Source organism: Halobellus limi (assembly GCF_004799685.1).
Taxonomy (GTDB): domain Archaea; phylum Halobacteriota; class Halobacteria; order Halobacteriales; family Haloferacaceae; genus Haloquadratum; species Haloquadratum limi.
Genome location: NZ_CP031311.1, coordinates 1 through 446,050 on the forward strand (window position 1 = coordinate 1; position 446,050 = coordinate 446,050).

Below are 446,050 nucleotides of genomic sequence, written 5' to 3' on the forward strand. Positions count from 1 at the left end.
ATGGTCGAAATCAACCTCGTGGGGCTGGGTCTCGGGGTGACTCTGACGCTCCTCGCGGTGTCGCTGCACTACGCGCGTGGCACCGGGTGGTCCCCCACCGGAGACATCTCCCAGGAGGTGCTCGAGAAGCGGGCGAGCGCCGTCCGGAGACCGACTTCCCCGAACCGATGAACCGCTCCATCGGCGGGCCGTGCCGCTCGCGGGGGCGGTCGCCGGCGGCGAGGAGGGCGCCGAACTCGAAGAGGGCGGAGAGGCCGACGAGTCGGGACCCGCCGACATCCCCGAGGACGAGATCGAGTACTTCGAGGTCGAGTTCGCAAAGCAGGGCGAGACGATCGAACTCGCGAACAACGAGACCATCCTCGAACAGGGCGAAGAGGAGGGCTGGGACCTCCCGTACGCCTGCCGACAGGGGCAGTGCGTCTCCTGTGCCGGACAGATCACGTCCGGCGGCAACTCCGAAGATTACGTCGTCCACGACAACCAGCAGATGCTCGACGACGCCGAACTCGACGAGGGGTACACGCTCACCTGCGTCGCCTACCCCCGCGCGGACTTCACGATCGAGACGGGCGAAGCGCCCTGAAGCGGCCGGTTCTTTCGAGATTCGTTCCCGTTCACAACGGTTATACGACCGGCAGGTCTACCTCGGTCTGAGGGCCCGTAGCTCAGTGGACAGAGTACCTGGTTCCGGACCAGGATGTCGCGGGTTCAAATCCCGTCGGGTCCGTTCGCTCCGCTCACTCCCCCGACGACCTCCCACTCGCTACCGCTCGTGGGAGTCCCGTCAGGTCCGTTTTTTGTTTTGTCATTTTGGTCCAGCTTTTGCGAGCGACCGGAGGGAGCGAGTAAAAGGTGGGTTCCAAATCCCGTCGGGTCCGTTCGCTCCGCTCACTCCCCGACGACCTCCCACTCGCTGCCGCTCGTGGGAGTCCCGTCGGCCCCGTTTGCCCGTTTCACGTATTTATCACCTCTCGGACCGATGGGTCGGTATGTCCCTCCGAGAGCGGACCGAGACGACCCTCTGGAGTCGCCACTCGAATCCGAAAAGCGGCTGGACGCGCGTCCCCACCGGTCCGGTCGTCGTCTACGCGCTTTATCACCGTAAGTGGCGACTGCTGACCGCCGCACTCGTCTGGACAGTCCTCAATCCGGTCCTGTTCGATCCGCCGGAGACCGACGACGCGTGGATGACCCGCGCGGTCCTGGCGGAGCAGTGGTGGATCCGGGAGGAGGGGCGCGCGACCGTCGGTCTGGGGTACCCGAACGTCTGCAACGCCGTCGGCGCGCTCGGCTTCTGCTACGCGCTGTACGCCGCGTATCGACAGCGACCCGTCGGGGCGACCGTTGGGACCGTCGCCTCGCTCGGGTTGAAGCTCTGGTGGCTCCGTGTGCTGGTCAGGCGGTACGACGCGGCGACGGCAAGGGGCGAGAGCGACGGTCGGGACTGATCACCGCTCGAATCCGACGCCCCGGATCTCGAATCGGGCCCCGCCCTCCGAACCCTCGGTGAGGCTGATCTCCCACCCGTGTTCCTCGACGACCCGCTCGACGATGTTCAGGCCGAACCCCGTCCCCCCATCGGCGGTCGAGTAGCCCATCTCGAACGCCTCCGAGCGCCGCTCGGGCGGGATCCCCGGGCCGTCGTCTTCGACGTAGAAGCCGTCGTCGAGTTCGCCGACGGTGACCGTCACGTCCTCGCCGGCGTGTTCGACGGCGTTCCGGAACAGGTTCTCGAAGAGCTGCTGGAGCCGGCTGCGGTCCCCGCTGATGGGCCGGTCGATTCGAGAGCGGAGCGTCGCGTCCGCGGTCGCGACGTTCCGCCAGCAGGTGTCGAGGAACCGGCCCAACTCGACGGTTTCGGGCTCGATCACGCTGGTCCCGCTGCGCGCGAGCGTGAGCAGGTCGTTGATCAGGGAGTTCATTCGTTCGTGCATCCGTTCGACCGCCTCGAGGTGTTCGCTGTCGCACTCCTCGCGGGCGAGCTGGATCCGACCCTCCGCGACGTTGAGCGGGTTGCGGAGGTCGTGGCTGACGACGGACGCGAACTCGGCCAGTTGCTGCTCGCGCTGCTTGCGGTCGGAGATGTCGCGGGCGATGCTCAGCACCGCCGGCTCGCCCTGATAGGTGATCAGACTGGAGTTGATCTCGACGGGGATCCGCTCGCCGTCGGCCGTCTCGTGGGCGGTCTCGAAGACCTGCATCTCGTCCTCGGGCATCGCCTCGATGAGCGCCGTGATCTCGCCGTCTTCGAGGCCGACGTCGATGTCGTGGGGGCGCATCGAGAGCAGCTCCGAGCGCGAGTAGCCGAGCGTCTCCACCGCGGCGTCGTTGACCGCGCGGAACCGCTCGTCGAGGCCGATCACCCAGGCGGAGTCGTTCATCCCGTTGAACAGCTCCGACGCGTCCCGTTGCGCCCGCTGGAGTTGTCGTTCGCGTTCCCGCTGCTCGGTGACGTCCTGGACGGCGCCGCGGAGCGTCACGACGTCGCCGTTTTCGACCGTCGGCACGCCCTGGACGCGGAGCCAGCGGGCCTCGTCGGTCGGCCCGCGGCATCGGGCCTCGACGTCGAAGGGGTCGCCGCTCTCGAGCGCCGTCTCGACGGCGTCGGCGACGATCCGACGGTCCGCCTCGTGATAGGCGTCGAGGGCGGTTTCCAGTGAGACCTCCGTGTCGCGGTCGACGCCGAACAGCTCGTAGAGCTGCGCCGTCCAGAACACCTCCATCGTGTCGGGATCGAGTTCCCAGCCGCCGACGTCGGCGATCCGTTCGGTCCGTTCGAGCAGCTCGCGCGTCCGCTCGAACTCGCGCTCGCGAGTGCGCTGGTCGGTGATGTCGCGAGTCACGCCGACGACGCCCTCGACGGAGCCCTCCGAGACGAGGGGCGTGAGCCGGTATTCGAGCACCGCGCGGCCGTACTCGCCGATCGGCTGTTCGATCTCGCCGCGGAGCTCCTCGCGGTCGCCGTCGAGGAGTTCGCGGTAGGGATCGCCGTCCGCGTCGTCCCTGATCGCCGCGATCAACGTGCTCTCGCGGCCTTCGAGCGCGTCGGGGGTCGTGCCGTAGAGTTCGGCCATCCGCTCGTTCACGAGGTCGAAGCGGCCCTCCTCGTCGTAGATGCAGGCGGCCTCTCGCATCGTGTTGACCATCTGCTCGTAGCGCCGGAGCGTCCGTTCGCGCGCCTTCCGTTCGCTGACGTCCCGGGAGATGACGATGAACCGTTCCTCCTCGTCGTCGGTCGGGAGCCGGGTGAGGTGGACCTTCACCGGGAAGCGCTCGCCGTCGGCGCGTTCGAACGTCGTTTCGACCTCGTGGCGCTCGCCGACGTCCATCCCGTCCCAGACGTCGCGGAGTTCCTCGGGGTCGCTCTCCAGGTCGAGATCCCAGACCTTCGTGCCGAGCAGTTCCTCCCGCGGCTGGTCGAACACCTCGCAGAACCGCTTGTTCACGTCGAGTATCGTCCCCTCGTCGGTGTGGACGTCGATCATGTCCGGGGAGTTCTCGAAGAGCGCTTCCAGCCTGGCCGTGGTGCGTTCGAGTCGCTCTTCGCGCTCCTTTCGCTCGGTGACGTCGGTGATGAACCCCTCGAGTGCGACCAGCGAATCGCCCTCGTAGACGCCGCGTCCGCGTTCCCACACCCACCTGATCGTCCCGTCGTCGGTGACGATCCGGTAGGTGGTCTCGAACGTGCCGTCGTCCGCGAGGGCGTCCTGCACGGTTTCCCACACCGGGTCGCGGTCGTCGGGGTGGACGACGTCCTCCCCCCACTGTACCTCGTTGCGTTCCAGGTCGTCGGCCGCGTGGCCGGTGAGCGATTCGACCTCCCCTCGACGGTCTCCATCGGCCACGCCGGCGCGTTCCGACAGCGGTAGACCATCCCCGGGAGGTTGTCGATGAGCGTCTCCAGCCGACGGGTCCGTTCGGTCAGGAGCCGGTGTGACTCGTGCGCCTCGACGGCGTTGCGGATCCGGTTCGCGAGCAGTTCGTACTGTTCGGACCCCGTCCCCTTCTGGAGGTAGTCGGTCACGCCGGCGGAGATGGCGTCGCTGGCGACCTCCTCGGACCCCTTCCCGGTGTAGAGAATAAACGGGAGTTCCGGGTGGTCCTCGCGGACGGCTTCGAGGAATTCGATACCGTCGGTCGCCGGCATATCGTAGTCCGAGACGATACAGTCGACGTCGTAGTCGGCGAGGGCGTCCAGCCCCGCCGCCGCGCCGCTCGCGGCTCGGACCTCGATTCGATCGTCGACGCGTTCGAGGAACGTCGCCGTCAGTTCCGTGAAATCCGGGTCGTCGTCGACGTGGAGGACGTCGATCGTATCGGGCGTGTCGGTCATACGTGACTGCTCGTTGGGGCAGCCTCACACGGCGGGGACTTAAGCGGCCGTCATCGTGGAGAGACAAACCGATCAGGTTTCACTTCCGAGCGGAGCCTCAGAGGCCGCGTCGTCGGACCAGCGCCAGCGCGACGCTCCCGAAAAAGGCCGCGCCGGCGAGCACCCGCAACTGGAACCGCACCGGACCCGTCGCGACCTGAGAAACGAGGACCGCCAGGACCGCGACTCCGAGAAAGAACCAGACGAGCGCGTAGCTGCGGCCCTCGACGTCCCGGTCCTCGTATCTGGACACGTACGGGAGAAGCGTCGGGAACGCGGTGATGAACCCAAGGACGAGCGGGAGGTTCGCGGACTCGAAGACCGCCCACACGGAGGTCGACTCGCTGCCGGTCGCGACGGTGAGCGTTCGGGCCAGAAACCAGACCGAGGCCGTCTCGACGTACAGCCCGACGGCGATCCAGACGTTCTCGTACCCGAGCGGCTGCGGCTCCCGCGAGCGGTTGGCGACCCACCAGCCGAGGCCGAGGACCAGCGGCCAAAAGAGCGCGAACGCGTACTCGACCGGCGGCGTCCCCGGCGCGGAGAGGGCGAAGACGTAGGCGGCCGACGCGAGGACCGCGAGAAGCGGCAGCGCCACGAACCCGGTGGGACGGTCGATCGGCGCGCCGTCGGTCGTCTCTCGGCCCTCCCAGGCGTCGAGGAAGTGCGGCAGTCGCTGGAGTTCGCGGACCCACAGCCAGAGGAAGAACGCCCCGGCGAACCCCAGCATCGCGACCAGTCCCGAGAGCCCCCAGATCCTCATCCATACGTCGAGGCCGACTTCCGGGAGCGGCCCGCCGAGGAGCGCGAGGGACGGCCCCGCCAGCTGCGACCCCAGCGTCACGGCGAGGAAGAGGAACCCCGCCGCGATGAACGCGCCGAGCACGACGAACGTCGTCAGAAAGAGCCCTTGAACGCTCCGAGAGACGTTCTCCAGCGAGTCCAGCAGATACCGTTCGAGGTCGAACTCGACGTCCAACACCTGTCCGCGACTCGGGCCGATCGTCAGCCGGGGCGAGACGGCCGCCACCACGGCCCAGCCGAGAAAGAGCAGGTCCGGGAGGGGGTACGCGTAGACGAACAGCTGCGAGATGACGCCCGCGAGAAACACCGGGAAGGTCAGCAGGATGCCGACGGCGGCGAGGTACGCCACGCGGCCGGCGACGCCGACGAGTCCCTCGCGGGCGAAGTCCGCCCGGAGTTCCTCGGAGACGTCCCGGTGCGGCGAGATGAGTTGGAGGACCTCGACGCCCCTCCCCTCGGGATCGAACAGCGACCACCCGCGGATCCGGCTCAGGTACCACAGCATCGCGGCCGCGCTCGCGACCATCAGCACCGCGATGCCGGTCGTGAGCCGGACGCCGTCGACGTACTCGAAGAGGAGTCCGGCGCTCACCGCCGACGCGGTGAAGACGGCTCGGAACCCGCGCGCCTCCGACGGCAGCCCGTCGAGGTACGTGTACACGAGCGGCGTGAACGTGTAGAACACCGTCGCGAACAGCAGCCAGGTCGTCGCCGCGGCGACGGACGCCGGACCGACGGTCCCCCCGACGAGCGAGACGAGCGGGACGAGGACGTCTTCGGGGAGTCGGGCCAACAGGTCAGAGACCGCGGCGCCGCCGATCCAGACTTTCGGCGAACGCAGGGGCGACGAACCGAACCCGGGAGCCATCACCCTGGCGTTGACCGGTCGGGGCCATCAATCTTGACTCGCCGACGGGGGACGACGTCGGACCGCTATTCGAGGTAACCGAGCTCTTCGAGCCGGGCTTCGAGGTCCTCGTCGAGGTCGACCGCCGACAGCGTGTCGCTGAGCTGTTCGTTGCGAACGCGGACGACGTCGAGAAGCTGCATCGCCGTCCGGAGTTTGTAGTGGACCTCCTCGTCGTCCGTCCGTTCGATGGCGCCCTCGAGAAGCGATCTGATCGTCTCCGACGTGTCGGAAGCCATTGGTGTCGGTTCGGTACCGGTCGGTAAAAGTGACGCTAATCGACACAAAAATTCGTCCGAACCGCACGCCTCGAACGGCGCTCGGCGGCGGGGAGCGAGCACACGGACTCACCGAAACTCGTAGAACACGACGCCGCAGGTCTCACACGCCAGGACGTCCGACGGTCCCTCGGTGGTTCCCGAGAGCGTGTGCCCGCAGCAGTCCGCCGGCGTGGTCTCGACGACGTCGCCTTCACACACCGGACAGGTTTCGAGAAACGCACAGAGGGCGTGCGCGGCGGGAGCCCGGAGGTCGGGAGAGAGGGCGGTCTCGTCCAGTGCTCGGACCGCGGCGACCTCCGCGATCGCGACGGGTCGGCGAAGCCACGCCGTCGACCCGTCGGCGCCGGTGACGACCAGGAACGTCTCCGAGCCGGTCCGCTCGATCCGCGCCGAGTCGACGTGCTCCAGCGTCTCGCGGAGGGCGTCGACGAGTCGCCCGTCGGCATCGGCGGGTCTGTCGTCCGAGTCCGCCGCGAGCGCGTCCATCTCGCTCCGCCACGCCGAGGCGAACGCCGGGGTCGGTTCGAGGTGTTCGCCCTCGGCGTCGACGACGCCGGCCGCGAGGAGTTCGCGAAGGAGGTCGTCCCCGTCGACGCCGTCGGCGTCACCGCCGCCGAGGTCGCCGAGCGTCTCCGTGGAGGCGGCGTGTTCGAGGTAGTCGCCCGGGAGCAGCGCTGCGAGCCGCGGGGCGAACCGGGGGGTGTACGGGACGAAGTAGCCGCGAAGCCAGATCGCGGCGGCGCCGCCGAGCGCGACGAGGGCGGCGACGGCGGGGGCGACCAGCGCGACGACGCCGGCGAGGGCGGCCAGGAGGACCACGTTGACGACCGTGCAGGGCCAACAGCGGCCGTCGCCGGTGTGTTCGGGTCGGCGGAGTCGGGAGAGTACAGTCATCCGCCGACGGACGGGGTCGCGCTCATTCCGCCGCCACCTCGTCGAGCGCTTCCAGCACGCCGTCGGCGAAGGCGCCCTCGGTCCGGACGTCCGCCCGTGCAGCGGCGGTCTCGTCGGCGTTGGCGACGGCGTAGGCGCGGCCGACGGCGTCGAACAGCTCCGCGTCGTTCGCGGAGTCGCCGATCGCGACGAACGCGTCCGGGTCCCGGTCGAGCAGGTCACAGGCGCGGCGCAGGCCCGTCGCCTTGCTCACCGACGGCGACTTGACGTGGTAGGCGTAGCCGGAGTCGACGATGGTCTGTCCGTGCTCGCTCGCGAGGTCTTCGAGGAAGTCTCTGGGAACCGACCGCGTCACCGAGAGCTCCGTCTCCCGCCAGCGGTTGTGCATGTCCGGTTCGGGCCACCCCGGCGGGTACCCCGCCTCGCGAAGGCGTTCGGCGACCCGTCGCGCCGCCGTCGCGTCGCCCGCGACGGTGAGGTCGCCGTCGACGAGGACGACGCCGCCGTTCTCGGCGATCACCCGTTCGGGGACCCCGAGGAACGTACAGAGCGCGACGGGGTAGGCGAAGGACTTCCCGGTCGCCAACACGACCGGTTCCTCCCACTCCCGGAGCGGCCCGAACAGGCGCTCGTCGATCCCGCCGTCCGGCCTCGTCATCGTGCCGTCGATGTCGAGCGCGAGCGGTCGACTCATCGGTCCACGAGAGTGCCTCGGCTGTTCGCCGATCGGTCGGTCCTCGGGCGCGTCTCAGGAGCGAATTCGCGTGCGTTCATTGGGTCGTTCGCGATGTACGTCACCCAGTGCCGATAAAGACGGCGGCGTTCGAGCCGAACACGGGGGCCGAAACGGACCGTGTCCGGCAGCAGCGGAGGAGAATCCGTCGCGTCCCCGCTACTGTCCCGCGCTCTCACACCGGCGAATGGACGGGGAGCGAGCGAAGCCGGACGGACAAATGGTTTTTAGTGACATATTTATTTCCACCTACAGGACGAGTAGTAACCAAAGAGTTAAGTTTTGTCACTATCGATTCACCCAGTATGCGTCGAGTCGACAGACGGAAATTCGTCAGTGGAATGGGCGCCGCCACGCTCGCGGGCGTGGCCGGCTGTATGGGCGGCGGTGGCGGCGGCGACGGTGACGGCGACTCCGGGGGCGACTCCGGGGGCGACTCCGGCGGCGATTCGGGCGGCGACGGCGGCGGCGAAGAGACGACCTCCGGCGACGGCGGCGACGACGCCCCGGCGCACACGGACCCGTCGACGTATCCGGAGTTCGACGTGACGGACCCGGAGTTCCCCCAGCTCACGAGCACGCTCCTCGAAGCCGGCTTCGAGACCGGGGCGATGGCGGACCTCGAACGGATGCAGGAGAACCCGCGCGACGAACCGCGCTACGGCGATCCGGTGCCGGAGACCCCCGAGGACGAGAGCGAGTGGCTCGACCCCGACACGCTGCAGTTCTCGCTGGTCCCGACCGAGGACCCGACCGTGTACGAGAACACGCTGGAACCGCTCCTGAACAACATCGAAGAGGAGACGGGCAAGAGCGTCGAGTACGCCACGCTCGACTCCTACGCGGCGCAGGTCGAGTCGATGCGCTCCGAGCGGCTCCACCTCGCTGGCTTCTCGACGGGGACGGTCCCGTTCGCGGTCAACATCGCCGGCGCGGTTCCGTTCTCCGTCCAGATCGACGGGAGCGGCGACGGTTCCTTCGGGTACCGCCTCTGGCTCATCACGCAACTGGACAACGCGGAGATCGGCGAACTCGAAGACCTCGAAGGAAAGAACGTCGCCCACGCCGACCCGTCCTCGAACTCCGGGAACCTCGCGCCGCGGGCGCTGTTCGCCAACCAGGGCGTCGTGCCCGGCGAGGACTACGAGGTCTCCTACTCCGGCGGTCACCAGCAGAGCTCCCTCGGCGTCGCCAACGACGACTACGACGCCGCGCCGGTCTGCTCGACGTGTTACGCCCGGGTCGCCCGGGACGACCAGCTCGACCCCAGCCAGATCAAGTGCATCTGGGCGTCCGAGCCGTTCCCAACGACCGCGTTCTCGTACGTCCACACCCTGCACCCCGACATCCAGGAGGGCGTCCGCCGAGCGTTCCTCGATTACGACTACAGCGACACCTCGATCGCCGAGGAGTTCGAGGGTCGCGGCACGTGGGTCGAGATCGACTACGCGACGGTGTGGGACATCATCCTCCAGATTCAGGAGTCCCTGGAGGTCGAGTACGAGACCGGTAACATCGGAGAGTAATCTCCGGTTCTCCTTCAGTCGTTTTTTGAGAAACCGTAGCTAGGATACACCATATATGCTCTCAGTAACCGACTTACAGAAGACGTACCCCTCCGGCGACGAGGCGCTCAAAGGCGTCGATCTCGACGTGACCGGCAACGAGACCGTCGCCGTGATCGGGCCGAGCGGGGCGGGGAAGAGTACGTTCATCCGCTGTATCAACCGACTCACCGAACCGACCGGTGGGAGCGTGGAACTCGACGGGCTGGAGATAACGGGGCTGTCCGGGAAGGAACTCCGGAACGCCCGGCGGGACATGGGGATGATATTCCAGGAGTACAACCTCATCGAGCGGCTCACCGTGATGGAGAACGTCCTCTCGGGTCGTCTGGGGTACGTCAGCACCTGGGACGCCTTCCGACGGAAGTTCTCCGGCGAGGACATCGAGCGGGCCTACGAGGTCTTAGATCGCGTCGGTCTCGAAGGTCACGAGAACAACCGGGCGGACGAACTCTCCGGCGGACAGCGACAGCGCGTCGGGATCGCTCGGGCCATCCTCCAACGGCCGAAGATCCTGCTGGTCGACGAACCGACCAGCAGCCTCGACCCCGAGACGTCCCGTGCGGTGATGGACCTACTCACCGAGATCGCCGCCGAGGACGACATCCCGGTGTTGATCAACATCCACGAGGTCGACCTCGCCGAGGAGTACGCCGACCGCATCGTCGGCCTGCGCGACGGTGAGAAGGTCTTCGAGGGCACGCCGGCGGACCTCGATGAGACCGCCCGGGGCCAGATCTACCGGGGCGAGGAGATTCCGGACGACACCGCGGTGAAGAGGCCGTCGGACGACGACGACCCGACCGAATCGACCACCCAAGAAGGCGCAATGCGCCGAGGATAACGATGGCGACAGAGCAACCAGATCGCCGGACGTGGCAGCGACCGACGGCGTTCTACAACCACTACGTGAAGTGGGCGGTGTACGCGATCATCACGGTGTTCCTCCTCTGGAGCGTCTGGGACATGCGGATCTCGCCCGCGCGGGTCGTCCAGGGGTGGGGCTCCGCCGTCGGCCTGATCACGGGGATGTTCCCGCCGGAGTTCACGGCGTTCAAGATGGACCTCCTGATCGAGGGGATGATCGAGAGCGTCGCGATGTCGGTCGTCGCGACGATCATCGGCGTCATCATCTCGATCCCGGTCGCGTTCATGGCCGCCGAGAACATCGCTCCGGAACCGGTGTACTGGGTGGGGAGAGGAATCATCACCGTCTCGCGTGCGTTCCACGAGCTCATCATCGCGATCATCGCCGTCAAGGCGGTCGGGATCGGCGCGCTGGCCGGCGTGATCGCCCTGTCGTACAAGACGATCGGCTTCTTCGCGAAACTGCTCGCCGAGGAGATCGAGGACATCGACAGCGGGCAGATGGAGGCCACCGAGGCCACGGGCGCGAACCGGATCCAGACGATGCTGTTCGGCGTCGTCCCGCAGGTGATGCCGCGGATCGTCGGCCTGACGATCTACCGCTGGGACATCAACATCCGTCACAGCACCATCGTCGGCATCGTCGGCGCCGGCGGGATCGGCGCGACGCTTCTGAACTCGTTCGACCAGTACGACTACGACTTCTTCCTGACGATCATCATCGCGATCATCGCCATCGTCATGATCGGTGAACTCATCAGCACCTACGTGCGGGGGCGGATACAATGACCGACTACCGGACCTGGGAGCGGCGGACGCCGCGGCAGCGACTCGGCCGGTACGTGCTCATACTGCTGACGCTCGTCGCTGCCGCGATCTCCTGGCAACTGCTGCAGATCAACTACAACTACGTCGGGACCGCGCCGGAGGAGTTCATGGACCTGATGTACCGGATGTACCCGCCCAACGTCGGGTACACCGGGGAGATCCTCTCGCCGATGATCGAGACGGTCCACATCGCGATCCTCGGGACGGCCCTGGCGATCCTGATGGCGATTCCGGTCTCGCTGATCGGCGCGGAGAACACGACGCCGAACCGGTTCACCTTCCTGCTCGGGAAGTTCATCATCTCCGCCTCGCGGTCGGTGAACGTCATCATCTGGGCGCTGATCTTCGTCATCATCTTCGGATCGGGCGCGCTGGCGGGGACGCTCGCCATCGCGGTCCGCTCGATCGGCTTCTGTTCGAAGCTCATCGCGGAGGCCATCGAGGAGATCGATCCGGGACAGGTGGAGGCGATCAAAGCGACCGGCGCGAACTCGGTCGAGGCGGCGATCTACGGCATCGTCCCGCAGATCAAGCCGGCGTTCATCGGCGTCTCCACCTACCGGTGGGACATCAACGTGCGCGCCTCGACGATCATCGGCTTCGTCGGCGCGGGCGGGATCGGCGTCGAGTTGAACACCTCGATCAACTTCTTCGCGTGGCAGCAGGTGCTGACCATCCTGCTGGCGATCCTGGGAATCGTGATCTTCAGCGAGGTCACGTCGGCGTACCTGCGGCGCAAGGTGCGCTGAGCGCTCTTCTCCGTTCGATTCGACGGGACGCGTATCGAAGAATCGTTTCGGTACCGTTTCTTCGTACTCCGGCGACTATCGCATACCGAGGGTGTACGGTCCCGAGGCTACGGAACGCCTCGCTGACGGCCGCGAGAATCAGTCGGGAGACGTCCCGACGTCGTGTGACCGTTCGCGTACGCGGATCCAACGGCGACGCGATCGGCTCTCGAATCGTTCCATATCTATTCAGATCGATGTCAGTATGTGGATCGGAGATCTCGGGCGGAGAGGCGGGACGGTCAGTGAGCCGCCTCGACCCCTCCAGTCGTGTACGTTGACTCACGATATCGAGCACTGGACGACTATATAGAACAATATCCGGCCATCGTCGACCCGTATCCGCGTATTGTTCGGTATATCGAAAATCAGGCGCGACCGCTGTCGGGTAGCTCGTCAGGGTAAATCGAACATTTCTATTTAAACTATTTAAAAGACTCTTACAGGGTATTCGGCTACGAAAGCAGAATCGAAGGAGACGGGTTGAGTTTCGTGTGTCGAAATCTGTTCGATTTTCGAGTACTATTGTTTACTACTGTGAAATATATTTTCATAGTCGATTATGTCCGAGAAAGTTCCAAAGACTCCTAAAGGCGTCTGACGGTACGGTTTCCAGTCCGAATGCGAGCCGCAGATCGCGAATTCGAGAGTCGTTCGGTCGGGTATACACTGATATATATAGAAAATGCCAAGAATTATAAGGGTAAACCGTGACATAAGTCGAGTAGCAATGATGTCAGACAGAACCAGACGGACGTTCATCAAAGGTGCTGGCGCAGCGACCGTCGCGGGGCTCGCTGGGTGTTCGAGTCAGGACGGTAGCGGCGACTCCGGTGGCGATTCTGGCGGCGACTCCGGCGGCGATTCAGGGGACTCGAGCGGGACGACGATGGGATCGGGCCAGGGAGAGTCGGTCACGATTCAGTTCTGGCACGCGATGGGAGGCGACCTCGCGCAGCGCATCGACGACATCGTGGACAGTTTCGAAGAGCAGAGCGACGGCATCACCGTCGAGACGACGTCCCGGAACAGCTACCGGGACAACCTCAACGCGACGACCCAGGCGGTGAGTTCCGGTAACCCGCCGGCGCTCTCGCAGATCTTCGAGATCGGGACGCAGTTGGCGCTCGACAGCCAGGCGTTCGTTCCCGTCGAGGACATCATCCCGAGCGACCGCATCGACTTCGACAACTTCCTCGATCCGGTGCTTGACTTCTACCGCATCGACGGGAAGTTGAACTCGATGCCGTTCAACTCGAGCAACTCGATCATGATGTACAACCGTGACGCCTTCGAGGAGGCTGGGCTCGACCCCGACGACCCGCCGACGACGTACCAGGGCATCACGGACGCGGCGAACACGCTCACGAGCGAGGGCGTCGTCGAGAAGGGGATCACGTTCCCGAATCACTCGTGGTTCGTCGAGGGCTGGTTCGCCCACCAGAACACCACGCTCGTGAACAACGACAACGGACGGGACGGGCGCGCGACGGAGTCGAACCTCGAGAGCGAGGCCGCACAGAACATCTTCGAGTGGTGGGTCGACCTCTACGAGCAGGACCAGTACCTGAACCCCGGGATCGAGGCGTGGGGCGAGGCGCAGCAGGCGTTCCTGACCCAGCAGACGGGGATGATCATCTACTCGACGTCGAGCATCGCGCCGATGAAGCAGGGCGCCGCCGACAACGGGTTCGAACTCGACACCGCGTACCTGCCCGCCCCCGGCGGCGAACGGACCGGACTCCCCATCGGCGGGGCGTCGCTGTGGGTCCCCCAGGGCCTCTCGGACGCACAGCAGCAGGCCGCCGCGGAGCTGCTGCTCTTCATGATTCAGCCGGAACAGCAGGCGCAGTGGCACACGGGGACCGGCTACTTCCCGGTGCGCGAGGAGTCGATCACGCAACTGGAAGAAGAGGGGTTCTACGAGGAGAACCCGTCGTTCCGGACGGCGATCGACCAGCTCAACGAGACCGAGGGCACGCCGGCGACGAGCGGGGCCCTGATGGGGCCGTTCCCGGAGGTCAGAACCATCATCGAGGAGGGCTACGTGAGCATGATCCAAGAGGGCGGGCCGAGCGTCTCCGACGGCCTCTCGCAGATCAAGGGCGACGTCGACGAGGCGCTGCAGAGCTACAACGACCGGGTCTCGTAATCGGCCACTCACTTCGAGAGCATGCCGGAATTCACCAAACCGTACGAGTCGCGGTGGCAGGCGTTTCTGCTGCTGCTTCCGACGTTCGCCGTGTTGATCGCCTTCCTCTACTACCCGGGGGTCGAGACCTTCCGGTTGAGCCTCCAGCAGACGATTCTCCTGGGGACTCGAAAGACGTTCGTGGGGCTGGAGAACTACGTGACGCTCGCGACCTCCTCGACGTACCACTGGAGTTTCGCGATATCGATCGCCTTCGCGGCGGTCGTCGTCGTCGGAACGCTCGTCGCGTCGCTGTTCGTCGCGTACCTCCTCTTCCAGGTCGACGTCGGATCGTCGACGTACCTGATCGCGGCGATCTGGCCGTACGCGCTGCCGACGGCCGTCGCCGCGTCGGTGCTCCTGTTCCTGCTGCATCCGTCCCTGGGGATCATCACCTTCGTGCTGGAGAGCCTCACCGGGACCTCGCTGGAGTGGTTCACGAACGGCCCGCAGGCGTTCGCGGTGGTCGCCGTCGTCGCCATCTGGAAGCAGTTGGGCTACAACATCATCTTCATGGTCGCCGCGCTGAACAACATCCCCGAGACGCTGACCGAGTCGGCCAAACTGGACGGCGTCGGTCATCTGAAGATGCTGTATCGGGTGTACGTCCCGCTGATGTCGCCGACGCTGGTCTTCCTCGTGGTTATGAACACCATCTACTCGTTCTTCCAGACGTTCCCGCTCGTGGACCTGATGACGAGCGGCGGACCGAACGAGGCCACGAACCTGCTGATCTTCAAACTGTACCGCGACGCGTTCGAGTTCAGCAACCTCGGACTCGCGTCCGCGGAGTCGGTCGTCCTGTTCGCCATCGTGGCGATACTGATGTACGTCCAGTTGCGGCTCTCGGAGAGTTACACCACCTATGCGTGATACGATGTGCGAAACCCAACGGTCGATCCGACGACGCGAGCGCCCGCCGACGCGGAGAACCGACTCGTCACCGAGCGTCGCTCCCGTGGGGTGTGACTGATGACGACGCGATCGACCTCCGATTCGGCGCTCGCGGGGCTTTTCCCCGGCGACGTCGACGCCGAGCAGGCGCTCATCCACGGCGGGCTCGTGGTGTCGATCTTCCTGATGGGACTCCCGCTGTTACTGGCGCTGATCATGAGCACCCAGAGCACCACCGAGGTGTATCAGATCACCAACGTCGGGATCGGGAGCCAGGGGCTCTCGAACTACGGGACGGTGCTCGGCGAGTACAACTTCACGCAGTATATGATCAACTCGGTCGTGATGTCGGTGATCATCGTCGTCGGGAAGGTGACGCTGTCGCTCTTCGCGGCGCTGGCGCTCGTCTACTACCGGTTCCCCTACGAGCGCGCCGTGTTCATGTTCATCCTGCTCACGCTCCTGTTGCCCGTCCCGGTCCGGATCGTGCCGCTTTTCGATCTGATGGCGCGACTCGGTTGGGGGAACACGCTGATGGCGATCACCGGGCCGTACATCGCGAGCGCGACGGCGGTGTTCCTGTTCCGACAGCACTTCATGTCGATTCCCGCCTCGCTGGTCGAGAACGCCCACCTCGACGGCGTCGGGCCGTTGACGTTCCTCTGGAAGGTGCTGATCCCGATGTCGAAGGGGATGATCGCCGGCGTGTCGGTGATCACCTTCATCTACGCGTGGAACCAGTACCTCTGGCCGCTCATCATTATGACCGATCAGAGCAAGCAGGTGGTGCAGGTCGGACTCCGGTTCCTTCAGGCGGCCTCGCAGTCGGGGCTCACCCGGTGGGGGATCATCATGGCCGGCGCGGTGATCGCGCTCTTGCCGCCGCTTGCCGTGCTCATCGTGATGCACCGACCGCTTCTCGAAACGCTCGCGATCCAACAGAAGTGACACGCTATGTCTGACATTCACATCGACGGTCTCACGAAAGAGTTCGACGACGTAACGGCGGTCGACGACATCTCCTTCGACGTCGAGAGCGGGGAGTTCCTCGTGCTCGTCGGTCCGTCCGGGTGCGGCAAGTCGACCACGCTCCGGATGATCGCCGGACTCGAAAGCATCACCAACGGTGAACTCCGCATCGGCGAGCGCCGCGTGAACGAACTGGCACCGAAAGAGCGCAACATCGCGATGGTGTTCCAGAACTACGCGCTCTATCCGCACATGACGAGCGCGGAGAACATGAAGTTCGGGATGAAGTCCGTCAGCGACTACACGAGCGAGGAGATCGACGAACGCGTCAGGAAAGCCGCCGACATCCTCGACATCCCGGAGCTACTCGACCGCAAGCCCAGCGAGCTGTCCGGCGGCGAGCGACAGCGGGTCGCGATCGGGCGGGCGATCGTCCGCGAACCCGACGTGTTCCTCCTGGACGAGCCGCTGAGCAACCTCGACGCGAAGCTGCGGGTACAGATGCGCGCGGAGCTCTTGCAACTCCACCGAGAGCTCGACGCCACGACGCTGTACGTGACCCACGATCAGACCGAAGCGATGACGCTCGGCGATCGAGTGGCAGTCCTGAACGACGGGCAGATCGAGCAGGTGGATCCGCCGCAGATGCTCTATGACTTCCCCGATACGCGGTTCGTCGCGGAGTTCATCGGCAGTCCCGCGATGAACATCGTGCCGGTCGACCTCACGTTCGGAGACGACGCCGCCGCACACCACGAGCACTTCGAGCTACCGCTGCCGAATCCGGAGCTCTTCACCAAGCGGCCGGACTCGGCGTACTTCGGCGTCCGTCCCGAAGACATCTCGCTCGCGGAAAACGTCGCGGGCGGCGCCGAGACGTTCGAGGCCGAGGTGAGCGTCACCGAACCGCTCGGCGAGTCGCTTTTGATCCACTGTTACATCGGCGACGACGAACTCCACGTGAAAGCGGAAGCGCGGACCGAACTCGCCGCCGGCGACACCGTCGAACTCTGCGTCGACGACGAGCGACTGCACGTGTTCGACGACGCCGGCGACGCGATCTATCACTCCTCGCCGCGTGGAGAGACGACGGTGTCAGACGCCGCCGAGACGCAGGTCGGTAAATGAGCGGTGCGACGGAAGTCGCGGGCGTCGACGACGCGTCCGGCGGTGACGGCCCGCCCGCGGACGCGCCGGTGCGGAATTCGCCGCGGGGGGCCTGAAGTGCGACCGATCGCCCACCGCGGCTGTCTCGCGCAGTACCCGGAGAACACTCTCGAAGCGTTCCGGCGCTCCGCGGCGGCCGTGGAGATGATCGAGACCGACGTCCAGCGCTGTGGCTCGGGCGAACTGGTCGTCTTCCACGACGAGACGCTCGACCGCGTGACCGACGTCACCGGCGAGGTGGCGTCGACGCCGCTTTCGACGCTCAAGGAGGCCTCCGTCCTCGGCACCGACGAGTCGATCCCGCTCCTGACGGAGGCCTTCGAGGCCGTGCCGTCGAGCGTCGGGCTGAACCTCGAACTGAAGGGAGCGGACGTCGCGGCCGACGCCGTCGAGATCGCCGGTCGGTACGACCACGAGGTGATCGTCTCCTCGTTCCGGCCGGACCAGGTCGCCGACGCGCGCGAGGCCGGGGCGGCGGCGGTCGCGTACCTGCTGTACGCCGACGCCGACGCGACCGACGAGTTCGACACGAGCGGGGCCCTCGACGTCGCCGACGACCTGGACTGCTCGTACGTCCACCCGCACGTACACCTCTGTCTGGACACCGACATCGTCGAGCGGGCTCACGCCAGGGGGTTCGGCGTCAACGCCTGGACCGCCGAGGGGAGAGAGACGATCGCGGAGCTACGCGATCTGGAGGTCGACGGCGCCGTGATCGACGACTGCGGACTCGCGGACGAGTGCCGGGACGGGTAGCGCGATCGACGGCCCTCCTCTCCGGTCGCCTCACAGGATCTGGACGGCGGCGACGCCGACGAGACCGAGCAGCGCGAGGTACGCCGAGCGGGCGGTGACGGGGACGAGCAGGTTCCGGTTGATGCCGACCGCGAGCCAGACTTTGACGAAGATGCTCGCGAGCGTGCCGGCCAGGACGCCCTGGGCGGCGACCGCCGGCGTGACTTGGCCGGTGCTCGCGAGCGAGACCGCCGTCGTCGTGGTCGTGCCGCTGGAGAGGAGTCCGCTGAGGAAGCTGGTGAGAAGGAAGCCGGCGGTACCGAACATCTGCTGGGCCCCCGCCGTGACCACGAGCACGAGGAGGAACAGCCCGCCGAACGTCAGCGCGTTCGTGCTGCTGAACGGGGAGTCGAGATCGAGCTCCATATCGCCGGTCCAGTTGCGCTCGTAGCCGGTCAGCGCGACGCCGCCGACGGCGATCAGCCCGAGCGGGAGGCCGACGCTGAACGCGGACTGCGGGACGAAGGCGACGACGATGATGAGGTTCCGAACGGCCATCGCGGCGTCGGCGACGAGGATGGTCGCCACCGCGAGATCGAGGATGCCGACGTTGGTCTTCGCCCGGTTCGCGATCTCGCCGATGACGGCCGTCGAGTTGACGAGACCGCCGAAGAAGCCCGTGATGAGCATCCCGCGGCTCCCGTACCGCTGCATGATCGCGTAGTTCACGAACCCGATGGCGCTGACTGCGATCACCAGGAGCCAGATGAGCTGCGGGTCGATGGCGTCCCAGGGGCCGTAAGTGCCGGTGGGCAAGAGCGGGTAGACGACGAAGGCGATGATCGCGAACTCGGCGGCCCCGCGCACCTCCTGGTGTGAGAGCTGGTTCGCGAACTGGTGGAGCTCCCGGCGCAGCACCAACAGGAACGACGACGTGATCGCGATGACGACGCCGACCAGGAGGTAGTCCATCCCGACGAGCACGCCGACGACGTAGGCGACGAGCAACGAGGTCGACGTCGTCAGCGCGAGCCCGCCGCCGTCCACGTCGAGGTCGCGAGCGTCGATGAGGAGCCCGCGAGCGCCGAGCAGGATGCCCTGGACGAGCACTAACAGTCCACCGAGGGCCAGCAGGACCGTCTGTCCGAGCGTCGCGGCCGCGACGCCGACCAGACTGGTGAGCGTGAACGTCCGAATCCCCGCGGACTTGTTCGACCACTCCCGCTCGAGTCCGAGCAGCATCCCCAGCGCTCCCGCGACGAAGAGGTTGAGGACGTCCGCGTTGATCGGGACGGTCTCCGGGCCGAACTGCAGCATCGTCAGCTCCCCTCCGGGACCGTTCGCTGAGGCGAAGAGAACATATGAGTATATACCAGTATTTTCTCTATTTATCCTATATAGTCGCGGCGCTTAGTTCTTTCGCAGCGGGACGTGAAACCCGAGGGAGATCCCGGGTGAGCGGTCAGACGAGCCATCGAGACGCGGCCCCGAACCCCCGCGAACCGCGCTGTTAAGTGTGTTCCGGCGCGTACACCCGACCGATGGGCGAGAAACGTGCGACCGTGGCCTGCCCCGAGTGCGGACAGCAGGAGACGTTCGACAGGCTCGCGCGGGCGCGGACGTTCATCGAGACGCACCGCTCGGAGACGGGCCACGAGGCGACGTGGGAGTTACACCGGCTCTCGCCGGGCGTCGAACGCGCCGGGGACGACGCCGGCGTCTGCGGTCGCCCGGCGTGTACGACCGAGAGTTCGCCGCTGTATCTCGGCGACGGGACGGATCTCGGCGACGATACGGACACCGACGACTGACGGTGTGAGAAGGCGTGTCGTCCCGACGAACCGGGGCAGATGCTCCCCCGGAGGACGAGGGCTACTCCTACTCCGACTCCTCGGCGAGCGCCGCGTCGAGAACGTCGCGCCGCCGCCGACACTCGCGGACGGTCCGGGCGAGTCCGTCGAGCGCGGGGTAGGTCGTCTCGCGGTCGCCGAAGAGGTACTCGACGACCGCGTCGTGACCGATGCCCGCCTTCACGTCCGAGGCCGTCACGGTGTCGAGAGTCGACTGTCGCTCCTGGATCGCCTCGTCCAGATCGGCCTCCAGCGCGGTCGTCCGACGGCGACGCGCCCACAGTTCCGCGTCCGCACACAGCAGGCGGTCGGACTTGTCGACCGACGGGAGCGAGGCCGCGACCCGTTTTACCACCTCGATCGCGTCGTCGAGCGACGACAGCTCTCGTTCCAGCACGCGGAGCATCACCCGGCTCTCGGCGAGACGCTGGTCGACGCAGTCGAGGACCGCCCGCCGGAGGGGGTCGGTGAATCGGTTGCCCCCGCCCTCGGCGGCGAGCGCGACGGCGACCTCCCCGCTCAACTCCGCGGCGATGGCGGCGTGCACGCCGCCGGAAGCGTCGTCGACGTGCGGCAACACCGACTCCTCGAAGGCCGCGCGAACCCGGCGGCACCCGTCGGTGGCCGTCGACGCGCTCGCCGTCCACCCGACGGAGGAGGGCCCGGTCGTCGAGGAGGCCCCGGTCGCCACGCCGACACCACCGATATCGACCGTCTCCGTCTCGGCCACCGTGCGACGGAATCTCTCGAAGCCGCGCCGTTGGCGCTCGGTTCGCCGGCGCTCGTCGCGAGCGATTCGACGAGCCGAGGTCAGTTCCGAAACGGCCGCGTCGACGTCCGGCACGATCGTTCACCCCCGCATCGATTCGAATACGGGCCGACGATCTCACCCGATCGGTCCGACCGACGGCGGGATGGAGAGTCGTTTCTGGGCACACGTTTTTGGTTGGCCTAAAACACAATAACGGTTGCGCTCGGAGCGGCGGCGGGCGACCGCCGACCGAGCGGATCCGCGGACTTTTCCTCGCGCCGGACCCAGGGCCGGTATGCGCGCAGCAGTCTATCACGGCCCTCGAGACGTTCGCGTCGAAGACGTCCCCGAACCCGAACTCGACGCCTCCACGGACGCCGTCGTCCGCGTGACCCACACCGCGGTCTGCGGGTCAGACCTGTGGTTCTACCGCGGCGACAGCGACCGCGAACCGGGCTCGACGGTCGGTCACGAGCCGATGGGCATCGTCGAGGCCGTCGGCGACGACGTCCGCTCCGTGGAACCGGGCGACCGCGTGCTCGCGCCGTTCAAGATCAGCTGCGGCTCCTGTGAGTTCTGTCGGAAGGGCCTGCACACCTCCTGCGTCGACGGCGACGGGTGGGGCGGCGACAACGGGGGCGCACAGGGCGAGAAGGTCCGCTGTCCGCACGCCGACGGGACGCTCGTCCGCGTCCCCGATCGGTACGCCGACGACGAGGACGCCCTCCGTTCGCTTCTGCCCCTCACCGACGTGATGGGGACGGGCCACCACGCGGCGGTGAGCGCCGGCGTCGAGGAAGGGGCCGACTGCGTCGTCGTCGGCGACGGGGCGGTCGGGCTCTGTGGCGTGCTCGCCGCGCGCCGCCTCGGCGCGGAACGCATCGTCGCCGTCGGCCACCACGAGGACCGACTCGAACTGGCCGCGGAGTTCGGCGCGACCGACGTCGTCGCCGCCCGCGGCGAGGAGGCTGTCGAGCGGGTCCGTCAGGTGACGAACGGGGGCGCGAATCACGTCTTAGAGTGCGTCGGCGCGTCGTCGTCGATGGAGACCGCCGTCGAGGTGTGCCGGCCCGGCGGCACCGTCGGCTACGTCGGCGTTCCCCACGGCCTCGACGGCGGTCTGGACCTCTTCTCCTTCTTCGGCGACAACGTGACGCTCCGCGGCGGGGTCGCACCCGTGCGCGCCTACGCGGAGGAGTTGATGGCGGACGTCCTGCAGGGGACGCTCGACCCCGCGCCGGTCTTCACGAAGACCGTGGATCTAGAGAACGTCGCCGAGGGCTACCGCGCGATGGACGAGCGCGAGGCGATCAAGGTGCTCGTCGAGGTCTGATACTGATTACTCTCGTCTCTTCCCGCCGAGCGCCGTCGACGGGGGTTGCGCTCGGTAAAAAGTGAGAGTAATCATTATGATTGCCCGCTACTCCACGCCGCCGACGCCCGAGGCCGCGTCGGGGAGGTCGTAGGGGTCGGCGTCGAGGCCGAGCGCTTCGAGCGCGGCCGCGAGGTGTTCGTCTTTCGCGTACTCCGCGCCGTCCTCGACGCGCAGTTCCTGGGCCTTCGCGAGCACCTCGCCGCGGCGGTCGTCGGGGATGTCGTACTTATCGGTCGACAGTTCGATCACGAGGCCGTTGTTGTCCTGCGTGTAGAGCGAAAAGAAGATGCCGCGGTCGAAGACGTTGTAGTTGCGGCCGTCGTCGTCGAGCGCCGCGGCGACGTCCTCGAAGTCCTCGGGGGCGATGCTGAAACAGAGGTGGTGGACGGACCCGGTACCGCCGCGCTGTGGACCGCGGTTCGAGGCCCGATCGCCGACGAACACCGTCAGGATGCGGCCGTCGCCGGTGTCGAAGAACAGGTGCGTCTGGGAGGGGTCGTCGAGGTTCGGTTGCCTGAGCACCAGGGGCATTCCGAGCAGATCGCGGTAGAACGCGAGAGTGTCCTCCTCGTTACTCCCCCAGATGGTGATGTGGTCGGTTCCGGTCGTCTGAAACGGACTGTCCGGTCGCTCCGCGGTGACTGGTGTGTCGTCGCTCATACCCGCCGTAGCACGGCCACCGGCATAAGTGCCGGAGTGACACCGATGTCACTTGCGGTGACTCGCGGTGGCATCGAACCGTTCGACTCCCGGCAGCGACACCTCTCGGACTACTGGCCGACGAAGGTGTCCCGCCGGTACCGACACTGCTCACAGAAGAACTGCGCGTAGCCGGCCGGCTGGACGCCGGTGAACGACATCTGTTCCCCGCAGTCGGGACACCACTTCTCGTCGACGCTCGACGGCCGCTGGATCGACATACTCCCACGGAGCGTGTGATCGTATATCAACCTGCCGGATCTGTAATGATCGATGAATGTTGAATGGATGAGAAGACTGCGCCGCTGTCGTTTCCGAGCGGTGTTGTCGGCTCACACCGACGAGCGTCGATGCAGCGTCGCGGTCCGGCACGCGATCACGCGGCGCTCGTGCGTTTTGTCCGCTCCGGATCGCGTTGGAGAACGAGCGCCGAGTTGCGAACGCGACGATACCGCGGACCGTCTCAGTACCGCGAGGGGAGGTACGCGAAGCCGATCATAAACACCGCCGTGAGGAACGAGACGATGCTGATTCCCCACAGGCCGTTGGTGTGCGTCTGGAAGCGGTCGATTTCGTCTACCTGGCGGTTGTAGCTCTCGAAGTTCTGCGTCAGCTGCATCGTCGAGTCGTCGGGGAAGTGCGCGAGGTACGTCTGGTCACCCAGCGTGACGTTGGCCTCGTCGCCGACGCTGATCGCGTTCGTCCGCGGCGCGGTCCAGGACGACTGGACGGCGTCTGTCGTCACCGAATCGACGGTGGTCGCGTTGCCCTCGTACTGGAACGTGTCTCCCTCGGCGTACGACCGCGTCTCGGGGTCGGGGAAGTACTCCGCGGCCGGAACGAGTTCCGAGTTGTTGAGCACGACGTACCGGGTGCCGTTCTGCTCGACCGTTTCCTCGCTCGCGTCCGGGTCGTCCTGCAGGATCGCCGTCTCGTTGATCTCTTCGCGGAGCGTGAACTCGGTGGGGTCGTCGCCGTCGCCGACGAGCACTCGCCACTCCTCGCCGTCGACCGTCTGTGTGGAGTCGTTCTCCCAGGTGACGGTGTACTCTGCGGACTCCTCCGTGTACTGCAGTTCACCGCTGCCCTCGGAGACGCTCGAAACCGTGTAGGTCTGATCTCCGACCTGGAACTGGTCGCCCTGTGCGAGTTCGTACTCGGGGTTGTCGAACTCGACGGTCGGCGTCTGCGCGGTCGCGATGAGCGAGTACGAAGCCGCACCGATAACGATGAAGAGTGCGACGTAGATCGCCGCGGCGCGTCGTTGCATATCTCCGGATTTGATCACGTGGCGTATAACGGTTACCGTTTTCTCGAACGCACGGCCGGCGTGCCCTCCCAAGATCCACGTCGGTCGGCGAAGCCGCGTCGACCCACCCGGAGTCGTCTCCGGTCTGCACCTCGGATCGCCACCCGTACCGGCGTTCGTTCCCCCAACGGTTTATTTTCCGAGCCCCTAGTGGGTACGATGCGGCTATGAACTCGCATTCGCTCCCGGCGGGCTCCGAGGAGTTCTACCGGACGCTCGTCGAGAGCGCCGCGGAGGGAATGCTCACGATCGACGCCGAGAGCACGATCGTCTACGCGAACCCCGCAGTCGAGGACATCCTCGGATACGCGCCCGAAGAGCTGGTCGGCAGCTCGAAGATGAAGATCATCCCCGAGCGCCTCCGGCCGGTCCACGCCGCAGCGCTCGACACCTACGTCCGGACCGGCGAGCGGAGCATCGATTGGGAGGGCATCGAACTGCCCGCGCTGCACAAGGACGGTCACGAGGTCCCGACGCTCATCAGCCTCCGCGAACACACGCACGACGGCGACCGGTACTTCACGGGGATCATCAGAGACGTCACGGAGCGTCGGCGGCGCGAGGACGAACTCCGTGACCAGAAGGAACGGCTCGACGAGTTCGCCGACATCCTCGCTCACGACATCCGAAACCCCCTTTCGGTGGCGCGGGGGTACACTGAACTCGCCAGAGAACGCGAACAGAGCCCGGAGCTGGCCCAGGTCGAGGAGGCGCTCGATCGGATCGATCGCCTCGTCGACGACGTGCTGGCGCTCTCCAGGGAGGGACGGTTCATCGGCGAGACCGGGCCGGTCGACCTCGAAACGAGCCTCAGAGCGGCGTGGGGGAACGTCGAAACCGGTCGGGCGACCCTCGAAGTCGAACCGGGGCTCGGCGTGGTCGTCGCCGACGGGAGCCGACTCGCAGAACTGTTCGAGAACCTCTTTCGGAACGCCGTCGAACACGGAACCGCCGATCCGGAAGGAGTCGGGTCCCACTCACTCACTGTGAACGCCGGCCGACTGCCGGAGGGCGAGGGGTTCTACGTCGCAGACGACGGCGACGGGATCCCCGAAGCCGAACGGGAAGCGATCTTCGAACGCGGGTACTCGACTCGGGAGTCCGGAACCGGCTACGGGCTCTCGATCGTCAGGCAACTCGCCGAAGCCCACGGCTGGACGATCGGAGCGGCCGAAAGCGACGGCAGCGGCGCCAGATTCGAGATCCGAGACGTCGCTTTCGAGGGGTGAAATTGGCTGTTGCGGTCCAACGCGTCGTTTGAATCGGTCACCGGCAGGCTTTTCTGGATGTTTCCTAATAGGAATCGTATGCCTAATAGGAAAGAATCGATCTCGATAGCGTTGCAGTATCCGTTTCCGGAGGACCGGGTATTCCGATACCAGGCGATGCAGGACGTCCTCGACGTTCTCATCGACCAACCGTACGCGACGTATTCGATGAGCGAGCTCGCAACCCTCACGGGAGCGAACAAAGGAACGATCTCGAAGGCGGTCAGACTACTTTCCGAACTTGATGCCGTCGAGACTGCACAGGAGGGACGGGCCCGGCAGGTCCGGATCAACCGCGAACGGCTCACGAAACCGGACCCGGTTCTCTCGATCCCACAGGTCGAGTTTCACCAACCAGTCCAGGCGTTTCTTCAACGACTTCAAGACGAGTTGGATGAGTTAGTCGGGGTCGTCCTGTTCGGAAGCGTCGCTCGGGGGGAGGCGGATCGGACCAGTGACATCGACCTATTGGTGATCGTCGACGGAAACAAAACGGCAGCTCGTCGGACTGTCCAGTCAGTCGTCAGTGATCTCGAAGACCAACGGTTCGAAGGGGACCGATACACGTTCCAGCCGATCGTCGAATCGACGGATAGCGTCCAACGAATTGGTGACCGGCTCCGCCCCCAGTTCGACGATGGGATCACGTTGGTCGGCTCCGACCGGCTCTCCGGGCTCCGGACCGAGGTGTACACCGATGAATGACGATATCCGGGACCGATTGGTGAAGGCCGAGCGGACCTTCGAGGGCAGCCCCGGAACGATCGAGGAAGGATTGGACGTCGACGATGCAGAGTTGGTCCAGCTTCGCCGTGCGTGCCGGCTATTGGAGGTCGGATCGAACCTCCTCGAACAGGGGTACTACACAGTTGTGATCGAATCGGCCTTCGTCGCCATCGAGCGCACTATCCAGTTCCGGTTGATCCACGACGGAGCGATGTCCTCCGAGGAGGTCATCAGCAGCCACCGGCGGTTGTACCAACGTGGTGCCGAGGTCGGCCTCTACGACGACGCGTTCGGGGACGACCTCGCCGAGTTGTGGACCCGGAATCGAACGAAGACCGATTACAGGCTTGGTATCGCAACGAAGGAACAGGCCGAGGCAATGTACCGGCTGGCCGACGACATCCACCGGCACCTCGTCGATGTGACTCGGGTGTCACACGAGTGTCTCTGTCGAGATTGATCGGTAGATACTCGAATGGATAGCGATCGGTCAGAGGCCGAGAGAGTTGATTGGAAAAAGAGGTTGGCGGTGAGGAAGGTTTCTCGGCAGGAGTAAATCCAGTCTGTCCGTAGAACTGAAAGCACCCTCGGCCAGGATATCGGAATTTGAATTTGGGAATGCGAATATAACGGTTGAGAACTCAGAGCGGACCTTGCCGGGCCATCGGGACGAGTTGATCAGCCGGTAGCCGGGAACTGGCGGGCTCCAATGAGCGACATATGAACGGGCCGGTGAATAACCCCGCTCTATCGGTAGACCTCCTTCGCCGTGACGAAATGGCTGTATTCTAGTTTCGAGGGAATTGGACTCATCTCCTATTGGCCGGTCGAAAATGGTCGGGATCGGCCCCTGATGATCGGCCGAGATTCCTCGAATTCGGGCAGAGATCGTCTTCTGTGGTCATCCTCCTCGTATCGGAGAAGGGATTCGATCAACCGTTGAACTGTGAGAAAACCGGTAAGCCAAGGGCCGGATTTGAACCGGCGATGGGCGGCTCTGCAGGCCGCTGCGTTAGGCCGAACTCTGCCACCTTGGCGCATCTCACACTATTGCGTTTCAGCGTTTAAGCCTAGCGGTACGGTGTGAAAGACGAAGCGGGCTATCGATCCCCGTTCGAAATGCAGAGCGCCCACGAGACGCGCTGTCTCGTGGGCGCTCGAGTATCTGAATATGAGTGGGAGGCGGCGAGCCAGTGTTCCCAGAGGATCGCTCACTCCAGTACTTGCTGACACGCTGGCAGGCTTAACTTCCGTGTTCGGGATGGGTACGGGTGTCGCCCTGCCGCTCTGGCCGCCTTAACGCCGACTCGTGGACTCGAACCACGTGCTCTCTTCGGTCTTCCGTGAACCGAAGACAGTGACCGTCGTCGGTCATCAGCCATCGCGTAGCGTACGGTAACCATTGTATCGCGCGCAATCCAGCTTCCGCCTGAACCCGTCCACGGAGTGGACTTCAGTGTGATAGTCTCGGACCACCACCCACGTCCAACAGTTTCGTAACCGTGTGTTCTATGCAGAACACTACTACGACACTGTATTCTCGTGGTATGAGTGTGGCTTTGGACTGTTAGTGCTCGCGGGCTTAACACCTCGTTGCCTCGGTGCGTACACCCCGAGTCTATCTAACTCGTCTTCTACGAGTGTCCTCGGTGGTACTTCTTTTTGAGGTGGGTTTCGAGCTTAGATGCGTTCAGCTCTTACCCCGTGGTGCGTGGCTGCTCGGCATCTGCCCTCTCGGACAACCGATACACCAGCGGCACCCAGTCGTAGTTCCTCTCGTACTATACGACCGTTCCTCTCAAGTACCAAAACACCCCCAATAGATAGCAGCCGACCTGTCTCACGACGGTCTAAACCCAGCTCACGACCTCCTTTAATAGGCGAACAACCTCACCCTTGCCTGCTTCTGCACAGGCAGGATGGAGGGAACCGACATCGAGGTAGCAAGCCACTCGGTCGATATGTGCTCTTGCGAGTGACGACTCTGTTATCCCTAAGGTAGCTTTTCTGTCATCAACGGGCCCCATCCAGGAGCCTCGTTGGTTCGCTAGACCACGCTTTCGCGTCAGCGATCCTCGTTGGGAAGATCACTGTCAGACTTCCGTGTGCTCTTGCGCTCTTCTCCGGGTTTCCGACCCGGGTGAGGAAATCTTTGGGCGCGCTCGATATCTTTTCGAGCGCGTACCGCCCCAGTCAAACTGCCCGGCTACCGGTGTCCTCCGCCAGGAGTGAGAGTCGCAGTCACTAACGGGTAGTATTTCACTTGTGTCTGGGTGGCCCGCTAGCGCGGGTACCTCTGTAACGACTCCTACCTATGCTGCACATCAGCGACCACGTCTCAGCGACAGCCTGCAGTAAAGCTCTATAGGGTCTTCGCTTCCCCTTGGGGGTCTCCAGACTCCGCACTGGAACGTACAGTTCACCGGGCCCAGCGTTGGGACAGTGACGCTCTCGTTGATCCATTCATGCAAGCCGCTACTGAAGCGGCAAGGTACTACGCTACCTTAAGAGGGTCATAGTTACCCCCGCCGTTGACGGGTCCTTCGTCCTCTTGTACGAGGTGTTCAGATACCCGCACTGGGCAGGATTCAGTGACCGTACGAGTCCTTGCGGATTTGCGGTCACCTATGTTGTTACTAGACAGTCGGAGCGTCCGAGTCACTGCGACCTGCTCGGTCAAAAGCAGGTATCCCTTCTTCCGAAGGTACGGGACTAACTTGCCGAATTCCCTAACGCCGGTTGCTCCCGACGGGCCGTGGCTTTCGCTGCCTGAGCACCTGTGTCGGATCTCGGTACGGTCGCCGTGCGTCTTTTCACGGGCTCTCGGTACCAGCGACTTGCGCTGTCTCGTGATTCGATCGCTTCGTACCGTTACGGTTTCCACGATGTTCCACGATTCGACGGGGCGAAGGCCCCGCTCGCTGTTTCCCAAAGCGTCGACAATATGCACGGTGGTACTGGAATATTAACCAGTTTCCCTGGTTGTCCCGGTCGAATTACGGCGGGACTTAGGACCGACTAACCCTCGGCTGATTAGCAGTGCCGAGGAACCCTTGCTCGTTTGGCCGTCGGGGGTCTCACCCGACTCTCGCTGCTACTGTGACCAGGATTTTCGTTACTATACGGTCCACGCGAGCTCTCGCCCGTGCTTCCGCCCGTACAGTACGCCAAGCCTACTAGGTCGTCCGGTGAAGGACGCTGCCAGGTCTCGGTGGTAGATTTGAGCCCCGATCATTTTGGGCGCCTCGAACCTCGGCCGGTAAGCTGTTACGCTTTTCTTAGAGGGTAGCTGCTTCTAAGCTCACCTCCCGGCTGTTTAGGGCTCGAGACCACCTTCGATCGCACTTAATCTACACTTGGGGACCTTAACCCGGCTCTGGGTTGTCTCCCTCACGGTACACAGGCTTACCCCGCATACCGGATTCCCGACGTCTGTGGCGTCTGCAAGTTCGGAGTTTGACAGGAAGGCCGACTCCTCTCGGAGGCGGGACTTCCAATCGGTCGCTCTACCTCGCAGACTACCTCGGTCGAGGTCATGCTTCGACATGTTTCGGCTGGAACCAGCTGTTGCCGAGTTCGATGGGCCTTTCACCCCTACGCACGAGTCAGAGGAGGGTATTGTAGGACACCATCCCTTCAGGCCTCCACGCAGCTTTCGCCACGCTTCACCTTGCTCGCGCGTAGATCACTCGGTTTCGGGTCGCATCATCGGGACTCCCCGCGCTTGAACACGGCGGCCCTGGTCCGGAAGGACTGCGGCCATATCGGTTTCCCTGTGCCTGCCCGGATGATCCGGTTAGGCTTGCCTCGATAATGCACTCCCTGGGTCGTTTTTCAAAACGCACGACGCGACACCGGCTTCCTCGAAGTCCTACTGGTGGGTCGCCCCACGGTCGTTTATTCGAGGACCTTGTATGCCTCGTCGTTCTATCACTGACTGAGTTCAGGCCCTATTGCACCGCCCTGTTCGGGGTGCTTTTCAGCGTTCGCTCACGCTACTTGTTCGCTATCGGTCTCGAGGAGTGATTTAGTCTTCGCAGTTGATGCCTGCGGTAGTCACGAGGAATATCCAATCCCCGCTACTCTGGAGTTGGTCCGGAAACACGCGTTCACGATACGGGACTGTCACCCTGTGTCGTACTCCGTTCCAGGAGATTTCTCGTGAAGTTGTGTTTCGTTGTGACCAGTCCGAACACCACATTTCCCGTGAGGGATTCGGTTTGGACTGTGTCGCGTTCACTCGCGGTTAGTAACGACATCGCGTTTGCTTTCTGTTCCTGCTCCTACTGAGATGTTTCAATTCGGAGCGTTCCCCATTGCGCGAAGCAATTGCGGTGGGGATTCCCATTCGGAGATCCCGAGTTCTTAGTCTCCGTGCGACTCCCTCGGGCTTTTCGCAGCTTGGCACGTCCGTCGTCGGCTCTCGAGCCGAGCCATTCACCAGCCAGTACAGTAGCCAGTTTGAGTGTCGTGTGGTTACGACTCGCCTGTAGGTGTCACGCGTAGTGCGGGACAACTACAGACGACTGTTTGCTGTTGGTTGCAAGTTGAATTGCAGTTGAGTTGGTGATCTGAGACGTCCACAATGTGTCCGTCCTCGGTGGACGGGTTCAGTGGGCGTCTGGATTGCGCGCGTACAATGGTCGTCATTGAACGTCCGGTGGCTGCCGGAGCGTCCGTCGAACCCTTCCTATCCGCGTTTTCACGGGATAGTGCATCAGTTCGTGTCCACTCCAGTCGAGTAGACTGTCCCACTTAAGGGACTCGTTCTGTGTTCGAGTGGAGTGGGTGATGGACCCGCTGGGATTTGAACCCAGGGCGTCCTCCTTGCAAAGGAGGTGCTCTACCGCTGAGCTACGGGCCCGTGTTAGCCTTGGTGGTTCTTAGGTGCCTGTCTGGCGTCTGTTGAATCGTGAACGGGATCACGCGATGAGTGAAAGTGGGCTAGGCGCGGCGGCCTAGTCCCGGTCTGTAGGAGGTGATCCAGCCGCAGATTCCCCTACGGCTACCTTGTTACGACTTAAGCCCCCTTGCGAAGCCCAGATTCGACCATTGTGAAATGGCCTCATCCGGACCTCACTCGGGTGCTTTGACGGGCGGTGTGTGCAAGGAGCAGGGACGTATTCACCGCACTCTTGTGAAGTGCGATTACTACCGAATCCAGCTTCATGCGGGCGAGTTTCAGCCCGCAATCCGAACTACGATCAAGTTTCGGAGATTAGCGCCCTCTTTCGAGGTTGCAACCCATTGTCTTGACCATTGTAGCCCGCGTGTAGCCCAGCTCATTCGGGGCATACTGACCTACCGTTGCCCGTTCCTTCCTCCAGTTTGGCACTGGCAGTCCTCTTAATGTACCCAGCCAGTCGAAACTGCTGCTGGCAATTAGGAGTGCGGGTCTCGCTCGTTGCCTGACTTAACAGGACGCCTCACGGTACGAGCTGACGGCGGCCATGCACCTCCTCTCTACAGCTCGTGATGAGGTCATCAACCTGACCGTCATTACTGTAGTCGGAGCTGGTGAGATGTCCGGCGTTGAGTCCAATTAAACCGCAGGCTCCTCCGGTTGTAGTGCTCCCCCGCCAATTCCTTTAAGTTTCATCCTTGCAGACGTACTTCCCAGGCGGTTCGCTTCTCGGCTTCCCTACGGCACAGCACAGGCGCGTAGCCTGTGCCACACCTAGCGAACATCGTTTACGGCTAGGACTACCCGGGTATCTAATCCGGTTCGAGACCCTAGCTTTCGTCCCTCACTGTCGGATCCGTCTTCTCGAGATGCTTTCGCCATCGGTGGTCCGTTCGGGATTACGGGATTTCACTCCTACCCCGGACGTACCTCTCGAGCCTTCCGGTCCCAAGCCCTGAAGTTTCCGCCGGACGCCCACACGTTGAGCGTGTGGATTTCCCGACGGACTTTCAGGGCCAGCTACGGACGCTTTAGGCCCAATAAGATTGGCCATCACTTGAGCTGCCGGTATTACCGCGGCGGCTGGCACCGGTCTTGCCCAGCTCTTGTTCGTGTACCGCCCTACGGTACACAAAAGCGAGGACGATATGCCCTCGCACTCGGAGTCCCCTTATCGCACTGGCGTGCAGTGTAAAGGTTTCGCGCCTGCTGCGCCCCGTAGGGCCCGGAATCTTGTCTCAGATTCCGTCTCCGGGCTCTTGCTCTCACAACCCGTACCGATTATGGGCACGGTGGGCCGTTACCCCACCGTCTACCTAATCGGCCGCAGCCTCATCCTACAGCACCGTAGTGTTTGTGACTCCCGGCGTTCCAGCGTGGGAGTTCTATGACGAGTTAGCCTCAGTTTCCCGAGGTTATTCGTCTCTGTAGGGTAGGTTGGCCACGTGTTACTGAGCTATCTGCCACGAGTGTGAACTCGTGCGACTAGCATGGCTAAATCGGACTCCGATAGCAATGGCCTCCGGCAGGATCAACCGGAATGGGTCTCCCCCGTAAGGGGGAGGGGTGTGGCGGGATTTTCCCCTCGGAGAGGGGAGAATCACCAATCGTCATTGCGTGGTCCGTTCAGTGGTTCGGTTGACACCAGACAGGTGTCACCGAACCACCAAGGCTAACATCAGATCCCATCTGTACGGCGGACCGCAGGGGTGGAATCCTCATCTCTTGCGGACGTAAGCGTACGTCGGATGGAGCCATAAAGGCACCGATCCGGTTCGCTTGTCGACCGAAGTCGACTCGTCCGAGCGGGCGCGGGATCGAACCGCACCCAGTCGCGGTGTGTCTTTCGCATTCATCCGAACTGGACTTGAACACTTAAGCCCATCGTATCGTTCCCGGCTCGCGTTCGAGCCGAGACGGCGAGGGCGTGCTCGGAGTCCAGGTCGTCGAAGGTCCCGTCCGGGCCGTCCCGGCCGGGCTTCCGCGTATCTCTACGAATGCCGGGGTGACATAAAAGGTCGTCGAACCGTCCCCGCCTCGTTATGCGATTTCACACCGCGAGAGTGTGAGAAGCGTAGCCCCGGAGAGGCGAGTCGAGAGCGCCAGTTGGAGCCGCGTGCTCGCGGGGACGGACGCCAGCGACCCACCTCGGGAGGACGAGCGCAATAATAGTCAATTGTCAGATAACTACGGGTCGACCGTGCTGCTCTCGATCGGGGCGACGATCCGATCGAACGCGACAGGGGGACAGTCGGCGGTCGACCGAGAGGCCGGCAGCTACCGGCGGTTTCCCGGCGAGTAACACGAGTCACTTCGGCGAAAGCGTATCGCGCGGTCGGAGGCCGACACGTCATCCCACGCGTTCGGCGTGCGGTCGAGTCGGGTGGTAACCGCGCACCGAACAGTCGAGACGGGATCGGGAAAGCGGTGTCGAATGTGGGCGACGCTGACGGCCGAGAGCGTTCGGCTGCCGACGGACGCGAGAGAACAGGGAGAGCGAAGCCAGGCCCTAACGGGAAGCGCAGGCCGGCGTCGCGTGGGCGCGCCGAGAGTTACTTTTCGATGTGCTCGATCCCCTGCTTCGAGACGTTTCCTCTCGTGACCGTCGAGACCTCGTTCTGCTGCATCCACCCCGGCTTGTCGTTGGGCGCCGTATCCCGCCACGCCCACGCGTCGTAGACGTGTACCCGGTCCGTCCCGCGTTCGAGCAGGCGGATCTCGGTCGCGTCCGCCTTCGCCTCGTCCTCGGACTCGTAGGAGTCGTAGCCTTCGAGGCGGCGGGCCGCTTTGAGCGCGGCCTGTCGCGGCATCCGGCCGGTGAACTGCTTGGTCTTCTCCCCGTTCTCGAGCATCACGAAGTTCCGTTTACCGTCCTCTCGTACCATCGGTGTGAACCTCTATGTCAAGGATGCACATAGTTCGGCATAAATATATCGGCAAAATCGACTGCGGCGTCGGGGTCGGCGCCGGCGAACCCGGCGACATACGGGTGACACGGAGCGCGTTTCGGCGCCGGAGCGATCGGGCGGGGAGAGACACCGAGCCGTTCGACCCGATCGGCGCTCCGACCGGAACCGTCGAACGCGGCGAAACGGGCGAGCTGGAGCGGGACGGGTGGAGTCGGGTGGTTCGGTCCGGGATCGACCGAGAAGGCACGTAAACAACACTTATGTATGTGCTGTGGCGAATCTTGGCCTAGACAGCTCCGATGGTCCGGAAAAAGAAGCTCAGCCCGAGTGGCGCGAAAGACGACGACGGCGAGTACCACAACGTCCACGTGAACCTCCACGAGGACGAACTCGCCGTGGCCGGAATGGAGATCGGCGACGAGGTGTTCGTTCGGGTCCGGGATGGAAAGATCATCATCCAGAAGGCGGATCCCGATTCCGTCGAGCACGACCTCTGAAGGCCCGATGAACCCAGGTATCGACCGTCCGGGACGGACGCCTCCGACGGACCGAACGCGACGGGCGGGAAAACAGTGATCCGCGCTGCGTACCGCGCCCTCAGGCCCGCGCTCTTTTCGCTGCCCGCGGAGACTGCGCACGGAGCGGTACACGACGGCCTCCGAGCGATCCAGCACACGCCCGTAGAGGACGTCCTTCGGGACCGCCTCGCCGTCGACGACGAGCGACTCGCGGTCGACGCGTTCGGTACCTCGTTCGCGAATCCGGTCGGCGTCGCCGCCGGGTTCGACAAGAACGCCGAACTGCCCGCCGTCCTCGGCGCGCTCGGCTTCGGCCACGTCGAGGTCGGGGGCGTCACCGCGCACGCGCAACCCGGCAACCCCCGCCCGCGGATGTTCCGACTCGTCGAGGACCGCGCCATCGTCAACCGGATGGGGCTCAACAACGAGGGCGCCGACGCCGTCGGCGAGCGGCTCCGGACGAGCCCCGACCCCGGGATCCCCGTCGGCGTCAACGTCGCGCTCTCGGAGGCGACCGACGCCGCCGACGCGCCCGCGGACTACCGCTACACCTACGAGCGGGTCGCCGACGTCGCCGACTACCTCGCGGTCAACGTCTCCTGTCCCAACAGCGAGGGGATGCGCGAACTGCAGAACCGCGACTCCCTGGAGGCGATCCTCGGCGAACTCGTCGACGCCGGCGCGGAACCGCTGCTCGTGAAGCTCTCGCCGGACCTCCCCGAACCGGCGATCGAGGACGCGCTGGCCGTCGTCGACGACTTCGGTCTGGACGGCGTCATCGCCACCAACACGACCACCGACCGGCCGTCGGCGCTGAAGAGCCCCAAGCGAGCCGAGAAGGGCGGCCTCTCCGGCAAGCCGATCGAGAGCGAGGCGACCGAGATGGTCCGCTTCGTCGCCGAGCGGACCGACGTTCCCGTGATCGGCGTCGGCGGCGTCTCCGACGCCGCGGGCGCGTACGCGAAGATCCGCGCGGGGGCGAGCCTCGTCCAACTGTACACCGGACTGATCTACGAGGGGCCGACGCTCGCGCGCGACATCAACGAGGGACTCCTCGAACTGCTCGACCGGGACGGCTTCGAGAGCGTCGAGGACGCGGTCGGCGCGGATCTGTAGTCCGGTCGCGGACGACGCGGAAGATCAGGTCCGGTGCGAACGAGACCTCATCCGCGCCGTGGACGAGACTCAGTCCTCGCGGTGGACGATGACGATCGCGTCGCCGGCCTCGACCATCTCGCCGTCGCCGAGGTACTGTCTCTCCTCTTCGATCTCGAACATCTCCGGGTCCAGTTCGACGCCGGCGACCTGAAGTGCGCCATCCGCGGTCTCGTAGTCGCCGTCCGCGAGCGCGGCTTCGATCTCCGAGACCTGACTGCCGAACTCGGGGCCGACCAGCGAGTAATCGAGGTCGACGCCGGTGACGACCGACTCGACCGCGGGGCGCTCCTCGAGCGTTTCCAACTCGTCGACGTGCATCACGCCGGAGATGTCCGTCTCGAATCCGGAGACGTCGCCCCAGACCTCGACGCGGTCGAGTTCGGCGTTCATCGAGAGCTGCTGGTCGCTCTTGTACTTCCGGAGCGCGCCGACGACGGCCATCGCCGTCTCGCCGGCCTCGAAGTCGGCGTCGACGCCGAGCGGTTCGGGCCAGCCGCTGTTGTGGACGCTCTCCGGAGCGTCGTACATATCGTGCCACAGCTCCTCGGTCGCGTGCGCGAGGATCGGCGAGAACAGTTTGAGGAAGCGCCGGTGGGCGACGTCGAGCGTGTACGCCGCGGAGGCACTCTCCTCGCCCTCGCGGACGCGCTGTTTCGCGATCTCGAGGTAGTCGTCACAGAACGTGTGCCAGAAGAAGCCGCGGAGGCCGTCGCGGGCCTTCGAGAACTCCCGGCTCTCGAAGCGCTCTGTGACCCGCTCGATCTCCCGGTCTAAGGAGGCGAGCAGCCAGCGGTCGAGTTCGGTGAGGTCGTCGTGGTCGAACTCGGCGGGGGCCTCGTCGGTCAGGCTCTCGACGAGTTTCGAGGCGTTCCAGAGCTTCCGCAGGAGCTTCTCGCCCGCGCGGAGGCCCTTCTCCGAGTAGGGCAGGTCGTCGCCGACGGCCGACCCCGCGGCCCAGTAGCGCGCGGCGTCGACGGGGTACTTCGAGACGACCTCGTCGGGCGCGACGATGTTCCCCTTCGACTTCGACATCTTCTCTCTGTTCTCGTCGAGCACCATCCCGTTGATCATCACGCTGTCGAACGGCACCTCGCCGGTGTGCTCGTAGCACTTCACGACCGTGTGGAACAGCCAGAAGGAGATGATGTCGTGGCCCTGCGGGCGGAGGTCGAACTGGTAGAGTTCGGGTTTCTCGAAGGTGTACTCCCCTTCCTCTTCGTCCCAGTCCCACCCGGCGTTGATCAGCGGCGTCAGCGACGAGGTCGCCCAGGTGTCGAGGACGTCGTCCTCGGGCTCGAACTCGTCGTGGCCGCACTCGGGGCAGGTCTCGACCGGCGGGTCGTCGCTCAGCGGATCGACCGGGAGGGACTCCTTCTCCGCGAGGACGACGTGCTCGCAGTCGGCGCAGTACCACACCGGGAACGGGATCCCCGAGGAGCGCTGCCGGGAGATGGCCCAGTCCCACTGGAGCCCCTCGATCCAGTTTTTGTACCTGGTGAACATCTTCTCGGGGTACCAGTCCATCTCTCTTCCCGCTTCGAGGTACTCGTCGGTCTTATCGAGCAGTTCGACGTACCACTGGTCCTTCACGAGGAACTCGACGCTCGTCCCGCAGCGCTCGTGGACGTTCACCGTGTGGGTGATCGAACGGCGATCTAAGAGCGCGCCGTCGTCGTCGAGGTCGGAGACGATGGCCTCGCGGGCCTCGTCGGAGGAGAGCCCCTCGTAGTCGCCGGCGACGTCGGTCAGCGTCCCCGACTCGTCGATGGCGATCCGGAGGTCGAGGTCGTGCGCCTGGTACCACTCGATGTCGGTCTGGTCGCCGAACGTACAGCACATCACGACGCCCGAGCCGGTCTCCATATCGACCCGCTCGTCCTCGATGATCGGGACCTCCTGATCGAAGAGGGGAACCCGCGCCTCCCGGCCGACGAGGTACTGGTTCTCGTCGTCGTCCGGGTGGACGAACACCGCGACGCAGGCGGGCAGGAGCTCCGGCCGGGTCGTCGAGATGGTGAACGTCTCGTTCTCGTCGCCCGCGTCGCTCTCGGCGTCCCCGTCGCCGCTCCCGACAACCTCGAAGGCGATGTCGTGGAAGTGACTCGGCTGCACGTCGTCCTCGGTCTCGACCTGCGAGATCGCGGTCTCACACTCGGGACACCAGATCGCCGGCGCGCGCTGGCGGTACTCGCGGCCCTGCTCGTGCAGGTCGATGAACGAGAGCTGCGAGATCCGGCGGACCTCGGGCGAGATCGTCTGGTACGTCTGGTTCCAGTCGATCGAGATGCCGAGGCTCTGCATCTTCTCGGTGAACTCCGCCTCGTACTCCGCACAGACCTCCTGGGTCATCCGCTGGAACTCCCGGCGCTCGTAGTCCTGGTGGCGGACGTCGAGTTCCTCCTCGGCGAGGCGCTCGGAGGCGATGCCGTTGTCGTCGTAGCCGAACGGGAAGTAGACGTCCTCGCCTCTCATCCGGTTGAACCGAGCGACGAAGTCCTGCAGCGTGAAGCCGTAGACGTGGCCCCAGTGCAGGCTCCCGGATACCGTCGGCGGCGGCGAGTCGATCGAGAAGGCGGTGTCGGGGTTCTCCGCACCGCCCTCGTACGCGTAGGTCTCGTCGTCGACCCACCTGTCTTGCCACTTCTGCTCGACGGTTTCGGGGTCGTATTCTCCGCTCGGCATTCTCGGGAGGAAATACCGGCGGGCGGCGTGTTAAGTCACTCGATTGGTCGTCTGAAGGGTACGTCGCGGCCGCCTCAGCGACGACAGCAAACGGTCTCTGTGGATCGGCGTTGGTGTAAGAGGGGTTTTTAATAGTAAGGAGAGTTGAATAGCAGTAAGGGAATGGCCGTGTCAGAAGACGCGACAGTCACGAGCAAAGGGCAGGTGACGATTCCGAAACGGATCCGCGAGAAGCTCGGACTCGACGCGGGGACGGAGGTCGAGTTCGTCCTCGAAGAGGACGGGACGATACGCGTCCGGCAGAAGGAGCCCGCGATGGACCGGCTCCGCGCGGTCAAAGAGCGGTTGGCGGAGCGCGACGTCGACGTCGAGAGGATGCGCCGCGAGTCGAAGGCCGAGTGGGAGTCGCACTACGACGGGGACGCGGTGTGATCTTTCTCGACTCGTGGGTGTGGCTGGAATACCTCTTCAGCGGCGAGAAGGACGACGAGGCCGGGGCGCTCATCCAGCGAGCGAATACCCCGGAGGAGGGGGGACTCATCACGCCGACGGTGCTCGCGGAGATCTCTTACCGACTCCGCGTCGTCGAAGACGCTGAGGCGGCCCAAGAGGCGGTCCGTGCCGTTCACGACTACGAATACATCGACAGCGTCCCCCTGATCGACGAGATCGCGGAATACGCCGCCGAACTCCGATACGAGTACTACGAACCGGGAGAGCGCGAGCTGTCCTACGCCGACGCGGTCCACCTCGCCACGGCGGTCGTTCACGACGACTGTGACGCGCTCTACTCGGGCGATCCCGGCTTCGCCGATCTCGACGAGATCGAGACGGTCGTACTGTAGCGACCGCTACTCCCCGCCGAGCGCTTCGAGGTCGAACTCGAAGGCCGCGACCGGGAGTTCGAGGTCGTGCTCGACCAGGACTTCCGGATGCAGTTCGCCGACGATCCCGACGGTCTCACCGTCGATCACGACGGAGGCGACGCGCCCGTCGATGAACGAGGGGTGCGTCGTCGGCGGCGTCTCCAACGCCACGTCGAAGTCGCGGCAGACCGCCTGCAGACGCGCTTTCGCGTCCTCGTAGGTAGCGTCGTTGCGCGCGAGCACGCCCGCGACGTGCCGGCGCTCCCGCACGCGGGTGTTGACGTCGTCGTCGCGCTCGGCCACGAGGCCGACCTCCGCGAGGTCCTGCGGGTACGCGCGGTGGGTGTTGTTCTCCAAGACCATCACGAGCGAGGGCAGCGCCCACGGTCGCAGGATCGTGTAGTCCTCGCTGTAGGGTTCGGTGATCCGGACCGGGTCGCCGCCGCCGAGGTGGTCGCCGCCGGCGTCGACGTTCATCCGGTCGTAGGCCTCTTCCTCGCTCGTCATGTGGAAGTTCAGCAGGTCCTCGAAGCCGAGGCCGGTCAGGACGTTTCGGGTCGCGGCCTCCAGTCTGGAGCGCTCGTGGCGGCCGCCGACAGTCCCCACGTCGGGGTAGCGCGGTTCGAGTTCGTCGAAGCCGTACGCGCGCCCCACGTCGTCGACGAGGTCCAGGGGGTGAAGCACGTCGGTCCGGTACGGCGGGATCGACACCTCGTAGGCGGTTCCGCTGGCTTCCGTCTCCGCTCCGTCGTCCTCGACGGCCGCGCCGAGACCGGAGCGCTCGAAGAGGTCGACGACCTCTTCGACGTCGAGGTCGACGCCGAGCATCGTCTCGATGCGGTCGTGGGAGACCGACTTCGTCTCGACCTCGAAGTCGGGCCGCACGAGCGTCCGCTCGCCCTCCGGCGACGACTCGCCGTACTCGACTTCGACCTCCTCGATCGTCGCCCCGCGCGCGGAGAGCGCGTAGCAGATGATGTTGCACATCCGGTCGATCGTCCACTGGTCCGTCCCGGTGAGTTCGACGAGCAGTTCGCGGGACTCCGTCGACACCTCGGTCCGGCGGCCGTTGATGACCGGCGGGAACGAGAACAGGCCGAGTTCGTCGTAGATCGCCGGGTAGCGGTCGTACTCGGAGACGATGTCGGCGTACGTCTCGCCCGTCGGGTGTTCTTCGAGCACCTCGGCGGGCGTCATCTCGCGGTCGCTGTCCAGCGGGACGAACGTGTCGCCCTCGGGGTCGATCCCCGTGTAGGTGATCGAGTTGCCGTCCCCCTCCTCGGTGAGGGCATCGCCCTTGATCGCGACGAGGTCGTGGATTCCGATCGCGCCCTTCGCGCGCTTGCGGCCCATCGTCGCGTGGAGTTTCTCCTGCAACTGGATCAGCGAGTCCAGCGCGGACTCGTCGAGGTCGACGCCGCGGACGATCGCGCCCGTGACGTACGGCCGCTCGTCGGGCACGTCGCCGTCGACGACGTACGTGAAGTCGGGGTCGTTCGTGCTCGGCACGTCGACGCCGCGGTCGTCGCCGTAGTGATAGCGGAGGGAACGGGCGACGCCCTCGACGGAGAGCCGATCCAGGCGGTCGGGGCCGAACTCGAACTGCAGCAGTCCCTCCTCGGTCTCGCCCTCGAACTCCAGTCCGAGGCCGAACAGGTCCGATTTCAGTTCCTCGTCGCCCTTCTCCTCGTGGCCGGTCAGTTCCCGAAGCTCGTCGGGATCGATGTCGACGACAGGCATCAGTAGGTCGCCTCCGCGCCGCGGAGGAAGTCGAGATCGGCTAACGTGCCGTGCAGGTCGCGGATGTCCTCGGCGCCCGTGGTGAGCATCGCGAGCCGTTCCAGCGCCAGCCCCCACGCCATCACGTCGTGCTCGACGCCGAGCGGTTCCAGCACCTCGTCGCGGAACATTCCCGAATTTCCTATCTCGATCAGTTCGCCCGTCGTGGGGTGGCGGCCGAACAGCTCGAACGAGGGCTCGGTGTAGGGGTTGTAGTGCGGCTTGAACTGGACGTCCGTAATTCCGAACTGTTCGTAGAACTCGACGAACGTGCCCATCAGGTCCCTGACGGAGAGGTCCTCGGCCATCACCCACCCCTCGATCTGGAAGAACTCCAGGAGGTGGGTCGCGTCGAGGGTGTCGTTTCGGTACACCTTCTCGACGGAGAAGTACCGCTGCGGGGGTTCGAGGTCGCCGATCTGGGTACCGGAGAGGTAGCGCATCGACAGCGACGTGGTGTGACCGCGCAGCGCGATGGCGCGCGCGAAGTCCTCCGACCAGGGAGAATGATACCCGTCGCCGTCCTCGCCGACGCCCTCGCGGTGGGCGCGCTCGACGTTGTCGACGAGGTCCTCGGGGAGGTCCTCGATCGGCGGGACGTCGAGCGCGAAGCGGTCCCAGTGGGTCCGCGCCGGGTGGTCCTGCGGCATGAACAGGCAGTCGTTGATCCAGAAGTCCGCGTCGGCGTGGGGGCCGTCCATCTCCTGGAAGCCCATCCCGACGAGGACGTCCTTCACGCGCTCGGCGGTCTGACGGAGGACGTGCGTCTTGCCGCCGCGGACCTCGGGGGCGTCGGCCTCGACGTTGTACTCCGTGAACTCGACGTCTCGCCACTCGCCCGAGGTGAGCATCTCGGGAGTCAAACGGTCGACCGTCTCCGCGGCCTCGACGCCCTCCATCAGCGCCGTGACGCCCGCGTCGGTGAGCGTGACCGTCCGGACGGTCCGCTCGTGACGGTCGAGGAGGTTCCGGGAGACGAGTTGATCGAGGACATCGTCGTCGACGTCGGCGAGCGGGTCCTCGTCGGATCCGACGCCCGCACTGCCGGCGTCGCCTGCATCGGAGCCGTCGGTATCGGCTGCATCCGATCCGTCGGCGTCACCTGCACCCGCGCCGTCTGCGGCGTTCGCGAGAGCGACGAGCGCGACCGCCTCGGGGTCGGATCCGGCGTCGGCGTCGCCGTCGGCGGAGAGTTCGCCGCTGTCGATGTTCCCGTATCCCTTCCGCCCGAAGTTCGCCAGCGCGATGTCGACCTCCGGACCGTCGAGGTCGGCGGCGCCGATCACCTGACCCATCTGCACCGGCTCCTCGTCGGCCCCGGCGTCGACCGCGGCGCGGTAGAGTCGCACCTCGGGGAGGCCGGCGTCGACGTACGCGCGGCCCTCCTCAGTCAGTTCGTACTCGGTCGACGCGGTCTCCGCGACGTCGAGCAGCCCGTCGTCACGGAGTTCGAAGACGGCCTGCGTCGCCGTCTCCGGCTTCAGGCCCGCCGCCTGGGCGAGTCGATCGATCGGCTGTTCCTCCGTCGCGCTCGCGGCGTTCAGCACCGCGACCTGTGGTTCTGGAAGTTTCATTTATCTCGTGTCGTGGATCTCGCTGCAGCGTCGGTCGTTGTCGCGTCTACCGAACGGCCGCCAGTTAGCAGTTCCGAAGACGGTGGACGGTCGCGTGCCCGGAAACGGGGCCGACCGGGCGTCCGAAGGCCGGCGACGCGTCCGCGATCCGGCCGAACCGAGTCGAGCGGTTTCCCCGCCGACCGCGACGCGCCGTCGGAGAACGGCACGTCCGGTCGACGGCTCCGCCGCCCTCACTCGCTCCGGGAAAAGAACTCGGACCCGTCGCCGTCGGTCGGTCGCGGATCGACGCCGCGCGCGGTGGATTCGGGTCCAGAGCGCATATATGGGAGAGGCTTCCTGGCGAACAAAACAGTTGCGAATGCGTGCAGTGTGCTCCCACAGGACAGCCACGGCGGAGTCCGTGTCGGTCGGTCCGGCGCGCATTTATCAACCGAGCCGTCGTAGAGGGGCGTATGCCCGAAGAGGTCCTGTTCAAATCCGAGAGTCCTCAGAGCCGAGAAGAGATCGCGGCGTACCTGCGATCGGTCGCCGACAAACTCGAATCCGGGGAAGCCATCACCCTCAGCGCCGGCGGCGAGTCGGTGACGATGGAGCCCCCGGCGCGGCCGACGTTCGAGGTGAAAGCCGAGCGCGAGGGGCCGACGGGAGGATCGGGAGAGCTGAGCGTCGAGTTCGAACTGGAGTGGGACGAGGGCGGAGAAGGCGGCGACGCCGCCGACAGCGGCCTGTCGATCGAGTAGCGAACGGACGCGAAACGTGGCTCAGTCGTCGCCGGGCGCGACGCCCCGCCGCGGCGACTCGAGCGTGATGTCGAGGTCGTCGAGGAGGTCCTCGACCTCCGCGCGCTTCTCCTGGTGCTCTTCGAGGAACTCGCGCATCAGCTCGGCGGCCTGCTCCTTGCAGCCGCCGCAGAGGCGCTCGCCGCCGACGCACTCGTCGTAGACCTCCTTCGCGAACTCGTCGTCGTCGCCCGCGAGCAGGTAGGCGTACAGTTCGTAGACCGGACACTCGTCGGCTTCGCCGCCCAGTTCTCGCTGTTCCTCGGCGGTGTCGCGGCCGCCGGTGGTCGCCGCCTTCACCTTGTCGTAGCCCTCCTCGGGGTCGTCGAGCAGCGAGATGTGCGAGGCCGGGATCGACGAGGACATCTTCCCGCCCGTCAGGCCGGTCATAAAGCGGTGGTAGATCGACGACGGCGGGACGAACCCGTAGCCGCCGTGATCGAGTTCGACCTCCCGCGCGAGTTCCTCGGCCTCGCTCGCGTCGAGGTCGAAGGCGTCGACGTGCGCGTCGTAGCGCCGCTTCTCACCGTCGATCGTCTCGACGAGCGCCTCGAAAGCGTCGTCGGTGGCGTTGAGATCGAGGAAACGAACGCGGGGACGGAGCGGCTCCATCCCGGCGTTCTCGAGTTTCTCGATCGCGGAGTCTCGGACCGCGTCGTCGACGACGACGCCGAGTGCGTCGAGGGCGTCGTCGCCGCCGGCTTCGTCGTCGGGATCGGCCCGTTCGGCGAGCCACGCGCCCGCCTCCTCACACCGGGGGCGTTCGGGCTCCTCGGCGTACGCCTCGCGTTCCTCGTAGACGGCCGCGACGAGCGCCCGTTCGGCGTCGTCGAGTTCGAAGCTCGCGTACGCCTCGGTCACCCCGAAGAATCGCATCCGCGCCGCGAGGTCGCGGGCGAACCGGACGTGGGGGTCCTGGTCCGGGCCGACGGGGATGACCGTCGGCTTCGGCTCCTCCAACTGCGGATAGAGGATGTCGGCCATCTGCGTGACCACCGACTGCATGTGCGAGACGTTGGTCTCGCCGTCGAAGCCGTAGATGCCCTGGAACTCCGAGAAGTTCGCCTTCGAGCCGAGTTCGAAGGCGAGGTCCTGGAGTTCGCGGTTGTCGGACTGCCGGTAGAGTTCGCCCTCCTCGGGGTCGAAGCCGAGCGCGAGCAGGCTCAGGAGGTAATCGCGGGCGTGCTCGTCGATCTCTTCCCAGGTCATCCCGCGCGCGGAGTGCGCCTCAAGGTCGGCGATCAGGCCGTAGGCGTCGGCGCCCTGCTCCTGGTGCCAGATGATCTCGTCGAAGACGAGTTTGTGGCCGATGTGGGGGTCGCCGGTGGGCATGAAGCCCGAGAGGACCGCCGCCGGGTCGTCGTTCCGAAGGGCCTCGGCGACGGGAGAGTAGTCGCGGTGGCCGAAGATGACGCCGCGGCGCATCAGGTAGTGGGGGTTCGGGACCTCGGGGAGGACGTCGTCGAACTCGCCGATGCCGAACTCCTCGAAGAGCTTTCGGTAGTCGGAGACGGTCGAGGACCCCCACGGGTCGAGCGCGACGTCGTCCGCACCGGCGGCCGAATCGCTCTCGGCGCCGCCGTCCGTCCGCGCTCGGACGGTCTCCGGCGCTGTCGCTGCGTCGGCGCGCGCAGCGTCGGTTGCGTCGCCGTCCTCCGTCTCGCGGGCGTCGTGGTCTCGTGTCATGGGGTAACGCGGGCTACCGAGAGCCAGTCTATCTCGCCGTTCGCCGCGGTGAGCGCAAAAACCATTCGCTTCCGGACCCCGCCGGCGAGGCGGACGTCGAGCGAGAGGTCCCGCGGATAGAACGCGTGATTCGGCGCGCCCACGCGCACGAGGTCCGTCGAGTGACTCAGCGAGTCGACGTCGGTGAACTCCTCGTAGACGCGGAAGTCCGAACCGAACTTGAAGCCGCTCTTCGGAACGACGCCGCGGTCCCTGAGCGCCGCGTAGGTCCGGAGGCGTCTGTCGAACCGCTCGCCCTCGACGTCGCGGCCGAGCGCCACGACGGCGTCGGGATCGACGTCGACGACGCCGCGCTGGGCGAGGTACGCGCCCTCGACGAGCGAGAGCTGAAGCGGCCCCGACTCGGCGTTGCGACCGAACAGCCGCTGGCCGTAGAAGTGGTCCTCGTAGAGCTCCTCGGCGGCCTCATAGCAGACCACGCGGTCGTCGAGCAGGTCGGCCTCGACCGAACTCGGCAGATCGGCCTCGACCCTCGACGGGAGGGTTCCTGGTTCGCGTCCATCCTCGCCGCTTCCCTCCTCACCGATCGCCGGATCGCCGTCGGTCTCGAAGTAGGTCAGGTCACCGTCCTCGTCGACGATCGCGAGGACGACGTCACCGAGCGACGCCGCCGAGATCCGCTCGCGCTCGCCCGCGACGCGGATCCGGTAGGCGACCTCGTCGTCCCAAGGGCCCTTGCCGCGTGGGTAGACGACGAAGTCGATTCCGGTGTCTCCCGCGACCGCGTCGTCGACGCCGGGCCAGTCCTCGCGCGCTGGCGAGAGATAGAACCCGCGGTCGCGGAGGTCCTTGTAGACCGCGAACCGGAGAGTCGCCCCCGTTGTCACGAGGAACTCGCGGAAGCCCAGGCGGGGCGCGTCGCCGTCGGGAGCAGCCGACTCGTCGACGACGGCGTCGAGGTCGCCGCGCGAGAGGAGGTGGGCGGCCTCGACGGGGGCCAGTTCGATGCGGTTGCGGTCGAGCGGGCGGCCGTAGCCCCGGGCGTCGTAGAACCGCTGTCTGGCGTCGCCGCCGACGCGGACCACGCCGTCGGCCAGTGTCCCGTCCATACTTCCTCTGGCGGCCGGCGGCGACATAGGGGCTGCGATTATCGGGATACGGTGGGTGCTGTCGTGGCGTGCCTGGTATCGGAGAGCGGTCGATAGCGATGCCTCTGCAAGCCCCTTGCGATCCCACCCGACAGCACCGCTCCTCGCCCTCCCCAGCCGACTCCTCGCTCACGGCGTTCGCTCGTCGCCCCTCGCGCGGCGTGACCGCGCGACGGAGCGCGCGGCAGCACGCGCCAGAGAGTTGTGCGGGTGGTCGAATAGGCGGTTTCCGCAGCTACCCCTCGAACCGTTCACAGGTCGCGTCCAGACACCGCCGTCCGCGCGCGGTCTCGAAGACCGGCAGTCCGCAGGCGCAGTCGTCGACGACGACGCCGGCGGGGATCGCGAAGGCCGTCTCGCAGTCGGGGTAGGCGTCGCAACCGGCGAGCAGGCGGCCGCCGCGGCGGATGATTCGCAGCGGCGATCCACAGTCCGGACAGGTCCACTCGCCGTCGAACCGTTCGCGGACGGCGTCGTCGAGCGACTCACACGAGCGGTCGAGACAGATCTCGAAGGCGTCGCCCGCCTCCGCGCGGATCTTCGGGAGGCCGCAGGACTCGCAGGTTTCGTCGAGGACGGTCGCACCCGCGGGAAGCGAATACCGGACGTCGGAGTCGAGCCCGCGGACGTCGCCCCCCGCGCGGACGAGCGGTTCGCCCGTATCGGGGTGTGAGCCGACCGGGACGCCGGCCTCCGTGACGGGATACTCGACCCAGCCGGAGCTCTCGTGGGAAACCACCCTGAGGACCTGCTCGCCGGCCCTGGCGACGAGGCCGAAGCCCCCCTCGTCGGTCTCGACCGTGAGGGAGTCGGGACGGGTCAGCCACGCCACGGGCTGGTAGCCGTCGGCGTCGTGGACGAGGGTGGTCCGATCGGGTTTGACCACGACCGCGACGCGTCCGCGCTGGGTTCGGGCGCGGGCGCCCTCGAAGGTCGTCGTGCAGTCGCCGGCGAAGACGCGGATCGTCTCTGACATACGGGGGGCCTGGCCCCGTCTTCGGTGATAAACACTCTCACGAAGGCATTTGCGGGAGGGCGTTCGACCCCCTGTATGGACGTACCCGACGGCACGGTGTTGTTCGACATGGACGGCGTGTTGGTGGATTCGGAGACCTACTGGCACCGCTTCGAGGACGAGTGGGTGTTCGCGGCGGCGATCGAGAGCGGGTCGCCCGCACACGAGGAGGTCACCGGGATGCCGTACTACGAGATCTACGACTACCTCGACGCGGAGTACGGGACCGCCGTGAGCAGAGACGAGTTCACGTCGAAGTACGAGGAGCGCGCGGAGTCGCTGTACGGCGAGCAGGTCGCGTTGACCGACGGGGTTCCGGAACTGTTCGACGGGATCCGGGCCGACGAGCCGGCTCTCGGCATCGTCTCCTCGGCGCGCCGGTCCTGGATCGACATCGTCCGCGAACGCTTCGGCCTCGACCCGCTCGATCTGGTGTTGAGCGCCGAGGAGATTGACGAGCCCGGAAAGCCGGAACCGCACGTCTACGAGCACGCGGCGTCGGAACTCGGCTTCGACCCGGCCGAGTGCGTCGTCGTCGAGGACTCGATCAACGGCATCGAGTCCGCCGTGCGTGCGGGCGCGTTCACGATCGCCTTCCGATCGACGCACAACGCCGATCTGGACCTCTCCCGCGCCGACGTCGTCGCCGGCAGTTTCGACGAGTTGCGGGAGGTCCTGTTCGAGAGCTAAGTACCGAATCGACCGGCGACGTGTCTTGCACCTCGACCGCAGCGCCTTCTACCCCAGGACCGCGACACCTCCGCACCCCGACCGCGACACCTCCGCACCCCGACCGCGACACCTCCGCACCCCGACCGCGACACCTCCGCACCCCGACCGCGACACCTCCGCACCCCGACCGGCGACGGCCTACTCCACGTCGACCGTTCTGGTCGCGCGAACGGGATGCAACGGCTCGCCCGGGAACGTCACCTCGACGACGAACTCCAGTTCTTCGGCGTTCGCGCCGAAGACGCCCACCGGGACCGAGAGCGAATCGGAGAGGTACGCCTCCTTCGTCGTCATCTCGACGTCGTTGACGGTCACGCGGACTCCCACGGCGGCGCCACCGCCCGCGTTGCGAACGGTGACCTCGCACATCTCGTTCTCGCCGGGCGCGATGTCGTCGGGGAACGAACCCCACGACACCTCGATGGCGGGGAAGTTCTCGGCGTTCTTCGCGATCCGCTCGGCGACGCCCGTCGAGAGCCCGGCGCGTTCGAGTTCGTCGGCCCCGGCGTCGACGACGTCGGCGGGGCTGTGGAGTCCGCCCGTCGCGAGCGACCGCGCCCGGTTCGGGCCGATGCCGTCGACGGCGGTGAGGCCGACCGCCTCGCGCGGGACGCCGTGCTCGACGCGGGCCTCCACCCGGCGGGCGAGGTTCGCCGCCCGCGGTCCGGCGAACTCTCCGAGGAACTCACGGAGCGCCGAGAGGAGTCGCAGGGCGTTCTGCCGGATGATCCAGGCGTCCGAGCGCAGGTCCGCGGGCGTGCTGTTGGCCATCCCGGCGTGGAGGATCGCGAGCACCTTCCGCGGGCCGTCCTCCAGCGTCGTCGACACGTCCGAGAGGACCGCGTCGACGGCGTCGGTCTCGGACTGCCGCGCGGAGACCGAGTGAAACTCCTCGGCACCGGCGACGGCCTCTAAGATACCGTCTGCGGAGATCTGCTCTCGCTCACAGAGGTCGTGGAAGCGCTCTGCGGTCTCCAGTCGGAGGTAGTACTTCGAGGCGAGGCGACCGAGCGCGGTGCCCCGAACCGAGAGGTCCTCGCCCATCTCGACGAAGCCGCGCGCGACGAGCGATTCGAGCGTCTCCCGCACGCGCCCGCGGAGGTTCTCGAAGTCGTACGCCGCCGGCTTCGACTTCGCGCGCTGGTAGTAGAACGTCGTCTCCAGCCACGACATCACGTCGTCGAGGTCACGGATCGTGCCCATCGCGATCTCGGCGTTGAGGTGGGAGTCCAGATCCTCGGCCAGCCGCGACTCGATCTCCTTGCCCTCCCGCAGGAGCTTCCGGTACTTGTCGGCGTCCGCGCGGTCGCAGACGACCCACCCGTAGCCGACGTCGTCGTAGCCGGGCCGGCCCGCGCGTCCGAGCATCTGGAGGATGTCCAGCGGCGAGATGTCGACTTCCCCCTCCAGGGGGTCGTGGTACTTCGTGTCGCGGATGACGACGCAGCGCGCCGGGAGGTTCACGCCCCACGCGAGCGTCGACGTCGAGAAGAGCAGCTGGATCTTCCCCTGCTTGAACCACTCCTCGACGCGGTCGCGGTCGTCCTTCGAGAGGCCGGCGTGGTGGAACGCGACGCCGTCGGGCGCGGCCTTGGCGAGTTCGTCGTCGTCGAGTTCCTTCGCGTCGGTGTGGAAGTCGTAGTCGCCGCGGGCGCCCATCGGGACGTCGCGCTTGGCGATCTCGTCTCGCGACTTGCCGGCGGCCCGCACCGCGTCCTGCCGCGAGGAGACGAACACGAGCGCCTGGCCGTCCTCGCGGATGTGCTCCTCCGCGAGGTCGAGCGCGCTGTAGAGCCGGCGGTACTTGTCGGCGAAGGCGTTGTCGCCGTGCGTGTACGTCTCCACGCCCGCGTGGAGGTCGACCGGGCGGTACTCCTCGCCGAACTCGAAGGTCGTCTCCGGAACCGCGTCCAGCCACGCGGCGACGTCCTCGATGTTGGGCATCGTCGCCGAGAGCGCGACGACGCGCGGGTCGCAGATGCGGCGGAGCCGCGAGACGGTCACCTCGAGGACGCCGCCGCGGGTGTCCGAATCGAGGAGGTGGACCTCGTCGATGACGCAGCAGTCGACGTCGGCGACGAACGAGTAGCGCGCGGAGTCGTGCTTCCGCGTCGCCGAGTCGGTCTTCTCGGGCGTCATCACGAGGATGTCCGCGCGCTCGGCGCGTCGCGGGTTCAGGTCCCGCTCGCCGGTGACGACGTAGACCGAGTAGCCGAGGTCCTCGAAGCGCTCCCACTCCGATTCCTTCTCGTTGGTGAGCGCGCGCAGCGGGGCGATGAAGAGCGCCGTGCCGCCGCGGTCGAGCGTCCGGCAGATCGCGAGTTCCGCGAGCGCGGTCTTGCCCGACGCCGTCGGTGCGGCGGCGACGACGTTCTCGTCGCGTTCGAGGATCGCCGGCGCGGCCTCGCGCTGCATCCGGTTGAACTCCTCGAACCCGAAGGCGTCGGCGAACTCGGGGACGACCTCTGTGACTTTCACGCCTCGCACCCCCGATCGGGCGGCGAGAGAGCGACGCCCGTCGGAACGGGGCGGATCGGAGTCGGAGAGACCGGAGCGAAACGGGTCATACAGGAGGGGAGACCTCCGGCGGCAAAGTCGTTTCTCCATCGTCGCTCCCGTCGTGGTCCACCGCCTTCTTCGCCGGACGCTATTCCGAGGAACGCCGGCGCGGGAGGAGCTGCCCCCAGACGCGCTTGTCGAGCAACCGGACCGTCGTCGGCTCCTCGACCCTGACCTGACAGGAGAGCCGCGGGTAGCCGAACCGGCGCGCGGCCGCGTCGTGCCAGTGTGTCGGCTCCGGCGCGGGGTCGACCTCGACGGTGCAGGTCGCACACAGGCCGCGGCCGCCGCAGTTGGCGTGTCGCGAGACGGTCCCGTAGACGGGGAACCCCCGATCGACCAGCGCGTCGCGGAGGACCACGCCGCGTTCGACTTCGAGGACCGTCTCGTCGTCGCCGTCGAGGACCGTCAGCGGGACGAGATCGCCCATACGACCGCGTCGGTCGCCCGGGTTCTCAGTCTACTGGCCGCCGGGCGGTCGTCGACGCTTGGACTGCCGGAATTCGACTCACGGACGCGCGGCGAGAGTTTATTACAGAGGGCGGGACCAGCACCCCCGTGATCTGACAGCCACCCCGCGTCGGGCAGCGGTCGTTCGGCACGTCGGCGCGGGGTGACGGTGTGAGGGGTCATCGTCGTGCGGGTGCCGACTGTTCGCCAAAATCGCGAGTCCGACCGTCGGCGTTAGATGCGCATCGCCCGGCTCCCGCGAGCGACTGCTACCCGGATCCGGCGCGGGCGGGAGTCCCGCGAAACGAGCGGGGGCTTCCGAAGTCATCTCTGTCACGCTCATCCGTTCACCGACAGCATCGACTCGATGCTGCTAGTAACCCGCAGGCTTTTGCTCGCCCGCTCGAAGGGGAAAACATGAGCGGGAGGCAGAAGCCGGACTGGCTGAAGATGCGTCCGCCGTCGGGACGGCAGTTCACCGACATCAAGGAGACGCTCCGCGACCGCGACCTCCACACGGTCTGTGAGGAGGCGAACTGCCCGAACATGGGCGAGTGCTGGAGCGGCCGCAACGGCCCGGGAACGGCGACGTTTATGTTGATGGGCGATCGCTGCTCGCGAGGCTGTAACTTCTGCGACGTCGAGACCGGCGGGATGGAGGCGCTCGATCCCGAGGAACCGTCGAACGTCGCCGACGCCGTCGCGGAGATCGGGCTGGACTACGTCGTCTTGACCTCCGTCGACCGCGACGACCTCCCGGACCAGGGCGCGGGACACTTCGCGCGGACGATCCGCGAGATCAAAGAGCGCGATCCGGGGATCCTCGTGGAGGTGCTCATCCCCGACTTCCAGGGCGAGCCCGAGCTGGTTGGGAAGATCATCGACGCCGGACCGGACGTGATCGCGCACAACATCGAGACCGTCGAACGCCTGCAGTGGCCCGTGCGCGACCGCCGCGCCGACTACGAGCAGTCGCTGTCGGTGCTCGAACAGGTGTCCGAGGAGTCCGAGGTCTACACGAAGACCTCCATCATGCTCGGCCTCGGCGAGTACGACCACGAGATCTACCAGACGCTCTCGGACCTGCGGGAGGCCGACGTCGACGTCGTCACGCTGGGGCAGTACCTCCAGCCCTCGCGGTCGCACCTGGACGTCTTCGAGTACGTCCACCCCGACGCCTTCGAGACGTGGCGGCGGGTGGCCGAGGAGGAACTCGGCTTCCTCTACTGCGCGTCGGGACCGATGGTCCGCTCGTCGTACAAGGCCGGCGAGCTGTTCGTCGACGCCGTGCTCCGGGAGGGCAAGAGCGTCGCGGACGCGCGGCAGCGAGCGCGGACGGCGGGCGACTGACCGCGCAAAAGCTATCACGCCGCGGGAGCCTATCCCCCGGAAATGGGATTCATCGCGGAGTACACCATCGATTCGCCGGTGATGGAGGAGACCCACGACCGCGTCCCCGAGGCGGTCCTAGAGATGGAGGACCTCCAGATCCTCCAAGACGGGCAGGCGAAGTACGTCTTCTGGGTCAGTAACGTCGATCCGGAGACGTTCGAGGCGGCCTTGTCCGACGATCCCTCCGTCGCGGAGTTCGCGGTTCTCACGAGCATCGGAGATCGGTCGCTGTACCGCGTGAACTTCACGTCCGAGGCGAGACGGAAGATGACCTACCCGGAGGCCTCGAACTTCGATATCGTCTTTCTGGGCGCTCACTCGACCAACGAAGGCGTTCACTTCCGCTCACAGGTCCCGACGCGGGACGCGCTCTACTCGTTTCGCGAGCGCTGTCGAGAGCTGGGTATCCCGTTCAAACTCGACAGCATCTACCAGGAGGGCAACAGCGATGCGCTCGACCAGTACGGACTCACCGACGCACAGCGTGAGGCGTTGGTGTTGGCGCACGAACGCGGATACTTCGAACCAACTCGGAAGGCCTCTCTGGAGGAGATCGCCTCGGATCTCTCGATCTCTCGGCAGGCGCTCGCCGGACGGCTCCGCCGGGGACACGCCCAACTCATCGAGAGCACGCTGTTGTGAGCGGTCGGACCTCGGAGTTCGCGACGGGGTCGAAACGAGGTAATAAAACATTACATAGTAAAGAGGTAGTGTAAGGTGTGCGTCACTCCTTCGGATAGACAGCCAGAGTGTGTGATACGATCGCACTCGAACGCACCAAAATGAGCAACTCACCGCTGACACAGATTCGCGACGACAAGAGCGCTCGATCGCCGATTCCGAAGGCGATGATTCACAAACGGATCCTCAGCGTGGCCGAGAGAGACCCGAACGCGACTGTCGGGGAGTTGTCGAGGTCGGTGAGCGGCGCTCGACCCGATCTCGTAGAGCGGGTTCTCGAGGAGTACGGCGATCCGGGCGACCGAGGAACCGAGACGGAGCGCGGAGGCGTTGCCGTCGACGCGGCAGGGGAGACCGACGGGATCGAGACGCTGGACTCCCCGGTCGTGGACGCGGAGCGAGCCGACTCTCGAACGGACGCGGAGCGAGCCGACCCCGAGGCCGACGCGGCCGCGACGACCGCGACCGCGGAAGTGGAAGACGAACAGGAGCGGGAGCTGAGCGCCGAACAGTACGAGATCCTCGCGGCGATCCGAGAGCACCCGAACGCGACGCAGCGGGACCTCGCAGACCTCGTGGGCGTGAGCTGTGCGACGATCAACCGGCGGGTCAACTCCATCGAGGGATTCGAGTGGGACGAGCGAGCGGCGTTCGCGACGTCGGCACTCGACGGGGAGGAGCGACGACGCTCGGACGGGACGCAGGACGGAGCAGGGTCGCCGTTACCCGGGACGGGCGACCAGTCCGAGGCGGGGTCGGTCGAGAGACAGGAGAGAGACGGGTTCCAGACGGCGGGTACCGGGGAGATCGGGGAAAGCCTCTTCGGCGACGTCGAACTGACGCACAAAGTCGTTCACGCGTGTATGGCCTCGGACCGGATCACGGAGGCCGAAGAGATGAAGATTCTGCGTGCGGTCCTCGAGTGCCGATAGGCACGGGTGGGGAAACGCCGAAATAGACGTTGTCGGCCCCGGCTATATCGAAGGGAGTGGCCGCCGAGTGAGGTCGCGGTCGAATCTGAGGGAGTGAATCGATCGCACGGGCGTTTTTGTATCCCAAACCGGGACGTGCAGCCATGATCTCGACGGGCATCGCGCTGGCGCTCGGAGCGTTGCTACTGTTCGGCGGCTGGGCGGTGACCGCGGGGCTCGCGACGCGGTCCGTGTCGGCCGTCAACGCCGTCTTTCTCTCCTACGTGGCGAGCATCGGAATAGCCGGCGCGTACGTCCTCCTCGCGAGGCGGCCGATCACCGGGACGCGGACGGACGTGGGCTTCGCCCTCGCTTCGGGCGTGTTTCTCACGGCGGGGAGCATCAGCTTCTACGCGGCGCTCACGCGGGGCAATATGGCGATCGTCTCCGCCGTCGCCGCGCTGTACTTCGTCGTGCCGGCGTTCGTCGGCGTCGTCTATCTTGACGTCGCGCTCAGCGCCGCGAACGCGGTCGGACTGGCGCTCGCCGTCGTCGCCGTCGTGCTGATCGCGCTGTGATCGGCGGTCGGAAGCCGCCGCAGTCCCCACACGGCTTTGACCCCGGAGACCGGAGTCCGCCATATGCCCGGAATGGACGAGGAGACGGCCGAACTGATCCAGTCGGTGCGGCGCGACCCGCAGCGGAAGGCGCTCGTCTCTCACCTCGCGGACGGCCCGAAGGCCGTGAAGAGCGGTTCCGACACCGCCGCGAACGCGGACACCGAGGCCCTTCTCGCGGAGTTGGTCGATGAGGGGATCGTCGAGCGCGACGGGGAGGCGTACGCCCTCACCGACTTCGGCGAGCGGGTCCACGAGTACGCCACGCGCGAGTGGAACCCCTCGAACGAGGGGACGAAGCGCGCGGCGACGTTCGATACCCTCGCCGACTGCGAGTGGCACTGTTCGGCGTGTGAACTCCCCAGTTCCCAGCCCGCGAAGGACATCCAGATGCTCCGCAAGGAGGGCTTCGAGTTCGTCCAGAACACCGGGCAGGGCCAGGGCGATTACCGTCACTGCGAGAACTGCGAGGACACGACCTTTCACAGAAAGCTCAAGTACCCGTTCCCGACCCAGAAGTCGATCACGCGGCAGGAGATGCCCGCCTCGTTCAAGCGCCGCGTTCGCGACCTCTACGGCGGCCGCGACGCGTTCGACGGCTCCTCGCCGAGCACGACCCTGGAGGTCGACCACCGCGTGCCCGAGGTCCGGTGGGAGGAGTCTGAGAACTACGACTACGAGTCGATGAGCGACGAGGAGGTCCGCGAACACTTCCAGATCCTCACGCGGACGCACAACCTCCTGAAGAGCCGGAAGTGCGAGGCGTGCGTCGAGAGCGGGGAGCGACCGCCGTTTATGCAGATCGAATACTACTACGAGGGAGGCCAGAAGTACGAGGAGGAGGTCGGCTGCGTGGGGTGCGGCTGGTACAACCCCCACGAGTGGCGGGCGTCGTTGCAGGCGGAACTGGACGGGTAGCTATCGGAACCGACAGCTCAGAGCCGCTCCGCGTCGGGGTCGACGTCGTGGCCGTCGACGATCCCGTTCGCTTCGAGGAGGTAGTAGAGCGCGACGTGCGCGAGGAACGCGGCGACGAGTCCGTTCAGCGCCGCCCCGACGGGGCCCGGAATCACCTGCGGGGCCGCGAGGCCCGGAACGACCTGTCCGGCCGTGAGCACGGCGACGACCGCCCCGACGGCGTAGGCGAGAACGCCGGTCCAGCGGACGCTCGCGAAGCGGACGTCCTCCATCTTCGGGACGCGCATCCGCCAGCACAGCAGGAAGTCGGCGATGACGACCCCGCCGAGCGGTGGCACGTACTGACCGAGCGTCGACAGCCACGGGATGAGGAGGCTGTCGGCGCCGACCAGTGCGAGGACGATCCCGATCGCCCCGCCGGCCAGGATGAACGGGCGCTTGCGGTCGAACTCGAAGGCCTCGCTGCCGGCGACGCCGAAGGCGTAGGCGGCGTTGTCGTTCGTCGTCCAGATGTTGAGGATCAACGCGAGGAGGCCGACCGCCGCGAGCCCCTGCGCCGCGAGCACCTCGTAGAGGTCGCCGGCGGGCGTGACGTCGTAGACCGACCCGCCGACGGCACCGGAGAGGAAGAGGAAGCCGTTCCCGACGAGGAACGCGATGAGGCCGGCCCAGAACCCGACGCGGGTGCTGCTCGCGAAGCGCGCCCAGTTCGGGGCCTGCGTGCCGCCGCTGATGAACGTCCCCACGACGATGGTGACGGCGGCGGCGAAGCCCATCTCGCTGCCGCTCGCGCCGCCGAAGAGCCCCGAGAGGCCGCCGACGTCCCCCACGGCGATGAAGATCGAGAGGAGGCCAACGACGACCAGGATCGGCACGGCCACGAGCGAGAGCCGCTCCATCCCCTCGTAGCCGAAGTACGCGGTCGCGAGGTGCAGGATCCCCCAGATCAGGATGAGCGCCGCGGTGAACGTCGGGGTGTTCAGATCGAAAAACGTCGCTGTCGGGATCGCGACCATCGGAATCGTGACGCCGAACCAGCCGACCTGCGTGCCGCCGAGGATGAGGTCTGCGAACTTCGCGCCCCAACTGCCGAAACTGTACCGCGCGAGGAGGACGGTCGTCAGCCCGGCCTTCGCGGCGATGCCGCACAGCGTCGCGACGTAGACGCCGAGGATCGCGTAGCCGGCGGCCATCGCCGTCAGCATCGGACCGAAGCCCATCGCCGCGCCGACCTCGGCACCGGCCCAGAGCGTGCCGGCGAAGAACACGAACCCGAGGAGGACGGCAGAGATGCTCACCAGGCCCTTCCGCTCGTCGCCGGGAACGTGATCGAGCGGGTAGTCGGGATCGGGAAGTTCCTCGTCGCCGAACACGAACCGTCGCCACGCGGGCGTGTCGTCTTCTGTTGCCATCGATTTCGGCTCACCGTCCGATTGTATAGTAATTGTGGATCCTGCCCACATTTGTGACGAACGGGATCGATGCGTCCGTCTTTCCGGGCAGTTCGATTGACATCTACGGGGGATGAATAGATCCCATTCGAATCTTTGCACGTCCGGGATCGATCAGACCATCACCCGGTCCGAGCCGGCGTTCGGGGACCGAGAGCGAACGCGTGGTTCCGGTTACCCAAAGCTGAAGCGTCGTTGCGGCCTCTGCTCGCGATATGGCCGAATACATCGTCACGAACGGCCGGACCGTGGCCGGCGACTCCGTCGACGTCGAGGTCCGTGCGGGAGCGATCGACCGCCTGGTTCCCGCGGGCGACGGCGACCCGGACGCGTTCCCCGCCGACCGTCGGTACGACGCCGACGGCCGGCTGGTGACGCCACCGCTCGTCGAACCCCACGTCCACCTCGACGCGACCGGAACGGCCGGCGATCCCTCCTGGAACGACAGCGGCACGCTCGCGGAGGGCATCGAGGTCTGGGCGGAGTACAAAGGCGACATCACCGTCGAGGACATCCTCGAACGAGCGACGCGGACGGTGGAGTGGTACGCCTCTCACGGCGTGACGCGCATCCGGACGCACGCCGACACGACCGAGCCGTCGCTGACCACCGTCGAGGCGCTGGTGGAGCTGAAGTCGCGGGTTTCCGATCTCGTGGACCTCCAGGTCGTCGCGTTCCCGCAGGACGGGATCCTCACCGACGAGTCGCACGAGGACCTGCTCGAAGACGCCGTCGAGATGGGCGTGGACCTGGTGGGCGGGATCCCGCACAACGAGTACACCCGCGAAGACGGCGTGCAGAGCGTCGGGATCGCGTGCGACCTGGCGGAGCGACACGGCCTCCCGCTGGATCTCCACATCGACGAGACGGACGACCCGAACTCGCGGTTCACGGAGGTGCTCGCCAGCGAGGCGATAAAGCGCGGGATCGGCGACCGCGTCACGGCGAGTCACACGACGGCGACGCACTCGTACAACAACGCCTACGCCGACAAACTGATCTCGATGCTCGCCGAGAGCGGCGTCTCCGTGGTGACGAACCCGCCAGATAACTCCGTCCTGCAGGGCGCGTACGACGACTACCCACGGCGGCGCGGTCACACCCGCATCGACGAACTGCGCGAGGCCGGCGTCACGGTCGGGATCGGCCACGACTCCGTGCTCGACCCGTGGTACCACTACGGCGTCGCCGACCCGCTGGACGCGGCGTTCATCCTCGCGCACTACGCCCACATGGCCGGTCGCGCCGACGTCGAGGTGCTCTGGGAGATGCTGACCGACGCCAACGCCGAGGTCTTCGACGCGGACGGATACGGTCTCAGCGAGGGCGACGAAGGCTCGCTCGTCGTCTACGACGCACCCGACGGCTTCAACGCCCTGCGGACGCAGGCCCCGCGGACGCTGGTGCTTCGAGAGGGCGACCCGATCGCGCGGACGGAGCCGAGCACGACGACGGTGCACCGGTCGGACGGGGCGGTCGACGTCGACTACAAGCGGTAGCGCCGACCGTCAGTCGCGGCCCGCGAGGGCGCGACCCGTCGACCGCGGGATCCCCGCGGTGTTTAAATACGATCGCGAACGAGATGCGGGCAGATTCCGAATGCCGGGTTCCGACTTCGATGGCTCCTCGATCAGGGTGCTCGATCTGTTCTGCGGCGGCGGCGGCCTCTCGGAGGGCTTCCTGCAGGCCGGTTACGACGTCGTCGCCGGCGTCGACGTCGACGAGGACTTCCTCGCGACCTACGAGCACAACCACGAGGACGCGCTCGCGATCCAGGCGGACCTCTCCGAAATCGGCCCCGAGGAGTTCTTCGCGGAGCACCCGGTCGACGCGGGAGAAATCGACGTCGTGATCGGCGGCCCGCCCTGCAAGGGGTTCAGCATCGCGGGCCACCGCGACCCCGACGACGAGCGGAACTACCTCGTCGGGAACTTCATCGACTTCGTCGAGTTCGTCGAGCCCGCGGCGTTCGTGATGGAGAACGTCCCGGGGATCAAGTCGATGGAGGGCGGGGACACCCTCCGGGCGATCCTGGAGGGGTTCGAGCGCGCCGGCTACGAGAAGCCGGCGTACGAGACGCTGAACGCCGCCGACTACGGGGTGCCGCAGAACCGCCGCCGGGTGATCTTCCAGGGGCGGCGCGACGGGTCGATCCCGACGTACCCCGAGCGGACCCACGGCCCCTCGAAACAGGCGACGCTCACGGGGAAACAGCTAGAGCCGTACGTGACCGTCGAGGAGGCCCTCCTGGAGCGGGGCGCGGACGGGGACGAGCGGCCCCCCATCGAGGCGTTACCGAACCACGAGAAGACGGATCACTCCGCGGAGATGGTCGAGCGGATTTCGGAGGTCGAACCCGGCGAGAGCCTCTACGAGAGTTACGGCGACAGCTGGCGGCGACTCCCCCGCGACGAGCCGTCGATCACGATCAAGGAGAACCACAACGCGCCGTTCGTCCACCCCGTCGAGGACCGCGTCGGGACCGTCCGGGAGTGTGCGATCCTCCAGTCGTTCCCCGACGACTACGTGTTCCAGGGGGCCAAGAGCACGCAGTTGAAAGTCGTCGGCAACGCCGTCCCGCCGGGGCTCTCGAAGGCCATCGCGGAGGCGCTGGCCGGGGACCTAGCAGAGATGGAGCGGAGTCCCGCCGCCAGCGCGGAGTGACAATGGGTCGGATGAGTCGTCGCCGTCGCGGTCGTCGTCGGGCCGTGTGAGCCGACTCGGACTTCGCTACTCCTCTTCTCGCCGCAGCACGTTGTAGCCCTCCAGCACCTTTCCGAGTCGGTGCATCGAGGCGACGACGACGTCGCAGGACGGCCGCACGGCGTCCTTCGGGACGTAGCCCACGGACAGTCCGGCGACCTCCAGCATCGGCAGGTCGTTCGCGCCGTCGCCGACGGCGATGGTGCGAGAGATCGGCACGTCGAGGTCGGCGGCGAGTGACTCCAGGGCGTCGTCCTTCGTCCCGGTGATGAGCGGCCCCTCGACCTCGCCCGTGAGACGGCCGCCCGCCATCGGGAGGCGGTTGGCGACGATGGTGTCGACCGCGACGCCCTCGCGTTCGAGGGCGCGCTCGACCCCACGCTCGAACCCGCCGGTCAGGATCGCGACGTGGTGCCCGGCCTCGCGGAGGCGGTCGATGAGTTCCGCCGCGCCCGGACGGAGTCGGACCTCGCCGAAGGCCTCTTCGGCGTCTTCCTCGGAGAGGCCGTCGAGCAGCGACGCGCGCTCTCTCAGACTCTCCGCGTAGGAGAGTTCGTCGTTCATCGCTCGGTCGGTGATGTCCTGCATCCGCTCGGCGACGCCCTCGCGCTCGCCGAGCAGCACGGTCATCTCCGAGTCCGAGAGCGTTCCGTCGAAATCGAAAGCCACGAGTCGCATACGCGGGGAATCGGCGTCGGCGCTTTTCAAATCACCTATCGAGCGGCCGCCTCCGGCGGTCATCGAGCGGTGGCCTCCGACTGTCGAGACCCACGAGAAACGGTAACAGGCCACAGAGACCCTGTGAGACCGATGAAGAAACGTTTAACCGGGAACCAGAGATGGGTTAGTATATGAAGGTCCTTATTACGGACCCGATCGACGACGCCGGCCTGGAACGCCTCCGAGAGGCGGGCCACGACGTCGAGACGGCTTACGACGTAGACGGTGAGGCGCTTCTGGAAGCAGTCGCGGACGCCAACGCGCTCGTCGTCCGGTCCGGAACGGAGGTGACCGAGGCGGTCTTCGAGGCCGCCTCGGACCTCGTCATCGTCGGTCGCGCCGGGATCGGCGTCGACAACATCGACATCGACGCCGCGACCGAACACGGCGTCATCGTCGCGAACGCGCCGGAGGGGAACGTCCGCGCGGCCGCCGAGCACACCGTCGCGATGTCGTTCGCCGCCGCGCGCTCGATCCCGCAGGCCCACGCTCGTCTGAAGACGGGCGAGTGGGCGAAAAGCGACTACCTCGGCACGGAACTCAACGGCAAGACGCTCGGGATCGTCGGCCTCGGTCGGGTCGGCCAGGAGGTCGCAAAGCGACTCGACGGTCTCGGAATGAACCTCGTCGCCTACGACCCCTACATCAGCGAGGAGCGCGCCGACCGACTCGGCGCCGAACTCGTCGAGTTCGAGACGTGTCTGGAACGGGCGGACTTCCTCACCGTCCACACGCCGCTGACGCCCGAAACGGAGGGGATGATTTCGACTGGAGAACTGGAACTGATGGGCGGCGGCTACCTCGTCAACTGCGCCCGCGGCGGCGTCGTCGACGAGGACGCGCTCGCCGCGGCGGTCGACGACGGGGTCCTCGACGGCGCGGCGATCGACGTGTTCGCCGAGGAGCCCGTCTCGCCGGACAGCCCGCTGCTCGACGTCGACGACATCATCGTCACCCCGCACCTCGGGGCGTCGACCGAGGCCGCCCAGGAGAACGTCGCGACGTCGATCGCCGATCAGATCGACGCGGCGTTCGCGGGCGAACCGGTGATGAACGCGCTGAACGCCCCCTCGGTGGACGAGAGCGTCTTCCCGCGCATCCGCCCGTACATCGGCCTCGCCGAGACCGCCGGGAAGGTCGCCGCACAACTGCTCGACGGCCGGATCTCCTCGGTCGAGGTCGCCTACGAGGGCGACATCGCCGAGGAGGACATCGAACTCGTCACGGCGTCGGCGCTGAAGGGCGTCTTCGAACCGCTTGAGTGGCAGGTCAACGCGGTCAACGCGCCGCAGATCGCCGAGGAACGCGGCATCGACGTGAAGGAGTCGAAGCGGCTCCAGTCGGAGGACTTCCAGAGCCTCGTGACCGTCACCGTCGGCAACGAGGACGATTCCCTCAGCGTCTGCGGGACCCTCTTCGCCGGGGACGACCCGCGGATCGTCCGTATCGACGGCTACCGCGTCGACGCCATCCCGCACGGCAAGATGCTCGTCGCACGCAACGCCGACAAACCGGGCGTCATCGGTTTCATCGGCTCGGTGCTCGGCGAACACGACATCAACATCGCGGGGATGTTCAACGCCCGCCGCGACGAGGAAGGCGGCGAGGCGCTCACCGTCTACAACCTCGACGATCCCGTTCCGACGGACGTCGTCGAGACGATCCTCGCCGACGACCGGATGATCGACGTGAAGTACCTCACCCTCAACGGCGCGGACGACGACGAAGAGTAATTCGGCGGCGCAGACGGCGAAGGGGAGTTCGACGACGAAGAGTAGTTCGACGACGCGGACGGCGAAGGGGAGTTCGACGACGAAGAGTGATCGATCGGAGGGGGCGGGCGCGCAGAAACTATCGTCGGAGGAATTCCGGGCGTTCGTCAGGCGTGGCCCGGGAGACGAGCGCGTCGACGAGGCGGCCGGGTCGCGTCTCCGCTCCCGAACGTTCCCGCTCCGCTTCGAGTTCCTGATTGGCCTCTTTGAGACGGTGCTCGTACTGATCGAGCACGTACTGCTGCTCTCGACCACGGCGGTCGAGTTGCCGTGCCAACCGCGTGTTCTCGCGTTCGAGCCGTTTCGCCTTCTCGCGCATCCGTTCGTTCTCACGCTGGAGTTCGACGACCAGATCCAGCAGCGTCGACGCCTGGAGGGTGACGTCGACGCTATCGAGGGGCGCCCGGTGACTCGCGGTCGATCCGCAGTCGTCGCGGTCGGTCGGTCGTCGTCTGTGTATCGCACTCGCCCGCCGATCGTCCGTTATGTCCGCCCGTCGAACGTCCGTGGCTGCCTGTCGAACGTCCGTCGCGCCCGCCCCTCGGCGGGGCTCATCTCGATACGCGGAGGCGACGTCACCGCAGCGGATATCGAGGCCTGCTCTGGTACCGCTCATCGGTCCCTCGGAGAACTCTGCGGACATGCGTGTTAATTGTCACCGAGTGACTAAGAAGACCCGTCAGACACGGGACGAACGGACGTCAGCCAGGGTCGAGGAACGGGTCGGAGAGCCGCAGCCCGAACAGTCGTATCGGCCGAAAATACGACAGTTCGACCCGCGAGAGGAGAAAACGCGTCAGCGGTCAGTTCGCGCCGATGTGATCGAGGATCGCCCCGAGGTCGTTCGGAACGGGTTCGGGCTTCCCGCCCGCCTCGAACGCGGCGTCGGGGTCCTTCAGCAGGTGGCCGGTCGTGAGGCAGACGACGTCCTCGTCGGCGTCGACGACGCCCCGATCGCGGAGCTTCTTGAGCCCGGCCACCGAGGCCGCCGAGGCGGGTTCGACGCCGATTCCCTCGCGGGCCAGGTCGCGCTGGGCCTCGGTGATCGACTCGTCGGAGACGGCGACCGCGGTACCGCCGGTCTCGCGGATCCCCGGGAGCGCCTTCGGCGCGTTGACCGGGTTGCCGATGCGGATCGCCGTCGCGCGCGTCTCGACCTCCTCCCAACGCTGGGTGTCGTCCCAGCCGTTCTCGATCGCCTCGACCATCGGGGCGGCCCCCTCGGCCTGGACGCCGGTGAGTTTCGGTACCTCCGCGGGATCGAGCGCGCCCGACTGGACGAGTTCGCGGAACGCTTTGTACAACGCAGAGGTGTTGCCCGCGTTGCCGACGGGCAGGACGATGCGGTCCGGGAAGCGGCCGTAGTCGTCGCGGAACTCCTCTAAGATTTCGAGGCCGATCGTCTTCTGTCCCTCCAGCCGGAAGGGGTTCAGCGAGTTGAGCAGGTACACCTCGCCCCGCTGGGCGAGTTCCTGGACGATGTCGAGACAGGCGTCGAAGTTGCCGTCGACTTCGAGGATGCGCGCGTCGTGGAGCGCGGCCTGGGCGATCTTGCCGGCCGCGACCTTGCCGGAGGGGAGGAGCACGAGCGTCTCCATCCCGCCGCGAGCGCCGTAGGCGGCGAGGGCCGCGGAGGTGTTTCCGGTCGACGCGCACGCGAGTCGGCCGACGCCGAGTTCCTTCGCGACGCGGACGCCGACGGTCATCCCGCGGTCCTTGAACGAGCCGGTGGGGTTCATTCCCTCGTGCTTGATCCGGAGCGTCTCGACGCCGACGTCGTCACGGAGCCGCGGGGCCTCGTGCAGCGGCGTGTCGCCCTCGGGGAGCGTGACGCCCTCCTCGAACGGGAGCGCGGCGCGGTAGCGCCAGACGCCCCGTCCCTGCCCCTGGAAGTCTTCGAACGTCGGCGGCTCCGCGTAGCGCACTTCGAGCAGGTTGCCGTCCTCGCCGGTGTATCGGATCTCGTCGAACGGGGCGTACGTTTCGCCCGTCTCGATGTCCGCGAGCCAGACGCCGTCGTCGGCGACGTCGGGGGCGTCCGGCGCGGGAGCGGTGAGTTCGAGGCTCATTGTCGAATCCCTCGCGTTCGGGCGTGAAAAGGGGGGCGGTTCACTCCTCGTCGGCGCCGTATTCGTCGATGCTGCGGTGGACGCGCTCGACCCACTGATCGAGCGCGTCGTGGAGCATCTCCTTCGCCTGCGGAAGCTCCGTTCCGGTGTACTGGTAGATGTAGCCGCCGGAGTCGAGCAGCCGTCGCTCGCGCTCGGCGAGCCCCTTCTCCATCAGCGTCGTCAGCGAGCGGTTGACGTTGCTCCGGTCGCGGTCGAGGATGTCTGCGAGTTCGGCGACCGTGCTCCCCGGATTGTCGAGAAGCGTGAGATACGTCCGGCTCTCGTGGCGCTGGATCCCGAACACGCAGGCGAGGACCTGCTGGAAGCCCGGATCTTCGGTCTCCAGGAGGTCGCTCATCTCTGGCACGTCGCTCATACCATCTCCTTCACCGCCGCCGCGACTAAAGTCCCGCGTCGCCGGCAGTTCCCGGGAGTCGATGCGACCTCGCGGTTGCAGGAATCGATATCGACGGCGCGTGTCGGCTTCGACTGACCTCTTGGGTCGTACTGAAAGGTAATTATTGCACCGTCACATAGGAGACGCCAATGTGTGACTCCGAATCTCCGAGTAATCGGGTTTCGCCGCCGGACGGTGGCCATCAGGCCCTCGTCGACAACTTCCCGAACGGGGTGGTGGTGCTCGTCGATTCGGATCTCCGGTACCGGATCGTCGGCCCGGCAGTGCTCCCGTTTTCGGGCCGTGACGCCACCGAAATGGTCGGGAGAGACGTGTTCGAGCTGTTCCCGGAACCCACGGCCGAGCGCCTCGCGTCCGCGCTGGAGGCGACGCTCGACGGGACGGCACAGTCGTTCGACGTCGAGTTCGAGGGGAAGTTTCACCACATCGAGACCGAACCGGCGCGAATCGACGGCGATCCCTACAGCGTGCTCGTCACCCAGGACGTCACCGAGGCGCGGGAGACGGCGAAGGCGCTGGAAGAGCAGAACGAACGGCTGGATCAGTTCGCCAGTATGGTCTCTCACGACCTCCGCGGCCCGCTGAACGTGGCCGAGGGCCGACTGGCGCTCTTCCGCGAGACCGACGACGCGGAACACCTCGCGGCGGTCGACGACGCCCTCGAACGGATCGACGAACTGACCGCGGACCTCACGGGACTCGCTCGAAGCAACCGCAGCGACGAGGAGTACGAACGCGTCTCGCTCGACACGGTCGCGCGTTCCGCCTGGGAGATGATCGACACGCGAGAGGCGGCCCTCGTGACCGAGGAGTGCTCGGTGGTCGGCAGCGAGAGCCAGTTGCAGGCGCTCTTCGAGAACCTGTTTCGGAACGCCGTCGGCCACGGCGGATCGGACGTCACGGTCCGAGTCGGTCCGCTCGAAGACGGCTTCTACGTGGAAGATACGGGGGTGGGAATTCCGCCAGAGAGGGAAGAAGAGGTGTTCGAACACGGGTTCACGACGGGGTACAGCGGGACCGGAACCGGACTCACGATCGTCCGTCGGATCGCCGCTTCCCACGGGTTCGACGTCGCCCTGGGCGAGAGCCAAGAGGGCGGTGCCCGCTTCGAGTTCCGCGCGTCGGAGTCGGCCGACGAGGAGTGAGCGTTGAGGGCGTCGGGTCGGACCGCCAGCCGGGCGCCAACCCGCCCATCCGCCATCCGTTCGGATCCGCCTCACTCGACGCGGCCGTACCCCATCTTCTCGATGCAGGTGAGCATCCCCTCCTCGTCCTCGTGTTTGTGTAACGTGGTCGGCGTGTCGCAGTAGTACGTGTCGCCGTCGTGGCGGAGCGAGAGCTGGTGCGTCCCGCCGAGGAGTTCCGCCTCGACGACGACTCGGTGACCGTCCCGGAGCGCATCGAGGATCTCTTCGCCGGTCAACTCGCCGGATTCGACGCGGAGTGGTTCGGGCATACCCTAGCATTCGGGGCCGAGAATATGACTGTTGGTGGAAACGGGCCCGCAGGACGGTGCCCGAGCCGCCGGAGTCGTCCAAAGCACTGGCAACTTCCGAGGCGCCGGAGTCAGCCAAGGGACTGGCAACTTCCGGGCCGTCGGAGTCGTCCGAACCGAGTCAGGATCAGTTCGTCGTCGACCGGGACCGGTCGTCCGATTCCGGTGGTTCGACGCCCTCGACGGCCTCGACGGTTTCGGTCTCTTTTTCGGTGTCGACGTGCCAGCGCGTCACCTCGTCGTCGAACTCGCCGAGGCGCTCGCTCACTTTCTGTTTCAACTCGTCGTCGTTGACGTTGACCTCGAAGATGAACGAGACGTCGTCGCCGCGGGTGGATTTCTGGATGTTGGCGCTGACGAGTTCGTTGTCGAAGTAGTACGGCGCCAGCTGCGTCATCACCCGCTGGTAGACGGTGTTCTCGACGCGACGGAGCGCCCGTCGGCCCGCGGAGTCGGCCGCGCGAGCGACGTACCCGAGCGACTCCGACCACCGCTCGACGGCCTCGTCGTTGTCGCCGTTCTCGACGTGTTCGTAGGATTCCGAAAGCCGTTCGCCGGCGGTCTGGAGGTCCTCGTCGGGGTCCTTCCCGGCCTTCTCGCCCTCGCCCTCCGCGACGCTCGCCTGCGCTGCGGTCTTTTCGCTCACGTCCTCGCCGAGTCGCTCGTGGGACTTCGGCCGCCACTCGTCCCACTCCTCGAAGGCGTCGCTGTCGACGCCTGCGTCCCGGAGTGCGCGTGTGATGCGTTCGCCGTGTTCGACGACGTCGCCCCAGGTCCCCCGGACCTTGAATCCGGAGACACTCTCTTCCATCGTCTCGCGAAAGGTACGTTCGTCAAGGTATAAAACTCTACTCCGAGCGTTGCGAGCGCGTCGCACGCGATCTCGGGTCTCGAACGGGATCGGCGTGCTGGTGAGGGTTTCTCGAACGGAACGTGCGGAGTCGAGACGACCTGCTCGAACCAACGGGGCGCGGTGGCCTTCTCGAACGGAGCGAACGTCGCGACGGACCCGACACCCCCTCCGACGACCCGGGAGGCTTTTGTGCCGAACCGAGATGTATCGCGTATGGGATACACCGTAGTGAGCCAATCGGAGGTGAGTCCGGCGGAGGAGCGACCGTGTGAACTACGTCGACTCTCCGAGGCCGCGGAGATGTCGAACGTCGCGATCAACCGATTCCGCGCGGAACCGGGCGAACAGATCCCGCTCGCGTACCACTACCACGACCAACAGGAAGAGGCGTTCTACGTGCTCTCGGGGACGATGCACGTCGAGACGCCGGACGGGACCTATCAGGTCGAGACGGGATCGTTGTTCACTGCGACGCCGGGATCGCCACACAGAGCGTACAACCCGGCGGACGCCGAGGCGGCTATCGAGGTGCTGGCCGTCGGGGCGCCGGCGGTCGACGGCGACGCCAACGAGTACGATCCGTCGGAAGACGACTCCGCAGCCGACGGCGAATCCGAGACGGGAGGGAGCTGAGATGACGATCGAAGACCGCGACGACGCCTACCTGATCACCCACGCGCTCGCGAAGGACACGCTCTCTCGGCTTCGTGACGTCGAGACCGAGCAGGTCGCGTTCCGCAAGGGCCTCGTCAAACTCGGACGGATCTGTGGCTACGAGATCATCGACGGCGCGATGGAGACCGAATACGTCTCCGTCCAGACGCCGCTGACGGAGACGACCGGCGAGCGGGTGAGCGGCCTCGACGACGTCGTGATCGTCAACGTCCTGCGGGCGGCGACCCCGTTCGTCGAGGGGCTGCTGAAGGCGTTCCCCCGGGCCAAACAGGGCGTCATCAGCGCCGGCCGCGACGAGAGCGCCGGGATGGACGAGGAGGGTGGCTTCCCGATCACCATCGACTACGTGAAGCTCCCGGAGATCACCGAGGACGACACCGTCATCGTCGCCGATCCGATGCTCGCGACCGGATCGACGATGTGCGCCGTTCTCGATCACGTCCTCGAGTCGGCGGCGGTCGAACCGGCCGACCTGTTCGTCCTCTCGGCGGTCTCCGCGCCCGACGGACTCCTTCGCGTCGGTGAGGAGTTCCCCCAGGCCGACCTCCTGACCGTCGCTATCGACGACTACCTCGACGACGACGGGTACATCGTTCCGGGCCTCGGCGACGCCGGCGACCGCGCGTTCAGGACGACGTAGGTCGACAGGAGAGAGCTCACGAGAGGTCCCGCGACGTGAGCATAAGAGGCCCCGCGACGTGAGCATACGAGACCCCGCGACGTGAACAACTTTACCGACGCGCCGCACAGGCACACGTATGACCGGGAGCGAACCCTGCGATGCCTGCGGCGATCCGATCGAAGAGGCGCTGGCTCGGACGGTTCAGTTGAACGTCGACCGCTCGGAAGTCGACAACCAGCGGCTCTGTCCCGCTTGCTTCGCCGACTGGATCGAGCGCTACCGAACCGAGATGCAGCCGCGAGCGACGGAAAGCCCCGTCGACAGCGACGCCGACATCATCGTGGACTGAGCCGAAGTGGCCTCCATAGACTGAACCGAAGCGGAGTGTCGTGGACTGAACCGAAGCGGAGTGTCGTGGACTGAACCGAAGCGGAGTGTCGTGGACTGAACCGAAGCGGAGTGTCGTGGACTGAACCGAGGACGCTCGGGGTTCAGACCGCATAGCGGCGTGGATCGTCCGAGTCGCTCTCGAAGATCGCAACGTACGGTTCGCCCGTCTCGCCGTCCGGGCAGTCGGCGGTTCGCTCGACCGGGAACGTCTCGCCGGTCGTGTTCGCGGCGTCGAGATACAGCGTCACCGGGTACGTTTTCGAGCCGAAACTCATCACGTGTTCGTTGTAGCCGTCCTGGACGTTCAGGTGGGCGCGGACCGGCGGCCGCTCCTCGCGCTCGGGTTCGCTCGGATGTCTGTACTCGCTCCAGTCGCCGGCGGCGCACACGCCGTAGTTCGGCGTCTCGACGCGTTCCGGAAGCGGCGTGGGGTTGCGCGCGACGACCGAGGCGACCCGGACGTCGCCGCGGGGCGACTCGGTGATCTCGATCCGGTTCTCGACCTGGAGTTCGTACGCGAGACCGCCGGTGACGACGTCGACGACCAGCACGAGCGCGACGAGCGCGGCGACGGCTCCGAAGAGGTACGTCGCCTGCGACCCGCTCAGGAGTCGGTTCCCGCCGTCGAAGCGCGTCCGGAGCGCGAACAGCGCGGCCGCGAGGAGCAGGAGTCCCAGGACCGTCACCTCGTTTCCGAGATCGAACGTGTTCACGAAGTCGAAGAAGATCCCGACCACCGAAACCACGACGACGCCGTACCCGAGAAGCGTCAGTTGCCGGTCCGTCGTTCGCTGGGAGATGGCGAAGACGCCGGTGAGAAACGCCAGGGCGATCAGCGTCTTCGAGACCGGTGAGAGGCCGAGTTCGACGCTGAAGACGAAAAACAGGACGGCGATCGTCGTCAGCGCCGCCGCCGCGCCGTTGAACAGCGTCTCGGAGTCGATGTCGACCATACCGACCGCTTCGAGACGGGAGGTCAATACCGCACCGGTGGAACAAACGGTCGTTTCAGTCTCTCGCGCTCCGGGAGAACGTGACGTGATCGGAAACGGGATCGCTCGCCCGAACCCCCCTCTTTCGCCTCGAACCCCGTCGCAGTGTGTCGGAATCGTTTCGAAAGGAAGCGAAGGAAACGGACCCCCGTACGCTCCGGAGCAGAAGTGTGCGATACGTTCCCGCGGGTTGGTCGGGGCTGTTTGGTCCCGGGCGACGGACGGCGAGGACACACGTCGTCCGCGCCGAAGGGGCAGGTGGGGGGATCAACGCCCGGGAGGGATCAACGCTCGATGTCGGCGCGGCCGCTCGTCGCGCTCCGGATCCGATCGCGGAGCGACGCGGCCGCGTCGACCGGCGCGCGGACCGCGAACGTGACGTCGGCTTCGTACGTCGCCTCGAACTCCACGTCAGCGCTTTCGAGGAGTCCGCGGACCGTGCCCGAGTCGTCGTATTCGACGGTGACGACGAAGCGCTCGTGCGGGACCGTCTCGACGACACCCGCGTCGTCGACGGCGTCTTTGACCGCGCGTGAGTACGCCCGGGCCAGGCCGCCGACGCCCAAGTTCGTCCCGCCGTAGTACCGCGTGACGACGGCCGCGACGTTCCGTATCTCGCGCTGGACGAGGACGTTCAGCGCGGGCTTTCCCGACGATCCCGACGGCTCGCCGTCGTCGGACTGGTACTCTCTGAGCATCGTTCCGGCGGCCCGGGTCGCGCCCGTGGAGGATGCCGACTCGGCGTCTGCAGGAACCCGGTACGCGGGGACGTTGTGCGTCGCGTCCGGATGTCGCTCGCGGATCCGATCGACGAACGACTCGGCCTCCTGAACCGTGTTCGCGGGTGAAACGTAGCCGATGAACTCCGAGCCCTTCACCTCGAAGCGGGACTCGCCCGGACCGGCCACCGTGCGGAACGACGTCGGGCGAGCATCCGGATCATCGGGTTCGTCCGTCACGACCCGGAGTAGCGCCGGCATCGTTCAAAAGCGTTCGTGTCGGGCGTCGGTTGGGGGACGTCCGAGGTACGCGGGTCAATGTGGGAGGGTTCGGTCTACGTGGATCGGCGTGGGGGACTTGGTCCACGCGGATCGACGTGGGGAACTCGATCTACGCGGATCGACGTGGGGAACTCGGTCTACGCGATGCTGATCCGGTGGACGAAGTCGAGTTCGGACAGTTCGTTCAGCAGGTCGCCGGGGATCGGCTCGTCGGTGACGACGTAGAGTTTCGGGTCGTCGGTGAACTCCGGGTCCTCACTGATCGTCTGGCGGATCGAGATGTCGCGGTCGGCGAGTCGGGACGTGATCTCCGCGACGATGCCGGGACGTTCGGCGTCCGTCGGGTCGATCGTCAACACCGACAGGTCGAGGACCGGTGCGAGGTCCATCAGACTCGGGATCGACGAGATGTTCTGGAAGATCCGTCTGAGTTCCTCGTCGTCGAGGATGGCCGTCGTCGTGGAATCGACGACGCGGCGGTCGACGTCGATTTCGCGGGCGATACCGGTGTTGGGGATCTCGATGCCGCCGGAGACGACCCGCCCGTCGTCGTTCACCGAGAACCCGCGTTCGAGGAGCAGACGGATGACCGCCTGCTGGCTGGGACTCCCCTCGAACTTCTGCATAATCTCGTCGAACATCCGTCCGGAGAGTGCACGGCCAGCGCTATTATAGTAGCGTTTGGACGCGGTTCGGTCCGGTCGACCCGGAGAGAACGTCTCCGGAAGAGGGTATCGGTCAGTTGTCAAAACGCGCCTGGACGAACGGCTGGGCGTTCTCGATGTCGCCGAGCCGCGAGTCAGAGAGGAGCACCGCCTCCGTCTCGTCGATGGGGACCGACAGCGAGATCTCCTTCGTGCGGCCGTATCGTCCCTTCGAGACGACGACGGCGTTGACGATGCCGAGCATATCGAGTTCGGAGATGAGGTCCGTCACGCGCCGCTGGGTGAGGACGTCGGCGTCGATCTCCTCGCAGAGCCGTTTGTAGATGTTGAACACCTCGCCGGTATTCACATTTCGAACGCCGTTCTTTTCGAGGAGGATCGTCGCGAAGAGGACGATCTTCGACTGCGTCGGGAGCGTCCGCACGACCTCGACGACGCGGTCCAGTTCGATCTTGTCCTGGGCCTGTCGGACGTGCGCTTCCTCGACGGTGTCGGCCTGCCCGCGTTCGGCGAGTTCGCCGGCGGTGCGGAGGAGATCCAGCGCGCGGCGGGCGTCACCGTGCTCCTGTGCGGCGAAGGCCGCGCACAGCGGGATGACGTCGTCGGTGAGCGCGTCGTCCTTGAACGCGACGTTCGCGCGGTGTTGCAGGATGTCCCGGAGCTGGTTCGCGTCGTACGGCGGAAAGACGATCTCCTCCTCGCCGAGGCTGGACTTCACTCGCGGGTCGAGAAAGTCTGTGAACTTCAGGTCGTTCGAGATCCCCATAATGGAGATCCGCGAGTTGTCGAGTTCGGAGTTCATCCGCGAGAGGTTATACAGCGTGTCGTCGCCGGACTTCTCGACGAGTTTGTCGATCTCGTCGAGCATGATGACGACGACCCGTTCCCGGTAGTCGACCGCGTCGAAGAACGTCGAGTACACGCGGTCCGTGGGCCAGCCGGTCATCGGGACGGGCTCCATCTCGTCGCGGTCGGACTCGAGCTCCTCGATGCGGGACTCCACCTCGTCTGCCGTCTCGTACGCCGAGCCAGCGAGCGCCGTCGGGTCGTCGACGGCCTGTGGGTGGAGTTCGTTCAGTTCGTCGAGTTCCGTCTCGATCACGTCCTGGTTCTTCTCGATGAACTTGTTCGCGAGCTGGGCGAGGACGCGATACTGCGTGTCCGTCACCTCGCAGTTGATGTACTCGACCTCGCAGGGAACGTCGTACTTCTTCGAGGTCGATTCGAGTTCCTGGCTGACGAACTTCGCGCTCGCGGTCTTTCCCGTGCCCGTTTTTCCGTAGATCAGGATGTTGGAGGGCGTTTCTCCTCGAAGCGCAGAAACGAGGATCGTCGCCATCTGGTTGATCTGTTCGGTCCGATGTGGGAGCTCCCGCGGCGTGTACGAGGGCCGGAGGACTTCCTTGTTCTCGAAGATCGGCTCCCCCGAGAGCAAGTCGTCGAAGAGCCCCTGACTGTCGCCGTCGTCGTCGTCGAGGACGACTTCGTCGAGGCTCACCTCCGTCGTTCCGGCCGTCGAGTCACCGACTCGGATCGAGTCGGGGTCCTCGGGTCCGATGCTCTCTTCGATGTCGATGTCCTCGGCTGTCACGGGTTCTGCGCTCTCCGGTTGCGAAGAATCGCCGCGAGACGTTGCAGATTCTCCACCGCCGTCGGAGTCATCGCGGGAGGGATCCTCGATGCCCTTATTTCGGGAGGGATCGTCGACGTCCAGCGGTTGCTCACCGGCGTCGAACTGCGCGTCAGAACCGGATCCATCCGTCGGTTTCGGTGAATTCGCACTTTCGCTCCCGTCCGTCGTGTCGGCGGCGCTGGACTCGGATTCGACTACGTCGCCCTCATCGACGTCCTCGCCTGCGCGCCCGTTCTCATCGCCGGATTGTGTTTCTTCGTCCATCCGTGTACCCCCCAATTTCGACTGGAAATTACGCCGTTATAGCCGGTAGATCGTACAATCCGTCGGAGAGAACCGATGCAGTGGCAGCTTCTCCGCCGGAGACGTGTCCAGTTGATGCAGACGAAGCAGAGGAACACGTGCTACAAAAAGCTTGTCTCTTGTGGAGTTGTCGTGGGGGAACGCCCGCGCTACCAGTCCGCGATCGCCGGTGGCCGGTCAACTTCGATTGCCGGTGGCCGGTCAGTTCACGGGTCGATACCGGTCCGAGTCACTCCGCGGATACGGATAGGTCCCTGTGAAGTCGCCGGTGAACTTCTCGTGGTCGGTCGCGGTTTTCTCCCTGTGGTGCTCGGCTTCGGGTCTCCCCCGATCTCGTTCGTTCCTGTTATGCTCTGTCGTCGTCTCGTCCGTCTCTGTCACGTTCCGTTTGCCGTCGTTCGTTGTCGGAGCCGACTCCCCCCACCCCTTCGTTTCAACTGGAGACCGAAAGGGAAGTGTCCCCGACGTCTGAGATCACCACTAACACTACTAAATTCAAATATATTAATAGACAAAATTAATTCTAGTATTGCAGTACGGATACCGTTTGAATTATTAGAATATAAATCCACCGGCTTCGAAAGTAGCCGTCAGTACCCTCCCCCCGGCCATTTCGCGTCTCCACCTGAAATGAAGGGGTGGGGGGCCCGCCTCGAGACTCCCGGGACAGTCGTCGGTCCCCGGGTGATCATCGGTCCGTATCTGGTCCTCAGCTCCTCGATAGTTGTCGGCACACGGCAAGCCATCGATCCGAGATACGGATCCTCAGCCGGGGGTATCAGACGAGAGAGGAGATACCTCGACCGGATCTCGGGGGTCCGTCTGACGCAGTGTTTAAGTGAACACGGAAATGTGGTTCCTCCATACGCCCCTCCACGACACGCATCGGGAGGCGCGGGAGGCCAGGATGGGACTGTTCACAGACCTCAGAGACAGCATCTCACGGGCCGTCGACCGGATGTTCTCGGACTCCGAGCCGAAACGGATCGGCATCTACGGACCGCCGAACGCCGGAAAGACGACCCTCGCAAACCGAATCGCACGTGACTGGACGGGTGACGCCGTCGGCCCGGAGAGCCACATCCCGCACGAGACACGCCGCGCACGTAGAAAAGAGAACGTCGAGATCGAACGCAACGGGAAGACCGTCAACATCGACATCGTCGACACGCCCGGCGTCACGACGAAAGTCGACTACAAGGAGTTCCTCGAACACGATATGGAGAAGGACGACGCCGTCCGGCGCTCACGGGAGGCGACCGAGGGCGTCGCGGAGGCGATGCATTGGCTCCGCGAGGACGTCGACGGCGTCATCTACGTGCTCGACAGCACCGAAGATCCGTTCACGCAGGTCAACACGATGCTCATCGGGATCATCGAGAGCCAGGACCTGCCCGTACTCATCTTCGCGAACAAGACCGACCTCGACGACTCGAACGTCCAGCGCATCGCGAACGCGTTCCCGCAGCACGAGACGGTTCCGCTGTCGGCGCTCGAGGGTAACAATATGGACGAAGTCTACGGGAAGATCGCGGAGTACTTCGGGTGACCACGATGCCGGAAGTCACACCAGGCGAAACCGGAAACGGCGTCCAGATCGACCTCATCAGCGGCGCCCGAATGGAGGGGCTGACGAGTATGGAGAAGATCCGACTCATCCTCGACGGGGTCCGCGACGGCAACATCGTCGTCCTCGAGGAGGGGCTCTCGCCCGACGAGGAGTCGAAACTCATCGAGGTCACGATGACCGAGATCAGCCCCGACGAGTTCAACGGGATCGAGATCGAGACGTATCCCCAGTCCGGCGGCGGGAACAAGGGGTTCCTCGGCCGGTTGATGGGCAAGGAGTCGAACAAGAAACTCACCGTCATCGGTCCGGCGAACCAGATCGAGACGTTACACAAAGACGAGAACCTCATCAGTGCGCTCGTCTCCCGGAAGTGATGGCACCGCGCTCTCTCGTCCGCCGGAATCCGGAGTTCGTCGCCGCCGCGAGCGCGGCGATTGATCGATCTCGGTGCCTCCACACGAAACGAAACGCGGACTCGAAACGAAGGTTCCACTCGAACGATAGGGCCCATCCGAACCACAGGATCCACCCGAACCACAGGAATCATAGGACCCGCCCGAACTACCCGAACCAGACGCGAGGGACGAAGCGCCCGCGACGTACGAACCGGTCACTGCACACGAAACGGACGCCCTCCCGATAACCCAATACGATGCCTCACGAATGCACAAACTGCGGACGAGTGTTCGACGACGGGTCGAAGGAGATGCTGTCTGGGTGTCCGAACTGCGGCGGAAACAAATTCCAGTTCCGGCCGTCGTCGGCGACCGATTCGGCCGACTCGACCGGATCGCCGTCGAAACGGTCGGCGCCGACCCGTGAGACTGATCCCCAGTCGGACTCCTCGGAGGGGGCGGAACCGTCATCGAGTTCGACAGCGTGGAGCGAGGCCGCAGAGCGCGCCGTCGGGGACGAGCGAGAGGAGCCAAATACGGATTCGAGCCCGTCGCCTCGGCAAATCTCCGCGTCTTCGCGGGAGTGGCCGAACCAACGGGACGAGGACGGAACGTCTTCGCCCCCGGAAGACGTCCGGGAGCCGGCGGAAGACGACTCGAACCGGACGACGGATTCACGACAGCACGACCCGGAGCCGCGTCAGTCCGATCCGGAGGGACCGACCGACCCCGCCAGTGAAACGTCGCCGGATCCGGACGACGGCGTCGAGATCGACGACGACCCCGCGTCGACGGACGACTCTATCGAAGACACCGCGCAGGCGAGCGCCCGGAGCGAAGTCGTCTCCCCCGACGAGCTCGCCGCCGCGAGTCGGACCGAGGCGGTGGACGACGGGTCGGCCGCCCCGGACGCGCCGACGGCCGACGCCCCCGACGGTGAGGCTCCCGACCGCCCGAGCGACGCGGACGGTCGAGTCATCGAGCCGTCGAGCGACGACCGGCCCGACCTCGATGACCTCCGGGCCGAACTCAACGAACAGTTCGAGAGCATCCGCATCGTCGCGCCCGGCGAGTACGAACTGAACCTCATGGAACTGTACGACCGGACCGAGTACATCATCTCGCTGCAGGAAGACGGTCGGTACGTCATCGAAGTCCCGGACACGTGGGATACGACCCCCGGCGGACCCGAGGACGCCTAGCCGCACGTCGCATCGGGGTTCGTATCACCTCGCCTCCCGAGCGACTCTCCGCGTCGAATCGCTACGGCGTCGAATTGAAGCTTTTATGCGCACCGCTCGAGAGAGTTCCACTATGAGTCAAGCCACCAAGATCGTCCTCGGTACCGTGGGTGTGTCGGCCGTCCTCGCCATCGCGATCATCTTCGCGCTCGCCTTCGGCTGATACTGATTACTCTCACTGTTCATCGTCGAGCGCCACCCCGATACCGACGCTCGGCGGTACGAGACGAGAGTACTCAGTCTGAGTCAGACTCCGGGCTCTATCGATCGGGTCGCCGATCGCACCTCTGAAACCCCTACGCTCCCAACCGACGGTATGTTCGACCGACGCGACCTCTCCGACGACGTCGACGCCGTGCGCGAGGCTCACGCGCCCGGCGCGCTCGTGCTCGACGTCTCGGCCGACTTCGAGACGATTCCGCCCGCCGCCGCCGAGGACCTCGGGCTTCTCGTCGACGCGCTCGATCCCGCGACGTACCCCTCAGAGTGGCTTCCCGAGGACGCTCCGAGCGCGCTCGTCGCCTACGCGAGCTCTGATTTCACCGTCGGGATGCCGGGCGACGGAACCGTCGCGTGGACGCGTCAGACGTCCCCACCGACGGTCCTCGTGAAAAAGCGCGCCGAGGGGACGCCGTCGGAGTTCCTCGATTATCTCCTCGCGGAGGCGTTCGTCCAGATCGGCACCGACGCCCCCGAGCACTTTTTACCGTTCTTCGGCGAGCGGTACCGCGACCTCGACGACGCGGTCCCGCTCGGCCCCGCCGACGTCTACCAGATCGCGGCCGCGCTGTACGACGCCTGGCTCGGCCTCCAGACCAGAGACGTCTTCGCCGCCTGGGAAGAGACCCAGCCCCGGCTGTTCGACGCGTGGGAAGACGCCGGAAGCCGGCTCGAAGGGCGGCTCTCGAGGCTTCCCCGGGCGGTCGCACGGGGGGAGACCTCCTTCGCGGAGGCGACCGAGTACGCCTGTTCGGCAGTCAAGCACGATCTGGACCTCCCCGCGCCCTTCGCCGCGCTCGACACGCGGGCGTTCGTCGAGTACGGTCCGGAATACGGGGTCACGTGGGCGAAGAAAACGTTCGAGAAACTCGAGAACGACGTCGACGAAGACGCCTAACTCGGATCCGGATCGTCGCCGTCGGACGCCAGAATTAGTACCGGAATCGACGCTGTCGGACGCCAGAATTAGTACCGGAATCGACGCTGTCGGACGCCAGAATTAGTACCGGAATCGACGCCGGCCGAACGCCTGACTCAGAATTCGGTCGCGACCTCGCCGTCGACGTCGAGTTCGACGACCGCATCGAAGAGGTCGCGGAACCGTCCGATCGTCTCCGCTCCGTGCACCTCGTTCGAGAGGTGGAACAGGCCGACGGCGTCGTGTTCGTCCAGGAGTTCGAGAAGCCGCCCGGTCGCGTCGTACGCGCCGTCGACGTCGGCGTAGTACGCCATCTCGGTCACCGAATCGACGCTGATCCGGACCTTCCCGTCGTGGGACTCCAGGAACTCCCGCGTCTTTTCGACGATGCCGTCGAGGTCGTCCGGCGCCGAGACGTAGTGGACGTGATCCGTTCTGCGTCGGGAGTACCCGCGCTCGACAGAGAGGGTATCGAGGATCTCCGCCTTCGACTCGTCGACGTCGTAGTGTTCGAGTTTCTGCTCGACCTCCCGAGCCGTGGTCCGCGTCGAGATGACGAGGAAGTGGTCGGTGTCGGTCTTCAGAAAGTCCGTGTCGATCCGGTCTGTCTCCCCGATGCTCGGGTGCAGAAGCAGGATGCCCGTCCCGCCCGGGATCGAGTCCGGCGCGTTGTCGATGGCGAGGCTGTAATCCATACCCGTAGGTGCGCCCCCGACGACTTAATCGTGCGGGAGTTTCCGTCGCTGGCCGTCTCCAAGAACGCGTCCGGCAGCGTCCAGATCAGTACAGCGAATCGGCGGTCGCCGCGCCGATGACGCTGAACACCGCCCCGATGCTGATCGCCTTGAGGGTCGATCCGATCACCGCCCAGTCGAGCGTCACCCCGAGGACGTCCGTTCCCGTCGCCGTCGCGTCGAGGAACGTCCCCGGCGCGTCGAACGCGACCGCGAGGATGAACACCGAGAGGTACGAGACGGAGACGAGCGAAATGAATCGGAGCGGGATTCCGCCCACTTCACTCTCCCGTTCGGGATTTCGGTCGTCCGCCTTGTAGAGCGCGCCGTAGCCGATGGCGAGGACGATGATCACCGTAAAAAGCGCCTGGACCGGCGACATACTCTGTGCCAGTACCCAGACTTCCTCGGTGACGACGAACGGCCCGGCCAACAGGAACCCGCCGACGATCTGTTGGACGGTGTCCGAGAGAGCGAACCGGCGACGGCGTCCGACCATACCCTCCGTTCGATCCTCATTACATATATACGAACGCATCTCGCGGATCCCTTCGCCCGATCTGACCCCGAACTGCACTCGACCCGATTCCAACGGTTCTTGGTCTGTCCGGTCCACGCTCGCGTATGAGCGTCAGAAACGAGTTCGACGCCTGGGCGGCCGACGGGCGCGACAGGGGGATGGAAGAACGCCACTGGCACACCGCGAAGCGCGCGCTCGCGCGGATGCCCGTGGAGGCGGGAGACACGGTCTTGGACCTCGGGTGCGGGAGCGGGTACGCCGGCCGAGCGCTCCGGGACACCAAAGACGCCGGTCGCGTCTACGGTCTCGACGGGGCCCCCGCGATGGTTCGGAACGCGCGGTCCTACACGGACGATCCGAACGTCGGCTACCTCGTCGGCGACTTCGACGCGCTGCCGTTCGCCGACGACAGCGTCGATCACGTCTGGAGTATGGAGGCGTTCTACTACGCCCGGGACCCGATCCACACGCTCGAAGAGGTCGCACGGATCCTCCGCCCCGGCGGCACGTTCTACTGCGCGGTGAACTACTACGAGGAGAACGTCCACTCCCACGAGTGGCAAGACCGGATCGACGTCGAGATGACGCGGTGGTCCGCCGACGAGTATCGGGAGGCGTTCCGCGAGGCAGGACTGGCCGTAGCCGAACAGGACTCGATCCCGGACCGGGAGATCGACATCCCGCCGGCGGAGGCGTTCCCGACCGACGACTGGGACTCCCGAGAGGCGATGGTCGAGCGGTACCGAACGTACGGGACGCTCCTCACCGTCGGCGTCGGTCGCTGAACGCCCATATTCGGCGTCGGTCGCTACCCGTCGGCGTCAGTCGCTAACTGCCCACGTCGGCGTCAGTCGCTAACTGCCCACGTCGGCGTCAGTCGCTAACTGCCCACGTCGCTACCGGTCGGCGGGTCATCGCTACCGCGCTGTTATCGAACGTCGACCCGTTCGAGGACGTGCGCCGCAGTGGCCGCGAAGCCGACCCGGACCTCTCCGACGGGCGGATCCGTCGTCCGAACCGTTAGCTCCCGTCCGTTCCAACGGAGATACGCCCGGGTCGAGTCGCCGAGGAACTCCGCGCCCGACACCGTCGCGTCGAAGACGTTGGTCACGACTCCGGAGGCCGGCCGGTTTCGCGTCGCTCCGTCCGACTCATCATCGTCGAGCAGGTGCATCGCCTCGGGGCGAACGCAGAACACGATCCGGTCTCCACTGGAAAGAGGCGTCTCTGTCTCGATCGCGACCCGAGCACCGTCGATGTCGACTTCGATTTCTCTCGATGCCGAGTCAGTTTCGGGGGACGCTGACCCGGTCTCCGTGGACGTTTCTCGGGCCTGTGTCGTTCGATCGTCCCCTTCCCGATCGGCGTCGCCCCCGGACCGAACCCCCTTCGTTTCAACTGGAGATCGGCCGTCTCCGGGGGTCGAGGCGGGTCGGTTTTCGCCGTCCTGTCCGCGGATGGAGACGACTTCCCCTCGAAGACGTTGTTGTCGCCGACGAACTCCGCGACGAAGCGGGTCGCGGGGCGACGGTAGACCTCCTGCGGCGTCCCGACCTGTTCGACCGCACCGTCGTTCATCACGGCCACGCGGTCGGAGACGGCCAGCGCCTCCTCCTGATCGTGCGTGACGTACAGCGTCGTGATTCCGAGCGTCGACTGGATCTCCTTGATCTGCATCCGAAGTCGTTCCCGGAGGCGCGCGTCGAGCGCACTCATCGGTTCGTCGAGCAGCAACAGGTCCGGACCGGGCGCGATCGCCCGGGCGAGCGCGACGCGCTGCTGCTGTCCGCCGGAGAGTTCGGTCGGGTCCCGATCGCCCATCTCCGGGAGGTCGACGAGATCGAGCAGCGACGCGACCCGTTCGTCCCGACTGACGCCGCCCGGCGGCTCGGCGAACCGGAGCCCGTAGGCGACGTTCTCCGCGACCGAGAGGTGCGGGAAGAGCGCGTAGTTCTGGAAGACGACGCCGACGCCCCGGTCCTCGGGGGGGACCCCTCCCATCTCGCGGCCGTCGAACCGAACGGTCCCCGACGTGGGGGCGTCGAAGCCGGCGACGAGCCGGAGCGTCGTCGTCTTCCCACAGCCCGACGGCCCGACGAGGGTGAAGAACTCCCCGTCGCCGACGTCGAAACCGATCCCTCGGTCCTCGTCTTCCCGACCGAGCGCGACCGTCTCGCCGTACTCCTTCCGGACGTTTTCGAGCGTCAGTTTCACTTTCAGAACCCTCCTCGACCGCCGTATCGACCGCCGAACCGTTCGATGATCACGAAGCTCAGGCTCGTCACCGCGAGCAGGACACAGCCCATCGCGGTCGCCGGACCGAGCCGCCGCCCGAGGTAGCGCTCGACGGCGACGGGCATCGTGTAACTGGTCGATCCCTCCGCGAGGACCACCGTCGAGTCGAACTCGCCGATCGAGATGGCGAAGGCGAACGCCGCACCCGCGACGACGCCGGCGGCGACGAGCGGCAACTCGACGTCCACGAGCGCCCGCACGCGGGTCGCCCCGAGGCTCCGCGCGGACTCGACCAGCCGCGGATCGAGGTTCCCCAGGAGCGGCGCGACGTTCCGCGTGACGAACGGGTACGCGCCGACAGCGTGGGCGGCGACGACCGCGAGCGCGCCGGTCACCTGGATCCGGGTCCCGAACGCCTCGACGCCGAAGACGAGACCGCGGAGGAGCCCCAGACCGACGACGATCCCCGACACCGCGAGCGGCGCCATCGCCAGCGCGTCGACGGCCGCGCGGCCGCGGAACTCCCGCGTCGTCAACACCGCCAGCGCGACCCCCATCGGCACCGCGACCAACAGCGTCCCGATGCCGAACCGCAGCGAGTTCGCGATCGCCGGGAGCGGCCGGACCTGGTAGGACGCCCCCGTCTGCTGGCGTTCGAGGAGGAACAGGTAGTGTTCGAGCGTCACTCCGCCTTCCGGTCCGGTCAAGCTCGCGAGCACCATCGACGCGATCGGCCCGACGAACACCGCGAGCACGACGACGCCGTAGGCGGCGATACCCACGCGGGTTCCGATCTCTCTGGCGGTCCACGCCTCCGGCCACAGCGTCCGTCGGGGCTGCGGTCGCGCCCCCTGTCCGGACCCGCGGTTGCGCCCCTCATACCGGAGGTACCAGTACGTCAGTCCGATCGAGATCGCCGTCTCGACGACGGCGAGGGCGGCCGCCTCGGCGTACGCGAGGTTCTGGATCCGCGAGTAGATGAACACCTCGACGGTCGCCAGCTGGAACCCCCCGAGCGCGAGCACGATCGGGAACGACGCGAACGTGAACACGAACGTCAGCGTCGCGCCGATCGCGACCGCCGGGAGCAACTGGGGAAGCACCACGTCGCGGAACGCCCGCGTCGGCGACGCCCCCAGGCTCCGCGCCGTCTCCACGGCGGAGGCGTCGACGCTCTCCCACGCGGCGGTCGTCACCCGCGCGACGAGCGGCGCGTTGTAGAACGCGTGGGCGACGACGATCGCTTCGAGCGTGAACAGTAGATCGACGGGCGGGAGCCCGACCGCGCCCAACACCGCGTTGAGCGTCCCGTTCTGGCCGAACGTCGCGACGAACCCGATGGCGACCATGATCGACGGCATCACGAACGGGAGGATCGTCAGCGAGCGAAGCGTCTCACGTCCGCGAAACTCGAACCGCGCGAGAACCCACGCGCCGGGGAGGCCCAGCAACACGGACGCGACCGTCGACAGCAGGGCCTGATACGCGGTGAACCCGAAGATGTCGACGAGGTAAAATCGGGAAGAGAGCACCGAGAGGATCGGTTCGATAGTCGGACGGCCGTCGACGAAGACGGCGTCGACGAACACCGTCGCGACCGGATAATAAAAGACGACGAGCAGGACCGCCGCCGTCGCGGCCGCCGCGAGCCCGAGCGCGTGCCGCTCGATCCGGTGACCGACCGAGCGCGCCCGCGCCCGAACGCCGGACAGGCGAGTCCACGCCGTCGACACGACATCGCGGAAGGAAGCGCTCACGACTCCGGTGTCGTCACTACCGTCCGCTCCGTCGGTGTCGCCGTGGGCGTCACCGTCCGCTCCGTCGTCGCAGGCGACGTTCGCTCTGTCGTCGCCGCCGGCGTCCCGGGGTCCCGACGCGTCGCTCCCCGCGTCACCGTCACTTGCTGGCGAACTGTCGCTCCCACGCCTGGGTCCACTCACTCACGTTGTCTCGGAGTTCGTCGTACGTGAAAGTGACTGCTTCCGGGGGGGCCTGGGCGTACTCCGCGAACTCCTCGGGGAGATCGGCGGTCGTCGTCGCCGGGAAGGCGACGTTCCGCTGGGCGATCTCGCCCTGGACGTCCGGCCGCAGCATAAATTCGAGGAAGTCCCGGGCCAGTTCGGGCCGGTCGGTGCCCTCGAAGACCGACATCCCCTCGGGGTAGGCGTACCCCTCGTCGTTCAGGAACCGGATCCGGTGTTTCGCGAGGTCCTGACCCTCCCGGTTGGCGTACACCTGGTCGGTCGAGTAGGAGACGACCATCGGCGCCTCCTCCTCTAAGAACGCGTTGTACGACGTCGACCAGTCCGAGAGGACGCGGACGTCGTTGGCCTGCAACTCCTCCCAGTAGTCGAGGTAGCCGTCCGGTCCCTTCGCGTCGACCGTGTGCAACAGGAACGACTTGCCCGTCGAACTCCCCGTCGGATTCTGCGTGAGGAGGTCGCCCTCGAACTCGGGTTCCAGCAGTGCGTCGAACGTCTCCGGCGCGACGTAGTCGCCGTCGTCGCCCATCGTCTCGTTGTACACGATGCTGACGTAACTCGTGTCGTAGGGGACGATCCGCCCGTCCGGATCGAAGTTCAGCCCCTCCTTGACGTCGCCCTGCCCGGACACGTCGTCGACCGGGGTGAACAGGCCCTCGTCGAGTCGCTCGTCGATCCGGATGAGCATGTCCACGTTGAGACCGACGTAGACGTCGGCGTCGATGTCGACGCCCTGCAGCGCCCGCTCGATGTAGTAGTTGATCTCGCTGTCCGGCGTCGCGAAGTCGAGCGTCGCGTCGAACTCCGATTCGAACGTCTCCTTGAGCCACGGGCCGGGGCTCGTCGACGGCGCGTCGACGAACGCGCCGTAGGTCGAGACGACGAGTTCGGGCGGTTCCGACGCCGCCGTTCCGGTCGTCGTCCCCGTCGAGTCGCTGTCGGCTTCGGTGGCGGTGTCACCGTTCGACCCGCCACCGCTGTCGCCTCCGCCGTTTCCGCCGACGCAGCCGGCGAGCCCGACGACGCCGCCCGCACCGACCGTCCGCACGAACGTTCTGCGTTTCATTACTAGGTAGTTTCACCGAGTAGTACTTAACGGTGGTGCATCTATCGGCTCCGTCCGGCGATTTCGGCGGACGACCTCGGAGCACCGTTTCTGACGGTCCGGTTTGCTCGGAGCAACGCTCTTGGCGATCCGCCGTGAGTCGCACCCGTGACTCGGACTCGACGATACGCGCTCGGGGCGGTGTTCGTCCTCGTGGGCGCTGCGGCGGCCCTCCTCCTGCAGTCTGTGTTAGGGACCGTGTTCTTCGCCGTCACCGTCGCGTATCTGCTGTGGCCGATTCGACGCGGACTCGTCGCCCGCGGGCTCTCTCACCGGGCCGCGAGCGGCGTCGCGACCCTCGGTGCGTTCCTGATGGCCGTGCTCGTGTTCGTCCCGCTCGCGGTCGTCGTCTACCTCCGTTTCGAGTCGTTCGTGGCGCTGATCGGACTCCTCCCGGCCGAGCTGCACCTCGACGTGTTCGGGTTCCAGTACGCGGTGACGCTCGAGGCGCTCACGTCCGTCGTCGTCGACGTCGTCGAACGGAGCGCCCGCCGCGCCGCCGCCGCAGCACCGGTTCTCGTCCTGAAAGCGACGCTTTTCGTCTTCCTGGTCTACTCGCTCCTCTCTTACGGCGAGGACGCACAGCAGGCGGTGACCGCGCTCGTCCCGCCGGGGTATCACGACGCCGCGGCCGCGCTGAACCGACGCACGCGGGAGACGCTCTTCGCCATCTACGTCCTGCAGGCGGCGACCGCGCTCGGCACCTTCGTCCTCGCCGTGCCGGTGTTCTTCGCTCTCGGATACGACTCGGTCGTGACGCTCGCGACCGTCTCGGCGGTCCTCCAGTTCGTCCCCGTCGTCGGGCCGAGCGTCCTGCTCGCGGGACTCGCGGCGTACCACGTCGCGGTCGGCGAACTGCTCCGCGCGGTGCTGGTCTTCTTCGTCGGCGGTCTCGTCATCGCGCTGCTCCCCGACGTCCTCATCCGGCCGCGACTCGCCCGCGAGACGGCCGACATCCCGGGGAGTCTCTACTTCGTCGGCTTCTTCGGCGGCGTACTCACGCTCGGCCCCATCGGCGTCGTCGCCGGACCGCTCGTCGTCGGCCTGTTCGTCGAGTCGGCGGCGCTCCTCTCTTCGGAGTTGCACCCGGCGGATCGGGGGTCGGCGGCGGGAGGGGTTTCGGAACCGGATGGAAACGACGGCGACGACGCGACCGAGGACGACCACGATACCGTCGACGGCGAGGACACTGGCGATGGCGACGACAGGGAGGACGGCGAGGACACTGGTGACGGCGACGACAGGGAGGACGGCGAAAACACCGACGACCACGATACCGTCGATTCCGATAGGTTCTGACGCCGCTAATACCGGCGATATCGATGGCCGCGGACGTCGCTGACACCGGCGGCGCTGGACCCGATGACGTCCCGACGGAGCCCTCTCGACCCCACCCGGGTCCGTCGCTAATTATCGAATTCGATACTCTCGGCGCCAGGTTTTATATACTGGGATTTCAACGGAGTCCTATGTCAAAAGCAGGTGAATTCTATCGCGGCTCTCTGGATTCCTGGTCCGTCCTCACACGGGAGAACTGGGAAAACGAGGGCGAGTTTCTGATCCGGCTTGCGGACGCGCTCGGCGGTCTCGACGGGACGGACGACGACGTCTCGCTCTACGACCACGTCGAGATCGAGGCGCTGACCCGCGCGCTGCTGCCCGAGAGCGAGTCCCGAGCCGTCTCGGAGGTCCGATTCGAGTATCAGGGCTACGAGATCCGCGTCACGCGGGACGGACTCATCGCTGCGAGTCCGTCCTCCGGCGGGCCTCGACCGGTCCCCGAATAGGCGCGCCGCCTCGAATAGCCCGCATCCCGCCTACACGTAGTCGCTTCCGACGACCTCGCGGATCCGCTCGGCCGTCACCTCGCCGATTCCGCTGACCTCGCGGAGGTCGTCCTCGCGTGCGGTCATCACCTGCTCTACCGTTCCGAACTCCTCCAGCAGGGACTGCGCGGTGACGGGACCGATATCGGCGATGGCGGAGACGACGTACTCCTGCTGTTCGGCCAGCGTCTTCGCGCTCTTCTCTCCGTGCACGCTCACCGTCCGGTCCCGTTCGGTCTGCTCGCGCTCGGCGATGGTGAGCAGCAACGCCGCGGTGTCGTCCTCGTCGCGCGTCTGGAGGACGCTCACGTCGAAATCGACGGCCAGCGACGCGAGCGCGCCGCGGATCGCCCCCGGGTGGACGTTCCGCTCCTCGTAGAGGCCCTCGCCCTCGACGATCAACACCGGACGGGCGTACGCCCGCGAGAGGTCGCCGATCTGCTCGAAGATGGAGCGCTCGTCGCCGAGCAGCGTGTCCAGGAAGTCCGCGACGGACTTCCGCTCGACGGCGACGCGGTCCGAGAGGACGTAGTCGCCGACGGCCAGCGTCTCCAGCCGGGTTCGGACGCCGTCGCGCTTCGAGAGGTCCTTCGCGATGGGCGCGTCGAGCTCCCGCTGGTCGACGACGATCTCGGTCTCCTCCTCGTCGCCCTCGGCGGTCGCGACGACTCCCTCCTCGTCGTCCCTCGGTTCCGAGTCGCCCTCGGCGGTCGAATCGGCGTTCGCCGCCTCCGACTCGCTCGCCTCGGTATTCGTCGCCGCCGACTCGCTCATATCTGCACTCGCCGCCGCCGACTCGCTCTCGCCATCGGTCTCCGTCCCCGACTCGACCTCGCCGTCCCGGGCCCGCTCGATCTCCTCGTCCGTCGGGCCGAAGTCCGTGAGCCCCGCCTGACCGTTCGCTTGCGCCGGCGTCTCGGCGTCGACGGACGCGCTGTCGTGTTCGTCGCCGCCTCCGCTCTGTCCGCCGCGGTCGCTCTCGTCTCCAGGTTCTCCGCTCCGCTCCTCGCCGTCTCCGTCACCCGCGTCTTCGTACGCCTCCAGCGCTTCCTGAGGGGGATTCAGTTCCGACTCGATGTCGCCGGCGACGCTCTTCAGGTCGCGCAGCTCCGATTCCATCTCCTTCTCGCGGCGGCGGGAGATCCAGAAGTACGCCTCGTCGCGGGTGTCCTCGGCGAGGAGGACGACGACGCTGCCCTCCGCCTGCCGGCCGGTCCGCCCCTTCCGCTGGATCGAGCGGATGGCGGTCGGCACGGGCTCGAAGAAGAGCACCAGGTCGACCTCCGGAACGTCCAGTCCCTCCTCGGCGACCGAGGTGGAGACGAGCACCTCGAACTCCCCGCTCCGGAAGTCGTCGAGCGTCTCCTGCTGTTCCTTCTGGGTCATCCCCTCGGAGCTCTCCTTGTCGCCCTGCCCGACGAACCGGCGGACGTCGAACGACGCCGAGAGGAATTCGGTCAACGCCTCGGCGGTGTCGCGCGATTCCGTGAAGACGATGACGCGCTCGCCGCCCTCGATGCCGAGCGTCTGCGCGAGCAGGATCCGCGCGCGGGAGAACTTCGGGTGCGTCCCGTCGTAGCTCTCGGCCAAGCGCATCGCCTCCCTGACTTTCGGCTCGGCGACGAGGCGCTGGCTCGCCTTCGACGCCCCCGAGGACCGCGCGGCGTTGCGCTGGCGTTCGAAATATCTGCGAACCGACTCGACGGACTGCGTCTCGACCAGTTCGACCGCCCGCCGGAGCTTCATCACCTCCGCGTGCGTCGACATCCCCTTGTAGCCCTCCGACTTGTCGGCGTCCATCAGCTCCTGGAGCTTCCCGCGCATCCGGTTGAGCTGTTTCTGGGACACGTCGGGTTGGGTCGTGTTCGTCACGCCCAGCGACTTCAGCTTCTGCAGTCGATCCTTGATCACCTCGTTGAGCGCGTCGCGGATCTGCAGGATCTCGTCGGGCAACTGGATCCGCTCCCACTCGACGGAGGTGTCGTGGGTGTACTCGTCGACGTCTTCGTCCGCCTCCGTCATCACCTCGACCTCGCTGATCCCGAGGTTCTGACACACGTTCAGGATGGCCTCCTTGTCGCCGCCGGGGGAGGCGCTCATCCCGGTCACGAGCGGGTCGACCGCGTCCGCGTGGTACCGCTCGGCGATGTACACGTACGCGTAGTCGCCGCTCGCGCGGTGACACTCGTCGAAGGTGAGGTGTGTGACGTCCGAAAGGGAGATCCGAGAGCCGACGAGGTCGTTCTCGACGACCTGCGGCGTCGCGATCACGACCCGCGCGTCGTCCCAGGCGTCGGCCCTGTCCTCGGGCCGGATCTCGCCCGTGAAGACGACGATCTCCTCGTCGGGGATCTCCAGCGCCTCCCGGTAGAATTCGGCGTGCTGCTGGACGAGCGGCTTCGTCGGCGCGAGAAAGAGCGCCTTCCCGCCCGCCTCGTGCAATCGGTGAGCCGTCACCAGCAGGCTCACGGTCGTCTTCCCCAGCCCCGTGGGGAGACAGACCAGCGTGTGGCCCTCCCGTGCCGTGCTCGCGAGTCGGGTCTGGTAGCGCCGGCGCTCGATGAAGCCCGGACTCAAGAGCGGGTGATCCACGTAGTCGGGATCGTCGGTGGCCGCCATCACGCTGGATTGGGCGTCACCGCTGTTAAGGGTTCGCCGAGGACGGTGAAAGTGAAACCAGGGGGATGGGGCCCGATCTCACCGATTCCTGTCCGCGTCGACGCCGAACTCCGAACCGAACCCGTCGCCACGGTCCTCGCGCCCGTAGGCGTCGGCCGGCGGACCGGCGTCCTCGCGGTCCTCGACGGAGTCCGGCAGCGACGCCCCGATCAGCTCTGCCCACTCCGAGAGGTACTGCCTCTGGTTTCGGTGGCTCATATTCGTCCCTCGGGCGTAAAACTCTCCAGCAACGTATATAACGGTTGTGCTAGTGTGGAGGGGCGGATTCGCCGGCCGTCGGCACCTCGACTCAGACGACCTGCTCGCCGTCGTCGTCGTACAGTTCGATGGCGTCGACGGGACAGGCGCGCGCGGCGAACTCCGCGTCGAGCTCCTCCCCGTCGGGGACGTCGAGTTCGAACACCTCCTCTTCGACTTCCGTCGATCCCTCCAGGTCCGCCTTCCCGGCGTCTATGTTCTTCTGGAAGGCGTCCCACTCGTCGACGCACTGGAACATCCCGATGCAGGTGTCGCGGTCGTAGCGGATCTTCATACCGGCCGTTCGCCGAGGGGACACATATCGGTGGCGGCGTCGCGATGCCGTCGACTCCGGGGCCGACGCGCTCCGACGTCGCCGCTCTCTCCCACCGCCGCGAACGCCGCCGGTCCCGACTCCGACGGTTTAACACCGAGGACGGCGTACCTCGTCTCGATGCAACCGGAGGAGGTGCCCGAACTGCCCGAGGGTGTCGCCGCCCACCTGCGCGGGGAGGGAATCGAGGAGCTCTACCCCCCGCAGGCGGCCGCCGTCGAGGCGGGCGTCACCCGCGGTGAGAGCGTCGTCGCGTCGGTGCCGACCGCCTCGGGGAAGACGCTCGTCGCCGAACTCGCGATGCTGTCGAGCGTCGCTCGGGGCGGGAAGGCGCTCTACATCGTCCCCCTGCGAGCGCTCGCCTCCGAAAAGAAGACCGAGTTCGAGCGCTGGGAGGAGTACGGCTTCGACGTCGGCGTCTCGACCGGCAACTACGAGTCCGACGGCGAGTGGCTGGCCTCCCGCGACATCGTCGTCGCCACCTCCGAGAAGGTCGACTCCCTGGTCCGCAACGGCGCGGCCTGGATCGACGAGCTGACCTGCGTCGTCGCCGACGAGGTCCACCTGGTCGACGACTCCCACCGCGGGCCGACGCTCGAAGTCACGCTCGGGAAGTTGCGGACGCTCAATCCCGGCCTCCAGGTCGTCGCGCTCTCGGCGACCGTGGGCAACGCGGACGTCGTCGCCGAGTGGCTCGACGCCGAACTCGTCGAGTCCGACTGGCGACCGATCGACCTCCGGATGGGCGTCCACTACGGAAACGCGATCTCCTTCGACGACGGCAGCCAACGCGAGGTCCCGGTCGAGTCGGGGGGGCGGCCGACCGCCGCGCTGGTCGACGACGCCCTCGACGGCGACGGCGGGAACACGCTCGACGGTGTCGCGGACGCGGTCCAAGACGACGGTGTCGCGGACGCTGACGAGGACGATGGCGACGCCGACGCGACCGAGGACGACGACACGATCGACGGCGACGGCGGCGGTGACGACAAACCGGACGATCAGGGCTCCTCGCTGGTCTTCGTGAACTCCCGGCGGAACGCCGAGGCGTCGGCGAAGCGGCTCCGCGACGTGACCGAACCGCACCTCACCGACGACGAGCGCGGTCGACTCGCCGAACTGGCCGCGGAGATCAGGGACGTCTCGGACACGGACACCAGCGACACCCTGGCGTCCTGCGTCGCGAAGGGGGCGGCCTTTCACCACGCCGGACTCGCCTCGGAGCACCGCTCGCTCGTCGAGGACGCGTTCCGCGACCGACTCGTCAAGTGTATCTCGGCGACGCCGACGCTGGCCGCCGGGGTCAACACGCCGAGTCGCCGGGTGATCGTCCGCGACTGGCGGCGCTACGACGGCGAGTTCGGCGGGATGAAGCCGCTCGATGTCCTGGAGATCCACCAGATGATGGGGCGGGCCGGTCGCCCCGGACTCGACCCCTACGGCGAGGCGGTCCTGCTCGCGAAGAACTCGGAGACGCGCGACGAACTGTTTGAACGATATATCTGGGCCGACCCCGAGCCCGTCCGCTCGAAACTCGCGGCCGAACCGGCGCTGCGGACGCACGTCCTCGCGACGGTCGCCTCGGGGTTCGCCCACACCCGAGAGGAGCTCCTCGAGTTCCTCGATCGGACGCTGTACGCCACCCAGACCGACGACTCCGGCCGGCTGGAGCGCGTCACCGACGACGTGCTCGCGTACTTGGAGCGCAACGGGTTCCTCGAACGCGAGGACGACTCGCTGACCGCCACGAGCGTCGGCCACACGGTCTCGCGGCTGTATCTGGACCCCATGACGGCCGCCGAGATCATCGACGGACTGGAGTGGGCCGACGCGAACCGCGGCGAGATGGTTCGCGCGCTCTCGGGCGCGGACTCGGCCGACGACGCTTCGGCACGGGCGTCGGATCCCGCTTCGAGTGCCGCCCCGGCGCGAGCGTCCGGCGACGGCGACCCGACGGACGCCGGGTTCCAGCGCGCCAGCGAGTTGGCGGCGGACGAGCGGAGCGAGTCGGACGAGGCCGTCGGCAACGGAACGACCGCGGACGACGATGCGGCAGGCGAGGGTCTCGGCGATCCCACCTACCCGACGGCGCTCGGCCTCTTTCATCTCGTCTCGCGGACGCCGGATATGTACCAGCTCTACCTCAAATCGGGAGACAGAGAGACCTACACCGAAATCTGCTACGAGCGCGAGGCCGAACTGCTCGGCCGGACGCCCTCCGAGTACGAGGACGTCCGCTTCGAGGAGTGGCTCTCGGCGCTGAAGACCGCCCGGCTCCTCGAAGACTGGGCCGACGAGGTCGACGAGGACCGGATCACCGAGCGCTACGGCGTCGGCCCCGGCGACATCCGCGGGAAGGTCGAGACCGCGGAGTGGCTGCTCGGCGCGGCCGAGCGGCTCGCCGGCGAACTCGACCTGCCGGTCGTGCCCGTCCGCGAGGCGAAAAAGCGCGTCGAGTACGGCGTCCGCGACGAACTGCTGACGCTCGCCGGGATCCGCGGCGTCGGTCGCAAGCGCGCGAGACGACTCTACGAGGCCGGCATCGAGACGCGCGCGGACCTCCGGGAGGCGGACAAGTCGGTGGTCCTGCGGGCGCTGCGCGGGCGGCGAAAGACCGCCGAGGGGATCCTCGAAAACGTCGGCCGACAGGACCCGTCGATGGCGGACGTCGCGAAGGCCGATTCCGCGACGACGGACCGACCGGCGGACGAATCGGACACGGGCGACGGGGCGTCGACGTCGGCGTCGACCCGCGCCGGCGAGGACGACCCGGAGGAACAGGCCAGCCTGGGTGATTTCGGATGAGGTCCGGGAGTACGCGGCCGGATCGAGGGGGGTCGCGATGAAACTCGTCGAGGGAACGGTCGACGTCGACGACGTCGACGCGTTCGTCGCCGCGATCGACGAGATCGCCTCCTCGACCGACACGACGATTCAGGCCTTCGACGCGCGGTACGTCGTGAGCGAGCGCCACCTCGAACGCGCCGTCGAACTGGCCGATCGGGCGTTCGAACGGGGCGAGAACGTCGCTCGCGACCGCGCGGTCGAGATCCTCCTGTACGCCGCCGGTCGCCGTCAGATCACGAACGCGCTCGAACTCGGCGTCTCCCCGGGCGCGAACCGCGTCGTGGTCCTCGTCGACGCCGGCGAGGCGGATCCGGGGGACGGTCCGGCCCGGAACGAACGGGCGGCGGCGGAGGCGATCCGCGACCGCGTCCTCGACGACGTCGGGGCGACGCTCGGCGACTACGACCCCGAGCGCGTGCGCGAGTACTTCGACGTCTCGGACGCGGAACTCGACGTCGTCGACGGCGACCTCGAATCGCTGGTGCTCGAACGCGCGGCGTTGCTCGTCGTCGAGAAGTGAATCGCCGAGAAGCGAGTCGTCGCGGTCGTGCCCGTCTCGCAGGGACGACTCCGGCGGCTCGAACGGCCGCATCGAACGACACCATAGCGCCGAACGGCGGTCCGGTAGGGCAGCCATAGTTATTCCCGTTCCTGTCCTTCCTGGCGGTATGGACACACTCCTACCGGCGTTCATCGGCATCCCAGGCGGTCCGGAACTGCTCGTCGTTCTCCTCCTCGTCGTCCTGCTGTTCGGCGCGGACAAACTCCCGAAGCTCGCTCGCTCCTCCGGACAGGCGATGGGCGAATTCAGGCGGGGACGTAACCAGATCGAAGACGAACTCAGAGAGGCCGCCGAGCCGACGCCGGCCCGCGCCGACGCGGAGTCGACCGAACGGATCTGAGCCGACGCGGGGTCGGCCGGCGGGTCTGAGCCGACACGAAGAAGCGGTCGAAAGGCACATTCGATGCCGAACGCGATTTTTCGGACGTGAGTTTCCAAGCGGAGAGCCGTGACCGCCCGTCTGTCGGGGGCTACGCTTCCTCGGCGACCTCTCGCGGTGGCTCGACCTCCGGCGGCGTCGCGGTGTTTCCGATGAGCGTCCGGCGGTCGCGGAGCACGTGGATGGTTCCGGCGATCGTGAACGCCGCGGCGACGAACAGCGCGTAGCCGAACCCGCCCACGTACGAGAACGGGGGGAATCCGAGCGCGGCGACGACGACCAGGGCCGACAGGACGCCCCCTAACACGAGGTAGAACTGACTCCACGGGATGTCCTCTCGCGGCACCACGTCGAGGTAGATGTCGAACGCCCGGACGTGGTCCGTCATCGCGATCGTTCCCCGGTCCTTGTCGTACTCGACGACGCCGAGGCGATCCATCGTCGGGAGGTGCGTCTGGTGGAGCGCGGTGTACACCCGCTTCCGCTGTTTCGGCGTCACCGCTCGTCGCTCGATCCGGTTCTCCCAGGCCGCGATCTGCTCGGAGAGGTCGCGAATCGTCACTGCGTCGTCCACCCGCGCCAGGTAATGGAGGGTGTACCGACGCCGCCGACTGCTCAACGTCTCGAAGATCGTCTCCGTGGACAGTTCGCGGTCGGTCGCGGAGTCCGTACCGTCGGCGTTCTCTCTGCTTTTTGATATCTGTGCCTCACCTTTCATACCATTCTATTGATGGATACGGATATGAATCTGCCTATCACGGAATATGATGGCGTTAACCACGGTTGCTCGTCGAGATAAGCGAACACGGCCCGACAGGCCCTGGCGAAGAAGCGTGTGCGCTGGCCGTCCAATCTTCCCCGTACCGACAGCCTCGCGACGGATATGTCGATCATACCTATAGATTTCGCTGACCTTATCCGAGGGAGAGAGATGAACCGACGAAAACACATACCAATTATGATACGAATCCGCCGCCCGGAGTACACCGGTGACAACCGGTGTCTCCCCTGCACCGCCGTCAACCTCGCTCTCGCGGCGGTGCTCACCGGTGGGGTGGCGCTCGTCTCTCCCCCGGTCGCCGCCGCCGTCGCCGTCGGGTCGCTCGCGAGCATCTACGTTCGCGGCTACCTCGTCCCCGGGACGCCCGAACTCACGAAGCGGTACCTGCCCGAGCGGGTGCTCGCGTGGTTCGGGAAGGGCGCGGCCCCGGTTTCTCCCCCGGAGGCCGACTTCGACGTCGTGTCGTTTCTCGACCGGGCCGGCGTCGTCGTCGACGACGGCGACGACGTCGCGCTCGCGCCGGCGTTCGAACGCCGTTTCGAGGCGGCCGCGTTCGACCTCGACACCGAGACGGCGGTGACTGCGGCCGCGGCCGACCTGCTCGCCGTCGACCCCGACCGCGTGTCGTTCGTCGCCGGCGGTGCGTCCTGGCGCGTCCTGGTCGACGGATCGATCCTCGGACAGTGGGAGTCGCGGGCGGCGTTCGTCGCAGACCTCGCCGCCCACCGCGCGCTCTCGGCGCGGACCGACGAGTGGGCGTCGGTGCCGGACGCCGCCCGCGGCCGGACGCTCGCCGCGGTCCGCGCCTGCCTCGAAACCTGCCCCGTCTGTGCGGGCGGGATCCGGCTCGGGACCGAGACGGTGAGTTCCTGCTGTCGCGAGTACGAGGTCGTCGCGGCCACCTGTGCCGACTGCGACGCTCGGCTCTTCGAGACCGACGCACGGACCGTGGCCGCCGCGGAGTGACGGGCGTCCCGGCTCTCCAACCGTAGCGGATATCGACTTTCTCAGCGGCAAAATCGGATTTTCACCGGCGTTCCCGAGAGGGACCTCGACGTACTTTCGACAGGCCCCGCGGTCGTTCCGACCGGTCTTCCGGCGACTCCGGACGTGTGACCGAGAGGCGGCGTCGTCTCTCGATCGAACGATCGAAGTCCGACTCGCACCGTCGGACCCTCGCTGCCGCTCGACGCCTCGGGACTCTTCCGTTCGAGAACTTGCACGCGGTGTGTCCGCCGGAATCAGAACAGGCGGGCGCAGAACCGCGCGAACCGCCCGCGTGCGCCGAGCCGCGCGGCCGTCAGCTGATAGGCCGCAGAGAGGGCGAAGAACACGAGGAACGCCGTCGACGGGACGAGCGGATCGACGGCGGCGAAGCCGGGGACGGACGCGAGCGACGCGACCGTGGTGAAAAGGCCCACGACGCCGAGCGCGCGGTAGTACTCGCCCCAGGTCACGCCCGCACGCGTCGTGACGTCCATATACCGTCCGAGGTGCCCCGCCTGCGGGCACACCGACACCAGCTTTCGATCGGGATCGTACGTGACGAGCCCGAGTTCGTCCATCTTCGGGAGGTGCGTCTGGTGGAGCGCGTTGTAGACGCTCTCGCGGAGCGCCCGCGGTGCGGGGCTCTGCCCCGATTCGGTCGCCGCGATCCGCTCGGAGAGTTCGCGCAGCGAGAGCGCTTCGGGCTGGTCCCATAACTCGGCGAGGGCCTCCCGCCGGCGCGCGTTACTCAGTACGTGATACACCTCCACCTCCGGAAGTACGGACCGCTGGAACATCGGGTTTTCAGAGGCGATCGCGGAGGATAGCTATGGATCGACTATCCCCTCGGCCCCGATCGGCACGCTCGTCGTACGAAACTGGCTCCGTCCTCTCCGAACCGGTACGCGTGCCGGACTGATTGGTACGCGCGGCGGACTCGATCGGTATGGCTGGCGGACTCATCAAGTATGCGCGGCGGACCCGACCGGTACGCGTTCCCGACTCCCCCGGTACGGCCGTTCTACGCGGCGGTACGGACCCCGTATTCGGCCGACGGATCGCGTAACGTGACCTTGAAAACGGCTGGTTCGAGGCTTGTAGCCGTTGAATCGGCGCATGGGTAATACCCCCCGGGCTGTGGGGTAATTCGTCCCGAAACGACCGGTGCCGATCCACGCTGATCGCGGTCCGACGGGAGGACAAACCGATGACGCAAGACAACCAACCCCAACTGTACAGCCTCTCACGCCGAAAAATGCTCGCCGGTCTCGGTGCCGTCGGCCTCGCCTCCGCGGGCGCCGGTCTCGGTACCTCCGCGTACTTCAGCGACGAGGAGAGCTTCGAGAACAACACGCTGACCGCGGGGACGCTCGACCTGCGTGTCCGCTATGAGGCCTCCTACGACGGCGACGGCGCGGTCGAGAATCTGGCCGACGAAGCGATGGGGACCCAGGACGGCGACCCCGCGGGGATGTTCTACGACCTCGACGACGTGAAGCCGGGCGACTCCGGGCACGTCGAGTTCTGTTTCGACATCGTGGACAACCCCGCCTACGTGTGGGCGTGCGGTGACCTCTCCCAGGACGAGAACGGAATGAACGAGCCCGAGATGGCGGTCGACGACACGCCCGATCTGGGCGAACTCGGCGACAGCATCGATGCACGGCTCGTCTACTGTGACGAGGACGACGGCGAGCTCGTCGAGGGCGAGGAGATCGTCTCCGGCTCGCTCGTCGACGTGATCGCGGCCATCTCCTCGGGTGCGGCGCTCGACGGCGACGGCGTCGCCGGGCTCTCCCCCGGCGAGCAGTCCCCGTACGACGACGTGGTCGTCGGAGACGATGAAGAATACATCACCGGCGCGTGCGTCTGCCTGTTCTGGGAGATCCCCTACGAGGTCGGCAACGAGATCCAGTCGGACTCGCTGACGATGTCCTTCGAGTTCCACGCGCTGCAGGCCCGCCACAACGACGGCACCACGAACCCCTGCGCGCCGTCCATCGTCACCCGGACGGGCGAGGGCTTCGCCAAGCAGCAGGAGTTCGCCACCGAGCAGGAGACCTCCTTCGCCCGCGGCCGATACGGCAACAACGGCCCCTCCGGCTCGTGGGAAGTCGCCGTCGGCCCCGACGTCGGCAGCGCCGACACGGCCAACTACGTCTGGACGCCCGGCGACACGGTCCCGTTCAGCTACGCCTACGACGGCAGCGGGAACGCCTCGTTCACCCTCGACGGCGTGAACGTCGGCAGCGCGATTCCCGCGCCGAGCGGGAAGCTCGCGATCACGACGAAGGCCGACGAGGCCACCGTCAGCGTCGCGAACCTCCAGCTCGACCTCGACGGCGTCCCGGTGACCCTCAGCGGCCCCGACGCGATCTCGGCCAGCAACGACGGCCCCGACCGCGAGGTCACCTACCTCGTCTTCGACACCGACGGCGCGGACGTCGCGAACGCGTTCGCGATCTCCGGCGACGTCACCGTCGACGTCCAGGGCGACTACCCCGGCAGCGAGGAAGGCGTCGCGTTCGACATCAGCGTCGAGTGAGTGTCGCGTTCGACAGCAGCGTCGGGGGTCGCGTTCGGCAGCGGTGTCGAACGAGCGACCTCTGATACTGATTACTCTCACTTGTTACCGCCGAGCGCCACCCTCGTTGCCGGCGCTCGGTGGTACGAGACGAGAGTAATCAGTATGAGACCCTCCGCGACCGGCCTGCGGAGGTGAGATACGACCCGACAACACCAACCCGAAATCACCGATCACACGGACCACAACCAATGACCAACGATCCCAAATCCTACACGCTATCGCGCCGCAAGATGCTCGCCGGAATCGGCGTCGTCGGGCTCGCCTCCGCGGGCACCGGCCTCGGCACGACCGCGTTCTTCTCCGACGAGGAGGAGTTCGTCGACAACTCGCTCGTCGCCGGCGAACTCGACCTGCTCGTCGACTGGCAGCAGACCTACGACTTCGGAGACGGCCACCAGTTCGTCAGCGCCCACCCCGACCACGACGGCGACGGCGAGCAGTCCATCGCGGCCGACAACGACGCCGGGCAGATCCGCTACAGCGACTTCCCGGACGAGGAAGACGAGGACAGCAACGGCGCGAACATCCCGGTGCTGAACTGCGAGAACATTCCGCCGCTCTCCGAGGCGAACTTCGGCGTCGACCCCGTCACCGGCGAGGCGATGGAGACGCTGGTACAGTTCACCGACGTGAAGCCCGGCGACTCCGGCGAGATCACCTTCTCGCTGCACCTCTGTGACAACCCCGGCTACCTCTGGATGCAGGCCGACAACGTCTCCGAGTCCGGCGGCGTCCACGCCGAGCCCGAGATGGCGGTCGACCCCGACAACCTCGGCGACCTCGCCGGCGCGATCCAGGTGACGCTCTGGTACGACGAGGACTGCGACAACGTCTACGACGGCGCCGATCCGGTCGACATCATGCTGACGCTCGACTTCTCGGGGTCGATGCTGTACGACCAGTACGGCGGCGTCGTCAGCGACGACGAGATCACGATCAACGGGACCACCTACGACGAGACGACGAAGATCGACCTCGTCGAACTCGGGACCCGCCAGTTCGTCGACTACCTGCAGTCCCAGAACGCCGACGCCAAGGTCGGCGTCGCGTACTTCGACGGCGAGGGAAGCGACGACACGGAACCCCGGACCGGCGTCCTCCAGGCGATGACGACGGACCTCTCCGTCGTCGACGGCGCGCTGACCGGACTCCGACAGAAGCTCGCGAACGTCGTCAGCGGCGGTCCCGGCTCGACGCCCTTCGACGGCGACGGCGACCCCGACCCGTTCTCGAACGCGAACTCGATCGCGACGGGCACGTACATCGGCGAGGGCGTCGACGACGCTCAGGACGAACTCGCGGCGAACGGGCGCAGCGGCGCGGAAAAGCGCAACATCGTCCTCTCGGACGGCGAGTCGTTCAACGGCGGCGGGAGCACCTCGTTCGCGTCCCCGCAGGACGCCGCGGACGACGCCCGCGCGGCCTCGCCGTCCCCGGAGACGGACGTCTACACCATCTCCGTCGGGAGCGCCAACGACGGCGTGCTCCAGGCGATGGCCGGCCCCGCCGGCGGCGCGGGCGGCGACCCGTCGTTCTTCAACGACGTCGACGATCCGCTCAACGTCCCGAGCGTGTTCGGGAACCTCGCGGCCCAGACGGTCGCCGAGAAGGTCATCATGCAGGACACGCTCGGTAACGTCCTGGCCGCGCTGGCCGACGGCAACGGCGTCCCGCTCGACGGCAACCGCGCGACGATCTACGACGAACTGAACGACGACCCGACCGACCCAGACCGCGAAGCGTTCCGCGGCGACGGCGTGATGCACTGCGTCGCCCTCGCGTGGGAGCTCCCGTTCGAGGTCGGCAACGAGATCCAGGGCGACACGCTCGGCTTCGATCTCGGCTTCTACACCGAGCAGGAGCGCCACAACGACGGCTCGGGTCCCGAACTCGCGGCCTGAACGACGAGCACGACCCACGGCGGCGGTAACGGGGGTTCGACTCCCCCGGTGGGTTCTCTCCCTCCATCGAGGACGGGAGGACAGCGTCCGGTGCGGCCTCACCTCCCGTCGGGGAGCGGCGAGACGGCACCGCTCGCAGACCACCGAACGGAAACCAAGACAATGACACACGACGACGAACTACCGCTGTACAACCTCTCCCGGCGCCGCGTCCTCGCGGGCCTCGGAGCGGTCGGCATCGCCTCCGCCGGGACCGGCCTCGGTACCAGCGCGTTCTTCTCCGACGAGGAGGAGTTCGCGGACAACACGCTGCAGGCCGGGACGCTCGACCTGAAACTCGACTACAAGGCCACGTACCTCGGCGGGCCGGGACGCCTCGACGCCGTCAGGGCGATGGGCTACCCCGACGCCGAGGAGATCCTCGTCGACGAGGAGCCGACGGGTCGGTACCTCCTCGCGCAGGCCCCCTCGCCCGCCGATCTGCAGGAGTGGGAGGATCTCGTCCAGGGCGAGGGGTTCCCATTCTGTAGCTCCGAGGCCGACGAGTACCTCGAGAACGGCGACGGCATCCCGATGTTCACCATCTCGGACGTCAAACCGGGCGACTCCGGCGAGGTGACGGTGAGCATCCACATCTGCGACAACCCCGGTTACCTGCGGATGATCGGTGAGCTCACGGGCAACGAGGAGAACGGCCAGACGGAACCCGAGATCGACGCGGAGGGCGAGGACACCGACGGGAGCGGCGAACTCGCCGACGCCATCGAGGTCTGCGTCTGGTACGACGAGGACTGCGACAACGTCTACGAGCCGACCGGCACCGGCCAGCAGCAGGAACTGGAAGTCGCGCTGGTCTCCGACGTCTCCGGGTCGATGGGCGGCTCGGCGCTCGCGTCGCTGAAGACGGCCGCGACGAGTTTCGTCGACAACCTCTCCTCGCCCGACGAGGCCGCCGCGATCTCGTTCAACACCGGCGCCGCGACGGATCAGGAACTGACGACCGACTACCAGGCCGTCAAGGACGCGATCGACGACTACAGCGCCGGCGGCGGCACGTCCATCGCGGCCGGGATCGACGAGGGCGCGGACGAACTGCTCAACGGGACGAACGCCACGCCCGGCGCGTCGAAAGTGATGATCCTGCTGAGCGACGGCAACTCGAACGCGTCGGCTGCAACGTCGGCGGCCAACGCGGCCAAGACTGCAGGAATCCGGCTCTTCACCGTCGCGCTCGGAAGTGCGAACACGTCGCTCCTCCAGTCGCTCGCGAGTTCGCCGGACGACGCGTTCGTCGCCCCGGACCCGGCCGACCTCGACACGGTGTACGCCGAGATCGCCCAGATTGTCCTCGGCGGCGAACAGAAGATCGCCGAGGGGACGATGGCGGAGGTGTTCGCCCAGCTGTCGGACGGCATCGTCCTCGACGGGGACAGACAGGAAGACGGTCTCCAGCCGTACCCGGGCGCGACGACCCAGTGCATCGGTTTCGAGTGGACCCTCCCCACAGACGTCGGCAACGAGGTCCAGTCCGACTCGATCGGCTTCGACTTCGGCTTCGAGGTCGAGCAGTCGCGACACAACGACGCGCCGTTCGCGACGCCCGAGGCGGAGTAGTCGACGGACACTGCGAACTGACCTCGGTTCCGTGTGGCGCTGCGGTGCCGCGCGGCCGCCAGTTCCGGAAGAGTGCGGGCGGTAACGACGCCGTACGGCGGAGTACGGGCGTCGTATCGGTCGCGAAGCCGCTCCATACCTATCACCGCCAGCGCCGTATCGCCCACAGAACACGGATCGGGTACCGATCCACTCACCGCCCCGGCGTATCCGGGACAACTGACAATGACACTCACACGTCGGGAACTGCTGACGGGAATCGGCGGCGGCGCGCTCGCCGTCGGGGGGCTCTCCCTCCGCCGGGACGCGCCCCGCTTCTCCCAGTACACCTATGCCGCACCGGACGACGACACCGACGACCGACGGCTTCGCATCGCCTGGTACGAAAAATACAACGGCGGCTCCGTCGCGAACCACGCCGGAACGAACGACGGCCTCGAGACGACGCTCGACCCCGACAGCGGGCCCGCGTACGTCGACGAGGCCGCCTTCGTGACCGACGCGACCGGCCCGGTCCTCTCCGTTGGCAACGTGCTCCCGGGAGACGCGGGTACGCTGGTCGTCGGACTCGAGGTCGTCGACGACGGCGGTGCGGAACCCCTCGACGTGTGGTTCCGCGCGTCGCTGACCGACGACGGCGAAAACGGCGTGAACGGCCCCGAACGGGCCGCCGGGGACACCACCGAAAGCGACGGCGAACTCGACGAGGACGCCGTCGTCGAGATGTGGCTCGACGGGTCGCCGTTGGGGAGCTGCAACGGCGTGCGGGAGTTCGACGAGACGCTCGAATCGCCGCTCGTTTCTCCATCTCCCTTCGCCGAGGCGTTCGCACCGACGGCCGATGCCGGCGACGACGAGGGGCTGCTCGCCATCGAGTGTCTCGCTCCGGGCTCGCTGCGGTGCGTCGCGCTCCGCTGGGAACTCCCGGTCGAAACGGGGAACCGATCGCAGGGGGACTCTCTCGGCTTCGACTTCTCCTTCGTCGGCGGCGCCTGCGACGGCGACAGTCCCTTCCTCGTCGGAGGTGCGCAATGATCCTGAGTCGCCGCCGCGTGCTGGCGGCGCTGGCCGCCGCCGGCGGTGCGGGCGCGCTCACGGGGACCGGAACGGCCGCGGTGTTCCGGGACGCCGAGCGGCTCGACGCGTCGGTCACGGCCGGCACCGTCGACCTCGTCGTCGAGTACGAACTGCTGAGCGGCCCCGGCACGGACGGCCCGGCCGGGAGCGGCACCGTCGACGGTCCGCGGGTTCGGCTCCCGGTCGACTCCCTCGGTGCAGACGGCGACGCGGGGAGTATGCTCCTCACGTTCTCTCTCCCGCAGCGGGGCGACGCGGTCAACAACCCCGCGGCGCTGTGGCTCGCGACCGACTGTCCCGTCCCCGCCTCGACGGCGCTGGCCGAAGCCGTCCGGCTGACGCTGTCGTACGCCGACTGCGACTCCGGGGCTCCGGTCGAGGAGATCCTCAGCGGCTCGCTCCGGGCGGTCGCCGACGGCCTCCGCGACGGGTACCGCGTCGACGGCGACCCGACCACCCCGGGGATCGACTGTCTGACCGACGAGGTCTGCCTGCTCGTCGAGTACGAACTCGCCGGCTACGTCGGGAGCGAGACGGTCGACGTCCCGCTGTGGTTCTCGGCGGTCCAGTGTCGACACACGACCCCGGAGAACCCCTTCGCGGGCCGGAACACGGCTCCGTGTCCGCCCGCGGACCCCTGTCCGTGCTGCCGGACGCTCGGCAAACTGGAGTTCGAGGACGGCACGCAGGCCGGTCTCGACGACAGCCACGCCGAACCCGGCACGTACGCGTTCACCGAGGGCGACACCGACTACGGCCTCGAGATCTACGACACGGCGGAGAAAGACGGCGAGCGCGAGACGGTCGGCGTCGCCTTCCGACTGGTGAACCTCGCCGACGGCGACGCCGCGGTCCCCGGCCTCTGTACGGTCGCCGTCAAGGGCGGCCCCGGATTCGAGCAGTACGACCGCGATGACGGCACTGCAGCCGACACTGCGGGGCTCCCCGGAAGCGACGCCGACGGCCTCGTCTACGCGCCCGAGGGGAAGGGAATCAGCCACGTCACCGTCTGCATCTGCACCACCGAGTCGGAATCGGACTGCCCCGGGTGCACCGATCCCTCGCTCACGAACGGCGGGGGCGGTGGGACCGGGGACGGCGGGAACGGAAACGATGGCAACGGTGGAGCCGGAAACGGCGGAAGCGGCGGGACCGGAAACGAAGGCCGCGGCGGGAAACCGGAGACGGATCCGGCCGGAGGTGACCGATGATCCGCATCCCGACGCCGTCGATGCCGAGTGCCGGAAAGCTGCTCGCGACGCTCGTCCTGCTCGCGGCGATCTCGCCGTTCGTCGTCTTCGCGGTCCCGCAGGCCGTCGGGGCCGACGAGGGGTTCGTCGTCCTCTCCGGGAGTATGGAGCCGGCGCTGTCGCCCGGCGACGTCGTGATCGTCGACGCCGCCGCGCCCGTGCGGGTCGGTGACGTCATCACCTACCGGACCGGCGGCGACAGCGTGCCGACGACTCACCGCGTCGTCGGCGAACGCGACGGCGGCTACGAGACCAAGGGCGACGCCAACGAGAACGTCGACGCGGGCCTGGTCGGCCCCGAGGCGATCATCGGGCGGACCGTCCTCGTGATCCCGTTCGTCGGTCACGTGATCCTGTGGGCGAACACGCCCGTCGGATACGTCTCGCTCGTCGTCGGCCCGCTGGTGCTGCTCGGCGTGAGCGAGCTGTTCGCGTGGGCCCGTCGAGAGCCCGGAGTCGACGCGTCCGGGGAGACGAGACACCGGGCGGCCGGATCAGACCCCGAGCGCGATCGGTCTGCGACCGACGCAGCCGGTGCAGACGTCGATACCCCCGCTGCGGGCGTCAGAGCGTCCGGAGCGGATCCGGAGGCACCCGCACCGCAGTCGGCCGGGACCGTCGCGGTCGCCGCGGTCGATCTGAAGCTCACGCTCCTGGCGATGGCGGCGCTGTTCGCCTACGCCGGGTGGAACGTGTACCGCGAGTTCGCCGTCGCGGCGGCTCCGAACCCCGTCTCGGTCGGCGCGCTCACGGGCGGACTGCTCGGCCTGCTGTTCGCCGGATCGGTGACGCTGACCGCGTGGCGGGCGAGCCGGGCGGCCGCCGCGCCCTCTTCGACTCCGGCTCTCACGGACGGGAGCGGGGACGTGGAGGTGCGCGATGAGTAAGACGCTCGCGGTCGCCTGCGCGCTGCTCGTGCTGTTCGCCTCGGCGACGGCGGGGTTCGCGGGCGGACTGTCCGTCGCCCTGCTGTCGGACGAGGAGTCGGTCTCGGTCGGTTTCAGCGCCGACGTTCCGCGCCCCGACGCGGTCGTGCTTGACGACGGCTCGGACGAACCGCTCGGCGTCTCCGCCTTCGGTCTCGCGACCGGCGCGGGACCGACCCCGCTCGGCGCGGGAGCACCGACCGACGACGGTGGTAACGCCACCGATCGAAACGGGACGGTCGGCGGAAACGCGACTGTACTCGGAAACGAGACCGCGATCGGAAACGAGTCGGTCCCGATCGACGGGGGAACCGACGGAAACGACACGGCCGCTGGCGACGGGCCGGTCCCCGAACCTGTCGACGGCAACGGGACGAGTCCCGTGTCCGGCGGAGACGACGGTTCGACCGCCGACGCTGGCCCGCAGGCGAACGACGCGGCTCCGGACGAAGAGACGGCCCCCGACGACGACGCCGCCTCGGCCGAGGAACCGATCGACGGTCCGGCCTCCGAATCGGATGAGTCGGACGACTCCGCCCCCCAGACCGAGACCGACGACGGCGAGACGTCCGACGGCGACAACGCGTCTTCGCCGGACGGTGACAGCGGCTCCGACGGTTCGGAGCCGACGGACGGTTCCGGATCCGAGCGATCCGACGACGGAGCGACGGATCCCGACGGCACAGCGACTGCGACCGAACCGAGCCACGACGGCACCGAACGGTCGTCCGACTCCGATACCGAGTCCGAGTCGGAACCAACTGCCGGTGACGACGAGGAGCCGGAGTCGGTATCCGAGGGCACGGGCGGGGCGGACTCCGGGCGGTCCGCCGACTCCTCCGACGAGTCGGACGGTGACGCCGACGGCGGCGATGCCACCACCGACGACGCGTCGACGGACGGTTCGGATCCGGTCTGATGCCTATGCGGGCCGGACGAATCCCGCTCTTTCTCCCGGGAACCGCCCCCGACGCACCCCGACGGAACGCGCTCGCGGTTCTCGGTTACCTCCTCGGAGTGAGTCTGGTCGCCGAGACCCTCTCTGCGCTCCTGTGACGGTCCGTTCGTCCACGTCGACGCACCCTCGGCGCTCGATCTGGGGCGACGCGACTGTCGGAAGTGACGTGTCCGAGAAGTAGTCCCACCAGGATTCGAACCTGGGTCGAAGCCCCCAGAAGGCTTCAGGATTGGCCGCTACCCCATGGGACTGCGTCGTCGACGCCGTTCGTCGACCGCGTATCCTCCCGTAGCCCGTGGCTCCATATGAGTGTTGCGAAGTCCCTTCCTCCCGGATCGCGGCGTTCGACGGTCACGGCCGGTGCGGCGCCGTCCGCCGCGCGCCTCATCGCTCGGTCACGTCCTCGTCCGTCCCGCCGCCTCCCGGACGCCGAACGCCACCGACCAGCGCGGCGCGATTCAGCGACGGCACTCCGACGAGCGCGACCGGCACGGTCGCGAGCGCGAAGGCGGCGATTCCGGCGAGGCCGACGGGACTCGCGACGAGTTCTCCGAGAACAGGGTCCGTGGTCGCGGTGTAGACCAGCAGGGTTCCGGCGGCGGCGTTGAACACGCCGTGGAACAGCCCTGCGGCGAAGACCGAGCGAGCCCGCACGACGAAGTACGTGTACAGCGGCGAGAACGCGACCGTGGCGGCCGTCATCACCGCGACGCCGACCAGCGGGAACGACGGGTAGTTGTAGCCGTCGAGGACGATCGGCGCGTGCCAGACTCCCCACAGGACGCTGATCAGGCCGCTCGCCCGCCAGAACCCCAGCGGCGCGAGCTCCCACAGGAGGTAGCCACGCCAGCCGAACTCCTCGCCGAGCGCGAAGAGCGCGTTGACGGTCACGCCGGTCCCGACCGTCAGGGCCACGAGCGCGAGGACGCCGAGGGCACCCGACGGGAGCGGGATTCCCGGAACGGGATCCGCGGTCCCGTCGAAACCGATCCCGGGCACCGCGAGCGCGATCCCGAGTGCCACCGCGACGAGAACGAGGACGGCCACCACGGCGGCAGCGTGCCAGCGGGTTCGACCGATTCGGACGCCGACCTCCCGTATCGACACCTCCGTCGTGAACACCGTCACCGCGGCGGCGACCGCGGGGGTGAACATATACGCCGGTGCCAGCGCCACCATCCGGACGTTCGCCAGGCGAGCGACGGCGACGAACCCGAGAGCGAACAGGAGAAGCGTCCCGAAAAAGCGGACCAGTCGAGCGGAATCGACGTCACCGTCCCGGTCGGTGCTCCTCGCGGACGGCTGCTCGGCCGATTCGGTGTTCGATCGCGTCCCTTTGCGACCTTCGGCTGCGTCGCGGGCGTCGTTTGCGGGGACCATTTCGGGCGACCCATCGTAATGTAGAAAAAAGAACGTTTCCACGCTCTCGACGCCGACGAAAGCCACTCCGGGACGGGTGAGCGACGGATCGGTCGGTCGACGATCGAATCCGCCGTCGACGGAATCCACCGAGACGCCTCTCCTCGCCCGTGCACAATCCACTACCTATTTATTCCGCTCTTGGCCACGTTCGCGTATGTACATCGGACGGTTCGTCATCGTCGCGCCCGACTTCGGCGCGTACCGCGTCTCCTCCCGCTCGTTCCCCAACCGGCAGATCGTCGACCGCGACGGGACGTTGACCGTCGCGCCGACGCCCGACGCGCCCGAGAACGACAACCCGTACGTCTCCTACAACTGCGTCCGCGAGGGGGGCGACGCCGTCGTCGTCGGCAACGGCTCCCACGTCGATCCGATCGCGGAGAAACTCGACCTCGGGTACCCCGCTCGCGACGCGCTCGCGTCGGCGCTCCTCGCGCTCGACTACGAGAAGGACGACTACGACACCCCGCGCGTCGCGGGCGTCGTCGGCGAGGAATCGTACGTCGGCATCGTCCGCCGGGACGCCCTGCTCGTCGAGGCCGTCGACGAACCCACTCTCGTCGCCACTTACGAGGCGGACGCGCCGACGCCGATCGACTTCGCCGGCGACGCGTCTGCCGACCCCGCCGACCTAGCTCGGCGCGCGTACGACCTCGACTACGAACACGCCGTCTGCGCCGCGGGCGTCACGTACGACGCCGGCGGCGTCGACGTCGGGTTCTACAACGGGGAGTAGTCTCGGATCTGCCGCGCGCCGCTTCGGGACGGTGACTTTTGTCCCTCAGACGCCTACGTCCCGGTATGCAGGTCGCCGTCCTCTCCGACATCCACGCGAACAAGGTCGCGCTCGACGCCGTTCTCGACGATCTCGCCGGTGACGCTGGAACGGATCCGGACGCGATGGTCTGCGCGGGCGACGTCGTCGGCTACAACCCCTGGCCCGCGGAGTGCGTCGCCGCCGTCCGCGAACGGGGGATTCCGACGGTGATGGGCAATCACGACCGCGCGGTCGCTTCGGACACGACGTTCCGGTTCAACTCGATGGCGGCCGCGGGCGTCGAACACGCTCGGGAGGCCCTCGACGACGACGCGGTCGAATGGCTCGCCGACCTCCCCGACAGCCGGACCGTCCTCGACGGCCGGCTGAAACTGGTCCACGGCCATCCCGACGATCCCGACCGCTACACCTACCCTGACGAGTTCTCGGCGTCGATGCTCGACGACGAGGACGTCCTCGTGACCGGTCACACGCACGTCCAGGGGCACCGCGTCTTCGAGGAGGGGGTCGTGATGAACCCCGGCAGCGTCGGTCAGCCGCGCGACAGCGATCCCCGGGCGGCGTACGCGCTGGTCGATCTGGACGATCTCGCGGTGGAGGAGCGACGCGTCGAGTACGATGTCGACACCGTCGTCGACGCGGTTCGGGAGGCCGGCCTCCCCGACCGGATCGGACAGCGGCTCTACGACGGCCGGTGAGCCGCCGGGACGCCGGGTGCGTGACCGTCAACTCCGTCCCGCGCTCAGAACTCGTCCTGGACGATTTCGAGCGTCTCCTCGCGGTCGTCCCACGCGACGAAGATGGCCACCGACGTCGCGGAGGTGATGACGTCGTGGATGTTGATGCCCGCCTCCGAGATCGGCTGGACGATGTCGAGGATGACGCCGGGTCGGTTCGGCAGTTCCCCGCCCGTGACGCGGATGACCGCGACGTCGTCGTCGACGGTGACCGAGGAGAGCGTCTGGTCGTCGACGACCTTCTCGTGCAGCAGGTTCTCGGCCTCCTCGGCGCGGTCCTCGTTCACGTAGAACGTCACCGAGTCCATCCCCGAGGCGACGGCGTCGATGTTGATCTCCGCCTCGCGAAGCGCCTGCGAGAGGTCCGCGAGGATGCCGGGACTGTTGCGGATCGAGCGCCCGGCGACGGTGATGCACGCCAGCGAGTCCTCCTGCATGTCGATGAGGTTCTCGAACTCGCCCTCGATGAGCGTCCCGCCGGTGAGCAGGTCCCCGTGCTGGTAGTGGACGACGCGGACGTCGAGGTCGTCGTCCTTGTACGAGAGCGCCGAGGGCGCGACCACCTCCGCGCCGCGGAACGAGAGGTTCCGGAGTTCGTCGACGGTGATCCGCCCGACGTTGCGTGCGCCCTCGACGACCCGCGGATCGCCCGTCATCACGCCCTCGACGTCGGTGACGATGACGACCTCGTCGGCGTTCATGTACCGGCCGAGCATCACGGCCGTCGTGTCCGACCCGCCGCGGCCGAGCGTCGTGATCTCGCCGTCGAGGTTCTGTGCGAGGAAGCCGGTGATCACCGGGACGACGCCGTCGAGGTCGGCGGCGAGCGCGGCGGCGCGCTGTTTCGTCTCCTCGACGTCGACCTCGCCGAGGTCGTTCGCGATGATCGGCCAGTCCTCACCGCCGGGTTCGACGAACATCGCGTCGACGCCGCGGGCGGCGAGCGCGGCCTTGAGCATCCGGACGCTCGTCCGCTCGCCCATCGAGACGATCTCCGCGCGGTCGCGGTCCTCGGCCTCGAACTCGATCTCTTCTAAGAGTTCGTCGGTCGTGTTCCCCATCGCGCTCGCGACGACGGCGATCTCGTGGCCCTCCTCGACGGCCGCGGCGATGGAGTCGGCGGCGCGGTTGATTCGGTCGCCGCTGCCCAGCGACGTTCCCCCGAACTTCGCGACTACGCGCACGGTCGGCCCTCCTGTCGGCGAACGAGACGGAACTGCGAGTGGTGCTCTGACATAGGCGGACTTTGCGGGGGGGAGTGTAAAATCTTGTCTCCCGGCCCAACCGTTGCCGAATTTTCGCGCTGACCGACGCCGGTTCCGTCCTCCGGGTTTGCGCGGTGTCCCGACGGCGCGGTGTCCCGATGGCTCGCTGTCATCGTGCGGGTCCCGACGACACGCTGTCAGTACGCAGGCCGCGACGATCCACGCGGAATCCGGCGTCAGTTTAACCACCGCTCGGTCGAAGAGGTACCTATGGACGTCAACGTCCGCGACGCCGTCGAGGCGGACGCCGAGACCCTCGGAGCGATCGTCGACCTCCCCGCGGACGCGCTGCGGAACGTCGTCCACGACCGGACGGTCCGACTCGCGGTCGAACCGGCGTCGGAGCCGGGGCCGAACGCGGACGTCGAACCCGACGCGGACGAGGCTCCGGGCACGGCAGACGAGTCCGTGCTCGGCTTCGTCGCGTTCGACGTCCGCGAGGGGACGGTGCACGTGACGCAACTCGCCGGCGACGCCGACGCGGCCGAGCGACTGCTCGCCGAACCCGTCCGATTCGCGGTCAGCGAGGGATTCGACGTCTCGTTCGTCGTGCCGGATTCGGACGCCGACGCGGCGGCGGCCGCGCGGGCGGCCGGGTTCGAGGCCGTCGGGTCGGGGCCGCGTTTCGACGGCGAGGCGACGACCCGCTATCGCTTCCGCCCGGACGGCGACTGACCGATCCGTCTCGACGTCGGAGCGCTAGGCGAACTTTCGGACGGTCATGTCGAGCGTGTCGAGGTCGAGGATCGGCGCGTAGCCGACGTCGGGGTCGATGTTGACGGACTTCTGGAAGTCGGTCTGGGCCTGCCAGCACCCCGAATTGACCGCCAGGACGTCGTGGTACTTCCCCCAGCCGAGCTTGTGGACGTGTCCGGTGTGGAAGACGTCCGGGACCTCCTCCATCACGAGGTAGTCCTTCTCCTCGGGCGCGAGGCGCGTCTTCCCGCCGAACTGCGGCGCGACGTGGCGCTTCTTCAGGAGCTGATACATCGCCTTGTGCGGGTCGTCGTAGCTGGCCTTCTCCTCTGGCAACTCGGCGATGACCTCGTCGAGCGAGACGCCGTGGTACATCAGCACCTTCACGCCCTCGACGGTCACGAGCGACGGGTTGCCCGTGATGCGGGCGTCGTGTGCCGACATGATATCCCTGAGGTTCTCGTCGAACCCGGGCTGGGGCTCGGCGAGGCGGACCGCGTCGTGGTTGCCCGGGATCATCAGGATCTCCATATCGCCGGGGACGTCCTTGAGGTGCTCGGAGAACCGCTCGTACTGCTCGTAGATGTCGACGATGTCGAGTTCCTCGTCCTGGTCCGGGTAGACGCCGACGCCCTCGACCATGTCGCCCGCGATGAGGAGGTACTCCACGCGCTCGGCCTCCTCGGTGTGGAGCCAGTCGGCGAAGCGGGTCCAGGCGTCGGCCTCGAACTCCTGGCTGCCGACGTGGATGTCCGAGACCAGCGCCGCCTGCACGTGTCTGTCGGCGGTGTTCGGCGAGTACGTCCGCGGCACGTCCGGGAAGTGCATCGAGTCGACGAACATGATCCCCGCGTCGTCCGAGAGGGTCCCCTCGACGGCGATGCACTCGTCGAGCAGCAGTTCGTCGACGAGTTCGGCGAACTCCCGGTCTTTCATCACCAGACACGGGAACGTGCCGGTCGTGTCCTCCAACTCCACGAGCCAGTGGCCGCTCTTCGTCGATCGGATGTCGTTGACGAGGCCGACCATCGCCGCGTCCGTCCCGCCGCTCATCGACTGGATCGCCGTCGCCGGCCGGTGGTTCACCCGCCCGCGGAGCTGTTTCGAGAGCTTCTCGTAGCGGTCTCTGAACACTTTCACGAAGTCGCCGTACTCGCCGGTGCCGGTGCTCTGACCGGTCACGTCGCCGGCGACTTCCAGCGACCGGAGCGAGGGGTCGACGGTCCGCGACGCGGCGGGTGCGGCGTCCCCCGGTGACGTTCCGCCGCCGGACGCAGCGCCCGCAGTTTCCTCTGGAACGTTTCCGCTCCCACTACCCGCCTCTGTCTTCCGGTATCCACGCTCGTCTCCAGTGGAAACGGAGGGGTCTTGTGAACCGGAACCACTCTCTCCGACGTCGGCTGGGGCATCGCCTCTCCCCGGGTTCGTGGTCTCGTCTCTCCTCGGAGTCGAGGCATCTCTTTCTCCCCGGTTCGGAGCATCACCTCCCACCGCCGAGACGTCGTCTTCTATCGTCTCTGCGCCGTTCTCCATCGTCGAGACGTCGTCCGCTCTCGTCTCGGCGTCACGTGCATCCGACGACGGACGTGCGTCCCCGAGGGCGTCTCGGACGTCGTCGGCCGTGATCCGGAGGGCGGCGTCGTCGACGTGCTCGACCACCCGTTCGAGCGTCCGTCCCGGTCGCTCGGTACTCGCGATGAGCGTCACGGCCGCCTGCTCGGCGTTGTAGCCCCGCGCCGCGAGCTCCCGAACGATGCGAACCGGCGTCTCCAGAGGCACACCGACCGAACGGGGTAGCGGAAGAAAAGCGTACTGACCGAGTCCGGGGTCGCCGCTTCGGTGGGCGCGGCCCAGAAGGTTGAAACGCGGCGGCGAAGAACTCCGGGTAGATGACGGACGAAAAGGGGAACCCGAACGCGCCCGACCGTCCGGACCCGGCTCGGCGCGACGACGGACCGTCGGGCGAGACGGCGACGGACCCCGGCGACGGATCGGATCCGGTCGACGACGGATCGGATCGGGACGGGTCGGGACCGACTGACCGCTCCGGCGTCGCCGACGGTGAAGAGACGGCCCGGATCCCGCCCGGCGTCGCCGACTCCCGCCGCAGGTCCGACGGTCGCCCCCGACCGCAGCCCGGAAGCCGGGCCGCCGACCGCGACGCGGGTCTTCTGACGCGCTTTCGGACGGCACAGAGCGGGCCGCTGCTCTTCATCCGCGAGACGCTCTACAGCGCGCTCGCCGTCGCCGCCGTCGGCTTCCTCCTCTTCGCGATCAGCGGCGTCTGGCCCCCGATGGTCGCCGTCGAGAGCGGGAGTATGGAGCCGGAGATGTCCCGCGGCGACCTGATCTTCGTGACCGAGCCCCACCGGTTCACGCCGGAGTACGCCTACGGCGACACGGGCGTCGTGACGGTCGACATCGGAAGCGAGGAGGGCTACCGGAGCTTCGGCGGCAACGGCTCCGTGGTGATCTACGACCCCCCCGACCGCGCCGGCTCGCCGATCATCCACCGGGCGCACTTCTACGTCGAGGAGGGCGAGAACTGGTACGACCGGGCGAACCCCGACTATATGAACGCGAACGACTGCAGTCAGCTCTCGAACTGCCCCGCTCCGCACGACGGGTTCATCACGAAGGGCGACGCGAACGCGCGGTACGATCAGGCGAGCAACATCGCCGGCCCGGTTCGCTCCGAGTGGATCCGCGGGACCGCCCGGATCCGGATTCCCTACCTGGGGTACGTCCGGCTCAAGCTGGCCGGAGCGATCGCGGCCTGAACCGCGCGTCGTCGCTCCGTTCGCGCCCGTCGGGCTATTCGAGTTCGTCGACCGCTTCGGCGGCCTCCCTCGCGGCCGCGAGGTGCGCCTTCGCCTGCCGCGGATCGCCCGTCTCCTCCGCGAGTCGCGCGTGGCGGGTCAGCGCCCGCAGTAACGCCTCCCGCGCCGTCCGTTCGCTCGCGGCCGGCGGTTCGTCGTCCGTCGCGCTCGAAGACCCGACGGCGTCGGCCGACGGCCTGCGCGGCGTTACACCGCTGTCGGCCGATCGATCGTCCATCGCCCCCGGCTTCGGGCTGACGCCGACCCCCGCGTCCGTCGCCGTCTCCGGTCCCGACTCCCGCGTCTGCTGCGGAGAGGCGGCGGAGCCTCCCGCGGTCGCCGCGGCGTCGACGTCGGCCGCATCGGGCTCCGGCGTCGAATCCGGCGCCACCGTCCCGTTCGTCGACGGACGATCGGCGGTGTCGGCGTCCGCCCGCGGTGCGGGTTCTGCGGACGACCCGTCGGCGTCGGCCGGCGACGACTCCGCCGTCTCGCCTCCCGACGCCGCCTCCCCGCCGGTGACGCGCTGACAGCTCGGACAGAACTCCTGGCCCTGGTAGCGGAAGATCGGCGATCCGCACTCGCCGCAGTGCCGGTTGGTCATCGTCGCGCCCTTCAACAGCAGTTCGCTCATCTGCTGGGTCTCCTTGCGGCGCTCCTCGTCCTTCTCGTACTTTTCGCGCAGTCGCTCTCGCTCCGCTTCCTCGTCGAAGTCGCTCACACGTGGCCCGAACGCGACGTAGCTCGAAAAGTCCTCCGGGCCGGCAGAGGGTACTGTTTAGTTAGAAGTGAAACCGGCGAGATCGCTGGTGAAGACTTCGGAAGCCCCCGCGCTCTCGACTCGATGGGCTCGCTGTGGTCCTCGGCACTCGCGGGGCTCGTGCCTGCGGTCCTTGCATCGCCCGTCTTCGCCGAGAGCGCGGCCCCTTCCATTCCCACCCGAGCGCGGTTTTACGGCTGCAATCGCGTAACTAAACACGACCCGGCAGAGGGCACGGGCTCGCCCCCGCCCGCGACAGCGGGCCCGCCCGGGAAACGGGCCGATCGGACCGCCTACAGCAGCGTCCCGGCGTACAGGTACAGTCCCGCGAGCGCGACCTCGAAGACGAGCGTGCCCAGCGCCGACAGCGCGAGGAACTGCCGGTCGTCCATCTCGGCGAAGCCGGCCGGAACGGTGAGCATCCCCCGGGTGAACAGCAGCGCGTTGCTCACGGGGACGACGACCGGCCCCCACCGCTCGAACCAGCCGTCGAACCGATCGAGTTTGGACTCGTCGATCCGGAACCACGACTTCGCGAGGAGGTACTCGCGGCCGCCGCGCTGGGCCACCTTGAACAGCGCGTACTGCCCGACCGTCGCCCCGAGGACGGCGACCGCGAGGATCGGAACGAGCGAGTCGCCGCCGAGAAGCAAGAGCGACCCGGGGACGATGAGTTCGCTCGGCATGAAATACATCAGCATCGCGCCCTCGAGGACGAAGACGCCGAAGAGCGCGACGTAGGCCCACTCGGACTCCAAGAGCGCCAGTAGGCGGGGGGGCATCGCGTCGAGCTGGAGGGCGACCGCGAGCGACTGCATCGTCTCTCTATATTTCCGAGCGGCACAAACCCGTTTCGCTCCGGGTGTCGCTTCCGGCACGGGTCCCAAACCGCGTTCGGTCCGACGCGCGGTCCGATGCGATTTTTTCCACCGGTCACGAAGCGTCGGCTATGGACCTCACCGACCGTCCGCGACGGCTGCGGCGCGACGGCATCAGACTGCTCGTCAGCGAGACGCATCTGGACGCGCGGGACCTCGTCGCGCCGGTCTTCGTCGACGCGACGACCGACGAGCGCGTCCCGATCGAATCGATGCCGAACCAGGAGCGCGTCCCCGTCGACGACGCGGTCGAACGCGTCGAGGAGGTGTGCGAGACGGGCGTCGAGGCGGTGATGGTGTTCGGCATCCCCGAATCGAAAGACGAGCGCGGGACGCGCGCCTGGGCCGAGGACGGCGTCGTCCAGGAGGCCGTCCGGCGGATCACCGCCGAGACGGACGCGTACGTGATCACCGACGTCTGCCTCTGTGAGTACACCAGCCACGGCCACTGCGGCGTGCTCGAAGCCGACGCGGAGTCCGATCCCACCCTCACGGTCCGGAACGATCCGACGCTGGATCTGCTGGCGAAGACGGCCGTCTCTCACGCCGAGGCGGGCGCGGATATGGTCGCACCGAGTTCGATGACCGACGGGATGGTGGGCGCGATCCGGGAGGGACTCGACGAGGCGGGCCACGCGTCGGTGCCGATCATGTCCTACGCCGCGAAGTACGAGAGCGCCTTCTACGGGCCCTTCCGCGACGCGGCCGACGGCGCGCCGGCGTTCGGCAACCGGCGACACTACCAGATGGACCCCGCGAACGCCCGGGAGGCGCTCCGCGAAGTCTCTCTCGACGTCGAACAGGGCGCGGACGTGCTGATGGTCAAACCCGCGCTCGCGTACCTCGACGTCGTGCGCGCGGTCCGCGAGTCCTTCGACCGTCCGGTGGCCGCCTACAACGTCTCCGGCGAGTACGCGATGGTGCACGCGGCCGCCGAGAAGGGGTGGCTCGACCTCGAAGCGGCGGCGTACGAATCCCTGCTCGCGATGAAGCGCGCGGGCGCGGACCTGATCGTCACGTACTTCGCCGAGGACCTCGCCGACCGACTCTGATACTGGTTACTCTCACTTCGTACCGCCGAGCGCCGGCAACGGGGGTGACGCTCGCCGATACGAGACGAGAGCAATCAGTATGAGGGCGCCGAGCAGCCGCCCGATATCGCTGCCGCCCCGAGTGCGCACTCGCTGAAACGGACGTTTTGGCAGGATTTGCCTGAACGTACGTCCACCGAATTCGGGTACAACTGCTGATATCTGCTCGTTCCACCACCTTATACACATTATATTATTACCAAAATCACACGAACGTCTGGATAGGCATAGGTATTTTAGACATATTCAACTCCAAACTTTATATACTACCTTTGCTTGAGGATCTCCCGTGATACAAACCACGAACCACAGCGGATTTGGAGCACCACTGGACGAACGTTCGAAGTTAGGGGTAGAAGTATGGTAACGCCGTTACAGGTCGATCCGACCGCCGTCGCGAACGGGATCAACAACGTGTGGGTCCTGACGGTCACGTTCCTGATCTTCTTCATGCAGCCGGGCTTCGCGCTGCTGGAGTCGGGGCAGGTCCGCGCGAAGAACGTCGGGAACGTGCTGATGAAGAACATGAGCGACTGGTTCCTCGGGACGCTCGTCTACTTCGTCGTCGGCGCGGGCGTCGTCGGCGTCGTCGGGGGGCTCACCTCCGGCGGCGGGATCGCCGGCGCGTTCGCACACATCAGCGATCCGAACGCGTGGATCGGCTGGCTCTTCGGCGCGGTGTTCGCGATGACGGCCGCGACGATCGTCTCCGGGGCCGTCGCCGAGCGGATGAACTTCGACGCGTACGTGCTGTTCACGATCGTGATGACGGCGATCATCTACCCCGTCGTCGTCGGCTTCACGTGGGGCGGCGGCCTGCTCTCCGCCGGCGGCTTCATCGGGAGCGCGCTCGGCGCGGGCTACCTCGACTTCGCCGGGGCGACCGTGGTCCACATGTGCGGCGGGATCGCCGGCCTCGTCGCGGCCAAACTCGTCGGAGCCCGCAAGGGCCGCTACGACGCCAACGGCAACAGCCAGCCCATCCCGGGCCACTCGATGCTGCTCGCCGTCCTGGGAACGTTCATCCTGGCGTTCGGCTGGTACGGCTTCAACGTCGGCACGCAGGCGACGATCCTGGCCGTCGGCGACGACGGGACGCTCACGTTCATGGGCGCCGCGCTCGGTCGCGTCGCGCTCGTGACGACGCTCGGAATGAGCGCCGGCGGGGCGATGGCGATGCTCACCTCCGCGCGCTACCAGGGCAAGCCGGACCCGCTCTGGACCGCTAACGGGCTGCTGGCCGGACTCGTCGCCGTCACCGGTGCGGTCCCGCACGTCACCTGGTGGGGCGGGGCGATCCTGGGCGGCCTCGGCGGCTTCCTGGTCCTCCCCGCGTTCCGCTTCACCGTCGACACGCTGAAGGTCGACGACGTCTGCGGCGTCTTCGCCGTCCACGGCGTCGCCGGCGCGGTCGGCACGGCGCTGATCCCGATCTTCGCGGTCGGCGGCTTCGCGGTCAACCAGTTCGCGCTGCAGGTCGTCGGCGTCCTCGTCATCGCGCTGTGGACGATCGTCGCGTCGGCGATCGTCCTGTACGTGCTCGACGCGGCCGTCGGCCTCCGCGTGACCGAGAAAGAGGAGACCGAGGGCCTCGACGAGGGCGAACACGGCGTCTCGGTCTACCCCGAGTTCGTGCCGAACGAGCGCCGCGAGAGCACCGTCGCCACCGACGGCGGCGACCTCCGCACCGACGGTGGTGCGGACCTCGACGACTCCGCCGCCGGAACCACGGAGGTGACTTCCGATGAGTGAGTCCGCAGACACGGAGATCAAGATGGTGGTGGCGTACATCCGCCCCGACAAACTCGGCGACGTGAAGCAGTCGCTCGCGGAGGCGGGGGCGCCGTCGCTGACGGTGACGAACGTCTCTGGGCGCGGCTCTCAACCGGCGAAGAAGGGCCAGTGGCGCGGCGAGGAGTACACGGTCGACCTCCACCAGAAGGTGAAGATCGAGTGCGTCGTCGCCGACATCCCCGCGGGGGACGTCGTCGACGCGATTCAAGAGGGCGCGAACACCGGCGAACCCGGCGACGGAAAGATATTCGTCCTCCCCGTCGAGTCGGCCCACCAGATCCGCACCGGAACGACCGGCCCCGACGCGGTGTAGCTGCCGGCTGACGACGCCCCTTTGCGGCCGCGCGGATCTCTTCTGCGATCCTCGTCCGCGACGGATACGTTCCCCGCTCCGCCTGCCGGGCCGCTCTTTGGTCCCCCAGTCGCTCGCTGTTGGCCGCCGTTTCCCCTCTGTTCTCTTCGGTATCCACTCACCGTCGGCCTCCCCGTGTTGCCGAGCGCGCGCGGCCACTGCGCGCTGCGTTCGCCCGGTATCATCAAATAACCAATACTATGTCCGTCGAGAAGTCCGGCAACATTTGTCCGCCTTCTTTCGGACTTACGCCCTTATATTCCTTTAATTCCATAGTAATTTTGACAGACGTGTGTATATGGAAAAATAATTTTACAATATAAACGATAACTGTTTTAATACTCTATGTAGATAGGATCTATCGAGATTCGGAAAACGAATCCAACCAAATACCACTAAATGATGTACGAACGTCCAAGCCAATTCGGAGCACCATCCACGAGGGGTATCGTATGCTGAGCGCAGCGCTGCAGTCGGACCTGTCCGCGGTCGTCGAGGGCGTGAATATGATGTGGGTCCTGACGGTCACGTTCCTGATCTTCTTCATGCACGCCGGGTTCGCGATGCTGGAGGCGGGGCAGGTCCGCTCGAAGAACGTCGCGAACCAGCTGACGAAGAACCTCCTGACCTGGAGCGTCGGCGTGATCGTCTTCTTCCTCCTCGGCGCGGCGATCTCGACGATCGTCGGCGGCGCGACCGGCGGGGGGTCCTACTCGGTCGTCGGCGCCTTCGCGGACCTGTACGCGCCCGGCGCCGGGTCCGCGGGGGCCTGGGTCAACTGGCTCTTCGGCGCGGTGTTCGCGATGACGGCCGCGACGATCGTCTCCGGGGCCGTCGCTGGCCGCGCGAAACTCCGCGCGTACGTGGGCTACACGATCCTCTTAGCCGGGGTCATCTACCCGGTCGTCACGGGCTTCACCTGGGGCGGCGGCTTCCTCGACGCGCTCGGCTTCTACGACTTCGCCGGCGGCGTGATCGTCCACGCGATGGGCGGCATCGCCGGCCTCACCGCCGCGTGGATCATCGGCCCGCGGATGAACCGCTTCAACGACGACGGCTCCGTGAACGTCATCCCCGGTCACTCGATGACGTTCGCCGTCCTCGGCACGCTCATCTTGGCGTTCGGCTGGTACGGCTTCAACGTCGGGACCTCGGCGTCGCCGCTCGCACTCTCGGATTCGGGCGAGGTCGTCCTCGGCTCCTTCCAGACCGTCGGGCGCGTCGCGCTCGTGACGACGCTCGGGATGGCCGCCGGCGCGATCGGGGCCGCGGCTGTCGCGACGTACAAGACCGGCAAGGTCGACACGCTCTACGTGGCCAACGGCCTGCTCGCCGGTCTCGTCGGCGTCACCTCCGTCACCGACGTCATCGTCTGGCCCGGCGCGATCGCCATCGGCCTGCTGGCCGGGGCGCAGCTGCCGATCGTCTTCGAGTTCGTCGAGAAGCGCCTCAAGATCGACGACGTCTGTGCGGTCTTCCCGGTTCACGGCTCCGCCGGCGTCCTCGGGGCGCTCGCGTACCCCTTCGCGGCGACGGCGTTCTGGAACGGCAACGCGTCGTTCCTCTCGCTGGCGATCCCGCAGGTCGTCGGCGTCGTCGTCATCGCGGTGTGGACGTTCGCGGCGACCGCGCTGGTCTTCGGCGCGTTCCGCGCCGCGGGGCAGGCGCGCGTCTCGCACGACCACGAACTCGAGGGGCTCGACTCCTCGGAGCACGGCGTCGACACCTACCCCGAGTTCGGCCGTCCCGACGAGTCCGGGGCCCGCGTCGACGGCGGGACGATCCGCCCCGACGGCGGAACGGTCCGCGCGCGTTCGGGGTCGACCAGCGCCGAAACCGTTTCCGACGACGAAACCGAGACTGACCTATGAGCGACACGCAACCGACCGACGACGAATCGACGGGAAGCACCGACGCGGAGATCAAGATGGTGGTGGCGTACATCCGCCCCGACAAGCTCTCGGACGTCAAACAGGGGCTCGCGGAGGCGGGGGCGCCGTCGCTGACGGTGACGAACGTCTCCGGGCGCGGCTCCCAGCCGGCGAAGAAGGGCCAGTGGCGCGGCGAGGAGTACACGGTCGACCTCCACCAGAAGGTGAAGATCGAGTGCGTCGTCGCCGACATCCCCGCAGGGGACGTCGTCGACGCCATCGCCGAGTCCGCCCGCACGGGCGAGAAGGGCGACGGCAAGGTGTTCGTCCTCCCCGTCGAGTCCGCCCGACAGATCCGTACCGACAAGAGCGGTCCCGACGCGGTCTGAACGCTTACCCTCCTCGACTCCCCGACGCGGTCGACTCCGCCCATCCACGGCCACTTTTCCGCGAGGCCCCCGACGGAGAGAAAGAGCAAAGACCGACGCTCGTCGCAGTTCCGGTGTGCAGCCAACGCCGGTCACCGCGGTCGGACTGCTCGTCGCCCTCGTCGGGTTCGCGGTGCTCGACCGGGTCCGACGGGCCGTCAGTGCGGCCGAGAGCCCCGCGGCCGGGGCCGGACCGCGGTCGATCGACCTCCGCGAACACGCCTGGAAGTGGGTGATTCCGGCGGTCCTACTGCTCGTCGTCGCCGCCGAGGGCAACTCTCTCGATTCCATCGGCTGGCGCGTCGCGTCGCCGTCGGCGCTCCTCGGAGATGTGCTCGTCGGGTTCGGCGTCCTGACCGGATCGCACGTTCTCACGGCGCCGCTGTGGGCGCGCGTCGGCGACGGCGGCGACAGCCTCGCGGCCGGGATCGGCTCCTTCGCGTCGCTCTCGCTCTCCGAGCGCCTGTTCGTCGCGTTCACCGCCGGGGCGACCGAAGAGACCGCCTTCCACGGCTACGCGCTCGAACGACTGCTCTCGCTCACCGGGAGCGTCCCGCTTTCGGGCGGCCTCTCCGTCGCCGCGTTCGTGATCGGTCACGCCGGCGACACCTGGGACCGCGACGCGGTCGCCCGGATCGCACAGCCGGCGCTCGTGATGACGCTCCTGTACCTCTGGTTCCGGTCGCTGCCCGCGCTCGTCGCGATCCACGCGCTGAACGACTCGTTCGCGCTCCTCCTCGCCGATCGGTTCGACGACCTCGCGGACGACACCGACTCGAACGGCGAGGACGCGGACGACTCGGTGTCGGACGACGACGCGCCCGTCGACGCCGTCGATTCGTCCTCTCTCGCGTGGCTCCGCGGCGAGTGACGGACCGCCGCCCCGTCCCCGGAAGCGACAAGGATTTTGCACGCGCCGGCCGAACCGACGCCTATGAGACACGACGAGTCGCGAGCGCTGTACGACAGGGCGCTCTCGGTGATCCCCGGCGGCGTCAACTCCTCGGTTCGGGCGACGCGTCCGTACCCGTTCTTCGTCGAGCACGGCGACGGCGCGCACGTCGTCGACGCCGACGGCAACCGGTACCTCGATTACGTGATGGGCTACGGGCCGCTCCTGTACGGCCACGATATGCCCGAACCGGTGCGCGCGGCGGTGCAGTCGCACGCGTCCGACGGGCCGATGTACGGCGCGCCGACGGAGGTCGAGGTCGAACTCGCCGAATTCGTTGCGCGGCACGTCCCCTCCGTCGAGATGACCCGCTTCGTCAACTCCGGGACCGAGGCGACCGTCTCGGCGGTCCGGCTGGCTCGCGGTTACACCGGCCGCGACAAGATCGTCGTGATGCAGGGCGGCTACCACGGCGCGCAGGAGTCGACGCTCGTCGAGGGCGCCTTCGAGAACGCGGAGCCGAGTTCGCCCGGCATCCCCTCCTCGTTCGCCGAACACACGATCCCCGTGCCGTTCAACGACGCCGAGGCCGCCGAACGCGTCTTCGAGGAGCACGGCGACGAGATCGCGGCGGTCCTCGTAGAGCCGATCCTCGCCAACACCGGGATCGTGATGCCGGTCGACGGCTACCACGAGCGGCTCCGCGAGCTGACCGAGGAACACGGCGCCCTGCTGATCTTCGACGAGGTCATCACCGGCTTCCGCGTCGGCGGCCTCCAGTGCGCACAGGGGAAGTTCGGCGTCACGCCCGACGTCACGACGTTCGGAAAGATCGTCGGCGGCGGCTTCCCGGTCGGGGCGATCGGCGGGAAGGCGGAGATCCTCGAGTCGTTCACGCCGTCGGGCGACGTCTTCCAGTCCGGGACCTTCTCCGGGCATCCGGTGACGATGGCAGCGGGGTACGAGTACCTCAAATACGCCGCCGAGCACGACGTCTACGAGCACGTCAACCGCCTCGGCGAGCGCCTCCGCGAGGGGATTTCCGATATCGCCGCCGATCAGGCCCCGTCCTACACGGTCGTCGGCACCGACTCGATGTTCAAGACGGTATTCACGCGCGAGGGCCCGGCCGGGAGCGACGGTGTCGGTGATAGCCACGTCTGCGACGCCGGCTGCAGACAGGACGAGTCGTGCGCGCGGTACGACCACTGCCCGAAGACCGGCGCCGACGTCGCGAACGCCGAGACCGAGCGGTGGGAGCGGATCTTCTGGCAGGAGATGAAGGACCGGGGGATCTTCCTCACCGCCAACCAGTTCGAGTCGCAGTTCGTCTCCTACGCCCACACCGACGAGGACGTCGAGGAGACGCTCGAAGCGTACAAGGAAGCGCTGTAAGTCGCCGTTCGCGACGAACGCTTCCGACGTCCGCGATTGCCCCCGATTTTTTGTACGATAGCGGCGAAACGCGGCGTATGGACAGCCCTCCACGCGACGATTCGACGGCCGACGACAACGGTTCGGGGTCCCCGGACCACGACGACCCTGACGTCTCACCCGAGGAGTTTGACCCCTCGACCGGACGGTCGGAGACCGTGGAATCGAGGCCAGCGGAAGGTGAGACCGGCGGCCCGACGCCGGACGAATCATCGCCGGGGGTGGCCGCCTCATCGACGAGCGCGGCCGACTCGACGACCGAGATCGACGATCCGGTCGGTGACCTCCTCCCCCGCGCGGGCGTCGACTCGCGGTGGTGGTACTGGATCGCCGCCATTCCCCTCTACGTCGTCCTCGGCGGCGTGCTCGCCGTCCTGTTCGTCGGCGCGTTCCTCTTCGACCTCTTTCTCACCGGGGGAATCGTCACCATCTTCGGCGCCTTCGTCGTGATCCCGATCCTGGGTCTGCTGGGGCTCGTGCTCTCGGTGATGTACCCGATCGCGACGTACGTCGACGCGCGGGCGATCGCCGAGTCGGACGCGTCGTGGACGCCCGATCCGCTCGTCTGGGGACTGGCCGCGCTCGCGACCGAGGTGCTGAGCGCGTTCACGCTGAGCGTCGTGCTCGCGCTGTACTACCTGTACAAGCGCCACGTCGCGGTCGGGACGCCCTGACGCGGCGGTTGCGTCCCGGCGTCGTCGCTCCGTCAACCCACCCCGAAGTGCGCTCGGACCCGTCGCCACGTCCGCGGATGGGCGAGCGCGACGCCGACGCCGAGTCCGACGAGCCAGAACGCGGCGACCGCGACGGACGCGCGCCAGGTGCCGCCTTCGGCGACGACGCGCCCGAGTCCCGAGAAGGCGTACAGCGACAGGAACGTCGCCGTCGTCGCGACGCCGACGACGAGCCCGCGGACGAGTTCCCACGAGGGGTCGTAGTACCGAACGACGCCGACGCCGATCGCCGACAGGACGGCCGCGTGCCAGAACCGCCGTTCGAGCGGGAACGGAAGCGCGGAGACGACCACGTTCACCGGTGCGAACGCCGGGCTGAGTAGGAACCACAGCACGGCGACGCGGAGGAACTCGCCGACCTCGTCGGCGGCGCGGGCAGCGACGGACACGCCGGAAGCGACGCGGTCGTTCAGTGAGTGTGTTTCGGTCGTCGCCGTGGCCGGACCCACCGCCGGCCGCTCCCCGCTCGCAGCCGAAGTGGTGGCCTTTTCACCCGTGGCCGCCGAGGACACGGCAATGACCACTCGCGGCACACTCCGATTGGCGACCCGGAGTTCGGACCTGGCGCTCCGGCAGGCGGCGAGCGTCCGGGAGGCGCTCGAAGACCGCCGGTTCGACGTCGAACTCGTCGAGGTCGAGACGCGGGGCGACCAGATCAGAGACGAACTCATCCACCGGCTCGGGAAGACCGGCGCGTTCGTCCGCGCGCTCGACGAGCAGGTGCTCGACGGCGACGTCGACGCCGCAGTCCACTCGATGAAGGACATGCCCACCGAGGGACCGGACGACCTCGTCGTCGCCGGCGTCCCGCAGCGCGCGGCGGCCGCTGACCTGCTTCTCACGCCCGACGGCACCGAACTGCGGGACCTCCCGTCGGGGTCCGTCGTCGGTACCTCCTCGCTCCGGCGCAAGGCGCAGCTCCTCGCCGAGCGCCCGGACCTGGAGGTCGAACCCCTCCGCGGGAACGTCGACACCCGGATCGAGAAGCTGCTGGCCCCCGACCTGCAGGCCGAACACGAGCGCCGCGTCGACGCCGACCGCGACGAGAAGGGCGAGGCCGGCCGGAACGACTCGGGGAACGACGGGACCGACTCGACGGACGAGGAGTCCGATCGAGAGTTCGACGAGTCCATCGAGGAGTGGTTCGACGGCCTCGCGGAGATCGAACGCCGCGCGCTCGAACGCGAGCTCGACGTCGAGTACGACGCGGTCGTCCTCGCGGAGGCGGGACTCCGCCGAGCGGGCCTGCTCCACCACGTCGAGTACGCGCGGCTCGACCCCGCGACGTTCGTTCCCGCGCCGGGCCAGGGAGCCATCGCCGTCACCGCGCGCGCCGACGGCGACGCGGCCGAGGAGATCCGATCGGTCGTCGATCACCCGCGGACGCGCGTCGAGACGACCGTCGAGCGGACGGTGCTGGCGGAACTCGGCGGCGGGTGCATCGCGCCGATCGGGGTCCACGCGAAACTCCAGGGCGAGTACGTGCACACGGTCGCGCGCGTGCTCTCCGGGGACGGCGAGGTGGAAGTGGCCGCGAGTCGGGACCTCCCGGTCGACGACCACGCCAACGCGGCGGCGGCGTTCGCGTCCGACCTCGCCGACCGCGGGGCCGACGACCTGATAGCCGAGGCGCGCGAAGCCGCGGAGGAGTGACGATGAGCGACGTAGACTCCGCCGAGACCCGCCCCGAGGCCGACGACCCCTCGGCGGACGTCGGCACGGTGTACCTCGTCGGCAGCGGCCCCGGTGACCCCGAACTACTGACCGTGAAGGCGCGTCGCCTCCTCGACGAGGCCGACGTGGTGCTGCACGACAAACTGCCCGGGCCGGAGATCCTCGACACGATCCCCGAGGCGAAGCGCGAGGACGTGGGCAAGCGCGCCGGCGGCGAGTGGACGCCGCAGGAGTACACGAACCGGCGGCTGGTCGAACTCGCCCGCGAGGGGAAGGACGTCGTCCGACTGAAGGGCGGCGATCCGTTCGTCTTCGGCCGCGGCGGCGAGGAGATGGAACACCTCGCGAGCGAGGGGATCCCCTTCGAGGTCGTGCCGGGGATCACCTCCGCGATCGCCGGTCCCGGAACGGCGGGAATCCCGGTCACGCACCGCGATCACGCCTCTTCTGTCTCCTTTGTCACGGGTCACGAGGACCCCACGAAGGACGAGTCGGCGGTGGACTGGTCGGCGCTCGCGGCCACCGGGGGCACCCTCGTCGTCCTGATGGGCGTCGGCAAACTGCCCGACTACACCGCGGCGCTGCGAGAGGCCGGAATGGACCCGGACACGCCCGTCGCGCTGATCGAGCGGGCGACGTGGCCCGAGATGCGCGTCGCGAGCGGGACGCTCGCCGACATCGTGGACGTCCGCGACGCCGAAGGGATCGAACCGCCCGCGATCACCGTGATCGGCGAGGTGGCGGCGACGCGAGAGCGCGTCGTCGAGTTCCTGCGGAACCGAACCGGCGCGGGAGCGGCGGAGGTGCCCGAGCGGTGACCCGAGAGGTCCGCGTGGCCGTCTTCCGCCCGGACGACGAGCGGATGGCGCGGGCGGTCGAACTGCTCGACTCGCTCGGCGCGGTTCCCGTCCCGGATCCGATGCTCGCGGTCGAACCCACGGGAGCGATTCCCGGGGGCAGGGATGGCGATGACCCCGACACGGACCGTTCCGCGACCGACTCCGATACGGACCGTTCCGCGACCGACTCCGATACGGACCGTTCCGCGACCGACTCCGATACGGACCGTTCCGCGACCGACTCCGATACGGACCGTTCCGCGACCGACTCCGATACGGACCGTTCCGCGACCGACTCCGATACGGACCGTTCCGCGACCGACCCCGACGTCGTCGTCCTGACGAGCAAGACGGGCGTCGAACTCCTCGCCGACGCCGACTGGACGCCGGGCGACGCCCTCCTCGCGTGCATCGGGCCGCGGACGGCCGAGTCCGCCCGCGAGGCCGGCTGGACCGTCGACGTCGTCCCCGAGGAGTACACCTCCGCGGGCCTCGTCGCCGCGCTCGAAGGCGACGTCGACGGACGGACCGTCGAGGTCGCGCGCAGCGACCACGGCAGCGACGTCCTCCTCGACGGCCTCCGCGAGGCCGGTGCCGACGTCCGCGAGACCGTCCTGTACCGGCTCGTCCGCCCCGAGGGATCCGGGCAGTCGTCGGTGATGGCCGCCGGCGGCGAACTCGACGCCGTCTGCTTCACCTCGTCGCTCACCGTCGAGAACTTCCTCGCTGCCGCCGACGAACGCGGCGTCCGCGAGGCGGCCGTCGCGGGCCTGAACCGCGCCGTCGTCGGCGTCATCGGCGCTCCGACCCGCGAGACGGCGGAGGGACACGGCATCCGCGTCGACGTCGTCCCCGAGAACGCGACGTTCGAGGAACTCGCGACGGCCGTCGTCGAGGAAGCCGCGCCGACGTATCACGAGTGAGCTGCGACGCCACGGCCTCGATTCACCCCTCCCGGACGTGGGTTTAAATCCGAGAGCGCCCCACGACCGGGTATGAGCGCGGACACGACGACGAGCGACGACGGTCCGGTCCCCGCCCTCCGGGAACGGGCCGTCGCCTGCGCGGACCGACTGCGAGCGGCCGATCGCGTGCTGCTCGCGTCGCACATCGACGCTGACGGCCTGACGAGCGCGGCCATCGCCGCCGCGGCGCTGGAGCGCGCGGGCATCCCGTTCGAGACCGTGTTCGCGAAGCAACTCGACGAGCGGGAGGTCGCCCGTATCGCCGCTACCGACCACGAGACGGTGCTCTTCACCGACTTCGGCAGCGGCCAGTTGGACGTCATCGCCCCATACGCTGGCGAGGGCGCGTTCACGCCGGTGATCGCCGATCACCACCAGCCGGCCGACCTCCCGGACGGCGTCGACGAACCGGCCCACCACCTGAACCCGCTGCTGTTCGGTCTCGACGGCGCGTCGGAACTCTCGGGTGCCGGCGCGAGCTACGTCCTCGCGCGGGCGCTCGAATCACCTGAGGGCGACAACCGCGACCTCGCCGGTCTCGCCGTCGTCGGCGCGGTCGGCGATATGCAGGGCACCGACGGCGGCCTCTCGGGGGCGAACCAGGGGATCGTCGAGGAGGGCGTCGCCGCCGGCGTCGTCGAGGAGGCCACGGACCTGCTCGTCTACGGGCGGCAGACCCGACCGCTCCCGAAGTTCCTCGAGTACGCCACCAACGTCCGGATTCCCGGGATCACGAACGACGAGAACGGAGCCATCGAGTTCCTCTCGGACCTCGATCTGGACCTGAAAGAGGGGGGCGAGTGGCGCCGCTGGGTCGATCTCACGATGGACGAGCGACAGGCGCTCGTGAGCGGTCTGCTGCAGCGGGCCATCGCCTCGGGGGTCCCGGCCGACCGGATCGACGCGCTCGTGGGCACTACCTACACCCTGACCCGCGAGGAACCCGGTACCGAACTCCGAGACGTCAGCGAGTTCTCGACGCTCCTGAACGCCACCGCGCGCTACGAGCGCGCGGACGTCGGACTCGCCGTCTGTCTGGGCGACCGCGAAGGCGCGCTCGACCGCGCGCGGACGCTCCTGCGGAATCACCGCCGCAACCTCTCGGAGGGGCTGCAGTGGGTCCAAAACGAGGGAACGACCGTCGAGGACAACGTCCAGTGGTTCGACGCCGGATCGCGGATCCGCGAGACCATCGTCGGCATCGTCGCCGGGATGGCGGTCGGGGCCTCGGGAGTCCGCGGCGACATCCCCATCCTCGCGTTCGCCGAGAAGTCCGACGAGGAAGTGAAAGTGAGCGCCCGCGGCTCCCACGCGCTCGTCCGCGACGGCCTGGACCTCTCCGCGGTGATGCGCGAAGCGTCCCGCTCCGTCGGCGGCGACGGCGGTGGACACGACGTCGCCGCCGGCGCGACGATCCCGACCGGAACGCGCGAGGCGTTCGTCGCGGAGGCGGACCGCCTCGTCGGCGAGCAACTCGAGTGAGGGCCTCGACTTTCCTCTGACTTCGCCGCCTGCCCCACCAGCTACCGTTCTGACAGTCGCGTCACCTCGTCGGACGGTTCTCGGTCTTCTTTCTGTATCGCGGTATGTAATTTACTAGGGTCGGCTAGGGAACACCCCTCGGGTTGGGACAGATCGCCCGGTGGAACCGATGTACCGGCTCGATTCGAGAGCCTCGACCGACGAACACCTGCATTCGGAGGAACCCCCACCGGTTGAGGCCCTCGGTGACACCCCCGTGGGTTTCAGGTCGTGCCGAATACCGCGTATCCCACAGAAACCGAGTTGAACAGCCACTGGAGGTTCAGTGGCTGAGGGGCGTATCAACTGTTCACGGCCGCGAGAGCCGCCTTCTACTCGGGCCGCCACCGGCCACCGATTTCGTCGCGAGGGTAGTCACGATACGTCCCGTCCAAAAACGTGGTGACGCGACCGTCCTCTTCGCTAAGCGTGATCGCCCAGATGACGTCCTCACGGAGCGAGGTCTCCAGTGCACTCAGGTGTTTGGTTCCCATCCAGTCAGCGGGATTGAGTTCGTCGATGCCCGGCACCTCGTCCCGTGGTGGGTTGCGGACGCGCACCATCTGCTCTTGAATCGTCCCGTCGGCAGTCACCATAATCGCTCCGTCCCGCGTGACCGCCACGTCTCCGGCGACTTCTGTGAACGTATCCAGCGAGTCGGTGACGATTTTACACCGGTTGGTCGGCCACTTGTTCGCACCGAGTGGGTCCGTGTAGCCGTCGAAACTCATCTCGGCGACGATCAGAAAGTAGAGACTGGGGCCGGAGACGTGCTGTTCGTCCCACCGATCGAACTGCAGACTCAACGATTCGGCAGCGTACCTGATCTGATCCATAAGTGCTTGGCTCGTTGCGTATCTCTTCTTGACCCGATCGAGTGCGTCCATCTTGATAGCTAATACAGCTATAGACGGAAGAAGACTCGTTTGGAGACCAGCCCGCACCTGGTGGATACCGTTGTTTCGCCGCCATCGGTCCGTTCTTGACACTGTCGGCTGTAACTGTTTCAAGATATCCGCGACCCCGGGTCGCAGAATGAGAGATCTACAGCCAACAGTGTGGTTCATCCAGTTTGGAGACTCTTCGTCAGCTCCTCCTGGACCCTCAAAACAGGACGTAGTGGACCCCATCGCCCACTCTCGGCATTTCGGATCGCACTCCCGAGCTGAGCAAATATACCCTATAATGATATACAGAATGTCGACTCGTCACTCGTCGTAGGTGCCGCCCTCCAGGTAGTACGTCGTCCGGTCGGTCGTCGACTCGGCCACCTTCAGGAACTCGACGACGCGCTGGCCGTTCTCGCGGTAGTCCTCCTCGACTTCGACGGTCAGAGAGAGGTCGCGCAGGTGATCGAGGAGGGCGTCGATCTCGTCGTTCCCGCCGCGGACGCGGTGTCGTTCGCCCACGGTCCCGCCGGATTCGATCTTCCGAATGGTGTCGACGGCCGGAAGCAGGATCGACTCGCCGAGATCGTGTGCGCGCTCTCTGAGCCGTTCGTCGCTCTCGTCGAACTCGGCGGCCTGAAACGCCTCGCGAGTGATCCGCGAGAAGACGAAGTCGCGTCCGAGGTCGAACGGGAGCGAGAACGCGTCGGCGAGTTCGTCGTGGTGCTTGGACTCGGTCGTGTACTTCACCATCGAGTCGCTGTCGGCGGTCTTCATCACGACGCCTTCTCGGCCCTCGGCGTCGAGTTCCTCGATCGCCGACCAGACCGCTTCGGTCGCCTCCGAGCGATCGTACCGTCCGAACAGTCGGGACTGCGGGAAGTCGTAACGCGCACAGAGGTCCCGACGCTCGGGAACTGCGATCGGGGCTGCCGATTCGCGGTCGCGGACGTCGAAGACGCGGATCGCGTGCGAATCGACCTCCTCGTAGTCGTGCGTCGTGTACGGCGTCTCCGGGCCGATCAGTTCGGCACACAGCATCTTCCCCGGATACTCCTCGAAGAACTCCCCGAGATCGAGTAGTTCGCGGACTCGCGCGGTGGTGTAGGGGCAAATGTAGCCGCCCCGCGTGAACGCCAGGGGGCCGTCGTCGCCGACGTCGACGACTCGGACGTTGAAGCCGTCGAGTTTCTCCTCGGCGAAAACCGTCGCTCCGGAGTCGAAAAACGAGGTGACGCCCGCGTCGAGGGCCAACACTCGGGGAATACTGGGATACCCGCGGACGATGGCGTCGGCCGAATCGAGGATCACGGTCCCCCGCTCGACGCCGTGGCGGGCCGACGGCAAGACGTGGGCCGTGTATTCGCCGACGGAGCGCTGCTCGAAGTGCTCGAACAGTTCGGACGGATCCGACGCCGTGGAGTCCAACCGTTCGAAGTACGCGCGTTCGTCCATACTGTCCGTCCGGTCGATTCGGTGAAAAGACCCGGGTCCGTTCCGGGGACTGACGGTTCGGGGATTGGGCGGGCACCTCGTCGCCCGCGTCGCCGTCCGCGGGTGTCGCCGCCTGCGGGGTGACATCTTTTATCCTCCCCGTACGAATCGGCGAGTATGCCCGGGGAACTGCCGCGACAACAGTTCGTCCTCGACACGTCGCTTTTCATCACCGAGGAGATCCGTCGGGACGGCGAGTCGCTGACGGACGCCGCGCTTCGGCTGCTGGACCTCGTGGCGACCGCGCGGTTGGAGCTCAACATCTCCTGTCACATGCCTCCCTCGATCCACGACGAACTCGCGACGATGCTTCGGGACCGCGACGTCGACGAGGAGGTGTTCTCGCGGCTCGACACCTGGGTCGTCCGCAAGAGCCCCGACCGCTACGGCGTCACCATCCCGGCGAACATCGTGTACAACTTCATCGACGAGATGAGCGATCGCGTCGACCGCGGGCTCCGGGTCTCCGAGGAGGCGCTCCGAGAGGTCGAACAGCTGGACCCGAGCGAACTGACGCGGGACGGGGAAGACAGCGCCGAGGCGTATATGACGGAGGCCGACCGCATCCTCTCCGGAATGCGCGACAAGTACCGACAGGCGCTCCGACAGGGCGTGCTCGACTCCCGTGAGGACTTCGACCTCCTCGTCCTCGCGCGGGAACTCGACGCCGGCGTCGTCACCGAAGACCGAGGGATCATCTCGTGGGCCGACGAGTTCGGTCTCCGCTACGTTCGCGGCGCGCAGTTTCCGACGCTCTTAGAGGAGTACCTCCGCGCGTCCGGGGTCGACGGGTTCGCCCCCGGATGAAAGCCGAATCCGGGTGCTATCCTCGTTAGTTTCCCACAAACCACCAATTCTCAGAAATATTTATTACGAACCGCGGACAATCAACAAATGCAATCGAGGTGACCAGCAATGGCGCTGCCGACAGACGCAACGAGTTCCTGGACGCAGGGGCTCGGCCTCCCGTCCCGAGTTTTCGACGACGCTGGCAGTACAGACTACGAACTGTACGAGGAGGACGAAGAGTTCGTCCTCGCCGTCGAGATGCCCGGGTTCGATCGGGACGAGATCACCCTCGCCTGGGACGACGGAATGCTGAACATCGCGGCCGAACACGTCGACGAGAACCGGGGGCGGAAACGGACGTACCACCGACGCTTCCGCTTCCCGAAGGACGTCGACGACGAGGCCATCGACGCGACGTACACGAACGGCATCCTCGAGGTGACGCTCCCCCTTGAGGAGGAAGGAACCACCCACGGCAAGACGATCCCGATCGAGGGTTGATCGCTGCCGGCCGTAGCTGAAGCGAGCGGCGTCTCGGCGCGACACGCATCACCTCGTTCCTCCTCGACTCTCGACGCGAGTGGCCGCTGACGGGTCACGAGCCTGACGGGGCGCGAGCCGATCGCAGGAGAACGGAAGGACTCTTTGAGTCGAACGTGTTCACTGTGAGACGATGGCAGCCTCGGCTCTGTTCGTTCTCGGCGTCGCGGTCGCGATCTTCGTCGGCGTCAACATCGGCGGTTCCTCGACGGGCGTCGCGTTCGGTCCGGCGACGGGCAGCGACGTCCTCTCGATGCGTCTGGCGTCGGCTCTGATGGCCGTCTTCGTACTCCTCGGCGGAATCACGATCGGCAGGAACGTCGTCGAGACGCTCGGAGCGGGGTTCGTCCCGCCCGAGTACTTCACGCCCGGCGCGTCGATCGGCGTCCTGCTCTTCATCGGCGTCGGCATCCTGCTCGGAAACGTCCTGAAGGTCTCGACGAGCACCAGTCAGGCGGCCGTCGCCGCCGTCGTCGGGATGGGTGCGGCCCTCGGCGTGCTCAACTGGCGGACGGTCGGGATCGTGGTGCTGTGGTGGCTGCTCTCGACGATCCTGGCCTTCTGGCTCTGTGCGTTCGTCGGCCGGTACCTCTACGACGCCGTCGTCGACGCGCTCGATCTCGAATCCCGCGACACCCGACTCGCCGAACTCGCGGTGATCGCCATCGGCTGTTATATGGCCTTCTCCGCCGGCGCGTCGAACGTCGCCAACGCCGTCGCCCCGCTGGTCGGGTCCGGGCAGATCGGGATGGTCTCGGGCGTCGCGCTCGGCGGACTGGCGATCGGCGCGGGGGCGTTTGCGCTCGGCCCGCGCACGATGGAGACCGTCGGCGAGGACATCACCGACCTCTCGCTGGAGGCCTCGCTGATCGCCGAAACCGTCGCGGCGTCGATCCTCACCGGCCTGAGCTGGGCCGGTATCCCGGCCAGCCTCGCGGTCGTGCTCACCTCCTGTGTGATCGGTCTCGGATGGGGGCGGGCGAGCCGTCGCGTGCCGCTCCAGGCGGTCGTCCGTCCGGAGGGGCTCACCGACGGCGAACGGTCGACCTGGGGGAGCGACCAGCTCGATCTGTTCGACCCCGCGACGACGAAGCGCATCGTCGCGACGTGGATCGCGACGCCGACGGTCGCGGGCGTGATCGCCTTCGTCGCCTTCGACGTCGCACAGCGACTCCGGCTCATCGCCTGACGGGGGCTCTCGCAACACCGCCTGGTGTTCCCGACCCGCGCGCCGACCACAGCCGCACCGTTTTTGGACGCGAACGGCGAACGTCCGATAATGTCACTGAGCACGCTGAGTGCCCGGTTTCAGGGCCGACAGACGCAGTTCCACATCGAACTGCTCTACGGTGCGCTGTTCATCCTCGGCTTCGGCTACCTCGTTTTCCGCGTCGACGCCCGCGTCGCGGCGTTCGAGGGCGGACTCGTCGTCGGCTACCTGCTTCGGATCTGGGAGAAGATGTCGATCTACGAGCGACTCGTCGAGGAAGCCGTCTCCCGGGAGGCCGAAACGCAGGTGGAGGCGGAGGTGCAGGAACAGGTGGGTGAACGCGTCGGTGCGGAAGTCGAAGAGCGCGTCGATGCGGAAGTCGAAGAGCGCGTCGACGAAGAAGTCGGCGAGCAGGTCGACGAACGCGTCGAAGAGCAGGTGGACCAGCGAGTCGAAGAGCGCGTCGGCGAAGAGGTCGAAGAGAAAGTAGACGAGCGGATGGAAGAACGGATCGAGGAAGTCGTCGAAAATCGGGTCGAAGAAGCCGAGGAGTGACCGCCCGTTCGGACGCTCCCCCGCCGTCGGACCGATTCGAGCGGACGTTCGGGGGATTGCCATTACGGGCCTCACAGGCGTCCGTCGCAGCCGACGGTCCGGAGAGGTCGTCGCCCGCGGACGAAAACCGGTTTGTATCCTCCCCGACGAAGCACCGGTATGACCGAGTTCGACCCCGAAAAGTTCGAGGACAAGTACGCGAACTACTTCCCGGAACTCCAGCGCGCGTACAAGAACGCCTTCGAGACGATGAACGACCGGTACGACTCCGAACTGGTCCACGCGATCGACCAGCAGATCCTCAACGAATCGGAGCCGTTCTACGAGAACGGCGAGTTCCGGATCGAACTGCCGGAGAACCCGACGGACCGACTGACCGCCGTCGTCGTCGACGACGAGAAGCTCTCGGGCGTGCTGGAGGCGTACCTCGAAGAGCTCCGCCGACAGCACCGCCGCGTCTTCGGGCTCGACGACGCCGAGTGAGCGGTCACAGCCGACGTCGTCGGTGCGACTAGGGGGACCGCCCCGCGGGTGAACCAAAGGCCTAAGCCCGTCGCCGCCGAAGCGAGGGGTATGAGCACGGACGCTGCAAGCGGCGACGACGACCTGAAAGAGCGCGTCACGAACTTCCTGCGCCGGAACTTCCCGCAGATTCAGATGCACGGCGGCTCCGCCGCCATCCAGAACCTCGACCGCGAGAGCGGCGAGGTCACGATCATGCTCGGCGGCGCGTGTTCGGGCTGCGGCATCTCGCCGATGACGATCCAGGCGATCAAGAGCCGGATGGTCAAAGAGATTCCCGAGATCGAGACGGTCCACGCCGAGACCGGAATGGGTGGCGGCGGCCACGAGGAGGGAATGTCGCCGTCGTTCCCCGGCGAGAGTTCGAGCGAGGAGACCGAGAGCGACGAAGGTCCGCAGGCGCCGTTCTGAGGCGTCCTCTCCTCGGCTTTTTGCGATAAGCGGATCAGACCGGTGACTCTTTGACCTCCTCGCCGTGAGAGGTGAGTATGACCACCGAATCACCCGAGAACGTTCTCTTCGTGGTGATGGACACGGTCCGGAAGGACCGCCTCACGCCGTACGGGTACGACCGGCCGACGACGCCGAACCTCGAGGCCTTCGCCGAGGAGGCGACCGTCTTCGAGCAGGCCGTCGCGCCCGCGCCCTGGACGCTCCCCGTTCACGCCTCGCTGTTCACGGGGATGTACCCGTCTCGACACGGCGCGGACCAGGAGAACCCCTACCTCGAAGGCGCGACGACGCTCGCGGAGACGCTCTCTGCGGCGGGTTACGACACGGCCTGTTACTCCTCGAACGCGTGGATCACGCCTTACACGCACCTGACCGACGGCTTCGACGATCAGGACAACTTCTTCGAGGTGATGCCCGGCGAGTTCCTCTCGGGACCGCTCGCCCGCGCGTGGAAGACGATGAACGACAACGAGGCGCTCCGGGCCGTCGCGGACAAACTCGTCAGCCTCGGGAACACCGCCCACGAGTACTTCGCCGGCGGTGGCGGCGCGGACTCGAAGACCCCCGCGGTGATCGACCGGACGCAGTCGTTCGTCGAGGACGCCGACCGGTCGTTCGCCTTCATCAACCTGATGGACGCCCATCTCCCCTATCACCCGCCCGAGGAGTTCGCCGAGGAGTTCGCCCCCGGCGTCGACTCGACGGCGGTGTGTCAGAACTCCAAGGAGTACAACTCGGGGGCCCGCGACATCGACGACGACGAGTGGGAAGCGATCTGCGGGCTCTACGACGCCGAGATCGCCCACATCGACGATCAACTCGGCCGCCTGTTCGACTGGCTGAAGGCGGAGGGACGGTGGGACGACACGATGGTCGTCGTCTGCGCGGACCACGGCGAACTCCACGGCGAACACGATCTCTACGGGCACGAGTTCTGTCTGTACGACCCGCTCGTGAACGTTCCACTGCTGGTCAAACACCCCGACCTCGACGCCGACCGGCGCACGGATCAGGTCGAACTGCTCGACCTGTACCACACCGTCCTCGACACGCTCGACGTCGAGGGTGGGACGCCGGCCGCCCCCGGCGAGGACGCCATCGGTCTCGACCACACCCGCTCGCTCGTCTCCGATTCGTATCGGAAATTCGACGGCCTCGCTGACGCCGACCGCGACCCCGGACAGCGCGGTGGGGGCGCGTACGCCTTCGTCGAGTACTCCCGCCCCGTCGTCGAGTTGAACCAACTGGAGGAGAAGGCCGCAGACGCCGGGATCACGCTCCCGAGCGACTCGCGGTTCTACTCCCGGATGCGCGCCGCGCGCCGGACCGACGCCAAGTACGTCCGGATCGATCGCATCGACGACGAGGCGTACCGCCTCGACGAGGACCCCGGGGAGACGGAGAACGTGGCCGGCGGCGACGACCCGGCGATCGAGGACGTCGACGAAACGCTCTCGGCCTTCGAGTCGGCGGTCGGCGGCGCGTGGACCGACGCGCTCGACGACGACGTCTCCGACGACGCCGTCGACGAGATGGACGACGAGGCGCAGGAGCGGCTGCGGGACCTCGGGTACCTGGAATAGGGGGCCGCGGACGACGATCTTATTCTGGCTCCGGGATCGAGTCTCGTATTTCCTTCCCGTGTACTCTCTTTTTCCGGAGTTACCCGCTCCGTCTGGATGCCGTCCACTGCCGTCTGAACCGTTTTCGGAGGCCTCGTGAGATCGGACTGTCGAGTCGTCCCGGCCCGGAACCGCGCGTCATCAATTTCTAACAGTAATATATTGTGGAAAAATTATGGGGTATAAATAATATAACTTCCCGCCGGGGCCTCGTTCCGCACGCACTATGACACTCAACGACGAACGAATCCGCACGACGCACGTCGGGAGCCTCCCCCGTCCGGAGGAACTCCTGAAGTTCTTCGAACGACGGCAGGCCGGCAAGCCGGTCGACGCGAGCGCGTTTCAGGATGCCGTTCGCACCGCGACCGAATCGGTCGTCCGGCGCCAGGACGAGATCGGCATCGACGTCACCGTCAACTACGTTGAACCGCCCGCCGTGGTCGCCGATCGGATCGAGCGCTTCGTCGACGCCGTCGGCGATCCCACTCGGGTCGTCGCCGGCGCTGACTGCGGCCTCGGCACCTTCGCGGGCTTCGGCGCACTCCATCCCGAGATCGCCTGGCAGAAACTCGAATCGCTCGTTGAGGGCGCGGAACTCGCCTCCGAGCGCGTGTTCTGATTACTGCCTAGTAGCGCTTGACTCGTCCGGATCTGGTCCCCACTGGCACAGAAGACGCCCTCGGAATAGGTGCAGCAGACGTGTTGCGGACGTAGTTCGTCGCTATCGCGTCGCGGTCGGAGCCGTCGCTGTACCGCGAGGCCCGCGAACGCGGGCCTCGTGGCTTTTTCCCTCCAGGTTTTTCGCGGCGGGTTCCCGCAGCGAACGCAGTGAGCGAGGAAACCCGCCGTGGAAAAAGGTGGGCTCACATGAAGTCCGCGAACCCCGACTGCTTGTTCTTGTCGTTCTCGAACACGGACTCCAGGCTCTTTTCGAGCACTTCCAGCCGTTGTTTGGTGTACTCGCGGCAGCCGAACTCCTCGGCGACGTGGATCGCGGTGTCCATGTACTTGTTCACCGAGCCCTGATGCACCGTCAGATTGACGCGGCCGCCGCACTCGCGGCAGTCGCCCGTCAGCGGCATTCTCCGGTACTTCTCGTCGCAGTCGAGACACCGCGTCTCCTGTCGCGAAAATGCGCGGAGGTTCCCGATCAGATCCGGCAGGAAGTGGTACTCGATGACGCGCTCTGCGACGTCGGTCTCGTCGACGGCGCGGAGCTTTCGGGAGAGCTCTAACTGCGCGTCCATCTTGTCCATCATCGAGCCGAGCGTTTTGTAGGCAGAGAGGTCCGGACCGAGCGCGATGTCGGAGGTGTCGTGGGTGTGATCGAAGCCGCGGTACTCCTCGTCGGTGCCGAGGGTGTCCTCGCCGAGTTGAATCAGGTCCTCGACGGCCTCGGGGTCGTCGAGTTCGAGCGTGGCCTCGTAGAACTCTCGGGGATATTGCCGCACGATGTCCATATTGTGCGCCTCGTCGTCGATCTCGCTCGGGTCGATGCGGGAGGACATCACCAGGGGCGCGTCCATCTGGCCGCCGCGTTTGTCGGGGAGGTACTGTTTCGAGAAGTTCAGAAGGCCGTCCATCAGCAGCATCACGCAATCTTCATCACCATCACAGTTCCGCCGCTTTGCGGCGTGAAAGTACGGATGCGCGTATCCGACGGCGGCGGAAGTGAAGCCGACGACGCGGCCGACAACAGCAGCAGAAGTGTGCGGGGCCATCCCGAAGACGAGTTCGCCGACGAGGTCCTCGCGCTCGTCGACCTCGTAGAACGGCGGGAGGCCGTAGTACTGTTCGAGGAGGTCGTCGACGAAGTCCGCGGTCTTGAGCATGTGCTCGGCCGCGCCGTCGGAGAGGACGATGTCCTGGACTTTCAGCTCGACGAGCTGGTCGTCGAACTTCAGGGGTTCGCCGTCGACGTCGGTCTCGTAGCCCAGCTCGCGGAAGTCCGCGGCGGTCACGTCGAGTTCCGAGGGGCGGACCGCGGTGACGGGGAGGTCCGTCATGTCGTAGCGGACCGTGCCGTCCTTGAACGAGGTGACGCCGTTCTTCGCGCGCAGAACCCCCTTTTCCATCGGTTCGGGGGTCTTGTCCGCGGAGGTCAGTCCCTTGACCCCTTTCAGGATCTCGTAGGCGGACTCCCGCTCGCCCACCGTTTCGAGCGCGCGGCGGTACTCCTCGCCGACGTCGATCGAGAACCAGTCGGGGCTGGTGACGTCGCGGTCGCAGCGGTCGCAGTGCACGCGGCCGGACTCATCGGGCTCGACCACCCGCCCGCACTCCTCGCACTCGTAGTGCGGTTCGGTGTGCGTCCCGCAGTCGGGACAGGTCGTCCGGTAGGTGTGAGCGTCGCAGTCGGGGCAGACGCGGTCGCCGACGCGGACGTCGACGACGCCGCGGCGACCCTGCTCGTCTCTACCGCGGGCGGCCTCGCCGACGTCGCGCTGGCTCCCGCCGGCCTCGCCGATGGGGAAGAGCGTGTGAACCGCCGGCGAGAGGTCGCGGGACTCGGACTTCTCGGGCCGACCCATCCGGTTGCCGATCCGGGTCGGCGCGCGCTCGCGGACCTCGAACGGTGCGACCTCGTTCACGGCCTTCACGGCGCTCGCGCCGCCGTCCCACTCGCGGGCGGCCGGCGAGAGGTCCGCCGGCTCCCACGTCCGATCGAGCGTCGGGGGCGACGCGCCCGCGTCGACGTCCGACGCCGACTGTCCCGCGTCGAGGTCCGACTCCGGCTCGCCCTCGTCGACGGCCGAGGTCGACCCGCCTTCCTCGACGATGTACCCGAGCGAGCGGACCAGCAGTCGCCACTCGGGGACCCGGATCGCCTCGCCGCTCTGGGTGTGCTCGACGAGCAGGCCTTCGAGCGTCTCGGCGACGGTTTCGGTATTGGCCAGTTCGAGGACGCGATCGTCGTCGACTCGGCCGTCGCCGGCCTTTTTCGCGTCCGACGACGGCGTCCCGTCTCCGGTTTCTGCGAGACCCCCGTCGGCCTCCCTGCCGACGAGACGACCGTCCGCGACGGCGTCGGCTAACTCCTCGAACTGCGCGACGGAGACGTCGTGCCAGAGGTAGGTGTACTCGGGATGCAGCGGGCAGTCGTACTCCGTCGCCCACTCCTCGGCCTCCGCCGGAGTCGGGCGTTCGAGATCGATCCCGGGGTCGTCTTCGAGCGCCTGGACGGGCGCGCCCGCGGCCTCGAAGTCCTGGACCCACCACTCGTAGACGTAGGAGGCGGGCGCGAGCGGGTGGTTGTTCTCGACGAACTCCCCGAAGTTCACCAGGTACTCCCCGAGGTCGAGGATCTTCTCGACGCCGTTTCTGACTTCGAGAGCCTCCTCGGGGTCGTCGATCCGCCGGACGTCCCCGTTCGCGAGTCGGACCGTCGGTCCCTCGATGGAGTCGACGGGGATGACGCCGGCGGCCTTGCCCGGCCGTTCGGTCTTGATCTGCGTCCCGGTCGCGAGGAAGTCGTCGACGAGGTGCATCGTCGCCGGGTGGACGCCGGCGGTCGCGAACCCGTGGTTTCGCGCGCGGCCGTACCGGAGCCTGAACCCGCCCTCGGCGCTCGGGTGGCCGAACACGGGGCGGCCGGCGATGAGGTCTCTGAGGAACTTCGTCGACGGGTCGAGGCGCGGCGGCCCTGCGGGTTCGTCGTCGGCGCCGTCCGGTGTTTCGGTCTCGCCGTCGCTCTCCTCACCCCCGTCTCCGCTCTCGGTGTCCGCCGCCGATTCCTCGTCCTCGCCGCCCGCCGTATTTTCGGCATCGGCGGTCTCTGCGTCCGCCTCGTCCTTCCCGATCGTGCCGTCGATGAGGTCCTGGAGCCACGGCCAGTCGACCTCGTCGAGGCCGCGGGTGTAGCGCTGGATCTTCGGGGCCTTGAGCGCGATTCCCTCCGCGAGGACGAGGCACATCCCCCCTCGCGCGCTGTTGGTGTCGACGCGTTCGAGGTCGCGGAAGCCCGAGACCTCCTCGTCGCCGGTGGCCTCGCCGTCGAGCATGATCGGCATGTGCTCGGCGATGAACTTCGTCTCCTTGTCCTTCGGCGAGTACTGGAGGCCCGTCTCCTTGTCGTACAGCGAGATCTCCTCGGCGTACCGCTCTGTCTCCACCGTCCGCGCGTCGTACTCGTCGATGCCGAGCAGCGAGCGGGCGTAGTCGGCCACGAGGACCGAGAGGGCCTGTGCGGTCCCGCCCGCCGAGCGGATCGGTCCCGCGTAGTAGACGTTCACGAACTCCGTGCCGTCGTCGTTCTCTAAGATCTCGACGCGGTCGATCCCCTCGATCGGCGCGGCGACGACGCCCTCAGTGAGGAGTGCGACGGCCGTCCGGACCGCGCCCTCGACCTTCCCCGCGCGGCCGTCGTAGTCGCCGACGGTCCCCTCGACGAAGTCGGTCACGAGCTCTAAGGCGGCCTCCTCGCGGGACATCTCGCCCTCGAGTTCGCGGACCCGCTCTGCGACGCCGGGGATGCCGAGGATGTTCTCCACCCTGTCGGCCATGTCCTTCGCGACGGGAATCTCGACCTCGGGTTCGGGGTCGTAGCCCATCCCCTTCGCGCGCTCGGCGCGGTCGAACGCCTCGTCGAGCCGGGATTCGATCCGCTCGAAGTACCGCTCGTCCTCCTCCCGCACGGTTACAGCCAGAGGTCCAGGTCGGTGGTCTCGTCGTGCTCGCGGACCAGCGCGTCGTCGAACGCGCGGAGGTACACCTCGCCGGCGAAGACGGTCGCGGCGTTGAGGTGTCCCGCGAGCGCCTGCCCGCTCGGCCGAGAGAGCACCGCGTGAGTGTGAGCGAAGCGCTCTCCGTCGAGGTCGGCGACGTTACCGACGCAGGCGGCCACCTCCAGGGGTTCGTCGAAGGTCACCGACTGGTACTCTTTGTCCTCCTGGTCGTAGAACCACACCTCGGCGTCCTGGACGGCCCCCATCGCCTGGAACCACGCGGCGTCGATCCCTTCGAGGTCGGCGAACTCCTCGATCTCGGTGCGCCAGTCCGCCCCCGTTTCGAGTCGAAGCAGGAACTCCCGACTCGCGTCGACCTCGCGATAGTGCATATCCACCTCGTCGGGAGACGCGGACAAAAATCCTGCTGGTCGCGGCCCCGCGGCTATCGACCGGTGGCTCCCGAAAAAAGATCGGTCACCGAGCGGACGCCCTACGCCCAGTCTCGAAGCGACGGCGCTTCGGACAGTCGCATCGAGAGCCACGCGTCATCGCGGGAGATGTCCGCGATGATGAACTCCGATTGGGAGGGAGTGGAGTCCACCGAGGCCATCACCTCGGCGCGCGACGCGTCGGACACAGCCGTCGCATTCGGCGTCATGTTTGTGAGTGTGTCTCATTCATACATAAACCCGTCGGATCGCTGCCGTGAGTTATTTCACGATTATGTATATTATGGCGTGTGAAATAGCACGTTAGTGTATAAGTAACGACTAACGGAAAACGTATGCTGTATCTCAGCCGGCTATCCGTGCGAACGTGTAGCAACCTGCGGGGTGTCGCAGCCGCCTGAGATCGTCCGGCTGTACCGCCGCGACGGCTGTCGCGATCCCGGGGCCGCGAGCGCCGGCGGATCGGACGCGCCCGACACTGCGAGCGATGGGCACGGCCGATACGATATCGAGGGTCACGGCCGATACGATATCGAGGGTCACGGCCGATACGATATCGAGGGGCAAGCCGATACGATGATCCAGGGACACGGCCGACGGTGCGAACACCGGACCGACCGCGGTCCGGCGGCCGCTGGGTCTCTCCCGGCGGCGCGTATCGACGCACACCGACGAGAACCGTCCGCGAAGCCCTCCGAGAACCTTCAAAGAGTACAAGAGGTGTGACGCAGTACAACGCCCCATGAACGTTGCCGACGCGATGACTCCCCGCGAGGACGTTGTCACTGTCGAACTCCCGGGGACCCGCGACGACGTGTTGGAGTACCTGCAGGAGCGCGGCTTCTCCTCGGTCCCGGTGGTCAAAGACGGCCCCGACGGCGAGGAGTACCGCGGGCTCGTCTCCCGCGAGGAACTGATCGAACGACCCGACGAGGACCAGCTCGCGGTCCTGATGCGCGAGGTCCCGACGGTCACCGCCGACACGAGCGTCGAGGAGGCGGCACACCTGATGCTCGACACCGGCTCCCGACGCGTCCCCGTCGTCGACGGCCGACTGGAGGGGATCGTCACCGTCACCGACGTCGTCCACGCCATCGCCCGCGGCGAGGTCGACACCGACGCCACCGCCGGCGACGTCGCGACCGCGGACGTGAACACGACCTACGCCGGGACGCCGCTGCCGGTCGCCGAGCGCGAAATCTACTACGCGAACGTCCCCTACACGGTCTGTCTCGACGACGACGGCCGGATGAGCGGCATCCTCACCGAGGTCGACATCATCGAGGTCGCCCGCGTCGTCGAGGGTGAGGACGACACCGGCGACTCCGTCGCCGGCCAGGACGACGAGTGGATGTGGGAGGGAATCAAGGCCATCGGGAAGCGCTACGTCCCGACCCGGAACGTCGAACTCCCCTCCGAACCCGCCTCGAAGTTCATGTCCGACGGCCTGGTGACGGTCTCGAAGCGCAAGTCCGTCGTCGAGGTCGCCCAGGCGATGATCACCGAGGACATCGAGCAGATCCCGCTCGTCACCGGTGACGAACTGATCGGCATCGTCCGCGACGTCGACCTCCTGGAGGCGCTGTAATGAGCGAGGAGCGAACCGAGGGGGAACGGCTCGCCGAACTGGCCAAGCGCCGGGGCTACTTCTTCGGCGCGAGCGGGGCCTACGGCGGCGCCGCCGGCTTCTACACCTTCGGTCCGCAGGGCGCGGCGCTGAAGTCGAACGTCGAGGACGCCTGGCGCGACCGCTTCACCGTCCAGGAGGGCAACTTCGAGATCGAGGCGCCGACGATCATGCCCGAACCCGTCTTCGAGGCGTCGGGTCACCTCGACGGCTTCGACGACATGCTCGTCGAGTGTCCCGAGTGCGGGGAGTCCCACCGCGCGGACCACCTCGTCGAGGACAACACCGACGTCGAGGACGCCGAGTCGCTGCCGATCGCGGAGGTCGAAGAGCTGATCGCCGACAACGACCTCCGGTGTCCGAACTGCGGCGGTGCCCTCGCGGGCGAGGAGATCGAGGACTTCAACCTGATGTTCGAGACGAACATCGGGCCGGGGTCGTCGACGCCGGGGTACCTCCGCCCGGAGACCGCACAGGGCATCTTCGTCGAGTTCCCGCGCATCAAGGAGTACGCGCGCAACAGCCTCCCGTTCGGCGCGACGCAGATCGGCCGCGCCTACCGAAACGAGATCTCGCCGCGGAAGAGCATCGTCCGCACGCGGGAGTTCACGCAGGCGGAGTTAGAGCAGTTCGTCGACCCCGAGCGCGACGAGCCCGACCTCGACTCGGTCGAAGACGTCGAGGTGACGCTGTACCCCGCGACCGAGCAGGGGAGCGAGGACGGCGAGTACGTCGAGACGACGGTCGGCGAGGCCGTCGACGAGAGTATCGTCGGCGACGCGTGGATCGGCTACTTCCTCGGCATCGCCCAGGAGTGGTACGAGCGCGTCGGCGTCGACATGGACCGCTTCCGCTTCCGCCAGCACCTCGCGGGCGAGCGGGCCCACTACGCCGCGGACTGCTGGGACGCGGAAAGCGAAGTCGACGGCGACTGGATCGAGATCGCGGGCTTCGCGTATCGGGGCGACTACGACCTCTCGAAGCACGGCGAGCACAGCGACGACGACTTCACCATCTTCCGGCAGTTCGACGAGCCGAAGACGGTCGAGAGAGCGGTCGTCGACCCCGATATGAGCGTTCTCGGCCCCGAGTTCGGCGGGGCCGCCGCCGACGTGAAGTCGGCGCTCGAAGAGCTGGCAGAGCGCGACCCCGCGGCGTTCGAGTCGGAGACGGTCGCGGTCACCGTCGGCGGCGAGACCAAGACCGTCGACGCGGACGTGGCGAACTTCCGGGTCGAAGAGCAGACCGTCTCGGGCGAGCACATCACCCCGCACGTGATCGAGCCGTCGTTCGGTGTCGACCGGACGGTGTACACGCTGCTGGCGCACGGGTACAACGAGGACGAGGTCGACGGCGAGACGCGGTCGTTCCTCTCGCTCTCGCCGACGGTCGCGCCGACGGACGTCGGCGTCTTCCCGCTGGTCTCGAACGTCGAGGAACTCACCGCGCGCGCGGAGGCGCTCGTCGACGACCTCAGGGAGTCGGGCTTCAGCGTCGTCTACGACGACTCCGGTAGCATCGGCCGTCGGTACCGTCGCCAGGACGAGGTCGGCACGCCCTTCTGCGTCACCGTCGACCGCGACGGCCTGGAGGGCGACGGCCCCGACACCGTCACGATCCGCGAGCGCGACACCGCCCGGCAGGTCCGCGTTCCGATCGACGCTCTGGTCGAAGAGCTCCGCGCCGTCTCGGACGGCGAGCGCCCCTTCGACGACCTGGTCGCCGAGTACGACCTCGTCGCGCCGGGCGCGGACGCGTAGACAGTGTCTCCCTCCCAGTCGTCGACCGGCGTGCTCGCGGGGGTGTCCCGGAGCGAGTTCAGACGGCGGCTGGTCCACGCCAGCGGGACCGGGCTCCCGCTGCTGTACGTCCTCGGCCTCGCGACGTGGACGCAACTCGGCTACGTGATGCTGCTCGCCTCGGCGATCGCCGCGACCCTGGAGTTCTTTCGACTCGTCGTCGGCCTCGACTGGTCCGTCTACGACAACCTCACGCGCTCCTACGAGCAGTCGAACGTCGCGGGCTACGCGCTTTTCGTGTTCAGCATCACCGCAGTCGTCCTCACCTTCGCCCCGCACGTCGCGGTTCCCGCCGCGCTGATGCTGACCATCGGCGACCCGATCTCGGGCGTGCTCGGGACGACCCGCGAGGCCGGCGAGCCGAAGCGACTGCGGACGCTCGGGGCGATGTTCGCGGTCTGTCTCGCCGTCTCGCTCCCGTTTCTCCTGCCCGCCGCGGGCGTCGCGGCCGGCCTCGCGGCGTCGGTCGCGGGGGCGCTCGGCGCGACGCTCGCCGACGGCTTCAAACCCGTCGTCGCGGGCTACGTCGTCGACGACAACCTCTCGATCCCCCCGGCGGCGTCGGTCGCCGCGGGCGTCGTCCTCGCGGTGACGCGCGCCGCGCCGGTGTTCGGGTGACGGCGTTTGAGTCGGGGTTCCGTTCTCTGGGGGAGCCGACCGCGACGCTCTCCGGCCGACCCACACGACGATTTTTGTACGATCACGACGAAACGCGGGCTGTGACGGTCTACGAGAGCGACCTCCCGGGCGTCGGAAAGAAACACGAGATCGACCTGCCGGACGGGTCACAGCTCGTCGTCGTGACCCACAACGAGGGGCGCCGAGAGGTGTTCTTGCGCGCGGACCCCGACAGCGACTCCGAGAAACTGTTCGAGTTGCCCGACCGCCTGGCCCGACAGGTCGGGACGATCCTGGAGGGCGCGTACTTCCAGCCCGTCAAGTCTCAGGACATCGAGACGCTGCTCGGCGGCGACACGCTCCTCGAGTGGGTCGACGTCGGCGAGGACTCCCCGATCGCCGGGCAGACGCTCGGGGAGTCCGACCTCCGCGCGGAGACGGGAGCCTCGGTCGTCGCCGTCGAGCGCGGCACCGACGTGATCCCGTCGCCGGGGGCGGAGACGACGATCCGCGCGGGTGACCGGCTCGTCGTCGTCGGCACCCGGGAGAACTGCGAGGACTTCCAGTCGCGCGTGGACGGGACATAATGGCGGCCGGGCTGTTAGAACTCGGCCAGGTGTTCGCCGTGCTCGCGATCGCCGGAGCCGCGGCGCTGCGGATCGGCCTCTCGGTGATCCCGCTGTACGTCGTGAGCGGGATGCTCGCCGGCCCGTTCGTCGCCGGTCGATTCGGCGTCCCCTACGTTTCCAATGGAGAACTCCTCACCGTCCTCGCGGAGGTCGGAATCGTCTTGCTTCTGTTCTTCCTGGGCCTGGAGTTCAGCCTGGACCGCCTGCTCGCGGCGCGCTCGCGGATCACCCGCGCGGGCGTGATCGATGCCGCGATCAACCTCCCGCTCGGGATCGCGATCGGCCTCGCGCTCGGGTGGTCGGTCGTCGAAGCACTCCTCCTCGGCGGGATCGTCTACATCTCCTCGTCGGCGATCATCACGAAGACCCTCATCGACCTGGGGTGGATCGCCAACGACGAGGCCGACCCGATCCTCGGGACGCTCGTCTTCGAGGACCTCCTCATCGCCGTCTACCTCGCGGTCGTCACCTCGCTCGTCCTCGGCGGCGCCGACGCCGGAGTGAGCGGCCTCGGGCGCTCGCTGGCTATCGCCTTCGGCTTCCTGGGGGCGCTCCTCCTCGCCGTCCAGTACGGCACCGAGTTCTTCTCGCGCGTCCTCGACGTCTCCGATACGGAGTCGTTCGTCCTCCGGATCCTGGGCGTGGTCGTCCCGATCGCGGGGGTCGCGCTCGCGCTGGGCGTGAGCGAGGCCGTCGCGGCGTTCTTCGTCGGGATGGGCTTCTCGACCAGCGGCCACCGCGAGCGGATCGAACGGCAGCTGACGCCCGTCCGCGACGTCTTCGCCGCCGTGTTCTTCTTCTGGATCGGCGTCGGCACCGACCCCCGATTGCTCCCCGGTATCGCCCTGCCGCTCGCGGCGGCCGTCCTCCTGACGACCCCCGCGAAACTGCTCTCGGGCTACCTGGGCGGGCGCGTCTACGACCTCTCCGAGCACCGGTCGTTCCGCGTCGGCCTCGGTCTGGTGCCGCGCGGGGAGTTCTCGCTCGTCATCGCCGCGCTCGCCGCGGGCGGGTCGACGACGGTGATGCGAGAGACGATCCCGGCGCTCGCGGTCGGGTACGTCCTCGTGATGAGCGTCGTCGGGACGCTGCTGATGCAGCGCGCCGATCGCGTGGAGGGGCTGCTCGATCGCGTGCGCTCGGATACCGGGGCGTCGACGTGAGCCGACGTGATCGAACGTCGGCGTGGTCGAATCCCGAAAACGTTTAGTGCGCTCGAACGACTGGTAGCTGGCAATGACGCGGCTCTCTCCCACGCGCGTTCGCGCTCCCCGGAGAGCCGTGGCTGCGGTCGTCTCGCCCCGTCCCGCGCCGTGTTCTCCCGAGACGACCGACGCCGCGCGGCGACCGCGACGACGGGCCGCCTAGGCCCACTACTACCTCTCTTTCCACGTTGCATCGAAGGACTTCACAAGCGACTAGCGTCTCTATAGGCATCTCTGCGGTTTAATTTCCAAAATTCAAACCGTGTAATTTATACGGAAGAGCGTCCGATTCGGAGATATAATGACAAGCGTGGCACTCGCGTTCTCGGGCGGCCTCGACACCACAGTCTGCGTCTCGCTCCTGCAGGAGGAGTACGGCTACGACGAAGTCGTCGGCGTGACCGTCGACGTTGGCCAGCCCGAATCGGAGTTCGAGGAGGCACAGGAGACCGCCGACGCGCACGGCCTAGACCTGCACGTCGTCGACGCGAAAGACGAGTTCGCAGACCTCTGTTTCGACTCCGTCCGCGCGAACGCGACGTATCAGGGCTACCCGCTCGGCACGGCGCTGGCCCGCCCGGTGATCGCGAACGCGATCCTGGAAGTGGCGGAAGAGGAGGGCTGCGACGCCCTCGCTCACGGCTGCACCGGCAAAGGCAACGATCAGCTCCGCTTCGAGGTCGTCTGGCGCGCCTCCGACCTCGACGTCGTCGCGCCGGTCCGCGAACTGGAACTCACCCGCGAGTGGGAACAGCAGTACGCCGAGGAACACGACCTCCCCGTCCAGTCGGGGAATTCGGGAGTTTGGTCGATCGACACGAACCTCTGGAGCCGCTCCGTCGAGGGCGGTCAGCTGGAAGACCCCGGCTACGTCCCGCCGGAGGACATCTACGAGTGGACCGACGACCCCGCCAACGCCACCGAGACCGAGCTAGTCGAGATCACGTTCGAGGACGGCTACCCGGTCGCCCTCGACGGCGAGGACCGCTCCCCGACGGAACTCATCGAGACGCTGAACGAGCAGGCCGGCAAACACGGCGTCGGCCGCACGGATATGATGGAAGACCGGATGCTCGGGCTGAAGGTCCGCGAGAACTACGAGCACCCGGCGGCGACGACGCTTCTGACCGCCCACGAGGCCCTCGAACAACTCGTCCTCACGAAGGACGAGCGCGACTTCAAGCGCTCGATCGACGACGAGTGGGCCCAGAAGGGCTACGAGGGCCTCGTCGACCACCCGCTCGTCGACGCCCTGGAGGGCTTCATCGACGAGACGCAGTCCCGCGTCACCGGCACCGTGACGATCAAGTTCCAGGGCGGGCAGGCCCGCCCGGTGGCCCGCGAGTCGGAGTACGCCGCCTACTCGGAGGACGCCGCCTCGTTCAACACCTCCGGCGTCGGCGACATCACCCAGCAGGACGCGACGGGCGTCGCGAAGTACCACGGGTTCCAGTCGCGCCTCGCGAACGCCGCGATCGACGCCGCCGAGAACGACGACGAAGGCGACTGGGAGTGAAAAATGACGGGCGAGGGCGCTGACCACGGCGAAGAACGCTCGGGCGTCGTCCGCCGCGACCGCTTCAGCGGCGGCCCCGCGCGCGGATTTATGTCCAGCCTCGCCGCCGACGAGCGGATCTTCGCCGCCGACCTCGCGGTCGACCGCGCGCACGTGGTGATGCTCGCCGAGCAGGACGTCGTCGACGACGACGTCGTCGGCGAGATCCTCGCCGCCCTCGACGAGATCGAGGCGGCGGGCCACGGCGCGCTCCCCGAGGGCGAGGACGTCCACGAGGCCATCGAGACGGCCGTCGTCGAACGCGTCGGCGAGGACGGGGGGAAGATGCACACCGCCCGCAGTCGGAACGACGAGGTCGCGACCTGCATCCGCCACCGCCTGCGCGAGGACCTTCTCGAATCCATCGAGGCGACGGTCGCCCTCCGCGAGGCGCTCGTCGAGGTCGCGGCCGAGCACGTCGACACCGTGATGCCCGGCTACACGCACCTCCAGCCCGCCCAGCCCACGACGGTCGCGCACTTTCTGCTCTCCTACGAGTCGGCGTTCGCCCGCGACACCGCGCGCCTGCTGGACGCCTACGACCGGACGAACCGCTCGCCGCTCGGCGCGGCGGCCTTCGCCGGGACGCCGTTCGACATCGACCGCGAGCGGACCGCCGAGCTGCTCGGTTTCGACGGCGTCGTCGCGAACTCGATGGACGCCTCGGCGGGGAGGGACTTCCTCGCGGAGTCGACGGCGGCGCTCGCGACGCACGCGACGACGCTCTCGGGCCTCGCGGAGGACCTCGTGATCTTCGCGAACAAGGGGCACGTCGACCTCGCCGACGAGTACTCCTCGACGTCGTCGATCATGCCCCAGAAGGTGAATCCGGATACCTTAGAACTCGTCCGCGCGGTCGCGGGCGACGCGGTCGGCGGCCTCTCCGGCCTGCTGACGACGCTGAAGGGGCTCCCGCGCGCGTACAACCGCGACCTCCAGCGCGCGACGCCGCACGCCTGGGAGACGGTCGACGCGGTGTCGGAGGCGACCGCCGTCGCCGCCGGCGCGGTCGCCACCGCCGAGTGGCCCGAAGAGACGCTCGAAGCGGCGTCCGGGGAGGGCTTCTCGACGGCGACGGGCGTCGCGGACGCGCTCGCGATGGCGGGCGTGCCGTTCCGCACCGCTCACGAGGTGCTCGCGGCGGCCGCCGAGCGCGCCGACGGCGAGACGCCGGACCTCGCAACACTTGACGCGGTCGCAGGCGACGTGCTCGGCGAGTCCCTCTTCACCTACGTGAGCCGCGAGCGCGTCGAGGCCGCACTCGATCCCGTCCAGAGCGTCGCGAGCCGCGACTCGGCCGGCGGCCCCGCCCCAGAGGCCGTGGCCGCCCAGCTCGACGACGCCGAAGCGGGGATCGACGCCGACGCGGCGGCCCTCGGGGACCGCCGCGACGCGCTGGACGCCGCCGCGGAGACGCTCGGATCGGAGGTCGACAGATATGTGTGAGCGCCGAGAGTGGGCGGTCCCCGGACCGCATCTCCGACGTCGGCCGCGACGGTCCCCTCCCGGGGACGATAACATATGAAATCAGACACCGATTTCACACGGGCGGACTGATCGACTGTTTTACGCCGTTAGTGGTTTCGCTGATCAGTTAATTTATCCGACAACTTCGATGGGTTTAAGTCGCTTCCTCGCCCATCGACGGGTATGGCAGCAACCATCACCGCCGAAGACCCGCTGACCGGAGAGGAGATCGAGATTCCCGCCGACGTCGAGGTCGGCGAGATCGTCGACAGTCCCGCGACCGGCGCGGAGCTGGAGGTCGTCTCGACCGATCCGCTGACACTCGAAGAGGCCCCGGAGCTCGAAGAGGACTGGGGCGAATAAGATGAAGGTTGGGCTGCTCTACTCCCGGATTCGGAAGGACGAGAAGCTCCTCCTCACGGAGCTTCGCGAGCGCGGCCACGAGGTGGAGAAGATCGACGTCCGGAAGGAGCAGTTCAACATCGCCGAACCGCCGGAATCGTTCGACGGCGTCGATCTCGTCGTCGACCGCTGTCTGGCGACGAGTCGCAGCCTCTACACGACGCAGTTCCTCGACGCCTACGACGTCCCCGTCGTCAACAGCGCCGAGACTGCGGACGTCTGCGCCGACAAGGTGAAGAACAGCCTCGCGCTCGAACGCGCTGGCGTGCCGACGCCGAACACGGAGGTCGCCTACACCGTCGACTCCGCGATGGAGACCATCGAGGAGTTCGGCTACCCCTGCGTCCTGAAGCCCGTCGTGGGCTCGTGGGGCCGCCTGATGGCGAAGGTCGAGACCCCCTCGGCCGCCGAGGCCATCCTCGAACACAAGGCGACGCTGGGGCACTACCAGCACAAGGTGTTCTACGTCCAGGAGTTCGTCGAGAAGCCCGGCCGCGACATCCGCGTCCTGGCGGCCGACGGCGAACCGATCGCCGCGGAGACGCGCTCGTCGGACCACTGGCTCACCAACGCCTCGAAGGGCGGCGAGGTGGCCGAGTTCGAGCTCGACGACCGCGCGAGAGAACTCGTCGCCGCCGCCTCCGACGCCGTCGGCGGCGGCCTGCTCGGCGTCGACCTGATGGAGACCGGATCGGACTACACCGTCCACGAGGTCAACCACACCGTCGAGTTCAAGGCGCTGAACGACGCCGTCGACGTCGACGTCCCCGCGAGGGTCGTCGACTGGCTCGAATCGAAAGCCGAACAAGCGGCGGAGACAGAGACGACTGTATGAGTGCTTCCCACACGGACGCCGGCGACGACGCGGCCTACACCGCCTCCGTCGTCGGCGGCTCGGGGTTCACCGGCGGCGAACTCCTTCGCCTCCTGTATCAGCACCCCGAATTCGACGTCGTGCAGGCGACGAGCCGCTCGAAGGAGCGCAAGACGGTCGGGCACGTCCACCCGAACCTCCGCGAGATGGATCTGCGCTTTACCTCCCCCGAGGACCTCGAATCCGTCGACGTGCTCTTCGCGGCGACGCCGCACGGCGTCTCGATGGAGCACGTCGACGAGTTCCGAGACGCGGCGGACACGGTCGTCGACCTCTCGGCTGACTTCCGGCTGGATTCGGAGGACCAGTACGACGAGTGGTACGACGGGCACGTCTGTCCCGAGTACCTGGAGAAGTCGGAGTACGCCCTGCCGGAGATAAACAGGGAAAATCTCCCCGGCGCGGACCTCATCGCCTCCGGCGGCTGCAACGCCACCGCGACGATCCTCGGGCTGAAGCCGCTTTTCGACGCCGGCATCCTGGAGGGCGACGAGCAGGCGGTCGTCGACGTGAAGGTCGGCTCCTCGGAGGGCGGCGCCGGCGGCGGCGACGCCTCCAGTCACCCCGAGCGCTCGGGCATCGTCCGCCCGTACGCGCCGACGGGGCACCGCCACGAGGCCGAGATCGAGCAGTTCCTCGGCCTCTCGGTCTCCTTCACCGTCCACGCGGTCGACATGACCCGCGGCGCGAGCGCGACCTGCCACCTCTTCCCGAACGCGCCCGTCTCGAAGGGCGACCTCTGGACGGCCTACCGCGAGGCCTACGCCGACGAGCCGTTTATGCGGACCGTCGCTGGCGGTGGCGGCGTCTACCGCTACCCCGAGCCGAAGGCCGTCGCCGGGACCAACTTCGGCGAGGTCGGCTTCGAGGTCGACCCCGGCAATCGCAGACTGGTCGTCTTCTCGGCGATCGACAACATGATGAAGGGATCGGCCGGACAGGCCGTCCACGCCGCGAACGTCGCGCTCGGCATCGAGGAGACCGCCGGCCTGGAGTTCGCCGGCCTCCACCCCGTCGGCGCACCCTGACGAGCACCGATTCTCACGCACCACGAAGGACACGTATGACCACCGAACCCACCACCCACGACGACGCACGCGACGCCCGCCAGACGCAGCAGTTCGAGACCGAGGCGGCGCGACCGCTCCGGACCGACGGCGGTCGACCCGCGGCGGACGCCGACAGCGGCGTCGCTTCCGAGCGCGTCGTCATCGACGGTGACGCCCTGACAGACGGCGGCAGCGACGCGTCGCGCCCGCCGGTCGTCGTGAAGGTCGGCGGCGCGCGCGCGGTCGATCCCGCGGGCGCGGTAGAGGACGTGGCCGAACTCGTCGCCGACGGGCGCGAGGTCGTCGTCGTCCACGGCGGCTCGACCGCCGTCGACGACACCCTCGAAGAACTGGGCGAGGAGCCCACGTACGTCGAGACGCCCGGCGGCGTCGTCGGGCGCTTCACCGACGAGCGCACGATGGAGGTGTTCTCGATGGTGATGCCGGGGAAATTGAACACCGACCTCACGGTCACCCTTCGCAACGCCGGCGTCGACGCGCTCGGCCTTTCCGGAGTGGACGGCGGCCTCCTGACCGGACCGCGCAAGTCGGCCGTCCGGGTGATCGAGAACGGGAAAAAGAAGATCAAGCGCGGCGATCACTCGGGGAAGATCACCGAGGTGAACGGGTCGCTGCTCGAAACCCTGCTCGCCGACGGCTACACGCCGGTCGTGACCGTCCCGATGCTCGCCGACGACGGCGTCGCGGTCAACGCCGACGCCGACCGCGCCGCGGCGGCCGTCGCCGGCGCGCTCGGGGCGGAACTGGTCGTCCTCACGGACGTCGCCGGCGTCTACGCCGACCCCGACGACGCGTCGACGCTGATCGGGTCGGTGTCGACGCCCGACGAATTTGATACACTGAAAGACGCTGCGGAAGGATTTATGACGAAGAAGGTGATGGCGGCGAAGGAGGCGCTCGACGGCGGCGCGGTGACGGTCGTCGTCGCCAACGCGAACGCCGACGACCCGATCCTGGCTGCACTCGATGGCAGTGGGACGCACATCCACGCGAGCGCGGTCGTGGACGACGCTTCGGAGGAGACGGACGACACTTCGGGGGAGACGGACGATACGGGCGACGACGCCGACGAGACGGAGGTGACACAATGACCGGCGGATTCGTCTTCTCGGAGAAACCGATACAGATCGAATCGGGCGAGGGCGCGTACCTCTACGGCGAAGACGGCACCGAGTACCTCGACTTCGGGGCCTCCTACGCCGTCGCCTCGCTCGGGCACTCCCACCCCGCGGTGACGGAAGCCATCCAGGAGCAGGCCGCGAAACTGACCTACGTCCAGGCGTCGTACCCGGTCGACGTCCGCACGGAACTGTACGAGAAGCTCGCGACGCTCGCGCCGGGCGACGCGGACAACGTCTGGCTCTGTAACTCCGGGACCGAGGCCAACGAGGCGGCGATGAAGTTCGCCCGCTCCGCGACGGGCCGCTCGAAGATCGTCGCGACCAAGCGCGGCTTCCACGGCCGGACGCTGGGGGCGCTCGCGATGACCTGGAAGGACAAGTACAAGGAGCCGTTCGAGCCGCTGGCCGGCGGCGTCGAGTTCGTTCCCTACGGGGATGAAGAGGCGCTCGCCGACGCCGTCGACGAGGAGACGGCCGCGCTCTTCTTAGAGCCGATCCAGGGCGAGGGCGGTATCCACCCCGCCTCCGCGGAGTACCTCCGTCACGCGCGCGAGGTGACCGAGGAGGCGGGCGCGGCGCTCGTCTTCGACGAGATCCAGACCGGCGTCGGGCGCACGGGCGACCTGTGGGCCTGCGAGGGCGTCGGCGTCGAACCCGACATCCTCACGTCGGCGAAGGGAATCGCCAACGGCCTGCCCCTGGGGACGACCCTGGTGAAGGACTGGATCGCGGAGGACCCCGGCGACCACGGGTCGACGTTCTCCGGTGGCCCCGTCGTCTGCGCCGCGGCCAACGCCACCCTCGACACGGTCGTCGAGGAGGACGTTCCGGGTCACGCCGCCGCGGTCGGCGAGTACCTCCGGAGCGAACTGGAGGCCGCCGTCGACGAACACGATCTGCCCGTCCGCGAGGTGCGCGGCGTCGGTCTGATGATCGGCATCCAGGTGAAGCGCGGCGCGAACCGCGTGCTCAAGAACCTCGCGCTGTCCGAGCAGATCCTGGCGCTGCCGGCCGGCCGGACGGTCGTCCGCCTGCTCCCGCCGCTCGTGATCGACGAGCGCCACGCCGACCAGTTCGTCGACTCCCTCGTGGAGGTGCTGCAATGAGCGCCGAACTCGACGACGAGGAGGTCGCGACCGACGGCGAGTCGGTGCCGGCGGGCGAGGGCGACGCCGTCGAATTCACGATGAACCACGGCGTCTTCGAAGTCGAAGAGAACCTCACCGAGGGGCTGACCGACGCGCAGACGCTGCTCGCGGACCTGGTCTCGATCCCCTCTCCCTCGGGTGACGAGGGAGCCGCCACCGAGCGCCTGAAGGCCTTCTTCGAGGAACACGACCGCGAGGTGTGGATCGACGAGGTCGGCAACGTCCGCGCGCCCGCGGACGACTCGGTGCTTCTGACCTCTCACATCGACACCGTCCCCGGCGACGTCCCGGTGAAGGTCGAGAACGGCGTGCTGTGGGGTCGCGGGAGCGTGGACGCCACTGGGCCGCTGGCGGCGATGGCCGTCGCGGCCGTCGAGACCGGCGTCTCCTTCGTCGGCGTCGTCCAGGAGGAGACCAGTTCCCGCGGCGCGTGGCACCTCGTCGAGGACCGCGACGCGCCCGAGGCGGTCATCAACGGCGAACCCTCCGGCTGGGACGGCATCACGCTCGGCTACCGCGGCTTCCTCTCGGGGACGTACGTCTCGACGAGCGAACTCGGCCACTCCTCGCGCCCGGAGGACAACGCGATCCAGTCGGCCGTCAACTGGTGGTCGAGCGTCGCGGAGTTCTTCGACGAGGACGAGTCCGACGGCGTCTTCGACACCGTGACGACGAAGCCGGTCCGCTTCGACGGCGGTCCCACCGAGGACGGCCTCGCCGTCGAGGCGACCGTCGACGTGCAGTTCCGCGTCCCGCCGAAGTTCACCATCGACGACATCAGGGAGGTCGCCGAGGGCGAACTCACCCGCGGCGGCGTCCACTGGGAGAAGCCGATTCCGCCGGTGATGACCAGCCCACGGACGGAGGTCGCCCGCGCGTTCCGCGTCGGGATCCGCGAGGCCGGCGGCGAGCCGAGGCTGCTCAGAAAGACCGGGACCAGCGACATGAACATCTTCGCCGGCACGTGGGACTGCCCGATGGCGACCTACGGCCCCGGCGACTCCGAGCTGGATCACGCGCCGAACGAACACCTCGACCTCGCGGAGTACGACAGCTCGATCGACGTGCTCGTCGACGTCTGCGAGCGCCTACAGGAGTGAGAGAGATGCTCGAAACCGACCACTTCCTCGACATCGACGACCTGACGACCGACGAACTGCAGACGGTCCTCGACCGCGCCGCCGCGATCAAGGCCGGAGAGGACGCGGTCCAACTCTCCGATCAGACGCTCGGGATGCTCTTCGAGAAGCCGAGCACCCGCACGCGGATCTCCTTCGAGACCGGGATGACACAGCTCGGCGGCCACGCCATCTTCCTCGGCCCCGACGACATCCAGCTCGGTCACGGCGAGCCCCTCTCTGACACCTCTCGGGTCCTCTCGCGGTACGTCGACGCCGTGATGGCCCGACTGTTCGACCACGAGGACTTACTGGAGATCGCCGAGTACTCCGACGTCCCGGTCGTCAACGGCCTCACCGACGACGCCCACCCCTGTCAGACGCTCGCGGACCTGTTGACGATCGACGAGGCCTTCGGCGGCTTCGACGACGTGCAGGCCGCCTGGGTCGGCGACGGCAACAACGTCGGCCAGTCGTTCGTGATCGGCGCGGCGATGGTCGGACTGGATCTGACGGTCGCGACGCCGGAGGACTACGGGATGGACGACGACGTCCTCGAACAGGCGGCGGACCTCGGCCACGAGCCGACGATCGTCGACGACCCGAAGGACGCCGTCGACGACGCCGACGTCGTCTACACCGACGTGTGGATCTCGATGGGCCAGGAGGACCAGCGTCACGAGAAACTGGCGGCCTTCGACGGCTACCAGGTGAACGAGCGCCTGCTCGCCGACTCCGACGCGCAGGTGATGCACTGTCTGCCCGCCCACCGCGGCGAGGAGATCACCGACGACGTGCTCGAATCCGACCGCGCGCTCGTCTGGGACCAGGCCGAGAACCGCCTGCACGCCCAGAAGGGGCTGCTCGTCGAACTGCTCGACGCCTGATACTGGTTACCCTCACTTCTCACCGCCGAGCGCACCCCCGTTGCCGGCGCTCGGCGGTACGAGACGAGAGTAGTCGTTATGAATCGGCTACCGGTATCGATACCGTCCGCCATCGGTGCACCGGCGGTACCCCCACCGACGGCGACCGCTTTTATCTGCCTGTGGTCGAAGAACCGGGTAGCGACGTTCGCATGATGGACGACCCGGACGCGGACTCCGAGGCCCCGCCGCGGCGGCTCGACGCGTGGATCGACCGAACAGCGAGTCGCATCGAGGACTTCATCAACGTCGTCGAACTCGCCGCGGCGGCGATCTTCGCGCTCCTTTTCGCCATCGGCGTCGTCGACCTCGCCCTTCAGATCGTCGAGACCGCGGCCGACGGGAACATCACCGACCCGCTGGCCGTCATCGACATCATCGACACGGGGCTGTTGCTCCTGATAATCGTCGAGGTCTACCAGACGGTCATCGCCTACACCCGGCGGAGCGAGACCCGCAGGATCGTCCGCCTGATCATCTACACCGGGATCATCGCGATGGTCCGAAAGGTGATCATCTTCCGGACCGGCGAGTACGCGACGACCGGGGACGCGCTCCTGGCGGCGGCCGCCTACACGCTCGCGCTGGTCGGACTGGGCGTCATCCTCCTCGTCGAGCAGCGGGTGGTCGGCGACTGAACCGCGGTGATCCGACGGAGGCGACCGCGCTCGGATCGCCGCCGTCCCGCGTCAGCGTCCCTGCAGGCCGGCGTAGACGCCGCCGAGGACCGCGCCGTAGACCACGTGGCCGACGAGGCTCATCACGCTCACGTTCGGCAGGGGCGGGTTCGCCGGCGAGCCGACGGCCGAGAGCCAGACCGGCATCACGAGGACGGCGAGGGCGACCCACAGGACCACGCCGTAGCCGACGCCGAAGGCCAGACTCTTCGCCGTCGTCAGGTCGGCCTGCGTCGAGGCGAGCGCGGCGAAGACCATCCCCAACACCGCCCCGTGGGCCACGTGAATCGTGAACCCCGCGGCGCCGCCCGAGAGGAAGTACATCGAGGGGATCGCGACTTCGAGGACGGGGCGCATCTGCATCACCATCAGCGCGCCCATCACGATGCCCGCCACGACGCCGGCGGCGACGCCGTACTGCCACGTGTTCTCGGTTACCTGTGCTGTCGTCGTCGTGTTCGTTTCGGTCGCCATACTAGGGGGAGACCGCGTCCGTCCGAATAACGCCACCTCGGCGGCGCGGTCCGGACGCACGAGGCCGATAGAATTATGTCATATGGTACCGTCCCTCTCTAGGTCGGATTCGGCCGTGCCGACCGTCCGAGGCTTTTAATTCGAGGAGGGCGGAGAGACCACCGTGTCGACGACCGGCGAGTACGAGCGGTTCTTCCCCTACGAGGAGCCGTATCCGAACCAGCGCTCGGCGATGGCGGAGATCGCCGAGGCGTTAGACGACCAGCGGGACGTGCTCCTCGAAGGGGCGCCTGGAACCGGGAAAACGCTCTCGGCGCTCGTTCCGGCGCTCGAGTACGCCCAGCGGACCGACAAGACGGTGGTCATCACCACCAACGTCCACCAGCAGATGCGGCAGTTCGTGTCCGATGCCCGAGCCATCACGCAGGAGGAACCGGTGCGGGCGGTCGTCTTCAAGGGCAAGTCCTCGATGTGCCACATCGACGTCGAGTACCAGGAGTGTCAGACGCTGCGGGATACGACCCGGACGCTCGTGGAGAAAGAAGAAGAGCGCGCCGAACTCACAGAGCAGGCCGAGGCGCTCTTGGATCGAATTCGCGAGGGCGCGGAGGGTGCGGGCGAGGCCCGCAGCGCCGTGACCGACGAACTCGACACGGTCGAGTCCGAACTCGAAGACTTGCGCGACGGCAACGTCTGCGAGCACTACTACAACAACCTCGTCGGGTCGAACGACGAGTTCTTCGAGTGGCTCTTCGCGGACGTCCGGACGCCCGAGGAGATCTACGAGTACGCCGAGGAGCGACAGCTCTGCGGTTACGAACTGCTCAAGGAGGGGATGGAAGCCGTCGATCTGGTCGTCTGCAACTACCACCACCTGCTGGATCCGAACATCCGCGAGCAGTTCTTCCGGTGGCTGGGTCGCGAGCCCGAGGACGTCGTGACCGTCTTCGACGAGGCCCACAACATCGAGTCGGCCGCCCGCGACCACGCGAGCCGGGCCCTGACGGAGAACACCCTCGAAGAGGCGCTCTCGGAGCTGGAGGACGCCGACGACTCCCGCGCGGAACCGGCCGAGAACGTCCTCTCGGCGTTCCTGGGGGCGTTGCGGGCGACGTACGACGACGCGCTGGGGTTCGGCGAGCGCGAGCAGGTGAGCGACGACTGGCACGATCTCTCGATCGCGAACTCGGATCGGAGAGACGACCTGACGCTCGCCTTCCTGGAGCGCTACGAGGGCCGCGGCATCGACGCGGAGGTCGACCTCGCGCTCCAACTCGGGAGAACCCTCGACCGGGAGTACGAGGAAGCCTACCGCGAGGGCGAGGCGACGACGCGGACGGAGTGTCAGACCCTGCAGGCCGCGCAGTTCGTCGCCTCGTGGATGGCCGACGGCGGGAAACTCGGCCAGCACCCGCTGTGCTCGGTGCGTCGCGACTCAGGCACCGACGAGGTGTACGGGCGCGCGGAACTGTACACCTGCATCCCGAGAGAGGTCACCGAGACGCTGTTCGAGGAGGTCCACGCGAGCATCCTGATGTCGGCGACGCTGCGCCCCTTCGACGTCTTAGAGGACGTCCTCGGCGTCGAGGATCCGGCGACGATGGCCTACGGGCTCGAATACCCGGAGGACCGCCGCCGGACGCTCGCCGTGGAAGCGCCGGCGCTCTTCAGTTCCGACCGCGCGGACCCCGACACGCAGTTGGCGATCGCGGACGTACTGGCGGACGCCGCACGCTTCACGCCCGGGAACGCGCTTCTGTTCTTCCCTTCGTACGCCGAGGCCGAGCGGTACCACGACCGTCTCCGGGGTCGGTCCGACGTAGAAAGTCAGCTCCTGCTCGACGGCTCGGACGTCGACACGGAGTCCCTCCGGCAGTCGTTCGTCGAGAGCGACGACGCGACGCTCTTCACTTCGCTGTGGGGGACGCTCGCGGAGGGGGTGAGCTTCGACGGCGACGACGCTCGGACCGTCGCGGTCGTCGGCGTCCCGTACCCGCACCTCTCTGAGAGACTGGAGGCGATCCAGGACGCCTACGACCGCGCCTACGACGAACGGGACGGTGCGGGCTGGCGCTACGCGGTCGAGATCCCGACGATCCGGAAGACGCGGCAGGCGCTCGGACGCGTCATCCGCGCCCCCGACGACTTCGGCGTTCGGCTGCTCGTCGACAAGCGCTACACGCAGAAGAGCGTCGAGATGGGGAAGTACGGCGTTCGCGAGAGCTTCCCGCGGGAGGAGCGGGCCGAACTCGTCGACGTCGCGCCGACTAAACTGAAGTTCTCGATGCTGAACTTCTACGCCGACCTCGACGCCTACGAGGGACCGCCGCCGCGGCCGTAGCGCTGGGCGTTTCGATGGCCGTGTTGCGGGACGTTTCGATGGCCGTGTTACGGGACCGCCGGCCGAGGGCCGCCCGCCCGCGGAACCGACCCGGTCGAAACGGCCGAACGGCTCATACGCTTCCAGTCCAACTACTCTTCGATGCGTACGAAGCCCCCCGGTCCCGCGGGCGTACCGCTGTTCGGGAACAGCCGCCAGTACGCGCGCGACCCCTTCACGTTCCTCGCGAGCGTCGAGGCCGCCTACGGCGACGTCGTCCGGTTCGACCTCGGCCCGCTGGAGACGTACCTGCTCACCAACCCGGCGGACGTAGAGCGGGTGCTCGTCGCCGACGACGCGACCTACCGGAAGCCCGACTTCCAGGACGACGCCATCGGGACGCTGCTCGGCGACGGCCTGCTGCTCAGCGAGGGCGAGACGTGGCGGAAGCAGCGGCAACTCGCCCAGCCGGCGTTCTCCCCCGATCGAGTCTCGTCGATGGACGAACTGATCGCCCGCCACGCGCGGGAGATGGTCGACGCGTGGGAGGCCGGCGACCTGCGGGACGTCAACCTCGATATGGCTCGCGTGACCGTTCGGATCATCGTCGAGGCGATGTTCGGTTCGAAGCTCACCGACGAGCAGACGCGGACGATCCAGGAGCACCTCGAACCGCTCGGGCAGCGCTTCGAGCCGGATCCGATGCGGTTTCTCGTCCCCGACTGGGCCCCGACGCGGGAGAACCGCGCCTACCGCGACTCCGTTCGGACGCTCGAGGGCGTCATCGACGACGTCGTCGCCGAGCGTCGCGGCACCGAGGACGACCCCGCGGTCGATCCGGCCGCCGGCTCCGCCGACGGGGACGAACCGATGGACCTGCTGTCGATCCTGTTGCGGGCGCAGCGCCGCGGCGAGCAGAGCGACGACCAGCTCCGCGACGAACTGATGACGATGCTGCTCGCCGGCCACGACACCACCGCGCTGACGCTGACGTACACGTGGTACCTCCTCTCGGAGCACCCCTCTGTCGAGGCCCGGGTCCAGGCCGAAGTCGACGAGGTCTGCGGCGACGCGCCGCCGACCGCGGCCGACGCGCGGGACCTCGACTACCTCGAACGGGTGATCCAGGAGGCGATGCGGCTGTACCCGCCGGTGTACGTGATCTTCCGCGAACCGAAGGTCGACGTCCGACTGGGCGGGTATCGGATCCCGCGCGGGTCGGCCGTGATGCTCTCGCAGTGGGCCACTCACCGCTCGGCGCGGTGGTACGACGATCCCGAGGCGTTCGACCCCGATCGGTGGCTCCCCGAACGCCGCGCGGACCGACCGCGGTTCGCGTACTTCCCGTTCGGCGGCGGGCCGCGCCACTGCATCGGAAAGCACCTCTCGATGCTGGAGGCGAAACTCATCGTCGCGACCGTGGCTCGGGAATACGAACTCGACGCCGCCCGTGAGGGACCGCTCGACCTCCGCGGGTCGCTGACGATGCACCCCGAGGAACCGGTGTCGATGCGGGTCCGACCGCGGTCCTGACGCGTTCGTGCGGCGGCCCGCGCCGGACCGTCCGTCCAGCGCCGTCGCCCGCGGCGCCGACGACACCTCACGACGGGTCCTGCCGACGGTCCCTCACAGTCGGATCCCGCCGACGACACCTCACAGTCGGATCCGCGCGGCATCCTCGCGGTACCGAGAATCCCTGATTCGTAGCTCTTCGGTCGTCCACGCGACCGGTTCGATGCTCGTTCGCTCGATCAGGTCGGTGGCGTCTGCGATCCGTCCGCCGCGGGCCAGCGTCACGTGCGGGTCGTACTCTTCGCCCTCCATCCCCTCGACCGTCCCGAACGACTCACAGAGCCGACGGTGGAGCGCGTCGAGGTCGGCGCTCTCGACGACGAGGTAGACCACCGGCCCGGGGCCGCGCGGCGGCGTCTCGAAGTAGTCGAGGCCGGTCACCCGCAGGTCGAGGCTCCCCGCGTCGTGGCTCCGCAACAGCGGTCGGAGCCGCTCGCGGAGTCGCGGCAGCGAGTCGGCGTCGTCGTCGAGCGCGGTGTCGAAGCGCTTCGCCAAAAGCGAGTGGCGCTCGCGGATCCGCTCGAAGCGCGTGAGCTCCGGGTGGAGCTCCGAGGCGAGCCGCGCGACCTGTCCCGGAACGGGGACGTTCAGACTGAACACGCTCGGGAATGAGGTTCCGGCGGGCAAGAAGCCGTCGGGAGCGGACTCGCCGTGAGCGTTATTGTCGCTGGGAGTGATCTCCGGGTATGAGAACCCCGCTCTCGACTTCCCGGCGGGAACTGCTCGCGGGACTGGCGGGAGCGTCCGGGATCGGGCTGTTTGCGGGTTGCAGCGGCGGTTCAGAGGGTGCCGAGGGCGACGACGGCGGATCGACGGCCGAACCGGGCGACGAGGGCGACGGCGGGTCGACGGCGAGCGCCACCGGTGCTACCCCGGCGTCGGAACTCGACCTCCGAGAGGCGAACGTCGTCGATGTGGCGTTCGAGGCCGACGGCGAGAGCTACACCTTCGACGTGGCGCTACACCACGACGACGACGGCGAAGATGGGTACGCGAACTGGTGGCAGGTCGAGCGCCTCGACGGGACGCGACTCGGTCGACGCGAGCTACTCCACGCCCACTCCCGGCAGCCGTTCACCCGCTCGGACACCGTCGAGATCCCCTCGGACGTCTCCTGCGTCGTCGTCCGGGGTCACGACCGGACGCACGGCTACGGCGGACGGGCGGTGCTCGTGAATCTGGAGTCGGGGGCGGCGAGGGCGGTCGAGCAGGGCCCCGATCGACGCCCCGTAGACGAGAGCGACTGTCCGTAGCCCCCCTCTCGAAGGACCGCGTCGGCGACGCAGCCGGGGCGATCAGATCCGATCGAGCAGCCACAGGACGATCAGGACGATGATAACCAGCCCCACGAGTGGGCCGGCGAAGCCGAAAAGGAGTCCGAACGCGGCGTCTAAGATTTCGAGGACGAGCAGGATGACGACGAGGACCAGGACGATCTTCAGCAGGTCCTCCACCTCCAGTGCCGCGCGGTCGCCGCCGGGGCTCGGTAAACGCATACCTGGCCCCTGACCGGCCATCCTCAAGTGCCTTCGGGTCCGCCCGATCGCCCGGAATCGAGCGTCGAGAAACGCGCTCTCGGGCGCCTTCGGCACTCGCTCGCCGGGACATCCTTAATGCCACAGGCTCACAAGGTCCCCTATGGCGAACCTCTTCCGCGAACTCGGTCGACTCTCCGCGCGAGGGCTCCCGGGTTGGCTCCTCCCTGCCGCGACCGTCGCCGCCGCCCTCCTGATCGCCGGCACCGTCTTCGGCGGCGATCCGACGGCCGCCGTCGGCCTCGCTTTCCTCGCGCTGGCGATCGCGGCGGTCTACAGCGCCGTCGAGATCGTCGACGCCTACGAGAAGCGGGCGCTCACGGTGTTCGGCGAGTACCGGAAACTGCTCGAACCCGGGATCAACTTCGTCCCGCCGTTCGTCTCGAAGACGTACGTCTTCGACATGCGGACGCAGACGCTCGACGTGCCGAAGCAGGAGGCGATCACCCGGGACAACTCGCCCGTCGTCGCCGACGCGGTCGTCTACATCCGCGTGATGGACGCGAAGCGGGCGTTTCTGGAGGTCGACAACTACCGGCGTGCCGTCTCGAACCTCGCGCAGACGACGCTACGGGCGGTCCTCGGCGATATGGAACTCGACGAGACGCTCTCCGAACGCGAGAAGATCAACCGCCGGATCAACGAGGAACTCGACGAGCCGACCGACGAGTGGGGGATCCGCGTCGAGAGCGTCGAGGTCCGCAGCGTCAAGCCCAGCGCGGCCGTCGAGGACGCGATGGAGGAGCAGTCCTCGGCCGAGCGTCGCCGGCGGGCGATGATCCTCGAAGCGCAGGGTGAACGGCGCTCTGCGGTCGAGCAGGCCGAGGGGGAAAAGCAGTCGAACATCATCCGCGCGCAGGGGGAAAAGCAGAGCCAGATCCTCGAAGCGCAGGGCGACGCCATCTCGACGGTCCTGCGGGCGAAGTCCGCCGAGTCGATGGGCGAGCGCGCGATCGTCGACCGCGGACTGGAGGCGCTGACCACGATCGGGACGTCGCCGTCGACGACGTACGTCCTCCCGCAGGAACTCACGAGTCTCCTCGGCCGCTACGGTCGGGGACTGACCGACTCGGACGTCCAGGAGTCCGCCGGCTTGGAGAGTCTCGACTTCGACGCCGAGACGCGCGAACTGCTGGGTCTGGACGAGATCGACGAGATCGCCGCCGCGGTCGAGGAGATCGAGGGCGTCGACGCCGTCGGCGACCTGCCCGGCGGCGACGACGGGGAGCCGGAGGCCGAGGCGGACGTCGATCTGAACATCGAGGAGTCCTACGAGACGCAGTAGCCGCGGGAGGCCCGACGGGGATCGAGTACACGAACAATCGTTACTGTTATTCCTCGCCCTGAGAGACACTACCATATGAGCCACGAGCGCGGCCCAGGGATCTCCGGCGGCGAGCGCACACCGTCGACGCGGGACCACGGCGTACTACACCGGGTGAAACGACACCTCCTCGAGTGGCCACGCCGATACGTCGAGATGCGCGTCGACGCGATCGAAGATAGAAGCAGTTAGGTGGCCGCCCGACGCACCACCGTCCGATGCCCGTACCGCTTCATCTGGGACTCGAACATCCCAGCGCGCTGTGGATCGTCGCCGTCGGCTTCCTCGCGTTCGTCGCCGGGTTAGGCGTCAACCTGTACCGCTCGCGGCGTTCGGAGAGGTCCGCCGACGCCGTCAGTGAGGACGAGTCCGCTTAATCGCTCGTCGCCGAGTCGTCCTGCCCGCGGGTGCCCTGGACGGTCAGCACGGGGACCGGCGAGCGACGGACCACCCGCTCCGTGACGCTTCCGATCAGGTAGCGGTCGATCCCCGCTCGTCCGTGAGTCCCCATCACGACGACGTCGGCGGCCGCCTCCTCGACGAGGTCGACGATCTCGTCCTGCGGGATCCCGGTGACGACCGTCCGTTCGGTTTCTACCGCTTCCGGTAGTTCCCCGATCGTCTTCTCGATCGCCGCCGTCGCGCGTTCGTTTTCGGCCTCGCGCCAGGCGTCCGGGGCGAGACCGCTGCTCGGGCTCTCGAACCGGTTTCGGCTGTCCGCGACCGAGACCACGTGGACCGTCGCCCCCGTCGTCCGGGAGAGCGATCCGGCGTGCGCGGCCGCGGCCAGCGACGCGTCGCTGCCGTCCGTCGGCAGGAGTATCCGCTCGTACATCTCAGACCCCCCCGAGCGCCATCAGGAACAGCGCGATCGAAATGACCGCGAACAGCCCGCCCACGAACGCCTTGATCGTCGACGTGCTGAGCGCGTTCGAGACGTACGGGGCGACCTGTCCGCCCGTCACCGTCGCCGGCACGGTGAAGACGACCATGTTCCACGGCGTCGAGGCGAGACTGAGGCTGTGGCCGCCGACGAGGCCGCCGCCGAACACGTGGACCAGCGAGGCCAGGATGGCCGTGAGCGCGACGACGATGTGGTTCGTCCCGATAGCGACCCGGACGGGGACCTTCGTGCCGAGCATCGAGATGATCCCGAGTTCGCCGACGCCGAAGCCGGCAAGTCCCTGGAACGTCCCGCCGATGCTGTAGTTTGCGAAGCGGCGCAGGTACCCCTCGCGGGTGTACCGGTAGTCGTCGCCCTCGCGGTCGATCCGCGTCACGTTGCCGTCCTCGTCGGTTCGGACGCCGGCGGGACCGAGCTTCCCGGGATCGTTCGGCATCTCCGCGTGACCGCCGTCGATCGCGGTCTCGACGTCGCCGTCGGCCGACGGACTCGCGTCGTCCTCGGCGTCGTCGGTGTCGTCGGTGGCGTCGCTCTCGTGATCGAGATCGGCCTTGAACAGGAGGTACGACGCCGAAAGCAACGCGACCCCGAGCAGTCCGTGGAAGAGCGGCTCGGGGATGACGAACGACAGGAGCGCGCCGGCGACGACGAACGGGACCGCCCCGCCGACGAGCGCGAGCGCCAGGCGGCGGTCGACGAGCCCGTACTGGATGAACGCGATCGACGAACTCGACAGGCCGAACGCCTCGCTTATGAGCCCGACCTTCACGATCGTCGGCGGGTCCAGCGGGCTCGCGAACAGGGGGTACACGAAGATGAGGAACGGCACGAAGATCGCCGACCCGCTGATCCCGACGGTGTTGACGATCGTGGCTCCGAGCAGGAACGCCGGGAACAGCCACCAGTACTCCAGCCAGTAGCTCGCCCCCGCCTCCGACGGCGTGGGCGCGCCGAAGAACACGCCGACGATGAAGACGATCGGTGCGAGAAAGACGAACACGTGTTGATACCGGAGGAACGACCGCTGGACACGGCTGTAGGAGGTTGATTTCATCGGTGTCTGTTGGTTCAGTCGTCGAGAACAGTCGGTCGCCGTACGATCGAGAAATCGGTCGCCTCGGTCCGGGTCGACGGTTCGACCGCGCCGGATCTCGGGGCGTCCGCATCCGATCTCCGAACCGCCACGTCGGTTCCCCCGGCCACGGGCCCACGACGGCGGCTCATTTACGTGAGCCCTCCGAGTGCGTTCCGGCGGCGTTCGTTCCCGATACCGACGACGACCGACTCCGAATACATCGTAGCCGCCGGATAGCGACGACCGAAGAATAAATCTTGAGGTTCGGGTCCTTCTGTGAGATCCGCTCACGCACGGAGCCGTGTCGTCGTCGCGACCGCACGAAGCAGCGTCGTCGTTCCGGTCGCACCTGCCCGTAGTCGCCGTCGCCGTCAGCCGTCTTCCGGTGGGATCCCGTCGTCGACCGAGCGGTCGGTCTCATCCAGCGGATCGACGCCGGGATCGACGCCGTCGTCGCCGCGGGACTCCTCGTCGTCCTCCCGGATCCCGAACTCCTGTCGGAGCTCTCGGATCCGATCGCGGATGTCGGCCGCGAGTTCGAATTCGAGGTTGTCGGCGGCTTCCGACATCCGCTCTTCCAGGTACGCGATCTGCTCGCGCGCCTCGTCTCCGTCGCTCGGCTCGTCGGTCGGAGAGCGCTCGCTCCGGTCGCCGCTCCCCGGGAGGTTCGTCTCGCCGACCGCCTTCTCGATCGTCTTCGGCTCGAAGCCGTGCTCCTCGTTGTACTCCCGCTGGATCCGCCGGCGGCGCTGCGTCTCCTCGATCGCGGCGGCCATCGAGTCGGTCGTCTCGTCGGCGTAGAGGACGACCTCGCCCTCGACGTTCCGCGCGGCCCGCCCCATCGTCTGGACGAGCGTCGTCTCCGAGCGGAGGAAGCCCTCCTGATCGGCGTCGAGGATGGCCACGAGCGACACCTCGGGGATGTCGAGGCCCTCCCTGAGGAGGTTGATGCCGACGAGCACGTCGATGTTCCCCAACCTGAGGTCGCGGATCAACTCGTGGCGCTCTAGGGTGTCGGTCTCGTCGTGCATGTACGCCACGTCGACGCCGGACTCCTCTAAGAACTCCGTGAGGTCCTCGGCCATCCGCTTGGTGAGCGTCGTGACCAGCACGCGCTCCTCGCGCTCGATCCGCTCGTCGATCCGGTCCAGCAGGTCGTCGACCTGGCCCGTGGCGTCTTCGACTTCGATCGCGGGGTCGACGAGGTGGGTCGGGCGAACGATCTGCTCGACGATCTGTTCGCTCTGCTCGCGCTCGTAGTCGCCGGGCGTCGCCGACACGTAGAGCGTCCGGTCGGTCTTCTCCTCGAACTCCTCGAAGGTCAGCGGGCGGTTGTCGTACGCCGTCGGGAGTCGAAAGCCGTTCTCGACCAGCGAGTCCTTTCGCGATTTGTCCCCGGCGTACTGTCCGCGGATCTGCGGTAGGGTCTGGTGGGACTCGTCGACGACGGTGAGGAAGTCCTCGGGGAAGTAATCCAAGAGCGTGTAGGGCGCCTCGCCGGTGTCGCGGTCGGACATATGCACTGAATAGTTCTCGATGCCCGAGCAGTAGCCCGTCTCCCGGAGCATCTCGATGTCGAACGTCGTGCGCTCTTCGATCCGCTGGGCGGCGACGAGGTCGCCCTGCCGCTCGAAGTACTTCACGCGCTCTTCCATCAACTGCTCGATCTCCGAGATCGCCTCCTCTAACTGCTCCTCGGGTATCGAGTAGTGCTCGGCGGGGTGGATCAGGGTGGCGGGCTCCTCGGAGACGACTTCTCCATTCAGGGGATCGAGCTTCGTCAGCCGGTCGACCTCGTCGCCCCAGAACTCGATGCGGACGGCGTAGCGGCCGTACATCGGGTACACCTCGACGGTGTCGCCGCGGACGCGGAACGTCCCCTGTTGGAAGTCGACGTCGTTGCGCTCGTAGTTCAGGTCGACCAGTTTCGCCAGCAGTTCGTCGCGGTCGAGCCGCTCGTTCCGCTCGACCCGCAGCGCCATATCGGTGTAGTTCTTCGGGTCGCCCAGCCCGTAGATCGCCGAGACCGAGGCGACGACGATGACGTCCTCGCGAGTCAGAAGCGACCGCGTCGCGGAGTGTCGCAGCCGGTCGATCTCCTCGTTGATCGACATGTCCTTGTCGATGTAGGTGTCGGTCTGTTCGACGTAGGCCTCCGGCTGGTAGTAGTCGTAGTAGGAGACGAAGTACTCGACGGCGTTGTCCGGAAAGAGGTTCTTGAACTCCTCATAAAGCTGCGCGGCGAGCGTCTTGTTGTGTGCGATGACCAGCGTGGGCTGCTGGAGCGCCTCTATCGTCCACGAGACGGTGTTGGTCTTGCCCGATCCCGTGACGCCCAGGAGGGTCTGTTTCTCCATTCCCGACTCGAAGCCCTCGGCCAGTTGCTCGATGGCGTCGGGCTGGTCGCCCGCCGGCTCGAACGGGGCGTCGACGCGGAACGCCCGCTCTGCGGCCGGCTCGTCGGGCGAGAGCGGACTCGACCCGGAGGTGTCGCTCATCGGAACTCCGTTGGGCGTACAGGCACTTGAGGCGGTCGGTCGTGCGGTCGCCCGGCCGGTGTGCAGCCAGACGGCCGGTTCGTAGCCGGCGGCGCTCAACTGAGGAACAGCCGACGGTCGGCGCGCTCGTGCCGGGCCGAGAGCACGTCGACGAGCGGGGCGAACGGCTCCATCTCCGCGAGGGAGCGGCCGGCGCTGTCGTCGACGGCGTCGACCATCGCCGGGCGGAGGTCGTCGACGGTCCGCTGGAGGTCGGTGTGGCTGATGCCGAAGAGCCGCTGGGCGGCCTGCGACAGCGCGGTCGCGAACTCGTGGCAGGCGACGAGACAGGCCTCTCGGACCGGCACGTCCTCGCGCGCCGCGACGACCCCCAGGACCGCGGCGTAGTTCCCCGGCGCGTCGCTTCCGAGACGGTCGGCGTAGGCGTCGAGGAGGTCGTCGTCTCGGAGGTCGGACTGGAGCGCGAGCAGGCGCTCGCCGGTCCGCTCGCTCGACTCGCGGAACTCCGCGCTCGTCGTCGCCGCCGTCAGCCGCCGGTCGGCCGCGACGACGCCCGAGAGGTCCGGGTCGGGACCGGCGGCCGCCTCGTGGGCGTGGCGGAGCGCGACGAGGTCTCCCGGGCCGAACTGCCGCCGGAGGTACGTCTCGACGAGGTCCCGCAGGTCGTCGGCGTCGGTCACGCGGTCCTCGGCGGCGAACTGCTCTACGGCGTAGGACACGCTGTCGGTCCCGACGGGGAGCGCCGAGTCGGCGAGTCTGAACGCCGCGAGCGAGGCGGTCTCGCCGTCACTCATCGGTGGCGTCCTCCGGTACGGTCCCGCCACCGCCGTCCTGACCGCGGCCGTGCCCGTGTTCGAGGACGTAGCGGTGACCGTGATCGTCGTCGCCGCTGCGTTCCTCCTCGTCGTGGCCGTGACTGTGTCCGTGGCCGTGGTCGTGATTGTGGGTCTGATCGTGCCCGTGTTCGTCTCCGTCGTGGTCGTGACTGTGTTCGTGGCTATGATCGTGCCCGTGTTCGGCTTCGTCGTGGCTGTGACTGTGTCCGTGGCTATGACCGTGCCCGTCGTCGTGGTCGTGGCTATGGCCGCCGCCTGCCCCCGAGTGCGTGTGGTCCGTCACAGCGGGCTGTGCGCCGGCCGAGCCGTCGTCGAACAGCGCCGGCGAGACGGTGTCGTACCGGATCGTCGCGCCGGCCGGGAGGTGCGGTCCGACCTCGGATTCCATCCGCTCTCGGTCCTCGGTCACCGGGAAGTACGCGCAGTCGCCGTCGATCGCGAGGTCCCAGTGGCGGTTCCCGGCCGCGTGACCGAGCGCCACCGCGGCCGTGAGCTCCGCGTCGGCGGCGTCGCCGAGGTCGACGACGAGGGCGGTCGCGGACGCGAGCGAGACGAGCACTGGCGATCCGTCCCCGGTGGCGAGCACGTCGCCGTCGCCGAGGATTTCGCCGACGACGATCCCGAGGTCGGTCCCGTCGTCGGTGGTCGTCCGCACGCGCGAGCGCCGGCGCTCCTCGTCGGTCAGCGTCACCGAGCGAGCGTCGGCGGGGTCTATGTCGACCTCGTCGCGGTGGCCCAGGTAGGTGTCCGCGAGCAGCATCAGTTCTTCCTCCGCGGGGCCGCTTCCGCCCCGACGAGTTCGATCCGCGCCGCCGACCACGCGGCGCGTAACGCGCCGCTGACGGCGTCCGCCCGGTCGCCGAGCGCTCGCACCGCGACGCCGGCTCCGTTCGGGAGCGCGGTCGCGCCGGCCGCGACGGGGTCGCCGCCGCCGGCGTCGCGGTTGTCGCCTTCGACGTCGCTACTGCCGCCCTCGACGTCGCTGCCGGCGGCGTCGTCGCCGTCACCCCCGCCACCGCCGTCAGTGCCACCCCCGTCGGCCACCCGGCCGGTCACGGCCTCGTGAAGCGTATCCGAGAGTGCCGCGGGTTCCGGCGCGTCCGTCTCCGATTCGTCGACGGCCTCCGGGTCCGGCGTCAACACGTAGAGCGTTCCGTACACGTCGAACTCCCCGAGAACGCCGGGGGCTGAGGGGTCGTTTTCGGCGGGACAGAGGTGCGCGTCGTCGGCGACCGTGAGCCGCCCCTCCCGATAGGCGCGGAGGCGGGAGGCGTACCGGTCGAACTCGAACCGCTCGCCCCGGGCGAGGCGGCCGGGGACGACGACCTCCCCGAGGATCGCGCTGGCGTCGGACGCCAGGTCGACGGAAACCCCCTGACAGTAGCGCGCGTCGGCGTGGAGGATCAGCGGTTCGGGGACGTACTCCAGGTGGGCACCCGGTCCGACCCGGAGCGAGACCTCGACGCCGCCGTAGTTGTGTTCCATCGAGAGCACCTTCGTCGAACTCCCGGTCGAGACGTGCGCGATCGCGTCCTCGCCCGCCGTGATCGAGACGTCGTGGCGGTCGCCCTGTGCGATCCCGCCCGACGGCGACTGGACGTACACGGTCTCTCCCCGGGGATGGGGATCGTGCCCCAGCGTCCCCGAGACGTGAAAGGGGACGCGGGCGTAGTCGCGGACCAGCCGCGTCGTGCCGTCGGCGACCGCGAACGAGAGGTCCAGTTCGCCGGATTTCCCCGGCCTCCCCACCCCGACGGAGGGGACCGATTCCGTCTCGTACCGCTCGAACGCCGGATGCGTCGGCAGCGACCCGTTCGGCGTCGTCCGGGCCGCACCGCTCCGCGCCCCGCCTCCGTCGTCGCTCCCGTCGCGGCCGCGTTCGAGCCGCCCGTCACCGCCCGATTCGGTAGGCTCGTCGCCCGTCGTCTCGGCGGCCATCTACGCGAACAGCACTCCTTTGTGGATATGTTCGAGGACGTCTTCGACGCCCTCCCCCGTCTTGCAGTTCGTGGTGACGAACGGGCCGTCGCGGACCGCCTCGGCGTCGCGCTCCATCGCGTCGAGGTCGGCGCCCACGTGCGGCGCGAGGTCGGTCTTGTTGATCACCAGCAGGTCGCACTCGACCACGCCCGGACCGCGCTTACGGGGGATGTCCTCGCCCTCCGCGACGCTGATCACGTACAGCGAGTAGTCCGCCAGTTCCGGGTTGAACGTCGCCGCGAGGTTGTCGCCGCCGCTCTCGACGAGCACGAGGTCCAGGTCGGGGTGCTCTGCGAGGAAGTCGTCGACCTGCGCGAGGTTCATCGACGGGTCCTCGCGGATCCCGGTGTGCGGACACGCGCCGGTCTCGACGCCCGCGACCAGGTCCTTGGGGACGAGCCCCGCGAACCGCTCGCGGAGCGCGTCGGCGTCCTCCTGGGTGAGGATGTCGTTCGCGATGACGCCCACGTCGAGGCCGCGCTCGCGGAGTTCCGGGACCAGTTCGGAGACGAGCGAGGTCTTGCCGGAGCCGACCGGGCCGCCGATCCCGACGGTCGCGACGTCGCGGTGCGTGAGGCTCACGCGCTCTCACCGCCCGCCGCCGTCCCTTCGTTCGCGGGGTCGTCGCCTCCGTCGGTCTCCCGCGTCCCGTCCCCGCCCGCGCCGGGATTCCGGGCGGTCTCGGTCCGGATGGGGTCGTGGACGGTCACGAGTTTCGTCCCGTCGGGGAAGACGGGTTCGACCTGGATCGTATCGATCATCGAGGGCACGCCGTCCATCACGTCGTCCGTGCCCAGGAGCTGGGTCGCCTCCGCGCGGATCTCCGCGACGGTCCAGCCCTCGCGGGCGCGCTCGAACATCCAATCGGAGATGTAGGCGATCGTCTCGGGGCGGTTCAGCGCGACGCCGCGCTCCTTGCGGCGTCGCGCGAGCTCTGCGACCTGAAAGACCGTCAGGCGTTCTTCGTCTTTGGGTGTCAGATTCATTCTCAGAGCATGTACCGCTGGGTGAGCGGCAGTTCCTCGGCCGGTTCGCAGGTGACGACCTCGCCGTCGACTCGCACCTCGAACGTCTCGGGGTCGATCTCGACGTCGTCGGGGCAGTAGTCGTTGTAGTGCATCGACGACTTCTCGACCGTCCGGGTGCCGGATACCGGGACGACGTCGGTGTCGAGACCGTACGTCTCGCCCACGCCGGCCTCGGCGGCCGCCGGACTCACGAACGCGAGCGTGTTCGCCTGGACCGCCGTGCCCATCGCGCCGGCTCTGGGGCGCTGTTTGAGCGGCTCGCAGGTCATGAGCGAGCCGTTGGCTTCGCCCATCTCCGAGTAGGCGGGGAACCCGCCCTTGAACGTGATCTCGGGTTTGATCCCGAACGACGCGGGGTCCCAGACGACGAGGTCGGCCAGTTTCCCGGGTTCGAGGCTGCCGACGTAGTCGTCGATCCCCGCGGAGATCGCGGGGTTGATCGTGTACTTCGCGAGGTACCGCTTGATCCGGTGGTTGTCGGCGTCGCTGCCCTCGTCCTCGGGCAGGGAGCCGCGCTGGCTCTTCATCTTCGAGGCCATCTGCCAGGTCCGACAGATCAGCTCCGCCATCCGGCCCATCGCCTGGGAGTCGGTGGTCATCATCGAGATCGCGCCCTCGTCGTGGAGGACGTCCTCGGCGGCGATCGTCTCCGCGCGGATACGGGACTCCGCGAAGGCGACGTCCTCGGGCACGTCGGGGCTGAGGTGGTGACACACCATCACCATGTCCAGGTGCTCGTCGAACGTGTTGACCGTGTAGGGAATAGAGGGGTTCGTTGAGGAGGGCAGGACGTTCGGATCGCCGACGGCGGCCATGATGTCCGGCGCGTGGCCGCCGCCGGCCCCCTCGATGTGGAACAGGTGAATCGTCCGGCCGTCGATCGCGCTCTGCGTGTTCTCCAGGAAGCCCGCCTCGTTCAGCGTGTCCGTGTGCATACACACCTGGACGTCCTCCTCGTCGGCGACCGAGAGCGCCGTGTCGATCGCCTTCGGCGTCGAGCCCCAGTCCTCGTGGAGTTTCAGCCCGCACGCGCCGGCTTCGAGTTGCTCGCGGAGCGGCCCCGGTCGGGAGGCGTTCCCCTTCGCGTAGAAGCCGACGTTCACCGGCCACTCCTCGGCGGCGCGGAGGAACTGCTCGATGTTCCGCGGCCCGGGCGTACAGGTGGTCGCCCCGCCGCCGTAGCCGCCGCCGAGCATCGTCGTGATGCCGGACGCCAGCGCGTGCTCGACCAGTTGCCCGGAGTTGAAGTGGACGTGGATGTCGAGCCCGCCGGGCGTGACGATCTTCCCCTCGGCGGGGTAGGCGTCGGTACCGGGACCGACCACCATATCGACGCTGTCCATCGTTTCGGGGTTCCCGGCCTTGCCGATGCCCGCGATCTCTCCGTCCCGGATCCCCACGTCGGCGGCGACGATCCCCGCGACCGGGTCGAGGACGATGGCGTTCGTCAGTACCCAGTCGAGCGCGCCCTCCTCGTTGGTCGCTCCCGGGGCCATTCCCATCCCGTCGCGCAGCGTCTTGCCGCCGCCGAAGACGGCCTCGTCGCCGGGCGTCCGGAGGTCGCGCTCGACTTCGAGGAACAACTCCGTGTCGCCGAGGCGGACCTGTCCGCCCGTCGTCGGCCCGTACAGTTCGGCGTAGTCTTCGCGGTCGAGCTCGCGCGTCACGACTCTCCGCCCCCCGTGTCCCCGAACCCGGCCTCGCGAGCGCGCCGAACCGCCTCGTCGACGCCGTCCGCCACGCTCCCGTCGACGAGGTCGTTCATCCCGACGGCCCGTCCCTTACCGCCGATGGCCACGAGTTCGACGGTCGTCCGGTCCCCCGGCTCGAACCGCGTTGCCGTCCCGGCGGGGACGTTCAGGCGCTTACCGAACGCGGCCCGGCGGTCGAACTCCAGGGCGGCGTTGGCCTCGAAGAAGTGAACGTGCGAGCCGACCTGGACCGGACGGTCGCCGGTGTTCGCGACGTCGACGGTCGCGGTCTCGCGCCCCTCGTTTATCGTGACGGTGCCGTCGCCCGGGCGGACCTCCCCCGGTGTGAGTTCGCCGTCGCTCACGGTGCTCCCTCCGATACGGCCGGTTCGTCGGCTGCGATTCGTTCGTGCTGCATCTACCCGATGCGTCGTCGGTCCTCGATAAATACGCCCGGTTAGATGAAAAAATCGCAATCTATCCGATTGAAAATTGCTTATTTGTGTCTATATAGTGTATGATGGGACATACGTGATTTTTTCGAAGATATGTCAGAAAGTAATATTACGAACAGGCACTTCTAATGGTTTCAGTTCCAACTCTGGTGAATATTGCGGGTCAGAAAACATACTTTGTAGCCGTTCGCGCAGCTTGAGGTGATGAATTCGATCGAACGATCCGTTCGCACGACAGCCTGGGACGTGGTGCGTGGATGAGCAGCGCCGTCTACGGGGCGATGGCGACCGCTGCGGTGCTCGGTGCGACGCACGCGATAGAACCCGACCACGTCGCCGGCATCTCCTCGCTCACGAGCCGCTACGGCGACTCCAGACTGTCGGCGCTGGCGGGCGCGTGTTTCAGCCTCGGCCACGTCGCGCTCGTGGTCCTCTGGCTCGGGATCGGCTATCTCCTCCTCGGACGCACGTCGTTCCCGGCCGTCCTCGACGCCGTGGGAACGGTCGGTGTCGTCGCGCTGCTCGGCGTACTGGGCGTCGCGACGGCCGGCAGCGGCCTCCGGGCGTTGCTCCGGGACCACGGACACGAAGCGGTTACCCACGATCACGAGAGCGTGTCTCACAGCCACGATTCGGCACACAGCCACTTCCACGTTCACGGCGGTTGGGGCCACACCCACCCACACGAGAGCGGCGATCACGACCACGGCGTCCGAACGTACCTGCGGACGGGCGTCGTCGGCGCGCTGTTCACCCTCTCGCCGCCGATGTCGATGATCGTCTTCGCGTCGACGCTGTTTCCCACCCACGGCGGCGACGTCGTCGCGCTCGCCGTCGCGGCGTATGCGGTCGCCATCGTCGGCGCGATGAGTCTCGTCGGCGCGGGCGTCGGCGCACTCTTCGGGGTCGTGAGCGTCGACGCGCGGACGGCGGGCGTCGCTCGGACCGTCGCCGGTCTCACGGTCGTCGGCTTCGCCGCCTGGATGCTCCTCGGGCTGCTGTGAGGTGTCTCGGAGTTCGGTGTGACCGCTCCCGTTCCGGCGGCCACCTGAACGGTCCGTTCCAGATGCTCCTGTGTTCTCGTGCGATCGACCAGTTCCGTCTGCTCACGACTCCGGAAGCGTCGGCAGTGGCCGGACCGCGGGAGGGTGTCGCCGAGCGCATCGTGTCATCTGTTTGTCTTTGCGTTCCCGGTTCTCGACGGGAATTTTGCTCTTGTAAAGATATTAGGCGGATTCACATTCAGAACCTCAAGCTTACGTCCTTATATTGTACCCTATGGTGAAACGAATCTTAATATACAGTTGGAAAGGTTTTTCAATTTCCTCCGGATCGAACTGCCTGTCGAGAAATAATGAACGAACGTTTGGCTGACCTCGGAAAAGAAAAACGGTGCACCAGCGATGAACGCATTATCTCTCTCACTTCGGGTATTTCTGGAGGCGATTCGGTATGAGTCGGAAGCAGCGGAACGCCGCCGAGCGGTCGACGACCCGTCGCGGATTCTTAGCGACCGGGGCGACGATCGCCGGGGCGGCCGTCGCCGGGTGTTCCGCCAGCGGCGGCGGGACGACGGGGACCGCCAGCGGCGACGACCCGATCACGATCGGGATCCTCGAAGACCGGTCGGGCAACTTCGCGCTCGTCGGTGACCCGAAGCACAAGGCCTCGCTCCTGGCCATCGAGGAGATCAACGAGGACGGCGGCATCGACGGTCGCGAGATCGAGGTGTTCGATCCCGATCCGCAGTCGGACAACCAGCGCTACCAGCAACTGACCGAGCAGGCGATCCAGCAGGAGGAGGTCGACGCCCTGTGGGCCGGGTACTCCTCGGCGACCCGGGAGGCGATCCGGCCGATCATCGACCGCGAGGACCAGCTGTACTTCTACACCACCCAGTACGAGGGCGGCGTCTGCGACCACAACACCTTCGCGGTCGGGCCGACCGCCCGCCAGCAGCTCGGGAGTGTGCTCCCGTACCTCGTCGAGGAGTTCGGCCCGCGGATCTACACTATCGCGGCCGACTACAACTTCGGGCAGCTCTCGGCCGACTGGGTGCGCGTGCTCGCCGACGAGAACGACGCCGAGGTGATCGGCGAGGAGTTCATCCCGCTGTCCGAGACCGACTTCGGGTCGACGATCAACAACATCCAGGGCGCAGAACCCGACCTCGTGATGTCGATGCTCGTCGGGGCGAACCACACCTCGTTCTACGAGCAGAAGGCCTCTGCGGGACTCGACGTTCCCATCGGGACCTCGACGGCGATGGCACAGGGCTACGAACACCGCCGGCTCGAGCCGCCCGCGATGGCGAACATCTACGCCGGCGTCAACTATATGGAAGAGGTCCCGACGACGCGGAACACCGAGGAGGGGGGATTCGTCGACCGCTACTTCGAGATGTGGCCCGACGCGCCGTACCTCAACGAGGAGGCCGAGAACAACTACTTCTCCATCTACATGTACAAACAGGCGGTCGAGCAGGCCGGAACGACCGACCAGGAGGAGGTCAAGTCGGCGCTGGAGTCCGGCATCACGCACCCGGCGCCCGAAGCGCCGGAGGGCGAGGAGATCAGTCTCGTCCCCGAGACCCACCACGTCGATCACCACATGTGGGTGATGCGGGCCGACGAGGAGCACAACGTCGAGGCCGTCGACGACCGGGTGATCCCCGAGCAGTTCCTCTCTGAGACCGTCGGCTGCGACCTCACCGCCGAAGACGAGGAGACGCAGTACACGCCGCAGGACTTCTACGAGGAGGCGGGGTGAGATGATAAACGGGGTGAACCTCACATTCCAGTTCCTCGACAGCTTCGCGTTCATCGTGCTGGCAGCGATCGGACTGGCGGTCATCTTCGGGATGATGGGCGTGATCAACCTCGCACACGGCGAGTTCATCATGATCGGGGCCTACGGCACCACGCTGGCTGCCAACGCGGGGCTCCCGCTCGTGGCCGCGATACTCGTCGGCGTGCTGGTGACCGCGGGCATCGGCCTCCTGCTGGAGCGTACGATCGTCAAGCGGCTCTACGACCGCCCCCTCGACTCGATGGTGGCGACCTGGGCCCTCGGCCTCGCGATCACGCAGGCGGTACGCATCGTCTTCGGGAACTCCCTCTCGGGCATCGGGATGCCGTTCGGTGCGATCCAGTACGGGGAGTTCTCGTACTCGACGTACCGGGTGTTGCTCTCGGCCATCGCCCTGGCGGTCCTCCTCGGGGCGTACGTGGTGTTCACCCGGACCGAGTTCGGGGTCAGAGCGCGAGCGACCATTCAGGACGCCGACACGGCGCGCGCTATGGGCGTCGACACCGACCGGATGTACAGCGCGACGTTCGCGGTCGGGTCCGGGTTGGCCGGACTGACCGGCGCGCTGTACGCGCCCGCGATGTCGGTCGTCCCCGGAATGGGGTCGTCGTTCCTGGTCGAGGCGTTCGTCGCGGTCGTCACCGGCGGGGGGTCCGTGCTGATCGGCACGACCCTCGCCGGCGGCGTCCTCGGAGCGGTCAGCGCGCTGTTCACGAACCTCTACGGGACGTTCATCGGGCAAGTCGCGCTACTGCTCGTCGCGATTCTGCTCCTCCGGTTCCTGCCCGCAGGCCTCTCGGGCGTCGTCGAGGACTTCCGCGAGCGCCGGGAGCGTGATTCGTCGTGAGCGCGATCGACGCGTTCGATCGGCTTCGGGATCCGCTCGAAGGGCCGAACACCATCGGAAACTCCCGCGGGTTCTGGATCGGCTTCGCGGTCGCCCTCGGCGCCGCGGTCGTCTACCCGCTGATCGTCGGCAGCTACCAGGCGGGGAACACGGCGCTGTTCCTGCTCTACGGTGTATTGGCGCTCTCGCTGTCGATCGTGTGGGGATACACCGGCGTGTTGAGCTTCGGCCAGGTCGTCTTCCTCGGCTTCGCCGGCTACACGTTCGGCATCGTGACGCTCAACGTCGACAGCACGCTGGGCATTATGGCCGCGATCCCGATCGCGGTGGCGATCGCGACCCTGGTCGCGTTCCTGCTCGGGTACTTCATGTTCTACGGGCGCGTCACCGGCGTCTTCGTCACCATCATCACGCTCGTCTCGACGATCGTGATGGCGACGTTCATGGCGCAGACGGCCGGGAGCGAATGGGCCATCGGCGACGCGGCGCTCGGCGGGTTCAACGGGATGCCGGGGATTCCGAACATCGCCCTCGGTATCGGCGAGGCCGCGATGTCGTTCAGCGGTGAGACATTCTACTGGCTGGTGCTGGCCGTGCTCGTGGCGTCGTATCTGGGCCTGCGGATACTGGTCAACGGCCGGTTCGGCTACGCGATGGTCGGCGTTCGCGAGGACGAGGACCGCGTCGAGATGCTCGGGTACGACGTCCGCCGCGTGAAGCTCGCGGTGTTCACCCTCGGCGGTGCGCTCGCCGGCCTTTCGGGCGTCCTCTACGCCTCCTGGGGGAACTACATCGACCCGTCGGTGTTCTCGCTGGCGTTCGCGACGTTCCCCGTCGTGTGGGTCACGGTGGGCGGCCGCGAGTCCCTGCTGGGCGCGGTCCTCGCGACCGTCGCGATCGAGTGGTTCCGCCAGCAACTCGCGATCACCGGGAGCGAGTACGCCCTCGTCGTCGTCGGGCTGCTGCTGCTCGGCGTCGTGCTCTTCCTGCCCGAGGGCATCGTTCCGTACGTTCACCGGAAGGGCGTCGCGTTCGTCGAGACGCACGGTGAGGCGAGCGACGAGATCGACGACGCGACCGCGGGCGCGCGGGAGGAGGTCCAGTGATGTCCTCGGAGTACGATGCCTCCGAGGCGGACGCGGACGCCGTGTCCTCGCGGACGGATCCGGGCGTCCGCAAGACGCCCGCGGGGCAAGCGACGGGCCCCGACACGGACACGATCCTGCAAACCGAACGGCTCACCAAGCGGTTCGGCGGCCTCACCGCCATCGACAGCGTCGACTTCGGCATCGACGAGGGGGAGCTCCGGTGTCTCATCGGTCCCAACGGGGCCGGGAAATCGACGATGCTGAAGCTCGTCACCGGCCGCCACGAGGCGACCGAGGGGCGGATCTACTACGACGGGATCGACGTGACCGAACTCAGCTCCCACGAGCGCGTCCGCAGGGGCATCGGGATCAAGTTCCAGGCCCCGTCGGTGTTCGATTCGCTCTCGGCCGCCGAGAACGTCCGGTTGCCGCTCCAGCGGACGGGCGACGGCGACCTCTCGGAACCCATCGCCGAGGCGCTCGACCGCGTGGGTCTCTTAGACGAGCGCGAGACGCCGGCTTCGGACCTCTCACACGGCCAGCAACAGCGGCTCGAAATCGGGATGGCGGCCGCGCTGTCCCCCTCGCTGCTGTTGCTCGACGAACCGGTCGCCGGGCTTTCGATCGAGGAGCGAGAGGAGATCGCGACGCTGGTTACGGAACTCAACGAAGAAGGAATGACGCTCATCGTGATCGAACACGACATCGACTTCGTCGATCGGATCGCAGATCGGGTGACGGTGTTGAATCAGGGCTCGATCTTCCGAGAGGGAGACATCGACGAGATACGCGCCGACGAGGAGGTCCGCGAGATCTACCTGGGGGAGACCTGAGATGCTCACCTGTCGCGACCTCACGGTCGGGTACGGCGAGACGCCGATCCTCCGGGACGTGGATCTGACGGTCGACCGCGGCGAGATCGTCGGGGTCATCGGAAAGAACGGAGTCGGAAAGACGACGCTGATGAAGGCTCTCGTCGGGCTGCTCGACCCCTCGGCGGGGTCGATCGAGTACGACGGGACCGACGTCACCGGCTGGAGCGCGGACGAGCGGGCGCGGGCGGGCATCGGCTACATCCCGCAGAGCCGCGACGTGTTTCCGGACCTGACGGTCGAGCAGAACCTGCTCGTCGGGGAGGCGATCAACGAGACCTCCGAGGAGCTGCTGTACGAGACGGTGTACGACTACTTCCCGATCTTAGAGGAGCGCGCCGACCAGCGCGCGGGATCGATGAGCGGGGGCGAACAGCAGATGCTCGCGATCGCGCGCGCGCTCGTCGGGAGCCCGGACCTCCTGTTGCTCGACGAACCCAGCGAGGGGATTCAGCCGTCGATCGTCCAGCAGATCCAGCGGGACATCCCCGAGATCAGCGACGATCTCGGGATCACCGTCCTGTTCGTCGAGCAGAACCTCGGCGTCATCGAGGCGATGTCGGACCGCTGCTACGCGATCGAACGCGGGACGATCGTCGACGAACTCGGCGCGGGCGAACTGACCGACGACCGCCTCGCCGACTTCCTGGCGGTCTGAGCGCGAGAGCCGCCGGCGCTCGCCGAGTCGGCCTTTTCCGGATCGAACACCCACGCGCCGTGGCGCTCCGGACTGCAGTCCGGCTCCAACCTCCGGCGACCCGTCCCGCCGAGTGGGAAACGTTTTGCGGGTCGCTGGCGTGTTCTGAGGTATGTCACACGAACTCCTCGAAGCGGCCAGCCAGCGACTCCGGGACGCCTCCGAAGCCGCCGACGGCGACGTCCAGCGGCGAATCTACGAGCAGTCCGACGCGCTCGCGACGCTCGCGGCGCGGGACCGAAAGCCCGACCACGGCCGGTTGGCCCGTCACATGAACGCCCTCGCCGAACTCGCCGAGGCGACCGACGGCACGGCCCACGAGGCGGTCGTCGACGCCCGAGCGAAGGTCTCGGAGTTCCGCGAGGGAGTCGAGGGCGTCTGACGACTGACCGACGCCCGTCGTTCGATTTTCGCCGGTCTGGGGACTCGAACCCCTTCATTTCGGGTGGAGATTGCGAACGGTTCACAGGGTCGGTGCGTCGGTGTCGGTCACCGCTACCGACCCGGCGGCCACCGATCCGACCGCGTACTCTGTGGATCGAACCCGTACTCTGTGGACCGACGGCTCCGGTCGAGCGGCACCGCTGTCATCGAGTGAACACTCTCCGGTAGTGGACCTCACCGGTAGTGGATCCCCTCCGGGAGTAGATCTGTGCGCTGGGGCGGCTCAGCAGACGTTCTTCGGCTTGATTCCCATCGATTCGAGCGTCTCGACGTAGTCCTCGTAGGCGGCCTCGATCACCGCGTCGGCGGCGTCGCGAGCGGTCTCCCAGTCGCTCTCGGACGCGCACCCGTCTTCGAGCGCGTCGACGACGCGCTCGCGTTCGTCCTCCAGCGCCGAGCGGAGGCCGCGGAAGTCGTCGGCGGCCATCGGATCGGCGTCGCCGACGAAGAAGCCGACCATCTGCCCGGCGTGCTCCCCGGCGACGAGGTAGCGACCGAGGAGGCCGCCGAGTCGGGCGGGGGTCGACTCCTGTGCGGCGAGCGCGTCGTACAGCCGCGGCTTCCCCCGAGTTCGGGGTCGTCGGCGACGTCCGCGGCGTGCTCGCGGGACGCCTCGGCCAGGTCGGCGAACAGGTCGGCCGCCGCAGCCGAACCCGCGTCGTCGACCCACGAATCGAGCGTCTCGGCGAGCGCGAGCGCGTCTTCCGCGGCCGCCGCGCGGACGGACTCGCCGTCCATCTCGCCGCCGGTGAGGGCGTACATCGCCTTCGAGGAACCCAGCCGGGAGAAGGCCGTCTCGTGATCGTCACGCAGTTCGGCTGCGAGGTCGGATCCGTTCATACCCGCTCGTTCGGTGCCCCGTCGCTTGTAGGCATCGACCCGGGTCGTTTCGGTCCGTCGGCCCCCCTCGACGCGCCGTACAGCTCACTCCGTCGGCCCCCTCGACGCGCCGCACGGCTCGCCCCGACGCCCCGAAGGTCTTTGCTCGCGGATCGAGAACTCCGGGGCGTGAACCCCTCCACCGCCCTCCGAACCGGCGGCCGGTTGCTCTGGGAGCGATCGGCGTCGGTGATTCCGCTGTACCTGCTCGTCTCCGGGCTGTACGGCATCGCCCGCGTCCCGTTCCTCCTCGCCGGCCTGCTCGCGGTCTGGTACCTCGCGGCCGCCGGTCGGCTCGAACCGTTCGTCGATGCGCTCCGGCGACTGGGAGAGCAGTCGGCGCCGACCGCCCCCGACGCGACCGACGTCGAACGGGTCGCCCCCGAACTGGGTGAGGCGGTGGCCGGCCTGCTGACGCCCGAGACGATCGCGCTCGTCGCCGTCGGCGGATTCCTCTCGCTGCTCCTGGCGGTTCTCGTCTCGGCCGTCGGCAACGCTGCCGCCGTCGGCGGCCTGTACGGCCTCCTCCGCGACGAGGACGGCGTTCGCGCGGGGGTCGACGGCGCGCGTCGGTACTGGCGGTCGATCCTCGGCGTCCGGCTGCTGTTGTTCGTCGCGCTCGCGGCCGTCGCCCTCCCGATCGTCGGCTTCTTCGCCGCCGTCGGCGGCTATCTCACCAGCGCGGTGGCGTCCGTGTCGACGGCCGGAACGGCGCCCTCCTGGGCGGCGCTGGGAGCCGGCGCACTCGCGCTCCTGTTCGGCCTCCTCGTCGGCGCGCTGCTCGTCGCCGCGGTCTTCGTCCTCTTCGCGTTCGCCGAGCAGGCGGTCGTCGTCGACGACGTGGGCGCGGTCGAGGCGGTCCGACGGAGCGTCCGTTTTCCCCTCCGTCGACCGTGGGACGCGCTCGGTTACGTCGCCGTCGCGTTCGGCGCGCTCGTCGTCTCCGGTTCGATCGGCGGTTCGGCCGCGGCCTTCGGCGCGACACGGGTGACGGCACTCGTCGGGGCTGTACTCCTGCCTCCGGTCGTCGACGGGTTCAAGACCGCGCTGTACGCCGAACGGGAACTCCCGGCTACCGACGTCTCCCGGCCGGAGGACCGGTTGCGCTCGGCGTTCGGCGGCGGCCTCCACTCCGTCGGGAAATTCGTCCGAGACCGTCCGTTCGCGAACCTCGCGTCGCTCGTCACCATCGCGGCCGGCGGCCTCGTCGGGTGGCGCGCGACGTCGTCGCTCGGGACGTCGATACCGATCGGCGGCGACGTCGGCTCCGTCTTCGGCTCGTTCCCGCTCGGGACGTTCTTCAACCTCGCGGTGAACAACTGGCTGGTCGCCGCGGACTTAGCCTACGGCGGCCTCGCGGTCGGGATCCCCGCGCTCGTCGGGCTCGCGTTCAACGGGCTCGTCGTCGGCGCGATCGGCGGCGTCTTCGACCCCGTCGCGTTCGTCGCGCTTGTCGCCCCGCACGGGATCGTCGAGATCCCCGCGATCGTCGTCGGCGGGGCGCTGGGGCTCCGGCTGGGCGGCGTCGTCCTCGGCGTCCTCCGGGGCCGCCGCGACGGCGACGACGTGGCGGCGGCGATCCGTCGGGCCTACCGGGTGTTGCTCGGCCTCGTCCCGCTGTTCGTCCTCGCGGCGTTCGTCGAGGCGTTCCTCACGCCGGCGATCGCGAGCCTCGTCCTCGGCGGGTAGCGCGGACGAACGGCCTCCCGACAGGGGCGGCCGCTGCCGGACGGACCCCCGGCACCGGCACCGGGACCGCGATCGCGATCGACAGCGCAGGTCGCTGTCGACGGTCGTAGCGCGGGCGGTTCTCTCGACCGTCTGGGAGGCGTCAGCGGGAAAATCGGAGAGGAGAAAACAGTGCGTCAGCAGCCGTTACGGTGCCTCACTCGGCGTCGCCCGTCTCGATCGGCGCGCCGACGAGGTTGCCCCACTCCGTCCAGGAACCGTCGTAGTTGACGACCTCGTCGTAGCCGAGCAGTTCGTGGAGCGCGAACCACGCGATCGAGGAGCGCTCGCCGATCCGGCAGTAGGCGACGGTCGTCTCGGAGCCGTCGATGCCCTGGTCGGCGTACAGTTCCTTCAGTTCCTCGGCGGACTTGAACGTCCCGTCGTCGTTGACGGTCGCCGCCCACGAGATGTTCTGCGCGCCGGGGATGTGACCGCCGCGCTGGGCCGTCTCCTGCAGTCCCGGCGGGGCGAGGATGTCGCCGCGGAACTCCTCGGGCGAGCGGACGTCCACGAGTGGGAGCCCCTCGTCGACGGCGTGGTCGACGTCGTCGCGGTAGGCGCGGATGGACTCGAACGGTCCCTTCGCGGTGTAGTCGACGGGGGAGAACTCCGGGACCTCGTCGGTGGTCGGGTAGTCGTTGTCGATCCAGTAGTCGCGGCCGCCGTTCAGGAGTTTGACGTCCTCGTGACCGTAGTACTTGAACTGCCAGTAGGTGTAGGCGGCGAACCAGTTGGAGTTGTCGCCGTACAGCACCACGGTGGAGTCCTCGGAGATGCCGTGGCTGCCGAGCAGGTCCTCGAAGTCGTCCTTGTCGAGGATGTCGCGGTTGGTCTGGTCCTGCAGTTGGCTCTCCCAGTTGAAGCCGATCGCGCCGGGGGCGTGACTCTCGTCGTACGCCTCGGTGTCGACGTCGACTTCCACCAGTCGATAGCCGGGATCGTCGCTCTCGAACTCCGCGAGGTTGTCTTCCACCCACTCGGGGGACACGAGCACGTCTTTGGCGTAACCGTCGTCTGTCATTGCAACACCCTCTACGTGCCCGCCCCCTATAATCCTCACAACTACGGCGTGTACTGCCCGTCCTCCCGACATCCGGAGAATATTGCTCCATCAGTCGAACCTGACAGGACGCGGCGGTCCCACGCCGGACCCACGGCCGCGGTACGGCCGCGGACCCGAGAAACAACACGCAACATTTTCTGCTTTCTCTGACACCGGGCGAACGACGGCCGGATCGCGCACGTTGAAGGGTCGGCCGCCGGTAGGTGTCGGTATGTACGAACACGTCGTCGTCTCGGCCGACTGGCTGGCCGAGCGACTCGACGCGGTACGGGTGATCGACGTCCGCGACGCCTGGGAGTTCGACGGCATCGGTCACATCCCGGGCGCGGTGAACGTCCCCTTCGCGGAGTTCCGCAGCGAGGCGGGCGACGAGGGGATGCTCCCGGGAGCTGAGGCGTGGGAGTCGCTGCTCTCGACCGCCGGCGTCGCCCCCGACGACGACGTCGTCGCCTACGACGACACCCACGGCGTCTTCGCGGCGCGCTTTCTCGTGACGGCCGAACTGTACGGCCACCCGCCGGATCGGCTCCACCTCCTCGACGGCGACTTCAGCGCGTGGAACCGCGGGCACGAGTCGACGAGCGAGTCGTCGTCGCCGCCGGAGACCGACTACGCGATCCGCGACCCCGAGCGCTCCCCGCTCGTCGACTACGGGACGGTGCTCGACGCGCTCGACGACGGGTCGACCGTCGTGGTCGACACGCGCGACCCCGGCGAGTACGCCGAGGGGCACCTCCCCGGCGCGGTCAACCTCGACTGGCGGGAACTCGTCGACGACGAGACGCGCGGGCTGAAAACCGAGTCGGAACTCACCGCAATCCTCGGCGACGTCGGCGTGACGCCCGACACGCGGGTGATCCTCTACTGCAACACCGCCCGGCGGATCAGTCACACGTACGTCGTCCTGCGCTCGCTCGGGTACGACGACGTCGGCTTCTACGAGGGGAGCCTGACCGAGTGGACCGAACGCGGCGGGCCGGTCGAGACGGCGTAGGGACTCGGCTCGTCCACACTTCGTCCGCGTGTCGTGACCACCGCCTGGCGGCCCCGACCGATCGTCGCCCGGCCGCCCCGACCGATCGGCGATCGGCTGGAGACTCCTCGACGACCGACCGAGATCATCGGCGATCGGGTCGAATAGTTTTATCCGCGCGCTCGCGGAGACACGACTATGCCGATGCGCCAACTCCGCGCCTGCGACTTCTGCGGCGGCGACGCCGCGGGCGTCTACGAGGTGCTCCCGCCGGAACTGTCGCCGACGGAGGCCGAACAGCGCCGGGTCGTGCTCTGTGCGGACTGCCTGGAGACGCTCGAAACCGTCGTCGATCCGCTCTTGAACCGGCTGGGGATCGACGGTGACGCGGACTCCGACCCGACCGCGACGCCGACGGAACGCGCCGGTGAGTCGACAGCGGAGCCGACGGCGCGGTCCGGTCAGTCGAGCGAGGAGCCGACGGTACGTCCCGAAGAGGCGTCCTCGCCCGCCAACGCGGCGGCAGAAGACTCCGCTTCTGAGCCCGGCTCCGACGCTTCCGGAACGACCGACTCGCCCCGCAGCTCCGGTGGCTCCGGCAAACCGAGCGCGTTCAACGCGCCGGAGGGGTTCACCGACATCGCCGAATCCGACGAGATCGATCTGGGCGGGTCCGACGATTCTCCCGCCGACTCGGACGCCAACGGCGTCGCCGACGCCGCACAGGCGTCCGGTTCCTCGGACTCGCGAGAACGCACGCGTCGGGCGGAGGTCGCAGACGACGCGAGCGGGGAGTCGACCGGATCGGACGACGCGAGCGGAGAGTCGACCGGACCGGACGAGACCGCCTCTCCGGACGCGTCGAATCGGGAGACGACGCTGGGCTCAGACCGGAACGCCGTCGGCGCGGAGCCCGACGACTTCCGGACAGTGATGCGGCTGCTCGGAAACCGGGAGTTCCCGATCCGCCGGGACGAGGTCGTCGACCTCGCGGCGGGCGCGTACGACCTCGACGAGGCTCACGTCGAGCGGATCGTCGATCACGCGATCGACCGCGGCGTGCTCGCCGACGAGGACGGCACGCTCACGCGCTCCTGACACTGCCTGGAGAACGTCGGACCGGACGATCGGACCGGACTGCCGGGCTAGAGTTTCCCCTTCGTGCTCGGGGTGTCGCTCCGGCGCGGATCCACGCGGGTCGCGTCGTCGAGCGCGCGCGCGAGCGCCTTGAACAGCGCCTCGACCTCGTGGTGGGCGTTGACGCCCTCCACGTCCGCGTGCAGCGTCAGATCCGCGTTCATCGCGAGCGAGTACGCGAAGTGCCGGGCTATGTCGCTCGTGAAGTCGCCGATCGTCTCCTGGGAGAACTCCCCCTCGAAGTCGAAGTGCGGCCGGCCGCTGACGTCGACGACGACGCCCGCGACGGCCTCGTCGAGCGGGACCCGCCGGTCGGCGTAGCGGACGATGCCGCGCTTGTCGCCGAGGGCCTCCGCGAACGCCTCGCCGAGCACGATCGCGACGTCCTCGACGGTGTGGTGGTCGTCGATCTCCAGGTCGCCGTCGCACCGGACGGTCAGGTCGAACAGGCCGTGCTTGGCGAACGCTTCGAGCATGTGATCGAAGAAGCCGACCCCCGTCTCCACGGCGCTGTCGCCGTCGCCGTCGACAGAAAGCGCCACGTCGATCGTCGTCTCGGCGGTCTCGCGGGAGACGGCCGCGGTGCGGTCGGTTCCGGCGGCCTCGCCGCCGCGTTCCTCGCTCTCGGCGTCGCCGGACTCGTCGGTGGCGTCGACGGCCTCGTCGTTGGCACCCTCGGCGGCTTCCTCGTCGGCGTCGGTCATACCGGCGAGTCGACGCCCGCGCCTATGATCGTTGTGCCTCGGTACTCGGTAGTCGGGTGTCCGTCTCCCGACCGCGGCCCGCCTTCGGCGGCACCGCCGCGCCGGCCGACGCTCGTCAGCACTCCGCGTCCACGCCGCGAGCGAAAGTGGTACGTCCCGGGCGCGTGACGTCCCGGTATGCGCATCGCCGTCCCCAACAAGGGCCGCCTGCACGATCCGAGCGTCGACCTGCTGGAACGGGCCGGACTCCACATCGAGAGCGCCGCCGACCGGAAGCTGTACGCCGACACCGTCGACCCCGACGTGAGCGTGCTGTTCGCCCGCGCGGCCGACATCCCCGAGTACGTCTGGGACGGGGCCGCCGCGGTCGGCATCACCGGCCGCGACCAGGTCGTCGAGTCCGGCCGCGACCTGGTCGAACTCGTCGACCTGGGCTTCGGCCGCTGCCGACTCGTCCTCGCCGCGCCCGAGGAGGGCGACATCGCCGACCCCGCCGACGTGGCGGGCAAGAGCGTCGCGACCGAGTTCCCGCGGATCACGCGGGAGTACCTGGAACGGGAGGGGATCGACGCCGACGTCGTCGAGGTCACGGGCGCGACCGAACTGACTCCCCACGTCGAGATGGCCGACGCCATCGTCGACATCACCTCGACGGGCACGACGCTGCGGATGAACCGCCTCGCGGTCGTCGACGAGGTGCTCGAATCCTCGGTCCGGCTGTACGCCCACCCCGACCACGCCGACGACCCGAAGGTCGACCAGCTGGTGACGGCCTTCGAGTCGGTCCTCGCCGCGGAGAACAAGCGCTACGTGATGATGAACGTCCCCCGAGAGCAACTCGACGAGGTCCGAGAGGTCATCCCCGGACTGGGCGGCCCGACGGTGATGGACGTCGCCGGCGACGACCACGTCGCGGTACACGTCGTCGTCGACGAGCGCGACGTCTTCGAGGTCGTCAACGACCTGAAGGCCGTCGGCGCGTCCGGGATACTGGTCACCGAGATCGAACGGCTCGTCGAGTGAGCAGACCCGGTCTTTCAGACGGGCGGATGTCCGAAAGCGTCAGACTGGCGGACGCCCGAAAGTGTCTGGCGCGCAGGCGTCAGAAAGCGTCAGGCGGGCGCGCTCGTCGCGAGCGCCCAGATCCCGAAGACGATCGTCCCCAGGATGACGCTGACGACGAAGTGGATCAGCGTGATGTAGGCGGACAGTTTCCGGGACTCCCCGTAGACGTACGCGATCGCGACGCCGTCGAGGACGAGCGCGACGAACAGGCCGCCGAACAGGACGGGGTCGCTCTCGGCGAACGTCGCGACCAGGATGCTGATCGCCGCGGGGACCGGTCCGACCAGAAACGCGTTGCGAACGGGGACGTCGCCGAGGACGTTCCGGGCGGCGATGAACGCCGTGATCGAGAGGAAGACGGCGAACGTCGCGAACGTGCCGGCGATGGCGAGCGGATTGGCGGCCGACTGTAGCGGGACCGACATTGATAAAAAGAGATCGACCCGTCAGTCGTCGAGGAGACCGAGATCGCTCAGCCGGGAGACGATCACGTCGACGGCTTCGCGGGCGTCGTCGGGGGCCTTCCCGCCGGTGATGACGAGCTTGCCGGACCCGAACAGGAGCGCGACGACGGAGGGCTCGTCGAGGCGGTAGACGAGACCGGGGAACTGCTCGGGTTCGTACTCGATGTTCTCTAATCCGAGCCCGATGGCGATGGCGTTGAGGTTGAGGTTCCGACCCAGGTCGGCGGAGGTGACGATGTTCTGTACGGTGATCTCGGGATCGTCGTCCACGGGGATCTGCAGTTCGCGGAGCTTCTCGAAGACGATGTGGAGGCTCTCGTGGACGTCGTCGGTCGACTTCGCACCGGTGCAGACGATCTTGCCCGAGCGGAAGATGAGCGCCGCCGACTTCGGCTCCTGGGTCCGATAGACGAGGCCGGGAAACTGCTCGGGGTCGTAGTCGGCGCCCTCGAGGTCCATCGCCACGCTCTGGAGGTCGAGCTCCTGACCGATCCCGGTGGAGGCGACGACGTTCTCGATATTGATCGTGTCCTTGGGGTCGCTCATATATCGACTTAAACGACGTATTTAAGGTTTAAAAAGGTTGGTGCGTTCGGTCGTCGATCGGTGCGCCCGGATTTCCCCCGCAGACGGCGACGCTCCACCCGATCCGACACGCTGATTTGCGACCCCCACGAGGTTCGGCCGTGTACTACCTGGAACTCGCGGGGGGAGCCGGCGACGAGGCGCTCGCCGCGCTCGAAGCCGAGCGCGCGGCCGGCTCGGCCGTCTCGCGCGTCGCGCCCGGACTCGCGACCGCCCGCGGCGTGCGGGCCGACCGCGTGCCGGCGCTCGCGTACACGCGGCACGTCTCCGAACTCGTCGGGCGGGCGGACGCGACCGTCTCCGACGCCGCGGCGGTCCTCACGGCCGCGTCCATCGACCGGACCGGCAGCGTCGCGGTCAGGGCCCGGAACGTCCGATCGACGGCCGACGCGAGCACGGCCGAGGCCGAACGCGAACTCGGCGGCGTGCTCGTCGACCGCGGATTCTCTGTCGACCTCGACGACCCCGATCACGAACTCCGGGTCTGCTTCTCCGAGGACGTCTGCCTCCTCGGGTGGGCCGTCGCCGAACGCGACGCGGCGTTCGGGTCGCGCACCCCCACGGACCGACCCTTCTTCCAACCCGGGAGTATGGCCCCGATGGACGCCCGGGCGTACGTCAACCTCGCGGCCGGCCCGTCGCTCCCGGACGCGACGGTCCTCGATCCGATGTGCGGTACCGGCGGCCTCCTCATCGAGGCCGGCCTCGTCGGCGCCCGGGTCGTCGGCTCCGACGCCCAGTGGAAGATGACCCGCGGCGCGGCCGAGAACCTCGATCACTACCTTCCCGACTCCCGCTGGGACGTCGTCCGCGGCGACGCCACGGAACTCCCCTTCGCCGACGACGTCGCCGACGCGGTCGTCTTCGATGCGCCGTACGGTCGGCAGTCGAAGATCGCCGGACACGAACTCGCCGACCTCGTCGGCGGCGCGCTCGCCGAGGCGGCGCGGGTCGCCCCCGCGTGCGTCCTCGTCGCCGACCGCTCCTGGGAGTCGCTGGCCGAAGACGCCGGCTGGACGGTACGAGAGCGGTTCGAGCGGCGGGTTCACGGGTCGCTGGTGCGACACGTCCACGTGCTGGAACGGGTCCGGTCGGACTGACGGCCGACGAGCGCGGCCGTGACCTACTCGAAGCCGCTGAGAAGCGTCACGACCCACTGGGCGGGGTCGTCGCGACGGCGAACTTCCACGCGATGGACCCACTTCACCCACTGGAAGCCGCGGCGGCCGGGGGCCACGAGACGCAGCGGTGCGCCGTGGCCGTGGCTGAGCCGCTCCCCGCCGACGTGCGTCGCGAGGAGCGCCTCGCGGGCCTCCTCGATCGGCAGCGACCACCGGTAGCCCGTCACCGACACGAACCGGACGAACCGCGCCCTCTCGCGGACACCCGCCGTTTCGAGGAGGTCGCCGACGCGCACGCCGCGCCACCGCTGGACGGTGTACCAGCCGCTCGTGCAGTCCAGGAGCGCCTCCTCGCTGTCGCCGGTGATGCCCGTCTCTCCGCTCTCGCCGGCGAGTTCGTCGTACGCGTACTCTGGCGACGTCTCCACCTCGCCGGCGACGGTCAGCGTCCACCCGTCCCGATCGATCGGGTCGGGATCGTCGGCGACCCAGGAGGTGACCGGGAAGCTCCCGTTTCCCGCACCCTCCCGCGGCTGCGAGCCGGTGAACCGGCGGTCCTCCCCGCCGGTGTCGAGGACGCGGTTGGCGAGTTCCTGACTCCGGTAGGCCACCCCGCCGCCGAGCAGCAACGCCGCGTACTTGAGCGTCGTTCGCCGTCCCTCGAAGTCCCGTCGTCGAGGGAGCCGGAACCGAGAGGCGAGGTGCCACGCGAGCAGCGGGAGGAGCGCCAGCCCGAACCCGACGTGCACGCTCAGGAGGGTCCAGTAGGCGAGTCGAACGTCGAGGCCGAACACCCAGGCGATCCCCGTCGCGAACGCTCCGACTGCCGCGAGGAGCGTGAGCACGGACACGACCGTGGACGCTCGCCACTCCGCGAGACGAGCGAGTCGATGCCGGACTCTGACGAGTTTGAAGCCCAGAAACGCCAGGAACGTCAGGCCGAGGATCCGGTGGAGCCAGAAGATCGGCCACCCCGACGGCGACCCGACGGTAAAGGAGACGAACCCGGTGACGGCTTCGAGTACGACGACCGCGAGGAGCGACCAGTCGACGAGCCGCGGGGGCGGGCTGAGGGCGTCGAGCGCGCGTCCCGCGAGCGCGGCCGGTCCCGTTCCCATAGTCGTGAGACGGTCTCGCACGGCAAGAAGCGTTGCGGCCGCCGGACGCTCCCGGCCGACCGCGCTCACCGCGCGAGCACCCACCCGAACAGCAGCGGCGCGACGAGGAGCGTGAGCGGCACGAGGATCCACACCTGGCCGGCGAGGACGTCGTACTGCGCGACCGTCTCGCTGACCGTCGCGCCCTCGACGTAGCCGACGAGGAACTCGAAGCCGACGGTGAGAACCGTCCAGCCGACGCCGACGAGGAGCAACTCGGCCCGGGTGTACTCGATCGGCGTGTTCGCGAAGTACGCTCCCGAGACGAGGAGGATCGCGACGACGAGTAGCAGCGTGCTGAGCACGTGGCCCGCGTACTCGCCGATCCGGGGGATGACGACGACCTCTCTGAACGCGCCGTTCGCGACCGCGAGGACCGCCATCGCGACCCAGACGCCCAGCGGGTACAGGAACACGGACGGGCGGAGCGACGGAACGAGGAGTGACATCGGTGTTCTCCGGCTCCAGCTACCGCGGGTTCCGAGAAAAAACCGACTACCGCTCCCGCGCGGCGACGATCGACTCGCCGGCGCGGACCGAATCGCCCGCCGCGACGAGGAGGTCCTCGCGGTCGTACGTCGGGGGCAGGAGGACGTCCGCCCGCGAACCGAAGTCGATGTGGCCGATCCGCTGGGCGCGGTCGAGGTCATCGCCCGCCTCGACGTAGGGGTGAATCCGACGGGCGAACGCGCCGGCGATGAGCGAGAGTTCGGCCGGCCCCTGGTCGGTCTCGACGTCGACGTCGACGCGCTCGTTGCGCTCCGATTCCTTCGAGAACGCCGGCAGGTGCTTGCCCGGCCGGTGGGTGACGCGCTCGACCCGGCCGTCGAACGGGGCGCGGTTCACGTGGACGTCGGTGACGTTCATGAACACGCCCACGCGGAGCTGGTCGCCCTCCTCGCGGACGACGGAGACGCGTCCGTCGGCCGGCGAGACGACGCCCGGGCCGGAGGGTCGGCGCTCGGGATCGCGGAAGAACCACGCGACGGAGCCGCCGAGTGCGAGCGCGCCGAGGGCAAGTGGGGGAGCGAGGACGGCCAGCACCGCGGCGGCCGCGAACGCCGGCACCGCGAACCGCCGGACGCCGGGCGCGAAGCGCATCTCAGGCGAACGCCTCCCCGTCGAGTTCCGACTGGCCGCCGGCCCACGCCGCCAGCAGGTGCGTGAGGTGGAGTCGGCCGTCGTTGCCCTCCGCGAGGTCGAGATCGACGTTCCCGGCGAGTCGGTGCAGGCGGACCAGGTTCGCCTCGCCGAACTCCTCGGGGTAGGTGTCGGCGACGCGCAGCAGTTCCGAGAGCAGTTCCTGCCCGCCGAACCCCTCGTCGTCGAGCAGCGTCGTCAGCTGTTTTCGCGCGTCGCGGATCTCACCGGCCGCCGCCTCGTCGAGCACCTCTTTGATCTCGTCGTCGTGGCCGGCTTCCGAGAGCGCCGCCTGCGCGGCGTCGACGGTGATCGCGTCCTCGCCCTCGACCGCGGCGTGCTGGGCGGCCAAGATCGCGTACCGGAGGTCGCCGTCGGCCTTCGAGGCGACGAGGTTCAGCGCCATCGGCTCGGTCTCGACGCCCTCGTCGTCGGCCACGTTCGACAGGACCGACTCGATCTCCTCGGTCGTCGGCGCGCGCACCGGAATCGGGAAGCACCGCGAGCGGATCGGCGGGATGAGCTTCGAGGGCTGCCGCGTCGTGATCACGAACTGGGTGCTCCGGTGGTACTGCTCCATCACGCGCCGCAGCGCCTGCTGGAAGTCCTCGCGGATCGTCTCGGCGTTGTCGAGCAGGACGGTCTTGTACGTCCCCGAGGCGGGCCGGTAGGACGAAAGCTCCTGCATCACGTGCGAGATCATATCGCGCTTGGACCACTCGCGCTTGTACTTGTTCCCCTTCCCGCCGCGGCGGTACTGCTTCGAGAACTCCGTCTGGCCCTGGAGGAACCGGGCGAACCGGGGGTCCTCGCGGATCTCCTTCTTGCTCCGGTCGAAGAAGTCCGCGACGTTGATCTCGATCAGGTCGGCGTCGGGGTCCTCGTGCGCCTCGCGGGCCAGCGCGCGCACTGCGGCCGTCTTCCCGACGCCCGCCGGGCCCTGAACGACCAGGTTCATCGGCTCGTCGACCGTGCGACCGAGTCGCTCTCGGACCTCCGCTTGCGGCAGTTCCGCGAGCGACGGGGCGTGCTTCTCGGTCCACAGGGGCGCGTCCATTGCCGTCGGGTAATCGACCGGAGGGTAAGAAACTCTCCCTCTCCGTTCCGGACTACCGCGAGCGCTCGCGCTCTCCGTCGTCGCGCTCGGCACCGCCTCCTGCGCGTCGGTCGGCTTCGCCATCCGTCCGTCGCCTCACCGCTCGCTCGCGGGCGTTCTCCGGCGTGTCGGTTTCGAGCAGGACTTCGAGCTTCCGCTCGAACTGCTCCTCGGAGAGGTCGCCGCGGGCGTACCGGTCGCGGAGGCGCTCGAGGGCCTCGTCGACGTCGTCGGAATCGCTCCGTTCGAGGTCTGCGGTCTCCGACCGCGGTGAGCTTCGGTTCTCACGACGAGCGGAGTCTGGTCCCGCCTTCCGCCCCCGAAGGAGCGACACGAGCGGAACGACCACCGCGTAGCCGATGACGAAGACGACCCAGAAGTCGACTGCTTCGAGGATCGGGACGCCGAAGAGCGAGCCGAGGCCGGCACCGAGGACTAAGAGCGCGACCGCGCCGACGACGGGGTCGTCCGAATCGGCGAGGTCCTCGTCCCACCAGCGATCGGATCGATCGTGCCGGCTGCCGTCCATACCGACGACCTCCGGCGCGAACGGCAAAAAGGTGCGCCGTCGTCCGAACGTGCGCGGGCACTCCGGACGCGCGTCGACGGCCAGCGGGGGCGGTGCGAACCGGTTCGGGGATCGGCTCTCGGGTCTCGGCGCCGAACCGATCGACGATGGCTGCGACGACCTCCACGGCGACGCGCTGTGCGTGCTCGCACCCCAGAGACTGCGTCTCCCGCCGCGCCGGCCGGTATCTCACCGCGATTCACCGGCTCGCGGACGGGGGGAGGGACCGCGTCGGAACCGGCGAGATCAGCGCCCACCTGGACGTGTCGCCGGCGACGGTCACCGAGATGTTCGACCGGCTGGCGACGGACGCGCTCGTCGACTACGAGAAGCACGACGGCGTCCGATTGACGCACCGCGGGGCCGAGATCGCCCGCGAACTCGCCCGGCGGCAGTGCGTCGCTCGGGCGTTCTTCGCGACGGAACTGGACCTCGAATTCGACGCCGAGACGGGCTATCGGATCGGGTACGCTCTCCCCGCGAGCGGCGTCGAGACGCTGCGTGAACGCACCGATCACGCGACCGTCGAACCTGCCGGCATCGACCGCGGCTCACGGGAGAAGTGTCTATACGGCGCGACCGCGAACTGATCCACGATGAGTGACCTCGAACCTCACGACGTGCCCGACGACGTCGACGCCGACGCGTGGGGACTCGGCGTCACCGGCGCCGTCGAGCGTGAGCTGACCGTCGACGTCGCCGGCTTGGAGGGACTCCCAACCGAAACGTTCACGGCCGACTTCGCGTGCGTGGAGGGGTGGGTCGCCGAGGACCTGACGTGGCGCGGCGTCCGCGTCGGCGACCTCCTCGAACGGGCGGAACCGGCCGCGTCGGCCACCCACGCGCTGGTCCGTGCGATGGACGGGGCGTACGCGTGCTCGTACCCGATCGAGCGCCTCTCGGAGGCCGTCCTGGCGATCGAACTCGACGGCGCTCCGCTTCCGGTCGAGCACGGCGGCCCGGCGCGGCTCGTCCCTACCGGCGAGGCGGACTGCTGGGAGAGCGTGAAGTGGGTCGCGGAGATCGAACTCGTCGACGCGCCGCCCGACGAGGAAGACACCGCGAAAGCCATCGCGCTCTCGCGGGTCGAGTGATCCTCCCCCTCTCGCGGGTCGGGTGACCCTTCCCCGCTCGGACGGCGCTTCCGACACGCGTTTACCCGACCGCCGCCCAGGACGGGTATGTCGATGCGCGTGACGTTCCTCGGAACGGGCGGGGCCGTCCCGACGACCCAGCGTGGTCCGAGCGCGTTCCTCCTCGAACGCGAGGGAGAGCGGCTGCTGTTCGACTGCGGCGAGGGAACCCAGCGGCAGATGATGCGGTTCGGAACCGGCTTCTCTCTCTCCCACCTGTTCGTCACGCACCTCCACGGCGATCACGTCCTCGGGATTCCGGGACTGATCCAGACGATGGACTTCAACGACAGGTCGGAACCGCTCGCGGTCTACGGCCCGCCCGGATCGAAGGGGCACCTCACGAACCTCATCGAGGCCGGCGGCTACCGGCCGGACTTCCCGCTCACCGTCCGCGAGGTTCGGCCCGGCGCCGTCGCGCTCGACGGCGACGACTACGAGGTCCGAACGTTCGCGACCGAACACCGGAACGTCAGCTCGGTCGGGTACGCGCTCGTCGAGGACGACAGGCGCGGGCGCTTCGACCGCGAGAAGGCCGAGGAGTTGGGCGTGCCCGTCGGGCCGAAGTTCGGCCGCCTCCACGACGGCGAGGCCGTCGAACTGGAGGACGGAACCGTCGTCGAGCCCGACGAGGTCGTCGGCGATCCCCGGCCCGGACGGCGATTCGTCTACACGGGCGACACGCGACCCGTCGACGCCACCGTCGACGTCGTCGACGCTCCCGACCTGCTCGTCCACGACGCCACGTTCGCCGAGGAGTGGGCCGACCGGGCGCGCGGGACCGGTCACTCGACGGGACGCGAGGCCGCCGAGATCGCGAACCGCGCCGGCGCGAGACGTCTCGCGCTCACCCACATCTCCTCGCGGTACGCCGCCGACGCCTCGCCGATCGAACGGGAGGCCAGAGGGGTCTTCGACGGCGAGGCGGCGTTCGTCCCCGACGACGGCCGGAAAGTCGACGTCCCGTACCCCGACGACGAGTGAGGGTGTCGCCGCCGGGGTGAGCGGACCGCTCTGCGGACTGCGTACAGGGGCGAACAGTCGGCACCCGCTCGGGCCGGCCGCCAGTCGCTCGCTCGCTGGCGGACGACCGCGTTTCCCGCGTCGGTGTGCCGAGCAACCGCACGTCGACGCGGGGCGACTTTCAGATCACGCGGGCCCTGGCCGCCCGATCGTATATAAACGCTCGCCGGCGGAGCTCGCGCCGGTCGCTCTTCGACGGGCGTCGGCGTTGAGGTCTGCCGACGTCCCGGGGTGATAATCCGTCGACGTCCCCGGAGTGATAGTCCATCGACACCCCCGGCGTGGAATATATATTCGCACACGACCAAACGGAGTTGTGAACGACCGGACGAGCGCCCTCGACTCCCTCGTCTTCGGCGTGGACATCCAGAGCGGTGACGTCCGCGGCGACGCGCCCTCCTACGCTCTCGTGGCCTTCGACGGCGAGCGCGTCGACCGCGACGTCGTCTCCCACCGGAAGCTCCGCCGGCTGCTCGACCGCGAGGAGCCCGCGATGCTGGCGACGGACAACATGTACGAACTCGCGGCCGACAAGGACGCGCTCGTCCACTTCCTCCGATCGCTCCCGGCGGCGACGAAACTGGTGCAGGTGACCGGCGCGGAGCGGCCGGAACCGCTCTCGCGGGTGGCCTCCAGACACGGCGTGCCATATGGCAAAAAGCCGATGAAGGAGGCCGAGGCGGCGGCGCGACTCGCGGCGGCCAACGTCGGCTACGAGGTGTCGGCCTTCGGCGACACGACGACGGTGAAGGTGTCCCGCGGGCGCTCGACCGGCAAGGGCGGCTGGAGCCAGGACCGCTACACCAGGCGGATCCACGGCTCGGTGAAACGCCGGTCCCGGGAGGTGAAAGAGCGGCTGAAGCAGGCCGGCCTGGAGTTCGAGACCGACGTGACCGAGAAGTACGGCGGCTACGCCAACGCCGTCTTCACCGTCGAGGCGCCGCCGGCGGACCTCCCCGTCTCGGAGGGCCGCTCCGGCGACACGCGGATCGAGATCGAGCGCGAGCGCTACGACGGCATCGAGTTCGAACCGCTGGTCAAGCGCCGAGATCACGTCGTCGTTGGGATCGACCCCGGGACGACGACGGCCGCGGCGGTCGTGAGCCTCGACGGGCAGGTCCTCGACGTCTACTCGACGCGGACGGCCGACACCGCCGACGTGATCGAGTGGTTGATCGAGCGCGGCCGGCCCGTGATCGTCGCGGCCGACGTGACGCCGATGCCCGAGACCGTCGAGAAGTTCCGGCGGAGCTTCGACGCCGCCGGCTGGACGCCGAACTCGGACCTCCCGGTCGACGAGAAACTCCACCGCACGCGCGAGGCGGCCTACGAGAACGACCACCAGCGCGACGCGCTCGCGGCGGCGCTCTTCGCCCTCGACGACCACGAGGACCAGATCGCGCGCATCTCACAGAAGGTGCCGCCGGACGTCGAGCGCGGCGAGGTGATCGCCCGGGTCGTCGCCGGCGAGGAGTCCGTCGAGGCGGTGCTCCGCGACCTCGCTGACGACGAGGAGCGCGACGAGGACGAATCCGAGCACGAGGAGCGCGAACTCACGGAAGAGGAAGAGGAGATTCGCCGCCTGCGCGAGCGCGTCGAGCGCCTCGAATCGCACGTCGACGACCTCAACGAGACGATCGACGAGCGCGAGGAGACCATCGAGGAGTACGAGGAGAAGCTCTCCGACGCGAAGCGCGAGGAGCGCAGACAGGCCAGAGAGCGCCGCGAGGTCAAGCGGCTGGAACGCGAGAACGACCGGCTGGAGCGGCGCGTCGAATCGCTGGAGGACGAGAACGAGGAACTCGACGAGAAGCTGGAGCGGCTGAAACGCCTCTGGAAGCTCGATCACTCGAACTTCGCCGACGTCGACACCGACGGCGACCTCGTGTCCGTAAAGGTGATCGAGCAGTTCACCCGCGACGCCATCGAGACCGCCGACGAGGAGTACGGGCTGGCCGCCGGCGACGTGGTCTACCTCCGGGACGCCTCGGGGGCGGGTCGCTCGACGGCCGAGCGCCTCGCGGAGATCGACCCGCGGGTCGTCCTCCGCTCGGGCGGCAACCTCTCGGAGGTCGCAGACCGGATCCTCTTCGAGCACGACATCCCCGTCTCGCCGGCCGACGACGTCGCGATTCAGGAGGTGGACGAACTCGCCGTCGCCAGCGAGGCCGACGTCGAGGCGGCGATCGAAGACTGGGAGCGCCGCGCCGAGGAGCGACAGAAGGAGCGGAAGGCGTCGATGGTCGATCAGATCATCTCCGAGCACCGCGCGGAGTCGCGGGGAGAGGGTCGATAGAGCGGGGTTCTGATCCGCGCGCGGGAGTCACACAACGACTGGTTAGCGTGCGGAAACACGAGTCGAGTGTGATAGATTACGCTGCGCGTACCTGTCTCGGGCGGAGTAACGGGCGACTAACATAATAACTCCAAAGCGACCACACTGTATGAGAGCCCGGATTCTGGTGGCGCTGGCGGTGACCGGCCTTCTCCTGATCGGTCCGGCGGCGACGACGGTGGCCGCGCAGTCGACCGGTCCGGTCACGCTGACCGTCTCGGTCGTCGATCAGAACGGCGAGACGATCAGCGACGCCGAGCTGACGGCGACCTGGGAGAACGGTTCGACGACCGAGACGACCGCGAGCAACGGCAGGGCGTTCATCGACGTGGAACGGGGGGCGAACGTCACAGTCTCGTTGTCACACCCGGAGTATATCCGCAACCGCCCGTTCGTCGTTCGCAACGCGACCGAGCGGGACGTCACGATCCCGGCGCACCGACGAGGTCAGTTGTCGGTCGCCGTCGCCGACGATAGCGGGGACGTCGCCGACGCGCGAGTCGTCCTCCGGCAGAACGGCCGGTTCGTGTCGCAGGCATCGACCGACGAGGACGGGGCGATCGCCTCGGGGCCCATAGAGCAGGGAACGTACACTGTCGCCGTCGTAAAGCCGGGGTACTTCCGGAACACCACCACTGTGAAAGTCGGCGCGTCGACCCGGACGCGGATACCCATCGAACGCGGGACCGTCTCCCTGACCGTCGCAGTGCGGGACCCGCACTTCTCGCCGCCGCGTCCTGTCAGTAACGCCACGGTCAGTATCGCGTCGATCGGCCAACTTCAGACGCTCGCCGACGGAGGGGCACGCGTCAGCGTGCCGGTCAACACCGAACTGTCGATCACGGTCGGTAAGGAGGGGTACGACGACGTAACGGAGCGCGTGCGCGTCGAAGAGTCCGATCTCCGCGTGAACGTCTCGGCGAACCGGACGCCGTCGTTGCGGCTCGAATCGATCAACACGCGCGTCGTGGCGGGCGAACGGCTGGGCGTCAGCGTCGTCGACGAGTACTCCGAACCCGTCGAGGGCGCGACCGTCCTGCTCGACGGCGAGGCTGTCAGCTCCACCGACGCCGACGGCCGTGCGGCCGTGACCGTCGAGGAACCGGGCAATCACACGCTCGCCGCCGAGAAGGAGGGCGTGGACTCCTCACCGGTGACGATCCGCGCCATTCCCGAGGACGGGGAGACGGCGACGCCGACGCAGACGCCGACGGCGACCGAGGCCTCGCCCGGTTCCGGTTCCAGCACTCCGGGCTTCACGCCGCTCACTGCGATACTCGCTCTCTCGGTGTCGCTGGCGATCTTGGCGCTCCGTCGTCGCTGAGTGCGGGTCGATGTCTCGTCGATCACGGGCGCCTCTGTCTGACGGACACACCGTGAACGCGTCCTCCGATCTCCTCCTCGGTAGTTACGGCGCCCCGGCGTTCGCGCCCGCCTCGTAGGGCGCGTCCGGTCGGCCCAGGAAGTAGTACGCGACGAAGCCGACGAACGGGAGGAAAAAGCAGATCCCCGTCCAGCCGACCGCCGAGTCGCTCCCGCGGCCGGTCGCGTCGATGTAGACCCACCCCGGAAGCGCGACGTGGGCGACGAGGAAGTAGACCGCGAAGCCGGTGAAGTACGCGAACGTCGCGAGGTCGCTGACGGCGATCCACATCACCACGAGCGGGAGAAGCGCCACCGCGACCAGTCCGACGAGGACGACGAACGGCGAGCGGGTCGTTGCCATCGGTGGCGGTTGGAGCCGAGCGGGTTTGACGCTTTCCGGTTCGTCCCGTCGAGCCGGCGGGGCGTCGGTGACGCGTCGCGGGCGGAGCCCCGACCGCTCCCGCGGCGACATCCCAGAAGTCATATGCCGGAGTCGCGATTTCCCCACAGTATGGACGCCTACGACCTGATCACCCGGAACGTCTCCGAGGTGGTCACAGAGGAGGAAGTGCGCGCGCTAGCCGAATCCCCCGACGGAAAGCGGGCGTACGTCGGCTACGAGCCCTCCGGCGTCCTCCACATCGGCCACATGCTGACCGCGAACAAGCTGATCGAACTGCAGGAGGCCGGCTTCGAGGTCGTCGTCCTCCTCGCGGACGTTCACGCCTACCTCAACGGCAAGGGGACGTTCGCGGAGATCCGCGAGACCGCCACGCGGATGCAGGAGCAGTTCGTCGCCTACGGTCTCGAGGAGTCCCAGACGGAGTTCGTCCTCGGCTCGGAGTTCCAGCTCGACGAGGAGTACGTCCTCGACCTGCACGCCTTAGAGCTGGAGACGTCGCTGTCGCGGGCCTCCCGCGCGATGGCCGAGATCGCGGGCGGCGACACCGCGACGGTCGCGCAGGCGGTCTACCCGCTTATGCAGGCGCTCGACATCGTCTACCTCGACGTCGATGTCGCGATCGGCGGGATGGAACAGCGGAAGGTCCACATGCTCGCCCGCGACACCCTGCCGAGCATCGACGCCGACTCGCCGACCTGTCTCCACACGCCGCTGATCGCCGATCTGACGACCGGCGTCGGCAAGATGTCGAGTTCCGAGGGACTCTCCATCTCGATGGAGGACTCGGAGTCCGAGATCGAGGCGAAAGTCGAGAAGGCGTACTGTCCCCCGACGGCCGACCCCGACCCGACCGACGAGGGCGAGGAGCGCGAGAACCCCGTCCTGCAGATCTTCGAGTACCACGTCTTCCCGCGGTTCGGCGAGGTGGTCGTCGAGCGTCCCGAGAAGTACGGCGGCGACCTGACCTACGGGAGCTACGAGGCTCTCGAAGCCGACCTCGAATCCGGCGAACTCCACCCCGCGGACGCGAAGGGCGCGCTCGCGACGTACCTGAACGACCTCATCGAACCCGGCCGCGAGAAGATCCGGCAGCAGCGGGACTGATCGACGAGCGTCGGCGGCGGGCCGGCCGTCGTCTCGCGGGGGGCGAGACGGCGAGGTCCCGACGCTCCGTCTGACGACCGTCTTGCGGAGGTTGATACCGCTGCCGCGACGACGCGTGTACGATGGGACTAAAGGGAATCGTACTCGGGGGGTACGCGCTCTGTCTCGGCGGGCTCTTCCTGTTCTCGGAGTCGGCCGTGACGACCGGGTTCGGGGTCGCGCTCATCGCGATCACCTGGATCGCGGTCTTCTCTCGGTACCGGCTCAAACGCGCATCGCGGCAGCGAGGGTGAACGCCCCCTCGTAGAGCGCGGTGCCGACCACGACGGCCGCCGCGCCGGCGTCCCGCAGCGCCCGGACGTCGTCGAGCGAGGCGACGCCGCCGGAGGCGACCACCGGGACGTCGACCGCCTCGACGACGCGCCTCGTCACCTCGGTCTGGACGCCCTCCTGTTTCCCCTCGACGTCGACGTCGGTGAAGAGGATCGACCCCGCGCCCAGTTCTTCGTATCTGCTCGCGGCCTCGGCGGGGTCGAGGCCGGTCCCCTCGGTCCACCCGGAGACGACGACCTCGCCGTCTCTCGCGTCGAGGCTCACCATCACCCGCCCGGGGTAGCCCTCGGAGATCTCCGCGACGAGGTCCGGATTTTCGACCGCCGCCGTCCCGAGGATCACGCGCTCGACGCCGCGGTCGAGCAGGTCGGTCGCGTCGTCGGCGGTTCGGATCCCGCCGCCGAGTTGCACCGGGACGTCGACCGCCTCGACGACGGCCTCGACGGCGTCGGCGTTCCCCCGTTCGCCCTCGAAGGCCCCGTCGAGGTCGACGAGGTGCAGCGTCTCCGCGCCGGCGTCGACCCAGCGCTCGGCGGCCGCGACGGGGTCGCCGTAGCGCTTCTCGGTGCCGCGTTCGCCCTGCACGAGCTGGACTACCTCCCCGTCCTGCATATCGACGGCGGGGACGACCTCGAAGTCGGGAAACGGATCGCTCATGGCCCACCGTCGGCGGCGACGCGGCCTAAAGTCTCCGGAGCGTCGCCGCGGAAGCGGGACGAACGACGTCCCTCACTCCGTCAGCGGTAGCAGGATCCCGAACACGAAGGGAGAGAGCAGTGCGAGGCCCACGCCGGCCCACTCTGCGTCCACGAGCAGCGCGTGTTCCCACGCCGGGACCGCCGTTCCGGTCGCCGCGAGCGCGAACTCCCCGAGCGCGCCCAGCGCGAACAGTCCGACCCCGAGGAGGAAACTCCGTTTCGTCAGCGTCGCATAGTCCACGTCGCCGTACCGTCCTGGCATATTCCACGACGCGCCGGCGACGCCCAATACGATTTCGCTTGCGGAATCGACGACGGAGCGGGCGGTGAGCTGCGGATCCGACAGGTCGACCGGTTCCGGAGGGATCGCCCTCCGCCGACCGAAAGAACCACAACACTCCCTGGGATATCGCGGGCTATGACAACGGCACTCCTCGAACTCCTCCCGGCGCTGCTCGAACTCTCCGTGTTCAGCCTGGGCGCGGTCGGACTCTCGCTCGTCGGCGCGTACGTCGAGCGCTTCGCCGTCGTGACCGCCCAGCACGGCCAACCGCTTTTGGCCCTCTGGGCGGCCGTGATGGGTGCTGTCGCGCTCTACTTCGCGTACTCGCTCGCGGTCGACAGGGTCGTGCCGACGCTCGCCGAACTCGTCGGGCGGCCGTCCTCGCCGACCGAGTGATCCACCTCTGAGGGCTGTACGCGCCCCCGCCCGACGCGACCGCGACGCCGTTCGGCGCTCGAAGTTACGCGGGGCGGTATCTGCCCACGGGAACGTCTCCGGCCGTGTCGCAACCGCTTCCGGATCCGGCCGTGTCGCAACCGCTTTCACCCCGGCCCGAAGAGAGGAACCTAATGAAACTGTTCGGTTCGAGCGGCACTCGGGGGGTCGTCGGCGACAGCCTGACGCCCGAGTTCGTCCTCCGGATCGCCAAGGCGGCCGGGACGGTCTGGGAGGCCGACCGCGCCGTCGTCGCCCGGGACGCCCGCACGACCGGCGAGATGTTCGCGAACGCGGCCACGAGCGGACTCGAGAGCGTCGGCGTCGACGTCGACCGACTCGGCCCGACGCCGACCCCCAGCGCCGTCCGCTACGCCGGCGAGACGGCGCGGCCGGCCATCGTGATCACGGCCTCGCACAACCCGCCGGAGTACAACGGCGTGAAACTCGTCGGGGCGGACGGCGTCGAACTCGGCGTCGACGACCTCGAAGAGATCGAATCGCACGTCCTCGAAGAGCGGTTCGCCACCGCCGCGTGGGACGCCGTCGGCGACTCCCGACGGGTCGAATCGGCGAACCGCGAGTACGTCGCGGACCTGCTCGACGCCGTCGACCGCGAGTCGATCGCGGCGGCGGACCTCACGGTCGCGCTCGATCCCGGTCACGGTCCCGGCGCGCTGACGAGCCCCGAGTTCTTCCGAAAGCTCGGCTGTGAGGTCGTCACTGTCAACGCCAACGCCGACGGACACTTCCCCGGTCGCCCCTCCGAACCGGTCGAACCCAACCTGGGCGACCTCAAGTCGCTGGTCCGTGCCGCCGACGCCGACGTCGGCATCGCCCACGACGGCGACGCCGACAGGGCGGTCTTCGTCGACGAGCGCGGCGAGTTCGTCGCGGGCGAGGCCTCCCTGGCCGCGCTCGCCGCCGCGGCGCTGGATACGGGCGACACCACCGTGGCCGCGGTGAACGTCTCTCAACGCCTGGTCGACGTCTGCGAGGACGCCGACGCGACGCTCGAACTCACCCCGATCGGCGCGACGAACATCATCACGCGGATTCGGGAACTCCACGCGGCCGGCGAGCGCGTCCCGATCGCCGGCGAGGGCAACGGCGGGATCTTCTACCCCGAGTACCGGCTGGTCCGCGACGGCGCGTACGTCGGCGCGAAGTTCCTCGAACTCGCCGCCGAGCGTCCGGTCTCGGAGATCGTCGCCCCCTACACCGACTACGAGAACGTCCGGATCAACCTCTCGTACGACTCCGAGTCGGAACTCGCGGCGATGCTCGAAGCCGCCCGCGAGTTCGCCGAGTCGGCCGACGCCGAACCGAACACGATCGACGGCTACCGCCTCGACTACGGCGACGCCTGGGTGCTCGTCCGCCCCTCCGGCACGGAACCGAAGGTGCGAGTCTACGCCGAGGCGGGCGACGCGGACCGCGCGGAGAGCCTCGCCGAGGCGGCGGCCGACCCGCTCCGCGACGCGCTCGCGGACCCGGGCTGACGGGTCCCCGCCCCGCCGACGCCCGCGACCGCCCTCAGAGGGCGAGTATCCCGAAAAGCAGACAGAGACCGCCCAGCGCCAGGAGGACGAACCCCCGCTCGATCGCGACGTCATCCGCGGGGTCGTCGGGTGGCTTCGCGGGGCTCGGCTCTGTTCGCCCGGACGACGCGTCGCTCCGCGCGCCCCGCTCGGGACGCGCGTCGCGTCGTCGCTTCAGCCGTCGGATCGCCCGTCTCGTCCGGAGATCGCGCTCGCCGTAGTACAGACACAGCGCCCCGGCGACGAACGCGACGGCCGAGACGATCATCGTCAGACGCGCGGTTCGTCGCCCGGTTCCGCCTCCCCGTGAAGCGTCGATTCGAGTCGCTCACGGGCGTCGCGGAGGCGGTCCAGTTCGGCCGCGGCCGCGCCCGAGTTGACCCGCTCGCGGGCCTCGGCGTCGAGTTCCTCGTGCGCGCGGGCGACGAACCGCAGGTCCTCGTAGTCGTCGCGACGGGTGAGATCCCGCACCCCTCTGAGGCGCGCGACCGTCTCCTCGCTCGCGAACCGGCCGAGTACCGACGTCGCCTCGCGGGCCCAGAGTCGGAGCGACTCGGCCGCCGGCGGCGGCAGTTCGACGGTCAGCGGCTCGGCGGAGAGCCGTTCGAGGAACGTGCGGTGGACCGCGACGGTCGTCTGCAGGAGCGCGGGGTCCTCGGCGTAGTGGTCCAGTTTCGACCCCGAGTAGTCGGCGTACTCCAGGAGCGTCGGGATCGGTTCGTCGGCGTCGGGGCTCTCGCGGGCGAACTCTCTGAGATCTCGCGGCGGCGATCTGAACTCGACGAGGGGAAACGACTCCGCGCGCTCTAAGAGTCCGACGACGTCGGCCGCGGCGGCCGACTCGTAGAACTCATCGAACTCCTCGGTGACGGCGTCGTTGTACGCCCGGATCGGCTCGCGGAGTTCCTCGACCGGCGCGTCGAGGTCGGCGTCGGCGAAGGCCAGCGTCTCCTCGCGTCGCTCGATCTCCTCGTCGAGGTCGCGGAGACAGAGCCTCGCGTCCCGTCGGGCCTTCGAGACCGCCTCCTCGGCCGCCTCGCGCCGATCCAGGAGGTCGACGTAGTCGGCGGCGGGTTCGAGGTCGGCGCGTGCGCCCTCGAAGTCGTCCTCGCTCAGCCGACGTCGGTCCATCCGTTCGGCCGCGGCCTCGAAGGCGTCCTGCGCCGGAACGTCGTCGGAGAGTTCCTCTAAGAGGCCGAGGAACTTGTCCTGGAACTCCACGTACGCCTGGAAATCGCCCGTGCCGGTCGCGGAGTCCTCGTAGCGGTCGAGCAGTCGGACGGCCTTCCGGTAGGTGTCGGCCGCGGCGACGACGGCGTCCTCGCCGGCGTCGTCGATCTCGGCCTCGACCGCCTCGCGACGCTCCCGGGCCGCACGGAGGTCGTCGATGCGCGCCTCGGCGGTGTCGAGCAGTTCCCTCGTGGCTTCGGTCTCGCTCTCCCCGCTGGACGTTGATTCTGCCATCGTCTCACTCGTAGACGTCGTCGGGGTCGAACACGCGCTCGCCGACGTGTTCCCCGTCGATGGTGCGGTAGAAGCACGACCGGTGTCCCGTGTGGCACGCGCCGCCGGTCTGCTCGACGAGGTACAGGAGGGTGTCGGCGTCGCAGTCGACGCGGATCTCCTCGACCGACTGGGTGTGGCCGCTGCTGGCGCCCTTCTCCCAGAGTTCGTCGCGGCTGCGGGAGTAGTAGTGCGCCCGCCCGGTCTCGCGCGTCCGTTCGAGCGCCTCCCTCGAGACGTACGCCAGCATCAACACCTCGCCGGAGTCGGCGTCCTGCGCCACGGCGGGGACGAGTCCGTCCGCGCCGAAGTCGACCTCGACGTCCTCTGTCATTGGTTCGACCGACGGGAGTCCGGCCGATAGGTCTTTTGCCCCCTCTTTTCCCGCCCCCGCGTTCGGCCGTCCGGGGCGGATACACCGGAACACCAGTCGTATTGCCCGGCCGCGTGAATCACGGGTGATGACCTCGAAGCGGTGGCTGCAGCGACACCAGATCGCCGTCTACGCCGTCAGCGTCGCGCTCGCCGTCGCGGTCGGCGTCGGCGCCCCGTCGACCGCGCCGCTGGTTGAGGGGGCGATCACTCCGGTGCTGGCCGTGCTCCTGTACGTCACGTTCCTCGAAATCCCCTTCGTCAGGTTCCGACGGGCCTTCACCGACGTCCGGTTCATGACGGCGGCGCTGGGGATGAACTTCCTCGTCGTCCCGGTCGTCGTCTTCGCGCTCACGCGCGTGCTCCCCGGGAACCCGCCGTCCTCGTCGGGGCGTTCCTGGTCCTCCTGACGCCGTGCATCGACTACGTCGTCGCGTTCACCGACCTCGCCGACGGCAACGCCGAGCAGGTCACGGCCGCGACGCCCGCGCTGCTCCTCGTCCAGTTCGCGCTGCTCCCGGTCTATCTGTGGCTGTTCGTGGGACCCGGGATCGCGGACGTCATCAGCGCGCGGCCGTTCGTCGAGGCGTTCTCCCTCCTCATCGCGCTCCCGCTGGCGCTCGCGTGGCTCACCGAACTGTGGGCGACCCGCGCTCCGACCGGCCGGCGGTGGCAGTCGGCGATGGGCTGGCTCCCCGTCCCGACGATGGGGGCGACGCTGTTCGTCGTCGTCGCCTCGCAGTTCCCCCGCGTCGCGGACTCCCTCGGACAGGTGGTCGCGGTCGTTCCGGTCTACGTCGCCTTTCTCGTCGTGATGCCGCTCCTCGGACGCCTGGCGGCCGGCGCGTTTCGGATGGACGTCGGAAACGCCCGCGCGCTGGTGTTCACCTCGGTGACGCGGAACTCGCTGGTCGTCCTCCCGCTGGCGCTGGCGCTGCCCGCGGGCTACGAACTGGCACCGGCGGTCGTCGTCACGCAGACGATGGTCGAACTGGCGGGGATGGTGGTGCTCACGCGAGTCGTCCCGGACTGGCTCGTCCGGACGCCGCCGAGTTCGATTCCGTTCGCTGACCCTGGGAGCGATTGAGCGATCGTCACCGACTGGGACCGAGTGGCCGGCACCGACTGGGACCGAGTGGTCGTCACCGACGGCGACTGGTCATCGTCCCCGACGCCAACCGAGTCGCTGCCGGCTCACAACACGCTCAGTGCTTCGAGTGCGCCGAAGACGACGTCGCCGTACGTGAACGCCGCGAGCGTCCCGACGAATATCGGCACGAGAAACGGGATCCCCGGCGAGATCCAGATCTCCTCGCGCTCGGCGAGGACATCGAGGCCGCCGCGGAGCTTCTCCGGGCTGGTCCCGTACGCGCTCCCCTCGATGCTGTCGAGGAACGCCTCGGCCGCCCACGGATCGTCGGCGTCGGCCGCCGAGTCCGCGCTTCCACCGTCGCTCTCGCGTGCGACTCCGCCGTCGGACTCGACACCCGCGGCGTCGCCGCCGGGACTCGCGGAGCCGCCGCTCTCGCCGTCCCCCTGCTCCGCGGAGTCGACGCTGGCGTCGTCGCCCCCGACGTCGACCGCACCGTCCGTCGGGTCGTACGTCTCGCCGACGCTTCCGGGATCGCGGAACCGATCGGGGTCCGAACGCAGTTCGTCGAGGCTCAGCCCGCGCCAGCGGAGGTACATCCGCAGGGCGTCGATGTCGAGGCCGTTCCGCGAGAACCCCTCGGGCGTCTCGTAGAGGCGGCCGTGCGCCGTCGCGAGGTCCGCGACGCCGACCCGCGTGCCGAGGAACGACACCGGGAAGCGGACGTCGCCGTCGAGGACGTTCCGCACGCCGAGCGCGAGCGGGTAGCCGGCGGCGAGGACGACGGTGTTCGTGAGGATCGTCATCGAGAAGACGCCGAGCGTCGTGACGACCTCCGGCAGCGTGAACCCCATAAAGTAGTACGTCGGGAACGTCGGCAACAGGATCGCGATCGCGATGAGCGCCTTCGCGTCCGCGCCGCCGAAGCCGCCGATCCACCAGAAGCCGTAGGCGATCGGCGCGACGAGAAAGAGGCTGATCGCGACGCGGACGAAGAACAGCACGTCCGCGGAGGTCGCAAGCGAGAGGTGGCCGACGGACTCCCACGCGAGGAGCAGGAGGCCGAGGCCGACGAGGGGGTACCAGGTCCGGGTCGACACCCGCCTGGTCTCGATGTCCCGCCACGCCGCCCACCCGAGCACCGGGAGGACGGCCAGTCGAAGCAGATCCGGAACGCTGGCGAACATATCGGGAAAGCGACCCCGGGGGAGTTGTAGTTTGCGTCTGTACCCTGGTTCTGTCGGTACTCATTCCGGTTCGACTGCGACCGAGACGACTTCGGAAGCCCCCGCGCTCTCGACGGCTGCGACTCGTTGCGCTCCTCGCTCCGCTGCGGTGCTTACGTCGTCTCGCTCGTCGAGAGCGCGGCCCCTTCCAGTCCCGCCCGCGGTTGCTATCTCGTCGCAATCGCGTGCCCCGGTACGGGTCTTCTCAGGTCTCGCTCGTCGAGGGCCTGCGTCTGAAGGTTTTTACCCGAGAGCGGCCCAGGACGAGTGTGGACCCCGATCGGATTCCCTCGTCGTTTCCGGCCCCGAGCTACCGCGGCGCGCAGGAGGAGGCGCTCTCGGACATCCGCGACGCCTTCGCCGCCGGCAACGACGTCGTCCTCGTCCGCGCGCCGACGGGGAGCGGCAAGTCGCTCCTCGCGCGGGCGATCGCGGGCGCGGCGGCGACGACAGACGACGTCTCACCCGCCGAGGCGACCGACGCCTACTACACCACGCCGCAGGTCTCCCAGCTCGACGACGTCGCCGCCGACCCGCTCCTCGACGACCTGAACGTGATCCGGGGGAAGTCGAACTACACGTGCATCCTGAACGGCGAGACCGACACGCCGGTTGACCGCGCGCCGTGCGCCAGACAGGCGGGGTTCGACTGCTCGGTCCGACACCGCTGTCCGTACTTCTCCGACCGGGCGATCGCCTCGAACCGCCGCATCGCCGCGATGACGCTGGCGTACTTCATGCAGACCGCCGGCTCCGAGGTCTTCCGCAAGCGCGACGTCGTCGTGATCGACGAGGCCCACGGCCTCGCCGAGTGGGCGGAGATGTACGCGACCGTGGATCTGAACCCCCGGACGGTGCCGGTCTGGGACGACGTGGGGGTCCCGGACGTCGCCGCCGACGGCGACCCGCTCGAACGGACCGTCCGCTTCGCCGAGTCGCTCGCGGGCGTCGCCGAGCGGGCGAAAGACGAACTGCTCAGGAAGCCCGAACTGACGCCCGAGGAGGCGGCGCGCCGCGACCGCCTGCAGGAACTCCGCTCGGAGCTCCAGTGGTTCGTCGAGGACTACCGGAACCCCGAGAGCCCGACGACGTGGGTCGTCGACCAGCCCGACGGCGAGGGAAGCCCGATCACCATCAAGCCGCTCGACCCGGCGCGGTATCTCCATCACACCGTCTGGGACCGCGGCAACAAGTTCGCGCTCCTGTCGGCGACGATCCTGAACAAAGAAGCGTTCTGTCGGGGCGTCGGTCTCGACCCCGCGGACGTCGCCCTCGTCGACGTCGAGCACACCTTCCCGGTCGAGAACCGCCCGCTGTACGACGTGACGCGGGGGAAGATGACCTACGACGAGCGCGAGGAGACGCTCCCGAAGGTGGCAAAGACGTTAGTCCGGATTATGGCGGCCCATCCCGACGAGAAAGGCCTCGTCCACTGTCACTCCTACGCGATCCAGTCCGAACTTCGAAAGCGACTCGCCCGGCTCGGCCTCGGCGGTCGCGTCCGGGCGCACGACCGGGAGAACCGCGACGCCGAACTCGACTCCTGGAAGGCGACCGACGACCCCGACGTCTTCCTCTCGGTCAAGATGGAGGAGGCGCTCGACCTCGCCGGCGACCTCTGCCGCTGGCAGGTCGTCTGCAAGGCCCCCTATCTCAACACGAACGACTCGCGCGTCGCGCGCCGCCTCGAAGAGGGGCAGTGGGCGTGGTACCGACGCGCCGCGCTTCGGACCGTGATTCAGGCCTGCGGTCGCGTCGTCCGCGCGCCGGACGACTACGGCGCGACCTACCTCGCCGACTCGTCGCTGCTCGACCTGTTCGAGCGGACGCGGAGCGACATGCCCGGCTGGTTCCGCGAGCAGGTCGATCGACTGTCGGAGCCCGACCTCCCCGAGTTCGATCAGGTCGCCGCCGGCGGCGCGGCCGGATCGACGTCGAGCACGCACGGCTCGCAGTCGTCGACGACGAACCGCCGTCGGACGTCGAATCGGGAGGGTGGGGCGTCGACGACGGGGTCGTCTCGACCCACCGGCTCGAACGCGGGCCGTTCGCCGTCCGGCGGATCCGACGACGATCGATCGGCTCACCCGCTCTCTGACGTCTGGGGCGACGGCTGACGACCGTTACCGACAGGGGCCACCGCCGAGACCGGACTCCCGCGGTCGACGCGGCCGCTCAGAAGAGGAGCACCGCTCCGTAGGCGAACGAGGAGCCGACCATCAGAAGGACGAGTATCAGCGCGAGCACCTGCTGTCGATCCATACCCGGCGTTCGTCCTCCGCCGATTCAATTCTTTCGCCCCGGCGACGCGTTCCACGGGGTCGGTGTGCGACCTCACGGTGAATCCGCCCGATCCCGAAACAAGTAATTAATGAATGTTAATTTAGGTTTAGAAAGAATATCTGAATCCGGAAAATACCGGACGTTCGTTTTCTATAGTGGCTCTCTAATTGTTGTTTGAGACGGTATATCACAGAATACTTAACACTACTCACCTCGTGTAGACGAGTGTCCGGCAATGTATACCCACGGGCTGAACACGGCGATGACCCTGTACCGGAACGGAACACTGACGCTCTCGCAGGCGGCGTCACGCGCTGGCCGCTCGACGGACGCGTTCGCCACGGCGCTCGTGCGGCACGGTATCACGGTCCGCGAGAAGCAGGCGGGATCGCGGACGGCGGAGGGGTCGGTTCGGGCCGACTGACCGGTTCTGTCGCATCGGCCGCTCGTTCACTGGGTCTCCGAGTCGACGTCGCCGCTTACTCGGCGCGCTCGTCGGAATCTGGGAGAATGTGCAGTCCGGCGCGGCTCTTCAACACCGACACGGTGTCGGCGTCGCTGTCGACGTACGACGGCCGTGAGACCGTCTTCGATTCGTACGTCTCGGGGTCGAGCACCTGGATCGCGTACTCGTCTTCGACGGTCACGACCGTGGTCTCGGTCGCCTCGTCGGCGGTCCCGAGCAGTCTGGCGTCGGGGCTCTCGCCCTCCTCGAAGGCCGCTTCGTAGGGCTCGCCGGTGGTGAGCCGAACGCCCTTCAGGTTCCCGCGGACGCTCCTGACGAGCACCGGTCCCTCGTCGTCGTCGGGGTTCACCACGTCGCCGGGCGTGAACCTCGGAAGCCGCACGGCGTAGGTCACCCGGTAGACCTCGTTGCCGTCGCCGTCCTCGGTCACGAGCGTCGGGTACTCCTCGACGTTGCCGCCGAGCTCTCTGACGATCCGTTTCGCGACCCCGCCGCCCATCTGGTTCGTCGAGATCTTGATGTCAGTACCGTCGTCGGTCTCTGTGATCTCGGAGATGAACGCCTCGCGGTCGCCGGTCGCCTCGCGCTCTGCGACGTACGATTCTGCGATCTCGACTGCCCGCTGTTCCTCTTCGGGCGTGGGCGTCCGTTCCTCGGCACGCACCTGGACGATGCTGGCGTAGTAACCGCCGGCGATCCGGCCGCAGCGGTCGCAGGTCTGCCGGGAGATGTAGACCGGGACCGTCACGGTCTCCTCGCGGTAGGTGTCGCGGACGATCCCGCCGAAGGTGCAGTGCATCCGGATCGTGTTCTCGTCGATCTGTTCGGGCTCGACGCCCCAGCGGACGTCCTCGGCCTTCAGGTGGACGCCGAGGGCCTCGGTCACCTGCTCGATCGCGACGTCCGTGTAGTCTTCGGCGTCGACGTCGACCCAGCGGTTGCCCTTGTGGACCGCGCCGCACTGCGAACAGACGCGGACCTCGATCCGGTCGGGCGCGTCGACGAGGTCGAAGTCCTCGAAGTAACAGTCGTCACAGAGGACGGCGTCGCGCTCGCGGGGCTCGCCGGGAAGCGGGTCCGCGCGCTCCGGAACCGGATCCCCACAGCGAGGGCAGAAGTCTCCCGAACTCATCGGTTCCCGTAGACGACCGAGGCGGTTAAGCGCGACGAAGCGAGCCGGACGCGGCAAGCCGTCTCTGGACGCCCGAACGGCCTCCGTTCCTGCAACACCGTTTATTACCCCGAAGCCGTAGGTCGGGTATGGAGTGGAAACCCGACTGGGGACTCAGGGGCCGGATGGTCCTCACGATGTTCCTGCTTTTCGCCCTCTATCTCGTCTTCGTGGGGGCGCTGTGGCAGACGAACTCGTTCGCCTTCCTCCCGCTGATGGGCGTGTTCGTCCTCGCGCAGTTCTTCTTCAGCGACAAACTGGCGCTGTACAGTATGGGCGCGAAGGAGGTCTCCGAGGAGGAGTACCCGGAGCTTCACGCGACGGTGTCGCGGCTCAGCCAGCAGGCCGACCTGCCGAAGCCCACCGTCGCCGTCGCCGACTCGCGCGTCCCGAACGCGTTCGCGGCCGGGCGCTCACAGAAGAACTCGACGGTCTGCGTGACGACCGGTCTCCTCCGGACGCTCGACCGCGACGAACTGGAGGGCGTGATCGCGCACGAACTCGCCCACGTGAAGAACCGCGACGTGATGGTGATGACCATCGCGTCGTTCCTCTCGACGGTCGCGTTTATGATCGTCCGGATGGGCTTCTGGTTCGGCGGCGGGCGGAACCGGCAGGGCGGCGGCGGCTTCCTCGTCGCCATCGTCGCCTCGCTGGTCGTCTGGATCGTCTCGTTCTTCCTGATCCGCGCGCTCTCTCGGTACCGCGAGTTCGCGGCCGACCGCGGCGGCGCGCTCATCACGGGGCGTCCCTCGGCGCTCGCCTCCGCGCTCCTGAAGATCGACGGCCGGATGGACAAGGTCCCGAAGGAGGACCTCCGCGAGCAGTCGGAGATGAACGCGTTCTTCATCGTCCCGCTGAAGAGCGACGTCATCGGGCGACTGTTCAGCACCCACCCGGCGACGGAGAAGCGCGTCGACCGCCTGCGCGACCTCGAACGGGAACTGGAGTCACGCTGAGATGTCGCTGACGGAGGGTACGCGCTGATGGGCATCTTCGACGCGATCCGGTCGGTCCTCGGCACGAGCGCCGAGGCGGACGCGACCCGCGACGCCGACCCGGAGGATCTCTTCGGGATGAGCACCGCCTACGTCACGATGGAGGCCGACCTCGGATACACCTCCGTCGGGGCCGCGGCGCTCTGTTTCTCCGGCGTCGACAGCACCGACTTCGCCGAGACGGTCGAGGACGTCGAGGCGATCCTCCGCGCCGGCGAGGAGGAGACCGGCACGGCGTTCGAAGTCCGCGAGGACAGCCACGGCTGGGAGTGGGTGGTCCTCCGCGACGACGACCCCGAGGACCTGGTGACGAGCGTCCACTTCGCGGCCGACGAGTTCATCGAGCGGGGCTACGGCTCGCGGCTGCTCGCGGCGGTCTTCGGCTTCGAGCGCGCCGGAGCGGACCGTAGCGGAGGCGGGAGCGGCGGAGACGCCGACCGCGCCTACTGGATCTACTCGTTCCGGCGGGGCGCGTACTACCCGTTCGCACCGCAGCGCGGCAAGGAGCGGAACCAGCGACTGGAGTTCAAGCTCGAATCGATGCTCGACGGCGAACTGGGCATCGAGGACGACGAGTCCTACTGGTACCCGATGTGGCCCGACCGCGACGGCGGCCACCCCTGGGAGTGAGCGATCTGGCGAACAGTCGGCACGACGGTTTCTGCCCGGACACTCCGGATTCGGACCGGTTCTCCCGCGCCGACGTGCCGAACGACCGCGGCTCGACGCGGGGCGATCTCCAGCGCACGCCGCGTCTGGCCGCCCGATCGCGTATAAACGCTCGCCGCGATCGGCGGTGGCCGTTCCCGTGGCTATTTTATTCTCCTCCCGAGTAGTTCCGGTCGATGCCCTCCAACACGCCCTCCTCGAGTAGGCGACGCCTCCTCCAGTCGACGGCGGCGCTCCTCGGGGTCTCCGCGCTCGCCGGCTGCGGCGGCAGCGGTTCCGCTTCGGGAACCGCCCGCGCGGGGCCGAACGTCGAACCGCCCGAAGACGCTCTGACCGACCCGACGCACGTCAGCCTCCGGAGCTCCGAACTGGCTCCGATCGTCGAGGAACCGGACTCGGAGACGGACGCGTCGGAGAGCGATTCCACCGGCACGCCGCGGTTCGACGATTGGCAACACGACCTCGTCGCTGACGCCGAACGGGCCGCGTCGCTCACGTTCGCGGACGTCGACGGCGCCGACGAGGCCCGCGCGCTCCTCGAGGAGACCGACTTCGAGTCGGAGTCGGTGTACGTCGAGGGCCACGTCGTGCCCGAGTGCTACGAGCGACGGCTCTGCTGGGTCCGGTGGACCGACTCCGAGATCGAGACCGACTACGCGCGGATCCTCCGCGACGCCGACGTCGCCTGCGAGGCCGACGCCGACGACTTCGTGACGAACCTCATCCGCATCCCGGCCGCGCTGAACCCCGACGACGTCCGGAGCTACGGATCCAGCAGCGGCGGCGGTCGCTGTCGGACGCCGACGGGTGAATCGATGGCGACCGGGGAGGGAGAAGGGGAGTGACCCGAACGCCTTCGGGATCCCGGCAAGACAGTCGTCTCGGCCGTCGAGAGGTACTCGCGCTCTCCGGCGCGCTGGGGCTCACGTCCCTCGCGGGGTGTCTCGATCAGCTCCCCGGATCGGGCCCCGAGACGATCGACGGCGACGCGCTCGCGGCCGTCGTCGACGGCGAGGCGCCCGAGATCTCCGAGACGCTCCCGGTCGACATCGATGCGTCGTTCGTCGCCGACCAGCGCGAGATCGCCGAGGGGAAACTCGACTCGGTGCCCGCGCCGTTCGACGAGAAGCAGATACCGAACGGGGTGATCCGCGAACGGGCGAACGGGGAGTACGAGGCCGCACGCGAGGCGATCGGCGCGTCTTCGGGAGACGGGACGGCCTACGAGCGGCTCGACCGCACGACCCGAGCCCGGGCGAGCGCACACGAGGTACAGACCGCCTGGCGCGCGATCGAGGGTGACGCGACCGTCGACGATCTCCGCGAGTCACGGAGGACCGTCGACGCCGACGTCGACGCGTTGGCTTCCCGATGGGAGTACGTCGGCGACGACCCGGTGCGGGCGGCGGTCGTCCACGCGGAGATCGAACGCGAGATCCGTGGCGCGCGGAACTGGCTGTCGTTCCGAGAGCGCGACCTCGAACACGCGGCGGAGCAGCCGCTCGACTTCGCGGACCTCGCGGTCGACGTCGAACGCGCACGGACTTCGGAAGCGGTCGCGTCGTACTACTTCGATCAGTTTCGCGAGGGCCTCGGGGAGGAGACGACCCTCCGCGAGCGGTTCGCGGCCGCCCGAGACACTCTCGACGAGCGCGTCCGAACGCGCGGCGAGTCGCTCCCCGAGGAAACCGACGATCCGACCTCCCTCGTGGATCGGGACGTCGGCCGGACCGCCGGCGTGATCGCACTCGACGACGTCCTCCGGAACGCGCGGTGGCGCACCGAGGACCGCGGCGACGGGCGGGAGGGGCCGTCGCCCGCGAGCGCTGCCCTCGCTGCGACGGAGACGCTCGTGTATCTCCGGGCGTTCGAGGCGCTCCGCGAACGAATCGAGGGGGGCGACGACGTCGCCGTCGACGAGGCGGACGACGTCGCCGACCTCCGTACCGACGCCGTCGACGCGATCAGCGCCGCGCGCGAGGCGGATCGGAACCGCCTCGTCGTCGACGCTGTCCTCCCGCGGTTCGCCCGGGAGTTGCGCTGGATCGACGATCGGATTTCCCGATACGAGGGCGACACGCGGGTCGACTTCGCCGAGCGCGAGGCGGCCGGGTACGTCGTCGTCGCCGAAACGTGCCGAGCGGTGCCGTCCGTAAGCGCCGACGTGGCGGCGGCACTCCGCGGCGGAGACGCGTGACCCACGGCGACGACGCGTAGCTCGCGGCCTTCGGTTTGAAACTTCGCCGACCCGAACCGCGAACGGCCTCCCCGTCGCGCGCTTTCACTTTCACTTTGGTGTTAACGAGGGTTTATGTGCGAGCCCGACCCAGAGGCGGATACAATGCCAGAAGACGACCTCGAGAGTCTTCCCGGAGTGGGCCCCGCGACAGCGGACAAGCTGACCGAATCGGGATTCGAGAGCTATCAGGCGATCGCCGTCGCGAGTCCGGGCGAGATGTCCAACACGGCCGACGTCGGCGAATCGACCGCGGCCGACATCATCAACGCCGCCCGCGACGCCGCCGACATCGGCGGCTTCGAGACGGGTGCGACCGTCCTCGAACGGCGCGAGAAGATCGGGAAGCTCTCGTGGCTGATCCCCGAGGTCGACGAGCTCCTCGGCGGCGGGATCGAGACGCAGTCGATCACCGAGGTGTACGGCGAGTTCGGCGCGGGCAAGTCGCAGGTCACCCACCAGATGGCCGTCAACGTCCAACTCCCGGAGGAACACGGCGGTCTCGGCGGCTCCTGTATCTTCATCGACTCCGAGGACACGTTCCGCCCCGAGCGGATCGACGACATGATCCGCGGCCTCGACGACGAGATCATCGCCGACGTCCTGGAGCGACGCGAGATCGAGGGGTCGCCCGGCGACGAGGAGACGATGAACGACCTCCTGGACAGCTTCCTCGATCACATCCACGTCGCGAAGGCGTTCAACTCCAACCACCAGATCCTCCTCGCTGAGAAGGCCAAGGAACTCGCCCGCGACAACGAGGAGGCCGAGTTCCCCGTCCGCCTGCTCTGCGTCGACTCGCTCACCGCACACTTCCGCGCGGAGTACGTCGGCCGCGGTGAACTCGCCGAACGCCAGCAGAAGCTCAACAAGCACCTCCACGACCTGATGCGCATCGGCGACCTCTACAACACGGCCGTGCTGGTAACGAACCAGGTCGCCTCCAACCCCGACTCGTACTTCGGCGACCCGACCCAGCCGATCGGCGGCAACATCCTCGGACACACTTCGACGTTCCGGATGTACCTCCGGAAGTCGAAGGGCGACAAGCGGATCGTCAAACTCGTCGACGCACCCAACCTCGCCGACGGCGAGGCCGTGATGCGCGTTCAGGACGGCGGCCTGAAGCCTGAATAAACACCTACCTTTTTGTGCGGAGGGTTTCCTCGCTCACTTCGTTCGCTGCGGGAACCCTCCGCGCAAAAACCTAGAGGGAAAAATGCCGCCGACTTCACGGCCTTCGGCCGTTCGTCGGCGGTGAACCGCTCGCTCACTTCGTTCGCGCGCGGATGCTCAACACAGAAGACGTGCCTGTCGATCAGTACAGGGCAATTACTCTACGACCATATGCACGCGGTACGTTTCGTTTTGGTATTTCACATATTCAGTCTCATACCAGATACTGTAGTCTGCGCTTTCAGGTATTGGAGCGAGTCCATTTTCCGAATCTACCGCTGATCTAAATACTGATTGTTCGTCCTCGGACATATTCTCGTAACGGACGATATCCTTGTCAGTTGTATTATCAATATCATCAGGGTAAACTTGAAGCCCGCGAGCAGTACCATCTAAATGGTCGTAGAGTAACACGGCTCCAATACCTGTAGACACAAGAAAAACAACCACCACGATACCGATCCAAAATTTCCTCACTCCCATACTCTTGCCTCAGCAATTTGGTGGCATATGTTTTCTGCTCGTCACTTCTTAAGCGCACTATTTTGCGAGCAAGAACCGAGATCAATTCGCACTGTCGACTCCTCGGCTAATCCATTGTAGCTGAGTTTGAAATCGATCCAGTCGACGAGTAATCCACTGGTGAGTCCTAGGACTCCTACCGCGAGCGAGGCCGGAGGCCGAGCGAGCGGCCTTTTTCCCTCCAGGTTTTTGCGCCGAGTGGTGCGCGGAGCGCACCCGAGGCGGAAAAAGGTGGTTGTTAGTCTTCCGTCGTCGTCTCGTCGATGTCGACGTCGCCCTCGTAGATCTTCGCGCCGTCCTGGGCCACCTGCCGGGCGAGCACGGCGCACTTGATCCGCATCGGCGAGATGTCGACGCCGAGCATATCCGTCACGTCGTCGGTGTCCATCGCGTCGAGTTCCGACAGCGTCAGCCCGCGGAGTTTCTCCGAGAGCATACTCGCGGAGGCCTGACTGATCGCACAGCCGTCGCCCGTGAAAGTGACGTATTCGATGGTCTCGCCGTCGTCTTCGAGACTGACGTTCACCGTGATCGTGTCGCCGCAGGAGGGGTTCTCCCCGGTGTGTGAGAAGTCCGGATCCGACATCTCGCCCTTGTTCCGGGGGTTCTTGTAGTGATCCAGGATCTGCTGCCGATACATGTCCGATCCCATTCCCATTGTTGCCGGAGGTAGGCCTGTCTCGCGCAAAAGAGTTCCGCCGCCACGCACGCCGGTCGGGGCGGACGCTGCCGGGCGGTAGGTCCCGGCCGCCTCGAAGCACCGATATCTCTACAATTCTTCGGACGCAACGGAGACCGATGGCGATCCCAACGTGGCTCAGCACCTCTGACGCGTCGGAGTCTCCGTCTCTCCGGACCGCCGAGATCGAGGGCGTCTCCGAGACGCTCGACGTGCTCGCGAACCCGATCCGGCTCGAGATCCTCGCGACGCTCCACCGACGGACCGAAGACGTCCGGTACGCAGACCTGCGGGCGGACCTGTCGATCCGCGACAAGGGACGATTGAACTACCACCTCCGGCAACTCGACGGGCTCGTCGCTCGCGACGACGGCCGGTACGCCCTCACCGACCGCGGGCGACGACTCGTCCGGCACGTCGCCTCCGAGGACGCCTGGAACGATCCGTAGCCGGTCCTGAAAGGGGAGAAATTCGCTTCTCCGAGAGTTTACGAGCCCGAGCGGTCAAGGGTTCCGTCGATGAGTCAGAAACGGGACGATCACGCGCCGGGCGCGCCCGGTGCGATCGAGTCGATGTCGTTTTCACTGGCGGGACTCCGCGCCGGCTTCGTCCGCTGTACGCCGATCGCGCTCGGCGTCGCGGGCTACGGATTCGTGTTCGGTGTTCTCGCCGACCGCGCGGGCCTCAGCGCGGCCGAGGCGACACTGATGAGCGCGACCGTTCTGGCCGGGGCGGCCCAGCTCGTCGCGGTCGAGATCTGGACGGACCCGATCCCCGTCCTCGCGGTCGTGGGCACGACCCTCGTCGTGAACCTCAGGTATCTGCTGATGGGGGCGGCGCTCCGCCCCTGGTTCCGGCACCTCTCGCCGACGCGGGCGTACGCGAGCGTGTTCTTCACCGCCGACGAGAACTGGGCGCTCACGATCGGCGAGCTGCGCTCCGGTAGTCGCCGGGGTGCCTTCCTGCTCGGAAGCGGCCTCGCGATCTGGGCGTTCTGGGTCCTCGCCACGGCGATCGGGGTCACGGTCGGCGGAAGCGTCGAACGGCCCGCCCGATTCGGCCTGGATTTCGTCCTCACGGCGGTCTTTCTCGTCCTCGCGACCGAACTCTGGGAGGGTCGGTCCACCCTCCCCGCGTGGACCGTCGCCGCCGTGGTGGCCGTGGTGACCGCCCGCTTACTGCCCGGGTACTGGTACGTGCTGTGCGGCGGCCTGTCCGGAAGCCTCCTGCGGGCGGCGTGGTACGATGGTTGAGCTCGATCCGACGGTCGTCGCCGTCGTCCTCGCGATGAGCGTCGCGACGTACGCGACGAAAGCGGGCGGGATCTGGCTGCTCGGCCGGGTCGAACTCTCCGGACGGACCGAGGCGGCGCTCGATGCCCTCCCCGGTGCGGTCGTGATCTCGCTGCTCGTCCCGACACTCTCGGAGTTCGGGATCCCCGGGCTCGTCTCGGCGACCGCGGTCCTGATCGTCGCTCGACGGACCGACAGCGTTCTCTTGGCGCTCGGGACGGGAATGGTGGCCGTGATCTCGCTCAGGCGTCTGCTGTAGCGTCGTCGTCACCGACCAACCGCGTCCACTTCTTCTCGACGTCGCGGTTCGCGACGACGACGGTGTCGCCCTCCTCGTTTCTGAAGCGGGTCTTCCGGAGTTCGATCGCCTCTACGGTCCCAGTGACGGGATCGGATTTCACCTCGTCGCCGGGGTTGAAATCCGGATCGCGGAGCAGGTACACGCCCGCGACGGTGTCGGCGATCATGTTCGAGAGCGCGTAGGAGACGCCGAGCGCGACGAAGCCGGCGGCGGTGCCGAGGCTCGCGGCGATCTCGCCCATCCCGAAGATGTTCAGGAGCGTCAGCCCGACGCCGAACCACAGGAAGACGCCGGCGACGGTCACGCCGAGGTCGACGATGAGGCGCTGTTCTGCGGGATAGACGGCGTCGAGCGCCCGGCGGACGACGCGCATAAGCAGCCGGATTCCCAGATACGCGATCGTGAGAAACACGAGTCCGGTCAGGATCTTCGGGGCGGCGTCCTGCAGCCCCACCGCGAACTCGTTGATCGTCCGCTGGATCGTCTCGATCAGGAACCGGCCGACTGTGGGCATCGATGCGGGAGGTCACGCGTCAGCCACAAAGAGGTTCGGGCGAGGTGGGTCTGCGCCCCCCCGGAAACCGGGTGAGCGGATCAGGCGAAGAGCTGCCGGGCGTCGTCGACGGCGTCGACGAGCGCGTCGATCTCGGACTTCTCGTTGTAGACGTAGAAGGACGCGCGGGTCGAGGCGGCCACGCCGAGCTTGTCGTGCAGCGGCTGGGTGCAGTGGTCGCCGGCGCGGATCGCGACGCCGTGGTCGTTGAGGATGCTGGAGAGATCGTGGGCGTGGACGCCGTCGAGGTTGAACGCGACGAGGCCGCCGCGGTCGTCGCCCGGCGGGCCGTAGATCTCGACGTCGTCGAACTCGCTCAACCGGTCGTAGGCGTACTCGGCGAGGAGTTCCTCGTGTTCTTGCACGCGGTCCATTCCGATCTCGTCGAGATAGTCGACCGCGGCGTGCAGGGCGATCCCCTGCGCGATGACCGGCGTGCCGGCCTCGAACTTCCAGGGGAGGTCTTCCCACGTCGAGTCCTCGTAGGTGACGCTCCGGATCATCTCGCCGCCGTAGAGGTACGGCTGCATCGCTTCGAGGATGTGCTCTTTCCCGTAGAGCACGCCGATACCCGTCGGACCGAGCATCTTGTGCCCCGAGAAGGCGAGGAAGTCCGCGTCGATCTCGCCGACGTCCACGGGACGGGTCGGAACCGACTGCGCGCCGTCGACGAAGACGTACGCGTCGTGTTCGTGCGCCAGGTCCGCGAGGTCGGAAACGGGCACGACCGTCCCGAGCGTGTTCGAGACGTGGACGGACGAGACCATCGCGGTCGAGTCGTCGATCAGTTCGGCGGCGTGTTCCATATCCAGCCGTCCGTCGTCGTCGACCCGAATGTACTCGACGCTCGCACCGGTCTTCTTCGCGATCTGCTGCCAGGTGACCAAGGAGGCGTGGTGCTCCATCTCGGTCAGGACGACCGTGTCACCGGGGCCCAGCTCGGCGAGCCCCCACGCGTAGGCGACGAGGTTCAGCGCCTCGGTCGTGTTCTTCGTGAAGACGATCTCCTCTCTCCCCTCGGCGCCGATGAACTCCGCGACGCGGTCGTGGGCCGCCTCGTAGGCGACGGAGGCCTCCTGGCTCAGGTGGTGGATGCCGCGGTGGACGTTCGAGTTGTAGCCGTAGTAGTAGTCGACGATGGACTCGACGACGGGTTTCGGCGTCTGACTAGTCGCGGCGTTGTCGAGGTAGACGAGCGGGCGGGTGTCGTCGGGGCCCTCGCCGGGCGTCTCGATGTCGCCGCCGACCTGTCGATCGAGAATCGGGAAGTCCTCGCGGATGGCGTCGACGTCGATCGGATACTGTTCCTGCGTTCTCATTGGGGTCTGATAACGGCCGCAGCACTAACACGGCTTCGGTCTGGGCGGGAAAATGCAACCGATGTTGGTTACAAGACCGTTCTTTCAGAAGGTGTGAGACGAACTATCTGCTCTGCAAGCATCGTCTATTTTTCAGCTGATCCGGGGAGCTGTAGAGTAGCTGTCTCGTCCTCTGTTTCCAGGATGTTCTTCCGCGAGCGAGGCCGAAGGCCGAGCGAGCGGCGTCTTTTTGGTCCAGCTTTTTGCAACGAGGGCGAGACGGCAGAGCCGTCTCGCTTCCCCACGGGCGACCCGTGAGTCGCCCGTGGAGAGCGGTGCGCCGGAGGCGCACCCGAGTCAGCAAAAAGGTGGGGGTGTTTTCTACATCCAGAGCAGTTGCGCGTGCAGGGTCCCGTCGACCGAGAGCACACGCTCCTCGTCGATGATGCCGGCGTCGATCGCGACGGAGACGGCGCGCTCGCCGACGAGGTTGGCGACGCTGGCGCGGGTGAGGCTGTCGACGACGGTCTCGGCGTCGGCTTCCCGGGCCTGGTCGCCGCCGTAGAACGCCTCGGTCACGTCGAGTTCGATCTCGCCCTCGGTGTAGGTCTCGCCGAGGCACTCGGGGTCGCAGACGGAGACGAGCAGGCCGTCCGAGGTCTGTCGTTCGCGGAGGAGCATCACCGTCACCGGCGCCGCTGACGGTCCTGCGGCCGCTGTTGTTGCCCCTGCTGTCCTTGCTGCTGTTGCAGCATCTCCTGTTCGCGTTCCTGTCGCAGTTCGTTCGCCTGCTGTTGGACCTCTTCGGCCTGTTCGTCCTCGCCGAGTTCCTCCAGCGCGGCGGCCTTCTCTTCGAGGACGTCGGCGGTGCGCATCCCCAGGCGGATGGCGTTGTCGAAGGCGTTGACGGCCTCCTCGTTGAGACCGCGTTCGGCGAGGAAGAACCCGCGGTTGTACCACGCCTGCGGGAAGCGCGGGTCGATCTCGACGGCGCGCTCGGCGTGGTGCAGCGCCGCCTCGATCTCGCCGGCGTTCCAGAGCGCGTACGCGAGGTTGGTCTCCGCCGACGCGGCGTGTTCGGACTCCTCGTTGGCGCGGAGCGCCTCCCGGTACGCGCCGATGGCCTCGTCCCACTCCTCTAATTCGGCGTGTGCAGCCCCTTTGTTCACCCACGCCTCCTGCGCTTCGAGCGACTCCTCCTCGGCGAAGCGCGCCGCCCGCTCGAAGGTCTCTGTGGCCTCCTCGAAGCGGTTGATCTGCATGTAGGAGAGCCCGACGTCGATCAGCTGCTCGACGTCGACCTCGTCGGAGGCGATGTTTCGCCGGTCGAGTTCGTCGGTGAGGACCCGCGTGTCGACGGGGTCGACCTTCGTCGGGTCGACCTTCAGCTCCGGCGGGTCGAGTGTGAACTCCTCGTAGTCCTCGTCGAAGCCCTGCCCCGAGGAGAACTCGTGGTCGTCTCGCTCGCCGTCTGTCATACACCGCGATTGGGTATCGGCACGGTTAAGCACTGCGTCACGCGGTGATTTTACGTCTCGCGCGGTCCTGGCTCCGGTATGCGACTGTTCGTCAGCATCGACCTCCCGGACCGCCTCGCCGAGGGCGTCGCCGACGCCCAAGAGCGCTTCGCCGACGCCGAGGGGCTGCGCTTCGTCGACCCCACGCAGGCGCACCTGACGCTGTTCTTCCTCGGGGACACCGACCCGGATCGGGTGGGCGAGATCGAGTCCGCGCTGGAGCGCGCCGTCGCCGACGCCGGCGTCGACCCGTTCGAACTCCGGGTCGGCGGCTTCGGCGTCTTTCCCTCCCCGGAGTACATCAGCGTCCTCTGGGCCGGCGTCCGCGACGGCGGGGGCGCGGCGGAGACGACGCGGCTGCACGAGCGTATCGAAGACGAACTGACGGCGATGGGGTTCGAGGCCGACGACCACGCGTTCACGCCGCACGTCACGCTCGCTCGGATGGACGACGCGCGCGGGAAGGACCTCGTCCAGCGGGTCGTCGGCGAGATCGATCCCGACATCGGCGCCTTTCGGGTCGAGGAGGTCCGGCTGACCGAGAGCACGCTGACCGAGGACGGCCCCGAGTACGAGACGGTCGCGTCGATCGGGCTGTGAGGCGGATCCGAGGAGTCGCTCACGACTGTCCTCGGTTCGGCCACCTCAGTTCGACCATCGTCACGACTGCCCTCGGTTCGTCAGTTCGATCGCCCCGCCTCAATCCGCACGCTGCGCCTGCGGAGCCGTGCCCCCGCGCCAGCGCCGAAGCGCGTTCCGGACGGCCCCGCGCTTGACGAGGACGAACCCCGCGAAGATGATCGCGAACCCGAGCAGGGTCGTGGGCGCGAGCGCCTCGCCGAGGGCGAGCCACCCGACGACGGCGGCGACGACCGGGATCACGTACTCCAGGAGGCTCACCTCGACCGGGCCGACGCGGCGCAGGAGCCAGAAGTACAGCGCGAACCCGGCCGCGCCGGCGACGACGGCGAGGTAGACGACGGCGAGGACCCCGTCGACGGTCCAGACGACGGCCGACAGCGACTCCCCGGGCAGGAGCGCGCTCGCCGCGTGGAGGACGACCGCGCCGACGAGCATCATCCAGGCCTGCTCGGCCAGCGTCGGCATCGTGGCTTCCGTGTCGTGGGTCAGGACCGCACCGAACGCGAAGGCGAGCGCCGATCCGAGGACGAGCGTGATACCCCGGAGATCCGATCCGACGAGGTTCGACGGATCGGGGTTCGCGATGGTGACGACGCCGAGAAACCCCAGACCGACGCCGAGGAGGCCGACCGGCGTGAGTCGCTTCCGGGCCGTCGACAGTCGCGTCAGCGCGGGCGTGACGATCGGAATGAGTCCGAGGAGCACGGCGGCGACGGCGCTCGGGACGTACTGCTGGCCGGCGAAGAGCAGCGCGTGGTGGACGCCGATCAGGAGGACGCCCCCGGTCAGAATCGGCCGCCACTCCCCGCGGCCGGCGGGGCGGAGTCGGTCTCCGCGCCACCCGGCGAGACCGAAGAGGAGGACCGCGGCCAGATCGAACCGGAGTGCCGCGAAGAGGGCCGGCGGCAGCGACCTGAGGCCGACCTCGGTCGCAGTGAATCCGGTCCCCCAGATCGCGGCGACGAGCAGGAAGACGAAGAGGGGCGTTCGGGTGCGCATTCGACCGACGGGAGGCGCCCCGCCGTGTTGAACGTCTCGACTTCGCGCGCTCGGTCGACTCCGACGCGCTCGGGCCACCCCGTGGGTTTGGACCGGCTCCGACGCGCTCGGGCAGACTCGCATCCGAGACGAGCGGAGCACGCGCAGTATTCGGGACGCGTGGAATGCACTCATCGGGAGAGTGGTACTCCCTCGCACGTCCGGCAGCCCCGAAGGAACAAGATTTTATGCGGTCCGGGGGTAGAAGCGACCACTATGGGTAAGAAATCGAAGGCCAAGAAGAAGCGCCTGGCCAAACTGGAGCGCCAGAACACGCGCGTTCCGGCCTGGGTGATGATGAAGACGGATATGGAAGTCACGCGAAACCCCAAGCGCCGCAACTGGCGTCGCAGTAACACGGACGAGTAAGGATGAGCGCCAGCGACTTCGAAGAGCGCGTCGTCACGGTACCGCTTCGGGACGTCAAGGCGGTTCCCGGCCACGAGCGCGCCGGACGAGCGATGTCCCTGATCCGAGAGCACCTCGCGAAGCACTTCAAGGTGGACGAAGACGCCGTCCGCCTGGACCCCTCGCTCAACGAGACGGTGTGGGCCCGCGGCAAGCAGAAGCCGCCGAGCAAGCTCCGCGTCCGCGCCGCCCGGTTCGACGAGGACGGCGAGTCCATCGTCGAGGCGGAGATCGCAGAGTAGCGTGCTCCGCGCCTCCTTCGCCGGGTCGCCGTACGTCGGCGTGTTCGCCCGCGCGACGGATCACGTCCTCATCGTCCGCTCGGACGCCGAGTCCGACGTCGTCGACGCGATGACCGAAGAGCTCGACGTCCCGGCAGTCGCGGCGACTGTCGGCGGCTCCGGGACCGTCGGCGCGCTCGCGACCGGCAACGAGAACGGGATTCTCGTGACGAGCCGCGCCACCGAGCGCGAGAAGGAGGCGATCGAATCGGCCGCGGAGGTGCCGGTCGCCGAACTCCCCGGTCGCATCAACGCCGCCGGAAACGTCGTCCTCGCGAACGACTACGGCGCGTACGTCCACCCGGAACTCTCCGACGAGGCGGTCGACGTCGTCGAGTCGACGCTGGAGGTCCCCGTCGAGCACGGCTCGCTCGCGGACGTCCAGACCGTCGGGACGGCGGCCGTCGCGACCAACGAGGGCGCGCTCTGTCACCCGAAGTCCCGCGAACCGGAACTCGAGGCGCTCGAGGCGCACCTCGACGTCCGCGCGGACATCGGTACGATCAACTACGGCGCCCCGCTCGTCGGCTCGGGCCTCGTCGCCAACGAGGCCGGCTACGTCGCCGGCGAGGACACGACCGGCCCCGAGCTGAGCCGGATCGAGGACGCGCTCGGCTACCTCGAGTGAGCGCTCGGCGGTTCAGTTCTCTCCTCCGTCACCTCGGTCCGCGTCGCTCCGAGAGCCGTTCTCACGGCGCGATTCCCGCCGAGCACGTGATTCCCGAGTAGGAAGATACTTCCCCGTCGCTCCGGAATCAAGCGGTATGAGTCAGTTTACTGTGAGCGGCCGGTTCCAGAGCCGCGAGGGGTTCAGCGAGTTCACCACGAGCGTGGAGGCGCCCAACGAGGACGTCGCCCGCGAGCGCGTGTACGCGAACATCGGCAGCCAGCACGGGCTGAAGCGCACGCAGATCGAACTCGACGAGGTCGCCGAGGCCGAGGAGGCCGCAGCATGATGGGTGGCGGCGGTCAGCAGCAACTCCAGCAGCTCTCCCAGGAACTGCAGGCGATAGACGAGGAGATCGAGGAGCTGGAGTCCCAGGTCGAGGACCTCCAGACCGAACAGACCGAGATCGACGAGGCGATCGAGGCGATCCGGACCCTCGAGAGCGGCTCGACGGTCCAGGTGCCCCTCGGCGGCGGCGCGTACGTCCGCGCGGAGGTCCAGGACATCGACGAGGTCATCGTCGGCCTCGGCGCCGACTTCGCGGCCGAGCAGTCCGCAGAGGACGCGGTCGACGCCCTCGAAACGAAGCAGGACGCGCTGGACGACCGCATCGAGGAGGTCCGAGAGGACATCGCCGAACTCGAATCCGAGAGTTCCGAACTCGAACAGCAGGCCCAGCAGATGCAACAGCAGATGCAGCAACAGCAGATGCAGCAGATGCAGCAGATGGACGAAGGCGACGGCGAGTGAGCCGACCCCGGTAGCACGCGAGAGAGCAGACACCAATGTTTGACGGACTGAAAAAGAAACTCGACAGCTTCCGGGAGGACGTCGAGGAGACGGCCGAAGAGAACGCCGAGGAGGCCGCCCCCGACGACTCCGAGTCGGTAGCCTCTGACGAGGAGTCGGTCGCGTCGGACGAATCCGCCGCTTCCGACGCTCCCGCGGACGAGTCCGGGGACGTCTCCGCGGAAGAACCCGGAAACGCCTCCCAGGACGCTTCTGCGGCCGGATCACCGACCGGGTCGACGGGCCGGTCCGCGAGCGTCGACGCGGAAGCCGACGGCCCCGCGGACGGAGACGGCGACGCTTCCGAAGTCGAATCCGGCGCTACCGACGGGGAGACCGCGAGCGACGACAGAGCGGCCGTCAGCGACAGCGACAGAGCGGCCGACAGCGACGACGCCGACACCGGTCCGCTCGCCTCCGAAGAGGCCGCGGCCGCGCTCCGAGAGGACGCGACGGACGACTCGGGTCCCGGTCGACTCAAGCGCGCGGCGGCGTTCGCCACGGGGAAGATCATCATCGAGGAGGAGGACCTCGAAGACCCCCTGTGGGAACTGGAGATGGCCCTTCTGGAGAGCGACGTCGAGATGAACGTCGCCGAGGAGATCCTCGATACGATCCGCGAGAAGATGATCGGCGAGACGCGAGCGCAGGTCGAAACCACGGGCGAACTCGTCCAGACCGCCCTGCACGACGCCCTTTATGAGGTGATAAGCGTCGGACAGTTCGACTTCGACGAGCGCGTCGAAGAGAGTGAGAAGCCGGTGACGATCGTCTTCACCGGCGTCAACGGCGTCGGCAAGACGACGAGCATCGCGAAGATGGCGCGGTACTTCGAGCGCAAGGAGCTGTCGGTCGTGATGGCGAACGGCGACACCTACCGCGCCGGCGCGAACGAGCAGATCCAGAAACACGCCGACAACCTCGATACGAAGCTCATCACCCACGAGCAGGGCGGCGACCCCGCGGCCGTGCTCTACGACGCCGTCGAGTACGCCGAGGCCCACGACGTCGACGTCGTCCTCGGCGACACCGCGGGTCGGCTCCACACCTCCAACGACCTGATGGCGCAGTTGGAGAAGATCGACCGCGTCGTCGACCCCGATATGACGCTGTTCGTCGACGAGGCGGTCGCGGGCCAGGACGCCGTCGAGCGCGCGAAGACGTTCAACGACGCCGCGGAAATCGACGGGGCCGTCCTCACGAAGGCCGACGCCGACTCCAACGGCGGCGCGGCCATCTCCATCGCCTACGTCACGGGCAAGCCGATCCTCTTCTTAGGAACCGGCCAGGGCTACGACGACATCGAACGGTTCGATCCCGAGCGGATGGTCGAACGGCTCGTCGGCGAGGAGTCGTAGCCGCGCGGTTCCTCGACAGTACCCCGAACCACTCGATCCCGTGGCGGTCGTACTGTCGGCTGTAAATCTGCGAGGCATTCCGCGACTCCGGGGTCGCGGACCTCTCGAAATAGTTACAGCCGACAGTATCACCGTTCTGCCGGCGGTCGCTGTACCGCCTCCGCGATCGCGGCGTCCAGAGAGAGCTCCATCGAGAGGCCCATTCCCTTCCGCTCGGTGACCTCGAAGTCGACGTTACGGTAGACGGAGATGGCGCGGCGGTTCTCCTTCTCGACGTCCAGTTGAAGCGTCTTGTGACCTCTGTCGGCGGCGGAGGCGATGAGGTGTTTGATCAGTTCGGAGCCGACCCCGCGGTTCTGGTAGTCGTCGTGCACGAAGATCACGAACTGGGGATCTTCGGTCGCGGCCGGGACGACGCCGACGTGTCCGACGACGCGGTCGTCGTCGACGGCGACCAGGTTCCAGCCGTTCTCGGTGAGCTTGGTCAGCCACTCTTCGAGCCGGTCTCGATTCGCCGGCGGCAGCCCCATCGTGCGGTTCTCCGGATCGAGGTCCTCGTACATCCTCACGACCGCGTCGAACTCGCTCTCCTCGTAGCGTCGGACGAGTAACGGGGTCTCCTCGCCGTCGACGAACCGTGGACACCGCGGCGGGCAGAACGGCGTTCCGGTGCACTCCGAGGGGTCCCAGTAGGTGCATCGACGGTCGGATTCGTTCATTATTTACCCTCCGTCACGACGCCCCGCGCGATCTTTTTCGCGTCTCTCCCGCGGAGCGGGAGCGACCGCCTCGGGGAGGACGCACGAGATCGACGACGCGCCCTGACGGCGTCGATAGACGGACCCTCGATGGGGCGATCACGCGGGAAAGACGATCGGATCTCTGCCATTTCCTGCGGATACGTGGCCTGGGAACAATTATCTTACTTCGAAACCGCTCGCGATCAGTCGACCGCCAGCGCCAGCCCCAGGGTGATCATCGCGCCGCCGCCGAGCCAACTCAGCCGCGAGGTCGTGGTCGCCGAAGAGAGCGCGTCTCCCACGCGGCCGGACGCGACGGCGACGCCCGAGAGGTACACCGCCGTCAGCGCGGCGTAGGTCGCCCCGAGAAACAGCATCCGGACGGCGGCGTCGGGGCCGGACCCGGCGAACCCGGGGAGGAACGCGAGGAAGAACAGCGCCACCTTCGGGTTGAGCGCGTTGACGAGGACGCCGCGGCGGAAGCTCCCCGTCGCGTTCGCGGCCGCTCCGCCCCTCTCCCCCGCAGCGCCGAACTCGTCGTTCCTGATCGCCTGCACGCCGAGGTAGACGAGATAGACCGCGCCGGCGTACTTGACGATCCGGTAGGCGGCGGGGGCGGCGCGGAGGAGCGCGGCGAGACCCAGGGCCGCCGCCGTCGTGTGGAAGAGGACGCCGGTGGAGACGCCGAACGCCGACCGGACGCCGGCGTCGCGGCTCTGGATCCCCCGCGCGAGGACGTACATCGTGTCCGGGCCGGGCGTGAGGATGAGCGCGACGGCGGCCGCGCAGAAGGCGAGGTAGGTCGGGAGGTCCGGAACGAAGGAAACGACGTCGGAGACGAGCGGCACGGGAGACCGATCGTCGGCGTCGCAGAAAAAGCCTTTACCCGCGTGGTGGCGTAGAGAGCGGTAATGGTACTCGATAATCTCGGGAGTTCCCTCCGAAGCAGTCTCGACAAGCTGCAGGGGAAGTCCCGCCTCGACGAGGAGGACGTCGAGGAGATCGTCAAGGAGATCCAGCGCTCGCTGCTCTCCGCCGACGTCGAAGTCGATCTCGTGATGGACCTCTCCTCGTCGATCGAAGAGCGCGCGACCGAGGAGGAACCGCCCGCGGGGACGTCCGCGCGGGACCACGTCCTCAGGATCGTCTACGAGGAACTCGTCGACCTCGTCGGCGAGTCGACGGACCTCCCGCTGGAGTCCCAGACGATCCTCCTCGCCGGGCTCCAGGGGTCGGGCAAGACCACGAGCGCCGCGAAGATGGCGTGGTGGTTCTCGAAGAAGGGACTCCGTCCCGCCGTCATCCAGACGGACACCTTCCGCCCCGGCGCCTACGACCAGGCCAAGCAGATGTGCGAGCGCGCCGAGGTGGAGTTCTACGGCGATCCCGACGAGTCCGACCCCGTCACGATCGCCCGCGAGGGCCTCGAAGCCACCGAGGACGCCGACGTCCACATCGTCGACACCGCCGGTCGGCACGCCCTCGAAGACGACCTCATCGCCGAGATCGAGGAGATCGAGTCGGTCGTCGAGCCCGACCGCTCGCTCCTTGTGCTGGACGCCGCGATCGGCCAGGGCGCGAAGGAGCAGGCCCGCGAGTTCGACGACGCCATCGGCATCGGCGGCGTCGTCGTCACCAAACTCGATGGGACGGCGAAGGGCGGGGGTGCGCTCACTGCCGTCAACGAGACCGGCTCCTCGATCGCCTTCCTGGGGACCGGCGAGACCGTCCAGGACATCGAGCGCTTCGAGCCCAACGGCTTCATCTCCCGACTGCTCGGGATGGGCGACCTCAAGCAGCTCTCCGAGCGCGTCGAGCGCGCGATGGCCGAGACGGGAGAGGAGGAAGACGACTGGGACCCCGAAGACATTATGGAGGGGTCGTTCACCCTCAAGGATATGCAGAAGCAGATGGAGGCGATGAACCGGATGGGGCCGCTCGATCAGGTCCTCGATATGATCCCGGGCCTCGGCGGCGGGTTCAAAGACCAGCTGCCGGACGACGCGATGGACGTCACCCAGGACCGGATGCGCGCCTTCGACGTCATTATGGACTCGATGACCGACGACGAACTGGAGAATCCCCGCTCGATCGGCGCGTCCCGGACCCGCCGGATCGCCCGCGGCTCCGGGAAGGACGAAGAGACCGTCCGCGAACTCCTCGAACAGCACAAGATGATGGAGCAGACCATCCAGCAGTTCCAGGGGATGGGCGACGGCGACATGCAGCGGATGATGAAGAAGCTCCAGAATCAGGGCGGCGGTGGCGGCGGGATGGGCGGCCTCGGCGGCGGTGGCGGTGGCGGCCTCGGGCCGTTCGGATAGCGCTCTGATTTCGTGGTCGGCGGCCGCGACGCGTTCGGCGTCGATCGGAACGCGTTCGATGTCGGCCGCGACACGTCCGATTTTTGACCCCCGCGCCCGTCGGCCGTCGTATGACCGTCCGGGAGGTGGCTCGCGATGCCTACCGCGAGGCGCTCCCAGCGCTCGCTGCGAGCCTCGTCGGCGGCCTGTTCGCGGGCGTCGTTCTCAGCGGAATGCGCGCGGAACTGCGCGCGGTCCCCGGCCTGCTCGTTCTCGTCCCCGCGCTGCTCGCGACCCGCGGCAACGTCTACGGTTCGCTCGGGGCGCGCATCTCGACCGCGCTCCACCAGGGGCTCGTGGAACCCCGAGTGCGCGGCGGCGACGAGCGCCTCCGCGCGGCGGTGGCGGCGGCCCTGGCGAACGGCCTGCTCGTGTCGTCGTTCGCGGCCGTCGCGGTGTTCGCGATCCTCACCGCACTCGGCGACACCGTCGCGCCGCTGCCCGTGCTCGTCGCGACCGCGGTCCTCTCGGGGCTGCTCTCGGGGGTCACGCTCGCGGGCGTCGTCGTCACCGCCGTCTTCGCAGGCTACCGCCGCGGCCGCGACCCCGACACGCTCGTTGGGCCGCTCGTGACGACGACGGGCGACCTCTTCGGAATGTTGTTCCTGCTCGTGGCGGTCAGGCTCGTCCTGTCCGCCGCCGGGGTGATCTGAGTGGCGACCGACTGGACCGTCCGGGCGATCACGCGCGCGATGCTCCCGGTGCTTCTCGCCCTGACGCTCGTCGAGGTCGGCAGCGGCCTCGTACTCGGCCAGTTCGAGGCGCAACTCCTGCGGTATCCCACCCTGCTCGCGCTCGTGCCCGTGACGATCGGCACGGCGGGAAACCTCGGGAGCATCCTCGCCGCCCGGCTCTCGACATCGTTTCACCTCGGGACGCTCTCGTTCGATCCGACGGACGAACACCTCGCCGGCAACGCCCTCGCGACGCTCGCGCTCGCGATCTCCATCTTCCCGATCGTGGGGATCGGCGCGTGGGGTCTCACCGCGGTGTTCGGCGGCGTTCGACTCGGTCCCGGGACGGTGGTCGCCGTCGCGCTCAGTTCGGGGATCGCCCTCGCCGTCCTCGCGGTCGCGGTGACGCTCTCGGTCACGTACGTCGCCTATCGGTTCAGTCTCGACCCCGACGACGTCGTCATCCCGGTCGTCACCAACACCTGCGACGTCCTCGGGGTCGTGGTGCTGTTCGCGACCGTGCAGGTGCTCCTCTAAAGCGGGGACCAAACCAACGGCGACCTCGCTAGCGCGACGGTCCGCCGTATCGCAACGGACGCCGATTGATCGACCCTCCGCAACCGACGCCGATTGATCGACCCTCCGCAACCGACGCCGATTAGTCGGCGGCGCGCCAAGCGCCGCGCGTGCAACCCGCAGGGATCGTCGCCTCGGCCTGGCTCGTCCTCGTCGAATCGGTCTGGCCCGTGCTCGTCGAGGTCGCCCCGCGAGTCGCCCGCATCGCCGTCTTCATCGCGGTCGGCGTCTTCCTCGCGAACGTCGCCGTCGGCTTCGGCCTCGTCGAGAAGATCGCGACCGTCTCGAAGTACCTCACCCGGCCGGCGAACCTCCCCGACGAGGTCGGGACCGCCATCGTCACGACCGCGGCGTCGACGACCGCGGGCTACGGGATGCTCGCGGACTTCCGGGAGTCGGGCCGACTCGACGACGTCGAGACGCTCATCGCCGTCACGATGAACACCTTCTTCGGCTTCGTCCAGCACATCTTCACCTTCTACGCGCCGGTGTTGATCCCGATCCTCGGGCTCGAAGTCGGCCTGCTCTACGTCGGCGCGCGCGCCGCCGTCGCGCTCGGGATCACGATCGCCGGCGTCCTCGCGGGAACGGTGCTGCTCTCGGGCGACCGCGCTCCCGCCGCCGCGCCCCGCTCTGCCGGTTCCGAGAGCGCGACCGACGGCGGGCTTGCGGCCGACGGGGCGACCGAACGCGGCGATCCCGCGGTCGCCGCCGACGTCGACGACCCCGAACCGCCGCTCGAGGTCCTCCGCACCGCCGGCGAGAAGACGTGGCCGAAACTGAAGCGCATCGTCCCGCGGCTGGCGATCGTCTACGTGCTCGTCACGCTCCTCGTCCGGACGTACGACCTGGAGTCGGCGACGGCGGTCGCCGAACCCCTGACGGCGCTCTTGGGCCTTCCCGGGGCGTCGCTGCCGGTCATCGCGGTGTTCGCCTTCGACACGACCGCCGGCGCGGCGACCATCGCGCCGATGATCGGGTCGACGTTCACCCCGCGGACGGCCGTGGCCACGATGCTGCTCGGCGGGATCGTCTCCTTCGCGGTCTCGACGTTCAAGCGCTCGATCCCCTTCCAGTACGGCATCTGGGGGCCGAAGTTCGGCTCGAAGGTGATCGTCGTCAACACGGCGCTGAAGATCGTCTTCATCGCGGCGGCGCTGGTCCTGCTTCTCGCACCGGTGTGAGCCGCGGACCGAACGTCTTTGCCGACCGCCCGTCGGGATCGCCCGGTCGCCGCTCTCGCCCGTTGGGGCTGCCCGGCCGCTACTCTCGCTCGTCGGGATCGACCGGCCGCCCGTCCTCCGTCGGCGGCGCGACGTGGTCGATGTACGACTCGACGTCGGGCTCGTTGACCGTGACGTGCACCTGGATGTCCCCGAGTTCGTCGGGGTTCCCGACGGCGAAGTTGATCACGCCCTTGAACGCCGCCTGCTTCTTCAGCGCGAAGGAGAACCCCTCGTCGTCGGCGCGCTTGAAGAACTCCGTGCGGGCGGTTTCGAGGATCTCCTGCTCGTGGAGGCGCTCGGAGAAGCGCTCCAGCGAGTGGGTTTCACCCACCAACTCTCCCGGCCGGTGCTCGAACTCCACGTTCGGGAACAGGTTGCGGACCGCGTCCTCGACGCGGTCTGTCACCTCCGTGTCGCGGACCGGCGCGACGATCCGGGCGTCGACGCGGTAGATCATCGCGACTCACCGGCGTCGGCCTCGGCGGTCGCGTCGGCGCGGTCCGCGGTCGAACCGGAGCCTTCGACGGCGGACTCGGCGACGTGCACGTGCTCGTCGTCAGCGAGGCTCGCGAACTCGCCGCCGAGGATCGCTCGGACCCGCTCGCGGAACGCCGACAGCGAGTCGGTGTTCTCGACGACGACGTCCGCGCGGTCCATCACCTCGCCCATCCCGAACCCGAGTTCGCGCTCCTCGCGCTCGCGAAGCGCCTCTCGGTCGACGTCGGAGTCGTCGCGGTCGCGTTCGAGCAGGCGTTCCGCGCGCGTCTCGAACGGCGCCTCGATGCTCACGAGCAGGAAGTCCTCGCCGAACGCCTCGCGGAAGCGGTCGAGTTCGACGTCCGAACGCAGGCCGTCGACGAGGACGACGTCGCTCGTCTCCAGTTCGGACTCGATCAGCGGGAGCGACTGCTCGGCGATGGCCGCGGGGCCGCCCTCCTCGCGGAGCGTCCGCGCCATCTCGCCGTGGTGCTCTGCGGGGTCGAAACCGCGGTCAAGACAGGCCTTCCGGATCACGTCGCCCATCGTGACGACCGGAACGTCCGCCTCGCGGGCGACGGCGGCGGCCTCGCCCTTGCCGCTGCCTGGAAGTCCGACGGTGCCGATGACCTTCATTACGCGTCGATTCACGGCACCCGACCTTACGCGTTGCGCTCGGCGGAGCGGCGTCGCCGGCGGACGACCGTCGTTCCGTGGTCGGACCGTCCCCGATACCGAACCCGTACTCCTTTTTACCCGCGACCGATTTGACTGCGACGAGGGCGCGTAGCTCAGTCGGACAGAGCGTCGGACTTCTAATCCGATGGTCGCGGGTTCGAATCCCGTCGCGCTCGTGAAGATCGCCGAGCGAAGCGAGGCGTATCTGAACGTACCGGGCGGGATTCGAATCAGAGAGCGAACGGAGTGAGCGACCGTGGTTCGAATCCCGTCGCGCTCGTGAAATCGAAGATTTCACTCGCGCGACGACCTCCCACTCGCTTCGCTCGTGGGAGTCCCGTCGCGCCGCGAGATCAACGAACGAAGCGAGGCGTATCTGAACGCACCGGGCGGGATTCGAATCAGAGAGCGAACGGAGTGAGCGACCGTGAATCCCGCCGCGCGTTGCTCGCGGGAATCCTGCCGTCATCGCGAAATCACGGTCCGGCTCGTGCGAGGGCGGTTCACACTTCCGAAGCGTTTAATCGAACTCCGACGCCTTCTCTACTCGATATGACGAAAGTCAGCGTGGTCGGCGCCGCCGGAACGGTCGGTGCCGCCGCCGGGTACAACCTCGCCCTCAGGGACGTCGCCGACGAACTCGTCTTCGTCGACATCCCCGACAAGGAGGACGAGACGGTCGGACAGGCCGCGGACGCGAACCACGGCGTCGCCTACGACTCCAACACCGAGGTCGTCCAGGGCACCTACGAGGACACCGCGGGATCGGACGTCGTCGTCATCACCGCGGGCATTCCGCGTCAGCCGGGCCAGACGCGGATCGACCTCGCCGGCGACAACGCGCCGATTATGGAGGACATCGGCTCCTCACTCGCCGAGCACAACGACGACTTCGTCTCCGTCACGACCTCGAACCCCGTCGACCTGCTGAACCGGCACCTCTACGAATCGGGCGACCGCGACCGCCACAAGGTGATCGGCTTCGGCGGACGGCTCGACTCCGCGCGCTTCCGCTACGTGCTCAGCCAGCGCTTCGACGCGCCCGTGAAGAACGTCGAGGCGACGATCCTCGGCGAGCACGGCGACGCGCAGGTCCCGGTCTTCTCGAAAGTCCGCGTCGACGGCGCCGATCCCGAGTTCTCGCCCGACGAACGCGAGGAGATCCTCGGCGACCTCCAGGAGTCGGCGATGGACGTCATCGAGCGCAAGGGCGCGACGCAGTGGGGCCCCGCGACGGGCGTCGCTCACACCGTCGAGGCGATCCTCCGCGACACCGGCGAGGTGCTCCCGGGATCGATCGCGCTCGACGGCGAGTTCGGGTACGAGGACACCGCCTTCGGCGTCCCGCTGAAACTCGGTTCCGACGGCGCCGAGGCGGTCGTCGAGTGGGACCTCGACGAGTACGAGCGGGAACTGATGGACGAGGCCGCCGAGAAACTGTCCGAGCAGTACGAGAAGGTCGCCTGAGGACGGCCCGTCACGACGAGCGTTTTTACTCTCGGGGCGAAACCGCCGACTACGCGCTCGTCGCTCGGAGGTGAGAGACGTACGACGCCAGGTCGGTCGTCGTCACCATCCCGATGACCGCGCCGTCGTCGTCGACGACCGGGACGTGGTGGATGCCGTGTTCGATCATCGATTCGGCGACCTGCGCGATCGGGACCTGCGCGGTCGTCGTCACCGCCGTGTCGGACATGTACGCCGAGACGGGCGTCCGGTCCTTCGGTTTCCGCTCGGCGACGATCTTCACGAAGTCGGTGTTGGTGAGGATGCCGACGAGTTGGCCGTCGTCGACGACGACGACCGACCCGATCTCTTCGTCCAGCATCTTCTGTGCGGCGTCCTCGACCAGCGTGTCCGGGGAGACGGTGTGCACCGGCGAGGACATCACGCGTGCGACGAAAATATCGTCCATACTACGACGTGGGGAATTATCGAATATTAAGGATTCGGCTCGCGGCGGGCGCGGACGCGACCCGACCGCGGCACGGCGGTCGTTCGCCCGCGTACCTTTATATACGATCGAGCGGCCAGACGCCGCGTGACGTAGCAGTCGCCCTCGCGTCGAACGCGGTCGTTCGGCACGACGACGCGAGGGTCGAGGCCGCTCGTGCCGACTGTCAGCCACTCGTTGCGCATCCACAGTGCCGAAACCGACCGGACAATCCGCGCTCGACGCCGCGCTCACAGGCGTTCCTGTAGCCTCCGTGCCGTCCCCTCGCCGACGCCCGGAACGTCCGTCAGGTCCGAGGTCGACGCCGCCCGGACGTTCTCGACGCTCCCGAACCGCCTGAGGAGCGCACGCCGGGTCTGCTCGCCGACGCCCGGCACGTCTTCTAAGACCGTGTGGACGTCGTCCCGGAGGGTCTGGTGGTACTGGACGGCGAAGCGGTGGGCCTCGTCGCGGACGCGCTGGAGGAGGTGCAGCGCCGGATCGTCGCTGTCCCAGTCGCGGACGCCGTCGGGCGTGATCACGAGCTCCCGCTCCTTCGCGAGCGCGACGACCGGCACGCCCCAGCCGGTCTCCGCGAGCGCGTCCCGTGCGGCACCGAGTTGTCCCTCGCCGCCGTCGATCAGGAGGAGGTCGGGATCCGGTCGATCGTCGCGACCCTCGACGGCCCGCTCGGCCCGCCAGCGGACGAGTTCGCGCATCCGCGCGTAGTCGTCGTTGCCGTCGGCGAGTCGCTTCCGGCGGTAGTCGGACTTCTCGGCCGCCCCGTCGACGAAGCAGACGTCGCTGCCGACGACCGCCGTGCCACCGGCGTGGCTCACGTCGAAGCCCTCGATTCGGGTGATCGAAGACAGCCCGAGCGCGTCGGCGAGCGCGCCCGTCCCGTCGCGGCGGTCCGAACCGGTTCGGGCGTTCTTGAGCGCGAGGTCGACGAGCTTCGACTCCCGGCCCGCGCCGGGGACGCGGACGTCGACCCCCTCGGCGTTCAGCCACGCGAGGATGTCCCCGTCGTCGGGTCGCTCCGAGCAGAGGATCGCGTCCGGCAGGTCGCGCTCGGCGTAGTACTGCGTGAGAAACGCCGAGAGCACCGCGGCCGAGCGCTCCCCGCCCTCGGGCGCGTCGAGGTGGTGACGCGAGCGGTCGACGAGCTGTCCGCGCTCGCTGTGGAGCCGCGCCACCGTCGCGCCGTCGCCCTCGACCGCGACGCCGAGGACGTCGACGGCGCGTTCGTCCGACTGCGCGGAGACGGCCTCCTCGCCGGCGCCGTGGAACGCCTCGACGGCGTCGAGGCGGTCCCGGAGGTTCGCGGCGCGCTCGAACTGCTCGGACTCCGCGGCCGTCTCCATCTTCCGACGGAGCGGATCGGCCAGCGCGCCCGTCTCGCCCTCGAAGAACCGGACGGCGGACTCGACGTCATCGCGGTAGGCGTCGGCGTCGATCTCGCCGGTACAGGGCGCGGTGCACAGGCCCATCTCGTAGTCCAGGCAGGGCCGCTCGCGGTTCGCGTACTTGTGATCCGAACAGCCGCGGAGGCCGTACGTCTCCCGGAGCGCCTTCACCACGGTGTCGACGCGGCCCTTGTCGGTGAACGGACCGAAGACCGTCGCACCCGGGTCGGGGTCGCGGGTCACCTCGATCCGCGGGACCGGGTGGTCCGTGAGTTGCACGAGCGGGTAGGACTTGTCGTCCTTCAGTCGGACGTTGTACCGCGGCTGGTGTCGCTTGATCAGGTTCGCCTCGAGCAGCAGCGCCTGCGTCTCGGTGTCCGTGACGGCGACGTCGATCGAGCCGGCCCGTTCGACCATCTGTCGGATGCGTTCCCCGCGCGGGTCGGCGTACGAGCGGACTCGGTCGCGGACGTCCACGGCCTTGCCGACGTAGAGGACGTCCTCGCCGTCGAGGAACTGATAGACGCCCGGATCGGTGGGCAACTCCGCGGCGCGCTCGCGAAGTTCGCTGCGCTCCATCTGGTAGTCGTAATCGACCGAGCGGCTTGAGCGTGACGCGACGGCACGCCGGCGCGGGCGTGGTGAGGCGGACGGTCGACCCGGTGCGGCAGCTACAAACGCCTCGCCCGAAGAGGGGAAATATGAGCGACGTCGACGCCGACCCTTCAGAGGATCGTGCTGACGACCCCGAGAACCGCGCCGGCAACTCCGACGATTCGGGGGACGCCGTCCGCTGTTGGCTCGTCGAGCGGACCTACACCGACCGCGGGCTCGTCGACATGGTGTATGCGACCCCGGACGGCTCTCACGTCCGCCGCAAACAGATCTCGACGACGATCATGCGACAGCGCGGCTCCGGAACGAGCGCCGCCGTCGACGTGGCCCGTGAGGACCTCGACCCCGTCGACGACGACGAAGTTCGAGACCGGTACGCGACGGAGGCCGCGCGGATGCGCGAGCAGTACGACCCCGACGACGAGGTGTGAGTTCCGCTCCCGTGGACGCCGGGGACTGACAACAGGGCACGGACGGGGCGGCACGCCTGCCGGCCCGTCTCCGTGAGTCTCAGCGCTGATTACGCCACCAAACGCTTTATGAACGGACCTGACAACCCTCGCCTATGACCGCTATCGAACTCGACGGGGTGACGAAGCGTTTCGAGGACGTCACCGCCGTCTCGAATCTCTCGTTGACCGTCGAGGAGGGTGAGGTCTTCGGGTTCCTCGGCCCCAACGGGGCCGGAAAATCGACCACGATCAACGTCCTCCTCGACTTCGTCCGGCCCACCGAGGGTACCGTGACCGTCCTGGGTCACGACGCCCGCGAAGAGAGCGTCGCCGTCCGGGAGCGAACCGGCGTCCTCCCGGAAGGATTCGACGTGTATGATCGTTTGACAGGTCGCGCGCACGTCGAGTTCGCCGTCGACTCGAAGGAGGTCGACGCCGACCCCGACGCCGTCTTAGAGCGCGTCGGCCTCGCGGACGCGGCCGACCGAAAGGCCGGCGGCTACTCGAAGGGGATGCGACAGCGCCTCGCACTCGCGATGGCGCTCGTCGGCGATCCGGACCTGCTCGTCCTCGACGAACCCTCCTCGGGGCTCGATCCCGCCGGCGCGAAGGAGATGCGCGAAATCGTCCTCTCGGAGGCCGAGCGCGGCACGACCGTGTTCTTCTCCAGCCACATCCTCGAACAGGTCGAGGCCGTCTGCGACCGCGTCGGCATCCTCCGCGGCGGTGAGCTCGTCGCCGTCGACTCCATCGACGGGCTGCGCCGAGCGACCGACGCCGACGCGACCCTCCGCGTCGCGGTCGGGGAGCCGGTCACCGACGAGGTGCTCGCGGAGGTCCGCGACCTCTCGGGGGTCCAGAGCGTCGACCGCGACGGCGACGACGCCCTCCGGGTGGCCTGCGACAGCGACGCCAAGACCACGGTCGTCACGGAACTGGAGGAACGCGGCGTCACCGTCACCGACTTCACGACCGAGGAGGCCTCTCTGGAGGACCTGTTCCTCGCCTACACCGAGGACGAAAGCGACGTCGCGGTCGACGGCGCTGCGGCCGGATCGGCCGACGCGTCCGACTCTGCCGCCGTAGACGACGAGGGCGACGACGGGGAGTCAGAGGCGTCCGTCGAGGACACGGAGGTGGCGCGATGAGCTGGCAGGCCGTCGCCCGCAAGGAGTTCCGCGACGCGATCCGCTCGCGGTGGCTCCACGGCTCGACGCTGTTTTTCGTGCTGTTCCTCGGCGGGGCCGCGGCGCTCTTCTTCGGCGCGCTCTTGGGCCCGGACAGCCGGCAGGTGTCGAACCTCTTCGGCTTCTTCGCCAGCCTCGGCGTGTTCAGCTTCTCGTTCCCCGGGCTGCTCGCGCTCGTCCTCGGGTTCGTCGCGCTCTCGACGTCGTACGGGTCGATCACCGAGGAGCGCGAGTCGGGATCGATCAAACTGCTCCTGTCGCTGCCGAACTCGCGGCTCGACGCCGTCGTCGGGAAGCTCCTCGGCCGCTCGGGCGTCGTCGTCGCCGCGCTCCTCGTCGGCTTCTTCGCGACGTTCGTCGTCCTCCTAGCGACGGGGACCCGGCTCGAACTCGGTTCGTTCGTCCCCCAGGTCGCGCTCACGGCGCTCCTGGGCGTCGCGTTCGTCTCGGTCGGGCTCAGCATCTCCGCTCTCGCCGACTCGAACCGCGAGGCGACGCTCGCGACGATGGGGCTGTATCTGGTCTTCGCGATCCTCTGGGGGTCGGTCTCGGAGGGGATCCCGAAGCTCCTGAACTACGCGGCCGAGCAGCTCGGTGGCGGCGGCGTCGCGGAACTCACGCGCGTCAAGATCGGCGTGTTCCTGAAGTATCTGAACCCGCTGAAGACCTACGAGACGCTCGCCGCGCAGCTGTACTACGGCCCGACCCAGGCGCGACTCGTCAGTACCACGTTCGGCGAACGCGCGATTCTCGCTCCGGTTCTCGAAGGATCGCCGCCGTTTTACTTCTCGGGCTGGTTCCTGTTCGTGATCCTGCTCGCGTGGATCGTTATTCCCGCGGTGGTCGGCTACTGGGCGTTCGAACGCGCCGATCTGTGAGTACCGCCGGGCACGGATCCGGTGTCCAACGGATGGACTTCGGGGCGCCACGCGGCGGGCGAACCGTCCGCCCGCGACCGAAAAAGTGTCTATTATTATGAATGTGTCTGACTAATATTTATGTTGTACCGTCGCACGGATAGCGTATGGTGGAGACCACGGTGTCCGAACAGGTCGTCGAGCAGGTAGCGCGCGCTACTGGAACGGACCCGCTGGAGTTGCCGCCGCTCTACGATTCGATCGATCCGGACGCGCTCGACTCGCTCGCGAGAGGTCCCGGCGACGTCGAGGTTTCGTTCGAATACGCGGGCCAGGAGGTCTGCGTCGAGAGCGGCGGGGCGATCAGGGTCGGCGAGTGCTCCGATTCGACGTTCACCGGCGAGGTCCCCGCAGACGACTGATACTGATTACGCTCGTCTCTTCCCGTCGAGCGCCACCCCCGTTGCCGGCGCTCGGCAGTAGCAACTGAGAGTACTCCGTATGCGGGGACTGCTGCGGCCGCTTTCGGACCTCTGGAGACTCGACCGCCGCCGGGCGACGACGATCCGTGTGCCTGACGACAGTCGCCACCGCGACTGACTCCGTCTCGGCTCCGGCGGCGCCGGTCCCCGGCCGTTGGCCGAGTCCTCCCCGTCGCGACGTTTTCCCTCGTTCCCGCGGCGTCGATTTTTCCGGCGCGACGCGCGCTGCTCGTGGCCGGTGGTCCCCTCTCACTCGGTCGGCGGGTAGTCGATCCCGTGCTCGTCGAGCAGCCTCGCGAACTCGTCCTCGTCGAGCGTCGGGACGCCGTTCGCGTCGGCGTCGTCGCGCTTCGTCCGGCCCGGGTTCTCGCCGACGACGAGGTAGTCGGTGTTGCCCGAGACGCTCCCGGTCGCCGTGGCCCCGTGGCGCTCGACCACCCCCTGCGCCTCGGTCCGCGTCACCGACAGCGAGCCCGTGAAGACGAACGTCAGGCCGGCGAGCGCCGCACCCGCTTCGTCGGTCTCGACCGGCTCCGGTGCGACGCCGACGTCGCGGAGCTCGTCGACGACGGCGCGGTTCTTCTCGTTGGCGAAGAACTCGTGGATGTGCGTCGCGACCGTCGGTCCCACGTCGTCGACGGCCTGTAGCTCCGCCTCGCTCGCCGCCATCACCGCGTCGAGGTCGCCGAACTCCCGCGCGAGGTTCCGGGCCGTGCTGCCGCCCACCTCGGGAATCCCGAGTGCGACGAGAAAGTCGGGCAGCGGCGGCGACCGCGTGGCGTCGACCGCGTCGACGAGGTTCCGTGCGCTCGTCTCGCCCCACCCCTCGAGGTCGGCCAGATCCTCGACGGAGAGCCGGTAGAGGTCCGGAAGCGACGTCAGGACGCCCGCGTCGACCAGCTGTTCGACGCGCTCCTCGCCGAGGCCGTCGATGTCCAGCGCCTTCCTGCTGCCGTAGTGAACGATCGCTCTGACGAGCTGTGCGTCGCAGGTGAGCCCGCCCGTGCAGAACGCCAGCGGGCCGTCGCGTTCGACGGGACTGCCGCAGACCGGGCACGTCTCCGGGAAGTCGAACGTCCCCTCGGCGCGCTTTTCGAGCACTTCGGCGACCTCGGGGATGACGTCTCCCGCCCGCCGGACGCGCACCTCGTCGCCGACGCCGACGCCGAGGCGTTCGATCTCCTCGGGGTTGTGCAGCGACGCCCGCGAGACGGTGACGCCGCCGACGTCGACCGGATCCAGGAGGGCGACCGGAGTGAGCCGACCGGTCCGACCGACCTGCACGACGACGTCCGTCACCCGCGTCACCTCCGCGCGCGGCGGGAACTTGTAGGCGAACGCCCACCGGACCGCGCGGCTGGTCGACCCCAGCCGCTCGCGGGCGTCGCGGGCGTCGACCTTGATCACGGTGCCGTCGATCTCGTAGTTCAGGTCCTCGCGCGCCTCCAGCAGCGCGTCGCGGTAGTCGATCGCGTCCCCTACGCCCTCGACGACCTCGACCCGGTCGTTCACGTGGAAGCCCCACTCGCGGAGTCGGTCCAGCGTCGCCGACTGGCTGTCGGGGACCTCGCTGGCGTCGAGCACGTCGTAGAAGAAGCAATCGAGCGGCCGGTCGGCGACGACCGAGGGGTCGAGTTGGCGGAGCGTCCCGGCGGCGGCGTTCCGCGGGTTCGCGAACGGTTCCTCGTCGCGCTCGACCCGCTCGCGGTTGTGCTCGCGGAAGGCGTCTCTCGGCATGAACACCTCGCCGCGGACCGCCAGCGAGTCGGGGTAGTCGCCGCAGAGCGCCAGCGGAATCGAGCGGATCGTCCGCACCTGTTCGGTCACGTCGTCGCCGACCTCGCCGTCGCCGCGGGTCGCCGCCCGGACGTACTCGCCGTCCTCGTAGACGACCTCCACCGAGAGGCCGTCGAACTTCGGCTCGCAGACGTAGTCGACGTCGCCGACCGCCTCGCGGACGCGCCGGTCGAACTCTCGGAGGTCGTCGGCCTCGGTCGACTGTTCGATCGAGAGCATCGGCGCGCGGTGTTCGACCGCGTCGAGCTCGTCGAGCGGCTCCCCCCCGACGCGCCGAGTGGGGCTCCTCGCGGTGTCGAGGTCGAACCGGTCTTCGAGCTCCTGCAGTCGCGCGAACAGTTCGTCGTAGGCGCGGTCCGAGACGAGAGGCTCCGCCAGCACGTAGTAGCGGTGGTCGTGCTCGCGGATCGCCGCTCTGAGCGCGTCGGCCTCGGCTTCGGCCTCCTCGCGGCTCAGTTCCTCGACCGGTTCGAAGTCGGTGTCGGGGTCGCGGAGGTACGGATTGTCCGGATCGGCGTACGCCAGTTCCGGGTCGCCCCCGCCGCCGCGTCCCGTCGGATCCGTCTCCGCCGACGCCTCGTCGCTCATTCTATCGACGGATCGAGCGGCGAGGAGTTAGATGCTTCGTCACTCTATCGACGGACCGGCCGGCGGGGAGTTGGTGCTTCGTCGCGGTGGACCGGCCGGCGGGGAGTTGGACGCCCCGCTGGGTGAGTGGACGCGTCGGCCGCGCCGGAAAACTCGAATTCGTGTGAATTCCCACGCGCGACCGCACTGTCGACGGAAACCCGTATCGCTTATCCCCCAGCGCCGCAATCGCCGCGTATGGAAGAGGACTTCCTGCTCCTCAACCCCGGTCCGGTGCCCGTCACCGACGAGGTGTCGGCGGCGATGGACGAGCCGATGGTCTCGCACCGATCCGCGGCGTTCGAGGCGGTCTACGAGCGTGCACAGGACGGTCTCGACTACATCTTCGAGCAGTCGACGCTCGACGGGTCCTCGACGGCGACTTCGGGCGGCGGGACCTCGCTGCTCCTCAACGGCACCGCCTCGATGGGGATGGAGGCGGCCGTCGCCAACCTGGTCGGGGACGGCGGCCACGTCGTCGCGCTCGTCAACGGGAAGTTCGGCCGCCGCTTCGCGCGGATCGCCGAGCGCTACGCCGACGTCACGCGCGTGGAGGTCCCGTGGGGCGAGTCGATCCCGCTGGCCGACGTCCGCGCCGTGGTGACCGAGGAGACCGACGTGGTGACGATGGTCCACAACGAGACCAGCACGGGACTCTTGAATCCCGTGGCCGGCGTGGGCGCGGTCGCCGACGAGTACGACGCCCGGTTCGTCGTCGACGGCGTCACCTCGATCGGCGGCGACGTCTTCGAACTCGACGCCTGGAACGTCGATATCGCGGTCACGGATGCGCAGAAGGCGCTCGCGGCCCCGCCGGGCATCAGCGCGATGTATGTCACCGACGAAGTGAAAGACGACCTCGACGGCGAGTCCGCGCCGTTCTACGAGGACTTAGAGTGGCACCTCCGAAAGTCCGAGTCCCACCAGACGCCCTTCACCAGCGCCGTGCCGCTGTTCCGCGCGATGGCGGTCGCCGTCGAGGACATCGTCGAGGAGACGATGCCGACGCGGATCGCCCGACACCGCCGGCAGGCCGCGGCGTTCCGCGCCGGCTTCACCGCAATGGGACTCGATCTCTTCGCCGACGCGACCGGGGAGACGGAACTGTCGAACACCGTGACGTCGGTGTCGCTTCCGGACGCCGTCTCCGGCGACGACGCCGACGCGTTCTTCGACGGCGTCGACGCGCGCAACGTCAGCATCTCCGGCGGGCAGGGCCACCTCGGCGGGACGATCTTCCGCGTGAGCAATATGGGGGGGCTCCCCGATTCGGCCATCCTCCGGGGCGTCCGGACCGTCGGCGAGGCGATGGCCGACGCGGGCGTCGACGTCGACGTCGACGCCGGCATCGCGGCCGCCGAGGACGAACTCGACGTGACCGAGACGGCCTCCGCGGACGACTGATACTGTCGAGCACGACGCAGGGTCACTCGCCTCCGCCCGCGGCCTCGTTCTCCAACCGGCGGACGCGAATCGCGAGCGCCAGAAACGTCGCGAGTATGGTCAGACTGACGGCCGCGGCCGCGGCGACGTCGTGGGCGCGGGTGGCGTGGTCGCCGCCGACGACGAACTCCGGGCCGAAGTACGCGTGGTGGTAGTCGCCGACGACGGGGAGGAGGTAATCGACCACGTCGTTGAAGCCGAACCAGGCCGCGGCGAGGCCGACGCTCGGGACTGTGAACTCGGCGTACCGGTAGATCACGAACGCCTGGAGCCCCATCCCGAGGTGACTGACGAACAGGAACCAGAGGTAGGGATCGCCGCTCGTGAGCACGTCGTTGATCGCGAGTTGGACGACGACCACCCAGAGGCCGTACTTCAGGTTCCCGACGAACGCCAGCGCGTGAATCCAGTCGCGGTCTCGGCCGAGCTTCCACGACCCGAGGCTCGCGGCCATGAGGACCGTCGCGAGGGGACTGTCGGGAACGACGGGCCACATCACGAGCGGCGTGTGCAGGAGCTGAAACCGGTAGTACCAGAAGCCGAACGCGGTGCCCGCGAGGTTGACGGCGACCACCACCCAGGCGAGGCGGAGCGTCGCCGTCTCGACCCGATCGGGCAGCGGCGCGAGGTACGCGGGGAGGTCGTCGCCGCGGGGAATCGACGCCATCGTGCGTACCGTCTCGCCGCCAGCGACATAGGTATTTGTCGGGACCGCGGTCGCCGGCGGACGGTCGGACCGGTCCGTCGAGAGCGCGGCAGCGCGGTTCGTCCGCCGGGGGACGGCCGCCGTCGAACGCGACGCCGCTCTCGTCGGTAGCGAGACGACCGAGCCGCAGATCCGGGGAACCGGGGTGCCGAAGGGACTCCCGCCGTGCCCCCGACCGTAACCGCTGGTTATAAGCCCTCGAACGAATATGCATATAACACATAGTATGGTCGATGGGTTCCACACCCGGAGTCTGCACGCCGGCCAGGAGCCGGACGAGGTGACGGGCGCTCGCGCGCCGCCGATCTATCAGACCACCTCCTACGCCTTCGAGGACGCCGACCACGCCGCGGACCTCTACGCGTTGGAGGCCGACGGCGACGTCTACTCGCGGATCTCGAACCCGACGACGCGGGTCCTGGAGGACCGACTCGCCGCGCTGGAGGGCGGCGTCGCCGCGGTCGCGACCGCCTCGGGGATGGCCGCCCTGGACTCGGCGACGAGCGTCCTCGCAAGCGCCGGCGACAACGTCGTCGCGAGCGCCGATATGTACGGCGGCACCGCCACGTACCTCACGAAGATGGCGACGCGCCGCGGCGTCGACGTCCGGGTCGTGGACACCCTCGACTACGAGGCGTACGCCGAAGAGATCGACGAGGACACCGCCTTCGTCCACGTCGAGACCATCGCCAACCCGTCGCTGAAGACGCCCGACTTCGAGCGGCTCGCGGACGTCGCCCACGCCGAGGCCGCGCCGCTCGTCGTCGACAACACGTTCGCGACGCCGTACCTCTGCCGCCCGATCGAACACGGCGCGGATATCGTCTGGGAATCGACGACGAAGTGGATCCACGGGTCGGGCACGACCGTCGGTGGCGTCCTCGTCGACGGCGGCACCTTCCCCTGGGAACACGCCGACTACGACGAGCTTTCCGGCGAGAACCCCGCGTTCGGCGTCGACTTCGTCGAGCGCTACGGCGACGCCGCCTTCGCCAACGTCGCCCGCCAGCGCGCGCTGCGGACGCTCGGAAACCAGCAGTCGCCCTTCGACGCCTGGCAGACGATCCAGGGGCTCGAAACCCTGCCGCTCCGGATGCAGCGTCACTGCGAGAACGCCCGCGCGGTCGCGGAGTTCCTCCGCGACCACGGGGACGTCGCCTGGGTGTCGTATCCGGGCTTCGAGGACCACCCGACGCACGAGAACGCGCGGCGGTACCTCGGATCCGGCGGCGACGCGAGCGAACGTGGCGACGCCGACGACGACGCCGGCGAATTCGGCGGGATGGTCACGTTCGGCCTGGCCGGCGGCTTCGAGGCGGCCAAGCGGACCTGCGAGGAGACCGACCTCGCCTCCTTCCTCGCGAACGTCGGCGACGCGAAGACGCTCGTGATCCACCCCGCGTCGACGACGCACGCGCAGCTGTCGGAAGAGGAACAGCGCGCCGCGGGCCTCAGCCCCGAGATGCTGCGGCTCTCGGTCGGGATCGAGGACGCCGACGACGTGATCGCCGACCTGGATCGGGCGATCCGCGCCGCGACCCGAGACGTTTCGGGGGCGGGCGACGAAGGGGGCAGGGACGGAGGAGACGACGAGCGATGAGGGGGAGACCGACACGATGAAAACCGAAAGCGGCACCGTCGACCTCGGCCGGTTCGACTTCGCCTCCGGCGACGAGATCGAGAACCTCGAAGTCGCCTACGAGTCCTACGGCGAGTTCGACGGCGACAACGCGGTGTTAGTCTGTCACGCCCTCACCGGCAGTCAGAACGTCGCGGGCTACGGCTCGGAGACGACCGGGCAGGCCCGCGCGTGGTGGAACGACATCGTCGGCCCGGGAAAGGCCATCGACACTAACGAGTACTACGTCGTCTGCGCCAACATCCCCGGGTCGTGTTACGGCACCACCGGGCCCTCCTCGGAGGACGCCGAGGGCGAGGTGTACGGCACGGACTTCCCGCCCGTCACCGTCGGCGACTGGACGCGCTCGCAGCGACTGCTGCTGGATCAACTCGGCGTCGGCCGCCTCCACGCGGTGGTCGGCGGCAGCGTCGGCGGGATGAACGCCCTCGACTGGGCGAAGCGCTACCCCGACGACGCCCGCTACGTCGTCTCCGTCGCCGCCGCGGCCCGCCTCGACGCGCAGTGTCTCGCGCTCGACGCCGTCGCGCGCCGGGCGATCACCACCGATCCGAACTGGAACGGCGGCGAGTACTACGACCGAGACGAGAAGCCGACCGACGGCCTCGCGATCGCCCGGCAGATCGGGCACATTATGTACCTCTCGAAGTCGTCGATGGAGCAGAAGTTCGGTCGCCGCGCGGCCGGTCGCGACGCCAGACGCGACTCCTTCCCGTCGGATCCGGCCGCGGCCTTTTTTCCCTACCGCGACGTGGAGTCGTACCTCGACTACCAGGCCGAGAAGTTCGTCGACCGCTTCGACGCCAACTCCTACCTCTATCTCACCCGCGCGATGGACGACTACGACCTCGCGGAGGGGTACGAGGACGACGCCCGCGCCGTCGCGGCCTTCGAGGGCGAGGCGCTGTTGCTCTCTTTCACCGGCGACTGGCACTTCACCACCGAGCAGTCAGAGACGGTCGCGGCCGCGTTCCGCGAGAAAGACGTTCCGGTCGCGCACCACGTGATCGACTCCGATCACGGCCACGACGCGTTCCTCGTCGAACCCGAGAAGGTCGGGCCGCCGCTCCGGGACTTCCTCGACGCCGGCGTCGAGGGGCGCGCCGTCCACGACACCGACGAACCGGACGCCGACTCCGGGACCGACTTCGCGCCCGTGCACGCCTCGCTGTTCAGTCAGTGATCGGGCCGGACGGACGCTGCCGCTACGCGCTCCGGAGGAAGTACGCCAGCGGCACCAGACTGACACCGACGCCGACGGCCGAGAGGACGAGCAACTGCGCGCCCAGATACAGCAGGCCCGCACCGAGCACGCCGACCACGACGGTTCCGACGGCGAAGTTGAAGAGGAAATCGAGTCCGGCGTCGGACTCTCTCGGAACCGCGGCCACGGCGAAGATGAAGAAATGGACGCTCAGCGGGACCGCCGCGAGGACGGCGTATCCGACGTCGACCCACCGCCGCGGTAACGTCGTCGCCGCGGCGAAGACGCGGAGCGTCTCGACCGACTGGAGGTAGAACTCCCCGACGCCCTGCAGGAGCAGATCGAGAACGGAGGCTGGCGGACCGGACGTCGTCGCGAGCACGATCGAGACGCCGACGAATCCCCAGGCCAGCAGCCACAGCGCCGAGGCGACGAACATCACTCGTCTCATCCCGACAAGTCCTGAAAAATCCTGCCGTGTCCGTCGCCGAACCCGAACGCACTTTTCGGTCCGCCCCCTCGTCGGAGGTATGTCTCCATCGGTGTTCCTGACCCGCCTCGTCGGCCTGCTCGTCGCCGTCGCGGGCGGCGTGCTCGCGTGGGGCGGCTTCCTGGTCCCGGTGGCCGGCGCGCGCGGCGTCGATCTGCTCGCGCGCGGTGCCGTCGCGAACGTCGTCGTCGCCGGCGGGATCGCCGGAATCGCCTTCGTCGTGGCCGGTCTCGCCGTGCTGATCGATCGCGGCCGTGGGTTCGCCGTTTCGGTCGGCGGCTCGGTCCTCGTCGCGGCCGTTTTCCTCCTCGCGGTCGGCACCGACTCGACGTCGAGCGTCCTCGGCGTCGCCGTCGTCGCGCTCGGACTGCTGTTCGCCGGGGCGTCGGTCGGGCGCCGCTCGACGCCCTGAGCGACGTCGATCCCCGTCTCGGACGAAGAACGATCGACTGCACCGAGGCCGCCGTCGCAGATACCGGCGGAAATTGCTCACGTCACGTCGATTAGGATTCCCCTCCGAGAAGGGCGGGTATGGCAGACGAAAACGAGAAACCGCTCGGGTTCGGAACCCGCAGCCTCCACGCTGGGCAGGAACCGGACTCGGCCACCGGCGCGCGCGCACCGCCGATCTATCAGACCACTTCCTACGTCTTCGACGACGCCGAGGACGCCGCGGGGCAGTTCGCTCTGGAGAAAGAGGGCTTCATTTACAGCCGGCTGATGAACCCGACGGTCGCGACGCTGCAGGAACGCCTCGCGTCGCTGGAGGGCGGTATCGGCGCCGCGGCGACGTCCTCCGGGATGGCCGCGCTCGACCTCGCGACGTTCCTCCTGGCCTCCGCCGGCGACAACGTCGTCACGGCGTCGTCGCTGTACGGCGGCACCTACACGTACTTCACGCACACCGTCGAGCGCCGCGGCATCACGACGAAGTTCGTCGACACGCTCGATTACGAGGCCTACGAGGAGGCCATCGACGAGGACACCGCCTACGTCCACCTCGAGACGATCGGCAACCCCGCGCTCGTCACGCCCGACATCGAGCGCATCGCCGACATCGCTCACGATCACGACGTCCCGTTGCTCGTCGACAACACGTTCGCGACGCCGTATCTCTGCCGCCCGATCGAGCACGGCGCGGACCTGGTGTGGAACTCCACGACGAAGTGGATCCACGGCGCGGGCACGACCATCGGAGGGATCCTCGTCGACGGCGGGTCGTTCCCCTGGAGCGAGAACGCCGAGAAGTACCCCGAGATCGGCGCCTCGAACCCCGCCTACCACGGCGTCAACTTCGCCGAGCGCTTCGGCGACGCGGCGTTCACCTACGCCGCCATCGCCCGCGGCCTGCGCGACCTCGGCAACGCCCAGTCGCCGTTCGACGCGTGGAACACCATCGAGAAACTGGAGTCGCTGCCGATGCGGATGGAGCGCCACTGCGAGAACGCGCTTGCGGTCGCGGAGTTCCTCGAAGACCACGAGGCGGTCTCGTGGGTCAACTACCCCGGACTGGAGAGCCACGAGACCCACGAGGAGGCTTCTGAGTACCTCGAGGGCGGCTACGGCGGGATGATCACCTTCGGTCTGGAAGCCGGCTACGACGCCGCTCGCGACACCGTCGACAACGTCGAACTCGCCTCGCTGCTCGCGAACGTCGGCGACGCGAAGACGCTCGTGATCCACCCGGCGTCGACGACTCACCAGCAACTGACCGAAGAGGAGCAGGCGGCCGCGGGCGTGACGCCGGACATGGTCCGCCTGTCGGTCGGCATCGAGGACGTCGGCGACATCATCGCGGACTTAGAGCAGGCGATCGAATCGGCGACCTGAGGGGCGTGATGGAGTCGGCCACTCGGCACCGGTGATGGAGTCGTCCACTCGGCGCCGGTGATCCGATCGTGCGGCCGGCGCGCCGACGATTAGACTTTTTTGCTCTCGCAACTCTCCTCGACGGGCGTCGCGTTCGGCCCCGCTGTCGGCGATCGCCCCCTACGTGCGCTTCGCGACGACGCCCGTCCGATCGACGATCGAACGTATCCCGGCGTGACGACCGAACGTGTTCCCGATTGTGTCGCCGTTCGGGCAGAAACCGGGCAGTCTTTTGCTATCAATCCGGTGACGGAGGCGAACTGAACAGCAAAGTCTAATGGGATGGCATACAAACCGCCTGCTGATGCCTACCGTAGAATACCTCAACTACGAAGTGCTGGACGACCAGGGCTGGGATATGGACGACGACGACCTCTTCGAGAAGGCCGCTGACGCCGGGCTGGACGACGAGGACTACGGCTCTCTCGAAGTCAATCAGGGCGAGTACATCCTCGAAGCCGCCGAGGCACAGGGCTACGACTGGCCCTTCTCGTGCCGCGCCGGTGCGTGTGCGAACTGCGCGTCCATCCTCAAGGAGGGCGAAATCGACATGGACATGCAGCAGATCCTCTCCGACGAGGAGGTCGAAGAGAAGAACGTCCGTCTGACCTGCATCGGCTCGCCGGCGGCCGACGAGGTCAAGATCGTCTACAACGCGAAGCACCTGGACTACCTCCAGAACCGCGTCATCTAATTAACAGCGTAAAACGCTCGTTAAACAGATGCGGTCCCTTCGAGGGGTAGCGACAGTTCGGACCAGCTGTTTCCGGCCTGAACTAGCTCCCTCCTGACCGTTTTCTCTTCAGCACCAACTGCGTTCAGAACAGATCTGTGTTTTCGGGTTTCGTTCGGACTATTCGGACAGTGTTTCAACGACGCTGTCAACTGTGAACAGACCGAGGCCGTCCCGCTCCTCGGCTGCTTCCTCCAGTGACGACACGAACCCGCTTCGGCTGAACAGTGCGTACTCGTAGTTCACGTCGCCGTCGGTCGGCGACCACTCGATTTCGGGTGCCTCCTGTTCAAGCTGGGCGAGAACATCGTACCCCATCGGTTGCTGCTGGAATTTCGCTTCCCCGACCAGTAGCGTGTCGCCGTTCGTCGGGGCCACGATATCGATCTCGCGTCCGTCGGTGTCCCACCACCGACCCGGGGATTCCGTGAACGTGTACACGTCTCCGTACTCGTAGAGAACTGCCCGCTGACAGAGTCGTTCGAACGACGAACTGACGAAGTCCGGAAGATGTGGTTCGACCAGTTCGTCGTACGCATCCGCCCCGAACACTTCGTACCGAGACGAGCGACCGTGCACGAACCGGAACCAGAACGCGAACAGTTGGTCCCGGATTCGATATCGGCTGTTCCGACTCCGGGTGGGGTCAACGGTGACTGGGTACTTCTGCTCGATTATCTGGAGTTCCCGCAGGCGGGAGAGGTAGTAACTCGCGCTGTTGGCGTTGATACCAGCAGCCTGGATGATCTCGTTTCGCTTGTGGTCCCCCTCCGCCATCGCTTTCAGAACGGCGAAATACCGATCCACCTCGTCCAGTTCCCGGTACAGGACGTCCTCGGGCTCCTCGTGGAGGCCGCCATCACGGAGAAGCAAGGTTTCCGTAATGTTTCCCTGGAGTGACTGCGTGTCGTCCACAGCACGGAGGTACTCCGGCGTCCCCCCGAACACGCCGTACGCGATCACCCGCTCAGCCGGCGCGTAGTTCGGGAAGAACTCCATCGCGGCAGCGAATGGTAGCGGGCCGATCTCGAGTTTTCCGTTCGGCCGTTTCGAGATTCGACCGTACAGCGGTGAACTCCCGTCGAGCGCGATCTTGTGTATCATCCCGATCGCCGAGCCAGTCAACACGAAAGTCGCAGCCGTATCAGCGACTTCGTGATCCCAGATCCGCTGGATGAGGGAGGGGAGCGCTTCGTTTTCGTCCACGAGGTACGGGAACTCGTCGAGGATTACGATCGCATCCTGTTCAGCGAGGTACGTGAGAACGTTCTCCCAGTCTTTCCGAATCCGGTTAACTCCCGGGAACACCGTTGCAGCATCAGCGATGAAGGAGTCGAGTTGCTGCTCTGTTGTCCCATGTGCAGCTTGATGGTACACCGCGTCGTCACGGTTTTCGATGGATTTGACAACGAGCGCTGTCTTGCCCATCCGCCGACGTCCGTAGACGACGCTCAACTCCGCAGAGTCACTGTCGTATAAATCGTGGAGTCTGTCGAGTTCTTGTTCTCGGTTCACGAACGCAGGCATACCCCACCTTTGAACCACCAGCACATAAAAGGTGCAGATAGCGTAGCTCAGACTATCGTAGCTCAAACTACGGTAGTTGGAACAACGGAACTTTAGAGTTTGTAAGTACGGGGTAAAGAGAACCGCGTCATCTGAGCCCGATCCCTGGCGCCCCACTCCCCCGACCGCGGTGGTCGGCGGCCGCAACGTCTCGAAGGTGCGCGAGCGCATCTTCGCTTCTCTGTTAACTCGTGCCGTGTCGTGCCGTCTCTGGTCTTCTTGCCCACCGGCGGTTTCGGGTCCCTTCCGATCTCTCGAACTCCTCTCGTGACGGCCTTCGCCCGGGAGGACGCCTTCGCTCCCCGGGACGTGGCTACGTCGTCTCCGCGCGGGCGACGTTCCGGATCTCGAACCTCGCGCCGCCGGCGTCGCTCTCGGTCAGCCGCAGTTCCCACCCGTGCGCCTCGACGACGGTTTCGACGATCGAGAGCCCGTACCCCGTCCCGTCTTCCGCGGTGGTGTAACTCGTCTCGAACACCCGATCGCGCTCCGCCGCCGGGATGCCCGGCCCGTCGTCCTCGACGTAGAAATCGGGGCCGTCCCCGAGGTGACCGACGCGGACCGAGACGTCTTCGCCGGCGTGTTCGCGGGCGTTTCGGAACAGGTTCTCGAACAGCTGCTGGAGCCGATCCGGATCGGCCGCGATGTCCGCCGTGCAATCGACCCGGAGCGTCGCGTTCGGTGCGTTCGTGTGCTCCCACGCCCGTTCGACGACCTCCGGGAGCGACGTCGGCCGCAGTTCGCCGATCGTTCGCCCCTCCCTGGCCAGCCACAGCAGGTCGTCGACGATCCGCGCCATCCGGTCGTGGGCGCGCTCGACCTCGTCGAGGTGCGCCTGCGACCCGGTCTCTCGAGCCAGTTCGAGGTAGCCATCCGCCACCGAGAGCGGGTTCCGGAGGTCGTGTGAGACGACGCTCGCGAAGTTCTCCAACCGGTCGTTCCGCTCCTGCAACTCGCGCTCGTAGTCGATCCGGTCGATGACCTCGGCCAGCGCGGCCGTGAAGACGCTGAGGACCGCCTCGTCGGTCGCGTCGAAGGCGTCGGGGTCCGACGACCCGACGAACAGGACGCCGTGGGAGTCGACGGGAACGAACAGGCCGCTGCGGACGTCGCATTCGGCGTCCGAGTCGACGTCGTCGATCCTCTCACACCGACGGGCCCGTTTCGTCTCGAAGACGTCCCGGGCGATCGATCGCCCGCCGGAACCCGCTCTCTGAGCGCTGGAATCCGGTTTCCGGTCGCCGCTCTCCAGGGTGTGTATCAACCGGTCGGTCGACTCCTCGTATCGATACACGGCGTGCGTCTCGAACCCGGGAAGCTCCGACAGCTGTCGGTCGACGAGCGAGCAGATCTCCCCTCGTGAGTCGGCCTCCAGCCACCCGGTCATCGACTCGTACAGCCCCCAGAGCTGTCTCTCGCGGCGCTTTCGATCCGTTATCTCGGCGTTCACTGCGACGAAGCGCTCGATCTCGCCGTCGTCGCCCTCGACGGGCGCGATCGTCTGGTCGACGACGTACCGTTCGCCGTCCTTGGTGCTGTTCGTGAGTTCGCTCCGCCAGACCTCCCCCGAGAGGATCGTCTCCCACAGGTCCGCGTAGAACTCCTCGTCGTGTTCGCCGGACTTCAGAATCCGCGGGGTCCGTCCGATCGCTTCCTCGGCCGCGTAGCCGCTCACCGACTCGAAGGTCGGGTTCACGTAGGTGATCGTCCCGTCGGTCCTCGTGCAGTAGATCGAGTGTCCCGAGGCCTCGACGGCCTTGCGGAAGGTCCGGAGCCGGCGGGCCTCGTCGTCCTCGGAAATCCCGCACCCGACGACCGACCGGAGTCGCTCGGCGAGCGTCGCGTGTCCGCCCTCGGATTCCGAACGCACGACGTAGTCGTCGACGCCGGCGCCGATCGCGTCGCTGGCGACGGCCTCGGACCCGGCGGACGGATAGAGGACGAACGGGAGGTCCGGGCGAGACGACCTGACCGTCCGAAGCAACTCGACGCCGGTCGTCGGTCCGAGGTCGTACGCGGCGACGACGCAGTCGTACGAGGTCGCACCGACCGCCGAGCGCGCGTCGTCGGCCGTCGCCGGGTCGACGTCGAAGGACGCGTCCTCGCGTTCGAGCGCCGCGGCGGTCTCCGCCGCAGCGTGCGGATCCGCCCCGACGTAGAGCGCGCGGATCCGATCCGGTGTGCGTTCCATCTGCTTGCTTCGTTCTGCACACACCGCCGTTTAATTATTACCTTTCGAGCGCCGACCGCTCACAGCGATTCGACGTCCTCGCTCGTCACCACGCGGTCGTCGGGGAGTCGCGCGATGCAGTCGTGACACAGAAAGAACTCCCCGCCGTCGTCGAGTTCGAGCGTCATCCCGCCGCTCGACTCGGTCTCGAACGACCAGAAGTCGCCGATGCCGCCGGCGATCCGCACGGACCGACCGCAACCGTCGCAGGGCTCGCTCGTCATACCCGATCGACGTGGTCGAGCGTGAAACCACCTGCGAGAAGTGTCCGATATCTTACCTACCGGTAGCTTCTATGGACGACCCGACGAACTGACGGTCGGATGACTACTTCCGAACGGGAGTCCCCCGCGACCAGCAACCGGGCCGGCGAGTCGCCGCAGACCGTCTCGGTCCCGGACGCCGGCGAGGAAACCACGACCACCGAAGCCGGCTCGGAACTCGAACGGACCATCGGCCTGTCCGGCGGGGTCGCCATCGGCGTCGGGACGATGATCGGCGCGGGGATCTTCGTCTTCCCGGGCCTGGCCGCCGGACGCGCGGGCCCCGCCGCCGCGGCGTCGTTCGGCATCGGCGCGGTCATCGCGCTCCTGGTCGCGCTGCCCGCCTCGGAGCTGGCGACGGCGATGCCGAAGTCCGGCGGAGGGTACTACTTCATCTCGCGGGCGCTCGGCGCGTTGCCGGGGGCGATCGTCGGAATCAGCATCTGGCTCGGACTCGTGTTCGCGACGGCGTTCTACCTCGTCGGGTTCGGCAACTACGCCGCCGCGGTCCTGGCGGAGGCCGGCGTCGCCGTCGGCGACGTGCCGATCGTGGTCCCGCTCGGCCTCCTGTTCGGCGCGTTCCTGACCGCGCTGAACCTCGTCGGGACCGAGAACGCCGCCACGCTTCAGAACTACGTCGTCGGCCTGCTCTTGACGATCCTCGTGTTCTTCCTGAGCTACGGCGGCCTCGACGCCCTCGGGGTGTTCGGCCGCGCGAGCGCGCCCGAGACGTTCGCGCCGTTCGGACCCGTGCCGGTGTTCACCACCGCCGCGCTCGTGTTCACGTCGTATCTCGGCTTCGCGCAGGTCGCGACCGTCGCCGGCGACATCAAGCGGCCGGGGCGGAACCTCCCGCTGGCGATGGTCGCCTCGGTGGTGATCGTGGGCGTGCTCTACGTCGTGACGATCTTCGTCGCCACGAGCGCCTTCGGGAGCGCGGCGCTCTCGTCGTTCGGGGAGACGGCGATCGTCGAGGTCGCCCGCAACTTCGTCGGGACCGCCGGCGCGATCGCGATCCTCGTCGCGGGGCTGCTGGCGACGATCTCCAGCGCGAACGCGTCGATCCTCTCAACCTCCCGAGCGGTCTTCGCGGTGAGCAAAGACGCCATCCTGCCGCGCTCTGCCGCCCGGATGAACCTCCGCTACGGAACGCCGCACGTCGCCCTGGCGATGGCGGGCGGGCCGGTCCTCGTGCTGGTGGCGTTCGGCGAGGTCGAGGTCCTCGCGGAGGTCGCCTCCTTCCTCCACCTCGTGATGTACGGCCTGATGTGCGTCTCCCTGATCGCGATGCGCAGAGACGAACCGGAGTGGTACGACCCGTCGTTCCGGGTGCCGGCGTACCCGGTCGTCGCGGGTCTCGGTGCGGTCGCGAGCGCCGGATTGATCCTGTTTATGCAACCCACCTCACAGTTCATCGGAGTCGCCATCATGATCGCGTCCGCCGGGTGGTACAAGTACTACGCCGCCGACGTCGAACTCAGAGGGGTGCTCTGAGGATGTTCCCGAACCGCTCGGCGGACGACGGTGGCCGACGTATCGTCGACGGGGACCGCCCGGGGTACGACGACGACCGATCCGCACCGTGCGGTGCCCCACTCGTCTCCGACGGCGGCCTGGCGATCCGCGAGCCGCCGGTGATCCTCGTCCCCATCGAGGTTCTGGAGGGCCAGACGATCCCCGAGACGCTCGTGGAGTTCCTCGCGCCGGCGGAGGTGGTCGTCCTCGGCTACCACGTCCTCCCCGAGCAGACCCCGACCGAACAGGCGAGCCTGCAGTTCGAAGACCGGGCCCAGGAGGCCGTCGACGACATCGCGCGGACGTTCGTCGACGCCGGCCGCGACCCCGAGACGCGCGTGGTGTTCACCCACGACCGCGAGCAGACGATCGACCGCGTCGCGAGCGAAGTCGGCGCGACGGCGATCCTGCTGCCGAACCCGACGGGAGAGGTCGACTCCGTTCTCGTTCCGATTCGCGGCGTCGTCGACGACGACCGACTCGCGGACCTCGTCGCGACGCTCGTCAGCGAGGACCGCGAACGGGTGACGCTGTGGGGACTCACGCCCGACGAGTCCGACTTCGATCCCGACCGGGCGGTCGAGCGGGCGGCCGAACGGCTCCGCGACCGCGGCATCCCGGACGCACAGATCACTCGCGAGGCGACGGAGACGAACACGCCCATCATCGACATCGTCGACCGGTCGGGCGAGGCCGGCGTCATCGTGATGGGGGAGGGCCGCGAGTCGCTGGTCTCGGTGTTCCTCGGCGAGGACACCGAGCGAGTCGCCGAGGGAGCGGTCGCCCCGGTCCTCGTCGTCCGGGACCGGGAGCCGGACGAGATCGAGGACGGCGCGGCCGACGATGCCGAGCACGGTACCTCCGATGATGCCGAGGACGGCGCGGCCGACGATGCCGAGCACGGCGCGGCCGACGGCGACGAGGACAGCGCGTCGAAAAACGCCGAGACGGGGGCGCCCGAGGCGGGGTCGACGGGGCCCGATTCGTCCCGATGAAGCTGAACTGCGAGGGCTGTGCCGGTTGCTGTCTCGACTGGCGACCGCTCGCCTCGTCGCCGTCGGACCACGAGCGCCGCGGCCCCGGCGAGCCGCTGGACGACGCGTACAACCTCGTGCCGCTGACGCGCGACGAGGTGGCGCGCTTCGTCGAACGAGGCCTCGGCGACGCCCTCACGCCGCGGCTCTGGCGCGTCGACGAGGAGACGCCCGGCGTCGTCGTCGACGGCGTACGCCTCGCCGCCGTCGACGGTCGCCCCGTCTTCTTCGTCGGACTGCGGAAGACGCCGAAGCCGGTCGCGCCGTTCGACACCGAGCGGCAGTGGCTGCGGACCTGCGTCTTCCTCGATCCGGACTCCCTCCAGTGCCGGATCCACGACGCCGACACCTACCCCGGGGAGTGCGCGGCGTACCCGAGTTACAACCTCAACCTCGGCGTCGGGACCGAGTGCGAGCGCGTCGAGGCCGAATACGGAACCGAGCGGCTCCTCGACGACGACCCCGGCGAGTACGAGGGCCCGCTGCTCGGCCCGCAGGCGCTCGGCGCGAAGCTGTTCGGCTACCCCGATCCCGACGAACTCGCGGGCGTCGTCGATCGGATTCGCGACGGGAGCCTGCGGGAGACGGACCGGGCCGCCTTCGTCGGCGTGGCCGCGGGGTCGCGGCCGGGGACGCTCGAAGTGAACGACGAGCGGGCGGCCGCGGCGACGGCAGACGTGCTCGACGCCGACTCCTGGGTCGGACGGGCCATCGACGAGTGGGAGGCCGCGGCCGCGGAGGGAGGCGGAGTTCCGGTCGAGTCGTGGGACTCGGCTGCGGCCGAGGACGGGTCGGAAGACGACGCGCTCGAGTCTGCGGCGCCCGACGCCCCGACCGGAGACGAGATCGAAGTCGCCCGCGGCGCGCCCGAGACGCCCGGGTGGGACGCCGTCGACGACGGCGAGTGACGCCGCCCTCGACGGCGGTACCGTCCGCCGCGTCCGGCGCGGCGAGAACGGTTAACCCGATGGGGGCCCACGTGCCGGTATGAGAGTTCTCGTGACGGGCGCGACGGGCTTCGTCGGCGGCCGTCTCGTTCCCGCGCTGCTCGCTGCGGGTCACGACGTGACGGCGCTCGTCCGCGACGCGTCCCGGTACGACGCGCCCGAGGGCGTCCGCGTCGTCGAGGGCGACCTCCTCGACGCCGGGAGCTTCGAGGCCGCGCTCGACGTCGACGCGGCGTACTACCTCGTCCACTCGATGCGGGCCGGGGCGGACTTCGAGGAGCGCGACAGGCGCGCGGCGGAGAACTTCGCGCGCGCGGCCGCCGAACGCGGCGTCGACCGCGTCGTCTACCTCGGCGGTCTCGGCGAGGACCGCGACCGGCTCTCCGAGCACCTCCGGTCCCGCCGGGAGGTCGAGCGGATCCTCGGGGAGGGAGCGTACGACCTCACGACTCTCCGGGCCGCCATCCTGATCGGCGACGGCTCGGCGAGCTTCGAGATGATCGAGCAGCTGTCCTCGCGACTGCCGGTGATGGTGACGCCGAGGTGGGTCGAGACGGCGTGTCAACCCATCTTCGTCGACGACGCGGTCGAGTACCTCGTCGGCGTCCTCGACGTGCCCGAAACGGCGGGCGAAACCTACGAGATCGGCGGTCCCGACGTGCTGTCGTACCGCGAGATACTCCGTCGGGTCGGCGAGCACCGCGGCCGCGCCCCGCGGATCGTCCCGGTCCCGGTCCTCTCGCCGAAGCTCTCCTCTATGTGGATCGGCCTCGTCACCGACATCCCCGCCTCGGTCGCCCGGCCGCTGATCGAGGGGCTGAAGAACCCCGTCGTCGTGCGCGATCACCGCATCGAATCGCTGGTCGCGGTCGATCTCACTCCGTTCGACGAGGCCGTCTCGCAGGCTCTGGGCGGCGACGTCGCGACCGACGGCGGTGGCGGGCGGACCGGCGATGCACGCGGTGGTGCCGGTGGCGACGGCGGGGGGGTTCGTTACGACGGCGAGGGTGCCGGTGACGAGGGCGGTGCGCACGACCCGCCGACTCGCGGCGATGGCGCCGCCTCGTCCGACGACGGGGTCGGTGCCGACACTGCGGGAAACGCCCGTCTCACGAACGCCGGGAGCCCCGATCGCTGATGGTCGGGTCGCGCGCCGCCTCTGAGGACACCGCCGAGCAGTACGGCGACACCTGGGTCTACGAGAGCATCGTCGGCGCGGTTCCCGGCGTCGACCTCACCGACTGGCAGGCGATCGCGATCCAGTTGGCGCTCTTCGAGGCTGGCGTCCTGCTCCTCGCGTGGGTCTACGGCCACTGGGGGGCGGTCCTCCCCGGAACCGTCGCCGTCGCCGTCGCGGCCGCCGGCAGCGGGGTGATGCGGCAGTTCGGTCGACGCACGCGCCGCCTCGACCTCCCCGAACCGTACCGGCGCCTCCTGTTCGGGTCGAGCATCGAGGTCGTACTCGGGATCCTCGCGTTCGTCGCGCTCGTGACGCACCTGTTCGTCTTCGATCCGCGGGCGGCCGACCCGCCGCTTCTGGAGTGGCTGTTCGGCCCCGATCCGGCGGTTCCGGTGGTCTACCTCACGCTGTTGATCCTCTGGGACCTCTGCTACCGCATCGGGACCTCGTGGTGGGCCGCGGTCGTGGCGCTGTGGCGCTCGTGGCGGTACGAGTTCGATCCCGACACGGCCCGTCGACTCAGGCGACTGGACGCGCTCAACGTCGGGTTCGGTCTGACGCAACTCGCGATGGTCCCCTTTCTGCTCGACCGGCCGGTGCTGCTCGTCGCCGTCGGGGGTCACATCGTCGCGGTGACGGTGGTCTCGACGGCAGCGATGGCGACGCTGCGCGTTCGCGAGTCCGGCCCGGTCGCTAACTGAGTATCTTCCCCCACGCGCGAAGTCGAACTGACGCCATCGCTACTCGCCCTGTAGCTGCTTGAACTGGTCGAGGAGCGCCTCGGTCGAGTCGCCGGAGTCGTACTCGATGGACCCTCGATACACCGTCCGGTCGTCCGAGAAGTCCGCGTCGACCGTCCCGTTCTTCCGCTCGCGACGCTCGTGTTCGTCGTCGTCGTATGCGCCCATCGACATGGTACGACATACCGTGCGGATCCGACCCACATATATGTATCGCCGTTTCGCGGGACGACGGCCGCACCGCCGCCGTCGACACCGCCGTGCAGGCGGCCGGACGAGGCCGACAGTATAAACGGGACGGCGCGTTACTGGTGGGTGTGGCACGCCCCCTACGCTTTCGACACGCCCCCGGTCGCTGGACCGAAGACCGGGTGGTGGGTCAGATCTACCGCGATTTAGACCGGAATCTCGGCGCGACGCGCGGCCGTCCGTGGTTCAAACAGCCCGAACGGTACAACGGCGAGCGGTTCGAGATGGACAACGGCGACGTCGCCCTGTTTCTGTGGAACGACGACGAGGCCTACTGGCTCGGCAACACCGAGACGCCCGAGGCGCTCTGGCGGACCGAGAAGTACGGCTTCGAGGCCGTCCCCGACGACGTCGCCACGTGGGCGACGCGGGAACTCACCGCCCAGTTGCACGAGGAGAGCCCCTGGCTCGAACCGTACCCGCACCTCTCGTGGTTCTTTCTGCCCGTCTTCCTCTCGAAGGACGGCCGCGAGACGACGCGGGAGTTCTTCGACGACCACGCCGCGGGGTTCCCCGACGCGACGCGCGAGGAGGCCCTGGAGTTCTACGAGTCGTTCTTCCGCACGCGCGTCCTCGACGACTGGCGGGAGGTGATGGCCGGCAAACTCGGGACCTCCGAATACCTCGATCACACCCGGATGACGGCGGCGATGGGCGAGTTCAACGTCGGCCACCTGCTCGTCGAGGCCGGCTACGAGATCGAACCCGAGATCGAGGTGTCGACCGGACACGCCATCGACTACCGCGCGGGCAGCGGCGGCGACGCGGTTCTCGTCGAGGTGACGCGGCCGACGCCGACGGGCGACCGCCGGGCGGGCACGCCGGTCGCGGCCGTCCGCGACACGGCGTCGACGAAGTCCGAGGGCCAACTGGAGGAACACGGCGGCGGCGTCGTCCTCTTCGTCGACTGCTCGTCGTTCCCCGACGACGAGTGGCGGTCGGTGCTCGCCGAGCAACCCGAAGTACACCACCGGCCGGCGGTAGTCTTCCGACTCAGGCCGTCCGGTCGTGTCGAGGGGTACACGAAGGGGAGCGTCCCGCTCGACCTGCCGTTCTGAGCGCTCCGATCTACCGTCGAAAAAACCGCTACACCGCGTTCGCGCTCCTCAGAACGAAACCTGCTGCGGACCGTCTTCGCCCATCGCGTAGGCGTCGCGGTCGCTGTAGTACCGCCGGCCGATGGCCTCGTGGCCGAGGCCGCACAGGAGCGCCGAGTGGGCGTCGTCGGCGCTGGTGTAGGTCTCCGAACCCGCACGGGCGAGTACGTCTCCGAGGCGGGCGGTCCCGTTGGGGAGTTCGATAGTCTGGTCGCCGTACGCCTCGATGAGTTCCTCGGTCGTCGCCGGGAACTCGTGAGCGTCGATGAGATCGCCGGTGCGGTTCAAGCGCATTGCATCCGTCTCTGATCGCCGAAGGTTCTTAATGGTTTTCTGTTATGGTCTTTATAGAACGGATATTCCTTTCAGCACCTTACATATCCTTAATTGAAACATTATTTCACTAATATTGACTTGGTGTGACACGGCGACCGACCCGTACGCAACTGCTTTATTTCGCAGACGCCCATCGAGACGCGTGCAACGCGAGCGAAACGGCGACCGCATTCCCGATGAGCCGCCGGCCGCGGACCTCCACGTCCACACCACCGCCTCCGACGGCGTTCTGACGGTTCCCGAACTCGCCGACGCCGCACGCGACGGCGGCGTCGACGTCGTCGCCGTGACGGATCACGACCGGGTTCACCCCGACCTGTCCGCTCCCGTCCAGACGCTCGACGGCGTGACCGTGATCCGCGGGATCGAACTCCGCGTCGACGCCGGCGACCAGCGCCTCGACCTCCTGGGGTACGGCCTCGAACCGACCGAGGGAATCGAGACGGTGACCTCCCGGATCCAGCGCGATCGAAAGCGGCGCGGCGCGGAGATCGTCTCGCGCGTCGAGGACCGACTCGACGTCGACCTCGACGTGGAACTGAAAGAGGGGATCGGCCGGCCGACGATCGCTCGCGCCATCGAGGCCAGCGACGCGCCGTACGACTTCGAGGCGGCCTTCGCGGAGCTGATCGGCGACGGCCGCCCCTGCTACGTCGAGCGGTGGGTCCCCTCCTTTTCGGCCGGCGCCGACGTTCTCCGCGAATCGTGTGCCGTCGTCGCCCTGGCGCACCCGTTCCGCTACGCCGACCCCGAATCGGCGCTCGAACGCGCCCGCGAACTCGACGCAGTCGAGCGCTTCTACCCGTACGGCGGGACCAGCGCCGAGCGGGAGGACCGAGCGCTCCTCGACCGCGTCGCCGCGGACGCGGACCTGCTCGTCACCGGCGGCTCGGACGCCCACGACCGGACGCTCGGGGTCACCGGACCGCCGTCGGCCGAGTTCGAGGCGTTCGCCGCGCGTCTGCCGGGAGTCTGACGCCGATTCTCGGTGGAGATAGCCGCGAGCGTAGAGTTAAACCCCGAGGGGACCGAAGTGGGGGTATGAAGTGCCACTACTGCGACCGGGACGCCGCCTACGCCGCGGAGAAAGACGGGATCAAGGTCGGACTCTGCGAGCGGCACTTCCGGACGCAGGTCGAGTCGCTCGCCGACTCCGAGGAACTGTCCGCGATCCGCGAGCAGATCGACATCGACCGGACCGAGTAGACCGCTCTCTCTCTCCTGGGGGATCCAACAGCGCGAGCCCCGCTTTGCTGTTTTCCCACGCTACTGTTCGGCCAACGGCCGCCCGCAGTCCGGACACTCTTCGTCGACGATCGTCACCGTCGCGTCGCAGTGCGGACACACCTCGCGGTAGCACGCTCTGTCGCCCATCTCGTCAGAGATTCGGTACCTATTCACAAAGCCGTTTCGTCAGGGTCCCGGCGCTATCGAGTCGACCGGAACTGACAGTCCTGCCGCTCTCCGATTCGGTCGTCGAAAAAATCGGGTTCGTCGCGAGGCGTTCGGCGGGCGATTCGAGCGGGCGTGGGAGGTGGGTGTTGGCTACGTGACCGACTTCACATTGCGCCGCCCATACCGCCCATGCCGCCCATGCCGCCGCCCATACCGCCGGCGCCGCCGGGCGCGCCGCCCTCGTCGCCGCCGTCGTCGCTGCCGCCGCCCTTGAGGTCGCCGGCGGCGATGACGTCGTCGATGCGGAGGATCATCACGGCCGCCTCGGTGGCGGACTCGATGGCCTGCGTCTTCACGCGGAGGGGCTCGACGACGCCGTCGTCCTCCATGTTGACGATCTCGCCGGTGTAGGCGTCGAGGCCCGCACCGAAGTCGCCGTCGGCGTGCTCCTTGCGGAGGTTGACGAGCGACTCGATGGGGTCGAGGCCGGCGTTCTCCGCGAGGGTGCGCGGGATGACGTCGAGCGCCTCGGTGAACGCCTCGATGGCGAGCTGCTCGCGGCCGCCGACGGAGCTGGCGAACTCGCCGAGCTGCATCGACAGTTCGGTCTCGCTCGCGCCGCCGCCGGGCAGGACCTTGCCGTCTTCGAGCGTCGTCTTGACGACGCCGAGGGAGTCCTCGATGGCGCGTTCGAGCTCGTCGACGACGTGCTCGGTGCCGCCGCGCAGGATGAGCGTGACGGACTTGGCGTCCTCGACGTCCTCGACGAAGATGCGCTCGTCGCCGCCGATGTCCTTCTGGGCGACGGAGCCGGCGAAGCCGAGGTCGTCGGCCTCGATGTCGTCGAGCGAGCCGACGACGTTGCCGCCGGTCGCGCGGGCGAGCCGGTTCAGGTCGGAGGACTTCGCGCGGCGGACCGCGAGGATGCCCTCCTTCGCGAGGTAGTGCTGGGCCATGTCGTCGATGCCGTCACCGACGAAGACGACGTCGGCGCCGACGTCGACGAGCTGGTCGACCATCTCCTTCAGCTGTTTCTCCTCCTGGTCGAGGAACTGCTGGAGCTGGTCGGGGTCGGTGACGTTGACTTCCGCGTCGATCTCGGTCTCGCGGACTTCGAGTGCACCGTCGAACAGCGCGACGTTGGCGTCCTCGACGCCGAAGGGCATGTTCTCGTGGACGCGCTCTTTGTCCACGATGACGCCCTCGACGAGCTCGGAGTTGTCGATCGAGCCGCCGACGACCTTCTCGACGGAGACGTTCTCCGTGTCGATGTCGTCGTCGTCGGCGACGGCCACAACGGCGTCGACGACGAGTTCGGCGAGCAGGTCCTTCGAGGACTCGGCGCCCTTGCCGGTCATCGCCGTCTCGGCGATCTTCACGAGCGTCTCGTGGTCGTCCTCGCTCACCTCGATGGCGTTCTCCTCGAGGATCTCCTTGGCCTTCTCTGCAGCCTGGCGGTAGCCCTGGGCGATGGTGGTCGCGTGGACGTCCTGGTCGATGAGTTCCTCGGCCTGATCGAGGAGTTCACCGGCCACGACGACGGCGGTCGTGGTTCCGTCTCCGACCTCGTCCTCCTGGGTCTCGGAGACTTCCACGATCATATTCGCCGCGGGGTGGTCGATGTCCATCTCCTTGAGGATCGTGACGCCGTCGTTCGTGACGACGACGGACCCGCCGGAGTCGACGAGCATCTTGTCCATCCCTTTCGGACCGAGCGTGGTCCGAACGGACTCGGCTACCGCCTTGCCGGCGGAGATGTTCATCGACTGTGCGTCCTTCCCCTGTGTGCGCTGGGAATCCTCGCCCAGAATGATCATGGGCTGGCCCTGCTGCATTCGCTGAGACATAATCACCCGTTGATTGTTTGTGATTCTATAAAAAAGCATCGCTACCGACAGACAGAAACGTCAGATCGTCCGAAAAATGCGTGTTAATCTCTCTCAATGAATACGTTTATATATTCGACGTCACGGCCGGTGTGTAAAACACTATTACCGAGACTGGACATACACCGAGCGATGGGGCTTCGGGAGTTCATCGACGAGTTCGCCGACGGCGACCACGAGACGTCGCTCTCGATCGTCAACAGCGAACAGCCCCCGATGGTCGCTCGTATGCTGAACTCGCTCTTCGAGGAGCAGTCCGTCGACGTCGATGAGGTCGCCCGCGTGCTCTCGGAGTCCGACGTGATCCAGTTGCGGAGAGACGGTCGCGTCGTCGCCGAGTCCGAGTTCGACGACGTCCGCGACTCGATCCTCGCGGTCAACTCCGACCTGTACATCACCGGCACGCGGCCGCTCGAAGACGTCGACACGCCCGCCGTCGTTCGCGACCTGGAGGGCACGCGCTTTCGCGTCCGCGGGTACCCCGCCGGGACGAAGGGGAAACTGCTGCTCATCGAGATCTCTCGCTACATCGAGGCGATGGCGCTGCGCCACGGCGACGGCGAACTCCACACGGGGTTTCAGCGCCTCTCGCGCATCGTCGACGAGCGCGGGACCGAACGCGCCTACGAGAAACTGGCCGACACCGACCTCGACGTTCACGTCTACGGCGTCGGCGACCCCTCCCCGCTCGAATCGCGCGCCCTCACCGTCCACGACGAGGACGTCCCGGAGATCCGGCGCGGGTGGTTCGTCGTCTTCGTCCCGCCGCCGGAGTCCGAGGCGGTCGGCGCGGCGCTCGTCGCGGTCACCGAGGACGACGTCGAGTGGGACGGCGTCTGGACGATCGACACGGGGAGGGCCCGGCGCGTCGCGGCGTATCTCTCCGCGGAATACGGGCAGAACTAGCGTCGGTCCGTATCCGGACCGGTCGCGACCGTCCGGGGATCGATCACAACCGCTCGACCTCGGGTCGCTCGCGGCCGTTCAACCGGACTGCCGAACGTCGAATCCCTGCGTGAGTTCGTTGTGCTTCCGTTCGAGGAACGAGTAGACCGCGCCGTGCGGCGCGCCGTCGAGGATCATCCCCACGGCGCGGCGGACGGCCTCGACCTCCTCGGGTTGGCCGATGATGCCGAGCGTGGTGCCCTTGATGACGACCTCCGCGCCGGTGAGTTCTTCCATCAGCTCGCGCGTCCGGCCGTTCTCGCCGATGAGTCGACCCTTCTGTCGCTTGAGGTCGTTCTTGTTGCGCGTGTGCGATTCGAGGTCGACGAGCTCGAACGTCCGGAGGTCGTCGTCGAGGATCGACAGCGCCGACTCGGGCGTGAACCCCCGCCCGATCGCCCGAACGATGTCGGGGGCGAGCATCCCGCTCACGGGGTCGCCGACGTCGTCGATGGCGACCGACCCGCTCTCGGAGTCGATATCGAGACGCACTTCCGCCCGGCGCTCGATCTCGCGCATCGTCTCCCCGCCCTCGCCGATGAGGACGCCGATGCGGTCCTGCGGTACCTTCACGTGCTTCATACGCCGAATACCGGGCGGAGCGGTTTAAGCGTTTGTTCGTCGTTCGGTCCCACAGCGCGCGGTTCTCGCGATCACGCCGTCGGATCGTTGGACTCGTGGTGGTGGCGGCTACGTTGCCGGATCGTCGGGACCGTCGACGTCGTTGGAGCCGTCGACATCGTCGGGCCCCTCGGGCGTCCCACTCGGATCCGCCTCGACGGCGGTGACGAACTCGAACAGGTCCTCGGCGGTCACGTCGAGCCCCTGCCGGCCGAAGAACGCGGCGACGTTCCGGCAGTCCCGGCGGAGGAACTCCTCGGCGTTCGGGTGGTGGACCGTCACCGCCTGCCCGAGGTCGATCACGACGAGTTCGCCCTCGTGGATGATCATGTTGTACTCCGAGAGGTCGCCGTGGACGAGGCCGGCGGCGTGGAGCCGTCGCATGTATTCGGAGACGACCTCGTAGGCCGTCTCGGGGTTCTCGACGTCGACCTCGGCCAGCCGGCGCGCCCGGTCTTCGACCAGTCCGACGAGTTCCATCACGAGCACGTTGCGCTCGACGGCGATCGGCTCGGGAACGCGGACGCCCGCCTGTCGGGCGCGCGAGAGGTTCGCGAACTCCTTCTGGGTCCAGGCGAGCACGACCTGTTTCTTGTCGCTTCCGATCCCCTCGAAGCGCGGGTCGCCCTCGAGGTACTCGCGCATCTGTCGGAAGTTCGAGGCGTTGATCCGGTAGATCTTCACCGCGACGTCCCGCTCGGCTCCGTCGTCGCTGCCGAGGGCCTCGTAGACGTTCGCCTCCTTGCCGGTCGAGATCGGTCCGCCGAAGGCGTCGATGTGTCCGTCCTGGACGAGTTTGTAGATCGCCGCGAACGTGGCGTCGTCGAAGACCGACTGCTCGACCTTGAACTGGTCGGCGTCCTTCAGTCGCTTGCGGAAGTCGTCGAACTCCCGGTCCCGACGCCGGGCGATCCGGTCGGCCTCGGTGTCGGAGACGTCGATCTCCTCCCACTCGTCGCCGGGGGCGTCGGCCTCCTCGGGCGCCAAAAAACCGTACTCGTCGGAGTCAGTCACTGAATGTGTCCTTCCTCGCGGAGTTGCTCGGCCTCCGATTTCTCGTAGCGCCAGGTGATGTCGCCCTTCTCGTCCTGCCAGTCCCACGGTTCGACGAGGACGACGTCGTCCTCGCGGATCCAGATCCGCTTTTGCATCCGGCCGGGGATCCGTGCGGTGCGCTCGACGCCGTCGGCGCACCGAACCTTCACGCGGTTCGCTCCGAGCATCTCCGTGACGACGGCGAACACCTCGTCGTCGTCGGGCATCCGGAGGTCGCGTCGGCCCCCGTTCTCGTCGTCGCTCATACGCGGCCGTTCGTCGCGCCCCGGTTTAAGTTCTGCGAGAGCCGTCGTATCTTCCGATGTGGACGCTTCCGCGCGGTTTCGCCCGAGCCACCGCGCTCTCCGCGGCAGCCACCAGACGATAGCCTCATACGCCCGCCGTCGGTACCGCTCGGTATGGCTTCCGACACGCTTCTGGTCTCCGGCGGCCGGGTGCTGCGTCCGGACTCTGACGTCGTCGAGGCGGACGTGCTCGTCGACCGCGAGGACGGCCGGATCGTCGAAATCGGTCCGGACCTGGCGACCGACCGCGACGCCGACGAGACGCTCGACGCGTCGGGCGGGATCGTGATGCCCGGACTGGTGAACGCGCACACGCACGCCGCGATGACGCTCCTCCGCGGCTACGCCGACGACAAGCCGCTCGACGCGTGGCTCCGCGAGGACATCTGGCCCGCGGAGGCCGAACTCACCGCCGAGGACGTCCGCGCCGGCACCGAACTCGGCCTCGTCGAGATGATCCGCTCGGGGACGACGACCTTCGCGGACATGTACTTCCACGTGCCCGAGGTCGTCGCGGCCGTCGACGAGGCGGGGATGCGCGCCCGCGTCGGTCACGGCGTCGTCACCGTCGGCAAGGACGAGGAGGCGGCCCGCGCGGACGTCAGAGAGAGCCTCGACGTCGCCCGCGAGTACGACGGCGCGGCCGACGGCCGAATCCGGACCGCCGTGATGCCGCACTCGCTGACGACCGTCGACGAACCCCTGCTCCGGGAGGCCGTCGCCGAGGCGCACGCGGACGGGATCCCGGTCCACACGCACGCGAACGAGACGCGCGACGAGGTGGAGCCGATCGTCGCGGAGCGCTCGGAGCGGCCGCTCGCGTACGCCGACGACGTCGGCCTCCTCTCCGAGGCCGACTTCCTCGCTCACGGCGTCCACGTCGACGAGACCGAGATCGACCTCCTGGCCGAGCGCGAGGCGGCGGTCGTCCACTGTCCCGCCTCGAACATGAAGCTCGCCTCCGGGATCGCGCCCGTGCAGGACCTCCTCGACGCCGGCGTGACGGTCGCGCTCGGCACCGACGGCGCCGCCTCGAATAACGATCTCGACCTCTTCGACGAGCTCCGCGACGCCGCGATGCTCGGGAAGCTCGGCGCCGACGACGCCTCGGCCGTTCCCGCCGAGGCCGCGGTGACGATGGCGACGCGGGGCGGTGCGGAGGCGCTGTCGCTGCCGGGCGGTCGCGTGGAAGTCGGGGCCGCCGCTGACCTCGCTGTCGTCGACTTCGACGCGCCGCACCTCGCGCCGGCGCACGATCCGGTGAGCCACCTCGCCTACGCCGTCCGCGGCTCCGACGTCCGACACACGATCTGCGACGGGCAGGTTCTGATGCGGGATCGCGAGATTCTGACGCTCGACGAGGACGAGGTGGTCGAGACGGCTCGTCGGCGTGCGGTCGACCTCGTCGCCCGCGCGGAGTGACGATGCACCGGCGCACGTACCTCGGGCTGCTCGGGTCGGGGGCCGCGGGGCTGTCGGGGTGCGTGCGCGACACCTCCGGCGTCGACGACGCCGCCAGCGACACCACGCGGACGACCGGTTCCTCGCCGACGTCCGCGACGACCGAGACGGCGGCCCCTCCGGCGTCGACGTCGGAGCCGACGACCACCGTCTCGATCCACGAGGACTACGAGACGACCGAGGTCGAGGTCCGGACGCCCGACGGCGACCCGCTCGGCTCGGTCACGGCGGCGATCGCCGACACGGGAGAGCTCCGCTATCTCGGCCTCAGCGACACCGAATTCCTCCCCGAGGACCGGGGGATGCTCTTCGTGTACGAGAACGTCGGCGACCGGACGTTCGTGATGCGGGAGATGGACTTCGGGATCGACATCGTCTACGCCGACGCCGACGGCACGATCACCCGCATTCACCACGCGCCCGAACCCGCTCCCGACGAGGACGGAAACGCGCAGCGGTACCCCGGCCGCGGTCGGTTCGTGCTCGAAGTCGGATTCCACTGGACGACCGACCGTGGAATCACCGAAGGAGATCAGCTGGCGTTCACGCTTCCGGAGTGATCCGTCTGACCGGAATCCGGATTTCGCTTCCCGGTAGTCACTCGGGTCGGACTTCGACGCCCTCGTCGGTGATCGACACCGTCAGCGACTCGACGGAACGTTCGTAGACGCTGGCGTGCCGGCCGTTCTCGGCGTCGACGCGGACGCGCTCTTCGAGCAGCCCCGCCTCGACGAGCTTGTGCGCCTCGCGGTAGACCGTCGACAGCGGAATTCCCGAGCGGTCGCGTAGTTCGCAGGCGGTCCCCGGCCGTCCTGCGGCCTGCAGCAGCTCGGCACCGGAGTCGCTCGCCAGTAGCGTCAGTGCGTCCGACCGCGGTAGCGGAGCCTCTCTCCCGTCTTCGCGGTTCGGATCGCTTTCGGGTGCGGACATCTCCGACGGTTGTGTGTTCGGCGCGATTACTGAAACGTTTACCGGCGGTCGAATTGCGGTTTCGAAACCGGTCGAGAAGCAGTACGTGCTCCGGATCTCGAATGGCGAACAGTCGGCACCCGCTAACGACGGCACCCCCGACGTGTCGTCGCCGTCCCCTTCCGCGTCGACGTGCCGAGCAACCGCGACCCGACGCGGGGTGAATCCTAGGTCACGCCGGCTGTGGTCCCGTGTTCGGATATAAACCTAGGGGGGTCCGTCGACGCGCTGCGGTGGTCGTGTGCTCACAGAACTCGAACCGAACGCTGCTGTCGCGGGGCAGTAGCCGGTGCCAGAGAAGAGTTGGGACAACGCGGGGGGCACACTCACGTCGTTGTAGTTGTTCCAGTAGTTCCTGCTGTAGTGTTCCAGCAGTTGTACCGCGAGGCTCGCGAGCGCGAGCCGAGCGGCATTTTTCCCTCTAGGTTTTTGCGTGGCGGGTTCCCGCAGCGAACGCAGTGAGCGAGGAAACCCGCCACGTCAAAAAGGTAGGTCGGTAGCGTTTTGGCCCGCCTGCCGTAACCGGGAGATATGAGTGCGTATCCACCGATCGGCGAGCAACTCGACGACCTCGAGGACGCTCGCACCGAGGGGCGGCGGAAGATGGACTGGGCGCTGCAACATATGCCCATCCTGCAGGAACTCCGCGAGCAGTTCCGGGAGTCGAAGCCGCTCGAAGGGCAGACACTCGGGATGGCGATGCACGTCGAGGCGAAGACGGCGAACCTCGTTGAACTGCTCGCCCTCGGTGGCGCCGAGGTCGCGATCACGGGCTGTAACCCTCTCTCGACCCACGACGACGTGAGCGCGGCGCTCGATGCCAACGACCACATCACTTCCTACGCGAAGCGCGGCGTCGGCGACGACGACTACTACGCCGCCATCGAGTCCGTCGTCTCCCACGACCCGACGATCACCGTCGACGACGGGATGGACATGGTCTACGCCATCCACGAGGACTACCCCGAACTCATCGACACCATCGTCGGCGGGGCCGAGGAGACGACGACGGGCGTCCACCGCCTGCGCGCGATGGACGACGACGGCGAGCTGAAGTATCCGGTGTTCGCCGTCAACGACACCCCGATGAAGCGGTTGTTCGACAACGTCCACGGGACCGGCGAGTCCTCGCTCTCGACCATCGCGATGACGACGAACCTCTCGTATGCGGGTAAAAACGTCGTCGTCGGCGGCTACGGCTACTGCGGGAAGGGCGTCGCGAAGAAGGCCGCCGGCCAGAACGCGAACGTGATCGTCACCGAGGTCGAACCCCGACGCGCGCTGGAGGCGCACATGGAGGGCTACGACGTGATGCCGATGAACGAGGCCGCCGAGGTCGGCGACGTCTTCGTCACGACGACTGGCAACCGCGACGTCATCACCCGCGAGGACTTCGCGGAGATGAAAGACGGCGCGCTGCTCGCGAACGCCGGGCACTTCGACATCGAGATCGACCTCGACGCGCTCTCCGACCTCGCGGTCGACGAGTACGAGGCGCGCGACGGCGTCCGCGCCTACGAGATGGCGGACGGCCGCCGCCTCAACGTCCTCGCCGAGGGGCGACTCGTCAACCTCGCCTCGCCCATCGCCCTGGGTCACCCCGTCGAGGTGATGGACCAGTCCTTCGGAATCCAGGCGGTCTGCGTCCGCGAACTCGTCGAGCACGGCGACGAGTACGACGCCGGCGTCCACGACGTCCCCGACGAACTCGACAGAGAGGTCGCAGAGATCAAACTCGACGCCGAGGGCGTCGAGATCGATTCGCTCACCGACGCACAGGCCGAGTACATGGACAGCTGGAGCCACGGGACGTAGTCTCTCGACGTCTCGGCAGTCGGTGTGGTCCCCGGAGTGGCCGTAACGCGAGGTGTCTCCGCCGACGCGACTCGTCGGTCGTGCGCTCGGCCGCCTACTGCCCCCACGTCCACTTCGCATCGAGCACGTACCGGTAGATCCCGCTCACGAAGATCGCCACGGCGTTGGCGGCGAGATACAGGATCGACAGCGACTCGACCAGCAGGTACAGCACCGCGAGCTGGATGGGAATCGCCGTCCCGCGGACGACGTTCGTCTTGAGCAGTCCGTAGAGGTACTCGGCCGTCCCGGTGTTCTGCGTGGCCTCGAACGTCCAGGCGTTGTTGAGGACGTACGAGAGAACGATCGTGATCTCGATCGAGAACAGCGCGCCGAGGAGGTAGAACAGTCCGGCGACGTCGACAAAGAGCCACAGGAGCACCATCTGGATCCCGGCGGTGACCGCGCCGACGGCGACGAAGCGACGCAACTGAAGCGCGAGCGGACCGCTATGGAGGTTGCGAAGGAAGCTCCGGAGCATCTTATCGGTAGCCGAGCGCCTCCAGCCGCGCGCCGAGGTCCTCGTCGACGTCGCCGGCCGCCGCCGCGGCGTCGCCCTTCTCGCGGAGCAGTTCCGCGTGGGCGTCGACGATCGGTCGGAAGCGCCTGACGACCGCTCGGGCGTCGCCGTCGGCGCGGTCGGTCCGCGCGCCCCCGTCACCGTCGCCGTCGACGCGGTCGGTCCGTGCGCGCTCGTCGCCGTCGGAGCGGTCGTCCTGCTGGGTCGGATCGTCCGGGCGGTAGTACACCTCTTCGACTTCCTCGTCGACGTTTCGGATGTACGTCCAGTCGCGGTCGCGGACGCTCACCAGCAGGTCCCCGTCGCCGAGCGACCGCGGGATCGGCTGGGCGGTCACGTCCTCGCCGCGGACGGTGACGGAGACCACCGGTTCGTCGGCCGGTTCGTCGCCGTCGAGGACGGTCGACGCCAGCGAGTCGCCGGTCCACTCCTCGGGGGCGTCGATCCCGAGCAGCTCGGTCACCGTCGGCGGGATGGCGTCCAGGCCGACCTGCCGTTCGACCCGACGACCCTCCGCGCCCGGCACGTCGACGACGAACGGCACGTGGATCAGTTCGTCGTACAGTTTGGGGTAGTGTGCGAGGTGGCCGTGTTCCTGGAACTCCTCGCCGTGGTCGCCCGCCAGGACGACGGCCGTCTCGTCGTCGAGACCGTTGGCCGCGAGTTCGTCCAGCAGTCGGCCGATGCTGGCGTCGACCTGTCGAGCGGCCGCCTGATACAGCGTGCGGAGTTCGTCGAGGGTCCGCTCGTCGACCTCCCAGCCGAGGCCGGTCCGCGTGTGGGCGTGCAGCATCCGGTGGGTGCCCAAGATTCCGTCCGACACCTCCCGAATGTAGCGCGGCGCGGGCACGTACGGCGTGTGGGTGTCCATGTAGTGCACCCAGAGGAAGAACGGCTCCTCGGCCGCTTCGAGGAACTCGCCGGCGGCGTGTTCGACGTCGAACATCCGCGAGGTGTCCAGAAACGGTCGATCGTCGGTGTTGCCGGCGAGCCGCGACCGGACCCGTCGGATCGGCGACGCGGCCAACTGGAGCCACGCCTCGACCGTCGGGTGCGTCGCGAGGTAGCGGCTGTAGATGCTCGATCCGACGCTGGCGACGAACGGTTCGAACTCGTCGAAGCCGTCGTCGTACCCCCAGTGAGAGGTGAGAAACCCGTTCGCGGCGTTGAACCCGCCGGTCGCGACGCCCGCCTCGGAGACCGTCTCCGCGAGCGTCGCCACGGTCTCGACGCCGATCTCGCCGGAGTCGGCGAACACCGGCCGCGACGCCAGGATCGAGGGGAAGGAAAAGGGCGTCCAGTTGCCGGTCGCGAACGCCCGCTCGAACACCGTTCCGCGGTCGGCGAGGTCGTCCATCACCGGCGTGTGCCGGTCGTCGTCGTACGCGCCGATCGCGTCGGCTCTCAGCGAGTCGACGGTGACGAGGACGACGTTCGAAACGGGTGTATCTGTGTTCATTTGCGTGTGCGCACTCGTTCGACGAGGACGCGACCGCCCACGGAACGACGTATTACCCGATTGATGGCATTTTGGACATATATACCCGCGGATTTATTTCGATCGGCCTGACAGACCGGTCTCGCGGGGCGAGACGCCACTTTCGGCGTTCTGCAGTATCGGTCGGAGACTCCGGTCTACTCGACGTCGGCGTCGTGCGGTCGCGCGAGTGAGGCCTCGGAAACGCTACTGTAATCAGTCGCAAACGCCACCGTCCGCGTATGTCCTCGAATCGGAAGGGCGACCGCCGCGAGCGCGAACTGGTCAACCGCCTCGACGAGGCCGGATTCGCGGTGATGCGTGCGCCCGCCTCCGGATCGGCGACCGAGCGGGAACTCCCGGACGTGCTCGCCGGCGACGGCGACGTCTTCTACGCCATCGAGGCGAAGTCCAGTTCCGGCCGACCGATCTACCTCTCCGGCGAGGAGGTCGAGGCGCTGATCTACTTCGCGCAGAACTTCGGCGCGAAGGCCCGGATCGGCGTCCGGTTCGACCGCGAGGAGTGGTTCTTCTTCCACCCGGGCGACCTCCACGTGACCGACGGCGGCAACTACCGGGTCAAGAAGGAGAAAGCGCTCGCGGAGGGCGAGGACTTCGAGTCGTTCGTCGGCGGCCCCGGGCAGTCACGGCTGACCGACGTCGGTGACGTCGACGACGGCGTCGAGTAGCGGGGGCGTGTCGGCGGCGGCGTCTCGGTGACTGCCGATGCCGTCGTTTCCGACCCCGCTTTCGTCGCCGTCTTTGACTCCGCTTTCGCCGCCGTCTCCGATTCCCCTTTCGCCGCAGCCGCGCCGCTTCTCGGGCGCTCTGCTCTCGTCGAGGTGCTGCAGCCGCGAGGCCGGGAACAGATACCGTCGTCCCCCGTCGGCGTCGGCCGGCAGCGACTCCACGTAGACCGCCGCGAACACCGGCTCCTGCCCGCCGTAGGCCGCGTTCGTCTCGTATTCCGAGACCAGGCGTCCCTCGTCGGTCGGCGTCTCGTCGGCCCGCTCGCCGACGGCCTCGACGACCGCGAGGAGTGTTCCGGTCTCCCGATCGCGGACGAGGTCGCCGGGCGCGTGCTCGTGTCGCGCACAGAGCGCCGGCCCCCCGTCGTCGATCGGACCGAACGTCCGGCCGCCGCAGACGGCACAGACGCGCTCGCGCTCGTTCGGTCCGGGGACGTTCCCCGCCTCGATTTCGAGGCTCACGCGACGGATATGCTTGCAGCGAGCGCCGCGGATCGCACTGTCCGGGCAGGTACACGTCGTCCGCTCGGCGGCGACGACGTACGTCCCGCCGTCGCTCTCGACGACGTAGCGACCGTCCCGCAGCGGTCTGACTACCATCGGTTCGGCGCGTGCGCGGTACGCGCGGCCGTCGTATCCGTCGGCGGGGAAGGTACGGCCGCGTCCGTCGGTCGCAGTCGATCCGCGCCGATCGCCGGATGCGGTTCCGTCCGCAGGGCGGGCGTCGCGCGACCGGTCGGGAGCGGTGTCGCTCGAAACGGCCGCTTTTCCTGACGCGGGTGGATTTCTGATGTGCGTCATCGGAGGCTCTCCCGAGAGTGCGGTTCCGTCGCTGGGGGACCGCCTTCTCGTTACGTACGGTACGTGCTCGACGACCCTAAACCCTCGTTTCAGGTGGAGTTCGGCGGCGTCGCGTCGCATCGAAGCCCTTTTAGAACGTCCTCCGGAAGGCAGCGGTATGGATATCGACGCGGCGATGCGCCGGAAGATCGTGGTCTCTATCGTCTCCGTCGGTGCGTTCTTCGCGCTCTTCGTCGGCATCGGTGTCACGTTCGGCCCGGACCTCGGCGACACCGGCGGCCTCGCGCTCGTCGGCGCGATCGCGCTTTTCGTCCTCGTGATGGCCGGCGTCGGCGTGATCCTGCAGGACTGAGTACCTCGAAATCACCCCCTGCCCCTTTCTCGCCGTCTCCGCCGCTTCGGACGTCCCCGAACGCTGTCGGTCGTTACTGTCCGTCCGCGGCGGTCTCACGCCAATCGCGGACGTCGCCGGCGTCCCCGAGCGCATCGGTGTAGTACGACAGCGGGTGCGAGATCGTCTCACAGCGCTCGTCGGGGTCGACGCAGGTGCCGTACGCCTTCATCGTCGAACACGACGGCGGCGGGTACTGCGTCCCGTCGCTCTCCGCGAGGTACTCGATACGCGTCTCGATGCGCGCGCCGGTCTCGCTCTCGGCGTCGACGTCGAGGAGCGTCGTCACGTCGCCGCGGTCCATCCCGAGCGCCGCGAGGAAGGAGACGAGCGAGAACTCGGCGTGCTCCGAGAGCGCCTCGTCGCCGCGGGCGCGGCGGACGAGCGTCCGCATACACGGCGGAAACAGGGCCGGAACGACCGTGTCGACCCGCCGCGGATCGACGGCGTCGTGGTCGTCGAGCAGGCCTCGGAGCTCCGAGACGGCCTCTTCCAGCGCCGCCGCGATGGCGTCGCCGCCGTCGGTGCCGCGAACCTCGAACGGGAGGCCCTCCGCCACGCGTCGCTCCACGGCCGCTTCGAGGAGCCGCGAGAGGTGGTCGGCGGGGACCCGGACCTCGCCGTCCGCGACCTCCCGGTTGGCCAGGCGCCAGCGCTCGCCCCAGTCGGCGTCGGCGAGGTCCAGATACGGGCCGATCCCGACCCAGTAGTGAGTGGGGCCGCGACCGCCGCGGCCGCTTCCGCTCGGCCCCGCGCTTCCCGTCGTCTCTCCACCCGGTCCGTCCCGCTCGGGGCGGACGGCGTCAGCGAGGTCGAAGTCCCGCAGGACTTCCTCCAGCGACGCGCGCCGCCGCCCCGTGCTCCGGATGTCGTCGTCGGCCGCGAAGTCCTCCTCGAACCGCTCGCGCGCCGTCGCGGCCTCCGCCGTGGCGTACTTCTCGACGGCCGCCGGCGTCTCGATCAGCGAGACGAGGATCCGCGCGATCGGATACGAGAGCAGCTTCTCCCTGTTGTCCCACCGCGAGGGGTCCTCGGGAGCGACGGTCCCCTCCATCAGCGCGCGTCTGACCCGCTCTGTGCCCCGCTCGACGGCCGGGGCGTCCTCGGCGATGAGCGCCGCCGGCGAGATGTCGGCCTCGCGGACGGCCTCGCGCGCCCCCCGGAAGAACGGATAGCGCGCGTAGAGCGGATCCATCGGCATCGCCCTCCTCTTTCCCCTGCCGCCGAATAAACACGACGATCAAGCGACTCGCGCCGATCGGACGTCCCCGAGCGTCCGATCCGCCGGCCGCAGCACCGTCTTCCCCTCGACGTCGCCGCCGACCGCGACACCGTATCATCTAAGACGGCCCCGCTCCTCTCTCTCCCCGTGCCGCAGTTCGACTACCCGTGCCCCGACTGCCGGGCCACGAACAGCCTCCACGACGCCGACTGCGAGTTCGAGGGGACGCCCTGGCCGGAGGTGGAAAAGGCCTACACCGACATCGTGGCCCGTCTCACGGCCGCGCCGACCGAGGAGTCGGAACTGTACGACGCCGTCGACGGCGAGTGGGGCGCGCTCCACCGGGCGGCGCTCGAACGCCTGAAGCGCGACGAGCGGGTCACGGAGGGCAACGACGTGCTCCGCCTTCGCACGTCCGAGGAGTTCCGCGAGGAGGTGTCGGAGCCGACCCGCGAGCCGATGCGCACCATCTACCGCAACGGGAGCGTCCCCGGCTGTCACGACAACGCGGTTTTCGCGATGATCGCGTGGTACGAGATGGTCGGCCTCTCGTGGTCGGAGACGCGCGAGAACGTTATCGAGTGGCTCCGCGATAGCGGCGCGTGGGCCCGCGGCGGGTTCGAGGAGCCCTCGCCCGAGGCGCTCGTCGACGCGAAGCGCCACGTCTACGAGGCGGGCTACGGGTGGAAGGAGAAGGCCGAGGCGGCCAAGCGCGTGATCGATCGGCACCGCGGCTGAGCGATCGGACGCGCCTTGCCGTCGTCTCTGTCGGTGTCGTGATTCTCCCCGGCAGCTACGCCGCAGCGTTATCCCTCTGGGACCCGTGGTAACGCTATGCATTCGACGCCCGTGCGGCGCGGCGCAGTGGGCGCCGCCGTCGGTACCGTGTGGCTCGCCGGACTGTACGTTGCCGCCCCGCTCGTCGGCGGGTTCGCTCCCGTCGCCCTCGCGGAGGCCATCATCGTCCGCTCGCCGGGGTGGCTGTCGACGCTGGCTGTCGGCCTCCTGGGGTTCTCCGCGAAGCCGGTGCTTCTGGGATCGGTGCTCGTCGGGATCGCCGCCCTCTCGGCGGTCGCGCGGATCGTCTGGCCGCGGGTCCGGCCGGAGACGCCGCTCCTGGCCGGCGTTCTGGGGGTGGGTGCGACTGCGGCCGTCTTCCTCGCCGCCGGAGCACCCCCCTCGCCCGGAGCGGTCCTCGGCGTCGCCGTCGCCGTCACGCCGCCGTATCTCGCGGACCGACTGCTCTCGACGGCGAGGACCTCTTCCGAACCGGACCGCCGACGGTTCCTCCGACGGGTCGGCTCCGTCGCGCTCGTCGGCACAGGATCGCTCGTCGGTCTGCGCGCGGCCTTCGACCGATTCGCGGGTGGGAGCGGTCGCGGCGGGGCCGGGGGTGACGTCGCGGACGACGTCGAGACGAACGACGGCGGTGCCGACGCCGGAGGAACGTCGCAGTCGACCGCCGGTCCCGGCGATCCCCGGTTCGACTTCGCGGGGATGCCGGCGGCGGTCACGCCCGCTGAAGACCACTACGTCGTCGACATCAACATCCGACCGCCGGACGTCGATTCCGACTCGTGGAGCCTCGACGTCGACGGCGCGGTCGAGAGCCCCTACGGCCTGAGCTACGACGAGTTGCGCGCACACGACGCGAGCGTCGAGCAGATCATGACGATGGTCTGCGTCTCGAACACCGTCGGCGGCGACCTCGTCGGGACGCCCCGCTGGACGGGCGTCCAACTGTCGGATCTGGTGGCCGACGCCGATCCCGTCGACGGGGCGGTCGACGTCGTCACCCACGCCGCCGACGGGTACAGCGAGGCGGTCCCGCTCGACATCGTCGAGCGCGAGGACATCCTGATCGCCTACGAGATGGGATCGGGGCCGCTCCCGACCGAACACGGTTTTCCCGCCAGGTTGCTCGTCCCCGGGCGGTACGGGATGAAGATGACCAAGTGGATCACGAGAATCGAGGTCTCGACCGCGGACCACGAGGCCTACTGGGAGTCCCGCGGGTGGGACGAGGAGGCGGTCGTCAACACGATGTCGTACGTCCGCGGCGCCGAACGCGACGGCGATCGGGTCACCGTCGGGGGCGTCGCCTTCGGCGGCCTGGAGACCGGCGTCGAGGAGATCGCCGCCGTGGAGGTCAGCGTCGACGGCGGCGACTCCTGGCGCGAGGCCGAGTTGGAGGCGCCGATCGCGCCCCACGCGTGGCGGCGGTGGCGGCACGCCTTCGACGCGCCCGACCGCTCGGAGTTCGAGGTCGTCGTCCGCGCGATCACTCGGGAGGGCGAAGTACAGACCGAAGAACGGAGTTCGCCCCGTCCGAGCGGGGCGACGGGGTGGCACCGTCGGTCTATTCGCGTCTGACGGACCGATACGCGAAGAACGGCGACCTAGTCGCTCTGGATCCGCGGCGCGAGCATGTACGTGACGTTGCCCTGCCCCTCCGCGACCGCGTAGTGGATCTTCACCGGGAACTCCTCGCCGAGTTCGACGGTGACCTCGGCGGCCTTCGGGATCGCCTTGTTCATGTCCTTCAGGTAGTCCAGCGAGAACAGCGAGTCGGCGGTGCCGGCCGTGAGCGCGATGAGGTCGTCGGCGTCGAGCTCGAAGTCGACGTCGTCGGTGTCGCCCTCGGCCTGAATGTGGAACGCCTCGTCGTCGGCGTCGACGCGGAGGCGGACGTGATCGGAGACCATGTCCGCGGCCTTGATCCCGCGGTCGAGCTGTGCGCCCTCGAGGACGATCTCGGCCGCCAGGTCGAGGTCCGGAATGTCGGGCTCCTGGCGGATCGAGTCGGGGTCGATGAGAGCGAGCGTCGAGGAGAGGCCGTCCATCCGGATGTTGAGCTTACGGGTCTCCTCGTCGAGTTCCAGTTCGACGAGTTCGTCTCCCGAGGCCATCCCGACGAAGTCTTCGAGTTTCGCGAGGTTGACGCCGATGACGCCCCCGTCGGCCTCGTAGGACTCGAAGGCGGCGGCGTCCAGCGAGAGATCGACCATGCCGACGTTCGCGGGGTCGACGGCGCGGATCGACAGTTCGTCCTCGTTCAGTCGGATCTTGCACTCGTCGACCAGCACGCTCACCGAATCGAGCGCGTCCTGGAGCGTAGACGCGCTCACGATGGCCTTGAACATATGAACGCTGCTACGACAGCGGGCTTAAAAATACTCCTGATTTTTCTCTTGCGCGCGCGACGGAGACGTCACTCCGGGCGCGTCGCTCGGTACGCCCCGAGGCCGACGGCGACCGCACCGAAGACCCCCGCGAGGATCGGGGCGCCGGGGAACGACGGGATCGACCCGCTCTCTGAGGACGACGGTTCGACCGCGTTCGCCGTCGAGTCGCTTCCGGCGGTCGATCCGGTGGCGTTCGTCCGCGCCCCGGCGACGTCGACGCTGATCGTCGTCCCCGTCGCCAGCGACTCGTTCGTCGTGAGAAGCGGGATCGGTGCTGACCCGGTCCGGAGGTTCGACGAGTGACGCACCCGCGAGGGGTCGTAGCCCTGGAGAACCACCGCGAGCGACGTCGTGTTCCGCCGGACCTCCTTCTCGAACCGCGTCCCGGTCAGGTCGTAGGCCGCGCCGACCTGGGTGCTCCCGTTCGCCGGCACGCTGACGTTCAGCTCGACGCCCGCGTCCGTCCGCCGATACTCCGCCCCTGAGCCGTCGACCATCGCGGCGTACGCCGACGCGTCGGCGGGCAGTCCGACCGTCACAGTCCCGAGGAACGGCCGGTCGCTCGGGTTCTCGAAGGCGATCGTCTCGACGACGCTCGGCGCCTCCGAGTCGTTCGCCGGCGGCACGATCTGCACGACGTGACCCGTCGGCGTCCGATTCGCGACGCCGAGCACGGACGTGTCGTTCGTCGGCGGCAGCGCGGTGACCGTCACGTTCCCATCCGCCGACGGATCGACGGTCCGCCGGTACGCCGCGTTCCCGACGGTGGTGCGGAGCTCGTAGGTCTCGTCGGGTTCGAGCGGACCGAACGCGAACGCGCCCGTCTCGTTCGTCCGTTTCGTATCGACGACGAACTCGTTCTCGTCGATCAGTTCGACGACCGCGCCGGACTGTGCAGTCCCGTCGGCATCGACGACCCGTCCGGAGAGCTGCTGGGACAGTTCCACCTCGACCCGCGTACGGTTCTGTAGCACCTCGTAGTGCGTCGCGCCCTCGTGTTCGATCCGGACGGCGTACGCCGGCGCGTCCGGCGCCTCGACCGAGAAGGACGTTCCCTCGACCGTCGTCGTCACCGCGTCGTCCGTCCGCTGCTGCTGCTCCGTGAGCGGGACGACCTCGACGCGGGCGCCGTCCGCGCTCCCGCCGTCGACCGTGACCGTCCCGCCCACCGTCGTCGTCGCGCTGGCGACGGGGACGAACGCGAGCGCGCTGAGAACCACGATGAGCGCGAGCAGCCGTCTCATCGGTCCGACACCTCCGTGACGCCCTCCGGTCGATCGCGGGCCGTCCCGGCGCTCGGTTCGCCGGAGCCGACGACCGAACTCGTTCGCACGCCGTGTTTCGGATCGAAGACAAACACGAGCAGCATCCCGAGGAGGAGCGACAGGATGCTCAGGCGCATCAGCGTCACGAAGGGGATCCGCTTGACCGACATCGACGCGGTCCCGTCGCTGACGCCGGCGATGACGTACGTGTCGACGAGCGCCCCGCGATCGATCAGCACGTCTCTGACTTGGAGGCCGCCCTGTTCGGGGTACTCCCGCTGTCCGGCGACGCCGGAGACGACGAGACCGCTGTCGTCGTACACCCCGACGGACACGCCGGTGGCGATCACCCGGGTCGGAACGGCCGCATCCGGCGGATCGCCGGCGGGACCGACGGTCTCGGGGCCGGCGAGGACGATCACGTCGGCCGTCGGGACGAACTCCCACATCACCTGCCCGCGGGCGACGACCTCCTGACCGGTTTCGACGCCCACCGTCCCGTTCCCGGCGACGCCGATCCACACCTGGGAGTCGTCGAGTTGCACCACCGTCGCCTGCGGCCCCTCGCGTATCGCCGTCACCGTCCCGTGGACGGTCTGCACCGACGTGTTCAGCGACTGTCCGCGCGTGAGGACCTGCGACGAGGAGAGCGCGTACGTCCCCGGTTCGGGGTCCGTCGGGAACTCGGTCCGCTCGTAGCCGAGCACCCGGACGTCGTAGTCGGACGCGCCGACGTCGCGCTGGGAGGTATCGACCGCGCCGGCCGCGACGCCGGTCGCCATCACCGACGCCTGTCCGGCGAAGAGATACATAAACGGCAGCGACAGAACGAGCAGCGCCGCGCCGACGTGGATCAGCGTGATTCCGGTCTCCTTCAGTTTCGCGTCTCGACTCTCCGTGGCGACGATCCGCCCCCACGTCCGCTTGACCGTCCCGAGAATCGCGTACGCCACCGGCGGCAGCACCGAGAGCGCGCTCGCGCCCCCGATCACCTGATAGACGAGCGCGTCGCCCGGCCGAACGGACGCCAGTCGCCATGTCTCCGACGGCGCGACGGCGGCGCCGACGAGCGTCGCGAGGCCGAACACCGCCAGTCCGACGAGGCTCCGGCGGAGGCCCTCCCGGTCGTAGTCCATGTAGAACCCGAGGAGGAGCAGGGCCGCGAGCACGAGCGGGTAACTCCACAGGTTGTAGTAGCGCGATTCGACGGACACCTCGAGGCCGGTCATCGCGCTCCGGAGCACCGGGAACGAGAGGCCCCAGAGGGACACGAAGGTGAGAAGCCCGAAGAGGAGGACGGCGAGGTGTAGCAGGTTCGAGCGGGTGATCCACCGGGCGAGACGGCTCTCCTCGGTCGGCTCGGAAGCGGATGCGTCGGCGTCGCTCTCCTCGGTCAGCATCCAGTAGGCGAGCGGGAGCACGACGCCGAGGAGGGTCGTCACCCCCATCAGCACGAGGAACGACGCCCCGATCCCGCCGTCGGCGAACGAGTGGATGCTCCGGAAGACGCCGCTTCTGACCACCGACGTCGTGTACACCGCGAGCGCGAACACGCTGGCGGTCATCGCGGGTGCGAGGACCCGATACCGGCCGCCGGGCCGGTAGTTGGTGACCGCGTGCAACGTCGCGGTCAGGAACAGCCACGGGATCAGGATGGCCGTCTCGACGGGGTCCCACGCCCAGATCCCGCCCCAGCCGAGCACCGTGTACGACCAGAGGCCGCCGAGCGCGACGGCGGCGGTGAGAAACAGCCACCCGAGTCGGAGCCAGCGGGTCACGCTGCCGATCCACGCCGAGAAGAGGCCGTCGTCGCCGCGGAACAGCGCGATGAAGTGTGCGGCTCCGATCGCGAACGGCATCGTCAGCAGCGCGTAGGAGACGAACATCACTGGGGGGTGGATCGCCATGTACGGATCGACGAGGAGGGGGTTCAGCCCCTGTCCGCTCGTCGGCGTGAACCCCGGCGGCGCGTTGGGGAACGCCGTCCGAACCGACGCGAACGGGCTCTGCAGCAACAGCATCGCCGCGAAGTACGTCACGACGCCGACGGTGAGCGCGTGAACGAGCTTCCCGCGCCGCGTCGGGTATCCTCGGGTCACGCCGGCGATCAGCGCGACGACGGCGACGATCGAGGCCCACAGGAGCACCGATCCCTCGTTGGCCGCGTACACGCCGGTCACGCGGTAGAGCACCGAGAGGTACGCGGCGGTGTTCTCCCACACGTAGGCGTTCGAGTAGTCGAGGCTCACGAACTGGTAGGTGAGATGCGAGAGGGCACCGACCAGGAGCACCGCCGTCGCCGCGGTCAGCTTCGGAACCCACGGGAGGTACCGGTCGTCGTCGAGGAGATACGCTCGCGCGAGGAGGGACGTACTCGTCAGTCCGGCGAGGAACGCGAGCGCCAGCAGGACCGTTCCGGGGTTCACTGTGCGGCCTCCGTCGTCATCGCCGAGGCCGCTCTGGGGGTCGACGTCGGTCCGGTAGCGGCTGTCGTAACCGATCCGTTATCGGCCGTCTCGCCGTCCTGGTAGCGCTCTCTGGCCGTCTCCAGGTACGCGAGGAAATCCTCGGGCGGGGCGTAGCCGGGGATCCGCGTGAGCACGTCGCCCTCGGGCGTCACGACGACGTGCTGCGGCGGGTAGTTGACGTTGTACCGCTGCTGTAGCCGCGCGTCGGCCTCGGCGTCGCTGTCTAAGTTCACCGCTACCTTCGTGAACTCGTCGAGCTCCGATCGCACCGCCGGATCGCTGTAGTGGTTCTGGTTGTAGTCCTCACAGTAGGTACACCAGGTCGTCCAGAAGTAGATCACGACCGGTTCGTCCTCCGCGGCGGCGGTCTCGACGGCGTCGGCGTAATCGGTCTGCCATCGCGTCTCTCCGTGGTAGGAGTACCCCTCCCCGGAGAGCACGGGCGCCGCGTTCATCGACACGTACCCGATTCCGAGCAGTGCGGCGAAGAAGGCGATCGTCATCGCCTTTCGTGGATTCATCGATATGCCCGGCTATTAGACTGCGATAGTAAAACCTACCGTCGTCGTTCCGATAATCGAGTGTAGTAATGGACTCATATAACACGATATAACTGATACTGTCCATCGAAATCGCGAATATCAGCCGGATAGCCGTGCAGAGGGGAAGCTTTATTACTCGCGTATTTTGATTCGGAAACACGATACCGCAGAGGGATATGAGAAATGACAGACCATCTGATCGCCAGGAGGGAACGTAAATGAGCCAGGGCGACTCGACGCTCCTGCTCAAACCCGTCCTCCTCGTCTTCGGGACGGTGTTCGCGGCGATCGTCGTCGTGTTCGCCATCAACGGTGCCGTCGCGTTCCTCGGCGGCCCGGCGGACGCGCCGGCCGCCAGCGCCGGCGGCGGCGAGGCCCGCGACCTCCCCGGCACGTGGAACGGCAGCAAGTGGTACAGCGAAGACCTGCGCGAGCAGGGGTTCGAGTACAAGAACGCGACCGCGGGCGAGGAGGTCAACTTCGTCCCCAAGGAGATGAACGACTCGACGCTCCCGGAGAACGAGAACCGCCGGGAACTCATCCGTGAGGGGCGTTCGCTCTTCGCGAACACGTCCAACGAGATGCCCGAACACGTCGGGAACGACCTCTCGTGTGCGAACTGCCACGGCGGGGGCGACCTCCCCACGACGACCGGAATGGTCGGGCAGGACATCGACATGATCCCGCTCGTCGGGACCGCGGCCGGCTACCCCGAGTGGACCGGTCGCACCCAGCGGATGCGGGACATGCGCCAGCGGATCATGGGGTGCTTCCTCCGGAGTATGAACGCGCCGGGCTCCGAGGAGGGCGTCCCCGCGTACGACAGCCGCGAGATCCAGGCGATGGAGTCGTACATGGTCTGGTTGAACAAGGGAACCCCGAGCGAGACCGTCCCCTACTGGCGACACATCGAGAAGCCGGAGGGCGACGAGAAGGTCCCGGTCTCGGAGATCAACCCGGTCCGCGGGGCCGAGCTGTACCTCGAGAACTGCGCCTCCTGTCACGGTGCAGACGGCCAGGGGACCGAGGGGCAGTACCCGCCGCTTTGGGGCGCGGACTCGTTCAACGACGGGGCCGGAATGGGCCGCGTCTACACGTCCGCCGGCTTCACCCGCGAGGCGATGCCGTACGGCGCGGCGCACACGTTCTCCGACTGGGAGGACGTCCAGGACGTCGCCGGGTTCATGAACGCCCACAAGCGGCCGCACCTCCCGCGACAGCCCAAGGACTGGGCCGCCGCCGGTGCGCCCGATGAGGCGGTCTACTACAACCGCACGCAGCAGCGTCTCGGGTACGATATGAACCCGATGACGAAGAAGCTCATGCTCGCGGACATCCCGATCGACGACTCGGAGATCAACGAGAGCGTGATCCCCGACGACGTCGAGCGGTACGACCAGCCGCTTCGGAACGAGTCCGTCGACGGCTCCTGGCAGACGACGTGGATCCGGACCTACGAGGACGTGAACAACTCGACGAGCGACGACGCCGCGAACCGGTCGTCGGTGACCGCCCAGGACGCGGTCACGACCGCCCTGGCGGCAGAGCAGTCCGGCCGGACGGCGAGCTAACGAAACCCACCACGACCAGCATCGAATGATAACCGACCCGACCACCGTCACCGTGTTTCTCGCGGGCGTTTTGACGATCCTGACCCCGTGCTGTCTCCCGATGATCCCCGTCCTCGTCGTCGGGGCGAACGGGCACCGGCTTCGGCCGGTCGCGATCGTCGTCGGGAGCACGGTGACGTTCACGGCTCTCGGGATCTTGACCGGGATGGTCGGCTCCGTGACGCCGGATTCCGTCCGCGCGCCGTTCGCCATCCTGATGCTGGCGTTCGGGGCCGTGATGGCCGACGACGACCTCAACGAACTCTACTCGCGGTACGCGTCCCGTCTCGCCGGACGGGCCTCGCGGCTCACCGGCCGCATCGACGAGGACGCCCATCCCCTGGGCAACGCGCTCGCGGTGGGGCTGCTCCTGGGCGTCATCTGGCTCCCCTGCGTCGGTCCCGTCCTCGGGGGCGTCTTGGCCTACGTCGGGACGACGTCGGACGTCGTCGGCAGCGCTCGGCTGTTGGCGACGTACGGGGCGGGCTTCTCAGTCCCGCTCCTCGGCGTCGCGTACCTCGGCCAGGCCGGCAGCAGTCGGCTGCTCGACTCGGCCACGAGCGGGGGGTCGCCCGAACTGTTCCGGACGGCGACCGGCTACGCGCTCGTCGCGCTCGGGATCGCCGTCCTCTTCGGTCTCGACAAACTCGCGCTCGCATCGGTAACGACGTGGACGTAACAGCATGAACGGTAGCTCATCGACACAGGACGACGACGCGCACGATCGCACGAGCAGAGACCGCAGCGTTCGCTTCGCCCGGTTCCTCGGGACGGTCACGGGCGTTCTCCACCGCGTGACGGGCAGTCGGTTCGTCGCGTGGGGCGCGTTCGGCTTCGGACTGCTCTCGATGGTGTTGGTCTTCGGGTTCGCGTCCGACACGATGTACGGGATCGAACACGGCGCGAACCTCCTCGCGTACTGGCACATCTCGCTCGCGTGGGTCGCCGCCGCGGCACTCGGATCGACGTTCGTCGGCAGCGCGCTGTATCTTCGCTACCGGGGGCCGTTCTGGAGCCGGCTGGCCCACAGCTCCGGCGAACTGGGGTTCCTCTTCGCGACGCTGACGCTGCTTCTGGGCAGCGCGTGGGGGCGCGTCATCTGGAACTCCTGGTGGGAGTGGACCGACGTCAGGCTGGTGACGTTTCTGATCGTCTGGTTCATCTACGCGGGCTACCTCGTCGTTCACTCCGCGACCGACGCTCAGTCGGGCGACCGGTACGCGGCGGTCTACGGCGTCGTCGGATTCGTCACCGTCCCGCTGTCGTACGCGTCCACGCGGCTCTGGACGCCGACGTTTCACGAGACCACGATCGGGAACAGCGGCGTCAGTGCGAACATCGACCCGCTGACGCTCGTCGTGACGCTCGTCGCGGCGACGTTCCTCTATCTGTACCTCGTCGGTATCCGGATCCGCATCCACGAACTCGAACAGGACGTCCGCAGAGCACGGCTCTCACGGAGGCGATAACGATGGAACCACTACTGCTGGCCGGCTACTCCGCGCTCTTCGTCGCGTTCTTCGGATACGTGACGTACCTACAGCGCCGGATGGCCCGGCTCGAACGGCGACTCGAAGACGTACAGGCGTGAGACCGGGTCGCGGAGCGACCGTCGACCGATCGAACCGAAACCACACCGAACACACAGACCATTCACGACCGATACATATGTCAGTGCAACTCGACGACACGACCGACCGACGAGCGTTCCTGCGCCGGACCGCGACCGGACTCGGCGCGGCGGCGACGATTGGACTCGCAAGCGACACCGCGGCCGCGCAATCGGAGCCGGACTACGGCGGCTGGTTCGACGGCGTCTCCAACTACGAGGGGACCTACGACTACACCGGCCAGTCGGAGGTGACCGTCGCGGTCGGCTCCGAGGCCAACGGCGGGTACTACGGGTTCGGCCCCGCGGCGATTCGCGTCGACCCCGGGACCACCGTCGTCTGGGAGTGGACCGGCGAGGGCAACAGTCACAACGTCGTCGCCGAGGACGGCAGCTTCGAGAGCGAACTCTACAACTCCCCGGGCGAGACCTTCGAATACACCTTCGAGAGCGAGGGGACGTACAAGTACTACTGCGATCCGCACCGATCGCTCGGAATGCTCGGGGCCGTCGTCGTCGGCGGCAGCGGCGGCCTCGATTCGAGCGCGGTCGAACAGCCGCTTCTGGAAGCCGGCGGCGAGGGCGGAAACGGCGGATCCGGCGGCGGAGGCGGATCGGACGGCGGATCCGACGGTTCCGGGGCGCCGGTCTCCTTCGAGAACGGGACGCTCGTCGCCACTCTCGCCCTCGGACTTCTCTCTCCGATCTTCTTCGGGCTCTTCCTCCTGCTACAGGGGACCGACCCCGCGGAACCGCCGGCGAAGACCGACTGAGCTGAGGGACGCTCGCCCGGGCGTCGCCTCCGACCTCACTCGGGCGTCGCCTCCGACCTCACTCGGGCGTCGCCTCCGACCTCACGTCTCGACGACGTACTCGAAGGTCGCGACGCCGGCGAGCAGTACGATCCCGGTGTACAGTCCGAGGAGTCGGAGCCAGCCGCCGAGCGGCGCGCCGCTTTCGAGCGCCGCAGTGAGTTCGACCCCGGCCAGCAGCAGCGGAACGACGAGCGGAACGAGGAGGACCGGCAGCGCCAGTTCGTCGAGGCCCGAGCGAAACGTCAGAATCGAGACGACGACGCCGATGGCGGAAAATCCGAGCGCGGCGACGGAGAGCACCGCCACGACCGAGACCGCCGTGGAGACCGACGGAGCGTACCCGAGAAAGACCGTGGTCGCACCCAGCGTCACGACGCTCACCGCGAAGACGAACACCGCCGCGCTGAGCACTTTTCCCAGATAGATCGCCGACCGATCGACTGGGGCGACCAGCATCCCGTCGAGCGCCCCGTTCCGGTCTTCGAGTTCGACCGTCTTGGTGACGCCGAACGTCCCGGCGAACACGAAGGCGACCCACAGCGCACCGCGGCCGAGCAACGCCGAGCGCTGGAGCGTCTGGACGAAACTGAACGCGAACACGAGCACGACGAGCAGCGCGAAGACGGCGACGGTGGTCGTCACCTGCTTCGTCCGCCGTTCGATCCGGAGGTCCTTTCTGAACACCCGGTAGACCGCCCGGAGAAACGCGCTCATCGGCCCGTCCCGGCGGCGGTCATCGCGCCGGGTCCCCCCTCGGTTCCCGCTCGGAGTCGACGCCGATCGTCCGGCGATACGCCTCGGCGAACGACGCCGCGTCCCCGAGCGCGAGGTCCGCCTCGAGGCGACCGCGATCGACGACGAGCCCCCGGTCGCAGCGGGCGACACCGCGTTCGAGGTCGTGCGTCGTCAGAACGACGGTCCGGTCGTCGAACCCGTCGAGGACGGCTTCGAGGTCGGCGGCTGAGTGCTGGTCGAGTCCGGTGTACGGCTCGTCGAGCAACAGCACCTCGGGATCGTGGAGCAGCGCGCGGGCGAGCGACAGCCGCTTCCGAAGCCCGTGTGAGAACGCCGCCGGTCGGTCGCTCCCGCGGCGGGACAGCCCGACGGTATCGAGTACCGACGCACACCGGTCCGCGGGGTCGTCGACGCCGTGAAGGTCCGCGTGGAACCGGAGGTTCTCCCGGGCGGTGAGGTCGTCGTACAGCATCGTCTCGTGAGTGACGACGCCGATCGTTCGGTAGGTGGCGTAGTCGTCCGGGGCCAGTTCCACGCCGTCGACCGTGATCGTCCCGCGGGTCGGTCGCGCGAGCCCCGCCATCATCCGAAGCAACGTCGTTTTGCCCGCGCCGTTCGGGCCGAACAGCCCGACCGTCGAGCCGCGTTCGACGGCGAACGACAGGCCGTCGACGGCGGTGAAGTGCCCGTACGATTTCGTCACGTCTTCGACGGCGATCGCCGGGGGGTTCGAGGCCGTCTCCGCGCGCTCGCCCACCGCCGTCATCGAGTGCTCTCGGGCCGCTCCTCGCCTTCGTGTGCACGGACGGAGAGTTTGTTCGCGACCAGTCGGTCCCCCTCGAACTGTCCCTTGGCGACGACGACGCGGCCGTCTTGGAGCGTATCGGGGACCGTCCCCTCGTAGACCACCGGGACGGTGTGGTTCCCGTCGGTCACCGCGAAGGTGATCGTCTCTCCGTCGACGTCGAGGTCGGTGACGACGCCCTCGAGGTTGACCCACTCTTCTTGGTACGTCCCGTCCGATTCCGAGAGTTGCGTCGGCGACACGAACGCGGCCGAGGCGTTCATACTCGTCACGCCGAGGGTGGCCAAGAGGACGAGTACCCCGACGGTCGTGACGAGCAGTTTGTTCTTCCGGCGCACGTGTGCGGTTCGTACGCGGCTACCCTTCATTGTACCGAACTACCGCGGTCGGGAGGCCGGCCGCGCCGGGGGTCGCAGACGACGCTGTCGTTCGCGACCGCCGTGTCGTCCGCGACTGACTGGCAGCCGGTCGCGCGCCGTCGTGCGACCGCGCGAGCGGCTGCCCGCGAACGCTACGATATATGCCGCTCCGCCGCCAAAACGACGTATGCGCGAACTCGTCTTCGCCCTCGAGTACGAACCCGGGTGCAACCGGGTGGCCGACGCCCTCGCCGACCACCCCGACGCCCGGGTCCGGTCGCTCTCGCTGCACGTCACCGCCGACCACCTCTGGCGGGTCGATCACGCGACCGGCACGCCGGCGGCGCTGGACGACATCGAGGCCGCGTTCGTCGACAGCGACTACTACGCGGACTGCTTGGCCGCCGAGCACTGCGGCGCCACGCAGACGACGGAGGTGCTGGATCACACCGACGACACGCTCGTCCTCTACTCCCACTGGGAGCGGACCCCCGCCTGCGACTCGGTCCCCCACATCGCCCGCGACCACTTCGGCGACGGCGTCCTGTTCGAGACCCGCCACGAGGGCCGCCACTACACGTGGCGGCTGATCCACTCCGGCGACGGCGACGCCGCGGCGTTCTTCGACGACCTCGCGGCGGCGGTGGGCGACTGCGCCCAGACGGAACTCCTCCGGTCGACGGAGACGGCCGCGCCCGCGGGTCGCGTCTCTGAGACCTCCGACGGACTGCCCCCCGAACAGGAGGCCGCGCTCCGGGCCGCGGTCGAACACGGCTACTACGAGTCGCCTCGCGAGGTCGACGTCGGCGAGCTCGCGGCGCACCTCGACGTACCGCGATCGACGCTCACCTACCGGCTCCGACGGGCCGAAGAGCGGCTGGCGAAGCGACACGTGGCGAGAGAACACGTCGCCGACGGGCGGGTTTCGACGGGATCGTCGACGTCACTCTGACGGACGGAGCGGCCTGTTTTGGAATATTCCAACGAAGGCTTATCGAACTGAGGGGCTTACCCCGACACGATGACAGACGACAGGGATCCGGTAGGACAGCCGACGGGCGAAGGGAGACGGGAGGTGACGGTCCGGCTTGTCGTCCCCGAGATGGACTGCCCGTCGTGTGCGGGCAAGGTCGACAAGAGCCTCGACCGCGTCGAGGGCATCGTCGACACGACGCTGCAACCGACGACGGGCACCGCCTCCGTCACGTACGATCCCGATCGGGTCAGTGAGGCGGACCTGATCGACGCGATCGAGGGCGCGGGCTACGAGGTCGTCGCGGGCGGCGGTTCCGAGGACGGGACCGCCGCCGGATCGGGGCCGGAAGCGTCGGCCGGCGGCGTCGACGTCGCCCCGCCCGCGGAGGTGTGGACGAGTCCGCGGGCGATCAAGACGTGGATCGGCGCGGTCTTCGTCACCCTCGGCCTCCTCTTCGAGTTCGTACTCGCGGGGCAGAACCCCGCGGTGGCGAGCGTGCTCGCGTACCCCCTCCACCTCGCGGACGTGCTCTTCCTCGTGGCGATCGCCGTCAGCGGCTACCCGGTCGTCCGCGGCGGCTACTACTCCGCGCGGAACCGGAGCCTCGACATCGACCTGCTCATGGGGACGGCGATCATCGCGGCGACCGGCATCGGCTACTTCGTGGAGGCCGCGACGCTCGCGGTGCTCTTCAGCGTCGCCGAACTGCTGGAGGACTACTCGATGGACAGGGCCCGGGACTCCCTGCGGGAACTGATGGAACTGTCGCCCGACGAGGCGACCGTCCGCCGCGACTCGGACGCGGCGGGAGACAGCGGTGAAACGGCCGAAGAGGTGACCGTCCCGGCCGAGGAGGTCGCCGTCGGCGAGACGGTGATCGTCCGCCCGGGCGAGAAGATTCCCCTCGACGGGGTCGTCCGGGAGGGCGAGAGCGCGGTCGACGAGTCGCCCATCACCGGCGAGAGCGTCCCGGTCGACAAGACCGAGGGCGCGGCGGTCTACGCAGGCAGCATCAACACCGAGGGGTACCTCGAAGTCGAAGTCACCTCCACCGCCGGCGACTCGACGCTCTCGCGGATCATCGAGATGGTGCAGGGAGCCCAGGAGAAACAGACCGACAAAGAGCAGTTTGTCGACCGCTTCGCGGGCTACTACACGCCCGCCGTCGTCGTGCTCGCGATCCTGACGGCCGCGGTTCCGCCGCTCCTGATCGCCGATCCCGTCTCGGTGGGGGCGGCCGGCTACGCGATCACGTTCGTCGGCGACTGGGGGACGTGGTTCGTCCGCGGGCTCACCCTGCTCGTGATCGCCTGTCCCTGCGCGTTCGTCATCTCGACGCCCGTCTCCGTCGTCTCCGGTATCACCAGCGCCGCGAAGAACGGCGTCCTGATCAAGGGCGGCAACCACCTCGAAGCGATGGGCGAGGTCGACGCGGTGGCGTTCGACAAGACCGGGACGCTCACGCGGGGCGAACTGGCCGTGACCGACGTCGTCGCCTTCGGCGACCGCGACGAGGACGACGTCCTCCGGTACGCCGCCGGCCTCGAACGGCGGAGCGAACACCCGATCGCGTCGGCGATCCTGGCCCGCAGCGAGGAGGCGGGCATCGAGAACCCGCCGAGCGCCTCGGATTTCGAGAGCTTCACCGGCAAGGGCGTCCGGGCCGACGTCGACGGCGAGACGTTCTATGCGGGCAACCCCGCGCTGTTCGAGGAGCTCGGCTTCGATCTCACGGCCTCCCAACACCGCACCGACGGCGGCGCGCTGACCGGTCGGTCCGCGGGCGAGGACGTCGGCGACGTCCTCGCCGACCTGGAGCACGAGGGCAAGACGGTCGTCCTCGTCGGTACCGAGACGGAACTGCTCGGAACGGTCGCCATCGCCGACGAGGTGCGGCCGGGCGCCCGGCGGACCGTCGAGCGGCTCCACGAACTCGGCGTCGAACACGTGGTGATGCTGACCGGCGACAACGAGGGCACCGCCCGCGCCATCGCCGAGGACGTCGGCGTCGACGAGTACCGCGCGGAACTGCTGCCCGAGGAGAAGGTCGAAGCGATCGAAGAGATCCGCGACGCTCACGGCGACGTCGCGATGGTCGGCGACGGCGTCAACGACGCGCCCGCGCTGGCCACCGCGGACGTCGGCGTCGCGATGGGCGCGGCGGGGACCGACACCGCCTTAGAGACCGCCGACATCGCGCTGATGGGCGACGACATCGGCAAACTCCCGTACCTCTACGCGCTGTCGCACACGGCCAACGGCGTGATCCGGCAGAACATCTGGGCCAGCCTCGCCGTGAAGGCGCTGCTCGCGCTCGGGGTCCCCCTGGGCTTCGTCAGCGTCGCCGTCGCGGTCGTCGTCGGCGATATGGGGATGAGCCTCGGCGTGACCGGCAACGCGATGCGGCTGGCTGGGATCGACCCCGAGCGGTTCGCGTAAGGGTTCTCGGCTGCGGCACCTCCCTATCGGAATCGGGTGCTCGAAGATACGTCTGCGAGCGATACGATAATGCTCCTCCGACCGAAAGACCGGACGGTCCGGATGCTCCGTCAGTTCCCCGCTCGCAAGCCCCTCCAGGCCTCGAAACTCGCGGCCGTGCTCGCCGTCCTCCTCTTCGGGACGCTCGGCTTCTTCCGTCTGGTGCCCGACCGGCAACTCACCGCGCTCCTCGTCGTCCCGTTCGCCGGGTTCGCCCTCGCTCTCGTCGTACTCGGCGAGGTCCTGGTCGCGGGGTTTCGCCTCGTTTCGGCCGACGCGCCGGCGAGCGATCGGATCGACGACCGCCCGGTGTATACGACGGTCCGGGTGATCGAGGCCGTCGCCGCCCTCGTCGCGGTAGTCGGCGTCGCCGGCACGATCGCCTCCGTTCCGTCGGACCCGCCTCCCGGTCCGGGAGCCATCGGTCTCCTCTTCGTCGCGGGGGGATTCGGCCTGCTGGTGCTGGGTGCGACGCTGGTTCGTACCGCCGTCGAGTGCTACCACACCGCTCGCGGGTGACCCCTCCGGTGGCCATCCGATGTGCCTTTCCGGTTCGACCACGTTTCGACCGGTAATGAAGACACATTCGCCGGCCGTTTGCGGCCGACGCAGAACGAGAAGTTCGATGGGGGACGTATGACTGGGAGAGACGAGTACTACAACAAGGCGAAACAGGAGGGCTACCGGGCTCGCTCGGCCTACAAACTGAAGCAACTCGACGAGGAGGCGGGGCTGTTCGGTCCCGGGAACACCGTCGTCGACCTCGGGGCGGCCCCGGGCGGGTGGCTCCAGGTCGCCTCCGAGGCTGTCGGCGAGGGCGGGACCGTCGTCGGCGTCGACTTCCAGCGGATCCGCGATTTGGAACTGGAGAACGTCGAGACGATCCGCGGCGACATGACCGACGAGGACACCAAGGCCGAACTGAGAGAGAAGATCGGCGAGGACGGCGCCGACGTCGTCGTCTCCGATATGGCTCCGAATATGACCGGCGAGTACTCGCTGGATCACGCCCGTTCGGTCCACCTCGCGCGACAGGCCTTCGAGGTCGCGCTCGACCTGCTTCCCGCCGGCGGCGACTTCGCCGCGAAGGTGTTCGACGGCCAGGACCTCGACGACCTGCGAGCGGAGGTCGACGAGGAGTTCGAGTACGTCCGGTCGATCCATCCCGAGGCGTCGAGAGACTCCTCCTCGGAACTGTACCTGGTCGGCAAACACCGGATCACGGCGCCGGTCCGCGAGGGCGAGGAACTCGACGCCGTCGTCGACGACGTCGGCAGCGAGGGCGACGGCGTCGTCAAGATCGACGGCTACGCGCTGTTCGTTCCCGGGACGGAGGCGGGCGACTCGGTCCGGATCCGCGTCACCGACGTCAAGGCGAAGTTCGGCTTCGCGGAAGTCGTCGACGAAGCGTAGCCGAAACGTCGTCGAACCGCAGCCGAAACGCCGTCGTCGAACTGCTCAGTCCGCCGCCCAGGCGTTGTCCTCCGTCTCGATGGTCGATCCGCCGAAGAACGCGACGACCGCGTAGACGAACGGCGTGTCGAGCAAGGCGATGAGTAGTTTCAGGAGGTACTGCCCGACGATCAGAGAAAGGATCACAGAGACGGGCAGCGGATCGCCGAACCCGAGCACCCGCGGTGCGACGTAGAACGCGACGCCGACGAAGAGCACCGTGTCGATCGCTTGACTCGTCGCCGTCGAGGCGATGTTGCGGAGCCAGAGCATCGACGCGCCGGTGGCGTCGCGGATGCGGTGGAAGACGAGGACGTCCCAGTTCTGACTGACGACGTAGGCCAGCAGGCTTCCGAGGACGATGTTCGTCCCCGGTGCGAGCACCGCGCGGAACTGCCCGGCGGCCTCGGGGTTCGCCGCGGGCGCGAGGATGGTGCTCCAGACGAGCGCGAGCAGCACGAAGTTCATCGCGAAGCCGACGTTGACCATCACCTGCGCCGCGCGGCGGCCGTACAGTTCGGAGTAGCAGTCGGAGGCGAAGAACGTCAGCGCGTACGCCAGCGCCGCGCCCGGGAGCACGATGCTCGCGCCCGTGACCGGTAGCTCGAACGGGAGGCCGAACGCCAGCAGCTTCGAGGCGGTCAACTGGGCGGTGGTCAGCGCGGTCACGAACAGCGCCACGAGGGCGATCCGGCCGGCCTGCGTCCGCGTCTCACTCATCGTCGATCCGCCCGTGTCGGGAGTCGATCTCGTCCAGCACGTCCAGCGTCTTCCGGATCGACGCGCGGACCGCGTCGCTGCGGTTGACGAACTTGCCGTCGTCGCCGACGTGCTCGTCGAGGTCCGAGAGCAGTTCGTCCGGAATCTCTACGCTTATTTTGGCCATATCTCGGGATTCTCTCGCGAATATTTATGCGTTCGCTCTCGGCGTCACCGAGTCCGAAAACCGATGGCTGAGAACCGAGGACAGGTACTATACCCGCGGACGACCGAACGACAGGTCGATGACCGCGACTCCCGACGCGCACGTCACCGTAGACGGCGAGAGCTCCGTCAGGATCCCCGTCCCGCTCCCGGCGGACCACGGCCACGAGACGGCGACCGTCGAGGGGGCGTTCCGGTGTTCGACGGGCGACCTCATCGCGGAGGAATGGACCGGCCTCGCGGTCGACGCGCTGTTGCTCGACGCCGACGCACCCGACGAGACCACGCACGTCCAGGTGGCGGGCGAAGACGGGTTCACCGTCTGCGTTCCGGTCGGTGCCGCGCTCGACGGCGTGCTGAGCTTCGCGGAGTCCGGTGAGAGCGTCGAGTCCGATCCGCGGTTCGCCGCTCCCGGGGTCTCCGGCACGCGCACCGTGAAGGGCGTCCGGCGAGTCCGACCGATCACGCTCGATCCGAGCGAGCACCCCGAAGAGCGGGAGGAACTCAACCCCGCCGAGAGCGACGACGAGTAGCGTCGGCCGGGAAGGCCCGTATATTCGCCAGAGAATACCCAACTACTACGCGGCGCGGATCCGGTTCGGACGAGACCTGCGTCGTTCCGGGACCGTGTCCGCCGTTCGAAACGTCGGGGCAGCGTTTTGTACCGCGCCGTAGTTCGCGACCGTATGGCACGCGTCGACCTCCTCGATCCGAACGAGTCAGACGACCCGGACGTCCGCGAGTTCGCCCCGAAAGTGACCGCTCCCGACGGATCGGTCGGCAAGCACTTCCAGGCGGAGACGCACTTCCCGGAGGTGATGATGAAGGTGTACGAGGCGCGTCTCGACCTCGCACGGAAGGGCGACCTCGGCACCGAACTGTTCACGAAACTCGCCGTCGCGGTCTCGATGGCGAACGAGTGCAAGTACTGCACCGGGGCCTACGCCAAGCAGCTGTCTCCGCGCCTCGGCGGCGACGAGGCGACCCGGGAGTGGCAACTCGCGCTCGCGAGCGGCGACCTCGACGGCGACGAGGCGCTCGTGATCGACTTCGCGCTCGACGCGCTCGACGACCCCGCCGCGGTGACCGACGAGGACTTCGAGACGCTCCGTGAGGCGTGTGGGTTCACGGACGAGACGTTCGTCGAACTGCTCTACGCCGTCAACATCGTCTCGGGGTACAACCGGGTGACGATGGCGACGGACCTCGGATACGACCACGACTACCCGGAGGAGTGGGCCGATCCGGACTCCTACCCTGCCGGGTTCCGGAGGTCGGCGTGGCCGTCGTAGCCTCAGGCGTCCACGCTTCGTGGCGGCGCCAGATCGCGCCGCCCGCCGAGCGTGACGACGAACAGCACCCCGAGGCCGATCCCGTAGGCGGCCATCAGCGGGATCGTCACGAGGAACATCGTGAGGACGTCCGCCGGCGTGAAGAGCGCCGCGAAGGCGAGGACGCCGACGGTCACCTCGCGCCAGCGGCCTCGCATCGACCGGTAGCTCACGCCCGCGCTGTTGAGCAGGATCATCAGGATCGGCACGTCGGCGAGGATCCCGATACCGGCCGTGGTGAAGAAGATGAGCCAGAAGAAGTTGGTGATGCGGTAGGCGATCACCATGTTCGCCTGGACGGCGTCGTTGACCAGCCAGGAGATGATGCCCGGGGCGATCGTGGAGTAGCCGAGCGCGAACCCGCCGATCAGGCCGGCCGCCAGCGCCCCGGTCCACAGGAAGACCGCACGCTGGCGCTGGCGGATGATGTTCCGTTCGCGGAGGGCGGGCCACGCGTAGTAAGCGAGCACCGGGGCAGTCACGATGCCGGCGACGATCGTCGAGAACTTCACCTCGAACACCAGCGCCTCCATCGGGTGGAGGGCGACGACGTTGAGCACCTCCTCGGGGGTCACCTGCGCCGGAAGCCGACTGAGGAAGTCCTCGTAGACCCGCTTGATTCCCCCGGTGTAGAGCCACCCGAACGTCCCGGCGAGCACGAGCATGAACAGCCCCACGATGCGGAACGCCCGCGAGGTGATCGAATCGAGGATGAACGCGATGTCGGTGTAGTAGCCCTCGAACTCGCTCTCGTCACCGTCCGCGGCGTCGGAATCGCCGCCGGACTCCTCGTCGTCACCGAACTCGTCGAAGAACGTGCTGCTGGCGCGTGAGAACCGGTCGCCGATCGATCCGCCCGACTCGGCGGCCGTCGCCGCTTCCGACTCGGCCGGGGCGGCCGCTCCGTCGGTCCCATCGCCGCCGCTGTCGCCGTCCTCGTCGAAACGGTCGATGATGGCCTGCGCCTTCGCCCGCTCGCCTGCGTCGAGCGCGTCGCCGGCGGCGGCCATCGCCTCGTCCTCGCTGAGCGCGCCGAACACCTCCGGCGGCGCGGCGCGGACCCCGTCGGCGTCGAGGTCCGCGAGGTCGATCTTGCTCGGGTCGCCGACGCCCGCCTCGACGACCGCGAGGTCGTCGAGGTCGTGGTAGACGAAGTAGCCGACGGCGACGATCGCGGCGGCGACGCCCGCCAGGAGCACGTAGCCCCCGAGCAGGGCGGTCGACGACGGCGCGAGGATCACGTAGTCGCTGCCGATGGCGGCGAGGCCGTCGTTGACGTAGCCGACGCCCCCGCGCTCGAAGAACGCGTAGACGAGGAGGGCACCGACGACGCCGACGCCGGCGATGACGTTCCAGTGCGCCCGGACGCTGGCGGCGACGTCCATCTTCTCGCTCCCGCGCCGCGCGGTCGTGACGATCTTCGCGAGGTAGAGGCTGACGCCGTACAGCGCGAGGACGGGTATCGCCCACATAATCTGCGTGAACGGGTCCGGCGGCGTGAACAGCGCCCCGACGGCGAAGACGCCGACGGCGGCGTGACGCCACTTGTCGCGGAAGGTCTCGTAGGGGACGATCTCGGCGTAGGAGAGCCCGGTCATCGCGAGCGGTAACTGGCTCGCGAGGCCGAAGGAGGCGGTGAGCAGGAAGATGAACTGCGCCCACTTGACGATCGAGTACGTCGGCGAGAAGCCGGCGGCGATGGCGTTCTGCGCGAGGAACGCGAACGTGAACGGGAAGAAGACGAAGTAGCCGTAGGCGACGCCGAGGACGAAGAGCGTCACCATCCCGAGGAAGATGAGCACGAGCTGCCAGACGGGAACCGGCGAGGAGGGCCACAGCCCGCGCTCGACGAGGGCGTCGCGGGAGAAATAGAGGAACACGGGGAGCGCGAGGACGACGCCGACGACGAGGCCGATCTTCGCCTGCAGGAGGATCACGTCGAACGGCGTCTGGGCGATGATCGAGACGTCGCCGCTGACTCCCGCGGACATCTGCGCTCTCGTGACGCGCTTCAGGAAGTCCCAGACGTAGAGCCGGAGGGCGTAGAACGTCCCGAGAAAGCCGATCAGGAAGAAGATGAAGACCTTCTGCAGGTCCTTTTGCGCGGCTCGAAGCATCGCGCCGGCGGTCTCCCGTCCGGCGTCGAGTGTCGCTCTCGTGTCCTCGTCGAGCGCGCTGGACATACCCGAAGAGAACCGACTCGCAGTTATCAATCTTTTCGAGTCCCGCGCCGGGATCGGCGTCGAGACGATGCGGAAAGGCCTATAAGATCCGGGCGGCGAAACTCTGGTGAATGGCCGACGATTCGGAGGACGGGGACCGGACGCCCGAAGACGACGCGACGGCGTCCCGGGAGGACGAATCCGCCGGCGGCGACACGACGACGGAGCGCTCCGCCAGCGACGAGTCCGAGGAACCCGTCGGTTCCGAGGTCGTTGGCGACACCCCCGCTTCCGACGTCGAGGCAGACGACACTCCCGCTTCCGACGTCGAGGCCGACGATACTCCCGCTTCCGACACTGAGACCGGCGACGACGAATCCCTCGCCTCGTCGGACGCGAACGACGGGGAGTCCGGTGCGAGCGGCGAACCGGACGAGACGAGCGAACGACCGGACGAGGAAGGCGACGGATCGCCGGAGACGGACGAAAGTCCCGCGGACGAGACCGACGCGTCGCCGGACGCTGACGGGGAACCGAGCGAGTCGGAGTCCGACGATGAACCGGACGGTTCAGAGCCCGAGGCCGAATCGGACGGTTCAGACGACGACCTCCCGGCGTCCGGGGACCCGACGGCCGGCTGGGACCTGTCGGTGGGAGAAAACGTCGCCGACGATCTCGATTCCGAATCCGAGTCCGCCGGTTCGCCCGACGACGCGGCCGACTCGCCCGACAAAGAGGCGGATTCGACCGACGAAGCGGCCGGTGGGGCGTCCGAACCGGCCGACGACGGGGGCGACGATGACGCCACCGCCCCCGACGACGAATCGGACTCGCGCGTCGCCGGCGACGACACCGACGAACTCTGGCCCGACTCGCGGACGGAGATCCCCGAGGGGTCCGCCGCCGACGCGGCGACCGGGACGGACGGCGGCGCGCCCGCGGCCGCTGACGCCGCCGGCGACACGGCGGGCGGAACCGCCGCTTCGGACCCGCTCGTCGACGACGGGATGCTCTCTGACGGCCCCGAGAGCGACGAGGAGATGCCGCTCGCGGACCACATCGAGGAGATGGTCCGCCGGCTGGCGGTCGTCCTCGGCATCGGCGGCATCGTCACGCTCCTCCTCTATCCCGGTGCCGACCTCGTGAACTCGGCGTTCGGCCTCGAACTCGTCAGTTCCACGGAGGTCATCGACTTCCTCTGGAACAAGCACATCCCCGGTGCACCGGAGATGGTCGACCGCCGACCGCGGGTCTACGGCCCGCTGGAACTACTCCTCACGGAGCTGAAGGTCGCCGCGCTCGGCGGCCTGGTGATCGGACTGCCGGCGTTCGTCTACGAGACCTACCTGTTCATGCGGCCGGGGCTGTACCCGAAGGAACGTCGCTACTACCTCGCGGCGGTCCCGACGAGTCTCATCCTCGCGTTCGTGGGCATCTCTTTCGCGCACTTCATCGTCCTGCCGGCCATCTTCGCGTACTTCACTTCTTATACCACCGGGACGGCGGTCGTGGCGTTCGGCCTCAAGGAGACGTTCAACCTGATCCTCATCCTGATGGGCTACAACGCCATCATCTTCCAGATCCCGCTTTTCGTGATGCTGGCGATTATGATGAACCTCGTCACCCGCGTGTGGATGGAGGACCGCCGGCTGCTCTTCTGGGGGACGTTCCTGGGGCTCGCCTTCCTCGTCAGCCCCGACCCGACGGGGATGGCCCCGATCATCATCGGCGCGACGATGATCGCGCTGTTCGAGGGGACGCTGTTCGCGCTGCGGTGGACCGCGAGGGGGTCGCTGGTCCCCACCGCCGAGGAACTGGCGGCCCGCCGTCCCCTGGCCGCCGTGCTCGCGGCGCTCGTCGGCTACCTCCTCAGTCCCCTGCCGGTCCCGACGGGCTATTACGACCTCCTCCCCTCGGCGGTCGTCGAGACGCTCGCGGCCAACGGCCTCGCGGTGTACACGCCGCTGATCATCGCGGGCGCCCTCGTCGGTGTGTTCGAACTCGCGTCGTTCCTCCTGCGCCGCTACGGCCGCTCGCGTCGGATGCTGCGGGCCCGCCTCGCCCTCGACAGCGCCCGCCGTCCGGTTTGGCTGATCGCCGTCGTCGCGGGCTATCTCGGCAGCCCCGACCCGGCCGTCCTCCGGTGGGCCACTGCGCTGAATCTCCACCCGGCGCTGGCCGGCGGAATCGCGGTCGGGCTGGTGGTCGGCTACGAGGCGCTTCGCCTCCTGCTCGCGTCCCGCGAGGATCGTGCCGCCTGAACCCTCGGCTGTCTCTCTGAACCCTCCCGGACAGCCGGAATCGGAGTCACGACGCTGCGACCACCGGCCACCGACGCGGCTTCATACTGACTGCTGTAACCGTTTATCGGTGCTCACCACGCCCGGTGCGGTGAGCACCGGTAAGGACTACAGCCGCCAGTATCACTCGCTGGCGGTCGGGTACTCCGCCGAGAACACGTCTTCGACGAGCGGTTCGTCGTCGTCGCTTCCGCTCGCCTCGCTATCTCCCTCCGCCTCGTCCCCGCCGTCGCTCGGACTGACACTGCCGGTCTGATACCCGTGCAGATCCAGCGTCACGTGCTCGAAGCCGAGGTCCGCGAGGTGCTCGCGCACGGCGACGGCGAAGTCGTGATTCAGGGCGGCCTCCAGCTCCTCGCTCGCGATCTCGATGCGGGCGAGGCCGTCGTGATCGCGGACGCGGAACTGCGAGAAGCCCCACTCTCGGAGCACGCGCTCGGCCTTCTCGACGCGCGAGAGTCGCTCTGTCGTCACTTCCAGTCCCGTCGGGATCCGCGAGGAGAGACACGCCATCGAGGGCTTGTCCGCGACAGAGAGATCGAAGGCGTCGGCGATTTCTCTGACCTCCTCCTTCCCGATTCCCGCTTCCAAAAGCGGCGAGCGGACGTCTAATTCCTCGACGGCGCGGAGCCCCGGGCGGTGTCCCTCGCCCGGATCGGAGGCGTTGGTCCCGTCGCAGACCGTGCCGATTCCCAGCTCCCGCGCCGCCTCGTACATCCGGCCGAGGCGCATCGTTCGGCAGTGATAGCACCGGTCACCATCGTTCTCGACGAAGTCGGGGTTGTCGAGCTCGGAGAACTCGACGATCTCGTGGCGGATCCCGATCTCCGCCGCGACCCGACGGGCGTCGTCGAGTTCGGCCGCCGGCAGCGTCTCCGACTTGGCCGTGCACGCGACGGCGTCGTCGCCGAGGGCCTCGTGTGCCAGCGCGGCGACGACCGAGGAGTCGACGCCGCCGGAGAAGGCGACGAGAACGCCGTCACACTCCGAGAGCGAGTCGCGGACGGCGGCGGCCTTCCCCGTCGCGTCCTCCGCGACCGGTTCCGGGTCCGTCTGGGTTGCCATACCCGACGTATCCGGTGCAGCGGCAAAAACACGTTGTCGTCGGCCGCGGTACTGTTTAGTTAAGATTGAAATCACCGAGAAAGGTACGAAGAAGGCTTCCATTCCCGCCCGGTAGCGGGTCTTCGGCCGCAATCGCGTAACTAATCACGGCCTCGGCCGCGGACCGACCCGAGATCGCCGGTCCAGTTCCGCGGGGCACACGACGGGATGACGATGTTGTCCGGAACCGTGGCCCGATCGGACCCGTAACGTTTTGTCGGATCGGGAGCGAAGCCAGTCCGAATGGAGTTCGAGGCCATCCCGGGCGTCGGCGAGAAGACGGCGGCGGCGCTGTCGGAACTCGACGACGCCGAACGGGCGCTCAGAGAGGGCGACGTCGCCACGTTGACGCGCGCCCCCGGCGTCTCGGAGGGGCGAGCGGCGGCCGTCGCGCGCGGGGCGATCCGCCGCCGACACGACGACGACGGCGACTTCCTCGCGACCGATCGGGCGCGGGAGGTGTACGAGGACGCGCTCGGCCTCTTACGCGAGCGGACCGTCACCGACTACGCCGCGAAGCGGATCGCCACGTTCTACCCCACCGACTCGGCCTCGCGGATCGCGGAGGTCCGCGAGTTCGTCGAGCGCGCGACCGACCGCGACCCCGACCCCGACGTCCTCGACGCGCTCTCGGGCGTCGAACCGCTCTCCCCGCCCGCCACGCGTCGAGTCCGCGACCGCTGTCTCGCCACCGCCGACGCCGAGCGGTTCGCCGCGGCGGAGGAGGCGTTCCCCGAACTCTCGGTGGAGGTCGTCGAGGACGCCCGCGGGCTCGCGGAACTCGCCCGCTCGTACTCGACGGTCGTCGCGCTCGACGAGCAGTTCGCCGGGATCGACGTCGAGGGCGACGTCCGCGTGCGGCCCGACGCGATGGAGAGCCCCGACGAGATCGTCCCCGAGCGCGTCCTCGCGTTCTTCGCGGAGAACCGCTCGCGGGTCCTCGCGGCCGCGGCGGTGCACGAGGCCGCGGACCTGGACCCCCCCTGCGACCTCGACGCGCTGCGGGACGCGCTCGACCGCCTCGACGACGACGGGACCATCGTCGGCGACGCGGAACTCGACCGACTGGTGACGGCCGTCGACGACCTCGACGCGACGGTCTCGACGGCCGAGTCCGTCGCCAACGACCGGCTCCGGGAGGCGATCCGCGAGCGCGACGTGACGATCGAGGGGACGGACTTCCTCTCTCTGGTCGAGCAGGGCGCGCGGGTCGACTCGCTGCTCGACCGGGAGCTGGAGGACGAGTACGACGACGCCGTCGCCGCCGCGCGCGAGCACCTCGTCGACGCGCTCGACCTCCGACCCGAGGAGGCGGACTTCGCAGAGCGGGCGTTTCCCGACGACCCGGCGTTTCCGGTCGAGCACGAGCCGTCGGTGATCTCGCGGCTCCGGACCGAACTGAAAGCCGGTCGCGACCGCCGAGCCGCGCGGCTCAAGCGCGACCTCGCGGCGGACCTCTCGGCGCTCCGCGACCCGGTCGAGGAACTCGTCCGCGAGGCGCTCGAACTCGACGTCGAACTCGCGGTCGCGCGCTTCGCCGCGGACTTCGAGTGCACGCTGCCGTCGTTCGTCGATATCGACGGCGCGGACGTCACGGGGGAAGCGAGTCCCGAGAGCCACGGCTTCGCGATCGAGGGCGGCCGCTCGCCGCTCTTGGACGTCGACTTCGCCGACGTCGACCCCGTCGACTACCGGGTGTCGGGGGCGACGCTCCTCTCGGGCGTCAACTCCGGCGGGAAGACGTCGACGCTCGATCTGGTCGCGCTCGTCGTCGTCCTCGCGCAGATGGGGCTTCCGGTCCCCGCCGAGCGCGTCGAACTCGAACGCTTCTCGGAACTGCACTACTACGCGAAGACGCAGGGGACGCTCGACGCCGGCGCGTTCGAGAGCACGCTGCGGGACTTCCGCGCACTCGCCGACGGGGAGACGAACCGACTGGTCCTCGTCGACGAACTGGAGAGCATCACCGAACCCGGCGCGTCGGCGAAGATCGTCGCCGGAATCTTAGAAGCGCTCGACGAGCAGGCCGCGACGGCCGTCTTCGTCTCGCACCTCGCCGGCGAGATCCGCGAGGCCGCCGGCTTCGACGTCGCCGTCGACGGCATCGAGGCGCTGGGGCTCGAAGACGGCGAACTCGTCGTGAACCGCTCGCCGGTGAAGGACCACCTCGCGCGCTCGACGCCCGAACTCATCGTCGAGAAACTCGCCGACGACGACGGGTCGGGATTCTACGACCGACTCTTAGAGAAGTTCTGAGGGCGGTCGACTGCGTCGCTCTCGTGGTTCGCGTCCTCTCGGTTTCGAGGGGTGATCGGGAGTATCGTAGCCAACCGGCGGTCCACGGACCCTCGGCCGGCCGCGGTCATCGATTCGCGTGAAACCGAATCTGTGGACCTCGCCGACGATCCCTCGGAGATCCCGAAAACATACGGACCGCGGTTCGCATAGTCCTCCGTGACTCCGCTATGAACCGATCGGACCCTCCACACTCGACCCCGAAGGTGGCCCTCGTCGGCCTCGTCGCCGCCCTCGCCGCCGTCGACCTCGTGCTACTCGTCGCGACGACGTCGCGAACGGAGTTGCTGCGGCTTCTGCTCGCGGTCGGCGCGTTCGGCGTGCCGTTTCTCGGACTCATCCTCGGCCTCGCCGACAGACCGCTTTACGCGGTCGGCGCCGTTCTCTCGCTGCCGCTCGCGGCGTTGTACGCCTACACCGGACTGTTGCTGCCGTGGACGCAGCTCTCCTTCTCGCTCGGCCAGGCCGGGCTCGAACTGCTTCTCGCGGTTCCGGTCCTCGGCGAACCGCTGGCGACCGCGCTGTTCGGCGGCGTCACGCTCGGTCAGGCGACGCTCCGGGCGTCGTTCCGGTATCATTACGCCATCGTCGCGCTCGGCGTCGTCGGGGTCGCAGCGGCGGTCGCGAGGGTCGGGTGGCGGCGCTCGGATTTTGCCCCCTCCGGGGACAGCCCCGGAAACTGATGCCGCGTCGAAGCCGCCGACGGAACCGGACCGGCCGCCCCCGTGACGTCTCGTCCGCCTCCCGCATTTTTCACGCAGCGGCCGGTGTGTCGGGTATGGTCCCCGACCGCTCCGCCGGTTCCTCCGGTCACGCCGAAACCGACGAAACGTCCGCCGAGGATGTCGACGCCGCCGCGTACGACCTGATCTACCGAGCGACCCGCGATGCGATCTGGGACGTGCTCGGGACGGCCACCCTGATCCTCTTTCACCTGGTACTGGCCGCGATTTCCCTCTCGATCGCCGTCGGCGGGATCGGCCCGTTCCTCCGCGGCTCGGCGTCGTACGCGGCGCTGGGGGTCGGTGTCGTGGCGCTCGCGGTCGGCGTCTTCGCCGCCGTCCGCGTCTACCGGCTCGTCACCGAGTGACGGCGCTCGTCGCGGTTAGCCGCCGGATACGTCACCTGACGCGACAGCGACCGCGCTCCTGGGGAACGATTAAGTAGACTCCTGATCCAGATCCAAGCGATGAGGGACGACCCCGACGAGGGGATGCTGTCGTGGGACGAGACCGTCTTCCGCGACGAACACGTCTTCGAGATCGACTACGTCCCCGAGACGTTCGAACACCGCGAGAGCCAACTGGAGAGCCTGAAGTACGCGCTCCGGCCGGCCGTCCGCGGGTCGCGGCCGCTGAACACGATGGTTCGCGGGCCGCCGGGGACGGGCAAGACGACCGCGGTTCAGAAACTGTTCGGCGAACTCGGTGCCCAGAGCGGCGTCCAGACCGTCCGCGTGAACTGCCAGGTCGACTCGACGCGCTACGCCGTCTTCTCGCGCATCTTCGAGGCGATCTTCGCGTACGAACCCCCGTCGTCGGGCATCTCGTTCAAGAAGCTGTTCGGGCAGATCACCGACCGCCTCGTCGAGGAGGAGCAGGTCCTCGCGGTCGCCCTCGACGACGTGAACTACCTCTTCTACGAGAACGAGGTCTCCGACACGCTGTACTCGCTGCTCCGGGCTCACGAGGCACACTCGGGAGCCCGAATCGGCGTCGTCGTCGTCTCCTCGGACCTCTCGCTGGACGTGATCGACGAACTCGACACCCGCGTCCAGAGCGTCTTCCGCCCCGAGGAGGTGTACTTCCCCGTCTACGACGTCGACGAGATCGTCGACATCCTGCGCGAGCGGGTCGAACGCGGCTTCCACGACGGCGTCGTGGGTCCGCAAGAGCTCGATCGGGTCGCCGAACTGACGTCCGAGAGCGGCGACCTCCGGGTGGGGATCGACCTCCTCCGACGCGCCGGCCTCCACGCGGAGATGCGCGCGAGCCGCACCGTCGGCGTCGAGGACGTCGAGGCCGCCTACGAGAAGTCGAAGTACGTTCACCTCTCGCGAAGCCTCCGCGGGCTCTCCGAGCGCGAGCGCGAACTCGTCCGCGTCGTCGCCGAACACGACGGCGACCAGGCCGGCGAGGTCTACGAGGCGTTCCACGACGAGACCGACCTTGGCTACACCCGCTACTCGGAGATCGTCAACAAACTCGACAAACTCGGCCTCCTCGACGCCGACTACGCCGACATCGAGGGGCGCGGGCGGTCGCGCTCGCTGTCGCTGTCGTACGACGCCGACGCGGTCTTAGACCGACTGTAGCCGCCCATCGTCTCGGTCGACAACCCACCCCGAGAGCGGAAGTTTTGTGCCGCGCCTCGTCGAGACGACGCGTATGAAGACGACCGGCGGAACGGACGACCAGAAGCGACGCGCCGGGGAGCGGGCCGCCGAACTCGTCGCCGAGGGCGACGTCGTCGGCCTCGGAACCGGGAGCACCGCGGCCCACGCGATCCGGGCGATCGGCCGGGCCGTCGACGAGGGCCTCGACGTCCGGGGCGTCCCGACCTCGTTCGACTCGCGGGCGCTCGCCCGCCAATCCGGGATTCCGATCTGTTCTCTCGACGAGGTCGACGGCGTCGATCTCGCGATCGACGGCGCAGACCAGATCGACGCCGACCTCAGCGCGATCAAGGGCGGCGGAGCGGCCCACGCCCGCGAGAAGGTCGTCGACGCCGCGGCCGACCGGTTCGTCGTCGTCGCCGACCCCTCGAAGGTCGCCGAGTCGCTGTCGCGTCCCGTCCCCGTCGAGGTCCTCCCCGACACCCACGCGGCGGTCGAGCGGGACCTCGAAGGCCTCGGCGGCGCTCCGACGCTCCGGCGGGCCGAGCGGAAGGACGGTCCCGTCGTCACCGACAACGGGAACCTCCTCCTCGACTGCGACTTCGGCGTCGTCGAGGACCCCGCGTCGCTTTCGACGGCGCTGTCGGGACTGCCGGGCGTCGTCGAACACGGCCTCTTCGTCGATCTCGTCGATACGGTCTACGTCGGCACCGACGACGGCGTCGACGTTCGAGAGCGGGGCTGACGCGCTTCTTTTCCGGCCGCTCTTTCGCGTTGAGGCTCCGCTATCGGCGGAGCGGCGGCTGCACGTGTGGGTATCGCAAAAAATCGGGGTCGAGTCGCCGACTTACAGGTCGCGGGGCTGGACCGTCTTGCGGTCGTTCTGTTCCGCACGACGGGCAGCGTCTTCGAGCAGTTCGTCGACTTCTTCGTCGAGCGCGTCGTAGAAGTCAGAAGCAACGTTTTTGTCCTGGAGCGCTTCCTTCACGGCCGCTTTGACAATAAGGTCTGCCATACACCTCCCTCTATATCGGCACTATATAAAAAGATTTTCCAAAACGCCCGCCTCTCCGTCCGTGCGCGTCGTCTGTAGCGTTTGCCAGGGGAATAATTTATATACCCGGGTGTCACATTAGAACGGTCAGCGAACTTCGGCCGATTCGGCGGTCGTCACGCGCTGAGCCGAGTGGTTGGGCCGGCTGATAGCGCGGGAGTGAGTCGGCCCGGTCCGCCACGCGCCCGGCCGCTCCCCGCTGCCGGACGTTCACTCGTTTCGACCGCCAAGCGATAGGTACGTCCCGCTCGGCGCCCGAACGGGACGTATGCGCGAACTGCTCGAAGCCGTCGCGGCGGGAGAACTCTCGCCGACGGAGGCCGAGGCTCGACTGGCCGGATACGTGACGACCGACGCGGGACGGTTCGACGCCGCACGCGAACACCGACGCGGTGCGCCGGAGGGCATCCTCGCCGAGGGCAAGACCCCCGCCGAGGTCGCGACGCTCGCCACTGCCGCGCTCGACTCGACCGGCCGCGCGATCGTCACGCGGGTCGCCGCCGCGGACGTCGCCGCCGTCGAGGAGGTCGTCGACGAGTCGGTCGACGTCGTCCACGACGAGCGGGCGAGCACGCTGGTCGCCCGACGCGCGGACTACGAACCGCCGAGGCTGGATGCGACCGCCGCCATCGTCACCGGCGGGACCGCGGACGCCGCCGTCGCCGGCGAGGCCGCGACGGTCTTGGAGGCGATGGGCGCGACCGTCGAACGGATCGACGACGTCGGGGTGGCCCACCTCGGTCGGATTCTGGACCACCTCGACGCGCTCCGCGCGGCGGACGTCCTCGTCGTCGCCGCCGGGCGGGAGGGCGCGCTCCCGACCGTCGTGGCCGGCCTCGTCGACACGCCCGTGATCGGCGTGCCCGTCTCGACGGGCTACGGCCACGGCGGCGACGGGGCGGCGGCGCTGTCGGGGATGCTGCAGTCCTGTACCGTCCTCTCGGTCGTCAACGTCGACGCCGGGTTCGTCGCCGGCACGCAGGCGGGACTCGTCGCCCGCGCCGTCAGCGACGCCCGCGCCGGAGCGGAGTGACTGCCGGCTCGGACGCCTCTCTTGTCACGCGTGCGCCTCTCGCTACTCGCTCTCTCGCGCGCGTGCGCGGAAAGCCCTATAAGTCGCGGGTCCGTATGGGAGTCACCGGCAAATGGTGGCTGCCGGACACACGCATGCCAAGTTGTGACCACTGCGGGTCACACGTCTCCGACCGCTTCGCGCGCGTGTTCGCCGACAAGCAAGGGCGACTCCTCGCCTGTCCAAACTGCTCGGCGAACGCGGGTATCGCGGAGGTCGCACGGCGACGCACCCGCACAGCGTGACCACTGAAACGGAAACAGACCACCACGCGAAGCCGACTCCCGTTTTCGATCGGGCGGACGAACCACCCCCCGATCGGCGTATCCACGACCGCTCCGGACCGGAAGGGCTACCTTGCTCTCCGCGAACTCATCCCCAATGAGCGACGGTCCCGCGATCCTCCTGACCAACGACGACGGCATCGATGCGCCGGGCATCGCGACGCTCCGGACGGAACTCACCGCACTCGGTGACGTCACGGTCGTCGCCCCCGACGCGAACCAGAGCGGCGTGGGCCGCACCCGGAGCCACACGGCCCGCATCCGCGAGCACCCCTGGGGGTACCGGCTCTCCGGCACGCCCGCCGACTGCGTCGCCTACGGCCTGCGAGGGCTGGAGACCGACTTCGACGTCGTCGTCTCCGGCGTCAACAACGGCCCGAACGCCGGCAACTACGTCGTCGGGCGCTCCGGCACCGTCGGCGCGGGCATCGAAGCGGCGTTCCTCGGCACGCCCGCGCTCGCCATCTCGGCGTACCACTCGACGGACTTCTTCCTCTCGCCGCCGGAGGAGTACGACTTCGCCCGCCCCGCCCGGATCGCCGCGCGACTCGTCTCGCGGGCGCTCGAATCCGGCGTCTACGACGACGTCGACCTGCTGAACGTCAACGCGCCCGTGGACGCGCCGTCGCCGCCGGTCATCCTCACCGAACCGTACCACGACTACGGACAGCACGTCGAACCCGCCGACCCCGAGACGCTCGACGAGGGGGAGATCGACGCCGACGGCGGGGAGTTGGCCGCGGACGAACAGATCGTCCACCTCCACGACCGGACGTGGCCGGGCGTGGTCGGCTGGGAGAACCCGTTTCCGCCGACGGACGAACACCGCGAGCGCTACCCCGTCGGGACGGACCGCCGCGCGATGGTCGACGCCTCGGTGAGCGTCTCGCCGCTCGCGGTGACCCACGCCTCGCCCGACAGCGCCGCGCTGGCGGAGGTCGTCGAAACGATCGACGTGGAGTGACTGTAGCGACCGATGCCCGATGCCGACGCCGACGGAACGACGTTCGAGGCCGACGCCGACGGAACGACGTCCGATGCCGACACTCACGGGACGACCGCCGTCCCCGACGCCGACCACTACGTCTACGTCCTAGCGTGCGCCGACGGCTCGCTGTACACCGGCTACACGACCGACGTCGAGCGCCGGGTCGCCGAACACGACGCCGGCGAGGGCGCGAAGTACACCCGCGGCCGGACGCCCGTCGAACTGGTCCACGTCGAGTCTTTCGATTCGAAGTCGGCTGCGATGTCTCGCGAGTACGAAATCAAGCAGTTCTCGCGCGCCGAGAAGGAGCGGCTGGTCGGCCTCGACTAGTCGAAACCGCTCTCACGCGTCTGGACCGTCCACACGGGTATCGTGGCGACCGATCTGCAGCGCGGACACAGCGCGTACGCTGCTGTAGCTCCGATTGTGACTGTCTGAGAGAACGAGTCATCGACCATCGCTACGAACGACGGGCGAGATGGGTCGTTAGTTGCGGACGAGGTTCGTCGCGCGCGGTCCCTTGGGGGACGATTCGATCTCGAACTCGACTTCCTGCCCCTCTTCGAGGTCCGGACCGCCGACGTCCTCCATGTGGAAGAACACGTCCTCGTCGTCGTCGACAGCGTCGTCGTCAGTCGAAATGAAACCGTAGCCGCCAGTGTCGTTGAAGAAATCAACTTTACCGTTTGCCATTACAAAATAACGGAGTCGCCTTTCGGGGATAACGCTTCCGAGGGTCGAGGTACCACGAGGGTCGGCGACTGCGGATGCGGATGTGACCCGTTCGAGCCCCCAGCCGTTCGGAGTGCGGTAACCACTCCGTTTCGGAGGCAGGTATTTACCGTGTGAACGCGTGGCGTACCGTGCATCGCTATGAAACCGTGTCACAGCTGCCAGTCGGTCATCGACGAGTATCTCTTGGATAAACAACTCGAACCGCTGCGCGAACTCACGGCCGACGACTTCAACGTCTGTGCGGACTGCGCGACCATCGTCGCGGACGCGTGCGTGGAGTGCGGCGGCGCGGTGTACGTTCCTCGGAGCGGGTCCGTTACTCCCGACTACTGCCCGGCGTGTCGTTCCGACCTGATCGACCGCACCGGTCACGATCCCGGCTGGACGTGCAGTCACGTGTCCGGCTGAGCGACGCTACCCCGCTCGATCCGCGCTGACCGTTGCGGACTCGTCGATCTGGGCGTCCCACAGCGCGGCGTACTCCCCGGATCCGGCGAGTAACTCGTCGTGGGTGCCCGATTCGACGATCTCGCCGTCGTCGAGGACGACGACCCGGTCGGCGTCCCGGATCGTCGAGAGGCGGTGCGCGATGACGAAGGCGGTCCGGTCCTCGATCAGCCGATCGATGCTCTCTTTGATCCGCTCTTCGGTCTCGGTGTCGACGTCGCTGGTCGCCTCGTCGAAGACGATGATCGCCGGATCGTTGAGCAGCGCCCGCGCGATCGCGATCCGCTGTCGCTGGCCGCCGGAGAGCTTGATCCCCCGCTCGCCGATCTGGGTCTCGTAGCCGTCCGGGAGGTCGGCGACGAAGTCGTGGGCGGCCGCGGCTTTCGCGGCCGAGACGACGCGGTCGCGGTGCTCCCGGTCGCCGTGGCGCTCGGCGGCGAGCACCTCGCTGTCGCCGTAGGCGATGTTCTCGGCGACGGTCCCCGAGAAGAGGTAGGGGTTCTGCTCGACGACCGCGATCTCCTCGCGGAGCGCCTGGAGGTCGTACTCCCTGACGTCCCGGCCGTCCACGGAGACGGACCCCTCGTCGACGTCGTGCAGCCGCGGGACGAGTTTCACGAGCGTCGACTTCCCGGCTCCGGTCGCGCCGGCGAGGCCGATCGTCGCGCCGCTCGGAACGTCCAGTGAGACGTTCCGGAGGACCGACTCGCGGTCGTCGTAACTGAACGAGACGTCCTCGAACGTCACGCGGCCGTCGATCCCGTCGGGCACGTACGGGTCCGCGGGTTCGGTGACGGTCGGCTCGCGGCCGAGCAGGCCGAACACCCGTTCGGCGCTGGACTTGGCGAGCTGGTACTTGTTGGCCGATCGGCCGATCCGACGCATCGGCGAGTACAGCCGACGGAGGTACAGGAAGAACGCCGCGAACGCCCCCGTCGAGATCAGGGCCGCTTCCCCGGGCGGCGTCGTGATGATGGCCCGGCCGCCGACGAAGAGAACGAGGACGAACACGACGCCGGTGAGCAGTCGGAGCGCGGCGAAGAACCCCCGGCGGATGCGCAGCGCGGCGACCTTCTCGTCGTGGTACGCCTCGCTCTGCTCGGCGACGCGGTCGCGCTCGAAGGCGTACCGGTTGAACGACTTCACGACGGCGACGCCGCCGAGGTTGTTTTCTAACCGAGTGTTGAGCCGGGCGACCGTCTCCCGGAGCGACTTGTAGCGCGGTTCGATCCACCGGAGGAACAGCACGCTGCCGAGGCCGATCACGGGGACGGGAGCCAGCGCGATGAGCGCGAGCGTCGGCGCGTAGTACCAGAGGATGGCCGCGATCCCCCCGACGGTCGCGACGACGCGGATGAGCTGGCGGAACTCGGTGTTGAGAAACTGCTCCAACCGGTTGATGTCGCTGTTGAGAATCGACATCAACCCGCCGGTCTGGTGGTCGGCGAAGAAGTCCATCGAGAGGTGCTGGAGGTGATCGTACGTGTCGTCGCGGAGGTCGCGCTGGATCTTCTGTGCGGACGACTGTAGCAGATACCGCGACCCGAACCGCGTGACAGAGCGCAGGAGGTACGCCAGCGCCGCGATCGCGACGAGGCGCTGGAGGAACGCCAACCGGGCGGCCTCGCCGGTGATCGCCCCGCCCGGCAAGAGCCCCGCCTCGGTCAGCAGTCCCGGCTCCTCGGCCCCGAGGACGATCCGATCGATGGTCGTCGCGACGATGATCGGCGGGACCAGCCGCGCGAACCGGGTCCCGATCGCCGCGATCACGCCAAGCGTGATCCGGGGCCAGTAGGGGCGAGCGTAGCCGAGCAGGCTCCGCATCGGGTGGCCGTCGACCGTCTCGCTGACGTCCGAAAAGCCGCCGTCTTCGTCGGTCACGCGTGCGGTACCCGACGGTGTGCGCCGTTACCCGTCCGCTCGACACCGGATCTCTCACTCATAATCGAGACACGTCGGCCGAACGTGTCGGACCCAGACAAAGGTGTTGTTCGCCCCCGCGATACGCCGGAACTCGACCGCTTTTCGGCTCGGTCGGTCCCGAGTGCTACTCGGCTCGCTCGGCTTCGAGCGCTTCGAGCGTCCGGTAGGCTTCGACGGCGTAGGTCATCGCGGGGCCGCCGCCCATCACGACGGCGATCTTCAACGCGTCGACGATCTCCTCGTGAGTCGCGCCGGCCTCCAGCGCGGCATCGGTGTGCCAGAGGATGCAGTGATCGCACCTGACGACCACCGAGATCGCCAGCGACAGCAGCTCCTTCGTCTTGTTGTCGATCGTCTCGGTCGCCTCCGCCGACTCGACGAAGCCGACGAACGACTCCAGTTCCGGCGCTTCTTCGATCAGATCGCCCAGCGACTCCTTGAGTGCTGTGAGCTCTTGCGTGCGGGACATCGTTCGAAACGTCGCCGAGATAACACATATATCCCGCGTGAGATTCTCACCGCGTAACAACGGTCTCACGCGCCGATCGCCGGGTGTCCGAGCCGTCGCTCAGCCTCTCGAATCCGGATGCAGCCGCCGCGCCTCCTCGACGACCGCTACGCCCAGTTCTTCGAGTCGCCGTCGCGCGTCGGCGTCGGTGAGGCGGTCGCCGTCGTACTTCTTCGAGGCGTTCCGGACGCCCACCTGTTCCGGAACCGTGTGGCCGTGGACGCCCCGGACCGTGCTCCGCATGTGTTCCAACGTCGGGCCGTAGGAGCCGCCGCCGGCGGTCGCGACCAGGCCGACGGCCGTGTCTCGAAACTCCTCTTTCGAGCAGTAGTCGTGGAAGTTGCGGAACGTCGAGGAGTACGAGCCGTGGTAGACGGGCGAGCCCAGGACGACCGCCTCGGCCTCGCGGACGCGACGCGTCAGCGCGGCCGAGTCGCCCTGCTCGTCGCGGTCGGGGTGATACAGCGGGAGGTCGACCGCGCCGAGGTCGATCATCCCCGTTTCGACGCCCATCTCGCCCGCGGCGTCGAGGACGACCCGCAGGGACTTCTTCGTGTAACTCCGTTCGCGCCGGCTCCCGGAGACCGCGAGGAGCGTGGTCATTGCCCACTCTCGGTGTTCGAGAGCGAAAAGAACCGCGGGTCCGGCGGATGGTGGCACCGCCGACGCGGCGCGCGGCCTCGCCGCATCTTTTTATCCGATGCTGGACACAGATTCGGTATGGACGCCATCTCCTTCGGCACGGACGGCTGGCGGGCGACGCTCGACATCTTCACCGACGAGCGCGTGCGGATCGTCGGGCAGGCGGTCGCCGACTACCTCGCCGACGAGGGCTACGACGACCCCGTCGTGATCGGTTACGACGCCCGTCAGAGTTCCGAGGGGTTCGCCGACACGTTGGCCGACGTGCTCACGGGCAATGGGTTCGACGTCCTCCTCCCAAAGCGCGACTGTCCGACGCCGCTCGTCGCGCACGCCATCGTCGACCGCGGGCTCTCCGGCGGGCTGATGATCACGGCCTCGCACAACCCCCCCAAGTACAACGGCGTGAAGTTCATCCCCGCCGACGGCGCGCCGGCGCTCCCGGCGGTGACCGACGCCGTCGCAGAGCGGCTCGCGGAGCCGAAACTCCGCCCCGAGGACGAACGCGGGAGCGTCAGGCGGGTCGACCTCGTGACGCCGCACGCCGAGCGGGCCCGCGAACTCGTCGACGCGGACCTCTCGGGGCTCACGGTCGTCCACGACGCGATGCACGGCTCCGGCCGCGGCGTCACCGACGAACTCCTCCGCTCGGCCGGCGCGGAGGTGTTCAACGTCCGCGACGACCGCGACCCCGAGTTCGGGGGGACGCCGCCGGAGCCGAGCGCCGAGAACCTCGGGCCGCTCGTCGAGGCGGTGGACAGGTACGACGCCGACCTCGGGGTCGCCAACGACGGCGACTCCGACCGCGTCGCGTTCGTGACGCCCGAGCGCGGCCACTTAGATGAAAACCTCTTCTTCGCCGCCGCCTACGACTACCTGCTGGAGTCCGATTCCGGCCCGGCGATCCGGACGGTCTCGACGACGTTCCTGATCGACCGGATCGCCGAGGCGCACAACGAGGAGGTGTTCGAGACGGCGGTCGGGTTCAAGTGGGTCGCGGAGGCGATGGGCGAACACGACGCGCTGATGGGGGGCGAGGAGTCCGGCGGGTTCTCGATCCGCGGGCACGTACGCGAGAAGGACGGCGTCCTGATGGGGCTGCTCGGCGCGGCCGCGACGGCCGCCGAACCGATGGACGACCGGGTCGACCGCCTGCTCGACGCCCACGGCGACATCGTCGCCGACAAGATCGGCCTCGACTGCCCGGACTCGGAGAAGGAACGCGTGATCTCCGAACTCGACGACGTGCTCCCGGACCAGATCGCCGACCGCGACATCGCGGAGGTGGTGACCCTCGACGGCTTCAAACTCCTTCTCGAGGACGGCTCGTGGCTCCTCGTTCGCCCCTCCGGGACCGAACCCAAGATTCGGATCTACGCCGAGGCCGCGAGCCAGGAGCGCGCGGACGCGTTGCTGGCGGCGGGCCGGGAGTTGGTCGAGCCGCTCATTTGATGATGAGCGGGTCGCAACCCGCTCACCTGAGCACGCCGTACAGGCGGTCGTCGCTGCCGGCGGGATCACCGGCGTGCTCGACACCGCCGTCTTCCGACCCGCCGACGCCGGTCCCCGATTCGTCGTCGCGGCTCGTCTCGCCCCCGTGCTCGCGGATCTCGAACCCGAGGGCGTCGTAGAACGGCCGCACCTGCTCGTGGAACCGGGCGACGAGCGGCCCCGACGCACGCGCCGCGGCCGCGTCGACGAGCGCGCGTCCGATCCCGCGCCCGCGACGGGAGCGATGAACCGCGATCGATTCGATCTCGGTCGCGGGGCGATCGGTTCCGACGAGGTCCGAGACGGCCGCGAAATCGCCCACCTCCGTCGGTGCCAGTCCGGTCGCGTCGCCGTCATCGTCTACCGCTCCGAGCACGCAGACGCCGACGACGCGGTCCGCCGACGTCTCAGAGCCGTCGGTGTCGCGGTCTCCCCTCTCGGTTTCGCCCTCGCGCTCCGTCTCACCGCCTCCGGATTCGTCGACGTCCGCGGGCGTTCCGTACTCGTCGACCACGGCCACGAGCACGTCTCCGTCGTCGATCCGGCGGCGCACCCGCTCGCGGTCGAACTCCAGCATCGCGGCGTCGAGCAGTCGGGCGACGTCGTCAGCGTCGTCGGCCGTCGCCTCGCGGATCTGGTGGCTCACGGTCGGATTCCGGGGTGCAAACTCACCGCGGCGACGACCCGCCCTTGATGAGTCGAAGCACTCGCACGCGGTCGACCTCGACGGGCTGGTCCTCCGGAACGGGAGCGCCGTCGACCATCACGGACACCTCGTGAGGCGAGTAGCCGACGGCTCGGACGAGATCGGCGTACGTGTCGCCGTCGTCGACCGCGACTGTCTCTTCGCCCTCGCCGACGACGTCGACGGTCACGCGCATACGCTCGCTTCGAGCCTCTGGGGCTTGCCGGTTTCGCTTCTCCCAGGCTCGCCGGTTTCGGCTCGGGCGTGACGGACTGGGTCGGCGGCACGCTCGACCGCCCTCTGTCGCGACGAAACGCGGGTGGTTTATGAGCCACGGGCCCCCTCTCTCGCGTATGAGTGAGGCCGACGCCTCGGAGGGGGCCCCGGCGGGACGCGAGATCTGGATCGAGAAGTACCGACCGGAGTCGTTCGAGGACATCTACGGACAAGAGGAGATCGTCGAACGGCTCCGGTCCTACGTCGAGCGCGACGACCTGCCGCACCTGCTCTTCTCGGGGCCGGCCGGCGTGGGGAAAACCACCGCGGCCACCGCGATCGCCCGCGAAGTGTACGGCGACGACTGGCGCAACAACTTCCTCGAACTGAACGCCTCCGACGAGCGGGGAATCGACGTCGTCCGCGATCGGATCAAGAACTTCGCTCGCTCGTCGTTCGGCGGCTACGACCACCGGATCATCTTCCTCGACGAGGCGGACTCTCTCACCGACGACGCCCAGTCAGCGCTGCGCCGGACGATGGAGCAGTTCTCCGACAACACGCGCTTCATCCTCTCGTGTAACTACTCCTCGAAGATCATCGACCCGATCCAGTCGCGGTGTGCGGTCTTCCGCTTCTCGCCGCTGTCGGACGACGCGGTCCGCCAGCAGGTCGAAGACATCGCCGCGGCGGAGGGAATCGAGGTCACCGAAGACGGTCTCGACGCGCTCGTCTACGCCGCGAGCGGGGATATGCGCCGCGCGATCAACTCCCTGCAGGCGGCGGCGACGACCGGCGACGTCGTCGACGAGGAGGCGGTGTATCTCATCACCTCGACCGCCCGCCCCGAGCAGATCGAGGAGATGGTCGAGGCGGCAATCGACGGCGACTTCGCGTCGGCGCGGTCCCAACTCGAAACGCTGCTGGTCGACACCGGGATGGCCGGCGGCGACGTCATCGATCAGCTGCACCGCTCGGCGTGGGAATTCGACCTCGACGAGCGCACGACCGTTCGGTTGATGGAGCGGATCGGCGAGGCCGACTACCGGATCACCGCCGGGGCGAACGAGCGGGTCCAGCTGGAGGCGCTGTTGGCCTCCCTCGCGGCCGAGGAGTAGGCTCGACCGACGGCGACGCGTCGGCGTCGGCCGCTAATCGCTCGTTAAACGCCCTCGGACGCCCGTCCGTCCTCTCCCGCTCCCGGAACTGTTTTACCCGGCCGTGGGCCAACTGACGGGTAATGAGTGAACTCGAAGCGGAGTATCGCCTCGACTACTTCGAGGAGGAGGGGTTCCACCGGAAGCAGTGTCCGGTGACTGACGTCCACTTCTGGACGCGCGACCCCGACCGCGAGACGTGCGGCGAGCCGCCCGCGGACGACTACTCCTTCATCGATAACCCCGGCTTCGACGAGGAGTACACCTTAGAGGAGATGCGAGAGGAGTTCCTCTCGTTCTTCGAGGAGCACGGCCACGAGCGGATCGAGCCGTACCCGGTCGCGGCGAACCGCTGGCGGGACGACGTCCTCCTGACGCAGGCGTCGATCTACGACTTCCAGCCGCTGGTCACGAGCGGGCAGACGCCCCCGCCGGCGAACCCCCTCACCATCTCCCAGCCCTGCATCCGGATGCAGGACATCGACAACGTCGGCAAGACCGGCCGGCACACGATGGCCTTCGAGATGATGGCCCACCACGCGTTCAACGCCCGCGAGGAGGCCGGCGACCAGTACGCCTACTCCGGCGAGGTCTACTGGAAGGACGAGACCGTCGAACTCTGCGATCAGTTCTTCGAGCACATGGGCGCAGACCTCGAAGAGATCACCTACATCGAGGACCCGTGGGTCGGCGGCGGCAACGCCGGCCCCGCCTTCGAGGTCCTGTACCGCGGCGCCGAACTCGCGACGCTCGTCTTCATGTCGATGGAGCAGGACGAGGACGGCGACTACGAGATGAAGGACGGCAACCGGTACTCGCCGATGGACACCTACATCGTCGACACCGGCTACGGCCTCGAACGCTGGACGTGGGTGTCGCAGGGGACGCCCACCGTCTACGAGGCGGTCTACCCCGACATGATCGAGTTCCTCAAGGAGAACGCCAACGTCTCGCTGACGGACGACGAGGAGGAACTCGTCCACCGCGCGGCGAAGCTCTCGGGGTATCTCGACATCGACGAGGTCGACGACCTGACCGCGGCCCGGGCGGACGTCGCCGACGAACTCGGCGTCGATTCGGAGGAACTCACGGAACTCCTCGAACCGCTGGAGACGATCTACGCCATCGCGGATCACTGCCGGACGCTGGCCTACATGTTCGGCGACGAGATCGTCCCCTCGAACGTCGGCACGGGCTACCTCGCGCGGATGGTCCTGCGGCGGACGAAGCGACTCGTCGACGACGTCGGCGTCGACGCGCCGCTGGACGAACTCGTGGATATGCAGGCCGAGCGCCTCGACTACGAGAACCGGGACACGATCCGCGACATCGTCCGCACCGAGGAGCGCAAGTACCGGGAGACCCTCGAACGCGGCCGTCGGAAGGTCGAGAACCTGGCCGCCGAGTACGCCGACAGAGCGGAGTCGATCCCCGTCGAGGAGCTCATCGAACTGTACGACTCCCACGGCATCCAGCCCGAGATGGTCGAGGAGATCGCGGCCGACCGCGGGGCGAGCGTCGACGTCCCCGACGACTTCTACTCGCTGGTCGCGGAGCGCCACGAGGGCGAGGGGGCGTCCCGAGAGGCCGTCGAACGCAGCGAGCGCCTCGCGAACCTCCCCGAGACCGAGCGGCTCTACTACGACGACCAGGAGCGCACCGAGTTCGAGGCGGTCGTCCTCGACGTCATCGAGCGCGAGGAGGGCTACGACGTCGTCCTCGATCAGACGATGTTCTACCCCGAGGGCGGCGGTCAGCCGGCCGACCACGGGACGCTCGCGACCGACGACGCGACGGTGCAGGTGACGGACGTCCAGATCCGCGACGGGATCGTCCTCCACCGGACCGACGGCAACCCCGGCAAGGGCGAGTTCGTCCGCGGCCAACTCGACGTCGAGCGCCGCCGTCGCCTGATGCGGCATCACACCGCCACGCACGTCATCGGCTACGCCGCCCGCCAGGTCCTCGGCGAGCACGTCCGGCAGGCCGGCGCACAGAAGGGCACGCACCGCTCGCGGCTCGACGTCAGACACTACGAGCGGATCACGCGAGAGGAGGTAAAGCGGATCGAGGCGGTCGCCAACGACCTCGTGATGCGCAACGTCTCGGTCAAGCAGCACTGGCCGGACCGACACGAGGCCGAGGAGGAGTACGGCTTCGACCTCTATCAGGGCGGCATCCCGCCGGGGCAGAACATCCGGACGATCACCATCGAAGACGACGTCCAGGCCTGCGGTGGGACGCACGTGAGCCGCACCGGCGACATCGGGACGATCAAGATCCTCACGACCGAGCCGGTCCAAGACGGCGTCGAGCGGATCGCCTTCGCCGCCGGCGACGCCGCGATCGAGGCCACCCAGCGCACCGAGGACGCCCTCTACGAGGCGGCGGAGGTGCTCGACGTGACGCCCGAGGACGTTCCCGAGACGGCCGAGCGGTTCTTCACCGAGTGGAAGGAGCGCGGCAAGACGATCGACCGGCTGAAGACCGAACTGGCGGAGGCGCGCGCGGCCGCCGGCGAGGACGAGATCGACGTCGACGGGACGCCCGCCGTCGTGCGGCGACTCGACGGCGACGCCGACGAACTCCGCGCGACCGCCAACGCGCTCGTCGAGGAGGGCACGGTGGCGGTGCTCGGCTCCGCGAGCGGCGGCAGCGCCCAGTTCGTCGTCGGCGTTCCCGACGGCGTCGGCATCAACGCGGGCGAGGTGGTCGGAGAGCTCGCCGGCCGCGTCGGCGGCGGCGGCGGCGGCCCGCCGGACTTCGCGCAGGGCGGCGGCCCCGACGTGGACGCGCTCGACGACGCGCTCGAAGCGGCCCCCGAGATCCTCCGCGCGGTTCGAAGCGCCTGATCGACGGTCCGAACCCCTGTCGATTCCGACAACGGATTCCGTCGTCACAAGACTTATCGACACTTGTTGATATTCCAACACTGTGTCCTCCATCGAACGGGTGGTGTCTCAGGTCGCCGGGGCGTCCACCGTGTTGGTCCTCCGGCCCCAGTCGGCGCGTCTCGGCGACGTCGAGTGCAAGGGGGCGCTCGTCGAGCGTCCGAACGAGGTCGAACTGCTCGGCGTCTCCTTTTCGCAGCCGCCCGGCGTCTGGTACGACGAGTGGGTCGAAGCGCTCGGGACCGCTCCCGACGCGGCGGCCGTGATCACGACGCCGGAACTGGCGGACGGGGGTCTCGGCGACCGCGACCTCGACGTCGAGACGGTGGCTTCGCCGTCGAACCTCACGGGCATCGGCGTCAAATCGACGTCGTACCTGAGCCGGTGGGACGACGCGCTCGCGGTCGTCGAATCGCTCACGGTCCCGCTCCAGTACGCCGACACGCAGAGCGTCTACAAGTTCCTCCACGTCCTGACGACCCGGCTCCAGGCCACCGGCGCGGCGGGACAGTTCTATCTCGATCCGACCGTGGAGACGGACCGAACCGTCGAACTGTTCAAGACGCTGTTCGACGCGGTCGTCGAGTGCGAGGTCGGCGACGGCGACGACCGGACGGTCGAGTGGTCGGTGACGCGCCGCGACGGCTGAGCGGCGGGCTCTCGTTCGAGGATCGAGCGGCCCGCTCGCTGCGACGCGTTCGCGTCGTGGCCGCGCTTCGAGACGCCTAAACCGCTCCCGAGCGAGGCGTACCTATGGCTCGCACCTCGAACGGCGACGTCTCGCTCTACTACGAGACGGCCGGCAGCGGCCCGACCGTCGCGTTCGTCGGGGACGTCGGCTACGGCGCGTGGCAGTGGGGCTGGCAGCACGCCGCGGTCGCGGGCCCCTACGAGAGCCTCGTGGCCGACCTCCGCGGCACCGGGCGGTCGGACGCGCCGGCCGGCCCGTACGCCGTCGGGGACCTCGTCGAGGACCTCACGACGGTCCTCTCGGACGCTGGCGTCCGCTCGGCGCACGTCGTCGGCGCGGGCCTTGGCGGGGCCGTCGCCCTGGAGGCGGCGCGAACCACGTCCCGGGTCGACAGCCTGTTCCTCCTCGGCACCGCCGCCCGCGGGACCGGAATCGACCTCGAACCGCTGTGGGGCGACCCCGACGACGCCGACGCGCTCGAACGCTCGCTCGCGGCGGGCCTCTCGGCGTCGTTCGTCGACGCCCGCGAGGACGCCGTCGCGCAGATGGTCGAGTGGCGTTCCGCGGAGGACGCCGACCGGCCCGCGTGGGAGGCACAGGCCGCCGCGGTCGACGGCTTCGACGTCTCGGACCGGCTCTACGAAATCACCGTCCCCGCGCTCGCCGTCCACGGCCGCGACGACGCCGTCTGGCCGCCCGAGCGCGGAGAGAAACTGGCCGAGGGGCTCCCGCGTGGGGGATTCCGTCCGATCGAGAACGCGGGACATCTCGTCCACGTCGAGGCCTCGAAGCGGGTCAACGACGAACTGTTGGGATTTCTCGCAGACCGCGAGGACGACTAGTCCGGCGCGGACGCGATTCCGGGGAGGAGCAGTCGCCGTCGGGGCGCATTCGAGCGACTGTCGCCGAACTACGCCCGTGAGGCCGTCGGCCCGCCCGCGTCGGAAGAACCCTCGCCAGCGTCGGCAACACCGTCGCCAGCCCGCCCACGTCGGCAACACCGTCGTCACCGCCGGCGTCGGAGAGACCGGCACGACCGCCCGCGGGCGCAAGGCATTTTCCCTCGCGTCGCGTTCCGAACACTGATGACTGCGGCACGCGACCGACTCCGCCTCGCACTCCTGGACGCCTCCCACGGCGACGAGCACACGCCACGGAACTTCCGCCGGGAGCTCGACGCCGACCTCGTCGAGTTCGACGTGACGGACGGCGAGCGGCCGGCCGGGTTCGACTTCGACGGCGTCGTCGTCACCGGCTCTCGCTCGTCGGTCTACTGGGACCGCGACTGGATCCGCCCGCTGGTCGACTACGTCGCCGAAGCCGACGAGCGCGGGCTGCCCATCCTCGGCGTCTGTTACGGCCACCAGGTCGTCGCCGCGGCGCTGGGCGGCCGCGTCGAGGACATGGGCGAGTACGAGATCGGTTACCGCGAGATCCGGAAGACGGCAGACGACGAACTCCTCGACGGCGTCGACGAGACCTTCACGGCGTTCACGACCCACTCGGACGCGGTCACCGAACTCCCGCCCGGGGCCGAACTGCTCGCCGAGAACGACTACGGGGTCCACGCGTTCCGCCGGGGCGACGCGTGGGGCGTGCAGTTCCACCCCGAGTACGACCGCGAGACGGCGGTCGCGATCACGAACGAGAAGGACCTCTCCGCCGAGCGCCGCCGCTCGGTGCTCGACGGCATCGACGACGAGAACTACGCCGCCGCCTGCCGCACGAAGCGGCTGTTCGACAACTTCACCGACGCCGTCCGGCGGATTCGGGGCGAACGGGCGGCCGCGGCCGACTGAACAGCCGATTGCGGGGCGCGCTCGACCTCCCCGCCGCCGGCCGCCCGATCAGGACTCGCCCTCCCAGTAGTCGACGTCGTCGTCGCGGCGGTAGTACCCGGAGACCACCCGCTCGTCGGCGTCGCCGCCGGGCGGTGATCCCGCGTACACGCCGATCTTCTCGGAGTCGGGATAGACGGTCACGTCGGGGTCCTGCATCGTCGAGACGGCGAGGAATCGGAGCGGGTCGTCGCCGTCGTTGTGGAGTCGGTGCGCGCCGTCCGGATCCGCCGGGAAGGCGCAGAAGTCGCCCGGTTCGATCCGCTCCTCGCCGTCGGGCGTCCGGAGCACGCCGCTGCCGGCGAGGACGTACACCGCCTCCTCGTTGCCGGCGTGGAAGTGATACGGCCACGACGACGCCCCCGGCGGGAGTTCGTAGAGGCTCGCGCCGAGGTCCTCGGCGTCGGTCTCGCCCGCGAGTTGCTTTCGCCTGAAGTGCGTCTCCTCGCGTTCGGTTTCGGTCCACTCGACGTCGCGCTCGTTGACACGACCCATACGCTCCGTCCCGGAGCTAGCGGCTTAAACACGGGGGCGGCGCCTCGAACGTCGAAGAGCGGCGGCCGAGCGCCGGTGCATACGGCTCCAGCGCGGAAGAGAGAGCGGCACCGACGACGTTTTCCTCCTCTCGACTGTACTGGCGGACAATGGGAATCGATCCGAACTTCGACAGCAACCGCGAGAAGGTCGGCGAGGAGGAGTTGGAGGAGCTTCGCTCGTCCGCGAGCCAAACGGAATTCGGCGAGGGGGTCGACGTCTGGGGGCCCGTCGAACCGCCGGAGAAACTGGGCATCCACGGGACGCACGTCGCCGTCGACTACGACCTCTGCGTCGCCGACGGCGCGTGTCTGGAGAACTGCCCGGTCGACGTGTTCACGTGGGTCGAGACGCCGGATCACCCCGAATCCGAGCGGAAGGTCGAACCGACCCGCGAGGACCAGTGCATCGACTGTATGCTCTGCGTCGACATCTGTCCGGTCGACGCCATCGACGTCGACGGCTCGCGGGCCTGACACCGATCACTCTCACGTTGTCCCGCCGAGCGCCACCCCCGTCGACGGCGCTCGGCGGGAAGAGACGGGAGTACCCAGTATGAGTCGGTTCTTCCTCTTCCGACTGCGCTCGCCGTGTTGTCGACGCACCTCGAACTGCCGACGGACCTCGCACTGTCGACGCGCCTCGCACGGCGTCACTCGGTAACGCCCCGGACCGCTGCCCGACCCCGGCTCCCGGCCCGGACGACCGCCCGGTAGAGACGCACGTCGTACGTCGCCGCCGCGCACGCGATCAACATAATTATAATTCCGTACAGCGGCACCGTCGCGAACGTGAAGACGTCGACGAGGACGACTTCTAGGAGGGGCGGAAAACCGAACTCCCGAACCGCCTCGACGAGCGAGCCCGGATACTCGTTGGCGAACATCACCGCGCCGCCGGCCAGAAAGAGCCGGCGTCCCGGCCCCTCCCAGACGTACCACAGCGGAATCATCGGGAAGAAGAGCAGCACGAGATACCACTGCAGCGCCGGGATCAGCGTGACCGTCACGACCAGCGTCGCGAAGACGGCGATCAGCCGCCCCCGGAGCGTCTCCACGTCGGCGTAGAGAGCCAGGAGGATTCCCGCACCGGCGAGCGCGGCGAGCGGCGTCAGCACCTCCGGCGGAGCGTTCGGAAAGAGCCCCCAGACGACGTGCGACAGCGGCCGCTGGAGCGTCACGTAGAACGTCGCGTCCGCGGGGTAGCCGCCGACGAAGGCCGCGGTCTCCGCGCGGTCGAACACGACCTTCGAGAAGAACGTGACCGTCGGCTCCGTCCCGTACGCGACGACGCCCGCGAGGAGGCCGCCGACGCCGACGGCCGTCGCGCTCGCGACCGCGCGCCACGACCGGCGTTTCAGCAGCCATACGCCGACGATGGCCGGGAAGAGTTTGAACAGCGCGGCGAGTCCGAACGCGGCGCCGGCGACGCCCTCGCGGTCGTTTCCGAGCGCGAGGAAGCCGGCGACGAACGCCAGCGCGACGAGCAGGTTGATGTTGCCGTAGTAGATCGTCCCGAAGGTGAACGGCGAGACGAGTACGACCCCCGTGATCAGTCCGACGTCGAGCCACCCGAGCCTGTACGCCGTCCGATCGACGAATCGAACGACGGCGGCCGCGACGGCGAGGCCCGCGAGGACGTTCAGCGCGACGACGATCCAGTAGCCGGTGAGCCACTCGAAGCCGGTGAACGGGTAGTAGACGGTGACGGTGATCGGCGGGTAGAGATACACCGCCCACTCGCCCAGTTCCGGCGGGGCGACGCCGTAGAACGACTGTCCCTCCCGGGCCAGTTTCGCGGCGTACCGGTAGGTCCGGACGTTCGCGCCGAGGTTGCCGCCGGGGCTCCACGCCCACTCGGTCCAGTCGGGATTGAAGTTGCGGTCGTACGCGGCGGCGCCCCACAGGATCGCGAAGGCCATCGCGGCCCAGACGGTTCTCTTCGAGCGGGCGACGAGGGGTCGGCCGAGCGGGTCTGGGAGGGCCATCGATCGTCACGCCGTGGTCGACTCGTGACGGATGCACAGTCACCGTTCGAGTCCTTATAATCTCCCGTGTCGACCCGCCGGATGCGGGCGACGCACACCCGCGGACGACGAAGCGCCCCGGACACTGGCGTCGGTCGGAGTCGTCGCCGCAGTCCTACCCGACGGTGGGGCTGAGCGCCCGCCAGACCACTGCGGGACGGAACAGCGACGACGGGGGCCGATCGAGTATGAGGACGCGGCCGACCGCGGTGCGCAACGCGGGGTCGTCGTGGCCGCGACGGATCAGCCGCGACAGGTAGCGGTTGGTGAGGTCGGTCCCGAACGGCTTCGGGCCGGTCGTCTCCTCGAAGCCGAAGTCGCTGCCGACGGCGATCTGCCAGACGACGTCGACGACGTCTCCGACGGCCGCGAAGTACCGCTCCGGGAGGTTCCGGAGGCCGCCCTCGGCGAGCGCGTGGTGGAGTAACAGCGCGTCCAGGGCCGCGACCGACATCCCCTGTCCGTAGATCGGATTGAAACTGGCGACGCCGTCGCCGGTCACGACCAGGCCGTCGGGGAAGCGATCGAGTTCGGCGTAGCGGCGGCGGAGGCTCGACGGGAACGGATAGCGGTGGACCGACTCGTCGACCCACGGTTGCGAGCGGACCACTTCCGCGAGTTCCCCGACCGGCAACCGATCGAGGAAGTCGGTCACTCCCTCGCGTTCGGCCGGCGTCTCGACGTCGTGGACGCCCTGCAGGAGCACCTGCCACTGGTCGCCCTCGATGGGGATGACGTAGGTCCCCCGCTTCCGGGGGGCAGACGGCGGGACGAAGAACAGCCGACGGTCCTCGGGCGGTCGCTCGATGCGGACCGTGCTGTAGTCCACGTCGATCCGGACCCGGTCGACCGGCGGGCTCTCGAACCCGTTGTCGTCGAGCCACCCCGGCGTCCGACTCGTTCGGCCCATCGCGTCGACGACGAGGTCGGCGTCGAGGCGCCGTTCCGCGCCGTTCCCGTCCCGATAGGCGACGCCGGTCACCGCCGTCGAGTCCTCCCCTGTGAGATAGTCGAAGAACCGGCAGCCGTCCCGGAACTCGACGCTCCCGATCGAGCGGACGTGCCGCCGGACGACGTGCTCGAAGAGCGGCCTGCTCGCCGCGTACATCGGCGACCGCTCGGAGCCGTCGGCGACGAACCCGCCCTCGTCGTACCACTTGATGTCGGAGAACGCGTCGATCAGCAGCCCGCCCTCGCGCAGGACGTCGTCGCCGAACCCCGGAAAGAGGTCCTCGAGCGTGGCGCGTCCCGCCTCCAGCAACGCGTGCGGGTGCCCCGTCTGTGGCGCCCCGTCCCGCGCGACCGGCTCGTCGGACAACTCGTCGCGCTCGACGATCACGACCTCCTCGAAGGCGTCCGAGAGGACGCGCGCCGCGCACAGGCCGGCCAGGCTCCCCCCGACGACGACGCCGCGGTCGCCGACGGAATCGACTGCCTCGGGGTCGTAGCGGTCGACCTCGGTCAGTACCATACCGATTCACCCCACGCCGATAATGACAGTCAGAAATGATAAAATCACGTGACGTTCCGGACGTAGAGACGATCGCGATCTGTCGTCCCGTGCCCGGGCCGCCGGTCTCGGCTCGTCCCGTCGACCGGGGTCCCACCGCGGCGTTCGGCTCCCGTCGCCGATCCCGTCGACAGTATCTTGCCGCCGGCGACCGAACGTCTACCCACGATGTCTGACGAAGTCGTTCGGCTGCTCCAGAAGGCCTACCAGGACGAGATCGAGACCGTGATGAACTACATGACGAACTCCATCGTCCTCGACGGCGTCCGCGCCGAAGAGATCAAGGAGTCCCTCCAGCAGGACATCCAGGAGGAACTCGGCCACGCCGAGCAGCTCGGAAACCGGCTCAAGCAGCTCGACGAGCATCCGCCCGGCTCGGCCGCCTTCGAGGCGAACCAGCTGAGCCTCCAGCCGCCGGAGGACACCACGGACGTGCTCTCGGTGATCGAGGGCGTCCTCGACGCCGAGGACGACGCCATCGAGACGTACCGCGCGCTCGTCGTCGCGGCCGACGAGGCCGACGACCCGGTGACCGAGGACCTGGCGGTGACGCTCCTGGCCGACGAGGAGGCCCACCGGACGGAGTTCCGCGGGTTCAAGAAGGAGTACAGCCAGGAGTAGCCCTTCCTCCTTCCTCGACGGCCGAGGGGGACTGCACCGCTTTCAGAACGCGATCGATCCCGTGAGCGCCGCGGCGACGAGCAGACCCAGGAGGTCGACCCGTCCGAACCGCAGCGCCGGGAGCGTCGGATTCCACGCGAAGCAGCGGGCGCGGAGCGCGAGCGCCAGGCGATCGGCGCGGCCGAACGCCCGCCGGATTCCCGCCGCGGCGACGAGCCGCATCCGCTCGCGGAGCGGCCGCTCCGTACCCAGACGGGCGGCCGAGGCCTCCCGGACCGACCGGAGGTCCGAGCGCAGGAGCGGGAGGAAGCGGAACACGAGCGCGACGCCGACGCCGAGCAGGCGGCCGCCGCGGCCCGGAACGAGGCGCTGGATCGCCGCCCGGGAGTCGCGGACGGGCGTCGTGTGCAGGTAGACCGCCGACACGAGCAGGATGAGAAGCACCCGGTAGCTCGCCAGCAGCGGGTCGGTCGCCGCCGCGGGATCGATTCCGAGCGACCACGCCGCCCCGCCGTTTCCGACCGGCCACGTCGCCGCCTCCGCGACCCCGGTGACCTCGACGTCGACGACCGAGACCAGCGGCCCGGCCGCCAGAAACGGCAGCGCCGGTAGATAGCCGCGGACCGCTCGGAGGGGCGAGAGCCGACCGGCGGCGAGGAACGCCGCAGCGACGACGGTCGCCCACAGAAGCCCTCTCGGCGTCGTGTGCGCGAACGCGGCGGCGGCGAAGGCGGCCTGTGCGAGCAGTTTCGTCCGCGGGTCGAGGCGGTGGGCGAGCGAGTCGCCGGGCGTGTACGTCAGCATCGACGGGGCGGACGGGCCGAGCGGTCGCGAGTGTCGGCTTCGGCCCGCTCCGGCACGCGAATGTCGTATCCAGCCAGGGAGTCGACGACGTCTCCGGGTGCGCCGTCGACTGCGACGCGGCCGTCGGCCATCGCGAGGACCCGGTCCGCCAGTCCGAGGACGTCGCGGAGGTCGTGGGTGACGATCACGACGCCCGTCCCCGACGCCGACAGCGCGCGGAGCCGATCCAGGACAGACTTCCGAGCGGGGTCGTCGAGCCCGGTGAACGGCTCGTCGAGCACGAGGTGGTCGGGCTCCATCGCCAGCGCGCCCGCGATGGCGACCCGTTCGCGCTCGCCGCCGGAGAGTTCGTCGACCCGATCCTCTCGGCGATTCGCGAGGTTCACCGCCGCGAGCGCCTCCTCGACGCGCCGGTCGATCTCCCCTCTCGCGAGCCCGAGGTTCTCCGGTCCGAAGGCGACGTCCGCGCCCACCGTGGCCGCGACTAACTGATCGCGCGGCTCCTGAAACACCATTCCCACCACCGTCCGGGCGGCGACGAGGTCGCCCGCCACGTCGCGGCCGTTCACCTCGACCCTTCCCTCGTCCGGTTCCAGCAGCCCGTTGAAGTGGCGGACGAGCGTGGTCTTCCCGGAGCCGTTCGCGCCCGCGAGGACGACGCACTCGCCGTCGTCGATCGCGAGCGACACGTCGTCGACGGCGACGACGTCGCCGTAGCGGTGGGTCAGCCCCTCGGTTCGGATCATCGCGGCCCGGCCCTCGCGCTCCCGGTCATCGTCCTCGACCGGCTACGAGATGCATCGCTCTCACGCGGCCGCCGCGGCGTCGCTGCGGACGACGCCGACGGCCGCCGCGATCTTCACGGCCTCGAAGGGGACGAACGCCAGCGCGCTCACCGCGAACGCCTCGACGAGACCGACGTTCTGGACGAGTGCGAACCCGACCGTGCCGAGCGCGTAGATCACGACCGTCCCGGCGAGCATCCCGCCGACCAGCCGGGGGGTACCGACCGCCTTCGGGTCGCTCAGGCCGTCGAACCCGTGGACGGCGGCGCCGACCAGCGCCGCGGCGAACGGGTACGACCAGAGGTAGCCCGCGGTGTACCCGACGAGCGGACCGAACCCGGCGGAGCCGCCGGCGAAGATCGGCGCCCCCGCGGCGCCGGCGACCAGGTAGAACGCCATCGACGCGCCGCCCCAGACCGGCCCCAGGAACACCCCCGCGAGGAAGACGCCGAGCACTTGGAGACTCACCGGGACCGGCGAGATCGGATTCGGGAACGATACGTACGCGAACGCGCCGGTGAGCGCCGCGAACAACGCCGCACGCGCGACGTTGCCGACGACGTCCTCGCCGACGAGTTCGACCGACTGCGTCTCTGCGGACATACCTTCCCTCGTCTCGTAAACCCAAATGAATACTTCGGTTTACGATGGCAATCTTTGTACGTCCGCGGACCCTATCTCTCCCCGATGGACGAGAAGACGGCCGAACTCCGGGACCTCTTCGTGGAGACGACCGGCGAGGAGACCGTGACCGAGTCGCAGTCGGCGCCGCGCGGTTCCCTCGGGAGCGACCGCGACGACGCGGCCGTCGACGAGCGGTTGACGGCCATCGTCGAGGAGATGCGCGACCGCTACGCGTTCGCGTCGTCGCTATCGGTCCCCGACCTTCGACGGGTCGTCCGCGCGTTCTTCGACCCCGACGCCGTGGCCGCGGACGCCGAGTCGTGGTCGGCCGAGGCCGACGCCGCGCTCGCGGAGTCGCTCGCCGCCGACGTCGCCGCCGAGGAGGTCTTCCGCGCCCGGATGGACCTCCACCTCGTCGCCGACGCGGACCGGGACGGGCCCGTTCCGTACGACCGGCTCCGCCGGCGCGTTCTGGAATCCACCGAGGACAGTCTCGGCCCCGTCCGAGACGACCTCGACGAGGACGCGCTCGCGACCGAACTCGCAGCGGAGGCTGACGACGAACTCGCTGCGGCGGCCGACGAAGAGACCGCCGCAGAACTCGACCCCGAAGCGGTCCGCCGATCCCGACGCGTCGTCGAGGCCGACCTCGCCTCCCGACGGGTGAACCACCGCTTCCGCGACGCCTTCGCCGACCTGCTGACCGACGCGGACCTGTCGACCCGTCTCGCGACCGATGCCCGCCGCGACGGGCTGAAAGAGGCCACCGAGGACATCGAGACGGACGTGTCGCTGTAGGGGTTCGAGCGGAGCCTGGGGGGCCGGTTTTTCCTGGACTGACACCGGTCGGCGACGCCCGACTACTTTCGCTCCTCTTGGCGAAGACTCTTACCCGAGGGGGCCCCTACTCCGGTGCGATGGCCCAGGCCCCCCAGGACTCCCGCGACCTCACCGATCGGTTCATCCAGTTCTATCGGAAGTACTACCGCGACGAGATCGGCACGCTCGCGCAGAAGTACCCGAACGAACAGCGCTCGCTGTACGTCGACTACGAGGACCTCTACAAGTTCGACGCGGAGTTGGCCGAGGACTACAAGCAGAAGCCCGACCAGATGCGGGAGTACGCCGAGGAGGCGCTGCGGCTCTACGACCTGCCGGCCGACGTCAAACTCGGCCGCGCGCACGTCCGCCTCTCGAACCTCCCCGAGACGGTCGACATTCGCGGCATCCGCGTCCACGACGACCACATCGGTCGGATGATCGCCGTCCAGGGGATCGTCCGGAAGGCCACGGACGTCCGGCCGAAGATCACCGAGGCGGCCTTCGAGTGCCAGCGCTGCGGGACGATGACCTACATCCCCCAGTCGGACAGCGGCTTCCAGGAACCCCACGAGTGTCAGGGGTGTGAGCGCCAGGGGCCGTTCCACGTCGACTTCGACCAGTCCGAGTTCGTCGACGCCCAGAAGGTGCGCGTCCAGGAGAGCCCCGAGGGCCTGCGGGGCGGCGAGACGCCACAGAGCATCGACGTCGACCTCGAAGACGACGTCACCGGCCGGGTGACCGCCGGCGACCACGTCACCGTGACGGGCGTCCTCCACATCGAACAGCAGACCTCCGGCAACGAGAAGACGGCCATCTTCGACCTCTACATGGACGGGGTCGCCGTCGAGATCGAAGACGAGGAGTTCGAGGACATGGACATCACCGACGAGGACGTCGCCGAGATCGTCGACCTCTCGAACGAGCCCGACATCTACGAGAAGATGGTCGCCTCCGTCGCTCCGTCGATCTACGGGTACGAACAGGAGAAACTCGCGATGATCCTGCAACTGTTCTCGGGCGTGACCAAGCACCTCCCCGACGGCTCGCGGATCCGCGGCGACCTGCACATGCTCTTGATCGGGGACCCCGGAACCGGAAAGTGCGTCGACGGGGATACACTCGTAACGCTTTCGGACGAATCCGAGATTCCGATTCGGGAGTTGGTAGAGAACAATCTCGACGATCCGAAGTCGATTGACGACGGCGTATGGGACGCCGTCGACTTCGAGGTACCATCGATGGCCCCCGACGGCTCGCTCACAACCCAGCGGGCGACGAAGGTCTGGAAGCGCGAAGCGCCGGAGAAGATGTATCGGATCCGGACCGCGAGCGGGAAGGAACTGACTGCGACCCCGTCGCATCCGTTATTTGTCGTACGCGATGGACGGCCGGACGCAGTCGTCGCAGACGATCTCCGAGTCGGACAACCCGTCGCGGTCCCGAATACAAACGGCGATCGCGAGAACGGATTCGGTGTCGAAACGGCGGAACGCAGGCGAAGTGTCGTCCCGGACGGCGGCATCTCGACGGACCGAATTACGTCGATCGAAGCACTCCCTCCGAAAGATGACTGGGTGTACGACCTCGAAGTCGCGGGAACGCACTCGTATCTTTCCAACAATATCGTCTCTCACAACTCCGCGATGCTTCAATACATACGCAATATCGCACCCCGATCCGTCTACACCTCCGGGAAAGGCAGTTCCTCGGCCGGTCTCACGGCGGCGGCCGTCCGCGACGACTTCGGCGACGGCCAGCAGTGGACGCTCGAAGCCGGTGCGCTCGTGCTGGCCGACAAGGGGATCGCGGCTGTGGACGAATTGGACAAGATGAGGTGCGTGACTGGAGACACGCTCGTCCACACGACAGACGGAATCCGGCCGATCCGCGAGCTCGCACACGAAGCTGCGCTCTCGGGAGCCATTGAGCCATTGTCGAACGGGCGGACGATCCGCGACGACGTCGCTGACGTCTGGACGCTCGCAGAGGACGGGACACTCGTCACACGGCCCGTTATCGCAGTCCACGAGTACGACGCTCCTGACACGCTCTACGAAGTGACACTCGAATCCGGGGAAGCAGTATCGGCTACTTCGGATCACCCCTTCTTCGTCTTCGAGGGCGGTGAGCGAGCCGAGAAAGCCACTGGGGAACTTGAGCCCGGCGATTGGGTGTACGTGCCCGAGGCCGTTCGGGAAACGGCGACTGACGGTGGTACGGCATCGGTTACGACTCCAGAAACGGTCGGGGGCGAGTCCGGAGCTACGGCGAGTCTCCCACCGACAAAGGGTGCGATACTAGGGTATCTCGCCGGCGACGGCAACGTTTACAGCAACGAATCCGAAGGAAGTCACGGGATCCGGTTTACGAACAAGGAAGAACAACTCCTGAGTCACTTCGAATCCGTCTGTCGAACGGCGTACGGCAAAGAAGCGGTTCGTCACCCCAGTGAACAGCGAGATGACGGGGTCGAAACCGTCCGACTCCACGGAAAAGAGTATGTTGACGATCTCCTTGAATCCGGCCTGAACCTCGAAACGTACGAAAACAAACGTGTTCCGGTCGAAGTCACTCGGGGCGGTCGCGACACGAAAGCCGCCTTCATCCGAGCCCTCGCCGATTCGGAGGCGACCGTGGACGTACGGTCGGTCAAGATCCACTCCAGCAGTTACGACCTGCTGCTAGGGACGAAAATGCTCCTCTCGGAGTTCGGAATCCGCAGTCAGATACAGACCCGCTCGTACGCGAACAAGCGTGACCTCTATATTCTGGCGATTACTGCGGCAGATTCCTTGGAGGCGTACAACCGCGAAATCGGATTCACACTCGACAGAAAGCAGTCGGCGTTGAACGAGGCAGCCGAACGGACGACTGGAGACAGAGCGATTATCGATGTCCTCCCGGAGATCGGGGACCGACTCCAGCGACTCCGAGAGTCGCTTCGACTTTATCAGTCCGAGTGCGGGCTCAACGATGCCACGTATTGCAATTTCGAGAACGGCGATGCCAACCCATCGCTTCATCGGGCTAGACGGATTGTCACCCGATTCACGGAACGCCGGCACCAGGCCTACGCTGACTTGGAACTCCTTGATGGGTCCCCGTCGTGGACGGTTTTGAACGTTCTCCGTGAGGAGTATCACGTCTCACAGCGAGAACTCGCCGAAGAAACAGCGTACACGCAGCAACAGATCTCTCGTCTCTGGGAGCAAAACAATGCGCTCCGGCGAACCGTCACAAACCGGTTCCGAAGCATCCTGAAACGCGTCTCGAATACAAATATATCTGGCATTTCCGAGCTTGTCGAGGCTGACGTTCGGTGGCGGCGGGTCAAGTCTGTCAAGCCGACAGTTCCGTCTTCAGGCGACGACAGGATCCCGGTTTTGGAGCGTCAGTTAGCCGATGAGATCGGTTGCGATCGTGATCACGCCCGGGAGTCCGCTCGGATGCTACTCGCTACGGAGCCGACAGCCGAATCGTGGGACGAACTCCGCTGCGAACTCGAACGGCACGGCGTTTCGTTCCAGCGGCTCGCTGAGCAGTTAGACGTTGCAGGATCGACTGTCTCTCGATGGTTCTCGGGAACGGTTGATGTCGACAACTTCGAGGAAGTGCGACGTGCCGCATTCGAGTTGATCGAAGCGGTTCGAGCGCGGATCGCGTCGATTCACGACGAAATCGAGAGCCGGAATCGGTCACCAAAAGTGTACGATCTCACGGTCCAAGGAACGCACAACTTCGTCGCGAACGGAATGGTTGTCCACAACTCAGAGGACCGCTCTGCAATGCACGAAGCGCTGGAACAGCAATCGATTTCCGTATCAAAGGCCGGCATCAACGCCACCCTGAAATCCCGGTGTTCGCTGCTCGGAGCGGCCAATCCGAAGTACGGCCGATTCGACCAGTACGAGCCGATCGGCGAGCAGATCGATCTCGAACCCGCGCTCATCTCCCGCTTCGATCTGATCTTCACGGTCACGGACAACCCCGACCCCGAGACCGACGCCGAACTCGCAGAACACATCATCAACACGAACTACGCGGGCGAGCTCAACACCCAGAAGTCGAAGGTCCCCAGTTCGGAGTTCACCGACGGGGAGGTCGAGAGCGCGACCGAGGAAGTGACACCCGAGATCGACGCCGAACTCCTGCGGAAGTACATCGCCTACGCGAAGCGCAACTGCTACCCGACGATGACCGACGAGGCCAAGGAGGTCATCCGGGACTTCTACGTCGACTTCCGGGCGAAGGGGGCCGACGATGACGCCCCCGTCCCGGTGACGGCGCGGAAACTGGAAGCGCTGGTCCGGCTCTCGGAGGCCTCCGCGCGGCTCCGGCTCTCGGATACGGTCGAACGCGAGGACGCCGTCCGCGTCACCGAGATCGTCGAGTCCTGTCTCCGGGACATCGGAATGGACCCCGAAACGGGAGAGTTCGACGCCGACATCGTCGAGACCGGTACCTCGAAGAACCAGCGCGACCGCATCAAGGACATCAAGCACCTGATCGAGGAGCTCGAAGACGAGTACGAGGAGGGCGCGCCGGTCGAGCAGGTCATCGAACGGGCGGGCACGGATCTCGGCTTGGAGGAGACGAAGGCCGAAGACGAGATCGAGAACCTCAAGCGGAAGGGAGAGCTCTACGAACCGCGACAGAGTTACCTCCGGACGACGTAATGGACCGAATATCCGCGCTCCGGAACGTCGAGGAGGCGCTGCGGGACTTCGAGGCCGGCGAGTCGGACCTCGCGGCGACCGAACAGCGCGTCGTGACGATCCTCCGGACGTACGCGACCGACTTCGAGGGCGAGGAGGGCCTCCGGGCGTACCAGGCGACCGGCGACGGCCGCGCGCACGGCCTGGTCGTCGTCGCCGAGAGCGAGAGCGAGGCTCGCGAGCGCATCGCCGACCTGCTGGGCGAGGCACCGTCGGCGCTCGACGTCGACATCTCGCCGGTGTGATCCGATTCCGGCTCGGCCGGTGTAAGTCGCCTTCGTGGATATCCCGCCGGCGTGTGTCGGTTTCGCCGGTGTAGATGGATTTTTATCCCGTCCCGGAAACCTGGGCGTAGCCGTGTTGTTGGTGGTGACGTACTCGCGTCGGGCGCGCGAGACGCTGCGAAACGCCTGCCGGGCGCACGAGGAGACCGTCGTCAGGCAGTTCGGCCGCGCCGCGCTCCTGCGGGAGACGGAGTACGGCGCGTTTCTGGCGTGTCGGCTCCGCGAGCGACACGCCGCCGACGTGCAGGTCGAGCGGACCGAACCGTTCAACGAGTTCGCCGACGCGCCCGACGCCGTCCGGGAAGCCGCGGCCGCCTACGAGGCGCGGGAGTCGCCGAGCACGCCGTACGACCGGTTCGCGGCCGGCACCGACCACCCGAACTCCGACGCGATGCGAGAGCGGGAGCTGTGACCGGCGACGTCGCAGAGCGGGACTTCGTGATCCGGCTCCCGGACGGAACCACGGAGGACGGCCCGATCGCCGACCTCCGCGGCGCGGACGCCTCGGTGGTCCCGACCCCCTCCCAGCTTCGACGGGCGATCTGCGGTGGATGTCCGGGCCCGTCTGACGCTCCCATCGTCCACGCGCCGGCCCCCGGTCGGGCTCACGTCCACGTCGCACGACTCGCCGCTGAGACGACCGTTCGCATACGCCCCGCGCTCGCCGCCGTCGCCGCCGCTCACGGAGTCGAGACGCCGCACGACGACGACCTGGCCGACGCGATCGGATCGCTTCGATCGCTCCCGCCCGCGCCCGTCGCTGACGCCGATCTGCGAAATGCGCGGCGCCGCGCCGCCGAGGCGGGGGCGGAGACGGAGCGACTCAGAGAGCGGGTCGCCACCGTCCGCGGGCGGCTGACCGCGCTCCGCGACGGTGCCGCCGGGGACGACGAGGCGTTGACCGCCGCGGAGGCGTCGCTGTCGGAACCGACCCGGCGGCTCTCGGAGGTGGCGACAGAACGCGTCGCCGCAGCCCAGCGGTTGGCACTCCTCGAAGAGCGCGCGCGACGCGCCCGCGACCGGCGGGAGGCCCGACTGCGACTCGAAGACCGGATCGGGAACCTCGAACGGGCGGTCCGGGCCGCCCGCGTCGACGCCGTCGCGGACGACTTCCGCGACGCTCGCCGGGCGCTCGCGGCTCTGAACCGAGACGTAGACGGCGACACCGCCGTCTTCGAGGCGACGTCCGAACTCCTCGATGCACTGGCCGTCGTCCGGGTGGCCCCCATCCGCGCGCCCATCGTCGTCGACCCCGAGGTTGCCGCCGCCTTCGGCGGCCCTCGGCGGGCGTTCGAGGCGCTCGACGCCCCGCTGGTGATCCGATAGGCCGCGGCGTCTGATGGGGCGGCCTCCGGCCCGACGGTTTATGTACTAACGCGGGACCAGAGCCGGCGTGCAAACCGCTTTCGACGACGCTAACCCGACCGCCGAACCGCCCTCGTCTGCCGATCCGACCTCGGCCGCCGCCGACCCGACTGCCGAACCGGTCCCGCCCGCCGACGAGCCGCTGGAGACGAGCGTCACGACGACGTCCCTCTCTGGCGTGACGCTCGTGCAGGTCGAGCTTCGCAGCACCGTCGACGCCGACCTGCGCGTCCGGGTCGCGAACGACCTCGACGGTCCCGTCCTCCCGCCGCGTCGGGAGGGCGTCCCCGTCGCCGGCTGGGACGCCGACGGCTTCCGTGGAGTCGTTCCCGGGTCCGGACGCCTCGGCGTCGGCTACGCGTGTCCGGTCTCGACGCCCGACGAGGGGTCGCCCGTCGGTTCCGACCCCGCTCGCGAGTCGCCCGCGACGGTGGACGGTACCGACGCGGTCTCGGTCGAACTGCTCGGCCCCGTCGACGGAACGGACTCGCCGTCGGCTCCCGTCGCGACGGCGATCCGGTCGCTCGGACGGGCCGCGCCGCCCGCCGACGCGGTGCCCGACGGCGCTGGTGCCGGCTCGTTCGGGACCACCGCGGGCGATGCGACGGACCCATCGATCGGTGCCGACGCGCTCCCCGCGGCGGTCGAAGAGTGGCTCGACGCGGTCGAATCCCGCGTGCAGCGCGCCGAACGGTTGACGGACGCCTCGGCCGCGGAGGCGACGGCGGTGCTCGTCGACTCCGGCGGCGTCGACCCGCTCGCGGGGCTCCCCGACGCGGTCGCCGCCGACGAGTCCGCGCTACGGACCGTCGCAAGCCGGGCGTCTGCGATCGCTGAACGCGCGGCGGCGACGGACGCTCGCCCGGTGGTCTCCTCGCTGTCGGCGGCCGCAGAGAGAAGGGGTCTCGACGACGGGACGTCGCCGAGTGGCGATCGATTCGCCGATCTCCCCTCGGACGGAGACCAGTCCGCCGATCTCTCCTCGCCCGAAGACCAGTCTGCCGACCCCCTCTCGACCGGGGCCGACCGATGATCGTCGCCGTCACCGGCGGCAAGGGCGGCGTCGGCAAGTCGACGATCTCCGTCGAACTCGGCGCGGCCCTGGACGCCACGGTCGTCGACGCCGACCTCGGGATGGCGGACCTCCCGACCGGCCCCGGACCGGACCTCCACGACGTGCTCGCCGGGCGCGCGGATCCCGTCGAGGCGGTACGGGAGGGCTGCGGGCCGGTCCGGCTGCTCCCGTGCGGCCGCTCGCTCGCGGGCGCTCGCGCGGCGGACGTGGGTGCGCTCGCTGAGACGCTCCGCGCCGTCGAGGGCGCTTACGGCGACGTCGTCGTCGACTGTCCCGCGGGAATGAAAGCCGACGCGGGCGTGCCGCTGGCCGTCGCCGACGCCTGCGTCGTCGTGGCGTCGCCGCAGCCGTACGCGCTCGCCGACGCCGTCCGCTCGCGTGAACTCGCACGCGAACTCGACGCGGGGCTCGTCGGCGTCGTGGTCAACCGCGTCGTCGACGATCCGCCGACGGGGGCCTTCGAGGAGGTGCTGGGGGCGCCCGCCGTTGCGGTTCCGGCGGATCCACGCGTCGGGGAGACGGTGGCGTCGTTCCGTCCGGTCGTCCGCTCTGCGCCGTCGACGCGGGCGGCCCGCGCGGTGACGGACGTCGCGGACGCGGTGCGTCGGGCGAAACGCGTGTGACCGTAGCGGAGAGGGCGCGGACGCTGGCGGATCCGCACGCGCAGCGTCCGGGGTGACTGTTCACAGCATCGGAGAACCGCCCCGAGGAACCGTTCGCCGCGTTCGACGCGCGGACGGCGTCGAGGTATACCCGTCCAGCGGTAACGTCGCCTACTCGTCGTCGAGCGCCTGGTAGGTCGATCGCAGCGTCACCGGCGTGACGCCGGCGACGTCGGCGGCCTCCCGCTGGGTCACCCCGGCACCGACGTCGCGGCCGGCGGTGTAGAGACACGCGGCGGCGACGCCGCTCGGGTTTCGTCCGGCGACGATGCCGCGCTCGGTCGCCTCGGCGACGTACTCGCGGGCGCGCCGTTCGACCTCCCCGGAGAGGTCGAGCCGGGAGGCGAAGCGGGGGACGTACTCCGCGGGATCGATCGGTCCGACGGGAAGCCCGAGTTCGCGATTGATCGCGTCGTAGGCGGCGGTCTGTTCGTCCTCCGTCGCCTTCGCCGCCTCGGCGACTTCCTGGACCGTTCGCGACACGCGGGCGACGCGACAGGCCGCGTAGACGCAGGCCGCGGCGAATCCCTCCAGCGAGCGGCCGGGGAGCAGGTCCTCAGACTGGGCGGAGCGGAACAGCGAGCAGGCGTGATCGCGGATCCGGTCCGGGAGCGACAGCACGCTCGTGAGCCGTCGGATCTCGGTGAACGCGTACACCTGGTTTCGCTCGCGCTTCGAGGAGATTCGGGCGCGGTTGTGCTGCCGGCGCATCCGCGCGAACTGCCGGCGCTTGCGCCCCTTCGCCCGCGTCGAGCGACCGATCTTCGTCGACAGCCCCCGGTCGTGACGCGAGCGCGTCAGGGGCGCGCCGGTCCGCTTCGGATCCCTGTCGTCGTCGGCGAAGGAGCGCCAGTCGGGGCCGTGGTCGATCCGGTACTCCGAGAGCACGAGACCGCAGTCCCCACACAGCGTCTCCCCGCGAGCGGTCTCCGGGCGACCGCCGCATTCGGGGCAGGCGTTCGTCGTCGTGGCGGCGTCGGCGGCGGGTGCTTCACTCATCACAATTGAAACTCGGTCGCGAAGCCATATTTAAAGACGTGAGAAAACGCCACTCTGACCCCGATTCGGCGGTCAACAACCAACCGGTTACCGGTAGGTATTCGAAATCATATTTGATATTTGAAGCGAACCTTCTTATCGGAAGGGGTGGACACACAGTCACGATGGGTTTGTCGGAGATCGCAGCGGGCCTGGAGTTGAGAACGGAGCAGGTACAGCGCGGCGTCGCGACCGTCGACGACACGGACGTCGACCTCGACGCGCGGCTCCGGGAGTACGAGGCCGACCTCCCGTGTACGGCCGCCGCGGCGTCGACCGTGCTCGAACGGTACGACGAGGGCGCGAGCGTCGGCGACGCGGGCGAGGCGGCGGCGCTCGCCCCGGTCACGGCCGCGAAGCTACTGCACCGGTGCGGGTTCGAGGGCGTGACGCCGCTGTCGCCGACGGCTCGACGCGTGCTCCGCGACTGGATCGACGGGCGACTCTCGCGGGCGGACGCGCTCGAACTCACGAGTTCGGACGAGGCGGAGTTCGCGCTCGCCGCCTACGTCGAGACCCACGACCCGATCACGGAACTCGCAGAAGCCGTCCGCCGCGACGCCTCGGCACCGATCGCGGGCGACGCGCTGGTCTCGAAGCGCGACGCGCTCGCGGAGACGATGACCGGCAGTGCTGATCTCCGGTAGTACGGCGGTCGGATTCTCCCGACGCCGCGGCCGCCCGGCCCTTCCGCTGTTCGATTCTTTCGATCGAGACTGACGCCGGCGGCTCCGTTATCGGCCGACGAGTTCCCCGACCGAGCCGAGCAGGCCGCCGCCTCCGGCCTCCGGCTCCGCGAGTTCCTCCTCTGTGACTGCGGCGGCCACGCGCTGGATCGCGCGGGCGAACGCGTCGTCGCCGCCGAGGCAGGCGGGAGCGGCGTCGACCGCCGTCGCTTCGGTTCCCGGCACCGACACGTCGGCGGTCTCCAGTTCCCCTCGGACCGAGACCACGAGCGAGGCCCCGGTACCGACGTCGGCCAGTCGCTCGTGACACCGCTGGATCGCTTCCGTGCCCCGGTCGCTCGCCGGCGCGACGACGGCGATCCGGTCCGCAGCGTTCACCGCGGCGACGGCCTGGTTCGCGGCGATCGGTGGCACGTCCAAGAGGACGTGATCGAACCGCGCCGCCGCGGTCTCGATCAGCGACTCGAACCGCCGGGCCGCCTCGACGCGTTTCGCGCGGGCCAGTCGCTCGAAGGGGGCGTGTGCGGGGCAGACGGCGACCCGGCCGGGGACCCGTTCCGGGAGGGCCACCTCTCGCAGTCCGGTCGAGAGGTCCCGCTCGTCGTCGACGAGAAGGCGCGTCAGGTCCGGGTCGATCCGACCCCCGACGTAGTCGGCCAGTCCCTGCGTCGCGAACGCGGCGTCGAGGATCGCGACCTCGCGGCCGCCGGCCGCCAGCGCCGCGCCGACCTCGATCCCGGTCCGCGTCGTCCCCGCCCCGCCCGCCGCACCGACGAACGCCGTGACGTCAGCCGTCTCCGTCTCTCTCATACCCACTCTGGCCGCGCACTGGGATTTAAAGAATCCGGTCGGTTCTTCGGGACGATCCGACGCCGTCACCGAAGTCGCCTCGCTTCGCAGGTCGCGATGGCGGCGACGTCGACCTCGCTGCCGACGCCGACTGCGACGTCGCGGCTCACTCCCCGGTCTCGATGGCGGCGGCGATGTCGTCGAGTTCGTCGTCGGAGAGGTCCGGCCGGCCCCCCGCGACCGCGTGGATCGGCCTGCCGCCGTCGCCCTCGAAGCGAGGGACGATGTGGACGTGCACGTGCGGGACCTCCTGGCCGGCGGCGCTGCCGTTGTTCACCCCGACGTTCGACGCGTCGGCGTCGACCGCGGATTCGATCCGCGGCGTCAGTTCCTGGACGGCCGCCCAGACGTCGGCGGCGACGTCCTCGGGCAGTTCGTCGAGCCGCTCGTAAGCCTCCTTCGGCACCACGAGCGTGTGGCCGGGCGCGAGCGGGTTCGCGTCGAGGAACGCCGCGACGGTGTCGGTCTCGTAGACGATCCGCGCCGGGATGTCGCCGGCGACGATCTGCTCGAAGATGGTCGGGTCGTCGCTCATACGCGTCTCATCGGACGAATCGCCGAAGTAAGTTCGGGTCTCTATGGGGACGACGCTGCAAACGGGGTGACCAGTGATTCGGCAGCGGGATTGAACTCGGAAGCCCCCGCGCGCTCGACTCGGGGGACTCGTTGCGCGCGCTCGCTGTGCTCGCGTGCTTACATCGTCCGCCGTCGCCGAGCGCGCGGCCCCTTCCAGTCCCGCCCGTGTGGTTGTGGCTGTCTCTGCGACCATCGCACGCCGGAAGCCGCTTTTCGACCCCGAAATCAGGACGGGTCGTCGTCGAGCGCCGCTCGGAGCGCGTCGTGGACCGCCTCGCGGTACTCCTCGGCGCTGTAACCGAGTCGCGCCCGCCAGATGTCCTGATAGGAGGGATGGAGGACGGGGAGCAGCGTCGAAAAGGGCAGTTCGATCGGCTCCAAGATCCGATCGACGAAGCCGTCGATCGTTCGGTTATCGAGCGCCAGCGTCGTCGTCGTGGCGTGTTTGCCGGTCGCGACGATCACCGTCGGATCGACGGTCTCGATCTCCTCTCGGAGGTGCGTCCGGCAGTTCGCGCGCTCTGTCTCGGTGGGTTCGCGGTTCGAGCCCTCGCCGTCGCAGGGGAAGCACTTCACGGCGTTCGTGACGTAGGCTGTGGGCCGGCCGATCTCGGCGAGCAGCCGTCGGACGCGACGCCCCGAGTGCCGCGCCGTGTAGGCCTTCCCGGTCCAGTTTCCGCCGCGCCACCGCTCGGCGTCGGGGTTCCCGGCGCCGGGCGCTTCGCCGACGACCATCACGTCGGCGTCGAGGTCGCCGGTGCCCCACGAGATCCGCTCGCGACACTCGACGAGCGCGGGGCAGCGCGCGCAGTCGGCTTCGAGGGCGTGCTGTTCGGTTGGAAATTCGGGTTCCATCGTTCGTCCTGGTCCGCAAGCCCTCCGCTACGCCGCTTCGACCGCGTCCACGGCGGCGGCGACGATCGGTGCGACGGAGACGGCGCTCACGTCGCGCTCGACCGTGTCGGTCCCGACGATCCGCTCGATCCCGGCGCGTTCGAGCTTCGTCCGGGCGTTTCGAGCCAGGAGCGGGTGGACGCACGCCGCGAAGACGCGCTCGGCCCCGTCGTCGGCGAGGTGGGCGACGGCCTCGCTCATCGTCGAGCCGGTCGCGACGATGTCGTCGACGATCACGACGTCGCGACCCGCGGCGTCGGCGTCGCTCGGCGAGATCTCGACCTCGGTTCCGGAGTGACGGGTCTTCTCGAAGTAGTCGGTCTCGCCGCGTCCGTAGGCGTCACAGGTGGCTGCCGCGAGTTCGACCGCGCCGGAATCGGGGGAGAGAAAGAGCGGCTCCGCGAGGTCGTCGGGCAGCGGCTCGGCGAGCAGCCCCGCGGCGTCACAGACGGTGACGTGGGCGTCGAAGAAGTCCGCGACCGACTCCTCGTGGGGGTTCACGAGGACGACCCGGTCGGCGCCGGTCGAGACCGCCCGGGCCATCGCTCGCGCGGAGACGGGTTCGCCGGAGTCGAACGCCTCGTCCTGGCGCGCGTAGCCCATATACGGGATCACGGTGACGACCTCGCTCGCGCCGGCCTCCCGGACGGCGTCCTGCAGTTGGAGCAGTTCGACCCACGCGTCGTTCGAGTCCGTCGTGGCGACGACCACCGCGCGCTCGGCGTCGAAGTCGGGGACGGCGGCGAGCGTCTCGCCGTCGGGGAAGCGGTCGTACTCGACGGCCGAGAGCGGTTCGCCCAACTCCGAGGCGAGCGCGGCCGCGAGCGCCTGTGAGGATGCGCCGGGAACGATCATACCCGGTATCTCTCGACCCGCGGTAAAACCCCTTTTCGTCTCGGCTTCCGGGGCGGTTCGCCGTTCGGACCGCCCGACGGACGCCCGACAGCGATCTCCTACACCGCGGCGGCGACGACGTCGCGGACGCCCACGCCCCGGTACCGCCACTCCCCGTCCGGCAGCCGCACGGCGAACGTGCCGCCCTCCGTGACCGCGTACGACGCCTCGACGCCGTGGGCCACGGCCGCGACGGGCTCTTCGACGGGCAGCCGCTCCTCGCGCCACTCCGCGTCGGGGGCGTCGCCGGCCCGCCGGACGTAGAGCCGCCCGTCGACGGCGGCCTGCGCGCTCGCTCCGCCGGCGTCCACCGCGTCGACCGGGCCGTCGAGCACGTCCATCCAGCCGTTGCCGAGTTTGTACAGCCCGGTCCCGGTCGCGACGAGCGGTTCCGCGTCCACGTCGCGGGCGTCGTCGAGGCCGGCGTGGGTCACGCCGTCGGAACCCATCCGGTAGACGCCGTCGGCGGCGGCGACGAGGCCGCCGTCGATGGCGCGCACCGGACCGGTCGTCCCGATCTCGGTCCAGCCGCCGGTCTCGCTCGCATCCGCGCCGCCGGCCTCGCTCGGGGCGCCGAGTCGCGCGACGCGCCCGTCCCCGTCGCCGGCGACGAGTTCGCCGGTGTCGCCCGCGCCGCCGTCGAAGCCGACGGCCGTGGCGGGACCGAATCCGGTGGCCTCGAACGCGAGCGCCTCGGCCGCCGACACCGTCGAGTCGCCCTCGTCGTCGACGTCTCGGTCGGCGACTAGGACGTCCTCGTCGGTCGCGACGGCGACGCGCCGGCCCGCGGTCGCCACGTCGCGAGCCTGACAGCGGTGGGCGATGCCGAACTCCCCGATCAGGTCGTCGGAGACCGAGACCGCGACGACGCCGAGCCCCGAGGCGAGGTAGACGGTCTCGGTCCCGGCGTTGTCGGTGTACACCCGCTTCTCGTCGATCGTGGGCATTACCGGTCGTTCGCCGAGACGGCGTAAAAACGGTGCGGAGCGATCGACGGGAGGAGGTGATGCTCGCTCGTGTCGCCCGGCCCCCTCTCAGTTCGGCGTGATGACCGCGCGACCGTCGATCTCGCCGTGTTCGAGTCGCGTTGCGACCGTGTTGATCTCCGAGAGGTCGTACCGTGTCGTCTGGAGTTCGACGTCGCCGCGCTCGACGAGTCGGACGAGCTCCTGCAGCTCGGTGTACCTGCCGACGAGGGTCCCCCGATAGGAGAACTCGCCGTCGACGAGCGCCTGCGCGGGTTCGTGGACGTGGCCGCCGTACCCGACGACGTGGTGGTCGCCGCCGGGAGCCACGATGTCTGGCGCGTACGCCGTCGTCTCGTCGGCGCCGACGAAGTCGAGGACCTGTTCGGCGCCGTGGCCGTCCGTCAGGTCGTCGATCGCGCCGGCGACGTCTTCGGTGCTCGGATCGATCGTGTGGCGCGCGCCGAGGTCGGCGGCGAGGTCCCTCGCGCTCTCCTTCACGTCGAGCGCGACGACGTTCGCCGCGCTCATCGCGTCGAGACACTGGAGGCCGATGTGGCCCAGTCCCCCGACGCCGATGACGACCGCCGGGTCGCCGGGGTTCAGTTCGTCGACCGCCTTCTTCACCGCGTGGTACGCCGTGATCCCGGCGTCGGCGTGCGGCGCGATCTTCGCGGGATCGACGCCGTCCGGGAGGGGAACCGTCGCGCGCTCGCTTGTCAGCAGGAACTCGGCGAACCCGCCGTCGGTGGTGAGCCCCGGAAACGAGAGGTCCTCGCAGTACATATCCTCGCCGAGGCGGCACTGCCGGCACGTCCCGCAGGTCGTCACCGGGTGACAGATCACCGTATCCCCGACCTCGACCGTCGTGACCTCCTCGCCGACCTCGACGACCTCACCGGCGTTCTCGTGGCCGAGCGTCATCGGGAGGTCCTGCTCGACGTAGTCGGTCCACATCCCCTCGATGATGTGGTTGTCCGTCTGGCACCACCCCGCGCCCTCGACGCGGACGACGACGCCGTCCGAGCGAGTGACCTCCGGCCGGTCGACCTCGTCGATGCTGAGCGCGTCGCTCATCTCCTCTGTGTACTCGTGGAGTCTCGCGGCTTGCATCGTGTCAGCAATGATCGCGGAATCGGCATAAGCGTTCACCGGGCTCCGCCGGTCGGCGGCCGTCGGCCAACTCTCGGTCGGTTCCGGACGCGATTGGCTGCCCTCACAGGAAGTCGCGAACCTCGGAGTACCACATCTCGTGGTGGTCGACCTCGCCGATGCGCTCGGCGATGGCGACCGCGAGGACGTGCCAGCAGCGCTCGGTCGGATCCTCCGGGTCGAGGTTGTAGGCGCTGTCCTTGCAGGTGCACCCCCCGTCCTCGACGACGTACTCGTCCTCGTGGCCGACGACGACGGTGAAGTCGCGGTAGCGCTTGACCCGCCCCTCGGAGACGGCCTCGACGGCGCGCGCCCCGCGGTCGTCGTGACGCGAGATCAGGGCGTCGACGGCGTCGGGCGTGAGTTCGCCGCGCTCGGCCAACTCGCGCCGCCAGGCGGTCTCGGCGTCGGTCCCCGTCTCGGTCGGGACGACGAAGTCGTCGTCCCGGGCCTCGGCGTCGGGGACGCTCTCGTCACCGCCTCCGGATCCGGCGTCGCGGGAGCTTTCGCTGTCGCTCGCGGTCCCCGTGTCGCGGGCGCGACCGCCGTCCCGCCCGCCCGAGTCCTGAGGGCCTCCGCTCTCGTCTCCTCCCGATCCGTCGCCGTCGTTCACTGTCCGTTCTTCCCCCGGCCCCGACAAAACCTCACCGGTGGCACGGCCCGCCCGCACCGACCGCATCGCTTTTCGCCGCGGAGCGTCCGACCGGTGGTATGGACGTTCGTGAGGGCGGCGTCGAGGTGTCGGTCCCCGACGCCCGCGACGGCGCATCCGAGGGGGCGGGCGACGGCGTGTTCTACAACCCGACACAGGAACTCAACCGCGACGTGACGGTGGCGACGCTGCGGGCCTACCGCGAGCGCGAACCCCGCGCGAGTTCGTACCTCGACGCGATGGCCGCCAGCGGGATCCGCGGGGTCCGGGCCGCCGCCGAGGGGTACGACGTCACCTGTGCGGACGTCGACGCCGACGCGGTCGAACTGGCCCGCGAGAACCTCGCGCGCAACGGCCTCGACGGCGAGGCCGTCGAGCGCGACGTCAACGCGCTGCTGTACGAGTCGCTTTTCGACGTCGTCGACCTCGACCCGTTCGGCACGCCGATCCCCTTCGCCGACGCGGCGCTGTCGAACGCGCGGAGTATGGTCTGCGTCACCGCCACCGACACCGCGCCGCTGTGCGGGGCCCACCAGCGCTCCGGGATTCGGAAGTACTCGACGCTCCCGCAGAACACCGACTACCACCCCGAGATGGGGCTTCGGGTCCTGCTTTCGGCGCTGATCCGCACGGCCGCCCGCTACGACAAGGCGGCCGTCCCGATCCTCTCGCACGTCTCGCGTCACTACGTCCGCACGTACCTCCAGATCGACGCTCGGGCCACGCAGGCGGACGAACTGATCGACCGACTGGGCTACGTCCACCACTGCGAGGACTGCCTCCGCCGGACGCACGAGTTCGGCCTGATCGCGCACCCGCCCGAGGCCTGCGACGCCTGCGGCGGCGACCGCATTCTCTCGGCGGGCCCGCTCTACCTCGGCGCGGTCCGCGACGCCGACTTCGCCCGCACGGTCCGCGAGCACGTCACCGACGAGATGGGCGAGGCCGCGCGGGCCGGACGGCTGTTGGAGACGGTCGAGGCGGAACTCGACACGCCGACGCACTACGACCAGCACCGCCTCTGCAAGCAGTGGAGCCGGTCCGCCCCCGCGATGGACGACTTCCTGGCGTCGCTTCGGGACGCCGGCTTCGCGGCCACGCGAGCGCACTACTCGGGGACGGCGTTCAAGACCGACGCGACCGTCCCGGAGATCCGCGAGGCAACGGCCGAGTGAGCGGTCGCGTTCCGTTCACCGGAACAGCGGCCCCGTCGCCGACGCCCGCGCCGGGTGATTCTTGTGTGGATCCGCCGAACCGGACCGTGTGAGCGTCTCGATCCGCGACCGACTCGCCGTACCGCGCTCGATCGTCGCGACCGTCCGCGACCGGGAGGTGACCTTCCTCGCGGCGGGCATCTCCTATTACGTCCTCGTCTCGCTCGTGCCGCTTCTCACGCTCGCGGTCGTCGTCGCGGCCGTCGTCGGGGGCGCGGACCTCGCGACGCAGGTCCAGTCGATCGCACAGCGGTATCTGCTCCCGACCGGCTCCGAGCTCGTCGCGAGTGCGATCACGGACCCCACGGGACGCGGGACGCTCTCGGTCCTCAGCCTCCTGGTCACGACGTGGGGCGCGCTGAAGCTCTTCCGCGGCATCGACGTGGCCTTCGCCAGGATCTACGAGTATCCGACGAGCCCGATCGTCGAGCAGCTGTCGGACGGGCTCATCACGCTCGCGACGCTCGGCGGCGCGACGATCGGCGTCGTGATCACGACGGCGGTGATGGCGCTCGTCGACGTTCCGTTCGTCGGGATCGTGAGCCCGCTCGTCCTCCTCGCGTTCCTCGTCGTCGCCTTCCTCCCGCTGTATGCCGTCATCCCGGACGTTCCGGTCGGGGTTCGCGACGCCCTCCCCGGCGCGGTCTTCGCCGCCGTCGGCTGGGCCGTCCTGAGCGCCGGATTCGGGCTGTACGCCCAGCTCTCGACCGGCGTCGCCGGCGCGCTCGGCGCGGTCCTCTTGCTCGTCACGTGGTTCTACTTCTCGGGGATCCTCGTGCTCACCGGCGCGGTGCTCAACGCGGTTCTCGCGGGGCGAGGAGAAGACCGAGACCGGCAGGTACAACACCCGCGGGACCGACGTCCCGAGCGGACGATGAGCGCGGACGACGAGACGACCGACGACGACGCCGTGTCCGGGGACGCCGGCCCCGCGAGCGACGCACGCGAGGACCCGAACGGCGCCGACAGCGGCGCCGGCGACGCCGACGATTCCTCGGCCGCCGACACCGACGTGGACCCCCGTGGCGCGCCCGACATCGACCGGCTCGACCGCCGCGTCGAGGAACTGCGCGCCGACCTCGACGCCTTCGAGGAGGACGTCCAGTCCCGTACGGTCGAGCGGCCCGACGTCGAATCGGAGATGCGCCGCTACGTCCGCGGGCGACTCCGGCGGGGGAAGGCCCGCGGCTGGGGGCCGTACCTCGTGCTCCTGTACGGCACGGCGGCGACCATCGCCGCGTTCTACCTGCTGGAGGACGACCTGCTGGCGGTGGTCGCGATGCTCGTGATCTACCTCTCGACGCTCGGGCTCTACGCGCTGTTCGTGATCTTCGGCGTGGGCCTGAACGCCCTCGGGGTGCCCGGCCGCCTCGTCGACTGGGTTCGCGACCGACGGTCCTGAGTCGGTTCTGTTCTGAACCTTCCGATCCTGAACCCTCTGGTCCAGTCCCGAACGGGGAGTCGTCGCCGTCGTCGGGGTCGTCGCACCCCGACGGCGGCGTCCGATCCGCCCTGGCGGCCCGATCCTTCGTGACTGTTCGATTCCCGTGGCTATTTGTCTCCCCCGCGGCGAGTGAGTGATCGATGACCGCTCCAGTAACGCCGCTGGCCTCCCGCGGCGTCGGCGAGATCGCGTTCGCCGAGTCGCTCCCCGAGGCGGTCGCGTCCGTCTTCTGGGTGCTCACACACCTCGGAAACCCGTATCTCCTCCTCGCGCTCGTCGCGCTCGCGTACCTCCTGGGCGACCGCGTCGGCATCTCTCGCCGAAGCGCCGCGTTCGCGCTCGGCCTCGGACTGTGCGCTATCGGGCTCACGGTCGGACTGAAACACCTCTTCGGGCTCCCGCGCCCGCCGGTCTCCTATCGCGACGGCCTGGGCTTCCCAAGCGGGCACGCGCTCGGTTCGACGACGTTCTGGGGCGGCGTCGCCGTCCTCGCCCACCGCGGGCGATGGCGACGCCGACTCGCGCTCGCCGGGGGTGTCGTCGCGGTCGTCGCGCTCTCCCGCGTCCTCATCGGCGTTCACTACCTCGCGGACGTCGCGGCCGGCGTCGCGATCGGCGTCGCCTTCCTCGCGGCGGCGTTCGCGCTCGGACCGGGGTTCGCTCTCGACGATCCGACCGGGGCGCTCGCGGCCCCGACACGCCGGCACGTCACGGCGCTCTTCGGCGCCGCGCTCGCCTTCGGCCTCGCGGCGCTCCTCGTCGCCCCGGGCGAGAGCGAACTGTTCCTCGGGATCGGCACCGCGGCGGGGGCCGTCGTCGCCTGGCACCGACTCGGCGACCGCGCGGCGACGGCGACGATCGACCTCTCGGGACGCGCGCTCGCCGTCGGCGGAACCGGGCTGGCGGTCGTCCTCGGCGCGATGAGCGGGACGGCGAAACTGGCCGAGAGCGGCCTCTTGATCGCTCTCGTCGGTGCCGTCGGTGCGGCCTGCCTGCTCGCGCTCCCGGTCGTCCTGGCACGGACCGCGACGGGCGAGTCCGAGACCCGGAGCTCCTAGACTGACGAAAGAAAAAACCGAAGCGGGGGCCGTCGCGTTCAGTACGTCTCGAGGTAGCGGTCGAGTTCCCACTGGGAGACGTCGATGCGGAACTCGTCGTACTCCTGGGTCTTCGCCTCGATGAACTTCTCGTAGACGTGCTCGCCGAGCGCCTCCTCGATGACCTCGTCCTCTTCGAGCGCGGAGACGGCTTCGCCGAGGTTCGCCGGCAGCGTGTCGATGCCGTACTCCTCGCGTTTCTCCTCGTCGAACTCGTAGATGTTCTCTCTGACCGGGTCGGGCGCTTCGAGGCCCTCCTCGATGCCGTCGAGACCGGCCGTGATGATCGCCGCGAAGGCGAGGTAGGGGTTACACGACGGGTCCGGCGAGCGGAGTTCGATCCGGGAGGCCGCGGGGACGCGGGCGGCCGGCTTGCGGATCAGCGCCGAGCGGTTCCGGTCGGACCACGCGACGTAGACGGGCGCCTCGTACCCGGGGACGAGGCGCTTGTAGGAGTTCACCGTCGGGTCGGCGACGGCCGTGATCGCCGGGGCGTGTTCGAGGACGCCCGCGAGGAACGAGTGCGCGGTGTCCGAGAGGTTGAACTCGTCGTCCTCGTCGTGGAAGGCGTTGTTGCCGTCCTCGTCGAACAGCGAGACGTGGGTGTGCATCCCCGAGCCGTTGATCTTCGGGATCGGCTTGGGCATGAACGTCGCGTGGAGGTCGTGCTGGGCCGCGATGGCGCGGACGACCGTCCGGAACGTCCCGACGTTGTCGGCGGTGGTGAGGGCGTCGTCGTACTCGAAGTTGATCTCGTGTTGGCCCTCGGCGACCTCGTGGTGGCTGGCCTCGATCTCGAAGTCCATCTGTTCGAGGCCGTAGATGATGTCGCGGCGGACGTCGCTCGCGAGGTCCTTCGGCGCGAGGTCGAAGTAGCCGCCGGCGTCGTTGGTCTTCGTCGTCGCGCGGCCCTCCTCGTCCTCCTCGAAGAGGAAGAACTCCGGTTCGGGGGCGACGTTGACGGTGTATCCCATGTCCTCTGCGCGTTCGAGCACGCGCTTGAGGACGGTTCGCGGGTCGCCCTCGAAGGGCTCGCCCGTCGACGTGTTGATGACGTCGCAGATGAGTCGCGCCGACCGGCCGTCGCGCCACGGGAGGATCGCGAACGTCTCGGGGTCGGGCTTGAGGCGCATGTCCGACTCCTGGATGCGGACGAAGCCCTCGATGCTGGACCCGTCGAAGTAGATGCCGTCCGTGAAGGCCTTCTCGGCCTGCGTCGCCGGGACGGCGACGTTCTTTACGGTCCCGAGGATGTCGGTGAACTGCAGGCGGAGAAAGTCGACGTCTTTCTCCTCGATCTCGTCGATGACGCGCTGTGCTTCGGCGGAGAGCCCGCCGTCGGGTGCGGCGGAAGATTCGTTTTCGTCCGTCATATCCTGGACAATCGAATCCGAACACTCCCAGTATAAAGACGTTATCGCTTAGTGCAAATGCCCCTACTCTCATTTTGAATTGGATATTCGTAAAATTCTAATGCCCCGAGACGCATCGTGAGTGTAATGACGTACGAAAACCTCGACGCAAAACTGATCAACGCACTACTCGGGGACGGTCGCGCCAGCCTCCGAAGCCTCGCGGAGGACCTCGACGTCTCGGTCACGACCGTCTCGAATCACCTCCGGGACCTCGAAGACGAGGGCGTCATCGAGGGGTACTCCCCGCGCGTGAACTACGACGCGCTCGGCTACGACGTCACGGCGATCATCCAGCTGAAGGTCGAGGGGAGCGCCCTCCCGGACATCACCGAACGGCTCAAGGGACACAAACAGATGGTCACCGTCTACGAGGTGACCGGCGACTACGACGTCATCGCGGTCGGGAAGTTCGAGGACACCGACGGGATGAACGACCAGATCAAAGAGCTGCTCACGGACACGGACATCCGCGAGTCGAACACGAGCGTCGTCCTCAACGCCGTCGTCGAGAACGCGCAGTTCGATCTCGACGTCGACGAGTAGCCCCGACACCGGCGTCGTCGGGACGCTCACCGACGACGGTCAGTCCGAGAGCGGTTCGTCCTCCGCGTGGGCGCGCACCCAGAGCTGCCCGATCCGCGAGAGCCGGGTCCGGTAGGACTTCCCGTGTTCCTCCTGTTCGATGTACCCCTTCCCGCCCGGGCCGAGTCGGTCGACGTTGTAGATGACCTTCGATCTGAACGAGTCGGTGTACTCCTCGTTCATGTCGCGGGCGAGCGTCTCCGCGAGCTCGGAGACCGAGTCGAACTCGCCGTACTCGCCGAGCTCGAAGAGGATGACCTCCTCGAACGGCTTGACGTTCTGGAAGGACGCGATCGGCAGCTCGACGATGTGGCTGTCGCCGATGCGCTTCGCGCCGATGGTCGTCCCGCGCTCGTCGAACTCCTCTAGGATGTCTTCGGCCGACTCGTAGCGCTCGCGGACCCGCTCGTCCTCGACGTCCGCGCCGGCCAGCAGCTCTCCGAGCAGTTCCTTCGCCGCGCGGACCTCCTCGGCGAGATCGGTCTCTAAGTACTTCTCCGGAGCCGTGTAGTAGGTGTGGATCCGGTCGCGGTCCTCCTGGCGCTCGACCATGATCGAGTGGGCGGCGGTGGCGAAGGCGAAGGAGACCGGCCGCGGCATCGCCGAGACGTTCACCCACACCTCCGAGTCCCCGGCGGCGTCGAGTTCGGCGTTGATGAGGTCGTAGGCCTGCTCGAACGCCGCGTCGTAGTCGTACACGTCGGCGACGACGACGCGCTCGGTGTCGGATCCGAGCAGGTTCTGGAAGTCCTTCTCCAACTTCCCCGAGAGGTTCCGCGAGTACTCGACGTTCGACTCGCTGCCGACGGCCCCCTCCAGGAGGATCACCCGGTCGACGTCCTGCTGGTCCCGGATGAGCGGGGCGATGAGCCGGTCGTAGTCGAAGCCGACCGGCACGATGTGAGTCTGCATACGCCCTCGTTCGCCGGGGGCGACCATAAAAAGCGCGAGGCGGTCGGCCGCGGGAGGCGAGCGCCGCGTGGCGGAAGATACCACCGAGGTCGACCGCGCGACATATTTATCATTATCTACCGTGTTATTCTAGACAGGGTGGTATGTGTGACCACACCGAGGCGGGCGAAGGCGGACCGGCGCCGAGAGGCGGTCCTCTCGGGTAGCACGCTCTGGGCGTCCCTAGAGTGTCTGCTGGGCGGCGTCGCCGCGGGCGTCCTCGTACTCCTCGCGCTGCCGACGCTCTCGGATCTGGCGGGGTCATTAGGCCTGCTCTCGACGACGGTCCTGGCGTTCGTCTTTCTCTTCTTGTGGCTCTCGCTGTGGGCGGTCATCGGAACGGTTCACGAGCGGGCCGCGGCGACCGGCTGACGCGGTCCGTCTCTGCGTCTCGAGCTGCGCCCCCGGCGCAGACCGTCCCTTTGCCGCGCTACGCGCGACTGTCCCCGCCGATCCCGACGCCGTCCACCCCTACGCGCCGGGTTCTCGCCGGACCGCCGCGAGCACGTCGTCGGTCCCGACCACGTCGGCGAACTCGCCGTACAGGTGCGTCAGCGCGGTTCGGTGGACTTCCGAGGCGACGTAGTGCGTTCCGTCGGGGGCGTCGCGCTCGAACGTCGCGGTCGCGTCGGCGACGACGACCGGATCGAACCCGAGGTTCTCCGCCAGGCGCGTCGTCGTCGACACGCAGTGGTCCGTCGTGAGGCCGACGATCACGACGGTCTCACACCCGCGTTCGCGGAGCCGTTCCTCCAGATCGGTCCCGACGAACGCCGCGTTCACCCGCTTCGTGAACACCGGCTCGTCGTCGCGGGGCGCAGTCTCGGGTTTCCACGCGAAGCCGGGGGCGTCCCCGCGAAGCGGGGAGTCGGGTTCCGTGGAGTCGTGGCGGACGTGGAACCGGGGCAGGTCGGCCGCGCGCCACGCCTCCAGGAGGCGCGCGGCGTTCGCCTCGGCGTCGGGGTTGTTGCGCTCGCCCCAGGCGGGATCGTCGAACCCCGTCTGGAGGTCGACGAGCACGAGCGCGGGCGCGTCGCCGAGGCGCTCACGGAGCCGCGCGGGTTCAGTTTCGGGCATCGGCTCAGTCGTCACCGGCCGAGGCCCGCGGCTCCGTCCGCGGCGGCGCGGCCTTCGGGTGCTCGCGCGTCACCGCGATCGGACACTCGTCGGGCGACTGCTCGGGGTCCTCTCGGAACAGGTACTGCGGCCACTCGTGGTCGCCCTCGACGCCCCAGTCGCCGAGGTCCGCGTGCGGACAGACGCCGTCGTACTCCTCCAGTCGCCCCTGGATCTGCTCGCGTGCGCGCTCGCCCGCCTCGGTGTCGTGGGTGATGCCGTCGAAGAGGGCGCGAGGCTGGAACGTGATCTCCAGGCCGACCGGACAGTAGCGGCTCTTTCGGTCGTCGTAGAACGGTGCTCGGCACGTCGGGAACATCGGTTCGCCGCCGAAGCAGAACTCCCAGTGGGGGTCGTCGGGGTCGGTCGGGATGTCCGCGGGCCACGGTTCGGGGTCGTGGACGTGGAGGAACTGGAGGAGGTGCCACAGCGTCTCGTGGTAGTCGGCCTCCGTGAACGCCCGCTCGGGCGGCTTGAAGAACGTCACCAGCGAGGCCCGCCCCGGCGCGTCGGGGTAGGCGTCGAGGTACTCGAGCAGCGTGTCGCGAAACGCCAGGAGCGCGTCGGGGTCGGTGGTCGACGGCACGGCCGTGTAGAGCGGTTCGCCGTCGCGGACCGACTGCGCCCCGAAGTGACACGGGAACGGCGTTCCGTTCCGCTCGCCGAGCAGCGCGTCGGTGAAGGTCTCGAAGTGGCGGCGGACCCACCGGGGGACGTCGCCGTCGTCGACGCGGGCCGAAAGCGTCTCCTGGTCCACGAGCGACTGGACACCCGATTCGTTCATACCGAGGGCACGGATTCCGCGATCAAGAGCGCTTCGCCGGCTCCGAGACGTCGGGAAGGGAACCCGGACGACCGGCCCGTCAGTCCGCGCGCGTCCCGACGGCGAACCGATCGGCGCGCTCGTCGGCGTCGGCCGCGGTCAGGAGCGAGCCGCCGACGGTGAGAAGCAGGGAGAGCGCCATCCCGTAGAGCGCGAAGTCCCAGGTGAAGTACGTCGAACCGAACACCGCGACGCCGCCGATCGTCGTCGCGGGGACGAACACGTGGGCGACGTAGAACAGTTGCGAGCCCACGATGCCGGCGAACATCCCCTGACGGGTCGTCCGCGGCCAGTAGAGCGCGACGATCACCGGCAGGGCGAGCTGGGCGTAGCCGCCGAAGGCGGTGTCGCCGACGGTGATGAGCGTCCCCGGCCGGAACAGGCTGACGACGAACGTCCCGATCGCGAAGGCCGCGACGCCCAGGCGGGCGATCCACGCCTCGCGGGTCGTGGAGGCGTCGGGGTTGACGAACGGTCGATAGAGGTCCCGGGTCAGGTACGACGACCCCGAGAGCAGCATCGAATCGGAGGAGGACATCATCGCCGCCATCGCGCCGGCGACGACGAGCGCGGCGAACCACGCGGGCGTGTACGCGTTCAAGACGACCGGCACGACGTTCGCGCCCTCGGGGACGGCCACGCCGAGGCCCGCCGCCCACGTGCCCAGGAGGAACGCCGGCACGAAGAGCAGGAGGACGAGCACCGGCCACAGCGAGAAGGAGCGCTTCAGCACCCGGACGTCCTTGGCGACGAAGAAGCGCTGGTTGATCTGCGGGAACATCGCGACGCCGAAGGCGATGGTGACGGCCTGGGCGATCATCCACTGCGGCGAGTACAGGCCCCCGCCGAGGCTGAGGAACTCGGGGTTCGACGCCGCGAGCGACGTCGACACCGCGTCGAGACCGCCCGCGGCCGAGAGCACCCAGCCGACGGCGATCCAGACGATCCCGAGCATAAACACGCCCTGGATCGTGTCGGTCCAGGCGACGCCGCGGAGGCCCGCGAGGACGACGTAGACGATCATGAACAGCGTGATCGCGGCCGCGCCGATCCAGTAGGGAACCGCCCCGTCGGAGAGGCCGACGATGGCCTCGCCCGCGCCCATCTGCTGGAGCATCACGTACGGGAACAGCCAGAAGAGCGAGACGCCGGCGACGAGCGCGCGGAGGCGCTTCGAGCCGAACCGGTCGCCCAGCATCTCGCCGAGGGTCACGTAGCTCTCGTAGCGGCCGATGAGCCACTGGCGGTAGCCGATCACGTACCAGAGGATCGCGAAGAGGATCCCGTCCATCAGCCCCATCACGAGGATCCACTCGGGGCCGGCGGTGTACGCGAGGTTGGGGCCGCCGAAGAAGGTGAAGGCCGACAGCAGCGTCGCGAACGTCGTGAACAGGAGGACGCCGGTGCCGATCGAGCGACTCGCGAGGTAGTAGTCCTCGGCGTCCCGCCCGGTCACCCGGTAGGCGAACACGCCGACCGCGAGCGCGACCACGAGGTACGCGCCCACGACCCCGAGTTGGACGAGCAGTTCCGATTCAGCCATCGAACCCCACCTCCTCGGGGTCCACGTTCATCCCCCGGTCCCACGCCCCGCGGGCGAACAACGCGAACGCGACCGAGGCGAGCCCCATCCAGCCGATGTGCCACCAGAGCCACACCGGGAGCCCGAGCCACGTCGCCGCGTTCCCCCAGAGGAACCACGGGATTGCGAACGCGACGAGCACTACGAAGACGCCGATCCACAGATAATCCGTCTTCCGTCGTCTCATCGGAGCAGAGTAATTACTCGACATACGTAAATATTGCTCTTATGAGTTCATTAGCACACTACGAAGAATATTTTTCTTCGATAAGCCAGAACGGAGTCTCTCGGCATCTCACTCGCGCACGCGGAGATCTTACGTTCGGACGTCGACCGACGCGGTCCCGCGCCCCGCATCCGAGCGATCGGCGTCGATCGCCGCTGCTCCTCTCAGGTACGATAGATATTTGCCGCGAGCAGCCCATATATAAGCACGTCATCGGGTTTCCCATGACGCTCACATCACCATCACGCCCCTTCGGGGGTATTCACCAATGGAAGACACCGAAAAATACCTCATCCACGCAGCGATCACCGCCGACGGCATCGTCGAACGGTCCGACGTCGTCGGGGCCATCTTCGGGCAGACCGAAGGGCTCCTCGGCGACGACCTGGACCTCCGCGACCTCCAGCAGTCGTCGAAGGTCGGGCGCATCGACGTCGAAATCGACTCCCAGAACGGCCAGTCGTTCGGGACAGTCACCATCGCGAGCAGCCTCGACCGGGTCAAGACCGCGATCCTCGCCGCCTCCCTCGAGACGATCACCCGCGTCGGGCCCTGCCGGGCCACCGTCGAGGTAACCGACATCGAAGACGTCCGGGAGGCGAAGCGGCGCGAGGTCGTCGAGCGGGCGAAGGAACTCCTCTCCGAATCGTTCGACGAGAGCGTGATCTCCTCGACGGAGATCTTAGAGGAGGTCAAAGAGAGCGTCCGCATCGAGGACATAAGCGAGTACGAGGGCCTCCCCGCCGGCCCCCACGTCGCGGACTCCGACGCGGTGGTCGTCGTCGAGGGTCGGGCGGACGTCCTGACGCTTCTGAGCTACGGCATCAAGAACGCCATCGCCGTCGAGGGGACGAACGTCCCCGACGCCGTGGCCGATCTCACCGCCGAACGGACCACGACCGCCTTCTTCGACGGCGACCGCGGCGGCGAACTCATCCTCCGCGAACTCACCCAGGTGGGCGACGTCGACTACGTCGCGTTCGCGCCGAAGGGGCGGTCCGTCGAGGACCTCGAACGCCACGAGGTCTTCGCCGCGCTCCGCGACAAGGAACCGATCGAGTCCTTCGAGATCGAGGGGACGGTCCCGAGCGGGGACGACGCGGAGCCGGCCGGAGAGGGTGACCAACCGGACCCTCTGCGGGGGTCGCCGACGACTGAGTCGGCGGCCCCGCGGTCCGACGGATCCGAATCGAAGCGCGCGAACGAACGCGATCCCGTCACGGATTCGGGGCTGACGCCGCCGAACGACGCCGGGGCGGTCGGAGAGTCGGACTCCGCGTCGCCCGAGTGTTCGACCGGAAGCGCCGCGGTCGGCGCGACCGACGTGATCGACGAACCGGCCGAAGACGACGGCACGTCGGACGCGGCGCCCGAGGACGTCGGAACCGCGTCCGCCCGATCCGCCGGGTCGGACGTCGAGCGCGATCCCGACTCCGGAACCCCCGACACGGACGCAGGCGACGTCGCGCCCGGGGATGCGACGGACGCCGCGTCTACGGGAGGCGCCGTTTCCGACGCTCCCGCGGGAGACACCGCTTCCGACGCGACGGCCTCTGAACGCGACGACGACGAGGACGGCACGGAGGCGGACTCGGACGCCTCGGCCGAAACGGATGCCGAAGGGGAGGACGCGGCGGAGGCAGACGCCGCCGGCGACCGCCCGCGCTCGCTCAGAGACCACGTCCGCGAGGTCATCGACGGCGACACCGGGGCGATCCGTCTCCTCGACGACGAGTTCGGCACCCTCGAGGAGCGGCCGGCCGAGGACGCCTTCGACGCCCTCGCCGACGCCGACCCGGCGCCGTACGCCGCGGTCGTCGACGGTGAGTTCACGCAGCGGCTCCTCGACGTGGCGGCCCAGCGCGGGGTCGACCACGCCGTCGCGACGTCGACCGGCGAGTTCGTCAAGAAACCGGTCGGGACGCGGCTCCTGACGGCGGACCAGCTCGCGAACTCGGTCGCGAACTGAGTCATACGACGTCGTAGGCGTAGAAGACGGCGTCTCTCGACCCCTCCATCGATCCCTCCTCGTAGAACGCCGGCCGGTAGTCGATCCGCCGGAACCCGACCGACTCGTACAGCGAGCGCGCGGGGTCGTTGTCGGCGGCGACGGCGAGCGTCACCCGCGTCCCCGGCTCCTGGCAGTCGATCGCTGCCCGGAGGAGCGCCCGTCCGCGGCCCTCTCTGCGGTGGGCGGGGTGGACGACGAGCTCCGCGAGGTGGACGTCGTCGCCGCCGATCAAGAGGACGTAGCCGACGGGCGTGCCGGCGGTCGCCGGACGGTTGCTGTCGACCGCCGGGCAGTCGCTGTCGATCGTCAAGTGATCGTTGTCGATCGTCGAGCGGTCGCTGTCGGTCGCGCCGGTGTCGGCCGCCGTCCCCGGATGCCCCTCGTCGGCGACGCTGACGAGACAGGTCCCGAGCGACGCGAACGAGGCGAGCAGTCGCGGTGAGGGCGCATCGAGGTGCGACTGGAGCGAAGCCAGTACCGGCGCGTCGGAGGGTCGTGCGCTTCGGATCACGACTGTATCGGGACCGTCACAGCAGCGCGAACACGGCGAGCGCGCTGACGACCGCGCCGACGAGGGTCGCGGCGAAGTTGACCGCCTCGTTGCCGAACGTCGCGCCCTCGACGGTCGCGCCCAGGAGGCTGTCGGCGTTCATCCCGAGGAACCCGCCGAGCGCGACGACGGCCGCGCCGAGCGGCGTGACCCCGGGCAGGAGCGCGAGGGCGACGGCGCCGACGACGGCCGAGCCGATCAGTCCGAACACCTCGCCCTGCCAGGTGACTCCCCCGTCGGTGCCCGGCGGCACGGTCTCGAACGTCGTGATGAGCCGCGGGTCGTCGTACAGTCCGCCGAGTTCCGAGGAGAGCGTGTCGCTCAGCGCGGCCGCCATCGACCCGGCGAAGGCGTACTGAAAGAGGGTCCCGTCGACCGGGAACGACTGACTGGCGGCGAAGCAGATGACGCAGACCAGCGCGACGGCGGCGTTCCCGAGCACGTTCCCGGTCCCGCGGGCGCCCTCGTTCTCCTCGGCGATCCCGCGCTCGGTCTTCTCGTCGTATCGGTACTTCGTCGAGAGCGACCCGACGCCGAAGAAACTGATGAGCACGGCGAACCAGCCGACGCCGCCGAAGACGATCACGAGCAGGCCGAGGAGGACCCCCGAGAGCATCCCGGCGACCGAGGCCGCCCCGAGCGCGTAGGAGGCGATCCCCAGCGCGACCGTGACGGCGAGGCCGGCGACCACGTCGAGGGTCCCGACGGCGACCGCGAGCGCGTCGAACAGCCACAGCAGCATCCCCGTCGAGAGCATCACCAGCGGGTCGTCGCGCTCGAAGAGCATCTCCCTGAACAGCGCCGCGACGAGCGTGCCCGCGACCGCGAGGAAGGCAAAGCGCGGCAGGAGGACCGCCGTCGACGACAGCGACGCCACCGCGGCCTGCCCCGCGACGCCCGCGAGGCTCCCGCCGAGTCCGAACCCGGCCGCCCCGAGGAACGGGTTGTCCGTCGTCTCGGCGACGAGGCGCTTGCCGAGGTTGCCGTAGGCGAGGACCATCACGGCGGCGACGAAAAGCGGCACGGGCAGGCCGATCTCGGTCGCGAGGATGGCGAGTCCGGCGGCCGCCAGCGCGAACCCGGCGAGCCCGTTCAGTCGGCCCTCGCGGCGGTCCGCCGGCCGGGCGAACAGCTCGAACAGCGGGCCGTCGGTGATCCCGAACGCGGCGGCGACCGCGACCGCGGCGAAGGGGGCGAACGCCGCCCGTCCGAGCACCGGCGCGGCCACCGCCAGGGTCCCCACCAGGGCGAACCCGCCCGCCCGCCGGAGCGTCGGTTGCACGTCTCCGGATACCCCCGACGCGCACTTAACCCTCCCGACATCCGGCATCGCCGTCCCCCGGCCTGCGGACCCGCCGACCCCGGACGGTGTCTCGCCCCCGCCGCGTCGGCCCCGCCGTTGCTGTCCCGAACGTGACCGTCTGCGCGACCGACGCTCTCGATGCTTCCGGCGCCGAGATCACAGCGTCGACGTCACCTGCTCGGCGCTCGCGACCTCGGGGATGATCACCTCGTCCGCGCCGGCGCGGCGCGCGAGCGCCTCGTACATCCCGTCGCCGACGCGGACGACCAGTCGGACCGTCGGCGCGATCTGGCTCGCCCCCATCGCGATCTGGATGTTCGCGTTCGAGTCGTCGATCGCGCCGACGACCGTCGCCGCCCGTTTGACACCGGCGTCCCGCAGCACCTGCTCCCGTCGAGCGTCGCCCTGCACCGCGAGGATGTCGTCGTCGATCGCGCGCTGAAACTCCGCGTCCTGCTGTTCGATCACCACCACGTCCCGGCCCTCGTCTCGAAGCCGCCAGGCGACGGTCTTCCCGAACGTGCCGTAGCCGCAGATGATGATGTGGCCGTCCAACTCGTCGATCGTCCGTTCGATCTGCATCTCTCTGAACTCCGTCCGTATCCGTCCGCCGAAGGCGGCCGAGAACACCGTCTCACCGATCCAGAGGCCGGTGACGACGAGCCCCGACAGCACGACGACCGCGTACCCCTTCGTGAGCGTCTCGGCTCCCCCGTGCGCCTGGAAGTGCAACTCGATGCTCGTCGGGTCCAAGAGCCAGAAGAGCGCGTCGACGACGCCGACGCCGCCCAGCGAACTGAATCCCGCGACGCCGAGGACGACGACGGCCCCGAAGGCCGCGACCGGGCGGAGGAGCCGGCGCAGCAGCGGTCGCTGAACGACTGCCCGAATCGGTCCGGACGAACCGCTCACGGCTCTCCCCGGCCCGATGTCCGCCTTCGGATCATATTTTTATATTCCGGTGCTAGAAACGCATTGAGCCCCGTCATCGTATACCTATCTCGTGGAGTGGAGTCTCTTCCAACACTTAATATCGCTTTCTATGACATAATTTAACATAATATTGTCTCGCTGAGGTGTTCGGCCCCTCCGCGAAAACCGGAGGCATATATCGCCGTGGCTCGCAAAACCACCCGTGGGACTGTACGACCGCTACCTCGCCCTCCGTCACCGGCTCCACGACGCCGACCCGCCCGCGCACGTCGCGGTCGTGATCACCGAGCGGGACCTGCTCGAACAGGGGGCCTACGGGACGCTCGCGGAGTTCCTCGGGTGGGCCTTCGAGTACGGCGCCGAGCGCGTCACCGTCTCGGTGAGCGTGCTCGACGAGGCCGTGGTGCCGACCCTGTCGCGAGAGCTTCGGAACGTCGAGTCGCCCCGCCCCGTCGCGGTCCGCGAACCGGGCGACACCGAACGGGCCGACGCGCCCGTTCGGGTGAACATCGGGCTCGGCGGGAAGCGCGAGTTCGCCGCGGCGGTGCGCCGGATCGCCGAGTCCGTCGAATCGGGTGAACTCTCGCCCGACGAGGTCGACGCCGGCGAGATAGAAGAGCGGCTCGTCTTCGACGACGAGCCGGACCTGCTGATCAAGACCGGCGCCGAGCGCCTGTCTGACTTCCTCATCTGGCAGTCGGTCTACTCGGAACTGTACTTCACCGACGTCAACTGGCGGGACTTCCGGCGGCGGGACTACCTCCGCGCCGTGTTGGACTACCAGAACCGACAGCGGCGGTTCGGTCGGTGATCGGCGCCGGCGGCGTCTCGCGAGACCAGTTGCCTCGCGGGGCGGACACGCTACGGCGGTGCGAACTGTCGCCGGTCGTGGAACGGCGGCCGATCAGTCCGCGCGCTCGCCCGCCTCCGCGCCGCGCTGGCGCTCCAGTTCCGCGGAGACCTCGCGAGCGCCCGCGGAGGGGAGTTGCGTCCGAAGCCGTCCGGCGACGGTCTTCGCGTCCGCGAGCTCGGTCTCGGCGACCGCCCGGAGGATGCCGACGGCGCGTTCGGTCCGGGACTGCTGCCAGGACTGCTCGCGGGCCTGGTAGGTGCGCAGACCGCGGAGGAAGTCCACCTTCGAGAACTCCGGCCAGTAGGGCGCACAGAAGTAGACGGCCGCCTCGTTGCCGTTGGCGTGCCACGGCAGGAAGTTCGAGGTCCGCTCGTCGCCGCCGGTCCGGATGATCAGGTCGACGTCCCGCGTCGTGTGCTCCGCCAGACGGTCCTCGACGGCGTCGGCGTCGACCTCGTCGGGCGAAAGCTCCCCGGCGGCGACCTCGTCCGCGACCGTCCTGGCCGCACCCAGCAGTTCGGACCGGCCGCCGTACGCCAGGGCGACGTTGAGTCGGAGCGAGTCGTACTCGGCCGTCCGCGACTCCGCGTAGTCGACGGCGTCGCGGACCCGCGCGGGCAGTCGCTCGACGTCGCCGATCGCGCCGATCCGGACGCCGTTCTCGTGGACGCGGTCGGCGTCGGCGAACTCGTAGAGCTTCGATTCCAGCAGGTCGAAGAGGGGTTCGAGCTCCTCGTCGGGACGGTCGAAGTTCTCCGTCGAGAAGGCATACAGCGTGAGTTCCTCGATCCCCAGCTCCTCACACCAGTCGAGGACGCGTTCCGTCGTCTTCGCGCCCTCGCGGTGTCCGTCGGGGGCGTCCGCGCCGCGCTCGCGGGCGTAGCGTCGGTTGCCGTCCTGGATGATCGCGACGTGGGTGGGCGCGGCCTCCAGCTGTCGGCGGAGCATCCGCTCGTACGCGTCGGTGAAGCGTCGGCGGAGCCACTTCGGCATACCTACCCGGACTCCGGCCTCGGATATGTGTCTTTTCGTTGTGACACGTTGACATTCGCGGTCACCCGGCGCCGCGGCGGGTGTCGGCTCGACCGCCGCTCCCGGCCCGGTCTCGGTGACTCCGGTCCCGACGCGTCGGTTCGGTTCCGGACGCCCGCTGATGCGACACGGTTTTGCCACGTCCCGGAGAACCGACGGGTATGATCGGGAGACAGTTCCTCCGCGAGAACCCGGAGACGGTTCGGGCGGCGCTGGAACAGAAGGGCGTCGAGGACGTCGATCTCGACCGCGTTCTCGCCGTCGACGAGGAGTGGCGAGAGCTCAAACAGCGCGGCGACGACCTGCGACACGAGCGCAACCAGATCTCCTCGAAGATCGGCGATCTGAAGGCCGAGGGCGACGACGAGGCCGCCGAGGAGGCGATCGAGCGCTCCCAGGAACTCAAGGCCGAACTCGAAGAGATCGAAGAGCGGGCCGACGAGTTGGAGGCCGAACTGGAGGCGGCGCTCTTAGAGATCCCGCAGATCCCCGACGACGACGTCCCGATCGGGGAGGACGAATCGGAGAACGTCGAACGCCGCCGCGAGGGCTTCGACGACCGCCGGACGCTCCCCGCGGAGGTCGTCCCCCACTACGACCTCGGCGAGGACCTCGAAATCCTGGATTTCGCCCGCGGCGCGAAGGTGACCGGCGGCGGGTTCTACTTCACGAAGGGCGACGGCGCGCGCCTCGAACACGCCCTGATCCAGTTCATGATGGACGTCCACCGCGAACAGGGCTACGTGGACGTCTTCCCCCCGATCCCCGTCAACTCCCGATCGATGGTCGGAACCGGCCAGTTCCCGAAGTTCACCGAGGACGCCTACCGCATCGGCGGCGCGAACGAGGAGCCCTGGGACGACGACGACCTGTGGCTCTGCCCGACCGCGGAGGTGCCGGTGACGAACATGTTCCGCGACGAGATCCTGCTGGACGACGACCTCCCGCTGAAGCTGCAAGCGTACACGCCGAACTTCCGCCGCGAGGCCGGCGAACACGGCACGGAGACCCGCGGCATCGTCCGCGTCCACCAGTTCAACAAGGTCGAGATGGTGAACTTCGTGCGCCCCGACGAGAGTGAAGCGCGCTTCGAGGGCCTCGTCGACGAGGCCGAGGAGGTCCTTCGACGACTCGAACTCCCCTACCGCATCCTGGAGATGTGCACCGGCGACCTCGGGTTCACCCAGCGAAAGAAGTACGACCTCGAGGTGTGGGCGCCGGCCGACGATATGGACGACGGCCCCGAGGAGGGCGGCCGCTGGCTCGAGGTCTCCTCGGTCTCGAACTTCGGCGCGTTCCAGGCGCGGCGCGCGGGCCTGCGCTACCGACCCGAGCGCCACGAGTCCGCCGACTACCTCCACACGCTGAACGGCTCCGGGCTCGCCATCCCTCGGGTGATGGTCGCGATCTTGGAGTACTACCAGAACGACGACGGCACGGTGACGGTTCCGGAGGCGCTCCGGCCGTACATGGGCGGAACCGAGGTCATCGAGGGCCACGACCCGGTCGGCGAGTCCGCCGTCGGCGCCGGCAAGCGGGACTGATCGGCGCCCCCGCCGTCCGCGTCGCTCTCGATACGGTGTCGATAGGGAGCCGAAACGACCCATTAAATCGGATAATCCGGCTAAATCGGGCTTAATCAGTACCCCACTGTCGATCCGTTTCTTGTCCCGATAGCCGGTAGTGAGCGGTATGAACCACCGACCGACGGACGCCGACCGAAACGAGCGGTCAGACTGGAACGTCGTCGCACACCACGACTTCGGAGGCGCCACCGAACTCGACGCGACCATCGTGACCGCCCTCGAAACCGAGGGCTGCTGCGGCGACTCGCCCCTGTACGCCGCGGTCGACACCGAGCCCGCCGAGCGGTTCTTGTCTTCCGTCGAGGGCGACGACGCGAGCGTGGTCTTCACCGTCTCCGAGCGGATCGTCCGCGTGTCGGCCGACGGAACGGTCGAGGCCCGGGACGTCCAGGGACTCTCGGGCCCGGACTGATCCCCGCGCGGACGACGAACGGCTTTTCTCCCCGGCCCGCCTCTCCCGACTGTGACCGGCGACACGGACGATCGCGCGTCGATCGGGGCCGACGGGGGAGCCTCCGGCGACGATCGCTACGAGCTGCACGTCCGATACGAGGGCGACGACGACCCCGCGAAGTGCACCGCGCGGAAGCTCGCGCGCTTCGACCTCGTCGACCTGCACCGCTCGGACCGGGCGACGCCGTACGGCGTCGTCCTCAACCCCCACGCCGAGCGCGCGCTCTCGCCCGCGGACGCCGACTCGACCCGACTCGTCGCGCTCGACTGCTCGTGGGAGTCCGCCGGGGAGGCGCGTTTCTCCCTCCCCGGCGAGCACCGGGCGCTCCCGTACCTCGTCGCCGCCAACCCCGTCAACTTCGGCCGACCGATGCGGCTGACGACCGTCGAGGCGCTCGCGGCGGCGCTCGCGATCTTCGACCGGCGCGAGCGCGCGGAGACGTTGCTCTCGAAGTTCACCTGGGGACACACGTTCCTGGAACTGAACGACGAACCGCTCCGCCGGTACGCCGAGTGCGACGACTCCTCCGAGATCGTCGCCGTCCAGGGGGAGTACCTCGACCGCGGCGAGGGGTGATGTCCCAGCTTTCGCGCAACGCCGCCGCGCGCTCGCCGCTCACCGGGTGAGCAGGCCGCCGATCGCCCCGCCGATGGCGCTGTCGATCGCGAAAAGCAGCGTGACGACGACGCCGACGAGGAAGACCCCCGCGCCGCCGAGGAATCCACCCAACGGCCCGCCCGCGAGCCCGATCAACCCGCCGAGCAGCGCGGCGAGCACGGAGACCGCGATCCCGGAGATCGAGCCGGCGACCAGCCCGTTCCACGCGCCGTTCCCGATCCCGCCGGCGAGGTAGCCGGCGACGAAGCCGCCGACGAGGCCGGCACCGACCTGTCCGACGACCGGGAGCCACAGGCCGAACGCGCCGACGACGAGCATCACGACGAAGCCGATGCCGACCGCCCGCCAGTCCGTGTTCATACCCGGAGAGAGGACCCGGTCGGACAAAACCTCCGCGAACGGCCCGAAGCGAGCGAGGCACACGCGACCGCCGAACGGACGCGCTTTTACGGTTCGGCGATGTAACGTGACCAATATGATTTTCGAGTCCCTCCCGACGACGCCCCGGTCGGAGGAACTTCTCGACAAGGCGTTCTCCCGGGCGGCCCGCGCGGGGCGCGCGAAGTCCGGCCTGGAGGCCCAGCAGTCGATGCTTCAGACCGCTTCGTCGATCCTCTCGGACAACCTCGAGAACGTCGTCACGCAGTGGCCCGACTTCGGCACGGTCGACCCCTTCTACTACGAACTCGCCGACGCCATCGTCGACGTCGACGAACTCAGACAGAGCCTCTCGCGGGTCACGTGGACGAGTCGACAGATCGGCGAACTCCGGCGGGAGTACCAGCCGAAGCTCCGGAAGACCGACGCCGACACGGCGAGGAAGCACCGGAAACAGGCGTTCGCGCGGATGGCCGACCTCGTCGAGGACGTCGCCGACGACCTCGAACGGATCGGCGAGGCCCGCGACGCGCTGAAGACGCTCCCGGACATCCGCCCGGACGAACCGGCCATCGTCGTCGCCGGCTATCCGAACGTCGGGAAGTCCTCGTTCGTCAACGAAGTCACCCGCGCGACGAACGAGATCGCCCGCTATCCCTTCACGACGAAGGGCGTCCACGTCGGACACTTCGAACGGGATCGCATCCGGTATCAGATCATCGACACGCCGGGGCTGCTCGACCGGCCGGAGGCGGAGCGCAACGACATCGAGCGGCAGGCGGTGAGCGCGATCGAACACCTCGCGGACGCGGTCGTCTTCGTCGTCGACGCGAGCGAGGCCTGCGGCTACCCGCTGGCGGCGCAGCTGGAACTCCGCGAGTCGGTCGCCGAACGGTTCCGCGAGCGCGACGTCCCCGTGCTCACGGTGAACAACAAGAGCGACCGCTCGCGCGACGTCGAGGCGGACCTGCATATGAGCGTCGAGGGCGGCGAGGGCGTCGACGCGGTCCTCGACGCGGCGGTCGAGGCGGTCGACTGGACGCCCGACATCCCGCCGTCGCGCCAGGAGTAGCCCGCGCCGACCGAACACGCGCCGCTCGCAGCACCGAGATACACCCGGCAACCGATGTTCGACCCACTCACCGCTCCCCTGTCGGAAGTCGTCCTGCGACTCCTCGTCGCGACCAGCCTCGGCGCGCTCATCGGACTGGAACGCGAACAGAGCGAGTCGGCCGGGCGGTTCGCCGGCAGTCGGACGTTCCCGCTGTTCGCGCTGTACGGGGCGCTGACGTTCGCGTTCTTCGGCGGGACGCTACTCGCTGCGCTCGGCGTCCTCGTCGTTCCGCTGACGGTCGCATACGCCGCGAGAGTCTGGACTGACGGTGACCTCGGGCTCACGACGCTCACCTCGGCGCTCCTCACGGCGATCTTGGGGGCGATGACGATGCACTCCGACCGGGCGGCGACGCTCGCGGTCGTCGTCGGCGGCGCCGTCACTGTCCTCCTCTCGGTGAAGGACCCGCTCCACGAGTTCGCCGACCGGATCGACGCGAGCGAGCAACTGGCCTCGGCGAAGTTCATCCTCATCGTGCTCGTCGTGCTGCCCTCGCTCCCGGACCGCTCGATGGACGCCCTCTACGGCCTCAACCCGCGGTTCGTCTGGCTGATGGTCGTCTTCGTCACCGGCCTCGGGTTCGTCGCCTACGTGCTGGGAAGCGTCCTCGGCGCCGAGCGCGGCATCGCGCTCACGGGCGTCGTCGGCGGCTTCGTCTCATCGACGGCGACGACGGTGTCGATGGCGGGCAAGACCGCCCAGAACGAGACGCTGTATCGGATCTGCGCGTTCGCGGTGGTCACCGCGTCGATCGTGATGTTCCCCCGGGCGCTCGTCGAGGTTTCGGTGGTCAACCCGGACCTCCTGCCCGCGGTCGCGCTCCCGCTCGGCGTGATGACCGCCGTCGGAGCCGTCTCGGCGGCCCTGCTCTACTGGCGGACGGCGGCCGACGAGTCGATCGAGACCGAGGAGATGAAGAACCCGTTCCGGCTGCGGCCGGCGCTCGTCTTCGGCGCGGTCTTCGCCGTCGTCCTCCTGGTCTCGGAGTACGCCAACCAGTGGTTCGGCGCCTCGGGCGTGTACGCGACCGCCTTCTTCTCCGGGCTGGCGGACGTCGACGCGATGACGATCACGCTGAGCAGACTCGCGGCGCAGGGCACCGTCTCGACGGAGGTCGCGACCACCGGAATCGTCATCGCCGCGATCGCGAACACCCTGGTTAAGGCCGGGTTAGCGCTGTTTCTCGGGACCTATCGACTCGGCCGTCTCGTCTCGATCGTGCTGGGCGTCGTCGTCCTGAGCGGGGTGGCGATGCTCGTGGTTCCGGTGTGACCGGTCGACCGGAACCCGCGGCGACCGATCCGGCCTACTCCTCGGCGGTGAACGTCACGTCGACGTTCGCGGTGACCGTCACCGACCCGCCCTCGAACTGCGTCGGAACGCCGCCGGCGCCGCTGTCGGCGGCCGTCTCGCGCACCTCGTACGCCGGCGCGTAGCCGCCGCTCGTCGAGGCGGACTGGACGCCGGTCACGGTCAGGTCGGCGGCCGACGCGATGGCGTCGGCGTCGTCGCGGGCGGCGTCCATCGCCCGTTCGAGCGCCCGCTCGCGGAGTTCCGTCCGCGTCTCGTCGGCGAGCGTGAAGCTCACGCCGTACACCTCGGTGGCCCCGTTGCCGACGGCGGTGTCGACGACGGTGCCCGCGGCGTCGGGCGTCGTCTCGATCCGGTAGGCGTGGACGGCCTCGTAGCCGGTGACTTCCCGCTCACCGCTCTCCCGGGGAGCCTCGACGATCGGGCGGACGCCGTACGACGCGGTCGTCACCGCGTCGTCGTCGACGCCGGCCGCCCGGAGCGCCTCGCGCATTTCACTCGCCGCCGCGGCCACCGTCGACCGCGCTTCCTCGGCGCTGTCGGCGCGGGCGGTGACGGCGACGGTCACGACGGCCCGGTCGGCCTCTGCGGACACCTCGCCGCTCCCGCTCGTCGAGATCGTCCGCTGTGCGTCTCCCGATGGAGAATCGCCGTTCGCCGTCTGCAGCGGGGCGATGCATCCTGCCAGCAGGACGAGCGTCGCGATGGCGACCGTTGCGATACCGAGTCGGCGGTTCATACCCACTCCTTCGTCGGCTCAGGTATTGAACGCGCGCTTGACGCAAAGGACTCTTTGCGTCTTCGCACGGGCGCGTTACGTCTCCGCTCGCGGCGAGCCGGAAGCCCGACGCTTCGGTCAGCTCCCCGCTCGATCGACGCCGACGTACCTGATCTCCACGCGGACGTCGCCCCGTCCGAACGGGCCGATCGGATCGGGAGCCAGGGCGGTGACGCGCTCGCGTATCGGACCGGCGGCGGGCGGCGACGACGACGGCGGGTGTCCGACCGTCACGACGACCGTCTGCGGGCTCTGCACGGGGAACCCCTCGTAGGTCACGTCGAGGCTCAGAAGCGTCGCGTCCGGCGGTAGCTCCGACTCGATGGCGGCGGTCGCGTCCGCCTCGAAGTCGGCGGTCCGGTAGGAGCTGTACGTGAACGCGCCGAGCAACCCCGTGAGGACGAGCAGAACCGCCGCGAGCGCGGCGATCCGCTTGATCGTCGCCGACCGGGCCTCGTCCTCGCGGAACCACAGCTTCGGCCGATAGCCCATCCGCCAGAGGACGACGAGGGCGACGAGGTTGATCGCGAGGATGTTCACGAGCACGAGCACCGCCGATCCGATCACCGTCTGCGGTTCGCCCCACGCGATTCCGATGCCGACGACGGCCGTCGGCGGAACGAGCGCGGCGGCGATCATCACGCCGACGAGCGCCGAGGAGACGCCCGAGGCCAGCGAGACCGCACCCGCGGCTCCCGCGCCGAGCGCGATCACCAGCGAGAGGACGTCGGGGGCCAGTCGCTCTCTCACCTCGCCGATGGCGAACACCTCCTCGGCGGTGAGCGGGACGACGTTCGTCACTCGCAACAGCACCGCGAACACCGCGGCGGCGCCGATCGACAGCAGTCCGCCGAGCGCCTGCAGCTTGATCCCGCGGACGGCGAGTTCGCTGTCGTCGACGACGGTCCCGACGCTCGCGGCCATCGCCGGCCCGATGAGCGGCGCGATGACCATCGATCCGACGACGACCGCGGGCGAGTCGAGGAGCAACCCGGCGGTGGCGACGACGGCGCTCACCGCCGTCATCAACACGTAGGGCCGAACCGTCGGAGCCATGTCGTTCGCCCGCGCCACCAACTCCTCGCGGGCGATTCGGTCGCCGTTGCCGTTCTCTTCCTCCTCGGACTCGTACCGCTCTTCGAGGGCCTCGAACCGCTCTGAAACGACTGTCTCCGCCTGGACGACGACGGTGTAGGCGTCCCGCTCGATGCCGACGCCGCGGAGTTCGTCCAGGATCGGCTCGACCGCTGCCGTCGGGAGCGGGAAGGATACGACGGCAGCGTAATCGCGGCCGCTTGTCTCGTCGGAGACGGCGTAATCGACGTCCTCGTCGTCGAGAACGCCGAGAACCGCTTCCCGCTTTCCGGTCGGAACCATCACCTGAACGAGTCGCACACCCGTCGCTCTCGCCGGTGAAACAAGAATCCGGCGGGTCCCGACGGGCCTGGTAGCCCGATGTCGTTGGCGAACAGCCGGCACCCGCGACCGACGACGCGGCCGCGGGGTCGCCGTCCGCCCGCGGCGACCGACGGCCGACTCGTCGCTCTCCCCGCGTCGACGTGCCGGACAACCGCGTCCCGACGCGGGGTGACGCTCACGTCACGCCGACTCTGGCCCCGTCCCCGTTTATAAACCCTCGCCGGCGACGACGCCCGTTCCGCGCGGGACCGCCGCCCAAGCACTCATATCGGCGCGGGCCGGACACCCGTACGATGCGGCCCGTCTCGGTGGCGAACCTGATGACGCCGTTCGCGAACGGTCTGGGCTCGATCGTCGCCCAACACCGGTCGCTGTCGGCGCCGGTCACGGACCTCCTCTCCGTCGCGGTGTGTGGTGTCTACGCGATTCAGGCCGCACAGGCCGTTTTCTGGGGCGTTCCGTCGGTATTCGAGGCCACCAACTACGTGTACCTCCGCGCGCCGTGGCTCGCGTGGCCGCTGTCGCCGCTGCTTCACGGCGGGCTCGCACACGTCGTCCCCAACGTGATCACGCTGTTCCTGTTCGGTCGAGTCGCCGAGTCGCACCTCCCGTTCGGTCGGTTTGCGACGATGGCGTCCGCCGCCGCCGTCGGGTCGATCGTCGCCCTCGCCGGCTGGAGCGTCGCCTTCGGATCGGGGTCGAACGTCGCCGTGTACGGCATCAGCGGCGTCGTCTTCGCCGCCGGCGGGTTCGCACTCGTCCACCTCCCGCGCCACGAGCGCGTGACCGACCTCGAACTGCTGGCCGTCCTGTTCGGTCTCTGCGCCGTCGCGCTCGTCGCCGTCGAATCGTTCGTCGCGCTCGTCTCGCTGTCGCCCGCGAACGTGAACGTCGGACACGCCGTGGGCCTGCTCGTCGGCCTCGGAACCGCGGCGGTCGCGCGTGACTGCCCTGATTCACTCCGCCGCGACGGCTCGGTCTCCGACGCTGACGAGAGCCCGAGAGACCGCGACGCGGCGGTCCCGGAGGAAAGCTAGCGAATCAGTACATTCAATTTTCTCCCCCGGTGAGACGAGGTAGTGCAGATCAAGCGAGCGTTCCTGGTCTCGATTCTGGTCGTCGGGATCGTCCTCTCGGCGGCGGTGTTCGTCGGGTTTCAGGAGTACAAGGACACGCTCTACGAACACGAACAGCGCGGGGTCGACCACGCGGCGGAGCACGTCGGTTCGGCGCTGGAGACGCAGCTCTCGTCGCTGAGGCGCACGGTTTCGATCGCGGCCACGAACCCGGAGGTGGCCGATCACGGGAGCGCGGCGCAGCGGCGGGCGCTTTCGGCGTTCGTCGAGCGGTCCGAGTTCTCGGGCGTCTCCGTGATCGCCGCGAACGGCACGATGACGAACATCGTCTCGAACGTCTCCGAGGAGCGCCGGGACGCGCTCGTCGGCTCCGACTTCGGCGACCGAACCTACCACCAGCGAGCGATGAACGGCACGACGTACGTCAGCGACCCCGTGGCGGCGGACTCCGGAAACCACATCATCACGGTGAGCACGCCGATCCACCGCGACGGGCGAATCGTCGGCACGATGAACGCCGCGTTTCACCTCTCCGAACGGGAGTTCTTCGAGACCGTCGCCACCACCCTCGAAGACGGGCAACGACTGGAGCTGTACGCGCGCGACGGAACGCCCATCTACACGACTGGCCCCGACGGCTCGCCCGAATTCGAACGCGACGTCACGGTTCAGGGGACCGGGTGGACGGTCAGCGTCCAGGAGGGGCCGGAGTCGGTGCAGTCGACGATTCGGACCGTGACGTTCGTCCAGGCCGGATCGATCGCCGCCGTGTTGGGGATTCTCGCCGCGTTCGGTTGGCGGCTCTACCGACTGAGCATCGCCCAACTCTCCCGTCTGCTCTCTGGCTTTCGCAGGCTCGAAGACGGCCAGTACGGGACGGAGATCGAACTGCACGGCTCCGAGGAGTGGCGAGAGGTCGAGGTCGGGTTCAACCGCCTGAGCGAGGCCATCGCCGCGTCGCGGGCCGAGCAGATGGCGCGCCAGCGCGAACTCCAGCGCGAGCGCGACCGGTTCGAGGCGCTGTTCCAGGGCGTTCCGGAACCGGTCGTCGACGTCGAGATCACCGACGAGTCGACGATCCTGCGCGACGCCAACGAGGCATTCGAGACGACGTTCGGCCACGCTGTCGAGGCCGTCGCGGGCGAGGACATCAACGACCTCATCGTTCCCGACGACGCGGGGGCGGCCGACGAGGCCGAAACGATCGACGGGGAGGCGGCCGCGGGCGAACAGATCACCCGTCAGGTCCGACGAGAGGCGCGCGACGGGGTCCGAGAGTTCCTCTTTCGGTCCGCGCCGATCGACGCCGAGGGCGACGTCTCGCGACAGTTCGGCGTCTACGTCGACATCACCGACAGGAACGCGTACGAGGACCGCCTGCGCGAGCAGCGCGACAACCTCGACACGCTGAATCAGGTCCTCAGACACGACATCCGAAACGACCTCCAGTTGGTCACCGCCTACGCGGACCTGCTCGCGGAGCTCTGCGAGCAGCGAGACGGCGAGAGCGACGGCGAGGAACGGGCGTATCTCGAAAAGATCAGCGACAGCGCGGCGCACGCGGTCGAACTCACGGAGACGGCACGGAACATGGCGGACGTGATGCTCACCGACGAGACCGAGCGCAGGCCGATGCGCCTCCGGACGGCGTTGGAGAGCGAACTCGAGGGAATCAGATCGGAGGTCGATGCCCTGATCGTCACCGACGGGACGATCCCGGACGTGACCGTCTCCGCCAACGAGATCCTCGGCTCGGTCTTCCGGAACCTCCTGACGAACGCCGTCCAGCACAACGACGAGGACGTCCCGGAGGTGCGGGTCTCGGCGACGGTCGACGAGGCTTCCGGCGTCGTTCGGGTCCGCGTCGCCGACAACGGCCCCGGGATCCCCGATGACCGGAAGGAGCAGATCTTCGGGAAGGGCGAGAAGGGACTGCAGAGCGGCGGCACGGGCCTCGGGCTCTACCTCGTCCAGACGCTCGTCGACACCTACGGCGGCGACGTCTGGGTCGAAGACAGAGCGGGCGAAGACGACCCGAACGGCGCCGACGACGCTCCGGGCGGCGCGGTGTTCGTCGTGGAACTGCCGCTGGCGGAGTGAGAGGGAGTACCGTAGCCGACCGGCGATCCACGACCCTCGGCTGGCCGCGGTCTTCGATTCGAGTGAACCCGAATCGATGGATTTCTGCGACATCCCTGTGAGTCTCGGCGCGCGACGTCGCTCCGGTCGCCCGATGCCGACGTTCCGACGAGGAGTAGAATTATGACGGATCGCTCCGTTCGTGTGGACGATGGAGGACAGCGAGTACGACGAACTCACCACGTCGCTGACGCCGCACGAGTCGGCCGGCGGGGTGACGACGTACCGGAACACCGTGAGCATCGCCTGTCCCGCGTGCGGTGACCCGTTCGACGACCTGGTCATCTGCGAGGACGAGTACAACAGCTTAGAACTCAGTATGCTGCTCGACATCTGCGTGACGACCCACGAGGACGAGGTCCTGCTGTTCACGCACAAGCAGTGACGCAGCCGCTCGCCGCGTTCGCGGATCCGAGCGGGCGCCGACCGCAGCGAGAGCCGAGGATGGCTCGCTGTCCGGGCGATCGAACGGCGGTCGGCCGCCCGATCAGTCCCGCAGGTCGATCTCCTCGGGCGGCAGTCCCTTCTCGTTGACGACGTTTCCGTCGTCGTCGACGGTGACGACCCCGCGGTTGTTCACCGCGTGGGGATCGAGGTGGACCTCCTCTAAGAACTGCTTGTAGAGGCGTTCGGCGGTCTCGCCGTCCTTCTGGCGCTCGGAGGCGCGGTCGCACAGTTCGACGAGGTCCTCGGGGACGTCGTTCTCGTGGACGATCCAGTGGTTGATCAGATCGGAGAGCCGGCGGATCGGCGAGGTGAAGTGGCCGTAGATGTCGAAGTTCAGCGCGTAGTGCCCGCCGAAGGGGTCGTTCATGTACTTCGCCCGCGGCATCACCTTCAGCACCGCGCGCTGGATCTTGTTGAGCGCTCGCTTCTCGGAGTTCTCCAAGGCGTCGTTGACGGCCTTCCGGGGGTCCTCCCAGTTGGCCCCGGAGATGTTGACGCCGTCGAGTTCGGTGATCTCCCGCAGCGCCTCGTCCCACTGGTCGGGGGTCGGCTGCGGGTGGACGCGGTACATCGCCTCGACGCCGCGGTTCCACATCAGCTCGTGCGTGACGGCCTTGTTCGCCTTCAGCATACACTCCTCGATGATCGTGTGCGCGCGGTCCCGACTCGGGTTCAACACGAGCGAGCCGTCCTCCTTCCGTTGCTCGTGCAGCTGATCGGCGAGTTCGTAGACGAGGACGTTCTCCTCGTGTAGCGGAGCGTCGGGGTCGTCGAGGCGGTTCTCACACTGCGTGTAGGTCAGCCGCTCGTTCGAGTGGACGACCGACTTGTAGATGTCGACCTCCTCGAACGACAGCGTGTCCTTCTTGATCTCCATCTCTACCGTGTGCGCCAGGCGGTCCTCCTCGGGCACCAGCGAGCAGACCGTCTCCGCGAGCGTCGGCGGGAGCATGTGGATCGTATAGCCCGGGAGGTAGACCGTGTTGCCGCGCTCGACGGCCTCTTCCCACATCTTCGAGTCGGGGTGGACGTAGTGGGTCACGTCGGCGATGTGGACCCACAGCGTGTACGTCTCCTCGTTCTCGCGGATGCTCAGGGCGTCGTCGAAGTCCTGGGCGTCGACGGGGTCGGTCGTCCACGTCGTCAACTCGCGGAGGTCCTCTCTGTGTTCGAGTTCCTCTTCGATCTCCTCTTGGATGCCCTCCGTCCGCGACTTCGCCTCCGAGCGGACCGCGGGCGGGAACTCGTCGCGGATCTCGAACTCCGCGAAGAGTTCCTCGCGCTTCTCCTGTAACTGCCGGGCGACGTCGATAGAGATCTCGACGGGGCCCTGCCCCTCGGCCGTCCCGGCCTGTGACTGCGCGTCGTTCGACATACCTGGTCTTCTTGTGTGAGGTAGTTAGTCGTGTCGCACCCATACCGTGTGAGTTGGAGGATTTGAACCGGGAGTAGGGTTGAGAGGGCTTCCAGTCCCGATGGACGCTTCGCGTCCATCGACGTCCCGCTCGTTTCACTCGCGGGACTCCCGCCCGGGCGTTTTCTCCTCGGCGATCGCCCGCCGAGATTCGGCCGCCATCGGATCTCCAACCCCCGGCACCGTCGCATCCCCGACCGCGGCAGTCGTCGTCACGTCGCCCGACTCGGCCGACGCAAACCGCATCGATTTACCCCTCCCGCGCGGAATCTCCGCCCGTGTTCCGCTCTCGTCTCCCCGCCGAGGTCCGCCGCGGCGTCCGCGACGTCGCGCCGCTGCTGGTCGGGATCGCCCCGTTCGGCCTCGTCGCGGGCGCGGCCGCCGTCGACGCCGGGCTGACGCCGCTGCAGGCCGTCGGCCTCTCGCTCGTCGTCTTCGCGGGGGCATCGCAACTGGCCGCGATCGACCTCTTCGGCAGCAACGCCGAACTGCTCGTGATCCTCCTCACGGGCGTCGTGATCAACCTCCGGATGCTGATGTACTCCGCGTCGATCGCGCCGCACTTCCGCTCGCTCCGCTCCGTCTGGAAGTCGATCTGCGCGTACATCCTCACCGACCAGGCGTACGCGCTCTCGATCGCGCGCTACACGGACGCGGAGGCCGGACTCGACCCCGCGGAGCGCCGCCGCTACCACCTCGCGGTCGGCGGCTCCCTGTGGATCGTCTGGCAGTGCTGTACGATCCTGGGCGTCGTCGTCGGCGCGCGCGTCCCCGACTCCTGGGGGCTGTCCTTCGCCGTCCCGCTCGTCTTCCTGAGCCTCTTGATCCCCGCGGTCACCTCGAAGCCGAAGGCGATCGCCGCGCTCGTCGGCGGGAGCGTCGCCGTCGCGGGCGACGTGTTCGCCGTGCCGCTGGACCTGGGGCTCATCCTCGGCGGCCTCGCGGGCGTCGTCGCCGGCGTCCTCGCCGACGAGTGGCTCTCGACCCCGGGCGACGACTCGGAGATCGGAGGTGGCCACTGATGTCGACCGAGTACGGGCCGCTCGCGGTGTGGGGCGTCGTCGTCGCGCTGGGACTCGCCACGTTCGGCATCCGCGCGTCGTTCATCCACCTGTTCGGCCGCGTCGACGACGTCCCCGACCGGGCGACGAACGCGCTCCGGTTCGTCCCGCCGGCGGTGTTCGCCGCGCTCGTCGCCCCCGCCTTCGTCGCGCCCGAGGGCGCGATCGCCGTCGTCGGCAACGAGCGACTCCTCGCCGGCGTCGTCGCCGCCGGAGTCACCTGGTACCTCGACGACGTCTTCGCGACGATCGTCGCCGGGATGGCGACGCTGTGGCTGCTGCGGTTCGGGATCTGAGCGATCCGTCTCGGTCCCGCGGGGGAGCCGTCCCGGTCCCGCGGGGGAGACGTAAACGCCGCCCGCGTGTCTCGGGGTTGAACGGGGAACAACCGGCGGACGACGGAACCACTGTACCTTTAATTCACACCGGCGTCTCGTGACCGTATGGAGTGGCGGGACGCGGAGACGACGTTCGACGACGAGGTGCTCGGCGAGACGACGCTCGCCCGGATGTTCGACGAGAGCGCGGCGCGGAACGCCGACGGTGTCGCCCAGCGGTACAAGGGCGGGATCTACGACCGCTCGCTCGTCGGCGACGGGGCTCTCTCCGCCGCGCCCGACGGCGAGTACGCCGACCTGACGTACGCCGAGATGCGCGGCATCGTCCGACGGCTCGCGGCGGGGTTCCGCGACCTCGGCGTCGCCCCCGGCGACCGCGTCGGCGTCCTCTCGGCCACCCGGATGGAGTGGGCCCAGACCGACTTCGCGCTGCTCTCCGCCGGCGGCGTCGTCACCACGGTCTACACCTCCTCCTCGGAGTCGCAGATCGAGTACCTCCTCTCGGACCCCGACGCGAGCGGCGTCGTCGTCGAGAACGCCGACCTGCTCTCGAAGGTGCTCGCCGTCGAGGACGACCTCTCGCTCGAATTCGTCGTCGTCGTCGACGAGATCCCCGACGGGAGCGGGATGGCCGGCGCGGTGCGCGACCGCGACGACGTCCACACGCTCGGGGAGGTCTACGCCCGCGGCGACGAGGGGTTCGACCCTGCCGTCTTCGAGTCGTGGCTGGACGACCGCGACCCCGACGACCTGGCCTCGCTCATCTACACGTCGGGGACGACCGGCCGCCCGAAGGGCGTCGAACTGACCCACCGGAACTTCCGCGCGAACGTCGACGGCTGTTACCGGCGGTTCGGTCCCCGTCCGGACCGAGAGGGGGGTGCGATCTCGCCGGCGGCGACGACGCTTTCGTTCCTCCCGCTGGCACACGTCTTCGAGCGCCTCGCGGGTCACTTCCTGATGTTCGCCGCCGGCGCGACCGTCGCCTACGCGGAGAGCCCCGACACGCTCCGCGAGGACTTCCGGGCCGTCCGCCCGACCGTCGGGACGTCGGTCCCGCGGGTCTACGAGAAGCTCTACGACGCGATCCGCTCGCAGGCGTCCGACTCGGGAGTAAAGCGACGGATCTTCGAGTGGGCGGTCGAGGTCGGGCGGGCGCACCAGACCGCGGACGAGCCGGGCCCGCTGCTGTCCGCGAAACACCGACTCGCGGACCGGCTGGTGTTCGAGCAGGTTCGGGAGGCGCTCGGCGGCCGCGTCGACTTCCTCATCAGCGGCGGCGGCAGCCTCTCGCCGGAGCTGTGCCGCCTCTATCACGCGATGGGGCTGCCGATCCTGGAGGGCTACGGCCTCACGGAGACGTCGCCGGTCGTCGCGGCCAACCCGCCGGAGGAACCGCGGATCGGGACGATCGGCCCGCCGCTGTCGAACGTCGAGATCCGGCTGGATCGGTCGGTCGTCGCCGACGGTGCCGAGGAGTCCGACGGCGGGTCCGACGCCGCCGACGTCGGCGAACTGCTCGTCCGCGGGCCGAGCGTCTCGGCCGGCTACTGGAACCGCCCCGACGAGACGGCCGCGGCGTTCACCGACGACGGTTGGTTCCGGACCGGCGACATCGTCGAGCGCGGCCCCGACGACTACCTCACGTTCCGCGAGCGGGCCAAACAGCTCCTGGTCCTCTCGACCGGCAAGAACGTCGCGCCCGGGCCGATAGAGGACGCCTTCGCCGCCAGCCCCGTGATCGAGCAGTGCCTCGTCGTCGGCGACGGCCGCAAGTTCGTCTCCGCGCTCTTGGTCCCCAACGTCGAGGGGCTCCGCGAGTGGGCCGACAGCGAGGGGATCGACCTCCCAGACGACCGCGCCGAACTCAGCCGGGACGAGCGGGTTCGCCGGCGGATCCAGCGGGAGGTCGACGAGATCAACGAGCGGTTCGAACCATACGAACGCATCAAGGACTTCAGAGTCCTCTCCGAGCCGTTTTCGGCGGACGACGATACGCTGACTCCGACGATGAAGAAGAAGCGACGGAACATCCTCGACCGGTACGCCGACCGAATCGAGATGATATACGAGTAGGGGCTCCGCGACGTCCGGGTCCCGTCGCGCGGATACGTTCCGTCGGGCGGATGGATCCCGTCGGGCGGATGGATCTCGTCGCGCGGACACGTGGTTTTATACGGGATCGGACCCCCGAGAGAGAAGTATGGAGGACGAATAGTGGCCGCTGCCGGCGGATCCTTCCTGTTGCCGATCGTCGCGTCGATCATCGCCATCGGCGTGATCGCACAGATCCTCGCAGACCGGTTTCAGGTCCCGAGCGTCGTGTTCCTCATCGCGGCCGGCGTCCTCCTCGGACCTGAGGTCCTGGGCGTCGTCGGCCCCGACTCCTTCGGGAACGCGCTGGGGGCGATCGTCGGCCTCTCGGTGGCGATCATCGTCTTCGAGGGGGCGTTCCACCTCCGGTTCGAGAAGCTCCGCGAGGCCCCGGCAGCGACGCTGAAGCTCGTCACCTTCGGCGCCGCCGTCGCGCTCGTGGGAACGGCGACGGCCGTCCACTTCCTGCTCGGCGCGCCGTGGGACGTCTCCTTCCTCGTCGGCGCGCTCCTCGTGGCGACCGGGCCGACGGTCGTCACGCCGATCCTCGACGTCGTCCCCACCCGGGACCGGGTCGCCGCCGCCTTAGAGACGGAAGGCATCGTCAACGACGTGACGGCGGCGATCACCGCGGTCGTCATCTTCAACGCGATCAACGTCGGTATCGACGATCCGCTCGCCCTCCTGGCGCTGTTCGCCGAACGCCTCGGCGTCGGCGTCGTCGTCGGCGGGATCGTCGCCGGACTGCTGTTCTACGCGCTCCGGTACGTCGATCTCTCGCCGGGGAACGCGCCGCGGAACGCCCGGTTGCTCGTGCTCGCGGGCGCGCTCGTCGCCTACGGCGCCGCCGACACGATCGACACGGAGGCGGGCGTCGCGGCGGTCGCGACCGCGGGGATCCTCCTCGGGAACGCGGACATCCCCTACGAGGACGAGATCTCCGCGTTCAAAGGCGACGTGACGCTCGTGGTCCTCTCGTTCGTCTTCATCGCGCTCGCGGCGCTCCTCCGGTTCGACGTGCTCGTGTCGCTCGGGCTCCGCGGCCTCCTGGTCGCCGGCATCGTGGCGCTCGTCCTCCGACCGGCGCTCGTCTTCGCGTCCGCCACCGGCGGCCGCTTCACGACCGGCGAGAAGTGGTTCATGAGCCTGGTCGGTCCGCGCGGGATCATTCCGGCGTCGGTCGCGACGCTCTTCGCCATCGGCCTCCGGGACGCGGGACGGACCGGTGCGGCGGACCTGCTCGTCGGAACCGTCTTTCTCGTCATCTTCGTCACCGTCGTCTTCGAGGGCGGATTCGCCCGACAGATCGCAGAATACCTCGACATCATCCCAATGCGCGTACTCATCATCGGAGGCGGGAAGGTGGGCCGGACGCTCGCCGAACGCCTCGAAGACCGCGGAGAGAACGTAGTGCTCGTCGAACAGCAGAAAGAAGTCGTCGAAACCGCCCGGAACGCCGGGTTCACGGTCCACCACGGCGACGGGACCGACACGGAGGTCCTCCGTTCGGCCGGCGCGGAGAACGCCCGCATCGTGGTCGGCGCGACCGGCGACGACGACGTGAACCTGCTCGTCTCACAGCTCAGCAGCTCGAAGTTCGACCCCGAGACCGTCCTCGCGCGGGTGAACAACCCCGAGAACGCCGACGCGTTCGAGGAACTCGGCGTGCGGACCATCTCGGCGACGGTCGCGACGGCGCAGGCGATGGACAACTACATCGAGCGACCGGCGATGATGGACTGGATGGACGAGGTCGGCCACACCGGCGAAATCCAGGAGGCGGCGGTCACGTTCGAGGACCTGATCGGGCGGCCGATACGCGAGGTCGGCCCCGAACTGCCGGGCGACTGCCTGATCGCGCTCGTCCAGCGGGACGGTGAGACGCGGGTCCCGAGCGCGGACTTCACCGTCGAACGCGGCGACCGACTCACGATCATCGGCGGTCGCGAGGAGGTCCACGAGGCTGTTCGGTTCGTCGACCCCGAGGGGAGATAGCCGTTACCGCGAGAACTCGATGGCCGCGCCCTGCCCGAAGCCGACGCAGAGGGTCGCGAGACCGCGGTCGACGTCGCGCTTTTTCATCTCGTGGATCAGCGTCACCGGCAGCCGCGCCCCCGACGCGCCGAGCGGGTGGCCGATCGCGATGGCGCCGCCGTTGACGTTGTACCGCTCGGGATCGACGCCGAGTTCCCGCCGCGCGTAGACGCACTGGCTGGCGAACGCCTCGTTGAGTTCGACCAGGTCGTAGTCGTCGACGTCGGTGCCGGCGCGCGCAAGCAGGTTCCGCGTCGCCGGGACCGGACCGATGCCCATCACCGTCGGATCGACGCCGGCGACGGCGTTGGTGCCGACCTCAGCGAGGACGTCGAGTCCGCGTTCCTCGGCGAACGCCCGGGAGGTGACGAGGGTCGCGGCCGCGCCGTCGGTCACCTGTGAGGCGTTGCCGGCGGTGACGCTTCCGTCGCCGGTGAACGCCGGGTCGAGCTCCGAGAGCGCCTCCAGCGAGGTGTCCGGGCGGATCCCCTCGTCCGCGGAGACGGTCCCATCATCCGTCTCGATCGGGACGATTTCGTCGTCGAATCGCCCCGTTTCGGTCGCCTCGGCGGCGCGCTGGTGGGACCGAAGCGCGTACTCGTCCTGGGTTTTCCGGGAGACGCCGTACTCCTCGGCGACCTTCTCGGCGGTCATCCCCATCTGGAGCTCGAAGACGTTGTAGCGCTCCGAGAGCTCGGGGTGGAGGTGCTGGTAGGAGTCGCCGTCCATCGGCACGCGGCTCATGCTCTCGACGCCGCCGGCGAGGACGCACTCGCGGTTCCCCGCGGCGACCGCGTCGGCGGCGGAGATGATCGCCTGCATCGACGAGGCGCACCAGCGGTTGATCGTCGTCGCCGGCACGCCCTCGCCCAGCTCCGACAGCAGCGCGATCACGCGGGCGACGTTGTTGTCCTGCTCGCCGCGCTGCTGGGCGACGCCCCACATCAGGTCGTCGACGGCGTCGCTTCCCAGCCCGGTCTCGGCCAGGACGTGATCGATCAGCGCGGTCGAGAGGTCTTCGCTCCGGACGTCCTCGAAGACGCCGCCGGCCTTCCCGAACGGCGTGCGGTGTGCGGCGGCGATGACTGGCGTCGGCATAGCGTGCAATGGCACCCGCGACGCCATAAAATGGGGAGAACGCGGAGAACTACACACGGAGTTGTACGCGGGCGGTGTTTGTCGCGTTCGAGGCCGACACCGCCGCGCTCTGTGGACGGTTCAGTTCGGCGACCGCTTCGGCGACTCGTTCGGCAGCGAGTGGCGGCTACGGACGTTTCGACGCGCTTATGCGGATGAGTCGGTAACGTCTTTGGGATGACTAACCGGGCTCTCGAAGTCGTCGAGTTCCTCCTCACGGCGCACCTCTACAGCGAAAACCGTGACCTCGACGAGAACGATCTGCCACCGCGATACCGCCGTGTCTTCTGGACGGAGCCGCCCGAGGACGACGAGGACGACGACGGTCCGAACGTCGTCGGCATCGAGCGACCGCTCGTCGTCACCGACAGCGTCGCGCGGAAAGCGACCGGGGTCGAGCACCCCTGGGAGGCCATCTCCGACCTGCTCTTCACCCAGCGCGAGGAGTTCTCGGGACGCATCTCGCTGACGCAGCCCGAGATGGCGGTCGAGTGGTACCTCGACCGCGCCGACCGCGAGCGACTGGAGACGAACCCGACGATCGCGGCCGCCGTCGAGGACCGCGAGGAGGTCGACGTGACCCACGAGGAGGCGCGCGAGCAGACCCGTCCGATCCAGGCCGACCGCGTCTGGATCGACAGCCTGCTCGAGGAGTACTTCGACGAGGAGGAGGACGCCGAGATGCTCGATCTCGTCCAGGTCCGCGCGCCCGAGGAGATCGAGATGACGCTCGACGACCTCGTGCTGACCGGCGACCAGGAGGGCGAGATCCAGAAGCTGATGCAGGCGATCGAACACCGCGAGTACCTCGCCGAGATCGGCCTCCGCGAGATCGGCAAGATCCTCTTCGTCGGGCCGCCGGGGACGGGGAAGACCACCGTTTCACGCGCGCTCGCACACGAACTGGGGCTCCCGTTCGTCGAGGTGAAGCTCTCGATGATCACGAGCCAGTACCTCGGCGAAACGGCCAAGAACGTCGAGAAGACGTTCGAGGTCGCAAAGCGGCTCTCGCCGTGTATCCTCTTCATCGACGAGTTCGACTCCGTCGCGAAGACCCGCCGCTCCGACGAGCACGCGGCGCTGAAGCGCGCGGTCAACACGCTCCTGAAGAGCATCGACGACATCTCCTTGATCCGCGACGAGGTGATCCTCATCGGCGCGACCAACCACCCCGACCAGCTCGATTCGGCGGCGTGGCGGCGGTTCGACGAGATCGTGAACTTCCCGAAGCCGGACAGCGAGATGCGCGCGGACATCCTCCGCATCATCACCCGGCGGATGGACATCGCGGAGTTCGATCCGGAGGCCGTCGCCGAACTGACCGAGGGGCTCACCGGCTCTGACCTCCGGATGGTGCTCCGTGAGGCCGTGCTGGAGGCGCTGACCGAGGAGCGGACGACCCTCACGCAGGACGACATCGTCGAGGCCGTCGAGGACTTCGAGGAGCGTGACAACCTGAAGAATATGGATATGATGTCCGACGGCGAGCAGTTAGTCGCGGGCAACGGCGGCGACGACCACTCTCACGACCACGCCCACGACCACTGAACCTCGCTCGGCGTCCCGTCGCGACGACACCGTCGCACCGGCACGGGGTCTGTCTCGCCGATCGCTTCGGCCACGCTTATGAGCCGTCCGCTCTGACCCTCCTACGATGCGGGTCACGCTCCTCGGCACGGGCGATACGACCGGAACGCCGACCGTGGGTTGCGACTGCGAGACGTGCGCCGAGGCGCGCCGACTCGGCGTCGAGCGCACCCGCTTTTCGGTTCACGTCGAGAACGAGCGCACCGGCGAGTCGCTGCTCGTCGACTTCAGCCCGGACTTCCGACACCAGTTTCTCACCCGAGAGGTCCCGCTGCCGGACGCCGGCATCGTCACGCACATCCACTTCGACCACCTCGACGGCCTCGGGAACGCCTACCGACTCTTCGACGACCTCCCGGTGTACGCCGCCGACGAGACCGATCCGCTGACCGACGAGAGCGTCGCCGAGACCGTCTCCCGGAAGTACGACTACCTGGACCGCGTGAGCGTCCACTCCCGCTCTCCCCTCGAACCGTTCGCGGTCTGCGGCCTGGAGGTGACGCTCGTTCCCGTCGACCACCCGCCGCTGCGCTGCTACGGCCTCGCGATCGAGGACCCCGAAACCGGGGCGAAACTGTCGCTATCGGGCGACACGAGCTACGGCGTCCCCGCGGAATCGCGGGCGGTCCTCGACGACCCGGACCTGTTGCTCGCGGACGGCATCGTCCCGGCGTCGCTGAGCGAACACCACCCGCGCGGCGGGAAGCACCTCGACGACGACGGCGTCCCGCGGACGTTCGGTCAGAAACACATGACCCGAGAGGGGGCACTCGCCCTCGCGGCCGACCTCTCCGCGTCGAGGACGCGTATCGTCCACACGGCGCACTTTTACCCCGCCGAGGAGGCCTTCGAGGAACCGCTGGCCGTCGACGGCGAGGTCTACGAGTTGTGATTGGCAGGGTCAGCGAGTTGTGATCGGCAGTGTCAGTCCCGCCGCCGTCGCGTCAGCAGCGGAATCGAGCGGGACCGAGAAAGCGTCGGCGGTGGCTGCCCTCGCGGCGCGCACTGCTTACCCGAGGAGGAACTTCGCGATGCGCTTCTTGCCGAGTTCGGTCTTCTCGAGGATCGCGTCGAGGCCGAGCACGCGGCCCGCCCCGAGGACCCCGAGCGTGACGAACAGCATCAAGCCCATCAGGTCGCCGTTGACCAGCCCGTGCGCCCAACTGGCGTTCCCGAGGTAGAAGAACACCATCAGGACGCCCCCGAAGAAGCTCGCCAGCCGGACGAGTGCGCCGGCGACGAGCCCGAGGCCGATGAGCGTCTCTCCGAGCGGGATCATGAAGTTCGTGAACTCGAGCAGCCACGGCGTCTGGCCGGCCCACACGAGGAAGCCCTGGATGGGACTGGCCGCGGGGGCGTTGACGAGGTACCCCTGGGCGCTGAACGGTTCACCGGAGACGAAGGCGAACTTGGTGATCCCCGCGTGGAGGAACCAATAGCCCGTCACGACCCGGAGCACGGCGACCCAGTAGCCCGCGAGCGTGCCCTGTAGGTCGAACTCCACCGGATTTGCCAGTTTGGCCTGCGTGGATGTTGCCATCGTCGGTCACCTCACATCTGGACGATCGGACGGAGAGACGGTATAAACACGGGCCGGTTTTCAGTATTCTGGAACGAACGCACTCGAATCTCAAATAACTACCCGAACCGGTCGAGTCCCGACTGCCGTCGCACGACTCCGGGTGGATCCCGTCGCCAGGGCGTCCGCTCGTCCCGGAGGTCGTCGCCGTCGACGTCGGGTTTCGATCCGGGGTCGTAGGCGCGACAGCCCCCGCCGCAGACGCGCGCCGGATCGACGACGCGGTCGAAGTGGGCACAGTAGGGCCGGCCGTCGGCGGTCGCCGCCGCGTGTTCACACGCCGGGAGGTCGTACGTCCGCCAGCCCTTGCCGTAGGCCCGCTCGGCGACCCGTGTCCGAGCCCGTTCTTTCGCGTCGCGGTCGACCAGTTCGATCTCCGTTCGAAGCGGCCGCTCGGCGACGAGTTCGACACCCGGCGCGTCGGTCGACAGCGGCGCCGCCTCGCGGATCACCTCGCGCGCCCCGCTCTCGGGGTCGAACCGCCAGACGCCCACCTCGTCGGGGATCCGGTTCAGATGCGCGCGCGTCACGTGACTCGCGGTCGCCAGGACCACCTCCTCGAACAGTCCGAGCGAGACGTCCGTCCGGAGCTGTCTGCCCAGCGCTCCCGGCTCGCCGAGGTCGGGCTTGTTCTCGATGCCGACGAGGCCGCGGAACCACTCTCGGGGGTACCGCGTCGTCTGCCGGAGGTACTCCCGACCCCCGCGGCGCTCCGTCGCGAAGAACCCGGCCTCGACGGCACTCTCGACGACCGAGTCGTGGAGTTCCTCGGAGTCGCGGACGGTGCGGGCCCGCGGGACGCGCTCGCCGACGCCGACGTCGCTCTCGACGGCGCGGACCGGAATCGCTCGATCGGTGATCCGCGCGCGCCGCTCGAAGTCGGGTCCGGGCACGACGCCGACGACGTCCACGATGCGCCGGCCCGACCGGTCGACCGCCGCGCCCAGTTGGCGACCGACGACCCACTCGGTCGACTCTTCGAGGTGCGCACAGAGCGCGAGCTCGAAGGCGAACTCCCGCGGCGTGTCGGCGTCGACCACGTCGCATCGGAGGTCGTGGAGGAACAAAAACGCGCCGTCGGTTCGGCGAAACGAACACGCGCCGTCGGCTCAGAAATGCAAAGACGTGCATCGGCTCTCTCGCCTCACGACGGGGGCGCGGCTCCGGCGGCGACCGCTCGGCGGCCCCTCAGAAGTGACCGGGATCCTCGGTGCCGTACTGGAGCTCGCCGCCGCGACCGCCCTCGACGGTGCTGCTCCCGTGGTCGCCGGCGCTCGGGACCTTCACGCGGACGTCTTCGATCTCCTCGAACTCCATCAGCAGGTCCGCCTTGATGTTGTCCGCCGTGATGTTCGAGATGCCGCAGCCGGCGCAGGCACCGCCCAGTTCGACGACGACCTCGCCGCTGTCGGGGTCGGCCTTCCGGACGACGCTCTCGCCGCCGTGCATCTGGATGATCGGCATCTGTCCGACCATCCACGTCTCGACGCGCCGCCGGAGAGAGTCCTCGGAGTCGCTCATCACCTCCTCTTCGACCCCGAAGCTTTGGAACCTTGCGGTTGTGCTCGCCCCGCTCGACCGTCGAGAAAAGTGTGTCACGGTCTTCGAGGAGGGTCTCGCCGGCGCTAGCGCCGCCCGGTCGACGGGCGGTCCCGATGTCGGTCACTCCCCCGCCAGCCGCCAGGCCGCCAGCGCCAGGCTGGCGACACCCGCCGTGAGGCCGAACCCCGGCGCGCCGATGCCGACGCCCTCCGACGCGCCGGATTCGGTCGTCGCCGACGCCGTTTTCGTCTCGGTCGCTCTCGTCTCGGTCGCATCCGTCTGCGCCGTCCGTGAGGCGCCGCCGGATCCCGTCTCGATCCCGGCGACCGGCGTCGGCTCCCGATCGGGCAGCACTCCGGGCGGGTCGGCCTGCTCGCCGGCGTGATCGGGGAACGTGTACAGCCGGGCGGGGACGTCGCCGACGCCCATACTGCTCGCGACGAAGAAGCCCTCCCGCTCGCCGGCCCGGGCCAACCGGGCGGTCCAGAACTTCGCCTCGTTCGGGTCCCGCCACCACGAGACCCGCTCGGGCGCTTCGGGGTCGGAGACGTCGTGGCGCGTGACGCCGCCCTGATACCACGAGGCGTACAGGATCCCGTCCGCGATCTCGAAGTTGTGCGCGGTGGTCCACACGCCGCCGTAGGTCGGATCCGACGACGGCGGCGCCGGGATCGTCGCTCGGTGCTCCGGCGATCCGGGGTCGGAGACGTCCCAGAGGTCGATCCCGGAGGGACCGCCCTCGTAGGCGTCGGGCGGGAGGGTTCCGCCGGCGGTCGTCGTCCCCGCGGACGGGTCCCCGTCCGGTTCCGTCTCCGACCCGTTGCCCTTCTCGCCCGCCGTCTGTCCGCCTGCGTCTTCCTCCGCTCGGATCGCCCACGACTCGCGGCCGACGGCCAGGAGTGTCCCGGACTCGTCGGTCGCGACGTAGTGGTGGTTCCCCGGCGGCAGCGTCGCCTCGCGGCGGGCCGCGGAACCGGATAGCTCCGCGAACGCCGCGGGGTCGCCGCCGCCGAGTGTTCCCACGGCGGTCGGGGATTCCGGGTCCGACACGTCGAGGATCCAGGTGCCGGCGTCCCACATCGCGACGAACGCCGTCGAGTCGCGAACGAAGACGTCGTGGACGCTCCGCAGCGTGCTCGGCACCTCGTCCCAGGACGGAGCGGCGTCTTCGAGCGCCCAGCGGCCGAGTTCCGCGCCCGACTCCGTATCGAGGAGGACGAGCGGGTTCCGCCCGCCGTCGTTTCCGGTGAGGTAGGCGACGCCGTCGCGGACGAAGCAGTTGTGGATCGGAAACGACGTCTCGTGGAAGGCCCGCCGCTGGGGGTTCTCCGGGTCGCTCACGTCGACGACGAGGACCCCCGCGAGCGCGCCGGGCAGCGGGTTCGCGGGCCCGACGACGACGAGCGTGTCCGGGTCGGTCGCGTCGAGTTTCACGTCGAAGATGCCGCGCAGGGGGCCGCCGTCGCGCTCTGCGAGCGGCTCGCGCACGTCGGCGAGAAGCCGGGGCCGATCCGGGACGGAGACGTCGACGGCGGCGTAGCCGGCCGTGGTCGCGAGGTAGGCGACTTCGCCGTCCGGACCGACGACCGCCTCCTTCGCGCCCTCGACGTCGATCGAACCGTACGGTTCGTACGGCCCGGGGTGCGCGGTCGCGGTCGACGCGCCCGGAAACCCACGGCGCCCGATCAGGGCGCTCGTTCCGCCCAGCGCGCCGCCCGCTCCGACCAGCGCGCCGCCGACACGCAGGAAGTCGCGTCGACGCATCAGAGCCGCGTTCTGTCGCCGGTCCCGTCGGTCATCGCGCTGGCCAGCGCGCCCTTCACGACCACGTCGTCGCCGAGCGTCGTCAGCTGGATCTCGGGGACGTTCGACATCACCATCTCGTCCATCCGCTCGCGGATCGGATCGAGGGTCCGCTCGGGGTTGTTGAGCGCGACCGCGCCGCCGACGTACACGATGAGCGGCGCGTACGCGTGGACGATGTTCGCGACGCCCATCGCGTTCCAGTGGGCGAGCTGCTCGACGACGTGCGTGGCGAACTCGTCGGTTCCGTCGTGTTCGAAGACGTCGACGGCGGAGAACTCCGGGTCCTCGATCGGGAGCGCCGTCTCGATGTCGTCCTCCTCGAAGAGGAACTCCGCGTAGCGCGGGATGTTGTTGCCCGAGCAGTACGCCTCCCAGTGACCGTCGTGCCCGCAGCCGCAGGTGAGAAGCCCCTGCGGGTCGACGGTCATGTGTCCGACTTCGCCCGCGTTCCCGTCCCATCCCGACAGGACGTTGCCGTCGACGCAGACGCCCGCGCCGATCCCCGAGGAGATGGTGAGATAGACCATGTCGTCGGGGTTCCGATCGGAGTAGAACCGCTCGCCGATGACGCCCGCGTTCGTGTCGTTGTGGAGGTACACGCGCTCGGTGTCGAAGAGCACCGACAGCGGACCGGTGAGCGGGATGCGGTCGATGGTGTCCGGGAGGTTCGCCGGGTTCTCGACCGTTCCTTCCGCGAGGTCCAGCGGACCGATCGCGCCGATTCCGGCCGCGTTCACCTGCTCGGGATCCACGCCGCCCTCGGCACACGCTTCCCTGGCGACCCGGAGGACGGCCTCCGTGACCGTGATGCCGGTCGGCCCGCGCGGAGTCCCGCGGTCGCTGCGTCCGATGACCGTGCCGTCGTCGTCGGCGACGACCGCACGGACGTTCGTCGCCCCGAGGTCGACGCCCACGTAGTAGGCCATTGTGTCGATACGGGTTATCCCCGCACTTAACTCAGCGGGTTCGGATCGATCCCGCGGTCGCACGGCCTCGCTGCGAACGCTGTACGTCCGGTATCGACGGCGGTCGAGGCCGGTTCGGGACCGGCGTCGACGACGGTCGGATCAGCCCCGCGTGCGTCGGTGACGGTTCTTCGTCGCCCGGCTGCGACCGCGGCTTCACCTGGTTCCGGACCGGACGAACGTGACCGGACAGGGCGCCTCGAGCATCACCGTCTGGGCGGTGCTTCCGAACACTGCCTTGCCCGTCGGCGAGCGGTGACGACCGCCCACGAGGACGCGGTCGGCGGTGACGTCCTCGGCCAGTTCCACGATCGAGTCGGCGTGGTCGCCCACGGCACCGCGGATCTCGTAGTCGACGCCGGCCTCGTCGAGTCGGTCGACGATGTCGCGGACGGTCGTATGGCGGCCGGCGACGTCGTCGGCCGACACCTCGTCGACCTCGCGATCGAACTCCAACTTCTCGAGCACGTCCTCGTACTCGTCACGCGTGAATACGTGTCCGACGACGACCGTCGCTCCTGTCGGGCCGGCGACGTCCAGCGTTTCCTCGGTCAGCCGATCGATTCGGTCCCGGTCGCTCGGTCCCACTGCCAGTAGCATCGTCTCTATGGCCATTTGTCACGAACGACTACTCGCTTCTGGGATTTAAAATCACGTCCCGGCCGCAGCGCCGCTCGGCTCGCCGATCAGTAGTCCGGGGCGTCGTCCTCGACGTCCCGCTTCATCGAGTCGCGCCGCGACTTCGCGTCCCGACCCGTCGCCTCGAGGAGGAAGTCGTTCTTCGCGTCGACCGCGTCGCCGGCGGCTTCGAGGTCGTCGGGCGAGAGTTCGGTCGGGTCGCGTTCTTCGAACTCGACGCCGAGGCGGTCCTTCTTGCCGCTGTAGCTCACCGCGCCGGCGACGACCCGCTCGAACACCGGGTTCTCCGGCTCTTCGACGACGTAGAGGTCGCTCCCCTTGTACTCCGTCGTCCCCGAGATCGGGCCGAAGTACTCCTCGACCGTCGACTCCATGTCCGGGATGCGATCCTCCAGCGTTTCCCCGCGACGCATCTTGTACTCCTTCATGGGCCGTGGTTCGATAGGTGGTGGTTTACCTGTTTCGTCACCGATCGAGCGGCGTCGGCCTCGCACATACGGGCGTCAGCGCTCGCGTTCGGCGATGTACCCCTGTTTGCACTCCGGACAGATGTCGCCGGCGCGCATCGAGGACGCGCCCGCGCTCCGGGCGTGACCGCAGTTCGGGCAGTAGAACTCGATGTGGTCGTCCGGCACGTCGGACTCGAGCGTCGTCGACTCCCGCGCGCGGATGAACCCCTCGTCGGACGCTTCGTCGGGCGCGTCCGGATCCGCGCGCGATCGGCCGTCGGCCGGACGCTCCCGTTCGACGGCGACGCCCTGGACCGAACGGTCGCCGCGCTCGTCGAGGTCCGCGCGGCCGTTGACCTCCGGGGTGAGACCGTTTCCGCCGAGTTCGACGTCGGCGTCCTCGTCGACCGTCGCGTCGTATCCCTCGTCCTCGCCCTCGTGGTCGGGCCACTGACTCGCCGAGGGGGCGTCGTCCCGCTCGGGCCACTCGCCGTGGCCGCGTTCCCGCGGCGCGTCGTCCCCGTCCTCGTCGCCGTCGATGATCTCGGCGTCGTTCGTCACCTCTTCGTCGGCCGCCGGATCGTCGGCTGTCGCGGCGTCGCCCGCCGCGGGGTCGCCGGCCGTTGCGGCGTCGCCCGGCACGTCGTCTTCGGCGGTGGCGGGCCGGGTCGGATCCGCGTCGGTCTCCTCGGGCCACTGCGCCTCGTCTCGCTCGGTCACCTCGTCGTCGAGGATGACGGCGTCGTCGGCGTCCGGATCGGCCTCGACGTCCTCCCAGTCGTCGCTGCCGGTCTCCCACCCGTCGGACTCGGCCTCCTCGATCGGCTCGGACGACGCTCCGGCGGGGTCCTCGCCCGGACTCACTCCCGGTGAACCGGGCTCGCTTTCGTCGGCACGCTCACCGTCGGCGTCCGCCGGATCGGTATCCGCTCCCGCCGACGCCGACGCCCCCGCGCGGGCGCCCTCGGCCGTTTGGCTCCCGCTCTCGTCGCCCGTGCCGCGCTCGGCGGGCGTCGCGGTCGGTCCGTCCGTCTGGTCCGTCGTCCCCGCCTGCGACGGGGACGCTTGCGCGTCCTCGACCGTCGACGGATCGCCCTCGTCGGTCGTCGCGGAATCGTCGAGGCCGACCTCCGCGGGCGAGCGGATCGCCGTCACCTCCTTGTTCTGGCTGACGACCTGTTCGGCGCCACACCGCTCACACACCTGCACCTCGCGGATGGTGACGACGACCTCGTCCCCCTGTTCCTCCCGGTTTCGCTCGACCTCGGCGTCCCCGTAGGCGTGCCCGAGAAGACGGCACTTGAGTCCCATTACCCGCTGTTCCGGCATTCAGCGTCAAAAGTGTACCTCCTGCGTCAGACGGACGGCAGACGCGGCCGGTCACGACCTGAGGTGTCGGGTGCTGGTCGTTGACTTGAGGTGTCGGGTGCTGGTCGTTGGTCTGGCGTGGCAGTCCCCAGTTGTCGGCCAGATAGGGCGTCGTCGGTCGCCGGCCAGATAGGGCGGCCGCTGCTCGTCGGTGCCCCGGCCCCGGCCGGCGGTAAGCGTATACCCCGTGGGAGTCAACGTCCCCCTATGAGAGCGCGGCGGGAGTTCCGAGACCGACGCGACGTCGAAGTGGCGGTGCTCGACGCACTCGTCGATCGTGCGGGCGACGGGATGACCGTCTTCGAGGTGCGCGCCGCCGTCGACGCCGACATCGACGAGATCGAAGACGCGCTGGCGGCGCTGAAGCGAGACGGCCTCATCTCGGTCGAGAACGGCGACGACGACCGGGTCGTCATCCTCGTCGCCGACAGAGTCGTCCCCGACCCGGAGGAGGCGAGAGACGAAGAGCAGGGGCTGGTCGACGCGCTTCGGGACCGGCTGGGGCTGTGAGATGTGCACGGCTCCACGGGACCGATTCAGACGTGGCGAACAGCCGGCACCCACCGGACGTCGTCCGCGCCGAACGAGATCCGCTCATACTGATTACTCCCGCGTCGACGTGCCGGGCAACCGCGACCCGACGCGGGGCGTCTCCTACGTCACGGGACGTCTGGGCCCGTCTTCGTATATAAACGCTCGTCGAGCGACCGGGAGCGAACCGACCTCACGGCGGCGACCGGCGGGACGCTGCGGTTTTCCCCGTAGAGCGCACACGATCCGACAATGACGGTCGTCACGGAGCAGCACGAGGACCACGGTGCGACGTTCGAAGAGCGCGGCGGTCGCCGGATCGTCACCGACTACGGCCGGCCGGAGCGGACGACGCTGGCCGTCCGCAACGGCGCCGGCGTGATCGAGATGGGCTACGGCGTCGTCGTCGTCGAGGGCGACGACCGGGTCGAGTTCGTCGACGACACGGTCTCGAACCGGGTTCCCGGCCGTGACGGCCAGGGGGTCTACGCGCTGCTCCTCGATCCGCAGGGACGCATCGAGACGGACCTGTACGTCTACAACGCCGGCGAGCGGCTGCTGTGTTTCACCCCGCCGGCGCGCGCGGCACCGCTGGCCGAGGAGTGGTCGGAGAACGTCTTCATCCGAGACGTCGAGGTCCGGGAGGCCTCGACCGATTTCGCGGTCTTCGGCGTCCACGGCTCGAAGTCAACCGAGAAGGTCGCGAGCGTGCTCAACGGGGCGGGCGCGCCCGAACCCGAACTCTCCTTCGTGCGCGGGTCGATGGGCGGCGAGGGCGTCACCGTGATCGCGGGTGACGGTCTCGCGGGCGAGGAGGGGTACGAGGTCGTCTGCGCCGCCGACGCCGCCGAGCGCGTCTTCGAGACGCTCCTGACGTTCGGGATGAACGCCGTCCCGTTCGGCTATCGGACGTGGGATATTCTCACCGCCGAGGCCGGAACGCCGCTCTTCGACACCGAACTCGACGGCCGGATCCCGAACGTGGTCGGCCTCCGCAACGCGCTCGACTTCGAGAAGGGCTGTTACGTCGGCCAGGAGGTCGTCTCGAAGGTCGAGAACCGCGGCCGGCCGAGTCAGCGACTGGTCGGCCTCCGACTCGACAGTCACGACGACGCGTCGGCCGGCGTCGACGCGCTCCCGGATGCCGGCGCGTCGCTCGTCGCTCGGCAGGACGGGGACGACGAGGCCGTCGGCGAGGTCACCCGGACCGTCGAGAGCCCCCGCCTGGGCCGGCCGATCGCCCTCGGCTTCGTCGACTTCGAGGTCGCGGCGCAACTCGCGTCGGGGGACGGGGGGCCGTCGCTGGCGGTCCGCACCGACGGCGGCGCGGTCGACGCGTCCGTCGCTCCGCTGCCGTTCGTCGAGGGGAGCGCGGTGTCGGCGCGTCTCCCCTCGTATCCGGACGAGTAGCGCGCCCGGATCCGGATTTCCGGGCCCGATACCGCATCCCAAGTATCAATATCTCCGGGTCCTCGGACCGTACTATGCACGAGCGCGATCGTCTCTCGACCGGGATCGCCGGTCTCGACGAGATCCTCCACGGCGGGCTCCTCCGGGAGCGGGCGTACATGATCACCGGCGGCGCCGGGACGGGAAAGACGATCGCGGGACTCCACTTTCTGACCGCCGGCATCGACGCGGGCGAGAACGCCCTCTTCGTCGCCTTCGAGGAGGATCCGGCGGACCTCGCCGCCGACGCGGAGCAACTGGGGTTCGACACGTCCGAGATCACGTTTCTCGACCTCTCGCCCGACGCGGATCGGTTCGTCGACGACCGGTCGTACGACGTGTTCGAGCCGGACGTCGTCGAGGGGTCGGGCGTCACCGCGCGGATCGTCGAGGCGGTCGAGGAGACCGCCCCCGACCGCGTCTTCGTCGACCCGCTGACGCACCTGCAGTACCTCGCGCCCGACGAGTACCAGTACCGCCAGGAGGTCGCCGGCTTCGTCCAGTACCTCGCCGACGCGGGCGCGACCGTCCTGTTCAGCGCGCAGGCGGCCGTCGAGGGCGAGCGAGCGACGCTCGAGTACCTCTGCGACGGGAGCATCAGGCTCGCACACGCTCCCAAGGGGCGGACGATCGAGGTGACGAAGCTCCGCGGCTCCGACTTCCTCTCGGGCGCGCACACGGTCCGGATCACTGACGGGGGGATGTCGGTGTTCACGAAGCTCTCTCCCGACGCCCACGGTCGTGATCGGGACTCTCGGACGCTCTCGTCCGGCGTCGACGAACTCGACGCTCTCCTTCACGGCGGCATCGAGGGTAGCACGGTGACGGTCGTGAGCGGCCCCAGCGGCGTCGGGAAGTCGACGACGGCGACGCAGTTCGCGAGCGAGTCGGCCGCTCGCGGCGAACGCGCCGTCTTCTACCTCTTCGAGGAGACGCGCGACACCTTCCTCCGCCGCTCGGAGGGCGTCGGCGTCCCGATCGAGGATCTGGAGGCCGAGGGGACCCTCTCCGTCGAGGAGGTCGAACCGCTGTCGATCTCCCCGGACGAGTTCGCAACGCGGGTCCGGAGCCAGGTCGAGGAGCGCGACGCCGAATTCGTCGTGATCGACGGCGTCTCCGGGTACCGGCTCTCGATCCGCGGCGACGAGTCGGAACTGATCCGCGAACTCCACGCGCTCGGGCGGTACCTCAAGCGGATGGGCGTGAGCGCGATCTTCGTCGACGACCTCGACTCCGTCACGGGCGACTTCGAGCCGACGAGTTCGAACATCAGCTACCTGGCCGATAACCTCCTGTTTCTCAGATACCTCGAAGCCTACGGCGAACTCCGCAAGGCGATCGGCGTGCTGAAGAAGCGGACCGGCGACTTCGAGCGGACGCTCAGAGAGTTCGAGATCGGAGCGGACGGCGTTCACGTCGGCGAGCCGCTGACCGGGCTCCGCGGGATTCTCACGGGAACGCCGGAGTGGGGCGGCGACAGTCCGCTCGAACCGCACGCCGCCGATGCCGACGTGGCGTCCGGCCGCGCCGCCGGCCCGGGGAGCGGAACCGACCGGGCCGACGGGACCGACGGTCCAGCCGAGGACGGCCCCGGTCGCTCCGATCCCTCCGAATGACGGGCGAGCGGACGACCCCCGAGACGAACGTCCTCGTCCTCGTCTCGACCCCCGGGAACCGCCGCGTGCTCGTCGACTGGATCCGGAACGCGTCGGCGTACAGCCTCGTCACACCGCCCGGGGAGGGCGTCGAGCGGCTGCCGGCCTTCGACGTCTGTCTCGCCGACCGGGCCGGACTGCAGCGGTTCGCCGAGGCGATCCGGCGGTCGCAGGCGGAGGAGGGGACCTTCCTCCCCTGCCTGCTCGTCGAAGAGCGCGGCCGGGGGCTGGAGCGGCTCGACTCCTCGCTGCGGAATCTGATCGACGACGTGGTGACGGCGCCGATCGATCCCGAGCGGCTCCGGTTCAGGATCGACACGCTCGCCCGTCGCCGGCAGCTCTCTCGGGACCTCTGGGAGGCCGAAGAGCGGTACCGCCGGCTGTTCGAGCTGGCGCCGAACGCGAAACTCCTGGTCGACGACGGCGAGATCACCGCGGCGAACCGGGCCGCAGAGCGGTTCTTCGGACGCGATTCGACGTCGATCTCGGGCGACGCCCCGGAGCGGTTCGTCGCGGCGGCGGACCGCGGTCCCTTCCGTCGACTGCTGGAGAACGCGCCCGCGGAGGTCACCGCCGGCGGTCCGCCGTATCGGACGGTCGCCTTCGAGACCGACGATCGGACCGCGATCTGTGAGGTGGCGGCCGTCCGCACCGGGGAGGGGGACGAACTCCTGGTCCTCGTTCAGGACGTGACCGAGCGGATCGAGCGCGAGCGTCGACTCGAACTGTACCGCCGAGCGATGGACGAGGCGGCCGTCGGGATCACGATCACCGACCCGGAGCTTCCGGACAATCCGATGATCTACGTCAACGAGAAGTTCGTCGAGATCACCGGTTACGACCGCCAGGAGGCGCTCGGTCGCAACTGTCGGTTCCTGCAGGGAGAGCGGACCGACGAGACGAGCGTCGCTCGGATACGGCGCGCGATCGACGTCGAGGAGTCGGTCAGCGAGATCCTCGTGAACTACCGCAAGGACGGCGAGCCCTTCTACAACGCGCTCGACGTGATGCCCGTCACAGGCGCGTCGGGGACGGTGACGAACTACCTCGGATTCCAGCGGGACGTCACCGAGTGGGTCAGGAACCGGCGGCGGCTCTCGGTGCTCGACCGGGTGCTCCGACACAACGTCCGCAACCGGATGAACGTCGTCACCGGCTACGCCGAGCAGTTGATCGATCACGACGAGCCCGCGGTCCGAACCGCCGCCGAGCGGATCCTCGACGCGGGCGAGGACCTGCTCGGACAGAGCGAGACCGCACGACACTTCCGAGACGTCGTGAGCAACGAGTCGACGACGGTCGATACCCGTGACCTCGTCGCCGACGCGCTCGACGCCATCGAAGAGGTCAGGTCGGGCTATCCGGACGTTCCCGTTCAGACGTCCCTCCCCGACGAGGCACCGATCCGCGGCGACCAGGGCGTTCCCCTCGCGGTCGTCGAGATCGTCGAGAACGCGGCCCAGCACGGCGATCCGCCGGTCGTCGTTCGGATCGATCCCGGCCCCGAGGAGACGGTGCTCGCGGTCACCGACCAGGGCGGGGGAATCCCCCGGCACGAACACACCGTCTTCGGCGACGCCGAGGAGCGTCCGACATCCCACGCCGGCGGCGTCGGCCTCTGGCTCGTCCGCTGGACGGTCGAGCGGATCGGCGGGCGGATCGAGTACTCCGAGGGCGACGGATCGACGGTCGAACTGTTCTTTTCGACCGCCGACGACGAGTCCGACCTCGCCCACTGACGGCGGTCACGTCTCGACTGCTGGCGGGGGGCCGACGTCGGCCGCGACGGGTTCGGGCTCTACCGCTACCGACCGACCAGTTTCGCCAGGTGCTCCCGCGAGAAGAACGAGGTGGGACGGTCCATGTGGACGCCGATCTCGCCCGAGAGCGTCCGTAGTCCGAGTCGCTGTACCGGCTCCGGGAGCGAATACGCCCGACGGAGCCAGTGGCCCAGCGCGATCTCCCGAGAGAGCTCCGAGCGCCACGCCGACTCGTACTCCCGCAGCGTGCCCGGGTCGTCGGGGTCGACGGTCCGCGCGGCGCAGTCCGCGGCGGTCATCCCGTAGAGGATGCCGCCGCCGGTGAACGGCTTCGTCTGCGCGGCCGCGTCGCCGAGCAGGAACGCGCGTCGGCTATGCACCCGCTCGGGCGGGCCGATCGGTATCGCTCCCGAGCAGAAGTGCTCGGTCTCGACGCCGTAGGCGTCGGTGAGTCGGTCGAACAGGTCGTTGACCGAGCGCCCCGGCGGCGCGGCGAGGCCGTACTCGACGCCCGCGTCGCCGCGGGGGATGCGCCAGGCGAAGAAGCGCGGCGCGGTGAGGTGGACGTCGACGAAGTCGCCGTCGTCGGGGTCGGGGTCGAACGCGAGGACGCCGTGGAGGATCTCTGCGGGTTCGGGAAGCCCGCACTGTCGCCGCACCCGCGAGGTCGGCCCGTCGCAGCCGGCGACCATCTTCGCGCGGACGGTCTCGGTCCCGCCCGCGTTCGAGACGGTGAGTTCGACGCCGTCGTGGCGCTCGTCGACGTCGACGACGGTGTGTTCCTCGCGGACGTCCGCACCCGCTTCACGGGCGCAGTCGGCGAGCGTGCGGTCGAGTTCGACCCGGTCGATCACGTTCGAGATCTCCTCGCGCTTGTAGAAGGGGTAGGCCGCCGAGTCGGGGCCGCCGACGTGAAAGCGCGCCCCGTAGACGCGGTTCTGGAGGAGTCCCGCCTTCGCGTCTTCGGGGACGTATTCCCAGATGTCGGTGCTGACGTGCCCCGAACACGCCAGCGGCGTCCCGACGGTTCCCTGCTCGAAGGCGACGACGTCGTGTCCGGACTCGGCCGCGCGCCGGGCGAAGCGCGCGCCGGCGGGGCCGACGCCCACGACCGCGAAATCGTACATCACTCACCCATACCGGATCCGACGGCAAATACCTTCTCGGTCGACGCGGGGCCGACGGCTCGCGTCATCGGTCCTCGACGACCCGCGTCACCGGTCTTCGACGACCGCAAGCCCGCTCGCCGTCGTCCCCCGAAACGTCTCGGGCCACTCCACGTCGACGCGGCCGAAACTGTCGCCGCCGTCGCCTGTCCGGAACAGCCCGCGATCCGTGAGCGCGAACAGTTCGCCGTCGTCGGCGCCAGACGCCAGGACCGGCCGGAGGATCCCCTCGCCGGTCGGAACGCCCGAGTCGTCGAGGCGTTCCCAGTCGGCGTCGGTCGCCGTCTCTCCGCTACTGGCGGCGCTCCCGACACCGTCCTCCCGGCGGTACAGATACGACGCCGCGGAATCGGCGGTGTGCGCCCGACGGGCCCCCGCCGCCGCCGAGAGCAGCACGCGCCCCGGGTCGCCGGGATCGACCGCGACGCTCCAGCAGTAGCGGTGTTTCAGCCCCGCCTGCGGGAACGACCACGACTCGCCGCCGTCGCGGCTCTCGGCGTAACCGTCGCCCGCGGCCGCCCGGACGACGTCGGGCGCGTCGGGGTGGACGGCCATCGTGTGCGTGTCGCGGCGGGTCGACGGCGCGCGCTCCGCCCAGGTCTCGCCGCCGTCGTGCGTCTGGATCAGCGCGCCGGCCTCGACCGCAACGAAAAGGTGGTCCGGATCGGCCGGGTCGACCTCGATCCAGCGGACGTGGTGGGTGTCGGGGCGCGGCGGGAACGACCACGTGGGCGCGGAGGGGAGGTCGGTGAGTTCGGCCAGTTCCGCCCAGGTCTCGCCGCCGTCGACGGAGCGGTAGGCGCGGCTCGGTTCGGTTCCGGCGTAGACGACGTCCGGGTCGTGCGGCGAGACGGTCACGCTCGTCACCGACGGTTCGAGGACGCCCTCGCCGACGCGCTCCCAGGTTCGCCCGCCGTCGACCGAGCGGTGGAGACCGGCGTCGAACGTCCCGCAGAAGACGCGATCCGGAGCGTCGCTGGACGCGTCGAGGCACTCGACGTCGTCGCGCTCGAAGGTGTACTCGGCGGTCGGCCCGACGGCCGCGGTCTCGTCGTTCGACGCCGCGCGACCGTCGCCGTCGGTAGCGACGTCGCGGACGACGAGGACGCCCGCGCCCGAGGCGGCGTAGCAAGTCGTCATAGGACCTCGTACGGCACGCAGTCACTTGGCCTCGCCGGCGGGCTGGCACTGCGAGAGCCGGGACGGCGCGCACGCTACCGCAACGGGTCGTACGTGCATTTATATACGAAGCCGGGACCAGACGCGGCGTGATCTGAAGCCAGCCCCGCGTCGGGTCGCGATTGCTCGGCACGTCGGCGCGGGGAAAAAGCGACGGGCCGGGACGTCGCCGACGCGGGTGCCGACTGTTCGCCACCGTGCAACTGTGCGGCCGACAGCGACGCGTCGGCTCCGTGCGATTCGCCGACCGTTGGGTGTGATCCGGTCGGCCGGGGTCCGAACCGATTCAGTCGTCGTCCGCCGGCTTCGCGGGCTTACGCCGGTCCGCGCGCGGTCCCTCCTCGTCGATCGCGGGCAGGAGGTCGCGGAGGTACCGGCCCGTGTGCGACTCCTCCGTGCGCGCGACGGCCTCGGGCGTGCCGCTGGCGACGACCTCGCCGCCGCCCTCGCCGCCCTCGGGACCGAGGTCGACGATGTTGTCGGCGTTCTTCACGAGGTCGAGTTCGTGCTCGACGACGACGACGGTGTTGCCGTTGTCGGTGAGCCGCTGGAGCACCTCGATCAGCTTCCGCTCGTCCTCCTTGTGGAGGCCGGTCGTCGGCTCGTCCAGCAGGTAGAGGGTGTCGCCGGTCTGTTTCTTCCCGAGTTCCTCTGCGAGTTTGACGCGCTGGGCCTCTCCACCGGAGAGGGTCGTCGACGGCTGCCCGAGCGTCATGTAGCCGAGGCCGACGTCCTCGAGCAACTGGAGTCGGCGGCGGAGCTGGGAGTTGGCCTCGAAGAACTCCAGTGCCTCCGAGACTTCCATATCGAGGACGTCCGCGATCGTCTCGCCCTTGTATTCCACGTCGAGCGTCTCGTCGTTGTAGCGCGCGCCGTCGCACTCCTCGCAGGGGACGTAGACGTCCGAGAGGAAGTTCATCTCGATCTTCACGGTGCCCTGCCCGCCGCAGGCCTCACACCGGCCGCCCTTGACGTTGAACGAGAACCGGCCCTTCTCGTAGCCGCGCTGCTTCGAGAGCTTCGTCTCCGCGAAGAGCTTCCGGATGTGGTCGAACACGCCCGTGTACGTCGCGGGATTCGATCTGGGCGTCCGGCCGATCGGCGACTGATCGATCAGCCGCACCGTCTCGATCTCGTCGATCCCCTCGAGGGCGTCGTGGTCACCGGGATCGACGGAGGTGTTGTCGTTCATCTCGCGGGCCAGGCCCTTGTAGAGGATCTCGTGCATCAGCGTCGACTTGCCCGATCCGGAGACGCCGGTGATGGCGGTGAACTGCCCGATCGGGAGCGACACGTCGACGTCCTTGAGGTTGTGCTGGCGCGCGCCGCGGATCGTCAGCTCGGTCTCCGAGTCGCGGCGTTCCTCGGGGACGGGGATCTCCTTTCGCCCCGAGAGGTAATCGCCCGTGACCGATCCCTCGGCGTCGCAGACGTCGTCGAAGTCGCCCTGGACGACGATCTCGCCGCCGCGCTTGCCCGGGCCGGGGCCCATGTCGATGACGTTGTCCGCCCGGCGCATCGTCTCCTCGTCGTGCTCGACGACGAGCAGCGTGTTGCCGAGGTCGCGCAGGCCCTCGAGCGTGTCGAGCAGGCGGTCGTTGTCGCGCTGGTGGAGGCCGATCGAGGGCTCGTCGAGGACGTAGAGGACGCCGACGAGACCGGAACCCACCTGCGTGGCGAGTCGGATCCGCTGGCTCTCCCCGCCCGACAGGGTCGACGCCTCCCGGTCGAGCGTGAGGTACTCGAGGCCGACCTCCTCCATGAAGCCGAGGCGCGCGCGGATCTCCTTGAGGATCTCTTCGGCGATGGTGCGCTCGCGGTCGGTGAGCTCGTCCTCCAACCCCTCGAAGTGCGCCAGCGCGTCGCCGATGCTCATCCGGTTGACCTCGGTGAGCGCGGTGCCGGCGACGCGGACGTGACGGGACTGCTCCTTCAACCGCGTGCCCTCGCAGGCGGGGCAGGTAGTGACCGCCATGTAGTCCTCGATGTGCTCTCTGGTCGAGTCGGAGTCCGTCTCGACGTGCCGGCGTTCGAGGTTCGGGATGACGCCCTCGAAGCGCTTGGTCTTCCGCCGCGTCCCGTTTCGAGTCTGGCGCTCGAAGACGACCTCCCGGTCGGTCCCGTAGAGGAACTGCCGCTGCACGTCCTCGTCGAGGTCCTCGAAGGGGGTGTCGACGCTCACGCCGAAGTGCTCGGCCACCGAATCGAGCCGCGTCCGATAGTACGAGCGGTTGTACGACCACGCCTCGAAGACGTGCTTGATCGGCTTCGAGGGGTCGCGGACGACGAGGTCCTCGTCGACCTCCTTGGTCTGTCCGAGGCCCTCACACTCCGGACAGGCCCCGTGCGGGCTGTTGAACGAGAACGAGCGCGTCTCGATCTCCGAGAACTGGAAGTCCGAATTGGGATTGCCCAGTTCCTCGGAGAACTCCACGACGAGACGGTCGTCGCCCTCGCCGGCGAGCGCGCCCGTCGAACGCGTGTTCGAGGCGAACGGGACGTCCTCCGGGGGATCGGGAACGATCACCTTCAGGACGCCGTCGGCCTCTTCCAAGGCGGTCTCGACGGAGTCGGCGATCCGCGAGCGACTCGCCGGGTCGATCTTCACCCGGTCGACGATCACGTCGATCGTGTGGTCGTAGTTCTTGTCCAGGTCGGGTTCGTCGAGCGTCAGGTCGTACTCCTCGCCGTCGACCTCGACCCTCGCGTACCCCTCGCTCACGAGGTCCTCGAAGAGGTCCTCGAAGGCGCCCTTCTGGTCCCGGGCGACCGGCGCGGCGATCTTCGCGCGGGTCCCCTCGGGGAGTTCCAGCAGTTGACTCACCATCTCCTGGGCGGACTGCTCGCCCACCTCCTCGCCCGTGACGGGATCGTACTGCGTCCCCACGCGGGCGTACAGCAGCCGGAGGTAGTCGTGGAGTTCCGTCACCGTGCCGACCGTGGAACGGGGGTTGTTGGCGGCGTTCTTCTGGTCGATGGAGATCGCCGGCGAGAGCCCCTCGACGGACTCGACCTGCGGTTTGTCCATCTGTCCGAGGAAGTTGCGGGCGTACGCCGACAGCGACTCGATGTAGCGCCGCTGCCCCTCGGCGTAGACCGTCTCGAAGGCGAGCGACGACTTGCCCGACCCCGAGAGGCCGGTGACGACGGTGAACGTCTCGCGCGGAATCCGGACGTCGAGGTCCTTCAGATTGTGCTCTTCGGCACCGCGAACCTCGATGAAGTCCTTGCTCATCTACGCTCGGGTATGGAGAGCGGAGAGGAAAGTTCGTCGGTTCCGGCGGTCGAGGGCGATCCGTCGACCGCGGACGGAGGCGGCGTCGAAGAGACGCGCGTCAGTTCGAGAAGATCGGCCTCAGTCCCGAAGACCCGCGTCAGTTCAGTTTCTCCCGCGCGACGCCGACGCCCGTGGGGGCGATGATGATCTGGTCGTCGCCCTTCTGGGCGATGTCGCCGTCGACCTCCTCGGCCACCTGCCGCAGGTCGTCGATGATGTGTTCCATCGTGCTGTCGGAGGTCGTGTGTCGCGTGATGTCCGCGATCACGAGGTCCCCGTCGTAGACGGCGTCCTTGATGGCGATGACGTCCTGCTGGCCGCTGATCTTCGCGATCCGGACGCTCATTCCGGCCTCACCGCGGGAGGTTTCGACGCCCTCGACGTCGAGATCGAGGTACTCGTCTGTCGAATGCTGTCCGCCCCCGCTGATGATCTTGCTCATAATCCCCATACCTCTCTCAAACGGGAGTACCACGTTAGTTCTTACGTCAGACGAGCGTCTGACGCGCGGCGTGGGATCGAGGAGTCCGACGCGCGGTGCTCGGTCGGGGCGCCGACCGTTCGAGACGATTCACACGACGAACTCGAAGAGGTCGTCGCCGACGTGGTGGACGGACTCGACGACCTTTCCCGAATCGCCGGTCATCTCCTCGCCGTCGACGAGCGCTCGGCCGATCGCGAGGACCTTGCCGTGGGTTTCCTCGGCGATCGTGACGAGGTCGCCCTCCGAGACCCCCGCGTCGGCCTCGACGATGCCCGGCCGCATCACGTCCGCGCCGTCGCTGACGAACGAGATCGCCCCGGCGTCGACGGTCACGACGCCCTTCGTCACCCCGTGGCGGTTCGCGCCCTGGACGGTCAGGAAGGCCTCGTCCTCGAACTGCACGACGTCGCTCTCGCCGTCGACGAGGACCACGTCGAACGGCTCGTCGGCGAGTTCGACCATCTCGTAGCTGTCGCCGTCGAGTTCGACGCCCGTCTTCGACTCGATCGCGGCCTCCAACTCGCCGATCTCGTCGGCGCGGAGGTGGTGTCGGGATTTGACTTCCATATCCGGTCGCACGGCGCGCCGGCCGATAAATGGCGCGACACGGGGCAGTCTCTCGCGCGCCCTCGCTCCGCCGGTCTCTCGGTTCAGTCGCACCGCGTCGGCGCGAGTGCGCACGCGGACAAACGCTAAGTGAGGGTGGTGCCTGGGTACGCGTATGTGGCGCTCCCGGAACACCCGGGACGGGACGACGGTGGTCTGCATCGCCTGCGGCACGTCGCTCCCGCGCTCGGAGGCGCGCGAGTACGACAAGCACGGCAACCGCTGGGAGAGACACGGCAAGTCCTTCGAGCACCTCTGTAAGGAGTGTTACCGCGGGCTCTGTCACCAGCCGCGCGGCGAACTCGAAGCGCTCCTGATCGACGTCGAGGAGACCGTCGCGGTGGACGCCGAGCGAACGCCGGCGCTCGATTCCGAGAGCGACTCCGAGCGGACGTCGACGCTGGATACCGAGGCCGAGCCCGAGGGAACGTCGCCAGCCGATTCCGAAACCGAAGTCGGGCGGGAGCCGGGTCCACAGACGGCGTTCCTCTCCGAATACGTCCGGACGGTCGAGGAGCGATACGGCTCTCCGGGAGAGTCCGAATCCGAGCGGGACTCCTGACGCCGCTCGTGGCGTTTGCAGGTCGTCGCTCACTCGATCGACCGCGTGCGATCGGATGCGAGATCAGTCGCAAACGCTACTACGGCGCCCGACGACGACCGCCTCGCGGATCTCCAGGGCGGTCTCCAGTTCCTCGCGCCTGTCCGTCCGCGTCCCGATCCGTCTGAGTTGCTGGGCGTGCGCCCGCCGCACCGCGTCGACTTCGCGCTCGGGGAGGCCGAGTTCGGAACCGACGTCGGTCCAGTGGCCGTCGGGAACCAGAAAGACGGCGCGCTCCTCGTCGGCGTGAGCGCGTTCGTAGGAGCGGGCGTACGCCTCGAACTGCGGATCGAGGTGCGACTGCACCTCCCGCAGCAACGGCGCCAGGCGCTCGGGAGCGACGCTGGCGGTCGCGCCCGTGTACATCAGTACGTCGCCGTCGAGCGGGAGCGCCTGAGGCTCTCCCGCCCCGCCGGTCGCGTCGGTTCCGTCGGCCCCGCCGTTCGCCCCGCCGCCGTCGCTCACGTCACCCACCGGCGCGCATCGCCTTCTGGGAGAACCGATCGATCAGGTCGTCGAGGGCGGCGGGGTCGCCCTCGAAGACCACCGTCACCTCCGTGAGCTTCAGCGTCGGGCCGATCGACACCTTCTCCGCCGACAGCGACGCCGCCCAGTCGTCGGCCTCGACGCGCTCGTCGCCGACGGCGTCGCCGCCGAGTTTCTCGAGGTAGTGGCGCGCCAGTCTGAGCGAGATCCCCCGGAACGACTTCTCTCTTCTCACCCGCGCGTCGCTCATCGCGCCCTCCCCGGAGCGCCACCGGCGACCGGCGGGAAGATACTCAGCGTGTCGTCGGACTCGACTGGGGTCTCCGTCCCCCGCTCGTGTTCGACGTCGCGGCCGTTCAGGAGCACGTTCACCTGCGGTCGCACCGCGCCGTCCTCGAGGATCTCGCCGGTCAGGCCCTCGAACTCGTCTTCGAGCGCGACGAGGACGTCGCCGACGGTCTCGGCGTCGTACTCGCGGGTGATAGTCTTCGTCCCCACCGCCTCCCGAAAGGTGGCGAAGAACCGCAGTTGAACGGACATACTCGACCCTGGGGCGGGGCGGGCAAAAAAGTGCGCGCCCGTGCGGGGCGAGTACCGCTCTGGCCGATCAGGCGCGGGGGACGGTCAGCTCCGGTCAGCGGTCCCCGAACCGGATCCCGTCTTCGACGAGGCGGTAGTTCCGCTCGCGGTCGATGTGGGCGGCGAGCCAGTCGTGCTCGTAGATCTGTGCGATCAGTTCCGCGTAGAGGTTCCGCCAGGCGATGGCGTAGATCGGCGACTGCCCCCACGCCCTGAGTTCGGGGACGAACCCGTCGTAGGTCTCCATCCGGTCTTCGAGGTGTTCGACGACGTCGACGGCGTAACTCGCCGCCTCCGCCTCGGAGTCGGCGGAGTCGATCGCGTCTTCGAGGCTCCCCTCCAGTCCCGCGACCGCCTGTTTCATGTCCGCGGCGGCGTTGTCGCCGTCTTCGGGCAGCGATTCGAGGACGCCTCTGGGGACGCCGAGTGAGAGTTCGCGGTCGGTCTCCGACGCGTCGTCTGTCATACCCCGACCGAGGGCGGCCGGCGTGAAAAAGTCGCCGTCGGCGAGCCGTCGCCGGGGGGCCGCGGTTCACTCGTCGTCCGTCGGCCGCGACGGCGTCCGGGATTCGTCGTCGTAGATCCCGACGAGGTCCCGCTGTGCGTCGAGAGTTTCCGGACTCAGCTCGGCGACGAGGTCGTCCTCCCGACGGTCGAGCGCCGCGTGAATCCCGCCGTCCGGCCGCGCGACGAGCGAGCGCCCGGCGTAGGCGACGGACTCGGCGTCGGGGACGTCGCGACGCCCCGTCCGGCCCGCGCCGACGACCCAGCGGACGCCGTCGAGCGCCCGCGCGCGGAGGAGCAGCGTCCAGTTCTCGCTGTAGGCCCCCGGCCACGCCCCGACGACGAACAGCGCGTCGACCCCCTCGCGGGTGAAGGCGGCGCTCTCGCCGACGAAGTTGAGATCGTAACAGGTGAGGATCCCCGTCTCTCCGACGGGCGTGTCGACGACGGTCCGCTCCGAACCGGCGTCGAGCACCTCGCGCTCGCCCTCCCACAGGTGTCGCTTCCGGTAGAACGTCCGCGTCCCGTCGGGGGAGACGTAGGCCGTCGTGTTGTAGAGCCCGGTACCGTCGGTTCCGCTCCCGTCGTCCCCGCGTTCGACGAACCCCACGAGGAGGGCGGTCTCCGAGTCGCGTGCGAGCCTCGCGACGCGGTCGAGTTCCGGTCCGTCCCGGGAGAGCGCGACGTCGACCGCGCGCCCGTCGGCGACGAATCCGGTGAGCGCGTACTCCGGGAAGAGCGCGACGGCGACGTCCTCGGGGAGTCCGCGGACCCGCGCTTCGACGGCCGCGAGGTTCGCCTCGACGTCGAGATCGGCGAGTGCGAGCTGGCAGGCGGCGACGGTCGCAGACATACCCCGACGCACCGTCGGCGGAGACAAAAAGCGTCCGCCGTCGCGGCCGTCGCGACTGTCGCGACGTTGCAGCCGGCTCGCTACCGTTCCTCGACGTGCCGCACCTGTACGGCCTCGCCGCGGGTCGACCCGACCATCTCCGAGCCGAACATCTGCGCGCGGCCGACCGCGAAGGCCTTCGGGCCCTCCACGACGACCTCGTCGCCGACGCGGATGTCCTCGTCGGCGTCGACGACGCCGGGCGCGAGGACGCTCCCGTGCGGGACGAACTCGTCGATCTCGACGCGCTTCGTGGGGGCGTCCGACTCCTCCCAGACGCGCGCGCCGGCGAGCGTGAACGAGAGGACGCCGTACTGCGGAACCATCGTCGCGAGTTGCTCGCCGGGGCCGCCGTCGTCGCCCTCGCCGTCGCCGTCTCTCACCTGCAGTTTGGGGTAGCGGCTCGTCGTCTGCAGGTCGACGTCGGCGAAGAGCGCGTCGCCGGCGTCGGGGCCGAGTTGGTAGTCCGCGAGCGCCTTGATCGTGTTGTGCTGGCGCTTCCGTTTCCCGTACTTCAGTTCGCCGTCGAGCGTCGACATCAGATTCGCGATCGACTCGGTCGTCGTCGGGTGGTCTTCGACGGTGTACTCGAAGTCGATGTCGACGTCGCCCTCGACGCGCTCGACGATGTCGCGGTAGCCGCCGTCGGGGACGTGCGCGATCACGCGCGGGTAGTCGTTGCGGTCGAGGTAGCGCCGGAACACGTCCGCGACGAATGACTTCTCGTCCTCGGACCACCGACCCGTCACGACGGAGTCGTAGTGCTGGGCGGGGTAGGTGAGTTCCAGTTCCATCGGGACGACGCCGATGGGCGAGGTCATCGAGACCTGGTGGCCGCGGTACTGGATCGCGTCGTGGAACTGCGCGTGGCTCTGCGATTCGCTGTAGGGCTTCGTCGCCGAGCACGGGACGAGCACGAGCGGGTTCTCGAAGCGGTTGCGGTACCGCTCGGTCACCCGCTCGGCGAAGCGCTGGATCTCGACGCGCCGCAGGGTGTCTTCGGTCGCCGCGGCGAGTTCGGTGTCGCGGACGACGGGCGTCCGCTCCTCGACGTAGCCGTACTGCTGGTCGAACTCGCGGAACGCCGCGGTGAGCCACTGGTCGTGGCGCGCCTGCCCCTCGACGTAGTCGCGCAGGCGGCCGTCGCGGATCCGACGGCGGACCGTCGCCAGTTCGGACTTGAGCGCGTGCTCGTTGTGATCGGCGCAGTCCTCGCGGTCGAACGCGGCGGCGCGCGCGGCGTTCGTCTCTGCCGCCTCGGGGTCGATGTCGAGGCGCTTGCCCTGACACGCCGGGCACGAACACGGCAGTTCGTCTAAGTCCTCGAGGAAGTACTCCCCCTCCGAGGTGAGGTAGAACCCCTGGAGGCCGCGGACCCGCGCCCGTTTCGCGTCGAGGAGGTCGACGCCCGCATAGACGAGGACCGCGGCGTTCCGCGGCGTCGCGACGCCGGAGAGATACAGCGCGGTGTCGGCCGGGAGCGACTCCCGCGCGGCGATGATCTCCTCGCGGAACGCCGAGGCGTGGCCGACGAAGCCCTGCGCGTCCGAGAGGATGTAGGCGTCCGCGCCGTAATCGGCGGCGGTTTCGGCCGTCACGACCGCCGCGCTCGGGTAGTCGACGTCGGGGTAGTCGACCGCGAACGTCTCCTGAACGCGCTCGTCGGTCCCGGCGGGGAACGATCGGTGGGGCAGCACCGTCAGGATCTCCCGATACCCCTTGGGGATCTCCCGCTCTCTCGTCCAGAGGCTCCCCCCGTCGTCGATGCTGTCGTCGACGAGCGCGGGCGTCGTCAGCGGATCCGAGAGCCGGAGTTCCCCGAGCCGGGCGGCCCCGTCGCGCCCGTGGACCTCGAAGTAGTCGGTCATACTCCCGTATGTGCCGTCGAGCGTGAATTATCTGTCTGTTCGCGAGCCCGTTAGCGTCCCGCCTCCATCCAGGCTGATTCGGCCCGCGCGCTTTTGCCCCCGGCACCCGCAGCGAGAGGTATGCACGTCACCGGTCCGTGGTCCGCCGAGGAAGCTGGGGCGTTCCTCGACGCGACCCGCGTTCCCGTCCGGCTCGGGTGTCACACGCCCAGCGACCACCTCTGGATGCTCTCGCTGTGGTTCGAGTGGGTCGAGGGCGACGAAGCGAACGCGGGAGCGGCCCCGACGGACGCGGGGACCGCCTCGGCCGAGGTCGAGCGAGGAACGAGCGCAAGCGACGCCGCGACCCCCGAACTCCGCTGTGCGACGGGTGCCGACGCGGCCGTCGTCGAGTACCTCCGCAACGACCCCGAAGTCGCGTTCGAGGTGTCGACGAACGAGCCGCCGTACAAGGGCGTCCGCGGACGCGGGACCGCATCGATCGAACCCGACACCGACAAGCGGCTCCTGCGCTCGCTCTTCGAGCGCTACCTCGGCGGCACCGACAACGACCTCGGCGACTTCCTCCTCGACCCCGACCGCGAGGAGGTCCGGATCCGCATCCGGCCGGAGCGACTGCACTCCTGGGACTTCACCGAGCGGATGGCGGACGTTTCGGCCGTCGACGCCGACGAGTGACGTCGCTGGCGACGTTCGCGGAACGACGCCGGCAGTGGCCCCGACGGGAGCGTCCGAGCGCGCCCCGACGCGTCACTCGAACTGCTCGTCGCTTCGGAGGTTCTCCAGTCCGACGCCCTCCGGTAGCCGCTCCAGCGCCGACGCCGGCCAGTCGGAATGGGCGAGCACGAACGAGGTGTCGGGATTCGCGTCGACCACCCGGGCGATCCCGTCGGCGGCCACCTCGTAGGCCGCGCGGTCGAGCCGCTCCGGCACCTCGGCCGTGAGGGGGTACGTCTCCGAGAGCGCCCGCGGGAACGGCCCGAACGGCGGCACCACGCGCCAGGCGGCGTCGTAGGCGTCGCCGGAGGGTTTGCCGCCCTCCGTGAGCAGGACTCGCTCGCCGGCGTCGACCCGCCCGATGCGCTCGTGGTGTCGGCGCACTTCCGGACGACGCGGGGCGTCCTCGGAGAGATAGAAGAACGACCCCTTCGAGACGGGATCCTCGCGTTCGAGCTGGTCGGCGTGGTCCAAGAGCGCGCGGTAGCCGTCGAGCATCGCCGGGTGCGAGCGCGCCCGCGCCTCGACCAGTTCGAGGAGGTTCCCCGAGCGGATCGCCTGCTTGATCCGCCGGATCTCCGCGAAGGAGACGTGGAGGTTGTGCTCGGCGAGCAGTCGCTCGCGTTCGGCGTCCTCCAGCGCGCGGAGGTCTGCCGGGTCGTGTTCCGAGCAGACCGCACACGAGCAGGGGAAGTACTCGACGTCTTCGAGATGTTCGGTGCCGCGGACCGTCAGGTAGCGGTCGTCGCGCGCGTAGATGGCGTACGCCGCCGAGTCGAAGAGGTCGCAGCCGGCGGCGACCGCCAGCGCGAACATCATCGGGTGGCCCGCGCCGAACAGGTGGACGGGGGCGTCGCGGCCGAGGCCGCGCTTCGCGCCCGCGACGACGTCGATCATCTCCGCGTAGCGGTAGCTGTTCATCAGCGGGACGACCGCGCCGACGGGGAAGACGTCGAGGTCGGTGGCGTAGGCGTGCCGCCCGGCCGCCTCGCGGAGGTCCGGATACGTCGATCCCTGGACGGGCGCGTTCACGAGCATCTCGCCGGTCTCGACGGCCCCGGCGTCGGCGAGCGCCTCCTCGGTGGTCGAGAGGTCTTCCTCGGCTTGCGCTCGGGAGACGTCCGGCGGCGTCGGGATGTCGACCGGCGTGCCGACGTCGGAGCCGATATCGCGCTGGAATCCGAGGATCTCGCGGGTCGTCACCTCGATGTCGCCGTACTCGGCGAGCTGAAACGACCCCGAGTCGGTGACGATCGCCCCGTCGAAGTCGAGCATCTCGTGGAGGCCGTCGTCGAGGGCCGCCTCGCGAAGCTCCTCGTTCGTGTGGATGATGTAGGCGTTCGTGATCAGGATCTCCGCGCCGAACTCCGATTCGAGACGAGCGGGGGCGACCGTACGGATGTTCGGGTTGATGACCGGCATCAGCGCCGGCGTCTCGACCGTTACCCCCGCTCGGGGAACCGAGAGCTCGCCGATGCGGCCGGCGGCGTCCCCGTCGCGGAGTTCGAAGTGATCGCGCATACACGGGTGTCGGCGGCGACTCGGTAAGTACCGTCGCTTTCCGTTCGGCGGCGGATCTGATCGGCTCTCGTCTCAGAGTGACGACCTCCGACGCTCTCTCCGTTCCCACCCGACGCGATCCCGTGGCCGTCGCTGGCCGACCGACGAGTCGGTCGTCTCATCCGGTTGACCGAACGGGATCTCCCCGGTTGGCCGAACGAGATCATCCCGGTTGACCGGACGGGCTCACCACGGTCTCTTGGGCCGCTCTGACCGACAGCTGATCGGTGTGGCGAACAGTCGGCACCCGCTCGACGCGCGGCGGCGGCCGCCACAGCACCGCCGTCGTCGCCCGTTTCCCGCGTCGCTGTGCCGAACGAGCGCTGCACGACGCGGGTTCGCTCTCAGATCACGGCGATCCTGGCCGCGTACTGGTATATAAACGATCACCGTGATCGAACCACCGAGTATTTGTGTCCGGACGGACAACAAAATCGCCGTATGCGACACCTCGGACTGAAAGCGCGGATGGCGATCGTCGGATCGATCCTGTTCGCATTCTACGCCGTCGCGGCCGTGGTGCTGATGGCGATGTTCGGCGAGGGACTGCTGCCGCTCATCCTCGTCGGGAGCGTCGCCTTCGTCGGCGTTCAGTACAAGGTCGGCAAGTGGATGGCGCTGCGGAGCGTCGGTGCCGAGGACCTCCCCGAGGACCGCTACGCCGACATTCACCGCCGCGTCGAGTCGCTCTCGGAGTCGATGGGCATCGACAAACCGCGGCTGATGATCGCTCGGATGGGCGTCCCCAACGCCTTCGCCGTCGGGCGGAAGGGCGCGGGGACGGTCGTGGTGAGCGAGGAACTGCTCGGACGGCTGGATCCCGACGAGGTCGAGGGCGTGCTCGCGCACGAACTCGCGCACATCCGCAACCGCGACGTGGTGATGATGGTCCTCGGGCAGGGCGTCGCCTCCATCGTCGCCATCGTCGCCCAGTGGGCCGTGCTCCTGACCGGCGACAACGACATCGCCGATTTCTTCCTGGCGATCGTCGTCGGTCAGATCACCCAGATGCTGGTGATGCTCTTCGTCTTCGCCATCTCCAGGTATCGGGAGTACGTCGCCGACGGCGACGCCGCCGAGGCCATCGGCGGCGGCGAACCGCTGGCGCGAGCCTTAGAGAAGATCAGCCGCGGGAACGAGCGCAGCCAGGATTCGGCGGTCGACCCCCAGGTGAACGCGCTCTGCATCTTCGGTGAGGAACGCGGCCTCGCCCGGCTGTTCGCGACGCACCCGCCGATGGAGAAGCGGATCGAGCGGCTCCGGAACTGAGGCGCTGTACCCCGATCGATGATCGACCCACGCCACCCCCGATGACCGACGCTCGAACGCTCGCGGCCGCCGTCCTCGGCGTCGCGCTCGGCCTCCTGTTCGTCGCCGCGCCCGAGACGATCCTCCAGGTGCAGACGGCCGGCCGCCTCCCGCAGGACCGGCAGGGTCGGTACGGCGAGGACGGCGTCTCCGGCGGTAACTCCGACACCGGAAACGGGGAGAGAGACCCCGCGGTTCCCGCGCGGTGGCGGCGACTCGTTCAGGCCGTCGGCGTCGCGTTGGTCCTCGGCGGCCTGTACTTCGCGTGGACGTTCTTTTGAGGTTCGACGCGGAACGCGTTCCGTGGTTCAGAGCGGCAGCGACGCGGCCGCGACGAACTGCGGTAACTCCTCCATCCCCGCGAACCGGATCGTGAGGTACAGGAGCGAGAACAGGGTCGCGTTGTACGCGCCGTGGATCAAAGCCGGCACGACGATGTTGTCGGTGAGTTCGTACATCGTCCCGAACACGAGCGTCGGCAGGACGAGCACCGAGATGCTGACGAGTCGCGCCCGGGGCGCGCCCGACAGCGAGAAGAAGTGGATCGACGCGAAGATGAGGCTCGCGAGGAAGATGGCCGCGGCCGCGGGCAACGCCTCGCCCAGGCGGTTCTGAACCACGCCGCGGTACAGCAGTTCCTCGCCCGGGCCGATCAGGAGGAACGACGCCGGGATCAACAGGAGCAGGATCTCGGGGTTCTCCATCCCCATCTCGGCGGTGGTGTTCGGGGCCGGTTCGGCGCCGACCGTCGAAATGACGACCGACGCGAGCACGAGCAGCGCGAGTGACGCGACGTAGCCACCGACGACGAACGCGACATCGCGCAGCGACGGCACGGCGATGCCGACGTAGTCGATCCCGAGACCGCGATAGCGGAGGTACCCCAGCGCGACGCCGCCGAACCCGACACCGGTCGCGAGCGCGAGCGAGATGACGATGCTCAAAAGCGGCGTGACTCCCACGCCGGCGAAGAGCAGCGTGAGGACGACCGCGCCGACGAGGATCCCGCCGACGCCGATGCCGACGACGGCGAGGAGGACCGCGACGACGAGCGCACGGAGGACGTCGACGAGGGGGTCCGACGAGGAGATCGGATCGTCGGTCCCGTCGGTCAGTTCTGATTCGGAGGACACACAGCACGTACGTGCTGGGGAGTCAAAGTCCTTCGTCTCTCGGACCGGTCCTCCTCACGCGGTCCGAACCTCCCGTCGCTCCCGTCGCGCACGAACTGTTTCCTGTCGCGCCCGAACCCGCGGCGTCAGCGCCACCGGTCGGCGAGTTCGTACCGGGTGATGCCCGTGACGGTCCGACCGTCGCGGACGTCGCCGTCGAGGACGGCGTCGAGCAGATCGTCGTAGTCGACGACGTCGACGACGATGCTCTCGTTGAAGTCGAGGTTCTGTTCGCCGGAGGGCTCGCAGTCGCGTGCGACGAAGTAGTGATGGACGCTGTTCAACAGCCCGTTTGCGGGTTCGGCGGCGAACAGGTGTTCGACCGTCGCCGCCTCGTATCCCGTTTCCTCTCCCAGTTCCCGGCGGGCGACCGCGGCGAGGTCGTCGTCGTCGGGTTCGGCGCTCCCCGCCGGCAGTCCGCGGTTGACGCGCCCGACGGCCTGTCGCCACTCCTCGATCACGACGACGTCGCCGTCGGACGTGAACGGGAGGACGACGACCGCCGCCGGTTCGTCGACGTAGTGGAAGTCCGTCTCGGTTCCGTCCGGGAGGACCACGTCGTCGCGGCGGACGTCGAATCCGGGGCAGGCGTAGTCGATCTCGCTGTCGGTCGTTCGCCACCGCAACTCGTCTTCTGACGCGTCGTCGGTCATACCGGGTCATCCGTCCGGACCGGCAAGAAATCGAGGGTGTCGCGGTCGCGGAGTTTTATATCCCATCGGGCGGCCAGCACCCCCGTGACGTAAGAGCAGTCTCGCGTCGGGCAGCGGGTGTTCGGCACGTCGGCGCGGGATCGACAGAGACGGCACCGCGAGGGGAGTGCCGTCGACGCGGGTGCCGACTGTTCGCCACAACGGACCCCAGTCCCGATAGGGGCCGACCGGCGGCCGAGCAGCGACGCCGCCGGACGGGAAGCGACGTCGACGAACGGCCGCGGCAACGACGCCGACCGACGTCCGGGACCCGGCTACCTCCGGCGAAGCCGATCGCGGACGACGAGTCCGACGCCGGCGAGGACAGAGAGGAGAGAGACGATCGTCACGGCGACGTGCACCTCGGTGAACCAGAAGGGCGTCTGCAACCCGGTCTGGAAGATCACGAGGAGGAACGACAGCACGGGGACGTTGTACCCGTCGCCGATCGACGTCGGTTCGTCGCCGCCGTCAGCGTAGGAGACGCCGCCGACGGTCTCGCCCGCGGGCAGTCGCTCGGCCTCGTAGGGGACCTGCGGCGTCCCGTAGCTCCAGACGGTCGAGCCGTTCTGCGTCACCTCGACGACCCGCTGGTTCAGCGAGTCGGTGATCAGCGTGTTGCCGTTGGGGAGCCGATCGGCGTCGCGCGGCCAGTTGAAGTTGACGCCCTCGGCCGCGTAGATCTCCCAGGCGACCTCCCAGTCGCCGTCCTCGGCCCGTTCGAGTTCGACGATCCGGTCGTTGTGGCTGTCGGCGACGAGGACGTTGCCGTCGCCGAGCCACTGCGGGTTGTGCTGCTGGCGGAGCAGCGTCGGGTCGCCCTCGGTGACCTCCTCGTCGCCGTTGATCACCTCGACGACGCCCTCGCCGCGCTCGACGATCACCAACTGGTGGGCGTTGCGGACGGAGACGAGGTATCGGTCCTCGCCGATGACGTCGACGTCGTTGATGTGGAGCCAGTCGGTCCGCGTGGGATCGTCGGGCGCCTCGTAGCGCGAGCTGGCGTTCCACTGCCAGGTGATCTCGCCGTCTTTCACCGTGAAGATCCGTTCGTGCTCCATGTCGCTCACGAGGAACTCCCCGGAGTCGAGCAGTTCGACGTCGTGCACCTCGCTGTTGGCGCGGGTCCGAACCGGGAAGGAGTACTCGTGTTCGACCTCGGGAGCGGCCGCGCTGTCGGCGTTCGGATCGATGATCCGGAACCCGGTGTGAGTACACGGCGACTCGTAGGGGCCGCAGTCCTCGTATCCGTCGTCCATAAAGCCGGCCATCACGCTGCCGTTCTCGAGCATCGTGACGTCGAAGTAGCTGTCAGTGTCACCCGTTCGCCACGCCGTCTCGCGGCCGTCGAGCAGGTAGACGGAGCCGTGATCGTGGAGCCCCGGTCCACCGCCCTGTGACCCGACGAGCGTCTGCCGGGTCTCGCCGTCTTCGGCGGATCCGACTTCCGGCGCGAGCGCGGCGCCGAGGACGAGCGAAGTGACGAGGAGGAGGACGCCGAACGCGACGAGCGCGGCGCCCGCTCGCCGTCCGGAGCGGGAGCCGTCACCCGAGGAAATCAGGGCACGCATCGATTGGATGGGTCAAGCACGACCGACGAGAAAAACGGTTCGATGTCGGGGTTGGGGAGACGGGTCGCCGTCGAATCGGCCGGGTCACTCCCGCTCGGCTTTCAGTTCGAGTCGGTAGCCGAACGGGTCGGTGACGTACACCGCCGGAGCGACGCCGGTCGCTCCCAGCGGATCCAGCCGCCGATCGATCTCGACGCCGGCGTCGTCCAGCGCCGATTCGATCCCCTCGATGGTGTCGTCGACACGGACGGCGACGTGATCGTAGCCGGAGCGGTCCGCGCCCGGTCGCTCACCCGTTTCCGTCGGCTGGAGATGGATCACGGCACCGGGGGCGAGCCGCACCGAGAAGAACGGCTTCTCGTCCGCCTCGTACAGATCCATCCCCTCGATGCCGAAGCCGAGCGCGTCGCGGTAGAACGCGATTGCGGTCTCGACGTCGCCTTCGGGTATCAGGAGCTTGACGTGGTCGATCGCGGTTCCGTTCACGGCGGGTGTTCGCACCGAGAGGGCAAAAACGGCGCGGCGAGAGTCCTCCCCCGTTGGAGGCGTCCTTTCCCGTCCTTTCGCTGAGGCGTACGGGACCCATACCCGGGATCCGCCGGACGCACGTCGAGCCGACGACGTCACACCCGAAGACCTATTCTTTTCGACGGGCAGATCCGACGTGATCGATGTTCGTCGGCCACGAGTTCCTCGCGTTCGCCCTCGCCGGGTGGGGGGCTCGGTCGACCGGTGCCGACCGGCGTACCGCGTTGCACCTCGGGGGGATCGCCGCGATCGCCGCCTTGCTTCCGGACCTCGATGTCGCCTACGCCGCGGCGACGTACGCGACCGCCGTCGCCGGTGGGGCGCCTCTCGGATGGGAGGCGTTCTGGGGCGTCGCCAACGGCGTCCACCGCGTGGTCACACATCCGCTCCCGGTCGGTGTCGTCGCCGCGCTCGCCTTCACCGCCGCCGCGGCGGTCGCCACAGCGTGGCTGGAACCGACTCCCCGGACCGCCGGTTCCGACTTTCCCTCGGAAAGCGGCCGCGACGCCCTCGCCGCGGTGCTCGCCACCCTGTTCGCGACCGCCGGGGTCGCCGCGCTGCTCTCGACCTTCTCGAGGGTCGTCGGCCGTACTCCCGCGCTCGTGGCCGCCGCGTTCTTGCTCGCTGTCGCCGTCGCCGGCGCGCTGGTCGGCCGGCGAGCGGACGCTTCGACGGCATCGCTGGCCGCGGCGGCCGGTGTCGGCTTTCTCTCCCACCCGTTCGGCGACGTCTTCCTGGCCGTACCGCCGCCGCTGCTCTCGCCGTTCGGCCCGCCGGTGCTCACCGAACGAGTCAGTCTCGCGGCCGATCCGACGGTCGAGATCCTCGCGGTGCTGTTCTTCGAACTGGCGGCCGTGTGGCTCGGCGTCGTCGTCGCGTTCCGCCTGACCGCGGGTGACTTCGCCCGCACCGACGGAAATCTGAGCGGCCTCCGGGGCGCGATCGACGTCCGGTCTATGACCGGCGTCGCCTACGGTGCGGCCGTCTTCGTCCTCCCGAGACCGACGGTCGTCGACGCCCACGTCCTGGGATTCACTATCGTCCCGCTGGCGGTCGTCGTCGGCCTCTGGACCGGCTACTCGAACGCCCGACGCGGCACGTCGGACGACCCCTCCGGCGGCCACCGTACCGGCGTCGCTGTCGGGGGCCTCAGCGCCCTCACGGCACTCACCGTCGCTGCTGTAGTGTACCTCGTGGTGTACCTCGCCACGCCGTGGTGATCGCCCTCGGATTCCGGGCCGGTTCGCGCCGCTCGTCGTCGTGAAATACACCCACTTTGGACGACTCGCTGCGCTCGCAGCAGTGTGAAACGCGGGCAGAAATGGGCCGGCGCAGATTCGAACTGCGGTTACGGCCACCCGAAGGCCGAAGGATACCAAGCTACCCCACCGGCCCGCATCCCAACAGTCGCCGTTCGTTCTTTTAACGCTTCCGAACCGGATTTGGCTGCCGGCGCCCCGACGACCCGCCGGGGGTCCCTACTCCTCGAAGTACCGGTCGCGGTGACGTCGACACCCCGGATTGAATGCCGCGCCGCAGTTCGGACACGCGTCCTCGCCGTCGAGGTACGTCCGCGCCGACAGCGTCGTTCCACAGACGCCGCACAGGACCGTGGGCTCGTCGAACCGCTCGCGGGGCCACGGTTCGGGCTCGTGATCGGCCGTCTCGACGTGGCAGGCGTGACACGGCGAGAACTCCCCACAGCAGCCGAATCGAAGCGCGACGACGTCGACCTCGTCGTCCCAGTGGGCACACCGGGTCTCGGTGTCGACGGCGACGCCGCGGAGCGGAACCGAGAACCGGTCGTCGAGAGCGGGCGCGTACGTCGTCCGCCGCTCCCGACTCTCGCCGTCGCCCGTCGGTGGGGAGTCGCCCGGGTTCCGCCGATCGCGGGTGCGATCGCCAGTCATCGTCTCAGTACGTGGTGTAGCCGTCCGTGTCGAGGTAGTTGTGGGCGACGGTGACCGTGTGGTCCGCGTGGAGGACCTCCGGCCCGACTCTGACGCGCTCGTCGGCCTCCGCTTCGAGCAGGGAGCGCTCGCTCTCGGCGAACTCGTGGTGGTCCGACAGCACGAACAGGGGGTCGGCGGGTGGCTCGACGTCCGCGATCGGATCGCCGTCCTCGTGGAGTTCGACGACGGTCGCCCCCTCGGCGACGTCGTCGAGCGTCGCCTCGAAGCCCATCCGGCGGATCGAGACGCCGGGCGTGCTCTCGGCGGGCATGTGTCCGATCGCGTCATCGCGGTGTTCGAGGGCCTGCCGGACGAGCGCCGCGGTGCTCCGCTCGTCGGGATTGAGTCGCCGGAGTTCGGAACCCTCGAACCGGACGGTGAACTCGTCGCCGAGCACGAGGTGCACCCGCACGTCCTCGCGGATCGAGTGCGAGAGGAAGAACGCGCTGTTGACGCACCGGCAGAGGACGTCGAGCCGTCCCGCGCCGCCGGCGAGGTCGTCGAGCGAGAACTCGGGCGTCGTCGGCGCGTCGTGACCGACGATCAGGAACTGTCGCATAGCGGTGCTCGCCGCTCGAACACTATGAGTCGACCGTTCGCCGTCGCGGTCACTATACGTCGACCGTTCGCAGTCGCAGTCACTATACGCCGGCCGTTCGAGTCAGCGAGAACCACGTCAAAAAAGCGGTCTCGAGCCGGTCGGAGTCGGGTTAGGCGGTCGGTGCCGGCCGCGTCGGTGCGCTTTCGCCCCGTTCGGGCGACGGCGGCGACGGCGCGTTCGACGTCTTCTGGCCGCTCACGAGGAAGTCCGCGAGGTTGCCGACGAAGGCCTCGTTGTCCGCGACGTACGCGTTCGTCGGCGCGAGGAAGTCGGTGTCGCCGACGATGGCGACGTCGCCGGACTGCGCCGCGACGGCGTAGGTGTCGGCGCGGCGCGTCGTCGACAGGCGAGTCCGTTCGATCGCCGAGAGCGCGACCTGCCCGTCCGCCGTCGTGACGGCGCGCGCGTCGTGGAAGACGACGCGGTCGACGCCCTGGGAGAGGGAGCCGCTACCGCCCGTCGCGTAGACGCTCTCGAAGTTGTGCTGGTACTCGTGCATGTTGAACAGGTAGCCCGAGCGTGCCGCGACGCCGAGCGAGGAACTCAGCCCGGGACCGCCGCTCGCGGGCTGCTGGACGCTCAGTCCCAGCAGGCTCGTCACCGCGCTCGCGCCCGACCCCGAGGCCGGGTCCGAGAGCAGCACGACGCGGCCGCCCGCCTCGTTGAACGCGCGGACGCCGGCGAGTTGCTCGGACGTGTACGGCCGTCCCGGGTTCGCGACGAGGAGCGCGTCGGCGGTTCGGAGCGACTGGTTCCAGGCCTGGCCGCGGGCCTGCTCCTGGGTCACGAACCGGACCTCGTGACCGTTCTCGACCAGCGCGGCCGTGAGCGTCGAGAGCTTCTCGTCGGAGAGTTCGTTTCCGTGCGCTCGGTCGACGAGGATCGTCTTGCTCTCTGCGTCGGCGTCCATCGTGATCTCGCCGCTCTCCTCGGCGGGATCGACGCGGACCGCGTCGAGGTCGGTCTGCCGTTCGGCGAGGTTCGTCACCTCGGGGGTGTCGCCGCCGGTGACCAGCGGGACGACCGCGGCACCGCCGACGACGACGGCGACGATCACGACGAACGCGACCGCGGGACCGGTCAGCTCACGCGCTTGCATTGCCGGTCACCTCCGGGTCGTGGTAGGGTACTTCGTCCACCATCAGCGGTCCCGTGACGGGGACGAGGCCGTTCGTCCGATCGCTCCGCTTGTAGATCTCGGTTCCATTGTCGGTCTGACTGGCCAGGAGGATCAGGCCGAGCGAACTCGGCGGCTCCTGTCTGGCGACGTCGTAGTCCTCCATCCCGGCCAGCTCCGCGGCGTGATCGATCGCCGTCGGGAGCGCGCCGATCCGGTCGGCGTAGCCGTTCTGGACGGCCTCCGGTCCGAGGTAGGTCCGCGCGTAGGCGACCTCCTCGCGCGAGAGGGAGATGTTCTCGCCGCGGTGCTCCATCACGCGGCCGACGAACTGCCGCTTCAGCGACTCGACGGTCCGTTCCCGCTGGTCCGTCGTCGGCTGTGCCTTGTCCGGCCCGGTTCGGATCACCGAGTCCGGGTAGGGCACGCTGCCGCCGGAGCCGATCACGCCGACGCTGCCGATCTGCGTCGAGGAGAGGACGAATATCTCGTCGGCCGGGAGCATTCCGTAGTACGCGCCCGAGGCCCCGGTGCCCTGCACCGAAGCGACCACGGGCATCTGTTCTGCCGTTCGCAACACTTCGAGGTACAACCGCTCGCTGGGAGCGACGGCGCCGCCACCGCTGTCGACCTTGAGGACGACCGCCTTCACGGACTCGTTGGTCCGCGCGTTTCGGAGGTCCTCGGAGATACCGTCCACCGTCGTCGCGGAGATGGTGCCGGAGACCGTGATGACCGACACCGTCCCGTCGGACTGCGTGGAGGATCCGTAATCGTAGGCAACGGGGGCGAGCACCGCACTCACCAGGACGGCCGCGGCGATGGCGACGACGAACGTCTCCTTCGCCGACGCCGCGGATGGTTTGCGTTTCATACTGCATCACGGCGGTGTCGATCGATTCCTAAAGACGTTCGTGTGACGAAAATCGGGATTTCACCCACGGCCGATAGTCGGCCGATCACCGACGCCGGGTGGGCGTAGCTCCCTCGGATCCGGCCGGGGCCATCACTCCGACAGCCCGTATCCCCGTCGGAAGAGAACGATATCGAGGCCGACGACGACGACGGCGAGTCCCGAGAGCACCGCCAGCGACGCGTTCGGATCGACCTCGCTGACGCCGAGGAAGCCGTACCGGACGCCGTTGACCATGTAGATCATGGGATTCAGCAGCGACACCTGCTGGACCGTCCCCGGCAGCTCGTTCAGCGAGTAGAAGACGCCGCCGAAGAAGACCAGCGGTCGGAGGATGAACTGGTTCAGCATCGTCAGGTCGTCGAAGTCGTCGGCCCACAGCCCGGCGACGACCCCGAGCCCCGCGAACAGGACCGTGATGACGACGCCGAAGGCGACGAGATACAGCGGTCGGACGACGCCGACGGAGGTGAAGAACGCCCCGATGAGGGCGATGAGGATCCCGACGACCGCGCCTCGGACCGCCGCCGCGAGCACGTACGCGCCGACCATCGTCCGGTAGGACAGCGGCGAGGTGAGCACCTCCTCGATGTAGCGGTTCCACCGGCCGTGGAAGATGTTGAACGAGGTGTTCTCGAAGGCGTTGGAGATGGCCCCGAGCACGACGAGCCCGGGGAGGATGAAGAGGATGTACGGCACGCCGGCGATCTGGTCGATGCGCTCGCCGAGGATCACGCCGAAGACCGAGAAGTACAGGACGTTGGTGATGAAGGGCGGCAGGAAGGTGTTCCGGGGCCGACGGAGGAAGCGGAGGATCTCCCGTCGCAGCAGCGCGAGAAACCCCGTGGTGTCGAAGCTCACTGCGAGGACACCTCCGGCGTCGCCCGCCCCTCGCCGGCTCTCGTCATCTCGACGAAGACCTCCTCTAAGGAGGTGCGCTGGATCTCCAGGTCGACGATCTCGTGGCCGGCCTCGTCGAGTCGACTCACGATGTCCGGCGTGACGAGTCCGCCCTGGCGCGCGGTGACGACGAGGCGCGTCCCGTCCAGTTCGACCGACTCGACCCGGTCGTCAAGCGCTGCGAAGTCCGGAACGGCAGTCGGTTCGTCGCGCAGTTTGACGACGACGTCGTCGGTGCCGCGGTCCATCAGTTCCTCGGGGCTCGCGACGTCGAGGACGCGGCCCGAGTCGAGGATCGCGACCTCGTCGCAGAGCCGTTCGGCCTCCTCGATGTAGTGGGTCGTGAGCAGGATGGTCGTCCCCCGCTGGTTCAGGTCGACGATGGTCTCCCAGAGCTCGTGACGGAGCTGGACGTCGACGCCGGCGGTCGGTTCGTCGAGGATCAGGAGATCCGGCTCCGTGATGAGCGCTCGGGCGAGCATGAACCGTCGCTTCATCCCGCCGGAGAGCCAGTCGAACCGCGTGTCGCGCTTCTCGTAGATGCCGACGCGTTTCAGGACCTCCTCGGTCCGCTCGCGGGCGTGCTCCCGGGAGATTCCGTGGTAACCGGCCTTGTGTTCGAGCACCTCGCGGATCGGGAAGAAGCGGTCGACGTTGAACTCCTGGGGCGCGAGGCCGATCCGGTCGCGGACCTCGCGGTAGTCGTCCTCGACGTCGTAGCCGAACACCCGGGCGTCGCCGCCGCTCTTGCGGACGAGGCCGACGAGGACGTTGATGAAAGTGGTCTTGCCCGCGCCGTTCGGCCCCAGGAGGCCGAAGAACGATCCCTCCGGAACCGTGAGATCGACGCCGTCGAGCGCCTGTACGTCGCCGTAGGACTTCCGTAGATCCCGTATCTCGATCGCAGACTCCATTCACTCTCCGTCGGTTCCGCGCGGACCTAAGGACCACGAAGTCGGATTCGCTCTCCCCTTTTGATCGACAGGCCGCTCGTCCTCGGGTCCGTCGCGCTCTTGGCAGTCGAAAATCGCCCTCAGCAGTCGAAAATCGCCCGCGACGGCGAAACACCGATACCCGCCGGCCGCGACGGGTCACCGTTGACCCGTCGCATCGCCCCGATGTCGTGGACCCGGAGAACCGTTCCGACGCGACGGACTCGGAGCGACTGGCTCGCCTCCGTCGGGTGAGCCGCCTGCTCGACAGCGCCGTCGAGATCCCCGGAACGAACGTCAGGATCGGGCTCGATCCCCTTCTGGGGCTACTCCCGGGCGTCGGCGACGCGACCGCGACGGCGGCGTCGGCGTACGTCGTCGCGGAAGCCGCGGCGCTCGGCGCGCCGCGAGCGACGATCGCCCGGATGTGTCTGAACCTCCTCGTCGACGCGCTCTTCGGGTCGGTACCGCTCGTCGGCGACGCGTTCGACGTCGTCTGGCGCGCGAACGACCGGAACGTCCGCCTGCTCGAAGCCCGACTGGCGGACCCGACAGCCGAACGCCGGGACAGACGCGTCGTGGTTGTGCTCGGGATCGCCGTGTTCGCCGGTGTCCTCGTCGTCAGCGCGGCCGTGTTCGCGACGCTGTGGTGGCTCTTCGGCGTCGCTGGCGTGGCGTAGTACCGGGTCGCTTCGTGTCTCTCGGGTCCGTTACCGGACTCCGGGCGTCGACGCCAACGCGAAAGGACAAGACAGAAGCGAGCGCCGTCTCTGGTACCCGTATGAGCATTCTCGCCGACGCCCGCGCGCTCGCCGCGCAGGAACCCGTCTGTGACGCCTGTCTCGGGCGGGCCTTCGCGGAGCGGAGCCACGGGCTGACGAACGCCGAGCGGGGTCGGAGCCTCCGTATCGCCGCCGCGCTGGACGACGATGAGCCGTACGAGCAGGTCGAGACCGCCGACTGCTGGGTGTGTGAGGGCCTCTGTGACCAGTTCGACGAGTGGGCCGAACGCTGCGCGGCCGCGGTCGAGGACGTCGAGTTCGAGACGTATCAGGTCGGCACGCGCACGCCGCCGCTGATCGAGGAGAACGAGGTCCTGTTCCGGGAAGGAGCCGGCCTCGACGAGGACGCGGGCGAACTCTTCAAATCGGAGTTCAACCGCGAGGTCGGCAAGCGCGTCGGACGGCTCACGGACACGACCGTCGACTTCGGGCGGCCGGACGTGCAGTTCACGCTCGATCTGGAGGCCGGCTCCGTCGAGGTCGACGTCCACTCGACGTTCGTCTACGGCCGCTACCGAAAGCTCGAACGCGACATCCCGCAGACGGAGTGGCCCTGCAACGACTGCCAGGGCTCCGGGTATATCGGCAAACAGCCCTGCGAGAAGTGCGACGGAACGGGCTACCTCTATCAGGACAGCGTCGAGGGCCTGACCGCGCCGGTGGTCCGCGACGTGATGGACGGCACCGACGCGAAGTTCCACGGCGCGGGGAGAGAGGACGTCGACGCGCGGATGCTCGGCACCGGGAGACCGTTCGTCATCGAGGTGATGGAACCGCGCCGCCGTCGGGTCGACGTCGAACGCCTGGAGGGCGACATCAACGCCTTCGCCGGGGGCCGCGTCGAGGTCGAGGGCCTCCGCCTCGCCGACTACGAGATGGTCGAGCGGGTCAAGGCGCTGGACGCCTCCAAGCGCTACCGCGCGGAGGTCGAGTTCGCCGACCCCGTCGACGACGACGCGCTCGCGGCCGCTCTCGACGAACTCGAGGGCGCGACGATCGAACAGTACACCCCCCACCGGGTCGACCACCGCCGGGCGAGTCTGACCCGGAAGCGAGAGGTCTACGAGACCGAGGGCGAACTCGACGACGACACCCACGCGACCGTCGAGATCCACGGCGCGGGCGGCCTCTACATCAAGGAACTCGTCTCCGGCGACGAGGGGCGGACGAACCCGAGCCTCGCGGGGCTGCTCGACGTCGACGCCGAGGTGACCGCGCTCGACGTCGTCGGCGTTTACGGCGAAGACGAACCCTTCGAGGACGAGTCGTTCTTCCGCGACGACCGTCCGGCCCAGACGCCCGAGACGGGCGAATCGCCGTCGAACGACGGCGGAGCGTCGAACCCCGAGTGATGACCGCCGAGGATCCCGTCGTCGGCAGCGACGAGGCCGGCAAGGGTCCCGTCCTCGGACCGATGGTCGCCGCCGCAGTGCGTGCACCGGCGGCCGCGATCCCCGACGACGTCGACGACTCCAAGCGGCTGTCCCCCGCCAAACGGGAGTCAATCGCGGAGACGCTCCGCGAGCGGGACGCGGTCGCCGTCGGCGTCGCCGTCGTCTCCACCGACCGGATCGACGACCCCGAGACGGACATGAACACGCTCACCGTGGCGGCGCACGCCGAGGCCGTCGCCGCGGTCGCTCGCGACGGCGACGCGGTCGTCGCCGACGCCGGCGACGTCAGCGAGTCGCGGTTCGCCCGCCGCGTTCGCGAGGGGGTCGCCGACGCCGGTTCGGACGCCGATGTGGCCGTCAGTGCCGAGCACGGCGCCGACGAATCGTACCCGCTCGTCGCCGCGGCCTCGGTCGTCGCGAAGGTCCGACGCGACGCCGAGATCGACGCGATCGCGGACGAGTACGCCGAGTACGGCCCGATCGGGAGCGGCTATCCGAGCGATCCGACGACGCGGGACTTCCTCCGAGAGTACGTCGAGCGGACCGGCGAACTCCCCGATTGCGCGCGGGCGTCGTGGTCGACGTCGACCGACGTGCTCGCGGCCGCCGAGCAGTCCGGACTCTCGGAGTTCTGATCGGGATTACCGTAGCCGACCGGCGATCTATAGACCCCCGGCTGGCCGCGATGCTCGATTCGGCTGCAACCGAATCGATGGGTTTCTACGATACTCCCTGTGGGCGGGGTCGGGACGGCGGACGGAGAGCGGCTACCGAACGCCGATCAGTGCATCTCCTCCAGCGAGACGAACGCTCCCTCCTCGGCGGAGAGCCACGTCGTCGGGAGTTCCGCCGCCGTCGCGTTCGCCGGGTAGATCGTGCACTCGTCGGGCCCGTCGTCGTACTCCTCGACGCGGGCGAGGAGGACCTGCTCGCGGTCGGTGGTCTCTGCGTCGCCGACGTGCGGCGCGTCGGCGTGCGGGGCGTCGGTGGGCGTGGAGTCGGTGGGGAGATCAGTGTCAGTGGCCATCGTGGGTCTCGTCGTCCGCCGTTTTCCCGACGGCGGTGCGGCGTCGATCGTCGCCCGGTACACCTCGACGTTGTCGCGGTCTCGTATTTAAACAGTCGCCTATTCTTGTAGGCTGGGATTCGACCGCGGGGAGGCCGTCGTCCCCGAGTTTTCGGCAGCCGACCGTCGTTAGACGTCGACAGTCGTCAGCGGTCGACGGTCGTCAGCGAGCGCAGGATGTCGCCGTACGCCGGGCGGGTGATGAGCACCCCGACGAGCACGCCGAGGATGGTGAAGATGGCGAAGCCCTGCAGGTCCCCGAGCGAGAGGATCGCCAGCGGCGACATCGCGATGATCGTCGTCGCGGCCGCCGCGCCGATCACCCAGAACGCCTTCCGGAACCGCGACTGGAAGACGCGCCTGGAGTCGATCTGCCCCTCGGCCATCACCTCGTCGGCGATGATGATGAGGTCGTCCACGCCGGTCCCGATGACGGCGATGAAGCCGGCGATGACGGACAGGTCCAGCGGGTAGCCGATCCCGGCCGCGAACCCGAGGAGGATGACGACCTCCGAGAGCGCGGTCACGATCATCGGCGCGGCGACGCGGACGTCTTTGTAGCGGGCGAAGACGGTCCCGCTGACCGCGAGCACGGCGATGATTCCGGTCAGGAGCGAGTTGACGCGGAAGTCGGCACCCTGCGAGGGCGAGATGTAGGAGGTCGTCCCGCCGCTGTCCTGCGAGAAGTCCAACTGTGCCGGGAGCGCACCGGCGCGGAGGTTGATCGAGACCTCCTGGGCCTCGGAGACGTTCGTCGTCTGCAGCTGGAAGACGGGGTTGCCCGCCCACTCGCCGCTCCGCATACTGTCTGCGAGCCCGGGGCTCATCCCGAAGGCGTTCGTCACCTCGCCGTTGACGACGAGGAGGAGACACGGCTCGGTGCTCTCGGTGTCGGCCTGGTACGTACATCGCGTCCCGCCGGGCTGTGCGAGTCCCGTGTCCTGCATCGCCGTCTGGAACTCCGGCGCGACGGGTTCGGAGACCGTCACGGGGACGTACGCGCCGCCGGCGTCGCCCTCCTGTGCGGTCCCGATGCTCTGGAAGTCCTCCTGCTGGAGGACGACGTCACGGGCGTAACCGCTCCCGTTCTCGGTTGGGTAGTACGCCTCGATCACGACGGTCCCGCGCTCGCCGACGAGGTCGCGGACCGACGAGGCGTCCTGGTTCGGCACCTCGACGAGGACGTAGTTGTCGCCCTGGGCGGTCGTCACCTGCTGGACCGTTCCGCCGGAGAGGCCGGCCTCGTTGATCTTGTTCTGGAGGATCCGCACGACCTCCTGTCGTGTCGTCTCCGTGACGCCCTCCCGCGTCGTCTCGTAGCCGTATCCGGCGTCCTCGAGGGCGGCGGCGAGCTGCTCAGTGGTGACGCCCTCCGCCGTCACCTCGATGGTGTTGCCCGACTCCGACTGCGGTTGTGCGGTCGACTGCCCTCCGGACTGCGCACCGTATCTGGCGATGACGTCCGCCGGCCCGGCCCCTTCGAGCTCCGCGGCGACGTTCTGTTCGACCGTGCGCGGCTCGTCGCCGCCGAAGTCGACCTCCTCGGCCGTGACGCCGACGAGCGGCGCGCGGACGCGTGTCCCGCCGGAGAGCTCCAGTCCGTACTGGAGGTTCGTCACGCTGCTCGTGCCCGCGACGTTACCTCCGTCGCCGCCGTCGTCCGCCGCGAGCGTCGGCGAGAAGAGTGCGAACGCCGAGATCAGGATGAAGACCACGAGCAGGATCACCCGCCAGTTGTCGCGAACGTCGATCATCAGCGGTTCACCCCCTCGAACTTGTACCAGCGAAGCAGACTCAGATTCAGCATGTACGTGTTCATCAGGTCGGTCGCGAGCCCGAAGACGAGCACCGTCCCGATCGCCGCCAGGAGCTGAATGCCGAACAGCGTCGCCGTGACCGTCATCACGAGCATCGCGACGATCGACGTCAGCGTCATCGTCACGCCGGTCCGCATCGCCCGGTACGTCGACTCGTAGAAGTCACCCGAGCGCCGGAGGACGTGGTTGTTCAGGAGGATGTCCGAGTCGACGGAGTACCCGATGAGCATCAGGAGCGCCGCGACGGTCCCGAGTGAGAGTTCGATCCCGAGGACGTTCATCAGCGCCAGCGGGATCATGATGTCCGAGAACGCCGAGATGACGACGGCGATCGAGGGGACGAACACGCGGAACATCGCGAAGACGAGCACGCTCATCCCGAGGAACGCGACCGCGAGCCCGCCGATCGCGAGGGTCTGCGTGTCGCCGCCGAAGCTCGCCGAGACGGTGGATATCGACCGGACGTCGAGCCCGGCGTCCTCGGCCTGTTGCTCCAACTCGGTCGCGCCGACCGACTCCGACCCCGGTCCGGACTGGAACGTCACGACGTAGACGCTCTGTGCCGGCACGGATCGGATGGACTCGGGCTCCGCGGAGAACGCCGACCTGATCTGCTGTTCGGCTTCCGACTGCGGTCCGTCGATAGCGACCTGTACCTCCGTCCCGCCGGTGAACGCGATGCCCTGGTTCACCGGTGAACCGGTCATCACGTACCAGCCCGCGATGATGAGGAGCGCCACCACCAGCACGGCGAGCGGGATCGCCGCGAGCTGGCGGTTCGTGTACCGGGTGTAGTCGACCTCCGGTACCGTGAACTCGACCATAGACTCCGGTCGAGAGCCGCGCCGAATAAGCCTTCTTATGCTCGGCTACGCGTGATGCGCCACGGGGCGACCCGGCACGTCTGCTCGCCGCCGATCCCCGTCAGGGCATATAGCGAACCGAGAGCACACCCGGTGCCGAGCGGATTTCGACCCGGTCGACGCCGAGCCGTGCGGCCCGAGAGCGCAGCTGCTCTTCGTCCTCGAGCACGTCGTCGACGGCCGCCTCAGTGCCGTCTTCGGGGACCGTGATCACGTGGATTTCGCCCGTCCCGGCGCGTTCCTCGCGGGTGAGGTCGCCCACCCCTTGTTCCGCTGCGAGCTCTCTCGAGTGGGCCGTCGGCGGCTCGTCGCTCCGCTCGACTGACAGCGTGCGACGCGACGAGGTCTTCACGAGCTGATAGGAGACGTTGAGCGGCGGGTCGGGCGCCACGGCGCCCTCGACGACGTCGTCGCGCTCGACACCCGGGTTCGAGGAGAGGGTGTGTACCTGACCGCTCTCGACGTCTTTGAGCACCGCCGAATCAGACTCGGCGGCGGTCACGAGGAACGTCCCCTCGATCCGCTCTCCGTCCTCGGTCGCAGCGTCCGGCTCGTCCGGTCCGTCGATGTCGTGATCGGCGTCAGTCATTGGCGCGTCGTAGTCGGTCGGCGCACTTGCGGGTTTCGTCGTCGAACGCGCCGCTCACGGACCCGTCGATCCGCCGGATTCGGAACGCCTCGATCTACCGGAAGAGGCGGTGTGCGAGACCGACAAGCAGCGCCCCGGCCAGCGGCACGGCCCAGGAGAGCACGGGTGGAATCGCGTACAGTCCCGCGATCAGCGGCGCGAAGAGGCCGCTCGGCTGCGGGCGCGTCACCGTCTCGCCGTCGAGCACGAACGTCTCCGGCATCGAGGCGACGAGGCCGAGATACAGCGAGAGGAGAAAGACGAACCCGGCGGCCGCGAGTGCCGTCTCGTGACGCGGCGAGGACGTCGCCCCCTTCCGGCGGCGACGCGCCACGATCAGGACCGGCGCGATCGCCGGCAGGACGACGAGCAGGCCGACGACGACGTAGAACGACCGCGAGAGCGTGAGCGACCCCCCCTGCGCCGCGGCGGTCTGTCCGATCAACACGACGACCGCGATGCCGACGAACAGCGCGATGAGACCGATGGCGAGCGCGCTCGCGATGACGTACAGTTTGAACAGCCGCGACTCGCTGGAGCGGAACGCGTAGGGGAACGCGCCGAAGACGCCGTCGTAGCCGGATGCCATCGTTCGGGGTTGGGAGCGCGACGGTTTGAACGAACCGGTCGGTCGCTAGGCTCCGCTCCTCGGCGATTCCGTCCCGGCGGCCTCGGGACCGACCACTTTTTCGTCGCGCGGGGTCGTCGTCGAGGTATGCACGTCGATCTCGGCAGTTCACTCGACGCGACGCCCGGCGTCTCCCGGGCGTCGCTGGAGCGGCTGGACGAACAGGTGGCGGCCGCCCACGAGCGGATCGCGGCCGGTCGCGACGCTCACGAACACGGCTACGAGGCGCTGAATCTCCCCTCGACGGTGGATCTGGACGCGATCCGAACCGCGGTCGCGCCGTTCGACGACGCGGAGGCGGTGCTCACCGTCGGAATCGGCGGGAGCGCCCTCGGAGCGGCGACCTTCGCCGACGCCCTCGCTGGCCCGGACGACCCCGACGCGTACTTCCTCGACAACGTCGATCCCGAGCACGTCTCGCGACTGCTGGACTCTCTGCCGCTCGATCGAACGGTCCTCAACGTCGTCTCCCGATCGGGGACGACGGCGGAGACGCTCGCGAACTTCCTCGTCGTCCGCGAGTCGATGGCCGACGCCGGCGTCGACTGGACGGACCGGACGTTCGTGACGACCGGCGAGTCCGGGAACCTGCGGTCGCTCGCGGAGAAACACGACCTCCCGTCGCTCTCGGTCCCCGACGGCGTCCCCGGTCGGTTCTCGGCGCTCTCGACAGTCGGGCTCGCCGTGGCGGCGATCCAGGGCCACGACCTGGACGCGATCCGTGCGGGCTCGGCGGACGCCGCCGGCGGCCTGTCCGGTTCGCTGTTCGAGACGCCCGCCTACGCCTACGGCGCGACGACGTACGCGCTCGCGGGGCGCGGCGCGGTCACGAACGCGATGATGCCGTACGCCGAACGCCTGGAGACGTTCGCCGAGTGGTTCGCACAGCTCTGGGCCGAGAGCCTCGGGAAGGACGGCCTCGGACAGACGCCGGCGCGGGCGCTCGGTGCGACCGACCAGCACTCGCAGCTCCAGCTGTACCGCGCCGGCCCACGCGACAAGCTCGTGACGCTCGTTCGGCCGCGAGACTACTCGGATCGGGCGATCCCCGAGACCGACCTCGACGGGCTGTCGTACCTGGGCGGCTCGTCCCTCGGCGACCTGCTCGACGCCGAGTTCGAGGCGACGGAGGCCAGCCTCGTCGAGTCGGGCGTCCCGGCGATCCGCGTCGAGATCGACGCCGTCGACGAGCGGAGCCTCGGCTCGCTGCTCTACGAGATGGAGGCGGCGTGCGTCCTCTACGGCGAACTCGCGGCGGTCTCGACGTTCACGCAACCGGCCGTCGAGTGGGGGAAGAACGCCGCGCGCGGCCTGCTGGGCGGCGGCGACTTCGAGGAGGCCGAGGCCGTCGACCAGCGGACGAGCCTCGTCGTCGAATAGCGAGGGGACAGCGGGGGATCGACGACGAACGGACGGCTGGGCGACGAACGAACGGGCAGACGACGCGTCGTCGCCGTCGGGTCCCGATCCGGTCGTGACTCCGTGGGGCCGTGACTCGGTCTGGCGAACAGTCGGCACACGACCGGGCGCGTCCGTTTCGACCGGACCGCCCGCAACTCCCGCGTCGACGTGCCGAACGACCGCGGCCCGACGCGGGACGGCTCTCAGATCACGGGGTCGCTGGCCCCGTCTTGGTTTATAAACTCTCGCCGGTGTCGGCGCCCGACCACCCCCCGACCGCCGCAACACCTTTATCCGGGACTCGCGTGTGTCAACGCAACACGAGTGCTGGGGGTACTCGTGATGGTGAGCCGCGCTTATCCGACCCGGAGTTGGCAAGGGTTAAATGGCTCCCATCCGAACCGGCCTGTAGTATCCCGTGACAACTTCTTCCCCAATCAACACCCAGCACACCCAGACATGGTAGACGTAAGCCAACACGAGCTCGTCCCCGAGCACACGCTCATCGAGGAGGATGAGGTCGAGTCGATGCTGACGGAGTACGACGTCAAACGCGCGGAGCTTCCGAAGATCAAGCGGAAGGATCCGGCGCTGCCCGACGACGCGGAAGTCGGCGACGTCGTCAAGATCGTCCGCGACTCCCGAACCACAGACAAAGCGGTATCCTACCGACTGGTGATCGAATGAACCGACAGGACCGACGCGCCGTCTCGCGAGAGTACTTCTCTGAGGAACGGCTCGCAGAACACCACTTCCGCTCGTTCAACAACTTCCTCGAGCGGGGGATGCAGGACGTCGTCACCGAGAAGGAACGGATCGAGACCGACATCGGCGACAAGGAGGGCGAAGAGCCCGTCTTCGTCGAACTCGGCGACGTCCGCATCGAGACCCCGCGCGTCCGAGAGGCCGACGGCTCCGAGGAACTGCTGTTCCCCCAGGAGGCCCGCCTCCGGAACATCACCTACGCCGCGCCGGTGTTCATGGAGATGTCCATCGTCCGCGGCGGCGAGGAGGAAGAGGAGATGGTCGTCGACACGACCGAGACGAAGGTGGGACGGATGCCCATCATGGTCGGCTCCTCGAAGTGCAACATCGACGGCCTCTCCGAGGAGGACCTCGTCGAGATCGGCGAGGACCCCGTCGACCCCGGCGGCTACTTCATCGTCAACGGCTCCGAGCGGGTGCTGATGACGTCGGAGGACCTCGCGCCGAACAAGATCCTCGCGGAGTACGACTCGAAGTACGGCGACGAGATCCAGGTCGCGAAGACCTTCTCCCAGCGGCGCGGGTACCGCGCGCTCGTCCTCTGTGAGCGCAACCGCGAGGGACTGCTCGAAGTCTCCTTCCCCTCTGTCTCCGGCAGCGTCAACTTCGTGACGCTCGTCCGCGCGCTCGGGCTCGAATCCGACGAGGAGATCGTCCACCGCGTGAGCGACGACCCCGAGATCGTGAAGTTCATGCTCGAAAATCTGGAGGAGGCCGACGTCCAGACCGAGCAGGAGGCGATCGAGACGCTCGGCGAGCGCGTCGCCGGCGGCCAGGGCAAGAACTACCAGCTGAAGCGGGCGAACTACGTCATCGACCGCTACCTCCTCCCGCACCTCCACGAGGACGGCGTCGACGACGAGGACGTCCGCATCAACAAGGCGTACTACCTCTGTCGGATGGCCGAGGCGTGCTTCGAGCTCGCGCTCGACCGCCGCGAATCCGACGACAAGGACCACTACGCGAACAAGCGGCTGAAGGTCTCCGGCGACCTGATGAAGGACCTGTTCCGGACCGCCCTGAACAAGCTCGCACGCGACGTGAAGTACCAGCTCGAACGGGCGAACATGCGGAACCGCGACCTCACCGTCAGCACCGTGGTCCGCTCCGACGTGCTCACCGAGCGGCTCGAACACCCGATCGCGACGGGCAACTGGGTCGGCGGCCGCTCCGGCGTCTCCCAGCTCGTCGACCGGACGGACTACATGGGCGTGCTCTCGCACCTGCGTCGGCTGCGCAGCCCGCTCTCGCGGAGTCAGCCGCACTTCGAGGCGCGCGACCTCCACGCGACCCAGTGGGGTCGCATCTGTCCCTCCGAGACCCCCGAGGGACCGAACTGCGGACTCGTGAAGAACTTCGCGCAGGCGATGGAGCTCTCACAGAACGTCGAGGACGAACAGTCGCTCAAGCGCGAACTGGCGTCGATGGGCGTGGAAGGAATCCCCGGTATCGAGGGACCGGCAGCCGGTACACCCGCGGACGACTAAACGATGGCTCAGGCACAACGAGAGGCGAAAGTCTACGTCAACGGCAGTCTGGTCGGCACGCACCCCGACCCCGAACAGCTCGCAGAACAGATCCGAGAGGCGCGCCGCCGCGGCGACGTCAGCGAGATGGTGAACGTCTCCGTGAAGGAGCGCACCCGCGAGGTCATCGTCAACGCGGACTCCGGCCGCGCACGCCGGCCGCTCATCGTCGTCGAGGACGGCGAACCGCTCCTCGGCGACGACGAGATCGAGGCCGTCAAAGAGGGCTCCCTGGAGTTCGAGGACCTCGTCGAGCGCGGCTACGTCGAGTTCATCGACGCCGAGGAGGAAGAGGACATCTACGTCGCCGTCGACGAAGACGAGGTCAGCGAGGACCACACCCACCTCGAGATCGACCCGCAGCTCATCTTCGGCATCGGCGCGGGGATGATCCCCTACCCCGAGCACAACGCGTCGCCCCGGATTACGATGGGCGCGGGGATGATGAAGCAGTCGCTGGGGCTGCCCGCGGCGAACTACCGGATCCGCCCCGACACGCGACAGCACCTCCTGCACTACCCGCAGCTGTCGATGGTCAAGACCCAGACCACAGAGCAGATCGGGTTCGACGAGCGGCCGGCGGCGCAGAACTTCGTCGTCGCCGTGATGTCGTACGAGGGCTTCAACATCGAGGACGCTCTCGTGATGAACCAGGGTTCGGTCGACCGGGCGATGGCCCGCTCGCACTTCTTCCGGACCTACGAGGGCGAGGAACGGCGCTACCCCGGCGGTCAGGAGGACCGCTTCGAGGTCCCGAGCCAGGACGTCCGCGGTGCGCGCGGGGAAGACGCGTACACGCACTTAGACGAGGACGGCCTCGTCAACCCCGAGACGCGAGTCGACGAGAACTCCGTGCTCCTCGGGAAGACCTCGCCGCCCAGGTTCCTCGAAGAGCCCGACGACATGGGCGGGCTCTCGCCGCAGAAGCGACGCGAGACCTCGGTCACGATGCGCTCGGGCGAATCGGGCGTCGTCGACACGGTCACCCTGATGGAGGGCGAGGACGGTTCCAAACTGGCGAAGGTCTCCGTCCGCGACCAGCGAATTCCGGAACTCGGCGACAAGTTCGCGTCCCGGCACGGTCAGAAGGGCGTCGTCGGCCACCTGGCTCCCCAGGAGGACATGCCCTTCACCGAACAGGGCGTCGTGCCCGACCTCGTGTTGAACCCCCACGCGCTGCCGTCGCGGATGACGGTCGGCCACGTGCTGGAGATGCTCGGCGGGAAGGTCGGCTCGCTCGAAGGACGGCGCGTCGACGGGACCGCCTTCCAGGGCGAGTCCGAAGAGGAACTCCGCGGCGCCCTCGAAGACCACGGCTTCAAGTCCTCCGGCAAGGAGGTCATGTACTCCGGCGTCACCGGCGAGCAGATCGAGGCCGAGATCTTCGTGGGGACGATCTTCTACCACAAGCTCTACCACATGGTGAGCAACAAGCTGCACGCCCGCTCGCGCGGGCCGGTGCAGGTGCTCACCCGCCAGCCCACCGAGGGTCGCGCCCGCGAGGGCGGCCTCCGACTGGGCGAGATGGAGCGCGACACCGTCATCGGCCACGGGGCCGCGATGGTGCTGCAGGAGCGGCTCCTCGACTCCTCCGACAAGGAGACCGTCTACATCTCCGCCGACACCGGGATGGTCGCGGTCGAGGACCGCGGCCAGCGCCGCATCTACGACCCCGTCACCGGCGACGAGGACGACATCCACGAGATCGAGATCAGCTACGCGTTCAAGCTGCTGCTCGACGAGATGATCGCGCTCGGCATCCGACCACGCCTGGACCTCGAAGACGCGGTCTGACCACCCACACACCTCACCCACACAATGTCAATGCAGACACCCAAAGAGATCGGTGCCATCCAGTTCGGGCTGATGGACCCGGAGACGTACCGAGACATGTCCGCGACGAAGATCATCACCGCGGACACGTACGACGACGACGGCTACCCAATCGACATGGGGCTGATGGACCCCCGCCTCGGGGTCATCGACCCCGGCCTCGAGTGTCGGACCTGCGGGTCGCACTCGGGCTCGTGTAACGGGCACTTCGGCCACATCGAACTGGCCGCGCCCGTCATCCACGTCGGCTTCACGAAACTCATCCGACGGCTCCTCCGCTCGACCTGTCGGGACTGCGGTCGCCTTTCCCTTACGGCCGAGGAGCAAGACGAGTTCCGCGAGGGCCTCCAGCGCAACGAGGAACTCGGCGAGGACTGGACGGACGTCCTCAAGTCCGCGGTCCGGCAGGCCCGGAAGGCCAGCCGCTGTCCGCACTGCGGCGCGCCCCAGCACGACATCAAACACGAGAAGCCGACCACCTACTACGAGGTCCAGGACGTCCTCGCGGGCGATTACTCCGAGCGCATCGCCTCGGCGATGCAGCCGGACGCCGACGAGGACGACGGCGGGATGTCGCCGAGCGAACTCGCCGAGGAGTCGGGGCTCGACCTCGGTCGCGTCAACGACATCCTCTCCGGGGAGTTCCGACCCGTCGGCGAGGACCGGAAGAAGCTCGAGAAGGCCCTCGACGTCGACCTCACCGAGGAGGACATGAACAAGCTCATGCCCTCGGACATCCGCGACTGGTTCGAGGACATCCCCGACGAGGACATCGAGACGCTGGGAATCGACCCCTCGCGGTCGCGCCCCGAGTGGATGATCCTCACCGTGCTGCCGGTCCCGCCGGTCACCGCGCGGCCGTCGATCACGCTGGACAACGGCCAGCGATCGGAGGACGACCTGACGCACAAGCTGGTCGACATCATCCGCATCAACCAGCGGTTTATGGAGAACCGCGAGGCGGGCGCGCCGCAGCTGATCATCGAGGACCTCTGGGAGCTGCTGCAGTATCACGTCACCACGTTCGTCGACAACGAGATCTCGGGCACGCCGCCGGCGCGACACCGCTCCGGCCGCCCGCTGAAGACGCTCTCCCAGCGCCTGAAGGGCAAGGAGGGTCGCTTCCGCGGCTCGCTGTCCGGGAAGCGCGTGAACTTCTCCGCGCGGACCGTCATCTCGCCGGACCCGACGCTCTCGCTCAACGAGGTCGGCGTCCCAGAGCGCGTCGCTCGGGAGATGACCCAGACGATGAACGTCTCCGAGCGGAACGTCGACCGGGCCAAGCAGTACGTGCGGAACGGCCCCGAGGGTCACCCCGGCGCGAACTACGTCAAGCGCCCCGACGGACGCCGGCTGAAGGTGACAGAGAAGAACTGCGAGGAGCTCGCCGAGAAGATCGACGCCGGCTGGGAGGTCAACCGACACCTCATCGACGGCGACATCGTGATCTTCAACCGGCAGCCGTCGCTGCACCGGATGTCGATTATGGCTCACGAGGTCGTCGTGATGCCGTATAAGACCTTCCGACTCAACACCGTCGTCTGTCCGCCGTACAACGCCGACTTCGACGGCGACGAGATGAACATGCACGCCCTGCAGACCGAGGAGTCGCGGGCGGAGGCCCGCGTCCTGATGCGCGTGCAGGAGCAGCTCCTGAGCCCGCGCTTCGGCGAGAACATCATCGGCGCGATCCAGGACCACATCTCCGGGACCTACCTCCTCACCAACGGCAATCCGGAGTTCACCGAGACGCAGGCGCTGGACCTGCTCCGGGCGACGAGCATCGACACCCTGCCCGAGCCCGCCGGCGAGGACGACACCGGCGCGCCGTACTGGACCGGCCGACAGCTCTTCAGCGAACTCCTGCCCGACGACCTGAACCTCTCGTTCACGTCGTCGGCGGGCGACGAGGTCGTCATCGAGGACGGCCAGCTGATCTCGGGCACCATCGACGAGGACGCCGTCGGGGCGTTCGGCGGCGAGGTCGTCGACACGCTGGCGAAGGTGCACTCGAAGACGCGAGCGCGCGTGTTCGTCAACGAGGTCGCGTCGCTGGCGATGCGCGCGATCATGCACTTCGGGTTCTCGATCGGGATCGACGACGAGTCGATCCCCGGCGAGGCCAACGAGCAGGTCGACGAGGCGATCGGCAACGCCTACGACCGCGTCCAAGAGCTCATCGAGATCTACGAGGCCGGCGAGCTCGAGTCGCTGCCGGGTCGGACGGTCGACGAGACCCTGGAGATGAAGATCATGCAGCAGCTCGGGAAGGCCAGAGACTCCGCCGGCGAGATCGCGGAGGACCACTTCCGCGACGACAACCCGGCGGTCGTGATGGCCCGCTCGGGCGCGCGTGGGTCGATGCTGAACCTCACCCAGATGGCCGGCTGCGTCGGCCAGCAGGCGGTTCGCGGCGAGCGGATCAACCGCGGATACGAGGGACGGACCCTCAGCCACTACCAGCCGAACGACCTCTCGGCGGAGGCGCACGGCTTCGTCGAGAACAGCTACCGGGGCGGCCTCACCCCGCGGGAGTTCTTCTTCCACGCGATGGGCGGCCGCGAGGGCCTGGTCGACACCGCGGTCCGGACGTCGAAGTCCGGCTACCTGCAGCGTCGGCTGATCAACGCCCTCTCGGAACTGGAGGCGCAGTACGACGGCACCGTCCGCGACACCTCGGGGACGGTCGTCCAGTTCGAGTTCGGCGAGGACGGCACCTCGCCCGTGAAGGTGTCCTCCTCGGAGGACAACCCGATCGACGTCGAGAACGTCGCCGACCGGATCCTCGACGCCGAGTTCGAGTCAGAAGCGGAGAAAGAGCGGTTCCTCGGCCGGCAGGAGCAGCCGACGAACATCTCCGAGTACGCCGGTCCGGGACTCGACAAGGCGCGGAACCTGGGGGTGGAGTCCGATGACTGAGGAGTACGAGCACGTCACCGACGACATCGAGGCCATCGTGCGGGATCACAACCTGCCCGAGAGCCTCAGACACCGAATTTACGAAACGATCGAGGACCGCGAGGGCGTCGACCTCGACCAGGCCGACGAGATCGCACAGGCGGTCTCCTCGCGGTACGAGGACTCCCGCGTCGAGGCCCACGACCCCGTCGGGACCGTCTCCGCGCAGTCGATTGGTGAGCCCGGGACCCAGATGACGATGAACACGTTCCACTACGCGGGCGTCGCCGAGATCGACGTCACGCAGGGGCTTCCCAGGCTCATCGAACTGGTCGACGCGCGGAAGACGCCCGACACGCCGATGATGACGGTGCACCTCGAGGACGAGTACGCCGAGAACCGCGAGCGCGCCCACGAGGTCGTCTGGCAGATGGAGGCGACGAAGATCCTCGCGCTCGGCGACATCTCGACGAACGTCGCGGACATGATCGTGCAG

Annotated in this window: 435 protein-coding genes, 6 tRNA genes, 3 rRNA genes and 9 pseudogenes (1 of these 453 cut by a window edge); 249 read left to right on the forward strand and 204 right to left on the reverse strand. The window is 68.2% G+C overall.

The window, feature by feature from the left end:
* From DV707_RS19145 to DV707_RS00015, 3 genes and pseudogenes are all read left to right on the forward strand, one after another.
* Positions 1-586: pseudogene (locus DV707_RS19145) on the forward strand (2Fe-2S iron-sulfur cluster-binding protein).
* Positions 587-657: 71 nt separating this feature from the next.
* A tRNA-Arg gene (locus DV707_RS00010) sits at positions 658-730 on the forward strand.
* Between the two features lie 262 nt (positions 731-992).
* Positions 993-1,451, forward strand: a complete 459-nt coding sequence (locus DV707_RS00015; protein WP_103993040.1) for a DUF6653 family protein — start codon at positions 993-995, stop codon at positions 1,449-1,451.
* Here the strand turns inward: DV707_RS00015 and DV707_RS18845 are convergent, their stop codons facing one another.
* From DV707_RS18845 to DV707_RS00045, 6 genes and pseudogenes are all read right to left on the reverse strand, one after another.
* Entirely contained in the window at positions 1,452-3,848 is a 2,397-nt protein-coding gene (locus DV707_RS18845) for a PAS domain S-box protein (RefSeq protein WP_240728554.1), read from the reverse strand.
* Positions 3,849-4,051: 203 nt separating this feature from the next.
* Positions 4,052-4,336 (reverse strand): annotated as a pseudogene (locus tag DV707_RS18850) (response regulator); the annotation flags it as partial.
* A gap of 97 nt (positions 4,337-4,433) precedes the next feature.
* Positions 4,434-6,047: a hypothetical protein gene (locus tag DV707_RS00030; RefSeq protein WP_103993038.1), complete on the reverse strand. Its 1,614-nt coding sequence runs from the start codon at positions 6,045-6,047 to the stop codon at positions 4,434-4,436.
* Positions 6,048-6,112: 65 nt separating this feature from the next.
* Positions 6,113-6,325 (reverse strand): hypothetical protein, encoded by a 213-nt coding sequence (locus DV707_RS00035; protein WP_103993037.1) that lies wholly within the window; start codon positions 6,323-6,325, stop codon positions 6,113-6,115.
* A 108-nt stretch (positions 6,326-6,433) separates the two neighbouring features.
* On the reverse strand, positions 6,434-7,261 hold the full coding sequence (locus DV707_RS00040; protein ID WP_103993036.1) for a hypothetical protein: 828 nt from the start codon (positions 7,259-7,261) through the stop codon (positions 6,434-6,436).
* 22 nt (positions 7,262-7,283) lie between these two features.
* Positions 7,284-7,955: an HAD hydrolase family protein gene (locus DV707_RS00045; RefSeq protein ID WP_103993035.1), complete on the reverse strand. Its 672-nt coding sequence runs from the start codon at positions 7,953-7,955 to the stop codon at positions 7,284-7,286.
* Between the two features lie 344 nt (positions 7,956-8,299).
* On the opposite strand from DV707_RS00045, the gene phnD reads away from it, so the two are divergent.
* From phnD to DV707_RS00090, 9 genes are all read left to right on the forward strand, one after another.
* Positions 8,300-9,520 (forward strand): phosphate/phosphite/phosphonate ABC transporter substrate-binding protein, encoded by a 1,221-nt coding sequence (gene phnD, locus DV707_RS00050; protein ID WP_235010856.1) that lies wholly within the window; start codon positions 8,300-8,302, stop codon positions 9,518-9,520.
* Between the two features lie 55 nt (positions 9,521-9,575).
* Positions 9,576-10,403 (forward strand): phosphonate ABC transporter ATP-binding protein, encoded by an 828-nt coding sequence (gene phnC, locus DV707_RS00055; RefSeq protein WP_103993033.1) that lies wholly within the window; start codon positions 9,576-9,578, stop codon positions 10,401-10,403.
* A 2-nt stretch (positions 10,404-10,405) separates the two neighbouring features.
* Entirely contained in the window at positions 10,406-11,215 is an 810-nt protein-coding gene (gene phnE / locus DV707_RS00060) for a phosphonate ABC transporter, permease protein PhnE (protein WP_103993032.1), read from the forward strand.
* Positions 11,212-12,003 (forward strand): phosphonate ABC transporter, permease protein PhnE, encoded by a 792-nt coding sequence (phnE, locus tag DV707_RS00065; protein WP_103993031.1) that lies wholly within the window; start codon positions 11,212-11,214, stop codon positions 12,001-12,003. The genes phnE (DV707_RS00060) and phnE (DV707_RS00065) overlap by 4 nt, the downstream gene beginning before the upstream one ends.
* A gap of 769 nt (positions 12,004-12,772) precedes the next feature.
* A complete protein-coding gene (locus DV707_RS00070) occupies positions 12,773-14,194 on the forward strand; it encodes an ABC transporter substrate-binding protein (protein WP_240728555.1) in 1,422 nt (473 codons plus the stop codon).
* 21 nt (positions 14,195-14,215) lie between these two features.
* Positions 14,216-15,106 (forward strand): carbohydrate ABC transporter permease, encoded by an 891-nt coding sequence (locus tag DV707_RS00075; RefSeq protein ID WP_103993030.1) that lies wholly within the window; start codon positions 14,216-14,218, stop codon positions 15,104-15,106.
* Positions 15,107-15,313: 207 nt separating this feature from the next.
* Entirely contained in the window at positions 15,314-16,075 is a 762-nt protein-coding gene (locus tag DV707_RS00080; RefSeq protein ID WP_346772035.1) for a carbohydrate ABC transporter permease, read from the forward strand.
* A gap of 6 nt (positions 16,076-16,081) precedes the next feature.
* Entirely contained in the window at positions 16,082-17,224 is a 1,143-nt protein-coding gene (locus tag DV707_RS00085; RefSeq protein WP_103993028.1) for an ABC transporter ATP-binding protein, read from the forward strand.
* 96 nt (positions 17,225-17,320) lie between these two features.
* Positions 17,321-18,019: a glycerophosphodiester phosphodiesterase gene (locus DV707_RS00090; RefSeq protein WP_103993027.1), complete on the forward strand. Its 699-nt coding sequence runs from the start codon at positions 17,321-17,323 to the stop codon at positions 18,017-18,019.
* 30 nt (positions 18,020-18,049) lie between these two features.
* Here the strand turns inward: DV707_RS00090 and DV707_RS00095 are convergent, their stop codons facing one another.
* On the reverse strand, positions 18,050-19,315 hold the full coding sequence (locus DV707_RS00095) for an MgtC/SapB family protein (RefSeq protein WP_103993026.1): 1,266 nt from the start codon (positions 19,313-19,315) through the stop codon (positions 18,050-18,052).
* Positions 19,316-19,539: 224 nt separating this feature from the next.
* Between DV707_RS00095 and DV707_RS00100 the strand changes: the two genes are divergently transcribed.
* Positions 19,540-19,809 carry a DUF7542 family protein gene (locus DV707_RS00100; RefSeq protein ID WP_103993025.1) on the forward strand — a complete coding sequence of 90 codons (270 nt, stop codon included), beginning with the start codon at positions 19,540-19,542 and terminating at the stop codon, positions 19,807-19,809.
* Positions 19,810-19,876: 67 nt separating this feature from the next.
* Here DV707_RS00100 and DV707_RS00105 read toward each other — a convergent pair whose 3' ends face one another.
* Positions 19,877-20,692 carry a DUF7260 family protein gene (locus DV707_RS00105; RefSeq protein WP_103993024.1) on the reverse strand — a complete coding sequence of 272 codons (816 nt, stop codon included), beginning with the start codon at positions 20,690-20,692 and terminating at the stop codon, positions 19,877-19,879.
* Positions 20,693-20,894: 202 nt separating this feature from the next.
* Between DV707_RS00105 and DV707_RS00110 the strand changes: the two genes are divergently transcribed.
* A complete protein-coding gene (locus DV707_RS00110; protein ID WP_103993023.1) occupies positions 20,895-21,932 on the forward strand; it encodes a zinc-dependent alcohol dehydrogenase family protein in 1,038 nt (345 codons plus the stop codon).
* An 87-nt stretch (positions 21,933-22,019) separates the two neighbouring features.
* Here the strand turns inward: DV707_RS00110 and DV707_RS00115 are convergent, their stop codons facing one another.
* From DV707_RS00115 to DV707_RS00120, 3 genes are all read right to left on the reverse strand, one after another.
* On the reverse strand, positions 22,020-22,634 hold the full coding sequence (locus DV707_RS00115) for a VOC family protein (protein ID WP_103993022.1): 615 nt from the start codon (positions 22,632-22,634) through the stop codon (positions 22,020-22,022).
* 110 nt (positions 22,635-22,744) lie between these two features.
* Entirely contained in the window at positions 22,745-22,894 is a 150-nt protein-coding gene (locus DV707_RS18385; protein WP_160113976.1) for an HVO_2142 family zinc finger protein, read from the reverse strand.
* A gap of 242 nt (positions 22,895-23,136) precedes the next feature.
* Entirely contained in the window at positions 23,137-23,943 is an 807-nt protein-coding gene (locus tag DV707_RS00120; protein WP_103993021.1) for a hypothetical protein, read from the reverse strand.
* 206 nt (positions 23,944-24,149) lie between these two features.
* On the opposite strand from DV707_RS00120, the gene DV707_RS00125 reads away from it, so the two are divergent.
* The 3 genes from DV707_RS00125 (at position 24,150) to DV707_RS00135 (ending at position 26,436) form a co-directional block, all read left to right on the forward strand.
* Positions 24,150-25,211, forward strand: coding sequence for a two-component system sensor histidine kinase NtrB (locus DV707_RS00125; protein WP_103993020.1), 1,062 nt, complete (start codon positions 24,150-24,152; stop codon positions 25,209-25,211).
* A gap of 78 nt (positions 25,212-25,289) precedes the next feature.
* The gene (locus DV707_RS00130) at positions 25,290-25,955 is read left to right on the forward strand and encodes a nucleotidyltransferase domain-containing protein (protein WP_235010855.1); all 666 of its coding nucleotides are present in this window, start codon (positions 25,290-25,292) and stop codon (positions 25,953-25,955) included.
* Positions 25,948-26,436: a hypothetical protein gene (locus DV707_RS00135; RefSeq protein ID WP_103993018.1), complete on the forward strand. Its 489-nt coding sequence runs from the start codon at positions 25,948-25,950 to the stop codon at positions 26,434-26,436. The genes DV707_RS00130 and DV707_RS00135 overlap by 8 nt, the downstream gene beginning before the upstream one ends.
* Before the next feature lie 501 nt (positions 26,437-26,937).
* On the opposite strand, the gene DV707_RS00140 is transcribed toward DV707_RS00135, so the two are convergent.
* The 5 genes from DV707_RS00140 to DV707_RS00160 all read right to left on the reverse strand — a co-directional run bounded on the left by DV707_RS00140 (position 26,938) and on the right by DV707_RS00160 (position 32,421).
* A tRNA-Cys gene (locus DV707_RS00140) sits at positions 26,938-27,013 on the reverse strand.
* Positions 27,014-27,153: 140 nt separating this feature from the next.
* Positions 27,154-27,275, reverse strand: a 5S ribosomal RNA gene (gene rrf, locus DV707_RS00145).
* Positions 27,276-27,524: 249 nt separating this feature from the next.
* Positions 27,525-30,441: ribosomal RNA gene (locus tag DV707_RS00150) — 23S ribosomal RNA — on the reverse strand.
* Positions 30,442-30,768: 327 nt separating this feature from the next.
* Positions 30,769-30,840: transfer RNA gene (locus DV707_RS00155), tRNA-Ala, on the reverse strand.
* Between the two features lie 109 nt (positions 30,841-30,949).
* Positions 30,950-32,421: ribosomal RNA gene (locus DV707_RS00160) — 16S ribosomal RNA — on the reverse strand.
* The 16S, 23S and 5S rRNA genes sit together here with 2 tRNA genes alongside, the layout of an rRNA operon.
* A gap of 523 nt (positions 32,422-32,944) precedes the next feature.
* Between DV707_RS00160 and DV707_RS00165 the strand changes: the two genes are divergently transcribed.
* Positions 32,945-33,181 (forward strand): hypothetical protein, encoded by a 237-nt coding sequence (locus DV707_RS00165; protein WP_136361774.1) that lies wholly within the window; start codon positions 32,945-32,947, stop codon positions 33,179-33,181.
* 250 nt (positions 33,182-33,431) lie between these two features.
* Here DV707_RS00165 and DV707_RS00170 read toward each other — a convergent pair whose 3' ends face one another.
* Entirely contained in the window at positions 33,432-33,764 is a 333-nt protein-coding gene (locus DV707_RS00170) for a non-histone chromosomal MC1 family protein (RefSeq protein WP_103991179.1), read from the reverse strand.
* 323 nt (positions 33,765-34,087) lie between these two features.
* Between DV707_RS00170 and DV707_RS00175 the strand changes: the two genes are divergently transcribed.
* Together DV707_RS00175 and DV707_RS00180 are read left to right on the forward strand one after the other, a co-directional pair.
* Positions 34,088-34,285, forward strand: a complete 198-nt coding sequence (locus DV707_RS00175; RefSeq protein ID WP_103991177.1) for a hypothetical protein — start codon at positions 34,088-34,090, stop codon at positions 34,283-34,285.
* A gap of 78 nt (positions 34,286-34,363) precedes the next feature.
* The gene (locus DV707_RS00180) at positions 34,364-35,422 is read left to right on the forward strand and encodes a quinone-dependent dihydroorotate dehydrogenase (protein ID WP_103991295.1); all 1,059 of its coding nucleotides are present in this window, start codon (positions 34,364-34,366) and stop codon (positions 35,420-35,422) included.
* Between the two features lie 69 nt (positions 35,423-35,491).
* Here DV707_RS00180 and DV707_RS00185 read toward each other — a convergent pair whose 3' ends face one another.
* Complete coding sequence (locus DV707_RS00185; protein ID WP_103991176.1) at positions 35,492-38,146, reverse strand: valine--tRNA ligase; 2,655 nt, start codon at positions 38,144-38,146, stop codon at positions 35,492-35,494.
* A gap of 162 nt (positions 38,147-38,308) precedes the next feature.
* On the opposite strand from DV707_RS00185, the gene DV707_RS00190 reads away from it, so the two are divergent.
* On the forward strand, positions 38,309-38,578 hold the full coding sequence (locus tag DV707_RS00190) for an AbrB/MazE/SpoVT family DNA-binding domain-containing protein (RefSeq protein ID WP_103991175.1): 270 nt from the start codon (positions 38,309-38,311) through the stop codon (positions 38,576-38,578).
* Positions 38,575-38,991, forward strand: coding sequence for a type II toxin-antitoxin system VapC family toxin (locus tag DV707_RS00195; RefSeq protein WP_103991174.1), 417 nt, complete (start codon positions 38,575-38,577; stop codon positions 38,989-38,991). The genes DV707_RS00190 and DV707_RS00195 overlap by 4 nt, the downstream gene beginning before the upstream one ends.
* Positions 38,992-38,997: 6 nt before the next feature.
* Here DV707_RS00195 and pheT read toward each other — a convergent pair whose 3' ends face one another.
* Both pheT and pheS read right to left on the reverse strand, forming a co-directional pair.
* The gene (gene pheT, locus DV707_RS00200; RefSeq protein WP_103991173.1) at positions 38,998-40,752 is read right to left on the reverse strand and encodes a phenylalanine--tRNA ligase subunit beta; all 1,755 of its coding nucleotides are present in this window, start codon (positions 40,750-40,752) and stop codon (positions 38,998-39,000) included.
* Complete coding sequence (gene pheS / locus DV707_RS00205; RefSeq protein WP_103991172.1) at positions 40,752-42,365, reverse strand: phenylalanine--tRNA ligase subunit alpha; 1,614 nt, start codon at positions 42,363-42,365, stop codon at positions 40,752-40,754. Before pheS ends, pheT begins: the two co-directional genes overlap by 1 nt.
* Before the next feature lie 455 nt (positions 42,366-42,820).
* Between pheS and DV707_RS00210 the strand changes: the two genes are divergently transcribed.
* On the forward strand, positions 42,821-43,108 hold the full coding sequence (locus DV707_RS00210) for an amphi-Trp domain-containing protein (RefSeq protein ID WP_103991171.1): 288 nt from the start codon (positions 42,821-42,823) through the stop codon (positions 43,106-43,108).
* 21 nt (positions 43,109-43,129) lie between these two features.
* On the opposite strand, the gene DV707_RS00215 is transcribed toward DV707_RS00210, so the two are convergent.
* The 3 genes from DV707_RS00215 to DV707_RS00225 form a co-directional block, all read right to left on the reverse strand.
* Positions 43,130-44,833: a tryptophan--tRNA ligase gene (locus DV707_RS00215; protein ID WP_103991170.1), complete on the reverse strand. Its 1,704-nt coding sequence runs from the start codon at positions 44,831-44,833 to the stop codon at positions 43,130-43,132.
* Positions 44,830-45,942 carry a tRNA-intron lyase gene (gene endA, locus DV707_RS00220; protein ID WP_103991169.1) on the reverse strand — a complete coding sequence of 371 codons (1,113 nt, stop codon included), beginning with the start codon at positions 45,940-45,942 and terminating at the stop codon, positions 44,830-44,832. The genes DV707_RS00215 and endA overlap by 4 nt, the downstream gene beginning before the upstream one ends.
* Before the next feature lie 274 nt (positions 45,943-46,216).
* Complete coding sequence (locus tag DV707_RS00225) at positions 46,217-46,957, reverse strand: endonuclease NucS domain-containing protein (RefSeq protein WP_103991168.1); 741 nt, start codon at positions 46,955-46,957, stop codon at positions 46,217-46,219.
* Positions 46,958-47,032: 75 nt separating this feature from the next.
* On the opposite strand from DV707_RS00225, the gene DV707_RS00230 reads away from it, so the two are divergent.
* The gene (locus DV707_RS00230) at positions 47,033-47,686 is read left to right on the forward strand and encodes an HAD family hydrolase (protein ID WP_103991167.1); all 654 of its coding nucleotides are present in this window, start codon (positions 47,033-47,035) and stop codon (positions 47,684-47,686) included.
* A gap of 180 nt (positions 47,687-47,866) precedes the next feature.
* Here the strand turns inward: DV707_RS00230 and DV707_RS00235 are convergent, their stop codons facing one another.
* Together DV707_RS00235 and DV707_RS00240 are read right to left on the reverse strand one after the other, a co-directional pair.
* Positions 47,867-50,206: a DEAD/DEAH box helicase gene (locus DV707_RS00235; protein WP_103991166.1), complete on the reverse strand. Its 2,340-nt coding sequence runs from the start codon at positions 50,204-50,206 to the stop codon at positions 47,867-47,869.
* A 169-nt stretch (positions 50,207-50,375) separates the two neighbouring features.
* Complete coding sequence (locus tag DV707_RS00240; RefSeq protein ID WP_103991165.1) at positions 50,376-50,717, reverse strand: 2Fe-2S iron-sulfur cluster-binding protein; 342 nt, start codon at positions 50,715-50,717, stop codon at positions 50,376-50,378.
* A 437-nt stretch (positions 50,718-51,154) separates the two neighbouring features.
* On the opposite strand from DV707_RS00240, the gene lipA reads away from it, so the two are divergent.
* The 5 genes from lipA (at position 51,155) to DV707_RS00265 (ending at position 55,256) form a co-directional block, all read left to right on the forward strand.
* Complete coding sequence (gene lipA / locus DV707_RS00245) at positions 51,155-52,087, forward strand: lipoyl synthase (protein ID WP_103991164.1); 933 nt, start codon at positions 51,155-51,157, stop codon at positions 52,085-52,087.
* A gap of 42 nt (positions 52,088-52,129) precedes the next feature.
* Complete coding sequence (locus DV707_RS00250; RefSeq protein WP_103991163.1) at positions 52,130-52,771, forward strand: helix-turn-helix domain-containing protein; 642 nt, start codon at positions 52,130-52,132, stop codon at positions 52,769-52,771.
* A gap of 140 nt (positions 52,772-52,911) precedes the next feature.
* Positions 52,912-53,742: a winged helix-turn-helix transcriptional regulator gene (locus DV707_RS00255; RefSeq protein ID WP_103991162.1), complete on the forward strand. Its 831-nt coding sequence runs from the start codon at positions 52,912-52,914 to the stop codon at positions 53,740-53,742.
* Positions 53,743-53,885: 143 nt separating this feature from the next.
* Positions 53,886-54,299, forward strand: a complete 414-nt coding sequence (locus DV707_RS00260; protein WP_103991161.1) for an EamA family transporter — start codon at positions 53,886-53,888, stop codon at positions 54,297-54,299.
* Positions 54,300-54,362: 63 nt separating this feature from the next.
* Positions 54,363-55,256, forward strand: coding sequence for a hypothetical protein (locus DV707_RS00265; protein ID WP_136361775.1), 894 nt, complete (start codon positions 54,363-54,365; stop codon positions 55,254-55,256).
* Between the two features lie 17 nt (positions 55,257-55,273).
* Here the strand turns inward: DV707_RS00265 and codB are convergent, their stop codons facing one another.
* Complete coding sequence (codB, locus tag DV707_RS00270; RefSeq protein WP_103991159.1) at positions 55,274-56,668, reverse strand: cytosine permease; 1,395 nt, start codon at positions 56,666-56,668, stop codon at positions 55,274-55,276.
* A gap of 254 nt (positions 56,669-56,922) precedes the next feature.
* Here codB and DV707_RS00275 point away from each other — a divergent pair, with 254 nt between their 5' ends.
* Together DV707_RS00275 and DV707_RS00280 are read left to right on the forward strand one after the other, a co-directional pair.
* The gene (locus DV707_RS00275) at positions 56,923-58,206 is read left to right on the forward strand and encodes a cytosine deaminase (RefSeq protein WP_103991158.1); all 1,284 of its coding nucleotides are present in this window, start codon (positions 56,923-56,925) and stop codon (positions 58,204-58,206) included.
* A 100-nt stretch (positions 58,207-58,306) separates the two neighbouring features.
* Positions 58,307-59,371 (forward strand): DNA cytosine methyltransferase, encoded by a 1,065-nt coding sequence (locus DV707_RS00280; protein WP_103991157.1) that lies wholly within the window; start codon positions 58,307-58,309, stop codon positions 59,369-59,371.
* 66 nt (positions 59,372-59,437) lie between these two features.
* On the opposite strand, the gene serB is transcribed toward DV707_RS00280, so the two are convergent.
* Positions 59,438-60,088, reverse strand: a complete 651-nt coding sequence (serB, locus tag DV707_RS00285; RefSeq protein WP_103991156.1) for a phosphoserine phosphatase SerB — start codon at positions 60,086-60,088, stop codon at positions 59,438-59,440.
* 173 nt (positions 60,089-60,261) lie between these two features.
* On the opposite strand from serB, the gene serA reads away from it, so the two are divergent.
* Positions 60,262-61,863, forward strand: coding sequence for a phosphoglycerate dehydrogenase (serA, locus tag DV707_RS00290; RefSeq protein ID WP_103991155.1), 1,602 nt, complete (start codon positions 60,262-60,264; stop codon positions 61,861-61,863).
* Positions 61,864-61,981: 118 nt separating this feature from the next.
* Here serA and DV707_RS00295 read toward each other — a convergent pair whose 3' ends face one another.
* From DV707_RS00295 to DV707_RS00305, 3 genes are all read right to left on the reverse strand, one after another.
* The gene (locus tag DV707_RS00295; RefSeq protein ID WP_136361776.1) at positions 61,982-62,518 is read right to left on the reverse strand and encodes a hypothetical protein; all 537 of its coding nucleotides are present in this window, start codon (positions 62,516-62,518) and stop codon (positions 61,982-61,984) included.
* A 187-nt stretch (positions 62,519-62,705) separates the two neighbouring features.
* Positions 62,706-63,971 (reverse strand): threonine synthase, encoded by a 1,266-nt coding sequence (gene thrC, locus DV707_RS00300; protein ID WP_103991153.1) that lies wholly within the window; start codon positions 63,969-63,971, stop codon positions 62,706-62,708.
* A gap of 40 nt (positions 63,972-64,011) precedes the next feature.
* Complete coding sequence (locus DV707_RS00305; protein WP_103991152.1) at positions 64,012-64,389, reverse strand: helix-turn-helix domain-containing protein; 378 nt, start codon at positions 64,387-64,389, stop codon at positions 64,012-64,014.
* A 170-nt stretch (positions 64,390-64,559) separates the two neighbouring features.
* On the opposite strand from DV707_RS00305, the gene DV707_RS00310 reads away from it, so the two are divergent.
* Complete coding sequence (locus DV707_RS00310; RefSeq protein ID WP_103991151.1) at positions 64,560-65,576, forward strand: sensor histidine kinase; 1,017 nt, start codon at positions 64,560-64,562, stop codon at positions 65,574-65,576.
* A gap of 71 nt (positions 65,577-65,647) precedes the next feature.
* Here the strand turns inward: DV707_RS00310 and DV707_RS00315 are convergent, their stop codons facing one another.
* Both DV707_RS00315 and DV707_RS00320 read right to left on the reverse strand, forming a co-directional pair.
* On the reverse strand, positions 65,648-65,887 hold the full coding sequence (locus DV707_RS00315) for a hypothetical protein (RefSeq protein ID WP_103991150.1): 240 nt from the start codon (positions 65,885-65,887) through the stop codon (positions 65,648-65,650).
* Between the two features lie 166 nt (positions 65,888-66,053).
* Complete coding sequence (locus DV707_RS00320) at positions 66,054-66,737, reverse strand: DUF5828 family protein (protein ID WP_103991149.1); 684 nt, start codon at positions 66,735-66,737, stop codon at positions 66,054-66,056.
* Positions 66,738-66,992: 255 nt separating this feature from the next.
* Here DV707_RS00320 and DV707_RS00325 point away from each other — a divergent pair, with 255 nt between their 5' ends.
* From DV707_RS00325 to DV707_RS00335, 3 genes are all read left to right on the forward strand, one after another.
* The gene (locus DV707_RS00325) at positions 66,993-67,412 is read left to right on the forward strand and encodes a cupin domain-containing protein (RefSeq protein WP_103991148.1); all 420 of its coding nucleotides are present in this window, start codon (positions 66,993-66,995) and stop codon (positions 67,410-67,412) included.
* A 1-nt stretch (position 67,413) separates the two neighbouring features.
* Positions 67,414-68,094 (forward strand): uracil phosphoribosyltransferase, encoded by a 681-nt coding sequence (upp, locus tag DV707_RS00330; RefSeq protein WP_103991147.1) that lies wholly within the window; start codon positions 67,414-67,416, stop codon positions 68,092-68,094.
* A 118-nt stretch (positions 68,095-68,212) separates the two neighbouring features.
* Positions 68,213-68,425 carry a DUF7569 family protein gene (locus DV707_RS00335; protein WP_103991146.1) on the forward strand — a complete coding sequence of 71 codons (213 nt, stop codon included), beginning with the start codon at positions 68,213-68,215 and terminating at the stop codon, positions 68,423-68,425.
* Between the two features lie 142 nt (positions 68,426-68,567).
* On the opposite strand, the gene DV707_RS00340 is transcribed toward DV707_RS00335, so the two are convergent.
* From DV707_RS00340 to DV707_RS00360, 5 genes are all read right to left on the reverse strand, one after another.
* Positions 68,568-69,419, reverse strand: coding sequence for a hypothetical protein (locus DV707_RS00340; RefSeq protein WP_103991145.1), 852 nt, complete (start codon positions 69,417-69,419; stop codon positions 68,568-68,570).
* 323 nt (positions 69,420-69,742) lie between these two features.
* A complete protein-coding gene (locus DV707_RS00345) occupies positions 69,743-70,417 on the reverse strand; it encodes an IMPACT family protein (protein ID WP_394337397.1) in 675 nt (224 codons plus the stop codon).
* A gap of 179 nt (positions 70,418-70,596) precedes the next feature.
* Positions 70,597-71,100 (reverse strand): amino acid-binding protein, encoded by a 504-nt coding sequence (locus DV707_RS00350; protein WP_103991143.1) that lies wholly within the window; start codon positions 71,098-71,100, stop codon positions 70,597-70,599.
* A 97-nt stretch (positions 71,101-71,197) separates the two neighbouring features.
* Positions 71,198-73,021 (reverse strand): AAA family ATPase, encoded by a 1,824-nt coding sequence (locus tag DV707_RS00355; protein WP_200820858.1) that lies wholly within the window; start codon positions 73,019-73,021, stop codon positions 71,198-71,200.
* Between the two features lie 240 nt (positions 73,022-73,261).
* Complete coding sequence (locus DV707_RS00360; protein ID WP_103991142.1) at positions 73,262-73,441, reverse strand: hypothetical protein; 180 nt, start codon at positions 73,439-73,441, stop codon at positions 73,262-73,264.
* Positions 73,442-73,967: 526 nt separating this feature from the next.
* Here DV707_RS00360 and DV707_RS00365 point away from each other — a divergent pair.
* The 5 genes from DV707_RS00365 (at position 73,968) to DV707_RS00380 (ending at position 77,383) form a co-directional block, all read left to right on the forward strand.
* On the forward strand, positions 73,968-74,609 hold the full coding sequence (locus tag DV707_RS00365; protein WP_103991141.1) for an Era-like GTP-binding protein: 642 nt from the start codon (positions 73,968-73,970) through the stop codon (positions 74,607-74,609).
* A gap of 5 nt (positions 74,610-74,614) precedes the next feature.
* Positions 74,615-75,004, forward strand: a complete 390-nt coding sequence (locus tag DV707_RS00370) for a DUF2073 domain-containing protein (RefSeq protein ID WP_103991293.1) — start codon at positions 74,615-74,617, stop codon at positions 75,002-75,004.
* A 278-nt stretch (positions 75,005-75,282) separates the two neighbouring features.
* Positions 75,283-76,227, forward strand: a complete 945-nt coding sequence (locus tag DV707_RS00375) for an OapC/ArvC family zinc-ribbon domain-containing protein (protein ID WP_103991140.1) — start codon at positions 75,283-75,285, stop codon at positions 76,225-76,227.
* 112 nt (positions 76,228-76,339) lie between these two features.
* Positions 76,340-76,429, forward strand: coding sequence for a hypothetical protein (locus tag DV707_RS19355; protein ID WP_425492341.1), 90 nt, complete (start codon positions 76,340-76,342; stop codon positions 76,427-76,429).
* Positions 76,430-76,582: 153 nt separating this feature from the next.
* A complete protein-coding gene (locus DV707_RS00380) occupies positions 76,583-77,383 on the forward strand; it encodes a DUF7089 family protein (RefSeq protein WP_103991138.1) in 801 nt (266 codons plus the stop codon).
* Between the two features lie 137 nt (positions 77,384-77,520).
* Here DV707_RS00380 and DV707_RS00385 read toward each other — a convergent pair whose 3' ends face one another.
* Together DV707_RS00385 and DV707_RS00390 are read right to left on the reverse strand one after the other, a co-directional pair.
* Positions 77,521-78,099 carry a DUF7090 family protein gene (locus DV707_RS00385; RefSeq protein WP_103991137.1) on the reverse strand — a complete coding sequence of 193 codons (579 nt, stop codon included), beginning with the start codon at positions 78,097-78,099 and terminating at the stop codon, positions 77,521-77,523.
* Between the two features lie 85 nt (positions 78,100-78,184).
* The gene (locus DV707_RS00390) at positions 78,185-78,637 is read right to left on the reverse strand and encodes a DUF2391 family protein (protein WP_103991136.1); all 453 of its coding nucleotides are present in this window, start codon (positions 78,635-78,637) and stop codon (positions 78,185-78,187) included.
* Between the two features lie 125 nt (positions 78,638-78,762).
* On the opposite strand from DV707_RS00390, the gene DV707_RS00395 reads away from it, so the two are divergent.
* Entirely contained in the window at positions 78,763-79,443 is a 681-nt protein-coding gene (locus DV707_RS00395; protein ID WP_103991135.1) for a class I SAM-dependent methyltransferase, read from the forward strand.
* A gap of 143 nt (positions 79,444-79,586) precedes the next feature.
* On the opposite strand, the pseudogene DV707_RS00405 reads toward DV707_RS00395, so the two are convergent.
* The 3 genes and pseudogenes from DV707_RS00405 to DV707_RS00415 all read right to left on the reverse strand — a co-directional run bounded on the left by DV707_RS00405 (position 79,587) and on the right by DV707_RS00415 (position 83,941).
* A pseudogene (locus DV707_RS00405) lies at positions 79,587-80,872 on the reverse strand (ABC transporter ATP-binding protein).
* 2 nt (positions 80,873-80,874) lie between these two features.
* Positions 80,875-82,563, reverse strand: coding sequence for an ABC transporter permease (locus DV707_RS00410; protein WP_235010755.1), 1,689 nt, complete (start codon positions 82,561-82,563; stop codon positions 80,875-80,877).
* Positions 82,564-82,789: 226 nt separating this feature from the next.
* Positions 82,790-83,941 carry a thiamine ABC transporter substrate-binding protein gene (locus DV707_RS00415; protein WP_103991134.1) on the reverse strand — a complete coding sequence of 384 codons (1,152 nt, stop codon included), beginning with the start codon at positions 83,939-83,941 and terminating at the stop codon, positions 82,790-82,792.
* A gap of 147 nt (positions 83,942-84,088) precedes the next feature.
* Here DV707_RS00415 and DV707_RS00420 point away from each other — a divergent pair, with 147 nt between their 5' ends.
* Positions 84,089-85,279, forward strand: coding sequence for an AI-2E family transporter (locus tag DV707_RS00420; RefSeq protein WP_103991133.1), 1,191 nt, complete (start codon positions 84,089-84,091; stop codon positions 85,277-85,279).
* Positions 85,280-85,449: 170 nt separating this feature from the next.
* The gene (locus DV707_RS00425; RefSeq protein WP_103991132.1) at positions 85,450-85,767 is read left to right on the forward strand and encodes a HalOD1 output domain-containing protein; all 318 of its coding nucleotides are present in this window, start codon (positions 85,450-85,452) and stop codon (positions 85,765-85,767) included.
* 30 nt (positions 85,768-85,797) lie between these two features.
* On the opposite strand, the gene DV707_RS00430 is transcribed toward DV707_RS00425, so the two are convergent.
* From DV707_RS00430 to DV707_RS00440, 3 genes are all read right to left on the reverse strand, one after another.
* Entirely contained in the window at positions 85,798-88,425 is a 2,628-nt protein-coding gene (locus DV707_RS00430) for an ERCC4 domain-containing protein (RefSeq protein ID WP_103991131.1), read from the reverse strand.
* A 78-nt stretch (positions 88,426-88,503) separates the two neighbouring features.
* Positions 88,504-88,683: a hypothetical protein gene (locus DV707_RS00435; protein ID WP_103991130.1), complete on the reverse strand. Its 180-nt coding sequence runs from the start codon at positions 88,681-88,683 to the stop codon at positions 88,504-88,506.
* Positions 88,684-88,774: 91 nt separating this feature from the next.
* The gene (locus DV707_RS00440; RefSeq protein ID WP_103991129.1) at positions 88,775-89,017 is read right to left on the reverse strand and encodes a ferredoxin; all 243 of its coding nucleotides are present in this window, start codon (positions 89,015-89,017) and stop codon (positions 88,775-88,777) included.
* 159 nt (positions 89,018-89,176) lie between these two features.
* On the opposite strand from DV707_RS00440, the gene DV707_RS00445 reads away from it, so the two are divergent.
* The 3 genes from DV707_RS00445 (at position 89,177) to DV707_RS00455 (ending at position 92,805) form a co-directional block, all read left to right on the forward strand.
* Positions 89,177-91,861, forward strand: coding sequence for a DEAD/DEAH box helicase (locus tag DV707_RS00445; RefSeq protein ID WP_235010740.1), 2,685 nt, complete (start codon positions 89,177-89,179; stop codon positions 91,859-91,861).
* Positions 91,862-91,898: 37 nt separating this feature from the next.
* Positions 91,899-92,423, forward strand: coding sequence for a KEOPS complex subunit Cgi121 (gene cgi121 / locus DV707_RS00450; protein WP_103991289.1), 525 nt, complete (start codon positions 91,899-91,901; stop codon positions 92,421-92,423).
* A gap of 148 nt (positions 92,424-92,571) precedes the next feature.
* The gene (locus DV707_RS00455; protein WP_103991128.1) at positions 92,572-92,805 is read left to right on the forward strand and encodes a Sec-independent protein translocase subunit TatA/TatB; all 234 of its coding nucleotides are present in this window, start codon (positions 92,572-92,574) and stop codon (positions 92,803-92,805) included.
* A gap of 130 nt (positions 92,806-92,935) precedes the next feature.
* Here the strand turns inward: DV707_RS00455 and DV707_RS00460 are convergent, their stop codons facing one another.
* Complete coding sequence (locus tag DV707_RS00460; protein ID WP_103991127.1) at positions 92,936-93,562, reverse strand: DUF7344 domain-containing protein; 627 nt, start codon at positions 93,560-93,562, stop codon at positions 92,936-92,938.
* A gap of 240 nt (positions 93,563-93,802) precedes the next feature.
* Between DV707_RS00460 and DV707_RS00465 the strand changes: the two genes are divergently transcribed.
* Complete coding sequence (locus tag DV707_RS00465) at positions 93,803-94,591, forward strand: hypothetical protein (RefSeq protein ID WP_235010739.1); 789 nt, start codon at positions 93,803-93,805, stop codon at positions 94,589-94,591.
* A 275-nt stretch (positions 94,592-94,866) separates the two neighbouring features.
* On the opposite strand, the gene DV707_RS00470 is transcribed toward DV707_RS00465, so the two are convergent.
* Entirely contained in the window at positions 94,867-95,409 is a 543-nt protein-coding gene (locus DV707_RS00470; protein WP_103991125.1) for a DUF7344 domain-containing protein, read from the reverse strand.
* 410 nt (positions 95,410-95,819) lie between these two features.
* Here DV707_RS00470 and DV707_RS00475 point away from each other — a divergent pair, with 410 nt between their 5' ends.
* The 8 genes from DV707_RS00475 (at position 95,820) to DV707_RS19150 (ending at position 105,023) form a co-directional block, all read left to right on the forward strand.
* Positions 95,820-97,157, forward strand: a complete 1,338-nt coding sequence (locus DV707_RS00475; protein WP_103991124.1) for a choice-of-anchor W domain-containing protein — start codon at positions 95,820-95,822, stop codon at positions 97,155-97,157.
* Positions 97,158-97,387: 230 nt separating this feature from the next.
* The gene (locus DV707_RS00480) at positions 97,388-99,100 is read left to right on the forward strand and encodes a VWA domain-containing protein (protein WP_103991123.1); all 1,713 of its coding nucleotides are present in this window, start codon (positions 97,388-97,390) and stop codon (positions 99,098-99,100) included.
* Positions 99,101-99,262: 162 nt separating this feature from the next.
* Positions 99,263-100,714, forward strand: coding sequence for a vWA domain-containing protein (locus DV707_RS00485; protein WP_103991122.1), 1,452 nt, complete (start codon positions 99,263-99,265; stop codon positions 100,712-100,714).
* A 225-nt stretch (positions 100,715-100,939) separates the two neighbouring features.
* Complete coding sequence (locus tag DV707_RS00490) at positions 100,940-101,749, forward strand: hypothetical protein (RefSeq protein WP_103991121.1); 810 nt, start codon at positions 100,940-100,942, stop codon at positions 101,747-101,749.
* Entirely contained in the window at positions 101,746-103,002 is a 1,257-nt protein-coding gene (locus DV707_RS00495) for a hypothetical protein (protein ID WP_103991120.1), read from the forward strand. The genes DV707_RS00490 and DV707_RS00495 overlap by 4 nt, the downstream gene beginning before the upstream one ends.
* Positions 102,999-103,928 (forward strand): signal peptidase I, encoded by a 930-nt coding sequence (locus DV707_RS00500; protein ID WP_103991119.1) that lies wholly within the window; start codon positions 102,999-103,001, stop codon positions 103,926-103,928. The genes DV707_RS00495 and DV707_RS00500 overlap by 4 nt, the downstream gene beginning before the upstream one ends.
* Positions 103,921-104,886, forward strand: a complete 966-nt coding sequence (locus tag DV707_RS00505; RefSeq protein WP_103991118.1) for a hypothetical protein — start codon at positions 103,921-103,923, stop codon at positions 104,884-104,886. The genes DV707_RS00500 and DV707_RS00505 overlap by 8 nt, the downstream gene beginning before the upstream one ends.
* A 5-nt stretch (positions 104,887-104,891) precedes the next feature.
* Positions 104,892-105,023: a hypothetical protein gene (locus tag DV707_RS19150; protein WP_268806872.1), complete on the forward strand. Its 132-nt coding sequence runs from the start codon at positions 104,892-104,894 to the stop codon at positions 105,021-105,023.
* Positions 105,024-105,103: 80 nt separating this feature from the next.
* On the opposite strand, the gene DV707_RS00510 is transcribed toward DV707_RS19150, so the two are convergent.
* Positions 105,104-105,176: transfer RNA gene (locus DV707_RS00510), tRNA-Gln, on the reverse strand.
* Positions 105,177-105,309: 133 nt separating this feature from the next.
* Positions 105,310-106,305: a CPBP family intramembrane glutamic endopeptidase gene (locus DV707_RS00515; protein WP_103991117.1), complete on the reverse strand. Its 996-nt coding sequence runs from the start codon at positions 106,303-106,305 to the stop codon at positions 105,310-105,312.
* A gap of 196 nt (positions 106,306-106,501) precedes the next feature.
* On the opposite strand from DV707_RS00515, the gene DV707_RS00520 reads away from it, so the two are divergent.
* Positions 106,502-107,083: an IMP cyclohydrolase gene (locus tag DV707_RS00520; RefSeq protein ID WP_103991116.1), complete on the forward strand. Its 582-nt coding sequence runs from the start codon at positions 106,502-106,504 to the stop codon at positions 107,081-107,083.
* Positions 107,084-107,148: 65 nt separating this feature from the next.
* The gene (locus DV707_RS00525) at positions 107,149-107,823 is read left to right on the forward strand and encodes a metallophosphoesterase family protein (RefSeq protein ID WP_103991115.1); all 675 of its coding nucleotides are present in this window, start codon (positions 107,149-107,151) and stop codon (positions 107,821-107,823) included.
* A 44-nt stretch (positions 107,824-107,867) separates the two neighbouring features.
* Here the strand turns inward: DV707_RS00525 and DV707_RS00530 are convergent, their stop codons facing one another.
* Positions 107,868-109,046: an aspartate kinase gene (locus DV707_RS00530; protein ID WP_103991114.1), complete on the reverse strand. Its 1,179-nt coding sequence runs from the start codon at positions 109,044-109,046 to the stop codon at positions 107,868-107,870.
* A 291-nt stretch (positions 109,047-109,337) separates the two neighbouring features.
* Between DV707_RS00530 and DV707_RS00535 the strand changes: the two genes are divergently transcribed.
* Positions 109,338-109,802 (forward strand): hypothetical protein, encoded by a 465-nt coding sequence (locus DV707_RS00535; protein ID WP_103991113.1) that lies wholly within the window; start codon positions 109,338-109,340, stop codon positions 109,800-109,802.
* A 24-nt stretch (positions 109,803-109,826) separates the two neighbouring features.
* Here DV707_RS00535 and DV707_RS00540 read toward each other — a convergent pair whose 3' ends face one another.
* Positions 109,827-111,602, reverse strand: a complete 1,776-nt coding sequence (locus DV707_RS00540; protein WP_103991112.1) for a DNA-directed DNA polymerase II small subunit — start codon at positions 111,600-111,602, stop codon at positions 109,827-109,829.
* A gap of 110 nt (positions 111,603-111,712) precedes the next feature.
* On the opposite strand from DV707_RS00540, the gene DV707_RS00545 reads away from it, so the two are divergent.
* Complete coding sequence (locus tag DV707_RS00545; protein ID WP_394337396.1) at positions 111,713-112,603, forward strand: S24/S26 family peptidase; 891 nt, start codon at positions 111,713-111,715, stop codon at positions 112,601-112,603.
* Positions 112,604-112,637: 34 nt separating this feature from the next.
* Here DV707_RS00545 and DV707_RS00550 read toward each other — a convergent pair whose 3' ends face one another.
* Both DV707_RS00550 and DV707_RS00560 read right to left on the reverse strand, forming a co-directional pair.
* Positions 112,638-113,363 (reverse strand): Sjogren's syndrome/scleroderma autoantigen 1 family protein, encoded by a 726-nt coding sequence (locus DV707_RS00550; protein ID WP_103991111.1) that lies wholly within the window; start codon positions 113,361-113,363, stop codon positions 112,638-112,640.
* A 332-nt stretch (positions 113,364-113,695) separates the two neighbouring features.
* Positions 113,696-114,220, reverse strand: a complete 525-nt coding sequence (locus DV707_RS00560; RefSeq protein ID WP_103991109.1) for a DedA family protein — start codon at positions 114,218-114,220, stop codon at positions 113,696-113,698.
* Between the two features lie 131 nt (positions 114,221-114,351).
* On the opposite strand from DV707_RS00560, the gene hemB reads away from it, so the two are divergent.
* The 8 genes from hemB to DV707_RS00600 all read left to right on the forward strand — a co-directional run bounded on the left by hemB (position 114,352) and on the right by DV707_RS00600 (position 122,816).
* Positions 114,352-115,332, forward strand: coding sequence for a porphobilinogen synthase (gene hemB, locus DV707_RS00565; protein ID WP_103991108.1), 981 nt, complete (start codon positions 114,352-114,354; stop codon positions 115,330-115,332).
* A gap of 399 nt (positions 115,333-115,731) precedes the next feature.
* Positions 115,732-117,123, forward strand: a complete 1,392-nt coding sequence (locus tag DV707_RS00570) for an ammonium transporter (protein ID WP_103991107.1) — start codon at positions 115,732-115,734, stop codon at positions 117,121-117,123.
* Positions 117,116-117,478, forward strand: coding sequence for a P-II family nitrogen regulator (locus DV707_RS00575; protein ID WP_103991106.1), 363 nt, complete (start codon positions 117,116-117,118; stop codon positions 117,476-117,478). The genes DV707_RS00570 and DV707_RS00575 overlap by 8 nt, the downstream gene beginning before the upstream one ends.
* A gap of 491 nt (positions 117,479-117,969) precedes the next feature.
* Positions 117,970-119,388: an ammonium transporter gene (locus DV707_RS00580; protein WP_394337395.1), complete on the forward strand. Its 1,419-nt coding sequence runs from the start codon at positions 117,970-117,972 to the stop codon at positions 119,386-119,388.
* Complete coding sequence (locus DV707_RS00585) at positions 119,385-119,777, forward strand: P-II family nitrogen regulator (RefSeq protein WP_103991105.1); 393 nt, start codon at positions 119,385-119,387, stop codon at positions 119,775-119,777. The genes DV707_RS00580 and DV707_RS00585 overlap by 4 nt, the downstream gene beginning before the upstream one ends.
* 115 nt (positions 119,778-119,892) lie before the next feature.
* Positions 119,893-120,687 (forward strand): CPBP family glutamic-type intramembrane protease, encoded by a 795-nt coding sequence (locus DV707_RS00590; RefSeq protein ID WP_103991104.1) that lies wholly within the window; start codon positions 119,893-119,895, stop codon positions 120,685-120,687.
* Between the two features lie 63 nt (positions 120,688-120,750).
* Positions 120,751-122,103, forward strand: a complete 1,353-nt coding sequence (hemL, locus tag DV707_RS00595; protein WP_103991103.1) for a glutamate-1-semialdehyde 2,1-aminomutase — start codon at positions 120,751-120,753, stop codon at positions 122,101-122,103.
* A gap of 77 nt (positions 122,104-122,180) precedes the next feature.
* Entirely contained in the window at positions 122,181-122,816 is a 636-nt protein-coding gene (locus DV707_RS00600) for a hypothetical protein (protein ID WP_235010738.1), read from the forward strand.
* Positions 122,817-122,848: 32 nt separating this feature from the next.
* Here DV707_RS00600 and DV707_RS00605 read toward each other — a convergent pair whose 3' ends face one another.
* Positions 122,849-123,265, reverse strand: coding sequence for a hypothetical protein (locus DV707_RS00605; RefSeq protein ID WP_136361778.1), 417 nt, complete (start codon positions 123,263-123,265; stop codon positions 122,849-122,851).
* A gap of 127 nt (positions 123,266-123,392) precedes the next feature.
* On the opposite strand from DV707_RS00605, the gene hemC reads away from it, so the two are divergent.
* From hemC to DV707_RS00625, 4 genes are all read left to right on the forward strand, one after another.
* A complete protein-coding gene (gene hemC / locus DV707_RS00610; protein ID WP_103991285.1) occupies positions 123,393-124,529 on the forward strand; it encodes a hydroxymethylbilane synthase in 1,137 nt (378 codons plus the stop codon).
* Between the two features lie 2 nt (positions 124,530-124,531).
* Positions 124,532-125,368: a uroporphyrinogen-III C-methyltransferase gene (gene cobA, locus DV707_RS00615; RefSeq protein WP_103991284.1), complete on the forward strand. Its 837-nt coding sequence runs from the start codon at positions 124,532-124,534 to the stop codon at positions 125,366-125,368.
* A complete protein-coding gene (locus tag DV707_RS00620) occupies positions 125,365-126,312 on the forward strand; it encodes a uroporphyrinogen-III synthase (RefSeq protein ID WP_103991101.1) in 948 nt (315 codons plus the stop codon). Before cobA ends, DV707_RS00620 begins: the two co-directional genes overlap by 4 nt.
* 72 nt (positions 126,313-126,384) lie before the next feature.
* Positions 126,385-127,836 (forward strand): single-stranded-DNA-specific exonuclease RecJ, encoded by a 1,452-nt coding sequence (locus DV707_RS00625; protein WP_103991100.1) that lies wholly within the window; start codon positions 126,385-126,387, stop codon positions 127,834-127,836.
* Positions 127,837-128,207: 371 nt separating this feature from the next.
* Here the strand turns inward: DV707_RS00625 and DV707_RS00630 are convergent, their stop codons facing one another.
* Positions 128,208-128,762, reverse strand: a complete 555-nt coding sequence (locus DV707_RS00630; protein ID WP_103991099.1) for a diadenylate cyclase — start codon at positions 128,760-128,762, stop codon at positions 128,208-128,210.
* Between the two features lie 321 nt (positions 128,763-129,083).
* The gene (locus DV707_RS00635) at positions 129,084-130,217 is read right to left on the reverse strand and encodes an RNA ligase (protein WP_103991098.1); all 1,134 of its coding nucleotides are present in this window, start codon (positions 130,215-130,217) and stop codon (positions 129,084-129,086) included.
* A 156-nt stretch (positions 130,218-130,373) separates the two neighbouring features.
* Here DV707_RS00635 and DV707_RS00640 point away from each other — a divergent pair, with 156 nt between their 5' ends.
* The 8 genes from DV707_RS00640 (at position 130,374) to DV707_RS00675 (ending at position 136,569) form a co-directional block, all read left to right on the forward strand.
* Positions 130,374-131,063 (forward strand): RNA ligase partner protein, encoded by a 690-nt coding sequence (locus DV707_RS00640; protein WP_103991097.1) that lies wholly within the window; start codon positions 130,374-130,376, stop codon positions 131,061-131,063.
* A 108-nt stretch (positions 131,064-131,171) separates the two neighbouring features.
* The gene (locus DV707_RS00645; protein WP_103991096.1) at positions 131,172-131,546 is read left to right on the forward strand and encodes an Hsp20/alpha crystallin family protein; all 375 of its coding nucleotides are present in this window, start codon (positions 131,172-131,174) and stop codon (positions 131,544-131,546) included.
* 172 nt (positions 131,547-131,718) lie between these two features.
* Positions 131,719-132,774, forward strand: a complete 1,056-nt coding sequence (locus DV707_RS00650) for an inorganic phosphate transporter (RefSeq protein ID WP_103991095.1) — start codon at positions 131,719-131,721, stop codon at positions 132,772-132,774.
* A gap of 90 nt (positions 132,775-132,864) precedes the next feature.
* Positions 132,865-133,350, forward strand: coding sequence for a hypothetical protein (locus DV707_RS00655; protein ID WP_103991094.1), 486 nt, complete (start codon positions 132,865-132,867; stop codon positions 133,348-133,350).
* 159 nt (positions 133,351-133,509) lie between these two features.
* Complete coding sequence (locus DV707_RS00660; RefSeq protein WP_103991093.1) at positions 133,510-133,833, forward strand: DUF5783 family protein; 324 nt, start codon at positions 133,510-133,512, stop codon at positions 133,831-133,833.
* Positions 133,834-133,923: 90 nt separating this feature from the next.
* A complete protein-coding gene (locus DV707_RS00665) occupies positions 133,924-134,283 on the forward strand; it encodes a NifU family protein (RefSeq protein ID WP_103991092.1) in 360 nt (119 codons plus the stop codon).
* A gap of 77 nt (positions 134,284-134,360) precedes the next feature.
* The gene (locus DV707_RS00670; RefSeq protein ID WP_103991091.1) at positions 134,361-135,908 is read left to right on the forward strand and encodes a sulfatase; all 1,548 of its coding nucleotides are present in this window, start codon (positions 134,361-134,363) and stop codon (positions 135,906-135,908) included.
* Between the two features lie 265 nt (positions 135,909-136,173).
* On the forward strand, positions 136,174-136,569 hold the full coding sequence (locus DV707_RS00675; RefSeq protein WP_103991090.1) for a uroporphyrinogen decarboxylase/cobalamine-independent methonine synthase family protein: 396 nt from the start codon (positions 136,174-136,176) through the stop codon (positions 136,567-136,569).
* Between the two features lie 244 nt (positions 136,570-136,813).
* Here the strand turns inward: DV707_RS00675 and DV707_RS00680 are convergent, their stop codons facing one another.
* The 3 genes from DV707_RS00680 to DV707_RS18530 form a co-directional block, all read right to left on the reverse strand.
* Positions 136,814-140,584, reverse strand: a complete 3,771-nt coding sequence (locus tag DV707_RS00680) for a DNA polymerase II large subunit (protein ID WP_103991089.1) — start codon at positions 140,582-140,584, stop codon at positions 136,814-136,816.
* 2 nt (positions 140,585-140,586) lie between these two features.
* Positions 140,587-141,006 (reverse strand): PPC domain-containing DNA-binding protein, encoded by a 420-nt coding sequence (locus DV707_RS00685; protein ID WP_103991088.1) that lies wholly within the window; start codon positions 141,004-141,006, stop codon positions 140,587-140,589.
* Positions 141,007-141,107: 101 nt separating this feature from the next.
* A complete protein-coding gene (locus DV707_RS18530; protein WP_200820857.1) occupies positions 141,108-141,275 on the reverse strand; it encodes a DUF7556 family protein in 168 nt (55 codons plus the stop codon).
* 533 nt (positions 141,276-141,808) lie between these two features.
* On the opposite strand from DV707_RS18530, the gene DV707_RS00690 reads away from it, so the two are divergent.
* The 15 genes from DV707_RS00690 (at position 141,809) to DV707_RS00760 (ending at position 157,263) form a co-directional block, all read left to right on the forward strand.
* Positions 141,809-142,654 carry a CBS domain-containing protein gene (locus DV707_RS00690; RefSeq protein WP_103991086.1) on the forward strand — a complete coding sequence of 282 codons (846 nt, stop codon included), beginning with the start codon at positions 141,809-141,811 and terminating at the stop codon, positions 142,652-142,654.
* Positions 142,654-144,453 (forward strand): glycine--tRNA ligase, encoded by a 1,800-nt coding sequence (glyS, locus tag DV707_RS00695; protein ID WP_103991085.1) that lies wholly within the window; start codon positions 142,654-142,656, stop codon positions 144,451-144,453. The genes DV707_RS00690 and glyS overlap by 1 nt, the downstream gene beginning before the upstream one ends.
* Before the next feature lie 3 nt (positions 144,454-144,456).
* On the forward strand, positions 144,457-145,110 hold the full coding sequence (locus DV707_RS00700; protein WP_235010737.1) for a diacylglycerol/polyprenol kinase family protein: 654 nt from the start codon (positions 144,457-144,459) through the stop codon (positions 145,108-145,110).
* 101 nt (positions 145,111-145,211) lie between these two features.
* The gene (locus tag DV707_RS00705; protein ID WP_103991084.1) at positions 145,212-145,697 is read left to right on the forward strand and encodes a cation:proton antiporter regulatory subunit; all 486 of its coding nucleotides are present in this window, start codon (positions 145,212-145,214) and stop codon (positions 145,695-145,697) included.
* Complete coding sequence (locus DV707_RS00710) at positions 145,697-146,902, forward strand: cation:proton antiporter (RefSeq protein WP_103991083.1); 1,206 nt, start codon at positions 145,697-145,699, stop codon at positions 146,900-146,902. The genes DV707_RS00705 and DV707_RS00710 overlap by 1 nt, the downstream gene beginning before the upstream one ends.
* 343 nt (positions 146,903-147,245) lie before the next feature.
* Complete coding sequence (locus DV707_RS00715; protein WP_103991082.1) at positions 147,246-148,460, forward strand: argininosuccinate synthase; 1,215 nt, start codon at positions 147,246-147,248, stop codon at positions 148,458-148,460.
* Between the two features lie 3 nt (positions 148,461-148,463).
* Positions 148,464-149,945: an argininosuccinate lyase gene (argH, locus tag DV707_RS00720; protein ID WP_103991081.1), complete on the forward strand. Its 1,482-nt coding sequence runs from the start codon at positions 148,464-148,466 to the stop codon at positions 149,943-149,945.
* 204 nt (positions 149,946-150,149) lie between these two features.
* Positions 150,150-150,329 (forward strand): lysine biosynthesis protein LysW, encoded by a 180-nt coding sequence (gene lysW / locus DV707_RS00725; protein ID WP_103991080.1) that lies wholly within the window; start codon positions 150,150-150,152, stop codon positions 150,327-150,329.
* 1 nt (position 150,330) lies between these two features.
* Positions 150,331-151,203, forward strand: a complete 873-nt coding sequence (gene lysX, locus DV707_RS00730) for a lysine biosynthesis protein LysX (protein ID WP_103991079.1) — start codon at positions 150,331-150,333, stop codon at positions 151,201-151,203.
* On the forward strand, positions 151,200-152,270 hold the full coding sequence (gene argC, locus DV707_RS00735) for an N-acetyl-gamma-glutamyl-phosphate reductase (protein ID WP_103991078.1): 1,071 nt from the start codon (positions 151,200-151,202) through the stop codon (positions 152,268-152,270). The genes lysX and argC overlap by 4 nt, the downstream gene beginning before the upstream one ends.
* A 35-nt stretch (positions 152,271-152,305) precedes the next feature.
* Positions 152,306-153,403, forward strand: a complete 1,098-nt coding sequence (locus DV707_RS00740; RefSeq protein ID WP_103991077.1) for an acetylglutamate/acetylaminoadipate kinase — start codon at positions 152,306-152,308, stop codon at positions 153,401-153,403.
* Complete coding sequence (locus DV707_RS00745; RefSeq protein ID WP_103991076.1) at positions 153,400-154,539, forward strand: aspartate aminotransferase family protein; 1,140 nt, start codon at positions 153,400-153,402, stop codon at positions 154,537-154,539. Before DV707_RS00740 ends, DV707_RS00745 begins: the two co-directional genes overlap by 4 nt.
* Positions 154,540-154,619: 80 nt before the next feature.
* Positions 154,620-155,681, forward strand: coding sequence for a [LysW]-lysine hydrolase (locus tag DV707_RS00750; protein ID WP_235010754.1), 1,062 nt, complete (start codon positions 154,620-154,622; stop codon positions 155,679-155,681).
* A gap of 5 nt (positions 155,682-155,686) precedes the next feature.
* Complete coding sequence (gene argF, locus DV707_RS00755; RefSeq protein ID WP_103991282.1) at positions 155,687-156,586, forward strand: ornithine carbamoyltransferase; 900 nt, start codon at positions 155,687-155,689, stop codon at positions 156,584-156,586.
* A 194-nt stretch (positions 156,587-156,780) separates the two neighbouring features.
* Positions 156,781-157,263 carry a phosphate-starvation-inducible PsiE family protein gene (locus tag DV707_RS00760; RefSeq protein ID WP_235010736.1) on the forward strand — a complete coding sequence of 161 codons (483 nt, stop codon included), beginning with the start codon at positions 156,781-156,783 and terminating at the stop codon, positions 157,261-157,263.
* A 51-nt stretch (positions 157,264-157,314) separates the two neighbouring features.
* Here DV707_RS00760 and DV707_RS00765 read toward each other — a convergent pair whose 3' ends face one another.
* The gene (locus DV707_RS00765) at positions 157,315-157,776 is read right to left on the reverse strand and encodes a DUF6789 family protein (RefSeq protein WP_103991074.1); all 462 of its coding nucleotides are present in this window, start codon (positions 157,774-157,776) and stop codon (positions 157,315-157,317) included.
* A gap of 232 nt (positions 157,777-158,008) precedes the next feature.
* Here DV707_RS00765 and DV707_RS00770 point away from each other — a divergent pair, with 232 nt between their 5' ends.
* Together DV707_RS00770 and DV707_RS00775 are read left to right on the forward strand one after the other, a co-directional pair.
* Complete coding sequence (locus DV707_RS00770) at positions 158,009-160,117, forward strand: ATP-dependent DNA helicase (protein WP_103991280.1); 2,109 nt, start codon at positions 158,009-158,011, stop codon at positions 160,115-160,117.
* Positions 160,118-160,258: 141 nt separating this feature from the next.
* Positions 160,259-161,629: a cytochrome P450 gene (locus tag DV707_RS00775; RefSeq protein WP_103991073.1), complete on the forward strand. Its 1,371-nt coding sequence runs from the start codon at positions 160,259-160,261 to the stop codon at positions 161,627-161,629.
* A gap of 120 nt (positions 161,630-161,749) precedes the next feature.
* Here the strand turns inward: DV707_RS00775 and DV707_RS00780 are convergent, their stop codons facing one another.
* Positions 161,750-162,268 (reverse strand): 2'-5' RNA ligase family protein, encoded by a 519-nt coding sequence (locus tag DV707_RS00780; protein WP_103991072.1) that lies wholly within the window; start codon positions 162,266-162,268, stop codon positions 161,750-161,752.
* 86 nt (positions 162,269-162,354) lie between these two features.
* On the opposite strand from DV707_RS00780, the gene DV707_RS00785 reads away from it, so the two are divergent.
* Positions 162,355-162,921 (forward strand): hypothetical protein, encoded by a 567-nt coding sequence (locus tag DV707_RS00785; protein ID WP_103991071.1) that lies wholly within the window; start codon positions 162,355-162,357, stop codon positions 162,919-162,921.
* A 42-nt stretch (positions 162,922-162,963) separates the two neighbouring features.
* On the opposite strand, the gene DV707_RS00790 is transcribed toward DV707_RS00785, so the two are convergent.
* On the reverse strand, positions 162,964-163,164 hold the full coding sequence (locus DV707_RS00790; RefSeq protein ID WP_103991070.1) for a DUF7554 family protein: 201 nt from the start codon (positions 163,162-163,164) through the stop codon (positions 162,964-162,966).
* Between the two features lie 142 nt (positions 163,165-163,306).
* Here DV707_RS00790 and DV707_RS00795 point away from each other — a divergent pair, with 142 nt between their 5' ends.
* The 3 genes from DV707_RS00795 (at position 163,307) to DV707_RS18540 (ending at position 164,904) form a co-directional block, all read left to right on the forward strand.
* Positions 163,307-164,488: an SPFH domain-containing protein gene (locus tag DV707_RS00795; protein ID WP_103991069.1), complete on the forward strand. Its 1,182-nt coding sequence runs from the start codon at positions 163,307-163,309 to the stop codon at positions 164,486-164,488.
* 75 nt (positions 164,489-164,563) lie between these two features.
* The gene (locus DV707_RS18535) at positions 164,564-164,719 is read left to right on the forward strand and encodes a hypothetical protein (protein ID WP_170216798.1); all 156 of its coding nucleotides are present in this window, start codon (positions 164,564-164,566) and stop codon (positions 164,717-164,719) included.
* Positions 164,720-164,745: 26 nt separating this feature from the next.
* Positions 164,746-164,904 carry a hypothetical protein gene (locus DV707_RS18540; protein ID WP_170216799.1) on the forward strand — a complete coding sequence of 53 codons (159 nt, stop codon included), beginning with the start codon at positions 164,746-164,748 and terminating at the stop codon, positions 164,902-164,904.
* Here DV707_RS18540 and DV707_RS00800 read toward each other — a convergent pair.
* The 10 genes from DV707_RS00800 to DV707_RS00845 all read right to left on the reverse strand — a co-directional run bounded on the left by DV707_RS00800 (position 164,901) and on the right by DV707_RS00845 (position 174,904).
* Positions 164,901-165,362, reverse strand: coding sequence for a universal stress protein (locus DV707_RS00800; RefSeq protein WP_103991068.1), 462 nt, complete (start codon positions 165,360-165,362; stop codon positions 164,901-164,903). The genes DV707_RS18540 and DV707_RS00800 overlap by 4 nt on opposite strands.
* 1 nt (position 165,363) lies before the next feature.
* Positions 165,364-166,485, reverse strand: a complete 1,122-nt coding sequence (locus DV707_RS00805; RefSeq protein ID WP_103991067.1) for a sulfite exporter TauE/SafE family protein — start codon at positions 166,483-166,485, stop codon at positions 165,364-165,366.
* 392 nt (positions 166,486-166,877) lie between these two features.
* Complete coding sequence (uvrB, locus tag DV707_RS00810; RefSeq protein ID WP_103991066.1) at positions 166,878-169,004, reverse strand: excinuclease ABC subunit UvrB; 2,127 nt, start codon at positions 169,002-169,004, stop codon at positions 166,878-166,880.
* A gap of 95 nt (positions 169,005-169,099) precedes the next feature.
* Complete coding sequence (locus tag DV707_RS00815) at positions 169,100-169,798, reverse strand: urease accessory protein UreF (RefSeq protein WP_103991065.1); 699 nt, start codon at positions 169,796-169,798, stop codon at positions 169,100-169,102.
* On the reverse strand, positions 169,791-170,600 hold the full coding sequence (locus DV707_RS19155) for an urease accessory protein UreE (RefSeq protein WP_103991279.1): 810 nt from the start codon (positions 170,598-170,600) through the stop codon (positions 169,791-169,793). The genes DV707_RS00815 and DV707_RS19155 overlap by 8 nt, the downstream gene beginning before the upstream one ends.
* Positions 170,600-171,778 (reverse strand): urease accessory protein UreD, encoded by a 1,179-nt coding sequence (locus DV707_RS00825; protein ID WP_103991064.1) that lies wholly within the window; start codon positions 171,776-171,778, stop codon positions 170,600-170,602. Before DV707_RS00825 ends, DV707_RS19155 begins: the two co-directional genes overlap by 1 nt.
* On the reverse strand, positions 171,779-172,402 hold the full coding sequence (ureG, locus tag DV707_RS00830; RefSeq protein WP_103991063.1) for an urease accessory protein UreG: 624 nt from the start codon (positions 172,400-172,402) through the stop codon (positions 171,779-171,781). It lies immediately after the preceding gene.
* Positions 172,399-172,806 (reverse strand): urease subunit gamma, encoded by a 408-nt coding sequence (locus DV707_RS00835; RefSeq protein ID WP_103991062.1) that lies wholly within the window; start codon positions 172,804-172,806, stop codon positions 172,399-172,401. Before DV707_RS00835 ends, ureG begins: the two co-directional genes overlap by 4 nt.
* Before the next feature lie 2 nt (positions 172,807-172,808).
* Positions 172,809-174,515, reverse strand: coding sequence for an urease subunit alpha (ureC, locus tag DV707_RS00840; protein ID WP_103991061.1), 1,707 nt, complete (start codon positions 174,513-174,515; stop codon positions 172,809-172,811).
* A complete protein-coding gene (locus tag DV707_RS00845) occupies positions 174,512-174,904 on the reverse strand; it encodes an urease subunit beta (RefSeq protein ID WP_103991060.1) in 393 nt (130 codons plus the stop codon). Before DV707_RS00845 ends, ureC begins: the two co-directional genes overlap by 4 nt.
* A gap of 347 nt (positions 174,905-175,251) precedes the next feature.
* On the opposite strand from DV707_RS00845, the gene DV707_RS18390 reads away from it, so the two are divergent.
* The 7 genes from DV707_RS18390 to DV707_RS00880 all read left to right on the forward strand — a co-directional run bounded on the left by DV707_RS18390 (position 175,252) and on the right by DV707_RS00880 (position 181,688).
* Positions 175,252-175,998, forward strand: a complete 747-nt coding sequence (locus tag DV707_RS18390; protein ID WP_160113919.1) for a hypothetical protein — start codon at positions 175,252-175,254, stop codon at positions 175,996-175,998.
* Positions 175,999-176,446: 448 nt separating this feature from the next.
* Entirely contained in the window at positions 176,447-177,763 is a 1,317-nt protein-coding gene (locus tag DV707_RS00855) for an urea ABC transporter substrate-binding protein (RefSeq protein ID WP_103991059.1), read from the forward strand.
* Position 177,764: 1 nt separating this feature from the next.
* Positions 177,765-178,649 carry an urea ABC transporter, permease protein UrtB gene (gene urtB, locus DV707_RS00860; protein ID WP_103991058.1) on the forward strand — a complete coding sequence of 295 codons (885 nt, stop codon included), beginning with the start codon at positions 177,765-177,767 and terminating at the stop codon, positions 178,647-178,649.
* Positions 178,646-179,755, forward strand: coding sequence for an ABC transporter permease subunit (locus DV707_RS00865; RefSeq protein ID WP_103991057.1), 1,110 nt, complete (start codon positions 178,646-178,648; stop codon positions 179,753-179,755). The genes urtB and DV707_RS00865 overlap by 4 nt, the downstream gene beginning before the upstream one ends.
* Entirely contained in the window at positions 179,755-180,570 is an 816-nt protein-coding gene (locus tag DV707_RS00870) for an ABC transporter ATP-binding protein (protein WP_103991056.1), read from the forward strand. The genes DV707_RS00865 and DV707_RS00870 overlap by 1 nt, the downstream gene beginning before the upstream one ends.
* A gap of 1 nt (position 180,571) precedes the next feature.
* The gene (locus DV707_RS00875) at positions 180,572-181,267 is read left to right on the forward strand and encodes an ABC transporter ATP-binding protein (RefSeq protein ID WP_103991055.1); all 696 of its coding nucleotides are present in this window, start codon (positions 180,572-180,574) and stop codon (positions 181,265-181,267) included.
* 151 nt (positions 181,268-181,418) lie between these two features.
* The gene (locus DV707_RS00880) at positions 181,419-181,688 is read left to right on the forward strand and encodes a DUF7553 family protein (RefSeq protein WP_103991054.1); all 270 of its coding nucleotides are present in this window, start codon (positions 181,419-181,421) and stop codon (positions 181,686-181,688) included.
* Between the two features lie 285 nt (positions 181,689-181,973).
* On the opposite strand, the pseudogene DV707_RS00885 reads toward DV707_RS00880, so the two are convergent.
* Positions 181,974-182,590: pseudogene (locus tag DV707_RS00885) on the reverse strand (transcription antitermination protein).
* Between the two features lie 168 nt (positions 182,591-182,758).
* Between DV707_RS00885 and DV707_RS00890 the strand changes: the two are divergent.
* Positions 182,759-184,318: a stage II sporulation protein M gene (locus DV707_RS00890; protein ID WP_235010735.1), complete on the forward strand. Its 1,560-nt coding sequence runs from the start codon at positions 182,759-182,761 to the stop codon at positions 184,316-184,318.
* 196 nt (positions 184,319-184,514) lie between these two features.
* On the opposite strand, the gene DV707_RS00895 is transcribed toward DV707_RS00890, so the two are convergent.
* Positions 184,515-185,381 carry a sulfurtransferase gene (locus DV707_RS00895; protein ID WP_103991052.1) on the reverse strand — a complete coding sequence of 289 codons (867 nt, stop codon included), beginning with the start codon at positions 185,379-185,381 and terminating at the stop codon, positions 184,515-184,517.
* A 253-nt stretch (positions 185,382-185,634) separates the two neighbouring features.
* Between DV707_RS00895 and DV707_RS00900 the strand changes: the two genes are divergently transcribed.
* Both DV707_RS00900 and DV707_RS00905 read left to right on the forward strand, forming a co-directional pair.
* Positions 185,635-186,417 carry a sulfurtransferase gene (locus DV707_RS00900; protein ID WP_103991051.1) on the forward strand — a complete coding sequence of 261 codons (783 nt, stop codon included), beginning with the start codon at positions 185,635-185,637 and terminating at the stop codon, positions 186,415-186,417.
* A 177-nt stretch (positions 186,418-186,594) separates the two neighbouring features.
* Positions 186,595-187,494 carry a hypothetical protein gene (locus DV707_RS00905; RefSeq protein ID WP_103991050.1) on the forward strand — a complete coding sequence of 300 codons (900 nt, stop codon included), beginning with the start codon at positions 186,595-186,597 and terminating at the stop codon, positions 187,492-187,494.
* Positions 187,495-187,541: 47 nt separating this feature from the next.
* On the opposite strand, the gene hisB is transcribed toward DV707_RS00905, so the two are convergent.
* On the reverse strand, positions 187,542-188,237 hold the full coding sequence (hisB, locus tag DV707_RS00910) for an imidazoleglycerol-phosphate dehydratase HisB (RefSeq protein ID WP_103991049.1): 696 nt from the start codon (positions 188,235-188,237) through the stop codon (positions 187,542-187,544).
* A gap of 177 nt (positions 188,238-188,414) precedes the next feature.
* Here hisB and hisG point away from each other — a divergent pair, with 177 nt between their 5' ends.
* Positions 188,415-189,260, forward strand: a complete 846-nt coding sequence (hisG, locus tag DV707_RS00915) for an ATP phosphoribosyltransferase (protein ID WP_103991048.1) — start codon at positions 188,415-188,417, stop codon at positions 189,258-189,260.
* Positions 189,261-189,349: 89 nt separating this feature from the next.
* On the opposite strand, the gene DV707_RS00920 is transcribed toward hisG, so the two are convergent.
* Positions 189,350-189,727, reverse strand: coding sequence for a DUF7473 family protein (locus DV707_RS00920; protein WP_103991047.1), 378 nt, complete (start codon positions 189,725-189,727; stop codon positions 189,350-189,352).
* A 21-nt stretch (positions 189,728-189,748) separates the two neighbouring features.
* Positions 189,749-190,312, reverse strand: a complete 564-nt coding sequence (locus DV707_RS00925; RefSeq protein ID WP_103991046.1) for a TATA-box-binding protein — start codon at positions 190,310-190,312, stop codon at positions 189,749-189,751.
* Between the two features lie 149 nt (positions 190,313-190,461).
* On the opposite strand from DV707_RS00925, the gene DV707_RS00930 reads away from it, so the two are divergent.
* Positions 190,462-191,451 carry a methyltransferase domain-containing protein gene (locus DV707_RS00930; protein ID WP_103991277.1) on the forward strand — a complete coding sequence of 330 codons (990 nt, stop codon included), beginning with the start codon at positions 190,462-190,464 and terminating at the stop codon, positions 191,449-191,451.
* A 23-nt stretch (positions 191,452-191,474) separates the two neighbouring features.
* On the opposite strand, the gene DV707_RS00935 is transcribed toward DV707_RS00930, so the two are convergent.
* The 5 genes from DV707_RS00935 to DV707_RS00955 form a co-directional block, all read right to left on the reverse strand.
* Entirely contained in the window at positions 191,475-192,590 is a 1,116-nt protein-coding gene (locus tag DV707_RS00935) for a molybdopterin-dependent oxidoreductase (RefSeq protein WP_103991045.1), read from the reverse strand.
* A gap of 65 nt (positions 192,591-192,655) precedes the next feature.
* Complete coding sequence (locus tag DV707_RS00940) at positions 192,656-193,078, reverse strand: hypothetical protein (protein ID WP_103991044.1); 423 nt, start codon at positions 193,076-193,078, stop codon at positions 192,656-192,658.
* A gap of 46 nt (positions 193,079-193,124) precedes the next feature.
* Positions 193,125-193,730, reverse strand: a complete 606-nt coding sequence (locus DV707_RS00945; protein ID WP_103991043.1) for a protein sorting system archaetidylserine decarboxylase — start codon at positions 193,728-193,730, stop codon at positions 193,125-193,127.
* A 1-nt stretch (position 193,731) separates the two neighbouring features.
* The gene (locus DV707_RS00950; RefSeq protein WP_103991042.1) at positions 193,732-194,826 is read right to left on the reverse strand and encodes an AAA family ATPase; all 1,095 of its coding nucleotides are present in this window, start codon (positions 194,824-194,826) and stop codon (positions 193,732-193,734) included.
* A 52-nt stretch (positions 194,827-194,878) separates the two neighbouring features.
* Complete coding sequence (locus DV707_RS00955) at positions 194,879-195,394, reverse strand: SHOCT domain-containing protein (RefSeq protein WP_103991276.1); 516 nt, start codon at positions 195,392-195,394, stop codon at positions 194,879-194,881.
* 146 nt (positions 195,395-195,540) lie between these two features.
* On the opposite strand from DV707_RS00955, the gene DV707_RS00960 reads away from it, so the two are divergent.
* From DV707_RS00960 to DV707_RS00980, 5 genes are all read left to right on the forward strand, one after another.
* Positions 195,541-196,023 (forward strand): metal-dependent transcriptional regulator, encoded by a 483-nt coding sequence (locus DV707_RS00960; protein WP_136361779.1) that lies wholly within the window; start codon positions 195,541-195,543, stop codon positions 196,021-196,023.
* A 6-nt stretch (positions 196,024-196,029) separates the two neighbouring features.
* Positions 196,030-196,527: a molybdopterin-dependent oxidoreductase gene (locus tag DV707_RS00965; protein WP_103991040.1), complete on the forward strand. Its 498-nt coding sequence runs from the start codon at positions 196,030-196,032 to the stop codon at positions 196,525-196,527.
* A 93-nt stretch (positions 196,528-196,620) separates the two neighbouring features.
* Positions 196,621-197,550: a ribonuclease Z gene (gene rnz, locus DV707_RS00970; RefSeq protein ID WP_346772032.1), complete on the forward strand. Its 930-nt coding sequence runs from the start codon at positions 196,621-196,623 to the stop codon at positions 197,548-197,550.
* A gap of 355 nt (positions 197,551-197,905) precedes the next feature.
* Positions 197,906-199,885 carry a DUF460 domain-containing protein gene (locus DV707_RS00975; protein WP_103991038.1) on the forward strand — a complete coding sequence of 660 codons (1,980 nt, stop codon included), beginning with the start codon at positions 197,906-197,908 and terminating at the stop codon, positions 199,883-199,885.
* 148 nt (positions 199,886-200,033) lie between these two features.
* Positions 200,034-201,248: a collagen binding domain-containing protein gene (locus DV707_RS00980; protein ID WP_136361780.1), complete on the forward strand. Its 1,215-nt coding sequence runs from the start codon at positions 200,034-200,036 to the stop codon at positions 201,246-201,248.
* 84 nt (positions 201,249-201,332) lie between these two features.
* Here DV707_RS00980 and DV707_RS00985 read toward each other — a convergent pair whose 3' ends face one another.
* Complete coding sequence (locus DV707_RS00985) at positions 201,333-201,650, reverse strand: PLDc N-terminal domain-containing protein (protein ID WP_103991036.1); 318 nt, start codon at positions 201,648-201,650, stop codon at positions 201,333-201,335.
* A 150-nt stretch (positions 201,651-201,800) separates the two neighbouring features.
* On the opposite strand from DV707_RS00985, the gene DV707_RS00990 reads away from it, so the two are divergent.
* Positions 201,801-202,796: a tyrosine--tRNA ligase gene (locus DV707_RS00990; protein WP_103991035.1), complete on the forward strand. Its 996-nt coding sequence runs from the start codon at positions 201,801-201,803 to the stop codon at positions 202,794-202,796.
* A 122-nt stretch (positions 202,797-202,918) separates the two neighbouring features.
* Positions 202,919-203,089 carry a hypothetical protein gene (locus tag DV707_RS18395; protein WP_160113918.1) on the forward strand — a complete coding sequence of 57 codons (171 nt, stop codon included), beginning with the start codon at positions 202,919-202,921 and terminating at the stop codon, positions 203,087-203,089.
* Here the strand turns inward: DV707_RS18395 and hisA are convergent.
* Both hisA and DV707_RS01000 read right to left on the reverse strand, forming a co-directional pair.
* Positions 203,061-203,786 (reverse strand): 1-(5-phosphoribosyl)-5-[(5-phosphoribosylamino)methylideneamino]imidazole-4-carboxamide isomerase, encoded by a 726-nt coding sequence (gene hisA / locus DV707_RS00995; RefSeq protein WP_103991034.1) that lies wholly within the window; start codon positions 203,784-203,786, stop codon positions 203,061-203,063. The two genes, DV707_RS18395 and hisA, sit on opposite strands and share 29 nt — an antisense overlap.
* A gap of 72 nt (positions 203,787-203,858) precedes the next feature.
* Complete coding sequence (locus DV707_RS01000; RefSeq protein WP_103991275.1) at positions 203,859-204,089, reverse strand: DUF7860 family protein; 231 nt, start codon at positions 204,087-204,089, stop codon at positions 203,859-203,861.
* Positions 204,090-204,245: 156 nt separating this feature from the next.
* Here DV707_RS01000 and DV707_RS01005 point away from each other — a divergent pair, with 156 nt between their 5' ends.
* Entirely contained in the window at positions 204,246-204,506 is a 261-nt protein-coding gene (locus DV707_RS01005) for a hypothetical protein (RefSeq protein WP_103991033.1), read from the forward strand.
* 173 nt (positions 204,507-204,679) lie between these two features.
* Positions 204,680-206,047: a phosphoglucosamine mutase gene (gene glmM, locus DV707_RS01010; protein WP_103991032.1), complete on the forward strand. Its 1,368-nt coding sequence runs from the start codon at positions 204,680-204,682 to the stop codon at positions 206,045-206,047.
* Positions 206,048-206,081: 34 nt separating this feature from the next.
* On the opposite strand, the gene DV707_RS01015 is transcribed toward glmM, so the two are convergent.
* From DV707_RS01015 to hisI, 3 genes are read right to left on the reverse strand one after another with little or no spacing between them, the layout of a single operon-like run.
* The gene (locus tag DV707_RS01015; protein WP_103991031.1) at positions 206,082-206,354 is read right to left on the reverse strand and encodes a hypothetical protein; all 273 of its coding nucleotides are present in this window, start codon (positions 206,352-206,354) and stop codon (positions 206,082-206,084) included.
* A 2-nt stretch (positions 206,355-206,356) separates the two neighbouring features.
* Complete coding sequence (locus DV707_RS01020; RefSeq protein ID WP_235010734.1) at positions 206,357-207,550, reverse strand: DUF7118 family protein; 1,194 nt, start codon at positions 207,548-207,550, stop codon at positions 206,357-206,359.
* Between the two features lie 4 nt (positions 207,551-207,554).
* Positions 207,555-207,923 (reverse strand): phosphoribosyl-AMP cyclohydrolase, encoded by a 369-nt coding sequence (gene hisI, locus DV707_RS01025; RefSeq protein WP_103991030.1) that lies wholly within the window; start codon positions 207,921-207,923, stop codon positions 207,555-207,557.
* 127 nt (positions 207,924-208,050) lie between these two features.
* Here hisI and DV707_RS01030 point away from each other — a divergent pair.
* Positions 208,051-209,048, forward strand: a pseudogene (locus DV707_RS01030) (arsenic resistance protein).
* 107 nt (positions 209,049-209,155) lie between these two features.
* On the opposite strand, the gene DV707_RS01035 reads toward DV707_RS01030, so the two are convergent.
* Positions 209,156-210,238 carry a prepilin peptidase gene (locus tag DV707_RS01035; RefSeq protein ID WP_103991028.1) on the reverse strand — a complete coding sequence of 361 codons (1,083 nt, stop codon included), beginning with the start codon at positions 210,236-210,238 and terminating at the stop codon, positions 209,156-209,158.
* A gap of 308 nt (positions 210,239-210,546) precedes the next feature.
* Here DV707_RS01035 and DV707_RS01040 point away from each other — a divergent pair, with 308 nt between their 5' ends.
* Positions 210,547-212,394 carry an ATP-dependent DNA helicase gene (locus DV707_RS01040; protein WP_103991027.1) on the forward strand — a complete coding sequence of 616 codons (1,848 nt, stop codon included), beginning with the start codon at positions 210,547-210,549 and terminating at the stop codon, positions 212,392-212,394.
* Positions 212,395-212,795: 401 nt separating this feature from the next.
* On the forward strand, positions 212,796-212,984 hold the full coding sequence (locus tag DV707_RS01045; RefSeq protein WP_103991026.1) for a DUF7317 family protein: 189 nt from the start codon (positions 212,796-212,798) through the stop codon (positions 212,982-212,984).
* A gap of 55 nt (positions 212,985-213,039) precedes the next feature.
* On the opposite strand, the gene DV707_RS01050 is transcribed toward DV707_RS01045, so the two are convergent.
* Positions 213,040-214,158, reverse strand: coding sequence for a 60S ribosomal export protein NMD3 (locus DV707_RS01050; RefSeq protein WP_103991025.1), 1,119 nt, complete (start codon positions 214,156-214,158; stop codon positions 213,040-213,042).
* 128 nt (positions 214,159-214,286) lie between these two features.
* Between DV707_RS01050 and htpX the strand changes: the two genes are divergently transcribed.
* From htpX to radA, 5 genes are all read left to right on the forward strand, one after another.
* On the forward strand, positions 214,287-215,156 hold the full coding sequence (htpX, locus tag DV707_RS01055; protein ID WP_103991024.1) for a zinc metalloprotease HtpX: 870 nt from the start codon (positions 214,287-214,289) through the stop codon (positions 215,154-215,156).
* 27 nt (positions 215,157-215,183) lie between these two features.
* Positions 215,184-215,825, forward strand: a complete 642-nt coding sequence (gene pspAB, locus DV707_RS01060) for a PspA-associated protein PspAB (RefSeq protein ID WP_103991023.1) — start codon at positions 215,184-215,186, stop codon at positions 215,823-215,825.
* Between the two features lie 215 nt (positions 215,826-216,040).
* Positions 216,041-216,709: a hypothetical protein gene (locus DV707_RS01065; RefSeq protein ID WP_103991022.1), complete on the forward strand. Its 669-nt coding sequence runs from the start codon at positions 216,041-216,043 to the stop codon at positions 216,707-216,709.
* The gene (locus DV707_RS01070) at positions 216,706-218,061 is read left to right on the forward strand and encodes a hypothetical protein (protein ID WP_103991021.1); all 1,356 of its coding nucleotides are present in this window, start codon (positions 216,706-216,708) and stop codon (positions 218,059-218,061) included. Before DV707_RS01065 ends, DV707_RS01070 begins: the two co-directional genes overlap by 4 nt.
* Positions 218,062-218,205: 144 nt before the next feature.
* Positions 218,206-219,237 carry a DNA repair and recombination protein RadA gene (gene radA / locus DV707_RS01075; protein WP_103991020.1) on the forward strand — a complete coding sequence of 344 codons (1,032 nt, stop codon included), beginning with the start codon at positions 218,206-218,208 and terminating at the stop codon, positions 219,235-219,237.
* A 195-nt stretch (positions 219,238-219,432) separates the two neighbouring features.
* Here the strand turns inward: radA and DV707_RS01080 are convergent, their stop codons facing one another.
* Together DV707_RS01080 and sufU are read right to left on the reverse strand one after the other, a co-directional pair.
* A complete protein-coding gene (locus DV707_RS01080) occupies positions 219,433-219,759 on the reverse strand; it encodes a hypothetical protein (RefSeq protein WP_136361781.1) in 327 nt (108 codons plus the stop codon).
* Positions 219,760-220,036: 277 nt separating this feature from the next.
* A complete protein-coding gene (gene sufU, locus DV707_RS01085; RefSeq protein WP_103991019.1) occupies positions 220,037-220,456 on the reverse strand; it encodes a Fe-S cluster assembly sulfur transfer protein SufU in 420 nt (139 codons plus the stop codon).
* Positions 220,457-220,596: 140 nt separating this feature from the next.
* Here sufU and DV707_RS01090 point away from each other — a divergent pair, with 140 nt between their 5' ends.
* From DV707_RS01090 to DV707_RS01100, 3 genes are all read left to right on the forward strand, one after another.
* Positions 220,597-220,926 (forward strand): DUF7347 domain-containing protein, encoded by a 330-nt coding sequence (locus DV707_RS01090; protein WP_103991018.1) that lies wholly within the window; start codon positions 220,597-220,599, stop codon positions 220,924-220,926.
* 69 nt (positions 220,927-220,995) lie between these two features.
* Complete coding sequence (locus DV707_RS01095; RefSeq protein WP_103991017.1) at positions 220,996-221,730, forward strand: AzlC family ABC transporter permease; 735 nt, start codon at positions 220,996-220,998, stop codon at positions 221,728-221,730.
* Positions 221,723-222,028, forward strand: coding sequence for an AzlD family protein (locus DV707_RS01100; RefSeq protein ID WP_103991016.1), 306 nt, complete (start codon positions 221,723-221,725; stop codon positions 222,026-222,028). Before DV707_RS01095 ends, DV707_RS01100 begins: the two co-directional genes overlap by 8 nt.
* Here the strand turns inward: DV707_RS01100 and DV707_RS01105 are convergent.
* The 4 genes from DV707_RS01105 to DV707_RS01120 all read right to left on the reverse strand — a co-directional run bounded on the left by DV707_RS01105 (position 222,012) and on the right by DV707_RS01120 (position 225,399).
* Complete coding sequence (locus DV707_RS01105; RefSeq protein ID WP_103991015.1) at positions 222,012-222,584, reverse strand: mechanosensitive ion channel family protein; 573 nt, start codon at positions 222,582-222,584, stop codon at positions 222,012-222,014. The genes DV707_RS01100 and DV707_RS01105 overlap by 17 nt on opposite strands.
* A gap of 80 nt (positions 222,585-222,664) precedes the next feature.
* The gene (sufS, locus tag DV707_RS01110; RefSeq protein WP_103991014.1) at positions 222,665-223,942 is read right to left on the reverse strand and encodes a bifunctional cysteine desulfurase/selenocysteine lyase SufS; all 1,278 of its coding nucleotides are present in this window, start codon (positions 223,940-223,942) and stop codon (positions 222,665-222,667) included.
* 360 nt (positions 223,943-224,302) lie between these two features.
* The gene (locus tag DV707_RS01115) at positions 224,303-224,602 is read right to left on the reverse strand and encodes a DUF424 domain-containing protein (RefSeq protein WP_103991273.1); all 300 of its coding nucleotides are present in this window, start codon (positions 224,600-224,602) and stop codon (positions 224,303-224,305) included.
* Between the two features lie 5 nt (positions 224,603-224,607).
* Positions 224,608-225,399, reverse strand: a complete 792-nt coding sequence (locus tag DV707_RS01120) for a tetratricopeptide repeat protein (RefSeq protein ID WP_103991013.1) — start codon at positions 225,397-225,399, stop codon at positions 224,608-224,610.
* Positions 225,400-225,477: 78 nt separating this feature from the next.
* On the opposite strand from DV707_RS01120, the gene thpR reads away from it, so the two are divergent.
* On the forward strand, positions 225,478-226,038 hold the full coding sequence (gene thpR, locus DV707_RS01125; protein ID WP_103991012.1) for an RNA 2',3'-cyclic phosphodiesterase: 561 nt from the start codon (positions 225,478-225,480) through the stop codon (positions 226,036-226,038).
* A gap of 99 nt (positions 226,039-226,137) precedes the next feature.
* On the opposite strand, the gene DV707_RS01130 is transcribed toward thpR, so the two are convergent.
* Positions 226,138-227,079 carry a DMT family transporter gene (locus DV707_RS01130; RefSeq protein WP_103991011.1) on the reverse strand — a complete coding sequence of 314 codons (942 nt, stop codon included), beginning with the start codon at positions 227,077-227,079 and terminating at the stop codon, positions 226,138-226,140.
* Between the two features lie 255 nt (positions 227,080-227,334).
* Between DV707_RS01130 and DV707_RS01135 the strand changes: the two genes are divergently transcribed.
* The 6 genes from DV707_RS01135 (at position 227,335) to ftsY (ending at position 230,621) form a co-directional block, all read left to right on the forward strand.
* The gene (locus tag DV707_RS01135; RefSeq protein ID WP_103991010.1) at positions 227,335-227,487 is read left to right on the forward strand and encodes a 50S ribosomal protein L39e; all 153 of its coding nucleotides are present in this window, start codon (positions 227,335-227,337) and stop codon (positions 227,485-227,487) included.
* A 2-nt stretch (positions 227,488-227,489) separates the two neighbouring features.
* Positions 227,490-227,768 (forward strand): 50S ribosomal protein L31e, encoded by a 279-nt coding sequence (locus tag DV707_RS01140; RefSeq protein WP_103991009.1) that lies wholly within the window; start codon positions 227,490-227,492, stop codon positions 227,766-227,768.
* A 1-nt stretch (position 227,769) separates the two neighbouring features.
* On the forward strand, positions 227,770-228,435 hold the full coding sequence (locus tag DV707_RS01145) for a translation initiation factor IF-6 (RefSeq protein ID WP_103991008.1): 666 nt from the start codon (positions 227,770-227,772) through the stop codon (positions 228,433-228,435).
* Positions 228,436-228,571: 136 nt separating this feature from the next.
* The gene (rpl18a, locus tag DV707_RS01150) at positions 228,572-228,763 is read left to right on the forward strand and encodes a 50S ribosomal protein L18Ae (RefSeq protein WP_103991007.1); all 192 of its coding nucleotides are present in this window, start codon (positions 228,572-228,574) and stop codon (positions 228,761-228,763) included.
* On the forward strand, positions 228,760-229,224 hold the full coding sequence (pfdA, locus tag DV707_RS01155) for a prefoldin subunit alpha (RefSeq protein WP_200820856.1): 465 nt from the start codon (positions 228,760-228,762) through the stop codon (positions 229,222-229,224). The genes rpl18a and pfdA overlap by 4 nt, the downstream gene beginning before the upstream one ends.
* 35 nt (positions 229,225-229,259) lie before the next feature.
* A complete protein-coding gene (gene ftsY, locus DV707_RS01160) occupies positions 229,260-230,621 on the forward strand; it encodes a signal recognition particle-docking protein FtsY (RefSeq protein ID WP_103991005.1) in 1,362 nt (453 codons plus the stop codon).
* 128 nt (positions 230,622-230,749) lie between these two features.
* On the opposite strand, the gene DV707_RS01165 is transcribed toward ftsY, so the two are convergent.
* Both DV707_RS01165 and DV707_RS01170 read right to left on the reverse strand, forming a co-directional pair.
* Positions 230,750-231,340, reverse strand: coding sequence for a GNAT family N-acetyltransferase (locus DV707_RS01165; RefSeq protein ID WP_103991004.1), 591 nt, complete (start codon positions 231,338-231,340; stop codon positions 230,750-230,752).
* Positions 231,341-231,564: 224 nt separating this feature from the next.
* Positions 231,565-232,209, reverse strand: a complete 645-nt coding sequence (locus DV707_RS01170; RefSeq protein WP_103991003.1) for a LysE family translocator — start codon at positions 232,207-232,209, stop codon at positions 231,565-231,567.
* Positions 232,210-232,272: 63 nt separating this feature from the next.
* Between DV707_RS01170 and DV707_RS01175 the strand changes: the two genes are divergently transcribed.
* From DV707_RS01175 to DV707_RS01190, 4 genes are all read left to right on the forward strand, one after another.
* Positions 232,273-233,685, forward strand: a complete 1,413-nt coding sequence (locus DV707_RS01175) for a signal recognition particle protein Srp54 (RefSeq protein ID WP_103991002.1) — start codon at positions 232,273-232,275, stop codon at positions 233,683-233,685.
* Positions 233,686-233,795: 110 nt separating this feature from the next.
* Entirely contained in the window at positions 233,796-234,377 is a 582-nt protein-coding gene (locus DV707_RS01180; protein ID WP_103991001.1) for a magnesium transporter, read from the forward strand.
* Positions 234,378-234,935 carry a magnesium transporter gene (locus tag DV707_RS01185; RefSeq protein ID WP_103991000.1) on the forward strand — a complete coding sequence of 186 codons (558 nt, stop codon included), beginning with the start codon at positions 234,378-234,380 and terminating at the stop codon, positions 234,933-234,935. It begins immediately after the preceding gene.
* Positions 234,936-235,084: 149 nt separating this feature from the next.
* A complete protein-coding gene (locus DV707_RS01190; protein WP_235010733.1) occupies positions 235,085-236,158 on the forward strand; it encodes a nucleoside recognition protein in 1,074 nt (357 codons plus the stop codon).
* A gap of 79 nt (positions 236,159-236,237) precedes the next feature.
* Here DV707_RS01190 and DV707_RS01195 read toward each other — a convergent pair whose 3' ends face one another.
* Positions 236,238-236,657: an RNA-binding domain-containing protein gene (locus DV707_RS01195; protein ID WP_103990999.1), complete on the reverse strand. Its 420-nt coding sequence runs from the start codon at positions 236,655-236,657 to the stop codon at positions 236,238-236,240.
* Positions 236,654-237,313: an AAA family ATPase gene (locus DV707_RS01200; protein ID WP_103990998.1), complete on the reverse strand. Its 660-nt coding sequence runs from the start codon at positions 237,311-237,313 to the stop codon at positions 236,654-236,656. Before DV707_RS01200 ends, DV707_RS01195 begins: the two co-directional genes overlap by 4 nt.
* 144 nt (positions 237,314-237,457) lie before the next feature.
* On the opposite strand from DV707_RS01200, the gene DV707_RS01205 reads away from it, so the two are divergent.
* Positions 237,458-237,531: transfer RNA gene (locus tag DV707_RS01205), tRNA-Arg, on the forward strand.
* Between the two features lie 376 nt (positions 237,532-237,907).
* Positions 237,908-238,822 (forward strand): malate dehydrogenase, encoded by a 915-nt coding sequence (gene mdh / locus DV707_RS01210; protein WP_103990997.1) that lies wholly within the window; start codon positions 237,908-237,910, stop codon positions 238,820-238,822.
* Positions 238,823-238,871: 49 nt separating this feature from the next.
* Here mdh and DV707_RS01215 read toward each other — a convergent pair whose 3' ends face one another.
* Complete coding sequence (locus DV707_RS01215) at positions 238,872-239,270, reverse strand: CBS domain-containing protein (RefSeq protein ID WP_103990996.1); 399 nt, start codon at positions 239,268-239,270, stop codon at positions 238,872-238,874.
* Between the two features lie 269 nt (positions 239,271-239,539).
* Positions 239,540-241,273 carry an excinuclease ABC subunit C gene (locus tag DV707_RS01220; protein WP_103990994.1) on the reverse strand — a complete coding sequence of 578 codons (1,734 nt, stop codon included), beginning with the start codon at positions 241,271-241,273 and terminating at the stop codon, positions 239,540-239,542.
* A 122-nt stretch (positions 241,274-241,395) separates the two neighbouring features.
* On the opposite strand from DV707_RS01220, the gene DV707_RS01225 reads away from it, so the two are divergent.
* From DV707_RS01225 to DV707_RS01240, 4 genes are all read left to right on the forward strand, one after another.
* A complete protein-coding gene (locus DV707_RS01225; RefSeq protein ID WP_103990993.1) occupies positions 241,396-241,740 on the forward strand; it encodes a hypothetical protein in 345 nt (114 codons plus the stop codon).
* Between the two features lie 134 nt (positions 241,741-241,874).
* Positions 241,875-242,909 carry an ABC transporter ATP-binding protein gene (locus DV707_RS01230; protein ID WP_103990992.1) on the forward strand — a complete coding sequence of 345 codons (1,035 nt, stop codon included), beginning with the start codon at positions 241,875-241,877 and terminating at the stop codon, positions 242,907-242,909.
* Complete coding sequence (locus tag DV707_RS01235) at positions 242,906-243,826, forward strand: ABC transporter permease (protein WP_103990991.1); 921 nt, start codon at positions 242,906-242,908, stop codon at positions 243,824-243,826. The genes DV707_RS01230 and DV707_RS01235 overlap by 4 nt, the downstream gene beginning before the upstream one ends.
* A gap of 146 nt (positions 243,827-243,972) precedes the next feature.
* Positions 243,973-244,227, forward strand: a complete 255-nt coding sequence (locus DV707_RS01240; RefSeq protein WP_103990990.1) for a HalOD1 output domain-containing protein — start codon at positions 243,973-243,975, stop codon at positions 244,225-244,227.
* Positions 244,228-244,536: 309 nt separating this feature from the next.
* On the opposite strand, the gene ligA is transcribed toward DV707_RS01240, so the two are convergent.
* Positions 244,537-246,672 carry an NAD-dependent DNA ligase LigA gene (gene ligA / locus DV707_RS01245; protein WP_103990989.1) on the reverse strand — a complete coding sequence of 712 codons (2,136 nt, stop codon included), beginning with the start codon at positions 246,670-246,672 and terminating at the stop codon, positions 244,537-244,539.
* Positions 246,673-246,909: 237 nt separating this feature from the next.
* Between ligA and DV707_RS01250 the strand changes: the two genes are divergently transcribed.
* Positions 246,910-248,115 (forward strand): pyridoxal-phosphate-dependent aminotransferase family protein, encoded by a 1,206-nt coding sequence (locus tag DV707_RS01250; protein WP_103990988.1) that lies wholly within the window; start codon positions 246,910-246,912, stop codon positions 248,113-248,115.
* Between the two features lie 22 nt (positions 248,116-248,137).
* On the opposite strand, the gene DV707_RS01255 is transcribed toward DV707_RS01250, so the two are convergent.
* Positions 248,138-248,821 (reverse strand): DUF1405 domain-containing protein, encoded by a 684-nt coding sequence (locus tag DV707_RS01255; protein ID WP_103990987.1) that lies wholly within the window; start codon positions 248,819-248,821, stop codon positions 248,138-248,140.
* A 265-nt stretch (positions 248,822-249,086) separates the two neighbouring features.
* On the opposite strand from DV707_RS01255, the gene DV707_RS01260 reads away from it, so the two are divergent.
* Positions 249,087-250,460 carry an O-acetylhomoserine aminocarboxypropyltransferase/cysteine synthase family protein gene (locus DV707_RS01260; RefSeq protein WP_103990986.1) on the forward strand — a complete coding sequence of 458 codons (1,374 nt, stop codon included), beginning with the start codon at positions 249,087-249,089 and terminating at the stop codon, positions 250,458-250,460.
* Positions 250,461-250,476: 16 nt separating this feature from the next.
* Positions 250,477-251,682, forward strand: coding sequence for a homoserine O-acetyltransferase MetX (gene metX, locus DV707_RS01265; protein ID WP_103990985.1), 1,206 nt, complete (start codon positions 250,477-250,479; stop codon positions 251,680-251,682).
* Positions 251,683-251,704: 22 nt separating this feature from the next.
* Here metX and DV707_RS01270 read toward each other — a convergent pair whose 3' ends face one another.
* The gene (locus DV707_RS01270) at positions 251,705-252,142 is read right to left on the reverse strand and encodes a hypothetical protein (protein ID WP_103990984.1); all 438 of its coding nucleotides are present in this window, start codon (positions 252,140-252,142) and stop codon (positions 251,705-251,707) included.
* Between the two features lie 91 nt (positions 252,143-252,233).
* Here DV707_RS01270 and DV707_RS01275 point away from each other — a divergent pair, with 91 nt between their 5' ends.
* The 3 genes from DV707_RS01275 to fer all read left to right on the forward strand — a co-directional run bounded on the left by DV707_RS01275 (position 252,234) and on the right by fer (position 254,756).
* Positions 252,234-252,605, forward strand: a complete 372-nt coding sequence (locus DV707_RS01275; RefSeq protein ID WP_103990983.1) for a hypothetical protein — start codon at positions 252,234-252,236, stop codon at positions 252,603-252,605.
* A 119-nt stretch (positions 252,606-252,724) separates the two neighbouring features.
* Positions 252,725-254,023: an O-acetylhomoserine aminocarboxypropyltransferase/cysteine synthase family protein gene (locus DV707_RS01280; protein ID WP_103990982.1), complete on the forward strand. Its 1,299-nt coding sequence runs from the start codon at positions 252,725-252,727 to the stop codon at positions 254,021-254,023.
* Positions 254,024-254,366: 343 nt separating this feature from the next.
* Positions 254,367-254,756 (forward strand): ferredoxin Fer, encoded by a 390-nt coding sequence (gene fer, locus DV707_RS01285; RefSeq protein ID WP_103990981.1) that lies wholly within the window; start codon positions 254,367-254,369, stop codon positions 254,754-254,756.
* Between the two features lie 159 nt (positions 254,757-254,915).
* On the opposite strand, the gene DV707_RS01290 is transcribed toward fer, so the two are convergent.
* The 3 genes from DV707_RS01290 to DV707_RS01300 form a co-directional block, all read right to left on the reverse strand.
* Complete coding sequence (locus DV707_RS01290; protein WP_103990980.1) at positions 254,916-256,322, reverse strand: ATP-binding protein; 1,407 nt, start codon at positions 256,320-256,322, stop codon at positions 254,916-254,918.
* A gap of 352 nt (positions 256,323-256,674) precedes the next feature.
* Positions 256,675-258,552, reverse strand: a complete 1,878-nt coding sequence (locus DV707_RS01295; RefSeq protein ID WP_103990979.1) for a receiver/sensor box histidine kinase — start codon at positions 258,550-258,552, stop codon at positions 256,675-256,677.
* A gap of 59 nt (positions 258,553-258,611) precedes the next feature.
* Positions 258,612-258,815 (reverse strand): DUF7561 family protein, encoded by a 204-nt coding sequence (locus tag DV707_RS01300; protein WP_103990978.1) that lies wholly within the window; start codon positions 258,813-258,815, stop codon positions 258,612-258,614.
* A gap of 99 nt (positions 258,816-258,914) precedes the next feature.
* Between DV707_RS01300 and DV707_RS01305 the strand changes: the two genes are divergently transcribed.
* The 5 genes and pseudogenes from DV707_RS01305 (at position 258,915) to DV707_RS01325 (ending at position 264,231) form a co-directional block, all read left to right on the forward strand.
* Positions 258,915-260,348: an APC family permease gene (locus DV707_RS01305; RefSeq protein WP_103990977.1), complete on the forward strand. Its 1,434-nt coding sequence runs from the start codon at positions 258,915-258,917 to the stop codon at positions 260,346-260,348.
* A gap of 2 nt (positions 260,349-260,350) precedes the next feature.
* Positions 260,351-261,364, forward strand: a complete 1,014-nt coding sequence (locus tag DV707_RS01310; RefSeq protein WP_103990976.1) for a universal stress protein — start codon at positions 260,351-260,353, stop codon at positions 261,362-261,364.
* Entirely contained in the window at positions 261,361-262,311 is a 951-nt protein-coding gene (locus tag DV707_RS01315) for a YkgJ family cysteine cluster protein (protein WP_103990975.1), read from the forward strand. Before DV707_RS01310 ends, DV707_RS01315 begins: the two co-directional genes overlap by 4 nt.
* A gap of 79 nt (positions 262,312-262,390) precedes the next feature.
* Positions 262,391-263,323, forward strand: a pseudogene (locus DV707_RS01320) (NAD(P)H-binding protein); the annotation flags it as partial.
* A gap of 164 nt (positions 263,324-263,487) precedes the next feature.
* Complete coding sequence (locus DV707_RS01325) at positions 263,488-264,231, forward strand: DUF7530 family protein (RefSeq protein ID WP_103990973.1); 744 nt, start codon at positions 263,488-263,490, stop codon at positions 264,229-264,231.
* 39 nt (positions 264,232-264,270) lie between these two features.
* On the opposite strand, the gene DV707_RS18545 is transcribed toward DV707_RS01325, so the two are convergent.
* Positions 264,271-264,444 carry a DUF5786 family protein gene (locus DV707_RS18545; protein ID WP_170216801.1) on the reverse strand — a complete coding sequence of 58 codons (174 nt, stop codon included), beginning with the start codon at positions 264,442-264,444 and terminating at the stop codon, positions 264,271-264,273.
* Between the two features lie 143 nt (positions 264,445-264,587).
* Between DV707_RS18545 and DV707_RS01330 the strand changes: the two genes are divergently transcribed.
* Positions 264,588-265,577, forward strand: coding sequence for a DUF5784 family protein (locus DV707_RS01330; protein ID WP_103990972.1), 990 nt, complete (start codon positions 264,588-264,590; stop codon positions 265,575-265,577).
* Between the two features lie 48 nt (positions 265,578-265,625).
* On the opposite strand, the gene DV707_RS01335 is transcribed toward DV707_RS01330, so the two are convergent.
* On the reverse strand, positions 265,626-265,910 hold the full coding sequence (locus DV707_RS01335) for a DUF5789 family protein (protein ID WP_103990971.1): 285 nt from the start codon (positions 265,908-265,910) through the stop codon (positions 265,626-265,628).
* 211 nt (positions 265,911-266,121) lie between these two features.
* Between DV707_RS01335 and DV707_RS01340 the strand changes: the two genes are divergently transcribed.
* Both DV707_RS01340 and DV707_RS18550 read left to right on the forward strand, forming a co-directional pair.
* Entirely contained in the window at positions 266,122-266,928 is an 807-nt protein-coding gene (locus tag DV707_RS01340; RefSeq protein ID WP_103991271.1) for a PHP domain-containing protein, read from the forward strand.
* 65 nt (positions 266,929-266,993) lie between these two features.
* Entirely contained in the window at positions 266,994-267,158 is a 165-nt protein-coding gene (locus DV707_RS18550) for a DUF6757 family protein (protein ID WP_170216802.1), read from the forward strand.
* 353 nt (positions 267,159-267,511) lie between these two features.
* Here DV707_RS18550 and thsA read toward each other — a convergent pair whose 3' ends face one another.
* Complete coding sequence (gene thsA / locus DV707_RS01345) at positions 267,512-269,164, reverse strand: thermosome subunit alpha (protein ID WP_103990970.1); 1,653 nt, start codon at positions 269,162-269,164, stop codon at positions 267,512-267,514.
* 201 nt (positions 269,165-269,365) lie between these two features.
* On the opposite strand from thsA, the gene DV707_RS01350 reads away from it, so the two are divergent.
* Positions 269,366-270,139 carry a DICT sensory domain-containing protein gene (locus DV707_RS01350; protein ID WP_103990969.1) on the forward strand — a complete coding sequence of 258 codons (774 nt, stop codon included), beginning with the start codon at positions 269,366-269,368 and terminating at the stop codon, positions 270,137-270,139.
* 78 nt (positions 270,140-270,217) lie between these two features.
* Here the strand turns inward: DV707_RS01350 and DV707_RS01355 are convergent, their stop codons facing one another.
* The 3 genes from DV707_RS01355 to eif1A all read right to left on the reverse strand — a co-directional run bounded on the left by DV707_RS01355 (position 270,218) and on the right by eif1A (position 272,100).
* The gene (locus DV707_RS01355; protein ID WP_103990968.1) at positions 270,218-270,760 is read right to left on the reverse strand and encodes a KH domain-containing protein; all 543 of its coding nucleotides are present in this window, start codon (positions 270,758-270,760) and stop codon (positions 270,218-270,220) included.
* A gap of 108 nt (positions 270,761-270,868) precedes the next feature.
* Entirely contained in the window at positions 270,869-271,813 is a 945-nt protein-coding gene (rio1, locus tag DV707_RS01360) for a serine/threonine-protein kinase Rio1 (RefSeq protein ID WP_103990967.1), read from the reverse strand.
* Positions 271,810-272,100, reverse strand: a complete 291-nt coding sequence (eif1A, locus tag DV707_RS01365; RefSeq protein ID WP_103990966.1) for a translation initiation factor eIF-1A — start codon at positions 272,098-272,100, stop codon at positions 271,810-271,812. Before eif1A ends, rio1 begins: the two co-directional genes overlap by 4 nt.
* 153 nt (positions 272,101-272,253) lie before the next feature.
* Between eif1A and DV707_RS01370 the strand changes: the two genes are divergently transcribed.
* Entirely contained in the window at positions 272,254-273,561 is a 1,308-nt protein-coding gene (locus DV707_RS01370; RefSeq protein ID WP_103990965.1) for an amidohydrolase, read from the forward strand.
* A gap of 2 nt (positions 273,562-273,563) precedes the next feature.
* Positions 273,564-274,160 (forward strand): DUF192 domain-containing protein, encoded by a 597-nt coding sequence (locus tag DV707_RS01375; RefSeq protein WP_103990964.1) that lies wholly within the window; start codon positions 273,564-273,566, stop codon positions 274,158-274,160.
* Positions 274,161-274,197: 37 nt separating this feature from the next.
* On the opposite strand, the gene DV707_RS01380 is transcribed toward DV707_RS01375, so the two are convergent.
* The gene (locus DV707_RS01380; protein ID WP_103990963.1) at positions 274,198-274,530 is read right to left on the reverse strand and encodes a helix-turn-helix domain-containing protein; all 333 of its coding nucleotides are present in this window, start codon (positions 274,528-274,530) and stop codon (positions 274,198-274,200) included.
* Between the two features lie 570 nt (positions 274,531-275,100).
* Between DV707_RS01380 and DV707_RS01385 the strand changes: the two genes are divergently transcribed.
* On the forward strand, positions 275,101-276,384 hold the full coding sequence (locus DV707_RS01385) for an adenosylhomocysteinase (RefSeq protein WP_103990962.1): 1,284 nt from the start codon (positions 275,101-275,103) through the stop codon (positions 276,382-276,384).
* A gap of 94 nt (positions 276,385-276,478) precedes the next feature.
* On the opposite strand, the gene DV707_RS01390 is transcribed toward DV707_RS01385, so the two are convergent.
* The gene (locus DV707_RS01390; protein ID WP_103990961.1) at positions 276,479-276,904 is read right to left on the reverse strand and encodes a GtrA family protein; all 426 of its coding nucleotides are present in this window, start codon (positions 276,902-276,904) and stop codon (positions 276,479-276,481) included.
* 1 nt (position 276,905) lies between these two features.
* The gene (locus DV707_RS01395) at positions 276,906-278,402 is read right to left on the reverse strand and encodes a sulfatase (protein WP_103990960.1); all 1,497 of its coding nucleotides are present in this window, start codon (positions 278,400-278,402) and stop codon (positions 276,906-276,908) included.
* Between the two features lie 260 nt (positions 278,403-278,662).
* Between DV707_RS01395 and hjc the strand changes: the two genes are divergently transcribed.
* Complete coding sequence (gene hjc, locus DV707_RS01400; RefSeq protein WP_103990959.1) at positions 278,663-279,109, forward strand: Holliday junction resolvase Hjc; 447 nt, start codon at positions 278,663-278,665, stop codon at positions 279,107-279,109.
* A 147-nt stretch (positions 279,110-279,256) separates the two neighbouring features.
* Here the strand turns inward: hjc and DV707_RS18865 are convergent.
* Positions 279,257-279,970 (reverse strand): annotated as a pseudogene (locus tag DV707_RS18865) (SWIM zinc finger family protein); the annotation flags it as partial.
* Between the two features lie 157 nt (positions 279,971-280,127).
* On the opposite strand from DV707_RS18865, the gene DV707_RS01410 reads away from it, so the two are divergent.
* The gene (locus DV707_RS01410) at positions 280,128-280,322 is read left to right on the forward strand and encodes a DUF7472 family protein (protein ID WP_103990957.1); all 195 of its coding nucleotides are present in this window, start codon (positions 280,128-280,130) and stop codon (positions 280,320-280,322) included.
* Between the two features lie 73 nt (positions 280,323-280,395).
* On the opposite strand, the gene DV707_RS01415 is transcribed toward DV707_RS01410, so the two are convergent.
* Positions 280,396-281,556, reverse strand: a complete 1,161-nt coding sequence (locus tag DV707_RS01415) for a DNA primase (RefSeq protein WP_103991270.1) — start codon at positions 281,554-281,556, stop codon at positions 280,396-280,398.
* 174 nt (positions 281,557-281,730) lie between these two features.
* Between DV707_RS01415 and DV707_RS01420 the strand changes: the two genes are divergently transcribed.
* Entirely contained in the window at positions 281,731-282,321 is a 591-nt protein-coding gene (locus DV707_RS01420; protein ID WP_103990956.1) for a DUF7474 family protein, read from the forward strand.
* A gap of 96 nt (positions 282,322-282,417) precedes the next feature.
* Positions 282,418-283,956: a molybdopterin-dependent oxidoreductase gene (locus DV707_RS01425; protein WP_136361783.1), complete on the forward strand. Its 1,539-nt coding sequence runs from the start codon at positions 282,418-282,420 to the stop codon at positions 283,954-283,956.
* Positions 283,957-283,982: 26 nt separating this feature from the next.
* Here the strand turns inward: DV707_RS01425 and DV707_RS01430 are convergent, their stop codons facing one another.
* From DV707_RS01430 to DV707_RS01445, 4 genes are all read right to left on the reverse strand, one after another.
* Complete coding sequence (locus tag DV707_RS01430) at positions 283,983-284,726, reverse strand: DNA polymerase sliding clamp (protein ID WP_103990954.1); 744 nt, start codon at positions 284,724-284,726, stop codon at positions 283,983-283,985.
* Positions 284,727-284,794: 68 nt separating this feature from the next.
* Positions 284,795-286,012: a carboxypeptidase-like regulatory domain-containing protein gene (locus DV707_RS01435; RefSeq protein WP_103990953.1), complete on the reverse strand. Its 1,218-nt coding sequence runs from the start codon at positions 286,010-286,012 to the stop codon at positions 284,795-284,797.
* Positions 286,009-288,459: a cytochrome c biogenesis protein CcsA gene (ccsA, locus tag DV707_RS01440; protein ID WP_103990952.1), complete on the reverse strand. Its 2,451-nt coding sequence runs from the start codon at positions 288,457-288,459 to the stop codon at positions 286,009-286,011. Before ccsA (DV707_RS01440) ends, DV707_RS01435 begins: the two co-directional genes overlap by 4 nt.
* Positions 288,456-289,022 carry a thioredoxin family protein gene (locus DV707_RS01445; protein ID WP_200820855.1) on the reverse strand — a complete coding sequence of 189 codons (567 nt, stop codon included), beginning with the start codon at positions 289,020-289,022 and terminating at the stop codon, positions 288,456-288,458. Before DV707_RS01445 ends, ccsA (DV707_RS01440) begins: the two co-directional genes overlap by 4 nt.
* A gap of 239 nt (positions 289,023-289,261) precedes the next feature.
* Between DV707_RS01445 and DV707_RS01450 the strand changes: the two genes are divergently transcribed.
* From DV707_RS01450 to DV707_RS19255, 5 genes are all read left to right on the forward strand, one after another.
* Complete coding sequence (locus DV707_RS01450; protein ID WP_103990951.1) at positions 289,262-290,614, forward strand: c-type cytochrome; 1,353 nt, start codon at positions 289,262-289,264, stop codon at positions 290,612-290,614.
* 25 nt (positions 290,615-290,639) lie between these two features.
* Entirely contained in the window at positions 290,640-291,332 is a 693-nt protein-coding gene (locus DV707_RS01455) for a cytochrome c biogenesis CcdA family protein (RefSeq protein WP_103990950.1), read from the forward strand.
* Between the two features lie 4 nt (positions 291,333-291,336).
* Complete coding sequence (gene ccsA, locus DV707_RS01460) at positions 291,337-292,122, forward strand: cytochrome c biogenesis protein CcsA (protein ID WP_200820854.1); 786 nt, start codon at positions 291,337-291,339, stop codon at positions 292,120-292,122.
* A 2-nt stretch (positions 292,123-292,124) separates the two neighbouring features.
* Positions 292,125-292,244 carry a CcmD family protein gene (locus DV707_RS01465; protein ID WP_103990949.1) on the forward strand — a complete coding sequence of 40 codons (120 nt, stop codon included), beginning with the start codon at positions 292,125-292,127 and terminating at the stop codon, positions 292,242-292,244.
* Positions 292,245-292,321: 77 nt separating this feature from the next.
* Positions 292,322-293,035, forward strand: coding sequence for a halocyanin domain-containing protein (locus DV707_RS19255; protein WP_103990948.1), 714 nt, complete (start codon positions 292,322-292,324; stop codon positions 293,033-293,035).
* An 81-nt stretch (positions 293,036-293,116) separates the two neighbouring features.
* On the opposite strand, the gene DV707_RS01475 is transcribed toward DV707_RS19255, so the two are convergent.
* The 3 genes from DV707_RS01475 to DV707_RS01485 are packed head-to-tail and all read right to left on the reverse strand — an operon-like array spanning position 293,117 to position 294,985.
* Positions 293,117-293,791: a heme exporter protein CcmB gene (locus DV707_RS01475; protein WP_103990947.1), complete on the reverse strand. Its 675-nt coding sequence runs from the start codon at positions 293,789-293,791 to the stop codon at positions 293,117-293,119.
* Positions 293,792-293,810: 19 nt separating this feature from the next.
* The gene (locus DV707_RS01480) at positions 293,811-294,578 is read right to left on the reverse strand and encodes an ABC transporter ATP-binding protein (RefSeq protein WP_103990946.1); all 768 of its coding nucleotides are present in this window, start codon (positions 294,576-294,578) and stop codon (positions 293,811-293,813) included.
* The gene (locus tag DV707_RS01485; RefSeq protein ID WP_200820853.1) at positions 294,575-294,985 is read right to left on the reverse strand and encodes a cytochrome c maturation protein CcmE domain-containing protein; all 411 of its coding nucleotides are present in this window, start codon (positions 294,983-294,985) and stop codon (positions 294,575-294,577) included. The genes DV707_RS01480 and DV707_RS01485 overlap by 4 nt, the downstream gene beginning before the upstream one ends.
* Positions 294,986-295,163: 178 nt before the next feature.
* Between DV707_RS01485 and DV707_RS01490 the strand changes: the two genes are divergently transcribed.
* The 4 genes from DV707_RS01490 (at position 295,164) to DV707_RS01505 (ending at position 299,843) form a co-directional block, all read left to right on the forward strand.
* Positions 295,164-295,928, forward strand: coding sequence for a helix-turn-helix domain-containing protein (locus DV707_RS01490; protein ID WP_103990944.1), 765 nt, complete (start codon positions 295,164-295,166; stop codon positions 295,926-295,928).
* Between the two features lie 69 nt (positions 295,929-295,997).
* Positions 295,998-298,391 carry a heavy metal translocating P-type ATPase gene (locus DV707_RS01495; RefSeq protein ID WP_103990943.1) on the forward strand — a complete coding sequence of 798 codons (2,394 nt, stop codon included), beginning with the start codon at positions 295,998-296,000 and terminating at the stop codon, positions 298,389-298,391.
* Between the two features lie 69 nt (positions 298,392-298,460).
* A complete protein-coding gene (locus DV707_RS01500; RefSeq protein WP_235010732.1) occupies positions 298,461-298,949 on the forward strand; it encodes a hypothetical protein in 489 nt (162 codons plus the stop codon).
* A gap of 117 nt (positions 298,950-299,066) precedes the next feature.
* The gene (locus tag DV707_RS01505) at positions 299,067-299,843 is read left to right on the forward strand and encodes a 23S rRNA (uridine(2552)-2'-O)-methyltransferase (RefSeq protein WP_103990942.1); all 777 of its coding nucleotides are present in this window, start codon (positions 299,067-299,069) and stop codon (positions 299,841-299,843) included.
* Positions 299,844-299,888: 45 nt separating this feature from the next.
* Here the strand turns inward: DV707_RS01505 and DV707_RS01510 are convergent, their stop codons facing one another.
* Positions 299,889-300,602: a queuosine precursor transporter gene (locus DV707_RS01510; RefSeq protein WP_103990941.1), complete on the reverse strand. Its 714-nt coding sequence runs from the start codon at positions 300,600-300,602 to the stop codon at positions 299,889-299,891.
* Positions 300,595-300,768 (reverse strand): ribbon-helix-helix domain-containing protein, encoded by a 174-nt coding sequence (locus DV707_RS01515; RefSeq protein ID WP_103990940.1) that lies wholly within the window; start codon positions 300,766-300,768, stop codon positions 300,595-300,597. The genes DV707_RS01510 and DV707_RS01515 overlap by 8 nt, the downstream gene beginning before the upstream one ends.
* A 118-nt stretch (positions 300,769-300,886) precedes the next feature.
* Between DV707_RS01515 and DV707_RS01520 the strand changes: the two genes are divergently transcribed.
* Together DV707_RS01520 and DV707_RS01525 are read left to right on the forward strand one after the other, a co-directional pair.
* On the forward strand, positions 300,887-301,339 hold the full coding sequence (locus DV707_RS01520) for a molybdopterin-dependent oxidoreductase (protein WP_103990939.1): 453 nt from the start codon (positions 300,887-300,889) through the stop codon (positions 301,337-301,339).
* Between the two features lie 153 nt (positions 301,340-301,492).
* Positions 301,493-302,098 carry a carboxymuconolactone decarboxylase family protein gene (locus DV707_RS01525; protein ID WP_103990938.1) on the forward strand — a complete coding sequence of 202 codons (606 nt, stop codon included), beginning with the start codon at positions 301,493-301,495 and terminating at the stop codon, positions 302,096-302,098.
* Positions 302,099-302,100: 2 nt separating this feature from the next.
* On the opposite strand, the gene tatC (DV707_RS01530) is transcribed toward DV707_RS01525, so the two are convergent.
* A complete protein-coding gene (tatC, locus tag DV707_RS01530; RefSeq protein ID WP_103990937.1) occupies positions 302,101-304,320 on the reverse strand; it encodes a twin-arginine translocase subunit TatC in 2,220 nt (739 codons plus the stop codon).
* Between the two features lie 887 nt (positions 304,321-305,207).
* Between tatC (DV707_RS01530) and tatC (DV707_RS18875) the strand changes: the two are divergent.
* A pseudogene (gene tatC, locus DV707_RS18875) lies at positions 305,208-306,080 on the forward strand (twin-arginine translocase subunit TatC); the annotation flags it as partial.
* A 642-nt stretch (positions 306,081-306,722) separates the two neighbouring features.
* On the opposite strand, the gene larE reads toward tatC (DV707_RS18875), so the two are convergent.
* The gene (larE, locus tag DV707_RS01540; RefSeq protein WP_103990935.1) at positions 306,723-307,664 is read right to left on the reverse strand and encodes an ATP-dependent sacrificial sulfur transferase LarE; all 942 of its coding nucleotides are present in this window, start codon (positions 307,662-307,664) and stop codon (positions 306,723-306,725) included.
* 282 nt (positions 307,665-307,946) lie between these two features.
* Here larE and DV707_RS01545 point away from each other — a divergent pair, with 282 nt between their 5' ends.
* From DV707_RS01545 to rpiA, 5 genes are all read left to right on the forward strand, one after another.
* On the forward strand, positions 307,947-309,959 hold the full coding sequence (locus DV707_RS01545) for a MutS-related protein (RefSeq protein ID WP_103990934.1): 2,013 nt from the start codon (positions 307,947-307,949) through the stop codon (positions 309,957-309,959).
* A gap of 209 nt (positions 309,960-310,168) precedes the next feature.
* Positions 310,169-310,681: a cytochrome b N-terminal domain-containing protein gene (locus DV707_RS01550; RefSeq protein ID WP_103990933.1), complete on the forward strand. Its 513-nt coding sequence runs from the start codon at positions 310,169-310,171 to the stop codon at positions 310,679-310,681.
* Positions 310,682-310,776: 95 nt separating this feature from the next.
* On the forward strand, positions 310,777-311,088 hold the full coding sequence (locus tag DV707_RS01555; protein ID WP_235010731.1) for a hypothetical protein: 312 nt from the start codon (positions 310,777-310,779) through the stop codon (positions 311,086-311,088).
* A 99-nt stretch (positions 311,089-311,187) separates the two neighbouring features.
* Entirely contained in the window at positions 311,188-312,312 is a 1,125-nt protein-coding gene (locus DV707_RS01560) for an ORC1-type DNA replication protein (RefSeq protein ID WP_103990932.1), read from the forward strand.
* Positions 312,313-312,385: 73 nt separating this feature from the next.
* Entirely contained in the window at positions 312,386-313,078 is a 693-nt protein-coding gene (rpiA, locus tag DV707_RS01565; protein ID WP_103991265.1) for a ribose-5-phosphate isomerase RpiA, read from the forward strand.
* Positions 313,079-313,180: 102 nt separating this feature from the next.
* On the opposite strand, the gene DV707_RS01570 is transcribed toward rpiA, so the two are convergent.
* Complete coding sequence (locus tag DV707_RS01570) at positions 313,181-313,348, reverse strand: DUF1931 family protein (protein ID WP_103990931.1); 168 nt, start codon at positions 313,346-313,348, stop codon at positions 313,181-313,183.
* A gap of 307 nt (positions 313,349-313,655) precedes the next feature.
* Between DV707_RS01570 and larB the strand changes: the two genes are divergently transcribed.
* The 4 genes from larB to DV707_RS18880 all read left to right on the forward strand — a co-directional run bounded on the left by larB (position 313,656) and on the right by DV707_RS18880 (position 316,061).
* Positions 313,656-314,420, forward strand: a complete 765-nt coding sequence (larB, locus tag DV707_RS01575) for a nickel pincer cofactor biosynthesis protein LarB (RefSeq protein ID WP_103990930.1) — start codon at positions 313,656-313,658, stop codon at positions 314,418-314,420.
* A gap of 134 nt (positions 314,421-314,554) precedes the next feature.
* Entirely contained in the window at positions 314,555-314,704 is a 150-nt protein-coding gene (locus DV707_RS19360; RefSeq protein ID WP_425601423.1) for a DUF7563 family protein, read from the forward strand.
* A 136-nt stretch (positions 314,705-314,840) separates the two neighbouring features.
* Complete coding sequence (gene surE, locus DV707_RS01580; protein WP_103990929.1) at positions 314,841-315,707, forward strand: 5'/3'-nucleotidase SurE; 867 nt, start codon at positions 314,841-314,843, stop codon at positions 315,705-315,707.
* Positions 315,708-315,857: 150 nt separating this feature from the next.
* Entirely contained in the window at positions 315,858-316,061 is a 204-nt protein-coding gene (locus DV707_RS18880) for a GIY-YIG nuclease family protein (protein WP_235010751.1), read from the forward strand.
* Positions 316,062-316,217: 156 nt separating this feature from the next.
* Here the strand turns inward: DV707_RS18880 and DV707_RS01590 are convergent, their stop codons facing one another.
* Positions 316,218-316,424: a cold-shock protein gene (locus DV707_RS01590; RefSeq protein WP_103990927.1), complete on the reverse strand. Its 207-nt coding sequence runs from the start codon at positions 316,422-316,424 to the stop codon at positions 316,218-316,220.
* Positions 316,425-316,604: 180 nt separating this feature from the next.
* Here DV707_RS01590 and DV707_RS01595 point away from each other — a divergent pair, with 180 nt between their 5' ends.
* On the forward strand, positions 316,605-316,874 hold the full coding sequence (locus DV707_RS01595; RefSeq protein WP_103990926.1) for a DUF7571 family protein: 270 nt from the start codon (positions 316,605-316,607) through the stop codon (positions 316,872-316,874).
* A gap of 6 nt (positions 316,875-316,880) precedes the next feature.
* On the opposite strand, the gene DV707_RS01600 is transcribed toward DV707_RS01595, so the two are convergent.
* From DV707_RS01600 to DV707_RS01610, 3 genes are all read right to left on the reverse strand, one after another.
* Positions 316,881-318,794 (reverse strand): ABC transporter ATP-binding protein, encoded by a 1,914-nt coding sequence (locus tag DV707_RS01600; protein ID WP_103990925.1) that lies wholly within the window; start codon positions 318,792-318,794, stop codon positions 316,881-316,883.
* Between the two features lie 166 nt (positions 318,795-318,960).
* Positions 318,961-319,305: a carboxymuconolactone decarboxylase family protein gene (locus DV707_RS01605; protein ID WP_103990924.1), complete on the reverse strand. Its 345-nt coding sequence runs from the start codon at positions 319,303-319,305 to the stop codon at positions 318,961-318,963.
* 99 nt (positions 319,306-319,404) lie between these two features.
* Positions 319,405-319,947 carry an NADPH-dependent FMN reductase gene (locus DV707_RS01610; protein WP_103990923.1) on the reverse strand — a complete coding sequence of 181 codons (543 nt, stop codon included), beginning with the start codon at positions 319,945-319,947 and terminating at the stop codon, positions 319,405-319,407.
* 117 nt (positions 319,948-320,064) lie between these two features.
* On the opposite strand from DV707_RS01610, the gene DV707_RS01615 reads away from it, so the two are divergent.
* Positions 320,065-321,438, forward strand: a complete 1,374-nt coding sequence (locus DV707_RS01615) for a phosphoglucomutase/phosphomannomutase family protein (protein ID WP_103990922.1) — start codon at positions 320,065-320,067, stop codon at positions 321,436-321,438.
* 22 nt (positions 321,439-321,460) lie between these two features.
* Here the strand turns inward: DV707_RS01615 and DV707_RS01620 are convergent, their stop codons facing one another.
* Together DV707_RS01620 and samp2 are read right to left on the reverse strand one after the other, a co-directional pair.
* Positions 321,461-322,123: a GNAT family N-acetyltransferase gene (locus DV707_RS01620; RefSeq protein WP_235010730.1), complete on the reverse strand. Its 663-nt coding sequence runs from the start codon at positions 322,121-322,123 to the stop codon at positions 321,461-321,463.
* A gap of 22 nt (positions 322,124-322,145) precedes the next feature.
* Positions 322,146-322,358 carry a ubiquitin-like small modifier protein SAMP2 gene (samp2, locus tag DV707_RS01625; RefSeq protein ID WP_103990921.1) on the reverse strand — a complete coding sequence of 71 codons (213 nt, stop codon included), beginning with the start codon at positions 322,356-322,358 and terminating at the stop codon, positions 322,146-322,148.
* 157 nt (positions 322,359-322,515) lie between these two features.
* Between samp2 and DV707_RS01630 the strand changes: the two genes are divergently transcribed.
* The 5 genes from DV707_RS01630 to DV707_RS01650 all read left to right on the forward strand — a co-directional run bounded on the left by DV707_RS01630 (position 322,516) and on the right by DV707_RS01650 (position 328,916).
* A complete protein-coding gene (locus DV707_RS01630; RefSeq protein ID WP_103990920.1) occupies positions 322,516-323,496 on the forward strand; it encodes a replication factor C small subunit in 981 nt (326 codons plus the stop codon).
* 122 nt (positions 323,497-323,618) lie between these two features.
* Positions 323,619-326,387, forward strand: a complete 2,769-nt coding sequence (gene alaS, locus DV707_RS01635) for an alanine--tRNA ligase (RefSeq protein ID WP_103990919.1) — start codon at positions 323,619-323,621, stop codon at positions 326,385-326,387.
* An 82-nt stretch (positions 326,388-326,469) separates the two neighbouring features.
* Positions 326,470-327,075, forward strand: a complete 606-nt coding sequence (locus DV707_RS01640) for a DUF7504 family protein (RefSeq protein WP_200820852.1) — start codon at positions 326,470-326,472, stop codon at positions 327,073-327,075.
* Between the two features lie 104 nt (positions 327,076-327,179).
* A complete protein-coding gene (locus DV707_RS01645; RefSeq protein ID WP_103990918.1) occupies positions 327,180-327,959 on the forward strand; it encodes an alpha/beta fold hydrolase in 780 nt (259 codons plus the stop codon).
* 243 nt (positions 327,960-328,202) lie between these two features.
* Positions 328,203-328,916, forward strand: coding sequence for a type 1 glutamine amidotransferase (locus DV707_RS01650; RefSeq protein ID WP_103990917.1), 714 nt, complete (start codon positions 328,203-328,205; stop codon positions 328,914-328,916).
* A gap of 48 nt (positions 328,917-328,964) precedes the next feature.
* On the opposite strand, the gene DV707_RS01655 is transcribed toward DV707_RS01650, so the two are convergent.
* Positions 328,965-329,450 carry a cupin domain-containing protein gene (locus DV707_RS01655; RefSeq protein ID WP_103990916.1) on the reverse strand — a complete coding sequence of 162 codons (486 nt, stop codon included), beginning with the start codon at positions 329,448-329,450 and terminating at the stop codon, positions 328,965-328,967.
* Positions 329,451-329,599: 149 nt separating this feature from the next.
* Here DV707_RS01655 and DV707_RS01660 point away from each other — a divergent pair, with 149 nt between their 5' ends.
* Positions 329,600-329,965 (forward strand): 4Fe-4S dicluster domain-containing protein, encoded by a 366-nt coding sequence (locus DV707_RS01660; protein WP_103990915.1) that lies wholly within the window; start codon positions 329,600-329,602, stop codon positions 329,963-329,965.
* A gap of 176 nt (positions 329,966-330,141) precedes the next feature.
* Here DV707_RS01660 and DV707_RS01665 read toward each other — a convergent pair whose 3' ends face one another.
* Together DV707_RS01665 and DV707_RS01670 are read right to left on the reverse strand one after the other, a co-directional pair.
* Complete coding sequence (locus tag DV707_RS01665; protein WP_103990914.1) at positions 330,142-331,476, reverse strand: glycosyltransferase family 87 protein; 1,335 nt, start codon at positions 331,474-331,476, stop codon at positions 330,142-330,144.
* Positions 331,477-331,630: 154 nt separating this feature from the next.
* Positions 331,631-332,986: an NAD(P)/FAD-dependent oxidoreductase gene (locus DV707_RS01670; RefSeq protein ID WP_103990913.1), complete on the reverse strand. Its 1,356-nt coding sequence runs from the start codon at positions 332,984-332,986 to the stop codon at positions 331,631-331,633.
* Between the two features lie 207 nt (positions 332,987-333,193).
* Between DV707_RS01670 and DV707_RS01675 the strand changes: the two genes are divergently transcribed.
* Complete coding sequence (locus DV707_RS01675; RefSeq protein ID WP_103990912.1) at positions 333,194-333,646, forward strand: ferritin-like domain-containing protein; 453 nt, start codon at positions 333,194-333,196, stop codon at positions 333,644-333,646.
* A 42-nt stretch (positions 333,647-333,688) separates the two neighbouring features.
* On the opposite strand, the gene DV707_RS01680 is transcribed toward DV707_RS01675, so the two are convergent.
* Genes DV707_RS01680 through DV707_RS01690 form a run of 3 tightly spaced genes read right to left on the reverse strand, consistent with a single transcriptional unit; the run spans position 333,689 to position 335,838 of the window.
* Positions 333,689-334,450, reverse strand: coding sequence for an energy-coupling factor transporter transmembrane component T family protein (locus DV707_RS01680; protein ID WP_103990911.1), 762 nt, complete (start codon positions 334,448-334,450; stop codon positions 333,689-333,691).
* Positions 334,444-335,196, reverse strand: coding sequence for an energy-coupling factor ABC transporter ATP-binding protein (locus DV707_RS01685; RefSeq protein ID WP_103990910.1), 753 nt, complete (start codon positions 335,194-335,196; stop codon positions 334,444-334,446). Before DV707_RS01685 ends, DV707_RS01680 begins: the two co-directional genes overlap by 7 nt.
* 60 nt (positions 335,197-335,256) lie before the next feature.
* Positions 335,257-335,838, reverse strand: a complete 582-nt coding sequence (locus tag DV707_RS01690) for a biotin transporter BioY (RefSeq protein WP_103990909.1) — start codon at positions 335,836-335,838, stop codon at positions 335,257-335,259.
* 84 nt (positions 335,839-335,922) lie between these two features.
* Between DV707_RS01690 and DV707_RS01695 the strand changes: the two genes are divergently transcribed.
* The 7 genes from DV707_RS01695 to DV707_RS01725 all read left to right on the forward strand — a co-directional run bounded on the left by DV707_RS01695 (position 335,923) and on the right by DV707_RS01725 (position 344,743).
* Positions 335,923-336,657, forward strand: a complete 735-nt coding sequence (locus tag DV707_RS01695; RefSeq protein WP_103990908.1) for a conditioned medium-induced protein 4 — start codon at positions 335,923-335,925, stop codon at positions 336,655-336,657.
* Between the two features lie 119 nt (positions 336,658-336,776).
* The gene (locus tag DV707_RS01700) at positions 336,777-341,357 is read left to right on the forward strand and encodes an LAGLIDADG family homing endonuclease (RefSeq protein WP_103990907.1); all 4,581 of its coding nucleotides are present in this window, start codon (positions 336,777-336,779) and stop codon (positions 341,355-341,357) included.
* On the forward strand, positions 341,357-341,641 hold the full coding sequence (locus DV707_RS01705) for a DUF7854 family protein (protein WP_103990906.1): 285 nt from the start codon (positions 341,357-341,359) through the stop codon (positions 341,639-341,641). Before DV707_RS01700 ends, DV707_RS01705 begins: the two co-directional genes overlap by 1 nt.
* A gap of 112 nt (positions 341,642-341,753) precedes the next feature.
* A complete protein-coding gene (locus tag DV707_RS01710) occupies positions 341,754-342,092 on the forward strand; it encodes a DUF7855 family protein (protein ID WP_103990905.1) in 339 nt (112 codons plus the stop codon).
* Positions 342,089-343,006, forward strand: coding sequence for a DUF7856 family protein (locus DV707_RS01715; protein ID WP_235010729.1), 918 nt, complete (start codon positions 342,089-342,091; stop codon positions 343,004-343,006). Before DV707_RS01710 ends, DV707_RS01715 begins: the two co-directional genes overlap by 4 nt.
* A gap of 67 nt (positions 343,007-343,073) precedes the next feature.
* Positions 343,074-344,078: a DUF7857 domain-containing protein gene (locus DV707_RS01720; RefSeq protein ID WP_200820851.1), complete on the forward strand. Its 1,005-nt coding sequence runs from the start codon at positions 343,074-343,076 to the stop codon at positions 344,076-344,078.
* Positions 344,075-344,743, forward strand: a complete 669-nt coding sequence (locus tag DV707_RS01725) for a MinD/ParA family ATP-binding protein (RefSeq protein ID WP_103990904.1) — start codon at positions 344,075-344,077, stop codon at positions 344,741-344,743. Before DV707_RS01720 ends, DV707_RS01725 begins: the two co-directional genes overlap by 4 nt.
* A gap of 150 nt (positions 344,744-344,893) precedes the next feature.
* Here the strand turns inward: DV707_RS01725 and DV707_RS01730 are convergent, their stop codons facing one another.
* Positions 344,894-345,781: a transcription initiation factor IIB gene (locus tag DV707_RS01730; RefSeq protein WP_103990903.1), complete on the reverse strand. Its 888-nt coding sequence runs from the start codon at positions 345,779-345,781 to the stop codon at positions 344,894-344,896.
* 164 nt (positions 345,782-345,945) lie between these two features.
* Between DV707_RS01730 and DV707_RS01735 the strand changes: the two genes are divergently transcribed.
* Positions 345,946-346,467, forward strand: coding sequence for a DUF7858 family protein (locus DV707_RS01735; RefSeq protein ID WP_103990902.1), 522 nt, complete (start codon positions 345,946-345,948; stop codon positions 346,465-346,467).
* Positions 346,468-346,554: 87 nt separating this feature from the next.
* On the opposite strand, the gene DV707_RS01740 is transcribed toward DV707_RS01735, so the two are convergent.
* From DV707_RS01740 to DV707_RS01770, 7 genes are all read right to left on the reverse strand, one after another.
* Positions 346,555-347,316, reverse strand: a complete 762-nt coding sequence (locus DV707_RS01740; protein WP_103990901.1) for an AAA family ATPase — start codon at positions 347,314-347,316, stop codon at positions 346,555-346,557.
* 145 nt (positions 347,317-347,461) lie between these two features.
* Positions 347,462-347,890: an HIT family protein gene (locus tag DV707_RS01745; RefSeq protein WP_103990900.1), complete on the reverse strand. Its 429-nt coding sequence runs from the start codon at positions 347,888-347,890 to the stop codon at positions 347,462-347,464.
* A 266-nt stretch (positions 347,891-348,156) separates the two neighbouring features.
* Positions 348,157-348,786, reverse strand: a complete 630-nt coding sequence (locus DV707_RS01750) for a uracil-DNA glycosylase (protein WP_103990899.1) — start codon at positions 348,784-348,786, stop codon at positions 348,157-348,159.
* A 27-nt stretch (positions 348,787-348,813) separates the two neighbouring features.
* Complete coding sequence (locus tag DV707_RS01755) at positions 348,814-349,680, reverse strand: ribose-phosphate diphosphokinase (protein WP_103990898.1); 867 nt, start codon at positions 349,678-349,680, stop codon at positions 348,814-348,816.
* A gap of 98 nt (positions 349,681-349,778) precedes the next feature.
* A complete protein-coding gene (locus tag DV707_RS01760; RefSeq protein ID WP_103990897.1) occupies positions 349,779-350,666 on the reverse strand; it encodes an HVO_0234 family beta-propeller protein in 888 nt (295 codons plus the stop codon).
* Between the two features lie 87 nt (positions 350,667-350,753).
* On the reverse strand, positions 350,754-351,797 hold the full coding sequence (locus DV707_RS01765) for an NAD(P)-dependent alcohol dehydrogenase (RefSeq protein ID WP_103990896.1): 1,044 nt from the start codon (positions 351,795-351,797) through the stop codon (positions 350,754-350,756).
* 103 nt (positions 351,798-351,900) lie between these two features.
* Complete coding sequence (locus tag DV707_RS01770; RefSeq protein ID WP_103991262.1) at positions 351,901-352,218, reverse strand: hypothetical protein; 318 nt, start codon at positions 352,216-352,218, stop codon at positions 351,901-351,903.
* Between the two features lie 329 nt (positions 352,219-352,547).
* On the opposite strand from DV707_RS01770, the gene DV707_RS01775 reads away from it, so the two are divergent.
* The 3 genes from DV707_RS01775 to DV707_RS01785 all read left to right on the forward strand — a co-directional run bounded on the left by DV707_RS01775 (position 352,548) and on the right by DV707_RS01785 (position 356,204).
* Positions 352,548-353,663, forward strand: coding sequence for a tRNA (guanine(26)-N(2))-dimethyltransferase (locus tag DV707_RS01775; protein ID WP_103990895.1), 1,116 nt, complete (start codon positions 352,548-352,550; stop codon positions 353,661-353,663).
* A gap of 88 nt (positions 353,664-353,751) precedes the next feature.
* The gene (locus DV707_RS01780; protein ID WP_103990894.1) at positions 353,752-355,104 is read left to right on the forward strand and encodes a YihY/virulence factor BrkB family protein; all 1,353 of its coding nucleotides are present in this window, start codon (positions 353,752-353,754) and stop codon (positions 355,102-355,104) included.
* 182 nt (positions 355,105-355,286) lie between these two features.
* Positions 355,287-356,204, forward strand: a complete 918-nt coding sequence (locus DV707_RS01785) for a phosphatase PAP2 family protein (protein ID WP_103990893.1) — start codon at positions 355,287-355,289, stop codon at positions 356,202-356,204.
* A gap of 38 nt (positions 356,205-356,242) precedes the next feature.
* Here the strand turns inward: DV707_RS01785 and glnA are convergent, their stop codons facing one another.
* Positions 356,243-357,616 (reverse strand): type I glutamate--ammonia ligase, encoded by a 1,374-nt coding sequence (glnA, locus tag DV707_RS01790; protein WP_103990892.1) that lies wholly within the window; start codon positions 357,614-357,616, stop codon positions 356,243-356,245.
* Between the two features lie 126 nt (positions 357,617-357,742).
* Here glnA and lrp point away from each other — a divergent pair, with 126 nt between their 5' ends.
* On the forward strand, positions 357,743-358,201 hold the full coding sequence (lrp, locus tag DV707_RS01795) for an HTH-type transcriptional regulator Lrp (protein ID WP_103990891.1): 459 nt from the start codon (positions 357,743-357,745) through the stop codon (positions 358,199-358,201).
* A 39-nt stretch (positions 358,202-358,240) separates the two neighbouring features.
* Here the strand turns inward: lrp and DV707_RS01800 are convergent, their stop codons facing one another.
* Positions 358,241-359,152: an HFX_2341 family transcriptional regulator gene (locus tag DV707_RS01800; protein ID WP_103990890.1), complete on the reverse strand. Its 912-nt coding sequence runs from the start codon at positions 359,150-359,152 to the stop codon at positions 358,241-358,243.
* Positions 359,153-359,299: 147 nt separating this feature from the next.
* Here DV707_RS01800 and DV707_RS01805 point away from each other — a divergent pair, with 147 nt between their 5' ends.
* Entirely contained in the window at positions 359,300-359,563 is a 264-nt protein-coding gene (locus DV707_RS01805) for a hypothetical protein (RefSeq protein ID WP_103990889.1), read from the forward strand.
* Between the two features lie 99 nt (positions 359,564-359,662).
* Here DV707_RS01805 and DV707_RS01810 read toward each other — a convergent pair whose 3' ends face one another.
* The 4 genes from DV707_RS01810 to DV707_RS01825 form a co-directional block, all read right to left on the reverse strand.
* Positions 359,663-360,268 (reverse strand): cysteine hydrolase family protein, encoded by a 606-nt coding sequence (locus tag DV707_RS01810; protein WP_103990888.1) that lies wholly within the window; start codon positions 360,266-360,268, stop codon positions 359,663-359,665.
* A gap of 4 nt (positions 360,269-360,272) precedes the next feature.
* Positions 360,273-361,091 carry a YqcI/YcgG family protein gene (locus DV707_RS01815; RefSeq protein WP_103990887.1) on the reverse strand — a complete coding sequence of 273 codons (819 nt, stop codon included), beginning with the start codon at positions 361,089-361,091 and terminating at the stop codon, positions 360,273-360,275.
* A gap of 79 nt (positions 361,092-361,170) precedes the next feature.
* Positions 361,171-362,673, reverse strand: coding sequence for a sodium:solute symporter family protein (locus tag DV707_RS01820; protein ID WP_103990886.1), 1,503 nt, complete (start codon positions 362,671-362,673; stop codon positions 361,171-361,173).
* The gene (locus DV707_RS01825; protein ID WP_103990885.1) at positions 362,666-362,899 is read right to left on the reverse strand and encodes a DUF3311 domain-containing protein; all 234 of its coding nucleotides are present in this window, start codon (positions 362,897-362,899) and stop codon (positions 362,666-362,668) included. Before DV707_RS01825 ends, DV707_RS01820 begins: the two co-directional genes overlap by 8 nt.
* A 307-nt stretch (positions 362,900-363,206) precedes the next feature.
* On the opposite strand from DV707_RS01825, the gene dnaG reads away from it, so the two are divergent.
* The gene (gene dnaG / locus DV707_RS01830) at positions 363,207-364,907 is read left to right on the forward strand and encodes a DNA primase DnaG (protein WP_103990884.1); all 1,701 of its coding nucleotides are present in this window, start codon (positions 363,207-363,209) and stop codon (positions 364,905-364,907) included.
* A 1-nt stretch (position 364,908) separates the two neighbouring features.
* Here the strand turns inward: dnaG and DV707_RS01835 are convergent, their stop codons facing one another.
* The 3 genes from DV707_RS01835 to DV707_RS01845 form a co-directional block, all read right to left on the reverse strand.
* Positions 364,909-365,460 (reverse strand): GNAT family N-acetyltransferase, encoded by a 552-nt coding sequence (locus DV707_RS01835; protein WP_235010728.1) that lies wholly within the window; start codon positions 365,458-365,460, stop codon positions 364,909-364,911.
* A 16-nt stretch (positions 365,461-365,476) separates the two neighbouring features.
* Entirely contained in the window at positions 365,477-366,781 is a 1,305-nt protein-coding gene (locus DV707_RS01840) for a DUF92 domain-containing protein (RefSeq protein WP_103990883.1), read from the reverse strand.
* Positions 366,782-366,958: 177 nt separating this feature from the next.
* On the reverse strand, positions 366,959-367,714 hold the full coding sequence (locus DV707_RS01845) for a potassium channel family protein (protein ID WP_103990882.1): 756 nt from the start codon (positions 367,712-367,714) through the stop codon (positions 366,959-366,961).
* Between the two features lie 223 nt (positions 367,715-367,937).
* Between DV707_RS01845 and DV707_RS01850 the strand changes: the two genes are divergently transcribed.
* Entirely contained in the window at positions 367,938-368,546 is a 609-nt protein-coding gene (locus tag DV707_RS01850) for an undecaprenyl diphosphate synthase family protein (RefSeq protein ID WP_103990881.1), read from the forward strand.
* Positions 368,547-368,639: 93 nt separating this feature from the next.
* Here DV707_RS01850 and uppS read toward each other — a convergent pair whose 3' ends face one another.
* Positions 368,640-369,581 (reverse strand): polyprenyl diphosphate synthase, encoded by a 942-nt coding sequence (gene uppS, locus DV707_RS01855; protein WP_103990880.1) that lies wholly within the window; start codon positions 369,579-369,581, stop codon positions 368,640-368,642.
* A gap of 200 nt (positions 369,582-369,781) precedes the next feature.
* Between uppS and serS the strand changes: the two genes are divergently transcribed.
* From serS to DV707_RS01870, 3 genes are all read left to right on the forward strand, one after another.
* The gene (gene serS, locus DV707_RS01860) at positions 369,782-371,164 is read left to right on the forward strand and encodes a serine--tRNA ligase (protein ID WP_103990879.1); all 1,383 of its coding nucleotides are present in this window, start codon (positions 369,782-369,784) and stop codon (positions 371,162-371,164) included.
* Between the two features lie 148 nt (positions 371,165-371,312).
* Positions 371,313-371,618, forward strand: coding sequence for a HalOD1 output domain-containing protein (locus DV707_RS01865; RefSeq protein ID WP_103990878.1), 306 nt, complete (start codon positions 371,313-371,315; stop codon positions 371,616-371,618).
* Between the two features lie 81 nt (positions 371,619-371,699).
* Positions 371,700-372,236, forward strand: coding sequence for a DUF367 family protein (locus tag DV707_RS01870; protein ID WP_103991260.1), 537 nt, complete (start codon positions 371,700-371,702; stop codon positions 372,234-372,236).
* A 39-nt stretch (positions 372,237-372,275) separates the two neighbouring features.
* Here the strand turns inward: DV707_RS01870 and DV707_RS01875 are convergent, their stop codons facing one another.
* Entirely contained in the window at positions 372,276-372,638 is a 363-nt protein-coding gene (locus DV707_RS01875; RefSeq protein ID WP_103990877.1) for a DUF5518 domain-containing protein, read from the reverse strand.
* A gap of 115 nt (positions 372,639-372,753) precedes the next feature.
* On the opposite strand from DV707_RS01875, the gene DV707_RS01880 reads away from it, so the two are divergent.
* Both DV707_RS01880 and DV707_RS01885 read left to right on the forward strand, forming a co-directional pair.
* On the forward strand, positions 372,754-373,728 hold the full coding sequence (locus DV707_RS01880) for an NOG1 family protein (RefSeq protein ID WP_103990876.1): 975 nt from the start codon (positions 372,754-372,756) through the stop codon (positions 373,726-373,728).
* 54 nt (positions 373,729-373,782) lie between these two features.
* The gene (locus DV707_RS01885; RefSeq protein WP_103990875.1) at positions 373,783-375,042 is read left to right on the forward strand and encodes an MgtC/SapB family protein; all 1,260 of its coding nucleotides are present in this window, start codon (positions 373,783-373,785) and stop codon (positions 375,040-375,042) included.
* A 34-nt stretch (positions 375,043-375,076) separates the two neighbouring features.
* Here the strand turns inward: DV707_RS01885 and DV707_RS01890 are convergent, their stop codons facing one another.
* Positions 375,077-375,820: an SIMPL domain-containing protein gene (locus tag DV707_RS01890; protein WP_103990874.1), complete on the reverse strand. Its 744-nt coding sequence runs from the start codon at positions 375,818-375,820 to the stop codon at positions 375,077-375,079.
* 117 nt (positions 375,821-375,937) lie between these two features.
* Positions 375,938-377,254: a TIGR00341 family protein gene (locus DV707_RS01895; protein ID WP_200820849.1), complete on the reverse strand. Its 1,317-nt coding sequence runs from the start codon at positions 377,252-377,254 to the stop codon at positions 375,938-375,940.
* Positions 377,255-377,571: 317 nt separating this feature from the next.
* Here DV707_RS01895 and DV707_RS01900 point away from each other — a divergent pair, with 317 nt between their 5' ends.
* From DV707_RS01900 to DV707_RS01910, 3 genes are all read left to right on the forward strand, one after another.
* Positions 377,572-378,315, forward strand: a complete 744-nt coding sequence (locus DV707_RS01900) for a rhomboid family intramembrane serine protease (protein ID WP_103990872.1) — start codon at positions 377,572-377,574, stop codon at positions 378,313-378,315.
* 42 nt (positions 378,316-378,357) lie between these two features.
* A complete protein-coding gene (locus DV707_RS01905) occupies positions 378,358-380,454 on the forward strand; it encodes an ATP-binding protein (RefSeq protein ID WP_103990871.1) in 2,097 nt (698 codons plus the stop codon).
* Between the two features lie 190 nt (positions 380,455-380,644).
* Positions 380,645-380,878 carry a DUF7385 family protein gene (locus DV707_RS01910; protein WP_103990870.1) on the forward strand — a complete coding sequence of 78 codons (234 nt, stop codon included), beginning with the start codon at positions 380,645-380,647 and terminating at the stop codon, positions 380,876-380,878.
* Positions 380,879-380,980: 102 nt separating this feature from the next.
* Here the strand turns inward: DV707_RS01910 and DV707_RS01915 are convergent, their stop codons facing one another.
* The gene (locus DV707_RS01915) at positions 380,981-382,315 is read right to left on the reverse strand and encodes a ribonuclease catalytic domain-containing protein (RefSeq protein ID WP_103990869.1); all 1,335 of its coding nucleotides are present in this window, start codon (positions 382,313-382,315) and stop codon (positions 380,981-380,983) included.
* 135 nt (positions 382,316-382,450) lie between these two features.
* On the reverse strand, positions 382,451-382,600 hold the full coding sequence (locus DV707_RS18400) for a hypothetical protein (protein ID WP_160113917.1): 150 nt from the start codon (positions 382,598-382,600) through the stop codon (positions 382,451-382,453).
* Positions 382,601-382,632: 32 nt separating this feature from the next.
* On the opposite strand from DV707_RS18400, the gene DV707_RS01920 reads away from it, so the two are divergent.
* From DV707_RS01920 to DV707_RS01935, 4 genes are all read left to right on the forward strand, one after another.
* On the forward strand, positions 382,633-383,376 hold the full coding sequence (locus DV707_RS01920) for an AzlC family ABC transporter permease (protein WP_103990868.1): 744 nt from the start codon (positions 382,633-382,635) through the stop codon (positions 383,374-383,376).
* Complete coding sequence (locus DV707_RS01925) at positions 383,376-383,711, forward strand: AzlD domain-containing protein (RefSeq protein ID WP_103990867.1); 336 nt, start codon at positions 383,376-383,378, stop codon at positions 383,709-383,711. Before DV707_RS01920 ends, DV707_RS01925 begins: the two co-directional genes overlap by 1 nt.
* Before the next feature lie 147 nt (positions 383,712-383,858).
* Positions 383,859-385,829 carry an AMP-dependent synthetase/ligase gene (locus DV707_RS01930; RefSeq protein ID WP_103990866.1) on the forward strand — a complete coding sequence of 657 codons (1,971 nt, stop codon included), beginning with the start codon at positions 383,859-383,861 and terminating at the stop codon, positions 385,827-385,829.
* A 141-nt stretch (positions 385,830-385,970) separates the two neighbouring features.
* Positions 385,971-387,842, forward strand: a complete 1,872-nt coding sequence (locus DV707_RS01935) for a cation:proton antiporter domain-containing protein (RefSeq protein ID WP_103990865.1) — start codon at positions 385,971-385,973, stop codon at positions 387,840-387,842.
* 3 nt (positions 387,843-387,845) lie between these two features.
* On the opposite strand, the gene DV707_RS01940 is transcribed toward DV707_RS01935, so the two are convergent.
* Complete coding sequence (locus DV707_RS01940; RefSeq protein ID WP_103990864.1) at positions 387,846-388,979, reverse strand: thiolase family protein; 1,134 nt, start codon at positions 388,977-388,979, stop codon at positions 387,846-387,848.
* A gap of 216 nt (positions 388,980-389,195) precedes the next feature.
* On the opposite strand from DV707_RS01940, the gene DV707_RS01945 reads away from it, so the two are divergent.
* On the forward strand, positions 389,196-390,566 hold the full coding sequence (locus DV707_RS01945) for an ATP-binding protein (RefSeq protein ID WP_103990863.1): 1,371 nt from the start codon (positions 389,196-389,198) through the stop codon (positions 390,564-390,566).
* A gap of 106 nt (positions 390,567-390,672) precedes the next feature.
* Entirely contained in the window at positions 390,673-391,497 is an 825-nt protein-coding gene (locus DV707_RS01950) for an MBL fold metallo-hydrolase (RefSeq protein WP_103990862.1), read from the forward strand.
* A 117-nt stretch (positions 391,498-391,614) separates the two neighbouring features.
* On the opposite strand, the gene DV707_RS01955 is transcribed toward DV707_RS01950, so the two are convergent.
* The 8 genes from DV707_RS01955 to DV707_RS01985 all read right to left on the reverse strand — a co-directional run bounded on the left by DV707_RS01955 (position 391,615) and on the right by DV707_RS01985 (position 398,896).
* On the reverse strand, positions 391,615-392,145 hold the full coding sequence (locus tag DV707_RS01955; RefSeq protein ID WP_103990861.1) for a TQO small subunit DoxD: 531 nt from the start codon (positions 392,143-392,145) through the stop codon (positions 391,615-391,617).
* A gap of 98 nt (positions 392,146-392,243) precedes the next feature.
* Positions 392,244-393,224 (reverse strand): DUF5787 family protein, encoded by a 981-nt coding sequence (locus tag DV707_RS01960; RefSeq protein ID WP_103991259.1) that lies wholly within the window; start codon positions 393,222-393,224, stop codon positions 392,244-392,246.
* Positions 393,225-393,372: 148 nt separating this feature from the next.
* Complete coding sequence (locus tag DV707_RS18885) at positions 393,373-393,705, reverse strand: NifU family protein (RefSeq protein WP_103990860.1); 333 nt, start codon at positions 393,703-393,705, stop codon at positions 393,373-393,375.
* A gap of 141 nt (positions 393,706-393,846) precedes the next feature.
* Positions 393,847-395,490 (reverse strand): LVIVD repeat-containing protein, encoded by a 1,644-nt coding sequence (locus tag DV707_RS01965; RefSeq protein ID WP_103990859.1) that lies wholly within the window; start codon positions 395,488-395,490, stop codon positions 393,847-393,849.
* A complete protein-coding gene (locus DV707_RS01970) occupies positions 395,490-396,458 on the reverse strand; it encodes an ROK family protein (RefSeq protein ID WP_103990858.1) in 969 nt (322 codons plus the stop codon). The genes DV707_RS01965 and DV707_RS01970 overlap by 1 nt, the downstream gene beginning before the upstream one ends.
* Before the next feature lie 195 nt (positions 396,459-396,653).
* Entirely contained in the window at positions 396,654-397,112 is a 459-nt protein-coding gene (locus tag DV707_RS01975) for a universal stress protein (RefSeq protein ID WP_103990857.1), read from the reverse strand.
* Positions 397,113-397,183: 71 nt separating this feature from the next.
* A complete protein-coding gene (locus DV707_RS01980; protein WP_103990856.1) occupies positions 397,184-397,564 on the reverse strand; it encodes a DUF5611 family protein in 381 nt (126 codons plus the stop codon).
* A 75-nt stretch (positions 397,565-397,639) separates the two neighbouring features.
* On the reverse strand, positions 397,640-398,896 hold the full coding sequence (locus DV707_RS01985) for a DUF7093 family protein (protein WP_103990855.1): 1,257 nt from the start codon (positions 398,894-398,896) through the stop codon (positions 397,640-397,642).
* Between the two features lie 264 nt (positions 398,897-399,160).
* On the opposite strand from DV707_RS01985, the gene DV707_RS01990 reads away from it, so the two are divergent.
* From DV707_RS01990 to DV707_RS02005, 4 genes are all read left to right on the forward strand, one after another.
* On the forward strand, positions 399,161-399,463 hold the full coding sequence (locus DV707_RS01990) for a DUF6432 family protein (RefSeq protein ID WP_103990854.1): 303 nt from the start codon (positions 399,161-399,163) through the stop codon (positions 399,461-399,463).
* A 273-nt stretch (positions 399,464-399,736) separates the two neighbouring features.
* A complete protein-coding gene (gene ygfZ, locus DV707_RS01995) occupies positions 399,737-400,894 on the forward strand; it encodes a CAF17-like 4Fe-4S cluster assembly/insertion protein YgfZ (RefSeq protein WP_103990853.1) in 1,158 nt (385 codons plus the stop codon).
* A gap of 74 nt (positions 400,895-400,968) precedes the next feature.
* Complete coding sequence (locus DV707_RS02000) at positions 400,969-402,549, forward strand: ATPase domain-containing protein (protein ID WP_103990852.1); 1,581 nt, start codon at positions 400,969-400,971, stop codon at positions 402,547-402,549.
* Positions 402,546-404,327 (forward strand): PAS domain S-box protein, encoded by a 1,782-nt coding sequence (locus DV707_RS02005; protein WP_103990851.1) that lies wholly within the window; start codon positions 402,546-402,548, stop codon positions 404,325-404,327. The genes DV707_RS02000 and DV707_RS02005 overlap by 4 nt, the downstream gene beginning before the upstream one ends.
* 65 nt (positions 404,328-404,392) lie before the next feature.
* On the opposite strand, the gene DV707_RS02010 is transcribed toward DV707_RS02005, so the two are convergent.
* From DV707_RS02010 to DV707_RS02030, 5 genes are all read right to left on the reverse strand, one after another.
* The gene (locus DV707_RS02010; RefSeq protein WP_103990850.1) at positions 404,393-405,475 is read right to left on the reverse strand and encodes a geranylgeranyl reductase family protein; all 1,083 of its coding nucleotides are present in this window, start codon (positions 405,473-405,475) and stop codon (positions 404,393-404,395) included.
* 87 nt (positions 405,476-405,562) lie between these two features.
* Complete coding sequence (locus DV707_RS02015) at positions 405,563-406,654, reverse strand: WD40/YVTN/BNR-like repeat-containing protein (RefSeq protein ID WP_103990849.1); 1,092 nt, start codon at positions 406,652-406,654, stop codon at positions 405,563-405,565.
* Positions 406,655-406,979: 325 nt separating this feature from the next.
* Positions 406,980-409,928, reverse strand: a complete 2,949-nt coding sequence (uvrA, locus tag DV707_RS02020) for an excinuclease ABC subunit UvrA (RefSeq protein WP_103990848.1) — start codon at positions 409,926-409,928, stop codon at positions 406,980-406,982.
* A gap of 139 nt (positions 409,929-410,067) precedes the next feature.
* Entirely contained in the window at positions 410,068-410,421 is a 354-nt protein-coding gene (locus tag DV707_RS02025) for a cell division protein SepF (protein ID WP_103990847.1), read from the reverse strand.
* A 120-nt stretch (positions 410,422-410,541) separates the two neighbouring features.
* Complete coding sequence (locus DV707_RS02030; protein ID WP_103990846.1) at positions 410,542-411,021, reverse strand: RNA-binding protein; 480 nt, start codon at positions 411,019-411,021, stop codon at positions 410,542-410,544.
* 154 nt (positions 411,022-411,175) lie between these two features.
* Here DV707_RS02030 and DV707_RS02035 point away from each other — a divergent pair.
* A pseudogene (locus tag DV707_RS02035) lies at positions 411,176-411,391 on the forward strand (DUF7562 family protein); the annotation flags it as partial.
* 294 nt (positions 411,392-411,685) lie between these two features.
* On the opposite strand, the gene DV707_RS02040 reads toward DV707_RS02035, so the two are convergent.
* From DV707_RS02040 to arcS, 6 genes are all read right to left on the reverse strand, one after another.
* Positions 411,686-412,135 (reverse strand): hypothetical protein, encoded by a 450-nt coding sequence (locus DV707_RS02040; protein ID WP_235010727.1) that lies wholly within the window; start codon positions 412,133-412,135, stop codon positions 411,686-411,688.
* The gene (locus DV707_RS02045) at positions 412,128-412,397 is read right to left on the reverse strand and encodes a hypothetical protein (RefSeq protein WP_103990845.1); all 270 of its coding nucleotides are present in this window, start codon (positions 412,395-412,397) and stop codon (positions 412,128-412,130) included. Before DV707_RS02045 ends, DV707_RS02040 begins: the two co-directional genes overlap by 8 nt.
* Positions 412,394-412,687: a ubiquitin-like small modifier protein 1 gene (locus DV707_RS02050; protein WP_103990844.1), complete on the reverse strand. Its 294-nt coding sequence runs from the start codon at positions 412,685-412,687 to the stop codon at positions 412,394-412,396. The genes DV707_RS02045 and DV707_RS02050 overlap by 4 nt, the downstream gene beginning before the upstream one ends.
* A 94-nt stretch (positions 412,688-412,781) precedes the next feature.
* Positions 412,782-413,192, reverse strand: a complete 411-nt coding sequence (locus tag DV707_RS02055; protein ID WP_103990843.1) for a hypothetical protein — start codon at positions 413,190-413,192, stop codon at positions 412,782-412,784.
* A 66-nt stretch (positions 413,193-413,258) separates the two neighbouring features.
* Entirely contained in the window at positions 413,259-414,083 is an 825-nt protein-coding gene (locus DV707_RS02060; RefSeq protein ID WP_103990842.1) for a carbon-nitrogen hydrolase family protein, read from the reverse strand.
* 80 nt (positions 414,084-414,163) lie between these two features.
* Positions 414,164-415,990 carry an archaeosine synthase subunit alpha gene (gene arcS / locus DV707_RS02065; protein ID WP_103990841.1) on the reverse strand — a complete coding sequence of 609 codons (1,827 nt, stop codon included), beginning with the start codon at positions 415,988-415,990 and terminating at the stop codon, positions 414,164-414,166.
* 120 nt (positions 415,991-416,110) lie between these two features.
* On the opposite strand from arcS, the gene DV707_RS02070 reads away from it, so the two are divergent.
* The gene (locus tag DV707_RS02070; RefSeq protein ID WP_103990840.1) at positions 416,111-416,668 is read left to right on the forward strand and encodes a pyridoxamine 5'-phosphate oxidase family protein; all 558 of its coding nucleotides are present in this window, start codon (positions 416,111-416,113) and stop codon (positions 416,666-416,668) included.
* 72 nt (positions 416,669-416,740) lie between these two features.
* Here the strand turns inward: DV707_RS02070 and tgtA are convergent, their stop codons facing one another.
* Entirely contained in the window at positions 416,741-418,228 is a 1,488-nt protein-coding gene (gene tgtA, locus DV707_RS02075; RefSeq protein ID WP_103990839.1) for a tRNA guanosine(15) transglycosylase TgtA, read from the reverse strand.
* Positions 418,229-418,708: 480 nt separating this feature from the next.
* On the opposite strand from tgtA, the gene DV707_RS02080 reads away from it, so the two are divergent.
* Both DV707_RS02080 and DV707_RS02085 read left to right on the forward strand, forming a co-directional pair.
* On the forward strand, positions 418,709-419,536 hold the full coding sequence (locus DV707_RS02080) for a M48 family metallopeptidase (protein ID WP_103990838.1): 828 nt from the start codon (positions 418,709-418,711) through the stop codon (positions 419,534-419,536).
* Between the two features lie 41 nt (positions 419,537-419,577).
* Positions 419,578-419,856: a hypothetical protein gene (locus DV707_RS02085; RefSeq protein ID WP_103990837.1), complete on the forward strand. Its 279-nt coding sequence runs from the start codon at positions 419,578-419,580 to the stop codon at positions 419,854-419,856.
* Positions 419,857-419,883: 27 nt separating this feature from the next.
* Here the strand turns inward: DV707_RS02085 and DV707_RS02090 are convergent, their stop codons facing one another.
* From DV707_RS02090 to DV707_RS02105, 4 genes are all read right to left on the reverse strand, one after another.
* Entirely contained in the window at positions 419,884-420,666 is a 783-nt protein-coding gene (locus DV707_RS02090; RefSeq protein ID WP_103991257.1) for a CPBP family intramembrane glutamic endopeptidase, read from the reverse strand.
* Between the two features lie 167 nt (positions 420,667-420,833).
* Positions 420,834-421,400: an NUDIX hydrolase gene (locus DV707_RS02095; RefSeq protein ID WP_103990836.1), complete on the reverse strand. Its 567-nt coding sequence runs from the start codon at positions 421,398-421,400 to the stop codon at positions 420,834-420,836.
* Between the two features lie 314 nt (positions 421,401-421,714).
* Positions 421,715-423,010 carry a hypothetical protein gene (locus DV707_RS02100; RefSeq protein ID WP_103990835.1) on the reverse strand — a complete coding sequence of 432 codons (1,296 nt, stop codon included), beginning with the start codon at positions 423,008-423,010 and terminating at the stop codon, positions 421,715-421,717.
* Between the two features lie 84 nt (positions 423,011-423,094).
* On the reverse strand, positions 423,095-423,496 hold the full coding sequence (locus tag DV707_RS02105) for a VOC family protein (RefSeq protein ID WP_103990834.1): 402 nt from the start codon (positions 423,494-423,496) through the stop codon (positions 423,095-423,097).
* Between the two features lie 185 nt (positions 423,497-423,681).
* Between DV707_RS02105 and DV707_RS02110 the strand changes: the two genes are divergently transcribed.
* A complete protein-coding gene (locus DV707_RS02110; RefSeq protein ID WP_103990833.1) occupies positions 423,682-424,758 on the forward strand; it encodes a metal-dependent hydrolase in 1,077 nt (358 codons plus the stop codon).
* A gap of 102 nt (positions 424,759-424,860) precedes the next feature.
* Here DV707_RS02110 and DV707_RS02115 read toward each other — a convergent pair.
* The 7 genes from DV707_RS02115 to DV707_RS02145 all read right to left on the reverse strand — a co-directional run bounded on the left by DV707_RS02115 (position 424,861) and on the right by DV707_RS02145 (position 429,935).
* A tRNA-Pro gene (locus tag DV707_RS02115) sits at positions 424,861-424,933 on the reverse strand.
* Positions 424,934-425,016: 83 nt separating this feature from the next.
* Positions 425,017-425,448, reverse strand: a complete 432-nt coding sequence (locus tag DV707_RS02120) for a CHY zinc finger protein (protein ID WP_103990832.1) — start codon at positions 425,446-425,448, stop codon at positions 425,017-425,019.
* A 4-nt stretch (positions 425,449-425,452) separates the two neighbouring features.
* A complete protein-coding gene (trmY, locus tag DV707_RS02125) occupies positions 425,453-426,049 on the reverse strand; it encodes a tRNA (pseudouridine(54)-N(1))-methyltransferase TrmY (protein ID WP_103990831.1) in 597 nt (198 codons plus the stop codon).
* A 151-nt stretch (positions 426,050-426,200) separates the two neighbouring features.
* Positions 426,201-427,190 carry a motility-associated ABC transporter substrate-binding family protein gene (locus tag DV707_RS02130; protein ID WP_103990830.1) on the reverse strand — a complete coding sequence of 330 codons (990 nt, stop codon included), beginning with the start codon at positions 427,188-427,190 and terminating at the stop codon, positions 426,201-426,203.
* Positions 427,177-428,082: a S49 family peptidase gene (locus tag DV707_RS02135; RefSeq protein ID WP_103990829.1), complete on the reverse strand. Its 906-nt coding sequence runs from the start codon at positions 428,080-428,082 to the stop codon at positions 427,177-427,179. The genes DV707_RS02130 and DV707_RS02135 overlap by 14 nt, the downstream gene beginning before the upstream one ends.
* Positions 428,083-428,214: 132 nt before the next feature.
* A complete protein-coding gene (locus DV707_RS02140) occupies positions 428,215-428,982 on the reverse strand; it encodes an ABC transporter permease (RefSeq protein WP_103990828.1) in 768 nt (255 codons plus the stop codon).
* Positions 428,979-429,935 carry an ABC transporter ATP-binding protein gene (locus tag DV707_RS02145; protein ID WP_103990827.1) on the reverse strand — a complete coding sequence of 319 codons (957 nt, stop codon included), beginning with the start codon at positions 429,933-429,935 and terminating at the stop codon, positions 428,979-428,981. Before DV707_RS02145 ends, DV707_RS02140 begins: the two co-directional genes overlap by 4 nt.
* A 209-nt stretch (positions 429,936-430,144) precedes the next feature.
* On the opposite strand from DV707_RS02145, the gene DV707_RS02150 reads away from it, so the two are divergent.
* The 3 genes from DV707_RS02150 to rnhB all read left to right on the forward strand — a co-directional run bounded on the left by DV707_RS02150 (position 430,145) and on the right by rnhB (position 432,764).
* Positions 430,145-430,633 (forward strand): DUF4112 domain-containing protein, encoded by a 489-nt coding sequence (locus DV707_RS02150; RefSeq protein ID WP_103990826.1) that lies wholly within the window; start codon positions 430,145-430,147, stop codon positions 430,631-430,633.
* 101 nt (positions 430,634-430,734) lie between these two features.
* A complete protein-coding gene (locus tag DV707_RS02155) occupies positions 430,735-432,087 on the forward strand; it encodes a tRNA pseudouridine(54/55) synthase Pus10 (RefSeq protein ID WP_103990825.1) in 1,353 nt (450 codons plus the stop codon).
* Entirely contained in the window at positions 432,087-432,764 is a 678-nt protein-coding gene (rnhB, locus tag DV707_RS02160; protein ID WP_103990824.1) for a ribonuclease HII, read from the forward strand. The genes DV707_RS02155 and rnhB overlap by 1 nt, the downstream gene beginning before the upstream one ends.
* Before the next feature lie 146 nt (positions 432,765-432,910).
* Here the strand turns inward: rnhB and DV707_RS02165 are convergent, their stop codons facing one another.
* The 5 genes from DV707_RS02165 to DV707_RS02185 form a co-directional block, all read right to left on the reverse strand.
* Entirely contained in the window at positions 432,911-433,156 is a 246-nt protein-coding gene (locus tag DV707_RS02165; RefSeq protein WP_103991256.1) for a DUF7511 domain-containing protein, read from the reverse strand.
* Positions 433,157-433,341: 185 nt separating this feature from the next.
* Positions 433,342-434,949, reverse strand: coding sequence for a preprotein translocase subunit SecD (locus DV707_RS02170; protein WP_103990823.1), 1,608 nt, complete (start codon positions 434,947-434,949; stop codon positions 433,342-433,344).
* Positions 434,949-435,836 carry a protein translocase subunit SecF gene (secF, locus tag DV707_RS02175; RefSeq protein WP_103990822.1) on the reverse strand — a complete coding sequence of 296 codons (888 nt, stop codon included), beginning with the start codon at positions 435,834-435,836 and terminating at the stop codon, positions 434,949-434,951. The genes DV707_RS02170 and secF overlap by 1 nt, the downstream gene beginning before the upstream one ends.
* A 100-nt stretch (positions 435,837-435,936) precedes the next feature.
* Entirely contained in the window at positions 435,937-436,464 is a 528-nt protein-coding gene (locus DV707_RS02180) for a DUF5812 family protein (RefSeq protein WP_235010726.1), read from the reverse strand.
* Positions 436,465-436,558: 94 nt separating this feature from the next.
* Positions 436,559-437,092, reverse strand: coding sequence for a hypothetical protein (locus tag DV707_RS02185; protein ID WP_103990821.1), 534 nt, complete (start codon positions 437,090-437,092; stop codon positions 436,559-436,561).
* 126 nt (positions 437,093-437,218) lie between these two features.
* Between DV707_RS02185 and DV707_RS02190 the strand changes: the two genes are divergently transcribed.
* The 6 genes from DV707_RS02190 to rpoA2 all read left to right on the forward strand — a co-directional run.
* On the forward strand, positions 437,219-438,511 hold the full coding sequence (locus DV707_RS02190) for a glucose-6-phosphate isomerase (protein ID WP_103990820.1): 1,293 nt from the start codon (positions 437,219-437,221) through the stop codon (positions 438,509-438,511).
* A gap of 480 nt (positions 438,512-438,991) precedes the next feature.
* Positions 438,992-439,219: a DNA-directed RNA polymerase subunit H gene (locus tag DV707_RS02195; RefSeq protein ID WP_103990819.1), complete on the forward strand. Its 228-nt coding sequence runs from the start codon at positions 438,992-438,994 to the stop codon at positions 439,217-439,219.
* Positions 439,216-440,784, forward strand: a complete 1,569-nt coding sequence (locus DV707_RS02200) for a DNA-directed RNA polymerase subunit B'' (protein ID WP_103990818.1) — start codon at positions 439,216-439,218, stop codon at positions 440,782-440,784. Before DV707_RS02195 ends, DV707_RS02200 begins: the two co-directional genes overlap by 4 nt.
* Positions 440,785-440,787: 3 nt before the next feature.
* Positions 440,788-442,617, forward strand: coding sequence for a DNA-directed RNA polymerase subunit B (gene rpoB, locus DV707_RS02205; RefSeq protein WP_103990817.1), 1,830 nt, complete (start codon positions 440,788-440,790; stop codon positions 442,615-442,617).
* A gap of 30 nt (positions 442,618-442,647) precedes the next feature.
* Positions 442,648-445,575, forward strand: coding sequence for a DNA-directed RNA polymerase subunit A' (locus DV707_RS02210; RefSeq protein WP_103990816.1), 2,928 nt, complete (start codon positions 442,648-442,650; stop codon positions 445,573-445,575).
* A protein-coding gene (gene rpoA2, locus DV707_RS02215; RefSeq protein WP_103990815.1) for a DNA-directed RNA polymerase subunit A'' crosses the window boundary here: on the forward strand, positions 445,568-446,050 show its beginning. Its footprint extends 753 nt past the window's final position; only the first 483 of its 1,236 coding nucleotides appear in the window; it begins with the start codon at positions 445,568-445,570; its stop codon lies off the right edge, out of view. The genes DV707_RS02210 and rpoA2 overlap by 8 nt, the downstream gene beginning before the upstream one ends.

Excerpts from the sequence above, each read along its gene's own strand:
- DV707_RS02170 (WP_103990823.1), bottom strand. The coding sequence starts at position 434,949 with ATGATCGACGTTCGCGACAACTGGCGGGTGATCCTGCTCGTGGTCTTC.
- DV707_RS19150 (WP_268806872.1), top strand. The coding sequence starts at position 104,892 with ATGCGGGCCGGACGAATCCCGCTCTTTCTCCCGGGAACCGCCCCCGAC.
- DV707_RS00305 (WP_103991152.1), bottom strand. The coding sequence starts at position 64,389 with ATGAGCGACGTGCCAGAGATGAGCGACCTCCTGGAGACCGAAGATCCG.
- DV707_RS01005 (WP_103991033.1), top strand. The coding sequence starts at position 204,246 with ATGACAACGGCACTCCTCGAACTCCTCCCGGCGCTGCTCGAACTCTCC.
- DV707_RS01955 (WP_103990861.1), bottom strand. The coding sequence starts at position 392,145 with ATGGCAACATCCACGCAGGCCAAACTGGCAAATCCGGTGGAGTTCGAC.
- DV707_RS01255 (WP_103990987.1), bottom strand. The coding sequence starts at position 248,821 with ATGGCGTCGATTCCCCGCGGCGACGACCTCCCCGCGTACCTCGCGCCG.
- uppS (WP_103990880.1), bottom strand. The coding sequence starts at position 369,581 with ATGCCGAAGTGGCTCCGCCGACGCTTCACCGACGCGTACGAGCGGATG.
- DV707_RS01590 (WP_103990927.1), bottom strand. The coding sequence starts at position 316,424 with ATGGCAAACGGTAAAGTTGATTTCTTCAACGACACTGGCGGCTACGGT.
- DV707_RS00635 (WP_103991098.1), bottom strand. The coding sequence starts at position 130,217 with ATGGACGAACGCGCGTACTTCGAACGGTTGGACTCCACGGCGTCGGAT.
- radA (WP_103991020.1), top strand. The coding sequence starts at position 218,206 with ATGCCAGAAGACGACCTCGAGAGTCTTCCCGGAGTGGGCCCCGCGACA.
- DV707_RS00365 (WP_103991141.1), top strand. The coding sequence starts at position 73,968 with ATGGGACTGTTCACAGACCTCAGAGACAGCATCTCACGGGCCGTCGAC.
- DV707_RS00575 (WP_103991106.1), top strand. The coding sequence starts at position 117,116 with ATGAGTGAGTCCGCAGACACGGAGATCAAGATGGTGGTGGCGTACATC.
- DV707_RS01350 (WP_103990969.1), top strand. The coding sequence starts at position 269,366 with ATGGGGCTTCGGGAGTTCATCGACGAGTTCGCCGACGGCGACCACGAG.
- pheT (WP_103991173.1), bottom strand. The coding sequence starts at position 40,752 with ATGCCTGTCGTCGACATCGATCCCGACGAGCTTCGGGAACTGACCGGC.
- DV707_RS00320 (WP_103991149.1), bottom strand. The coding sequence starts at position 66,737 with ATGGAAGAGAGTGTCTCCGGATTCAAGGTCCGGGGGACCTGGGGCGAC.
- DV707_RS01475 (WP_103990947.1), bottom strand. The coding sequence starts at position 293,791 with ATGAGCGCGTTTCTCCGGGCGGTCTACCGGGTGTTCAGAAAGGACCTC.
- DV707_RS00775 (WP_103991073.1), top strand. The coding sequence starts at position 160,259 with ATGCGTACGAAGCCCCCCGGTCCCGCGGGCGTACCGCTGTTCGGGAAC.
- DV707_RS01910 (WP_103990870.1), top strand. The coding sequence starts at position 380,645 with ATGGAGGACAGCGAGTACGACGAACTCACCACGTCGCTGACGCCGCAC.
- DV707_RS00525 (WP_103991115.1), top strand. The coding sequence starts at position 107,149 with ATGCAGGTCGCCGTCCTCTCCGACATCCACGCGAACAAGGTCGCGCTC.
- DV707_RS00375 (WP_103991140.1), top strand. The coding sequence starts at position 75,283 with ATGCCTCACGAATGCACAAACTGCGGACGAGTGTTCGACGACGGGTCG.
- DV707_RS01105 (WP_103991015.1), bottom strand. The coding sequence starts at position 222,584 with ATGCCCACAGTCGGCCGGTTCCTGATCGAGACGATCCAGCGGACGATC.
- secF (WP_103990822.1), bottom strand. The coding sequence starts at position 435,836 with ATGGTCGAGTTCACGGTACCGGAGGTCGACTACACCCGGTACACGAAC.
- DV707_RS02185 (WP_103990821.1), bottom strand. The coding sequence starts at position 437,092 with ATGGCATCCGGCTACGACGGCGTCTTCGGCGCGTTCCCCTACGCGTTC.
- DV707_RS00765 (WP_103991074.1), bottom strand. The coding sequence starts at position 157,776 with ATGGCGACCGAAACGAACACGACGACGACAGCACAGGTAACCGAGAAC.
- DV707_RS01610 (WP_103990923.1), bottom strand. The coding sequence starts at position 319,947 with ATGACCACGCTCCTCGCGGTCTCCGGGAGCCGGCGCGAACGGAGTTAC.
- DV707_RS00600 (WP_235010738.1), top strand. The coding sequence starts at position 122,181 with ATGGACAGCCCTCCACGCGACGATTCGACGGCCGACGACAACGGTTCG.
- DV707_RS01200 (WP_103990998.1), bottom strand. The coding sequence starts at position 237,313 with ATGAAGGTCATCGGCACCGTCGGACTTCCAGGCAGCGGCAAGGGCGAG.
- DV707_RS00855 (WP_103991059.1), top strand. The coding sequence starts at position 176,447 with ATGAGTCGGAAGCAGCGGAACGCCGCCGAGCGGTCGACGACCCGTCGC.
- DV707_RS00715 (WP_103991082.1), top strand. The coding sequence starts at position 147,246 with ATGACAAGCGTGGCACTCGCGTTCTCGGGCGGCCTCGACACCACAGTC.
- DV707_RS02155 (WP_103990825.1), top strand. The coding sequence starts at position 430,735 with ATGAGCATTCTCGCCGACGCCCGCGCGCTCGCCGCGCAGGAACCCGTC.
- DV707_RS02085 (WP_103990837.1), top strand. The coding sequence starts at position 419,578 with ATGACCGACGCTCGAACGCTCGCGGCCGCCGTCCTCGGCGTCGCGCTC.
- DV707_RS00740 (WP_103991077.1), top strand. The coding sequence starts at position 152,306 with ATGACCACCGAACCCACCACCCACGACGACGCACGCGACGCCCGCCAG.
- DV707_RS00770 (WP_103991280.1), top strand. The coding sequence starts at position 158,009 with ATGGCGGAGATCGCCGAGGCGTTAGACGACCAGCGGGACGTGCTCCTC.
- cobA (WP_103991284.1), top strand. The coding sequence starts at position 124,532 with ATGAGCGACGTAGACTCCGCCGAGACCCGCCCCGAGGCCGACGACCCC.
- DV707_RS00395 (WP_103991135.1), top strand. The coding sequence starts at position 78,763 with ATGAGCGTCAGAAACGAGTTCGACGCCTGGGCGGCCGACGGGCGCGAC.
- larE (WP_103990935.1), bottom strand. The coding sequence starts at position 307,664 with ATGGCAACCCAGACGGACCCGGAACCGGTCGCGGAGGACGCGACGGGG.
- DV707_RS01510 (WP_103990941.1), bottom strand. The coding sequence starts at position 300,602 with ATGAGTGAGACGCGGACGCAGGCCGGCCGGATCGCCCTCGTGGCGCTG.
- codB (WP_103991159.1), bottom strand. The coding sequence starts at position 56,668 with ATGGCAACAGAAGACGACACGCCCGCGTGGCGACGGTTCGTGTTCGGC.
- rpoB (WP_103990817.1), top strand. The coding sequence starts at position 440,788 with ATGGCTCAGGCACAACGAGAGGCGAAAGTCTACGTCAACGGCAGTCTG.
- DV707_RS00080 (WP_346772035.1), top strand. The coding sequence starts at position 15,314 with ATGGGACTCCCGCTGTTACTGGCGCTGATCATGAGCACCCAGAGCACC.
- DV707_RS01490 (WP_103990944.1), top strand. The coding sequence starts at position 295,164 with ATGCGCGAACTCGTCTTCGCCCTCGAGTACGAACCCGGGTGCAACCGG.
- DV707_RS01595 (WP_103990926.1), top strand. The coding sequence starts at position 316,605 with ATGAAACCGTGTCACAGCTGCCAGTCGGTCATCGACGAGTATCTCTTG.
- DV707_RS00035 (WP_103993037.1), bottom strand. The coding sequence starts at position 6,325 with ATGGCTTCCGACACGTCGGAGACGATCAGATCGCTTCTCGAGGGCGCC.
- DV707_RS02165 (WP_103991256.1), bottom strand. The coding sequence starts at position 433,156 with ATGGCCACTGACACTGATCTCCCCACCGACTCCACGCCCACCGACGCC.
- DV707_RS01525 (WP_103990938.1), top strand. The coding sequence starts at position 301,493 with ATGGCACGCGTCGACCTCCTCGATCCGAACGAGTCAGACGACCCGGAC.
- DV707_RS00505 (WP_103991118.1), top strand. The coding sequence starts at position 103,921 with ATGAGTAAGACGCTCGCGGTCGCCTGCGCGCTGCTCGTGCTGTTCGCC.
- DV707_RS01485 (WP_200820853.1), bottom strand. The coding sequence starts at position 294,985 with ATGAAGGGTAGCCGCGTACGAACCGCACACGTGCGCCGGAAGAACAAA.
- DV707_RS00130 (WP_235010855.1), top strand. The coding sequence starts at position 25,290 with ATGCCTAATAGGAAAGAATCGATCTCGATAGCGTTGCAGTATCCGTTT.
- DV707_RS00100 (WP_103993025.1), top strand. The coding sequence starts at position 19,540 with ATGGGCGAGAAACGTGCGACCGTGGCCTGCCCCGAGTGCGGACAGCAG.
- DV707_RS00475 (WP_103991124.1), top strand. The coding sequence starts at position 95,820 with ATGACGCAAGACAACCAACCCCAACTGTACAGCCTCTCACGCCGAAAA.
- DV707_RS01760 (WP_103990897.1), bottom strand. The coding sequence starts at position 350,666 with ATGCCCACGATCGACGAGAAGCGGGTGTACACCGACAACGCCGGGACC.
- DV707_RS01100 (WP_103991016.1), top strand. The coding sequence starts at position 221,723 with ATGGTTGAGCTCGATCCGACGGTCGTCGCCGTCGTCCTCGCGATGAGC.
- DV707_RS00260 (WP_103991161.1), top strand. The coding sequence starts at position 53,886 with ATGATCTCGACGGGCATCGCGCTGGCGCTCGGAGCGTTGCTACTGTTC.
- DV707_RS02030 (WP_103990846.1), bottom strand. The coding sequence starts at position 411,021 with ATGGAAGTCAAATCCCGACACCACCTCCGCGCCGACGAGATCGGCGAG.
- DV707_RS00925 (WP_103991046.1), bottom strand. The coding sequence starts at position 190,312 with ATGAGCGACCCCAAGGACACGATCAATATCGAGAACGTCGTCGCCTCC.
- DV707_RS02190 (WP_103990820.1), top strand. The coding sequence starts at position 437,219 with ATGCACGTCGATCTCGGCAGTTCACTCGACGCGACGCCCGGCGTCTCC.
- DV707_RS00880 (WP_103991054.1), top strand. The coding sequence starts at position 181,419 with ATGTCACACGAACTCCTCGAAGCGGCCAGCCAGCGACTCCGGGACGCC.
- DV707_RS02145 (WP_103990827.1), bottom strand. The coding sequence starts at position 429,935 with ATGGAGTCTGCGATCGAGATACGGGATCTACGGAAGTCCTACGGCGAC.
- DV707_RS00945 (WP_103991043.1), bottom strand. The coding sequence starts at position 193,730 with ATGCGCTTCGCGCCCGGCGTCCGGCGGTTCGCGGTGCCGGCGTTCGCG.
- lysX (WP_103991079.1), top strand. The coding sequence starts at position 150,331 with ATGAAGGTTGGGCTGCTCTACTCCCGGATTCGGAAGGACGAGAAGCTC.
- DV707_RS00315 (WP_103991150.1), bottom strand. The coding sequence starts at position 65,887 with ATGCCCGAACCACTCCGCGTCGAATCCGGCGAGTTGACCGGCGAAGAG.
- DV707_RS18885 (WP_103990860.1), bottom strand. The coding sequence starts at position 393,705 with ATGAGCGACTCCGAGGACTCTCTCCGGCGGCGCGTCGAGACGTGGATG.
- DV707_RS00760 (WP_235010736.1), top strand. The coding sequence starts at position 156,781 with ATGGACGACCCGGACGCGGACTCCGAGGCCCCGCCGCGGCGGCTCGAC.
- DV707_RS00710 (WP_103991083.1), top strand. The coding sequence starts at position 145,697 with ATGGCGGCCGGGCTGTTAGAACTCGGCCAGGTGTTCGCCGTGCTCGCG.
- DV707_RS01180 (WP_103991001.1), top strand. The coding sequence starts at position 233,796 with ATGACCGTCCGGGAGGTGGCTCGCGATGCCTACCGCGAGGCGCTCCCA.
- DV707_RS18390 (WP_160113919.1), top strand. The coding sequence starts at position 175,252 with ATGAGCAGCGCCGTCTACGGGGCGATGGCGACCGCTGCGGTGCTCGGT.
- DV707_RS01445 (WP_200820855.1), bottom strand. The coding sequence starts at position 289,022 with ATGAATCCACGAAAGGCGATGACGATCGCCTTCTTCGCCGCACTGCTC.
- DV707_RS01505 (WP_103990942.1), top strand. The coding sequence starts at position 299,067 with ATGACTGGGAGAGACGAGTACTACAACAAGGCGAAACAGGAGGGCTAC.
- DV707_RS01755 (WP_103990898.1), bottom strand. The coding sequence starts at position 349,680 with ATGATCGTTCCCGGCGCATCCTCACAGGCGCTCGCGGCCGCGCTCGCC.
- DV707_RS02210 (WP_103990816.1), top strand. The coding sequence starts at position 442,648 with ATGCAGACACCCAAAGAGATCGGTGCCATCCAGTTCGGGCTGATGGAC.
- DV707_RS02005 (WP_103990851.1), top strand. The coding sequence starts at position 402,546 with ATGACGGGCGAGCGGACGACCCCCGAGACGAACGTCCTCGTCCTCGTC.
- DV707_RS18545 (WP_170216801.1), bottom strand. The coding sequence starts at position 264,444 with ATGTCGATGGGCGCATACGACGACGACGAACACGAGCGTCGCGAGCGG.
- glnA (WP_103990892.1), bottom strand. The coding sequence starts at position 357,616 with ATGACGGACGAAAACGAATCTTCCGCCGCACCCGACGGCGGGCTCTCC.
- DV707_RS02095 (WP_103990836.1), bottom strand. The coding sequence starts at position 421,400 with ATGACCGACGACGCGTCAGAAGACGAGTTGCGGTGGCGAACGACCGAC.
- DV707_RS02055 (WP_103990843.1), bottom strand. The coding sequence starts at position 413,192 with ATGACAGACGACGCGTCGGAGACCGACCGCGAACTCTCACTCGGCGTC.
- DV707_RS01980 (WP_103990856.1), bottom strand. The coding sequence starts at position 397,564 with ATGAAGGAGTACAAGATGCGTCGCGGGGAAACGCTGGAGGATCGCATC.
- DV707_RS01725 (WP_103990904.1), top strand. The coding sequence starts at position 344,075 with ATGATCGTCGCCGTCACCGGCGGCAAGGGCGGCGTCGGCAAGTCGACG.
- DV707_RS00500 (WP_103991119.1), top strand. The coding sequence starts at position 102,999 with ATGATCCGCATCCCGACGCCGTCGATGCCGAGTGCCGGAAAGCTGCTC.
- DV707_RS01880 (WP_103990876.1), top strand. The coding sequence starts at position 372,754 with ATGATTTTCGAGTCCCTCCCGACGACGCCCCGGTCGGAGGAACTTCTC.
- DV707_RS00215 (WP_103991170.1), bottom strand. The coding sequence starts at position 44,833 with ATGACACGAGACCACGACGCCCGCGAGACGGAGGACGGCGACGCAACC.
- DV707_RS19360 (WP_425601423.1), top strand. The coding sequence starts at position 314,555 with ATGCCAAGTTGTGACCACTGCGGGTCACACGTCTCCGACCGCTTCGCG.
- DV707_RS01430 (WP_103990954.1), bottom strand. The coding sequence starts at position 284,726 with ATGTTCAAGGCCATCGTGAGCGCGTCTACGCTCCAGGACGCGCTCGAT.
- phnC (WP_103993033.1), top strand. The coding sequence starts at position 9,576 with ATGCTCTCAGTAACCGACTTACAGAAGACGTACCCCTCCGGCGACGAG.
- DV707_RS01605 (WP_103990924.1), bottom strand. The coding sequence starts at position 319,305 with ATGTCCCGCACGCAAGAGCTCACAGCACTCAAGGAGTCGCTGGGCGAT.
- DV707_RS18550 (WP_170216802.1), top strand. The coding sequence starts at position 266,994 with ATGAAGTGCCACTACTGCGACCGGGACGCCGCCTACGCCGCGGAGAAA.
- eif1A (WP_103990966.1), bottom strand. The coding sequence starts at position 272,100 with ATGAGCGACGACGAGAACGGGGGCCGACGCGACCTCCGGATGCCCGAC.
- DV707_RS01310 (WP_103990976.1), top strand. The coding sequence starts at position 260,351 with ATGTTCCCGAACCGCTCGGCGGACGACGGTGGCCGACGTATCGTCGAC.
- DV707_RS00040 (WP_103993036.1), bottom strand. The coding sequence starts at position 7,261 with ATGACTGTACTCTCCCGACTCCGCCGACCCGAACACACCGGCGACGGC.
- DV707_RS01940 (WP_103990864.1), bottom strand. The coding sequence starts at position 388,979 with ATGCCGACGCCAGTCATCGCCGCCGCACACCGCACGCCGTTCGGGAAG.
- DV707_RS01120 (WP_103991013.1), bottom strand. The coding sequence starts at position 225,399 with ATGACAGACGGCGAGCGAGACGACCACGAGTTCTCCTCGGGGCAGGGC.
- hisA (WP_103991034.1), bottom strand. The coding sequence starts at position 203,786 with ATGAGCGATCCGTTTCCCGACTTCGAGGTCGTCCCCGCCGTCGATATG.
- DV707_RS18540 (WP_170216799.1), top strand. The coding sequence starts at position 164,746 with ATGCCCGTACCGCTTCATCTGGGACTCGAACATCCCAGCGCGCTGTGG.
- DV707_RS01810 (WP_103990888.1), bottom strand. The coding sequence starts at position 360,268 with ATGCCCGAAACTGAACCCGCGCGGCTCCGTGAGCGCCTCGGCGACGCG.
- DV707_RS01415 (WP_103991270.1), bottom strand. The coding sequence starts at position 281,556 with ATGGATCCGCTCTACGCGCGCTATCCGTTCTTCCGGGGGGCGCGCGAG.
- alaS (WP_103990919.1), top strand. The coding sequence starts at position 323,619 with ATGAGTGAACTCGAAGCGGAGTATCGCCTCGACTACTTCGAGGAGGAG.
- DV707_RS01045 (WP_103991026.1), top strand. The coding sequence starts at position 212,796 with ATGTATACCCACGGGCTGAACACGGCGATGACCCTGTACCGGAACGGA.
- DV707_RS00920 (WP_103991047.1), bottom strand. The coding sequence starts at position 189,727 with ATGTCGGTCCCGCTACAGTCGGCCGCCAATCCGCTCGCCATCGCCGGC.
- DV707_RS02200 (WP_103990818.1), top strand. The coding sequence starts at position 439,216 with ATGAACCGACAGGACCGACGCGCCGTCTCGCGAGAGTACTTCTCTGAG.
- trmY (WP_103990831.1), bottom strand. The coding sequence starts at position 426,049 with ATGCGACAGTTCCTGATCGTCGGTCACGACGCGCCGACGACGCCCGAG.
- DV707_RS01175 (WP_103991002.1), top strand. The coding sequence starts at position 232,273 with ATGGTACTCGATAATCTCGGGAGTTCCCTCCGAAGCAGTCTCGACAAG.
- DV707_RS00515 (WP_103991117.1), bottom strand. The coding sequence starts at position 106,305 with ATGGTCCCCGCAAACGACGCCCGCGACGCAGCCGAAGGTCGCAAAGGG.
- upp (WP_103991147.1), top strand. The coding sequence starts at position 67,414 with ATGACGATCGAAGACCGCGACGACGCCTACCTGATCACCCACGCGCTC.
- DV707_RS00075 (WP_103993030.1), top strand. The coding sequence starts at position 14,216 with ATGCCGGAATTCACCAAACCGTACGAGTCGCGGTGGCAGGCGTTTCTG.
- DV707_RS00560 (WP_103991109.1), bottom strand. The coding sequence starts at position 114,220 with ATGCAGTCGCTCGCGGTCGCCCTCCAGCTCGACGCGATGCCCCCCCGC.
- DV707_RS01750 (WP_103990899.1), bottom strand. The coding sequence starts at position 348,786 with ATGGAACCCGAATTTCCAACCGAACAGCACGCCCTCGAAGCCGACTGC.
- uvrB (WP_103991066.1), bottom strand. The coding sequence starts at position 169,004 with ATGAGCGACACCTCCGGGTCGAGTCCGCTCTCGCCCGACGAGCCGGCC.
- DV707_RS01305 (WP_103990977.1), top strand. The coding sequence starts at position 258,915 with ATGACTACTTCCGAACGGGAGTCCCCCGCGACCAGCAACCGGGCCGGC.
- DV707_RS01020 (WP_235010734.1), bottom strand. The coding sequence starts at position 207,550 with ATGGCAGAATCAACGTCCAGCGGGGAGAGCGAGACCGAAGCCACGAGG.
- DV707_RS00485 (WP_103991122.1), top strand. The coding sequence starts at position 99,263 with ATGACACACGACGACGAACTACCGCTGTACAACCTCTCCCGGCGCCGC.
- phnD (WP_235010856.1), top strand. The coding sequence starts at position 8,300 with ATGCGTCGAGTCGACAGACGGAAATTCGTCAGTGGAATGGGCGCCGCC.
- DV707_RS01390 (WP_103990961.1), bottom strand. The coding sequence starts at position 276,904 with ATGCTCCGGAGCTTCCTTCGCAACCTCCATAGCGGTCCGCTCGCGCTT.
- DV707_RS00185 (WP_103991176.1), bottom strand. The coding sequence starts at position 38,146 with ATGCCGAGCGGAGAATACGACCCCGAAACCGTCGAGCAGAAGTGGCAA.
- DV707_RS00490 (WP_103991121.1), top strand. The coding sequence starts at position 100,940 with ATGACACTCACACGTCGGGAACTGCTGACGGGAATCGGCGGCGGCGCG.
- DV707_RS00440 (WP_103991129.1), bottom strand. The coding sequence starts at position 89,017 with ATGAAGATCCGCTACGACCGCGACACCTGCATCGGGATGTTCCAGTGC.
- DV707_RS00280 (WP_103991157.1), top strand. The coding sequence starts at position 58,307 with ATGCCGGGTTCCGACTTCGATGGCTCCTCGATCAGGGTGCTCGATCTG.
- DV707_RS01455 (WP_103990950.1), top strand. The coding sequence starts at position 290,640 with ATGATAACCGACCCGACCACCGTCACCGTGTTTCTCGCGGGCGTTTTG.
- DV707_RS01500 (WP_235010732.1), top strand. The coding sequence starts at position 298,461 with ATGCTCCTCCGACCGAAAGACCGGACGGTCCGGATGCTCCGTCAGTTC.
- DV707_RS02080 (WP_103990838.1), top strand. The coding sequence starts at position 418,709 with ATGCGACACCTCGGACTGAAAGCGCGGATGGCGATCGTCGGATCGATC.
- DV707_RS00070 (WP_240728555.1), top strand. The coding sequence starts at position 12,773 with ATGATGTCAGACAGAACCAGACGGACGTTCATCAAAGGTGCTGGCGCA.
- DV707_RS00785 (WP_103991071.1), top strand. The coding sequence starts at position 162,355 with ATGAGAACCCCGCTCTCGACTTCCCGGCGGGAACTGCTCGCGGGACTG.
- DV707_RS00875 (WP_103991055.1), top strand. The coding sequence starts at position 180,572 with ATGCTCACCTGTCGCGACCTCACGGTCGGGTACGGCGAGACGCCGATC.
- hemL (WP_103991103.1), top strand. The coding sequence starts at position 120,751 with ATGAGACACGACGAGTCGCGAGCGCTGTACGACAGGGCGCTCTCGGTG.
- cgi121 (WP_103991289.1), top strand. The coding sequence starts at position 91,899 with ATGAAACTCGTCGAGGGAACGGTCGACGTCGACGACGTCGACGCGTTC.
- DV707_RS00800 (WP_103991068.1), bottom strand. The coding sequence starts at position 165,362 with ATGTACGAGCGGATACTCCTGCCGACGGACGGCAGCGACGCGTCGCTG.
- DV707_RS01700 (WP_103990907.1), top strand. The coding sequence starts at position 336,777 with ATGGCCCAGGCCCCCCAGGACTCCCGCGACCTCACCGATCGGTTCATC.
- sufU (WP_103991019.1), bottom strand. The coding sequence starts at position 220,456 with ATGGGAATGGGATCGGACATGTATCGGCAGCAGATCCTGGATCACTAC.
- DV707_RS00310 (WP_103991151.1), top strand. The coding sequence starts at position 64,560 with ATGTGTGACTCCGAATCTCCGAGTAATCGGGTTTCGCCGCCGGACGGT.
- DV707_RS00135 (WP_103993018.1), top strand. The coding sequence starts at position 25,948 with ATGAATGACGATATCCGGGACCGATTGGTGAAGGCCGAGCGGACCTTC.
- DV707_RS01295 (WP_103990979.1), bottom strand. The coding sequence starts at position 258,552 with ATGGAACGCACACCGGATCGGATCCGCGCGCTCTACGTCGGGGCGGAT.
- hemB (WP_103991108.1), top strand. The coding sequence starts at position 114,352 with ATGGACCTCACCGACCGTCCGCGACGGCTGCGGCGCGACGGCATCAGA.
- DV707_RS01670 (WP_103990913.1), bottom strand. The coding sequence starts at position 332,986 with ATGGTACTGACCGAGGTCGACCGCTACGACCCCGAGGCAGTCGATTCC.
- DV707_RS01015 (WP_103991031.1), bottom strand. The coding sequence starts at position 206,354 with ATGATCGTCTCGGCCGTCGCGTTCGTCGCCGGGGCGCTGTGTCTGTAC.
- DV707_RS00535 (WP_103991113.1), top strand. The coding sequence starts at position 109,338 with ATGGACGTCAACGTCCGCGACGCCGTCGAGGCGGACGCCGAGACCCTC.
- DV707_RS00965 (WP_103991040.1), top strand. The coding sequence starts at position 196,030 with ATGAGTGACCTCGAACCTCACGACGTGCCCGACGACGTCGACGCCGAC.
- DV707_RS00750 (WP_235010754.1), top strand. The coding sequence starts at position 154,620 with ATGAACCACGGCGTCTTCGAAGTCGAAGAGAACCTCACCGAGGGGCTG.
- DV707_RS01615 (WP_103990922.1), top strand. The coding sequence starts at position 320,065 with ATGGACGCCATCTCCTTCGGCACGGACGGCTGGCGGGCGACGCTCGAC.
- ftsY (WP_103991005.1), top strand. The coding sequence starts at position 229,260 with ATGTTTGACGGACTGAAAAAGAAACTCGACAGCTTCCGGGAGGACGTC.
- DV707_RS00430 (WP_103991131.1), bottom strand. The coding sequence starts at position 88,425 with ATGGCGGCCACCGACGATCCCGACTACGTGGATCACCCGCTCTTGAGT.
- glmM (WP_103991032.1), top strand. The coding sequence starts at position 204,680 with ATGAAACTGTTCGGTTCGAGCGGCACTCGGGGGGTCGTCGGCGACAGC.
- glyS (WP_103991085.1), top strand. The coding sequence starts at position 142,654 with ATGAGCGAGGAGCGAACCGAGGGGGAACGGCTCGCCGAACTGGCCAAG.
- DV707_RS01380 (WP_103990963.1), bottom strand. The coding sequence starts at position 274,530 with ATGTCCGCACCCGAAAGCGATCCGAACCGCGAAGACGGGAGAGAGGCT.
- DV707_RS00675 (WP_103991090.1), top strand. The coding sequence starts at position 136,174 with ATGACACTCAACGACGAACGAATCCGCACGACGCACGTCGGGAGCCTC.
- DV707_RS00390 (WP_103991136.1), bottom strand. The coding sequence starts at position 78,637 with ATGGTCGGACGCCGTCGCCGGTTCGCTCTCTCGGACACCGTCCAACAG.
- DV707_RS00465 (WP_235010739.1), top strand. The coding sequence starts at position 93,803 with ATGATACGAATCCGCCGCCCGGAGTACACCGGTGACAACCGGTGTCTC.
- DV707_RS02180 (WP_235010726.1), bottom strand. The coding sequence starts at position 436,464 with ATGACTGACGCCGATCACGACATCGACGGACCGGACGAGCCGGACGCT.
- lipA (WP_103991164.1), top strand. The coding sequence starts at position 51,155 with ATGAGCGGGAGGCAGAAGCCGGACTGGCTGAAGATGCGTCCGCCGTCG.
- DV707_RS00495 (WP_103991120.1), top strand. The coding sequence starts at position 101,746 with ATGATCCTGAGTCGCCGCCGCGTGCTGGCGGCGCTGGCCGCCGCCGGC.
- DV707_RS00255 (WP_103991162.1), top strand. The coding sequence starts at position 52,912 with ATGAGCAACTCACCGCTGACACAGATTCGCGACGACAAGAGCGCTCGA.
- DV707_RS01965 (WP_103990859.1), bottom strand. The coding sequence starts at position 395,490 with ATGCGTCGACGCGACTTCCTGCGTGTCGGCGGCGCGCTGGTCGGAGCG.
- DV707_RS00625 (WP_103991100.1), top strand. The coding sequence starts at position 126,385 with ATGAGCGCGGACACGACGACGAGCGACGACGGTCCGGTCCCCGCCCTC.
- DV707_RS00665 (WP_103991092.1), top strand. The coding sequence starts at position 133,924 with ATGAGCACGGACGCTGCAAGCGGCGACGACGACCTGAAAGAGCGCGTC.
- DV707_RS01735 (WP_103990902.1), top strand. The coding sequence starts at position 345,946 with ATGGGTTTGTCGGAGATCGCAGCGGGCCTGGAGTTGAGAACGGAGCAG.
- DV707_RS00935 (WP_103991045.1), bottom strand. The coding sequence starts at position 192,590 with ATGGGAACGGGACCGGCCGCGCTCGCGGGACGCGCGCTCGACGCCCTC.
- ygfZ (WP_103990853.1), top strand. The coding sequence starts at position 399,737 with ATGACGGTCGTCACGGAGCAGCACGAGGACCACGGTGCGACGTTCGAA.
- endA (WP_103991169.1), bottom strand. The coding sequence starts at position 45,942 with ATGGACGGGACACTGGCCGACGGCGTGGTCCGCGTCGGCGGCGACGCC.
- DV707_RS00835 (WP_103991062.1), bottom strand. The coding sequence starts at position 172,806 with ATGAATCTGACACCCAAAGACGAAGAACGCCTGACGGTCTTTCAGGTC.
- DV707_RS01315 (WP_103990975.1), top strand. The coding sequence starts at position 261,361 with ATGAAGCTGAACTGCGAGGGCTGTGCCGGTTGCTGTCTCGACTGGCGA.
- DV707_RS01675 (WP_103990912.1), top strand. The coding sequence starts at position 333,194 with ATGTCTGACGAAGTCGTTCGGCTGCTCCAGAAGGCCTACCAGGACGAG.
- phnE (WP_103993031.1), top strand. The coding sequence starts at position 11,212 with ATGACCGACTACCGGACCTGGGAGCGGCGGACGCCGCGGCAGCGACTC.
- thrC (WP_103991153.1), bottom strand. The coding sequence starts at position 63,971 with ATGAGCCTCGAACTCACCGCTCCCGCGCCGGACGCCCCCGACGTCGCC.
- DV707_RS00980 (WP_136361780.1), top strand. The coding sequence starts at position 200,034 with ATGAGAGCCCGGATTCTGGTGGCGCTGGCGGTGACCGGCCTTCTCCTG.
- DV707_RS00385 (WP_103991137.1), bottom strand. The coding sequence starts at position 78,099 with ATGGATTACAGCCTCGCCATCGACAACGCGCCGGACTCGATCCCGGGC.
- urtB (WP_103991058.1), top strand. The coding sequence starts at position 177,765 with ATGATAAACGGGGTGAACCTCACATTCCAGTTCCTCGACAGCTTCGCG.
- DV707_RS00895 (WP_103991052.1), bottom strand. The coding sequence starts at position 185,381 with ATGACAGACGACGGTTACGCCAAAGACGTGCTCGTGTCCCCCGAGTGG.
- DV707_RS18530 (WP_200820857.1), bottom strand. The coding sequence starts at position 141,275 with ATGACGCCGAATGCGACGGCTGTGTCCGACGCGTCGCGCGCCGAGGTG.
- DV707_RS19255 (WP_103990948.1), top strand. The coding sequence starts at position 292,322 with ATGTCAGTGCAACTCGACGACACGACCGACCGACGAGCGTTCCTGCGC.
- DV707_RS01495 (WP_103990943.1), top strand. The coding sequence starts at position 295,998 with ATGACAGACGACAGGGATCCGGTAGGACAGCCGACGGGCGAAGGGAGA.
- DV707_RS00210 (WP_103991171.1), top strand. The coding sequence starts at position 42,821 with ATGCCCGAAGAGGTCCTGTTCAAATCCGAGAGTCCTCAGAGCCGAGAA.
- dnaG (WP_103990884.1), top strand. The coding sequence starts at position 363,207 with ATGGAAGACACCGAAAAATACCTCATCCACGCAGCGATCACCGCCGAC.
- DV707_RS01090 (WP_103991018.1), top strand. The coding sequence starts at position 220,597 with ATGGCGATCCCAACGTGGCTCAGCACCTCTGACGCGTCGGAGTCTCCG.
- DV707_RS01915 (WP_103990869.1), bottom strand. The coding sequence starts at position 382,315 with ATGTCGAACGACGCGCAGTCACAGGCCGGGACGGCCGAGGGGCAGGGC.
- tgtA (WP_103990839.1), bottom strand. The coding sequence starts at position 418,228 with ATGCGCGATCACTTCGAACTCCGCGACGGGGACGCCGCCGGCCGCATC.
- DV707_RS00325 (WP_103991148.1), top strand. The coding sequence starts at position 66,993 with ATGGGATACACCGTAGTGAGCCAATCGGAGGTGAGTCCGGCGGAGGAG.
- uvrA (WP_103990848.1), bottom strand. The coding sequence starts at position 409,928 with ATGAGCAAGGACTTCATCGAGGTTCGCGGTGCCGAAGAGCACAATCTG.
- DV707_RS01115 (WP_103991273.1), bottom strand. The coding sequence starts at position 224,602 with ATGCTCCTCCGCGAACGACAGACCTCGGACGGCCTGCTCGTCTCCGTC.
- DV707_RS02110 (WP_103990833.1), top strand. The coding sequence starts at position 423,682 with ATGTTCGTCGGCCACGAGTTCCTCGCGTTCGCCCTCGCCGGGTGGGGG.
- arcS (WP_103990841.1), bottom strand. The coding sequence starts at position 415,990 with ATGACCGACTACTTCGAGGTCCACGGGCGCGACGGGGCCGCCCGGCTC.
- hisI (WP_103991030.1), bottom strand. The coding sequence starts at position 207,923 with ATGACAGAGGACGTCGAGGTCGACTTCGGCGCGGACGGACTCGTCCCC.
- DV707_RS00650 (WP_103991095.1), top strand. The coding sequence starts at position 131,719 with ATGGCAGCCTCGGCTCTGTTCGTTCTCGGCGTCGCGGTCGCGATCTTC.
- DV707_RS01975 (WP_103990857.1), bottom strand. The coding sequence starts at position 397,112 with ATGGCCATAGAGACGATGCTACTGGCAGTGGGACCGAGCGACCGGGAC.
- sufS (WP_103991014.1), bottom strand. The coding sequence starts at position 223,942 with ATGAGAACGCAGGAACAGTATCCGATCGACGTCGACGCCATCCGCGAG.
- DV707_RS00960 (WP_136361779.1), top strand. The coding sequence starts at position 195,541 with ATGGCTGCGACGACCTCCACGGCGACGCGCTGTGCGTGCTCGCACCCC.
- DV707_RS01425 (WP_136361783.1), top strand. The coding sequence starts at position 282,418 with ATGCATTCGACGCCCGTGCGGCGCGGCGCAGTGGGCGCCGCCGTCGGT.
- DV707_RS01195 (WP_103990999.1), bottom strand. The coding sequence starts at position 236,657 with ATGATCTACCGCGTCGACGCCCGGATCGTCGCGCCGGTCCGCGACACG.
- tatC (WP_103990937.1), bottom strand. The coding sequence starts at position 304,320 with ATGTCCAGCGCGCTCGACGAGGACACGAGAGCGACACTCGACGCCGGA.
- DV707_RS01215 (WP_103990996.1), bottom strand. The coding sequence starts at position 239,270 with ATGGACGATATTTTCGTCGCACGCGTGATGTCCTCGCCGGTGCACACC.
- DV707_RS00335 (WP_103991146.1), top strand. The coding sequence starts at position 68,213 with ATGACCGGGAGCGAACCCTGCGATGCCTGCGGCGATCCGATCGAAGAG.
- DV707_RS00685 (WP_103991088.1), bottom strand. The coding sequence starts at position 141,006 with ATGCACTATCGCGAGGTCGACGCGAGTCGGGAGTTCCTGCTTCGACTC.
- surE (WP_103990929.1), top strand. The coding sequence starts at position 314,841 with ATGAGCGACGGTCCCGCGATCCTCCTGACCAACGACGACGGCATCGAT.
- DV707_RS01630 (WP_103990920.1), top strand. The coding sequence starts at position 322,516 with ATGAGTGAGGCCGACGCCTCGGAGGGGGCCCCGGCGGGACGCGAGATC.
- DV707_RS01990 (WP_103990854.1), top strand. The coding sequence starts at position 399,161 with ATGAGAGCGCGGCGGGAGTTCCGAGACCGACGCGACGTCGAAGTGGCG.
- fer (WP_103990981.1), top strand. The coding sequence starts at position 254,367 with ATGCCTACCGTAGAATACCTCAACTACGAAGTGCTGGACGACCAGGGC.
- DV707_RS01900 (WP_103990872.1), top strand. The coding sequence starts at position 377,572 with ATGCGGCCCGTCTCGGTGGCGAACCTGATGACGCCGTTCGCGAACGGT.
- ligA (WP_103990989.1), bottom strand. The coding sequence starts at position 246,672 with ATGAGCGACGAGGCGTCGGCGGAGACGGATCCGACGGGACGCGGCGGC.
- DV707_RS00015 (WP_103993040.1), top strand. The coding sequence starts at position 993 with ATGTCCCTCCGAGAGCGGACCGAGACGACCCTCTGGAGTCGCCACTCG.
- DV707_RS00990 (WP_103991035.1), top strand. The coding sequence starts at position 201,801 with ATGGACGCCTACGACCTGATCACCCGGAACGTCTCCGAGGTGGTCACA.
- DV707_RS01065 (WP_103991022.1), top strand. The coding sequence starts at position 216,041 with ATGCCCTCCAACACGCCCTCCTCGAGTAGGCGACGCCTCCTCCAGTCG.
- DV707_RS00355 (WP_200820858.1), bottom strand. The coding sequence starts at position 73,021 with ATGGACGAAGAAACACAATCCGGCGATGAGAACGGGCGCGCAGGCGAG.
- DV707_RS01865 (WP_103990878.1), top strand. The coding sequence starts at position 371,313 with ATGAACCACCGACCGACGGACGCCGACCGAAACGAGCGGTCAGACTGG.
- hjc (WP_103990959.1), top strand. The coding sequence starts at position 278,663 with ATGTCCTCGAATCGGAAGGGCGACCGCCGCGAGCGCGAACTGGTCAAC.
- DV707_RS00640 (WP_103991097.1), top strand. The coding sequence starts at position 130,374 with ATGCCCGGGGAACTGCCGCGACAACAGTTCGTCCTCGACACGTCGCTT.
- DV707_RS01290 (WP_103990980.1), bottom strand. The coding sequence starts at position 256,322 with ATGCCTGCGTTCGTGAACCGAGAACAAGAACTCGACAGACTCCACGAT.
- DV707_RS02135 (WP_103990829.1), bottom strand. The coding sequence starts at position 428,082 with ATGAAACGCAAACCATCCGCGGCGTCGGCGAAGGAGACGTTCGTCGTC.
- DV707_RS19155 (WP_103991279.1), bottom strand. The coding sequence starts at position 170,600 with ATGCTGCTCGCGGACACCTACCTGGGCCACCGCGACGAGGTCGACATA.
- DV707_RS01220 (WP_103990994.1), bottom strand. The coding sequence starts at position 241,273 with ATGGAGCGCAGCGAACTTCGCGAGCGCGCCGCGGAGTTGCCCACCGAT.
- DV707_RS00240 (WP_103991165.1), bottom strand. The coding sequence starts at position 50,717 with ATGGGCGATCTCGTCCCGCTGACGGTCCTCGACGGCGACGACGAGACG.
- DV707_RS01825 (WP_103990885.1), bottom strand. The coding sequence starts at position 362,899 with ATGAGACGACGGAAGACGGATTATCTGTGGATCGGCGTCTTCGTAGTG.
- DV707_RS00415 (WP_103991134.1), bottom strand. The coding sequence starts at position 83,941 with ATGAAACGCAGAACGTTCGTGCGGACGGTCGGTGCGGGCGGCGTCGTC.
- DV707_RS00225 (WP_103991168.1), bottom strand. The coding sequence starts at position 46,957 with ATGTCAGAGACGATCCGCGTCTTCGCCGGCGACTGCACGACGACCTTC.
- DV707_RS01815 (WP_103990887.1), bottom strand. The coding sequence starts at position 361,091 with ATGAACGAATCGGGTGTCCAGTCGCTCGTGGACCAGGAGACGCTTTCG.
- DV707_RS00480 (WP_103991123.1), top strand. The coding sequence starts at position 97,388 with ATGACCAACGATCCCAAATCCTACACGCTATCGCGCCGCAAGATGCTC.
- serA (WP_103991155.1), top strand. The coding sequence starts at position 60,262 with ATGAAGGTCCTTATTACGGACCCGATCGACGACGCCGGCCTGGAACGC.
- DV707_RS01950 (WP_103990862.1), top strand. The coding sequence starts at position 390,673 with ATGCGGGTCACGCTCCTCGGCACGGGCGATACGACCGGAACGCCGACC.
- serB (WP_103991156.1), bottom strand. The coding sequence starts at position 60,088 with ATGCGACTCGTGGCTTTCGATTTCGACGGAACGCTCTCGGACTCGGAG.
- DV707_RS00370 (WP_103991293.1), top strand. The coding sequence starts at position 74,615 with ATGCCGGAAGTCACACCAGGCGAAACCGGAAACGGCGTCCAGATCGAC.
- DV707_RS01765 (WP_103990896.1), bottom strand. The coding sequence starts at position 351,797 with ATGCAAGCCGCGAGACTCCACGAGTACACAGAGGAGATGAGCGACGCG.
- DV707_RS01280 (WP_103990982.1), top strand. The coding sequence starts at position 252,725 with ATGGCAGACGAAAACGAGAAACCGCTCGGGTTCGGAACCCGCAGCCTC.
- DV707_RS18400 (WP_160113917.1), bottom strand. The coding sequence starts at position 382,600 with ATGCGGTTTGCGTCGGCCGAGTCGGGCGACGTGACGACGACTGCCGCG.
- DV707_RS00380 (WP_103991138.1), top strand. The coding sequence starts at position 76,583 with ATGTTCGACCGACGCGACCTCTCCGACGACGTCGACGCCGTGCGCGAG.
- DV707_RS01645 (WP_103990918.1), top strand. The coding sequence starts at position 327,180 with ATGGCTCGCACCTCGAACGGCGACGTCTCGCTCTACTACGAGACGGCC.
- DV707_RS01685 (WP_103990910.1), bottom strand. The coding sequence starts at position 335,196 with ATGATCCGAACCGAGGGGCTGACCCACCGCTACGGCGACGTCGTCGCC.
- DV707_RS00275 (WP_103991158.1), top strand. The coding sequence starts at position 56,923 with ATGGCCGAATACATCGTCACGAACGGCCGGACCGTGGCCGGCGACTCC.
- DV707_RS01095 (WP_103991017.1), top strand. The coding sequence starts at position 220,996 with ATGAGTCAGAAACGGGACGATCACGCGCCGGGCGCGCCCGGTGCGATC.
- DV707_RS00455 (WP_103991128.1), top strand. The coding sequence starts at position 92,572 with ATGGACACACTCCTACCGGCGTTCATCGGCATCCCAGGCGGTCCGGAA.
- DV707_RS01730 (WP_103990903.1), bottom strand. The coding sequence starts at position 345,781 with ATGAGTGAAGCACCCGCCGCCGACGCCGCCACGACGACGAACGCCTGC.
- DV707_RS00790 (WP_103991070.1), bottom strand. The coding sequence starts at position 163,164 with ATGCGTTTACCGAGCCCCGGCGGCGACCGCGCGGCACTGGAGGTGGAG.
- rpl18a (WP_103991007.1), top strand. The coding sequence starts at position 228,572 with ATGAGTCAGTTTACTGTGAGCGGCCGGTTCCAGAGCCGCGAGGGGTTC.
- DV707_RS18535 (WP_170216798.1), top strand. The coding sequence starts at position 164,564 with ATGAGCCACGAGCGCGGCCCAGGGATCTCCGGCGGCGAGCGCACACCG.
- DV707_RS00230 (WP_103991167.1), top strand. The coding sequence starts at position 47,033 with ATGGACGTACCCGACGGCACGGTGTTGTTCGACATGGACGGCGTGTTG.
- htpX (WP_103991024.1), top strand. The coding sequence starts at position 214,287 with ATGGAGTGGAAACCCGACTGGGGACTCAGGGGCCGGATGGTCCTCACG.
- DV707_RS01660 (WP_103990915.1), top strand. The coding sequence starts at position 329,600 with ATGGGAATCGATCCGAACTTCGACAGCAACCGCGAGAAGGTCGGCGAG.
- DV707_RS01655 (WP_103990916.1), bottom strand. The coding sequence starts at position 329,450 with ATGGGTCGTGTCAACGAGCGCGACGTCGAGTGGACCGAAACCGAACGC.
- DV707_RS01395 (WP_103990960.1), bottom strand. The coding sequence starts at position 278,402 with ATGAACACAGATACACCCGTTTCGAACGTCGTCCTCGTCACCGTCGAC.
- DV707_RS00815 (WP_103991065.1), bottom strand. The coding sequence starts at position 169,798 with ATGAGTGACGGCGAGACCGCCTCGCTCGCGGCGTTCAGACTCGCCGAC.
- DV707_RS02000 (WP_103990852.1), top strand. The coding sequence starts at position 400,969 with ATGCACGAGCGCGATCGTCTCTCGACCGGGATCGCCGGTCTCGACGAG.
- DV707_RS00295 (WP_136361776.1), bottom strand. The coding sequence starts at position 62,518 with ATGAGCGGTACCAGAGCAGGCCTCGATATCCGCTGCGGTGACGTCGCC.
- DV707_RS01665 (WP_103990914.1), bottom strand. The coding sequence starts at position 331,476 with ATGGCCCTCCCAGACCCGCTCGGCCGACCCCTCGTCGCCCGCTCGAAG.
- metX (WP_103990985.1), top strand. The coding sequence starts at position 250,477 with ATGAAAACCGAAAGCGGCACCGTCGACCTCGGCCGGTTCGACTTCGCC.
- DV707_RS01130 (WP_103991011.1), bottom strand. The coding sequence starts at position 227,079 with ATGCGCACCCGAACGCCCCTCTTCGTCTTCCTGCTCGTCGCCGCGATC.
- argH (WP_103991081.1), top strand. The coding sequence starts at position 148,464 with ATGACGGGCGAGGGCGCTGACCACGGCGAAGAACGCTCGGGCGTCGTC.
- DV707_RS00085 (WP_103993028.1), top strand. The coding sequence starts at position 16,082 with ATGTCTGACATTCACATCGACGGTCTCACGAAAGAGTTCGACGACGTA.
- DV707_RS00580 (WP_394337395.1), top strand. The coding sequence starts at position 117,970 with ATGCTGAGCGCAGCGCTGCAGTCGGACCTGTCCGCGGTCGTCGAGGGC.
- DV707_RS02025 (WP_103990847.1), bottom strand. The coding sequence starts at position 410,421 with ATGGGGATTATGAGCAAGATCATCAGCGGGGGCGGACAGCATTCGACA.
- DV707_RS01355 (WP_103990968.1), bottom strand. The coding sequence starts at position 270,760 with ATGAAGCACGTGAAGGTACCGCAGGACCGCATCGGCGTCCTCATCGGC.
- DV707_RS01480 (WP_103990946.1), bottom strand. The coding sequence starts at position 294,578 with ATGACGGCGGTGGGCGAGCGCGCGGAGACGGCCTCGAACCCCCCGGCG.
- DV707_RS01165 (WP_103991004.1), bottom strand. The coding sequence starts at position 231,340 with ATGAACGAATCCGACCGTCGATGCACCTACTGGGACCCCTCGGAGTGC.
- DV707_RS00985 (WP_103991036.1), bottom strand. The coding sequence starts at position 201,650 with ATGGCAACGACCCGCTCGCCGTTCGTCGTCCTCGTCGGACTGGTCGCG.
- DV707_RS01270 (WP_103990984.1), bottom strand. The coding sequence starts at position 252,142 with ATGTTCGTCGCCTCGGCGCTGTGGCTGCTGGCCTGGGGATTCGTCGGC.
- DV707_RS01260 (WP_103990986.1), top strand. The coding sequence starts at position 249,087 with ATGGTCGATGGGTTCCACACCCGGAGTCTGCACGCCGGCCAGGAGCCG.
- DV707_RS00110 (WP_103993023.1), top strand. The coding sequence starts at position 20,895 with ATGCGCGCAGCAGTCTATCACGGCCCTCGAGACGTTCGCGTCGAAGAC.
- DV707_RS00900 (WP_103991051.1), top strand. The coding sequence starts at position 185,635 with ATGTACGAACACGTCGTCGTCTCGGCCGACTGGCTGGCCGAGCGACTC.
- DV707_RS01555 (WP_235010731.1), top strand. The coding sequence starts at position 310,777 with ATGGTCCCCGACCGCTCCGCCGGTTCCTCCGGTCACGCCGAAACCGAC.
- DV707_RS00250 (WP_103991163.1), top strand. The coding sequence starts at position 52,130 with ATGGGATTCATCGCGGAGTACACCATCGATTCGCCGGTGATGGAGGAG.
- DV707_RS19355 (WP_425492341.1), top strand. The coding sequence starts at position 76,340 with ATGAGTCAAGCCACCAAGATCGTCCTCGGTACCGTGGGTGTGTCGGCC.
- DV707_RS00745 (WP_103991076.1), top strand. The coding sequence starts at position 153,400 with ATGACCGGCGGATTCGTCTTCTCGGAGAAACCGATACAGATCGAATCG.
- pfdA (WP_200820856.1), top strand. The coding sequence starts at position 228,760 with ATGATGGGTGGCGGCGGTCAGCAGCAACTCCAGCAGCTCTCCCAGGAA.
- hisG (WP_103991048.1), top strand. The coding sequence starts at position 188,415 with ATGCGCATCGCCGTCCCCAACAAGGGCCGCCTGCACGATCCGAGCGTC.
- DV707_RS00045 (WP_103993035.1), bottom strand. The coding sequence starts at position 7,955 with ATGAGTCGACCGCTCGCGCTCGACATCGACGGCACGATGACGAGGCCG.
- DV707_RS00805 (WP_103991067.1), bottom strand. The coding sequence starts at position 166,485 with ATGAAATCAACCTCCTACAGCCGTGTCCAGCGGTCGTTCCTCCGGTAT.
- DV707_RS02120 (WP_103990832.1), bottom strand. The coding sequence starts at position 425,448 with ATGACTGGCGATCGCACCCGCGATCGGCGGAACCCGGGCGACTCCCCA.
- DV707_RS00350 (WP_103991143.1), bottom strand. The coding sequence starts at position 71,100 with ATGTTCGACGAGATTATGCAGAAGTTCGAGGGGAGTCCCAGCCAGCAG.
- DV707_RS01140 (WP_103991009.1), top strand. The coding sequence starts at position 227,490 with ATGAGCGCCAGCGACTTCGAAGAGCGCGTCGTCACGGTACCGCTTCGG.
- DV707_RS01370 (WP_103990965.1), top strand. The coding sequence starts at position 272,254 with ATGGCTTCCGACACGCTTCTGGTCTCCGGCGGCCGGGTGCTGCGTCCG.
- DV707_RS01250 (WP_103990988.1), top strand. The coding sequence starts at position 246,910 with ATGGAAGAGGACTTCCTGCTCCTCAACCCCGGTCCGGTGCCCGTCACC.
- DV707_RS00470 (WP_103991125.1), bottom strand. The coding sequence starts at position 95,409 with ATGTTCCAGCGGTCCGTACTTCCGGAGGTGGAGGTGTATCACGTACTG.
- DV707_RS00870 (WP_103991056.1), top strand. The coding sequence starts at position 179,755 with ATGTCCTCGGAGTACGATGCCTCCGAGGCGGACGCGGACGCCGTGTCC.
- DV707_RS01560 (WP_103990932.1), top strand. The coding sequence starts at position 311,188 with ATGAGGGACGACCCCGACGAGGGGATGCTGTCGTGGGACGAGACCGTC.
- DV707_RS00670 (WP_103991091.1), top strand. The coding sequence starts at position 134,361 with ATGACCACCGAATCACCCGAGAACGTTCTCTTCGTGGTGATGGACACG.
- pheS (WP_103991172.1), bottom strand. The coding sequence starts at position 42,365 with ATGAAACTTCCAGAACCACAGGTCGCGGTGCTGAACGCCGCGAGCGCG.
- DV707_RS01385 (WP_103990962.1), top strand. The coding sequence starts at position 275,101 with ATGAGTGCGTATCCACCGATCGGCGAGCAACTCGACGACCTCGAGGAC.
- DV707_RS01930 (WP_103990866.1), top strand. The coding sequence starts at position 383,859 with ATGGAGTGGCGGGACGCGGAGACGACGTTCGACGACGAGGTGCTCGGC.
- DV707_RS00545 (WP_394337396.1), top strand. The coding sequence starts at position 111,713 with ATGACGGACGAAAAGGGGAACCCGAACGCGCCCGACCGTCCGGACCCG.
- DV707_RS01515 (WP_103990940.1), bottom strand. The coding sequence starts at position 300,768 with ATGGCCAAAATAAGCGTAGAGATTCCGGACGAACTGCTCTCGGACCTC.
- mdh (WP_103990997.1), top strand. The coding sequence starts at position 237,908 with ATGACGAAAGTCAGCGTGGTCGGCGCCGCCGGAACGGTCGGTGCCGCC.
- DV707_RS02050 (WP_103990844.1), bottom strand. The coding sequence starts at position 412,687 with ATGTCCGTTCAACTGCGGTTCTTCGCCACCTTTCGGGAGGCGGTGGGG.
- argF (WP_103991282.1), top strand. The coding sequence starts at position 155,687 with ATGCTCGAAACCGACCACTTCCTCGACATCGACGACCTGACGACCGAC.
- DV707_RS01740 (WP_103990901.1), bottom strand. The coding sequence starts at position 347,316 with ATGAGAGAGACGGAGACGGCTGACGTCACGGCGTTCGTCGGTGCGGCG.
- DV707_RS01945 (WP_103990863.1), top strand. The coding sequence starts at position 389,196 with ATGACTAACCGGGCTCTCGAAGTCGTCGAGTTCCTCCTCACGGCGCAC.
- DV707_RS00630 (WP_103991099.1), bottom strand. The coding sequence starts at position 128,762 with ATGGACGCACTCGATCGGGTCAAGAAGAGATACGCAACGAGCCAAGCA.
- DV707_RS02060 (WP_103990842.1), bottom strand. The coding sequence starts at position 414,083 with ATGTCTGCGACCGTCGCCGCCTGCCAGCTCGCACTCGCCGATCTCGAC.
- DV707_RS01035 (WP_103991028.1), bottom strand. The coding sequence starts at position 210,238 with ATGTTCGCCAGCGTTCCGGATCTGCTTCGACTGGCCGTCCTCCCGGTG.
- DV707_RS01450 (WP_103990951.1), top strand. The coding sequence starts at position 289,262 with ATGAGCCAGGGCGACTCGACGCTCCTGCTCAAACCCGTCCTCCTCGTC.
- DV707_RS00425 (WP_103991132.1), top strand. The coding sequence starts at position 85,450 with ATGTCAAAAGCAGGTGAATTCTATCGCGGCTCTCTGGATTCCTGGTCC.
- DV707_RS00435 (WP_103991130.1), bottom strand. The coding sequence starts at position 88,683 with ATGAGCCACCGAAACCAGAGGCAGTACCTCTCGGAGTGGGCAGAGCTG.
- thpR (WP_103991012.1), top strand. The coding sequence starts at position 225,478 with ATGCGACTGTTCGTCAGCATCGACCTCCCGGACCGCCTCGCCGAGGGC.
- pspAB (WP_103991023.1), top strand. The coding sequence starts at position 215,184 with ATGGGCATCTTCGACGCGATCCGGTCGGTCCTCGGCACGAGCGCCGAG.
- DV707_RS01410 (WP_103990957.1), top strand. The coding sequence starts at position 280,128 with ATGGATATCGACGCGGCGATGCGCCGGAAGATCGTGGTCTCTATCGTC.
- DV707_RS01135 (WP_103991010.1), top strand. The coding sequence starts at position 227,335 with ATGGGTAAGAAATCGAAGGCCAAGAAGAAGCGCCTGGCCAAACTGGAG.
- DV707_RS01785 (WP_103990893.1), top strand. The coding sequence starts at position 355,287 with ATGACCGCTCCAGTAACGCCGCTGGCCTCCCGCGGCGTCGGCGAGATC.
- DV707_RS01240 (WP_103990990.1), top strand. The coding sequence starts at position 243,973 with ATGGTGGAGACCACGGTGTCCGAACAGGTCGTCGAGCAGGTAGCGCGC.
- DV707_RS01775 (WP_103990895.1), top strand. The coding sequence starts at position 352,548 with ATGGACGTTCGTGAGGGCGGCGTCGAGGTGTCGGTCCCCGACGCCCGC.
- samp2 (WP_103990921.1), bottom strand. The coding sequence starts at position 322,358 with ATGCGCGTGACCGTCGACGTCGTCGGCGAGGGCGAAGAGACAGTCGCG.
- DV707_RS01800 (WP_103990890.1), bottom strand. The coding sequence starts at position 359,152 with ATGCAGACTCACATCGTGCCGGTCGGCTTCGACTACGACCGGCTCATC.
- DV707_RS02130 (WP_103990830.1), bottom strand. The coding sequence starts at position 427,190 with ATGCAAGCGCGTGAGCTGACCGGTCCCGCGGTCGCGTTCGTCGTGATC.
- DV707_RS00190 (WP_103991175.1), top strand. The coding sequence starts at position 38,309 with ATGGCCGTGTCAGAAGACGCGACAGTCACGAGCAAAGGGCAGGTGACG.
- DV707_RS01695 (WP_103990908.1), top strand. The coding sequence starts at position 335,923 with ATGGACGAGAAGACGGCCGAACTCCGGGACCTCTTCGTGGAGACGACC.
- DV707_RS01050 (WP_103991025.1), bottom strand. The coding sequence starts at position 214,158 with ATGAGTTCGGGAGACTTCTGCCCTCGCTGTGGGGATCCGGTTCCGGAG.
- DV707_RS00115 (WP_103993022.1), bottom strand. The coding sequence starts at position 22,634 with ATGAGCGACGACACACCAGTCACCGCGGAGCGACCGGACAGTCCGTTT.
- DV707_RS01230 (WP_103990992.1), top strand. The coding sequence starts at position 241,875 with ATGACCGCTATCGAACTCGACGGGGTGACGAAGCGTTTCGAGGACGTC.
- DV707_RS02070 (WP_103990840.1), top strand. The coding sequence starts at position 416,111 with ATGCACGTCACCGGTCCGTGGTCCGCCGAGGAAGCTGGGGCGTTCCTC.
- DV707_RS01435 (WP_103990953.1), bottom strand. The coding sequence starts at position 286,012 with ATGAGACGGCTGCTCGCGCTCATCGTGGTTCTCAGCGCGCTCGCGTTC.
- DV707_RS02100 (WP_103990835.1), bottom strand. The coding sequence starts at position 423,010 with ATGCGTGCCCTGATTTCCTCGGGTGACGGCTCCCGCTCCGGACGGCGA.
- DV707_RS00950 (WP_103991042.1), bottom strand. The coding sequence starts at position 194,826 with ATGGACGCGCCCCTGTGGACCGAGAAGCACGCCCCGTCGCTCGCGGAA.
- DV707_RS01690 (WP_103990909.1), bottom strand. The coding sequence starts at position 335,838 with ATGTCCGCAGAGACGCAGTCGGTCGAACTCGTCGGCGAGGACGTCGTC.
- DV707_RS00460 (WP_103991127.1), bottom strand. The coding sequence starts at position 93,562 with ATGAAAGGTGAGGCACAGATATCAAAAAGCAGAGAGAACGCCGACGGT.
- DV707_RS00955 (WP_103991276.1), bottom strand. The coding sequence starts at position 195,394 with ATGGACGGCAGCCGGCACGATCGATCCGATCGCTGGTGGGACGAGGAC.
- DV707_RS00795 (WP_103991069.1), top strand. The coding sequence starts at position 163,307 with ATGGCGAACCTCTTCCGCGAACTCGGTCGACTCTCCGCGCGAGGGCTC.
- DV707_RS01520 (WP_103990939.1), top strand. The coding sequence starts at position 300,887 with ATGACCGCGACTCCCGACGCGCACGTCACCGTAGACGGCGAGAGCTCC.
- rpiA (WP_103991265.1), top strand. The coding sequence starts at position 312,386 with ATGAAGACGACCGGCGGAACGGACGACCAGAAGCGACGCGCCGGGGAG.
- DV707_RS00265 (WP_136361775.1), top strand. The coding sequence starts at position 54,363 with ATGCCCGGAATGGACGAGGAGACGGCCGAACTGATCCAGTCGGTGCGG.
- DV707_RS01375 (WP_103990964.1), top strand. The coding sequence starts at position 273,564 with ATGCACCGGCGCACGTACCTCGGGCTGCTCGGGTCGGGGGCCGCGGGG.
- DV707_RS00690 (WP_103991086.1), top strand. The coding sequence starts at position 141,809 with ATGAACGTTGCCGACGCGATGACTCCCCGCGAGGACGTTGTCACTGTC.
- DV707_RS01335 (WP_103990971.1), bottom strand. The coding sequence starts at position 265,910 with ATGCGCTTGAACCGCACCGGCGATCTCATCGACGCTCACGAGTTCCCG.
- DV707_RS01300 (WP_103990978.1), bottom strand. The coding sequence starts at position 258,815 with ATGACGAGCGAGCCCTGCGACGGTTGCGGTCGGTCCGTGCGGATCGCC.
- DV707_RS02195 (WP_103990819.1), top strand. The coding sequence starts at position 438,992 with ATGGTAGACGTAAGCCAACACGAGCTCGTCCCCGAGCACACGCTCATC.
- DV707_RS01985 (WP_103990855.1), bottom strand. The coding sequence starts at position 398,896 with ATGGGACTCAAGTGCCGTCTTCTCGGGCACGCCTACGGGGACGCCGAG.
- DV707_RS00445 (WP_235010740.1), top strand. The coding sequence starts at position 89,177 with ATGCAACCGGAGGAGGTGCCCGAACTGCCCGAGGGTGTCGCCGCCCAC.
- DV707_RS00570 (WP_103991107.1), top strand. The coding sequence starts at position 115,732 with ATGGTAACGCCGTTACAGGTCGATCCGACCGCCGTCGCGAACGGGATC.
- serS (WP_103990879.1), top strand. The coding sequence starts at position 369,782 with ATGATCGGGAGACAGTTCCTCCGCGAGAACCCGGAGACGGTTCGGGCG.
- DV707_RS00645 (WP_103991096.1), top strand. The coding sequence starts at position 131,172 with ATGGCGCTGCCGACAGACGCAACGAGTTCCTGGACGCAGGGGCTCGGC.
- DV707_RS00655 (WP_103991094.1), top strand. The coding sequence starts at position 132,865 with ATGTCACTGAGCACGCTGAGTGCCCGGTTTCAGGGCCGACAGACGCAG.
- rnhB (WP_103990824.1), top strand. The coding sequence starts at position 432,087 with ATGACCGCCGAGGATCCCGTCGTCGGCAGCGACGAGGCCGGCAAGGGT.
- DV707_RS00030 (WP_103993038.1), bottom strand. The coding sequence starts at position 6,047 with ATGGCTCCCGGGTTCGGTTCGTCGCCCCTGCGTTCGCCGAAAGTCTGG.
- DV707_RS00940 (WP_103991044.1), bottom strand. The coding sequence starts at position 193,078 with ATGTCACTCCTCGTTCCGTCGCTCCGCCCGTCCGTGTTCCTGTACCCG.
- DV707_RS01465 (WP_103990949.1), top strand. The coding sequence starts at position 292,125 with ATGGAACCACTACTGCTGGCCGGCTACTCCGCGCTCTTCGTCGCGTTC.
- larB (WP_103990930.1), top strand. The coding sequence starts at position 313,656 with ATGCGCGAACTGCTCGAAGCCGTCGCGGCGGGAGAACTCTCGCCGACG.
- DV707_RS00175 (WP_103991177.1), top strand. The coding sequence starts at position 34,088 with ATGGTCCGGAAAAAGAAGCTCAGCCCGAGTGGCGCGAAAGACGACGAC.
- DV707_RS01000 (WP_103991275.1), bottom strand. The coding sequence starts at position 204,089 with ATGCCAGGACGGTACGGCGACGTGGACTATGCGACGCTGACGAAACGG.
- rnz (WP_346772032.1), top strand. The coding sequence starts at position 196,621 with ATGCGCGTGACGTTCCTCGGAACGGGCGGGGCCGTCCCGACGACCCAG.
- DV707_RS00340 (WP_103991145.1), bottom strand. The coding sequence starts at position 69,419 with ATGGTCGACATCGACTCCGAGACGCTGTTCAACGGCGCGGCGGCGGCG.
- DV707_RS00905 (WP_103991050.1), top strand. The coding sequence starts at position 186,595 with ATGCCGATGCGCCAACTCCGCGCCTGCGACTTCTGCGGCGGCGACGCC.
- DV707_RS01705 (WP_103990906.1), top strand. The coding sequence starts at position 341,357 with ATGGACCGAATATCCGCGCTCCGGAACGTCGAGGAGGCGCTGCGGGAC.
- DV707_RS01885 (WP_103990875.1), top strand. The coding sequence starts at position 373,783 with ATGTTCGACCCACTCACCGCTCCCCTGTCGGAAGTCGTCCTGCGACTC.
- DV707_RS18395 (WP_160113918.1), top strand. The coding sequence starts at position 202,919 with ATGGGACTAAAGGGAATCGTACTCGGGGGGTACGCGCTCTGTCTCGGC.
- DV707_RS01820 (WP_103990886.1), bottom strand. The coding sequence starts at position 362,673 with ATGGCTGAATCGGAACTGCTCGTCCAACTCGGGGTCGTGGGCGCGTAC.
- lysW (WP_103991080.1), top strand. The coding sequence starts at position 150,150 with ATGGCAGCAACCATCACCGCCGAAGACCCGCTGACCGGAGAGGAGATC.
- DV707_RS00095 (WP_103993026.1), bottom strand. The coding sequence starts at position 19,315 with ATGCTGCAGTTCGGCCCGGAGACCGTCCCGATCAACGCGGACGTCCTC.
- DV707_RS01550 (WP_103990933.1), top strand. The coding sequence starts at position 310,169 with ATGAACCGATCGGACCCTCCACACTCGACCCCGAAGGTGGCCCTCGTC.
- DV707_RS00660 (WP_103991093.1), top strand. The coding sequence starts at position 133,510 with ATGACCGAGTTCGACCCCGAAAAGTTCGAGGACAAGTACGCGAACTAC.
- DV707_RS02010 (WP_103990850.1), bottom strand. The coding sequence starts at position 405,475 with ATGTACGATTTCGCGGTCGTGGGCGTCGGCCCCGCCGGCGCGCGCTTC.
- DV707_RS00170 (WP_103991179.1), bottom strand. The coding sequence starts at position 33,764 with ATGGTACGAGAGGACGGTAAACGGAACTTCGTGATGCTCGAGAACGGG.
- DV707_RS01925 (WP_103990867.1), top strand. The coding sequence starts at position 383,376 with ATGTCGACCGAGTACGGGCCGCTCGCGGTGTGGGGCGTCGTCGTCGCG.
- hemC (WP_103991285.1), top strand. The coding sequence starts at position 123,393 with ATGACCACTCGCGGCACACTCCGATTGGCGACCCGGAGTTCGGACCTG.
- DV707_RS01680 (WP_103990911.1), bottom strand. The coding sequence starts at position 334,450 with ATGCTGACGTACACGCCCGGCGACTCGCTCGCCCACCGCCTCGACCCG.
- DV707_RS00125 (WP_103993020.1), top strand. The coding sequence starts at position 24,150 with ATGAACTCGCATTCGCTCCCGGCGGGCTCCGAGGAGTTCTACCGGACG.
- DV707_RS01570 (WP_103990931.1), bottom strand. The coding sequence starts at position 313,348 with ATGGCAGACCTTATTGTCAAAGCGGCCGTGAAGGAAGCGCTCCAGGAC.
- DV707_RS01325 (WP_103990973.1), top strand. The coding sequence starts at position 263,488 with ATGGTCGGGTCGCGCGCCGCCTCTGAGGACACCGCCGAGCAGTACGGC.
- DV707_RS18385 (WP_160113976.1), bottom strand. The coding sequence starts at position 22,894 with ATGTCGATCCAGCGGCCGTCGAGCGTCGACGAGAAGTGGTGTCCCGAC.
- ccsA (WP_200820854.1), top strand. The coding sequence starts at position 291,337 with ATGAACGGTAGCTCATCGACACAGGACGACGACGCGCACGATCGCACG.
- hisB (WP_103991049.1), bottom strand. The coding sequence starts at position 188,237 with ATGACCGACGCCGACGAGGAAGCCGCCGAGGGTGCCAACGACGAGGCC.
- argC (WP_103991078.1), top strand. The coding sequence starts at position 151,200 with ATGAGTGCTTCCCACACGGACGCCGGCGACGACGCGGCCTACACCGCC.
- DV707_RS01275 (WP_103990983.1), top strand. The coding sequence starts at position 252,234 with ATGTCTCCATCGGTGTTCCTGACCCGCCTCGTCGGCCTGCTCGTCGCC.
- DV707_RS01225 (WP_103990993.1), top strand. The coding sequence starts at position 241,396 with ATGAGCGACGTCGACGCCGACCCTTCAGAGGATCGTGCTGACGACCCC.
- lrp (WP_103990891.1), top strand. The coding sequence starts at position 357,743 with ATGACGTACGAAAACCTCGACGCAAAACTGATCAACGCACTACTCGGG.
- DV707_RS01890 (WP_103990874.1), bottom strand. The coding sequence starts at position 375,820 with ATGAACCGCCGACTCGGTATCGCAACGGTCGCCATCGCGACGCTCGTC.
- DV707_RS01080 (WP_136361781.1), bottom strand. The coding sequence starts at position 219,759 with ATGGGAGTGAGGAAATTTTGGATCGGTATCGTGGTGGTTGTTTTTCTT.
- DV707_RS02045 (WP_103990845.1), bottom strand. The coding sequence starts at position 412,397 with ATGAGCGACGCGCGGGTGAGAAGAGAGAAGTCGTTCCGGGGGATCTCG.
- DV707_RS01875 (WP_103990877.1), bottom strand. The coding sequence starts at position 372,638 with ATGAACACGGACTGGCGGGCGGTCGGCATCGGCTTCGTCGTGATGCTC.
- DV707_RS00520 (WP_103991116.1), top strand. The coding sequence starts at position 106,502 with ATGTACATCGGACGGTTCGTCATCGTCGCGCCCGACTTCGGCGCGTAC.
- DV707_RS01745 (WP_103990900.1), bottom strand. The coding sequence starts at position 347,890 with ATGAGCGACGACCCGACCATCTTCGAGCAGATCGTCGCCGGCGACATC.
- phnE (WP_103993032.1), top strand. The coding sequence starts at position 10,406 with ATGGCGACAGAGCAACCAGATCGCCGGACGTGGCAGCGACCGACGGCG.
- DV707_RS00825 (WP_103991064.1), bottom strand. The coding sequence starts at position 171,778 with ATGGCCGCCGAGACGACGGGCGACGAGCCTACCGAATCGGGCGGTGAC.
- DV707_RS01650 (WP_103990917.1), top strand. The coding sequence starts at position 328,203 with ATGACTGCGGCACGCGACCGACTCCGCCTCGCACTCCTGGACGCCTCC.
- DV707_RS01970 (WP_103990858.1), bottom strand. The coding sequence starts at position 396,458 with ATGGCCTACTACGTGGGCGTCGACCTCGGGGCGACGAACGTCCGTGCG.
- DV707_RS00585 (WP_103991105.1), top strand. The coding sequence starts at position 119,385 with ATGAGCGACACGCAACCGACCGACGACGAATCGACGGGAAGCACCGAC.
- DV707_RS01235 (WP_103990991.1), top strand. The coding sequence starts at position 242,906 with ATGAGCTGGCAGGCCGTCGCCCGCAAGGAGTTCCGCGACGCGATCCGC.
- DV707_RS01545 (WP_103990934.1), top strand. The coding sequence starts at position 307,947 with ATGGAGTTCGAGGCCATCCCGGGCGTCGGCGAGAAGACGGCGGCGGCG.
- DV707_RS02015 (WP_103990849.1), bottom strand. The coding sequence starts at position 406,654 with ATGACGACTTGCTACGCCGCCTCGGGCGCGGGCGTCCTCGTCGTCCGC.
- DV707_RS00120 (WP_103993021.1), bottom strand. The coding sequence starts at position 23,943 with ATGCAACGACGCGCCGCGGCGATCTACGTCGCACTCTTCATCGTTATC.
- thsA (WP_103990970.1), bottom strand. The coding sequence starts at position 269,164 with ATGATCATTCTGGGCGAGGATTCCCAGCGCACACAGGGGAAGGACGCA.